This window comes from Streptomyces sp. JN8, from assembly GCF_055808075.1.
In genome coordinates this window covers 3700973-4148873 of record NZ_CM147852.1, presented here as the reverse complement: position 1 = coordinate 4148873, position 447901 = coordinate 3700973, and the positions used below count along the sequence as shown (strand labels likewise).

Here is a 447901-nt window from a genome sequence, read left to right as displayed (position 1 = left end):
ATCACCGGCTGCGGCATGAACGCGCCGCTGACCTTGAGGGCGGGCTTGCCGTCCCCGGCCGCTTCGGACGAGGACGAGCACCCGGTCAGCGCGAGCGCGGCGGAGAGGGCCACGGCGGCGGACAGGGCGGTGGTGCGGCGGTTCACGGGTTCTCCCCCTTGATGAGCTTCGGCAGATCCTTGGCGTAGTCGTCGACGCTCGTGTCCTCGCCGTACAGGACGTAGCCCTGGTCGGTCGTCGGCGAGAAGGCGATCACCTGCGCTCCGTGCATGGAGACGACCTTGCCGTCCTTCCCCTTCTTCGGCGGGTCGATGCCGATGCCGATCTCCCGCGCCCCCGCCTGGATGGTGGAGAACGCGCCGGTCAGACCGGTGAAGGAGGGGTCGCCCGCGGCGGGCAGCCACTTGCCGAGCTCGGCCGGGGTGTCCCGCTCGGGGTCGGTGGTGACGAAGACGACCTGGAGCTTGTCCTGGTCGGCCTTGGGCAGCTGCTTCTTCGCGATGGCGATGTTGCTCATCGTCAGGGGGCAGACGTCGGGGCAGTGCGTGTAGCCGAAGTAGACGAGCGTCGGCTTGCCCTTGGTCCGCTCCCGCAGGTCGTACTTCTGGCCCTTGGTGTCGGTGAGGACGAGGCCGGGCTTGGTGAAGGGCCGGTCGAGGACGGTCGCGGCCCTGGTCGTGTCGTCGCCTCCGGAGACCACGGCGACCGAGCCGGAGCCGTTCGCCGAGGTCGTGCCGTCGCCACCGCCGCCGACGACGGCCGCGGTGATGCCGATCGCGGCGACGATCGCGACCGCGGCGACGATCAGCGGGGTGCGGCGCCCGGGGCGGGCGGGGCCGTCCCCGGGCTTCGGGGAGGGTGTCTTCTCTGCGGACATGCTGGTTCTTTCCGCTTCTTTCCGGGTTCTCTGGATGAGGTGCGGCCGTCAGGCCGAGCGGCGGCGGCCGGCGAGGACACCGAAGGCGACGCCGGCGATGCCGACGAGGATGCCGATGACGCCGAGGATCCGGGCCGTGGTGTCGGAGGAGTCGGCTGCGGCCGTCTCCTCCTTCTCGTGGGAGTCGTCGCCGTGGCCGGCCTTGTCGTCCGCCGCGGGGGACGAGGCCGAGGCCGACGGGGCGGCGCCGCCGTGGTGGTCGGCGGAGGCGGCGGAGAGCTTCAGGACCGGGGCGGGGTTCTGCGGCTCCTCCGCGCCCTCCTTCTGCTCCTCGATCCAGCGCACGACCTCCTTGTTGTCGTACGTCTGGATCGCCTTGAGGACCAGCTGGTCGGCGTCCTCGGGAAGCTGGCCGAGGGAGAGCGGGAACTGCTGGAACTGGCCGGGGCCGATCTTCGAGCCGTCGGCGGTCCACGTCACCTTGGAGACGGCCTCGTTGATCTTCTTGCCGTGGAGCTCCAGGGGCTTGCTGAGCTTGCTCTTGGTCACCTCGGCCTTCCAGCCGGGGATCGGCTGCGGCATGACGGAGGCGAGCGGGTGGTCGAGCGGGAAGTTGACCTCGACCTTCACGGTCGAGGCGTTGTCGCGCTCGTTCGGGACCTTGATGTTGACGGTCGCGTAGCCCCCCTTGGCGGCCTCGCCCTGCGGCTGCACGCTCACGTGCGCGAAGGCCGTACCGGACAGCAGCACGACGGAGGAGAGGGCGATGCCGCCGGCGAGGGCGACGCGGGTCGCGGAGACGCGGGAGGAGACACGGGAAACGCTCATGGCAGAAGACACTCCGGCTCGGGAGAGAGGCGAGGAAGTCCGGCGCGCGGGGGGGACGGAACCCGGACCGGCGTGCGGACGTGCACGGCCCGCTCCCTGTGAGCGGTCCGTGTCAGGCGGCGAGAACGCAGGCGGCGGCCGGCGGGCCGCGCCTGATCACCGTGTCCTTGAGCGCCTCGGCCACCGGTGGCGGCGAGGAGTCGGGGGCCGTGCGGACCGTCCGCCGCGGACCCGTTCCGGGTGCGGCCGCGAGGCCGTTCAGCAGGGCCCGTACGAGCCGGAGCGCGGCCCGCAGCGAGCGGACGAGGGCGCACTCGGCGAGCTCCGTCGCCCCCTGCCCGGAGAGTTCGACGAGCCGGACGAGAGCCAGGTCGCCGCGGCGCAGCAGCCAGCCCGTGGCCAGGGCCGCGAGCAGGTGGCCGAGGAGCATGGGCAGCCCGGGCAGCAGCTCGCCGCCGGGCGTGGTCGCCGCGGCCGCGTGCCCGAGGTGCGCTCCGGCACCCGCGTGCGCGGCCGCGGCCGGGTCCATGCCGGCCTCGCGGACGATCCGGGTGGCGTCGGCCGAGGTCAGGGACGAGGTCCCGGCGCCGCAGACGAGCCGGGCCGCCATCCGTACGAGGGCGTCGTCGGCCTGGTCGCTCAGGGCGAGCTTGAGCTGTCCGAGGCCGAAGAGGACGTGAAGGCCGAGCTGGCCGCCGGCGAGCGCGCCGACGACGAAGCCGAGGGAGCGTTCCCGCCCGGTGAAGAGGACCGTGATGCCGAAGACGCCGAGGAAGCCCGCGAGCAGCGTCCACAGGGGGATGCCCGCGCAGGCGGCGACGGCGTGCCCGAGCGCGGACAGCACGACGCAGACCGCGGTGAACACCGCGGCCCTCAGCAGCCGTGGAGCGAGCGCGGGGGCATTCATGGCGGGCCCATCATCGCACCACGGGCCCCACCGGTATGAGGCAGGTCCAGAAGGTCGTTCTTGGGCCGCTTGGGGGCCTACGGGGTGACATACACCGGCACGCGCGCCCGGTGCATCCGCCGAACGAGCGCTCTTGACGCGTCCGTGCGCTTACGAAGGCTTCTGTCCGGCAATAGGTATCCGTATGTCGAGCCGCTGCCGGGAGGCTGGAGCATGAGCATCTGGTGGTCACTCCATCTGCGGCGCGAAGCCGCGAGCGTGCCGCTCGCCCGAAGGCTTCTGCTGGGGACGATGGAGACGGCGGGTGTCGATCCCGACGTGTCGTACGAGCTGTCGGTCGCGCTGACCGAGGCCTGCGCGAACGCGGTCGAGCACGGCGGCCGCGGATCCGAGGGGGCCGGCCCGGCCGGCGCGGCCTACCGGGTGACCGCGTACCTGGACGGTGAGACCTGCCGCATCGAGGTGGCGGACTCGGGCCCCGGCTTCCCCGGCGCCGAGCTGCCCGCCGCGCCCTCGGACGCCGAGCACGGCCGGGGGCTGCGCCTCATCGAGGAGCTCGCGGACCACGTGCAGTTCGGCAACCGGTCGGGCCGGGGCGGCGCGGTGGTCAGCTTCGACAAGATCCTGAAGTGGAAGGACAGCCCCTCCCTGCTCCTGGCATGACCCGCGGGGACGCCCGCGTGACCTGCCGGGACGCCCACGTGACCCCCGGGGCCGCCCGAGCGCCCCGCCGGGGCCGCCCGCGTCCCGCCCCGCCGGTACGGGGAAGGGCCCCCGCCGGTCGGTCGGCGAGGGCCCTTCGGAATCCAACGTACGCGGGGGTCAGCCCTTCAGCGCGGCCATCCACGCCTCGACCTCGTCGGCGTGGCGCGGCAGCGCGTCCGACAGGTTCCGGTTGCCGTCCTCCGTGACGAGGATGTCGTCCTCGATCCGGACGCCGATGCCGCGGTACTCCTCGGGCACGGTCAGGTCGTCGGCCTGGAAGTACAGACCCGGCTCGACGGTCAGGCACATGCCCGGCGCGAGGGTCGTGTCGACGTAGGCCTCGGTGCGCGCGGCGGCGCAGTCGTGGACGTCCATGCCGAGCATGTGACCGGTGCCGTGCAGGGTCCAGCGGCGCTGGAGGCCGAGCTCCAGGACGCGCTCGACCGGGCCCTCGACGAGGCCCCACTCGACGAGCTTCTCGGCGAGGACGCGCTGGGCGGCGTCGTGGAAGTCGCGGTAGGCGGCGCCGGGCTTGACCGCGGCGATGCCGGCCTCCTGGGCCTCGTACACGGCGTCGTAGATCTTGCGCTGGAGCTCGGTGTACCGGCCGTTGATCGGCAGGGTGCGGGTGATGTCCGCGGTGTAGAGCTCGGTGGTCTCCACGCCGGCGTCGAGCAGCAGCAGGTCGCCGGAGCGGACGTCGCCGTCGTTGCGGACCCAGTGCAGGGTGGTGGCGTGCGGGCCGGCGGCGCAGATGGAGCCGTAGCCGATGTCGTTGCCCTCGACGCGGGCGCGGAGGAAGAAGGTGCCCTCGATGTAGCGCTCGCTGGTGGCCTCGGCCTTGTCGAGGACCTTGACGACGTCCTCGAAGCCGCGCGCGGTGGAGGCGCAGGCCTTCTCCAGCTCGGCGACCTCGAAGGAGTCCTTGACGAGACGGGCCTCGGAGAGGTGGACGCGGAGTTCCTCGTCGCGCTCGGCGGTGACCTTGTCGGTCAGCGCGGCCTCGATCCCGGCGTCGTGGCCGCGGACGTTGCGGACGGGGCCGGTGGCCTCGCGCAGCGCCTCGGCCAGCTCGCGGACGTCCTTCGCGGGGATGCCCAGGAGCTGCTCGGCCTCGGTGAGGGAGTGGCGGCGGCCGACCCACAGCTCGCCCTGGCCGTCGAGCCAGAACTCGCCGTTCTCGCGGTCGGAGCGCGGCAGCAGGTAGATCGTCGCCTCGTGGCCGTCCTTCTTCGGCTCCAGGACGAGCACGCCGTCCTGGGTCTGGTCGCCGGTGAGGTAGGCGTACTCGGTGGAGGCGCGGAAGGCGTACTCGGTGTCGTTCGACCGGGTCTTGAGCTTGCCGGCGGGGATCACCAGGCGCTCGCCCGGGAAGCGGGCGGAGAGCGCGGCGCGGCGCTCGGCGGTGCGGCCGGCCTGGGCGATCGGCTCCAGGCCGTGCAGCTCGGTGTCGGCCCAGCCGGACTTCATGTTCTCGGCCAGCTCGTCGGAGACGCCCGGGTACAGGCCGTTCTTCCGCTGCTTGATCGCCTGTTCCTCAGTCTCTTCCGGGGTCTCCGGCGTGAGCTCCTCGGCCACGGGTCTGCCTCCTCTTGGTACGACACTGAACCCCCACCATCGTACGGTCGTACGGAAGGGGGTCCAGGGCCGGAAGACCCATTACCGGAATGTCACGCTCCGCTCATGTGCGGCCACGTCGGAGGGCGTCCCGGTCGCTCACTCGAAGCGGGCGGCGAGCAGGACCACGTCCTCCCCGTCCACGGTGGTGTCGAGCCCCTCGGGGAGCAGCGTCCGCAGGACGTGGTCGGCGACGGCGCCCGGGTCGCCGCGGTCCGCCCGCGGCACGCTCGACGCCGCCGCGTGGAGCCGCGCGAAGGCCCGGTCCATGGCGTCGCCGGTCCGGCGGAGCAGCCCGTCCGTGTAGAGAAGCACCGTTTCTCCGGGTGCCGGGGACAGCTCCACGCTCGGCGCCTCCCAGCAGGACAGCATGCCGAGCGGGGCCGAGAGCGAGGTCTCGACGAACTCGGTGCGGCGCTCCCCGATGACCAGCGGCGGGGCGTGGCCGGCGCCGGCCAGCACGATCCGGCGCTGGGCGGGTTCGGCGTAGGCGAAGAGCGCGGTGGCCGAGCGGGCCGGCTCGGTGAGGCGGAGCAGGAGTTCGAGGTCGGAGAGGACCGCGACGGGGTCCTCGCCCTCCATCACCGCGTACGCGCGGAGGGAGGCGCGGAGCCGTCCCATGGCCGCGAGGGCGCTGGGGCCGGTGCCGGAGACCGATCCCACGGCGAGCCCGAGGGCGCCCTCGGGCAGCGGCAGCGCGTCGTACCAGTCGCCGCCGCCCCGGGGCCCGGTGCGGTGCCGGGCGGCGAGCTGGACGCCGGGGACGCGCGGGAGGCGGCTGGGCAGCAGCTCCTCGGCGATGGTGGCGACCTGTACGCGGGCGCGTTCGACCTGGAGGAGGCGGGCGAGGTGCTCGGTGGCGAAGCGGCCGTACAGCCCGATCAGGTGGCGCTGGCGGTCGGTGGGCTCGGCGGGTTCGTCGTAGAGCCAGACGGCGGCGCCGAGCCGGCCGGCCTCCTCGGTGGCGAGGGGGAGGGCGTAGCTGGCGGCGTAGCCGAGGCGGGCGGCGACCTCGCGGTGGCGGGGGTCGAGTCCCTCCTCGGTGCGCACGTCGCGGATGGCGATGGGGTCGGGGACCCGTTCGGGCGCCTGCTCGGGGCGGACCGGGTCGGGGAGGCCGTCGAGGAGGCGGCCGTAGTGGCCGGCGCCGCGCGGGACGGTCTCGATCGTGCCGAGGTCCGCGTGCGCGAGGCCGAGTCCGATGGTGGAGGCGGGGCCGAGTCCGTCGGCCGGTTCGAGGACGGCCATGCCGCGGCGGGCGCCGACGAGGGCGGAGCCGGCGCCGAGGACCTCGCGGAGGGCCTCGTCGAGGGAGGCGGTCCTGATGAGGCGCTCGGTGAGTTCGTGGAGGGTGGTGAGGTCGGAGACCCAGGTGGCGAGCCGGTCCTGGATCAGCGCTCCCGGCGGGGAGACCGGTTCGGAGGGTGCCGCCGCCGCGGGGACGCCGGAGAGGGGCGCCGTAGTGTGCGGGGGCCCGGGAACCGTGGAGTCGATTCCGGCCACTTTCGGCATGTGCGGGGCACTCATGTCAGTCGGCTTTCCGACCGGTGCGTTTGACGCCATAGCATCGCAAACCCCCATGTCATTCTGAGCCGCTCGATGCATCCACATGTACACGCACAAGAGGAACGATGTCCAGCATTGTCCCCACGGGACTTGTGGTGTCCGTGAGGTCGTGCGAGAGGGTTGAAGTCCAGGCGAAGTTGGCCGAAAATTGTCCCCGCTGTGCACCTTTTGCGGTCGACTGGCGTCGTTTCAAGGCGCGTCATTCCGAGCGTGCTGGGTACGTAGTCGATGACAGGCAGGGGCAGTTGGAGCTGCCCCGGAACGCTTCGCGGGACCCCGGCGTCTTCCATGCCGCAGGCCGCAGCCCGTCACCGAGTGGCGGGGATCGTGTTCTGGCCCGCCTCTGGTGCAGACCCGGCTCCACCTCGTTCTGACCTGGCTCCACCTGGTACTGACCCGCTCCATCCGGTTTCCACGTGGTTCCACCTGGTCCGGCCCGGCCGGCCCCGCTCCGACAGGGGCCGTCACCCCGCCCGGCCCGGTACGCGCTGATACGCACGGTGAAGTGTCCTGTACATGGTGTGATGTGGATTCGGCGTTCAACGGAAAGGAACGAGCGCTCATGCGCGAGATCCTCGGAAGGCGACGCAGGCTCCGGTTCCGGCGCAAGGCGAGGACCGCCCGGCTCGACGCGGCGGTCACCTTCGCCGTCGAGTGGAACTGGCCCGTCCTGCCGGGAGCAGGCCTGAGAGCGACGACCCGCACGGCCGCGGGGGCCGCCTGCTCCTGCCCCGACCCCGAGTGCGCGGTGCCCGGCGCGCACCCCTACGACCCCGGGCTGCTCGCGGCCACCACCGACGAGCGGATGATCCGCTGGTGGTGGACCCGGCGCCCGGACGCCCCCGTCGTCCTGGCCACGGGCGGCGGCGCGCCCTGCGCGGTCAGCCTGCCCGCGGTGGCGGGGGCGCGGGCGCTCGCCGCGCTCGACGCGACGGGCATGCGGCTCGGCCCGGTGGTCGCGACCCCGACCCGGTGGTCGATCCTCGTCGCGCCCTACGGCCTGGAGCGGCTCGGCGAGCTGCTGTACGCGAAGGACAGCGTCCCCAGCTCGCTGCGCTTCCACGGGGAGGGCGGCTATCTGCTCCTGCCGCCCTCGGTCGCCGGAACCGGACAGGTCCGGTGGGAGCGCGCCCCGCTCGCGGGCTCGGCCCGGCCGTGGCTGCCGGACGTGGAGGCCGTGGTGGACGCCCTGGTGGAGGCGAGCAGCAGCACCCCGGGCGGCGGGAGCAGGCTGGCGTACTGAGCGGCGCGGGAGCCGGCCGGCGAACGGAGCGACCGCCCGCCGGCTCGCCGGGACCGGGATGGCCGGCCGTCGACCCGCCGGGGCCCGGCCGACCAGCCGTCGACTCGCCGGGGCCCGGACGGGCGGCCGTCGACGCAGCGGGCCCCTGGACGGGCGGCCGTCGACGGTCTTCACCCGAACGGGTGTGTCCTGGTCCGACTTGTACGGGAAACGGGCGCGCGGCCGACCGCGCGCCCGTCGGCCGCCGCTATGTTCAGCCCACCGTTCAAGATCTCCGGCAGAGCAGGAGCAGGGAGCAGGTGGGGCGCATGGGTCCGGTGAACCTCCGCGTGGTCGGACTCGGGGCCGCCGTCACGGTCGCCGTCCTGCTGCCCCTGGTCGCGAGAGCGGGGTCGACGGGCGAGCCCGCGGCCGGCGGGTCGGCACGGCCCGCGGGCGCCGTCGGGACGAGCTCCGCCGGGACCGGTGCCGCCGGTGCCTCCGACGCGAAGTCGGGGGACGTGCTGGAGAGGCTCGGCCTGGGCGGCCGGACGGAGTCCGCCGCGGACCCGGCTACGCCTTCCGCGCCCGCCCTCCCCGTCACTCCCCGTGACACCCCTGCCGCACTGGACGTTCCGGAGCGGGTCACGCACTGTGGGCCGGAACTCGCCTCTCCCGAGGGGGTCGAGGCGCAGACCTGTGTCCTGTCGGAGGGTTCCGACACCTGGGGACGCACGTACTACCGAAACGCCACCGGCCGGAATCTCGACGCGTTTCTGACCCTCATGGCACCCGGCGGGCGCACCGTCCAGGTCCGCTGCCCGGTCGCCGCGCAGGATGAACCGGGTACCTGCGAAACGCCCCGGGAACGCGGTCGGGGGGTGGCCACGGCCTATACGGCGGTCGCGGAATTCGCCGGAGCGGGCGAGGGGGGCAACACTCCGCTGCTGCTGAGGGCCGGGAGCAACACGGCGGGCAGCGAGGGAAGTTGAACGTCGACGCCCCGCGGTGGGCGGCGGCGGACATGGAAAGGCCCGATCGCTGGCGACGGGGGATGCACCAGCGACCGGGCTTCCAGAACGGTAACAAGAGATCTGCTGTTCGCAAATTCGATCTCGGTTATTCGGACAGGGATTTACTCGTCCGAAGACCGCGTTGTGGCGGAAGTCACCGACTGGTCGGTCTGTCAGTCACCGATACCGCGCGGGGTATCAGCTGAGAGTGACCTGACGGTTCGTGAGGCCGCCGCGCGCGCGACGCTCCTCGGCGGTGAGCGGAGCGTCCGAGGCGAGCGCCTCGGTCAGCCGCTCGGCGAACTCGGCGGCGGGCTTCTCGCACTCCTCGGCGGTCATCGCGGTGGGCAGGTCCCAGACCGGCACCATGAGCCCGTGCGCGCGGAACGAGCCGACGAGGCGGGTGTCCGCGCCGATGGAGGTGCCGCCGGCGGCCTGGAGCCGGGCGAGCGCGTCGAGGAGCTTCTCCTCCGGGTACGGCATGACCCAGCGCAGGTGGTTCTTGTCCGGGGTCTCGCACCAGTACGCCGAGTCGACGCTCGCCAGCTTCACGGTCGGGATGGCGGCGGCGTTGGCCCGCTCCAGGGAGGCGGCGACCTCCGGGTCCGCGCCCTCCGCGGACTGCGGGATCCAGAACTCGAAGCCGGTGTGGACCTCGGGGGCGAAGGCGGCGTCGGCGTCGAGCAGGTCCTGCAGACGCGGGCCCTCGGCGGGGACGCGGCGCGGCGGGACCGGGTTGCCCGGCTCGGTCTCCAGCGCGCGCTGAAGGGTGTCGGCGAGGTCGCGGGCCAGGTCGCCGGAGGTGGAGTCGTTCTGCAGGGCGAGCAGCACGGAGCCGTCCTCGCGGCGCAGGGCGGGCCAGGCCATCGGCAGCACGGTCGCGAGCGTCACGGAGGGGACGCCCTCCGGGAGCCCGCCCTTGAGGGTGAGCGGCACGGTGGCGGCGGGCACGAGCTCGCGCAGCGCGACCCAGTCGCACTCGCCGGGCAGGCCCTCGAAGGGGCGCTGGACGAGCTCGGTCACGGCGTGCGCGGCGGCCCGGCCGTGACACGCCTTGTAGCGGCGGCCCGAACCGCAGGGGCAGGGCTCGCGCGCGCCGACGACCGGGATCTCCCCGTTCGTGACCTGTGCCTGACCGGTCTTGCCGGCCTTCGTCTGGGGGCGCTTCTTGGCCATGGTGTGGCTTTCTCCCGATCGCGGCGTTGCGGTGCTTGTTCCGGGCGCGAGCCTAGCCGTACCGCGCACCGCCGCCCTTCAGGCGGGCCGCTGCCCGCCCTTCGTACGTCACCGGCTCCCGCGCCCGCACCGGGACCGGTCCCGACGGCCGTACGCCCGCGATGCCGGCCGTCGTACGGTGCCGGTCCTGATCGCCGTATGCCCGTGATCCCGGCCCTCGTACGGGGTCGGTCGCGGTCGTCGTACGGTGCCGGCCCTCGTACGGTGCCGGTCGCTGCCGTCGTACGGCGTCGGTCCCGGTCGCCGTACGACGTGGGTCCCGCCCGTCGTCCCGCGGTCAGTCCAGGTCGTCGTACGCGTCCAGGATGTCGAAGCGGGAGCCGCCGCCGACCCGGGCGGCGAAGTCCTCGCGGCGGTGTCCCTCGGTGACCACCACCCAGACCGTGACCTCGCCGGTCGCGCTGTCCCGCACGCCCCAGTCCTGGGCCAGCGCGCTGATGATGTTCAGCCCGCGGCCGCCCCGGGCGGTCACCGACGGCGTCGCCGGAACGGGCCGGGTCGGGCCGCCTCCGTCGGTCACCTCGACCCTGAGTCCGCCCGCCGGGTCGACCCGCCAGGCCGCCCGCACGTCCCCGTCGCCCCGATCCGCGTGCCCCAGCGGCCTGCCGTACCGGCAGGCATTGCTGAGCAGCTCGGAAAGGATCAGTACCGCGTCGTCGACGACCGATTCGGACATCCCGCTGCGGTACAGCTCGTCCCGCATCCGGTGTCGCGCCTCACCCACGCCCGCAGGGCCATGGGGTACGGCCATGCTCGACGACGTGGGCACCTCCTGTGCCACCACCAACGCCACCCCCGAGACCTCCTTTGCCCCACGCCACCGTGTGGATGCCCCAATGGCCTGGACCGGAAACCGGCCAATCCGTGTGCGATGAGGCACTCGTGACGATCGCGTACGCGCGGAACGCGCCGGTGCACTCCCCGGCGGACCCGAGAAGCCTTGTGGCACAAGGGAAAGAGGGTGCCGGAGGGGCGGGAACGCGTCAGGCGCGCGGCCCGGACGCTCCGTCGCGGCCGAGCTGGGCGAGGACCTGCTTGGGGCGGTTGGTGATGATCGCGTCCACGCCGAGGCGCTCGCAGAGCTCGACGTCCTCGGCGTCGTCCACGGTCCAGACGTGCACCTGGTGCCCGGCCTTCTGGAGCCTGAGGATCACGGCCGGGTGATGCCGCACGATCCTGATCGACGGCCCGGCGATGCGCGCGCCCGCGGGGAGCCGTCCGTCGCGCAGCCGCGGCGAGACGAACTGGGCCAGGTGCACGGTGGGCAGCGTCGGCGACGCGGCGGCGATCCGGCTCAGGGAGCGGGCCGAGAAGCTCATGACGCGTACCGGGGACTTCGCGGGGGACGCGGGCGCGTCCAGCCCGAAACGCCTGAGGAGCTGGAGCAGCCTCTCCTCGACCTGGCCCGCCCAGCGGGTGGGGTGCTTGGTCTCGACGGCCAGCTCGACGCGGCGCCCGGCGTCGGAGACCAGCTCCAGGAGCCGCTCCAGGGTGAGGACGGAGGTGTACCCGGGATCACCCCAGTCGGGGCTCTCGCCGGACTCGTCGCGGCCCTTCCAGGTGCCGAAGTCGAGGGCGGCGAGATCGGCGAGCTCCAGGGCGGAGACGGCGCCGCGGCCGTTCGAGGTGCGGTCGACGCGGCGGTCGTGGACGCAGACGAGATGGCCGTCGGCGGTGAGCCGGACGTCGCACTCCAGGGCGTCGGCGCCGTCCTCGATGGCCTTCACATAGGCGGCCAGGGTGTGTTCCGGCGCGTCTTCGGAGGCTCCACGGTGGGCGACGACCTGGAGGGGGACGCTGTTCGGGTGCTGCCGTGCGTGAGTCACGGCGTCATGGTGCCATTGGCGGGGCGGAGCGGGCACACCGGAAGCTGTCCGTTCTGTCCGTATATAAAGATAGGGGGGTGAACGCACAGCTCCGCCTTACAGCGGCCTGACGTCCTGTGGGAAAAGCTGGTGCAGCACCCTGGACCCCATAGGTGACCAGTAGGTACCACCACCCCACCCCGCGCAGTCAACGAGGAGAGCGAGCTGTGAGCACCGAGAACGAGGGCACGGCGGTACCGGCGGACCACCCGGCTGCCCCGTCCACCCCTCCGACCCCTCCGACGCCTCCGACGCCTCCGTCGAGCCCTTCGGCCTCGACCCCCGCGCCCACGCCGACCCCCGCCCCGGCACCGGCGGACCCCCCGACGGTCGCGCAGGCCCCGGTCCCCGACGGAGCGCCGGAACCGGCGCCGGCCCACGCCCCCGGCCCCGCCGACGCGGCTCACGCCCCCGCACCGGCCCCCGCGGCCGCCGGGGCCGGCTGGCCGCCGCCCCCGCCGACCGTGCCGGCCTGGGGTGCCCCGGTGCCGCCGGAGCACCCCGCCCCCGCGGCGCCCCGGCGACGGGCCGGCGGCCTGGTGGCGGCGGTCCTGGTCGCGGCGCTCGTCGCGGGCGGCATCGGCGGCGGCATCGGCTACTGGGCCGCCGAGCGCGGTGACGACGGCGTCAGCTCCACCACCGTCTCCTCGGGCGAGGCCCCGGCGTCCTTCAAGCGCGAACCGGGCACCGTCGCGGCGGTCGCCGCGACCGCGCTGCCGAGCGTGGTCACCATCCAGGCGAAGTCGGGCGGCTCGCAGGGCGAGGGCGGCACGGGCACGGGCTTCGTGTACGACCAGGAGGGCCACATCGTCACCAACAACCACGTGGTGGCGTCGGCGGCGGACGGCGGCACGCTCTCCGTGACGTTCCCGGACGGCAAGTCGTACGACGCGGAGGTCGTCGGCCGGGCCGAGGGCTACGACGTGGCCGTACTGAAGCTGACGAACGCGCCGAAGGGCCTGAAGCCGCTGCCCCTGGGCGACTCGGACAAGGTGGCGGTCGGCGACTCGACGATCGCGATCGGCGCGCCCTTCGGCCTGTCGAACACGGTGACCACCGGCATCATCAGCGCCAAGAACCGCCCGGTGGCCTCGGGCGACGGTTCGGGCGGCAGCAACTCGTACATGAGCGCGCTGCAGACCGACGCGTCGATCAACCCGGGCAACTCCGGTGGTCCGCTGCTGGACGCGAGCGGCGCGGTCATCGGCATCAACTCGGCCATCCAGTCCACCGGGAGCGGCTTCGGCCAGTCCCAGGCGGGCTCGATCGGCCTGGGCTTCGCGATCCCGGTGAACCAGGCGAAGAACGTGGCCCAGCAGCTGATCAGGACGGGCAAGCCGGTGTACCCGGTGATCGGCGCGACGGTGAACATGCAGGAGCAGGGCGAGGGCGCGACGATCGCCTCCCAGGGCTCGGGCGGCACCCCTTCGGTGACCCCGAACGGCCCGGCGGCCAAGGCGGGCCTGAAGGCCGGTGACGTGATCACGGGCTTCGGCGGCCACCCGATCGACAGCGGCCCGTCGCTGATCAGCGAGATCTGGACCCACAAGCCGGGCGACCAGGTCAAGATCACGTACGAGCGGGACGGCCGGACGGCCGAGGCGACGGTCACCCTCGGCGAGCGCACCGGCGACAGCTGACCGGCTAGGCTGTCCCCCGCGCCACAGGTGGACACACCGCCGGCGCGGGGTGGGTTGCCCGAGCGGCCTAAGGGAACGGTCTTGAAAACCGTCGTGGCAGCGATGTCACCGTGGGTTCAAATCCCACACCCACCGCACTGTGCACGACGTGGCGACACGCAGGAGGGCGGGTCCCGGACACCGGGGCCCGCCCTTCGCGTCGGCTCCGTCCTTGGGCCCCGCCCCTGCGCCTTCCGTGCCGCGCGTCCCCCCAGCCCTCCCGCTCCCCCCCTCTCTCCCTCTCCGTCTCTCCGTTCCCTCCTGCCCCGTCCCCCGGGGCCGCGTCGGGCTCCGGGCGGGCTCCTGCGGATGCGGGACCCGGGTGGTGCCGTGATGCTGGAGGGGCTGGAACAGTGGCTAGGAGGGCCAGGATGTCTGTGTTCGACAAGCTCAAGGGAATGCTGAAGGGCCACGAGGATCAGGCCTCCAAGGGCATCGACCAGGCCGGCGACCTCGTCGACAAGAAGACACAGGGCAAGTACGCCGGCCATGTCGACACCGCCCAGGAGAAGCTCAAGGGGCAGCTGGGGGACACGGGCGCTCGGCCCGACTCCCCGCCGCAGCCCCCGCCGCCGCCCCAGCAGTAGCGCGAGGAGTGCCGCACGACCCGTGCGTCACCCGTGTGTCGAGGGCGCCCCGGAGCCGTCTCCGGGGCGCCCTTTTCCAGGTGCGGGCGCGGTGCCCCGTCGGGTTCCATGGGGCCTCGGAGAGCTGTGGGCGGCCGGAGGAGGACTGTCGTGGTGCGGATCGTGCTCGTGCAGGGGGACATCACGGCCGAGGCCGTGGACGCGATCGTGAACGCCGCGAACTCCTCGCTGCTCGGCGGTGGCGGGGTCGACGGGGCCATCCACCGCAGGGGCGGCCCCGAGATCCTCTCCGCCTGCCAGGACCTGCGGCGTTCCCAGTACGGCAAGGGACTGGCGACCGGGCGGGCCGTGGCGACCACGGCGGGACGGCTGCCGGCCCGGCACGTGATCCACACGGTGGGACCGGTCTGGTCGCGCGACGAGGACCGTTCCGAGCTGCTGGCCTCCTGCTACCGCGAATCCCTGCGGATCGCCGACGAGTTGGGCGACCGTACGGTGGCGTTCCCCGCCGTCTCCACCGGGATCTACGGCTGGCCGATGGACGACGGCGCCCGGATCGCCGTACGGACCGTGCGGGCCGCGCGTACCGACGTGGAGGAGGTCCGCTTCGTGCTCTTCGACGCCGCGGCGTACGCGGCCTTCGAGGCGGCCGCGGGGGAGCCGGACGTCCCGTAGCGGGGGACGCTGATCACAGGGAACGCGTTGACCGCACGGAGCGCACAGAACACGTTGACCACGCGGAGCGCACGGAGCGCACGGAGCGCACGGCCCGGGGGTCGGGCTCTTCCGTGCCGCCCCTCGCCTGATCGAACTGGTCTTCCGTTCCGTCCTGTTGTTCGGTCCCTGCGGGCGGGGGGCGCGCCGCGTCGATCCCCCGGTGGGGAGATTGGCGGGAAATCTGCCGGAACGCTTCCTCCCTTGCGGCGCCTGGGCCGAGCGTGTCCTGAACCCTCTCCGTCGCTGTGAGCTGCGCCTTTGTCAGGTGCTGTCTGGTTTATCGGCTTGTCCTCACGCTTGCGGGGGAATCAGGCGCTCCGGTCTGGTTCGCCGGGGATTCGGTGGGCAACTCTGGATTCGCGACGTCGAGCACCAACGACCGAGGCGGTCGGCCAACCGCCTTGGAAACAGCCGTACTTCACAGCACTTCAGAGCAGTTCCGTGCAACAGCACCAGCTTTCAGTTCCCGGAGGAACACACATGGCAAGCATCCGTACCGCCCGCATCGTCGCCGTCGCCGCCGCCCTCCCCCTCGCCGCGGCGCTCTTCACCGGGGTGGCGCAGGCCGACAACGGCGGATTCGCGGACGACGGATCGAACACGAGCGTCGCCTCGATCGTCGGCAGCGGCGTGGGCGGGGCCAACCTCGGCAACTCGACCACGACGCAGCAGGTGGCGACCGGTTCCGGCGCCTCGAACCAGAACAACACGGCCAGTGTGAACGGCTCCGCGTTCACTCACATCGCCCAGAACAACGCGGTGGTCAACTTCAACCCGTGGTGGTGATCCGCCCCGCACGGCAGCCGGCCCGACGGGGGGCGTGACCGCGGTGTGAACGACGGCCTGTGCGCCGGTACTCGGTACCGGTGCGCGGGCCGTCGCGCGTGTCCGCCCGAGCGCGCGCGGTCGGTCGTCGACCTTGACAGGGGTCCTGAATCTGACGGACAGTCAGAAACCTCAGTCGTTCCCCGGGAGGCAGTCGCCGTGCACCTCGCCCCGACCGAGCGGCAGCTGCGGCTGCGCGCCGAACTCCGCGCGTACTTCAGGGAGCTGATGCCCGAAGGTCCGCCGCCCGCCACCGACACCGAGGCCCAGCGACGGCTGCTGCGCCGGATCGGAGCGGACGGGCTCCTGGGGATCGGCTGGCCCGAGGAGTACGGCGGACAGGGGCGCGGTCCCGACGAGCAGTTCGTCTTCTTCGACGAGGCGTACCGCGCGGGCGCCCCCGTCTCGATGGTCACGCTCAACACCGTCGGCCCCACCCTCATGACGTACGGGACGGAGGAGCAGAAGGCCTTCCTCCTGCCCCGGATCCTGCGCGGGGAGGCCGTCTTCGCCATCGGGTACAGCGAGCCCGGGGCGGGAACGGACCTGGCCTCCCTCCGGACGCGCGCCAGGCGCGACGGCGGGTCGTGGCTGATCGACGGCCAGAAGGTCTTCACCTCCAACGCCCAGAACGCCGACTGGATCTGGCTCGCCTGCCGGACCGATCCCGACGCGCCCCCGCACCGGGGGATCTCGATCGTCCTCGTCCCCACCGACGCCGAGGGCTTCTCGTGGACGCCGATCGAGACCGTGGGCGGGCTCACGACCACGGCCACCCACTACGACGGGATCCGGGTTCCCGAGGGGAACCTCGTCGGGCCCGAGCACGGCGGCTGGGGGCTCATCACCAGCCAGCTCAACCACGAGCGGGTCGCTCTCGCCGCGATCGGGATGCAGGCGGAGGACCTCTTCGGCGCCGTGCTCGACCGGGCCCGTACCCCCGATCCGGTGACGGGCAGGCGTCGGGTTGACGAGCCCTGGGTGCGGATCCGGGCCGCCGAAGCGCATGCCCGGCTGGCTGCGACACGCCTGCTCAACTGGCGTCTGGTGGGGGATGTGGGGGCCGGCCGGCTGGCCCCGGGAGACGCGAGCGGCGTGAAGTTCGCGGGAACCGAATCGGCGGTGGAGGTGTATCGAATATGTCAGGAGATCGCGGGCGGCGCGGGGACGGTGCGAGCGGGATCGCCGGGGGAGTTCGACGGCGGTGAGCTGGAGCGCATGAACCGTGCCGCGCAGATCAACACCTTCGGGGGAGGGGTGAGCGAGGTGCAGCGCGAGATCGTCGCGAGGATGCGGCTCGGCATGAAGGGGAGGGGGCGGCGATGACCCCCACGCAGCGGGAGGACGGTCCCGACCGGGCGCCGGACGCGCTGGCGGAGCGGCTCGCCGGGTTCGCCGGGCGGACCGCCGCGGAGGCCGGCGTCGGCAAGGACCCGGTCAACCTGCCCATGATCCGGCACTGGTGCGAGGCCATGGGGGACGAGCATCCCGCCTACCGGGGGCCCGACGCGGTCGCGCCGCCGACGATGCTCCAGGCCTGGACGATGGGCGGCCTCTCGGGACACCCGGCCCGCTCCTCCGTCCACGACGAGCTGTTCGCCCTCCTCGACGGGGCCGGATTCACCTCGGTGGTCGCGACCGACTGCGAGCAGGAGTACCTGCGGCCGCTGCGGCCGGGCGACGAGATCACCTTCGAGACCGTCATCGAGTCCGTGTCGGGGCTCAAGACCACCAGGCTCGGCTCCGGCCACTTCGTCACCACCCGGACCGACGTCCGCGCCGGCGGGCAGCCCGCCGGCACCCACCGCTTCCGCATCCTCAAGTACGCGCCCGCCGCACGGCCGCGCGAGCCGGAGCCCCCCGCCGGACCGGTTGCCCGCCGCCCCCGACCCGTGGTCAACCGGGACAACGCCGGATTCTGGGAGGGCGTGGCCGGACACCGGTTGCTCGTCCAGCGCTGCGCCGCCTGCACGGCCCTGCGCTTCCCCTGGCTGCCCGGATGCGCCGACTGCGGCTCCCCGGAGTGGGACACGATCGAGGCGAGCGGCGCCGGGACGGTCTACTCGTACGTGGTGATGCACCATCCGCCGTTCCCGGCGTTCGATCCGCCGTACGCGGTCGGTCTCGTCGAACTGGCCGAGGGCGTGCGGATCGTGAGCAACGTGGTGGGCGTGCCGTACGACAAGGTGCGGATCGGGATGCCGGTGCGGCTGGAGTTCCTGCGGGTCGACGAGGAGCTGGAGCTCCCCGTCTTCCGCGCGGGAGGGGAGGACTGACGTGGACTTCACCCCCACCGAGGAGCAGGAGGCGGCCCGCGGGCTGGCCGCCCGGATCTTCGCCGACCTCGCCACCCACGAGCGGCTCGGGGCGGCCGGCACCGGCAGCGACCCCGAGCTGTGGAAGGCCCTCTGCGCCGCCGGGCTGCCCGGCTCGGTGGAGGAGACCGGCCTGCTCGGCCTCGTCCTCCTCCTGGAGGAGCAGGGCCGGGTGACGGCACAGGTGCCGTTCGCCGCGAGCTGTGTGTACGGGATCCTCGCCGTCGCCCGGCACGGCACGGACGAGCAGCGCGCCCGGCTGCTGCCCGGGCTCCGCGAGGGGACGACGGTGGCGACGGGCGCCTTCCCGGCCTCCGGCGCGGTCACCTCGCACCGGGGACGGCTCAGCGGGACCGCGGACGGGGTGCCGTGGCTCCGGGACGCCACGCACGTCCTCGTCCCCGACGCGGACCACGTCCTGTGGCTGGTCCGCACCGAGGAAGCGGCCCGGATCGACCCCGTCGAACTCACCGCGCCCTGGTCCGCCGGCCGGCTCGTCCTCGACGGGGCGGCGGGCGAGCGGCTCGGCGGAGGCGGCGGGGGAGACGGAGGCGGGGGAGACGAAGCGGTGCGCGGAGGCGTGGCCGGGGGCGCCGTCTACGCGGAGGTGCTCGCCGCAGCCCGGACCGCCTTCGCGGGGCTGCAGGCCGGGGTCTGCGCGGGTTCGCTGGCCAGAGCCGTGGAGTACACGGCGGTACGGGAGCAGTTCGGCCGTCCGCTCGCCACCCACCAGGCCGTGCAGCTGCGGGCCGCCGACGCCCACATGGACACCGAGGCCATCCGGGTCACCGCCTACGAGGCCGCCTGGCGGCACGACGAGGGGCTGGACGCGCACGCGGCGGCCCTGACCGCCGCCTGGTGGGCCTCCGAGGCGGGGAAGCGGGTCGTGCACGCCGGCCAGCACCTGCACGGCGGCATGGGGGCGGACCTCGACCACCCCGTGCACCGGCACTTCCTGTGGGGCCGGCAGCTCGACGCGCACCTCGGGTGCGGCACCGAAGTCCTCGCCGAACTCGGCGACCTGCTCGCCGAAGGAGACCTGACATGACGTCCGGCACGGAGACCTTCGCCGAGCCCGGGGACGAGCTGCCGCCGCTGACGATCCCGATCACCCGCACCCTGATCGTCGCCGGGGCCGTCGCCTCCCGCGACTACCAGGACGTGCACCACGACGCCGAACTGGCCCGGGAGAAGGGCTCTCCGGACATCTTCATGAACATCCTCACGACCAACGGACTCGTCGGCCGGTACATCACCGACCACTTCGGCCCCCGTGCCGTCCTGCGCAGGGTCGCCATTCGGCTCGGCGCCCCCAACCACCCCGGCGACACCATGGTGCTGACCGGCACGGTCACCGAGGTCGACGGGGACACCGCGCACGTCCGGGTCGTCGGTGCGAACGGGCTGGGGCACCACGTCACCGGGACCGTCACCGTGCGGGTGCCGCGATGAGCCTCCGCACCCGGGACGGCCTCGGCGGCCGGGCGGCCGTGGCGGGCATCGGGGCCACCGAGTTCTCCAAGGACTCGGGCCGCAGCGAGCTGTCGCTCGCGGCCGAGGCGGTCCGGGCGGCCCTCGACGACGCCGGTCTCGCCCCCGGCGACGTCGACGGGATGGTCACCTTCACCATGGACACCAATCCCGAGATCACGGTCGCCCAGGCCTGCGGCATCGGCGAGCTGTCCTTCTTCTCCCGCGTGCACTACGGCGGCGGGGCCGCCTGCGCCACCGTGCAGCAGGCCGCGCTCGCCGTCGCCACCGGCGTCGCGGAGGTGGTCGTCTGCTACCGGGCGTTCAACGAGCGCTCGGGGCGCCGCTTCGGCTCCGGGGTGCAGCAGCGCGAGCCCTCCGCCGAGGGCGTCGCCCTCGGCTGGCAGCTGCCCTACGGGCTGCTCACCCCGGCCTCCTGGGTCGCGATGACCGCCCAGCGGTACCTGCACACCTACGGTCTGACGCCGGACGCGTTCGGCCACGTCGCCGTGACGGACCGGCGCCACGCCGCCCGCAACCCCGCCGCGTACTTCCACGGGAAGCCGATCACCCTCGCCGACCACGCCGCGTCGCGCTGGATCGCCGAGCCGCTCCGGCTGCTCGACTGCTGCCAGGAGACCGACGGCGGTCAGGCGATCGTGGTCACCTCCGTCGAGCGCGCCCGCGACCTGCGGCGCCCGCCGGCCGTGGTCCTCGCGGCGGCGCAGGGCGCCGGCCGGAAGCAGGAGGCGATGACCAGCTTCCACCGGGACGAGCTGACGGGGCTTCCGGAGATGGGGGCGGTGGCCCGGCAGCTCTGGCGGACCTCGGGCCTCACGCCGGGCGAGATCGACGTGGCCGTCCTCTACGACCACTTCACCCCGTTCGTGCTGATGCAGTTGGAGGAGTTCGGCTTCTGCGGTCCGGGGGAGGCGGCCGACTTCGTCGCGGCGGACGCGCTCCCCCTGAACACCCACGGGGGGCAGCTCGGCGAGGCCTATCTGCACGGGATGAACGGCATAGCGGAGGCGGTGCGGCAGCTGCGCGGGACGTCCGTGAACCAGGTGCCGGGGACGGAGCGGACGTTGGTGACGGCGGGGACGGGGGTTCCCACGTCCGGGTTGATCCTGGGCACGGACGGCTGAGGCGACGGCTCCTGCGGTGGCCGCGCGGGGCGGGCGGATCTTGACTCGCGCCATGAGCACTCACGCGTCACGACCGGAGCCCACTCCCGCACCGGACCGCAGGCCTGAGCCCGCGTCACCCGTCCGCCCGCCGTCCCCGCCACCGCCCGGAGCCGGGGACCGCACCCCGGACCGGGCCCCGGTGGACACCCCGTTCCCGTCCTCGTCCCTCACCCCCGCCGGCACCTCCACCGGCACCCCGGTCACGCCCCCGCCCCCGGTCCCGTCCCCGGATCCCACCCCACCCCGTGCCCCCGTCGGCGCGCCGAGGCGGGGCGTGCGGCGGGCTCCCGTGCGGCTCGTGGTCGGGGCCGTCGCGGCGGCGCTGGCCGGGACGGTCCTGTTCAGCGCCCCCGTGCCGACCGGGACCCCCGGCCCGCTGCCCGCTCCCGCCGCCGGACCCGGGGCCGCCGTCGCCCCGGCCGCCGGACCCGGCGGCGCCCCGGGGAGCCGGGCCGCCGCCGACCCCGTGTACTTCGCCGGACGGGCCTTCGACACGTGCGAGGCGCCGTCCCTCGCGGTGATGGACGCCTGGCGCAGTTCGCCGTACGGGGCCGTCGGGATCTACTTCGGCGGGCGCGGGCGCGGCTGCCCGGTCCAGCGGGAGCTGACCCCGGCCTGGGTCGCCTCCGTGCACACCATGGGCTGGCGACTGCTCCCGCTCTTCGTCGGTTCGCAGGCGCCGTGCGTCAACGCCGCGGCGAAGCGGCCCTTCGCTCTCGGCGGCAACCCCTCGGGCCAGGGCACCCGGGAGGGGGCCGAGGCGGTGCAGGCCGCGCGGGCCCTGGGACTGGACGCGAGCAGCCCGCTGTACCTCGACATCGAGGCGTACGCGCAGGACGACGCGGCCTGCGCCGCGACCACCCTCTCGTTCGTCCGCGCCTGGAACCGGGAGGTGCGCCGCCTCGGCTACCTGCCCGGGTTCTACAGCAGCGCCGACACGGGGGTCCGGGACATGGAGGCGGCGCGCCGGGCGGGGACGCCCGACCTGCCGTCCGTGATGTGGTTCGCCCGCTGGCTGGGGCGGCCCGCGCTGGCCTCCGAGCCGGTGCTGCACCCGCAGGCCTGGACGCCGCACGCCCGGATCCACCAGTACGCGGGCAACGTCGCCGAGACGTACGGTGGCCGGCGGATGCTCATCGACCGGAACACGATGGACTCCCCCGTCGCCCGCGTCGCCCCCTCGGCCGTGGGCGTCACCGGGGTCGCCGACCGGGCGGAGGACGGGGCGCCTCCGGTCCGCCGACCCTGAGGGGGCCCGGAGGGGTCTCCACCCAGAGGAGGTCGGGGCGTCCCCACCCCTACAACCTGAGGCGGACTGCGGGTCGGGACCTGGGGCCGATCCGCCGGACGCCCCTCCCCTCCTAGCGTGGAGCCATGACTCCGCCACCCTCTGGCCCCGTCTGCGCCGGTGCCTCGCAGTTCGCGTCGTACCCGACCTTCTCGTCGTACGTACGGGCGCGCGGGCCCGTGCTCCTGCGCACCGCGCGCTCCCTGACCGCCAACCCCTGCGACGCCGAGGACCTGCTCCAGACGGCGCTGGCCAAGACGTTCGTCGCCTGGGAGCGCATCGAGGACCACCGCGCCCTGGACGGCTACGTCCGCCGCGCGCTGCTGAACACCCGCACGTCGCAGTGGCGCAAGCGCAAGGTGGACGAGTTCGCCTGCGACGAGCTGCCGGAACCGTCCGGCGTCCCGGAGCCGGACCCGGCGGAGCGGCAGGTGCTGCACGACGCGATGTGGCGCGCGGTGCTGAAGCTCCCCGAGCGGCAGCGCCAGATGGTGGTCCTCAGGTACTACGAGGACCTGAGCGAGGCCCAGACCGCCGAGGTCCTGGGGGTGTCCGTCGGCACGGTGAAGAGCGCGGTGTCGAGAGCGCTGGGCAAGCTCCGCGAGGACCCGGAGCTGACTCCCGTCCGGCAGGAAGCGCGAGGAACCGGTCGATAACCGGCGTGGCGCGGCACTCCTGCCAGTGATCACTGGCAATTTCCGTACTCTCGGGTAGTGACATACCGAGCGGTACGTGCGCAGAATCTCCACACCCCTTCTGCCACGTAGCGCCCACCGGGAGGACGCCCCGTGTACAGCACCATGCAGGACGTACAGCTGACCGTGAGCCGCATTCTGAAGCACGGAATGACGATCCACGGAAAGTCGATCATCACCACCTGGACGGGCGAACCCGAGCCGCAGCGCCGCACGTTCGCGGAGGCCGGGGAACGCGCGCACCAGCTGGCCGACGCCCTGCGCGACGAACTCGGGGTCGTCGGCGACCAGCGGGTCGCGACCCTGATGTGGAACAACGCCGAGCACGTCGAGGCGTACTTCGCGATCCCCTCGATGGGCGCCGTCCTGCACACCCTGAACCTCCGTCTTCCCCCCGAGCAGCTGGTGTGGATCGTCAACCACGCCGCCGACCGGGTCGTCCTCGTCAACGGCTCGCTGCTCCCCCTCCTCGCCCCGCTGCTGCCGCACCTGCCCACGATCGAGCACATCGTGGTCGCCGGCCCCGGGGACCGCTCCGTCCTGGACGGCGCCGCGCCGCGCGTGCACGACTACGAGGAGCTGATCGCCGGCCGCCCGACCACGTACGACTGGCCCGAGCTGGACGAGCGTTCGGCCGCGGCCATGTGCTACACCTCCGGCACCACGGGCGACCCCAAGGGCGTCGTCTACTCGCACCGCTCGATCTACCTGCACTCGATGCAGGTCAACATGGCCGAGTCGATGGGCCTCACCGACCGGGACACGACCCTGGTCGTCGTCCCGCAGTTCCACGTCAACGCCTGGGGCCTGCCGCACGCCACCTTCATGACCGGCATCAACATGCTCATGCCGGACCGCTTCCTCCAGCCGGCCCCGCTCGCCGACATGATCGAGCGCGAGCGCCCGACCCACGCGGCCGCCGTCCCCACCATCTGGCAGGGGCTGCTCGCCGAGGTCACCGCGAACCCCCGCGACCTCTCCTCGATGTCCCAGGTCACCATCGGCGGCGCGGCCTGTCCGCCAGCGCTGATGGAGGCGTACGACCGGCTCGGTGTCCGCCTCTGCCACGCCTGGGGCATGACGGAGACCTCCCCCCTGGGCACGATGGCCCACCCTCCGCACGGCCTGACCGCCGAGGAGGAGTGGCCGTACCGCGTCACGCAGGGCCGCTTCCCGGCCGGCGTCGAGGCCCGCCTGGTCGGCCCGGCCGGCGAGCACCTGCCCTGGGACGGCGAGTCGGCCGGCGAGCTGGAGGTGCGCGGCACCTGGATCGCCGGCTCCTACTTCGGCGGCGTCGACGGCGAGGCGATCCGTCCGGCGGACAAGTTCAGCGAGGACGGCTGGCTCAAGACCGGGGACGTCGGTGTGATCAGCCCGGACGGCTTCCTCACCCTCACCGACCGCGCCAAGGACGTCATCAAGTCCGGCGGCGAGTGGATCTCCAGCGTCGAGCTGGAGAACGCGATCATGGCGCACCCGGCCGTCGCCGAGGCCGCCGTCGTCGCCGTCCCGGACGAGAAGTGGGGCGAGCGGCCGCTGGCGACCGTCGTCCTCAAGGACGGTGCCACGGCGGACTACGAGACGCTGAAGGCCTTCCTCGCCGACGAGGCCGGCATCGCCAAGTGGCAGCTCCCGGAGCGCTGGGCGATCGTGCCGGCGGTGCCCAAGACGAGCGTCGGCAAGTTCGACAAGAAGGTCATCCGCAGGCAGTACGCGGAGGGTGCGCTGGACGTGACGGAGCTGTAGCGGGCTGCGGACGCGGTCGCGGGGAGGGCTTCGCCGTGCGAATCCCTCCCCGCGTCCGTGCGCGTGCGGGCACTGGTCGTACGCCGGCCGGCGCGGGTACGACCCGTACCGGGGTGCGACCCGGCGTGCGCGGCGTACCGGTCCGTGCGTGCCCGGCGCGTGAGGCGGCACGGGGGCGCGGCCAGGCGCACGGCCGGCCCGCACGACCGGCCCGCGCGGGTGCGTCCCGGCGTGCGCGGCGGTCCGGGTCGTACGCGGCCCCGGCGTGCGCGGCGGTCCGGGTCGTACGCGGCCCCGGCGTGCGCCGCGGCCCGCTCGGGCGCGCCCCGGCGCCTGAGGCGGCTCCGTTCGGGCGCGGCCCGGGCGGCTAGTTGGTGCCGATCTTCGCGAGCAGGTCGACGATCCGGGCCTGGACCTCGGTGCTGTTCGAGCGCTCCGCCAGGAAGAGGACCGTCTCGCCGGAGGACAGCTTCGGCAGCTCCTCCTCGGCGAGGTCGGCCGAGGTGTAGACGACCAGCGGCGTGCGGTTGAGCTGCCCGTTCGCCCGCAGCCAGTCGATGATCCCGGCCCGGCGGCGGCGCACCTGCATCAGGTCCATCACCACCAGGTTCGGCCGCGTCTGCGTGGCGAGGGTGACCGCCTCGGTGTCCGTGGCCGCCCGGGCGACCTGCATCCCGCGCCGCTCCAGGGTGGCTCCGAGCGCCTCCGCGATGTCCTCGTTCTCCTCGATGAGGAGGACGCGGGACGGGTGCTGCTCGCTGTCGCGCGGCGCGAGCGCCTTGAGGAGGACGGCCGGGTCGGCGCCGTACGCGGCCTCCCGGGTCGCCTGCCCCAGACCGGCCGCGAGGAGCACCGGAACCTCGGCGGCCACGGCGGCCTGACGCAGCGACTGGAGCGCGGTGCGCGTGATGGGCCCGGTCAGCGGGTCGACGAAGAGCGCGGCCGGGAAGGCGGCGATCTGGGCGTCCACCTCCTCGCGGGAGTGCACGATCACCGGGCGGTAGCCGCGGTCGCTCAGCGCCTGCTGGGTGGAGACGTCGGGCGCGGGCCAGACCAGCAGCCGGCGCGGGTTGTCGAGGGGCTCCGGGGGGAGTTCGTCGTCGACCGGGCGCGGCGCGGGCCGGTTGGCGACCTCGACGGCGCCACCGGGACCGTCGAGCGGCTCGGGTCCCTCGGCGGAGCCCTCGGCGGGGGCTCCTATGGCGTACGCGCGTCCCTCGGGCGCGCGGGACGCCGTCGGGGCCTCCGGCTGCGGGTGCGGCCTGGCCTCGCCGCCGGCCGGCGCGGGGAGCGCGGCCTGCACGGGCGGATCGGACTCCGGCGGGGTGGCGAGCCTGCGCCGCCGCCCGGAACCGTTGGAGGTGCCGGAGCCGTTGGAGGGCGGACCGGAGGCCGCCGGGGCCGCCGGGGCGGGCGAGCCGGCCGGGGCGGGCAGCGGGGCCGCCGGGGGCGGCGGGACGAAGGGGACGCCCTGCCCCAGGGTGCGCACGCTGAACGCCCGCCCCTGCGTCGAGTCCTTCGGCATGGGCAGTTCGGGAGGCAGCGGCACCGAACCGGTGCCGGTCCCCGATCCGGAGCTGGTGCTGTTCCGGGGCTCGGGCTGCACGGCGGGCGCGGCCTGGGCGGGGGCCCGGGTCGGCTCGGGGGCCGGGGCGTGCGCGGCCGGCTCCTGCTCCGGCTCGGCCGGCGGGGGCGCGACGGCCCGGCGGCGCCCGGTCGGCTCGCCCTGCGGCAGCGGGTGCGGGTGGGCCGGCGCGGGCGTGTGCCCGGCGTCCGGGACACCCCGTACGCCCTCGTGGCGGCCCTCGTCGGACACGGGCAGCGGCGCCGCGACGGGCGAGGACCCGGCCGGTGCGGCGAGCGCGGCCTCGTCCTCGGCGGGGCGGTCGGCATCGGCCGGGGGGAGCGCGAACGGCGTCCGGGGCCCCGCCTCGGCCGCGGCCGCGCGCTCCTGCGCGGCGGCGAGCGCACGACGACGGCGTCCGCTCGGCTGCGCCTCGGGCGCGGAGTCGGCGGAGGCCACGGCGGGCAGGGCGCGAGCGAGCGCGGGCGCCGGCGGAGCCCCGGTGGGCTCGACGGCGACACCCTGCGGCGGCACGGCGGCGCCGAGCGCGGCCCGTCCCTGCGCGCCTTCCGCGGCGGTCACGACCGAGCCCTCGGCGGGCCGTCCGCGACGCCGGCCGGTGGGCTCGACCGGGGAACCGCCGGGAGCGCCCTGGGCCGTACCGCCGACGGGGACGGCCTGGTCCACGCCCGCGTTCTGCTGGGCCGGAATCAGTTCGGCGGGTCCGCCGGGGGCTTCCGCCGTACGGGCCCGGCGGCGGCCGCTGGGCTCGGCGGCGGTCTCGGGGGCGACCGCACTCTCCAGGAAGGCGTCCGTGGAGCCGCGCCGGGCCCGCCGCCGCCCGCCGCCGGAGGTCTCCGGGGAGTCGGCGGACGCCGCCGGAGCACCGGGCGCCGACGTGCCGGAGGGGACGGGGACCGGGGAGAGGCCGGCCGCGGCCGGGGGGACGGGGGCGGAGGCCTGCGCGGGGAGCGCGAGCGCCTCCCGGCCGCCGCCGGCGCGCCCGCCGGCTGAACCGGGCCCGGACGCGCCGCCCGGACCGTCCGCCCCGTGCGGGGCCTGCTCCGTCGCCGGGACCGTGCCCCGGCCCGTACCGAGCGGGACTTCGAGGACGTACGCGCCGCCGCTCGTCCCCGGCACCTCGTGGGTCTGCACGACACCGCCGTGCGCCGCCACGATGCCGCGGACGACCGGCCCGTGGACCGGATCCCCGCCGGCGTACGGGCCCCGGACCTCGATCCGCACGACGTCACCGCGCTGCGCGGCCGCGACGACGATCGTGGAGTCGGCCGGTCCGGCGCCCTGGGCGGCGGTGCGGTTCTTGCCGGTCGCGTCGACGCCGGCGACGTCGGCGACCAGGTGCGCGAGCGCGGTGGAGAGCCGGGCCGCGTCCACCTCGGCCTCGATGGGCGGCGCGTGCACGGCGAACTGGGCGCGGCCGGGGCCGATCAGGTCGACCGCCCCGTCGATGCCCGCCGTCACGATGCCGTCGAGGAGCGCGACGCTCTTGTCCAGCGACTCGGCGCCCGCGTCCAGGCGCTGGTAGCCCAGGACGTTGTCCACCAGGGCCGTCATGCGGGCGTAGCCGGCGGCGAGATGGTGCAGGACCTGGTTGGCCTCCGGCCAGAGCTGTCCGGCGTCGTCCGCGGCGAGGGCGCCCAGCTGGCCGCGGAGCTCCTGGAGGGGGCCGCGCAGGGACTCCGCGAGGACGGCCGTGAGCTGCTCGTGCCGGGCGGCGAGGGAGGCGTACCGCTCCTGCTGCGCCTCCCGGTCGGCGGCGTTCCGCTCGGCCCGGTCGGCGAGTTCGGCGGCGTTCCGCTCGGTGAGCTCCTTGATCTCGGCGGCGTGCTCCTCGACCAGCTGCTCGTACGGCCTGCGGTCGGTGAAGGTCATGACGGCGCCGACGAGCTGGTCGCCGTCGCGCACCGGAGCGGTCGTCAGGTCGACCGGCACGCGGTCGCCCTTCTTCGCCCAGAGGACCTGTCCGCGGACGCGGTGCTTGCGGCCGGACTTGAGGGTGTCGGCGAGCGGCGACTCCTCGTACGGGAACGGCTCGCCGTCCGGGCGCTTGGCCAGGATCAGCGGGTGCAGCTCCTGGCCGCCGAGCTCGCCGGCGCGGTAGCCGAGGATCTGGGCGGCGGCCGGGTTGACGAGGACGACGCGGCCGTCGGTGTCCGTGCCGACGACGCCCTCGGCGGCGGCGCGCAGGATCATCTCGGTCTGCCGCTGCGAGCGGGCGAGTTCGGCCTCGGTGTCGAGGGTGCCGGTGAGGTCCCGGACGACCAGCATGAGCAGCTCGTCGCCGGTGTAGCCGCCGTACGAGTCGTAGGCCTCGCGGCCGTCCTCCAGGCTGGCGCTGGTCACCTCGACGGCGAACTCGCTGCCGTCGGTGCGGCGGGCGATCATCCGGGTCGGCTTGGTGCGGCCGCGCTCGTCGGTGCCCTCGGGGCGGCGCATGGAGCCGGGGATGAGGCGGGAGTCGAAGCCGGGCAGGAGATCGAGCAGGCCGCGTCCGACGAGTGCGGTGCCCGGGGTCTCGAACATGCCGAGGGCGATGGTGTTGGCGTTGACGACCGTGCCGTTGCAGTTGACGAGCACGAGGCCGTCGGGAAGGGCGTCGAGTATGGCTGCGAGGCGAGCAGCGCCCCGGGATGGCCTGCTGCTCACGACGACGTTCCTCCCTGACGCACGGCAACGTGCATGCCCTATCGGCCGGCCGGCCCCATCTTGCCCCTCGGGCCGCACCCTGTCACGGAAGGGAGTCTAAGGGAGCCCGCGGGGGGCGGCCCCGGTCTCATTGCCTCCCATCCCGTCTCATCCCCGGACAAGAGGAAGGACAGGCTCCAGATTCTCCCAGCGGTTGATCTCGCAGCCGTCGGCGCGGGAGAAGCGGGCGTCGACCGCGCGCCCCTGCCAGGTGCCGGTGACGTGGGCGACGGCCGGGCCGCCGTACACCTGGGTGCAGAACGCGTCCTCGGGCACGGGCGCGAAGGGGTCGCCGCCGTCCTCGGCGAGCCGGTCGAGGCGCTCGCAGGCGTTCTGGTGGGCGGGGTGGTTCCCGGCGACCCGGTCGTCGCACCTGAGCTCGAACGTGCCGTCGGCGTCGGGGTGGCCGCTCTCGGCGACGGTCACGGTCAGCTTCTCGGGCGGGGCGAGCAGCGGCAGCGGCGGGAGCGGACCGAGGCCCGCGGTGCCGGCGGCGGCGGTGGCGAGGGACGCGAGGACGAGGCGGCGCAGCATGCGGGTCTCCCGGACGTTGAAGGGTCGGGGCACGCGCGCACGACGCGCCCCGCCCCCTCTAACGCTCCGGACGCGGGGGCGTTGCGCAAGCGGGGGTGCGCCGGGTGGGGGAGGGCGGGGCGAAGGCGGGGACGGAGGCGGACCGCGCCACGGGACCGCGCAGGGACCCGGGGAGCCGGTCGGTCCGTCCTGCCGGACACCGCCGGACACCGCCGGGCCTCGGACCGGCCATCCCGCGGCCCCCCGGCCGGGTCGGGGGCGGCTCCGGCGGGCGCCACGTCGGACGCGCTGGGCTTTGCCCTCGACCCCGGAGGGCTAGTACGGTGAGGATCGATTGGTGACACCCGGTTCGCCTGTGTCATCATCTGCACGCACCACCCGCGCAAGCGCGAGGTGCATGGAGGCGTCGCCTAGTCCGGTCTATGGCGCCGCACTGCTAATGCGGTTTGGGTCTTAAAGCCCATCGAGGGTTCAAATCCCTCCGCCTCCGCCCCTACCGAAGCCCCGGCCCCACAGGCCGGGGCTTCGGCCGTTTCCACCCCTCCGCGCCCCGGCGCCCACCACTCGACTCCACGCCCCCACCAGGGACCCGTACGACGTTTTCGCAGGTCACAAGGGGTGGGCCTAATGGATTTCACATGGCGGCGGCAGTCATGTAATGTTCTGTCTGTCGCCGCGAGCGGGTCGAAAGACCGGGGAGCGGAGGCAAGACAAAAGAACAAGCACTCGTAGCTTAACGGATAGAGCATCTGACTACGGATCAGAAGGTTGCAGGTTCGAATCCTGCCGAGTGCACACAGACAAGAGGCCCGGACGAGAGTCCGGGCCTCTTGCGTTTTCCGGACGCGACGGGGACGTGTGCGGCCGACGGGCCCGAAGTGGTCGGGGTCTACCCGGGGGATAGCGTGGCCGCTCATGTCGCGTCGGGGCGGGGGCACGGCGGCGCGTCCGATCGGGAGGGGCTGTATGAGGTACGGAGTCGGGGTGGCGGGCCTCGCCGCTGCGGTGATGGCGGGCTTGACGGGGTGCGGGACCCAGGCGGCCGCGGGCCCGGAGGGCGCGGAACGAGCCGCGCCGGCTCGCACCGCCCCGGCGGGCACCCTTCCGCCGAGTACGGACCCGGTGCAGGGGAGCGAGAGCCTCTCCTCCGCGGAACTGCAGGGACGGTGGTGGACGTGGGCGGCCTCGGAGCCCGAAGCGACCAATCCCGTCGCCGACGTGGACGGGCGGGCGTGCGCGCGCAACCAGCCCCAGGACGTGTGGTTCCTGGCCGGAACCTTCGGCGGTCGGGCCGAGCGCGCGTGCGAGGTTCCCGGCGGGCGTTCGATCGCTGCGCCCGTCGTCAACACCTTCGGAGACCCCGAGCGCTGCGCGGACTTCATGAGCGGCGCGCAGGGGACCGTGGTCCTCGACGGCGAGGTGGTCGAGCCGGAGGCGTACCCGGGGGACTCGATCACGGTGCTGGGTGCCCAGGGCAACCCGGTCACCGGGGAGGAGGGACGCTTCGCGGCGACGGGGTGCGGCCTGTGGGTGCAGTTGCCGCCGCTCGCTCCGGGGAAGCACTCCCTGAAGATCCGTGGGCGGTCGGGCGGCTTCTCGACCGGTGCGGACTACGCGTTGACCGTGGTCGCCTCGGCGGGTTCGGCGGGTTCGGCGGCCTAGACGGGCCGCGGGCGGAGGAGATCCGGTGCGCCGAGGGGTGCGCCGGGTGCCGGGTGCCGGGGCTCGTGCCCGCCGCCCGGTGGGGAGTGAAGTCGGGTGGCTGTGGTGGGGGTTCGGTGACGGGGCGCGGGCGAGCCGTTATGGTCGGATGATCGTTCTTTCTACGGATGTGGGGGTTGGGGCATGGCGCTCTTCGGGAACGCGCACGCGATTGATCCGGCGCAGGCGCAGCAGGACTACGCGCGGCTGCTCGGGCAGGGGGAGCAGGTGCACGCCGCGTACCTGCTGATCCGCGACACCATCTTCTTCACCGACCGGCGGCTCGTGCTGGTCGACAAGCAGGGCATCACCGGCAAGAAGGTCGAGTACCACTCGATCCCGTACAAGAGCATCACGCACTTCGCGGTCGAGACCGCCGGCACCTTCGACCTGGACGCCGAGCTGAAGATCTGGATCTCGGGCAGCCAGCTGCCGGTCCAGAAGACCTTCACCAAGGGCGTCGACATCTACGAGGTGCAGGCGATCCTCACGCAGTTCGTCGCCCGGTAGGGACGGCCGCGGACGCGGGTGTCGGGGAGGGGTTTCCGGGGGCGTCCCCGGGAGCGCCTCCCCTTTTGGGTGAACCTGTCTGATTTGCATGTCAGTTGAATATGCCCTCGGCCTAGCTTGCGAGGCGGAGGTGATGATCGATGGACGCGATCGACATCGATGACTTGGTGTACGCCGCCACCGGCGCGCCCCTGCGGAGGCTGACGGCGGCCGACGGGACCCACTGGTTCCCCGTCGTGGACGTGGCGAAGCGGCTGGGGTACGCGGGGACCAGGGAGGTGCTGCGGACCGTGGTGCTGCCGGAGACCTGCCTCGCGGCCGCGCGGGAGCTCGCCGGGGACGAGGAGTTCTCCGGGCGGAGCGGTATCAGGGCGACGACGCGGATGGTGAGCCTCCAAGGGCTCGTGCAGCTCGTCGGGGCCTGCCGGAGACCGGAGGCCGGGCCGTTCCGGGCGTGGACGGCCGAGGTCATAGCGGCGATCCAGCGGTACGGCGGATACGGTCTCGAACCCTCCCCCGTGCACGCCGGACACGTCCTGCCGCCGGAGCTCCTCGACGCCCTCGTCCGGCTCGACGGGCAGTGGGACGAGCGGGCCGTCGCCTACGCCGAGCACACCGAGTACGCGGAGCTGCTCCGCGAGACCCGGCGGAGCCTCTCCCGGGTCGCCGCCTCCCTCGAACACCTCTCGTTGCCCCGGCAGCGGGCCGGCGCCGCGGTCGCGCTCACCCCCCAGCAGCTCGTCGAGTCCTGGGCCGTCACCGGGGACGTGCGGACGGTCGCGGCCTTCCTCGCCCCCGCACTGGTCCGCGGCGGCGTCCGGTACCGCACCCAGGACGTCACCCGCCGCACCGGCCTCGCCGGCGAGCGCGTCCGGGACTGCGTCCGCCTGCTGATCGAGCGCGGCTGCATGCGGGAGGTCGGCGGGCCCGACGCCGACGGGGCACGCTTCTACGTCCTGCCCTGAGCGGGCACGACGGCCCGGCACGCGTCCGCGTCGCCCCGGTGCCCCGGGGTAGGGGACGGGGAGCGGACGTGCCGGAGACTGGACATCCGGCGAGCGGAGGAGGCAGGGCGTGGAGTGGCGGTGTCGGGGGATCACCTGGGCCGGGGGCGAGCCGGGACTGCGGTGGTGGGGCGGCAGGGTCAGCGCCCTCGCGTACGGACAGGAGCTCGCCTTCCGGGCGGTCGGGGAGCGGCGGTGCCCGGGAGCGCGGGGGAACCCCTGCCCGCTGGACGCCGTCGTGTCCGGCCGGGCCACCGGCGGGCGCTGCGCGGAGTGCGCGCGGCTCGACCGGACCCACTCGGTCGCGGCCGACACCTTCCTGGACGACCCGCAGCCGTACCGCGTCTACCTGGCCTGGTTCGGGCCCGGGATGACCAAGGTCGGGATCACCGCGGAGGCCCGGGGCGAGGCCCGGCTGCTGGAGCAGGGGGCCGTCACGTTCGGCTGGCTCGGGCGGGGGCCCCTGATGGCGGCCCGGCGGACCGAGGAGGTGCTCCGGCAGGCCCTCGGGGTCCCCGACCGGGTGGCGTACGAACGGAAGCGCGCCGCCCGGCACGCCCTGCCGTCCGCCGCCGACCGGGCGGCCGAGGTCCGGGAGCTGTACGGGCGGGCGCGGGAGGTCGGCGGCTGGACGGAGACCCTGGAGCCGCTGGAGCTCGCCGCGCGCGACCACGCGACCGTCTTCGGTCTCGACGGGCTGCCGCCGCTCGCCGGCACGGTGACGGAGCTGGTCGACGGGGGCGTCGTCAGCGGGCGGCTGCTCGCCGCGGCGGGGCCCGACCTGCATCTGCTCGACCCCGGCGGGCGCTGTGTCGCCCTCGACACCCGGCTGATGGGCGGATGGGCGCTCCGGGGCGCGGGAGAGGGGGTCGCGCCGTCCGTCCCGGTGGCGGAGGCGGCGTCCGCGGTGGACGAGAGCAGCCAGGGGGAGCTCTTCTGAGGGGCGGCGGCCCTTCGTAAAGTCTTGGATCCCTTTCCCGGCGTCCGTGGACATCCGCCCGTCGGCCCGACGAGGGTGATCACATGACCTCCGAACTGGTGGCGGGCCTCGAACCGCCCTACTACACGGCTGTGTTCACCTCGGTCCGGCCGGACGCCCCCGAGGGCTACGCAGAGACCGCGGCCCGGATGGACGCGCTCGCCCGCGAGATGCCCGGTTTCCTCGGCCACGAGTCGGCCCGCACTCCGGGCGGCATCGGCATCACCGTGGCCTACTTCCGGGACCTGGAGTCGCTGGACGCCTGGCGGCTGCACGGCGAGCACATGGCGGCCAAGGCGTACGGGCGGGAGCACTGGTACGACAGCTTCAGCGTGCACATCGGGAAGGTCGAGCGGAGTTACAGCTTTGAGCGCGCGTAGCGGGAGCGGTCCGGGCGGTCCGGGCGGTCCCGGCGGTCCCGGCGAGCCGGTCGCACGGGGTGACGAGGGCGGGGGGAGCGACGGGAGCGACCCGTGCTGCCTCGGTGGTGCGGTTCCCGCAAGCCGAGAGAGCCGTGACCGCCGTGAGAGCGCGGGCATCCGGGAGATCGTCGAGCGGCTCGGGATTCCCGGGCTCGTCGACGTGCACACGCACTTCATGCCGCAGAACGTCCTCGACAAGGTCTGGGCCTACTTCGACGCCGTCGGTCCTCTGACCGGGATGGCGTGGCCCATCACCTACCGCGAGGAGGAGGACCGCCGGCTCGCCCTCCTGCGGGGCTTCGGAGCGGTCGCGTTCACCGCGATGCTCTATCCCCACAAGCCCGGGATGGGCGCCTGGCTGAACTCCTGGGCGGCCGACTTCGCCTCCCGCACGCCCGACTGCCTGCACACCGCGACCCTCTTCCCCGAGCCGGGCGTCGACCGGTACGTCCGCGAGGCACTCGACGCGGGGGCCCGGGTCTTCAAGGTGCACCTCCAGGTCGGCGGCTTCGACCCCAACGACCCGGAGCTGGACGAGGCCTGGGGTGCGCTCGCCGACTCCGGTACCCCGGTCGTGGTGCACTGCGGCTCCGGACCCGCCCCGGGCCGGTTCACCGGGCCCGGGCCCATGGGACGGCTGCTCGCCCGCCATCCCCGGCTCCGGGTGATCGTCGCCCACATGGGGATGCCCGAGTACGGCGAGTTCCTCGACCTCGCCCAGCGGTACGAGGGCGTCCACCTCGACACCACGATGGCCTTCACCGACTTCAGCGAACGGCTCGCGCCCTTCCCCCGGGAGGAGCGCGCGCGACTGGTGGCCCTCGGCGACCGGATCCTCCTCGGCTCCGACTTCCCGAACATCCCGTATCCGTACATCCACCAGCTCCAGGCCCTCGAACGCCTCGGGCTCGGGGACGACTGGCTGCGGGGAGTCCTGTACGAGAACGGCGCCGCGCTGTTTCACGTGAAACCCTGAGGGCACCGACCCAGCCCTCCCCTTCCCCTCCGGTTCTCAGCCAATTCACAGGAAGAGACAAGAGGCCTCTCAGCGGCGGCCGGGAGCGTGGGTCCCATGACCGTCACCACACGCCGTCCCGGCACCCGCGCCGACATGCTCCGTGCCGACGGAACCGCCGTCCGCGTCCTCGTCGTCGACGACGAGGCCTCGCTCGCCGAGCTGCTCTCCATGGCCCTGCGCTACGAGGGCTGGCAGGTGTCCAGCGCCGGGGACGGGGCGACCGCGCTGCGCTCCGCGCGTGAGTTCCGGCCGGACGCCGTGATCCTCGACATCATGCTGCCCGACGTCGACGGGCTCAGCCTGCTCGGCCGGATCCGGCGCGAGCTGCCCGACGTGCCGGTGCTCTTCCTGACGGCCAAGGACGCCGTCGAGGACCGGATCGCCGGGCTCACGGCGGGTGGCGACGACTACGTCACCAAGCCCTTCAGCCTGGAGGAGGTCGTGGCCCGGCTGCGCGGGCTCATCCGCAGGTCGGGCGCGGCGGTCGCGCGCAGCGAGTCGCTGCTCGCCGTCGGGGACCTCACCCTCGACGAGGACAGCCACGAGGTCACCCGGGGCGGGGACTCGATCCACCTCACGGCGACCGAGTTCGAGCTGCTGCGCTACCTGATGCGCAATCCCCGCCGGGTGCTCAGCAAGGCGCAGATCCTCGACCGCGTCTGGTCCTACGACTTCGGCGGCCAGGCCAACGTCGTCGAGCTCTACATCTCGTACCTGCGGCGGAAGATCGACGCCGGACGCACCCCGATGATCCACACCCGGCGCGGGGCCGGATACCTCATCAAGCCGGGGGAGTAGCGGCCCGTGTTCCGAGCTGCAGGGCGGCGGTGGCGGACCCGGGGGCCGTGGTCGCTGCGGACCCGTCTCGTCGTGTCGGCGGTCGCGCTGATCGCGGTCGTCGCGTCCGTCATCGGCACGGTCACGACCATAGCCTTCCGCTCGTATCTGTACGACCGGGCCGACGAGCAGGTCCGGGCCGTCTCCAACCGGGCGGCCGGCCCGCCGTCGGGGATGGCCGGCCTGCCCGAGATGAACCGGCGCGGGAAGGACGACCTCGGGTTCGTGGTGGGGCCCAGCACCCCGGTCGGCACCCTCGGCGCCGTCCTCACGGACGGCGTCGTGACCGAGGCCGGGTACTCGGCGGAGGCCGAGGACCGGGGCATCTACCGGCAGGACCTCCGCATCAAGCCGCTCGACGAGGCCCAGCGGGCGGCCCTGGCGGCCGTCCCGCGCGACGGGCGGCCGCACACCGTCGAACTCCCGGGCGGGCTCGGCTCGTACCGGGTCGAGTACGCCTCCGCGAGCTGGGGCACCGTCCTCACCGGCATTCCGCTGGCCTCCGTCGAGAAGGCGCTCTCCACCCTGATCCTCGTCGAGCTGAGCGTCACCGGCGCCGGGCTCTTCGCCGCCTCCCTGGCCGGGACGGTCCTCGTCCGGGTCGCCCTGCGGCCGCTGCGGCGGGTCGTCGCCACCGCGGGGCAGGTCGCCCAGCTGCCGCTGCACAGCGGAGAGGTGGCACTCCACCAACGGGTCCCCGACACCGAGGCCGATCCGCGGACCGAGGTCGGCCAGGTCGGCGCCGCCATCAACCGGATGCTCGACCACGTCCACTCGGCGCTCGACGCCCGCCAGCAGAGCGAGACCCGGGTCCGGCAGTTCGTCGCCGACGCCAGCCACGAACTGCGCACCCCGCTCGCCTCGATCCGGGGGTACGCCGAGCTGACCCGGCGCGGCCGCGAGGAGTGCGGCCCCGACACCCGGCACGCGCTCGGCCGCATCGAGTCCGAGGCGACCCGGATGACGGGCCTCGTGGAGGACCTCCTGCTGCTGGCCCGCCTCGACGCCGGACGCCCCCTCGCGTACGAGCCCGTCGACCTCGTCCCGCTCGTCGTGGACGCGGTGAGCGACGCGCGCGCTGCGGGACCCCACCACCACTGGTCCCTCGAACTGCCCGAGGACGGCGGGGGCGTCGTCCGCGCGGACGGCGCCCGACTCCAGCAGGTCCTCGTCAACCTCCTCGCCAACGCGCGGACGCACACCCCGCCGGGGACCAGGGTCACCGCGCGGGTGCGCACCGAACCCGGTGCGGTGACCGTCCGGATCGAGGACGACGGCCCCGGCATCCCCGCCGCGCTCCTGCCCTCGGTCTTCGAGCGGTTCGCACGCGGCGACGCCTCCCGCTCCCGGCAGGCCGGATCCACCGGCCTCGGGCTCGCCATCGTGCGGGCGGTCGTGGTCGCGCACGGGGGCGAGGTGGGCGTCGACAGCGCGCCCGGCCGGACCGTCTTCACCGTCCGGCTGCCTGCCCCGGCGGCGGAGGACATCCCCTCACAGGCAGGGCACAGGCTCATCACACAGCCGTGACAGCGGCCCCGGCGAGTGTCTGTGGCATGCGAACCCCAACGATCGCGGGGCCCCTGTCCGGAGCCCTCCCCGCCCGGGATCACCTGCCGGTGGACAGCGCCGGGCGGCCCGTCCTGGACGTGGTGATCCCCGTCTACAACGAGGAGAAGGACCTGGAGCCGTGCGTCCGCCGGCTCCACGAGCACCTCCTCCGGACCTTCCCGTACGACTTCCGCATCACCGTCGCCGACAACGCCTCCACCGACAGCACCCCCGAGGTCGCGGCCGGGCTCGCGGCCGAGGTCCCCGAGGTGCGTTCCGTCCGCCTGGAGCAGAAGGGCCGCGGCCGGGCGCTGCGGACGGTGTGGTCGGATTCCGACGCGCCCGTCCTCGCCTACATGGACGTGGACCTCTCCACCGACCTGAACGCCCTGCTCCCGCTGGTCGCGCCGCTCATCTCGGGCCACTCGGACCTGGCGATCGGCTCCCGGCTCGCCCGCTCCTCGCGGGTGGTGCGCGGGCCGAAGCGGGAGTTCATCTCGCGTGCGTACAACCTGATCCTGCGCGGCTCGCTGGCCGCCCGGTTCTCCGACGCGCAGTGCGGCTTCAAGGCGATCCGGCGCGACGTCGCCGAACGGCTGCTCCCGATGGTCGAGGACACCGGCTGGTTCTTCGACACGGAGCTGCTGGTCCTCGCGGAACGGGCCGGCCTGCGCATCCACGAGGTGCCGGTGGACTGGGTCGACGACCCCGACTCGACCGTGCACATCGTGAGCACGGCCACCGACGACCTGAAGGGCGTCTGGCGGGTGGGCCGTGCCCTCGCGACGGGTTCGCTGCCGCTGGACCGGCTGGCCAGGCCCTTCGGCGACGACCCCCGGGACCGTGAACTCACGGGCGTGCCGGGCGGACTGGCCCGGCAGCTGGTCGGCTTCTGCGTGGTCGGAGTCCTGTCGACGCTCTTCTACCTCGCCCTGTACTCCCTCTTCCGGCTTGGGGTGGGCCCGCAGCTCGCCAACGCCGGCGCGCTCCTGGTCTCCGCGGTGGCCAACACGGCGGCCAACCGGCGGCTGACCTTCGGCGTGCGGGGCCGCGACCGGGCCGTCCGCCACCAGGCGCAGGGCCTCGTGGTCTTCGCGATCGGCCTGGCCCTGACGAGCGGTTCGCTCGCCGCGCTCGGCGCGGCGACCGGGAACCCGGCGCACTCCACCGAACTCGCCGTCCTGGTCGTCGCGAACCTCGCCGCGACCGTCCTGCGCTTCCTCCTCTTCCGGCTCTGGGTCTTCCCCGAGCGCTCCCCCGCACGGAACGACCCCAGGGACGACCGATGACATCGACGACCTCGACCTTCCCGGCCGCGGCGCCCGCCGCGCCGCATGCGGGGGCGCCCCGCGGCGGCCCGCTGACCCGGCTCCTGCGCGGCCGTCCGGAGGACGCCCGCTGGGTCCGCCCCGCGTTCCTCGGCCTGCTCGCCGTCACGGCCGTGCTCTATCTGTGGAACCTGAGCGCCTCCGGTTACGCGAACTCCTTCTACTCCGCCGCCGTCCAGGCGGGCGGGGAGAGCTGGAAGGCCTTCTTCTTCGGCTCGCTCGACGCGGCCAACGCCATCACCGTCGACAAGCCGCCTGCCGCGCTCTGGCCGATGGCCCTCTCCGTCCGGCTCTTCGGCCTGGGGTCCTGGCAGATCCTGGTGCCGGAGGTCCTCATGGGCGTGGGCACGGTCGCCGTGCTCTACGCCGCCGTGCGGCGCCGGTTCGGCCCGGGCGCCGGTCTGATCGCGGGCACCGTCCTGGCGCTCACGCCCGTCGCGGCGCTGATGTTCCGCTTCAACAACCCGGACGCGCTGCTCGCCCTGCTCATGACGGTGGCCGTGTACTGCGTGCTGCGGGCCCTGGAGCAGGACCGGGGCGCGGCGAAGTGGCTGGTGTGGGCCGGGGTGGCCTTCGGCTTCGCCTTCCTCGCGAAGACCCTCCAGGCCTTCCTCGTCCTGCCGCCGCTCGCCCTCGTCTACGGCGTGTGCGCGCCGGGCGGGATCGGGCGCAGGATCGGCCGGCTCGGGCTCGCGGGGCTCGCGATGCTGGTGTCGGCGGGCTGGTGGGTGGCGCTGGTCGAGCTGTGGCCGGCGTCCTCCCGCCCGTACGTCGGCGGCTCTCAGAGCAACAGCTTCCTGGAGCTCACCTTCGGCTACAACGGTCTCGGCCGGATCAACGGCAACGAGACCGGCAGCGTCGGCGGCGGGGGCGGTCCCGGTGGCACGGGCGGCGGCCGCTGGGGCGAGACCGGGGTCCTGCGGATGTTCAACGACTCGGTCGGCGGCCAGATCTCCTGGCTGCTGCCGGCGGCGCTGATCCTGCTCGTCGCGGGGCTCGCCGTGACCTGGCGGGCGCCGCGGACGGACACGGCGCGCTCCGCGTTCCTGGTGTGGGGCGGTTCGCTGCTGATCACGCTGGTCGTGTTCAGCTTCATGGCCGGCATCTTCCACGAGTACTACACGGTGGCCCTGGCCCCCTACCTGGCGGCGGTCGTCGGCATGGGCGCGGCGGTGCTGTGGGAGGAGCGCACCCGGCTGCTCGCCTCGGGGACCCTCGCGCTCGCGGTGGCGGTGACCGCCTGGTGGGGCTGGACCCTGCTCGGCCGGACGCCGGACTGGCTGCCGTGGCTGCGGTGGACGGTGCTGGTCGCGGGCGTGGTGGCCGCGGTCGGCCTGCTGTTCGCGGGCCGGGTGGACCGGCGGCTCGGGCTGGGCGTCGCGGGCCTCGGTCTGGCGGCGGGGCTCGCGGGTCCGTTCGCGTACACCCTGGCGACGGTGGACACCGGTCACCAGGGCTCGATCGTCACGGCGGGCCCCGCGGGCGGCGCGATGGGCGGCCGGGGTCCCGGCGGCGGCATGCGGATGTTCGAGGGCGGTTTCCCCGGCGGCGGCCGGGGCGGCCAGACGCCGGGCGGTGGTCAGATGCCCGGTGGTGGCCAGATGCCGGGCGGTGGTCAGATGCCCGGCGGCCAGGGCGGCCAGGGCGGTCGAATGCCCGGCGGGCAGGCTCAGGGCGGGATGCCCGGCGGCACTCCGCCGCAGGGCATGACCCGGGGCGGCGGCCGGGGCGGCGGCGGTGGCGGGATGGGCGGCCTGCTCAACGGCGCCAGTGTCGGTGCGGAGGCGAAGAGCACGCTCCTCGACGACGCCGACGCGTACACCTGGGTCGCGGCCACCGTGGGTGCCCAGAACGCGGCCGGCTACCAGCTCGCCACCGAGAAGCCGGTCATGGCGATCGGCGGCTTCAACGGCAGCGACCCGTCCCCCACGCTCGCGGAGTTCAAGCAGTACGTCGCCGAGGGCAGGATCCACTACTTCATCGGCAGCGGCGAGAGCGCCTCCGGTGAGGCCGGCGGCGGCCGGATGGGCGGCGGGGGCCCGGGCGGCGGCAACTCGGAGATCGCCACGTGGGTCGCGGAGAACTTCGAGAAGACCACGGTCGGGAACGCCTCCTTCTACGACCTGACGGCCCGTGATTAATCGCTATACAGCGTAAGAGAGCCCTTGTACGGTGTACGAGACCCAGTCCCGTACACCGTACAAGGAGCCCTGCCCATGACGGCGACGTCCGCCGCGACCGAACCGACCGCCACCGGCGGTCACCCTCAGCGCTGGCTGATCCTCGGCGTCATCTGCCTCGCCCAGCTCACCGTGCTGCTCGACAACACCGTGCTCAGCGTCGCCATCCCGTCGCTGACCTCCGAACTCCACGCGACCACCAGCGACATCCAGTGGATGATCAACGCGTACTCGCTCGTCCAGTCCGGCCTGCTGCTCAGCGCGGGCAACGCCGCCGACCGCTACGGCCGCAAGAAGCTGCTCGCCGTCGGACTCGCGCTCTTCGGCCTCGGCTCGCTCGCGGCCGGGCTCGCCGGCTCGACGACGCAGCTGATCGCCGCCCGCGCGGGCATGGGCGTCGGCGGCGCACTCCTGATGACCACCACCCTCGCGGTCGTCATGCAGATCTTCGACGACTCGGAGCGGGTCAAGGCCATCGCGCTCTGGTCCACCGTCGCCTCGCTCGGCTTCGCCGGCGGACCGCTCATCGGCGGAGTGATCCTGAACCACTTCTGGTGGGGAATGATCTTCCTGATCAACATCCCGGTCGCGGTCGTGGCCCTGGTCGCCGTCCTCAGGCTCGTGCCGGAGTCGAAGAACCCGCAGGGGGAGCGCCCCGACCTGCTCGGCGCGCTGCTGTCCACCATCGGCATGACGGCCGTCGTGTACGCGATCATCAGCGGCCCCGAGCACGGCTGGGTCTCCGCCCAGGTGCTGGTCCCGGCCGCGATCGGGCTGCTGGACCTCGGCGCGTTCGCCCTGTGGGAGCTGCACACCCCGTACCCGATGCTCGACATGCACTTCTTCCGGAACCAGAAGTTCATCGGCGCGATCGGCGGTTCGATCCTGGTCGTCTTCGGCATGGGCGGCTCGCTCTTCCTGCTCACCCAGCACCTGCAGTTCGTGCTCGGCTACGAGCCGCTGGAGGCGGGTCTGCGGATGGCGCCGCTGGCGCTGACGATCGTCGGCCTCAACCTGACCGGCATCGGCCCGCGGATCGTCGTGAAGCTGGGCACCCCGCCCACCGTCGTCCTCGGCATGTCGCTGGTCGCCGGCGGTCTGACCGCCATCTCGCTGCTCGGTGGCGGCACGGACGGCAGCTACGCGGGCATGCTCCTGGGCCTGGTCCTGATGGGGAGCGGCATCGCCGTCTCCTCCCCGGCCATGGCCAACGCGATCATGAGCTCGATCCCGCCGGAGAAGGCGGGGGTGGGCGCCGGGATCAACGGCACCCTCGCCGAGTTCGGCAACGGCCTCGGCGTCGCCGTCCTCGGCGCCGTCCTCAACGCGCGCTTCGCCGCGCTCGTGGCCGTCACCGCGACCTCCCTCCCGGCCGCCCTCGCCGCCGCCGACGGCGAGGCCGAGCGGAAGGCCGTCTCGGAGGCCTTCGCCTCCGGGCTCCAGACCAGCCAGCTGGTCGGCGCGATCGCCGTCTTCGCCGGCGGCCTGGTGGCGGCGGCCCTGCTCCGGCGGGCCGAGCGGACCGAGCGGGCCCTGGCGGCCGGGCAGGCGGCCGCCGCCCCGGCCGAGTCCGGGACGTAGGAACCGGATCCCGTGCCCTGGGGCGGCCCGGTCCGGACCGCCGGACCGGGCCGCCCCCCGGGCACGGTCCGGGGCCGCGCCGGCGGTCTGGCCCCACGGGGCCCGACCGGGTCGGCGGGCCCGCCTAGCATGGTCGCGGAGAACCGATCGACGGAGGAACGCGATGGTCAAGGCAGCCGACCGGGCCGAGAACCCGGCGCGTTCCAGCGTCTGGCTGGAGACGAGGGCCGCCCGCAGCGGCGGCGGCCCCGCCGGGCTCGACCGGGACCGGATCGTCGCCGCCTCGATCCGGATGCTCGACGAGGACGGCCTGGCCAAGCTGTCGATGCGCAGGCTCGCCACCGAACTGGGCGTCACGGCCATGTCCCTCTACTGGTACGTGGACACCAAGGACGACATCATCGAGTTCGCGGTGGACAAGGCCTACGGCGAGGTCGACCTCGCCGCGGTCGACGCGGCCGGGGAGTGGCAGGACCGGCTCCGGGTGCTCGCGCTGGACTACCGGCGGATGCTGGTGCGCCACGCGTGGATGTCGCCGTGCGCCGGCCAGTACCTGAACATCGGCCCGAACGCGGTGGCCGTCGGCCAGAAGATCCACGAGACGATCCGCGACACGGGGCTCTCGATGAACCGGCAGCCGAGCGCGATGTCGGCGGTCTTCCAGTTCGTGTACGGCTACGGGACGATCGAGTCCCAGTTCGGCCGGCGGGCGGCACAGGCGGGCATGTCGCAGGACGAGTTCTACGTGGACGCGATCAAGGCGTTCCGCGACGACCCGGACTTCGTCGACCAGGTCGGCGGGATGCGGGACCTCCTCGACGAGCGGGCCTCGCACGGCAGCGTCAGCGTCATCTGGGACCGGGACTTCGCCTACGCGCTGGACGTCCTGGTCGCCGGGATCGAGGTCATGGTCACGCGTGAGGCCGAGGCGGCGGGCCCCACGGAGACATGACGGAGCGGCGGGCCGTCCCCTGCCCGCCGCTCCGTACTCGACCCGGCCGCGCCTCCGCTCGAAGCGCGGCCGGGAGTCTTCTCTAGGCCTCCGCGGCCACCGGCTTCTCGTCCGCCTTCACCGAGTTGCTCTTCAGGGCGACCTCCTTGATGAAGAGCGTCACCACGAAGGCCAGCAGCGCGAAGGGCGCCGAGTAGAGGAAGACGTCCGCGACACCGTGTCCGTACGCGTCCTCCATGACCGTCCGGATCGGGGCCGGCAGCTTGTCCATGTCGGGGATGCCGCCGCCGGAGCCGCCCTGGCCCATGGCGCCCGCGGCCTTCGGACCGAGCTCGGCCAGGCCCTCCTTGACGTAGCTGGTGACCCGGTGGGCCATGACCGCGCCGAGCGCCGAGACGCCGACCGCACCGCCGAGGGAGCGGAAGAAGGTGACGACCGAGGAGGCGGCGCCGAGGTCGGCGGGGGCCACCTGGTTCTGGGTGCAGAGCACCAGGTTCTGCATCATCATGCCGAGGCCGAGGCCGAGGACCGCCATGAACAGCGCGATGTGCCAGTACGCCGTGTCGTAGCGGATCGTGCCCAGCAGGCCCAGACCGCCCGCGGCGAGCGCGCCGCCGCTGACCAGCCAGGCCTTCCAGCGGCCGGTCTTGGTGATGACCAGGCCCGACACGGTCGAGGAGATGAACAGGCCGCCGATCATCGGGATGGTGAGGACGCCGGACATCGTCGGCGACTCGTTCCGCGCCAGCTGGAAGTACTGGCTGAAGAAGACCGTGCCGGCGAACATCGCGACACCCACGAAGAGCGAGGCGAGCGAGGCGAGGGTGATCGTCCGGTTGCGGAAGAGGCGGAGCGGGATGATCGGCTCGCTCGCCTTCGACTCGACGAGCAGGAAGATCCCGCCGAGGGCGACCGCGCCGAGCACCATCACGGCCGTCTGCCAGGACATCCAGTCGTACTTGTCGCCCGCGAAGGTGACCCAGATGAGGAGCAGGGAGACGGCGGCGCTGATGAAGAAGGCACCGGCCCAGTCGACCTTGACCTGGCGCTTCACGACGGGGAGCTTGAGGGTCTTCTGCAGGACGATCAGCGCGATGATCGCGAAGGGCACGCCCACGTAGAAGCACCAGCGCCAGCCGAGCCAGTCGGTGTCCGTGATGACGCCGCCGAGCAGCGGGCCGCCGACGGTGGCGACGGCGAAGGTCGCGCCGAGGTAGCCGCTGTACCGGCCGCGCTCGCGCGGGGCGATCATGGCGGCCAGGATGATCTGGGAGAGGGCGGTCAGACCGCCCACACCGATGCCCTGCACGACACGGCAGGCGATGAGCATGCCGGTGCTCTGCGAGAGACCGGCGACGACCGAGCCCGCCACGTAGATGACCAGGGCTATCTGGACCAGCAGCTTCTTCGAGAAGAGGTCCGCGAGCTTGCCCCAGAGGGGCGTGGTCGCGGTCATCGAGAGGAGCGCGGCGGTGACCACCCAGGTGTAGGCGGACTGGCCGCCGCCCAGGTCGGTGATGATCTGGGGGAGGGCGTTGGAGACGATCGTCGAGGACAGGATGGCGACGAACATGCCGAGCAGCAGCCCGGACAGCGCCTCCATGATCTGCTTGTGCGTCATCGGGGCGCCACCGGAGGCGGTGTTCCCCTCCTTGGCGCTCCCGCCGCGCACACCGGTCTCTGGCGTGGTGGTCGTAGCCATCAAGTTCCTTCGTTCTCAAGCGTGGTGGGCCCGGCAGTCCCCGAAGGAATCGCGGAGGCGGGCGAGCAGGGTGGTGAGCAGTTCGACGTCGTCGTCGGACCACTCCGCGAGGGTGCGGGCGAGCATGTCGGTCAGCCGTCGGTCGAGGACGGCGAGCATGTCTTCGCCCGCCCGGGTCAGGTGCAGGATGCGGGAGCGCCGGTCGGCGGGGTCGGGCAGGCGCTCGACCCAGCCGCGGTCCACGGTGTGGGCCACGTGCCGGCTGCTGACCGACATGTCGACGGCCATCAGCTCGGACACCCGGCCCATCCGCATGTCGCCGTGGTGGTTCAGCAGGGCGAGGACGATGGCGGATCCGCTGGGGCACTCGGCGGGCAGGACCCGGCCGAGTCCGCGCTTGACCGCTCCGATGGCGCTCACCTGGCGGGCGAGGTTCTCGTATCGATTGCCCCGGTCCACCGAGCCGACCACCGAGTCCATCGGCACTCCCCTGATGTTGTTGCTTAGGGCAACCATAGAGATGGATGGTTGCTCCAGGCAAACTAAATCGGTCAAACGGCGCTAAAGAATCGGCAAAGGTGGAGCGGAGGTGCGGGTCGCGCAGGGTTCCGCCGTGGTGGGGGCATGGGGCTTGGGCCCCTCACCCCTCCTTCGCTAGGGTCCTGACCCATGGCACACAACCCCCAAGCACCGTACGGCCAGGGCCAGCCCCCGCAGGGCCCCGAGGGTTACGACCCCGCCGGCAGCACGCAGATGTTCCGCGCCTTCGTCGACGAGGGTGCCCCGCAGCAGCACCAGCCGCAGGCCGCGGCCGCGCAGAGCGGCCCGAAGGTCGGACTGATCGTGGGCGTGGTCGCGGTGATCGTCGTCCTGGCGGCCGTCGCGTGGCTGGCCCTGGGCTGACCGACCTCTTCCCGCACCGAGACCCCGGGTGGGCCGGATCCGCACGAGCGGACCGGCCCACTTCTTCGTCGCCCCCGGCCCGGCCCCTCTCCCGCGGGGTCTCCCGTGGGTCGCCCACGGGGTCTCCCGCGGGCCCTCGGCCGCATCGGCGACCCGCTCGGAGCGCCCGTCCGAGGTGAGGCTCCCCCGTCACTGCCAGGTGGCGGAGACCTTCCGGGTGTCGATCCGCATCCCCAGCGGCACCCGCCAGGAGTCCACACACACGGTGTACGTCTCCGTCCGCGCGGCTCCCGGGGCGATCGGCGCGGGCAGCGGCCGGGTGGAGGTGAGGGTCGCCCAGTCGACGCCGAGCGCCCCGATGACGTGCGTGGCGAAGGTGACCGTGCCGGAACGGGCCGGGGTGCCGCCGCTGTTCCGGAAGGTGACCGTGACCTTCTCGCACCAGCGCCGGTCGCCGTCGGCGAGGACGGGCGCGGAGACGGTGACCACGGCGGGCTCCGGGGCCGGCGGGGGCGAGGAGGTCGCGGGGGGCGGCGGCGCGGTGGTGCCGGGTGCCGGCGTCGAGGGCGGCGCGGAGGGCGAACCGGGCGGGGCGCCGGTCGCCGGCGGTCGGCCGTCCGTGCCCGGGGTCGTGCCCGAGCCGCCAGGCCGGTGCGTCGGGGCCGTGCCGGACCCTGTTCCCGTTCCCGAGCCCGTTCCCGGACGCGTGGGCGGACCGGAGCCCGTTCCCGTCCCCGTACCGGAGGATCCGGAGGAGCCCGGGAGCGCCGGGTTCCCGGCCGCCGGGGGCGGCTGGAGCGGGTCCCCGGGAGTCGGTGAGGGGGAGGAGGTGCTGGAGGTGTCCCCGGTCGTCGTGGGGCCGTCCAGCGGCACCAGGGCGACCGCGCCCGAGGGAGTGCCCGCGGCTCCCGGGGAGGACCCGGCGCCGACCGCCGCGTACCCCTCGCCGTCTCCTCCGCCACCGCACGCGGTCAGCGCTCCGCCGAGGCAGAGCGCCACCGCCACGAGTCCCGGCTTCCTTCGCCTCATGACCGCCAGTGTGACTGACGATCCGTCAGAAAGGAGGCCCTTGGCGGAACTCAGTCCGCGATGAGGCCCTCCCGCAGCTGGGCGAGGGTGCGGGTGAGCAGCCGCGAGACGTGCATCTGGGAGATGCCGACCTCCTCGCCGATCTGCGACTGGGTCATGTTGGCGAAGAAGCGGAGCATGATGATCTGCCGCTCACGGGGCGGGAGTTTGGCGAGCAGCGGCTTGAGCGACTCGCGGTACTCGACGCCTTCGAGCGCCGAGTCCTCGTACCCGAGGCGGTCGGCGAGGGAGCCCTCGCCGCCGTCGTCCTCGGGGGACGGGGAGTCGAGCGAGGAGGCGGTGTACGCGTTGCCCACGGCGAGGCCGTCGACCACGTCCTCCTCCGACACCCCCAGCACGGCGGCCAGTTCGGGCACGGTGGGGGAGCGGTCGAGCTTCTGGGCGAGCTCGTCGCTGGCCTTGGTGAGGGCCAGGCGCAGCTCCTGGAGCCGGCGCGGGACGCGGACCGACCAGGACGTGTCACGGAAGAAGCGCTTGATCTCGCCGACGACCGTCGGCATCGCGAACGTCGGGAACTCCACCCCGCGCTCGCAGTCGAAGCGGTCGATCGCCTTGATCAGGCCGATCGTCCCGACCTGGACGATGTCCTCCATCGGCTCGTTGCGCGAGCGGAAGCGGGCCGCCGCGTAGCGCACGAGCGGGAGGTTGAGCTCGATCAGGGTGTCGCGGACGTAGGTCCGCTCCGGGCTGTCCGCGGCGGCTCCCTCGGCGTCGAGGGCGCGCAGCCTCAGGAAGAGGGAGCGCGAGAGGGTGCGGGTGTCGAGGGCTCCCGACGTGACGGCCATCGGCGGAGGAGGGACCTCCGCGCTGTCGGTCGCGGTCGGCGCCGTCGTCTGCGTGGGCACGGGAACGGGCGTGAGCGTGAGCACCTTCGAGCTGCCCAGTTCTGTGGACATGCCACCCCCTTGAGGTCGCGGACGGTCGCGGTGGCCGCGACCATCTGAGGAACGCAGCCACCACCTGAATACCGGCGGCGGGGCTGCGGCAAACTCGGTTCCAGCAGAATGTCACATGTCGGCAACACGCTGTAGTGACTTGTCGACAAGCCGAGGGTGCATATCCGCAGGAAACAAGGGGTGTACGGCAATTGGGGTGCCGCAGAACTGCTCCGAACCGGTCTACCCGATTCAGCTACGCCTCGATTCTGTTTGCGGATCTCAAACGCGCGAAGCTGCGGGCGAGGAGCCTTGACACATGCATCTGGGAGACGCCGAGTTCCTGACTGATCTGGGACTGCGTCAGATTGCTGTAGTAGCGCAGCATCAGGATCCGCTGCTCCCGCTCGGGCAGTTGGACGAGCAGGTGCCGGACGAGGTCGCGGTGCTCGACGCCGGCCAGGGCTGGGTCCTCGTAGCCGAGCCGGTCGAGCAGTCCGGGCAGGCCGTCGCCCTCCTGCGCGGCCTCCAGGGAGGTCGCGTGGTACGAGCGTCCGGCCTCGATGCAGGCGAGCACCTCGTCCTCGCCGATCCGCAGCCGCTCGGCGATCTCGGCGGTCGTGGGGGAGCGGCCGTGGGCGGTCGTGAGGTCCTCGGTCGCGCCGTTCACCTGGACCCAGAGCTCGTGCAGCCGCCGGGGCACGTGCACGGTGCGGACGTTGTCGCGGAAGTACCGCTTGATCTCGCCGACGACGGTCGGCATCGCGAACGTGGGGAACTGGACGCCGCGGTCGGGGTCGAAGCGGTCGATGGCGTTGATCAGGCCGATGGTGCCGACCTGGACCACGTCCTCCATCGGCTCGTTGCGGGAGCGGAAGCGGGCCGCCGCGTAGCGGACGAGCGGCAGGTTGGCCTCGATGAGGGCCCCGCGCACCCGGTGGTGCTCCGGGGTGCCCGGTTCCAGGTTCTTGAGCTGCCCGAAGAGCACCTGGGTGAGCGCGCGGGTGTCGGCGCCGCGGGTGCTCTGGGGGCGGGCGCGAGGGGGTTCGGTCCCGCTTCCAGCCTCGGGCTGGGGCGGGACCTGAGGCGCTGTACTGGCCGGCACGTTCACGCCACCCCTTTGGCTGGTCCTACTGGTCCACTGGGTCAACTACGGTCAACTCATCCGTCAAAAGCGGTCATAGCATCACAAGACATGTCCACTGTGTGCAAGCACCGCATAACGACGTGTTGAGGGCATAGTGACGGAAAAAGGGGAGGTCACGCGTGGAATCGCGCAGCGAAAAGCCCCCCACCTCGATGGCGGGGGGCCTGGCGTCGCGCCCGGACCGGGTCCGTCGCCCCGACCGGGCCGGATCCCGGACTGGCCGGGCCGGATCCCGGACGGGCCGGGGGAGACGCTCTCCTAGAACGCGTAGTCCGCGATCACCCAGGTGGCGAACTCGCGCCACTGGGCGACACCCGCCTGGTGCGCGGGGTGCTCCAGGTAGCGCGTCAGCGCGTCGGTGTCCTCGACGGCCGAGTTGATGGCGAAGTCGTACGCGATCGGCCGGTCCGTGATGTTCCAGTCGCACTCCCAGAAGCGCAGCTCCGGGATCTGGCCGCCGAGGGCGCGGAACGCCTCGACGCCGGCGACGACACGGGGCTCGTCGCGGTCGACGCCCTCGTTGAGCTTGAAGAGGACCAGATGGCGGATCACGGAGGGGCTCCTAGTTGATGAGTTCGGTCATGAACTCGCCGACACCCTGGGCGGCGCTGGAAATGCCCTCGAACCCTACCTGTACGAGATCGGCGGCCCTGGCCGGGGACGTGATGATCGTGTACAGCACAAAGACCGCGACCGCGTAGAGCGCGATCTTCTTCGCCTGCGCCATGGCCAGTCCTCCCCTGATCCCCCGCCGAACGACCGCGCCACTCTAACCGAGGCTTTATGGACCAAGGGCCCGGTGATCGAGGCCTTTCGCCGCCCGCCGGAAGGGTGACGGGCACGCAGGATGGAGGGGAGCCCGGAAGATCTGGCAGGAATCGGAAGGGCTCCTGGAACCGGCCCGCACTGCGGGGTCCGCGCCGCGAGCTTCCCCCCTGAACGCGGCGCAGGACTTGTAGGACCGGTTCTCATCGGGGGGAGCGGCTTGTCCCCCCGATGCCGCTCCCCCCGTCCTAGGGGGTGTCCTCTCGACCAGGCCGGGCTCGCGGATCGGATTCCGCGAACGGGAGGGAGCCGGGTACGACGCCGGGGATTCCCCGCGCCTCGGGAACGGCCGGGAAGAACTCGGAACTGTTCCGGTCTTCCGCCGGACCGTTCCGGAGGAAGACCGGGACCCCATTCCGTCCGGTCCGGCCCGCGTCATTCCGGGAATCCGGCAATCCACGTCGAGGACGCGCCCCGGATCGCTCCACGCTGCTCCGAGAAGCCCGTGTGGGATTCCGCACGCGGTCGCGCGCCCGACGAGAGCACCCGCCCCGTCCGTACGGGATCCGGAGGGCCCCGGACCGGTTCGGGCCGCGGCGGAGACCGGCGTACGCAGGTCAAGGGCCGGGCGTCGGAAGCGGCGGGCCGACGTGGCGCACCCCGCCGCGAGGTCGTCCCGGCGTCCGTAGGGGCCGACCCGCCCGGTCCGTCGTTTTTCGGCCTGGACTCCATGAATCGGCCATCGCCTTGCGGTCCGGACCCGCATATGGCCTACGGTGGAGGCAAGTTGACGTCTTCTTTACCGAGCACAGGTGTGCCGCAGGGGGATCACCGGTATGAAGCGGATCTTCGGTCTCGCGGCGATCGTCGCGGGCGGAGTGCTCGCCCTTTTCTTCCCGGATCTCGAATTCGGCTGGTTCAGGGGGCGCCCCCTGGGGATCGCGCTGGTCGTCATCGGCGGAATCGAGATCCTGGAGAGCACGCGCCGCCGCAGGCCGAAGGGGGTCGTCGAGGAGCTGCGCGACGACCTCGGCCCCGGTGCGCGCCTCCGCGACCGCAACGAGGTGCGGGGCGGGGACCGCGAGCGCGAGCGGGACCGGGAGACGGTGCGGGAGTTCGACCGTGAGGTGGAGCGCGAGGCGCGGAAGTACCGCGACTACCCGGACAGCTGAGCCGGGCGAGGGGCGAGGGCCTGGGCCGGGTACGGACCCTGTCCTGCTCGACGCCCTCGGGGGGTCCACGACCGCCGTCCCCGTCTGACGGAGGGCCAGGGTGCCGCCCGGCGCCCGCACACGGCCCGCACGGCCGGGCCGCAGGCCGCAAAAGAAGAACCCCGCCGGTCCGTTTCCACGGACCGGCGGGGTTCCTGCTGGCGGTAGCGGAGGGATTTGAACCCTCGGTGAGTTTCCCCACACTCGCTTTCGAGGCGAGCTCCTTCGGCCGCTCGGACACGCTACCGAGAGAGAGCTTAGCCGAAACTCGCGCTGCGATGAAATCCGTATCCCGTGGCAGGTCAGCGGGCCCGGAAGAAGGCCGTCAGCCGGGCCGCGCACTCCTCGCCGAGGACGCCCTGGACCACCTCGGGCCGGTGGTTGAGCCGGCGGTCCCGCACGAGGTCCCAGAGGGAGCCCGTGGCGCCCGCCTTCTCGTCCGGGGCACCGAACACCACCCGCTCGACCCGCGACTGGACGAGTGCCCCCGCGCACATCACGCACGGCTCCAGGGTCACGACCAGCGTGCAGCCCGTCAGCCGCCACTCCCCGGTCGCCGCGGCCGCGCGCCGCAGCGCGAGCACCTCGGCGTGCGCGGTGGGGTCGCCGGTCTTCTCCCGCTCGTTGTGCCCGCGGGCGAGCACCGAGCCGTCCGGGCCGAGCACGACCGCGCCGACCGGTACGTCACCGGCCGGCACGGCCGCGTCGGCCTCGGCGAGGGCGAGCCGCATGGCGTCCCGCCAGGGGTCCCGTACGGGGTCGGGCAGGGGTGGGGCAGGTACCGCGCGTGCCACTAGCGGACGGCCTCCAGGACCTCGGCGGCCCCCAGGGCGTCCGCGATCTCCGCGAGGGCGTCGCTGTCGAGCGCCAGCAGGTCCGCCGGGGACATGCCGAGGTCCGCGAGGATCAGCCGGTCGCCGACCGGAGCGGCCGGGACGGCCTCGGCGGCGACGCTCGTCTCCTCGTCGTCGTCCGCGTCGCCGTCGAGCGGCTCCCCGTCCTCGGTACCGTCCAGGTCCAGCGACTCGAGCTCGTCGACGAGGTCGTCCAGGTCGTCACCGAGGATCTCCCGGGTGAGGATCTCCCCGTACGAGGAACGGGCGGCGGCGGCGCCGTCGGAGACGTAGATGCGAGGGTCTTCCTCACCCTCGATCCGGACGATCCCGAACCACGCGTCCTCCTGCTCGATGAAGACGATCACCGTGTCGTCGTCCGAGGCCTCGCGGGCGAGCTCGGTCAGATCCGACAGGGTCTCCACGTCGTCGAGCTCCGTGTCGCTCGCTTCCCACCCGTCTTCGGTGCGCGCGAGCAGTGCGGCGAAGTACACCTGACTCTCTCCCACTGATCAGAGGTGTGACGATCCGGCGGCGCGCTCCTGAGCCCCGCCCAATCGGCATCGTGACAGATACGGCGCCCGCAGGAGAGGTCTTCGGCTCTTGCGTCGTGCATCAGTCTGAACGACCCCGCGATCGGGCGGGCGCGCGACCCCGGCGCACGCAGGGGGCGCACACGGGACGGGGCGGGTGTCCACCGGGGAGGGAGGGGCGGGAGGGACTCCGGGGCGCGGACGAGGCGCACGGGCCACGGGCCGGCGCCCCGGGGGCGCGGGCGGCCCCCCGTGGACCCGGAAGCCGCGGCAAGCCCTTCGCGGGAGGATCCGACAGCCGTGGCAAGGCCCTGCGGGGCCCCGAGAACCCGATAGCCGCGGCAAGGACCCCGCGGGCGGCCCCCCGAGGGACCGGAAGCCGCGGCAAGCCCCCCCCCGAGAACCCGGAAGCACCACGGCGTGGTCCTCACGGGACGGCCGAGGGGGCCGGAGTCCACGGCGAGGCCCGGGAAGGGGTTCCGGCGCGGGCTCAGGGCTCGGCGGGTCTCCCCGGCAGGTCGTTCCGCGCGGCCTTCACCACCGGAAGGTCCGCATGCGCATCTGCTGTCGCATGCGGGCCGCCCGCGCGCGTCTCGGCTGCACGCGTTCGCGCAGCGCCTTCGCCTCTCCGAGTTCACGGAGGAACTGCGCGCGGCGCCGTCGGCGCTCCGCGTCCGTCTCCGGCCCCCGGGCCGCCCCCTCGGCGGCACCCTCGGCCGGTTCTTCCAGGTCGGGCATCGGTCACTCCACCCCATCGCTGGGTTCCCGTCCCCCACCTTCCCCCAGTGGCGCGGGTCGATGCCAGTGCGCGGCGGGCTACTGTTGAGTCATGCGTCTCCACGTCGTCGATCACCCGCTGGTCGCCCACAAGCTCACCACGCTGCGCGACAAGCGCACGGATTCCGCGACCTTCCGTCGGCTCGCCGACGAGCTGGTCACCCTGCTCGCCTACGAGGCCACCAGGGACGTCCGGACCGAGCAGGTCGACATCGAGACCCCCGTCACGCCCACGACCGGCGTGAAGCTGTCGTACCCGCGTCCGCTGGTGGTCCCGATCCTGCGCGCCGGACTCGGCATGCTCGACGGCATGGTCCGGCTGCTCCCGACCGCCGAGGTCGGCTTCCTAGGCATGATCCGCAACGAGGAGACGCTGGAGGCGTCGACCTACGCGACGCGGATGCCGGAGGACCTCTCCGGCCGCCAGGTGTACGTCCTCGACCCGATGCTGGCGACCGGCGGCACGCTCGTCGCGGCCATCCAGGAGCTGATCAAGCGCGGCGCCGACGACGTGACCGCGGTCGTGCTCCTCGCCGCCCCGGAGGGCGTCGAGGTCATGGAGCGCGAGCTGGCGGGCACCCCCGTCACCGTCGTGACGGCCTCGGTCGACGAGCGTCTCAACGAGAACGGCTACATCGTCCCGGGCCTCGGTGACGCGGGCGACCGCATGTACGGCTCCGCCGAATAGTGGCAGCCGCCTCCGCGGAACGGCGTCTCAGCACTTTCCTGTCGGTACGGGCGCGGGCTTGGTCAGGGCGACCAGGGCCGCGTCCGCCGTCGTCTTCGGGGACAGGTTCTTGAAGGCGGTCCCGATGATCAGGTCCACGTCGGCCGTGCCGCGGGTGTCCGTCTTCGTCACGGCGCCCGCCAGCTGGGTGCCGAGGACGGGGAAGGCGCCCTTGGCGGCGGTCGTCGCGCCGAGGAGGAGACCGGAGCCGGGGACCTTCTTGTCGTAGGCGGCCGGCGCGTTCCCCACCTTGCCGATCTTGAAGCCGCGCTTCTTGAGTTCGTCCGCGGTCGTCTTGGCGAGCCCGCTGCGCGGGGTCGCGTTGTAGACGTTGACCGTGATCTGGGCGGGTTTGGGGAGGGTGGCGGCGGGGGCCGTCGTCGCGCGGGGGGCGGGTTTGCAGTCGGTCTGGCGGCCCGCCGTCGCCCTGCCCTCGTCGCCGGAGAAGACGTCGACGAGCTGGAGCGTGCCCCAGCCGGCCGCGCCGAGCACGACCACGGCGGCAGCGGCCGCGAGGACGATCCTGCGACGGCGCCGCGGGCGGCGCATGCGGGGGTAGGTGTCCCCTGTGATGCGGTACTTTCCGCCCATTCCGGGGGGAGTGAGCATGCTCATGAACGCAGCGTAATGCCGCCCGTCGGCGATGCCTACTTGATGATCATGTGATCGCGTCCGGATGGGGGCGAACTGACCCCGAAAGGGTCAGTGCGTACGGGCCGGTCGGCGCCGTCTCAGTCCATTTCCAGGACACGGGCGTGCAGTACCTGGCGCTGCTGCAGCGCCGCGCGGACGGCGCGGTGCAGTCCGTCCTCGAGGTAGAGATCGCCCTGCCACTTCACGACGTGCGCGAAGAGGTCGCCGTAGAACGTGGAGTCCTCGGCGAGCAGCGTCTCCAGGTCCAGCTGGCCCTTGGTGGTGACGAGCTGGTCGAGGCGGACCGGGCGCGGCGCGACGTCCGCCCACTGCCGGGTGCTTTCCCGGCCGTGGTCGGGATACGGCTTTCCGTTTCCGATGCGCTTGAAGATCACACGGAAAGCCTACCGGGCGAGCGGCTCCCGGCGCAGCCATGCACGGCCGGTGGGATGCTGGTGCGAATCGTGACGAACCGGAATTGGGGTGCCGTGATGAGCGTGAGCGAGCAGCCGGCGGCCGTACCGGACGGCCCCGCCGCCGAGATCGCCGCCGGATACGCCTTCGAGGGCCCGGCACTCGATCTGGGGGCCCTGCTGTGGGACGGGGAGTGTCACCCGGACGCGCCGGTCCGCATCCCGCTGGCCGTGCTCAACCGGCACGGACTGGTCGCCGGCGCGACCGGCACCGGCAAGACGAAGACGCTCCAGCTGATCGCCGAGCAGCTCTCCGCGAACGGCGTGCCGGTCTTCCTCGCCGACATCAAGGGCGACGTCTCGGGCGTCTCGGCGCCCGGCCAGGACGGCGACAGGGTCCGGGAGCGGGCCGCCCAGGTCGGCCAGGAGTGGCGTGCGACGGGCTTCCCCTGCGAGTTCTACGGGCTCGGCGGGACCGGTCCCGGCATCCCGGTGCGGGCCACGGTGACCGGCTTCGGCCCCGTCCTCCTGTCGAAGGTGCTCCAGCTCAACCAGACGCAGGAGCAGTCGCTGGGCCTGATCTTCCACTACGCCGACTCCAAGGGCCTGGAGCTGGTGGACCTCAAGGACCTCCGGGCGGTGGTGGCGTTCCTGGTCTCGGACACCGGGAAGGCCGAGCTCAAGGGGATCGGCGGGCTGTCCACGGTGACCGCCGGGGTCATCCTGCGGTCGATCACGGCCTTCGAGCAGCAGGGCGCGGGCGACTTCTTCGGCGAGCCGGAGTTCGACACGAGCGAGTTCCTGCGGACGGCGACGGACGGGCGGGGCGTCGTCTCGGTCCTGGAGCTGCCGGCGGTGCAGGACAAGCCGCAGCTGTTCTCGACCTTCCTGATGTGGATGCTGGCGGACCTGTTCGGGGACCTGCCCGAGGTCGGCGACCTGGAGAAGCCGAAGCTGGTCTTCTTCTTCGACGAGGCGCACCTGCTGTTCAGCGGGGCGTCGAAGGCGTTCCTGGAGTCGATCACGCAGACCGTGCGGCTGATCCGCTCGAAGGGGGTCGGCGTGTTCTTCGTGACGCAGACGCCGAAGGACGTGCCCTCGGACGTGCTCGCCCAGCTCGGCAACCGGGTGCAGCACGCGCTGCGCGCGTTCACCCCGGACGACGCGAAGGCCCTGAAGGCGACCGTGCGGACCTTCCCGCACTCGCCGTACGACCTGGAGGAGGTCCTCACGGGCCTCGGTACGGGCGAGGCGGTGGTCACCGTACTCAGCGAGAGAGGCGCGCCGACGCCGGTGGCGGCGACCCGGCTGCGGGCGCCGGAGTCGCTGATGGGCCCGATCGACGCGGCCGCCCTGGACGCGGCCGTGAAGGGCTCGCCGCTCTACGGCCGGTACGCGCAGGCGGTGGACCGCGAGTCGGCGTACGAGCGGCTGACGGCCGAACAGCAGGCGGCGGAGGCGGCGGCGCTGGAGGCGGCGGCCGCCGAGGAGGCCGGGAAGGACCGGCCGCACGGCGGAGCGAGGGCTCCGAAGCCGGAGCCCTCGCTCGCCGAACAGGTGGTGGGCAGTGGGATCTTCACGTCCCTGGCCCGGTCGATCGGCACCCAGCTGGGCCGGGAGATCAGCCGGTCGATCTTCGGTACCGCCCGCCGCAGGAGGTGACGGGACCGGCCGGGACTACTCGGTGACCTCGTGGTGGTCGTCGTGCAGGCCGCCGCCGCTGCCCTCGCCGCCGGTGGTCGGGGTGGAGACGACCGGCTTGCGCAGGGAGGAGATGTCGTGGGCGTAGGTGCCCACGGCGTTGGCGATGACCTTGATGTTGGCGTCGAAGGCCTTCATGTTGACGTTCTTCAGGTCGTCGCCCTTGGCGTGGTAGTTCACGTCGTACGCGACGCCCGCCGTGCCGCCGAACTTGGCGGCCTGCGCGGCGGTCTTGATGCCCTCGGCGCCGGTGAAGGTGCCGCCGGAGGGGATGCCGACCTTGATGAACGGGCCGTAGTCGGAGCGGCCGGAGAAGTCGGTGCCCTCGTGCGGGAGGCCGCGCGCGTCCATGAACGCGGTGATGTCGCGCTCCAGCTGGGCGGAGCCCTCGGGGCCGGCGCCCTCGCCGACGTTGTCCGAGTTGTCGCCGTCGTAGACGAACAGGCCGTAGTTCGGCGAGGCGATCATGTCGAAGTTCAGGTAGAGCTTGATCTCGCTCCGGTCGAGCGCGGTCAGGTTCTTGACGTAGTGGTCGGAGCCGAGGAGGCCGTTCTCCTCCGCGGACCACCAGGCGAAGCGGACCTTGTTGCGGACCTTCTCCTTCGTCTTGGCGAGCTCCAGGGCGGTCTGGAGGAGGCCCGCGGAGCCGGAGCCGTTGTCGTTGATGCCGGGGCCGGCGGTGACCGAGTCGAGGTGCGAGCCGAGCATCACGGTGTTGGCGGCGTTGCCGCCCTTGGTCTCCGCGATGACGTTGTTGGTGACGCGCTTCTCCTGGAGCTGGCGGATCTCGAAGGAGAGCTTGACGGGGCCCTTGGCGAGGTCGGCGGCGAGCTTCTCGCCCTCGGCCAGGCTGACGCCGCCGGTCGGGATCTTGCCCGCGGCCGGCTCGCCGAGGGTGCCGGACAGGATGCCCTCGACGTTGTTGTAGATGATCGCGCCGGCGGCGCCGGCCGCCGCGGCCTGCTCCTGCTTGATCGCGAAGGAGCAGCCGCCGCGCTTGATGAGCGCGACCTTGCCGGTGAAGGTGCCGGAGGCGTAGTCGCCCGGCTCGCAGCCGGTGGTGCCGTCGGCGTCGACGGGCACGGCGACCAGGTCGGCCTTGATGCCGCCGACCGGGGTGGACTTGGTGTACGTCATGGCCCGGATGTCCAGGGCGCGCGGCGCGGGGCCCTCGACGGAGACCTTCTCGGCGAGCGTCTGGGTGTAGATGAAGTCGAACTGCTCGTACGAGACGTTGTAGCCGGCCTTCTTGAGCTGCGTGTAGACGTAGGCGGCGGAGGCGTCGTGGCCGAGCGTGCCGGCCGCGCGGTGGCCGCCGGCCGAGTCGGCTATCGCCTGGAACTTCTGCAGGTGCTTGTAGGCGTCCTGGCCGGTGGATGCGGTGACCAGCTTCTTCGCCAGCTTCGCTGCGTCGCGGGCGGGCGCGGCTCCGGGGTCCTTCACCGCGGTGGCGGGGGAGGCGAGGACCAGCGGTGTGGCGAGGGCGGCGGCGGCCAGAACGGCCGCGGCCCGGCGCTGGGTGGCGTTCACAGAAGTCCTTCCCGTTACGGACGAGGTTGAGGGGAAGTTAGCGAGCCGCAGGGCATCCTGTGAACACCTTCTCCACAATTCCTGTCACACAGAGCAGGATTGAAATCTGGAATTTTCAATTCCCGCCGGTTTTCTGGTCCTTGGCCGCTTTCGCCGCTTTCGCCGCCGCCTTCATCTCCTGCTTGTGCGCCCGCACCTTCACCAGCGACTCCGGACCCGTGATGTCGGCGGCCGAGCGGTACGAGCCCTGCTCGCCGTACGCGCCCGCCGCCTCCCGCCAGCCGGTGGGCCGCACCCCGTACTGCTTGCCCAGCAGCGCCAGGAAGATCTGCGCCTTCTGCTTGCCGAAGCCGGGCAGCGCCTGGAGCCGCGCGAGCAGCTCCTTCCCGGTCGCCGCGTCCGCCCAGACCGCCGAGGCGTCGCCCCCGTACTCCTCCACCAGGAACGCGCACAGCTGCTGCACGCGCTGGGCCATCGACCCCGGGTAGCGGTGCACGGCGGGCTTCTCGGAGAGCAGCGCGGCGAACTCCTCCGGGTCCCGGGCGGCGATCTCGTGCGCGTCGAGATCGTCCGCCCCGAGCCGCAGGGCGATGGTGTACGGCCCCGAGAAGGCCCACTCCATCGGCACCTGCTGGTCGAGCAGCATGCCCACGAGCGCGGCCAGCGGCGACCGGCCGAGCAGCGCGTCGGCCTCCGGCTGCTGGGCGAGGTGGATCTCGGGGTGCTCGGGCTGCGGGGCGGCGGGGCTCTCGGACGCGGGGCTCATGTTCCGATCATCCCGCCGGGCCGGGGTGATCGCGCGGTGGACTCACCCGTCCCCGGGCCCCGCGCCTCCGGGGTGCCGTACTTCCGGCCCCGGCCCTAGTGCCCCTTGATCCGCACCGACGGGTCCGCGCACCACTCCAGGAGCGAGGGCCACTCCCCGTAACCGGCGTCGGGGTTCAGGTGCGCCCCGCCCGGTACGCGGTCCGTGTCGAGGTCGAGCGGGGTGCCGTAGGAGACGTCGGCGCCCTCGGGGCAGTACGGGTCCCCGTCGCCGTACACGAGACGCGCGTCGAGCCCCCGCTCCGTGAGGTCGAGCCCCTCGGCGAAGGCGGCGATCCCGGGGATCGAGGCGGCCACCGAGGGTGACGGCGGGGCCACGAGCAGCACCCGGTCGGCCGCGGGCCGGCGGGCCCCGGCCCCCAGCCAGAGCAGCACGGACAGGCTGTGCGCGAGGACCACGAACTCACCCCCGTCCGGTCGCCTCCCGTGCTCGTCCAGGGCGGCGAGCCACTCCGTGAGGACGGGCGCGTCGGGCGAGGGCAGCGCCGGGTAGCGGACCTCGTGGCCCCGCTCCCGCAGCCGCCCGGCGAGCCAGTGCTGCCAGTGCCCGGGTGGGCGGTGGTTCTGGTAGCCGTGCAGGATCAGAAAGGTGGTCATGGCCGTGATCCTCCGGCCGGGGCGCGCGGAGGTCCACCGAAGTCCACGGGCCGGTCGCGGCCCCGGCGGCGCCGGGAGACCGACCCGCCGCCGCCGGGAATCCGCCGGGCATCCGCCCCGGCTCAGCCCCCCACGTACTCCCGCAAGTGACGTGCCGTCAAAGTGTCGCCCTTATCGACCAGTTGAGCCGGAGTGCCCTCGAAGACGATCCGGCCGCCGTCGTGCCCCGCGCCCGGCCCCAGGTCGATCAGCCAGTCCGCGTGCGCCATCACCGCCTGGTGGTGCTCGATCACCACGACCGTGTTGCCGGCCTCGACGAGCCGGTCGAGGAGCGCGAGCAGCTTGTCGACGTCGGCCAGGTGCAGCCCGGTGGTGGGCTCGTCCAGGACGTAGACCGCGGCCTTCTCCGCCATGTGGATGGCGAGCTTGATCCGCTGCCGTTCGCCGCCGGAGAGCGTGTTGAGCGGCTGCCCCAGCCGCAGGTACCCGAGGCCGACGTCCTGGAGGCGCCCGAGGATCGTGCGGGCCTGGCTCTTGGCGGTGAAGAAGTCGTACGCCTCCTCGACGGACAGCGACAGGACCTCGTGGATGTTCTTCCCGTCCAGCAGGTAGGTGAGGACCTCGGGGGTGAACCGCTTCCCCTCGCACTCCTCGCAGACCGACGCGACGCCCGCCGCGATGGCGAGGTCGGTGTAGACGAGCCCGAGGCCGTTGCAGCGCGGGCAGGCGCCCTCGGAGTTGGCGCTGAAGAGGGCCGGCTTGACGCCGTTGGCCTTCGCGAAGGCCGTACGGATCGGGCCGAGCAGCCCCGTGTACGTCGCCGGGTTCGACCGGCGCGAGCCCCGGATGGGGGACTGGTCGGCGACGACGACGCCCGCGCGGCCCGGCAGGTTGCCGTGGATGAGGGAGGACTTCCCGGAACCGGCCACGCCCGTGACGACGGTCAGCACCCCGGCCGGGATCTCGACGCTCACGTCCTTGAGGTTGTGCTGCGTGGCGCCGGTGATGCTCAGCGCGCCGCTGGGGACCCGTACCTCGGTGCGGAGCTTCGCCCGGTGCGCGAGGTGGTTCCCGGTGAGGGTGCCGGAGGTGCGCAGGCCGGGGACGTTTCCGCTGTAGCAGATCTCGCCGCCGGCCGAACCGGCCCGCGGGCCGAGGTCGACGACGTGGTCGGCGATCTCGATGACCTCGGGCTTGTGCTCGACGACGAGGACGGTGTTGCCCTTGTCGCGGAGCCGCAGCAGCAGGTCGTTCATGCGCCGCACGTCGTGCGGGTGCAGTCCGGTGGTCGGCTCGTCGAAGACGTACGTGACGTCGGTGAGCGGGGAGCCGAGGTGCCGGACCATCTTCACGCGCTGGGCCTCGCCGCCGGAGAGCGTGCCGGAGGGCCGGTCGAGCGAGAGGTAGCCGAGGCCGATCTCGACGAGTGAGTCGAGGAGTTCGCGCAGGCCGGCGAGGAGCGGGGCGACGGAGGGGTCCTCGACGCGGCGGACGAAGGAGGCGAGGTCGCTGATCTGCATGGCCGAGCACTCGGCGATGTTGACCCCGTCGATGCGGGAGGACAGGGCGGCCCGGGTGAGCCGTGCGCCCTCGCACTCGGGGCAGGTCCGGAAGCCGACGGCCCGGTCGACGAACGCGCGGATGTGGGCCTGCATCGCCTCCCGGTCCTTGCTGAGGACGGTCCGCTGGAGCTTCACCACGAGGCCCTCGTAGGTGAAGTTGTTGGAGCCCACCTTCACCTTGCAGGACGGCCTGTGGAGGAAGTCCTCCCACTCCTGCTCGGTGAAGTCCGCGAGCTTCTTGTCGGGGTCGTAGAAGCCGGAGTGGGCCATGATCTGCCACAGCCAGGAGTCGACGGCGTAGCCCGGCACGGTGATGGCGCCCTCGTTGAGGGACTTGGTGCGGTCGACGAGCTCGTCGACGTCGATGTCGGAGATCTGGCCGGTGCCCTCGCAGCGGGGGCACATGCCCTCGGGCAGGTTGAAGCTGAAGGCGCCCGAGGTGCCGACGTGCGGGGTGCCGAGCCGGCTGAAGACGATCCGCAGCATCGTGTACGCGTCGGTGGCCGTGCCCACGGTGGAGCGCGAGTTGGCGCCCATCCGCTCCTGGTCGACGACGATCGCGGCGCTGAGGTTGTGCAGTCCGTCGACGTCGGGGCGGGCGAGCGACGGCATGAAGGACTGGAGGAAGGCGCTGTAGGTCTCGTTGATCAGGCGCTGCGACTCGGCGGCGATGGTGCCGAAGACGAGGGAGGACTTGCCGGAGCCGGAGACTCCGGTGAAGACGGTGAGGCGGCGCTTGGGGAGGTCGACGTCGACGTTCCTGAGGTTGTTCTCCCTGGCCCCGCGGACCTGGATGACGTGGTGGCTGTCCGCTGCGACGGGGTGGTTCATCGTGCGCCCTCCGATGGTCGTCCTGTGTGCTGGGGAAGCGTACTCTATACAACGTACAAAGTAGGCGGGTGGCTATTCTGACCTGCGAGAACGTGAAGAGCGCGACGAGTGCCACCAGTGCTGCGAGCGTGACGGGCGAGAAGGGCCCGAAGAGCGCGGCGGGCGCGGCGGGCGCGGCGGGCGCGATGGAGGGCGGAGGCGGCATGGCGGGAGCGAAGGGCAGGAGCAGCAGCGGCGCGGGGGACCCGGCGCGCACCCTGGAGCTCCTGTGGCGCGACGGCTCGGCCGCGCCGGCGGGACGGCGCGGCCCGCGGCAGGGCCTCACGGTCGACGCCGTCGTCGACGCCGCGCTGGCCCTCGCCGACGCCGGCGGGCTCGACGCGCTGACCATGCGCGCGGTGGCCCAGCACCTCGGCGTGACCCCGATGACGCTCTACACGTACGTCCCCGGCAAGGCCGAGCTCCTCGACCTCATGCTGGACGCCGTCTTCCTGCGCATGGGCCGGCCGCCGTTCCGCCCGGAGGAGTCCTGGCGGTCCCGCGTCACGGCGGTCGCGGACGCGAACCGGGCGCTGCACCTGGGGCATCCGTGGCTGGTCGCACTGCGCATCGTGCGGGCTCCGTTGGGGCCCGGGGTGATGAACAAGTACGAGTACGAGCTCGGCGCCTTCGAGGGCCTCGGCCTCGACGACGTGGCCCGGGACTCGGCGCTGACGTACGTCCTCGGCTTCGTCCAGGCGGGTGCCCGGGCCGAGTTGGACGCGCGGGCCGAGGAGCGGGAGAGCGCGATGTCGGACGGCGAGTGGTGGGAGGCCCACGAGCCGCTGCTGGCGCGGGCGTTGGACGAGACGCGCTTCCCGCTGGCGAGCCGGGTGGGGGAGGCGGCGGCGGTCGCGTACGACGGGCTGTACGACGCGGACCACGCGTACCGCTTCGGCCTGGAGCGGGTGCTGGACGGCCTCGCGGCCCTGGCCGGGACCCGGTCGGGTCGCGACGCGGGCGAGGGCGGGGTCGGGGGCGGCCGGGGGGCCGCGGGCCGGAGCTGCTGAGCGGCGCGTGCGGGGGCTGCTGAGCGGCGCGTGCGGGGGCTGCTGAGGGGCGCGGGGCGCCCCGCCGGCTTCAGGCCCGCAGGCGGAGCAGTTCCCGTACGCCCGCCTTGAGGCGGTCCGCCGACAGCTCCTGCTCGACCGCCAGGTGGTGCATGACGTCCGGCGAGAACGACGCGAGCAGCAGGTGGGCGAGGAGCGTGCTGTCGGAGCCGGGCCGCAGACGTCCGATGAGCAGGGCCACGTGCGTGTGCATCACGCGGTACGCGCCGCTGTGGTAGCGGGCGCGGGGTGCGGCGGAGTGCGCGGCGAGCAGGATCTCGCGCTGCTCGCCGACCCGGTCGACGAGCGCGTCGAGGAAGGCGTCGAGCCGCGCCTCGGCCGGGGCGCCGGGGCCGAGCGGCGGCGGGCCGCTCATGTACGCCTCCTGGAACTGGCGCTCGCGGTCGTCGAGGAGTGCCCACAGCAGCTGGGAGACGTCGCCGAAGCGGCGGTAGACCGTGCCGACGCCGATGCCGCTGGCGTGGGCGACCTGGTTCATGGTGACGGCCTGGGGGCCGTCCTCCGCGACGATCCGGGCGGCGGCGTCGAGGATCTTGCGCCGGTTGCGGGCGGCGTCGGCGCGCTCGGGTGCGGGCTTGCCCATCGTGGGCAGGAGGCCGAGCAGGGGTGCCGCCGGGTCTCCGGCCTGCGGGATCTCGGTGCTCATCTGCCGACTCCTGTTCCGTGCGCCGCCCGTGCGCCCTGGTGCGCTCCATATCGCGCTGTTTCGCTTCTCGCGCCCCGTCTCCCCCTTCCGGTAGCCCTCGATGCGAGCATACCCGCTCCCCTTGCAAAGCGGATAGCCATCCGCTTAACCTCGGTGCATCGAAACGGAAACTGATCCGCTTGAGGAGATCGCCATGTCCGTGAAGGTCGCCGTCATCTACTACTCGGCCACGGGTGCCGTCCACCAGCTCGCCCAGGCCGTGGCCGAGGGCGCCGAGAAGTCCGGCGCCGAGGTGCGGCTGCGCCGGGTGCCCGAGCTCGCCCCGGACGCCGCCATCGACTCGAACCCGGCGTGGCGCGCGCATGTGGACGCCAGCGGTGACGTGGAGGTGGCCACCCTGGAGGACCTGGAGTGGGCGGACGCGTACGCGCTCGGCTCGCCGACCCGGTTCGGCAACGTGGCCGCGCAGCTGAAGCAGTACATCGACACCTCGGGCGGCCTCTGGCAGCGGGGCGTGATGGCGGACAAGCCCGCGACCGCCTTCACCAGCGCCCACAACCTGCACGGCGGCAACGAGTCGACGCTGCTCGCGCTCTACAACACCTTCCACCACTGGGGCTCGGTCATCGTCTCCCCCGGCTTCACCGACCCGGCGGTCTACGCGGCCGGCGGCAACCCGTACGGCACCGCCCACCCCGGGGCCAACGGCGCCCCGGCGGAGAACGTCCTGGAGGCCGCCCGCTACCAGGGCCGCCGCCTGGCGACGATCGCGAAGCGCCTCAAGGGCCTGGCGACGGACTGACCGGCCCGGCCCCACGGCCGGCCCGGCGACGGGCCGGCCCGCCCGGCTTCCGGTCCACCGGCCCCCGGACGCGGACGTGCCCCCGGGATCTCCCCCGGGGGCACGTCCGCGTCCGTGCGTCTCCGCCCGCCGCTCTCAGGCCAGCGACAGGAAGAGCTTCTCCAGTCGGGCGCGCATGGCGTCACGGTCCTCGCCGTTCCGCCGGGCGTCCTCGACGTCCGTCAGGCACTGCTGGAGCCCGGTCGCGATGATCGCGAACCCGGCCCGGTCGAGAGCGCGGGAGGCGGCGGCCAGCTGGGTCACGACCTCCTCGCAGTCGCGGCCCTCCTCGATCATCCGGATCACGCCGGAGATCTGGCCCTGAGCGCGACGGAGCCGGTTCAGTACCGCCTTCAGCTCCGCGCCGGCGAGATCCAGTTCCACAGCCACTCCTCACAGATACCCCAGGGGGTAATTTACTCCCCGCTCGGGGTTCCGTCGAAGACCAAGGATGACACCTGCGCCGGGGTGCGGGCCTGGAGGAGGAGCGGACCGGGGTGGGTCCGGCGGGGCGCCGCGGCGGGTCGCCCTCGCGTCGAGGGCCCGCTCAGAGCGGATCGAGGACCATGAGGACCTCGTCCCGGTCGTCCCCGGGGCCCAGCCGGAGCGCGCCGGGCCAGCGGCCGACCTCGCGCCACCCGAGCCGCCCGTAGAACGTCTCCAGGCCGACGCCGCCGCGCGCGGCGAGACGGAGCTGTTCGAGCCCCATCTCGTCGCGGGCGACCTCCCGCGCGCGGCGGACGAGGGCGGCCCCGATCCCGCGCCCCCGGAGCCCCGTGCGGGTCTGGACGTGGTGCAGCGTCCCCCAGTGCGCGACGAGCCGGACGTCGTCCCGGCGGACGGCGAGCCAGCCGGCGAGGCCGCCGTCGACCGTGGCGACGAGGAGGCGGCTCGTCGCCGGGGCGAGGCCCGCGACGAGGGAGTCCACCGCGGGCCCGACCACGCCGGCGTCGACCGGCGGGAAGGGGAAGCCGGCCGCCCCGCCGGCGTTGGTCACCTCGATCCAGCAGTCACGGAGCGCCCGGCCGAGCTCCGGGGAGACGTCCTCCGGAGCGGTGAACTGCTGCAGTGCGAGGGATCCGATGTCCACGCGGCAGATCCTCGCACCCGGCACGGACAGCGCGGGGCACGAGGAGGGGATTCCGCGGGTGCCGGGACCCCGGCCGGCGTGGGACTTTGGCTGGTCCGGGACCTCGGCTGGTCGGGGGCCTCGGCTCGGCCGGCCCGGGACTTTGGCCGGTCCGGGGGCCTCGGCCGGACAGGACGGGCAAAACGGAGCCCGCGGTCCGGATGCCCACGGCGGCGCCGCTCGGGGGCCTCGGCTCGGCCGGCCGGGACTTCGGCCGGTCCGGGACCTCGGCCGGACAGGACGGGCAAAACGGAGCCCGCGGTCCGGATGCCCACGGCGGCGCCGCTCGGGGGCCTCGGCTCGGCCGGCCCGGGACTCTGGCTGGTCCGGGGCTTGGCTGGTCCGGGGCTTGGCCGCTCCGCGTTCCCGGGGCCCCGCCCCCGACGGCCCTCGACCCCCGACGGCCCTCGACCCCCGGGCCGGCCCCCGACCCGGGCCGGCCCCCGACCCCGGCCGGCCTCCGACCCCCGGCCGGCCCGCCCCCCCCCGGCTGCGACTCCGGCCCTCCGCGGCCCCAGCCGTTCCGCGACCCCGCTCAGTCCTGCCGCGGACCGGTCTCGTCGACCGGGCGGACGACCACCGCGTACTCCGGGGCGCCGGCCGGCTGCGGGCAGCGGGCGACCTGGGCGGCGATCTCCGTCACGCGCTCCAGGGACTCGCAGTCGAGGAGCCAGAAGCCCGCGATGACCTCCTTGGTCTCCGCGTAGGGGCCGTCGGTGACGACCGGCCTGCCGTCGCCGTCCACCGTCACGAACCGGGTCGTCGACGGGGCCGCGAGGCCCTGGGCGTCGAGCATCTCGCCCTTCGCCGCCAGCTCCTCGTTGATCGCGTTCATGTGCGCGAACATCGCCTCGAGGTCCGGCTTCGTCCAGGCGGGGCCGCTGTCGGTGGGGCGGCCCACCATGGCCTCGTAGTCGGCCTCGCTGCCCTGCACCATCACCAGGTACTTCATGACGTCCTCCTCGTCCTCTCGTGCTGCTCCGGTCGTTCCGGTCCTGTTCCGGTCCTGAGGGGCGGGACCCGTCGGGCCGGGCTCCCGCACTGCCTCTCGCAGGACAGTCGGAGCGGAGGGCCGCTTCTCGACACCGCGCGGGCGCCGACGGGAAAACCGGGAGAAATCACCCGCCCGCACCATGATTCCGGTGTGAACGCCTTCAGCTACTCCGCCGCCTTCATCACGTTCTTCTCCGTCGTCGGCCCCCCGAAGGTCCTCCTCGCCTTCGCCGGCCTCGCCCAGGTCCACCCGGTACGCCAGCTGCGGACCATCGCCCTCATCTCCTCGGGCGCGGCCGTCCTCGTCGGCCTGGTCATCGGCATCACCGCCCCCTGGCTGCTGAACGTCTTCCACATCAGCACCCCCGCCCTCCAGCTCGCGGGCGGCATCATCTTCTTCATCTACGCCGTCGGGCTCGTCCTCGGCCTGCACCTCGGCGCCGGCACCGCTCCCCAGGACGCCCCCGACCTGGCCAGCGGCGTGCGCGAGCTGCCGATCCCGTACGTGGTCAGCCCGCTGGCCATGACGGCCGTGCTCATCGAGGCCGCCGCCCGCGACTCCTTCACCTGGCGCTCGACCGTCGCCGGCGCGTACGTGTCCGTCATCGCGCTCGACCTGATCTGCGTCCTGCTGCTCGGCCGCGTCCTGCGCCGCACCCACCACGCCACGATCGAGGTCCTCGGCCGGCTCCTCGGTCTGCTGCTGGCCGCCGTCGGCGTCGACCTGGTCCTCGACGGCCTCGCGGACCTCGGCGTCCCGGGCGTCTACCTGCGCCACTGACCGGGGCAGTCACGGCGTACGGAGGACCGGAGGCGTGCGGAACGGGCGGGCGCCCGCCCCGCTCAGTCGGGCGCCCGCCCCGCTCGGCCGGGCGCCTGCCCCGCTCAGCCGGGCGCCTGCCCCGCTCAGCCGCTCGACTCCCGCTCCAGCGGCGTGCGGAACCGGGGCGTCACCCGTACGTCCCCGATCCATCCCGCGAGCCGCTCCGCCTCCGCGTCCACCGCCCGCCTGGCCGCCGCCCCGACGTCCGCCAGGAGCCGGGTCACGATCTCGCCGTCCGGGCGCTGCGCCCAGCCGCCGACGATCCGGCCGTCCCACCAGACCGTCGGCCCGATGTTCCCGCTGCGGTCGTACAGCGCCGCCCGGTACTCCGGGTCCAGGTACCAGTCACGGGCCTGCCAGCCCATCGCCGTCGGGTCGAGCGCGGGCAGCAGCGCCGCCCACGGCCCGGCCCCGGCCGACCCGGGGTCCACGGGGTCGAGGTCGTCGGGCAGGACGAACCCGGCCCCCTCGTCGAGGGCCACCGTCACCGCCCCCACGGCGGCGAGCGCCGCCCGCACATCGGTCACCTTCCACCCCGTCCACCACTTCAGATCCGCCTCGGTGGCGGGACCGCAGGCCCGGAGCCACCGCCCGATCAGCTCGGCCCGCCCCGCGGCGGGGCTCTCCCCGGGGCGCGGACCGGTGGGACGGGTCCAGCGGAACCGGCTGGACGTCCAGCCGCCCTGGGGACGGCCCCGCACGATCCGCCCCTCCATGCCGAGCACCCGCAGCACCCGGCTCGCGACGGACTGGACGCCCTCCTGCCGCGTGCCCTTCCCGTAGACGTAGGTCGATCTCAACGCCGGTACTGCTGAGCCGAGTTCTGCGCCCGTGGCCTCGCCCCGGACGGCCAGTTCGGCGAGGACGAGCCGCTCGGTCTCCGCGAGCCACGCGGCGTCGTAGTCGCTGCCGGACGCCAAGTGCTGGAGGAGGGAGGCGCGTTCGCGTACGGCGGCTGGGTCGGTCGTCGAAGCCTGGACGGCGGGGGCGAGCGCGGCGGGGAGGACGAAGACGGTGTGCCGCATGCCGTGCATCCGGACCAGCGAACGGTCCTGGTACAGCGCCCGCTCGACGTCCGCGACGGGCCCGGCCGTCCCGGCCAGCCGCGCCCCCACGGCGAGGAACACGCTGGCGGGGTCCGTCCCGTGCAGGGCGACGAGGGACTCGGCGACCTCCTCCACCGACCCGGCGCGCGCGCCGCCGGCCAACCGATGCCGCACCCCGAGCCGTGCCCGCCGCTCGGCGGCACCGATCGCCCGCGGGGCACCCGGAGTGCCCGTGGCTGTCCGAGTCCTCGCCCGACTCGCCGTCTCCGCCTTCCGCGACTCACCCATGCGGCCAAGCATGGCCCGAGGCCCGCCCTCGCGCACGGCTTCGAGCGGAAGCCGCGCACGGTGCCGCGTACGGCTCCACCTCGGCCGGCGGCCCTACTCGGCCGCGGCCCGCTCCTCCAGCGGTCGCCGGCGCAGCGCGGGCCGGGTGAGGGAGGGCGGCTGCCAGGCGCCGTCCGCGCGGTAGAGGTCCGTGCCGGGCGGCACGATCGCGTCGATCCGGTCCAGCACCTCGTCGGTGAGGACGACGGACGCGCCCTTCAGCAGCCCGTCGAGCTGGTCCATCGTGCGCGGCCCGATGATCACCGAGGTCACGGCCGGGTGCGCGGCGGCGAAGGCGAGGGCGAGCTCGGGCAGCGAGCAGCCGATCTCGTCGGCGAGGGCGACGAGGGCCTCGACGGCGTCGAGCTTGGCGGCGTTGCCGGGCAGGGCGGGGTCGAAGCGGTGCGGGGTGAGCGCGGCCCGTCCGCGCGTGAGGTCGATCGGCCGGCCCTTGCGGTACGCGCCGGTGAGGAAGCCGGAGGCGAGCGGCGCCCAGGTCAGGACGCCCATGCCGTACCGCTGGGCGACGGGGAGGACGGAGGTCTCGATGCCGCGCGCGAGCAGCGAGTACGGCGGCTGCTCGGAGCGGAAGCGGCGCAGGCCGCGGCGCTCGGCGACGGCGTGGGCCTCGACGATCTCCTCGGCGGGGAAGGTGGAGCAGCCGAACGCCAGGATCTTGCCCTGGTCGACGAGGTCGCCGAGGACGTCCAGGGTCTCCTCGATGTCCGTGCGGTGGTCGGGCCGGTGGACCTGGTAGAGGTCGATCCGGTCGGTACCGAGCCGCCTGAGGCTGTCCTCGACGGCGCGGGTGATCCAACGGCGCGAGAGCCCGCCGCGGTTGGGGCCCTCGCCGCCGACGGGGAAGTACACCTTGGTGGCGAGGACGGTCGCGTCCCGCCGGTGGGAGTCGCGCAGTGCCTTGCCGACGATCTCCTCGGACTCGCCGGAGGAGTACATGTCGGCGGTGTCCACGAAGTTGACGCCCCGGTCGAGGGCGGCGTGGATGACGCGTACGGCATCCTGGTGGTCAGGATTGCCGACGGCCCCGAACATCATCGTGCCGAGGCAGTACGTACTGACTTCGAACCCGGTCCCGCCGAGTACCCGATAGCGCATGCGCGCACTCTAGGAATTCGAGTGCACTCCAAGGCAAGGCCCGGGCGCCGACGGTCGGACCCCTGCCGCGGCCCGGCCTGCCGATGCTCAACAACCTTCCTCGGCAAGGAAGTCGACGATCAGCCGATGCAGGACGCCGGGCTGCTCCAGGTGCACGTCGTGGCCGGCGCCGGGAAGGCTGGTGCCGCGCAGCGCGGGCCGGCGGCGGGCCATCTCCGCGTACTCCTTCCCGCCGACGATCCCGCCGTGCTCACCCTGCCCGAGGACCACGAGGGTGGGGCAGGTGAGGGCGGCCCACTCGTCCCAGAAGGAGCGGGTGGTGCTGTCGTCGAGGGAGCGGACCACGACCTCGGGGTCGAAGCGGGGCCACAGCCCGTCGGCGCGCTGCTCCAGACCGCGGGCCCAGCCCTCGCCCACCGCCTCGGTGCCGCCTCCGAGGTGGGCGACGGCCGCCGCCCGGGTGGGGAACGGCACCGGCCAGGCCCGGAGCCAGCTCGCGATCTGCTCCTGGACGCCGGGGTCGGTCCCGGCGGGCCCGGCCTCGACGAGGACGAGGGCGCGGAGCAGGTCGGGGTGGGCGGCGGCGGTGAGAAGCGCGGTGCTCCCGCCCAGCGACTGTCCGACCAGCACGGGCCGGTCGAGACCGAGCCCGTCGACGACAGCGACGGCGTCGGCGACGTACGCGGCCCGGGAGACGTCGCCGTCGGCGGGGTGCCGCTCGCTGAGGCCGTGCCCGCGCTGGTCGAGGGCGACGACGCGGAAGCCGGAGTCGCGCAGGAGCCGGGCCGTGTCGTCCCACTCGCCGGCGTGCCCGGCGAGCCCGTGCAGGAGCAGGACGTCGATCGGGCCTCCCGGGAGCCTCGGGTCGCCCGGGCCGCCGGGGTCGCTCGGGTCGCCGGAGCCGCCCGGGCCGCCGGGGTCGCTCGGGTCGCCGGAGCCGGCCGGGCCGCCGGGGTCGCCGGAGCCGGCCAGGTCGCGGGGGTCGCTCGGGTCGCCGGAGCCGGCCGGGCTGCCCCAGTCGCGACAGGAGAGCCGCACGCCGTCACGGAGCACGAGCCGCTCTGACCAGGGGAGACCGGAGGAGGAAGTCATCCCCCCATGATCCCTTACGGGTTGAGGAGCTGATCGGCGACGGCGGTACGGGCGTAGAGGACGGACCGCCCGCTGCGGTGGGCGGTGACGAGCCCGGCGTTGCGCAGGGCGATGAGGTGCTGGGAGACGCCGGCGGCGGACAGTCCGCAGTGCGCGGCGAGCTGGGTGGTCGACGCGGGGGTGTCGAGCTCGGTGAGGAGCAGGGTGCGGGAGCGCCCGAGGACGGCGGCGACGGCCTCGGTGGCGGCGGAGGTACGGGGCTCCCAGACGGCGCCGAAGCCTCTTGCCGGATAAGCGAGTTGGGGCGGGTCGGGGTGGACGGACCGGGTGAGGACCCGGGGCCAGGCGAACACGGAGGGGACGAGCAGCAGCCCGGACCCGGCCTGCTCGCGACGGAGGGCGCAGTGCCGCCGTACGAGCCGCAGGGTGCCGTCGTCCCAGCGCACGGTCTCGTGCAGTTCGCTCAGGACGCGGGCCGACCCGTGTTCGGCGACCTGCCGGGCCCGATGGAAGACGTCGGCCTCCAGGACGTGCTGGATCCGGGCCCAGTAGGGGGCGAGGGCGAGTTCCCAGTAGGCCTCGATCTCGTCGACGACCTTGCGGAGGACGGCGGGAGGGTCGTCGTGGAGCAGTCGGAGCCGGGCGGGGTGCCCGCCCTCCGGGAGCGGGCGGAGGTCCTGCCGGACCTGCTCGGCGGGGGTGCGGAGAAGGGCGTCGAGCTCGGCGTCGAGGGTGGGGAAGGGCCCGGCGGGGGTGGGGTTGAGGAAGTCGGCGAGGTAGCCGTGGGCGGGGACGAGCGCGGCGAGCCAGCCGCGGTCGAGCCCGGCCCGCGCGATCCGGGGACGGACCTGCGCGACCCAGCGGCGATGGGGACCGGGGTCGGCGCGGCCGGCGAGGACGCGGTAGCTGGTGACGACCTCCCACATGGGGGAGACGGCGAAGCGGGTCTGGGCGAGGTCGGCGGCGGAGAAGCTGAGCCCGGATTCCAAGGTGTCCACATCCAGGTCGAGGAGCGGCGAGAGCGGAGAGGAAAGGAGAAGTCGGAACGGTCGGAACGGCCGGTATGCGGAGGAAGGTCTCGCACATTGGATTCGGCCAGAGCTTAATCAATGGAGCGGGCGGAGGGATGCCGAGAACCTCACCCCATGCCCTCTCTCACCACGTCGTCACTCATCCCGTCCTCGTTCCGAGGACTTCCCTCCGTCGTGTGGACGATCTTCGCGGGGACGATCGTCAACAGGCTCGGCTACCTCGTGACCCCGTTCCTGGTCTTCTTCCTGGCGGAGCGCGGGGTGACGGGGACGGAGACCTCGTACGTCCTGGGCGCCCTGGGCGCGGGCAACCTGCTGGGCCCGGCCGTGGGCGGCGTCCTGGCCGACCGGATCGGGCGCAGGGCGACGATGCTGATCGGTCTGGTCGGGGCGTCGGCGGCGCAGGGGGCGCTGTTCCTGGCTCCCGGCGTGTGGACGATGGCGGCGGCGGCACTGCTGATCAGCGCGGCGGGCAGCACGGTGTCGCCGGCGGCGTACGCGCTGCTCGCGGACGCGGTGGACAGCGACCGGCGGCGCCGCGCGTACGCCCTGTTCGGCTGGGGGGTGAACATCGGCACGGCGGTGGCGGGCGTGCTCGGCGGCTATCTGGCGGCGCGGGGCTACTGGCTGCTGTTCGTGGTGGACGCGGGGTCGATGCTGGCGTACGCGCTGGTGGTGGCGGTGCGCCTGAGGGATCCGCGGACCGAGGCGCCGGAGGCGAAGGAGCAGGGGGACGCCGGCGGCGGGAAGGACGGCATCGGCTACGGGGTGGTCCTCCGGGACCGGCTGGCGCTGCTCCTGCTGCCCCTGTTCGGGGTGCAGCTCTTCGTGTACTCGCTGACCGAGGTGGCGCTGCCGCTGGCGGTGCACGACAGCGGCCTGTCGCCGGCGGTGTACGGGGCGATGGCGGCGGTGAACGCGGTCCTGGTGGTGGCGCTCCAGCCGTTCCTGACGGGGAGGCTGGCCGGGTTCCCGCAGCTGGCGGTGCAGGCGGTGGGGAGCACGCTGATCGCGGGCGGGGTGGCGCTGACCGGGCTGGCGGACGGGGTCGTGGGCTACACGGTGTCGGTGGTGGTCTGGTCCCTGGGCGAGGTGGTGGTGGCGGGCATCGCCGCGGGCGTGGTCGCGAACCTGGCTCCGGCGCACGCACGGGGCCGCTACCAGGGCGCGTTCAGCTGGACGTGGGGGCTGGCGCGGTTCGCGGCGCTGACGCTGGGGGTGGCCGCGTACACGACGCTGGGGCCGTCGGTGCTGTGGTGGACGGCCCTGGCGGCGGGCCTGGCCGCGGCGGCGGGGACGGTGGCGCTGACCACGCGGGTGAACGCCCGCGCGGCCCACGAACTGGCGGCGTGAGCGGTGCCTACCTCCCCTCGGCGAGGGTGTGGGCCACGAGCGCGTTCGCGTGCCCGTGGCCCAGCCCGTGCTCGGCCTTCAGCCAGGAGACGAGCTCCATGTGCCTGGTGAGGGGCGAGGAGCGGACGAGGTCCTGCCACTCGGAGATCGGCCGGCCGTACTTCTTCTCGATGGAGGGGAAGTAGCTGGCGGGACCTTTGACGACGTTCTCGGCCACGGGGGACTCCAGGGTCGGGGTGGGTGACTTCCTCAGGGAAGACCCCCGCTCGGCCGGGAACTCATCGGTACCGCCGGATCAATCCCGCCGGATGTGCTCGGGATCGATGTGCCGCCGCACCATGGGGACGGAGGCGAGGGCGGCGACGAGGAGGACGCCGAGCGCGGCGGCGACGAGAAGGGGAAGCCCCTCCCAGTCCCAGTGCACGGCGCCACCGCCGGTGATCAGATAACTGGACTCGGCCAGCCACCCGGCGACGACGGCACCCCCCAACCCCACGGCGAGCGGCAACACGACCTGCAACACCTGCACCCCCCGCAACGTCCCGGCCCGAGCCCCCAACAACGCCAACGCGGTCACCTGAGCGCGCCGCTCCAGAGCCCGATCGGCCACGGACACGACGAACGCGGCCACCCCGATGACAAGCCCGAGCACCATCCCGACGGCGAGCAGACTGCGAATGACGGTGAGCTGGGCGAGCGAGTCGATGACGATCCCGACGGGCTCGACGGGCGAGGTGGGAGCCACGGCCCCGATCCCATCGAGCACGGCACGAACGGTCTCGGGGTCGGAGTCGCTGACGAGGGTGAGGGTGCCGTTGGAGTCGTCCAGATGGGGGGGAAGGAGGGCCGGTGGCACGAGCAGAGTGCCTGAGTCGAAGACGGAGAGGTCCCAGGGGCGAACGTCGATCTGCTCGCTCGGCACGGTGAGCACGCCCTTGTGGCCGCCCTTAAGCATGAAGGGGTACCGCTCACCGGCCTTCGGGTCGTATCTGAGTGGTGCGCGCCGGTCGCGCAACGACATGACTCGGTCGTCTTTGCACCCTGTGGCCCGGTGGGTGGAGACGGCGAGTTGAGCGCAGGTCGAGACGACCAGGTCAGCGTGCGGCACGTCTGTGCCATCAAGCGGGTCCCAGGACGTGTACGAGACCACCTGTGTCTGTACACCCGGCACGTTGGCCAGTGCCTTTCGTTGCGACTGGCTGAGCTGGTCCAGACGGACGTTGTACTCCTGAAGAGGAGCAGTTGGCCGACTGACTTGGTCGAGCTCGATGAGTACGCCCTGGGTGAGCGCCGCACCGAACACCAGCAGCACCAGCCCAGTGACGACTCTCAGGGAAGATCCGGGGTCAACTTCCGTACGTCGCATAGCCAGAGATACAGGGACCGAGGTTGCACGTCTGGCGAGCCGCTTCGCCAGCCAAGCAGTGATAGGAACCAGACCGAAGACGAGTCCGCCACCCGTGAGTAGTACTGCAGTGGGAACCAGCAGGGAAGAAGCGTCCCCTCCCGACGGATCGCGTCCCGCGAGGCTGAGCAGACAGTAGCCGCCGATAATTCCCATCCCAGGGATGAGGCAGAGCATCCCCCACTTCCGCGGAGGCCTTCGTTCTCCGACTCTGCGCACAGTAATCGGTGTGAGGGCTGCCTGCCTCGCGCTGAATTGCCCTACCCGCCACGCGAGTGCCGGGCATCCCAAGAGGCACACTGCGATGGTCACTGCTGACGGTTTTCCATCTTCCGGGTACCAGTGCAGCCCAGGCAGCCCTACCCGAGCCATGATCTGGTTGATTCCGGCATACCCCGCGATCCCAAGGGCTGCACCGACCAGCGCGGCGCCCGCGGACTCTCCCGCGTTTACCCGAAGGGTGTCCTTCGCGCTGAGACCGACGAGGCGAAGCGCTGCAAGTCGCCTGGCGCGAGACTCGCCCGATAGCCGGGCGCAGACGGAAAGGAAAATGGTGAGTGGGAGCAGCACGATGCACCCAAGAGTGAAGCGAAGGATGCTGAGAGTGGATGGTTCGACGATCTGACGCCAGGAACGACCGGTGCCGAAGTCACCCAACTCTTCAGCTTCAGTCAGTTGAGCTGGTGTGGTCCCAATGTAGGCGTACAGGTCATTGCTATCGCCCAGTCCGTCCGGCGCGATGACACCCGTCACCCGTCCCGGTACCAGGCCCGCTGTCTGCGGTTTGGCAGTCAGAACCTCATTCAGCTTCGGCGAAACGATCGCTTCACCAGCAGCCGGGAGCTTGCTGATCCCGGGAGGGACGGGAGCGGGTCCAGATCCTTTGCGGGCGACAAACACCCTGTGGAGTGGCTGCGCCCCGTATGGCTCGCGAAGCTCCTGGAAGAGGACATTGCTTGTGCCCGGTCGCGGTTCACGGGCGGCCGTGCGCGCGTCATGAGCGGCGAGGATCGAAGGGATGGTGAGCACCGCGGCAAGGCACGCCACCCCGAGTGCCGAGCCCATCGCCATGAGGAGGAAGCGAACCCGCCCCCGGCGCCCGCCTCTCCATAACAGCCGCAGCGCGAGGCTGAAGGCGTTCACGCCGACACCCTCTGCGCCAGAACACCGTCCGACATCGTGTACTGGGTATCCGCCCTGGCGGCGACGTCGGCATCGTGGGTCACGATGACCACGGCTGTCTTCTGCCTACGCGCCAGATGAAGGAACTCCTCCAGCACCGCTGCCGCGTTCGCGCTGTCCAACGCCCCCGTCGGCTCGTCTGCGAACACCACGTCAGGCCGGTGGACCAGAGCGCGAGCCACCGCGACTCGCTGACTTTGCCCTCCGGACAGCTTCGAGGTCCTCCGCCTCAGTAGATCGCCCATCCCGAGCCGCTTCAGAACCTGGGCGGCCATCGCATGGGCATGCGTCTTGCTGATGCCGGCGAGTCGAAGGGGAAGCGCTGCGTTCTCCTCGACGGTCAGTTCGGGAAGCAACTCCCCGTACTGGAAAATGAACCCCAGGCGAGTGCGACGTACGGCGCTCAGCTCACCGTCCGGCAGGCTTGAGAGCGGAATCCCGTCGAAGGTGACTGTGCCGTTCGTCGGTGGGAGAACCCCTGCGAGGCAGTACAGCAGTGAAGACTTACCTGAGCCGCTGCTTCCTGTGATGGCGGCCACCTCGCCGCGCTTGAGCGTGAAATCAGCTCTACTGACGGCCTGCTCGCTGCCGTAGAAGAGCTCCACGCCCTCGGCGTGGAGGATGGTTTCCATTGCAGTGCGCTCCATGAGGATGAGGGGCCGCGTAGACCGCGGCCCCCGGAACCGGTGGCTACTTCCTCGAGATCAGTCGTTCTCGCGAGCAGTAGTCAGGGCGCAAAGACCCGCGGTCGAGGCAAACTTGCATGCGTACTTCCTTGGTCTTCAGAACTGCTCCGTCAGAGAAGACCTTGTCAACCTTCATGTCAGCCCTCTGGATGCCTTTCAGGTCACCCCACGGGTATTCCTCGACTTTGACGCGGAGGTAGACGTTGTGGCCGTCGTTGTCGTTCTCGTCTCGCAGCTCACCCTTCACATGGAGACCGCTCGGCACCTTGGTCGTGGGTTGCCAGGCGTACGTGCCTACGAAGGCAACGCCCGGTGTTCGCATGACCAATTTGTGAGTCGAGCTGGCCACCGCCACCCCCATCCCCCCGAAGAACAGCCCCGCGGCCACCACCGCCGTAGCGAACTTCCTCATCGATAACCCCTGTTGGTCGAGCCGACTGGTCATCACAGAAAGTATCGGCATCACTACACACCGATGACCGCAGGAACGTCCCTCCCTCTGATCACCCCCCGATCCAGTGAATGAGGCCGTTCTAGGGCCCGGGACACTTTCGGCTCACCGCCATCGCCCCAGGTCGACACCCAGGCGCGCCCCCGCACCGCACGTGACATGCCGGTGGGCCGGAGCGCAGACGCGCCCCGGCCCACCGGCCCTACGACTTCCTCCGAACCGTCACGCCCACTCGGCCGGCGCCGGCTCCCCGGTCCCGTTCGGGTCCGCGGACGGGGTGACCCACTCGACCAGCTGGACGACGACCCCGTTGGGGTCGGTCAGCTGGAACAGCCGCTCACCCCACGGCTCTTCGCGCAGCGGCATCGTGATCGGTGCGCCCGCCGCGCGCAGCCGGGCCTCCTCCGTCGCGAGGTCCGTGACGGTGAACGCCACGATCAGGCCCCCCGCCTGCCGGTCGCGCTGCTCGGGCGGGAGGACCTCGGTGCCGCGGCGCAGCAGGACGATGTCGACGGCCGGGTCCTCGCGGGACAGTGACGCGAAGCCGTCCGCGGCCATGGCGACCTGGTAGCCGAGGTGGGTCGTGAAGAACTCCCGGGACGCGTCCACGTCGGCGACGGTGAGGGAGAGGGTGGAGGCAGAGACGTTCACGGTGGCTCCTCGGGAAGCGGGTCGGCAGGTCGGCGGTTGGGTGGCGGCTCGGTGGGCCGGTGACGCGGCAGGCGGGTCGGCGTCCAGTCGGGAGATTCCTTCCTCAGTACGTACGGCGCGGCGCCTGAACCCGGCTCCGGGCGGGGCCGCTCGCCCCGTAGCGGCCGTAACGGGGCCGCTGCCGCTGATGCAGTGGCGCCGCAGGCCCGGCGCCCGTTCCGGCGGCGGCGAACACCGCGGCGCTGTCGAACGCGGCGCGGATCGCGGAGCGGCACGCGGCAAGCGCGAGCTCCTGGCGGTGCATCCCTCTGCCGATCCTCGCCTCCACCCGCGTCTCCATGCGGGGCGTCGTCGTCGGAGTCGTCGTCCGCCGAGTCGGCTTCGGCATGCGCGACCCCTTCTCTCCGGTTCCCCGGGGCGATTTTTGCGTCGGACGTAACTTTACGCACGGCATCGAGAGTCGGTCAAGCATATTTTTACGTCGAGTGTAAGATTCGTCCCATGGCCACCGAGAGCACGGGACTCCGCGAGTCCAAGAAGCAGGAGACCAGGCAGCTGATCTCCGACCACGCCACCCGCCTCTTCATGGAGCAGGGCTTCGAGCAGACGACCATCGCCGAGATCGCCACGGCGGCCCGCGTCGCCAAGAAGACGGTCACCAACTACTTCCCGAGGAAGGAGGACCTGGCCCTCGACCACCACGAGACGTTCACCGCGACCCTGGCCCGCGCGGTCGCCGATCGGGCCGAGGGCGAGTCGCCGCTCTCCGCGCTGCGTCGCGAGTTCACCGACGCGGTCCAGACGTGCGACCCCGTCGCGGGCTTCGCCGGCCCGGCCTTCGCTCGCATGGTCGCCGACAGTCCCACCCTGAGCGCGCGACTGCGTGAACTCCACGACCTGCGCGAGGAGGCCCTCGCCGAGGCCCTTGCGGGCGCCGAACCCACCGACACCCCGGTGGCCATCACCCCTCGGGCGGCCGCCGCGCTCCTCGGCGCCGCCCACCGCCTGCTGTTCCAGCGCATCCAGGAACTCACCCTGGCCGGAGAGTCCAACGCCCGCATCGCCGCCGTCGTGGCCCCGGAGGCGGCCTACGTCTTCGACCTCCTCGAATCCGGCCTCCCGGCCGCCGGGGTCTGACCGCCCCGGACAACGCCGAAGGGCCCCACCGCGAACGGTGGGGCCCTTCAGCAAATTGCCCGGTGAGAGCAATGGCGGAGGATACGAGATTCGAACTCGTGAGGGGTTGCCCCCAACACGCTTTCCAAATGTTCGTACGGGGGTCCGGCGGGGGTCGCGGGCGTCCTGACCTGCGGCGGAGCGTTCGGGGTGACCTCGTGCGGACGGGCCCGGACGGGGGCGAATGAGACCAGAACTGAGACCGGGACTGCTGCCTGTCCCTGCCGACGTGAACTCGGCGAGCCGTTCCTGTTAACCGACTCTATCTGGGGCGCTGAGCTGGAAACATCCTGCTGCTCCGCAGCCGCGGTGAGCGGTCCGGCCTTGCCTTCAGACCGGCAGCCATAGGTCGCCTTGAACACCCTTTGCAGATACGAAAGATGGTGTTGACTGTCTGCCAGGTAGCCGATCACACGGGGTGAGAGAGGTCGGGAGGCAGTAGTGGAGCAGGTCGGGGGCGGAGAGGGTGCTCTCCGGAAACCGTCTCATGTCAGCAATGAGCTCTCCGGGCAGGTAGATGGGCCTGCCGTCCAGGCAAGGGATATTCACGGCGACGTGAACATCACGATGACAGGACCACCGTCAGTAGCCGAGGTTACTGACGAGGCCCTCGCTGAGGAGTTGCGCAGGTCATCGCAGATCTGGAGGGCCCGGTTCGCCAGTGTCGACTTGGTCAACCTGCCAAGGATGGCGATGCTCGCACAGACCAACGCGGTGGCGACCGCAGCAAGAAGAGCCGGACTCGACGGCACGAGGCCATTTGCCGGGCAGGGGATGGCGCCTGGAGAGTTCGTCCGGATCGTTCGCCCGTTGTTCGAGACGTGGGACGCGGAGGCGGTGACGCTCAGCGAAGGCACGGCAGCGAAGGTGCATCGTGGCCTTCTGGTCTCTTTTGAAGGCGCTATGCGCTGCAACAACCCGCCCGAGCCTCCGCTCAAGGAACCGACTGGAGTGCTGACCAAGGATCCTTACCTTGCCTTCTCTATTGGGGCGAGGAGGGTGATCGTCACCTTTGACCCACGTTGGCTAACGACGGCGACGGCGACTACGACGCTCCATGAAGCTGCTCAGGAGCCGCTGGTCTTCTCAGGTATCGGCACTGTGGCATCGGTATCGGAAGGAGGGAGGATTCGAATCTCCGCGCTTGCGTTCGGGCAGCCGGAAACTCTGGCGCAGGCTCAGTTGGAGTACGCAAAGCAGTCTCTTGTTCCGGAGCCGCCCGGGTTGACGTGGATGGACTTCCGTAACGAACTGTCAAAGTCGGAGCTCTCGCAGCTCCATTTGGGTAAATCCCGGGAAAGGGAAACTGTGAGCCGCAAGAGTATCGCTCTACTGTTTAATGAGGATGAGGTACTGCCTGGGCAGATCGACCGAGACGTGTTGACGCAGGTCTCGCGGGTTGTCCCCGAGTATCGGCGTGATCTGGGTGTGGCCGTCGCGAGTCTGCTCTTCAACGACAACGGGGTTGCGGTTGCTGACCTCGCTGCTCATTTCCTAGCCCGGGAACCTGCACTCTGGAAGACCCTCACGGTTCCTGGGCTTACCACTCTGATCAAGTCCTTCAACATCGCTGTCTCTACCGTTTCTGGGCTCAGCGAGGAGCAGGCGGCGGACCTAGACGCGGCGATGCGTGAAACGGTTTCCAGCTATCTCGGCTGTGTTGAGATGGATAGAAACCTGCCCCTGCATGATCAGCTGTTGCCGCCGTATGACGATTATCATGTTGCCGGTGCGGAATTGCGGCTGGTTTATAGCGCGGCAAGGCGGCTTCAGGATGAGGCTAATGGCGAGGACCTCGAAGAACCGTTGAATGAATGGCGGGAGAGGGGGCTGTTTCGCACCGTGGCATGGGAAGAAGATCTGGAACAGTCTGCAGCCGAGGAAAGGGATGCATCGATGCTTATCCAGGCTTGGCTGAATTCGCAGTCTGAATGATTCCCTCGGAGTGATCGATCAGGAGCGCTCTGCTGTAGCGGGGTCGTGTGTCGGAGCTTAGGTTCAGGGCCGAGTGAAGCTGACGCGAGCACGACATCGGCTTCAAGAAACGGACAAGTAGTTGCCACGTACATGGCACTCCAACCAATGTGCACCGCCAAATCTCCCGGTCGTCTGGCCTGCGACCGGGACGCTGCGAGTTTGACGAGCCCCTGCCGATCAGTCCCTGTTGGGTGAGCCTGTGGTGCGTGTCAGGTTGAAGGTGAGGCTTGAGAAGTCCCGCCCTTGAAGCACCGGACCGTTCTGGGTGCCGCCGCTGATGCTGTTGTGGACATCGCCACTCGATGAGCTGGGCTGTGCTCGCTGCCACCACTCCTCGAGCAGTACGCGGAACTCTCCATCCAGGGCCGCTCGTACGCCGAGGGCAGTGGCCAGTGCCTGTGCGCGCATCGGGTCGACAGGGTCTCCCTCCAGCGCGGCGACTTCCAGTTCGCCGGAGCTGACCTGCGGTGTCCCGTCTTCTTGCGTTCCCTGTGCCGCGGCTCGCCCGAACGGGCGCCGCACCAGCGCGGTAAGTCCTTGCCACGCCTGACGTCCGGCTTCGCCGCCGAGTCCGCCGGCCAGCGCGGCGAGGGCCGCTGCGGTGATCGGGTCCATGCTGGGGACTCCCTCGTTTGGTAACGGATCCCACCTTAAGTTGGCCTCACGGCCTCCCGAAGCGGTTCCGGCATATCCAGGTCCGCACGGGCCTGGACTGATGTAATTGAGACCAGAATTGAGCCGGGAGGTGGCCCTCAGGGTGAATCGAGGCTCACGCTGAGGCAGTCGTTTGAGTCCACCGCCATGCCAGTCGGAGTGGTGACGATGATGCCGTATTCGGTCCCGGCCAGTGCTCTCGCGGCGGTGCAGTGTTGGCCGGCGTCGCCGCCGGTGAACTCGATCTGAATCGAGTCGCGGCGGTCAGCCGGGTCCGCTTCCTCGGGGTTGCCGGGCTGGATGTACGCCGCCTTCACGTCCTGGAGGTGCCTGACCCATGCGGGCACCCCAGCTCCATAGCTGGGGTCCACGGATGGAGTGGCGTCACCGGTGCCAGGGTCTGCCGTCGCTGTTGGCGCTGCCTCCGAAGAGGGAGTGAGTGCTTCCACCGTCGGTGATGTCTGTGGGGCTGCCGATGCGGGCTCGCTGCTGTCGGTGTCGGAGAGTCCGTAGGTCACCGCCAGGGCGAGTACACCGGCTACCCCGACGCCGAAGATCAGTCCGGTCCGGGAGGGGCTCGGCGGGGCGGGGGACGTCAGGGGTGCCAGCCTGCCTGGAGGGACGGAGAGCTCGCTTCCCGTGTTGAGCATGCGTATCTCGACGTCGCCGTCGGCTGTGTAGCCGGTGACGTTGGCGCGGTTCCCCAGGTACAGGACGATCGAGCCGATCGGGAAGCTCTGTGTCGCGGGCGTCAAAGCGGAATCCTCCGGTGAACAGGGTGACTGCCTGGGGGAGATGCCTGGTGCGGATGTCTCACGACGCTGCGGTCGGTGCGATCACGTGACTGGGCTATTGGACTGCTTGGACGGCTGCTGCCGTGAGCACCATTCGGCCAACTGTCACGGAGGAGCTGCCCTGGCTAGGGAACTTCAGCAAGCGCTGCCCTCCAGCGCTCGTTTTCGCAACGGCTGGGCGAGGGGGTGAACCGAGCTGGCTGAATAGGCACATGGAGATTGGTGAGCACTGGGCCTACCGGGCCAGGCCGAAGGAGCTGGGCGCCGCGGTTCGCCAGGTTGAGATCGTTCGAGTGGGTGGGAGCGGCAGGTCTGGTTGGCTTCACGTGCGCTTCCTCAAGGGAGACGACGCCGGGCTGCAGGAGTGGGTCAACCCGAGTTCCCTTGTGGCGCGCTGGGAGGACGTCGAGGCGTTCCGAGCGGACGACGGGAACGAGCTCGGGCTGGCCGAGGCGTCGCGGGGCGCCCGAGGAAGTGCCGCCTTTGAGGCGGCGCGGTTCGTCCTTGGGTTCGTTCGCCCGAAGAGCAAGCTGCGCCTGCGGCGCGGCCCCGCTGACGCCGGAATCTTGGAAATGAGCCGTCTCGACGAAGGCGCCAGGTTTGTCGGGGTGGAACCCGATGAGCTGCGGGGCGATCCGATGGTCCACGAGAACCGCGAGGGGCTCTGCCTGGCAGGGTGGCCGGTCACGGAGCGCATCGCGCGCGTCGTGGCTGGCCGCCTCGCCGAGGACATCCTTCCAGAGGTGGACCGCAGGCAGCAGGCCATCGATCAGGAGCGCACGCAGTCCTCCTGGTACTCCTACAGCCGCCGGGACGACCGCAAGTTGGACACGGAAGCGGCCGTCTTGCGGACCGTCCGGGAGTGGTGTGGTCAGGACAAGGCCGAGCGCTACGACGAGCTGGTCGCCCTGCGCGAGGAGGTCGTCCGGCTCGGGAAGCTCGTGGAGAAGTCGGTGAAGGCCCTACGTGACCGCGGGCACGGCGTCATCGCCTCCACCATTGAGCGCGACCTTGGGGTCCATATCTCCAGCCTTGGTCCAGACGTTCGTCGGTGAAGCCGCGCCACCGCTCCGGCTCCGCCTTGGGCGGTTCAGCCTCCGCCTTGGGTTCTTCCTGTTTCGGAGGCTTCTCCTTCTCCGGCCGCTGCGGGTGCCAGCCGCCGAGGAAGGGCCGTAGCTGGTCGTCCGTGGGTTCCGCGTGGAGACTGTGGCCGGTCAGGCTCCTGCCGGCCACGGTCGGGTCGAGCCGGTCAGCCTCCGCCTTCCCCCACGTAGACCACTCGCGCAGCCTCTCGGCTTCGTGAGCGTCGTTCGAGGCGGAGGCGGCCTCGTCGAGCGCGGCGCAGAAGGCCCGCATCTCCCCTGCGGCCCGCCACTGCGCCAGGGCTGTGCCGAACCGGTCGACCCGTACGGCGTCCACCGCCTTGATCGTCGCGACGCTAACCGCCGCTTCCCACTTCCGCTGCGTGCGCTCCTTCTTCTCCGCCTCCCGCCGGCGGTGGTCCTCTTCTTCCTTGGCCTCTCGTAGGCGGCGTTCCTCCTCCTGCCGTTCCCGCTCCTCACGCTGACGCTGCTGTTCCGCCTCCCGCGCCAGCCGGGCCTGCTCTTCTTCCTCCGCGCGGGCCTTCAGTGCTCGGAGGACGGCGTCGATCTGGTCCTCCAACGGCTTCTTGGCGGTGTCGGACCATTCCTTCTTCCAGCCGTAGCGGTATCCGTAGCTGTACCCCGAGCCTTGGCTCACCTGCAGTTCCAGTTCTCCGGACGGCTCGAACCGGTGCGCCGGGGTGACCCGCTGCCAGTCATACGTCCGCCGGCCCGGCTGCGTGGGCACGTAGCGGACCTGCTTCTGCCGTTCCTTGAAGCTGATCTCGTACGTCCTGCCGTGGACCGTGAGCAGCGGCCTCGGCTGCCTGCGCTTCTTCGACGCCGCGATCTCGCCGTGCCGTGCGAGGGCCTGCTCGGCGAGGAGCCGAAGGAGGGTGAGCACCCGTGGGAGTACCTCGTCCGAGATTTCGAAGGCGCTGTGGTCTGCGGCGACCGCCGCGATCACGTCCTCGACGTCGGTGATCACTCGGCTGCGTGCCAGGCGGATCCGGTTCCATTCGGTGTCGTCCTCGCCCGTCACCCGGAGCAGGCCGAGGAAGAAGTCTCCCTTCGCCCGCCCGCTGTACTTCAGGTGGTAGCCGTCCGGGGCACACTGCCGCGCTGCGTCGAACGCCCGGCGATAGCGGGCCCGCTGTTCATCGCTAGGGTCGGGGATTCGAAGGAACCGGCCAGCCTTCTGTACCTCTGCGATCAAAGCCGCGCCGATTTCCGCCGGTGACTGCCGTGGCGGCTTCGCAGGGCGCGCGGGCGCCGGCTTCGTCTCGGGCGGGGGCGCCACCCGCTGACGGGGAGGTGTCGTGGCCTCCGGCTTCGGCTCGGCGCCTACCGGTCGCTGCTTGCGCGGGGCTGGCTCGGGCCGGTCCGGGTGGTGGCCGTGTTCCAGGTAGAAGTGACCGTCATCGGTGATCTCCGCCTGCCACCTCCCACCGTGCCTGGGCATGGTGATGAGGCCCCGACTCTTGAGAGCACGGGCAGTGATGGCGAGTTCCGGGCTCGCGGAGGTGACGGGATCCGTTCCCTCTGCGATCCGGGTGAGCATGGCTAACTGTCGATCGTTGAGCGGCGACCATCGGTACATGGTGACCGTCGCACCGGTCCCACCAAGCGCCTACAACCAGAATGGCGATGTTCCCGCATTCTGCTGCCGAGCGTCTCCAGGATCGGAGGGGCCGGCCCCACGCTCCCGTGCTCGCGGCCACGCGCAGGCTGTGCCCCGTGCCTCCTGGGTCAGCTCAGTCGGCAGAGCACATCGAAGTGTGCTGAGAAGCTCGATCGCAGGCTTTCCAGGACGGCCTTCCCCTTCGCAGCCGTGGCGAGCGAGGGGAAGCCGATTACCCCAGACTGCGTGTACTCGGCCATTCCCTGGACCAGGAGGAAAGGCCGCTGCCTGCTGTCGTGGTCCGCGTCGGCGTAGCCCTCGCGGACGAGCTCGGGAGCGGCGTGGAGCAGGATCGACGTCTCGATCTCGCCGGCGTGCATGTCCGCGTGCCTGTCGGACTCGAGGCCGCCGTACTCGCGGGCACGGTCCCAGTCGGGGCCGAGAGGGAAGAGGGAGACCGCTGGGCCGTCGACGTTGGCTTCCTGGACCACGTTCGACAGGACGTAGTTCCCGCCGTGGCCATTGACGATCACCAGCTTGTGGATGCCCGAGCGGGCGAGTGAGGCGCGGATGTCATCGATCACGGCGTACAGGGTCCTGGCGCTGATGCTGACGGTGCCGGGGAACGCCGCGTGCTCGTGGCTGCACGCGACGGTGATGGGCGGGAGGAGGTGGACGGGGTAGGCGGCGATGATCTCCTGGGCGATGACGCATGCGATCGCCGTGTCGGTGATCAATGGGAGGTACGTGCCATGCTGCTCGAAGGAGCCGACTGGGAGCACGGCGAGGCGGGGCTGCAGCTCCTGGACATCGGTGCTCGTGGCGGTCGGCAGCAAGTTCACGGCTCTCCCTCGGTCGACTAGGGGGCGACCTGCTTGGTCAGGTCTAACTCCCTGTTGAGTTCCGAAACTTCCACCAGTTTGCGCCAGCGCGCAAGACGCGGTTGAAGCCGGTACAACTCGCCGAGGATCCGTGTGGAGCCCGTTCGTTGCGCGATGCCGAGGGCTTGTTCAGCGGCCCGGTGCGCGCCGTCCACGTCCTCCAGGATCGCGTTGGCCGTGGCGAGCCGGGCGAGACACAGCCCTCGGTCCCGCTCCTGCACGGCAGGCCAGTGCCGCAGACTCTTCTCGTACGTCACGACGGCTTGCTCGGGGCGCTCCAGGCGTACCTGGCAGTTGGCCGCTTCCATCTCGATGTACGAGACCGTGCAGTAGAAGGCCAGATCGTCATCGTCGCCTCTGTCGGCCGCCACGAGAGCCTGTTCGATGGCCCGCTCGGACTCGGCGGCCTCTCCGAGGCTCGCCTTGCTGTTCGCGAGCTGGCGGAGTACGACGGCGTGGACGCGAGGCGACAGCTCGGAGGCGTACCGGAGGGCAGCGAGAGCGAGGCCGGCGCCGTGGCCGGCGTGGCCCGCTTCCGTGGCGATGTTGCTGCGGCGCTGGAGCATGTACGCGATCACCATCGGATCGCCCAGCTCTTGGGCGTACTCCATCGCCAGCCTGGTCCAGCGCATGGCGTCGTCGGTGCGGCCGGTGTCCTGGTGAAGCCAGCCGAAAAACTCCGCGTACCGTGCCCCCACGCGCAGGACCTCCTGCCGCAGCGGACCGTACGCCTCGCGACACATTTGCTCGATGAGGGGCATCTGGCTGCTCACTGGGGCCAGGAGGAACTGCGGGCCGACAAACGGTTCGGCCTGTGCGTGCTGCTGGAGCACCGAGGTGAGGTAGCCGAGCATCTCCGGGTTCACCGGCATCGGGGTCCGGCTCACCGCTGCTGCCGGTGTTGGCAGCAGCATGCTTTGTGCCGTGGCGACGCTCGTGCTGGTGGATGCGAAGCCGAGCTCTTCGTCCGTCGCCTCGTACACCTCCCGGAAGAGCGGTCGGTGGTCCGGACTCACGGGGCGTCGGCCGTTCTCGTACATCGAGATGAGCGTTTTCCAGCTCGTTGATGCCGGTGACTGTGCTCCCAGGCGCTGGGCCGCGGCCATCAACGCGTCGATTAGCTCGCCCTGCGTCCAGCCCATGTCCAGCCTGGCCTGCTGGAGTCTGCTCTTCGCCCCCATCGTTCCCCCGATGTTCGTCGCAGTGCCCCGCTCAATGATGGGCCAAGAGCCCTCCTCACGTGGGGAGTTAACAGTTAACTGCGCAATCCGTTAACCCTGTCCACTGACCGATGGCTGCGTCTCCGGCTTACTTTCCTCAGCGCCGCGGTGGTGGGCTCCGCTCCCGAGGCGTGCCTCGCTTACACGCCTTCGCAGTGCTCCGTCATCTTCCGACCCGAAACGAGGGATCCTGATGTCCCGAACGAGCACGATTCTCGGCAACACCCAGCTCGTGGTCGACACCGGCATGGCCAAGCCCGACGCGACGACCATCGTGGAGCGGAAGGGCCTCGGCCACCCGGACACCCTGGCCGACCACCTCGCCGAGCAGCTGTCCCGCGCGTACAGCCGCTACACCGTCGAGCGCTTCGGCGCCGTGCTGCACCACAACTTCGACAAGCTCGCCCTCCTCGGCGGCGCGAGCGAGGTCCGCTACGGCGCCGGCCGGATGACCGCCCCGGTCAGGGTCCTCGTCAACGGGCGTGCCGCGCCCATGTGCGGCGGCGAACGGATCCCCGTGGAGGAGATCGTGGAGGCCGAGGTGCGGGCGTTCTTCGCCCGCCGGCTTCCCGAGGTCTCGGACCACCTGGACATCACCTTCAACATCACCAGCAACTCCAGCCCCGGTGCCGTCCTCACGGGCGACGAGGTGCCCGACCGGACGCGGTGGTTCAACCCGCGATCGATCGAGGACCTGCGGGAGCGGCGGGTGCGACTGTCCAACGACACGTCGTTGGGAACGGGCTGGGCGCCGGAGAACGTCTTCGAGTCGTTCGTGCGCGAGCTGGTCGACCACTTCTCCGGCGAGAGCGATTTCACCCTCTCGCACGCGTGGTGCGGATCGGACGTGAAGCTCATGGGCTACTGGGACGGCGAGCAGGCGGACGTCGTCCTCTGTGTCCCGCAGAAGTCGCGGCTCGTCGCCAGCCGCGCGGAGTACGTGCGGAACACCGAGAGCGTCCTTGCCGAGTGCCACCGCCTGGCCGACCTCCGGCTGCCCGGTGCCGAGACGCGGTTCCGGCTCAACGCGCGCGACGTGCCGGAGAAGGACGAGCTGTACCTCACGTACACCGGTAGCTCGATCGAGTCTGGCGACGAGGGCGTCGTCGGCCGCGGCAACCGCGTCAACGGCCTCATCACGCCCCTGCGGCCGATGAACCTGGAGGGTGCCAACGGCAAGAACCCCGTCTACCACGTGGGCAAGCTCTACAACATCGCCGCCCGCCGGCTCGCCGAGCGGCTTCACGAGGCGACGGATGGCCACGCCGAGGTTCACCTGGTGAGCACGACCGGGCAGCGACTCGACCAGCCGTGGCGCGTTCTCGTCCGTCTGTCGTCCCCGGACGTCGAGGTGGACAAGGTGCAGGCACTGGTGGCGGAGGCCCTGGACGAGTTCCCGGCGCTGACCGACGAGTTGGTCTCCGACGGGATCGTGCTGAGCTGATGGAGGAGCGGACACTCGGCGAGGTATCCGAGGAATGCCGGCGGCGCCTGGTCACGCACTATGGCCCGGGAGTCTCTGGCTGGCTCGACGCCGTGCCCAAGCTGATGGAGCGCGCGGCGGAGCGCTGGAAGCTCACGCTCGGGGCCTACCACGACGCCGGACACGCCTCGGTGGTCGTCACGGCCGGAACCTTCGACGGACGTCCGCTGCTTCTCAAGGCATGGGCCGATCCCACCCGGTTCCGCGACGAGGTCACCGCCTTACGCCTATGGGCGGGTGGGCCGACGGCGGGCGTCGTCGAGGCGGCGGACGACCTGGCCGTGGCGGCCCTGGAGATGATCGGAGGCCGCCCCGGCGGTGGTGAGCGACCGCCTCGCGAGCTTCCCACCGTGGCCGCCGCCCTCCAGGGCCTCCACACCTTCGGTCGCCGTCGGCGCCGGCTGCGTGAGCTTCCTTCCCTGACCGCGTATCTCCACCAGGAGGTACGCCCCCGGGTGCGGCGCCGACTGCAATCGGTTGACGTCGGCCCGTGGCAGGAGCACGTCGACGCGGCCCTCCCGGCCCTCGTGACCCTGGAGGAGGACTCCGCTCGGTCCACCGTCCTGCACGCGGATCTCTACCGAGAGAACGTCCTCTTCGACTGGCTGGGCCACCCCCGCCTGATCGATCCCCTTCCGATGGTGGGCGACGCGGCCTTCGACTGGGCCTTCTGGACCGTGTACTACGACCTCGGGCACGGCACGGACGCCCGCTTGGCCGCCGCCGCCCGGATCTCCCGCGTTCCCGTGCCCGTCCTCGCGCCATGGTGCAGGGCCCTGGCCCTGGACGGCCTGCTCTTCTATCTCGACACCGGTGATCCGCGCGCTCCGAGGATGGCCGACGTCCTCGCATGGCTGTCGGCGCCGACCCCAAGGAGCCGATCATGACGACGTACGTTCTCCGCCACGGACAGACCAACTACAGCCGGCGCTACCTCGTCAACGGCGATCCGACCAAGCCCATCCGCCTGAGCGAGGAAGGCCGCAGGTCGCTGAACAAGGGATGGAGCAGCTTGCCCCTCCACAGCGTGAAAACGTGGCTGGCCAGCGAATTCCCCCGCGCCCAGCAGACTGCCAATCTGCTGATGGGAGTCCCCGGGCCGGAACTGATCACCGATCCTCGATTGAACGAACTCGACTACGGGGAATTCGAGGGAGGCCCGTTCCTGGAGTACGCCGTCTGGCTCGACGGCCACGGCACCCACGAGCGCCCGCCCGGCGGGAGCGAGTCGCAGCGTGAGGGCATCCGCAGGATGCTCACCGGGGTGCTCGCGACCCTGGATCACCCCGGTCCACGCGTCCTGGTGGCCCACGGGCTGCTGGTCTCGGTGCTCCTGTGGCACCGTGACCGGGCTCCCGGCGAGGCCATGCCCCTGTTCTTTCCGGAAGCGCCTTACGTCGAGCCCTTCGCGATCCCGGACATGGAGCTGCCGGAATTCATCGCAACGCTGATGAACGATCTTGAAACTGGCGTTCAGGACCGCACCGGCGGCATCGGTGACTGGGGGATATTCCGGAACGGGGACGGCTCGGCGGTTGCTACCGTCGATTCCGTATCCCCATCCCACTCGCAGGATCAGAAGGATCTTCCTCATGCATGATGCCCGCGCCCTGATCGACATGGGTGCCGACGCGGTTCGTCGGCTCGCTCGTCGCGGTTACTCCCTGGACCTGTCCGAGCTGGAGTCCCTCCAGTCTCGTCGCAACCAGAACATCCGCTCGGCCGACGAGCTGCGGGCAGAGTCCAAGCGAGTGGCGAGCGAGGTCCAGCAGACGGCCAAGCAGGGCGGCGACATCAGCAAGCTCAAGGAGCGCGCACGCGAGATCAAGGACCAGGTCCGCGACATCGAGGCTGGCCAGGAGGAGATCGAGGCCCAGCTGCGCGACCTGCTCCTGAGCATCCCGAACCTGCCGGACGACTCGGCCCCCGACGGCGACTCCGAGGAGTTCGCCGTCGAGATCCGGCGCGTGGGCACGCCGCCCACGTTCACGTTCGAGCCGAAGGACCACGTCGATCTCGGCGAGGCCACCGGCATCCTCGACTTCGGTAGGGCGACCAAGCTGTCCGGGCCGCGCTTCGCGGTCTCGCGCGGCGCCGGCGCCGCCCTGGAGCGGGCGCTGGCCACGCTCTTCCTCGACCTCCATACCCGCCGCCACGGGTACACCGAGTACGCGGTCCCTTACCTGGTCAGCCGCAAGACCATGACGGGTACCGGCCAGCTCCCGAAGTTCGAGGAGGACCTGTTTAAGACCGGCGTCGCCGACCGCGAGCTCTTCCTCATCCCGACGGCCGAGGTCCCGCTGACCAACCTCTACGCCGACGAGATCATCCCGCCCGCCGAGCTGCCGCTGGCCATGACCGCCCACACCCCGTGCTTCCGCTCGGAGGCCGGCTCGTACGGCCGCGACACCCGCGGTCTGATCCGCCAGCACCAGTTCGCCAAGGTCGAGATGGTCAAGATCGTCGACCCGGAGACGGCGGACGCCGAGCTGGAGACGATGGTCGGCCACGCCGAGGCGTGCCTCAAGGAGCTTGGCCTCGCCTACCGGGTCATCAAGCTGCCCGCTGGCGACACGGGCTTCTCCGCCCAGCTCACGTACGACATCGAGGTCTGGATCCCGAGCCAGAACACGTACCGGGAGATCTCCTCGGTCTCCAACTTCGGCACCTTCCAGGCCCGCCGGGCGAACATCCGAACCCGAGGTGAGGACGGCAAGCCCAAGCTCGTCGCCACCCTCAACGGCTCCGGCCTGCCCGTAGGCCGCACGCTGGCCGCGCTCCTCGAACAGTGCCAGCAGGAGGACGGCTCGCTCGTCCTTCCCGAATCCCTCTTCCCGTACCTCGGCTTCCGCCGGATCAAGGCGGACGGAACACCGGAGGCATAACGTGCTCGTCGGCGTCTGCGATTTCCCTGGTAGCTACGCCTTTCCGCCCGCCGGCTACGGCGGGATCGAACGATGGCTGTGGGCGGTCGCCGTAGGCGCACGTGCCGCAGGCGCCGACGTACACCTCCTCGGGCCGGGCTGGCTCGCGGACCTGGAGAACGACTGGGTCCGCAAGCCGGTCCGCCTGGAGGACATCACCCCCGGATCGCTCGCCGAGCGCGACGTCCGCGACACCAAGTACGACCTCCTGGTCGTCGGGCACGAGTACCCCTCGCTGCCCGCCTGGACCCGCACCTGGAATGCGCTGGACTGCGACGTCGCCACCTTCCAGCACTCCCCGGTCTTCCAGCACGCCACCACCGCCTTCGACGGCAGGCGTTCCCGGCTGTACTGCTACTCGCCCGAGATGATCGAGCGGTACGCGGACCACCGGCCGATCCCCGAGCTGGCCGTGCACCATGGCCTCGACGAGGAGGAACCGCCGGCGACCGCCGGACGCGACCTCGTCTGGCTCGGCCGCGTCGACGCAGAGAAGGCCCCTCACCTGGCGGTCCGCGCCGCCCAGATCCTCGGCCGCCGCATTCGCGTCGTCGGCCCGGTCTTCGACCACGACTACGTCCAGAGCCACGCCCGTCTCTTCGACGCGGACCACGTCGAGTGGATCGGCGAACTCGGAGGGCCGGCCAAGACGGCCGCCATCCGCGACGCCTCCGTATTCGTCTACACCTACGCCCGCACGTACGTGGAAGCCGGCGCCGCCGTCTTCGGCGAGTCCCTCCGCGCCGGCACCCCCATGGCTGCGCTTACCTGGCGCACGGGCACTTGCGCCGAGGCGGCCCTGTGCGACCAGACGGGCGCCATCACCGTCGTCGACCCGGACGAGGACGACGAGACCGCGGCCCAGCGACTCGCGCTCGCTATCGAGCAGGCGGAGACCCTCGACCACCGGCAGGTTCAGGAGATCGGCCAGCACCGCTTCGACCCCGCCCGGCACTTCCTGGCGATGGCGTCCCGGTCGTGCTGACCGGCACAGCTCGTACGACCGGAGACGCACTGGCCTCGCGGATACCCTCCGTGCTCCGCAGGTCGTTATCCCACTCGCAGTGGGAGTTCACCATCGACGGCCCTCACGTCGACATCCGACACCAGCGGCGAGGCACCCCGTACCGCCCGCCACGTCGGCCGCCCTCGTGGAGAGAACTCCTCCGCAGCCTGGAGACCGCCTTCGCCCACGTCGGAGCTCCACGCGACGACTGTCTCCCGCTCCGCTGGGGGCGCGACACAGAACTGACCATCTCGGCGATCCAGGCCCTCGACCCGCTCCTCAAGGATGGAAGACCCCAGACGTACCGCCGAGGCTTCCTCCCCCAACCGGTTGTCCGCCTCACCGGTAAACGCGATACCGCCGGCGACCTCTGCGACGGCTTCCTGACCTCCTTCGTCAACGTCTCCCGCGTCCAACCCGTAGGAGGACTTGACGCGTACGGCGCGATTCTCGACGGCTGGTTTTCCGTCCTCTCCCAACTCGGCTTCCACGCCCGCCACCTGAGTGTCCACGGGACCCTGACCCCCTGGCGCCGGCGCGAGGTGGAGGGCATCACACTGCACTTCCGCCACCTCGGGCTCGACCTCGGCGACATCGTCCTGCTGTGGAACGCCGAGGACCCGACCCGCATGGCCGTAGACCTGGGAACCGGACTGGAACGCCTCGCCTGGGCACGCACCCAGCAACGCTGGCACGAGCTGATCTACGGAGGCTTCGCCGGCACGGCGCCACCCACCACGCTGGATGCCATCCGTACTGCGACGCTCCTCCTCGGCAGCGGGATCACCCCCGCGCCCCGCGGGGCCGGGGGTGTCACCCGGAGGGTCATAGGCACGATCGACCCCGAAGCGGTACGCCTCGGGGTCAGCGCCTTAGTTCGCGCGGCACACGGCTACTGGTCACTCGTCGGTGCACTACGTGCTCCGTGGCCGCAGATCGCTTGTGCCATCGAGGAAGAGGTACGCAGATGAGGGAAGGCGGCCAGCGGCCCATCGCCGCAGCCATCGTGGTGCATCAAGGACGCGTGCTCATGGTGCGGCGACGGGTAAGCGAGGGCGAGCTTTCCTGGCAGTTCCCGGCCGGAGAGGTCGAGCCGGGTGAGTCTCGCGAGGACGCCGCCGTGCGGGAGACCCAGGAGGAGACCGGCCTGGACGTGGTCGTTGTGAAGCTGCTCGGCGAGCGGGTTCACCCGAAGACGGGCCGGCTGATGTCGTACACAGCCTGCGAGGTGGTGGGCGGCGCTGCTCACGTCGCGGACACCGAGGAGCTGGCCGAGCTTGCCTGGGTCGCCCACGGCGAGATTCCGCAGTACGTGCCGTACGGGTTGTTCGAGCCGGTGCAGCAACACCTCGATGTGGTCCTGCACCTCTGACGAAGGTCATTGAGTGCGCCGGAGGAACCTGCGAGTCGATGTGGCGTCCGCCGGCGGGGAAGTCTCCCAGCCGCTGGCCGCTGGTTACTACGTGGACGCCTTGCCTGTGTGCTCAGCCCTCGCGCGGGCGGAAGTCGTCGGCGCCCGCAGCGACGATGGTGACCAACCTGTCGTAGTCGATGAGGTCCTCGTCGGTCATGAGGGCGGCGAGAGCTTTGTGGTGCTGGACGGCGTACTTGAGCAGGAGCTCGGCCAGTACGAGCGAGGCTGCCTCCGCCGCCGCTCCGGCCTCGGGGTTGTGGACGTGGACGCCGGCGGCCTGGAGTTCTTCGAGGGTGGCGTCATCGGCGAGGGCCTGTTCCTCGTCGGTGAAGGGGCGTCCGTCGAGGTGGCGGAAGGTGCGGGTACCCGACGGTCGGTTGAAGTCCGTGTCGAACAGCAGGGCCATGACGTGGGGGCGAGGGGTGGATGCGGGCATAGGGGTTCTCCTCGAAAGGGGCGGGGGTGGGTGCCGATGTGCCCATGGTCTGGAGAATCCCCGGTTAGCCTAACCGGGGATTGTCGGTTACCTTTTGCGGCTCGGTTTTCGCGGTTCAGCGTCGTCGTGGGGAAGCATTCGCGGGCCTGGTCCCGGTTTGCGCGGTCCGTCCCGGCGAGGCGACCGCGTGCTTGCCGGTGGCGCGCTGGCCCTGGGCGTTCTGGGGATCCGCAGGGAGGTTGGCCATCCGGCGTAGCCGCCACACAAGTACGTCGCTCATGCGTTCCGCCGTGTCCAGTTCCCGTTGGGCGGCAGCCTGTGTGAGCAGGGTGGTGGGGTTGTGGCCGGCGCTCTGCGTCTCGGCGAGGGTGGCTGCGAGGGCGGGCCAGCCGGGTTCGGCGAGGATTCGGTCGGCCAGTTCGGGCAGGGTCTGGCGTACGGCGGTGGCGTGGTGGCGTTGCCAGGATGGGGCCAGGCGAGTGCCCCGCTGGTGGAGCAGTGCCAAGGGCTGGGTGGCGGCGGCCTGGTAGGCGGCACGCAGGTGTTCGGCGGCCCGGTGGGCGGCTTCGGCCTGCTGGGCGTGCTGCTTCTTGGCGTGCCAGTGTGCGGCGGCGGTGATCAGGAAGAACAGCATGTCGAGCGCCATGGCCGTGGTAGCGCCGTCCTCGCCTCGGCCGAGGGCCGGGCCGCTGCGGACGAGGTCGCGGGCGGCTCGGCGCAGGACGCTGTCGTGGCCGCGTGCGGCGCGGATGTGGGAGCGGGAAGCGCGTTCGAACGAGGTGACTGCTGCCTGGAGTTCGTTGCGGGTGTGGGCGGCGGAAGTCTGGGCGAGGGCGTCGAGGACTTCGCCGGTGGCGGCGATCTGCGCGGCGATGACGTCGTCGTCGCTGTGGTCGATGACGAGCAGTGCCTGCCAGGCGGCGGTGGTGGCGCGCCGGCGTGCGGAGGCGGGCCCGGTCACCGACGGCTGGGTCGGCTGCTGGGTGGCGTTGTCCGGGTTCTGGGTCCAGCGTTCGCGGATACGGGGCAGGGAGAGGTCTGGGGCGAGCTTGGAGCCGGAGTAGAAGACGGGCTCGCCCTTGGCGTTGCGGTCGCCGGGTAGGGCGACGGTGTAGCCGAGGTTGTCGCCCGACGGTGCGACGCGGCGCCGGATGAGCAGACCGGCCGAGGCGAGGCGGTCGAAGAACTCCTCCTCGCTCACCGTGCCGGCCACCGAGCGGCGGACCGCCTCGCGCAGTTCCTCACGCGGGGTGCGCTGCTGTCCCCGGCGTTCGGCTTTGTGGCGTTCGGCGCTGGTGGGGCGCTTGGCGGCGGTGCCATCGCCCGGTGTGACCCGGCGCAGGCCGTAGTCAGCCTCGATGGCGCGGGCCTCGGCCTGGGCGCGGCGGGCCTCGTTGTGCAGGCGGGGCCGCCGGCCGTCGTCGCGGACCAGGGTGGCGATGATGTGGATGTGGTCGTCGGCGTGCCGGACGGCCGCCCACCGGCAGGCGGAGTCGTCGCCGTCGGGGGCGATGCCGGTGGTGGCGACCATGCGGCGGGCGATGGCGGCCCAGTCGTCGTCGGACAGGATGGGGTCTTCGGGGCTGGCACGTACGGACAGGTGCCACACGTGCTTCTCGGGGCGCCGGTCGGCGGGCAGGGCGTCGACGGGCTGGTCGAGCAGCCGCTGCAGCTGCGCGTAGGTGGCCTGCGGGTCGCGGCCGGGGTCGGGGGTGAGCGGGTCGAAGGCGGCGACCAGGTGCGGGTCGATGTGCTCCTCGTGGGAGCCGGGGCCGTACAGGTAGCGGATCAGACCGATCGTCGCGCCGCCGCGCTTGTGAATGCGGGGGATCACGCAGCGGCACCGCCGTCCCGGTGGGCGAGCAGGGCATCGGCGGCCTCCTCCATGCGACGGGCCGCGCGCAGGACGGCCTGGGCGGTGGCGTCGAGGTGGGGTGCATCGGCAACGGAGTTGAGGGCCTTGGCAACCTGGTTGAACAGGCCGTGGATGCGACCCAGGTGCCGGCGGGCGGCGAACACCTCGCTGATGACTTCCCGTTCGGTGGCGATCTCGGCGGCGGTGCGGGTCAGGTCGCGGGCGGCTTTGTCGACGGCGTAGGCGAGGAAGGCAGCATTGGTCATCTGGCACTGGGCGGCTGCGTCGGTGAAGCGCTTGTATTCGGCGTCGTTCATGCGGCAGCTGGGCTGGTGCAGGCGCTTGCGGGGCTTCGGCTGGCGGGCACGTTGACGCCGCCGCGAAAGGGACTCGGTCTGCCGCCCTCCTCCTGGCTGCGGTCCGCCCTCGGTCGCAGCCTGCTGGTCCGGCGCCCCCTGGCGCAGGACCGGTCCCGCCACCCCTGGGGCGGGAACTCCGGGAGCATTGCTCCCGGGACAACTTGCTCCGCCTGGTGCTGGGGTGGTGATCGGCTGGTGCTGGGGAGTGGCGGGTTCGTGGTGGGGGTCGTGCACTGGATCTCCGTGTCAGGTCATCGCTGCGGTGAGTTGCGGTTTCGGGGATCAGGCATCTGTGCGCGTGGCCCCGAGTTGGGACTTGAATGCGCGGACGACTCGGCCTGCGTCGTTGCTGGCGACGCTGTAGCCGGCGTCGCGCACGGCGTCCTCCACTCGGTCACGTCCGACGCTGCCGGTCTCCTCGTACATGCGGCGGGCGAACTGGAGGATGACTTCGTCAGAGGCGCTGGACTTGCGACCGAACCGCTTCGGCTTCGGCGCGGGGCGCTTGACCGGTGGGGTGTGTGAGCCGCTGCCCGTGGATGGCGGAACGGCCTTTTGCGGGCGGGCCGCCCGATTCGGGCGGGCTGTTGTTTTCGGGCCGAAGCTGGCGGTGGGATCCGGGCGGGCAGATCGCGGGCGGGCGCCCGGGCGGGGTTCCTCGCCCGGATCTGATGGGTGCGGGCGGGCGCGGTCTTCTGCCCGCCCGTCGCCGCCCGCCCGCTCGTCGGCGTCTGCCCGGGAGTGGTCGGGCTGTGCTGCGGGCGGGCTGACGGGCTGCCCGGCGGGCGGGGCCCAGCGCTCGGGCAGGCCGATGGTGGCCAAGGCGGCTGCTTGGCGGCGGGTGGCGAGCTGGCGCAGCAGCTGCTCGTTGCGGAGCGGGTCGGCGTCGATGCCGGAGCGGGCGAGGGCCTTGGACAGGCGGCCAATGGTGTGTCGGCCCGCCCGTCCGGTGCGCTGCTCGGGCTTCATCTCGGCGAGGCGGGCGGCCAGGGCGACGGCCCGGTGCATGGCCCGGTCTCGGATGATCTCGGCGGCGCCCTGGTCCTGCTGGACGATCCCCAGGCGGGCGAGCAGCCGCTCGCGGGCCTGCCGTGTGAGGACGGCGGCGAGCCCGCGGGAGGCGGCGTCGGGGGTCCGCTGGCGTAGCTCGATGCCCATGGCCAGGTGCCACAGCACGGCGGCCATCACCGGGCCGGTGAAGGCACGCACGGTGCCGCCGACCGGGCCGGACTCGGCATAGGCGGGGATGGTCTGCATGGCGGTGATCACCCAGACCAGGACTCCGGGCAGGCCGGCCGCCTGCCGCGGCCCGTGCAGGTTCTGGCGGGCCATCAGGGCCATGGAGAACAGGGCGAGCTCGGCGGCGGCGAACATCGCGGCGCGCTCGGCGGTGTTGCGCATGTCGAGGTAGTGGGCGGCGAACCGCCAGCTGGTGTCCGCGCTGTACGCGGTGCACACGAGCGCCGCCACTGTCGCAGTGGCGACTGCGGCCGAGAGACGCCGCTTCCGATCGCGGGTGCGGTGTTGGCTACGTCGCGCCTTCCAGCCCGCGAGCAGTGCGCCGGCGGCGACGGCCAAGACGGCCACGGGTAGGAGCGGACCGTCAGTGAACGGGAGCGAAGCGGTGGCGAGCATGTCGGTTATGGCAGGGGGCATGTACGGGGCTACTCCGGGGCGAGTGAGGAGGCGATCACGGCGTTCACGGAGGGGGGCGTACACGCGGGCCCCCTTCTAAAGGGGGCCCCGCGCGTGATCGCTTGGGTGCGTGTACGCCGTGGACGCTCGCGTGATCGCTCTACCTGCGGTCTTGCGATGAGCGTGTGCGCTGTGAGCGGTTCACGGCGGTCTGCGGGCGCGAGGGCCGCGTGTACGGTCGCGTGAACGCTTTCAGGGGTCGGTGAGGGGTTCAGCCGACGGCGGTGAGGTGGCGGGCGGAGGCGTAGTAGCGGGCCTGCTGGCCGCCTCCGGCCCCTCCGGCGATGCCGTCGGCTTTGGTGGCCAGGCCGCTTTCGACAAGGCGGCTGAGGTGGCGTCGCGCCTTCTCGATGTCGGCACGTTCGGGGTCGCCTCCGCCGATGAGGATGATCGCCAGGTCGCGTGCGGTCAGCCCGTTAGGGGCGTTGCGCAGCAGGACAGCGGGATCCTTGGTGGGGTCGACGGTGGTGGTGCCGCGCACGTGGTCGTGGGTGACGTCCAAGGGGCCGACTTCACCGGTGGAGGTTTTGAGGTGGTGCAGGGTGACCGCAGGGTCGCCTGCCCGGCCGGTGACGAACAGGACGCTGCCCGCGCCGGAGGTGAACCAGGTGGAGCCGTAGACCTGGTCGAGGCTGGGGCGCTGGCCGCGCGGTGCGTCGGCGGTGGCCTTGCGCTGGTGGTGCAGCTCCATGATCTCCACACCGTTGCGAATGGCGCGCATGCGGGCGTTGTGGAAGGCGACCGCGAGGCTGTCGTCGACCATCGTGCTGACCGCGTCCTTGAGGCTGTCGATCACGATGGTGTCGGCCTGGTGGGCGGCGGCGAGGTCAGCGAGGAGGTCGGGCTCCTTGTCGAGTGTGGCGGGCAGCGGGCCCTCCCAGACCACGAGCCGCTCGCGCAGGATCTTCTCGTCGGTGGGGAAGACGCGGCGGGCCATGGCCTTGGCGATCTGCTTCGGCCGGTCCATTGCCAGGTAGAGCACGCGCCTGCTGGGGGCGACGGGCATCTCCAGGACGGTCTCCTGCAGGCCGATGCGGGCGAAGATCACCTGATGGGCCAGGGTCGTCTTGCCGACGCCCGGAGCACCGACGATCATCAGGCTCTCGCCGGAAGCCCAGACGGTCTTCTCACGGGTGCCCCACAGGGGCTCGGTGTCCGCGCCGCTCTCTTTGACGAACGACCATCCGTTGGTGGCGAAGCGGGACAGCCGTCCCTGTCCCGAGGCGAGTGCGCGCTCGCGTTCGGCGCGTACTTCCGCTTCGACCTCGCTGCGGATCGCCTCGGGATCAGCGCCGGGTTCCTGGGCCCGCTGGAGGGTCCGTACGGCGGAGGTCATCAGGCGGCGTAGGTCGGCCTTCGCGCGGACGATCTCCGCGTGGTGCTCGGCGCTGCCGGTGCCGTAGGGCGCGTCGGCGAGCTGGAACACGTAGGTGGGACCGCCGACCCGTTGCAGATCGCCTTGCTGCTGGAGCAGTTCGGTGAGGACGATCGGGTCGGTCGGCTTGTCCTCGCGGTGCTGGGTGAGGAGCGCGCGCCAGATGGTCTCGTGGGCGGGCCGGTAGAAGGCGTCGTCGCCGAGGACGGGCCGGACCGCGTCGATGACGTCGGCTTTGTGCATGCAGGCGCCAAGGACCGCGCGCTCGGCGTCCAGGTTGAACGGAGGTTCCGTCGGGGTGGGACCTTCGTCGAAGCGGGATGGCGTCTGGGATGGCAGGGTCGTACCCTGGGTCACGGAGCTCCTCATCCGGCAGGCCATTACGGGGCGGCAACCCCGGCCTCCGGTTTCGATCGTTCAGGGATGGATGGTTGTGCGGTGGAGCCTCTACTTCGGCCCCGGTGTTCGTAGCACCGGGGCCGCTTGCGTGTGCGGATCCGTCCGCCGCTGTACGGCGGACTACGACCATAGCCGAGATTTTCGGTAGCGCAACGCCTTGCATTTCACTCCGCAACGATGTTTAGTTGTGGATGCTGGCCCCAGTGGACCCGTTGTCGCGTGAAGGGAGGTGCGAGTGAGCGGTGAGGAAGGTGCGGAGCGCGCCGGCCCCAGTCGTCCGATGCCGGAGGAGCACGTCGCCGCACGCATCAAGCTGGAGCGCGAGGTCCGCGGTTGGAGCACGGTGAAGCTCGCCGAGGAGATGGCCGCCGTCGGCCATCCGATCAACCAGTCGGCGATCTGGCGTATCGAGAGCGGCAAACCCCGTCGCAGGGTCAACCTCGACGAGGCGCTCGGCTTCTGCAAGGTCTTCGACATCACCATGCAGGACCTGACGGGGCCGCCAGGAGAGCTGGCCACGCCCCGCATTCGTGAGCTTGTCCGTGAGTACGTCCAGATGACGCGGGAGTACCACCAACTGCGAGCGGCGATCGACCGGAACCAGATGCACCTGCACGAGATCGACATGGAACTCAACGCATACGGGGACAAGGGCCCCGAGCAGAGAGGACAGGTCGACGAACTCCTCCGGCTCGAAGAGCGGGCCCTGCAGAGGAGCATGCACCCATCGCAGGCGCACCTGCGAAACCAGGGGCAGCCACCCACCGGCGAATAGTCGGCCACTGCCTCCTCACGGCGCTACGAACGCCGAGAACCCCTATGTGCGGCGACCTCCGTCGCCGACGATCAACCACCGACCCATCCATCCCTGAACGACGCCACCGGCCATGCCGACGGGAGTTGCCGCTCCCTCGACGCCGCGATGCCGGCGGGAGGAGTACCCCATGCCGCAGCCCGCGCTGCCCATTTCCCAGATAGCCCAGCTCCTGGACGTCCCCGAAGACGCCCTGCGCACCTTGATGGTCGAGCGGCGATCCGCCGGCGACACGACCCTGGTCGCCCTCACCGTCACCGAGGCAGCCCGCCGGATCGGCATCGGCCGCACCAAGCTGTACGAGTACGTCTCCTCTGGCGAGATCGCCTCAGTCAAGATCGGCAGCTTGCGCCGCATCCCAGCGGAGGCGGTGAACGACTTCCTGGCCCACCGACTGTCGGCGTCCGACTTCGGGGCCGCCGCGTGACTCCATCCTCCGCACCGAAGTCCCGCCAGCCCAACGGTGCCTCGTCCATCTACCTCGGCACGGACTGTCGTTGGCACGGCCGCGTCACCGTCGGCGTCAAGGACGACGGCACCCCGGACCGGCGCCATGTCAGCCGCAAGACCCGGCCCGAGGTCACCAAGGTCGTCCGCGAGCTGGAGCGCCAGCGCGACAAGGGCGCCGTCCGCAAGGCCGGCCAGTCCTGGACCGTGAAGACCTGGCTCACCCACTGGGTCGAGACCATCGCCGCCGCGCACGTCTCGGAGAACACCATCGACGGCTACCGCGTCGCGGTGAACCACCACCTCATCCCCGGCCTGGGCGCCCACCGCCTGGAGAAGCTCGAACCCGAGCACCTGGAGCGCTTCTACAAGAAGATGCAGGACAACGGCAGCGCCGCCGGCACCGCCCACCAGGCTCATCGCACGATCCGCACGGCGCTGAACGAGGCCGTGCGCCGCAAGCACCTCACGGCGAACCCGGCCTCCATCGCCAAGGCCCCCAAGGTCGAAGAGGAGGAGGTCGAGCCGTACACGGTCGAGGAGGTGCAGCGGCTCCTTGCCGAGGCCGCCAAGCACCGCAACACCGCCCGTTGGGTCATCGCGCTCGCCCTCGGCCTGCGCCAGGGCGAGGTCCTCGGCATGCAGTGGGACGACGTCGACTTCGAGCTCGGCGTCATCCGCGTACGGCGCGGCCGGCTGCGGCCCCGCTACAAGCACGGCTGTGGCGACCGCTGCGGACGCAAGCCCGGCTTCTGCCCCCAGAAGATCAACACCCGCCGCGAGACGAAGAACGCCAAGTCCCGCGCCGGCCAGCGCCCCATCGGCGTCCCCGACGAGCTCCTCCAGCTCCTGCGCCAGCACCGCGAAGTGCAGGGGCGCGAGCGAGCCCGGGCCCGTGACCTGTGGACGGAGAAGGGGTACGTCTTCACCTCGCCCACCGGCGAGCCCCTGAACCCGAACACCGACTACCACAAGTGGAAGGAGCTCCTGAAGGCCGCCGGCGTCCGAGACGCCCGCCTCCACGACGCCCGCCACACCGCGGCCACGGTCCTGCTCATCCTCGGCGTCTCCGACGCGGTCGTCGACGCCATCATGGGCTGGGAGCCCGGCAAGTCCGCCCGCATGCGCCGCCGCTACCAGCACCTGACCAGCCGCGTCCTCAAGGACACCGCCGCCAAGGTCGGCGGCCTCCTGTGGGGCACGGACCAGACGGCGGAAGGCGCTGCGCCGGAGGCTGGTCAGAGTCCCGTCCCCGCCGAGCTGATGGTCCACGTCGCACGCCTCGGCGAGCGGCGCGTGCCGTTCCTCAACCGCGAGGACGCCGACGAGGTCGTCGCACGGTGGAGCGAGGACTGGCCCGACCACACCGCCGAGGTCGAGGAATGGGATCGCTGGCGCTGGGAACACCAGGGTCCCGGCGGCACGAGCGCCATTCGCGACCACATGCCGGAGCGAGCCGTGGTCTTCCACGCCCGAGCCCTGTTCCTCCCCGGCGGAGAACGCGCGGCGAACGGCCTCCTGGAGCAGTGGTCGGTGTCGGCCTGGGACTTCGAGACCGACCGCTACACCGATCGCACCTCGGCCTGGCGCACGGCCCGGCGGCCCGGCTCGGGCCAGGAGGTCGAGGCCCAGGTGCGAGGCACGGACAAGGCGGCCGTGGAGGCTGCTTTCGCTGAGGCGTGTGCACAGGCTGTGGATCGCGCGCGACATCCAGGGAAATACGGCGACACCGATGAGTGGTGACCCACTTCGGTTCAGGCGGTTCAACAGCCTGAACCGAAGTGGGGCACCACTCGCCAGTTCAGCGGCTACCTTTTCCCTGCCCGGTCCGGTGAAGTGGTCATCTTCGCATATCTGGCGAACAGGATCCGCTGGCGGTCGATCTCTGTTCCATTCTCGGTGTCCAGTCCGAAAGTCCGGTCAACCTCTTCGTCGAGTACGCGATGCGCCTCGAGCAGACCCTCCGAGATGGATGCAGCTTCGTACTGATCTGCCAGGGAGAGATCGGGACGTGATTCGCGTTCGCGAAATACCCGGACGCCTGCCTCGATGATGGACTCTCTCGCGGAGCTGCCAATTTTCGGCAGCGGGAAGGTGTTCCATGTAAGCAACTTGTTGAATCGAAGGTCGGATTTGATGCGACCGCCGACGGCCCGCTGCCATGCCATGAACATCGACGAAGAAATGATGGCGAATATGAAGCCACTTTCATCGGATGCTAGAAAATTAGCATTGCTCGTGATCACTTCCGACGGGAATCGTGCGGCAAGGAAATATGGCCTACTCTCGGATACGTGCGCTGGGATGCACAGGTAGGCCGTGGAGGGTTGGGAGATCTGACGAAAAAGGTGAGGCGTCGCTGCCGCGGCGCGTGTCGATGCCGCTTTGCTTTTCGATCTAAATTCTCTGACAGCGTCAAGTCGCATACCGAGTACTGGCGAGTCTGCTGCTTCTGCCGGGTCCATGCCGGGAAGCCAGAGACAGTATCTTTCGTCTCCATGCAAAAGCTCATGCGCGCCGATGTAGCGCTTTAGGTAGCGTCTGGCGATCGGATCAGACCGCACCCATTCGGCATCTTCGGGCTCGACGACCAGTCCGCCACCATCAGTCGGCTTGTTTCCGTAAATCACCTCACCCATTTGAGGGCTTATTGGCTTGCTGCTAGGCAGTACAAGTACGTTTGGACCGTCGACCAGGTAAGGGGAGATGTTGGCGATGTCACCCTCTTCGATGGGCTGCGAGGTAGGGGTTGGGTAGTAGAAAAGCTTCCTCTTACCCTTTTCTCGGGTAAAGCCGATAATCACGCAGTGTACGGCTGCCTGACCTGCAGCTTCGGACGTCCAGCGAAATGACCGATGGGCGAACTTGATCTTCCAGCCCTCGTCCAAGATGGGTTGGAACAGAGGTGCAGCGGCCTCGCCTTGGGTAATAGAGTTAGTGGTGACGAAGGCCCAGTTCCCTTCGATCTCTCGGAAGTATTCGAGGCACTTCGCATGCCATCCTGTGACATAGTCCAGCGTGCCGTGGTACCGGCCACCCCAGACATTTTGAAGTTCCTTGGTCTGGGCGTCGGAACGCAGAGAGATGCCGAGGAATGGCGGATTGCCGGCTACAACAACCTTTTCGCTCGGGGGGACGATGGATCTCCAGTCGATCTGGAGTGCGCTCACGCCCGAGACGATAGTGGCCTGTCGCTGAATGGGGAGTCTGTCTGGAGCCCAACCGAGGCGTTCGATAAGTTTGAGGTCAGCTTGGCGGTCCGTTAGGAACATTGCTGTTTCGGCGATCTTCGCCGGCCATTCGTCAATCTCGATGCCGAAGAAATTATCAAGGTTGACCTTCAGGCCGACGTTGGCCAGTAGCAGCGGGTCCTCGCCGGTGATTTCCTGCAGCCGCTCCATGATCTGCAATTCAAGTTCCCGCAGCTCGCGGTAGGCGATGATGACAAAGTTGCCGCAGCCGCAAGCAGGGTCGAGGAACCTGATGTCTCCCAGACGGTTGCGGAGGCGGGTGAGCGCCAACTTTTCGTTGGTCTTGGTTTTGGCTACCGCAAAATCGGCACGTAGCTCATCGAGAAAGAGCGGGTTGAGGGTCTTGAGGATGTTCTCCTCGGAGGTGTAGTGCTCCCCAAGGTCACGCCTCGTCTTCGCGTCCCGGACCGACTGGAACATCGACCCGAAGATTGCGGGACTGACTGTGGCCCAGTCACGTTGGCAAGCCTCGAGAACGGTCCCCCGGAACTCGGGGTTCAAAGGCGGCAGGCTTATCGTCTCGCTGAAAATTCCACCGTTGACGTACTTGAAGCCACGGAGGTGATCCGGAGTGGAGCTCCTGGCCTTGTCAGGGGTGTCGAGCCAGGTGAACAGTTCGTTCAGGCGGTCAGCCAGGTCGGAGGCATCGGGCTGGGTGTGGGCGGCGATGAAGCGTTGGAAGAGACCGGCCTGCCACATATCGGTGTCGTCGCCGAACATGAGGAAGAGGATCCGTGCGAGGCTGACGGAGATGTCGTGTTCCGGGGTCCCACACGCTTCGAGCGACGTGTACATGCGGGCCATAAGCTTGGAGGCTTGGCGGGTCTCGTTCTGTGCTTCGACGTCGAAGGCTTGCCGGACCTGGGCGATCAATCCGGTGGCGTCGGGCGGCTGGTTCCAATCGATGCGGATCGAATCGAGTCGGTGGGCAAAGTTTGGGTTCTGCTGCCCAGTGGTGTGCCGGTGCCGCGAAAGGCGTGTGGTTGTGCTTCCACCCGCCGACCTACGCACCGGCCATCGCCAGACCTGCTCATTCCCGTCGTAGAAGATGATGAGCCGGTCGACGGATTCCTTGGCGATCAGCTGGTCAAGCTGGGATTCCAGGGCTGACCCTGGCCGTTGATCGCACACCCAAACAGAGACGCCCTTGTAGCTGGAGACGTTGTTGGCCGTGATCGTCTCGCCCTCATCGGTGGGCAGGACGACGGGCTGCTTGTGCGTGGGGGCGGACCAGTGAAGGTCCTTGAGGAACAGGTCGCGGTAGCTGTGCGACTCGACGCGCTCGATCAGCTGGTCGTTCATGCGGGGGTCACTCCGATCGAGCAGACGATCTTAATGGGGTCAGATTCGTTGGTCCTGATGACCAGCCTGTCGTCCTCGTGGAGCTGGTTCAGCACGTCGATGAGGTCGTCGTAGCTGTACCGGTTGCGCAAAGCGATACGAAGCCTGGCATTGGCGTGTTCGGTCAAGGGCCGCTCGTGCAGCGCGTTGAGTGCCTCGCGCGCCTGATCAGTGAACAGGGTGCCCGTGCTGCCGTGCAGCCGCTCCCACACACGCTTACGAGTGCCCTTGAGGTTCCCTTCGGCCACAGCCTCCGTCGTGAGCGGACCGTGCACCAGCTGCTCGACCCGCTCGAAGAAGTCGCCCAGCGGTTCACGCGTCGGGGTATCTGGTTCAGCCTCGAACACCCTGAGGGCCTCCAGCGGGGTCACCAGCCGTTCCCTCATGACTCCGTCTGGGCCAGGGGCGGAGATCGCGAACGCTTCGACACCGGACTGGGTGTTGATGAAGCAAGCGACCTGGTCGCCGCTCTCGGCAACCCGGGGGGAGCGGGTGCTTCCGATGTTGTCCTGCGAGGCCAGCACGCGCCGCACGATGTCGGGGTGTCTCTCGGTGGCGTGGGACCACACCAGGTACGCCTCGCTGACGGCGTCAGCCTCACCCTCATCCTCGTCGGTGTCGGAAAGCTTTCCGTTGTACAGGTCTTCGAGGATCTCTACCTCGCGGTCAGACCCGAAGAACTGTTCGTCCGAGCCGAATGCCTGGGCGCTGTCGGCGAGCCGCTGCTTGATCCGCAGACGCAGATTGATCTGCTGCTCGACCTTGTCGTGGGTGATCAGGTACACGTACACGTGGTCGGACTTCTGGCCGATGCGGTCGACGCGGCCCGCCCGCTGGATGATGCGGATGATCGCCCAGGGCAGGTCGTAGTTGACGACGATGTGTGCGTCCTGGAGGTTCTGCCCCTCGGAGAGCACGTCCGTGGCGACCAGGACGTCCAGCTCGTCGTCGGGCGAGAGAGCGGCCGCGGGGTCGTTCTCGTCGTCGGGCAATGCATTGGAATCAGGGGAGAACCGCTTGGCGACCTCAGCCGGGTCGGCGGTGCTGCCGCTGACGAGCCCGACCCTTCCGATGCCGGCATCTTCCAGAGCCTTGGCCACGTAGGCGGCTGTGTCCACGTACTCGCTGAACACCAGGACCTTCTCGCCCGGGTGGTCGTGACGTAGCAGGTCCACGAGCCGGTTGATCTTGGAGTCGCGGGAAACGTCCCAGGTCCCGAACCGGTTGAGCAGCGCCTCGATCGTGTCGTTATCCCGCCGGAGATCGGCCCGCAGCGCTGGTGTGAACACTGTGGAGTTGATCCACTTGGTGTTCTTGGGGAGAGAGCGCTTCAGCTGCTCGTAGCGGCCGGCCATGTCGCCGTGCAGCAGCGGGCCATCGGACTCGGTCTCGGAGTCGGCGTCGAGGTCGGTGAACTGCAGCTGTGCGTCGGTGAACGTACCGATGGGCAGGGGGAGCCCCTCGTCGATCGCGTACAGGAACAGGTCGTTCCTGGCCCGCTGGCGGGTGAGTGACACGATGAACGAGTGGCCTGACGAGGACAGCCGCTTGAAGAGGCCGGTACGGACGAAGCCGACGACGTTGCCCCGACCGGAGCGGATGTCGTCAAGCACCGCCAGGTCCTGTTCGGTGTGCTGGGCTTTCGGGTTGTCATACGAGGACAGCCGGTAGCGGGGCAGCTGTAGCGAGGCCACCGCGTCGAGCGTCTGGTCGCTCTCCATCTCTCGTGCCACGTCGTCCTCGGCGAAGTCGTGCACCAGCGGACGTGGCACGCGCGTCGGGAAATGGAAACGCTGACCGTTGGCGAACTCCAGGTACTCCCGCTCGACCGTGGTCCCGTCCGGCGCCGTGACCGTCTCCGTTTTCGCTGACCGCTTTACGAACGACCGGGTCCTGCGTACGAGATGGTCGCTCATGAGCCGCTTCCAGTCCTCGGCCTCGGCCGACCTGCGGAACGCGGTGAGCGTGGTTGTCTTGCCGTCGACCTTGGCCCGCAGGCCGGGCTCCTTGCCGAGCGCGACAGTGGGCTCGATGCCCAGGTCGTCGTCATCGTCGAGGTAGAGCCCTATCTGGTTGGCGACGTCCGCGAAGGCCAGGTTGAACGGTGTCGCGGTCAGCAGTAGCACCTTCGCGCTGTTGTCGCGGATGTACTGGTGGATCGCCTCGTAGTCGATACGCGTGTTGTTGCGCAGGTTGTGCGACTCATCACAGATGACCAGGTTGAACCGCTTCAGCTCAGGGAGCCGCTTGGCGGCCATGGAGTAGGGCACGACGCGGCCGTTGACGTCGTACTTCTCCAAATGCTTGGTCCACATGCCTTCGAGGTTCTTCGGGCACAGGACGAGCGTGGAGTAGTCCTCCGCCCCCTGCAGCATGAGCGCGGTTGCCACGGACGTCAGCGTCTTACCCATGCCGACGACGTCACCGAGCATCGTGCCGCCCCGGCGGACTATCCGGCGGGCGAGGGTGCGGACCGCCGTCTCCTGGTAGGGCAGCAGCAGGTTCTTCATCGACGGCGGCAGGACGTACCCCATGCCGGCGCGGGCATCCTGCGACAGCTCGTGGCAGACCTTGAGGTATACCTCGAACGGGGTCGGCTGGTCGCCGGCCCAGGACGCGGCGATCAGGTCCATGATCTCGACTGTGATGGTGAGCGAGAACGGGTCGTCCCACCGGTCCGTGAACCAGGTGGCGAGCTTCTGGGTCGCGTCCTTGTCGGGCACCTCGATGTTCAGTTCGAGGTTGCTGTAGAGCCCCGCGCCGGTGAAGTTAGAAGAGCCGACATAGGCGAACCGCGGGGTGTGGTGGTCGCCGGGCTTGTGGAAGATATACGTCTTCCCGTGCAGCGGCTTCTCGGTGAACACCTTCACCTGAACGAGGCCGTCGGCCAACTGCCCGCGCAAGGTCTCCAAGGTGGCGCGTCCCTGCTTGGTCGCCAGCCCGCGCATCAGCTGGTTGCGCAGGTGCTTGACCAGCTGCTCCTTGCGCGCGTGTGCCGTCTCCATGTCGTGGTAGTGCTCATCGTCGCCAGGGGGTGACTGCACGTCCCGCTGCAACGACTCGAGGAGGGTCTCCGAGTCGCTCGGGGCAACCATGCCGACGAGAAGGCGCACAACCGGATTCCCAGCCGCGCCGACCCCCTCGTCCTCGCGCTTGGCCTCGACGAGGTCTTTGAACGAATCCCAGCCGCGCATGTCAAAGTACCCAGTCGCAACATCGACGGTCGCGAAGCCGGCCAGCGACTGCTTTAGGGCTTTCCCCAACTGTTGATCGTCGAGGTTGTCAAAGATCTCAGGCACAGAGTTTGCTCCTGGCACCGGTGGCTGGATTGGCGCCGCGCGGGAGACGCGGAGCTCCGATGCTACGGCCGCGCGCCGACATTCAGGGCTCGATCGGCAGGCTTGCGAGGCCATGGTGATCAGGCAGCGCGTGCTGATCCAACTGGTTGGGGAGTCCGCACAGCCTTCGGCGAGTACCTGGTCGATGCTTCACAGGTAGCTACTGAGACCAAAACTGAGACCAGGGAACGACGAAGGTCCCGACCGCAGTGCGGTCGGGACCTTCGTTTCGGCTGGTCAGCCGTGGCGGAGGATACGAGATTCGAACTCGTGAGGGGTTGCCCCCAACACGCTTTCCAAGCGTGCGCCCTAGGCCTCTAGGCGAATCCTCCGCCGCGAACATTACATGACCGAAGAGGGTGCTCGCGAACTCGATCCTGGTGGGGGCCGTGAGGGGTGCCTCCCCGCGCCTTCCATCGCCTCCGGCAGCAGCTCTCGTGCGCCTTCCGTCGACCCCGGGCGGCCGTCCTCGCCCGCCGCCCGCGGCCCGTCGCCCGCCGCCCGCCGCCCATGCGATCCCTCTCTCCCCCGAACCCTGTCCCCCTCCGACGTCTCCCGATCGCCGGCCGCGTCTCCCGTCCGCCCCTCGCCTCGCCCCGCCCGCAACAGCGGCCCCCCATCGCCGCCGCGCGTTCCCTCTTCGCCGCCCGCCCCGTCACCAGCCCCATCCCCATCCCCGGCGGCCCCGTGCCGCGACCCGTCCCCGTCTCCCGCCCCACCCGCCTCCCCAAGCCCGTTCTGCGAAGGCTCGGGGGCCGGGGCTTCGGGGGGTTCGGCATCGGGTACTCTGGGCGAAGCCCCTCACGCGGTGCTATCTGACTGAACTCCCCCAGGGCCGGAAGGCAGCAAGGGTAGGTCGGCTCTGGCAGGTGCGTGGGGGGCGCTTGCGTTCCCGGACGGGAGCGGATCACGCCCTCGACCGAAGCGGATCCTGACCTCGACCGGAGCCGACCGAGACCTCGACGTCGACCGGAGCGGATCGCGACCGCGACCTCGACCTCGACCGGAGCGGATCGCGCCCTCGCCCTCGCCCTCGACCGGAGCCCCCAGGTCCCACCCCCGTCCGGCGGCCCGGCCGCGCACCCCGGCTGCTCGTCCACCCCACCCCGCCGCTCCCGGCCCCACCCAGGCTTTTCCCGGGTTGTCGGTGGGCGCCTATAACCTCGTACCTGTGTCGTCTCTCGCGCTCTACCGCCGCTATCGCCCCGAGTCCTTCGCCGAGGTCATCGGGCAGGAGCATGTCACCGACCCGTTGCAGCAGGCCCTGCGGAACAACCGGGTCAATCACGCGTACCTGTTCAGCGGGCCCCGTGGCTGTGGCAAGACGACCAGTGCGCGGATCCTCGCGCGGTGTCTGAACTGCGAGCAGGGGCCGACGCCCACGCCCTGCGGGGAGTGCCAGTCCTGTCGTGACCTCGCGCGGAACGGGCCGGGGTCGATCGACGTCATCGAGATCGACGCCGCCTCGCACGGTGGTGTGGACGACGCCCGCGACCTGCGCGAGAAGGCCTTCTTCGGGCCCGCGTCGAGCCGGTACAAGATCTACATCATCGACGAGGCCCACATGGTCACCCCGGCGGGCTTCAACGCCCTGCTGAAGGTGGTCGAGGAGCCGCCGGAGCACCTCAAGTTCATCTTCGCGACGACCGAGCCCGAGAAGGTCATCGGGACGATCCGGTCCCGCACCCACCACTACCCCTTCCGGCTCGTCCCGCCCGGCACCCTGCGGGAGTACCTGCGCGAGGTCTGCGGCCGCGAGGGCATCCCCGTCGAGGACGGCGTGCTGCCGCTCGTGGTGCGGGCCGGCGCCGGTTCCGTGCGTGACTCGATGTCCGTGATGGACCAGCTGCTCGCCGGCGCCGCCGACGACGGTGTGACGTACGGCATGGCGACCTCCCTGCTCGGCTACACGGACGGCTCGCTGCTCGACGCGGTCGTGGAGGCCTTCGCCGCCGGTGACGGCGCCGCCGCGTTCGAGGTCGTCGACACGGTCATCGAGGGCGGCAACGACCCGCGCCGGTTCGTCGCCGACCTCCTGGAGCGGCTGCGCGACCTGGTGATCCTGGCCGCCGTGCCGGACGCCGCCGAGAAGGGGCTCATCGACGCGCCGGCCGACGTCATCGAGCGCATGCAGGCACAGGCGTCCGTGTTCGGCGCCGCCGAGCTCAGCCGGGCCGCCGACCTGGTCAACACCGGACTGACCGAGATGCGGGGCGCCACCTCGCCGCGGCTCCAGCTGGAGCTCATCTGCGCCCGCGTGCTGCTGCCCGCCGCCTTCGACGACGAGCGGTCCGTCCAGGCGCGCCTCGACCGGCTGGAGCGCGGTGCCGCATCCGGACCGGCGCCCGTCTTCACGCCCGGGGCGCCGACGCCCGCCATGGGGTACGTCCCCGGGCCCGACGCCCACACGCCGATGGCCCCGCCCCCGCCGGCCCCCGCCGTGCCGCCCGTGCCGGTACAGGCCCCCGCGCAGCCCGCACCGGCGCCCGCGCCCGCGGCGGAGCCCGTTCAGGCGCCGCCCGCCGGCCCCCGCCCGGGCGCCTGGCCCGGTGCCGGCGGCGGTGCGCCGGGTGCCTGGCCCGGTGCGTCCGCGCCCGCCGTGCCCGCCGCCCCCGCGCCCGTGCACGCGCAGCCCGCGCCGTCGGCCCCGGCCCCCGCCGCGTCGGGCGGCGGTGGCGGTGACACGGCGCAGGTGCGGAACCTGTGGCCGCAGATCCTGGACGCCGTGAAGAACCGGCGCCGCTTCACCTGGATCCTGCTCAGCCAGAACGCGCAGGTCGCGGGCTTCGACGGGACGACACTCCAGCTCGGCTTCCTCAACGCGGGAGCCCGCGACAACTTCGCGAGCAGCGGCAGCGAGGACGTCCTGAAGCAGGCCCTCGCCGAGCAGTTCAACGTGAACTGGAAGATCGAGGCGATCATCGACCCCTCCGGCGGCTCCGCCCCGCCGCCCGCCGCCACCGGCTTCGGCGGGTCGGGCGGCACCGGGGGCTTCGGCCGCCCGCAGGCGCCCGCCGCCCCGGCGCCCTCCTTCCAGCAGGCCCCGCCGCCCGCCCCCGCGCCGTCGGCGCCGTCCTCGTCCTCGTTCCCGTCGGCGCAGGCCTCGGCGCCCGCCCCGGCGCAGCCGCCCGCGCCCGCGTACACGCCGCCCGCGCCGCAGTCCGTTGCGCCCGAGGACGACATGCCGGAGGAGGACGACCCGGACCTCGTCGACTCCGCGCTCTCCGGGCACGACCTGATCGTGCGCGAGCTCGGGGCCACGGTTGTGGAGGAATACACGAACGAGTAGGGGCGTCTCGTTCAGTGGCCCGCACAAGGGGCATCCCGGTCCTCGGGCTACCCTGACTGGCGTGAAGGTCCTCGTCATCGGCGGCGGCGCCCGCGAACACGCCCTGTGCCGCTCTCTCTCCCTCGATCCCGACGTCACCGCTCTGCACTGCGCGCCCGGCAACGCCGGAATCGCGGAGGTCGCCGAGCTGCACCCCGTCGACCAGCTGGACGGCGAAGCCGTCGCGCGCCTCGCCACCGAGCTCGGCGCCGGCCTGGTCGTCGTCGGCCCGGAGGCTCCGCTCGTCGCCGGCGTCGCCGACGCCGTCCGCGCAGCCGGCATCCCCGCCTTCGGCCCCTCCCGGGAGGCGGCGGAGCTGGAGGGCTCCAAGGCGTTCGCCAAGGACGTCATGGCCGGCGCCGGGGTGCCGACCGCCCGCAGCTACGTCTGCACGACCCCGGAGGAGATCGACGAGGCGCTCGACGCCTTCGGCGCCCCGTACGTCGTGAAGGACGACGGCCTCGCCGCCGGAAAGGGCGTGGTCGTCACCGACGACCTGGCCCAGGCCCGGGCCCACGCGCTCGCGTGCGACCGCGTGGTCATCGAGGAGTTCCTCGACGGCCCCGAGGTCTCCCTCTTCGCCATCACCGACGGCACCACCGTCCTCCCGCTCCAGCCCGCGCAGGACTTCAAGCGCGCGCTCGACGACGACGAGGGCCCGAACACCGGCGGCATGGGCGCCTACTCGCCGCTGCCCTGGGCCGACCCCAAGCTGGTCGAGGAGGTCCTCGGGACTGTCCTCCAGCCGACGGTCGACGAGCTGCGTCGCCGCGGCACCCCCTTCTCCGGCCTGCTGTACGCGGGTCTGGCGATCACCGGCCGCGGCGTCCGCGTCATCGAGTTCAACGCCCGCTTCGGCGACCCCGAGACCCAGGTCGTGCTGGCCCGGCTCCGCACCCCGCTGGCCGGCGTGCTGCTGAACTCCGCCAACGGCACCCTGGACGACCAGGCCCCGCTGAACTGGAGCGACGAGGCCGCGGTCACCGTGGTCGTCGCCTCGCACAACTACCCGGAGACCCCGCGCACGGGCGACCCGATCGAGGGCCTCGACGAGGTCGCCGAGAAGGACGCCCCGCACGCGTACGTGCTCCACGCCGGTACGAAGCGGGACGGTGACGCGGTCGTCAGCGCGGGCGGCCGCGTCCTTTCGGTCACCGCGACCGGAACGGACCTGGCCCAGGCCCGCGAGCGCGCCTACGCGGCGGTCGGGCGTATCCGCCTTGACGGCTCCCAGCACCGCACGGACATCGCGCGGAAGGCCTCGGAGGCCTGACGGGACCGCTGTCCTCTCGCGCGGCCGTGCGGTGGATCGTACGGCCGCGCGAAATCCATCACCTTTGCCCAAAGCCATACCTTCGAGTGACGACTGAGCCATCCGGATGACTCCCGCCGAAGCCCCAACTAGGGTGCGGCGAAGGCGTTCCGGCACTTGGCCCACCGGCATTGCGATGTCAGTGACGGGTGCCACAGTGGGGGAGTGAGCAACACCGCCACAGGCAGTCCCGACACGGGCAGGAGGGGGTGATGAACGGCGTGACCGGTACCGGCTCCGTTGTCGGCGAGGAGTGGGGAGCGCGCGCCGCGCGCTCCCGGGCCCTCGCCGTCCTCCGGGTCCGCGGCAGGGCGCTGGGCCTCGCGGTCCTGCCCGCCGCCGTGGCCGTCGTCCTGTACGCGGGCGGGGCCACCGGCCACTTCACCGGCTCCGGCTGGGACGCGGCCCGCTGGGTGGTGACCGTCCTCGCGGTCGTCGTCCTCCTCGCGGCCACCGCCGTGGCCCTCGTCGTCGCGCGGGCCCGCCCGGCCGCCACGCCGACGGTGGAGCTCTCCGAGACCGCCGCGCCCGACCTCTACCGGCTCGTCCGCGACCTGGCCGACCGGCTCGACGTCCCGGCGCCGGCGGCGATAGCCCTGACCCCGGACTGCGACAGCTGGCTGGAGGACCGCACCCACCGGGCCCACCGCGCGCTGCGCACCCCGAGCGGTGACGGGGACGGCGAGGGCGCCCCCGTCCTCGTCATAGGCTCCCCCTTCCTGTGGTGGATGCGGGTCGGCGAGCTGCGGGCGGTCCTCGCCCCCGTCGTCGCCGGCACCGGCCCCGCCGCGCACCCGGACATAGCCGCGGCCCGCCGGTTCGTCCGCGGCCTCGACGCCGCCGTGGCCGTGCCCACGACGCCCGGTCTCGACCCGGTCCGCCGACTCGGCGCGCACGGCGTCGGCCGGATCGCCCGGGTCCTCCTGCGCGCCTGTCGCGGGCACGCCGCCGAGATGGAGCGCGGGGTCGCCGCCGCCGGCTCGGAGCGCGCCCAGGCCGTGGACTACGGGGTGCGGATCGTCGCCCAGGAGCAGGTCGGCCTGGCGTACGCGGGCTGGGACCGACTCCTGACCCGGGTCGCGCTGCCCGCCTGGCGGATGGGCCGCTGGCCCGCCAAGCTCGACGCCGGCGTGGTCTCCGCCCTGACCGAGCTCTCCCGCCGCGACCGGCTCGCGGACGGCTTCTCGTCCCGGCTCGGCGAGCGGCCCGCCTGCGACCTCCTGGAGGAGCCCGGCGCCGTCGACGAGGCCACCTCGCTGCTCGCCGCCCGTCTCTTCCACGGCGGCCCGGCCGCACCCGGCCCCGACTGGTCCCCGGTGGAGTGGAGCCAGTATCCGGAGGAGGTCGTCGACCGGAAGTGGCGTACCGACGCGGCCAGGCTGCACCAGGTCCTCGACGGGCTCGGCCGGGCGGACTCCGGCGCCGCCGGCGCGGACGGCCAGGGCGTGGCCGAGGGCCCGACCCTGACCCGGGTGATCGCCCACCTCGCCACGGAACCCGCGAAGCCGGCCGACGCGGCCCCGGACGGCACGGGCCCCGAGGCACACCCGCTCGCTCCCGGCCGCACTCCCGATGGCACACCCTCCGAAGCCCCGGCCCGCACCGCCGCCGACACCGACACCGCCGTCCGCTCGGCTGCCCCGGGAGCCGCCCTCGCCCCGGACGCCGATGCCCCGGACGCCGATGCCGAGGACGCCGTACGGCGAGAAGCCGTACCGGGAGGGACTGAACCGCGAGAGGCCGCCGGCGACCCCGCCACGGCCCCCGCCCCCGACGCCGCCCCGGCCCCCGCCACGGCCTTCGGCCCCGACGCCGGCGACGCCGACCCCGCCGCCGATCTCGACCTGGCCGGGGACCTCGATCCGGACACGGTCCTCGACGAGGACGACGAAGACGACGAGGACGACGAGGTCTTCAACCCCGCCGCCGAGGCGCTCGCCGGGGCACTCAGCGCGCTCCTGGCGCGCGAGGAGGCGGCCCGCGAGGCGCGGGTGGCCGCGACGGCCCGGTCGGCGGAGGCGGCGGCCCGCGCCGGGAAGGACGACCGGCACCCCGGCACCGCACTCCCCGTCGCGGTCAGCGGCCCGGACGGCCCGCTGCCGCTCTTCCCGCTCCAGCCGCCCCGCTCGGGCCGCGACCTGCTCGCCGACCACGTCACCGCGATGGTCTGCTGCGCGGCCGTGGACACCGCCGAGGCGGCCCCGGGACTCGACTGGCTCGACGGCCCGGCGCTCCTGGTCGGCGGCGTGCGGGCGGTGGACCTCGGTCCCCGGGTGCTCGCGCTCGTCGAGGACGGCGACCCGGAGCCGCTGAGGGACTGGCTGGCTCGGACCGGGGTGCGCCCCGAGAAGCCCGTACGGCTGGTCTGAGGCCTCCGGGGGAGCCCCGGAGGCGGCCCGGACGCACCACCGGAGCGCCCGCGTTTCGGAGCCCCGGCTTCCACTCTCGCCAATTCACGACGAACGGTGACGGAGTGCGTGCGTTATGTGATGTGCTGGAGACCGCCACTGACAGAGGCACGAACCAGAGGCCACGGCCAGGTGTCCGAAAGCGGGCGCCCGGTGCACGGCCCGAACCGAGGTCCCGACCGAGGGCCTCCAGCGGGCGCCCCACCGGGCGCCTGGACCAGAGGCACGAGCCGGCGCGAGCACACGGGCACTGACCAGCCGACCCGGGGGAGTCGAGGGAGGGGCGCAGCATGGGGGCGGATCAGATCAGGCGGTGGGAGTCGGGTGCGCTGGCGCACGCCGTCACGGACCCCTTCGGCCAGGGCCCGCTGCCCTGGCTGCGCGGTTCCGAGAACTACTTCGACGACACCGGGCAGATGGTCCCCTGGTACGCGGACGAGATCCTGGCCCGGGGCGGCAGCGGCGGCCCGCGCACGGCCGACGACGTTCGCCGCCAGATCAAGGGGTTCGCCTCCGACGGGGCCGTGGCGCCCGGCGAGTCGATCGACTTCCACGTCACGGTGGACCCGCCGCAGCAGTTCTCGGTCGACATCTACCGGATCGGCCACTACGGCGGCGACGGCGCCGCGAAGATCACCACGAGCCCGCGGCTCTCCGGGATCGTCCAGCCGGCGCCGCTGACCGCCGACCGCACGGTCTCCTGCCACCACTGGTGGCAGTCCTGGCGGCTGCAGGTGCCGTCCTACTGGTCGATCGGCGCGTACGTCGCCGTGCTCACCACCGCCGACGGCTACCGCTCGCACATCCCGTTCACGGTCCGCGACGACCATCCGGCCGATCTGCTGCTGGTCCTCCCGGACGTGACGTGGCAGGCGTACAACCTCTATCCGGAGGACGGGCACACCGGCGCCAGCCTCTACCACGCGTGGGACGAGGAGGGCCGGCTGCTCGGCGAGCAGGACGCGGCCGTCACCGTCTCCTTCGACCGGCCGTACGCGGGCGCGGGACTGCCGCTCCACGTCGGGCACGCGTACGACTTCATCCGCTGGGCCGAGCGCTACGGGTACGACCTGGCGTACGCCGAGACCCGCGACCTGCACGCGGGCCGGGTCGATCCGGGCCGGTACCGGGGGCTGGTCTTCCCGGGGCACGACGAGTACTGGTCGGTGCCGATGCGCAGGACCGTCGAGCAGGCCCGCGACCACGGCACGTCGCTGGTCTTCCTCTCCGCCAACACCATGTACTGGCAGGTGGAGCTGGGCCCCTCGCCGTCCGGGGTGCCGGACCGGCTCCTGACCTGCCGCAAGCGCCGCGGCCCGGGCCGCCCCGCGCTCTGGCGCGAGGTCGACCGGCCCGAGCAGCAGCTCCTCGGCATCCAGTACGCGGGCCGGGTGCCCGAACCGCACCCGCTCGTCGTGCGGAACGCCGAGCACTGGCTCTGGGACGCGACCGGCGCCGGGGACGGCGACGAGCTCCCCGGCCTGGTCGCGGGCGAGGCCGACCGCTACTTCCCGCGTACGGCGCTGCCCGAGCACGAGGGCCGCATGCTGCTCGCCCACTCGCCGTACCGCGACGGCGAGGGGGCGCTGCGCCACCAGGAGACGAGTCTGTACCGCGCGCCGTCGGGCGCCTGGGTCTTCGCCTCGGGCACCTTCGCCTGGTCGCCGGCGCTCGACCGGCCCGGCCACGTCGACGCCCGCGTCCAGCGCGCCACCGCGAACCTCCTCGACCGGATCTGCAAGAGGGACTGAGCGGGCCTGCGAGCGACCGGGCGGGCCTGGCCGGGACCGAGAGCGACTGAGCGGGGGGTCACACGGCCCGGCGGCCGGGGCCGCCCGGATGTGCGAGAGAATCGGACACGCTCCTGGATCAACCTACGCGGAGGAACCGTGTCCGGATTCGTAGAAAAGCCCGAGCCCGTCCAGGTCCCGGGCCTCACCCATCTCCACACGGGCAAGGTGCGCGACCTGTACCGGAACGAGGACGGGGACCTCGTGATGGTGGCGAGCGACCGCATGTCCGCGTACGACTGGGTGCTGCCCACCGAGATCCCCGACAAGGGCCGGGTCCTCACCCGGCTCTCGCTCTGGTGGTTCGACCGGCTCGCCGACCTCGTCCCGCACCACGTGATCTCGACCGAGGTGCCGGCCGGGGCCCCCGCCGACTGGGCGGGCCGCACCACGGTCTGCACGTCGCTGAACATGGTCCCGGTCGAGTGCGTCGCCCGCGGCTACCTCACCGGCTCCGGCCTCCGGGAGTACGACGAGTCCCGTACGGTCTGCGGTCTCGCGCTGCCCGAGGGCCTCGCCGACGGATCCGAGCTGCCCGCCCCGATCTTCACCCCGGCCACCAAGGCCGCGGTGGGCGACCACGACGAGAACGTGTCGTACGAGGAGGTCGTCCGCCAGGTCGGCGCCGAGACGGCCGCGGCGCTGCGCCGGACGACCCTCGACGTGTACGGCCGGGCCCGGGACATCGCCCGCGAGCGCGGGATCATCCTCGCGGACACCAAGTTCGAGTTCGGCTTCGACGGCGGGACCCTCGTCCTCGGCGACGAGGTCCTCACCCCGGACTCCTCCCGCTTCTGGCCGGCGGACCAGTGGAAGCCGGGCCGCGCCCAGCCGTCGTACGACAAGCAGTTCGTCCGGGACTGGCTGACATCCCCGGCGTCCGGCTGGGACCGCCGGAGCGAGCAGCCCCCGCCGCCGCTCCCGCAGGAGATCGTGGACGCGACGCGCGCCAAGTACCTGGAGGCGTACGAGCTGCTGACCGGCGAGCCCTGGTCCGACAGCTTCTGATGCCCCGGCCCCGGCCCCCCGGCACACATGCCGGGGGGCCGGGCCTCGGGACACGAGAAAGCCCCCGGTCGATTCGACCGGGGGCTTCTTCGTGGAGCGGACGACGAGATTCGAACTCGCGACCCTCACCTTGGCAAGGTGATGCTCTACCAACTGAGCCACGTCCGCATGCGCCGTAGCGCGGAGCCAACTATACCCAACCTTTCGCCTGCGCGAGACGCGCTGCCGCATGACGGTTCTCCGCACCGAGTTTCGCGGCGGCGGAGGAGAGGTAGTTGCGGACGGTCCCGGGGGAGAGCGAGGCGCGGCGGGCGATCTCCGCGACGGGGGCGCCGTCGGCGGAGAGTTCGAGCACCTCGGCCTCCCGCGCGGTCAGCGGGGAGTCTCCCGAGGCGATGGCGTCGGCCGCCAACTCCGGGTCCACGTAACGGTTTCCGGCGTGCACGGAGCGGATGATCTCGGCGAGGCGCCGGGCGCTGACGGTCTTGGGGACGAAGCCGCGGACACCGGCGGAGAGGGCCCGCTTGAGGTGCCCGGGACGGCCGTGACCGGTCACGATCATGGTGCGGCAGTCGGGCAGTTCGTCCCGCAGGGCTGTGGCGACCCTCACACCGTCCGCTCCCGGCATCTGCAGATCGAGCACGGCGACGTCGGGCCGATGGGCGCGGGCCATGGCGAGCGCCTCGGGCCCGGTGGCGGCCTCGGCGACGACGACGAGGTCGTCCTCCAGGCCGAGCAGCGCGGCCACCGCTCCGCGGATCAGATGCTCGTCGTCGGCGAGCAGCACGCGCACCCGCGGGGGTACGGGTACGGGACCGGTGGCGTCTCCGGCGGCGGGCCCGGGGGCGTCGGTGCCGCGCTCCTCGGGCAGGGGTACGGGTCCGTGCTCGGCCGCGGTCATCGCCGCGCCTCCGCCCGGGCCACTGGAATCCGGGCCGTCACGAGGAACGTGCCGTCGGCGCCCGGTCCGGCGTCGAGTGTCCCGCCGACCGCCGCGAGCCGTTCCCGCAGCCCGACGAGCCCGGTCCCGGCACCCGCGTCCGCGTCCGGACCCGCGTCCGCGTCCGGACCCGCGTCCGCGTCCGGACCCGCACCCGTGTCCGTACCCGTCCCGGCACCCGTACCCGCACCCGTGCCCGTCCCGGCACCCGTCCCCGCGCTCGTGCCCGTCCCCGTCCCCGTGCCCGCACCCGTCCCCTCACCCCCGCCCGTACCGGTTCCCGTCACCGTCTCCCCTTCCGTCCCGTTCCGCGTCCGCGCCCCGTCGTTCTCCACCGTCAGCAGCACCGCGCCGCCCTCCTCCCGCACGGCGATGGCGCAGCGCCGTGCGTCCCCGTGCCGCAGGACGTTCGTCGTGGTCTCCCGGACCACCCAGCCCAGCGCCGCCCGGACCTCGGCGGGCAGGTCGAGCGCGGGCCCCGGGGAGTCGACGGCGCAGTCGATCCCCGCGGCGTCGAGCACGCCCCGCGCGCCCTCCAGCTCGACCCGCAGATCCGCCTCGCGGTAGCCGCGTACGACATCGCGCACCTCGCGCTGGGACTCCCGCGCGATGCGCTGCACCTCGATCATCTGGTCGACGGCCTCCGGGCGTTCGCGGCGCGCGAGCTGGACGGCGAGTTCGCTCTTGAGGGCGATCACGGACAGGTTCCTGCCGAGGATGTCGTGCAGGTCGCGGCCGAAGCGCAGCCGTTCCTCGGCGACCGCGAGCCGGGCCTGGACGTCGCGGGCCTCGCGCAGCTCGAAGACGACGCCGAGCACCCAGAGCGAGAGGCGGACGGTGACGGCGAGCCAGCCGGTGAGGAAGACGACGGTGACGACGGCCGCCAGGCTCCGGCCCGGGCTCAGGCCGGTGAGCGGTACGAGGAGCAGGAGCACCCCGGCGAGCAGGAGCTGGTGGAGGGCGACGAAGCGGAGGCGGTGGAGCAGGCAGTGGCCGGCGAGGAAGGGCACGAGGGCCGCGGCGAGCATCCCGGGCAGCAGTTCGGCCAGGTCGGTGGCGGTCGCCGCGAGGAGCACGGCCCCGGTGGTCGCCGCGGCCGCGCCGGCCGCGGGCAGCACCTCCCGCGGCGGGAGGACGGTTCCGGGCCTGAGGTAGGCGTCCATGGCGCGGCGCAGCAGGCGGTGGCAGAGGACGCCGTTGGCGAGGTCGAGCAGCGGGGCGACGACGACCAGGAGGAGCGGGGCCTCGTGGCGGATCGGCCGGATCAGGAGCAGGAGGCCGAGGACGAGGACCGCGGCCCAGAGCAGCATGTAGGCGGTGACGCGGGTGTAGAGGTCGACCTTGGACAGGCCGCTCCGGCCGCTCCAGCTCTTCACGGGCCGTTTCACGGGCGCGGGTCCGTCCTCTCGTCCTCGGTCGGTACTCGGTGGCGGCTGTCTCAGCGCCGGGGCTCCCAGCGGAACCACCGCTGGACAGCAAACACCGAGAGGGCGATCCAGGCCACCGTGGTCGCGGTCGCGCCCAGCAGGTCGCCGGGGTCCGCGCCGCCGGTCCAGCCGGCCCGTACGAGCGTCATCATCCCGGTCACCGGCAGCAGTTCGCAGGCGGCCGCGATGCCGTCGGGGAGCATCCGGAGGGGGACGAAGAGCCCGGAGCCGAGGGAGGAGACCAGGACCAGCGGCAGCGCGGTGAGCTGGGCGCTCTCGGGGGTGCGGGTGACGGCGGAGGTGGCGGCGGCGAGGCCGGTGAGCAGGACGAGACCGAGGAGCACGCCGGCGAGGAGCAGTTCGGGATCGGCGGGTGCGGGGAGGCCGAGGGCGGCGGTCCCGCCGGCGGTGAGGACGGCGCTCTGGACGAGGGCGAGCACGGCGGCCGGCAGTGCGATGCCGGTGAGGATCTCGGGGTCGGTCGGTTCGCCGGTGCGCAGCCGCTTGAGGACGAGGGTCTCGCGGCGGGCGACGAAGGCGGCGACGAGGTTGCTGTAGACGCCGATGAGGAGGGCCATGCCGACGGCGCCGCTGACGGCGACCTCGGCGATGCTCGTGCCGGCCTTGCCGAGGTCGACGCTCTCCAGGGAGCTGCGGACCGCTCCCACGGTGAGGAGGGGGACGAGGAGGGCGCCGAAGAGGGCGGTGCGGTTGCGGACGAGGAGGGTGAGCTCGGCCCGTCCGAGCGCGCCGAGCCGTCCGAGGGCGACGAGCCGTCCGGGTGCGGGCCGGGCCGGGGTGGTGGTGCGGTTCTGGGCGGGGGAGCTCATCGGGCGGTCTCCGGTTCCGGGGTGGGGGCGTCGGTCACGGTCTCCGCGGCGGCGGCGATGTCGAGGAAGGCCTCTTCGAGGGAGGCGGAGCGGGCGTCGAGCCCGTCGAGCCGTACGCCCTCCTCCTGGGCCCAGCCGAGCAGCGCGGCGAGGTCGTCCTGGAGCGACGCGGTGCGGATCTCGACCCGTCCCGCGTCCTCGGCGGCCCGCAGGCGCAGGGGGAGCCGGGCGGCGGGGACGCCGGCGGGGAGGGTGAAGCGGATGCGGGCCGGCCGGGCGGCGGTGACCTGGGCCGGGGTGCCGGAGAGCACGATCCGGCCGCGGTGCATGATCGCGAGCCGGTCGGCGAGGGTCTCGGCCTCCTCCAGGTAGTGGGTGGTGAGCAGGACGGTGGTGCCGGCGTCGCGGAGGGCGCGGACGAGTTCCCAGGTGTCGCGGCGTCCCTCGGCGTCGAGGCCGGTGGTGGGTTCGTCGAGGAAGAGGACCTCGGGCCGGCCCAGGAGGGCGAGGGCGAGGTCGAGCCGGCGTCGTTCGCCGCCGGACAGCTGCTTGACCCGTACGCCCTCGCGGCCGCCGAGTCCGGTGGCGCCGAGTGCTTCGGCGGCGGGGCGGGCGTGGGTGGTGCAGCCCGCCCACATGCGTACGGTCTCGGCCACGGTCAGTTCGGAGGGGAAGCCGCCTTCCTGGAGCATCACGCCGATCCGGGGGCGGACGGCGGCCCGTTCGCGGTGGGGGTCGTGGCCGAGGACGCGGGCGGTGCCGGCGCTCGGGGCGGCGAGGCCTTCGAGGAGTTCGACGGTGGAGGTCTTCCCGGCTCCGTTGGTGCCGAGGAGGGCGAAGATCTCGCCGCGCCGGACGGTGAAGGAGATGCCGCGGACGGCCTCGAAGCCGCCGGAGTAGCCGCGGCGGAGGCCTTCCGCCTCGATCGCGGGCCCGTCGGAGACCGAGGAGGTCGCGGGGATCGCGGGGTGCGGGCCGATCGCGGGTGTCGCGTTGCTCATGTGTCCAGGTTTCCGGCGGCGCGGGCCGTCCGGCAGTGCGCGCTGTCACCACCCGCTTCTGACAAATGTCATGGGGCGGGGGGACGGTGAGGACACGTCGAAGGCCCCGGTTCGATGAACCGGGGCCTTCGATCTGGAGCGGACGACGAGATTCGAACTCGCGACCCTCACCTTGGCAAGGTGATGCTCTACCAACTGAGCCACGTCCGCATTGCTGCCGCTCAGCTCTCACTGGGCGGTGCGAGCACCACTCTACCCGATGCACCGGAGTGCTCGGTCTTGCGATGCAGAGCGGGTGACAGGAATTGCACACTGCGCCTTCCCCCTGGAAGGGGGCTGTTCTGCTACTGAACTACACCCGCACGCTGCGTGGGGTTCGGCTTTTCGGCCTTGCCCCTCGGCGTGTTCCAGACTCTAGCGGATCATCGGGGGGGCAATGCAAATCGGTTCCGCCCGGCCGCGTCGGCGGGGCGGGCGGGCCGCCGGTCGGCGCCCCGGTCCGAGGCCCTCCCTCACGGTCCGTGCCGTGAGCTGAGCCGCGGCCGTCCCCCGCGGTCGGCGCCTCGATCCGTGCCCCGGTCCGTGTCCCGGTCCGTCGTGGCCGGTCCCGCGGCTCGACCTCACGGCTTGACCTCACGGATCGACCTCGCGTTCGGCCCCGAGTCCCGCCCGCTGCTCAGCTCGCGGCGCGGAAGGCCTCGTAGACCCGCTTGGGGATCCGGCCGCGGGCCGGCACCTCCATCTTGTTGGACTGCGCCCAGGCGCGGACCGCCGCCGGGTCGGGAGCCAGGGAGGTGCGCGTGTACGACTCCAGGGAGGCGCTCCGGCCGGTCGCGGCCTTCGCCGGCAGCTTGCGGCCGGCGGCGAGGTACGGGGCGAGTGCCCTGCGGAGTTTCTTTGCATTGGCAGCATTCAGGTCGATCTCGTACATCTTCCCGTCGAGGCCGAACGCGACCGTTTCGGCCGCTTCTCCGCCGTCCATGTCGTCGGAGATTGTGACCACCACACGCTGAGCCACGGATATCGGTCCTTTCCTGCGGCCGGTGCCGCAGTGGAGGCGCTTGTGGCGCCCCTGACGTGCGGCGATGCCGACCTTACGGCTGTGCCGCGACAATGCTGATTCTTTCTCGATTCCTTTGTACAGCGGCGGGCGTCGCATTGTGAAGCCCCGGCAATTGTTTCAGCGTGTCCCGGCGGATTCGGGGTCGCGATATTTCACCGGAATTTTGCGCGGGCGGGCTCGGTGGGGGGTGGGGGTCGCGATCCCTGGCGGAGTGCCGCCGTGGCCTGGCTTTTGTAGGATCCTTCAGATCTCTACCCGCGTAGAATTTGGAGACAGGTACGCTGAGGGAACCGCCCACGCAACACACCACCGGGAGTGCCAGTGGCACGCGTCGTAGTCGACGTCATGCTCAAGCCGGAGATCCTCGACCCTCAGGGGCAGGCGGTGCAGCGTGCACTGCCCCGCCTGGGATTCGCCGGAATCGCCGACGTCCGTCAGGGGAAGCGTTTCGAGCTGGAGGTGGAGGGTCCGGTCGACGACGCCGCCCTCGCCCGCATCCATGAGATGGCCGAGACCTTCCTTGCCAACACCGTGATCGAAGACTTCATCGTGAAGGTGGAGTCGTGACCGCACGCATCGGCGTCGTCACGTTCCCCGGAACGCTCGACGACCAGGACGCGCTGCGTGCCGCCCGCCTCGCGGGCGCCGAGCCCGTATCGCTCTGGCACCGCGACAAGGACCTCAAGCAGGTCGACGCCGTGGTCCTGGCCGGCGGTTTCTCCTACGGCGACTACCTGCGGGCCGGAGCCATCTCCCGCTTCTCGCCGGTGATGGAGACGATCATCGAGCAGGCGAAGGCGGGCATGCCCGTCCTCGGCATCTGCAACGGCTTCCAGATCCTCACCGAGGCGCACCTGCTGCCGGGCGCGATGCTGCGCAACAACCACCTCCACTTCATCTGCCGCGACCAGAAGCTGCGGGTGGAGAACGCGGAGACCGCCTGGACCTCGGACTACACCGCGGGCCAGGAGATCGAGGTCCCGCTCAAGAACATGGACGGCCGGTACGTCGCCGACGAGCGCGTGCTCGACGAGCTGGAGGCCGAGGGGCGGGTCGCCTTCCGCTACCTCGACGTCAACCCCAACGGCTCGCTCCGCGACATCGCGGGCATCACCAACGCCGCGGGCAACGTGGTCGGCCTCATGCCGCACCCCGAGCACGCCGTCGAGCCGCTCATCGGCACGGGCAAGACGGACGGCCTCGGTTTCTTCACCTCGATCCTCAAGAAGCTGGTCAACGCCTGATGAGCCTCGACACCGTCAAGCACGCGAGCGAGACGCCGGACAGCGAGCAGCCCTGGAAGGAGCTCGGCCTCAAGGAGGACGAGTACGCGCGCATCCGCGAGATCCTGGGCCGCCGTCCCACCGGCGCCGAGCTCGCCATGTACTCCGTCATGTGGTCCGAGCACTGCTCCTACAAGAGCAGCAAGGTCCACCTGAAGCAGTTCGGCGAGAAGGTCCCGGAGAACGACGCCATGCTCGTCGGCATCGGCGAGAACGCCGGCGTCGTCGACGTGGGCCAGGGGTACGCGGTCACCTTCAAGGTCGAGTCGCACAACCACCCCTCGTACATCGAGCCCTACCAGGGCGCGGCCACCGGCGTCGGCGGCATCGTCCGCGACATCCTCGCCATGGGCGCCCGCCCGGTCGCGGTCGTCGACCCGCTGCGCTTCGGCGCGGCCGACCACCCCGACACCAAGCGCGTGCTGCCCGGTGTCGTCGCCGGCATCGGCGGCTACGGCAACTGCCTGGGCCTGCCGAACATCGGCGGCGAGGTCGTCTTCGACTCCTGCTACCAGGGCAACCCGCTGGTCAACGCCGGCTGCATCGGCGTGATGAAGCACGAGGACATCCACCTCGCCAAGGCCTCCGGCCCCGGCAACAAGGTGATCCTGTACGGCGCCCGCACCGGCGGCGACGGCATCGGCGGCGTCTCGGTCCTCGCGTCCGAGACCTTCGACGACACGAAGCCCGCCAAGCGGCCCGCCGTCCAGGTCGGCGACCCCTTCCAGGAGAAGCTCCTCATCGAGTGCACCCTGGAGATCTTCAAGGAGAAGCTGGTCGCGGGCATCCAGGACCTCGGCGGCGCCGGGCTCTCCTGCGCCACGTCCGAGCTGGCCTCCGCGGGCTCCGGCGGCATGCGGGTCGACCTCGAGAAGGTCCACCTGCGCGACGCCACGCTCTCGCCCGAGGAGATCCTCATGAGCGAGTCGCAGGAGCGCATGTGCGCGATCGTCGAGCCCGCGCACGTCGACCGCTTCCTGGAGATCTGCGAGAAGTGGGACGTCATCGCGGTCGTCATCGGTGAGGTGACCGAGGGCGAGCGCCTGGAGATCTTCTGGCACGGCGAGCAGATCGTCGACGTGCCGCCGCGCACGGTCGCCCACGAGGGCCCGGTCTACCACCGGCCGTTCGCCCGCCCGGAGTGGCAGGACGCGCTCCAGGCCGACGACGCCGGCAGGCTGCCCCGGCCGCAGACCGGCGAGGAGCTGAAGGACCAGGTCCTGAAGCTGGTCTCGTCGCCGAACCAGGCGTCGAAGTCCTGGATCACGGACCAGTACGACCGGTTCGTGCAGGGCAACACCGTCCTGGCGCAGCCCGAGGACGCGGGCATGGTCCGCATCGACGAGGAGACCAACCTCGGCGTGGCCATGGCGACCGACGGCAACGGCCGGTACGCCAAGCTCGACCCGTACACGGGTGCGCAGCTCGCGCTGGCGGAGGCGTACCGCAACGTCGCCGCCTCCGGTGCGAAGCCGCTCGCCATCTCGGACTGCCTGAACTTCGGTTCGCCCGAGGATCCGGCCGTGATGTGGCAGTTCGCCGAGGCCACCCGTGGTCTCGCGGACGGCTGCCTCCAGCTCGGCACCCCGGTGACCGGCGGCAACGTCTCCCTGTACAACCAGACGGGCGAGACCGCGATCCACCCGACGCCGGTCGTGGCCGTGCTCGGTGTGATCGACGACGTGAACCGCCGTACGCCGATCGCCTTCGCGGAAGAGGGCCAGCTCCTCTACCTGCTCGGCGACACGCGCGAGGAGTTCGGCGGCTCGGCCTGGTCCGAGGTCGTCCACCAGCACCTCGGCGGTCTGCCGCCGGCGGTGGACCTCGACCGGGAGAAGCTGCTCGGCGAGATCCTGATCTCGGCCTCGCGCGACGGCATGATCGACGCGGCGCACGACCTGTCGGACGGCGGTCTCGTGCAGGCGGTCGTCGAGTCCTGCCTGCGCGGCGGGAACGGCGCGCGCCTGGTCGTCCCGGAGGGCCTGGACGCCTTCACGTTCCTCTTCAGCGAGTCGGCGGGCCGCGCGGTCGTCGCCGTCCCGCGCAGCGAGGAGCTCCGCTTCACCGACATGTGCGGTGCGCGGGGTCTGCCGGCGGCGCGGATCGGTGTCGTCGACGGCGACGCGGTCGACGTCCAGGGCGAGTTCGCGCTCTCCCTGGAGGAGCTGCGGTCGGCGCACGAGGCGACGATCCCGGGCCTGCTGGCCTGATACGGAGCACCGGGAAGCCCCTGTCCGGACCTGAGCGGTCCGGGCGGGGGCCTTCCCGTTCCCGCATGCGAGTAGACGAGCCGCACGTGCACTTCCCGCTGATGGACGGACCGGACCCGGAGACCGCGAGCGGGGTGCCGTTCACCCGGCGCGGTGTGGGCGTGCCGGCGAACGGCGAGACGTTCGAGGTGCCGCACGCGGCCGGCTACCCGGCCTGACCCCAGAAGGCGTCGGAGACGTCGATGTCCTCGACGCACTCGTCGATGTCGGAGATCTTGCCGCCGATGACGGTGAAGACGAGGGCCCCGTTCATCTCGATGCCCAGGCCCATGTCCTCGCGGGTGGCGTAGAAGCGGTTCGCCGCCACGGCGTGCCCGCGGCCGTCCACGGTGATGCTCTGCAGCTCGACGCGCATCTCCCCGCGGGTGAGCTCGAACATCCGCCGGTACATGTCGAGGACGTTGTCCCGGCCCTTGATGTGCCCGGATATCTGGCTCTCCCCGGGCGAGTGGTGCGTGCAGTCGGAGGTCATCAGCGCGCCGACGGCCTCCATGTCTCCTCTGGTCCACGCCTCGAAGCCCCGGCGGATCAGGGCGGCGTCAGGGTGTTCGGCCATCGCTCATCGGCCCCTCTCGGGCGAGTAGGTGCGCTGCCGCGGCCCTCCCCCTCCAGTCTCCGACTACCCTCGCCTCCATGCCACCGGCCAAGAAGCGCGCGCGCCGCTACGACTCCGCCAAGACCAGGGCGGCCGTGCTCGCCCAGTTCACCCACGTACGCGAGGCCGTCGGGGGACTCACCTCCGAGCAGCTCGACGGGCCGACCCGGCTGGGGGAGTGGACGGTACGGGATCTGGCGGCGCATCTGACGATGGCGCTCTCCTCCCTGGCCCGGCGGCTCGCGGAGCCGGAGCCGGCCCGGCGGGAGCTGGCCCTGCTCGACTGGCCCGCGGCCACGGCGTCGGCGGCGGCGAGCATCGACGAGGCCGCCCGGGCGGTCGACACGGCCGATCTGCCGGCGCTGTTCGCGGAGGCGGCGGAGCGGTACGAGGCGGCGCTCGCGGGCGTGCCCGACGAGCGGCTGGTGGCGACCCGGTTCGGCGCGATGACGGTCGGGGACTTCCTGGTCACCCGGACCGTGGAGCTCGTGGTGCACACCGACGACCTGAACGCGGCGACCGGCGCCGGCGTCCCCCAGGACCGGCAGGCCCTCGCCGCCTGCACCCGGCTGCTCGCCGACGCCCTGGCCGCGAAGGCCCCGGGCGGGGCGGTCGAGGTGCGGATCCCGCCCTTCGCGGTGGTGCAGTGCGTCGAGGGCCCCCGGCATACCCGGGGCACCCCGCCCAACGTGGTGGAGACCGACCCGCTGACCTGGATCCGCCTGGCGACCGGGCGGGCGGAGTGGGCGACGGAGCTGGCCTCGGCCCGCGTCGGCGCGAGCGGCGAGCGGGCCGATCTGAAGGACCTCCTGCCCCTGATGGGCTGAGGTTCCTCTACGGAACGTCCGGGGCCGGTGGCACCGCTCCCGGAACCCGAGCGGAACCGACTTCCGCCGCGGCCCGTCCCACCCCCATGCAGACGCAGACGACGCGCACCCTCGCATCCGCCGCATCCGCCGCCGCCCTGGCCCTCTTCCTCGCCGCCTGCGGCACGGAGGGGGGAAGCTCGGGATCCGGTCCCGGCTCCGGATCCGACTCCCTCGCACCCGACCTGGTCGTCGCCGGCACCCACTGGACGATCGGCGCCGTCACGGTCGACGGCCGCAGGTCCGCCGCCCCCGACGGGGCCCGTGTCGAGTTCGGCACGGACGGCCGCGCCGGCGGGAACAGCGGCTGCAACAGCTTCGGCGCGACCGTCGACGTGAAGGGGGACACCCTGACCGTCTCCCCGAAGGAGATCACCAAGATCGGCTGCCCCGAGGACCTGGCGCGCTTCGAGAAGGACCTGGTCAAGGCCTTCGACGGCCGGCTCAAGGGCCGGCAGCAGGGCGAGACCCTCACCCTGGCCTCGGCCGACGGCCGCAACGGCCTGGAGCTGACCGCGGAGCCGGCCCTCCCGCTCCGCGGCACCACCTGGAAGATCGACGGGCTGGTCTCCGGGGGCACCGCGTCCTCGCTGACCCCGGGCACCGGGGGCAAGGCCCGGCTCGTCATCGGCGCCGACGGCAGGATCTCCGGCAACCTGGGCTGCAACGACTTCGGCGCCACCGCCCGCGTCGAGGGGAAGAAGCTCACGGTCGAGGGACCCGCGGCGACGACCCGGATGATGTGCACCGGCACGCAGATGCAGCTGGAGACGCAGCTGTACGAGATCCTCGACGGCCCGCTGACCTACCGCCTGGACCACCGGAAGCTGACGCTCACCGACGCCCGCGGCGAGGGCCTGACCGCGACGGCCGCCCCCGTCGGCGGAACCTCCGAGAGGACGGGCGGAACGGACGGCCAGGAGCAGCCGGCGTCCGGGTGAACGACGCTCTCCGGGGTGCCCTCCGTCACATCGCAGCCGGCCCGCGGGCCTGGTACGAGCGTCCGCTCGGAGGGCACCCGGGGCGGGAATCCCTTACCGCGCCTGCCTTGTGGGCCCCTCCACACCCGAGACGATCTTTTCGTGTGATCGCACGAGTGGGGCGGACCCCGCATTTCCTCAATTCGGACCAGTGGTCGACCCCGTCTACACTCGGGAACGTGCCACGTGGTGACGGTCGACTCAATCACGACCTGCTCCCCGGCGAGAAAGGCCCCCAGGACGCGTGTGGCGTCTTCGGTGTCTGGGCTCCGGGTGAAGAGGTCGCAAAGCTCACGTACTTCGGGCTCTACGCCCTCCAGCATCGGGGCCAGGAATCCGCGGGTATCGCGGTCAGCAACGGCTCCCAGATCCTCGTCTTCAAGGACATGGGCCTCGTGTCCCAGGTCTTCGACGAGACCTCTCTCGGTTCCCTCCAAGGTCATATCGCGGTCGGTCACGCCCGCTACTCGACCACCGGGGCCTCCGTGTGGGAGAACGCGCAGCCGACGTTCAGGGCGACCGCCCACGGCTCGATCGCGCTCGGCCACAACGGCAACCTGGTGAACACGGCGCAGCTCGCCGAGATGGTCGCGGACCTGCCCAAGAAGGAAGGCCGCAGCACCCGGGTGGCGGCCACCAACGACACCGACCTCCTCACGGCGCTCCTCGCCGCGCAGGTCGACGAGGACGGCGAGCCGCTCACCATCGAGCAGGCCGCCGCGAAGATCCTCCCCGACGTCCGGGGTGCCTTCTCCCTCGTCTTCATGGACGAGCACACGCTCTACGCGGCCCGTGACCCGCAGGGCATCCGCCCGCTGGTCCTCGGCCGCCTGGAGCGCGGCTGGGTGGTCGCCTCGGAGTCCGCCGCCCTCGACATCTGCGGCGCCAGCTACGTCCGCGAGGTCGAGCCGGGCGAGCTGATCGCGATCGACGAGAACGGCATCCGTACCTCGCGATTCGCGGAAGCGAAGCCCAAGGGCTGTGTCTTCGAGTACGTGTACCTCGCGCGCCCCGACACCGACATCGCCGGCCGGAACGTGTACCTCTCCCGCGTGGAGATGGGCCGCCGCCTGGCGAAGGAGTCGCCCGTCGAGGCCGACCTGGTGATAGCGACTCCGGAATCCGGCACCCCGGCGGCCATCGGCTACGCCGAGGCCTCCGGCATCCCCTTCGGCGCGGGCCTGGTGAAGAACGCCTACGTCGGGCGCACCTTCATCCAGCCCTCCCAGACCATCCGCCAGCTCGGCATCCGGCTGAAGCTGAACCCCCTCAGGGACGTCATCAAGGGCAAGCGCCTGGTGGTCGTCGACGACTCGATCGTCCGCGGCAACACCCAGCGCGCCCTGGTCAAGATGCTCCGCGAGGCCGGCGCGGCCGAGATCCACATCCGGATCTCCTCGCCGCCGGTGAAGTGGCCCTGCTTCTTCGGCATCGACTTCGCCACCCGCGCGGAGCTGATCGCCAACGGCATGTCGATCGAGGAGATCGGCAAGTCGCTGGGGGCGGACTCGCTCTCGTACATCTCGATCGACGGGATGATCGAGGCGACGACGATCCAGAAGCCGAACCTCTGCCGTGCCTGCTTCGACGGCGAGTACCCGATGGAGCTGCCGGACCCCGAGCTGCTCGGCAAGCAGCTCCTGGAGACCGAGCTGGCCGCCGGCCCGGCCGCCACGGCGGCCTCCGACGCCCTGCGTCGCCCGTAAGACCCCGCTGCAGCCGCCGTGCGAGCAGTCACGACACGAAAGTTCTGAACCCATGTCTCAGACCCCCAGTGCCGCAGGCGGCGCCAGCTACGCGTCCGCGGGCGTCGACATCGAAGCGGGCGACCGCGCCGTCGAGCTGATGAAGGAGTGGGTGAAGAAGACGCAGCGCCCGGAAGTCGCGGGCCTCGGCGGCCTGGGCGGCTTCGCCGGCCTCTTCGACGCCTCCGCCCTCAAGCGCTTCGAGCGTCCTCTGCTCGCCTCCGCCACCGACGGCGTCGGGACGAAGGTCGACATCGCCCGCCAGATGGGCGTGTACGACACGATCGGCCACGACCTGGTCGCGATGGTCATGGACGACATCGTGGTCTGCGGCGCCGAGCCGCTCTTCATGACGGACTACATCTGCGTCGGCAAGGTCCACCCGGAGCGGGTCGCCGCGATCGTCAAGGGCATCGCCGAGGGCTGCGTCCTCGCCGGCTGCGCCCTCGTCGGCGGCGAGACGGCGGAGCACCCGGGCCTCCTCGGCCCGGACGACTTCGACGTCGCCGGCGCCGGCACGGGCGTCGTGGAGCACGACCGGCTGCTCGGCGCCGACCGCATCCGTTCGGGTGACGCGGTCATCGCCATGGCCTCGTCCGGTCTTCACTCCAACGGGTACTCGCTCGTCCGGCACGTGGTCTTCGACCGCGCGGGCATGACCCTCGACCAGCGGGTCGACGAGCTGGGCCGCACGCTCGGCGAGGAGCTCCTGGAGCCCACGAAGATCTACTCCCTGGACTGCCTGGCCCTCACCCGGACCACGGACGTCCACGCGTTCAGCCACATCACGGGCGGCGGTCTCGCGGCCAACCTGGCCCGGGTGATCCCGGACGGGCTGCACGCCACGGTCGACCGCTCGACCTGGGCGCCGGGCGCGATCTTCGACCTGGTCGGCAAGGCCGGACAGGTGGAGCGCCTGGAGCTGGAGAAGACCCTGAACATGGGCGTCGGCATGATGGCGGTCGTGCCGGCCGACTTCGTGGACGCCGCCCTGACCACGCTGGCGGACCGGGGCGTCGAGTCCTGGGTCGCGGGCGAGATCACCGAGCGCGGCGACCGCGCGACGGGCGCGGAGCTGGTCGGGGACTACGCGAAGTAGTCCACGGAGGCAGGACGGCGGCGGGGCGCTCCCGAGGGGCGCCCCGTCATCCGTTGTCGGTCCGGGCGGCACCCGTCGTGCACCCGCCCGTCACCCCGCCGTGCGAGCGGCCCGCAGGTGGCCGGGCCGGGGCCGGCCGCTCCCGACGCAGCCGCCTGCCGACGGATGCGGACAGCACAGAAACCCGGCCGGGTGATCCCGGACCGGGTTTCTGCGATGCGATTCAGAAGGTCAAGCGCGACGCGGGGACGCACTCGGACCGGACTCGTCGTCCTCGTCCTCGTCGTCCTCGTTATAGAGATCCGCGTACTGGGCGTACGGGTCGTCTTCCTCGTCGTCGTCCTCGAACGGCTCGCCATTCGGCGGCTGGTTCGAAGTCGAAGCGCCCAGCTCATTGGCCAGACGCGTCAGGTCTGTCCCGCCGCTGCTGTACTTCAGCTGGCGGGCGACCTTGGTCTGCTTGGCCTTTGCCCGGCCGCGCCCCATGGCTCGACCCCCTCGGTGACGGGGCTCGATGGCCCCAGAGTCTTGACACGCGTTCATGATTCGGAACGGGCTCTCGACAGAGAGACCGGTCCGTAGGGCTTCAACGGTACCTGTTTCCGCGGGTCTACGGTACGCCGCGCGCATCACATACCCCGGTACAGAACCATCGAGGCGCCCTTTCCTCGCTGGTCAATCGCGATTTTAACCTCTTCTCGAGGGCCGACCCGCCGAGGGGCGTGAGCGAAGTCTCCCCGTGGGCGCCCCACGGGCCCCCACGGACGCCCCACGGACTCCCCGGCGGCGGGTCGGCTCCCGGGCGCGGCTAGGCGCGGCGGGCGTCCGCCATCCGCTGCTCGGCGATCCGGTCGGACGCGGCGGCCGGCGGAATCCCGTCGGCCTTCGCACGTGCGAAGATTTCGAGGGTGGTGTCGAAGATCTTCGTGGCCTTGGCCTTGCAGCGGTCGAAGTCGAAGCCGTGCAGCTCGTCGGCGACCTGGATCACGCCGCCGGCGTTGACCACGTAGTCGGGCGCGTAGAGGATCCCGCGCTCGACGAGGTCCTTCTCGATGCCCGGGTGGGCGAGCTGGTTGTTCGCCGCGCCGCAGACCACGCTCGCGGTGATGAAGGGGACGGTCTCCTCGTTGAGGGCGCCGCCGAGCGCGCAGGGCGCGTAGATGTCGAGGCCCTCGACGCGGATGAGCGCGTCGGTGTCGGCGACGACGGCGACCTGCGGGTGCTTGTCGGTGATCCGGCGGACCGACTCCTCGCGCACGTCGGTGATCACGACCTCGGCGCCGTCCTCCAGGAGGTGCTCGACGAGGTAGTGGCCGACCTTGCCGACGCCCGCGACGCCGACCTTGCGGCCGCGCAGCGTCGGGTCGCCCCAGAGGGTCTGCGCGGAGGCGCGCATGCCCTGGAAGACGCCGAAGGCGGTGAGGACGGAGGAGTCGCCGGCGCCGCCGTTCTCGGGGGAGCGGCCGGTGGTCCACCGGTTCTCGCGGGCGACCACGTCCATGTCGGCGACGTAGGTGCCGACGTCGCAGGCCGTGACGTACCGGCCGCCGAGGGAGGCGACGAAGCGGCCGTAGGCGAGGAGGAGCTCCTCCGACTTGATCTTCTCGGGGTCGCCGATGATGACGGCCTTGCCGCCGCCGTGGTCCAGGCCGGCCATGGCGTTCTTGTACGACATGCCCCGGGCCAGGTTGAGGGCGTCGGCGACGGCCGCGGCCTCGGTGGCGTACGGGTAGAAGCGGGTGCCGCCGAGGGCGGGGCCCAGGGCGGTGGAGTGGAGGGCGATGACGGCCTTGAGGCCGGTGGCGCGGTCCTGACAGAGCACGACTTGCTCGTGGCCACCCTGCTCCGAGTGGAACAGGGTGTGCAGTACGTCAGCAGGAACGCCGGTCACATCGGTCACGGTGGTGACTCCCAAGTACGAAGCGGCGGTTGCGGACCTCCCTGCGGGTGGGGGAGGACCAGTTCGGCACGAGGGTAAGTCCTACCTGGGCGTAGATCGGCGGCAGTGCTCAGGATCACCCCCTCCCGGAGTACCTCCGTGGAAGGATTCGCGACATGTCGGTCGCCTCCTCGGTCCTCATCCCCTACGCGTCCTATCTCCGGGTGTACGAGCCGCTGGCCGCGTTCCCCGAGCCCGAGCGGACCCACTGGACCCGCTACGCGGGCCGGGCGCGCACCCCGGGGGCGCAGGAGGAGCTGCGGCGCTCGCTGGCCGACCTGCTGCCGACGCCGCCGGTCCCGGTGCCGGTCCACGAGAGCGGGGAGGCCTTCGTCGCCCGGCTGGACGGGGTGGTGGTGATCTGCCCCTGGCGGACCAGGCTGCGCGGGTGGCTGGCCCTCCAGGAGCTGGTGGGCCAGTTCCCGGAGCCGGTGCTCGACGCGATGCTGCCGCCGGTGGTGCGCCTGCAGGTCGAGAGCGACTACGAGCGGTGGCTGAGCAGGAACCCGGACGCGCGTCCGTGGATCCGTACGGCGGTGTGGCACGTCCCGCTGCGCTGGTTCGCGCTCTTCGGGGACGAGGACCGGGAGTACGCGCCGGGGAAGCGGCCGTCCGGCGAGGACGGGCCGGGGAGGGCGCCGGTGCTGCGCTACCGGACGACGATGGCGCAGGCGCGCCGCCGCCTCGCGCGGGCCCTGCGGGCGCTGCGGGAGTCGATCGACGAGGGGCCCATGACGGAGGGCCTGGTCGAGGTGGGGCGCTGGCTGGAGGAGTTCCACCCGCGGGCGCTGGTGGAGCTGGACTTCGGGGGCCTGGTGCACGCGGTCCCGGAGGAGTGGCTGGCGGAGGACCGGTCGGCGGCGGAGATGGCGGAGGGCATCGCGGCCCTGCGCGCCGGCGACGGGGAGCGGGCGAGTGCGGCGTACGGGCGGCTCGCGGAGCGCTGGCGGAAGGTGCGGGATCTTCGCTTCGCGAACTGACATCAGTCGGGCATCTTCGTCAGGTCGGTATCGACAAGACATGTCCGACGGGTGTAAATGATCTTCAGGGTTGTCCGGATACCGCCTGCCCGGTTTTGTATGCCGGGGGAGCTCCGGGCGGCGCCGGGGGGCTCCGGGTCCTTCGGCACCCGCCGGGCGGGGACGTTGGTCCCGATCCGGGCCTTTGGCTCAAGCGTGACGGACAGCACGTAACGCACCCTTGCGCCCATCGCCCACCCTCGTGCCAAAATAGGACAAGGAGTCCGGGGAGGGTTCCTTCCGTCCATCTATGGGCGGAACGCTCAGCATTGCACTCTATGGGGGGTCTGAGGACTCCTGATCGCTCTGTGACTGATCGTCACAGTGGCGTGACTGTCCGTTATGGCATGGTCCATCGACTTCCGCCGCTGATGAACACCTGCGAGGGCAATTCCATCGGTTTGGCCGACGTGGCTGGACGGATGGTGTAGTTGTAGTGCCGAGGACAAGCCGTTCGTCCTATAACCGACTCGGCCCGCTTCTGCCATTTCGGGCAACGCGGGTCAAGGTGCAGAATTTAGAGGAAAGAACCGAGAAGGTTCGGTTCTCCCGAGGAGGCCGCTCATGACCGCTCGCACCCCTGATGCCGAGCCGCTGCTGACCCCTGCCGAGGTTGCCACGATGTTCCGCGTGGACCCGAAGACGGTGACCCGTTGGGCGAAGGCCGGAAAGCTCACGTCCATCCGCACCCTGGGTGGGCACCGCCGGTACCGCGAAGCTGAGGTTCGCGCGCTGCTGGCGGGCATTCCGCAGCAGCGCAGCGAGGCCTGAGGTCGCGCAAACACCCCGTAGTACCCAGCAGTACCCCGTAACACCGGGCCCGTCCGGATCCCCCAATCCGGTCGCCCACACCTAGCTCTGCCGACGGATTCCTGCCCCAACAGGCCTTCGTCAACGATCGCGCTGGACTCCGCCGGGTCTGGCGCGATCTTCTTTTGTGCCCGGCGCCACTCCGCGAGGGGTGGTGCAATTGCACGCATTAAATCGCGCCTGTGTAGGGAGGGTGTAAGTGAAGCGGTTTCTGAAACTACTTCAGTGACTCCCGTCACACTGGCCGACTCTTGCCAAAGAACAGCCTGCCACTTCCCGGAACGGCCTCGACCCGCCGTTGGTCATGGGTCGGCGGGACCTTCGTCCCCGCCGTCGCCGACCGGCCCCCCGGTATCCCCCGCCGGCCCCCGGCGCCTCGCCGGCCGCTCTCCCGGCTCTTCCGGCTCTCCCGCGGTCCGTCCGGGCCCCGCAGGAGGCTCTCCCGGCTCTGCGGGCGACTCTCCCGGCTCTGCGAGCCCCTCGGGCCTCTCGGCGCCCACCGGCCCCTCGGGAGCGTCCCGGCCGTCCTGTGGCCCCTCGGGCTCCGGAAGGTCCATGGAGAGCCTCAGGAGGCGGTGGCAGACGACGCAATGGCGGGTCAGGTGTCCGTACCGCGACGCGGCCGCCAGATGGGCGCGCAGCAGTGCTCTCGTCTCGTGCCGTGCTGCGGACGCCGCGGCCATGCGCGACCACCTCCGGTGTGGGCCCCCGATTCCCTGATGTCCGGAGTACCGGCGGGCTCCTGGCCCCGTCAAGCACCGGGACACAACGAAGGCCCGCATCTCGCGATGCGGGCCTTCGTGAAAAGCGACTCTGACGGGACTTGAACCCGCGACCTCCACCTTGACAGGGTGGCGAGCTAACCAACTGCTCCACAGAGCCTTGCTCGCAGCCCCTCGTAAGCGGCTGCGAGCAAGACTGTACAGCAGGTCAGGGGGTCCGGTCGAACTCGCCGACGGCGACGGTCCGCTACGGGGCCGCCGCGTCGATCGCCTTCACGATCCGCTTGTCCGAGACGGGGTGCGCCGTGCCGAGCGCGTGGGCGAAGTAGCTCACCCGCAGCTCCTCGATCATCCAGCGGATGTCGGTCACCTCGGACGGCACCGGACGGCCCTTGGGGAGCTGTTCGAGCAGCCAGGCGTACTCGTCCAGCATCTCCCGGACCTTCTCCATCCGGGTGGTGTCCCGCTGGACCCCGGTCGGCATCTGCTGGAGCCGCCGGTCCACCGCCACCAGGTAGCGCATCAGGTCGGGCAGCCGCTTCAGACCCGTACGGGTGACGAAGCCGGCCGGCATCAGCCACGCCAGCTGCGTGCGCACGTCCGTCAGGTTGTCGATCAGCGCCAGGCTGTTCGTCGACTTCAGCCGGCGCTCGCACGCCTGCCAGGCCGCCAGGACCTGCTGGACCTGGCCCACCGTCCGCACGGTCGTGTCCACCAGGTCGGCCCGGACCTTGTCGAACAGCTTCCGGAACGACTCCTCGTCCCACACCGGACCGCCGTGGTCCGCGATCAGCTTGTCGGCCGCCGCGGTGGCGCAGTCGTCGAAGAGGGCCTGGATCGAGCCGTGCGGGTTCGACGACAGGGCCAGCTTCTGCTGGTTGGTCAGCTTGTCCGAGGCGAACTTCGCCGGGTTCACCGGGATGTTCAGCATGATCAGCTTCCGGGTGCCCCGCCACATGGCCGGCTGCTGCTCGGCCTCCGTGTCGAAGAGCCGGACGGCCACCGAGTCGCCCTCGTCGACCAGCGCCGGGAACGCCTTGACCGGCTGGCCGCCCCGCCTGGTCTCGAAGACCTTGGTGAGGGTCCCGATCGTCCAGTCCTTGAGGCCCGTGCGCTCCAGGGAGGGCCCGGAGCCGTCCGGGCCGCCCGTCGCCGCCGCGGCGGCCTGGGACAGCGCCTGACGGGCCTTCGGGCGCAGCCGCAGCCGCAGTGTCTCCAGGTCCTTCTCCTCGGCGAGCTTCCGGCGCCGCTCGTCGATGATCCGGAACGTCACCTTGAGGTGCTCGGGCACCTTCGACCAGTCGAAGTCCTCGGCCGTCACCGGTACGCCGACCATCCGCTGGAGCTCGCGGGCGAGCGCCCCGGTCAGCGGCTCCTGCACGGGCACGACGGTGTCCAGGAAACGGGACGCGAAGTTCGGCGCGGGCACGTAGTGGCGGCGGATCGGCTTCGGCAGGGAGCGGATCAGCTCGGTGACGACCTCGGCGCGCAGACCGGGGATCTGCCACTCGAAGCCGTCCTCGGTCACCTGGTTCAGGACCTGGAGCGGGACGTGCACGGTCACGCCGTCCGCGTCCGCGCCGGGCTCGAACTGGTACGTCACCCGGAACTTCAGCGGACCCTGCCGCCAGGAGTCCGGGTAGTCGTCCTTGGTGACCCCGGCGGCCTTCTCGTTGATGAGCATCTCGCGCTCGAAGTCCAGGAACTCCGGCTCGTCCCGGCGCTTGTGCTTCCACCACGAGTCGAAGTGGGCTCCGGACACGACGTGTTCGGGGACGCGCTTGTCGTAGAAGTCGAAGAGCGTCTCGTCGTCGACCAGGATGTCCCGGCGCCGCGCCCGGTGCTCCAGCTCCTCGACCTCGGTGAGGAGCCGGCGGTTGTCCGCGAAGAACTTGTGGTGGGTGCGCCAGTCGCCCTCGACCAGCGCGTTCCTGATGAACAGGTCGCGGGAGACCTCGGGATCGATCCGGCCGTAGTTGACCTTGCGGTCGGCGACGATCGGGACGCCGTACAGCGTGACCTTCTCGAAGGCCATCACGGCCGCCTGGTCCTTCTCCCAGTGCGGCTCGCTGTACGTCTTCTTCACCAGGTGCTGGGCGAGCGGCTCGATCCACTCGGGCTCCACGCGCGCGTTGACCCGGGCCCACAGCCGTGAGGTCTCCACCAGCTCGGCGGACATGACGAAGCGCGGCGGCTTCTTGAACAGCGCGGAACCGGGGAAGATCGCGAACTTGGCGTTCCGCGCGCCGAGGTACTCGCCCCGGCCGCCTTCGCGGCGGGCCCCGTCCTTCGCCCCGTCCTTGGACTCCTTCACGTCCTTCAGGCCGATGTGGCTGAGCAGGCCGGCCAGGAGCGAGACGTGGACGGACTGCTCGGGCGCGTCCTCCTCGTTGAGGTGGATGCCCATCTGCTTGGCGACCGTCCGCAGCTGGCTGTAGATGTCCTGCCACTCGCGGATGCGCAGGAAGTTCAGGTACTCCTGCTTGCACATCCGGCGGAAGGAGCTGGAGCCGCGCTCCTTCTGCTGCTCGCGGACGTAGCGCCAGAGGTTCAGGAAGGCGAGGAAGTCGCTCGTCTCGTCCTTGAACCGGGCGTGCTGCTGGTCGGCCTGGGCCTGCTTCTCCGAGGGCCGCTCGCGCGGGTCCTGGATGGACAGCGCCGCCGCGATCACCATGACCTCGCGGACGCAGCCGTTCTTGTCGGCCTCCAGCACCATCCGGGCGAGCCGGGGGTCCACGGGCAGCTGGGAGAGCTTCCGGCCCTGCTGGGTCAGCCGTTTCTTGGGATCCTTCTCCGTCGGGTCGATCGCGCCGAGCTCCTGGAGGAGCTGCACGCCGTCCCGGATGTTGCGGTGGTCCGGCGGGTCGATGAAGGGGAACTTCTCGATCTCGCCGAGGCCGGCCGCGGTCATCTGGAGGATGACGGAGGCGAGGTTCGTCCGGAGGATCTCGGCGTCCGTGAACTCCGGCCGCGTGAGGAAGTCGTCCTCCGAGTACAGCCGGATGCAGATGCCGTCGGACGTACGGCCGCAGCGGCCCTTGCGCTGGTTGGCGCTGGCCTGGCTGACCGGCTCGATCGGCAGCCGCTGGACCTTGGTCCGGTGCGAGTAGCGGGAGATGCGGGCGGTGCCCGGGTCGATCACGTACTTGATGCCGGGGACGGTCAGCGACGTCTCGGCGACGTTCGTCGCGAGGACGATCCGGCGGCCGGAGTGCGCCTGGAAGACCCGGTGCTGCTCGGCGTGGGAGAGCCGTGCGTAGAGCGGGAGGATCTCCGTGTTGAACAGCTTCCTCTTGGTGAGCGCGTCCGCCGTGTCGCGGATCTCTCGCTCCCCGGAGAGGAAGACCAGGACGTCGCCGGGACCTTCCTTCTGGAGCTCGTCGACGGCGTCGCAGATCGCGGTGATCTGGTCCCGGTCGGACTCCTCGGAGTCCTCCTCCAGGAGGGGCCGGTAGCGGACCTCGACCGGGTACGTGCGGCCGGAGACCTCGACGATCGGGGCGTCGCCGAAGTGGCGGGAGAAGCGCTCCGGGTCGATGGTCGCCGAGGTGATCACGACCTTGAGGTCGGGGCGCTTCGGCAGCAGCTGGGCCAGATAGCCGAGCAGGAAGTCGATGTTGAGGGACCGCTCGTGGGCCTCGTCGATGATGATCGTGTCGTAGGCGCGCAGCTCGCGGTCCGTCTGGATCTCGGCGAGCAGGATGCCGTCCGTCATCAGCTTCACGAAGGTCGCGTCGGGGTTCACCTGGTCGGTGAAGCGCACCTTCCAGCCGACGGCCTCGCCGAGCGGGGTCCTCAGCTCCTCGGCGACCCGCTCCGCGACCGTGCGGGCGGCGATCCGGCGGGGCTGGGTGTGCCCGATCATGCCCCGGACGCCACGGCCCAGCTCCAGACAGATCTTCGGGATCTGGGTGGTCTTACCCGAACCCGTCTCACCGGCGACGATCACGACCTGGTGGTCGCGTATCGCCTCCAGGATCTCGTCCTTCTTCTGCGAGACGGGCAGCTGCTCGGGGTACGTGACCGCGGGCACGCGGGAGGCGCGCCCGTCGACGCGCTCCTTGGCCTTGGCCGCCTCGGCGGCGATCTCGTCCAGGACGGCCGCGCGGGCCTCGGGCTTGCGGATGCGGCGGGCGCCTTCGAGACGGCGGCCGAGCCGGTGGGAGTCCCGCAGCGAGACCTCGGCCAGGACGGACTGGAGGGCGGCGAAGGAAGTAGACATACGGAATCCAGGATCGCACCTGCGGCCGAGAAGCGGCGAACCGATTTACGAGTGCCCCGCCGGGGATCCCGCGGGCGGCGCCCCGGCTGCGGGCGGCTGCCGGGCGCGGGATGCCGGGGTGCGTACTATTTCGGGCACGTCGACCGGACCGGAGAGGTTTCGCAATGTTCCGTACCACCCGCGTGCCGGCGGCGTTCGCCGCGCTCGCGGCGCTGGTCCTCGGACTCCTGGTGTGCGGAGCGGCGACGGCCGTGCCCGCGGGGGCCGCCCCGGTCGTCCTGGGCGCCGCCGTCCCCGGCTGCGACCCGGGCCACCCCGTCGACGAAGGGGCCGCCGGCCCCGTCGTACCCCCGCGCGCGCACGCCTTCGCGGAGCTCCTCCCGGCCCTGGCCGACGACCGCACGCCGTGCGGCGCCCGGGCGCAGGACCCGGGGGCCCGGAGCGTGCCGCCCGGCCGGGAGCCACCCGCGCGCGTGTCCCCGTCTCCCGTGGAGCTGTCGGTCCTGAGGGTCTAGAGGGACGGCCTTCCCCGCCGTCCCCTCCTTCCCTCTTCTCCTCTCTCCTCAGGAGCGCTTCCGCATGTCCAGGTCCAAGCCGATCGCCGTCGTCTCCGGGGTGGCCGTCGCCGCCGTCCTGCTCGGCGTCGTCTCGTACACCGCCACCCGGCCCACGCCCCCCGGCGCCGCCGGTTCCTCCTCCGTCGCCGAGGTCTCCGCAGACCCCTCGGCCGGGGTCTACGCCGAGCTGGAGGCCTACGCCCGCCGCGACCCCGCCGACCGGCTCGCCCTCGGCCGCGCCGACGCCCCCGTGGTCCTCATCGAGTACGCCGACTTCAAGTGCGGCTACTGCGGCAAGTTCGCCCGGGACACCGAGCCGGTCCTGATCGAGAAGTACGTCGACGAGGGCGTCCTGCGGATCGAGTGGCGGAACTTCCCGATCTTCGGCGCGGAGTCCGAGGCGGTCGCCCGCGCCTCCTGGGCGGCCGGGCAGCAGGGCCGGTTCTGGGAGTTCCACCGGGCCGCCTACGCCGAGGGCGCCAAGGAGAAGGGCTTCGGCAAGGAGCGGCTCGCGGCCCTGGCCGAGGAGGCGGGCGTCCCCGACGCGGCCCGGTTCGCGCAGGACAGCGAGGGCGCGGCGGCCCGCAAGGCCGTGGCTGCGGACCAGGAGCAGGGGTACTCCCTCGGCGCCACGTCCACCCCGTCGTTCCTGATCAACGGCCGGCCGATCGCCGGCGCCCAGCCGCTGGAGACGTTCACGCAGACGATCGAGGCGGCGGCGAAGGCGGCGAAGCCGTCCGCCGGGGCCTCGAAGCCGACCCCGGACGCCACGCGGTGACCACCGGCATCGGCTACTTCGCCGCCTTCCTCGGCGGTCTGCTCGCCCTGCTCAGCCCGTGCAGCGCCCTGCTGCTCCCGGCCTTCTTCGCGTACTCGATCGACACGCGCGCGAAGCTGGTGGCGAGGACCGGCGTCCTCTACGCGGGGCTGGCCACCACGCTCGTCCCGCTCGGCGCGGCCGGTTCGTTCGCGGGCCGGCTGTTCTACGGCCACCGGGACCTGCTCGTCGCCGTCGGCGGCTGGCTGATCATCGGTCTCGGCGTCCTCCAGATCCTCGGGCTCGGCTTCGCCTCCCGCCGGATCGCCGAGGCGAGCGGCCGGATCCGGCCCACGTCGGCGCTCTCGGTGTACGCCCTCGGACTGGTCTACGGTCTGGCGGGCTTCTGCGCGGGGCCGATCCTCGGGAGCGTCCTGACGGTGGCGGCGCTGAGCGGCAGCCCGGCGTACGGCGGGCTGCTCCTCGCCGTCTACGCGCTGGGCATGGCCGTTCCGCTGTTCGTGCTCGCGCTGCTCTGGGAGCGGTACGACCTGGCCCGGCGGTCCTGGCTGCGCGGCCGCCCGCTCCGGGTGGGCCCGCTCACGCTCCACTCGACGTCGCTGCTCTCGGGCCTGTTCTTCGTGGCCCTCGGCACGCTCTTCCTGGTCTTCGACGGGACGACCGCGCTGCCGGGCCTGCTGTCGGTGGACGACTCGTTCGCGGTGGAGCAGCGGGTGGCCTCGCTCGGCCGGGCGGTCCCCGACTGGGCTCTGCTCGCCGCGGTGGTGGCCGTGGTGGCGCTGGTGCTCGCGCTGCGGTCGAGGCGGGGGAGTCGTACGGGGGAACGCGAGGAGACGTGACGGCGGGGGAGGAGACCGGCGTACCTCCAGGGGGCGCCGGGCCTCCTCCCCGTACCGCCCGGTGCGGCGCCGGGCTCTCCACCGCCGGAGGCGCGGCTCGTCCACGGTCTCCCGTCCCCGGGAACGCCGAAGGCCCCGTTCTCTCGAACGGGGCCTTCGTCTTGTGGCTGGGGCCGGGGTCGAACCGGCGACCTATCGCTTTTCAGGCGATCGCTCGTACCAACTGAGCTACCCAGCCACGAAGCTGTCTCCAGCTTCAGCGACTCTGACGGGACTTGAACCCGCGACCTCCACCTTGACAGGGTGGCGAGCTAACCAACTGCTCCACAGAGCCATGCTTGTGCGCGATCACTAGTGTCGCACACGGTACTGCGTGCCCCCAACGGGATTCGAACCCGTGCTACCGCCTTGAAAGGGCGGCGTCCTGGGCCACTAGACGATGAGGGCTAGAGGCTCACCTGCGCGCTTTGCAGCGCGTCGGGGACGTGAGAAGCATATGGGATCCCGGCCGCTATCGCCAAAACGGTTTCCGGCGGGGGGACAATGGGCGCGTGCTGGAGATGACGCGCGAGGAGTTCGAAGAGCTGGTCGCCGAGGCCCTGGACCGGATCCCGCCGGAACTGACGCGGCTGATGGACAACGTCGCGGTGTTCGTGGAGGACGAGCCGGCCCCGGACGATCCCGAGCTGCTCGGGCTCTACGAGGGGACGCCGCTGACCGAGCGCGGCGAGTGGTACGCCGGGGTGCTCCCGGACCGCATCACGATCTACCGGGGTCCGACGCTGCGCATGTGCGCGTCGCGCGAGGACGTGGTCGCGGAGACCGAGATCACCGTGGTCCACGAGATCGCCCACCACTTCGGCATCGACGACGAGCGGCTGCACGCGCTGGGCTACGGCTGACCGGACCCGGGGCGCGCCCGGCGCGGACGCCGGGCGGTTCGGGCGTGTCCCATGCGGCGCCACGGGAGTTGGGCAGTGCAACGCGTTCCGTTCCTGCCTGTCGTGTCCTGGAGGTGCCCCCGTGCGCCAGTTGCCCACCCGTGTCAGATGGGCCGCCGCCGCGCTGGCCGTCGCGGCCTGCGCCGGTCTGAGCGGCTGTATGAGTGTCGGTGACGAGGGGGCGAAGCCGGCGCCCGGCGCGTCCGGCGGGAAGCGGGGCGTGGCGACCGACTCGGGCGGCGGCGCGGCCGGGGAGCCGGGCGGCGACGGCGGTTCGTGGGACGGGCGGCCGGACTCGGGCGGTCCCGACGTGGCCGGTTCCGGTACGGAGTCCCCGGTGCCGAGCGGTTCCCCCTCGGGCACGGCGAAGGCCTCCCCGGGCACGGTGCTGCCGGTGGAGGGGCCCGGCGGCCCCGGCGGCCCGTCGAAGCCGCAGCCGACGGGCGGTCAGGACGGTCCGGGCGGGGCGGGCGCGGCGGGCGGCGGCAACGGGGGCGGGAACGGCGGCGGGGGCGACGGCGGATCCGGTCCGGGCGGCGGAGGCACACCGACGCCGGAGCCGACCGCGGAGCCGACGCCCGAGCCGACGCCCGAACCGACCGTGGAGCCGACACCCGAGCCGACGCCGGAGCCCACCTCCAACCCGACCGATCCGCCGTCGCCCGGGCCGGACACCCAGATGGGTGCGATGCGCGCGGCGGACGGCCCGGACGCGTCTCCGGAGCCGGTGGCGTCTCCGCAGGTCGGGCCGGTGTGACGGAGTCCGATTTGCCATAGGTGGGGGAGGGTGCGTATGGTGGTAGATCGTTTGATCCCATTGCCCGGCGCCGACACAGAAGAGCGCCGCGTGGCGCGTACTCTCCCTAGCCGTGGCTGACCGCATTGAGGCGGTCGTTTGCGAAATCACGGAGTTGACGGGCGCGTGCCGAGACTCCGGAAGGTTTCGCATTTCGCATGTCCATTTTCAGTTCTGACCACGCCGTCATGCCCGAGAACGACGAGATCGTCGAGGCCGCGGACGCCGCGGAGATCACCTCCATCGTCGAGCTCGACGGCGACGACCTCGCCGAGGCCGTAGAGGCCCTCGACATCGACGCGGACGCCTCCGCCGACGAGCCCGCCGAGCCCACCGTCACCTTCGGCGACCTCGGTCTGCCGGAGGGCGTCGTGCGCAAGCTCGCGCAGAACGGCGTCACCACCCCCTTCCCGATCCAGGCGGCGACCATCCCGGACGCCCTGGCCGGCAAGGACATCCTGGGCCGCGGCCGCACCGGCTCCGGCAAGACCCTCTCCTTCGGTCTCCCGCTGCTCGCCACCCTGGCCGGCGGCCACACCGAGAAGAAGAAGCCCCGCGGCGTCATCCTGACCCCGACGCGTGAGCTCGCGATGCAGGTCGCGGACGCCCTCCAGCCGTACGGCGACGTGCTCGGCCTCAAGATGAAGGTCGTCTGCGGCGGTACGTCCATGGGCAACCAGATCTACGCGCTGGAGCGCGGCGTCGACATCCTCGTCGCCACCCCCGGCCGTCTCCGCGACATCATCAACCGCGGCGCCTGCTCCCTGGAGAACGTCCAGATCGCCGTTCTCGACGAGGCCGACCAGATGGCCGACCTGGGCTTCCTGCCCGAGGTCACCGAGCTGCTCGACCAGGTCCCGGTCGGCGGCCAGCGCCTCCTCTTCTCCGCCACCCTGGAGAACGAGATCGACAGCCTGGTCAAGCGCTACCTGGTGGACCCGATCACGCACGAGGTGGACCCGTCCGCCGGTGCCGTCACCACCATGACCCACCACGTCCTCGTCGTGAAGCCGAAGGACAAGGCGCCGGTCACCGCCGCCATCGCCGCCCGCAAGGGCCGCACCATCATCTTCGTCCGCACCCAGCTGGGCGCCGACCGCATCGCGGAGCAGCTGCGCGACGCCGGCGTGAAGGCCGACGCGCTGCACGGCGGCATGACCCAGGGCGCCCGTACGCGCACCCTGGCCGACTTCAAGGACGGCTACGTCAACGCGCTCGTCGCGACCGACGTCGCCGCCCGCGGCATCCACGTCGACGGCATCGACCTGGTCCTGAACGTGGACCCGGCCGGCGACCACAAGGACTACCTGCACCGCTCGGGCCGCACCGCCCGTGCCGGCCGCTCCGGCGTCGTGGTCTCCCTGGCCCTGCCGCACCAGCGCCGTCAGATCTTCCGCCTGATGGAGGACGCGGGCGTCGACGCCTCGCGTCACATCGTCGGCGGCGCAGGCGCGTTCGACCCCGAGGTCGCCGAGATCACCGGCGCGCGTTCGCTGACCGAGGTCCAGGCCGACTCGGCGAACAACTCGGCCAAGCAGGCCGAGCGCGAGGTCGTCGACCTCACCAAGCAGCTGGAGCGCCTGCAGCGCCGCGCCGTCGAGCTCCGCGAGGAGGCCGACCGCCTGGTGGCCCGCGCCGCCCGCGAGCGCGGTGAGGACCCCGAGGCCGCCGTCGCCGAGGTGACCGAGGCCGCCGAGGCCGAGGTCGCGGCCGCCGCCGTCGAGGCCGAGCGTGCCGCCCGCGCCGAGGAGCAGCGCCGCGAGGAGCGTCCGGCCCGCGACGAGCGGGGCAACTACGAGCGTCGTGACCGTGGCGGCTTCAACCGCGACGACCGCGGTGACCGTGGCGGCTTCCGCGGCGGCGACCGTGGCGGCTTCCGTCGGGACAACGACCGTCCGTCCGGTGGCTTCCGTCGTGACGACCGTCCCTCGGGCGGCTTCAACCGCGACGACCGCGGTGGCGACCGTGGCGGGTTCCGTCGTGACGACCGTCCGTCCGGTGGCTTCCGTCGTGACGACCGTCCGTCGGGCGGCTTCAACCGCGACGACCGCGGCGGCCGTTCCTTCGAGCGCCGTGACAACGACCGTCCGTCCGGTGGCTTCCGTCGTGACGACCGTCCCTCGGGCGGCTTCAACCGCGACGACCGCGGTGGCGACCGTGGCGGCTTCCGTCGCGACGACCGTCCGTCCGGTGGCTTCCGTCGTGACGACCGTCCCTCGGGCGGCTTCAACCGCGACGACCGCGGCGGCCGTTCCTTCGAGCGCCGTGACAACGACCGTCCCTCGAACGGCCACCGCGGCAGCGACCGTCCGTTCAACCGCGACCGTCGCGACGACCGCCCCTCCGGCGGCTTCCGCTCCGGTGGCGGCGACCGCCCGTACGGCCGTCGCGACGACCACCGCGGCACGGGCAGCGGCACCGGCTCGGCCGGCGGCTTCAGCCGCCGCGACGACAAGCCGCGCTGGAAGCGCAACGGCTGATCTTCCGTAGGACCCGCACAGGGCCCGTACGCCACTTCGGTGGGGTACGGGCCCTGCGCCTTTGAACGGGTTCGAAAATCACTTCTCGCCTGTCAGGGGCGGCTGTTAGCATCGGCGCACTCGCAGGGGGGACGGTGCGGCCGGGGGGCCGACCGACATGCTGTTCAGCACGAGTGCCGCCGCCCCCCCCGTGCTTCTTCGATGATCCTCAGGGGAGGACCCGAGTGCCTCGTAGCGCTCTTCTACGCCATTCCATCGCGGCCGTCACCGCCGTGACCCTTCTCGGCGGCATCGGCCCGCTGACCGCGACGGCGACCGCGGCGCCGGTCGCCGCCGCGACCGCCGCCGCGGTGGACCCGTGGGCGGCGTCCGTCCCGCTGTCGGACGGCACGACCATCAACAGCCTCAGGGACCTCAAGACCGCCAAGGACGGGTCGGTCGTCGCCCTCTGGTACCGGATGCCCGCGAACCGGAGCAAGAACGAGCTCGTCGTCGCCGTGCGGCCGGCGGGGAGCACGGCCTGGGGCGAGGCGCACGTCCTGCGCACGCTGCCCGGACTGCGCTCCGACGCCGCTCTCACCGTCTCCGCCGACGGATCGGTCACGGCGGCCTGGATGGAGTACCCCAACGACGGCGGCATGGGGGACGAGAAGCCCGGCGGGGTGTTCCGGATGGCGACCCTCACGGCCGGTGCCACCACGTGGTCCGCCGCCTCGGACATCATGACCGACCCGGGCTGGGCGCACAGCGGGCAGCTGGCCGGCTCGCCCTCGGGCGAACTCGTCGCCGTCTGGCAGGGCTCCGCGGACGGGAAGGCCGCGGTGCTCTCCTCGGTCCGTCCCACGCCCGACGCGGACTGGTCCGACCCCGTCCGGCTCGACGAGCCGCTCGCGGACGGAGGGCTCAACGGTCCGCCGCAGCTCGTCTACTCGGCGCAGGGCACGGCCACGGTCGCCTTCGTCCAGGGCACCGGCAGGACCGGCGAGGTCAAGGTCACCGACCGGTCGGCGGACGGCACGTGGTCGAAGCCCGTCGCCGTCTCCACGCCCGGCACCTACCCCACCGGCCCCACCCTGACCATCGGGAGCGGCGGCCACGCGGCGCTGGCCTGGAACTCGAAGGACGAGCCCACGTCCGAGACGAGCACACAGGTGCTCGCCGTCCGTCCGGCCGACAGCCTGACCTGGGGAGCCGAGGAGCCCGCCAACGGCTTCCGGACAGGCGCCTGGCGCAAGGTCGCCGTCAACCCGCAGGGCGACGTCACCCTGCTCGGCGCCGCCTGGGAAGAGGGCGCCGGGTACGGCGCGCAGACCACCACGCGCTCCGCCTCCGGGACCTGGTCGGCGCTGAAGACGCTGTCCACCGGCTACGTTCCCGACGACCAGTTCGACCTCGCGGCCGGTTCCGACGGCAGCTTCCACGCCGTGTGGACCCAGGGCGACGGGAACCGGAAGCTGATGGCGGCCTCGCGGGTCGGCGGCGTCTGGTCCGCGACCCCCACGCCGCTCTCCACCAACACCACCGGCTACGCCCTGGGCCTGGTCACCGTCGACGCGGCCCACCGGCCCGTGTCGGTGTGGGAACAGTCCACCGGCGACTTCACCAGCCAGCTGCGGGCGGCCACCACCGCACCCGCACCCGTCAAGCCGCTCCCGCGGTGGCGCGACTACAGCGGCGACGGCAGGGGTGACCTGCTCGGGCTGACCCCCGCCGGCGCGCTGACCGTGCGGACGGGCTCGGGCACCGGCGGACTGGGCACCGGTGCGACGTCGACCGGATGGCCGGCGACGTCGACGGTCGTGGCGTTCGGAGACCTCTCGGGCGACCGGTGCAACGACCTGCTCGTACGGAGCTCCGCCGGAGTGCTGACGCGCCACGACGGCGGCTGCGGGACCGCGTTCGCCAGGACCGGGACCACGTCCACCATCGGCTCGGGCTGGAACGTCTACGACGTGCTGACCGCTCCGGGCGACATGACCGGCGACGGTCGGACGGACCTGCTCGCCCGCACGCCCGGCGGCGAGCTGTTCCTCTACGCGGACGACACCAAGGGCGCGTTCAAGACGCGCGGGCGGGTCGGCGGCGGCTGGCAGACGTACAACACGCTCGTCGGCGTCGGCGACCTGAACGGCGACAAGGCGGGCGACCTGCTCGCCCGCGACACCGCCGGGGTGCTCTGGCGCTATCAGGGCACGGGCCAGGGCACCTTCGGCGCCCGCGTGCGGGTGGGCGGCGGCTGGCAGGCCTACAACTCCCTCTCGGCCGTCGGTGACTTCACCGGCGACGGCAGGGCCGACCTGGTGGCCCGCGACACGACCGGAACGCTCTGGGGCTACGCCGGGAACGGCGCGGGCGCCTTCGCCGGGCGGGTGAAGATCGGCGGCGGCTGGCAGATGTACAAGACGCTGTCCTGACCGGTGCCCCGGTCCGGCTCGGGGGCCGTCCCGCGCGATGTCGCGGGCACGGTCCCCGGGCCGTACGCGTATACCCGATCGGTTCAGGGGATCTCTCGGGCTATGCTGCACGGGTGTGCTTGTCCACGGGCCGTTAGCTCAATTGGCAGAGCAGCGGACTTTTAATCCGTTGGTTGTGGGTTCGAGTCCCACACGGCCTACGTGTGGCAGGCGGGGGTTTCGGCCTCCGGACTGCCGAGGAGCGCCCCGACCGGTTTCGACCGGTCGGGGCGTTTCCGTACCCGGGACGCGGTGCGCGGCACCGTGGGCGAGTCTGGTTCGTGGACGCTGAGCGTGGAGGTGGGGACCGTGACGGTGAACGGATCCGGAGATCCGACGGACCAGGCGCGGCTGCTGGCGCGATGGGCGCTCGGCACCGCGCTCGCGGCGGTCGTGCTGCTGCTGTCGGGGCTCGGCGGCGGCGGGGTGCTGGTCCTGCTGGGCGCGCTCGTGGGACTCGCCTGCTCGGCCGTGGGCATCTGGTGGTTCCTCGCCCACCGGGGTCCGCTGCGGGTGGCCGGCGCCCTGCTCGCGATCGGCGCGCCGATCGCCGTACTCGTCGTGTACGTCGTCTGGGGCCCCTGGCTGACCGCGCTCCTGGCGCTCGCGTTCTGGAGCGTCGCCCTGGTCTGCGCGCGGACCTCGCTGCGTCTGATCCGGGGTCCGCGCGCGAAGGCGCTCCCGCGGGGCGAGCGGCGGCCCCGGCCGCGGCGGGCCGTGCTGATCATGAACCCGAAGTCCGGGGGCGGGAAGGTCGCCCGGTTCAAGCTCGTCGAGCGCGCCGAGAGGCTGGGGGCGCGGGTCGTCCTCATCGACCCGTCCGTCGAGGCCGACGTCGACGCGATCGCCCGGCAGGCCGTGGCCGACGGAGCCGACCTGCTCGGGGTGGCCGGCGGGGACGGCACCCAGGCCCTGGTGGCCGCCGTGGCCGCCGAGCACGACCTGCCGTTCCTCGTCATCTCCGCCGGTACCCGCAACCACTTCGCGCTCGACCTCGGGCTCGACCGCACGGACCCGTCGACCTGCCTGGACGCCCTCGTCGACGGCGAGGAGTTCCGGGTCGACCTCGGCTCCGTGTCCGGTCGCCCGTTCGTGAACACCGTCTCGTTCGGCGTGTACGCCGACGTCGTCCAACTGCCCGAGTACCGCGACGCGAAGGCCGGCACCGCCGTCGAGGTCCTGCCCGACCTCCTCCAGGGCGGGGGCGGCGACCGGCTCGACGCGACCGCCGACGGCCTCGCGCTCCCCGCCCAGCAGGCCCTCCTCGTCAGCAACAACCCGTACGCCACGGCCGATCCGCTCAGCGCGGCCGCCGCCCGCAGACCCCGCCTCGACGGCGGAGAGCTCGGGGTGATCGCCATCCGGGTCGACGGGGCCGCCCAGGCCGCCGAGATGGCCGTACGGGGCACCCAGGCGAGCGGCCTGAACGTCCTCACGGCCTCCCGGGTGGAGGTGACCGGCAAGGCCGCGGCGCCCGTGCCCGTACCCGCCTCGGCGTTCGTCCCCGCGCCCACCCGGCCCCCCGGCGTCCCCGGCGAGCCCGGCACGATCTCCGTCGCCGTCGACGGCGAGGCGCTCACCCTGCCCACCCCCGTCGTCTGCACCGTCCGCCCCCGTGCCCTGCGCGTCCTCGTGCCGCGCCACCGGCCCGGGGTCATCGAGCCCCAGCCGCCACTGGACTGGCGGCGCGTCACCGAAATCGCCTTCCAGCCCCCTTCGAGGAGGAGCCGTTCATGACCGGCACCACCCCCACTCCGACCCCCGCGCCCGAGAAGAACCCCGTCCTGGCCGTCCTCAGGGATCTCCGGGCGATCGACGGCGCCGTGTACGCCGCCGTGGCCGCCACGCCCACCCCCACCCTCGACACCGGCTTCCGGCGGCTGTCGCGCGCGGCGAACCACTCGAAGATCTCCTTCGCCCTGGCGGCCGGGCTCGCCCTGGTGCCGGGCCGGCCGCGCCGGGCCGCCCTCGCCGGGGTCGGGGCGATCGCCGTCGCCTCCGCCACGGCCAACCTGCTGGGCAAGCGCCTCGTCCGCCGGCCGCGGCCGGACCGGGAGGCGGCCCGGGTCGTCGTGGGCCGCCACGTGAGGATGCCTGACTCGGCGTCGTTCCCCTCCGGGCACACCGCTTCCGCGGTCGCCTTCGCGACCGCCGCCGGGGTGGTCTTCCCGCCGGCCTCCGTACCCCTGCAGGTCCTCGCGATGGCCGTGGGCTACTCCCGTGTCCACACCGGGGTGCACTATCCGGGCGACGTGGCGGCGGGCGCCGTCCTCGGCGTCGCGAGCGCCGCCGTCTCCCTGACGGCCCTGGCCTCCCTGACGCCCGCCAAGGGGAAGTGACCGGACGCCGGAGCCGCCCGGCCGGACCGGGCGGCCGGCGCCGTGCGCCCGGCGGCTCCGTCGTCAGGCCCTGCCGTACGCCCTGACCGCCCGTCGGGGGCCGCGTCAGTACGTCGCGCGCGCCAGGTCCTCCTCCGTGAGGTCGAGCGCCGCGAGCCGCTCCGGGTCCGCGAGGACCTGCAGCTCGACGATCCGCTCGCCGACGATGGTGAACGCCATGAGCGCGCCGGGGCGCCCGTCGCTGACGGAGAGGTACGCGGGTGCGCCGTTGACGACCATCGGGAGCGACGCCGTGCGGAACCTCGCGTAGGTGAGGGCCTGGGCGATGACGGCCTCCGCGCCCCGCACGACCTTGGAGACGGCCGCGAGCGTCCGTCCGCCGTCCGCGCGCAGCACGACGTCCGGGTCGAGGACGGCGAGCAGCCCCTCGAAGTCGCCGCCGTGCGAGGCGGCGAGGAAGGCGTCGGCGATCTCCCGCTGCCGGCGGGCGTCGGGCCCGGCCGCGGGGGCCGCGTCCTGCACCCGGCGGCGGGCGCGGCTGGCGAGCTGGCGGGTGGCGGCCGGGGTGCGGTCCACGATCCGCGCGATCTCGTCGAAGGACACGGCGAACATGTCGTGCAGGACGAACGCGAGCCGTTCGGCCGGGCCCAGGGTCTCCAGGACGACGAGGAGCGCGAGGCCGACCGACTCGGTGACCTCGGCCGCGTGCTCCGGGTCGGTGGGGCCGGCGACCCGTGCGACCGGGTCGGGGACGTAGTACTCCAGCGGGTCCTCGCGGCGGGAGCCGCGCGAGCGCAGCATGTCGAGGCAGACGCGGCCGACGACCGTGGTCAGCCAGCCGCTCAGGTTCTCCACCGCGCCGACGTCGCTGCGGTTGAGCTTGAACCAGGCCTCCTGCACGGCGTCCTCTGCCTCGCTGAGCGAGCCCAGCATCCGGTACGCCACCGCCCGCAGGTGCCCGCGGTCGGCCTCGAAGCGCCGCGCGAGTCCGTCCTTGCCGTCGAAGCCGTCGAGGCCCTGGGTGCCGTTCCCCTGGTCGCGGTCCACTCGTCGCTCTCCCCCTCCGTGTCCCGTCATGCCGTCATGACGGATCCAACCTCGTCGATGTGACGGCTCCTGTCACGCCCCTCGGGACGGGCATCGGCGGTCCCGGAGATTCCGGTACGTGAGATCCACGGCGGTCCGGCGCGGACGCGGAGGATTCCCCGGCCGATCCCCAGGAGCGCCGGTGATCACCTCTTCAGTCCGGTGATCACCGTCCGTAGATTGATCCGCATGACGACGACAACTTCGCAGGTCAACGCCGTGCTCCGGACCCCGCCGGCCTCTCCCGCCGCCGCTGCCGCCTACTTCTCCGCGAGCCTCGCCTTCCACGCAGACGTCTCCGACGTGGCCTCCGCGCTGGCCGCCGCGGCCGCCGACGGCACCGACCCGGGCTTCGTCGTGATCGACTCGCGCTCGACCGCCTCCTGGGACCAGGGGCACGTCCCCGGCGCCCTCCACCTGCCGACCGCGCTGATCCCGGAGCAGGCCGAGCAGCTGCTCGACCGGTCCGTGCCGGTCGTGACGTACTGCTGGGGCCCCGGCTGCAACGGCGCGACGCGGGCCGCGCTGGCCCTCGCGGAGCGGGGCTTCCAGGTGAAGGAGATGCTCGGCGGCTTCGAGTACTGGGTGCGCGAGGGCTTCGCGTACGAGACCTGGGAGGGGCCCGCGGAGAAGGCCGCGGACCCGCTCACCGCGCCGGTGGACGCGGACGACTGCGGCTGCTGATCGCCGCCGCCCGCGCCCGCCGGGCACGGGCGGACGGGCCGCCCACGGAAACCGATTTCCGGATCGGCCCGCCCATGCCGTAGAGTCGTGTCTACCGACGCGGGGTGGAGCAGCTCGGTAGCTCGCTGGGCTCATAACCCAGAGGTCGCAGGTTCAAATCCTGTCCCCGCTACTCAGTAGCACGAAGGCCCGGATCCAGTCACTGGATCCGGGCCTTCGTCGTTCCCGCGTGTCCCGTGGTCGCGCTTGACCTTGACGCAACGTCAAGATCTAGCGTTCTCGGCATGGAGTGGTCGATCCAAGAGATCGCCAAGAAGGCCGGCACCACCAGCCGCACCCTCCGGCACTACGGAGACCGCGGACTGCTGGAACCGAGCCGGATCGGCGCGAACGGTTACCGGTACTACGACCAGGCGGCACTGGTCCGCCTGCAGCGGATCCTGCTGCTGCGCGAGCTGGGACTCTCCCTGCCCGCCATCGCCGAGGTCCTCGCCGGGCAGCGGGACACCTCCGCCGCCCTGCGCACCCATCTCGCGCTCCTGGAACAGGAGCGCGAGCGCATCGGACGGCAGATCGCCTCGGTGCGGACCACTCTCCACAAGACCGAGAACGGAGAAGAGCTCATGGCCGACGAAGTGTTCGACGGTTTCGACCACACGGTGTACGAGGAGGAGGTCACCGAGCGCTGGGGCCGCGACGCCTACGAGAGCGGCGACCGCTGGTGGCGCTCGCTCACCGCGGAGCAGAGGAAGGCGTTCATGGACGAGCAGGCGGACATCGCCCGCGCCTTCGCCCGGGCGCTCCGGGACGGCCTGGCCGCCGGCAGCGACGAGGTGCAGGAGATCGCCCGGCGCCAGGTCGCGTGGCTGTCCACCACCACGACGCCGACCAGGGAGTACGTGATCGGCCTCGGCCGCATGTACGTCGACGACCCGCGCTTCACCGCGCACTACGACCAGCACGAGGAGGGCACCGCGGTGCTCGTCCGGGACGCGATGGAGATCTACGCGGAGCGGAACCTCTAGGCCCACCCCTCGGGCAGGCCCCGCGGCTGAACGGTGGCCGAAAGGACGCCTGCCTCTTTGTGCGCCCGCACTGCCTCACCGTAGTGTCACGGGCACCATGAGTGACGAGAGGGTCGGCGACGTACGACGGCGGGCGCCCGCCGTCCTCGTCCTGCTCGCGCTCCTCGCCCTCCTCGTCAGCGTCTGCCACGGCTCGCACGGTCACGTGCTGCCGACCTCGGGCTCCGCCACCGTCTCCGCCCCCGCGCTCCCGCACGGTTGCGACCGGTCCGGGGAAGGGTGGTCCTTCGACGCCCACCTTCCCGCGCAGACCGCAGGCGCGCCCCTCGCCGCACCGGACGCCGGCGGAGCCGTGCTCCTGCCGTACGCGGCCGACCTCCGCACCGATCCCCGCGCGCGCTGCGTCCGCGGCCGGGCGGGACCCGGACCCGAGCCGGGCCGGCTGCTGATCGCCCTCGGAGTGGACCGGAACTGAGCCGGGTCTCGCCCCCGCGTGACCAGGCCCCCCTTCCGCGACCCACCCCAAGGACGTCCCCCCGTGAACCACCTGCTGTCCGGCAGCCTGCCGCCCGTCGCCGAGCAGACCGTCGGCAACACCCCCGTCCTCCGCATGGACGACGGCTACTGGGCCAAGCTCGAAGGCTTCAACTTCGGCGGCATCAAGGACCGCGCCGCCCTCCACATGGTCGAGCAGGCCCGCCGCCGCGGCGAGCTGCGGCCCGGCGCCCCGATCGTCGAGTCGACCTCCGGAACCCTCGGTCTCGGCCTCGCCCTCGCCGGGGTCCTGCACGGCCATCCCGTGCACGTCGTCACCGACCCCGGCCTCGAACCGATCGTCGAGCGGATGCTCGCGGCCCACGGCGCCCGCGTCCACGTCGTACGGGAGCCCAGCCCGCGCGGCGGCTGGCAGCAGGCCCGGAGGAACCGGGTCGCCGAGCTGCTCGCCGACCTCGACGGAGCCTGGTGGCCCGACCAGTACGGGAACCCCGACAACCCCGGCGCGTACGCGGGGCTCGCCGCCGAACTGTCCGCGCAGCTCGACCGGATCGACGTCCTGGTCTGCGCGGTCGGCACCGGCGGCCACTCGGCCGGGATCTCCCGGGCCCTGCGCGCCACCGGCAGTCCCGCGCTCGAACTCGTCGGCGTGGACTCCGTCGGCTCCACCGTCTTCGGCCTGCCCGCCGGGGAGCGGCTGATGCGCGGCCTCGGCTCCTCCATCCACCCGGCGAACGTGGACCACGGGGCCTTCGACGAGATCCACTGGGTGGGGCCCGCCGAGGCGGTGCGGGCGGCCCGCCGGCTGGCCGCGCGCCAGTTCGCCACCGGCGGCTGGAGCGTCGGCGCGGTCGCGCTGGTCGCCGGATGGCTGGCCCGCACCCGGCCGCGCGGGACGCGGATCGCGGCGGTCTTCCCCGACGGGCCGCAGCGCTACTTCGACACCGTCTTCAACGACGAGTTCTGCGCGGCGCACGGGCTCCTCGACGGCCCCGTCCGCCAGGACCCGGCCGGGTACGTCTCCGCCGACGCGGTCAGCGGCTGGACCCGCAGGGTCATGGACCGGACGGCGGCGGCGCGATGACCACGACGGCGGCGCCCGCCCGGGGCGGGTTCTGGAAGCAGAGCCGCACCTTCGAGCCGGCCGTGCGGCTCCTCTTCCTGAACCAGCTCACCATCAACCTCGGCTTCTACATGCTCATGCCGTACCTGGCCGCGCACCTCGCGGACGGGCTCGGCATGGCGGCCTGGGCGGTCGGACTCGTCCTCGGCGCCCGGAACCTCTCCCAGCAGGGCATGTTCCTGGTCGGCGGGGCGCTCGCCGACCGGCTCGGCTTCAAGCCGCTCATCGTGGCGGGCTGCGCGCTGCGGACGGTCGGCTTCGGGGCGCTGGCGTTCGCGCAGTCGCTCCCGGCGCTGCTCGCCGCCTCGCTCGCGACCGGGCTCGCGGGGGCGCTGTTCAACCCCGCGGTCCGGGCCTGCCTGGCCGCGGAGGCCGGGGAGGAGCGCCGGGTCGAGGCCTTCGCGCTGTTCAACGTCCACTACCAGGCGGGCATCCTGCTCGGGCCGCTCCTGGGCGTGGCCCTGACCGGGGTGTCGTTCCGGCTGACGTGCGCGGTGGCGGCGGTGCTGTTCGCCGGGCTGACCCTGGTCCAGCTCCGCTTCATGCCCGCGCGGGGCGAGCGGCGGGAGCCGGCCGGGGAAGGGCGCGGCCAGTTCCGGACGGTCCTCTCCCACCGCACGTTCTGGCTCTTCTCGCTCGCGATGACCGGCTCGTACGTGCTGTCCTTCCAGGTCTACCTGGCGCTGCCGCTCGCCGCCGGCGGCACGGGCCCCACGACGGCGCTCTTCGTCGTCTCCGCCCTGGTGGCGCTCGCCGGGCAGCTGCGGATCACCGCCTGGTGCGCGCGGCGGCTGACCCGGGAGCGGTGCCTGGTGCTCGGGCTGGCCCTGATGGGCGGCGCCTTCCTCCTCCCGGCCGTCCTCGGCCGGGGCCTGGTGGCGCTGCTGCTGTGCGCGGCGGTCCTGGCCGTGGCGAACGCGGTGCTCTACCCGTACGAGATGGACACCGTCGTCGCCCTGTCCCGGGGGCGCTGGGTGGCCACCCACTACGGGCTCTACAACACGGTGTGCGGGGTCGGGATCACCCTCGGGAACCTGGGGACGGGCGTGTTGCTCGACGTGACCGGGTGGTCGGCCGTGCCGTGGCTGGTGCTCTGCGCGGTGGGGCTGGGGTGCGCGGCCGCGCTGGCCCTCCTGGCGAGGGGCGGACGGCTGGCCGGACCGGCGGACTGAACCGGGCGCCGCGCCCTCGGGCCGTACGCCAGTCGGCCCCGCGGGAGTCGCCGCCCCCGCCGGGGGCGGCGACCCTGGGAGGGCGCGGTACGGGCCGCGGCCGGGGACGGACCGGGCAGGAGAGCACAGGTGGGGCGACCCCCAGGAGTGACCGGCGGGCGGCGGGACGACGCGGGCCGCGGGCCGTACGGGGGTGCCCGGCGGTTCCTCCGGGCGCTGCCGCCGCTGATGATCGTCGGCGGTGTCTTCTTCGACGTCCTGACGCCCGCCCGGTACAGCGCGGCGCCGATGTTCTCCGCCGCCCCGCTGATCGCGGCCCCGTTCTTCTCCACCCTGACGACGCTGCTCACCGGGATCGCCGCCGTGCTGGCCTCGGTCGGGCTGCACGTCTACAACGGGACCGCGGGCGAGATCTCGTCGTTCACCGAGTTCCTGACCGTGTTCACGGTCTCCGCGCTGGCCCTGCTGATCAACCGGGTGGTCCGCCGCAGCGGCGAGCGGCTCGCCTCGGCGCGGGTCATCGCGGAGGCCGCGCAGAAGGCGGTGCTGCCGACGCCGGCCGAGCGGATCGGCGGGCTGCAGTGCGCGGCGCGGTACGAGGCGGCGCAGGCGGACGCGTTCATCGGCGGCGACCTGTTCGCCGTCCAGGACACGCCCTACGGGGTGCGGCTCGTGACCGGCGACGTCCGCGGCAAGGGCATGGACGCGGTCGAGGCCGTCGCCGTCGTCATCGGGGCGTTCCGGGAGGCGGCCGAGCAGGAGCGGACGCTGGAGGGCGTGGCGCGGCGGCTCGAACGCGCCCTCGCCCGGGAGGGCACCCGCCGGCACGGTCTCGACGCCTTCGAGGGGTTCACCACGGCCGTCCTCGCCGAGATCCCGCGCGGGGACGGCGGCGGTACCTTCGACGGTTTCGTACGGGTCGTCAACCGCGGGCACCCGCCTCCGCTGATGCTGCACGCCGACGGGCACCTCGACATGCTGGAGCCGGGCGAGGCGGCGCTGCCGCTCGGCATGGGCGATCTGGCGTCGTGGCCGGACCGGGCCGAGGCGCGGCCGTACCCGCCGGGCGCGACGCTGCTCTTCTACACCGACGGCCTCTCGGAGGCGCGGAACGCCGAGGGGGTCTTCTACGACCCGGCCGAGCGGCTGGCGGGGCGGATCTTCCCGGGGCCCGAGGAGCTGCTGGACGCGCTCGTGGACGACGTGCGGCTGCACACCGGGGGCGGGTCGACGGACGACATGGCGCTGCTCGCCGTGAGCCGTCCGGCGACGGGTCAGCCGGAGCGGCGCCGGACGATGCCGGTGGTGCCGCCGGGCGGGCGCTGACCGCCCGGTGGGGACCTGTCACCGGCCGTAGTCGAGGGGTGTCGCTGCGATAACAATTGACACAACGTCAGATCGCGGAGGTTTGGGCCTTCCTCGCTGAACGGGGGTCAACTCGGACGATTCCCTCCCAATTCAATGAATGATCAAGAGGAACGGCTTGGAATCGGGAGCCCGTGTCTATTAACGTTCGATAACGCAGCGCGGTCGTCCCAGCCGTCGCAAGAGACGGCACCGTGCGCACGCGCCGAATCCTGAAAAGGAACCGGGGAACCACCACTTGGGGTGAATCGGGCCTTCGCACCTGTGCGACGTGCCCGTAGGAGACCTTCCTGCTCCGAACCCGTCAGCTAACCCGGTAGGCGAGAAGGAAGGAAAGGAGCGCGCCTTCGTGGCGTCCAACACTCCCGCACCCGAAGCCCCCTTCGACGCCTTCGGTGGTGGTGCGGGTCCCGCCGCCCCGGACACCGAGTGGAACCCCACCGAGGGATCCCTCCGCTCCGGCGGTCGCCACCGGGTCGTCAAGCAGCGCTCCAACTTCGCGCGTTCCTCCACCGTCCTCGGCGTCGGCGTGATCGCGGCCGTCGGTGCCGGCGGCCTCGCCACCGCGCAGGAGAAGCCCCCGGTCGCCATATCGCTCCCGGACCTCCCCGACCTCCACCTGCCGGACGCCCACGACCTCCCCGGCGTCGGCGACCTCCTCCCCGAGCAGGCCACCGAGACGGTCAGCGCGGACCGCGCCAACCCGAACCCGCTCACCGTCGCCTCGTACGCCACCGCCGAGGACCAGGGCACGCAGGCTCCGCGGATGCAGCAGGCCGGCCTGGTCACCCAGGGCGGCTCGGCCGCCCAGGCCGCGCCCGGCGCCGGCGACGCGGGCGAGGCCCTGCGCGCCCGCATCCTCCAGCAGGCCGAACAGCAGCAGGCCTCCGCCGACGCCGCCGACAAGGCCGCCGCGGAGAAGGCGGCGGCGGAGAAGGCCGCCGCCGAGGCGAAGGCCAAGGCCGACGCCGCGGAGAAGGCGGAAGCCGAGGCCAAGGCGAAGGCCGAGGCGGAGGCCAAGGCCAAGGCGGAAGCGGAGGCCAGGGCGAAGGCAGAGGCCGCGGCCGAGGCCGAGCGCCTCGCCAAGCTGGCCGCGAGCTACTCGCTGCCGCTCTCCTCCTACAGCCTCAGCGCCACCTACATGCAGTCCGGTTCGATGTGGTCCTCCGGCTACCACACCGGCCTCGACTTCGCCGCCCCCACCGGCACCCCCCTCAAGGCGGTCCACGGCGGCACGATCAAGTCGGCCGGCTGGTCCGGCTCGTACGGCTACCGGGTCGTCCTGGAGCTCTCCGACGGCACCGAGATCTGGTACGCCCACATGTCCTCGATGACGGTCTCCGCCGGTCAGACGGTGGGCACCGGCGAGACGATCGGCCGCGTCGGCGCCACCGGCAACGTCACCGGCGCCCACCTCCACATGGAGGTCCACACGCCCGGCGGCTCTGGCCTCGACCCGGCGGAGTGGCTGCGCTCCAAGGGCCTCAGCCTCTGACCCGGCGGCCCGCCCCCGCGGGATGACGGAATAGGCCCGGCGGCGCGGACGGTTGTCCCCACCATGACGACCCTCCGCCCGCTGGGCAGCTCCGACCTGCACGTCTTCCCGCTCGCCCTGGGCGGCAACGTCTTCGGCTGGACCGCCGACGAGGACCAGTCCTTCGCGGTCCTCGACGCCTACACCGCCGCCGGCGGCAACTTCGTCGACTCCGCCGACGTCTACTCGGCCTGGGCCGAGGGCAACCGCGGAGGCGAGTCCGAGACCGTCATCGGCCGCTGGCTCGCCGACCGAGGCAACCGCGCCGACGTCGTCGTCGCCACCAAGGTCGGCGCCCACCCCCACTTCAAGGGACTCTCCGCGCCCACCGTCAAGGCGGCCGCGGAGGCGTCGCTGCGGCGCCTCGGCACCGACTACATCGACCTGTACTACACGCACTTCGACGACGAGTCCGTCCCCGTCGAGGAGATCGTCACCGCCCTCGACCAGCTGGTGAAGGCCGGCACCGTGCGGGCCGTCGCCGCCTCCAACATCTCCCCGGAGCGGCTGCGCGCCTCCCTGGACTTCGCCGAGTCCGAGGGCCTCACCCGCTACGTGGCCCTCCAGCCGCACTACAACCTGGTCTCCCGCGACACCTACGAGGGCCCGCTCCTGGAGACCGTCGAGCGGGCCGGGCTCTCCGCCGTCCCGTACTACGGCCTCGCCGCCGGCTTCCTCACCGGCAAGTACCGCCCCGGCACCACCGTCGACAGCGCCCGGGCGGCCGGCGCCGGCGGGCACCTCGACACCGAGCGGGGCCGGGCCGTGCTCTCCGCGCTCGACACGGTCGCCGAGGCGCACGGCGCCGAACTCGCCACCGTCGCCCTCGCCTGGCTCGCCTCCCGCCCGACCGTCGCGTCGCCGATCGCCTCGGCCCGCACCGTCGAGCAGGTCCCGGCGCTGGTCGCGGCGGCGGAGCTCACCCTCACGACCGAGGAACTGGCCCTCCTGACCGAGGCCTCGGGCGTCTGACCGCACCGGGAGCGGGCGCACCACCGCCGAACCGGCCCGGCCCGCTCCCGTCCCGCCGCCGCCCGGGGGAGCCGGTCAGCTGCGGTACGGGTTGAAGCCGTCGTAGTCCAGGTACTGCGGCGGCGCCCACACCTGGCCCGTCGCCCGGGCCGCGTACGTGAGGGCGGGGGAGGCCACCGCCCGGCGCTGCCACAGGTGGTGCAGCAGCTCCTGCTCCCGGGCCGGGAAGTCGGGCCCGGCCGTGCCGCGCCGGGCCCGGTCCCGCAGGAACGCCAGGGTCGTCGCGAAGGACTCGTACTCGCCGACGGCGCGCGCGGCCGGCTGCCCGTACGTCCGGGCGGCGAAGGAGCGGGCCAGCTGGCGGGCGCGCATCGAGGACAGCGCGAGCGGCTCGGCGGGGGACAGCCAGCCCGCCGCCGCGTACGCCGGGAGCACGCCGGATATCGTGCGCAGCTCGCGCTGCCGGCTCCAGACCGCGAGCCAGGTCAGCAGCCCGAAGGCCGGGACCATGAGCGCCCCGTACACCGCGTAGAAGGCCAGCGGGCCGCCGAAGGTGGCCGAGCCGTTCCAGGCGGCGTGCAGGCCCATCGCGAGCAGCAGTCCGGCGAGCGGCAGCAGCACCCGGCGGGGGCGCTTGCCGCGGGGGGCGAGGGCGGCGAAGCCGAAGCCGATGCCGGTGAGCACGGTGAAGAGGGGATGCGCGAACGGCGACATGACGACCCGGACGAAGAAGGTGGCGGCGGTCACCGAGCCGATGCCGGTGGAGCCGAACTCCTGGTCCTCGCCGAAGGCGTTCCCCAGGTAGAGGATGTTCTCGGTGAAGGCGAAGCCGGTGGCCGTGAAACCGGCGATCACGACGCCGTCGACCAGTCCGCCGAAGTGCCTCCGCCGGAAGAGGAACAGCAGCAGGATCGCGGCGGCCTTCGCGGTCTCCTCCACGACGGGCGCGACGACGGTCGCGCCGAGGGTGTCCGCCGAGGTGGGATCGGCGGTGGCGGTCGCTATCCAGCGGACCGCGAAGGAGTTCGCCAGGATCGCGACCAGCGCGGCGGCGAAGGCGCCCCAGGCGAACGCGAAGAGCAGGTTCTTCCAGGGTCCCGGTTCGACCCGGTCGAGCCAGCGGAACGCCGCCATCAGCAGCGGTACGGGGAGCACGGCGAGGCCCAGGCCGACGAGGAAGCCCTCGGTGCCGGTCTGTTCGCGGACCAGCCCGAGGATGAACAGGGCGCAGATCGCGAGCACCGTGACGAGGGCGACGGCCCGGACCACCCGGCTGCGCCAGAAGTCCCGGCGGGGCCGGTAGCGCCACTGGGACCGGTCGGCGGCGGCCGGGAAGGCCGGCTCCTCGGTGTCCCGGTGGGGGACGGGAGCGGCGCCGGCGTCGGTGGGGGCGGTGAAGGACACGTGAGCGACCCTAACGACCTTCACCGACAGCCGGGAAAGGGTTAAGCGCCGAGTGGTGCGTTCCCGGCCGCCCGCCCGGCCGCCCCGGAGCGCGGGACGGCGCTCCCGCGGGTCCGTGGGCCGCCGCTACGGGCACGGCACCTGCGTCACGGCAGCCGCGTCACGGACCCCGCGGCACGGCCCCTGCGGGTCACGGCACCTGCGTCACGTCCGCCGCGTCACTCCCCGCGGGTCACTTCCTGCGGAAGAGGAGGTCGTTCACCACGTGGCCCTTGTCGAGCCCCTGCCCCTCGAAGCGGGTGAGCGGCCGGAAGTCGGGCCGGGGTGCGAAGCCGCCGTCCGCCCGGGTGTTCTCGAAGTCGGGGTGCGCCGAGAGCACCTCCAGCATCTGCTCGGCGTACGACTCCCAGTCGGTGGCGCAGTGCAGCACGCCGCCGGGCTTGAGCCGGGTCGCCAGGAGGCTCAGGAACTCGGGCTGGATGAGCCGCCGCTTGTGGTGGCGGGCCTTGGGCCAGGGGTCGGGGAAGTACACGCGGCAGCCGTCGAGGGAGTCCGCGGCGAGCATCTCGCGGAGCAGGATGATCGCGTCGCCGTTGGCGACCCGCACGTTGTCCAGGCCGTTCCGGTCGGCGAGGCCGAGGAGGTTGCCCTGGCCGGGGGTGTGGACGTCGACGGCGAGGATCCCGGTGCCCGGGTCGGCGGCGGCCATCTGGGCGGTCGCCTCGCCCATGCCGAAGCCGATCTCCAGGACGACCGGCAGCCCGCCGAACATCTCGCCGAGGTCCAGGACCTCCTTGCCGTCGATGTCGAGACCCCAGTCGGGCCACCGCTTCAGCAGGGCCTCCGCCTGGCCGGCGGTGACCCGGCTGCGCCGCGGCTGGAAGCTGCGGATGCGCCGCTCGTGGTGCGACCCGGCGGGATCGGGCAGGGGGCCCTCGCCGGCCGCGAACCGCTGACTGCCGCGCTGCGTGACGGGCCGTACGGACTCGGCGGGGGCGTCGGCGGGACGCGCGATGTTCTCTGGCTGCTCAGACACAATGCGCCAATCCTAAGGCGCCGGTCCCCGGCCGGCGGGCCCGCCGGGTCCGTCCGGGGCGGGCCCCGTGGACCCGCGCGGGACGGCCGGTGTCCCGCGCGCGGCCCCTACAGCAGGGCCAGTGCGCGCTTCGCGACCTCGCGGCCGATCGGCAGCGACGCCGTCGCCGCGGGCGAGGGAGCGTTCAGCACGTGGACCGTCCGCGCCGCCTCCCGGATCAGGAAGTCGTCGACCAGCGTCCCGTCCCGCAGCACCGCCTGCGCCCGCACCCCGGCGTCCGCCGGTCGCAGGTCCGCCTCCGAGACCACCGGCAGCAGCCGCCGCACCGCCTCGGTGAAGGCCCGCTTCGAGACCGACCGCCGCAGCTCCCCCGCCCCGTACCGCCAGTGCGCGCGGGCGATGGCCCAGGAGCCGGGCCACGCGAGCGTGCCGGCCAGCTCGCGCGGGCGGACGACCGACCAGTCGTACCCCTCGCGGGCGAGCGCCGGGACCGCGTTCGGCCCGATGTGGACGCCGCCGTCGATCCCCCGCGTCAGGTGCACCCCGAGGAACGGGAAGGCGGGGTCCGGCACCGGGTAGACCAGGCCCCGCACGAGCGAGGGGTCCCGGAGCTCGTAGTACTCGCCGCGGAAGGGCACGATCCGCATGCCCGGGTCGTCGCCCGCGAGCAGCGCGATCCGGTCGCAGTGCAGCCCGGCGCAGTTGACCAGGACCCGGGCCCGCACCACCCGGCCGTCCGCCGTCCGCACGGCGACCCCCCAGGGCCGCCGGTCGATGACGGTGACCTCCGCCCCGTACAGGATCCGGGCCCCCGAGGACTCGGCGAGCCGCCGGGACACCGCCCCGTAGTCGCAGATGCCGGTCGTGCCGACGTGGATCGCGGCGAGGCCCCGGACCCGGGGCTCGTACTCGCTGATCTGGGCCGGGCCGAGCTCGCGCACCGGGATGCCGTTCTCCCTGCCGCGCTGCACGAGCGCGTGCAGCCGGGGCAGCTCCTCGCGCGCGGTCGCGACGACGAGCTTGCCCGTCACCTCGTGCGGAATGTCCCACTCCGCGCAGAACTTGACCATCTCGGCCGCGCCCTCGACCGCGAACCGGGCCTTGAGCGACCCCGGCCGGTAGTAGATCCCGCTGTGGATCACCCCGCTGTTGCGCCCGGTCTGGTGGCTCGCGAGCGCGTGCTCCTTCTCCAGCACCGTGACCCTGGTGCCGGGAGCGGCGCGCGTCAGGGCGTACGCCGTCGACAGACCGACGATCCCACCGCCGATCACCAGCACGTCGCAGTCAAACACCAGCGCCACCTCCCACCCCCGATAGTGCACTGGCCCACTGACAATCCCGTGAAACCTCGCACGGCGGCACGAGACGCAGGTCACGCCCCGCGCCCCGGGGACGGCGGGCCGCGGACCCGCCCCCCACGCGGATGCGGCGAGCGACGGTCCCGCCCCCCACGCGGGTGCGGCGAGCGACGGTCCCGCCCCTCACGCGGGTGCGACGAGCAGCGGCCTGGCGCGTTCCCGCAGTTCCATCACCCGGGGCTCGTCCCCGTACGGTTCGAGCCGGTGCAGCAGATCCCGCACGTACTCGGTCGTCCGCGCCGACGAGATCCGCCCCGCCACCTCCACCGCGCGCGTGCCCGCCGCGCAGGCCGCGTCGAGATTGCCCGACTCCAGCTCGGCGACGGCGGAGACCACGAGCCGCAGGCCGTGCGAGCGGACGAACTCCTCCGTCGGCCGCGAGAGCGCCTGCTCGGTGAAGCGCCGCACCTCGCGCGGCGCCTTCAGGTCGCTGTAGCACTCGGCGGCGTCGGCGCAGAACCGGTCGTAGGAGTAGAAGCCCAGCCAGCTGGGGTCGCCGTCGCCCTCGCGGGAGCGCTCCAGCCAGCCCTCGGCGGACTTCAGCGCGGCCGCCGCGGCGACCCCGTCGCCGGCCTTCGCGTGCGCGCGTGCCTCGACGAGCCGGAAGAAGGACATGGTCCGGGCGGTGGCGAGCCCCCGGTTCCGCTCCAGGGCGGCCTGGGCGAGGTCGACGCCCTCGTCGGCGAAGCCCCGGTAGGTGGCCTGGAGGGACATGGAGGCGAGGACGTAGCCGCCGAGGGGCACGTCGGCGGCGGCGCGGGCGAGCCGCAGGGCCTGGATGTAGTACCGCTGGGCGGCCTCCTGCTGCCCGGTGTCGAAGGCCATCCAGCCGGCGAGCCGGGTGAGCTCGGCCGTGGCGCCGAAGAGGGCCCGGCCGACCTCGTCGGAGTACGAGGCGAGCAGCAGCGGCGCCGCGTCCACCCGTAAGCACTCGGGGACCATGGACGAGCGCCAGTCCCCGCCGCCGTACTTCGAGTCCCAGCGGCGCGCGTCCTCGGCGGCCTCGCGGAGCTTGGCGACGTCGCTGTGGCCCACGCGCACGTGCTCGCCGGCGGCCGGGCCGCCCGCCGCCCCCGGCGCGCCCGCCCCGCCCGCGAGCCCCACGCCCGGCGGGCGCGGTGCCTCGCGCTCCACGGACGGGTCGGCCGGGGTGATCAGCCAGCGGGACGTGGGCGTGGCGTACGCGCTGACCGCGAAGGAGCCCGCGAGCGACTGCCAGATCCCGCCGCCGGCCCGGCGCCCGGCGAGATCCAGCCGGTACAGGTCGGTGGCGGAGCGCACCGCCTCGCCCACGTCGCGCGGGAAGGCGAGGCCCACCTCGGGCGCGGGGTCGGCGTCGGCGAGCCCGATCTCGTGCAGCGGCACGGGCCGGCCGAGCTTCTGTCCGATCGCGGCGGCGATCAGATGCGGCGCGGCGCCCTGCGGCACCATGCCCTTGGACACCCACCGGGCGACCGAGGTCTTGTCGTACCGAAGCGTCAGTCCCCGCTGCGCACCGAGGTCGTTGACGCGCCGGGCCAGCCCGGCGTTGCTGATTCCCGCGAGGGCGAGAACCGTGCCGAGCTTTTCGTTCGGCCCGCGTTGCTCCCTGGACATGACGCCACCCCTCGACAACCCAGACGGCCGCCACGACGCCGGGCATAGGCGTGCGGCATTCGTAAACACAGCGTAGTTCGCCGCATCCCTACCGTTAAGGGGCGGTGTTCCGTATGGCGAGATTGTTGTGTGAAAGACCGACAGGCGGGCCGGGATGCCCGGCTCGTGCTCCCGCCGTGTGGCCGTGCGCCCGGCCGTGCGCTCTCTCGGCCCGGCCGGGGGAGCGCTTCCATGAGGAGTGCGTGGGTCGGCCCGCTCGGCCGGGAAAGTGTCCCGGACCAGTGGGCTGGGGGATACCGCCGCCCCATTCCCCGCGGGCGGCGGACGGCCCCGGGAGGCGGGAGCGCCTCCCGGGCTGCCGGTGGCCGGTGTGCCGCCTCGTGCGTGGGCAGACGCCCCGGACGCCTCCCGGCCCCCCACCGGAGGGGCGATATTTGGCCGAATGACGCCGGTGTCCAACTGGCCCATGCCAGGGGCGCATTCGGCTTTCGCGCGCGTGCACCCGGACCCCGCCCCGTGCGCCGTTGTCGTGGCAGCATGTCTCCCACCGAAACGGATGCGGAGGCGCCGATGCGATGGCTGGTGGGCTGGAGCAGTGTCGCCGCGGGCTTCGCAACGACGACCGGACCCCGGGCGGGGTCGGTGAGCGGCTCGTACGGCGGCAACGGCTCCGGACCTGGCGCCCCCCACGGTTACGGAGGCCGGACGTCCGCCACCGAGGGGCGCACGGTGCAACCGGTGGGCGCACAGCTCCTCTGGGGCGACCCCGATCCGCTCTGGGCGGTCGGCGACTGGCGGCCCGACGAGGTGCGCGTCATCGCCGTCGACGACCACACCCGCCTCGCCGTCCTCGGCTGCTGCGCCGCGAGCGACGAGGAGCTGAGACTCGGCCTGCTCACCGCGCGCGGCGGCGCGCTGCGCCACCTCACCGCCTGGCCCGGCAGCTACACCGCGGTCGTCAAGGCCGGCCGCCGGGTCACCGTCACCGGCGACCTCGCGGGCGCCCGGCCGGTCTTCCACACCCCGTGGGACGGCGGCACCGCCTTCGCCACCGCCGCCCTCCCGCTCGCCGACCTGGTGGAGGCCCAGCTCGACATCGGCCACCTCGCCGCCCTGCTCGCCTGCCCCGAGACCCCGGAGGCGCTCCGCGACACCACCCCGTACGAGGGCGTCCGGCGGGTACCGCCCGGCCACGCGCTGATCCTCCGGGAGGGCTCGCGCGAGATCACCGGCTACGAGCAGGTCGCCTCGCTCGCGGTCGCCGCGGCCGAGACCGACCCCCGGCAGGCCGTCGAAGGGGTCAGAGAGGCCCTGGTCGAGGCCGTCCGCGCCCGGCTCACCGCCCCGCGGCACGCCCCCGAGGCCCCGCTGCCCGACCCGGGCCCGGTGCCCGGCATGGGGCCCGCCGACCGGCGCGCGGCCCGGGGCGCGGGACCGGCGCCCGGCATCGGGGCCGACCTGTCCGGCGGCAGCGCCTCCGGCACGCTCGCCCTCCTCGCCGCGGGCCTCCCCGGGGTGCCGGGCACGATCACCGGACACGGCACGGGCGCGGGGGAGCGGCTCCTCGCCGTCACCTTCAACGACCTGGCCACGCGCGCGGGTTCCGGCCGGGAGGACGAGCTGAAGCGGGCCGGGGCGATCGCGGCCGACCCGCGCCTGCACCACGTCGTCGTCGCGGGCGGCGAGGAGGCACTGCCGTACGCCGTGCTGGACGGGCCGCTCACCGACGAGCCGGGGCCCTCGCTCGTGACGGCCGAACGGCACCGGAGACGGCTCGCGGGCGGCAGCGCCGACCACTTCACCGGCATGGGCGCCAAGCAGGTCCTCGACGCGCACCCGGCCCGCCTCGCCGACCTCCTGATGGACCGCAGGCGGCGCTCCCTGGTGCGCCCGGTCACGGCACTCGCGAAGGCCTCGGGGCCGACGGCGGGCTCGCTCCTGGTGCCGCTCACGGTGTACCGGGCGGCGCGGAAGCTCGCCCGCACCCCGTACCGGACCGGCCTGGAGGCCGCCGCCCAGCGGGTGCTGGAGGCGAACCGCACGGCCTCGGACGGGTTCGGCCCCCTGGAGGCCTCCCTCTCGGCGCTCGCCTGGTCCCGGCCGGGACCCGCGGCGCGCTGGCTGACGGGGGAGGCACTGGCCGAGGTATCGGTTCGGCTGAACCGGGCGGCGACCCTGCCGGCGTCGGTCCAGCGCCCGGGCGAGGCACGCGCGCGTGCCGCGCTCGCGCGGGCGGCGGCCGACCACCGGGTCCTGGAGCAGGCCGCGGAGATCCGCGGCCAGCGCCTGCACGCCCCCTTCCTCGACAACCAGGTCGTCCGGGCCTGCCGCGCCCTCCCGGAATCGCTCCGGGTCCAGCCCGACGCCCGGGCCAACGTCCTGCGCGCGGTCCTCTCCGGCGCCGGCATCCACGACCTCCCCGCCGGCTGGGGCGCCCCCCACCCGGCGGTCCCGGCCGGCGCCACGCGCGCGGGCCTGCGCGCCGCGCTGCCCGACCTGATCGCCCTCTTCGACGCGCCGCTGCTCGCCGACGCGGGGCTGATCGAGGCCCGCGTGGTCCGCGAGGCCCTCCGCTCGGCGGCCGACGGCGCCTCCGTCCCCCTGGACGGCCTCGCCGACCTCGTCTCCACCGAACTCTGGCTCCGCCGCCTCATGGCCCGGCGGGGCTCCTGCTGGACCAGCACCACCGAACCCCGCGCCCACCGCGCGGTCCAGGGCCCCCTGGTCCCGGCGTCGAGGTCCCTCCCGGCGTGAAGCCCGCCCGCCGGGCGAAACGTCCCAGCACGCTCGTTCGAGTGAACGACTCCCGTAGCGCAGCGGGGTCCCGTCCTAAGCTGGGAGCGTCGCACCGAGCGAAGGAGGTCCAGCATGGCGATGCCGCTGCCGGTCCCGGAAGACGCGTTCTCCGAGGGCATGCCCGACCGCGAGGGTGCGACTGTTGAGGAGACCTTCGAGCTGTTCAGTGCGGCTGCCCCCAAGGGCTGGCGCGTGGAGCTGATCGAAGGGGAGATCCACGTGGTACCTCCGGCCAACGGAGAGCATGAGGAGATCGTCTCGGAGCTGAATGGTCAGGTCCGAGATCATGACAAGGGCGTCGGGCGCTACACGGGCATCGGCCTCAGCCTGCCCGGGACCACCGACGCGGTCAGAGTCATCCCCGATCTCGTCATCGCCCCCAAAGGCAGCTTCGACGACCAGCAGGAGTGGCACGCACCCGACCCGGTCCTGCTCGTCGCCGAGGTGACCTCCTCGTCCACCGCGCGCCGCGACCGGGTCCAGAAGATCCGGGCCTACGCGCGCGGGTGCATCCCGCTCTACCTGCTGATCGACCGTGAGGCGGGTGAAGCCGTCGTGTGCTCCGAGCCCTCCGGGGACGACTACGGGCACAAGTCCATCCACAAGCTGGGGACGGTCGTCGCCCTGCCCCACCCCCTCGGCTTCGACCTGGACACCTCCGCCTTCTGACGCCCGGACCCCGGAGGGCGCACCGGGGTAAACCCCGAGGCGTACGCCGGTGCCACCGGACACAATGAGCCGGTGCGGTATCTCATCCTCGGCACCACCGAGGCCCTCGACCCCCGTGGCCGCAGCCTCCCCGTCGGCGGTGCCAGGCTGCGCGCGCTGCTCGCCGCGCTGGCGCTGCGCGGCGGACGGGCCGCCTCCCTCACCGAGCTCGCCGACGACGTGTACGGGGACGCCCCGCCGCAGGACGCCCCCGCCGCCCTCCAGGCCCTCGTCGGCCGGCTCCGCCGGACCATCGGCGGCGACGCCGTCGCCTCCACCCCCGGACCCGGCTACCGGCTCGTCGCCGCCCCCGAGGACATCGACCTGTACGTCTTCGAGCGCCAGGTCCAGGACGCGGCCGCCCACCTCGACGCCGGCGACCCCGAGCAGGCCGCCGTCCTCCTCCGCCGGGCCCTCGGCCTCTTCCGGGGTCCCGCCCTCGCCGACCTGCCCGGCCCGGCCGGCGTCCGCCCCGAGGCCCAGCGGCTCGCGGCCCTGCGCCGGCGCGTCGAGGCCGACCTGCGCAGGGGCGCCACCGACGGGCTCGTACCGGAACTGACCGAGCTCACCGCCACGTACCCGTACGACGAGGCGTTCCGCGCCCATCTCATCCGGGCCCTGCGGGCCGAGGGGCGGCACGCCGACGCACTCGCGGCCTTCGAGTCGGCCCGCCGAACCCTCGCCGACGGCCTCGGCGCCGACCCCGGCCCCGAACTCGCCGCCCTCCACCGGGAACTCCTCGCGGCGCCGGACGGTCCGGACCGCGCCGGCGGCTCCTGGGCTCCGCCGCCCGCCGGGCCCCGGCAGGCCGGGCCGCCCGACGGGCGGCGGGGCACCGGCACCGCACCGGAGACCCGTCCCGCGCCCGCGGTGCCGGGCCGCCCGCACCCCGGCACGGGAGCGGCCCCCGACGTCCGCCCCGCCCCCGCCGCGCACCCCACTCCCGCCACTCTGGCCGCGCAACCCGCCCCCGCGCCGGTCTCCGGCAACATCCGGCCCCGCCTCACCTCCTTCGTCGGCCGCGAGCCCGAGCTGGCCGCCCTCCGCGCGGATCTGGAGCAGGCCCGGCTCGTCACGCTGACCGGCCCCGGCGGCTCGGGGAAGACCCGGCTCGCGGAGGAGGCCGCCCGTCGCGCCTGCGCCCCGCCCGCGGCCCCCGACACCTCCTCCGAGAGCCCAGGCACCCCTTCCGGTACCGACGGGTCCGCGCCGGAGCACCACACCCCCGGCGCCGGAACCCCGGCCCCCGATCCCCTCGCCCCCGCCGCCTGGATCGCCGAACTCGCACCGCTCGACGACCCCGAGGCCGTCCCCGGCGCCGTCCTCTCCGCGCTCGGGCTCCGCGAGGTCACCCTGATCACCCGCGAGGGCACGACCCTCCAGGACGATCCCGCGGCCCGGCTGGTCGAGCACCTCGCCCGCGGCCCGTTCCTCCTCGTCCTCGACAACTGCGAGCACGTGATCGACGCGGCCGCGGCCCTCGCCGAGACCCTCCTCACCGGCTGCCCGCAGCTCCGCGTCATCGCCACCAGCCGCGAACCCCTCGGCGTCCCGGGGGAGTCGGTCCGGCCCCTCGAACCCCTGCCGCCGGACCCCGCGCACCGCCTCTTCGCCGAGCGGGCCCGCGCCGTCCGCCCCGACGTCGACCTCAGCCGGGACGGCGGCGCGGCCGTCGACGAGATCTGCCGGCGGCTCGACGGCCTGCCCCTCGCGATCGAACTGGCCGCCGCCCGCCTCCGGCTCCTCACCCCGCGCCAGATCGCCGACCGCCTCGACGACCGCTTCCGGCTCCTCACCTCCGGCTCCCGCACGGTCCTGCCCCGCCAGCAGACCCTCCGCGCCGTCGTCGACTGGTCCTGGGACCTGCTCGACCCCGGCGAGCGCACCCTGCTCCGCCAGGTCTCGGTCTTCGCGGGCGGCTGGGACCTCGCGGCGGCGGAGGCCCTCTGCCCGCGCGCCGCGGACCCGCTCGGCGCCCTCGTCGACAAGTCCCTGGTGGTCGCCACCCCCGCCGAGGGCGGCGAGATGCGCTACCGGCTCCTGGAGACCATCCACGAGTACGCGAGCGAGCGCGCCGCCGAGACCCCGGAGCTCCTCGCCGCCGCCGAGGCCGCCCACACCGCCCACTTCACGGCCCTCGCCGAGGAGGCCGAGCCGAAGCTCCGCTCGGCCGAGCAACTGCCGTGGATCGAGCGGATCGAGCGGGACCTGGACAACATCCGCGCCGCCCTGCACCGCACCGTCGGCACCGTCCCGAAGCCGCCCGCCCCGGCCGCGGAGGGCGGCCCGCCGCCGGACGAGACCGCCGCCCACCGCCTGGTCTTCGCCATGGGCTGGTTCTGGTGGCTGCGCAACTACCGGCCCGAGGGCCTGACCTGGGTCGAGCGCACGGTCGCGCTCGGCGACGACCCGGACGACCCCGGCGACCCCCGCTACTGGCCGCGGATGCGGCTGCGCATGCTGCACTTCTTCCTGGAGGTCGAGAGCCGCACGCTGCGGGACTTCCAGGAACCGGAGTCGCTCGCGCTCGCCCGCCGCGTGCGGTCGGCGTTCGGTGAGCCGCCCGGCCCCGAGGGCGCCCGGTTTCCCGGCCTGCTCTGGCCGTTCACCGCGTACCTCACCGAGGAACCGGCCGTGGTCCTCGCGCTCCTCGACGAGGCCGTCGCCAACTGCAGGCGTCACGGCGGTGACTGGGAGGTCGGCGTCAGCCTCATGTTCCGTACGCACATGGTCGTCGACATGCCCGGCGGCATGCCCGGCATCGACGAGGACCTGGCCGAGCTCCGCGTCCTCGCCCGGCGGGTCGGCGACCGCTGGATGGGGGCCCAGATCGCGAGCGCGGTGGGCGAGGCCCACATGCTGCGCGGCCGCACCGAGGAGGCCGGGGAGGCGTACGAGGAGGCCCTTCGGCTGGCCCGCGAGGTCGGCGCGCACGCCGAGTCCCCGTTCCTCCTCGCCCGCCGGGCCGAACTCGCCTATCAGAAAGGGGACATGGAGGCCGCGGAGCAGGGGCTCGACGAGGCCGCCCAGGAGGCGGAGCGCTACCGGGTGCGGGACACCGGCGTGTTCGTCTGCTTCCTGCGGGCCGGCGTGGCCCTGTACCGCGGTGAGGTCGCGGAGGCCCGCGCCCACCTGGAGGAGGCGGGCCACACGATCGCGACCGGAGCGCCCCCACCGCACTTCGAGGCGGCGTTCGTGGGGCTGTCCGCGCGCGTCGAGGCGGGCGAGGGGCGGTCGTCCGCCGTCGCCACGGCCGTGCGAGCGCTGCGCGGCGCGCGGGACGCGCAGCGCTCGGAGTTCTTCGTCGCGGGTCTGGGGGAGTGCCTCGGCGTCGTCCTGTCCGCGACGGGTGAAGCCGCCCTGGCGGTCACCGTCATGACGGCCGTCGAGGGCTGGCGCGCCGAGACCCCCCGCTCGGTCCCCGGCCTGAAGGACCTCCGGGAGGTGACCGACCGGGCGCTCACGGCGCTGGGGCCTTCGGGTGTCGCCGCCGCCCGCGCGGCGGGCGAGGGCCTAGGGGTCGACGAGGTCCTCGCCCTCGCGGAGACCGTCGCCCCACGGCCCGGACCGGACGGATCGGGACCGGACGGATCGCCGTGGGACGGGACCGTCAGGAGCAGCTGATCCGGGACTGCGCCCAGTCGGCGACCACGGCCCGCCCGAACGGCGTGTGCTCCTCCACCACCAGGCGGATCGTGCGGCGGCCCGAGATGTCGACGTGCACCGGGACCGGCGGGTCGCCGGCCCGGACCACGTCGGAGCGCCAGAGCCGCCGCTCGTCCCCGTACACGGCGAAGCGGACGCCGCCGAAGCCGACGAGGGCGCTCAGGTCGTCCACGCCGGCGATCGCGTCGTAGCCGGTGCACTGCCGGTTGAGGTGGATCAGCAGGGACGAGGGCGCGTGCACGCTCACCCCGTACGCGTACGGGGTCCCGCCGATGGACAGGTCGCGGCGCGGCCACAGCCAGCTGCTGCCGGAGAGGTCGACCTCGGGTTCGGTGCCGTCGCCGAGGACCCCGTAGTCCAGTTCGTCGACCCGGTAGACCCGCGGCGGGGCGGGCGTCGGCGTCGGCGTGGCCGAGGGCTTCTGCGGCCGGGGCGTGGGCGTGGGCTTCGGGCTGGGGCGGGGCTTCGGCGGCGGGGGCGTCGGCGCGGGCGTCGGCTTCGCGGCCGGCGGCCTCGGCGCGGGCTTCGCGGACGGGGTCGGCGCGGGCGGCGTGGGGGCGGGCGCCGGCGGCTCGGACGTCACGGGCGGGGGCGGCGGCACGGGCTCGGGCGTCGGCTTCGGCGGCGGCGCGGGGTCCGCCGGTACGACGGGGGTGACGACGGGCTGGGTGGCCCGGGGCGCGGCCACGGGCTGCGGGTCCCCGGCCATGGCCCAGACGAGGCCGGCGGCCGCGGCGACGGCCACGGCGGCCGCGATGCCGGCCTTCGCGGGCGCGCCGAGCCCCTCGGCGGCGGCGCCGGAGGCCGCGCCCCCGGAGGCCGCACCCGCGGAGGAGCCGGTGGCGGCGGCAGCGGCTCCGGCCGCGCCCGCGCCGACGGCGCCGCCGGCGACGATGCCGGCGGCCTTGAGGGAGTACCCGGCGGCGAACCAGCCGATGACGGCGACGGGGAGCAGGGCGGGGATCCCGGCGTTGACGTGGGCCAGTTCGCCGGCGGCGAGCCGGCACTTGGCGCACTCGTCCAGGTGCTTGCGCAGTCCGCGTTCGGCCCGCATCCGCAGGCCGCCGCGGGCGTAGGCGCCGAGCCGGTCGGCGTACCGGGCGCAGTCGCCGCCGGCCGTGAGGGACTGGCTGACGTGGGCCTGGAGGTAGGCCTGCTTGAGGCCTTCGCGGGCGCGGCTGGCGAGGACGGCGGTGGCGTTGGCGGTCAGGCCGAAGAGGGGGGCGACCTCGCTGGGGGACTCCTCCTCGACGGTGGTGTGCCACAGCACGGCCTGCCAGCGCTCGGGCAGGGACCGGAAGGCCTGCAGGGCGAGCGACTGCTCGGCCTCGTGCATGGCCCGTACGTCCGCGCCGAGGTCGAGGCCCGCCCCGAAGGACGCGGTCTGGTCGGAGACCTCGGAGGAGCGGGCGGCCTCGGCGGCGAACACCGCGAAGTCCTCGACGAGGTGTTCCCGCTTCTGCGTCTTCGTCCAGTTCGCGGCGACGCGGCGGACGGTGGTCATCAGGTAGGCGCGCACGGCCTGTTCGGGCCCGGCTCCGCCGCGGACCGCCTGCAGGGTGCGGGCGAAGACCTCGGCGGTGAGGTCGTCGGCGGTGTGCGCGTCCCGGCAGCAGGTCCTGGCGTAACGGCGGACGGCGTCGGAGTGGCGGCGGAAGAGCTCCTCGTACGCGGAGTCGTCGCCCTCCCGCATGAGCCGGACGAGGTCGGAGTCGGAGGGCGGGAGTTCGCGGGGCGGCGGGAGGACGGTGTCGTGCTCGTACGCGTGCTCGTCCTCGGCGGCGGGCGGCTCGGACCGGGCGCCTGCCCCCGGAACGGGACCTCCGGCGGCCGGCCGGCCGGAGGTCATGCCCTCGCGCTGCTGCGGGACGCTGGCGTCGAGCGGTACGACCGGGCCCGCGGCGGGCGACCCCGGCGGGCCCGTCGGGGCGGTGGCGGCTCCCGGCCCGACCGGGTCCGCGGCGCCGGAGAGTCCGCCCGGTCCGCCCTGGTTCGGCACCTGCCGGGAGGGCGCGTCCCCCGCCTCGGCGGGGCCGCCCAGCGGCTCGTCCCGACTGTCACCGCTCATCGCGGAAGCCCCCGTACGCACGCTCGGACCCGAACACCGGGAAAGCCTGCCACAGAGCGCGGGCGCCCCGAGGCGCCGCGGCCACTTACCACTCGTCCGGGGCGACTTCGGGTATCCGGGCGTAACCGATCACACGTTCGTGTCATGCTCGTTGACCCGTCCGGAGCACCCGCCCCGGCCCCACGGCACGGAGAAGCCCGGCCCCAGGGAGAAGCCCGCCGCCACGGAGGAGACGGGCCCGCGCCGGAGCGCGGGCGGCCGTCGGCCGTCTCCTACCGGGAGCGCAGTCCCTCGATCAGGATGTCGAGGAGACGCGTCGAGGCCGCCGCCTGCTGCACCGCGTCCGGCAGCGCCGGGGCGGCCGTGGCGATGACGAGGAGCACGTCGGCCACGGTCACGTCGGTCCGCAGCTCTCCCGCCTCCCGCGCCCGGTCGACCAGCCGGCCGACCACCTCGAGGAGCTCCGCGGCGCCCGCGTCGTCCTTCTCCTCCGCCGGCACGGCCCGCGGCGCGACCACGCGCACGTCCGCCTGCTCGCCGACACCCCGCTGGTGCGGCACCCGCGCCGCCTCGTCCGCGTCGTGGGAGTCGGCGCCGAGCGGCAGCACCGTGACGTCGTCGACGCCCACCCGCAGCACCTGCGGCGGAAGGAGCCGGCCCGCCCCGGAGGCCACCGACGTGCGCAGGAACCGGGAGAGCGCCGACCACGGCTCGTCCTCCTGGCCCAGCGCGGTCCGCGCCTGCTCGGTCAGCCGGGCGGTCTCCTCCTCGGCTATTCGCCTGACCAGTACGTCCTTGCTCGGGAAGCGGCGGTAGACGGTGCCGACCCCGACGCGGGCGCGGCGCGCCACGTCCTCCATCGGAGCCCCGTAACCGAGCTCACCGAACACCTCGCGCGCGGCCCGCAGGACGTGCTCCAGATTGCGCTGGGCGTCCACCCGCAGCGGCGCGGACCTGCCGACCACCGGAGCGCCGTGGCGCTCGGAGCCGACGACGCCCGCGTGCGGGCCGTCGTCCACGGTCGCCGTCCCGGCGCCCGCCTGCCATCGTGAATCCTGAATATGCATAAGCGTTCCCCCGCTCATGATGTCTCCCCCCGGAGACTCCCCGCCCTGAAAAGGGGTTCCGGAGGACGAGCGCAGCGGTCCACGCGCTCCCGTCCGACACCCCGACGAACTACGAACATAGTTGAGTCGGGGTCAATTCAGAAGGGGGAGTTCCGTACGGTGCGCCCCCCGATCGGAGCAAGGACCGGAACACTCCCGATTCCAGCCCCCCGCCGAGCCCGGCACGGCCACCCTGACCTGGGCCGTTCCGCCCGTACCCCCTTCGTGCGCCACCCCACGCCCCCGTACCCCTCCGGTCACACAATTTGCCGGGGCTGTGGACAAACCACGGACGGCGGTGCGTCATGGGACAGTGACCGAACCTGCGCGCATTCTCGTGGTCGGCGGTGGCTACGTCGGCATGTACACCGCGCTGCGCCTCCAGCGGCAGCTCAGGGCCGAGCTGAGAGCCGGCTCCGCCGAGATCGTCGTGGTCACGCCCGAGCCGTACATGACGTACCAGCCCTTCCTCCCCGAGGCCGCCGCCGGCTCCATCTCCCCGCGCCACGTCGTCGTGCCGCTGCGCCGGGTCCTCGACCGCTGCCGGATCGTCATCGGCGAGGTCCTCTCCGTCGACCACGCCAAGCGGACCGCGACGCTCTCCACCCTCGCGACCGCCGAGGAGGGCACCGGCGCGGTCGCCCTCGCGTACGACGAACTGGTCATCGCGCCCGGCTCGGTCTCCCGCACCCTCCCGGTCCCCGGCCTCGCCGAGCACGGCATCGGCTTCAAGACCGTCGAGGAGGCCATCGGCCTGCGCAACCACGTCATCGAGCAGATGGACATCGCCTCCTCCACCCGCGACCCCGCGATCCGCGACGCCGCCCTGACCTTCGTCTTCGTCGGCGGGGGCTACGCGGGCGTGGAGGCGCTCGCCGAGCTGGAGGACATGGCCCGCTACACCGCGCGCTACCACCACAACGTCCGGCCCGAGGACCTCCGCTGGGTCCTCGTCGAGGCCTCGGACCGGATCCTGCCCGAGGTGGGCGAGGAGATGGGCCGGTACGCCATCCGCGAGCTGCGCGGCCGGAACGTCGACGTACGCCTGGAGACCCGCCTCGAATCCTGCGAGGACCGGATCGCCGTCCTCAGCGACGGCACCCGGCTGCCCACCCGGACCGTCGTGTGGACCGCGGGCGTCAAACCCGCCCCCCTCCTCGCCGCGACCGACCTGCCCCTGAACGAACGCGGCCGGCTCCGCTGCACGGCCGCCCTCGCCGTCGAGGGGGTCGAGCACGCCTGGGCCGCCGGCGACGCCGCCGCCGTCCCCGACGTCACCGCGGAGGAACCCGGCAGGGAGTGCGCGCCCAACGCCCAGCACGCCGTCCGCCAGGCCAAGGTCCTCGCCGAGAACATCACGGCCTCCTTGAGCGGCCGGCCGCTCAAGGAGTACGCGCACGCGTACGTCGGCTCCGTCGCCTCCCTCGGCCTCCACAAGGGCGTCGCCCACGTCTACGGACGGAAACTCAAGGGATATCCGGCCTGGTTCATGCACCGCGCCTACCACCTGAGCCGGGTGCCCACCTTCAACCGCAAGGCCCGGGTCCTCGCCGAATGGACCCTGTCCGGCCTGTTCAAACGGGAGATCGTCTCCCTCGGGTCACTGGAGCACCCCCGCGCCGAATTCGAACTCGCCGCCGCCCCGCCACCCGACCACGGCGACAAGCCGTCGTCCTGACATCACTGTCAGTGCGCTCGTCCACACTGGACGTGTGACCATAGGTGGGCTCACACCTGCACAGCGTGACTCTGCACGGCACCGACACCACGAGGCATAGAGATCCGTGAACTTCACCCGTTGGAGCGCCCGGCTCCCCGGTACACAGCGCCGCGCGGCGCGGGGGACCGAAGGCTCCGTGCCCGCCGCCCGCGGTGAGTACGCCCAGCAGCTTGAGCACCTCGCCCGAGAGGCCGCCGAGGCGGGCGGACCCGTCGCCGTACCCGCCCTGGAGGACTTCTCCGTCCGGGAGCTCCTGGGCCGCCTCCCCGGCCTGGTCGCCCTCGCGTACGGCCCGGAGCACCGCATCGCGTACGTCAACGACGCCTATGCCGCCGCCTTCGGCCCCCGCCCCGCGGGCGCCCCCGTCGCCGACACCTGCCCGGAGGCCGAGGAGCTCGGCCTGCTGCCCCTCATGGACCAGGTGCTGCGCAGCGGCAAGCCGCGCACGGTCAAGTCCCGCCGCACCCAGGACGGCGGCTCGTACACGGTGACCTGCCTGCCCGTGGAGAGCGAGCACCTCGAAGGCGGCGGAGTCCTCGTCCACGCCGCGGACGTCACCGACCACGCCGAGGCCGCCGAACGGCTGCGGACCAGCGAGCGCCGCCACCGCGAGACCGCCGTCACCCTCCAGCGCTCGTTGCTCCCGCAGGACCTTGAGCAGCCCGACGACCTGCGGATCGCCGCGACCTACCAGCCCGGCGGCACCGACGCGGCCGTCGGCGGCGACTGGTACGACGTGATCACCCTCGGCGCCGGCCGCACCGCGCTCGTCATCGGCGACGTGATGGGCCGCGGCGTGCGCGCCGCCGCCGTCATGGGCCAGCTCCGCACCGCCGTCCGGGCCTACGCGCGCCTGGACCTGCCCCCGCACGAGGTGCTCCAGCTGCTCGACGGCCTCGCCGCCGAGATCGACGCCAGCCAGATCGCCACCTGCGTGTACGCGATCCACGACCCCAGCGAGGGGAAGCTGGTCTACGCCTCCGCGGGCCACCTCCCCATCCTCGTCCGCGACGAGGACGGCACGGTCCGGCGCGCCGAGGACCCCACGGGCCCGCCCCTGGGCACCGGCGGCTGGCTGCACGCCTCCGGATCCATCGCCCTGCCGCCCGGCTCGACCGCCGTCCTCTACACCGACGGCCTGGTCGAGCGGCGCCGCGAGGACATCGACGAGGGCGTCGCCGCCCTGGCCCGCGCCCTGGCCGGCGCCAGCGGCACCCCGCAAGTGGTCTGCGACCGGCTGCTCCGCTCCCTCGGGGTGACCGCGGAGCACGACGACGACGTGGCCGTCCTGGTCGTCCAGCACCCGTCCCGCAGAGGGGCGGACGCGGAGCTCTTCCACAACGCGGCCCTGGAACTCCTCGGCGGAGTGGAGGCTGCCCCCCGCGCGCGTGCCTTCGCCTCCGGGGTCCTGTCGTCCTGGCGCTTCCCGGTCGAACTGCGCGACCTGGGCGTCCTCGCCACCAGCGAACTGGTGGGCAACTCCCTCCAGCACGGCACCCCGCCCATGCGGCTCCGTCTGCGCCGCACCGACCGCCGCCTGATCATCGAGGTCACGGACGGGGACGACCACCTGCCGCGTCGCCGCAGGGCGGAATCGGAGGACGAGGCGGGTCGCGGAATCTCGATCATCGCGACGATCGCCTCGTCCTGGGGGAGCCGCCGCACACCGGGCGGCGGCAAAGCGGTCTGGTGCGAGTTCGCCCTGCCCGACCAGTAGGTCAGGCGGCGGCGGTCTCCTTCTCGGGCAGGTGCTGCGCCACGACCAGGGACGGCTTCACGGCGAGCGACGGCTGGTTCTGCTCGGGGGTCAGCTGCCTGCCCAGCCGCACCGCGAGGAACGTGATGCCGAGCGAGAAGAGCACGAACGTCACGATGTACGGACCGTGCAGCGCGGCCCCCATGGGCCCGCCCACGGCGGGACCGACGGCCAGGGCCAGCTGCTTGACCAGTGCGAACGCCGAGTTGTACTGCCCGACCATCGACTCCGGCGCCAGATCGGCGACCAGCGGGGCCACGGTCGGCGACAGCATCGCCTCCCCGAGCCCGAACAGCGCGTACGTGGAGACGAACGCCGCCGTCGCCATCGCCTGGCTGCCGTGCCCGAGCCCCGCGTACCCGGCGATCAGCCAGGCCACGGTCCAGATCAGACCGACGGCCGCGATCACCCGGGTCCGCTTGCGGCGCTCGACGAACCGGAGCACCAGGAACTGGGCGGCCACGATCACCGCCGTGTTGGCGGCCAGCGCGATGCCGAGCGTCGAGGGCTGGATGCCGGCGGCCTCCGTGCCGTACGCGGCGAGACCCGACTCGAACTGCCCGTAGCAGGCGAAGAAGAGGACGAAGCCGAGGACGCACAGCTGCACCATCGCCTTGTGCCCGAGCAGCGCGCGGACACCGCCGCCCTTCCCGCCGTCGGTCGGACGGGCGCCCTGGAACGCCGGGGAACCCGGCATCCGCACGGTCCCGACGATCGCCGCCAGGACCAGGAACATCGCCGCCTCGATCGAGAACAGCAGGATGAAGCTGCCCGGCCGGCTGGTGTCCACCAGCAGACCGCCGATCAGACCACCGACACCGAGGCCCAGGTTCTGCAGGAAGAACTGCATGGCGAACGCCCGGGTGCGCCCGACCGGCGTCGAGCACCAGACGATCATCGTGGCGAGGGCCGGCTGGAGCACGGCCGTACCGGCGCCCAGCAGCGCCGCGGCCCCCACGGCCGCGGGCACGCTCGACGCGAAGCCCATGGCGACCGCACCCACGGCGGCGGCGACCGAGGCGACCAGCAGGACCGGCACCGGCCCGCGCCGGTCGATGGCCCGCCCGCTGAACGGCAGCACCACGAGCGCGGCCATGGCGAAGACGGCGAGCACGATGCCCGCCGTGGCCGCGCCCAGATCCCGCACCTGCGCCACGTACACATAGAGGTACGGCACGGTGAAGCCGAGTCCGAACGCGCTCAGCGCGCTGCCTGCCTGAATACGGCGCATCGCTGCGCCCCTCGCCTTGGTCACACTCACCCACTTCGGTCGCAGGTTCAGAGGTGTAACCCTGAACCTTGAAGACTTCAACACTAAAGTTCGAGCCTTAACAGTACACACCGAAGGACTTCAACGCCAACGAGAACCGTGGGATACTCGCCTGCATGTCCGACACCCCCGAGCGGTCCGGCCCGCAGGCTCACCAGGAGCCGAGCCTCGACGAGCAGATCGCCGCCTACCAGCGCGAGTTCCACGACCTCGACCCCCAGGTGGAGAAGGTCGTCTCGGCCCTCGGCCGGCTGAACCGACGGATGAACGTGGCGTACGGACGCCAGCTCGCCGACCTCGGCATCAGCAACGCCGAGTGGGAGGTCCTCAAGACCCTGGTGCTCGCCGGCGAGCCCTACCGGCTCGGCCCGGGCGAGCTCGCCAAGCGGCTCGGCCTCACCCCGGCCGCGATGACCCACCGCATCGACCGGATGGCGGGAGAGGGCCTGGTCACCCGCGACCGCGACGAGAACAACCGGGTCCGCGTGATCGTGGAGCTCACCGACGAGGGCCGCTCGAAGTGGCTGGAGGCCATGCGCATGGCCACGGACTTCGAGGAGGAGCTGCTCCAGGACCTGACCTCGGACGAGCGGGGCATCCTCGGCGAGGTCCTCATCCGGCTCCTCCGCCGCGTGGAGCTCACCCAGCCCGACGCGGGCGGCCGCCTGACGGACCTGGACTGACCCTCTTCCCCGGCGCCCTTACGGCGTCCCGAGGCCTGTCGGAGGGGGGTTGACACACCCCTCCCCGATGCGTAGTGTTCTCCGAGTTGTCACAGAGCCGGAACGGTTCTTCGGCGACCACCTCCGCCGCTGAAAGCGGCACCTCTACTCCGCACGATCTCCCCACCGGGACGAATTTCGGCATGCCGAAATTCATTTCGAATGGCTCGATTATGAGTCGCCGGGGAAATCCGCTAGAGTTTGAGACGTCGGAACGGCCCAACAGCCGGAAAGACAAACCCCGCTGACTGGGAATCAGACGCCGAAAGGATCTGATAGAGTCGGAACCGCCGGAAGGGCCCGGAGCGAAAGCGAAGGGGACCGGAAAGCACCGAGGAAATCGGATCGGAAAGATCTGATAGAGTCGGAAACGCAAGACCGAAGGGAAAGCCCGGAGGAAAGCCCGAGAGGGTGAGTACGAAGGAAGCGTCCGTTCCTTGAGAACTCAACAGCGTGCCAAAAATCAACGCCAGATTAGTTGATACCCCGTCCATCTTCGGATGGCGAGGTTCCTTTGAAAGTCCTGCCGGCCCTTGTGGCTGGTAGGCGACATACACAGCGAGGACGCTGTGGACGGTCGGCCACATTCCGGCATGACCGTCCCGCTCAACGCGAGTGTCACCCGATTACGGGTAAACATTCACGGAGAGTTTGATCCTGGCTCAGGACGAACGCTGGCGGCGTGCTTAACACATGCAAGTCGAACGATGAAGCCCTTCGGGGTGGATTAGTGGCGAACGGGTGAGTAACACGTGGGCAATCTGCCCTTCACTCTGGGACAAGCCCTGGAAACGGGGTCTAATACCGGATAACACCGGCTTCCGCATGGGGGCTGGTTGAAAGCTCCGGCGGTGAAGGATGAGCCCGCGGCCTATCAGCTTGTTGGTGGGGTAATGGCCTACCAAGGCGACGACGGGTAGCCGGCCTGAGAGGGCGACCGGCCACACTGGGACTGAGACACGGCCCAGACTCCTACGGGAGGCAGCAGTGGGGAATATTGCACAATGGGCGAAAGCCTGATGCAGCGACGCCGCGTGAGGGATGACGGCCTTCGGGTTGTAAACCTCTTTCAGCAGGGAAGAAGCGAAAGTGACGGTACCTGCAGAAGAAGCGCCGGCTAACTACGTGCCAGCAGCCGCGGTAATACGTAGGGCGCAAGCGTTGTCCGGAATTATTGGGCGTAAAGAGCTCGTAGGCGGCTTGTCACGTCGGGTGTGAAAGCCCGGGGCTTAACCCCGGGTCTGCATCCGATACGGGCAGGCTAGAGTGTGGTAGGGGAGATCGGAATTCCTGGTGTAGCGGTGAAATGCGCAGATATCAGGAGGAACACCGGTGGCGAAGGCGGATCTCTGGGCCATTACTGACGCTGAGGAGCGAAAGCGTGGGGAGCGAACAGGATTAGATACCCTGGTAGTCCACGCCGTAAACGTTGGGAACTAGGTGTTGGCGACATTCCACGTCGTCGGTGCCGCAGCTAACGCATTAAGTTCCCCGCCTGGGGAGTACGGCCGCAAGGCTAAAACTCAAAGGAATTGACGGGGGCCCGCACAAGCAGCGGAGCATGTGGCTTAATTCGACGCAACGCGAAGAACCTTACCAAGGCTTGACATATACCGGAAAGCATTAGAGATAGTGCCCCCCTTGTGGTCGGTATACAGGTGGTGCATGGCTGTCGTCAGCTCGTGTCGTGAGATGTTGGGTTAAGTCCCGCAACGAGCGCAACCCTTGTCCTGTGTTGCCAGCATGCCCTTCGGGGTGATGGGGACTCACAGGAGACCGCCGGGGTCAACTCGGAGGAAGGTGGGGACGACGTCAAGTCATCATGCCCCTTATGTCTTGGGCTGCACACGTGCTACAATGGCCGGTACAAAGAGCTGCGATGCCGCGAGGCGGAGCGAATCTCAAAAAGCCGGTCTCAGTTCGGATTGGGGTCTGCAACTCGACCCCATGAAGTCGGAGTTGCTAGTAATCGCAGATCAGCATTGCTGCGGTGAATACGTTCCCGGGCCTTGTACACACCGCCCGTCACGTCACGAAAGTCGGTAACACCCGAAGCCGGTGGCCCAACCCCTTGTGGGAGGGAGCTGTCGAAGGTGGGACTGGCGATTGGGACGAAGTCGTAACAAGGTAGCCGTACCGGAAGGTGCGGCTGGATCACCTCCTTTCTAAGGAGCACAGTACCGATTGCAGGCAAACGTTCTGCACGGTCAGCTCATGGGTGGAACGTTGATTAGTTGGCACACTCGGATGTCTCCTTCACCAGTACTGCTTCGGCGTGGAACGTGATGAGAGTTCAGAAGAGTGTGCTTGGCACGTTGTTGGGTGTCTGAGGGTACGGCCGGCTGGTCGTCCTTCAAGATTCCGGCCCCAGTGAACTTGGCTTGTTAAGTCAGGGTGATGGGTGGCTGGTCGTTGTTTGAGAACTACACAGTGGACGCGAGCATCTGTGGCCAAGTTTTTAAGGGCGCACGGTGGATGCCTTGGCACCAGGAACCGATGAAGGACGTGGGAGGCCACGATAGTCCCCGGGGAGCCGTCAACCAGGCTTTGATCCGGGGGTTTCCGAATGGGGAAACCCGGCAGTCGTCATGGGCTGTCACCCATGCCTGAACACATAGGGCATGTGGAGGGAACGAGGGGAAGTGAAACATCTCAGTACCCTCAGGAAGAGAAAACAACCGTGATTCCGGGAGTAGTGGCGAGCGAAACCGGATGAGGCCAAACCGTATGCGTGTGATACCCGGCAGGGGTTGCGCATGCGGGGTTGTGGGATCTCTCTTCTGTCGTCTGCCGGCGACAGGACGAGTCAGAAACCGTTGATGTAGGCGAAGGACATGCGAAAGGTCCGGCGTAGAGGGTAAGACCCCCGTAGCTGAAACATTGACGGCTCGTTTGAGAGACACCCAAGTAGCACGGGGCCCGAGAAATCCCGTGTGAATCTGGCGGGACCACCCGCTAAGCCTAAATATTCCCTGGTGACCGATAGCGGATAGTACCGTGAGGGAATGGTGAAAAGTACCGCGGGAGCGGAGTGAAATAGTACCTGAAACCGTGTGCCTACAAGCCGTGGGAGCGTCGGACATAGCTTGCTATGTCTCGTGACTGCGTGCCTTTTGAAGAATGAGCCTGCGAGTTTGCGGTGCGTTGCGAGGTTAACCCGTGTGGGGAAGCCGTAGCGAAAGCGAGTCCGAATAGGGCGATTCAGTAGCGCGCTCAAGACCCGAAGCGGAGTGATCTAGCCATGGGCAGGTTGAAGCGGAGGTAAGACTTCGTGGAGGACCGAACCCACCAGGGTTGAAAACCTGGGGGATGACCTGTGGTTAGGGGTGAAAGGCCAATCAAACTCCGTGATAGCTGGTTCTCCCCGAAATGCATTTAGGTGCAGCGTCGTGTGTTTCTTGCCGGAGGTAGAGCACTGGATAGGCGATGGGCCCTACCGGGTTACTGACCTTAGCCAAACTCCGAATGCCGGTAAGTGAGAGCACGGCAGTGAGACTGTGGGGGATAAGCTCCATGGTCGAGAGGGAAACAGCCCAGAGCATCGACTAAGGCCCCTAAGCGTACGCTAAGTGGGAAAGGATGTGGAGTCGCAGAGACAACCAGGAGGTTGGCTTAGAAGCAGCCACCCTTGAAAGAGTGCGTAATAGCTCACTGGTCAAGTGATTCCGCGCCGACAATGTAGCGGGGCTCAAGCGTACCGCCGAAGTCGTGTCATTGCAGCAATAGGGCCAACGCCCGCTGTGATGGGTAGGGGAGCGTCGTGTGCCGGGTGAAGCAGCCGCGGAAGCGAGTTGTGGACGGTTCACGAGTGAGAATGCAGGCATGAGTAGCGATACACACGTGAGAAACGTGTGCGCCGATTGACTAAGGGTTCCTGGGTCAAGCTGATCTGCCCAGGGTAAGTCGGGACCTAAGGCGAGGCCGACAGGCGTAGTCGATGGACAACCGGTTGATATTCCGGTACCCGCTTTGAAACGCCCAATATCGAGCCCATTAATGCTAAGGCCGTGAAGCCGTTCCGGACCCTTCGGGGAATGGAAAGTGGTGGAGCCGTCGACCCAAGGTGGTAGTAGGTAAGCGATGGGGTGACGCAGGAAGGTAGTCCAGCCCGGGCGGTGGTTGTCCCGGGGTAAGGGTGTAGGCCGTGTGATAGGCAAATCCGTCACACATTAAGGCTGAGACCTGATGCCGAGCCGATTGTGGTGAAGTGGATGATCCTATGCTGTCGAGAAAAGCCTCTAGCGAGTTTCATGGCGGCCCGTACCCTAAACCGACTCAGGTGGTCAGGTAGAGAATACCGAGGCGTTCGGGTGAACTATGGTTAAGGAACTCGGCAAAATGCCCCCGTAACTTCGGGAGAAGGGGGGCCATCACTGGTGATCGGATTTACTCCGTGAGCTGGGGGTGGCCGCAGAGACCAGCGAGAAGCGACTGTTTACTAAAAACACAGGTCCGTGCGAAGCCGTAAGGCGATGTATACGGACTGACGCCTGCCCGGTGCTGGAACGTTAAGGGGACCGGTTAGCTCTGTTTCGACAGGGCGAAGCTGAGAACTTAAGCGCCAGTAAACGGCGGTGGTAACTATAACCATCCTAAGGTAGCGAAATTCCTTGTCGGGTAAGTTCCGACCTGCACGAATGGCGTAACGACTTCTCGACTGTCTCAACCATAGGCCCGGTGAAATTGCACTACGAGTAAAGATGCTCGTTTCGCGCAGCAGGACGGAAAGACCCCGGGACCTTTACTACAGTTTGATATTGGTGTTCGGTTCGGCTTGTGTAGGATAGGTGGGAGACTTTGAAGCCGTGACGCCAGTCATGGTGGAGTCGCCGTTGAAATACCACTCTGGTCGTGCTGGATGTCTAACCTCGGTCCGTGATCCGGATCAGGGACAGTGTCTGATGGGTAGTTTAACTGGGGCGGTTGCCTCCCAAAGGGTAACGGAGGCGCCCAAAGGTTCCCTCAGCCTGGTTGGCAATCAGGTGTTGAGTGTAAGTGCACAAGGGAGCTTGACTGTGAGACCGACGGGTCGAGCAGGGACGAAAGTCGGGACTAGTGATCCGGCGGTGGCTTGTGGAAGCGCCGTCGCTCAACGGATAAAAGGTACCCCGGGGATAACAGGCTGATCTTCCCCAAGAGTCCATATCGACGGGATGGTTTGGCACCTCGATGTCGGCTCGTCGCATCCTGGGGCTGGAGTCGGTCCCAAGGGTTGGGCTGTTCGCCCATTAAAGCGGTACGCGAGCTGGGTTTAGAACGTCGTGAGACAGTTCGGTCCCTATCCGCTGTGCGCGTAGGAATATTGAGAAGGGCTGTCCCTAGTACGAGAGGACCGGGACGGACGAACCTCTGGTGTGCCAGTTGTCCTGCCAAGGGCATGGCTGGTTGGCTACGTTCGGGAGGGATAACCGCTGAAAGCATCTAAGCGGGAAGCCTGCTTCGAGATGAGTATTCCCACCTCCTTGAGAGGGTAAGGCTCCCAGTAGACGACTGGGTTGATAGGCCGGATGTGGAAGCCCAGTAATGGGTGGAGCTGACCGGTACTAATAGGCCGAGGGCTTGTCCTCAGTTGCTCGCGTCCACTGTGTTAGTTCTGAAGCAATGAACTCCCTTTGCCGGTCGAGTTCAACTTCATAGTGTTTCGGTGGTCATAGCGTTAGGGAAACGCCCGGTTACATTCCGAACCCGGAAGCTAAGCCTTTCAGCGCCGATGGTACTGCAGGGGGGACCCTGTGGGAGAGTAGGACGCCGCCGAACAATCATTGTGGGAAAGCCCCGCACCGACATGGTGCGGGGCTTTTCTGCGTTTACGGGCCGGCGAGGTCGAGGGGCCCTTGCGGGCCCCTTTCGCGTTTCAGGACGGGGTGACCAGCTGGGTGTCGTACGCCAGGATCACCGCCTGGACGCGGTCGCGGGCGCCCGTCTTCGCCAGGATGCGGCCGACGTGGGTCTTCACCGTCGACTCCGCGAGGTGCAGACGGCCGGCGATCTCGGTGTTCGTCCAGCCCCGGCCGATGACCGTGAGGATCTCCCGTTCCCGCTCGGTCAGGGAGGCGAGGCGGGGGTCCTCCGGCTGCGGGTCCGCCGTGGGGGACGCCGGCAGGTGGTGGATGTAGGCGTCCAGGAGGCGGCGGGTGAGGCTCGGGGCGACGACCGCGTCGCCGCTCGCGACCGCGCGGACGCCGGCGAGGAGCTCTTCCGGCTGGGCGTCCTTCACCAGGAAGCCGCTGGCGCCGGCGCGCAGACCGTCGTACGCGTACTCGTCCAGGTCGAAGGTGGTGACGATCAGGACGCGGGTCCGGGCGCCCGTGGCGACGATCCGCCGGGTCGCCTCGATGCCGTCGAGACCCGGCATCCGGATGTCCATGAGAACGACGTCGGGATGGTGCCGGTCGACCAGCCGGATCGCCTCGGTGCCGTTCGAGGCCTCTCCGACGACGGTCATGTCGTCCTGGCTCTCCAACAGCATGCGGAAGCCGAAGCGCTGCATCGGCTGGTCGTCCGCGATGAGAACGGTCGTCACGAGGGGAAGTCCTCCCGGGGGAGTCGGAGGGCGACGCGCCAGCCGCCGGCCGGCAGCGGACCGCAGGCGAGGGTGCCGTCGTAGAGGGCCGCGCGTTCACGCATGCCCGTGAGTCCCTGGCCGGGCGGGGCGGACGGGCGGGGGAAGGGGGCCGGGGCTCCCGTGTCCGTGATCTCCACGCGCACCTCCCCCGGCGGGTAGGCCAGGAGGACGGTGGCCGTCGCGCCCTCCCCGGCGTGCTTGAGGGTGTTGGTCAGGGCCTCCTGCACGGTCCGGTAGACCGTCAGCTGGGCGCCGGGGGTGAGGAGTCGGGCGGTGGGGGAGTCGTGGCGGTCGAGCCGTACCGGCAGGCCGGCCTTCCGTACGCCGGTGATCAGGGCGTCGAGGTCGGCCAGGGTGGGCTGGGGGTCACGGGCCGCCTCCGGCTCGTCGTCGCGCAGGACGCCGAGCAGGCGTCGGAGGTCGGCGAGGGCCTCCCGGCTCGTCGTGCCGATGGCTTCGAGGGCCTGGCCCGCGCGCTCGGGGTGCTTGGCGGCGGCGTACCGGCCGCCGTCCGCGAGGCCCGTGATGACCGAGAGGTTGTGGCCGATGATGTCGTGCATCTCCCGGGCGATACGGGTGCGTTCGGCCGCCGCGGCGAGCCGGACCTCCTGGTCGCGCTCGATCTCCAGGCGGCGGGCCCGGTCGACGAGGGCGGCCGTGTGGTCCCGGCGGGCGCGGACCGCGATGCCGAGCAGGGCGACGAGCGCGTACGCCCACAGGGTCGGGACGACGTGCTGGTCCCAGCTGCCCCGGGGGAAGCGGACCGCGCCGGTGACCAGGGGCGGGACGAGGAGGGCGAAGGCCCACAGGAGGGCGCGGGGCCGACGGGTGAGCGCGAGGTGGAAGACGGGGATCAGCTGGAGGTAGGCGGCCTGGAGGAAGGCGCCCGAGGCGGCGCTGACGAGGGCCGCGCAGGCCATCACGGTCAGGACGGCCGCCGGGTGCCGGCGGCGCCCGTACAGCGGGAGGGCGAGGACGAGGCTGAGGGTGATCACGAGCCAGGACGGGACGGACGGGTCGGGGGCGGTGTTCCGCCAGCCGCCCGCCGCGTCCGTGAGGGCCGCCGCCGTCCAGAACAGGGTCAGTGCGGTGTCCCAGGCCCAGGGGCGGCGGGCGTCGGCGGCCCGCAGGGCTGCCGGCAGCCGCTGGACGGAGCGGCTGAGGCGGGTGGTTCCGTCGGTCGTCTCCCGTGCGGGCTCCCGTGCCGTCTCCGTGGTCACGTGATCATCTCCTCATACGTCCCGGCGCTTGAGCAACAGTGCGGGGAGCGCGAGTGCCGCGGCGGCCCAGAGGAGCAGGGCGAGGAGGGCGGCGCCGGGGCCGGCCGCGCCGGGGAGCGGGGTGGCGGAGCCGAGGGCGCCGGCGGCCTGGGTGGGGAAGTACCGGACGGCCGTCTCCATCGCCTCGTACGGCAGCATCCCCAGGACCTCGGGGAGGATCATCACGCCGCCGACGAAGGCGCCGATCGCGCCGGGGACGGAGCGGAGGCCGCGCCGAGGCCGAGGGCGACGACGCCGAGGAGGGTGGTGCCGGCGGCGTTGCCCACGAGTGCGGCGAGGACGCCGTCGTCGGTGAGGGAGGCGGCCTGGTCGGTGTCGGAGAGGAAGACCTGCGCGATGAGGAAGGTGATCAGGTTGGTGACGGTGGTGAGGGCGAGGACGGTACCGGTGTAGACGGCGGCTTTCGCCCCGAGGAGGGGGAGGCGGGTGGGGACGGCGGTGAGGGAGGCGCGGATCATGCCGTTCGCGTACTCGCCTGCCGTGACCAGGATGCCGAGGACGGCGAGGGCGATGGCGCCGAGCTGGCTGCCGTAGAGGGTGAGGACGACGGTGTCGACGTCGGAGTCGCCTCCGTCGGAGGTGTAGGTGGTGCCCATGAGGAGGCCGACGCCGAGGACGAGCGCGGTGGCGGTCAGCACGGTCGTCCAGGTCGAGCGGACGGTCCGGAGCTTGTGCCATTCGGAGTGGAGTACGCGCGCGTGGGTGAGGCGGGGGGCCGTGGCGGGCGTGGGCTCGGTCGGGGCGGTGGCGGGGGTCGCGGTGGTCATGCGGGGGCTCCCTGGTATTCGACGGAGTCGTGGGTGAGGGCCATGAAGGCCTGTTCCAGGGAGGGGGCCCTGGGGGTGAGTTCGTGGAGGGGGAGGCCGTGGGCGGCGGCCGTGCGGCCGATCTCCGGGGCGTCCGGGCCGGTGACGAGGAGGGTGTCGGGGGCCTCCTGCGTGATGGCGGCGCCGGGGAGCAGGTTCCGCAGCCGGTCGGCCTCGGGGGTGACGACCTTGACGGAGGCTCCGCCGGCGGTGCGGACGAGTCGGTCGACGGTGGTGTCGGCGAGGAGCCGTCCCTTGCCGATGACGACGAGGTGGTCGGCGGTGAGGGCCATCTCGCTCATCAGGTGGGAGGAGACGAGGACGGTGCGGCCCTCGGCGGCGAGGGACTTGAGGAGGGTGCGGATCCAGAGCACGCCCTCGGGGTCGAGGCCGTTGACCGGCTCGTCGAGGACGACGGTGGCCGGGTCGCCGAGGAGCGCGGCGGCGATCCCGAGCCGCTGGCCCATGCCGAGGGAGAAGCCCTTGACGCGTTTGTCGGCGACGTGGGCGAGGCCGCTGAGGGCGAGGACCCGGTCGACGCGGGAGCGCGGGATGCCGTGGGTGAGGGCGAGGGCGGTGAGGTGGTGGCGGGCCGAGCGGCCGGGGTGCACGGAGCGGGCTTCGAGGAGGGCGCCGACGCGGGTGAGCGGCGCGGCGTGGCGGGCGTACGGGAGGCCGTCGACGGTGGCGTGGCCGCGGGTGGGGGCGTCGAGGCCGAGGATCATGCGGAGGGTGGTGGACTTGCCGGCGCCGTTGGGGCCGAGGAAGCCGGTGACGGTGCCGGGCCGGACGGTGAAGCTGAGGTCGTGGACGACGGTGGTGTCCCCGTACCGCTTGGTGAGGTTCTCTGCTCGGATCATGCCTCCGACGCTAGGGAGCGGGCGGGGGGCGTTCGTCCGACCGGGGGCGGGAGGTGGGGCGGGGGCGTGGTACCGGGGTACGACGGGGCGGAAAAGCCCTTGTCAGGGGGTGGTGCCGACCGGAGGATCTGCGCATGGACTTCTCGATACGTGTCATCCGCGCCGACGAGTGGGAGCGCGCCCGTGAGATCCGGCTCGCCGCCCTGCGCGATCCGGTCGCCCACCTGGCGTTCCTGGAGACGTACGAGACGGCGGTGCGGCATCCGGACTCGTTCTGGCAGGAGCGTACGGAGGGGGCGTCCGCGGCGGGGGGCGGGACAGTGCGTCAGTTCGTGGCCGAGGCCGCGGACGGGAGGTGGGTCGGCACGATCTCGCTGCTGGTGGAGCGGCCGGACGACGAGGTGCGTTTCGGGGAGCCGGCGAAGGTCGGCCAGACGCACATCGTGGGGGTGTACGTGCGGCCGGAGGCGCGGGGGACCGGCGTCGTCGACGCGCTGTTCCGTGCGGGGATCGAGTGGTCCTGGTCGCTGGAGGAGCCGGTCGAGCGGGTGCGGCTCTACGTCCACGAGGAGAACGCGCGGGCCGCGGCCTTCTACCGTCGCTTCGGTTTCGGGGCCACGGGGCAGCGGGTGGGCGTGCCGGGGCACGAGACGGCGATGGAGGTCGAGTACGAGGTGCGGCGGGCTTCCTAGGGGCCTGGGGGGTTCCGGTCGTTCGGCCGGGGCCCCGCCGGCCTGTCAGGAGGTCCTGGCGGTCGCCGTGCGGTGGGGCGGGGTCGGGTTCGGGGCCGGCCGGGGGCCGGTCCGGGGTGCGGCCGCGTCCCGTGCGGTGGCGGGCGTGCGGCGGCCGGCGAGACGGCAGCCGAGGCAGTCGGGGTGACCCCGGCGGGCGGTGGTGTCGCGGACCCGCCAGTCCCACTGGTCGGCGGGGCGGGGACCGGAGGGCTTGCCCCAGCCCGCCAGGTGGAGGCCCCAGGTGATGGCGGCGGCGAGGACGACGAGGGCCGCGCCGAGCCACAGGGCGGGGGCGAGGCCGAGGCAGAGGCCGGCTCCGGCGACGGCGGAGCCCAGTCCCGCGACGGGGGTTCCGGTCCAGCCGGCCAGGGTGTGGCCGAGGTCGACGTCGCCGTGGGCACTCATGGTTGCTCCCGTGGGGGTGTCAGGGCAGGCAGGATGAAGGCATCGTCGTGAACATTTATCTCACGAGCTAAGTAACTTAGATGCTAAGGAGTCTCTGCGTGGAGGGCAAGAGCCGTCCCCCGGTCACCGTCGGCGAGGCGATCCACCGGATGGACGCGTACGTGGCGCTGGGACTCATCGGCCAGCAGGAGGTCGCGCAGGCACTCGGCCTCAACGTGACCGACCTGACCTGTCTCGGACACGTCCTCGGCGCGGGCGACGACCCGCTGTCGGCCGGAGACCTGGCCGAACGCGTCAACCTCACCACCGGCGCCGTCACCGGGGTGCTCAACCGGCTGGAGAAGGCCGGATACGCCCGGCGGGCCCCCGATCCGGCCGACCGGCGGCGGGTCCGCGTGGTCCCGGACCCGGACGCGGCCGCCCGGGTCGTCGCGCTCTACCAGCCGTTCTACGCCCGGCTGGAGGAGGTCTTCGCCCGGTACACGCCGGAGGAGACCGCCGTCATCGCCGACTGGTTCACCCATGCCGCCGACGCCGCGCGCGCCCATCTGCACGCCCTGCGGGGCCGGGTCGTCTGACCCGGGGAGGTACGAGGGGCGGGGCGGTGCACGGGGGGTTCGTCAGGTGCGGGGCCTCAGGGCCGGGGCGTCAGGAGGCTCTCCGGCCAGCGTGAACGGGCCTGCTCCGGGGAGCGCATCAGGGCCAGGGTCGGCAGGCCCTGCCGGTGGCCGGCGGCGAGGAGCTCCGGGAGCTGCGGGAGCGGGGCCACCGCGGCGACGTCGTCCAGGACGAGGGTCAGTGGTGGGTCGAGCCGACCGTCGGATGACCGTGCGGCCATGCGGCGGCCGTGCTCGACCACGCTTGCGGCGAGCGCCGTCAGGAGCGGCATCGCGCCGGGGTGGGTGCGGGGGTCCTCGATGGACTCCCCCACCACGTAGAGGGTGCCCCCTTCGGGGAGGAAAGATGCCAGTGCCAGCGAGTCGGTTCGATTCGGGGTGCAGGCCTCCCGGATGTGGACCGAGGAGAGCGAGGCCAGCGCACGGGCCGTCAGTTCCTGCGCGGTGCGGCGGCTTTCCGGGTGCGCGGTGAGCGCGGATTCGAGCAGCCCCGCGTGACCGGAGGCCGCCTTGGGGTGGCTGCGGAGGATCCGTACCGGCTCGTGGGCGCCGGCGCCCTGCGCCCAGCGGTGCACCTGGCGGAAGGGCCGCCCGTCGACGGCGGCGGCGTGCAGCCAGCAGCGGAGGAGCGTCTCGGCGGTGTCGGCGGTGGCCGCGTCCAGCCGGGAGTGCGGGCGCACCGGGGCGAGCAGGGCGGCCGCCCGCTCCGCGGCGACGGCCGGGTCCTCGCAGTGCTCGGAGGGGGACCAGTGGAGGCGCGCGGGCGTGTCGCACAGGTGGCCGGGGTCGTGGACGAGGACCGGGCCGAGCTTGCCGCGGGCGTCCTTGGTCGCGGCCCAGAGGGCGGGGTCCGAGGTGACGACGAGGACCGGGCCCTCGGCGTCCCGGACGGCCTGGACGGCTGCCGGGCGGCGGGCGTCCGGAGGGCCGTAGAGCGTGCGGAGGGGGCCCGCGGGACCGGGGACGGCGGCGGCGACCGGGGAGGGGTCCGCGGTCGGGGCCGGGACGGGGGCAGGGGTGGGCGGCGCCGGGGGGATCGGGGGCGCGGGCATCGGGGCCGTGGGCGGCTCCGGGGCGTGCGAGGCCGCCGGGCGGCGGGGGGCCGGGGGAGCGGCCGGACGGCGGGCGGGCTCGCCGTGCGGGGAATCCCTGTGCGGGGAGTCCTTGGGCGGGGGGTCGCCGGGTGCGGAGTGGCCACGTTCGGGGTGGGTGTGCGCGGATGCGCCGGGTGCGGAGTCGCGGTGCCCGGGTGTCTCGCGTACCGGTCTGCCGTGGACGGGCTCCTCGGGGGACGGTTCCGCGTACGCGGGCCGCGCCGGCGCGCGCCTCCCGGGTGCGGGCTTCTCGTACGACCCGTCCCGGGGGGCACGTGCCTGCGCCTCGCCCGTCCCGTACACCCCCGCCCTCCGGTTCGCCCGGACCGCGCGCCAGCGGGCCACGGTGCCCAGGACGAAGACCGCGAGGACGAGGAGGATCATCGCCTCGCCGATCAGCAGGCCCCAGAACAGGCCGTATCCGGAGAGCTGTCCCGGCGGGGTCGTCGGCCAGGCGGCCGCGAGGTCCGTCGGCGCGGTGGCCAGGGAGCGGAGGGCCGCCGGCGTGCCCGTGTAGGCGACGCCCCGCGGCCAGGCGCCGTGGGAGAAGAGCCCCGCCAGGCCGGTCGCCGTCCACACCAGGACCGTGAGGCCGAGGAGGAGGCCGAACAGGCTGAGCAGCAGCCCGTCGGAGATTCCTCCCCCGCCCTTCCGTGCCGGTTCCACCTATGCCACCGTCGACTGCGAGCTGCCGTTCATCTGCTGCTCGATGAGGATCGCGCGCTGCTCCGTCTCCCATTCGAGGTCCGGATCGCCGGTGGGGTCCGAGGCCTCCGTCATGGCGCGGTCGGTGTAGACGAGCGGGCGTTCCCGTTCGGTGATGAGGTGTTTCACCACCTGCACGTTGCCGTTGACGTCCCAGACCGCGATGCCGGGGGTGAGGGTCGGGATGATCTCGACCGCCCAGCGCGGCAGGCCGAGGACCCGGCCCGTGTTGCGCGCCTCGTCGGCCTTCTGGGCGTAGATGGTCCGGGTGGAGGCCATCTTGAGGATCGCCGCGGCCTCCTTCGCCGCCGCTCCGTCGACGACGTCGGAGAGGTGGTGGACGACCGCGACGAACGACAGGCCGAGTCGGCGGCCGAACTTGAGCAGCCGCTGGAACAGCTGCGCCACGAACGGACTGTTGATGATGTGCCAGGCCTCCTCGACGAGGAAGATGCGCTTCTTCCGGTCGGGGCGGATCCAGGTGTGCTCCAGCCAGACACCGACGATCGCCATGAGGATCGGCATGGCGATGGAGTTGCGGTCGATGTGGGACAGGTCGAAGACGATCAGCGGCGCGTCCAGGTCGATGCCGACGGTCGTCGGGCCGTCGAACATGCCCCGCAGGTCGCCGTCGACCAGCCGGTCCAGGACGAGCGCGACGTCCAGGCCCCAGGCCCGTACGTCGTCTATGTCGACGTTCATCGCCTCGGCGGATTCCGCCTCGGGGTGGCGGAGCCGCTCCACGATGTCCGTGAGGATCGGCTGGCGGTGGGTGGTGTGCTCGACGACGTACGCGTGGGCGACCTTCAGCGCGAAGCCGGAGCGCTCGTCGAGGCCGTGGCCCATGGCCACCTCGATGATCGTCCGGAGCAGCGCGAGCTGCCCGGTGGTGGTGATCGACGGGTCGAGCGGGTTGAGGCGGATCCCGGAGTCGTTGGCGACCATGGGGTCCAGGCGGATGGGGGTTATCCCCAGCTCCTGCGCGATGAGGTTCCATTCGCCGACGCCGTCCTCGCCCTGCGCGTCGAGCACCACGACCTGCCGGTCGCGGAAGCGGAGCTGGCGGAGCACGTACGTCTTCTCCAGCGCCGACTTGCCGTTGCCGGACTCGCCGAGGACCAGCCAGTGGGGGGCGGGGAGCTGCTGCCCGTACAGCTGGAAGGGGTCGTAGATGTACCCCTTGCCGCTGTAGACCTCGCGGCCGATGATCACGCCGGAGTCGCCCAGGCCGGGAGCGGCGGTCGGCAGGTAGACGGCCTGCGCCTGCCCGGTGGAGGTGCGCACGGGCAGGCGGGTCGTCTCCACCTTGCCGAAGACGAAGGAGGTGAAGGCGTCGGTGACGACGGACAGCGGATCTCGCATGGGTCTGTGCCCCTTCGGCCCTAGCGGCGGATGCCGGTCGCGAACGGCAAGGTGTTCACAAAGGCCCGGTGGTGCTCGCGGTCGCACCACTCCAGCTTCAGATACGACTTGCCGGCGGAGGCCCTGATCGTGCGCTTGTCCCGGGCCAGGGCCTCGGGCGAACGCGACGACACCGTGATGTACCCGACGAGGTTCACTCCGGCAGCGCCGCTGGCGAGATCTTCACCCCGCTGGTCGAGCCGGCCGTGGGCGGCGATGTCGCGCGGGTCGACCGTGCGGTTCATCTTGGCGGCGCGGCTGGCGTCCGCCTCGTCGTTGGTCTTCTCGGTGAGCATCCGCTCGATGGCGACCTCGGTGGGCTCCAGGTCCATGGTCACGGCGACCGTGCGGATGACGTCCGGGGTGTGGACGAGCAGCGGGGCGAGGAAGTTGACGCCCACGGGGGTCATCGGCCACTCCTTCACCCAGGCGGTGGCGTGGCACCAGGGGGCGCGGGTCGAGGACTCGCGGGTCTTGGCCTGGAGGTACGTCGGCTCCATCGCGTCCAGCTCGGCCGGCCAGGCGTTCCGCTTGGTCATGGCCTGGATGTGGTCGATGGGGTGGTCCGGGTCGTACATGGAGTGCACGAGGGAGGCGAGCCGGGACTGGCCGAGGGGCTGGCGGACGCGGATGTCGGCCTCGGCGAGGCGGGCGCAGATGTCGGTGAGCTCGCGGGCCATGACGACGGCGAGGCCGGCGTCGCGGTCGAGCTTGCGGGCGCCGGAGGCGTGCTTGGCGGCGCGGGCCATGGCGTTGGCCTCGGCGGCGAGTTCGCGCGTGTAGTGCATGCAGGCGACGAGGTAGGCGCGGTGCTGCTCGCTGGAGGTGGAGACCATCGACTGGAGCTGGTCGTAGGACTCCATGAGCCACGCGGGCGCGTTCGCGTCGCCGCGCTGGCCGACGTCCTTGGCGTGGGCGTCGGGGTCGGCGGGGAGGGTGCGCGCCAGCATCTGGAGGCGGGTGACGAAGCCGTCGCCGTTGGCGACGTGCTTGAGGAGGGTGCCGAAGCGGTCGACCAGGGCCTCCTGGTCCTCGCTGTCGCGCAGGCCGACGCCGGGGCCCTCGATCTCGATGGCGGCGGTGACGGTGCGGCGGTCGGCGTGCAGGAGGACGGCGATCTCGTCCGGGCCGAAGGGCGCGGCGAGCCAGCCGACGCGGCCGATGCCGGGCGGCGGGCCGACCTCGACCTCGCGGCCGTCGAGGCGGGTGCCGGCCTCGGAGACGACGGAGCGGTAGGCCGTGCCGCGCTTGAGCATCCGCTTGTAGCTGCGGTTGATCTCGAACCACTTGTAGAACGTGCGGTGCTTGTACGGGAGGTACACGGCGGCGATCGCGAGCATCGGGAGGCCGGCGAGGAGGGCGATCCGCAGGGGGAGGAGGGGGACGAGGAGTCCGCTCATCATGCCGAGGAAGGCGCCGACGATGATCAGGGCGATCTCGCCGGTCTCGCGGTTCTTGCCGACGATCGCGTTCGGCCGCGCGCGGCCCACGAGATACGTACGGCGGGGCGCGACCGGCTGGGACTGGGTCGTCAACGCCCTGCACCTCCAGAGTTCTTGCGGCTACTGTGCGGGGTTCCCGCGGTGGGACTGCTGCTGCGGGGGGACGGTGGGGGAGTGGCGCCGCCGCCTCCGCCGCGGCTGCTGTGGGCGGCCATGCCGCCGGACACGGGGTTGGCGGGGCGGGCGGGCTGGGCGCCCTGGCCGCCGCCGTCGCCGCGGGCGCTGTGGGTCTTGATGCCCTGGGAGACGAGGGAGGCGGGGGAGGAGATGACGGCGGCGGCCGTGTTCTCCCCGGCGCGGTGGAGGCGGTTGTTGCGGGAGGCCGCGATCTCGTCGCCGAAGCCGGGGACGAAGCGGTAGATCATCGCGGAGGCGAAGATCGCGAGCAGGATGATCGCGAGGCCGGAGACGACGGCGGAGAACGAGTCGGGGCCGGTTCCGGAGGAGAGGGCGCCGGCGAGGCCGAGGACGATGACGATGACCGGCTTGACCATGATGATCGCGATCATGATGCCGGCCCAGCGGCGGACGTGGCCCCACATGTTCTTGTCGACGAGGCCGGAGTAGACGACGACGCCGAGGAGGGCGCCGACGTACAGCATGACGGCGCGGAGGAACAGCTCCAGGTAGAGCACGCCCGCGGCGATCACGGTCACCAGGGAGACGATGATCAGCATGATGGGGCCGCCACCGATGCTGTCGCCCTTCTGGAGGGCCTCCTTGAAGCTGCCGAAGAAGACGTCGGTCTGCTGGTCGGTGCCGGAGGCGATGACCTCGGTGACGGCGTCGGTGGCGTTGACGACGGTGTAGAGGATCAGGGGGGTGAAGGCGGAGGCGAGGACCGTCAGCCAGAGGAAGCCGATGGCCTCGGAGAGCGCGGTGGTGAGGGGGACGCCCCGGATGGCGCGCTTGGCGACGGCGAGGAGCCAGAGGAGCAGGGTGAGGACGGTGGAGGCGGCGAAGACGATCGCGTACCGGCCGAGGAACTCGGTGTTGGTGAAGTCGACGTCGGCGGTCTCCTTGACGGCCTTGGAGAGGTAGTCGACGGTGGCGATGGCGGCGTCGGCGAAGCCTCGGGCGAGGGACTTGAGCGGGTCCTGCTCGTTGTTGGTCTCGGGGAGCGGCACCGTGTCGCCACCGGGCTGGCTTCGTTCGCAGAGCGTGCGTGCCTCGCCCACCAGGAACCGGCACTCGCTCTTGCCCGCGCTCGGGCTCGGAGAGGGTGTGGGTGTCGGTGTGGGGGCCGCGTGTGCCGCCGAGGCGAGCAGGAGGGGCAGGAAGAGGAACACCGCCGCGATCACGGTCGCCGCGCGTGCGGCCAGGCTGCGCTCAGCGGGCATAGGTGAACCCTCCGTATCCCTCGACGGCTCCGGCGATCTCGTCGGCCATGGAGGCACGGTTGTCGCCGTTGACCGGGGTGGGGCCCTCGTGCTGGTCGAGGGACTCCACCCGCCAGTCGCCCTCGACCCAGGTGAGCTTCTCCGTGATGGTGAACCACGTGGACGTCACGGGCTTGGTCGAGCCGGCCCCCGCCAGGCCTCCGAGGCTGGTGCACCAGACCTCGACCGTCGCCGAGTTCCCCGTGTACTCCCGGATCTTCGCGCCGATCGGGATGGTGCGTGCCACGAGGGTCATGCCCGAGGGCGCGGTTCCGTCCTTGTTCAGTCCCGCGCTGGCCATGAGGTCCGCGCTGTAGGACGCGTCGAACTTCGCGACGGTCTCGTCCCCGACCGCCGGGGCGTGCACGGCGCGTACGATCTCGCGACGCCGGGCGGCGTCGAACATCTCGACCGACCCCAGCGCCACCGCGTAGTTCGTCGCCGCGCTCTGGGCGCCCTGTTCGTCCTGGGTGTAGCCCGTGGGGATCCGGCCGTTCTTGCCCGTGACCGGGCGGACGCCCGTCGCGGCCGTGGGGGCCGCGGTGCCCGGGGTGTCGGAGGAGGAGCCGGCCTGGTCCGTCGGGTCGCCGCCGCCGCGGTTGGCGAAGGCGATCGCCGCGACGAGGAGGACCACCACGCCGACGACGGTGATGAGGGAGCGTGAGCTGCGGACGGGGCGGCGGGGGCCGCCGTACACGTCGCCGCTGTTGCCCTCGGGCAGGCGGGTCCGGGTCTGGCCCGAGCCGCCCACGCCGCCGAAGCTGTCGTGCTCGTCACCGGGACTCATGCCGGGAACGCCCCCTCACTGGTTCGCGGTACGGGCAGTACGGGCGGTGCTGCAACATGGCTGGTCTTGCTCGTCTTGCTGGACATCTGGGGAACGCATTCTCAGGAGGTCGCCGTCCGACGGGGCGTCAGACCGCCATCCCGTACACGATGGTGAAGAGCGTCCCCAGGGAGCCGATGATGAAGACGCCGGTCAGTCCGGCCACGATCAGGCCCTTGCCCTGCTCCGCGCTGAAGGTGTCGCGGAGGGCGGTCGCCCCGATGCGCTGCTTGGCCGCTCCCCAGATGGCGATGCCGAGGCAGAGCAGGATGGCCACCGCCATCACCACCTCGATCATGATCTTGGCCTCGGCGCCCAGGCTGCCGAAGGGGCCCCAGTTCGGGGCGATTCCGCCGATGATGGTGGTGATGTCGCCTTTTTCTGCCGCCAGGTACATGTAACTCACCGCCCCTGTATGGGTAGTTCGTCGCCCCTGCCGGACGGCATGGGTCATCGCCCTATCTTCGCTGATGAAACCGCCCGCGTGTGACGGCTTGGCGGCTCTCTTTACCCGATCCCCGCACATCTGACCGACTTGACCGTCTTGACCTGCGGCGGTCTGGCCGGTTTCTATGCAAAGAAGCGTATCGTCACTCTGTGTATCACGGAGAGTGACTCCGAGCAATGATTGTCGTTGTTGCACTCTTGGGGCGGTGTCGGCGGCCCACCGCCTAGACTCCCTCCCGGGGGCGTACTGCCATGAGCCGAGGGGTGGTTGACGGTGCGTAGGGCCGGCAAGGCGTGGCTGGTGGCCGGTGGGGCCTTCGGGGTCTGCCTGAGCTTCGTCGCACTGCTCGTCGTCGGCACGTTCTCGGCCGCGGCCGGTCTCGCCGGCGGCGCGGGCACCGGAGCGAACGGGAACGTGGCGCTCGCCAAGGGCGCGGTCCCGGCCCTCTACCAGGGGCTCGTGCAGCGCTGGGGCAACCTCTGCCCCGCCATCAACCCGGCCCTGCTCGCCGCCCAGCTCTACCAGGAGAGCGGCTGGAACCCGCGGGCCGTCTCCTCGGCCGACGCGCGGGGCATCGCCCAGTTCATCCCCGGCACCTGGGCCAGTCACGGGGTGGACGGCGACGGGGACGGCGACCGGGACATCTGGGACCCCAAGGACGCGATCCCCTCGGCCGCCTCGTACGACTGCGAGCTCGCCGGCTACGTGAAGAACGTGCCCGGGGACCCGGCGAGCAACATGCTGGCCGCGTACAACGCGGGCGCGTACCGGGTGATCAAGCACGGCGGGGTGCCGCCCATCAGCGAGACCCGGAACTACGTGCGCATCATCAAGTCCCTGGAGAAGAGCTTCGCCCGGCCCCTGGGCCGGGTCGACCCCTCCCGGCAGGCGGCCGGCGCGATCCACTACGCGCAGGGGAAGCTCGGCACCCCGTACCTCTGGGGCGGCACGGGCACCGCCGCGCAGAACGGCCGGTTCGACTGCTCCGGGCTCACCCAGGCCGCGTACGAGAGCGTCGGCATCCGGCTGCCGCGCGTGGCCAACGACCAGTACAACGCCGGTCCGCACCCCTCGCGCGAGGAGCTGCTCCCGGGGGACCTGGTCTTCTTCTCCGACGACCTGACCAACTCGCGGGCCATCCGGCACGTCGGCATCTACGTCGGCGGCGGCTACATGATCGACGCACCGCGCACCGGGGCGGTCATCCGTTTCGACCGGATCGACACCCCTGACTACTTCGGCGCGACCCGGGTCACCGCGGAGGGCGCGGCGGCGCTGCCGACCCATCTCCCGCAGCCCTGACCGGAGCAGACGGACCGTCGACCGCCCGGCCGCGGACGGCCCGACGGCACGCCCGGCGCCCGCTTCCGGGCCCCGGCGGGCGGGCCGCCGGCCGGGTGCGCGCCCCGCGGGCGTACCGGACATGGCCGGAACTCTCCGTCATGCACAGGCCCTGAGCTGCGGTGAACCGTCACTCTTCGATAACGTCGGCATGATCCACCGGAGAGATCGGAACGTGTGCCTCAGGCGGTTCGTTCCTGATCCGACCGCTCTGACCACGGGGGTTGGAACACACAGACACGAGAGCAAGGGGCCTCAGCAGATGGCTGGACTCGCATCGGACGGTTCGAACCCCGATGTCAGCCTGCTCTACGACATCAACGGGCTGGCCAAGGCCGCACCGCCCTGGTTCGACCGCGTCATGGGGTTCGTCGGCGAGTACGGGATCATGCTCGCGATGGCCCTCGTCGTCCTGTGGTGCTGGTGGAGCGTGCGCCGCCGCGGCACCCTCGCCGACTCCGTCTCGGCCGTCGCGGGCCTCGTCTGGGCCCCGCTGGCCGCCGGCATCGCCCTCCTGGTGAACATCCCCATCCGCGGCTTCGTCGAGCGCCCCCGGCCCTTCCGGGACCACCAGGGGCTGGAGGTCCTCGTCGCCGGGAAGACCGACTTCTCCTTCGTCAGCGACCACGCCACCCTGGCGATGGCCCTCGGCGTCGGCGTCTTCGTCGCCCACCGCCGGTTCGGGCTCGCCGCGATCGGCCTCGCCCTCGCCGAGGGCTTCGCGCGGGTCTACATGGGGGTCCACTACCCCACCGACGTGATCGGCGGCCTCGCCCTCGGGACGGCCGTGGCGCTGCTCCTGGCCCCGCTCGCCCTCGCCCTGCTCACCCCGGTGGTCTCCGCCGTCGCCCGCTCCCGCCGCTGCGCGGGCCTGGTCCGCTCCCGCCGGGCCGAGCCGGCGCGTCACCCCGAGGCCGTCGACATCCCCGAGCCCCGCATCGGCGGGCCCGCCCAGGGTCCCGGGCACAACGACCTCGCGGCCTGAGCCGGGCCGGAGAGCGGCGCTACGCGTCCGGTTCCGCCGCCGTCCGCAGATGGTCCGCCGCGTCCGTGCGGGCCCGGTCGCGGGACCTCCGGGCCGGGCCCGTCCAGCCGCAGCTGCAGCGGGCCAGCGCGAACGAGCCGCGCTCCGACGTCGTCGTGGTGTGGGGAGAGGACTGCGCGTGCACCTCACCACCGTACTGCGCGTGACGGCTCGCCCCGACCGTCGTTATGAGGTGCGGGTGTCCCCGGGGCCCGCAGGGTCCGGGGAAGGGCGTGTCCCGGGCGAACAGCGGTGAGGCGTTGGGGGTTTGCAGGCGATGGTGGTGCAGCTGAGGTACGGGCGCCCGGGCGCCCTCGGGAGCGGGACGCTGGCCGTCACCGCCGTCCTGGTCGGCTCGCTCGTCGGGGCCACGGGGTGCGCCGCCCCCGAGGAGCAGGGGCCCGCGGTCGACCCCGCCCTCGCCGTACGGAACGCCCCCGACGCGCTGGCCAGGGCCGGCACCTCCAAGGCGAGCACCTCCATGGAGATGGCCGCCGGAGGGACCAGGGTCACCATCCGCGGCGAGGGAGGCTACGACTTCCGGCGCCGCACCGGCCGGCTCCAGGTGGTACTGCCGAAGGACGCCGCCGGGACCAGCGAGCACCGGCCGATCACCGAGCTGCTCACCCCCGGCGCCCTCTACATGAAGAACCGGGGCGCCGGGGTGCCCGCCGACAAGTGGGTGCGGGTGGACACCACCGCCCTCGACGACGGGAACCTCGTCACGGGAGGGGCCACCGACCCGGCCGCCGCGGCCGAGCTCCTCCGCGGGGCCCGGCAGGTCGTGTACCTCGGGGAGACCGAGCTGGCCGGGGTGAAGGTCGGCCACTACCGGGGCGTGGCGGACATCGCGCACGCCGCCCGGGTCGCCGTGCCGCAGCTCCGGGGCGCGCTGGCCGCGGCGGCGAAAGGGTTCACCACGGACACCGTGCCCTTCGACGCGTACCTCGACGGCGAGGGGCGGCTGCGGAAGGTCCGCCACCAGTTCAGCTTCAGCAACCAGGGCCGTACGGTCGCGGTCGCGTCGACGACGCTGCTGTACGGCTTCGGGATCCCCGTCACGGTGACGCTGCCGGACCGCCGGGACATCTACGCCGGGAAGATCAAGGCCTGACCTGGACCGCCGCCGACGGGGCCATCGGCAAATGGTCCGGACGTGTCATGCGCGGTCCGTGTCCCCGTCCCTACGCTGGGAGACCGCTGGGAGACCGACGCCGGCAGGAAGAGGTGGATGCGCGTGGCCCCGCCCGGTACAGCAACCGTGACCGCAGATCCGGACTGCGTCGCCCTCGCCGAGATCGAGCTCTGCGGCGAGCTGATCATCGCCGCGTCGGCCGCGGACGGGGAGCGGCTCAGCGCGGACCGGATCGACGAGGTGCTGAGGGTGGCGGTGGGGCGGGCCGTGGAGGACCTCTGACGGAACGGCCCGGCTCGCCGCCGCGCGCCCGGGGAGCGCGGCGGAGGCCTCAGGTGCGCATCATGCGGGCGATGGCCTTGGTGGCCTCCTCGACCTTGGCGTCGATGCCCTCGCCGCCCCTGGTCGCCGCGTCCGCGACGCAGTGCCGCAGGTGCTCCTCCAGGAGCTGGAGGGCGAACGACTGGAGCGCCTTCGTCGAGGCGGAGACCTGCGTGAGTATGTCGATGCAGTAGACGTCCTCGTCGACCATCCGCTGGAGGCCGCGGATCTGGCCCTCGATCCGGCGGAGCCGCTTGAGGTGCTCGTCCTTCTGCTTGTGGTAGCCGTGCACACCGTGCTCGTGGTCGGCCGCGACGGCCTCGACGGGCTCGGGGGTGACCTGGTCCGCCTCGGTGGTCGTCATGGCGTCCTCCCGTTGTCCATTAAGGGGGTGTATACCCCTCGTGGGTATATGGTACCGATCCCCGCCGGTCCGGGCGGGGGCCCGTGCAGTTCACTGTGCCTGATGGGCGACACTGAGAGACGCCGGTTAGCCGTGGCCGGATGATGCGCCTAGCATCAGCCTGACCGAAACCCAGCACCCCGAGGACCTCACGTGCGATTTCGTCTGACCCCCAGGGAGACGAGCTTCTACGACATGTTCGCCGCGTCCGCGGACAACATCGTCACGGGCTCGAAGCTCCTGATGGAACTGCTCGGAGCGGAGCCTTCCGCCCGGGCCGAGATCGCGGAGCGGATGCGGGCAGCGGAGCACGCCGGCGACGACGCGACCCATGCCATCTTCCACCAGCTGAACTCCTCGTTCATCACGCCGTTCGACCGCGAGGACATCTACAACCTCGCGTCCTCCCTCGACGACATCATGGACTTCATGGAGGAGGCCGTCGACCTGGTCGTCCTCTACAACGTCGAGGAGCTCCCCAAGGGCGTCGAGCAGCAGATCGAGGTGCTGGCGCGGGCGGCGGAGCTGACCGCCGAGGCGATGCCGAACCTGCGGACGATGGCCAACCTCACCGAGTACTGGATCGAGGTCAACCGTCTGGAGAACCAGGCCGACCAGATCCACCGCAAGCTGCTCGCGACGCTCTTCAACGGCAAGTACGACGCCATCGAGGTGCTGAAGCTCAAGCAGATCGTCGACGTGCTGGAAGAGGCGGCCGACGCGTTCGAGCACGTGGCCAACACGGTGGAGACCATCGCGGTCAAGGAGTCCTGAGGCTTCGTGGACACCTTTGCTCTGATCGTGACCATCGGTGTCGCGCTCGGCTTCACCTATACCAACGGCTTCCACGACTCGGCCAACGCGATCGCCACCTCGGTGTCGACGCGTGCGCTGACCCCGCGGGCGGCCCTGGCCATGGCCGCCGTCATGAACCTCGCCGGCGCCTTCATGGGCAGCGGGGTCGCCAAGACGGTCAGCGAGGGCCTGATCGAGACGCCGCACGGCGACAAGGGGATGGGCATCCTCTTCGCCGCGCTGGTCGGCGCGATCATCTGGAACCTGGTGACCTGGTACTTCGGTCTGCCGTCCTCCTCCTCGCACGCGCTGTTCGGCGGCATGGTGGGAGCGGCGCTGGCCGGCGGTACGGAGGTCATCTGGGGCGGCGTCCTCGACAAGGTCGTCATCCCCATGTTCATCTCGCCGGTGGTCGGCCTGGTGGCCGGTTACCTGGTGATGTGCGCGATCCTCTGGATCTTCCGCAAGGCCAACCCGCACAAGGCCAAGCGCGGCTTCCGCATCGCGCAGACGGTGTCCGCGGCCGGCATGGCGCTGGGCCACGGTCTGCAGGACGCGCAGAAGACGATGGGCATCGTGGTGATGGCCCTGGTCATCGCCGACGTGCAGCAGGCCGGCGACGACATCCCGGTGTGGGTGAAGATCGCCTGTGCCGTGATGCTCTCGCTCGGCACGTACGCGGGCGGCTGGCGCATCATGCGGACGCTCGGCCGGAAGATCATCGAGCTGGACCCGCCGCAGGGCTTCGCGGCGGAGACCACCGGCGCGTCGATCATGTTCGGCTCCGCGTTCCTCTTCCACGCGCCGATCTCGACGACCCACGTCATCACCTCCGCGATCATGGGCGTGGGTGCGACCAAGCGGGTCAACGCCGTGCGCTGGGGCGTCGCCAAGAACATCATCCTCGGCTGGTTCATCACCATGCCGGCGGCGGCCGTGGTCGCGGCCGGAAGCTTCTACGTGGTGCAGCTCCTCTTCGGCTGACGAGGAGCTCCGCCGGCCGTTCGCCGCGCGGACCACGTGATCGGGCCCGGCTCCCCTGGGGGGAGCCGGGCCCTTCGTCTAACGGTGGCACCGCCATGCAGCACCGTAGACGAGTCTCTATCCGAAGCGGCCGGAGATGTAGTCCTCGGTCGCCTGGACGCTCGGGTTGGAGAAGATGCGCTCGGTGTCGTCCAGCTCGATCAGCTTGCCGGGCTGGCCGACGGCCGCCAGGTTGAAGAAGGCCGTACGGTCCGAGACGCGGGCCGCCTGCTGCATGTTGTGCGTCACGATGACGATCGTGAAGCGCTCCTTCAGCTCGCCGATGAGGTCCTCGATCGCCAGCGTCGAGATCGGGTCGAGGGCCGAGCAGGGCTCGTCCATCAGCAGGACGTCGGGCTCGACCGCGATGGCGCGGGCGATGCACAGGCGCTGCTGCTGGCCGCCGGAGAGGCCGGAGCCCGGCTTGTTCAGGCGGTCCTTGACCTCGTTCCAGAGGTTGGCGCCCTTGAGGGACTTCTCGACGATGTCGTTGAGCTGCGACTTCTTGTACTTGCCGTTCAGCCGCAGGCCCGCCGCCACGTTGTCGAAGATCGACATGGTGGGGAAGGGGTTCGGGCGCTGGAAGACCATGCCGACCGTACGGCGCACGGCGACCGGGTCGACGTTCGTGCCGTACAGGTTCTCGTCGTCCAGCATCACCTTGCCCTCGACGCGGCCGCCGGGGGTGACCTCGTGCATCCGGTTGAGGGTGCGCAGGAAGGTGGACTTGCCGCAGCCGGAGGGGCCGATGAAGGCCGTCACGGAGCGGGGCTCGACGGTCATCGAGATGTCGTCGATCGCCTTGTGGGCGCCGTAGTACGCGGAGAGGCCGCTGACGTCGATTCGCTTGGCCATATCAATTCACTTCCAGAGGTGACCGCGGTCAGCGGCCGGTCTTGGGGGCCTTCCAGCGGGCGATGCCGCGGGCCACCAGGTTGAGGATCATGACGAAGGCGATCAGGACGAGCGCTGCGGCCCAGGCGCGGGACACGGCCGCGTCGGTGCCGACCGCGTACTGCTCGTACACGTAGAGCGGCAGGGAGGACTGGGCGCCTTCGAAGGGGTTCGGGTTGATGAGCTTCGTACCGAACACGAGGAGCAGGACCGGGGCCGTCTCACCGGTGATGCGGGCGACCGCGAGCATGACGCCCGTGGTGATGCCGCCGATCGCGGTGGGCAGGACCACCTTCAGGATGGTGCGCCACTTGGGGATGCCGAGGGCGAGGGAGGCCTCGCGGAGCTCGTTCGGGACGAGCTTGAGCATCTCCTCGGTGGAGCGGACCACGACCGGCATCATCAGGATGGCGAGGGCCATCGCGCCGGCGAAACCGGAGGGGCCGAAGCCCAGCATCAGGTTCCAGGTGGCGAGGATGAACAGGCCGGCGACGATCGACGGGATGCCCGTCATGACGTCGACGAAGAAGGTGACGGCCTGGGCGAGCTTCCCGCCGCCGTACTCGACGAGGTAGACGGCGGTGAGGAGGCCGATCGGGGCGGCGATCACGGTCGCGATGGCGACCTGCTCGATGGTGCCGAGCAGCGCGTGGTAGACGCCGCCGCCGGCCTCGGCGTCGAGGACGCCGTTCATCGAGTGGGTCAGGAAGTACCCGTCGAGGACGTCCATGCCCTTGCTGATCGTGACCCAGGCGAGGGAGAGCAGCGGGACGACGGCGAGGACGAAGCAGACCCAGACGAGGCTGGTGGCGACGCGGTCCTTGGCCTGGCGGCTGCCCTCGACCTTGGTGGTCAGCGCGTACGTGGTGAGGACGAAGAGCAGCGCGGCGATCATGCCCCACTGGACCTTGCTGTGCCAGCCGGCGGCGACGCCGATGCCGGCGCCCGCCGCGATGGAGCCGGCGGCGACGGCGGCCGGGGTCCAGCGGGGGAGGCGGGCGCTGGAGAGCGTGCCCGTGCGCTTGACCGTCGTGACCGGACGGTCCTGTATGGCGTGGCTCATGCCGCGGCCCCCGAGTACTCCTTGCGGCGGCCGATGATCCAGCGGGCGGCGCCGTTGACCAGCAGGGTGATGGCGAAGAGGACGAGACCGGACGCGATCAGGGCGTCCCGGCCGAACTCGTTGGCCTCGTTGAACTTGGCGGCGATGTTCTGCGCGAACGTGCCGCCGCCGGGGTCGAGCAGGTGGCCCGAGATGAGGAAGCTGGGGGAGAGGACCACGGCGACGGCCATGGTCTCGCCGAGTGCGCGGCCGAGGCCCAGCATGGAGGCGGAGATGATGCCGGAGCGGCCGAAGGGCAGCACCGACATGCGGATGACCTCCCAGCGCGTGGCGCCGAGGGCGAGGGCGGCCTCCTCGTGCATCTTCGGGGCCTGGAGGAAGACCTCGCGGGTGACGTTGGTGATGATCGGCAGGATCATGATCGCCAGCAGGATGCCCACGGTGAAGAGGTTGCGGGCCGGGCCGTCGTTGGCCTTGTCGAAGATGTACGTCCAGCCGAAGTACTCGTTCAGCCACTTGTTGAGGCCGTCGAGGTACGGGACGAGGAAGATCGCGCCCCAGAGGCCGTAGATGATGCTGGGCACGGCGGCGAGCAGGTCGACCACGTACGCGAGCGGCTTGGCCAGCTTGCGCGGGGCGTAGTGCGAGATGAAGAGGGCGATCCCGATCGCGACCGGCACGGCGATGGCCATGGCGATGATCGACGAGACGACCGTGCCGAAGGCGAGGACGGCGATGCCGAAGACCGGGGGGCTGCCGGCCGGGTTCCACTCGAAGGTGGTGAAGAAGTTCGTGCTGTCCTTCGAGATCGCGAGGACGGCGCGGTAGGTGAGGAAGCCGGCGATCGCGGCCATGATCACGAGGAGGGTGATGCCGGAGCCGCGGGACAGACCGCTGAAGACGCGGTCTCCGGGGCGGGACGCGCTCTTGGCGCTCCGGCTCCTCTTTATGTCTGGTGTGGTGGTAGCCATCTGCTTCTCCGGTCTGCGGGGCCCTTGCGGACGGTCGGGCTCCTGGCGGCGGTGCACCGGATGCCGGGTCCGGTCCCCGGTGGGGGGCCGGACCCGGCCGCGGGTCAGGACAGGGTGGGGACGATCGCGCGGACCTTCGCGGCGATCTCGGCCGGGAGCGGGGCGTAGCCGGCGTCGGCGAGGACCTTCTGGCCCTCCTCGCTCACGGTGTAGTTGAGGAAGGCCTTCAGGGTCGGCAGGGTCTCCGCCTTGTTGCCCTTGTCGCAGGCGATCTCGTAGGTGACGAGGACGATCGGGTAGGCGCCCTCGGCCTTGGTCGCGTAGTCGAGGGAGAGGGCGACGTCGCTGCCGGTGCCCTTGACCTTGGCGGCGGCGATGGCCTTCGAGGCGTTCTCCGAGGAGGCGGCGACGGGGGCGGCGGCACCGGTGTTGATGCTGACGGTGGAGATGTTGTTCGCGGTGGCGTACGAGAGCTCGAAGTAGCCGATGGAGCCCTCGGCGTCCTTCACCGCGGTGGCGACGCCGGAGGAGCCGTTGGCGGCCTGGCCGCCCTGGGCGGGCCACGACTTCGACTTCGGGTCGTGCTTCCAGTCGGCGGCGGCCGCGGTGGAGAGGTACTTGCCCAGGTTCTGGGTGGTGCCCGACTCGTCCGAGCGGTGGAAGGCCTGGATGGTGCTGTCGGGAAGCTTGGCGCCCGGGTTCAGCTTGGCGATCGCCGGGTCGTTCCACTTGGTGATCTTGTTGTCGAAGATCTTGGCGATGGTGGAGGCGTCGAGGACCAGGTTGTCCACGCCCTCCAGCTTGTAGCCGATGGCGATGGGGCCGCCGACCATGGGCAGGTTGACGCCCTTGCCGGTCTTGCAGATCTTCGCCGACTCGGCGACCTCCTCGTCCTTCAGGGCGGAGTCGGAGCCCGCGAAGGCGACCTGGCCCTGGTTGAACTTGGTGATGCCGCCGCCGGAGCCGATGGCCTGGTAGTTGATCTCGACGCCGGAGCACGCGGCCTGGAAGTTCTTGACCCAGAGGTCCATCGCGTTCTTCTGCGCGCTGGAGCCGGCGGCGAGGAGCTGGCCCTTGGCGCCCTCGCAGGCGATGTTCGAGGCGGCGGCGGAGGCCTTCGTGCCGCCTTCCTTGGCCGGAGTCTCCGTGTTGTTGTCCGAGCCACACGCCGAGAGGACGAGCGCACCGGAGACGACGAGGGCACCGATCGCGGAGGCGCGAAGCCCGTTCTTGCGCGAAAGCTTCACTTTCGGGTGTTCCTTCCAGAAGCCGCCCTGTCGCGGACCGTGTGTCCCGATCGTTCTACGGCGGCGTGTGTCGGTGGGCGGTGCGTTGCTGTGCTCTGTGCACCGTGTAAGGCCGAAATTAGGCAGAACAGGTGAAGCGGTCGACGGGACAGAGTGAACGGAAAGTGAACCGTGCCGGAAGGCCGGGTGCGGGGGCCGGGGCGTGGGTGCACGCGGGCGCGTGGCCCGGGTGTGAGGGCGTACGCGGGGCGGCTAGCCCGCCGTCGTCGCCGTGAGGGCGTTCAGGAGGTCGCGGTCCCGCGCCTGGGTGAGGCGCCGGTGGGCCGCCGCGGGCGGGAGCCAGACGAGCCGGTCGACCTCGCGGTTCGGGGTGAACGTGCCGCCGAGGGCGCGGGCCGCCCAGTAGTCGACCTCTTTCGGGCGCCCGTCCACCGCGTAGCGGACCGTCGGCAGGCGCGGGCCGAGGGAGCAGGTCTGGCCCGTCTCCTCCAGGACCTCGCGCAGCGCGCAGGCCTCCGCCGACTCGTCCCGCTTCCGCTTCCCCTTCGGATGGGACCAGTCGTCGTACTTCGGCCGATGGACGAGCGCGACCTCGATGCCATGGCCGGAAAGCGCCGGGCGCCAGAGGACGCAGCCGGCGGCTCGGACCGTGTCCCGGCGCTCCCCGGTCATGACACCGGTGCCGTCGTTCTGTGCCAGGCGTGCTGGAAGGCGAAGCGGGAGGCTTCGACTTCGTGGCGCTGGTCGGCGTGGAGGACGCCGAGGGCGTAGGCCGTCGCCGGGGCGATGCGGGGGGTGCGGGCCGCGGTGGCGGCGGCCGCGGCGGCTTCCGCGGCGTCGCGGTGGCGGTCCAGGGCGCGGGCGGCCTCGAAGAGGACGGGGTCGGGTTCGCCGGCGGTGTGGAGGGCCTCGGTGGCGTAGCGGTGCAGCCGGAGGAGGAGCCGGGTCTGGTGCCAGGGGGCGTCCTGGGTCTCTCCGGCGGCGAGGGCCAGGGCGTCGGCGTTGTACGGGTGGGCGGCCCGGGTCAGCGGGAGGGCGGCGACGGCGTCCAGGAGGCGGCGTTCGGCGACGGCGGCGGGGGCGTCCAGGACCTCGGCGGCGGGGGCGGTGCCCACGGGGCCGAGCGGGACCTCGGAGGCGAGGAGGGCGACGGCGTCGGCGACGGCGTGGAAGCGGGCCGAGCCCAGTGCCTGGAGGGAGGCCGAGTGGGCGCGGGTCCGGGCGAGGGTGAGCTGGCGTTCCAGGAGGGCGCCGGCGCGGGCGGCGCCGACGGTGAGGCCGGTGGTCTCGCTGCCGCGGGCGGCGGGGACGGGTCCGCCGTTCGTCCCGCCGGTGCCGTTCGACAGGCGGGACAGGGCGTCCACGAGTCGGACGAGCCGCGAGGTGCAGGCGTGTTCGAGGGCGAGGGTCCCGGAGAGCCAGGCGAGCTCGGTGCGCAGCTGGTCGGCCCAGGCCGCGTCGAGGAGGGGCCGGAAGGTGTGGAGCGTGCCGCTGATGCGGCGGGCGGCGCCGCGGAGCGTGCGGGCCGCCTCCTCCGCTCCGGCCGTGTCGGAGCCGCTCTCGCCGTGGAGCCGGAGGCCGCGCAGGAAGTCCGCGGCCCGGGCGTGCAGGTAGGGGGCCAGGACCTCGCCCGCCGAGATGTCCTGCGACTGGTCAGGGTTGTGCACGCCGGCGCCTCCGCGCGTCGATGAGCATCTCCTGGACGTGCCGGAGCGGTCGGCCGTCGGGGTCGGTCGCGTGCCGCGTCCAGTTCCCGTCGGGGCCGAGGTGCCAGGAGGAGGTGGTGTCGGACATCCCGGTCTCCAGGAGCCGGGTGAGTGCTGCCCGGTGCGCCGGGTCGGAGACCCGTACGAGGGCCTCGATCCGGCGGTCCAGGTTGCGGTGCATCATGTCGGCGCTGCCGAACCACACCTCGGGTTCGCCGCCGTTGCCGAAGGCGAAGATCCGGGAGTGCTCCAGGAAGCGGCCGAGGACCGAGCGGACCCGGATGTTCTCCGAGAGGCCGGTGACGCCGGGGCGGACGGCGCAGATGCCGCGGACCCAGATGTCGACCGGGACGCCGGCCCGCGAGGCCTGGTAGCAGGCGTCGATGACGGCCTCGTCGACCATCGAGTTGACCTTGATCCGGACGTACGCGGGCCGGCCGGCGCGGTGGTGGGCGATCTCCTTGGTGATGCGGGAGACGAGTCCGTCGCGCAGGGACTTCGGGGCGGTGAGGAGGCGCCGGTAGGTCTCGCGGCGGGAGTAGCCGGAGAGCCGGTTGAAGAGGTCGGAGAGGTCCGCGCCGACCTGGGGGTCGGCGGTCAGCAGGCCGAGGTCCTCGTAGAGGCGGGCGGTCTTCGGGTGGTAGTTGCCGGTGCCGACGTGGGAGTAGCGGCGCAGCAGCTCGCCCTCCTGGCGTACGACGAGCGACAGCTTGCAGTGGGTCTTGAGGCCGACGAGGCCGTAGACGACGTGGCAGCCGGCCTCTTCCAGCTTGCGGGCCCACTTGATGTTGGCCTGTTCGTCGAAGCGGGCCTTGATCTCGACGAGGACGAGGACCTGCTTGCCGGACTCGGCGGCGTCGATGAGGGCGTCCACTATCGGGGAGTCGCCGGAGGTCCGGTAGAGCGTCTGCTTGATCGCGAGGACGTCGGGGTCGGCGGCCGCCTGCTCCAGGAAGGCCTGTACGGAGGTGGAGAAGGAGTCGTACGGGTGGTGGAGGAGGACGTCCCGTTCGCGGAGGGCGGCGAAGATGTCCGGCGCGGACGCGGACTCGACCTCGGCGAGGTCGCGGTGGGTGCCGGCGACGAACTTGGGGAACTTGAGCTCGGGGCGGTCCTGGCCGGCGATGCCGAAGAGGCCGGTGAGGTCGAGGGGGCCGGGCAGCGGGTAGACCTCGGCGTCGGAGACCTTCAGTTCGCGGACCAGCAGGTCGAGGACGTAGGGGTCGATGGACTCCTCGACCTCCAGGCGGACCGGCGGGCCGAAGCGGCGGCGCATGAGTTCCTTCTCCAGGGCCTGGAGCAGGTTCTCGGCGTCGTCCTCCTCGACCTCCAGGTCCTCGTTCCTGGTGACCCGGAACATGTGGTGCGCGAGCACCTCCATGCCGGGGAAGAGCTCCTCCAGGTGGGCGGCGATGACGTCCTCGAGGGGGACGTAGCGCTGGGGGGAGGCCTCCAGGAAGCGGGAGAGCAGGGGCGGGACCTTGACGCGTGCGAAGTGGCGGTGGCCGCTGACCGGGTTGCGTACGACCACGGCGAGGTTGAGCGAGAGCCCCGAGATGTAGGGGAAGGGGTGCGCGGGGTCCACGGCCAGCGGGGTGAGGACGGGGAAGATCTGCTGCCGGAACAGGGTGAAGAGCCGGGCCTGCTCCTTCTCGGTGAGCTCGGGCCAGCGGATGAGGTGGATGCCCTCGTCGGCGAGGGCCGGGGCGACGTCCTGCTGGAAGCAGGCGGCGTGCCGGGCCATGAGTTCGCGCGAGCGCGTCCAGATCAGGTCCAGGACCTCGCGGGGCTGGAGGCCGGAGGCGGAGCGGGTGGCGACGCCGGTGGCGATGCGGCGCTTGAGGCCGGCGACCCGGACCATGAAGAACTCGTCGAGGTTGGAGGCGAAGATCGCGAGGAAGTTGGCCCGTTCGAGGAGGGGTGTGGTGGGGTCCTCGGCCAGTTCGAGGACCCGCTCGTTGAAGGCGAGCCAGCTGCGTTCGCGGTCGAGGAAGCGTCCCTGCGGCAGCTCGTCGCCGAGGGGGCCGTCGTCCTCGTAGGTGTCCGGGTCGGCGTCGAGGTCCGCGTCGATGTCGGTCACGACGGCTCCCTTGATCACCTGCGCGCGGCGCGGGGCTATGGAGTCGGCGGACTGCGCGGCGGGCGTCGGGGCGGACTGCTGGGCGGAGGACTGGACCGGGACCTCGGCGGGCTGCTGGCTCATGGCCCCATTCTTCCGCGCGAAGGGGCGGTCGGGCGCGTCGGAGCGGGCCGTGGGGGAGGGAAGTCTCCCTTTGGGAAGGGCCGCCCGGCCGGGCGGGGTCACGGAGCGCTTCATTGCGTGAGCGTCGCAAGCGCGTCTGAATGGCCGGTAACGACGACATGACGTACGGGAATCGGGGGCGGGGCCGTGTGCGGGCCCCGCCCCCGGGATCGTTTGAATGTTTTACGGGTGGCGGGCGCGCAGGACGCGGAAGGCGGCGTAGGCGGCCAGGGCGGCGAGGGCGAGCAGGATGCCACTCTCGATGAGCTGGGTGGGCCAGAAGTGTGACTGGGGGTGGTAGTCGACGTACTGGGCGGCGATCGGCTCGTCGGGGCGGCAGGCGGCGCCGGGCGGGGTGTCGGGGGTGCAGAACCAGCCGGAGAGGCGCTTTCCGGAGACGCCGAGCAGTCCTTGGTCGACGAGCATCCCGTTGTCGGGTGCGAAGACGACGGAGGCGTTCTCCTTCGCCGGGCCGGTGACGGTCTCCACGGCCAGGAAGTTCCAGCGGAGGGCGCCGAGGGCGAGCATGGCCAGGCCGACGATCCCCCCGGTCACGGCCATGGCGATCACGGTGCGGCGGATCAGCTGGCCGACGAGGGCGCCGACCGCCACGGCGAACAGGGCGTACCCGGCGAGCACGATGCCGCCCGCCTCGTACGGGCCGAGGTCCGCCCAGTGGAAGCCCCAGGAGGTCGAGACCCGGGTCCAGCCCAGCCGGTAGACCGCGATCAGGGCGAGCGTGGCGCCGAGGGAGACGGCCGCCGCCGTGAGGAGCTTGGAGCGCAGCCAGGCCGTCGGACCGATCGACTGGGTGAGCGCGAGCTTGTACGTCCCCGACTCGAATTCGCGGGCGACGAGCGGGCCGGCGACGAAGGCGCCGACGAGCAGCGGCAGCGCGATCATGCCGTAGGAGAGCTGCTCCAGGGCCCCGCGCAGCATGTCGTAGCCGAGGCGGTGCTCGTACGGGAACGATCCCGAGGCCCGGTCCCGACCCTCCCAGATCCGCAGTCCGCCGACCACGGCGAGGGAGGCGGCCACGGCGGCTCCGGTGAGCCAGAGGGTGCGCCGGTACTGGCGGACCGTCACCCAGTAGGGGCCTCTCAGGGCGAGGGCGGTCATGCCGGGGCTCCTTCGGTGGTGCGGAGGTGGGCGAGGAGGAGGTCCTCCAGGGAGGGGTCCCGCGTCTCCCAGGGGCCCTCGACGGGGCCTTCGCGGCGGATGAGGGCGGTGAGTTGGCGGCCGGTGGTGCGGGACTCGACGACGGTGTGCGGGGCGAGGTCGGCGACCGGTCCGGTGAGCAGGGTGTGGGCGGAGAGGAGTTCGTCGACGGGTCCGTCGAGGCGGATCCGGCCGTCGTGGAGCAGGAGGAGGTGGTCGCAGGCGCCCTCCAGCTCGGTGAGGATGTGGGAGGACATGACGACGGTGGTGCCGCGTTCGGCGGCGTCGGCCATGAGCAGGCCCATGAGCTGGTGGCGGGCGAGCGGGTCGAGGTCGGCCATCGGCTCGTCGAGGAGCAGCAGTTCGGGGCGCTTGCCGAGGGCGAGGGCGAGGGCGACGCGGGTGCGCTGGCCGCCGGAGAGGGTCCGTACGACGGCCTTGGGGTCGAGCGTGTCGGCGAGGGCGCGCCGGGCGGCGGCGTCGTCCCAGCGGCCCGGGTTGAGTTCGCGTCCCATGCGCAGGGTGTCGGCGACGGTGAGCCGGGGGTGGAGCGGCTTGTCCTGGGCGACGTAGGCGAGGTGTTCGCGGGGCGGGGCCCCGAGGGTGCCCTCGGTGGGGCGCAGGAGGCCGGCGGCGAGGGCGAGGAGGGTGGACTTGCCGGCGCCGTTGGGGCCGACGAGGGCGCAGACGCGGCCGGTGGGGAGGGTGAAGGAGCAGGCGCGGAGGGCCCAGCCGGTGCTTCTGCCTCCGTAGGTCTTGCCCAGGAGATCGGCCTCCAGTGCGATGCCGTCTCTCGTCATGTGTCGTCCCCCTCGAAGTGTTCCTTCAGTACGGATGTGAACAGCGCGGCCACGTCCTCGCGGTCCAGGCCCGCGGTCCTGGCCCGGCGGGCCCAGTCGGCGAGTTCGCCGCGCAGGGGCGAGTCGGCCGGGCCGGTGCCGAGCGTGGCGCGGACGAACGTGCCGAGGCCGCGCCGGGCCTCGACGAGGCCTTCGCGTTCGAGCTCGCGGTAGGCCTTGAGGACCGTGTTGGGGTTGATGGCCGTCGCTTCGACGACCTCGCGTGCGGTGGGCAGTCGGTCACCGGGCTCCAGGAGGCCCATCCGGAGGGCCTGTTTCGTCTGCTGGACGATCTGGAGGTAGGTGGCGACGCCGCTGCGCCGATCGATGCGGTACTCGACCACGATCTCTTTCACCACCCTTTCACTAATCAAGTAGTGAAAGGGTGGTGCAAAGAAGGGGGCGGTGTCAACCGCCGCCGATCGAAGGCGTGTTGAGGAGGGTGTGTCGCGACCCTCCGCCCGGCCGAAACCAGCTGACGAACTAACGGGCGGCATGTTGATCATGGAGTGCCGTCCGCATACGGTCTCGGCTGACCATGCCGTCTTCCCCTAGCCGGAACTCTGCGAGTACCGATGCCCTTGCACTACGAGTCCTGTACCTTCCGCTATCCCCGCACGCGGCGCCCCGTCCTGGATCGATTCGATCTGGAGTTCTCGCCGGGCCACACCGTGCTTCTCGGACCCAACGGGGCCGGCAAGAGCACTCTGCTCTCCCTCGGTGCCAGCGCCTCGCGGCCGCAAGCGGGATGCGTCCGCTACGGAGAGCTTGATCCGGCTGACCGCAGACACGTACGGGACTACCGGCACAAGGTGTCCTGGCTGCCGCAGCGCCCCGGGTTCCTGCCCGGACTGACGTGCAGAGAGCATGTGGCGTACGTCGGCTGGCTCAAGGGGATGGGGGAGCGCGACGCCTGGCGCGCCGCTCCGGAGGCCATCGAACGGGTGGGGCTCACCGAGAAGATCGACAGCAAGGTCAAGGCGCTGTCCGGAGGCCAGCAGCAGCGGATCGCCATCGCCCAGGCGCTCGTCCACGACGCCGAACTGCTCCTGCTCGACGAACCCACCGTCGGCCTGGACCCCCATCAGCGACGCAGGTTTCTCGACTTGCTGACCTCGCTTCGCGGCACCGTCCACGTCATCGTCTCCACTCACGACATCGGGGACATCGACCAGGCATTCGACGAGGTCGTGATCCTGGAAGCCGGCCGGACGAGGTTCAGGGGGACGGTCGAGGAGTTCGGCAGCCATGCCCAGCCCGACTGCGCACCGGGCCGACGTCTGGAGAGCGCCTACGCCTCGCTGCTGGAGGCAGCCGAGTGATCACCTGGGCGAACCTCCGGTCCTCGGCCGCACCGTGGCTGACCCTGCCCGCCCTGTTCTACGTCGGTCTCTACATCGACGACGTCGCTCCTCCGGTGACGTCGGGATACGGGGTGGAGTCCGGTGAGCTGGCCGCCTTCGCGATGGCGGTCGTCGCACCGGCGGTGGCCGGAGCCGCGGCGTGGGAGGCGGGCCGCCATCGTCGGCTGGGCGCGATGCGTGCGATCAGCGCACGTCCCTTCCCCCAAGAGCTCGTGCGCGCCGTTACGCCGGTCCTGATCCTGCACCTCGTCCTCCTCATCGGCGCGCTGGTGATCGCGCGCAGGGCGACAGGCGTGTGGCCCGGCGGCGCGGGGTGGCTCGCGGTGGTGCACCTGGTCGTGCTCCCCCTCGGTTGGCTCGTCATCGGCTGGTGCCTGGGACTGCGCCTGCCCAGGAGCGTGGCGGCCCCTCTGGTCGGCATCGCCTGCTGGGCCTGGCTGTCCATGCCGCAGGCCACGGGCAACCCCTGGCTGCGCCACCTGAGCGGATTCATCGACGGAACGTCCTCGGTCACCGATGTGCGTCGACCCGCCGTGTTCGTCGTGCCGTGGCTCGTCGTCGCGGGTCTCGCCCTTGCCGTCTGGAGCCTGACCGGTGCCCGCAGGCGACCCTGGGTCCCCGTCGTCGGGATCGCGGTCGCCGCGGCCACGTTCACGGCCGGCCGCGGTCTGGTGATCGACTGGGGCTACCAGCCTCCGACGCATCCCCGCCAGGTGGCCATGGCGTGTACCGGGCAGGCGCCGAGGGTGTGTGTGCCACCCGAGTACGCGCCGTACGCCGAACGACTGCGACAGGACGCGCTCAGTCCGATAGGAAGGCTGAAGGCCGCCGGGATACCGGCTCCTCAAGAGCTCCGTGTCGCATCCCCCGAAGTTCCGTTCGAGCCCGGTACGTGGCCTCTGTACTGGTCGCCGGTAAGCCTCCACGACGGGGACGGCCATCCCCAGACCATCGCCAATCTGGCGGAGGCAGCGGTGACCGGGACAGCGGCACAGGCTGGGGTCGCTGACTGTCGGCAACCGGGCTCTCCCCCCGCGGCTTGGGCCGCTCTGGTGATGGGGTTCGACGAGCAGACCATGCGGCAGGGCATGCCTCCGGCGGATTGGGAGGCGCTTCTGAAGGTCCGCGGCCTGTCGGCTACGGAGCAGGCAGCCTGGTTCGACAGGGCGGTCGGGAGTCAGAGGCATTGTGTGCGGGGTGTGGGGTGAACCGCTACGTGCTCGTCGTACGACGCTGGTGGGCTGTGCCCCTCGCGGTCACCGCACTCGTCCTGCTGTGCGGGTCCGCGGGCACCAGTGAGGTTCCCGTTCCGAGTCTGGTCAGCGGCATGATCGGGGCGCGCGTGGCGTACTTCACGCCACTTCTGGTCGTCGGCGCCGTCATGTACTGCCTCGATCGAAGGGCCCGCGAACCGGAGTGCACAGCGGTCGTTCCCGTTCGCCGCTATGACGCCGGGGCTGTCGTCCTCACCGTGGTGCTCGCTTATGCGGCCGGGCTGCTGGTGGGCTTGGACGTGGCCCGCAACGTCACCCTCCTGCTGGCGCTGGCCCTCCTCGTCCGTCGCCTCGCCAACGAGGCGACCGCCGTGGCATCCGGGCTGCTGTTCCTCCTCCTCAACCTCATCCTGGGGCGCACGCTCCACCCCGAGGGCCATGCGTCGCACACCTGGTGGGCCGTCGCCCTCCACCCCGCCGGGAGTGTGACCGCGTGGCTGGGCACCGCAGTTCTGTTCGCCCTGGCTCTGGGGCTGTCGGAGAGCCGACACGCACGGTGAGAAGCGGCCCGCCGGATGAGCCGGCGGGCCGTCATGAGGGCGAAGCCGTGTCGGCCGGGACCTACGACTCCGTGCGGTACATCAGGTCCACCTCGTGCGTGGTGAAGCCCAGGCGTTCGTAGACCGTGACCGCCGCCGTGTTGTCGGCGTCCACGTACAGCATCGCCGTCGGCAGGCCCTGGGCCGCCAGGTGGCGCAGGCCCGTCGCGGTGAGGGCCTTGCCGAGGCCGCCGCCCTGGGCTTCGGGCAGGATGCCGACCACGTACACCTCGCCGAGCTGCTCCTCGGCGTGGGTCTTCGTCCAGTGGAAGCCGATGAGCCGGCCGTCCTTCTCGGCGAGGAAGAAGCCCTTCGGGTCGAACCACGGCTCGGCGATGCGGTCGTCCAGGTCCCGCTGGACGAGCGAGCCCTGCTCCGGATGGTGGGCGAAGGCCGCGGAGTTGACGGCCAGCCAGGCCGCGTCGTCCTGGCCGGGGACGAAGGTGCGGACCGTGACGCCCTCGGGGTAGACCGGCTCGGGGATGTCGAGCGGGCTCAGGGAGCGGCGGAGCTGGCGCAGTTCGCGGAAGAGCGTCAGGCCGAGGACCTGGGCGAGGTGCCGAGCGGCGGACTTGCCGCCGTGCGCCCAGACGCGCAGCCGCTTGCCGGAGGCGCCGAGCAGGGCGGTGCCCAGGGCCCGGCCGTGGCCGCGGCCGCGGTGGCCCGGGTGGACCACGAGCTCGGCGGCCGGGGCCTCGATGGGGTCGGTCTCCTCCAGCTGGGCGTAGCCGTAGAGCCGGGGGCCGACGGTGAGGAGGAAGTGCCGCACGCCCTCGCGGCCGCCGTGCCGGAGGTAGAGCCTGCCCTGCTCGGAGACGGCGTGCACGCCGTCGGAGCGGTCCGCGGCCTCCAGCAGGTCCAGTACGTCCTGGATCTGCTCGGGCGTGAGCTCGTCGTAGGTGTGGATCTGCCGTCCGGGTTCGAGGGCCGGCGCCGCGTCGGAAGTCATGGACCCGAGCCTACGGTGAGCCGCGGCCGCCCCGGGGAAAGGCGAAGGCAACTGTCTCGTAACCCGCTACCCCCTGTTGCGCTACGCGCGTTGACTCTAGGCTTCGCTGGCACGTCAGCAGTCGAGTGGCGCACCGGAACGGGCGCGGGGACAGGGGAGCGATGGCAGCGACATCCAAGAAGAAGAGGACGGCAGGGCGGATTCTCGCCGTCGGCGCGGGGCTCGCCACCGTCGGCGCGCTCGTCGCCGCGCTGCCCGCGGGCGCCTCGCAGGACGCGCAGGACCGGCACGGCTCGAACGGCAAGGGCTGGGGTCGCATGGTCGACGTGCAGCTCCTGTCCTTCAACGACCTCCACGGCCACCTCGAGCCGCCGACCGGCTCCTCGGGTCGGCTCACCCGCCTCAAGGCGGACGGCACGACCGAGCTCGTCCCGGACGTCGGCGGCGCCGAGTACCTCTCCACGCATCTGCGGCAGGCCCGCGAGGGCCACAGGTACTCCATCACGGCCGCCGCGGGCGACATGATCGGTGCCTCGCCGCTGCTCTCCGGGCTGTTCCATGACGAGCCGACCATCGAGGCGCTGAACGCGATGAAGCTCGACGTCAGCTCGGTGGGCAACCACGAGTTCGACGAGGGCGCCCGCGAGCTGAGCCGGATACAGAACGGTGGCTGCCACCCGACTGAGGGCTGTTACGAGAAGGGCAAGCGCTTCAAGGGCGCGAAGTTCCCCTACCTCGCGGCCAACGTGACGGACGAGAAGAGCGGCAAGCCGCTGCTCGACCCGTACTTCATCTGGGAGCGCGACGGCGTCAAGATCGGCTTCATCGGTGTCACCCTCGAAGGCACCGCGAACATCGTCTCCGCCGAGGGCATCAAGGGCCTGAAGTTCGGCGACGAGGTCGAGACGATCAACAAGTACGCCAAGGTCCTCGAGCGCAAGGGCGTCAAGTCGATCGTCGCGCTGCTCCACGAGGGCGGCCTGCCCGCCTCCGGCGCGTACAACTACGACTGCGACACGCCGGGCGCCGGCGCGGGCATCTCCGGTCCGATCGTGGACATCGCCAAGAACGTCACCCCGCAGGTCGACGCCCTGGTCACCGGCCACACCCACCAGGCGTACGCGTGCACCATCCCGGACCCCTCGGGCAAGCCGCGCACGGTCACGTCGGCGGCCTCCTTCGGCCGGCTCTACACCGACACGACGCTCACCTACGACCGGCGCACGAAGGACATCGTCCGCACCGCCGTCGCCTCCGCGAACCACGTCGTCACCCGTGACGTGGCGCAGCACGACAAGATCACCAAGCTGATCAACCGCTGGAAGGCCCTGGCGGCGCCGATCGCGAACCGTCCCGTCGGCCACATCGCCGAGAGCATCGAGAACCCCATCGACGCGGTCGAGAAGCCGATGGGCAACCTGATCGCCGACGCGCAGCTGGCGGGCATGTCCCCGGCCGACAAGGGCGGCGCCCAGCTCGCGCTGATGAACCCCGGTGGCGTCCGCGCGCCGCTGACCAAGGGCACGGACAGCGTGGTGACCTACGGTCAGGCGTACACCGTCCAGCCGTTCACCAACATGATGACCGTGGTCGACCTGACCGGTGCCCAGCTCGTCACCGCGCTCCAGCAGCAGGTCAGCGGCGCCAACCTGGCGGCTCCGAAGATCCTCCAGGTGTCGAGGAACTTCTCCTACACCCTGGACATGACGAAGGCGGGCGCCGACCGGATCGTGGTCGACTCGGTGCGGCTGAACGGCGAGCCCCTCGACCCGTCGAAGAGCTACCGGGTCGCGATGAACGAGTTCCTCACGGGCGGCGGCGACGGCTTCCCGGTCCTCGCCACCGGTGCGAACAAGCTCGTCGGTGCCTCGGACCTCGACGTCTTCATCGCCTACCTGACGGCCAACTCGTCGGCCGCGGAGCCGCTCCGGGCCCCCGCCACCGACCGCATCAAGGTCGTGAAGTAGTCCTCCAGGGTCCTCGGGGGCCGTGGGCCCACGGGACCCCGGGTGCTCGAAGGAGGGGGCTGCCCTCCGCCGGTCCGGCGGAGGGCAGCCCCCTTCAGGCTGCCTTCCGCACCCTGGCGAATTTTGACGCGGACCTGTCATCATCCGGTCCATGGAGCGACGACGCTTTCTCACCGGGGCCCTCGGGGCCGGAGCCTTACTGATCATCGGGGCGCCCGCCGCCCGGGCGGCGGCCGTGGACACGCGCGCGTGGATGGGGGCGCACCCGGACGGAACCCCGCTCCAGAGGCTCACCATCCCCGGCACCCACGACTCCGGCGCCCGCTTCGGCGGCCCCTGGTCCGAGTGCCAGAACACCACGATCGCCCAGCAGCTCGACTCCGGAATCCGCTTCCTCGACGTCCGCTGCCGGGCCACCGGCGGCTCCTTCGCCATCCACCACGGCGCCTCGTACCAGAAGATGATGTTCGGCGACGTCCTCGTCGCCTGCCGCGACTTCCTGGCCGCCCACCCTTCCGAGACCGTCCTGATGCGGGTCAAGCAGGAGTACTCCGCGGAATCCGACGCGACCTTCCGCGCCGTCTTCGACGACTACCTGGACAACCGGGGCTGGCGCCCGCTGTTCCGCATCGGCGACACCGTCCCCACCCTCGGCCAGGCCCGCGGCAAGGTCGTCCTCATCGCCGACAACGGCGGGCTGCCCGGCCTCAGGTGGGGGGACGGCGGGGCCATCGCGCTCCAGGACGACTGGAACGCCCTGCCGAACGCCAAGTACCCGAAGATCGAGGCCCACTACCGCCAGGCCGTCGAGCAGCCCGGCCGGCTGTACATCAACTTCGTCAGCACCTCGGCGTCCCTGCCGCCGCGCTGGAACTCCGACAACCTCAACCCCCGCGTCCACGCCTTCCTCGACGGCACGGCGAACACCTGGAAGGGCCTCGGCATCACCGTCCTGGACTACCCGAACACCCGCTCAGGACTCGTCGAGTCCCTCATCCGCCACAACTGACGGTGGCCGGGTCGGCGCACCCGGCAGACGGAGCGTCGCCACCGTGCCGGCCCCCCGCTCCGCCGGGGTCAGCGCGACCGTGCCGCCCGCCTGGTGGACCGTACGGGCCACGATCGACAGGCCCAGGCCCGAACCCGGCAGACTGCGCGCCGACGGCGACCGCCAGAAGCGGTCGAAGACGTGCGGGAGCTCGTCCGGCGGGATGCCCGGACCCTGGTCCCGGACCGTCAGCTCGCCGCGCATCAGGGTCACCTCGACCGTGCCCCGGCGCGGCGAGAACTTCACCGCGTTGTCCAGGACGTTCACCAGCGCCCGCTCCAGCGCGGCCGGCTCCGCCCGCACGTACCAGGGCGCCAGGTCCGTCACGAAGGTCAGCTCGGGACCGCGCAGCCGCGCCCGGTCCAGGGCCGCCCGCAGGATCGTGTGCAGCGGGACCACTTCGAGGGGCCCCTGCTGCGCCGCGTCCGGGCGGGCCAGCTCCTGGAGGTCGCCGATGAGCGCCGCCAGCTCCGTCATCTGCGCCTTCACCGAGGCCATCAGGGCCCGGCGGTCGTCCGGCGGGATCGCCCGCCCCGTCTCCTCGCTGCGCGCGAGCAGCTCGATGTTCGTCCGGAGCGAGGTCAGCGGCGTACGGAGCTCGTGGCCCGCGTCCGCGATCAGCTGCGCCTGCCGGTCGCGGGAGGTCGCGAGCGCCGCCGTCATCGCGTTGAACGACCGCGACAGCCGGGCGATCTCGTCCTCGCCCTCGGCCGGGATCCGCACGGTCAGGTCCTCGGTCGCGGCCACGTGCTCGACCGCCCCGGTCAGCCGGTCCACCGGCTCCAGACCGGTCCGCGCCACCCACAGGCCGGCCGCGCCCGCCCCCACGACCCCGATGCCCGAGACGAGCAGCAGCACCCAGGCGAGCGTGGACATCGAGCGGTCGATCTCGTCCAGCGGACGCGCGACCGAGACGGCGACCGGCTGGTTCCCGATCACCACGGGATACGAGTAGACCCGCATCTCCGCACCGTTCAGGGCGTTCGTGGTGTGCAGCGCGAACGGCTGCTGCCCCCGCGCCACCGCCAGGTCCCCGGCCTGGGCCGGGATCGGCGAGGTGCCGAGCGTGCAGAGGTCGCCCGTGGTCGTGACGATCTGCAGGGTCTGCGCCGGCCCCGCGGGGAACGGGCGGTTCTCGGACCCCGGGGCGCAGGAGCCGAGCAGCCTCCGCGCCTCGTCGTCGGTGATCCGGGTGTCGCGCAGCGAGGAGTCCAGCTCCGCCTCCAGCTGCTCCCGCGTCACGAACCAGCAGGCCAGCGAGACCGCCGCCACCGCCACCGCGACCGCCGTCGCGGTCAGCAGCGCCAGCCGGGACCTCAGTGGCCGCGACCGGAACCACGCCAGGGGACGCCTCACTCCCCGCCCCCTCCGCGCAGCGCGTAGCCCACGCCCCGCACCGTGTGCACGAGGCGCGGCTCGCCGCCCGCCTCCGTCTTGCGCCGCAGGTACATCACGTACACGTCCAGCGAGTTCGAGCTCGGTTCGAAGTCGAAGCCCCACACGGCCTTGAGGATCTGCTCCCGCGTCAGGACCTGCCGCGGGTGCGCCAGGAACATCTCCAAGAGCGTGAACTCGGTCCGGGTCAGCTCCACTGTCCGGCCGCCCCGGGTCACCTCGCGCGTCGCCAGGTCCATCCGCAGGTCCTCGAACGCCAGCACGTCCGTCTCGGCGGGGCCGGCGGCCGTGGCCGAGGCGTACGAGCTGCGCCGCAGCAGCGCCCGGATCCGGGCGAACAGCTCGTCCAGCTCGAACGGCTTCACGAGGTAGTCGTCGGCGCCCGCGTCGAGCCCGGTGACCCGGTCGCCGACCGTGTCGCGCGCCGTGAGCATCAGGATCGGCACGGTCGAGCCGGCGGCCCGGATCCGGCGGGCCGCGGTCAGCCCGTCCATGCGGGGCATCTGGACGTCGAGGACGACGAGATCGGGGGCGTACGACTCCATCCGGGCGAGCGCGTCGATCCCGTCCACGGCGTCCTGCGTCCCGTACCCCTCGAAGGCGAGGCTGCGGCGCAGCGCCTCCCGTACGGCGGGCTCGTCGTCGACGATGAGGATGCGCTCGGGCTCGTGTCGCTGGGCGGTCATGGGCTCAGCGTCGCACGCCGCCCCGTCGCCGGTCAGCTGTCGCCGCCCGCGCGCAGGCCGTCCAGGTCGGCCTTCACCGTGTCGACCGGGATGGCGAATCCGAGACCGACGCTGCCGGCCGTCGAACCGTTCGAAGAACTGGGCGAATACATGGCGGAATTGATTCCGATGATCTCCCCCCGCATATTGATCAGCGCGCCGCCGGAATTCCCCGGATTCAGCGAGGCGTCGGTCTGGAGCGCCTTGTACGTGGTCTTCGACGAACCGGTGTCGCCGTTGAACTGCTGTCCGCCGAACTCGAACGGCCAGCCCTGCCGCGGGTCGTACTGCTGCTGGTCCTGCTGCCGGTCCCGGCCGGAGCCGTCGTCGTCCTTGGCGACGGTCACGTCCCGGTCGAGCGCGGAGACGATGCCGCTGGTGACGGTCCCGGTCAGGCCCTCGGGGGAGCCGATCGCGACGACCTCGTCGCCGACCCGCACCTTCGACGAGTCGCCGAGGGTCGCGGCCTTGAGGCCGGAGGCGCCCCGGAGCTTGATCAGGGCGAGGTCCTTGTCGGGGTCGGTGCCGACGACCTCGGCGGTGTAGGACTTGCCGTCGTCCAGCTGCACGGTGATCTCGGACGCGCCGGAGATCACGTGGTTGTTGGTGACGATCTCGCCGTCGGAGGTGATGATCACGCCCGAGCCGGTGGACTTGCCGGAGTTCGAACTCGCGGAGATCTCGACGATGGACGGGGAGACGGCCGCGGCGACGCCGGCGACCGTGCCCGTGCTGCCGGTGGAGACGTTGGTGCCGTTCACGTTCGAGGCGGCGGCGACGGGGGTGTCCGAGCCGGCCTGCTGGACCAGCGTCGCCGTGCCGCCGCCGATCGCGGCGGCCGCGATGGCCACGGCGGCCATGAGGCCGACCCCGCGCCGGGCGCGGCGGTGCGGGGCGGGGCCCCCGGCCGGTGCGGCGGCGTGGGCGCCCGGGGCGGTGTGGGGCGGGACGGGCGGACCCGACGGCGGCACGTGCCCGCCGGAGGGCCAGACGGTGGTGCCGGGCTCGGTGACGATCGGCCGCGTGGCGGTCCGGTCGGCGTCCGCGGACCGTCCGTCCGGGGCGTACGGCGGCCTCGGAGGGTACGGCGGGTAGTAGGGCTGCTGCGGCTGCTGCTCCTGGAAGTCCGTCATGGATCAGACTGTCGGCCGCGGAGATGAGAGCGGTCTGAGGAGCGGGTGAGAAGCCCGACAGAAGCCTGTATGCCCGATATAAAGACCTCGCGCGGCCGCTGCCGGAGCCTCGGCGGCTTCCGGGCGGCCGGGAGTCGGAGCCTTCCGGGCGGCCGCTGCCGGAGCCTTTCGGGCGTCCGGTGCCGGGGCGGGCCCGGCGGGCGCCCCGTACCGGCGCCCGCTGCCGTCCCGTGGTCGGGTCGGGTCCGGCCGCCCGGCCGGACCCGGGCCGGTCGCCGTGCCGGCCTCGGGTCAGTCGCCGTCGCAGCCGCAGGAGCGGCGGACGACCAGGGTCGACGGGAAGAGCTTCACGCGCTCCCGGCGCGAGCCCGCCACCCGGAGCGAGTCGTCGAGGACCAGGTCCACCGCCGCCCGCGCCATCGCCGGGCGGTCCGAGGAGATCGTGGTCAGCGGCGGGTCGGTGAGCGCCGCCTCCTTCACGTCGTCGAAGCCCGCGACCGCCAGCTCCGCCGGCACCTCGATGCGCAGCTCGCGCGCCGCCCGCAGGACGCCGAAGGCCTGGTCGTCGGTGGAGCAGAAGATGGCCGGCGGCCGGTCCGGGCCCGCGAGCAGCTTGAGGGCCACCTGGTAGGCGTCGTAGCGGTTGTACGGGGCCTGGAAGAGCCGGCCCTCGATCGAGCGGCCCGCCTCCAGCATGGCCCGCCGCCAGCCCTCCTCGTGGTCGGCGACGGGGTCGCCGACGGCCGGGGTGTTCGGGATGCCGCCCATGCAGGCCACGTACGCGTGGCCGTGCTCCAGGAGGTGCCGGGTGGCGAGCTGCGCGCCGCCGATGTCGTCGGTGACGACGGCCACGTCGTCGAGCGCCTCGGGCCGCTCGTGCAGCAGCACCACGCGCGCGTCCCAGGCCTCGATCTCGCTCGCGGCCCGCTCGCTCATGCCCTGGCTGACGAGGATGAGGCCGGAGACCCGCATGCCGAGGAAGGCCCGCAGGTAGTGGATCTCGCGCTCGTCGCGGTAGTCGGAGTTCCCGACCAGGACCATCTTCCCGCGCTCGGCGGCGGCCTGCTCGACCGCGTGCGCCATCTCGGCGAAGAACGGCTGCCGGGCGTCCGGGACGATCATGCCTATGAGGTCCGTGCGCCGGGACGCCATGGCCTGCGCGACCCGGTCCGGGCGGTAGCCCAGTTCCTTGATCGCGGCGAGGACACGCTCGCGCGTGGCCGGGGCGACCGGCCGGGGTCCGTTGTTGATGACGTAGCTCACGACCGCGGTCGAAGTACCTGCCAGTCGAGCTACGTCATCCCGCGTCACCTTGGCCACGCGCGGCAGTCTACGCGGGGTGACCTACCTACCGGCAGGTCGCACTGTGGCATCTGCCACGTTCCGGTCCGCCAGGGGGGTGACATCGTCCGTGGCGTCCTTGACGCGGTCCTTCGCCCGGGCCCCTTCCTGCGCACGGGACTCCTCGGCCTTGGCGCGCACCTCCTCCGCCGCCCGCTCGACCTTCTCGGGGGTGACGAAGCGGTAGCCGACGTTCCGCACGGTGCCGATGAGCGACTCGTGCTCGGGGCCGAGCTTGGCCCGCAGCCGCCGTACGTGGACGTCGACCGTCCGGGTGCCGCCGAAGTAGTCGTACCCCCACACCTCCTGCAGGAGCTGCGCGCGGGTGAAGACCCGGCCCGGGTGCTGGGCCAGGTACTTGAGGAGCTCGAACTCCTTGAAGGTCAGGTCCAGGACCCGGCCCTTGAGCTTGGCGCTGTACGTGGCCTCGTCGACCGACAGGTCGCCGTTGCGGATCTCCATGGGGGAGTCGTCCGCGACGATCTGCTGGCGGCCCATCGCGAGCCGCAGCCGCGCCTCGACCTCGGCCGGGCCGGCCGTGTCCAGGAGGACGTCGTCGATGCCCCAGTCGGCGGTGACGGCCGCGAGACCGCCCTCGGTGACGACGAGGATGAGCGGACAGCCGGGTCCGGTGGACCGCAGCAGCTGGCAGAGCGAACGGACCTGCGGGAGGTCGCGCCGCCCGTCGACGAGGATCACGTCCGCGCCGGGGGTGTCCACGAGTGCCGGCCCCTCGGCGGGGGCGACCCGGACGTTGTGCAGGAGCAGGCCGAGGGCGGGCAGCACCTCGGTGGAAGGCTGGAGAGCGTTGGTCAGGAGCAGCAAGGCGCTCATCGCGCACCACCTGCCGTCCCTGCCGTCGGTCGGTCGTGCTTCGGTCGCTCGCTCATAACGTCGGTTCCTCCTCGGTCCCTGCGAGGACGTGCACTGCTTCGTACAGATCACTGTCGGCTCTCGCGCCCTGAGAGCTTTTGTTCATCCGTCCGTAACAACGGTCGGAAAACGCAAAAGGACCCGGGGGCTGCGTCGCCCGGATCCTCTGCCAAGGAGAATAGCCCACATGAGTTCAGAGGGAGAGGGCGGATTTCATATGGCGGATGTCTCCCTGATCACTTCCGGCCCCCGGCGGGCCATGTTGCGTACGGATGACGATGTCCCGATCGAGGCGGTGTACGAACCCTCACGGGCCGCTGTCACCGGGACGGCGGACACCGGGACGCCCGTGACCGGCACCGCGGCCACCGCGGTCGTCCTGGCGCACGGGTTCACCGGCTCGGTCGACCGGCCCGCCGTCCGCCGTGCCGCCCGGGTGTTCACGGAGCGCGGCGCGGCCGTGGTCACCTTCTCCTTCCGCGGCCACGGCCGCTCCGGAGGCCGCTCCACCGTCGGCGACCGGGAGGTCCTCGACCTGGCCGCCGCCGTCCGCTGGGCCCGTGAGCTGGGCCACGCTCGCGTGGCCACGGTCGGCTTCTCCATGGGCGGCTCCGTGGTCCTGCGGCACGCGGCCCTCGACCGCGGCACCCGCGGCAGCGCCGACGCCGTGGCGGCCGTCTCGGCCCCGGCCCGCTGGTACTACCGGGGGACGGCGTCGATGCGCCGCGTCCACTGGGTGATCACCCGTCCGGCGGGCCGCCTCGTCGGGCGCTACGGGCTCCGCACCCGCATCGACCGCCGCGGCTGGGACCCCGTTCCGCTCTCCCCGGTGGAGGCGGTGCCGCTGATCGCGCCCACCCCGCTGCTGATCGTGCACGGCGACCGGGACGCGTACTTCCCGCTCGACCACCCGCGGATGCTGGCCGGGGCGGGCGAGGCGGAACTGTGGCTGGAGCGCGGGATGGGCCACGCGGAGAACGCCGCGGGCGACGACCTGCTGGCCCGGCTCGGGGACTGGCTCACGCGCGCATAGCCCATCATGGGGGGCGGCGCGCACACGAACGAAGGGAGCGCCGCTATGGCAGCGGGAACCATCCGCTACTGGGCCGCGGCCAAGGCCGCCGCCGGCGTCGCGGAGGAGCCGTACACCGCCGAACACCTCGCGGAGGCCCTCGACGCGGCCCGCGCGAAGCATCCGGGTGAACTCGCCCAGGTCCTCAGACGGTGCTCGTTCCTGGTCGACGGCGACCCCGTCGGGACCCGGAGCCATGAGACGGTACGGCTTGCCGAGGGCGGCACGGTCGAGGTGCTCCCCCCGTTCGCAGGAGGGTGAACACGAGAGCATGAGCAACGACCAGTACTACGGCGGTCAGCCGTACGACCCGTACGCGAACGGGAACGCGCACGGGGCGGGGCAGGGGCACCAGGGGCAGCCCGTCCCCGACGTCACGCAGACGTGGGAGGGCGAGACCTGGGACACCCAGTTCCAGCCGGCCGTCACGTACGACCAGGTCCAGGCGGACCGGGCGCAGACCGCGCAGGCCCAGCAGCCCTACCCGCCGCAGCAGCACCCGCAGCATCAGACTCACCAGCAGCACCAGCAGCACCAGCAGCACCAGCAGCACCAGCAGCACCAGCAGCACCAGACCCACCAGCCGTACGAGGCGTACACGGCACACCCGGACCAGACCGCCCCGTACTCCGCGTACGGCGCCCCCGCCGCGTACTACACCGAGCCGCAGCCGCAGCCGCAGCCGCAGCCGGTGGAGGTCTCCGCCCCCGCCGCCGGGCCCGTTCCGGCACCGGCCGCCGCCGAGGCCGAGCCGGGTCCCGGCTGGTCCTCGCCGACCACCTCGGGGAACACCCGGATCACCGACGCCCAGCGGGCCCGCGCCGAGGGGCGCTCGCCGATCATCGCGCCCGGGATGCAGCCGGCCCTGCTGACCGCCGCCCTCGGGCTGCTGCTCGCCGGCGGCGCCGCCCTCGGCACGTACGCCCTGCTCGTCCCGCTCGTACTGCTCCAGGGCCTCACCGCCGCCGGCTGGTTCCGGCTGAACGGCATGTGGCCCGCCCGCCAGGGCATCGCCCTCGCCTTCGCCGGCGGCCTCGCCGCCGACGCGGTCCTCCTCGCCACCGGCCGGGAGAACACGGCCGCCGCGATCTTCGGCACGCTCGGCGTCTGGGTGCTGCTCTGCCTGGTCCTGCAGCTGCGCAGCCACGCCGACCCGGACGAGCGCATGTACGGCCTGATGGCCACCATCGCCTCCGCGGCGCTGACCGTCGTCGCCACCGGCCACCTCGGCGCGGAACCGGACGCGGTCGTCGTCGGCGGCGTCGCGGTCGCCGCGGCCGTGGCCGCCCGGGCGCTCCCGCTGCCCGGAGCCGTCTCCGCGGTCGTCGCGCTGCTGGCCTCGGCCGGTGCGGGGATCGCGGCCGGCGGCCTCACCGACCTGGGCTCCTCCGGCGCGCTGCTCGGCCTCGGGGCCGGCGTCTGCGCCCTGGTCGGCCTGCGGGTGGCGAGCTACGACTACCCGTCCCGCTTCGTGCACATGACGGCCGGTGTCGCCCTGCCGCTGACCGCCGCCGCCCCCGCCGTCTACCTGCTGGGACGGGCCCTGGTCTGACCCGGAGCCGCCCCCGGGGCGGACCGCGGGCGGCGCCGCGCCGACCCGGGCCCGGGAACCAACCGGCCCTCCGACACGTCGATCTTCGTGTCGGGGGGCCGGAACTCATCCAGCCCTTATCCATCGGGGGGACGCACAGCCCATGCGAGCACTGCGGATTCTTTTGATCGTGGCCGTCGTGCTGGGCGGGGTCCTGGTGGGGATCGACCGGCTGGCCGTGGCGTACGCCGAGGACGAGGCGGCGGGGCGGGTGAAGCTGGCCTCCGTCGACAGCGACGCGATAGAGGTGGACATCAAGGGCTTCCCGTTCCTGACCCAGGTCGCGGACAAGCACTTCGACGAGGTCGACGTGAAGGCGACCGGCGTCAAGGCACAGGCGGGCAGCAAGCGCATCCGGGTCGGCGAGCTGACCGTGGCGCTGCGGGACGTGACCGTGACCGGCGACTGGGCGGGCGCGAAGGCCGGGTCCGCGAGCGGGACGGCCCTCATCTCGTACGCGGACCTCACCGCGGCCTCCGACCGGGAGGCGGTCGTCGCCTACGGCGGCAACGGCAAGGTGAAGGTGACCGGCGGCGTGAAGGTGATGGGCCGCACCCTGACCCGGACGGTCCTCTCCACGGTGACCGTGGTGAACGGCGACACGATCCGGGTCCGCGCCGACGAGGTCCCCGGCGAGGGAATCCCCGGCATCGAGGACCTGGTCCGCGCGCGGACCGACTTCGACCGCCCGATCGGCGTGATCGCCGGGATGAAGGTGGAGAAGGTCGAGCCGAGGCCGGACGGCCTGGCCGTGACCGTGGCCGGCCGGGACGTCGTCCTGGCGGGCTGACGGCCCCCACGCCGCCGCCCGGGAGCCTTCTGAGAGTCTCCCGGAAGCCCCCGCGACCCTCCCGAAAGTCTCCCGGGAACTACCCGTTGGTCACATGCTGAGACACCGCTGTCCGACCAGCAGAATCCGAACCGGACGCCTCGGTACGGAGGCGCCCGGAGCCCTCCCGCACCTCGATCTCGTCTCGCATCTCGGACGATCGCGTCTCAAAATACGACACACCGGTGACACGGCCGCCTGTCCGTCCCTACGATCGAGGGCATGAAGCGACAGGCGGATCTCACGAAGCGGCGGGCAGTAGACCTGTGCCGCGTCGCCGCCATGCTCTGTCGCTCCGTCTGAGCGGGACTCACCACTCCCGTATTCCTCAGGCCCTCCGACCGAGGTCGGGGCCGCCCCGTGGACACGTACGCACGTCCGTCACGCACGCCCGCCTGCCCGACACGTCCACCGACACGTCACCGACGAGCCGCCCGCGACGAAGGCGTACCGCACCACACCGCACACCCGCACCACACCGCCGCACACTGCCCCGGAGGAGAACAGCATGGCTCGCAGCGACGTCCTGGTCGACGCGGACTGGGTCGAGGCCAACCTCGACAACCCGCAGGTCGCCATCGTCGAGGTCGACGAGGACACCTCGGCCTACGAGAAGAACCACATCCGCAACGCCATCCGGATCGACTGGACCCAGGACCTCCAGGACCCGGTGCGCCGCGACTTCATCGACCAGGAGGGCTTCGAGAAGCTCCTCTCGGCGAAGGGCATCGCGAACGACACCACGGTCGTCCTCTACGGCGGCAACAACAACTGGTTCGCCTCCTACGCCTACTGGTACTTCAAGCTCTACGGCCACCAGGACGTGAAGCTCCTCGACGGCGGCCGCAAGAAGTGGGAGCTCGACTCCCGCGACCTGGTCGACGGCTCCGCCGTCCCGGCCCGCCCGGCCACCGAGTACAAGGCCAAGGCCCAGGACTCCTCGATCCGCGCGTTCCGCGACGACGTCGTGGCCGCGATCGGCGCCCAGAACCTGGTCGACGTCCGCTCGCCCGACGAGTTCTCCGGCAAGCTGCTCGCCCCGGCGCACCTCCCGCAGGAGCAGTCGCAGCGCCCCGGCCACGTGCCGAGCGCCCGCAACATCCCGTGGTCGAAGAACGCCAACGACGACGGCACCTTCAAGTCGGACGACGAGCTCAAGGCCCTCTACGAGGACGAGCAGGTCGACCTGGCGAAGGACACCATCGCCTACTGCCGCATCGGTGAGCGCTCCGCGCTCACGTGGTTCGTCCTGCACGAGCTCCTCGAGGTCTCCAACGTCAAGAACTACGACGGCTCGTGGACCGAGTACGGCTCCCTCGTCGGCGTGCCGATCGAGCTCGGCGCCAACAAGTAACCCCGGACCCTCCCTCCTCCGGACCCCTCGACCGTAAGGACAGAACGACATGTGTGGAGCGCAGCCCGGCGGCCCCGACGCCTCGACGATCAAGCCCGGTGAGACCACCATCCAGGGCTTCGTGACCAAGGACGGCCAGCCCGTCACCGGTTACGTCCGCCTCCTGGACTCGACCGGCGAGTTCACGGCCGAGGTCCCGACCTCCGCCACCGGCCAGTTCCGTTTCTACGCGGCCGAGGGCACCTGGACCGTCCGCGCCCTGGTCCCCGGCGGCACCGCCGACCGCCAGGTCGTGGCGCAGCACGGTGGCCTCGCGGAGGTCGCCATCGCGGTCTGACCCGCGACACCGAACCGGCCGAAGGGCCGTGCCTCCTGGGGGGTTGGACGCCGTTTCCAGGACCTGAGGCACGGCCCTTCGGTCGTACCCTGAAGGTGTGTACGCACGACGGAAGCGCGTCTACTTCTGGATGATGGGTGCCTGCCTGCTGCTCTTCGTGGGCGCCTGGGCGGTCGTGCGCCTCTTCTCGACGCCGGTGGCCGTCGGCATGTGCGTGGTCGCCATGGTCATCCCCCCGGTCGCCGCGATGGTCGCCAACCGCCGGGGGCCCGAGGACCGCTGGTGGGACGACCCGTCGGGCGACCCGAAGTCGGACGAGTGGTGGGACGAGCTGGACGGCAGGAAGCGCCGGGACTAGCTCCCGCGGGGTCCGCCGCCCCGGGCGCTCCGCCGGCGGACCCGCCTAGTAGACGAGCGCCTGCGTCCCGTCCGCCATCGCCTCCTGGACGAAGAGCTGGGCGCCGGCGATGCGGAAGCCCTCCAGGAGGTCCTTCTCCTCGATGTCGCGGCGGGCCGCGCACTGCGTGCAGACCGTGACGCGCCCGCCGCCGACCAGGATCCCGTCGATCAGGTCCGGCAGCGGCGCCGCGTGCGGGAGCTCGAACTCGGCCGCGCGGCCCGGGAGTGCGAACCACGAGGACTCGCCGGTCAGCCAGAGCGAGACCTCGACGCCGCTGGCGGCGGCCACGGCCGCCACGGTGAAGGCCTGGGAGCAGCGTTCGGGGGCCTCGGCCCCCGCGGTCACCTTGATCACGAGCTTCTTCGGCATATGCCGAACTGTAATCTGCGGCGCCGCAACCCCCGGGGTCCCCCACGGGTCTGGGGGGTGCGCGGATGACGGAATCCGCGCTTCAGGTCTCGTGGGGGGACTCTTGAGCACAACAGAAAGCACCCGAAATCCGGAAACGGCGGCACCGCCGGACCGGAAGCCGCAGCCGGAATCCGCACCTCCGGTCACACCGGAGGCCGCGGAGAGGGATGTGGTTCCGGTCACAGGGCGGGTCGAGGAGCCGGCCGCGGAGCCGGCCGCGGACCGGGCGTCCGAGCCGGTCGCCGTTCCGGTCGCGGGGCCGGTCGCGGAGCCGGTCGTGGACCAAGCACCGGAGCCGGTCGCGGACCAGGGGTCCGAGCCGGTCGCCGAGCAGCCGGTTGCCGAGCAGCCGGTCGCCGCTCCGGTCGCCGGGCAGCCGGTCGCCGCTCCGGTCGCCGGGCAGCCGGTCGCGGCGGAGGACGCCGAGCAGGGCGTGCCCGCCGTCGCCGTGCGGCCGCGCCGCCGTGTCCTCCGTACCGTCGGGCTGATCGCCGTCGCCGCCGTCATCGGCCTCGTCGGCGGCACCGCCGTCGGCTACGGCATCCAGGCCGACCGCGAACCGACCGCGCTGCCCGCCCTCAACCAGCCGGGCCTCGCGTACCCCGCGAAGCCGCTCCCGAAGGGCGAGGAGCCGGAGCCGCTGTCGGCCGCGGAGGACCACCAGGCGAAGGCGCAGGGCGATCTGCGCAAGCTGCTGCTGCCCAAGCCGGCGTCCGCGCGGATCGACGGCCCGGACGGGTGGGAGTCTCTGGACGCGTACGCCGACGACTTCACCCGGCCCGAGGGGGCGCTCGAATCCGAGCTCGACTCGGACATCCGGCGCATCGCGACCCGCGCGTGGCGGGTGGGCCCGTACAAGCGGGTCGAGATCAGTCTCGTGCAGTACCGCTCGTCCGGCGGGATGGGCGCCTCGGAGTTCGTGATGAACCAGCAGCGCATCGCCATGCGCGAGACGAAGTCCGACTCGCTGGGGCAGGCGGTGAAGGGCTCGACGAACGGCCGCTACTTCGTCTATCCGGTCCGCCGGCAGGCGGGATACCTGGACGCGTACGACGCGCGCGCCTTCATCCAGCACGGTGACATCGCCGTCTCGATCATCGTCTACGACACCAAGAAGATCGCCGAGAGCGAGATCCGCTCTCTGGCCGAGCGGCAGCTGGGGCGCCTGTGAGCGAGAAGTCGGGGAGCCGCACGCGTCGGATCCTGAAGAACGTACTGGCCTCCGCGCTGGTCCTCGGGCTCGTCGGCGGCGGAGTCGCGTACACCGTCGTCACCGTCGACCGCGCCGACCGCACCGCACCCACGGTGGCGTGGGAGAAGCCCACCGCGACCGCCACGCCCGAGGACCCGGCCGCGGGCATCCACCGGGGCCGGGCGTCCACGCCCCTGAGCAGGCTCCTCCTGCCCGTGCCGGACGGCTACGGCCTCGGGGCGGACATCCGGGGCTACGGCAACGACGACGAGGTGTCCGCCGTGCGGGCGGCCGCCCTCCTCAAGGAGACCGGCAAGGGCTTCTACGGCAAGAAGCGCCGCGCGTACGAGAAGGAGGTCGACCGGCTCGGCATCCAGGGCATGGCGATGCGCTCGTACGCCAGGGGCGACAGCAGCCTGCAGGCCGAGGTGCTCATCCTGCGGATGAAGGACAAGAAGATGGTCCGCGAGTTCTTCGAGACCCGTAAGGAGTTCTCCGAGTTCCTGGACCTGCGCAAGGGGCCGAAGATCCAGGAGTACGCGAAGAGGTCCGCGTGCTACCTGGGGCCCGAGCCGGAGGAACCCGCGCAGGTGGACGACGGCGAGGACCGGACGCCGGCGCTCCAGGACATGATCTGCTCCGCCTACGACGGCGAGGTCATGGTCAGCGTGCGGGCCTACGGCGCCGCGCCCTTCGACGCCAAGGCCGTGGCGGGCCTCGTCGAGAAGCAGCTCCGCCACATCGAGTCCCCGGGGGAGTACGTATGACCGCGCAGCCGACCGAGACGCCCACCGCCGAGACGGCGGTGCCCGCACCCGAACCGGCGTCCGTCTCCGCCGCACCGGCACCGGCACCCGAGCCGGCGCCGGCCGCCCCCGGCCGCGCCCGGCGCGTCCTGCTGGCCGTCGCCCGCTGGACCGCCGCCGCCGTCGTGTGCGGCGGCGTGGGCACCGGCACCGCCCTCGGGATCACCGCGATGGAACGCACCGACGTCCCGGGCCTGGCCACCGAGAGCGACGGCCGCTGGGACTACCCGGAGCTCCGCCTCCCGGCGCTCCCGGCGGACCGGCCTCGCCCCTTCACCTCGGGCAACGACGGCGAGGTCCACCACGCCGACCTGCGCGAGCTGCTGCTGCCCGCCCCGGCCGGGGCCACCCTCGACCCGAAGCTGAAGGGCGGGTTCGTCTCCACGGACGCGTACCTCGCGCTGTACGGGAAGGAGTTCCGCGCCGACCTGAAGAAGACCCTGGCCGACTCCACCCTGCGGCACGTCGCCGCCCGCGGCTGGACCACCCCGGACGGCACCCGGACCAGCATCCACCTGCTCCGGTTCAGCTCGGTGGCCTACGCCGAGGCGTACAAGGACGAGGCGCTGCACGCCGACGGCGCGGACGGCCCGGAGGCGCTGCCGGACGGGGTCGAGGGCGTCGTGATGGACGACTTCGCGGACGACGTCGACGTCGCGGACACCAGCCTGTACGTCTTCCGGGAGAAGAAGCCGTACGGCCCCGACCAGGTCCGCTGGGCCTACGTCCAGGCCGGCGACACCCTCGCGCTGATCACCCAGACCCGCCGGGGCGAGGCCCTCGGGGTCCCCTTCCAGCAGACGGTCACCCTGCAGAACCAGTTGCTCGGCTAGGCCGTCCCGGAAGGGCGGCACCGGCCGCCGCGCCGGTCACAGCGTGCGAGACCCACCTCACCGAGTGGGCCGGGCCCCCGCCCACTAAGCTGGGGTCCGGCCCGTTCCGCCTTCACCGCTCAGTCGAGGAGCACCCTGTGATCATCTTCTTCGAAATCCTCCTGGTCCTGGTCGCCGTCGGCGTGATCGCCTTCGCCGGCCTGGCCGTGAAGAAGCTGTACCAGGGCCAGCGCTAATCCTTCTCGCCAACCACTTCTAGAGAACGCCAGAGCTGCTCATGATCGAGATCCCGTCCGACCTCAACCCGGACCTCGTCCCCCTCGCGTTCCTGCTCGGCACGTGGGAGGGCGCGGGTGTCTCCGACTTCCCCGGCGCCGAGAAGTGCAACTTCGGGCAGTCCGTGACCTTCCGCCACGACGGCCGGGACTTCCTCGAGTACACCTCGCACTCCTGGGTCCTGGACGCCGAGGGCAACAAGGTCCGTCCGCTGGAGAGCGAGAGCGGCTACTGGCGCATCGACAAGGACCGCAAGGTCGAGGTCGTCATGGTCCGCGACCAGGGCATCGTCGAGATCTGGTACGGCGAGCTCGCCGACCAGAAGCCGCAGATCGACCTGGCCACGGACGCCGTCGCCCGCACCGCCGCCTCGGGCCCGTACTCCGGCGGCAAGCGCCTCTACGGCTACGTCAAGAGCGACCTCATGTGGGTGGGCGAGAAGGCGACCCCCGAGGTCCCGCTGCGGCCGTACATGTCGGCGCACCTCAAGAAGGTCGTGACGCCGGAGGAGGTCGCGGACATGGCCCGCAACCTCGGCGACCTGCCCGACGACGGCATCGCCTTCTTCCGCTAGAAGCGCCGCCGGATCCGTTCGGCACCCGCCGGAGCCTGGGACGCCGCGCCGCGCCCTCCTACACTGGGGGGCGTGGTGAGCACCGACTGGAAAAGCGACCTGCGGCAGCGCGGCTACCGGCTGACGCCGCAGCGTCAGCTCGTCCTGGAGGCCGTCGACGCGCTGGAGCACGCGACGCCCGACGACATCCTCGTCGAGGTCCGCAGGACCGCCTCCGGGGTCAACATCTCCACCGTCTACCGGACCCTGGAGCTCCTGGAGGAGCTCGGTCTGGTGAGCCACGCCCATCTGGGGCACGGGGCTCCGACGTACCACCTCGCCGACCGGCACCACCACCTCCACCTGGTCTGCCGGGACTGCTCCGGGGTGATCGAGGCGGACGTCTCGGTGGCCGCCGAGTTCACCGGGAAGCTCCACGAGGCCTTCGGCTTCGAGACCGACATGAAGCACTTCGCCATCTTCGGGCGGTGCGCGGACTGCGCCCGGAAGGCCGCGGACGCGGCACCGGCCGAGGCCGGGCCGGCCGGCGGCGACCGCGCCCCGGAGGAGTCCGGCGCCGAGTCGTAGGCTTTCTTCCATGCAGCGACATTCCACGACCAGCCCTCTGCTGTCCCTGCCCGGCGCCGTCGCGGCGGAAGGCCGCGACGAAGGTGTCGCCGCGCACTACGGCGACCTGTTCCGCGAACAGCGCGCCCTCGCCGACGGCCGCGGCTTCGTCGACCTCTCGCACCGCGGTGTCGTCGCCGTCACCGGCGACGACCGGCTGAGCTGGCTGCACCTGCTCCTCACCCAGCACATGACCGACCTGGCGCCCGGACAGGCCACCGAGGCGCTGATCCTGTCGGCGAACGGGCACATCGAGCACGCCCTGTACCTCGTCGACGACGGCACGACCGTGTGGGCGCACGTCGAGCCGGGGACCCGCGAGGAGCTCGTCGCCTACCTGGAGTCGATGAAGTTCTTCTACCGCGTCGAGGTCGCCGACCGCACCGACGACATCGCCGTCGTCCACCTCCCGGCCGGTTCCATCGCCGAGGTCCCCGAGGGGGCCGCCGTACGGGAGACCCCGCACGGCCGTGACCTCTTCCTGCCCCGTGCCGACCTGGAGGCCTTCGCGCAGGCGCACGGCCCGGCCGCCGGCGTCCTCGCGTACGAGGCGCTGCGCGTCGAGGCGCACCGGCCGCGGCTCGGCTTCGAGACCGACCACCGGACCATCCCGCACGAGGTCGGCCTCATCGGCAGCGCCGTCCATCTCCAGAAGGGCTGCTACCGGGGCCAGGAGACCGTCGCCCGGGTGCAGAACCTGGGGAAGCCGCCGCGCCGCCTGGTCTTCCTGCACCTGGACGGCAGCGAGGTGCTGCTCCCGGGGCACGGCACGCCGCTCCGGCTCGCCGCCGACGGCGAGGAGGGCCGCCAGCTCGGCTTCGTGACCAGCTCGGTCCGCCACCACGAGCTGGGGCCGATCGCCCTGGGCCTGGTGAAGCGGAACGTGCCGGTGGACGCCCCGCTGATCGCCGGCACGACGGCCGCCGCGCAGGAGACCGTCGTCGAGCCGTAGGACCGCCCGCAGGTCGGGCGGGGCCGGCGGTTCAGACCTCCAGCAGCACCGTGAACGGGCCGTGGTTCGTGAGCGAGACGCGCATGTCCGCTCCGAACCGGCCCGTCTCCACGTGCGCGCCGAGTGCGCGCAGTCGGGCCACCACCTCGTCCACGAGGGGCTCCGCCACCGGGCCGGGCGCGGCCGCGTTCCAGGTGGGGCGGCGGCCCTTGCGGGCGTCGCCGTAGAGCGTGAACTGGGAGACGACGAGCAGCGGGGCGTTCACGTCCGAGCACGACTTCTCGTCGTCCAGTACCCGGACGGACCAGAGTTTTCTGGCCAATTGGGCGGCCTTCTCCGGGGTGTCGTCGTGGGTCACCCCGACCAGCACGCACAACCCCTCGCCGGTGATCTCACCGACGGTCTCCCCTGCGACGACGACACTCGCGCCGTCCACCCTCTGCACCACTGCACGCATGCGCCCCAACCTACCCAGTGGGCACCACTCCGACGGATGAGGGGCCGAACGGGTGCAGAGCGCCTGCACGGGCACCGGCATGAGTGGCACGATGCGTGTCAGGCGGTGCGGCAGCGCACCGGTCGAGGGGACGATTCTCATGAGTGCACCTGGCAGCGGGCCGACGCCGTCCGGCCCCGTACCGCTGATCCGCGCCGCGACCCGGGGCGGCGCGCCGGGCGGCGGCCCGGCCACCCGGCCACCCGCCCAGCGGACCGCCGAACCGGCCCTGCCGGACCGGCCCCAGCCCGAGCTCGGCGCCCTCCGGCTCCCCGAGCTCCGCGCGCTGCGCCGCGACGCGCAGAGCGACGAGGCCGATCTCAGCTATGTGCGCCGGATGCTCCAGGGCCGGATCGACATCCTCCGCGCCGAGCTGGCGCGGCGGACCGACCCGGAGGCCCCGGTCCTCGACCGGCTCTCCGAGATCCTCGCCGACGTGCCCTCGCGGCACCGCTCGTCGGCCCGGCACGTGACGCTGTCGACGCCGCGCGGCGAGGAGTACCGGCGGCTCGCCGCCGAGATGCTGTCGGAGGTCGAGCTGTCGGACCTCACGGCCCGCACCGACGACGAACTGCACGCGGGGATGGGGCGGCTCGCCGGCTACGAGCAGCAGATCTCCCGGCGCCGGCAGGCCCTCCAGCGGACCGCCGACGACTGCAGCGCCGAGATCGCCCGCCGCTACCGGGAGGGCGAGGCGCAGGTCGACGACCTGCTGGCCTGAGGTCCGCGGCCGCGGACCGCGCGGATCGTCCGACCGGGGCGAAACGTGCCTGCCGCGGCGGCGCGGGGCCGCGGGCGGGGCCCGGAAACTCGGGTGCGGGTGTGCGAGGGCCGTGCGTAGGGTCGAGGGATGACTGTCGACGTACGCGCCGTGACGGAGTCCGAGTTCGCCGACTGGCAGCGTGCCCTGCGCACCGGGTTCCTCCGGCCGCCGGTCGTGACCGACGAGGAGGTCGCCGACCGGCTGCCGCACGTCGACCTCGCGCGGACGGCCGGGGCCTTCGACCGCGGCCGGGTCGTCGCCACCTTCCGGTCGTTCCGCCAGGAGGTCAGCACGGTCGGCGGCGGTCGCCTCACCGCCGACGCGATCACCCAGGTCACCGTCGCCCCGACGCACCGCAGGCGCGGACTGCTCAGTCGGATGATGACCGCCGACCTGGCCGCCGCGAAGGAGCGGGGCGACGCGATCGCCACCCTGATCGCCGCCGAGTACCCGATCTACGGGCGTTACGGCTTCGGCCCCGCGAGCTGGTGCGGCGAGTGGAGCGTGGACCTCCGGCGGGCCGGGCTCGACCCGCGCCGCTCGGGCCGCCCGGAGGACGGCGGCCGGATCGACCTGACCGACGCCGAGGAGATCCGCGCGATCGGCCCCGGCGTGCACCGCCGGCTGGCCGGCGTCCGCGCCGGGGTCACCAGCCGCTCCCCGCGCGACTGGGCGGTCGGCACCGGCCAGAGCGTGCAGGGCGAGCCGTGGCGCGAGCCGTACTACGCGGTGTACCGCTCGGAGTCCGGCGAGGCCGAGGGCTTCGTGGCGTACTCCTCGGACGACAAGTGGGACGACGCCAAGCAGCCGATGAACACGGCGACCGTGCGGGACCTCGTCGCCGTCACCCCGGCCGCCGAGCGCGCCCTGTGGCACTACCTCTGCTCCGTCGACTGGATCACGACCGTCCGCTCGGGCTACCGGGCGCCCGACGACACGCTGCCGCTGCTGCTGCCCGACCCGCGCGCCGCGAAGCTGCTGACGTACGCGGACATGCTGTGGGTGCGGGTCCTGGACGTCGTCGAGGTCCTGGAGAGCCGGACGTATCCGGTGGCGGACTCCCTCGTGCTCGACCTGCGGGACGGGGACGGCCTCGCCGGCGGCCGGTACCGCCTCGACGCCTCCCCGCAGGGCGCGTGCTGTACGCCCACCACCGCGTCCGCCGATCTCGCCTTCGACATCGCCGAGTTGGGCGTGCTCGCCTTCGGCGACGAGTCGGCGGTGCGGCTGGCCAGGACCGGGCGGGTGGAGGAGCCGACGGCCGGTGCGGCCGCCCGGGCCGACCTGCTGTTCCGTACGCCGCTGCGGCCGTTCTCGCCCGACATCTTCTGAGCCGGGCCGTCTGGGCCGGGCTGCTTGGGCCGGGCCGTCTGGGCCGGGCCGTTCGCGCCGGGGAAGGTCAGCGGGTGCGGAGCCGGAAGAGGAGGCCCGACACGGCGACCGCGAGGGTCAGGAGCCCGGCGCACCACCCCAGGGCGATCCACGGGGTGCCGCCGACCGGCAGGTCGAGCAGCAGGCCCCGCATCGACTCGATCAGCGGGGTCACCGGCTGGTGCTCGGCGAAGCCGTGCAGCCAGCCCGGCATCGTCTCGATCGGGACGAACGCACTGCTCGGGTAGGGCAGGAACATCATGAAGAACGTCACCGCGCCGGCCGCCTCCGCGCTTCTGGTGACGAGGCCGATCGCCGCCGACAGCCACGAGACCGCGGTGATGTAGGCGAGGAGCAGCCCGATCGCCGCGAGCCAGCCGCCGGCCGTGGCGCTCGGGCGGAAGCCGATGGCGAAGGCGGCGCCGAGGACGAGTGTGGTGGAGAGCGCGTTGCGGGTGACGGCGGCCGCGACGTGTCCGGCGAGGAACGGGGCCCCGCCGACGTCGAGGGTGCGGAAGCGGTCGACGACCCCGAGGCGCATGTCCTCGCTGACGGAGACCGCGGTGCTCGCCGCGCCGAACCCGGCGCAGAGGACGAGCACGCCGGGGACGACGTAGGTGACGTACCGGGTGCCGGTGTCGATGGCTCCGCCGAAGAAGTAGACGAAGACGAGCATCAGCATGATCGGCAGCATCATCGAGGTGATGACGGCGTCGAGGTTGCGGCGGCTGAGCCGGATGCCGCGTCCGGCGAGGGTGCTCGCGGCGGTGAGGGTGTCAGACACGGCTGGGCTCCTTGTCGGCGGTGAGGGCCAGGAAGACGTCGTCGAGGGTGGCCGTGTGGAGGCCGAAGCGGGCGATGTCCCGGCGCTCGGGGTCGAGCGCGTCGAGCAGGTCCCGCACGTGGGCGGCGCTGCCGTCGGTGGGGATGCCGAGCGTGCGGGTGCCGGGGTCGTCGGTGGCCGGACGGCCGGTGGCCCGTGCGGTGATCCGTCCGGTGATCCGTGCGTAGCCCTCCTCGTCGCGGGCCACGACGTCGAGGCGGTGGGCGGCGTAGCGGGCCTTGAGTGCGGCGGGGGTGCCCTCGGCGAGGGCGCGGCCCCCGCCGAGGACCGCGATCCGGTCGGCGAGCCGGTCCGCCTCCTCCAGGTACTGGGTGGTGAGGAAGACGGTCGTGCCCGCGTCGGAGAGTGCGCGGACCGCCTGCCAGAGCTCCTGGCGGCTGCGCGGGTCGAGGCCGGTGGTCGGTTCGTCGAGGAACATGACCCCGGTCGCGCCGGGGTCGCGGACGAGGCCGGCGGCGAGGTCGAGGCGGCGGCGCATGCCGCCGGAGTACGTCCTCACCAGGCGGTCGCCGGCCTCGGTCAGGCCGAAGCGGTCGAGGAGTTCGGCGGAGCGTCGGGCGGCGGCGGGGCGGGGGAGTCCGGAGAGCCGGGCCGCCGTCCAGAGGTTCTCCGCGCCGGTCTGGGTCTCGTCGACGGCGGCGGACTGCCCGGTGAGGCTGATCGCGCGGCGGACCCGGGAGCGTGCGGTGACGACGTCGTGTCCGGCCACGCGCGCGTGGCCGGCGTCGGGCGCGGTGAGGGTGGCGAGGATGCGGACGGTGGTGGTCTTGCCGGCGCCGTTGGGGCCGAGGAGGGCGAAGACGGTGCCGCGGGGGACGTGCAGGTCGAGGGCGTCGAGGACGCGGACGTCCCCGTAGCTCTTGGTCAGGCCGGTGGCTTCGATGGCCGGAGGCATGGGTGCTCCCTGGGCGGGTGGAGGGCGGACTGCCGCGTCCGTACTGCGTATGACATACGCGTTACTGTGTAAGGGTTACGCATTACTAGGATGGACGTCAAGCGTGCGAGGTGGCCGGGAGGCGGCGGGTTGTGGCGACGGACGGCGAAGGACGTGCGGGCGACGGTGGTGCGGGCGCCGTGACCGGCGGCGGCGGGCGTGCGGGTGATGGCGGCGTGGTGGGTGGCGGCGGTCGCGGGACCGGCGGCGACGCCGGTGCGACCGCTGACGGCGGCGGTGCGGGGGGCGTGGTCGGCGACGGCGGCACCTTTCTGCCGCCGAGCATCGAGGCGGCCTGGGGGCTGCGGGAGCGCCCCTCCAAGGGGCCCAAGCCCGGCCTGACCCTCGACCGGATCGTCGACGCGGCCGTCTCCCTCGCCTCGGCCGAGGGGCTCGACGCCGTGTCCATGGGCAGGGTCGCCAAGGAGCTGGGCGCCTCGACGATGTCGCTCTACCGGTACGTCTCCGCCAAGAGCGAGCTGTACGTCCTCATGACGGAGGCCGCCACCGGGGCCCCGCCCGCGCTCTTCCCGGCCGGCACCGCCTGGCGCGAGGCGATGGAGGCCTGGGCGTGGGCGCTGCGCGAGGTCTACCACCGCAACCTCTGGATGCTGCGGGTCCCCGTATCGGGCCCGCCCGCCACTCCGAACGCGGTCGCCTGGTGGGAGAAGGCCCTCGCCGCCATGGCGGACACCGGTCTCGACGCCGGAGCCAAGATCTCGGTGACCCTGCTGGTCAGCGGTCACGTGCGGAACGACGCCCTGGTCATGGCCGACCTCGCGTCCGCCGTCGCCGCCGCCGGGGGCGACCCCGGGGAGGCGCTCGCCCGGTACGGGCGCACCCTGCGGCGGCTCGCCGATCCGGAGCGGTACCCCGAGGTGGCGCGGATGCTGGACGAGGGCGTGATGGACGTCGCCGACGAGCCCGAGGTCGAGTTCCGCTTCGGTCTGGCGCGGATCCTCGACGGGGTCGCCGTCCACGTCGAGGGGCGGGCCTCGTGACCCCGGACCGCGAGGCCGGCGGCCCCGGGCTGCGCGAGCGGAAGAAGGAGCGGACCCGTCGGGCGCTGTCGGACGCGGCCGTCGCGCTGTTCCTGGAGCGGGGCTTCGACGCCGTCTCGGTCGCGGAGGTGGCGGCCGCCGCCGAGGTCTCCAAACCCACCCTCTTCCGGTACTTCCCGGCCAAGGAGGACCTGGTCCTGCACCGGTTCGCCGACCACGAGGACGAGTCGGCCCGGGTGGTGGCCGCGGGCCGCGCCGCCGGTACGGCCCCGCTCGACGCGCTGTACGCCCATCTCCTCGACGGGCTCGACCGGCGCGACCCGGTGACCGGACTCTGCGACCATCCCTCGGTCCTGGCGTACCTCGGGCTGCTGTACGGCACGCCGGCGCTGGTCGGGCGCCTGCACGCCTACCGCGTCCGGTCGGAGGCGGCGCTCGCGGACGCCCTGGCGGCCGGGTCCGGCCCCCCGGCCGTCGATCCGCTGGCGGCGCGGCTCGCCGCGGGGCAGATCGTGACGGTGCTGCGGGTCCTCGCGGAGGAGAACACGGCGCGGATCGCGGCGGGCGCGACCGCCGACGCGCTGGCGCCGGACGCCGTGGCGGCGGCGGGACTGGCGTTCCGGGCGCTGCGGGAGGGGCTTCCGCTCTGACCGTGGCGTTGGCGTTCTCGATGCCAAGTTAAAAATGTAACTCAGTAACGTTTTCCGTTAGGCTTGTCGGAATGACGTCACTGGACCTTGAGCTCGCCCGCGAACGCTCCCACCACGACGCCTGCCGCGCCGCCCTGACCCGGATGACCGAGGACGTCGCCGGCCAGGTCGTCACCGGCGAGGACACCGCCGCGTCCGGCGCCGACGCCGAGGCGCTCGGCCGCCATCTGCGCAGCCGCGCCGAGGAGATGCGCGAACAACCCCCCGGACCGCTGTTCTTCGGCCGCCTCGACCTCGACGACGGACGCGTCCACCACATCGGCCGTCGCCGGATCGGCGAGGACCCGGCCGCCCCGCCGCTGGTCGTCGACTGGCGCGCGCCCGTCTCCCGCGCCTACTACCAGGCCGGAGCCCGCGACCCGCAGGGCGTGCTCCGGCGCCGCCGCTTCGGCTGGGCCCCGTACAGCGAGGGCGCCTCGGAGGACCTGACCGCGCTCGAGGACGAACCGCTCGCGGCGGGCGGCGAGGTGACGGTCGGCGCGCTGCTCGCCGGGGAGATCGAGCGCCCCCGGGTGGGGCCGATGCGGGACATCGCGGCCACCATCCAGCCCGAGCAGGACGACCTCGTACGCTCCGACCCGGCCGCCTCCCTGTGTGTCCAGGGCGCGCCCGGCACGGGCAAGACCGCCGTGGGCCTGCACCGGGCCGCGTACCTCCTCTACACCCATCCGCAGCGGATCCGGCGCTCCGGGCTGCTCGTCCTCGGCCCGCACCGCGCCTTCCTCTCGTACATCTCCGAGGTGCTGCCCTCGCTCGGCGAGACCGGCGTGCGCCAGGCCACCCTCGCCGACGAGATCGCCCGCCACCCGGTCCGCGCCGAGGACGGCGAGGAGGCGGCCCGGGTCAAGCACGACCCCCGGATGGCGGAGGTGCTGCACCGCGCGCTGTACGGCAGGGTCGACCCGGCGCCCGCGGAGGACCTCGCCGTGCCGGACGGCTCGGCCCACTGGCGGCTGTCCGCCGCGCAGCTCGCCGCGATCGTCGCGGACGTACGGGCGGAGGCCCCGCCCTACGCCACGGGCCGCGAACGGGTCCGGGCCCGGATCGTGCGGGCCCTCCAGCTCCGGGCCGAGCGGCGGTGGGGGCCCATGGGCGCGGCCTGGGCGCGGCGGATCGAGCGGTCGAGGGCGGTGACGGCCTTCCTGGACGCGTGCTGGCCGAGGACGAGCCCGGAGGAGGTGCTCGCCGCGCTGCTGACGGATCCGGCGGCGGCGACGGCGGGTTCGGCGGTGGTGTCGGCGGGTTCGGCGGTCGCTCCGGCGGGTTCGGCGACGGCGCTGACGGGTCCGGCGGGTCCGGCGTCCGCCGGGGGGCCGGTGCGGGCGGCGGGCGGGGGTCCGGTCCCGGCGTCCGCCGGTTCCTCCGTGCTGACGGAGGGCGAGTGGGCGGCGATCCGCTGGGACCGGCCGCCCCGCTCGTACCGCTCGGCGCGCTGGACGGCCGCCGACCTCGTCCTCCTCGACGAGCTCGCCGGCCTGATCGAGCACCCCGAGGGCTACGGACACGTCGTCGTGGACGAGGCGCAGGACCTCTCGGCCATGGAGTGCCGGGCGATCGCCCGCCGCACCCGGTTCGGGTCCCTCACCGTCCTCGGGGACCTCGCGCAGGGCACCACCCCGTGGGCGGCCCGCGAGTGGCCGGAACAGCTCGCCCATCTGGGCAGGCCGGGGACGCCGGTGGTGCGGCTCACCCTCGGCTACCGCGTTCCCGCGGCCGTCGTCGACCTCGCCAACCGGCTCCTGCCGCACCTGGGCGCCGACGTGCCGGCGGGCCGGTCCGTCCGGACGGACGGGGAGGTGACGTTCGCCCGGGCGACCGGCCGCACCGGCCTGCCCGGCGCGGCGGCCGAGGCGGTGCGCGGGGCGCTCGCCGTGGAGGGTTCGGTCGGGGTGATCACGGCGGACGCCCTGGTGGGGCCGGTCGAGCAGGCGGTACGGGGCTGCGGGGCGGCGGACCGGGTGACCGTGCTGCCCGCCACGGTCGTGAAGGGCCTGGAGTTCGACCACGTCGTGGTGGTCGAACCGGCCGCGATCGTGGCGGCCGAGGCGCGGGGCCCGAACCGGCTCTACGTGGCGCTCACCCGGGCGGTGTCACGGCTGACCGTGGTCCACGCGGCGGAACTCCCGGAGTGCCTGGCGGCGCCGACCGGGGCCGGGGCGGGGTGAGTTCGGGGTCCGGGGCGGGGCGGTCGGGCGGGAGGGGGCGCGGTGTGCGGGGTCGGCGATCGGCGTCCGGGTCGGCCGGCGCTCACGCCGCCGTCGGGGCGGGGGACTCGGGGGCGGGGGACTCGGCCTCCGCCGCCCGCGCCTCCGTCCGCCTCTCCGTCCCCGTCTCCGTCCCCGTGCGCATCCCCGTCCCCGCTTCCGTCTCCGTGTTCTGCGCCGGGCTCGGTGCTCCCGGCCTGCCCGGGGCGCGCAGCACGGTGAAGGCGAGGGCCAGGGCGGCGAGCAGCAGGCCGGCGCCGACGGCGAAGGCCAGGCGGTAGCCGCCGGTCAGGGCCTCGGCCGCGGGGCGCCCCGCGGCGGTGAGGGACTCGGTGCGGGTCGCGGCCAGGGTGGAGAGGACGGCGATGCCGAGGGCCATGCCGATCTGCTGGGTGGTGTTGAACAGGCCGGAGGCGAGGCCCGCGTCCTTCTCCTCGGCGCCCGACATGGCGAGCGAGGTGAGGGCGGGGAGCGCGAGGCCGAATCCGGCGGCGAGCAGCATCACGGGGAGCAGGTCGGTGGCGTACGAGGCGCGGACGGGGACGCGGGCCAGCAGGCCGAGGACGCCGACGAGCAGGACCAGGCCGGTGAGCAGGACGTTCCGCTCGCCGAAGCGGGCGATCAGGCGGGCCGACACGCCGAGGGAGACGGCGCCGATGACGGCGGCCGCGGGGAGCATCGCGAGACCCGTCCCGGCCGCTCCGTACCCGAGGACCTTCTGGAGGTAGAGGGCGACGAGGATCTGGAAGGAGAAGAGTGCGGCGACCATCAGCATCTGGACGGCGTTGGCGCCGGAGACGCTGCGCGAGCGCAGGATCCGCAGCGGCATGAGCGGGTTCGCGGCCTTCGCCTGGCGGACGAGGAAGCCGGCCAGGAGGGCGAGCGCGAGGGCTCCGAGGCCGAGGGTGTGCGCCGAACCCGCCCCGTACTCCTCGATCTTGACGACCGCGTAGATGCCGGTCATGAGGCCGGTCGTGACGAGCGCCGCGCCGAGGACGTCGGCGCCGGCCCCGAGCCCCACGCCCCGGTCGGCGGGGAGGGCGCGGAGGGCCACGAGGAGGGTCGCGAGGCCGATGGGCAGGTTGATGAAGAAGATCCAGTTCCAGGCGAGGGCGTCGGTGAGGAGGCCGCCGAGGACCTGGCCGAGGGAGGCGCCGGCGGCGCCGGTGAAGCTGAACACGGCGATGGCGCGGGCCCGTTCGCGCGGCTCGGTGAAGAGCGTGACGAGGATGCCGAGGCCGACGGCGGAGGACATCGCGCTGCCGGCGCCCTGGAGGAAGCGGGCGGCGATGAGGACGCCGGGGGAGGTGGCGACTCCGGCGAGGAGCGAGGCGGCGGTGAAGACCGCGGTGCCCGCGAGGAACATCCGCCGGCGGCCGAGGAGGTCGCCGAGGCGACCCGCGAGGAGCAGGAGCGAGCCGAAGGCGATCAGGTAGGCGTTGACGACCCAGCTGAGGCCGACGGGAGTGAAGCCGAGGTCGCTCTGGATGGCGGGCATGGCGACGGTGACGATGCTGCCGTCGAGGATCGTCATGAGCATGCCGGTGGCGAGGACGCCCAGGGCGAGCTGGCGCGAGGAGGTGCGGGCGGGTACGGGCACGGGGATCACTCCTGTTCGGTGGAGCCGACAGGAGTGACGTTAGCAGAAGGTTTTGTTGCAGACTATTTTTTACGGAACGACTGCGCGGGCCGCCCTGACCCGGCTCGGCCGCGTCGCCCCCGCTCAGCCGCGCTGGCGGGCCCGGCGGGCCGGCCTGGGGCTCTCGATCGGGGTCTCCAGATGGCCGGTGACCAGCAGGTTCAGGGCGTGGAGCAGGGCGGCGCGCGCATCGTCGGGAAGGGACGAGAGGGCGCTCTCGTGGACGCCGTCGACGATCTTCTGGCTCTCGCGGGCGACCTTCGTCCCCTCCTCGGTCACGGCGATGATCCGCGCGCGCCGATCGGTGCTGGAGGGGCGGCGCTCGGCGAGCCCGGCCTTCTCCAGGGCGTCGACGGTGACGACCATGGTCGTCTTGTCCATGTCCCCGATCTCCGCGAGCTGCGCCTGGGTGCGCTCCTCCTCCAGGGCGTGCACGAGGACGCAGTGCATCCGGGGGGTGAGCCCGATCGCGTCCAGCGCTGCGCTCATCCGGGTCCGCAGGGCGTGACTGGTGTGGTCGAGCAGGTAGGAGAGGTCGGGCTCGGTGCGGGTGGGTGCCATGGCGGTCATGGCTGCCAGGGTAGCGAGGATGGGTCCGTCGCGGATTATCGCGAAGTGGACGAATGGGCGGGACGGCGGGCGAGGGGCGTGTCCCGCGTCCGGGCGGGTGGGATCCGCCGGGGGGTCCGGGCCGGGGTCCCCGCATCCGGGCGGAGTCCCCGGCCCGGGCGGGGTCCCCGACCCTGGCGGGGTGGGCGCGGTCGGGAGGGGCGGGGGAGGGTGCGGCCGCCGTGGCCCGCCGGTCGGTGGTCAGGATGGCCCCATGGAGACCCCTCTGCTCTTCCTGGACGTCGACGGCCCGCTGATCCCCTTCGGGGCGAGCGGCCGGGAGTATCCCGTGTACGCCCCGACGCCGCCCCCGTCCGTGAGTCCCCTCCTCGCCCGGCTCGACCCCGCGCAGGGACCCCGGCTCGCGGCGCTCCCGTACGCGCTCGTCTGGGCGACGACCTGGGAGGACGATGCCAACGCCTGGGTCGCGCCGCGCCTCGGGCTGCCGGCCCTGCCGCTGGTGCGATGGCCCGAGGGCGATCCCGGCCCCGGGGCGGGAGTGCACTGGAAGGCGCCGGGGATCGTGGCGTGGGCCGGTGGGCGGCCGTTCGCCTGGGTCGACGACGAGATCCGCGCGGCCGACCGCGAGTGGGTCGCCGCCCACCACCCCGGACGGTCCCTGCTCCATCGGGTCGACCCCCAACGGGGGCTGACAGAACGGGACTTCGAGGCGCTCGACGCCTGGGCTCGCTGACCGTCGATCCAACCACGGCACTGCTCGCGGGTGTTGGCAGATACAAGAGTCGCCCCGCCCACCTCTCGTGTCATCCGCCAGTACGGCGGGCGGTCCCCGTCGGGGCAGACTCGACGGGCGCGCAGGACTTCGAACCACACGACGAAGGACACGAGGGGGCGCCATATGGGCGTGCGTCAGCAGTACGACGGCATCGGCGAGGCGTTCGAGGGATTCAAGGCCCTGCCGATGATGCGGTACGGGGAGGTGCCCAGCTTCCTGGGCACGGTCGGGGACGTGACGGGCAGGTCGATCCTCGACCTGGCGTGCGGGACCGGCTTCTACAGCCGGGAGTTCAGGCGGCGCGGCGCCACGGAGGTCCTCGGCGTCGACATCTCCGCCGAGATGATCGCCGCCGCGCGGGACTTCGAGCGGCGCGACCCGCTCGGCGGGGTGCGCTACGAGGTCGGTGACGTGGCCGAACTCCCCGTCCTGGAGCAGAAGTACGACATCGCCCTCGGCGTGCAGTGTCTCAACTACGCCGAGGACGTCGCGGGGCTCGAACGGATGTGCCGCAACATCCACCGCAACCTGAAGCCGGGCGGCGAGTTCTTCGTGCTCGCCCAGCGGCCCGACTACCGGTTCGACTGCGACTCCCTCCCCCAGTACGGCTTCCGCTGCGAGCCGACGGGCGAGGAGGCCGAGGCCGGGCCGCGCGTCCGGGTGACGGCGCTCCTCGACCCGGAGCCGATCAGCATCCTCGGCACGGTCCCGCGCCGCGAGGTCTACGAGGAGTGCCTGCGGGCGGCCGGGTTCCGGGACGTGGAGTGGGTCCCGCTGTGGGTGTCGGAGGAGGGCGTCGAGAAGTACGGCGAGGACTTCTGGGCGGACCTCCTCGCCCACCCGCCGCTCGTGATGCTGCGCTGCCGCGCCTGACCGGAGGGCGGGGGCGCGTCCGACCCGCGGCGGAGGCCGGACCGGGGTGGGGTGGTCCGACCTGCGGCGGGGGGCGCCGGAGCCGCGCTGGACGCGTCTGGACCGCGCCGGGGTGGGGCGCGCCGGCCCGGTTTGCACGGGTCGGTGCGCCCCGCCGCAGGGCGGGAGCGTCCCTTCGCGGACCGCGCGGGGGCGCTACGAGGACCGTGGCTGGGTGAAGCGCAGCATGTTGCCCGCCGGGTCGCGGAAGGCGCAGTCGCGGACGCCGTACGGCTGGTCCACCGGCTCCTGGAGGACCTCGCCGCCGGCGGCCCGGACCTGTTCGAAGGTGGCGTCGACGTCCTCGGTCGAGAAGATGACGCCGCGCAGCATGCCCTTGGCGAGCAGCTCGGCCACCGCCTGCCGGTCGGCGGGCGAGGCGTTGGGGTCGGCGAGCGGCGGTTCGAGGACGATCTCCACGTCCGGCTGGGCCGGGGACCCGACGGTCACCCAGCGCATCCCCTCGAAACCGACGTCGTTACGCACCTCCAGGCCGAGGGCGTCGCGGTAGAAGGCGAGGGCCTTGTCGTGGTCGTCGACTGCGATGAAGCACTGCGAGAGCTTGACGTTCATGCCTTCGAAGCTACGGCCGGCCACCGGATTCCGCTTCTCCGAAACCGACCGATCCGGGAGCGGGCGGTGTCGGGGGGCGCCGGGCCCCGGCGGTGCGGCCCGGTGCCGGGGTCAGGGTCGGCGGACCGGCCGCGTGCGCACCTTCGCGACGCACGCCGGGATCGCGGCGCCGTCCTCGTGGGGGCGGGCCCGGTAGGCGGAGGGGGTCTCGCCGACGAGCTCGGTGAAGCGGGAGCTGAAGGAGCCGAGCGAGGTGCACCCGACGGCGAAGCAGACGTCCGTGACGCTCATGTCGCCCCGGCGGAGCAGCGCCTTGGCGCGTTCGACGCGGCGGGTCATGAGGTAGCTGTACGGGGTCTCGCCGAAGGCGGCGCGAAAGCTGCGGGCGAAGTGTCCGCCGGACATGAGGGCGACGGCGGCGAGCGCCGGGACGTCGAGCGGCTGCGCGTAGTCGCGGTCCATCGTGTCCCGCGCCCGCCGCAGCCGTACCAGGTCCTCCAGTGCCACGCCCACAAGGATGGCACGGCGGCACGGGAGGGGCGCGGGACGGGAGCGGTCGGCGGGGCGCGCCGGGACCGGGGCGGGGGTCCTCCCGGGGCGTGGGGCCGGCGTCAGTCGCGGGGGGCCGGCTGCGGGGACGCGGTCACGTGGGCGAGGAGCCGGTCGAGCGGGCGGGGCACCTCGTGGAGGTCGAGGGCGTCGACGAGCGAGCGGGCGTACTGGCTCTTGCGGCCGCTGATGGTGCCCATGAAGCGGCGCAGCTGCCGCTCGACCTCGCGCTGCCGCTGCGCGGGCTGCTTCTGGAAGATCCGGAAGGCCCGCAGGTCGCCCTGGGCGTCGATGACCCGCTGCACTCCCTCGGCGCCGAGGGAACGGATCAGCTCCTCCTCCAGGTCGGCATCGCAGACGTAGAAGCCGAGCGGCTCCATGCCGGCGCGGGTGAGGCCGTGGCCCAGCCCCTCCCGGTCGAGGGCGGCCGAGAAGTGGCGTTCCTCGCCGGCGTCGCACAGACCGGCGAGCGGCACGTCGAGGCCCCGGGGCCCGAGGAGGTGCACGAACCTGCCGATGTTGGTCGCGCCGCCGAGCGGGACGACGGCGATGCCCTCGGCGTCGAGGGAGCGGCCGTGCCGGGCGGCGAGGGCGTCGAGCGCGACGTGGTCGCTGACCCCCTCCACGAGCACCGCCGTGCGCAGCCCGGTGCCGGCCGCGAGCGCGCGGGCGACCTCGGCGGCTGCCGGGGCTCCCGCGCCGTCGGCCGCCCACTCCCGGACCGCCGCTCGGAAGCGCTCCGTCGTCGTCTGCATGGGTCCCAGTCTCCCAGCCGGGGCGGTGAAGATCACGGGGATTTCCGGGGCGGCGGGGCCGTCGGCCCCGTGCCGGGCCCGTCGTCCGGCCGAGGGCGACTCTTGCAAGCGGCTGCTTGCAATAGTTAGCAAAGGCTGGCATGGTCGGGGCATGGCATCGCTCAACGTCGGCAATCTCGGTGAGTACCTCCGCGAGCAGCGGAGGACCGCGCAGCTGTCCCTGCGGCAGCTGGCCGACGCGGCCGGGGTGTCCAACCCGTACCTGAGCCAGATCGAGCGGGGGCTGCGGAAGCCCAGCGCCGAGGTGTTGCAGCAGGTCGCGAAGGCGCTGCGGATCTCCGCCGAGACGCTCTACGTACGGGCCGGGATCCTCGACGAGACGGAGCGGGAGGAGCTGGAGACGCGCGCCGTCGTCCTCGCCGATCCCTCGATCAACGAGCGGCAGAAGCAGGTGCTGCTCCAGATCTACGACTCCTTCCGCAAGGAGAACGCCGCCGAGGCGGCGGCCGCGGCCGCCGGAAGCGCCGAGGCGCCCGCCGACTTTGCACCCGTCGGTACGACCGAAGATCCCGCAGGCGCCCGCGCCGCGGCCGCCGAGCGGCCCGTCGACGCGTCGCCCGATGCCTGACCGCCCCTGACCAGCGCTCGCTCGCGCACGCCACATCCGGGAGGACCACCAGCATGGCCATCATCGACGAACTGCGTACGCCCCTCTACTTCGCCGCCGGCACCGCGGACCTCGCCGTGCAGCAGGCCAAGAAGGTTCCCGGCCTGATCGAGCAGATCGCCGCCGAGGCGCCCGCCCGCATCGAGGCCGTGCGCAACACCGACCCCAAGGCCGTGCAGGAGAAGGTCACCGCGCAGGCGAAGGAGGCCCAGGCCTCCGTTCAGTCGCGGTTCGCCGACGTCGTCGGCGGACTCGACACGGACCTGAAGAAGCTCGGCGAGACCGCCCAGGACCTCGCCCTGCGCGGTGTCGGCGTGGCCGCCGAGTACGCCGTCAAGGCGCGCGAGAAGTACGAGGAGGTCGCCGCCCACGGCGAGGAGGCCGTCCGGGCCTGGCGCGGCGAGGTCGCCGAGGAGATCACCGAGATCGCCATCGTCGTCGAGCCGGAGGCGTCGAAGGACGAGGACGCGAAGGCCGAGGAGCCGGTGAAGGCCGCCGTCGTGCCCGAGCCCGCCTCCGAGCCCGCGGCGGCCAAGAAGGCCCCCGCCCGCAAGACCACCGCCCGCAAGGCACCCGCCAAGAAGGCCGGCGCCTCCGCCGAGAAGGCGTAGTACCGGGCACCAATCCGGGTACCTGGTGCGTTGAACCGGGTACCTTGACCGCGAGGCGCTCTTCCCCTCTTCCCTAGGCGGTGCTCAGCATGTTGCGCGCGGGATTCGACTCCCTCCTCTCCCTGGTGATGTTCCTGATCTTCACCGGCTTCGCCGTCGCCGCGCTCGTCTTCGCCGCCATGGCGCGCGAGGACGCGTACCGCGCCGCCGAGAAGCAGACGAAGAAGTTCTGGCTGATCGTCCTGGGCATCAACCTCGCCCTGAACCTGCTCTTCCCGATGCTGTTCCTGCAGATCGCGGGCGTGATCGCGGCCATCGTCTTCATGGTGGACGTCCGCCCCGCGCTCCAGCAGGTGTCGGGCGGCGGCGGGCGCCGGGGCGGCGGCTCCAGCAGCGACGGCCCGTACGGCCCGTACAACGGCGGCCGCTAGAACCGGAGGCCGCGACACGGCCGAGGGCGGCGCCGGTACGGCGCCACGGACGCGACGAAGGGGACAGGACCCGGGGCACCCGCCCCGGGTCCTGTCCCCTTTCCGTCTCTCCGCGCACGGTGCCGCAGGCGGGGCCTCGCCTGCCGGGCCTCCGAGCCGCCCGGGGCGGTCGCTCAGACGGCGGGGGTCCGGCCCCGGGCCGCGGGCCGGCTCCGAGCCGCGCGCCCGCTCGTTCAGACCGTGGTCGTCCGGCCCCGTGCCCTGTCCCCGTCCCGGTCCCTCTCCAGGGCCAGGACCGCGACGTCGTCCGTCAGCTCTCCGCCGTTCAGGGACCGGACCTCCGTCACCGCCGCGTCCAGGAGCTCGTCGCCCCGCAGACCCGAGGTCAGCTGCCGGTTGATCATGCCGACCATCCCGTCCTGGCCGAGCCGCGGCGAGCCGGGACCCGCCGACCGCCCCTCGATCAGTCCGTCCGTGTACATCAGCAGGCTCCACGCCCCGCCGAGCTCGACCTGTCGGCGCGGCCAGCGGGCGCGCGGCAGCAGCCCGAGCGCCGGGCCGCCGTCCTCGTACGGCAGCAGGCGGGCGGCCCGCCCCTGGCGCGCGATCAGCGGCGAGGGGTGCCCCGCGAGGCAGAGGCCCGCGCGCCGCCCGTCGGGCGCGATGTCCACGGTGCAGAGGGTCGCGAAGATCTCCTCGCTCTCCCGCTCGTGCTCCAGGACCTGCTGCATCGTGGAGAGCAGCTCGTCCCCGCACAGGCCCGCGAAGGTCAGGGCCCGCCAGGCGATCCGCAGCTCGACGCCGAGCGCGGCCTCGTCGGGGCCGTGGCCGCACACGTCGCCGATCATGGCGTGGACGGTGCCGTCCGGGGTGCGGACCACGTCGTAGAAGTCGCCGCCGAGCAGCGCGCGGGAGCGGCCGGGCCGGTAGCGGGCCGCGAACCTGAGGTCGGAGCCCTGCAGGAGGGGCGTGGGGAGCAGTCCGCGCTCCAGGCGGGCGTTCTCCTGCGCGCGGAGCCGGGACTCGGCGAGCTTCACCTGGACGGCGTCGGCGCGCTTGCGCTCGACCGCGTACCGGATGGCGCGGCTCAGCAGCCGTCCGTCGAGCTCCTCGCGGAAGAGGTGGTCCTGGGCGCCGACGCGGACGGCCTCGGCCGCCAGCTCGGCGTCCGCGGAGGTCGCGAGGGCGAGGACCGCGTGCCGCGGGGCCAGCCGCAGGATGTGGCGCAGGGGAGCGAGCGGGTCGTCCCCCGCGGCGGCCCGGGGGCCGGGCAGCGACAGGTCGACGAGGACGCAGTGGACGTCGTCGGTGAGGAGCCGCTCGGCCTCCGTGAGGTTGCGGGCGGTGCGGATGCGGACCCGGGTGCCGGCGGCGTCCGCGGCGTCGAGGAGTTCGGGTACGGCGAGGACACCCGCCGGGTCGTCCTCGACGACCAGGAGGGTGAGATCGGTGCGGTCGGTGCCTGTGACTGTGCCTGTCATAGCGGTGGCGTCCATGGCGGTGGCGTCCGTAGGGGCGACGTCGCCGGGTCCCGCAACGGCAGAGACGTTTCTCTGACGCGGTACGGATACGGGCATCGGTCCGGGTTTCCTTCCCTCCCCCCGAGGGTGCGCAGGGCGCCGGGTGGCGTCCCGCCCGTCCCGGACCATAGCGGTAGGGCGGTGCGCAGCGGAATGGTGATCAGCGGGTCGGCCTCCGTGGCGGGATTGGCATATGCCGCGGAAGGGGAGGTACTTGCCCCCGTACGGCCGCCAAGGCGCCCCAGGGGCAATGAGAAAGGTCACGCCGGGACGGCGCCGCGCGGTTCCGTGACCGGGCGTGGGATGCCTCACGTCGGGCGGAACCCCGCCGCCCGGCCCGTGCCCACCGCCGCGCCGGTGTCCGCCTCTGAGCTGGTGTCCGCCTCCGTGCCTCGGCCCGCGCCCCGGCCCGTGCCCGCGCCCCGGCCCGCCGCCGTGCCCGCGTCCGTCCCGCCGGTCCTCACTCCACGAGCCACGCCCGGCCTCCCGCCGGCGTCACGCCCGACGTGCCCCGGCCTCCCGCCGGCGTCACGCCCGACGTGCCCCGGCCTCCCGCCGGCGTCACGCCCGACGTGCCCCGGCCTCCCGCCGGCGTCACGCCCGACGTGCCCCGGCGCCACGACCGCCTCACGACGGGCGGACCACGCCCAGGATCTCCATCGAGCCCGCTCCCGCGAGCGTCACGTTCCGGCCGGGGCGCGGTGCGTGCACCATCGTGCCGTTGCCGACGTACATCCCGATGTGGCTCGCGTCCTTGAAGTAGACGATCAGGTCGCCCGGCCGCATGTCCTTGACGTCCACGCGGGGCAGCAGTCGCCACTGCTCCTGGGAGGTGCGGGGTATCGGGTGGCCGGCCGTGCCCCAGGCGAGCTGGGTCAGGCCGGAGCAGTCGTACGAGTCCGGCCCCTCGGCGCCCCACACGTACGGCTTGCCGATCTGCGCGGTCGCGAACTCGATCGCCTTCTTCGCGGCCGGAGTCGTGTCCCCCTTGAGGCCGGCGAGGACGCCGGTGCCGAGCCAGGTCGTCTGGGCCCGGGACTGCGCCTGCTCCTCCAGCCGGCGCAGCCGCTCCCGCTCCTCGGCGGCGAGTTCGGACTCCAGCTTCTTCGCGGCGGCGATCTTGCCGTCGATCTCCTTCTTCGCCTGGGCCTGCCGCACGCGGTTGGCCTCCAGCTTGGTCCAGTTCACGCCGGCGTCCTTGGCGTAGACGTCCAACTGGGCCTGGGTGCGGTTCATTTCGCCGAGCAGGTCGGTGGTGGCCTTCGCACCGGCCTTGAGGCGCCCCGCGTTGTCGAGGAAGAGCTGGGGGTCGGTCGTGAGGACGAGCTGCGCGCCGTCGGGGAGACCGCCGTTGCGGTACTGGGCGCGTGCGGTGGCGCCGGCCCGGGCCTTGAGGGACTCGATCTTCTCGCGGCCCTCCACGATCATCAGGGCCACCCGGACGATCTCGTCCGTCTGCTGCTTCGTCCGCTCCTCCGCGAGGTTGTACGCGTCGGTGGCGACGGCGGCCTGGCGGTACAGGGTGTCTATCTCCTTGCGCACCTCCTCCAGGGTCTTCTTCGGAGCCGGCGGCGGAAGCGGTGAGGCGGCGGCCTGGAGGGTCAGCGCGGGCGAGGCCAGCACGGTCAAGGCGCAGATCACGGTGATCGCGGCGGTGGCGTGGCGGCGTCGGTTCACGAGCTCCCCCTCAAGTGACCAGATCTGATTTACCGTCAGTAACTTGCTGCTGACCTTGGCGATAGTGCCATGCGAAACCGTAAAGCAACAGGGGAGACCAGGGCCTACCGGATCAGGTCCCCCCACGGGGGACGAGAGATACGGGCGATGCGTTCCCGGAGCGGGGGAGATGCGGCGGAAGTCGGCAGGTGAGCGGGCCCGCTCACCCCCGCGGCGCCAGCGCCTCCCACCGCACCGTCAGTTCGCCCTGGCGCCACCGCCGGGGCCCGTCCGTCAGCGGCCAGTCCGCCGCCAGGTCGCGGGCCGAGCGGATCCACCGCTGCCGCGCGCCGAGGGAGGCGTACGGGGCCGCCGCCGCCCAGGCCCGGTCGAAGTCCCGCAGGAACGCGTGCACCGGCTCGCCCGGCACGTTGCGGTGGATCAGCGCCTTCGGCAGCCGCTCCGCCAGGTCCGAGGGCCGGTCGAGGGATCCGAGCCGGGTCGCGAAGGTCACCGTCCGCGGCCCGCCCGCGTCGAGCGCGACCCAGACGTGCCGGCGCCCGATCTCGTCGCAGGTGCCCTCCACGAGCAGCCCGCCCGGCGCGAGCCGCCCGCGCAGCCGCTCCCAGACCGCCGCGACCTGCTCCTGGTCGTACTGGCGCAGCACGTTCGCCGCCCGGATCAGGGCGACCCGGCCGGGCACGGGCACCTCGAAGCCGCCGTGCAGGAAGGAGAGGCCCTCGTGCTCGTAGGGCTTGGCGGCCTCGACGCGGGCGGGCTCGATCTCGATGCCGTACAGCCGCGTGCGGGGTTCGGCGGTGCGCAGCCGGGCGAGGAGCTCGACGGCGGTCCAGGGCGCGGCTCCGTAGCCCAGGTCCACGGCGAGCGGCGGCTCGGGGGAGCGGCGCAGCGCGGGGCCGTGGACGGCGGCGATCCAGCGGTCCATGCGGCGCAGACGGTTGGGGTTGGTGGTCCCGCGGGTCGGGGTGCCGACGGGCGAGGGGGACCGGGGGCGGCCCTGGGCGGAGCTGTGGGGGCGGGTGGTGCGCGGGGCCATGTCCGAAAGGTTACGGGGTGGGGGTGGGGGGTTGAGCGCCCCCGGTAATGAATTGGCAAAGCGGCGTCCGGGGTGGAAATGAAAGGTTCCGTTCCGGTGTTGTCCCGGCCGGAGGGCGCACCACGTCCTCCCGCCGCCATGCCCACGGCGCCGGGCTCGGGAACGAGGCCGGCACCGACGCCTGGTACCGGGTTCGAGCCGAGCCCCGTACCGGGGTCGGCTCCGGCACCGGCGCCGGACCCCGACCGCGGGTCCGGCGGTGGGTCCGGCACCGACCCGACCGGCCGGACGCGCTCAGCCCGACGCGACCGGCCCCGACGTGTCGGACCCGATGCGTTCGCCCCCGAGCGGAAGGACCGCCGACGTGAGCCAGTACGTGTCCCGGTTCGCCGGCACCCGGCACCGGCACCCGGCACCGGCCCGGCTCCGGCTCCCCGGCCGGAACCGCACCCCGCGCCGCGTGGCCATGCTCAGCGTCCACACCTCCCCGCTGCACCAGCCGGGCACGGGCGACGCGGGCGGCATGAACGTCTACATAGTCGAGCTGGCGAAACGACTCGCCGCCATCGACATCGAGGTCGAGATCTTCACCCGGGCCACCACGGGCGGCCTCCCCCCGGTCGTCGAGCTCACCCCCGGCGTCCTCGTCCGGCACGTCGACGCCGGACCGTACGAGGGTCTGGCCAAGGAGGAGCTGCCGGCCCAGCTCTGCGCCTTCACCCACGGGGTGATGCAGGCGTGGGCGGGCCACCGGCCCGGCCACTACGACCTCGTCCACTCCCACTACTGGCTCTCCGGCCACGTCGGCTGGCTGGCCGCCCAGCGCTGGGGCGTCCCGCTCGTCCACGCCATGCACACCATGGCGAAGGTCAAGAACGCGGCGCTCGCCGAGGGCGACACCCCCGAGCCCGCCGCCCGGGTGATCGGCGAGACGCAGATCGTCGACGCGGCCGACCGGCTCATCGCGAACACCGCGGAGGAGGCCGACGAGCTCGCCCGCTTCTACGACGCCGACCCCGGCAAGATCGCGGTCGTCCACCCCGGCGTCAACCTGGACCACTTCCGCCCCGCCGACGGCCGGGCCGCCGCCCGCGCGCGGCTCGGGCTTCCGCAGGACGCCTTCATCCCGGTCTTCGCCGGCCGCATCCAGCCGCTGAAGGCGCCGGACATCCTGCTGCGCGCCGCCGCCGAGCTGCTCGACCGGGAGCCCTCGCTGCGCTCGCGCATGATCGTGCCCGTGGTCGGCGGACCGAGCGGCAGCGGTCTGGCGAAGCCGGAGGAGCTGCAGAAGCTGGCCGCCCGGCTCGGTCTGGCGGACCTCGTGCGCTTCCACCCGCCGGTGGGCCAGGACCGCCTGGCCGACTGGTTCCGCGCGGCGAGCGTCCTCGTCATGCCGTCCTACAGCGAGTCCTTCGGCCTGGTCGCGATCGAGGCGCAGGCGGCCGGCACCCCCGTCGTCGCGGCCGCGGTGGGCGGCCTGCCCGTCGCCGTACGGGACGGTGTGACCGGCTTCCTCGTCCAGGGGCACGACCCGGTGGACTACGCCCGCGCGCTCGGGCGCTTCGTGGCGGACCCGTCCCTCTCGGACCGGATGGGAGCGGCGGCGGCGCTGCACGCCGGCTCCTTCGGCTGGGACACGGCGGCGTCGGGCACGGCGGACGTCTACACGGCCGCCGTACACGACCACCGGCTGCGCGACACCCGCCGTCGCGTACGCTCCCACCATGGCTGAGACCGAGGACGTCCGACGGATCGTCGAGGACACCTTCAAGGACGCGGAACTGGAGTGGGAGTCCCCCGAGCCGGGCTCGTACGTGGTGAAACTCCCCGGCACGCGCAAGCTGTTCACGACGCTCTCGCTGCGCCTCGGTCGCCACTCGCTCTCCCTCAACGCCTTCGTCATCCGACACCCGGACGAGAACGAGCCGGGGGTCCACCGCTGGCTGCTGGAGCGCAACCTCCGTCTGTACGGGGTGAGTTACGCGATCGACGGTCTCGGCGACGTCTACCTGGCCGGCAAGCTGCCGCTCGCCGCGGTGACGCCCGAGGAGCTCGACCGGCTGCTCGGTTCGGTCCTGGAGGCGGCGGACGGCGACTTCAACACGCTCCTGGAGCTCGGTTTCGCCTCGGCGATCCGGCGCGAGTACGAGTGGCGGGTCTCGCGCGGCGAGTCGACCCGGAACCTCGACGCGTTCAAGAACCTCACCCAGAAGCCCGGCACCGGCACCGGCACCGCCGCCGAGTGACCCGCCCGGCGCCGCGGGTCCGGCGGCGTCCGGGCCGGTAGCCGAAGCCCGGTCACCGGCGACCTGTCACCGCGCCACCCTCCGGGCCGGGGGCCCGGTGCCCGGCCACCCACCACGACGACGGGCCCCTTCCCGGAGGCCTGCGGCAGCCCCGGCCCGGTGCGCCCGGCCGGCGCACCCGGGCGCGGCGCAGCGCGCTCAGTCGGCGGTGGCGGCGGCCAGGCCCGCGCGGTACCGGCCCGGAGTGGTGCCGAACTCCCGGCGGAAGGCGTGCGACAGGGCGTACGGCGTGCTGTAACCGACGCGCCGGGCGACGGCGGCCAGCGGATCCCCGGTGTCCCGGAGCAGCGCGGCCGCACGGGTCAGCCGCCACCAGGTGAGGTACGCCATCGGAGGCCGGCCCACGAGACCGGTGAACCGGCGGGCCAGCGTGGGACGGGACACCCCGGCCTCGGCCGCGAGCAGGTCGACGGTCCACGCGGCGGCCGGGTCGGAGTGCACCGCCCGCAGAGCGGCGGCGGTCACCGGGTCGCCGAGGGCCGCCGGCCAGCTCCCGCCCGCGCCGCCCGCTCCCGCCGTCCAGGACCGGATCATGTAGACGAGGAGCAGGTCGAGCAGGCTCGGCAGGGCGACCGCGGAGCCGGGCAGCCGCTCGCCCACCTCGCCGCCGAGGAGGGCGATGGCGGCGCGGAGGCCGGAATCGGCGCCCCCGTCGCCGGGGACGCCGTGGCCGGTCCGGTGCGGCAGGTGCACCACCGGGGGGAGCTCCGCGAGGAGCGGATGGACGTGGCTGCGGTCGAGCCGGTACTTGCCGCACAGCATCTCGACCGCGGGACCGTCCCCCGCGTCCTCCCCGGGGCCGGCGGGCGGGGGCCGCGACGCCGTCCCGTCCAGCCACCGCTCGAAGGGCACGGCGCGCGCGAGCCTCGCCGCGTCGGCGGGGCCGTCCGCCATCACGTGTCCGGTGCCGTGCGGCAGCAGGACGGCGTCGCCGGGGCCGAGTGCGACCGGCTCGCCGCCGTCGGGCAGCAGCCAGCAGCGCCCCTCCAGGACGACGTGGAAGCCCGCGCCCCCGTACGCCGCGAGCCGGGTGCACCAGCGGCCGGCGACCCGCACCCGCCGCGAGGAGGGCCGCCCGATCCGTACCGCCGAGATCGCGTCGCTCACCACGTCCATCGCGCCAGCGTAGCCCCGCCCGCGGGGCCTTGGGTGAGCCGTACGCGTATCCGGTGGAGCCGTACGGGCATGGAGAGTCTCACCGGCGCTGCCTAACGTCGAGGCATGACACAGGAGAGCGCAGAGCGCACGGTGCTGGGGGACGTCGAGATCGTCCGGGTCGTCGAATGGCAGGGGCCGTTCGCGGGCGCCGCCGAGCTCGTCCCCACGGCCGCCGGGCGGACGTGGCGGGACAACCGGGACTGGCTGGCACCGGACCACTGGGACCCCGAGGGCGACCGGGCGGTCATGGCACTGCAGACCTGGGTGCTGCGCAGCGCGGGCCGGACGGTGCTGGTCGACACGGGGGTGGGCAACGGGCGCGAGCGCCCCGGCGCGCCGCGGTTCCACCACTGGCGGGGGGACTTCCTCGGCCGCCTGGAGCGCGCCGGGGTACGGCCGGAGGACGTGGACGTCGTCGTCAACACCCACCTCCACGCCGACCACGTCGGCTGGAACACCCGGGCGGCCGACGGCTCGGACGGCGCGGGGTACGGGGAGGGCGACGGAGACCCGGGCGGTGCGGGCGGCGGTGCCGGGGGCAGTGGCGGTGCCGGCCCGGAGTGGGTGCCGACCTTCCCGCGCGCCGAGTACCTCCTGCCCGCGGCGGACGACGCCCACTTCGGCCCGGACAACGCCTACGGCGGCGGCCGCGCCCCGCACGACCGCCTCGTCTACGAGGACAGCGTCGCGCCCCTCCACCGCTCGGGGCAGGCCGTGCTCTGGGACGGGTTCCACCGCATCGACGAGCACCTCACCCTGGAGTCCGCGCCCGGGCACACGCCCGGCTCGGCCGTCCTGCGGCTCGCGTCGAAGGGGGAGCGGGCGGTGTTCGTGGGCGACCTGCTGCACAGCCCCGTGCAGATCCTCGACCCCGGGCACAACAGCTGCTTCTGCCTGGACGCCCGGGAGGCCGCGGCGAGCCGCCGCCGGATCCTCGAACGGGCCGCCGACCGGCGGGAACTGGTCGTCCCCGCGCACTTCGGCGGCTCGGGCACCGCCGAAGTGCGCAGGGACGGGGAGGGTTTCAGGCTCGCGGGGCGGGAGCGTCGGCCGAGGGGCTGACGGCGGACGTCCCGCCGGCGGCGACGACGCCCACGGCGTCGCCGGCATCGCCGACGCTCACGACGACGACTCCGACCTCGTCGCCGCCGTCGTCCGGCAGGGTGCCGCCGTCGACGACCCGGACGCCGCCGACGGCGGTCTCCCCGGCGTCGTCGCCGTCGGTCCCCCGGACACCGTCGGCCGCCCTCGTACCGCCGCCGGCGCCGTCCTCGCAGAGGGCCTTGCGGAGCCGCAGGGTGTAGCCGACGGCGGCGAGGACGCCGATGGCGAAGGTCGCGGCCCACAGGACGTCGGGACCGGGTCCGCCGACGATCGCGCCGGCGCCGATCGGGGCGACGAACCCGGCGACGGCCCAGGACATGCCCATGACGCCCTGGTAGCGGCCGCGGGCGTGCTCGGGGGCGAGGAGCGCGGTGGCCGCGGCGTTCGTCGGGACGTGGATCATCTCGCCGACGGTCCAGACGACGACGGTCGCGGCGAAGGCCACCACGGAGGAGCCGGCGAGGGCGGTGGCGCCGGTGCCGAGGGCGAAGAGCAGCGAGGAGAGGGTGAGCAGGACGACGGGGGAGCGCTTGTCGGTCAGCCTGTTGACGAGGAGTTGGAAGCCGACGATCACGATGCCGTTGACGGCGATCACGACACCGTACGACGAGGGCGAGAGGCCCTGGTCCGCCATGGTGAGGGGGAGACCGATCCAGGGGGCGGTGAAGACCAGGCAGACGAGGAGGTTGAGCAGGACGAGGGTGCGGAAGGGCGCGTCGCGCAGCACGGTCAGCATGCTGACCTCGGCCGCGGCGACCGGCCGGCCGGCCTGGTCGGTCTTCGCCTCGGGGCGGGTCTCGGGGAGCCGGAGGAAGACGATGACGGCGCACAGGGTGGTCGCGACGGCGTCCACGACGAACAGCGTCCGGTACCCGAGGAAGATCGCGGCGCCGCCGCCGATGGAGGCGATGGCGAAGCCGAGGTTCAGGGCCCAGTAGTTGAGGGCGTAGGCCCGGCGCACGTCGTGGGCGGGGACCATGTCGGCGATGGTCGCGTTGATCGAGGGCCGGACCGCCTGCATCGCGACGCCCATGAGGAGGACGACCGTCGCGATCGCCCAGGCGCTGGTGACGACGGCGAGGGCGGCGGCGGACGCGGCGGCCGCGAGGTGCATCGTGACCATCGTGGGGCGGCGGCCCCAGCGGTCGGTGAGCGCGCCGCCGAGCGGCGAGCCGGCGACGCCGCCGAGGCCGTGGAGGGCGACGACGAGTCCGGCGAACCAGGCCGAGTGCCCGAGCTCCACCGTCAGGTAGAGCGAGAGGAAGGTCAGGACGAAGGCCCCGGTGCGGTTGACCAGGGTCGACAGCCACAGCCACCAGAAGCCCCGCGGAAGCCCGGAGACGGTCGCGCTGGCTGATCGTCTGAGCGAGTCGATGGACATGTGTGGCCGGCCCCCTGCTGTGTGTAAGTCCCGCTTGCGGCCCTCGTAACTTACGTATCTCAGGTGTCGGACGCCAGCGAATTGACGACGCGCGTCAATCGTCGGAGGTCCATTAGGCTCGTACGCATGGCCGACGCACCGTACAAGCTGATCCTCCTCCGCCATGGCGAGAGCGAGTGGAACGAGAAGAATCTGTTCACCGGTTGGGTGGACGTGAACCTCACCGCCAAGGGTGAGAAGGAGGCGACGCGCGGCGGCGAGCTGCTGAAGGACGCCGGCCTGCTCCCCGACGTCCTGCACACCTCCCTCCAGAAGCGCGCCATCCGCACCGCCCAGCTCGCGCTGGAGTCCGCGGACCGCCACTGGATCCCGGTCAACCGCTCGTGGCGCCTGAACGAGCGCCACTACGGCGCCCTGCAGGGCAAGGACAAGGCCCAGACGCTCGCCGAGTTCGGCGAGGAGCAGTTCATGCTCTGGCGCCGCTCGTACGACACCCCGCCGCCGCCGCTCTCGGACGACAGCGAGTTCTCGCAGGCGCACGACGCCCGCTACGCGACGATCCCGCCGGAGCTGCGCCCGGACACCGAGTGCCTGAAGGACGTCGTGGAGCGCATGCTCCCGTACTGGTACGACGCGATCGTCCCGGACCTGCTGTCGGGCCGCACGGTCCTGGTCGCGGCCCACGGCAACAGCCTCCGCGCGCTCGTGAAGCACCTCGACGGCATCTCGGACGAGGCCATCGCGGGCCTCAACATCCCGACGGGCATCCCGCTCTCCTACGAGCTGGACGAGAACTTCAAGCCCCTCAACCCGGGCGGCACCTACCTCGACCCGGAGGCCGCGGCGGCCGCCATCGAGGCGGTCAAGAACCAGGGCAAGAAGTAACGGGCCCCAGCTCGGGAAGAGCCCCCCACCGGCCCCGCCGGGCGGGGGGCTCCTCCACATCCGGCCCCGGTCCGGCGACGGCTCCGGGCGGGCTCCGGTGCGGCCACCGGACGCCCGCGGGGCGGGAATTCGCGCGCCGGATCCGTACGTCCTCGCTAGCCTCCGCCCCATGAGTACGTCGCTCCGTCTGGAGAAGATCACCCCCGCCACCGTCGACGCCGCGCTCGCCCTGCGGGTGCATCCCCATCAGGAGCGGAACGTCGCCCCCGTCGTGCGTTCCCTCGCCGAGGCGTATGCCTTCGGGGAGGCCGCCTGGCCGCGGCTGATCTTCGACGGGGACGAGATCGTCGGCTTCCTGATGGCCTTCCTCGACCTCCGGTGGAACGCCGAGAAGGACCCCGAGGACCGCCGCAGCGGTCTCTGGCGGCTCAACATCGCCGCCGACGGGCAGGGCAAGGGGTACGGCCGGTTCGCCGTCGAAGCCGTCCGCGACGAACTGCGCCGGCGCGGCGCCTCCCAGCTGTACGTCACCTGGGAGCCCGGCCGGGACGGGCCCGGCGCCTTCTACGAGCGGCTCGGGTTCCGCCCGACGGGGGAGACCAGCGGCGAGCAGGTCGTCGGCGTGCTGGACCTCTAGTCCGGCGGACGGAGCGGGCCCGGGGCCGGCCGGACCAGGCCGAACAGGTCGACGCGGACCGAACCGGCCCGGGGCGGACCGAACCGGAGGCCCACGCAGGACCGAACCGAAGGCCCGCCCAGGACCGAACCGGCCCGTGCCGGCCCGTGCCGGACCGAGGCGGGCCGAGGTCGCGGATGTCGCGTCCTCGCCCCGCCCCCTCCACACATCCCGGTCAGCCGGAGCAGCCGCCGCACTGGCACGGGCCGCCCGACTGGCAGCCGCAGCCGCAGCCGGAGCCGCAGCCGCAGGCGCCCAGCAGGGGCAGGTGCACCGCCTCGCGCGGTGCCTCCGCCCCTGAGGTGGTCGCGGTCGGGTTGGGGGAATCGGCCATGGGGGTCCCTCCCTTTCGAGGCGCACATCGCCTCCCCCCATTGCATGCCCACCCGGACCGGCGCATCAACGGCGCATCGGCGCCCGCCCGCTACGCGCCCTCGACCGGCGCGTCCGCCGCCTGCAGCTCGTCCGCGTGCTCGCCCGTCACCAGGTACACCACGCGCTTCGCCACCGACACCGCGTGGTCCGCGAACCGCTCGTAGTAGCGGCCGAGCAGCGTCACGTCGACCGCCGTCTCGATGCCGTGCTTCCAGCGGTCGTCGATCAGGTGCTGGAACAGCGTCCGGTGCAGCAGGTCCATCTCGTCGTCGTCCGTCTCCAGCTGCAGCGCCAGGTCGACGTCCTTCGTGATGATGACCTCCGCCGCCTTCGCCATCAGGCGCTGCGCCAGCTGCCCCATCTCCAGGATGGTCGCGTGCAGGTCCCGGGGCACCGCCGTGTCGGGGAAGCGCAGCCGGGCGAGCTTCGCCACGTGCTGCGCCAGGTCGCCCGAGCGCTCCAGGTCGGCGCTCATCCGCAGCGACGTGACCACGATCCGCAGGTCCGTCGCGACCGGCTGCTGCCGCGCGAGCAGCGCTATCGCCCGGGCCTCCAGCTCGTGCTGGAGGTCGTCGACCTTCTGGTCGGCGGCGATCACGCTCTCCGCCAGCTTGAGGTCCGCGTCGAGCATCGCCGTGGTGGCGCGTCCGACCGCGGACCCGACGAGGCGGGCCATCTCGACCAGGCTCTCGCCGATCGAGTCCAGTTCCTCGTGGTACGCGTCCCGCATGGATGTCCCTCTCTACGCACAGCTCGGCACAGCTCCGGGGGGGTCCGGATGGGGGCCTCGGATCCCCACGCTCCCACCTTCCGTCCCGCACGCGTCCGGCTCCACCCGCACACATGAATCAATACTTTCCCCAAGGTGAACTCTGGGCGACGTAAGCCGTCGGCCCTCCCGGAGCATGTGAACCACTCCGGTCCTCGGGGTGAACTCTGAGCGACGAGTGTTCGAGGAGCCACTCGGACGGCTGGGAGAGAGTCCTCGCACCCGCATAACCTGGGAGGCATGGACGTGAACGCGGCGGTCGCCGCCCTGGCCGCGATCGCCGGCGTGTGCACCGGCGTGATCGCCATGCTGGCGTTCCGCTGGAGCGAGCGCGACCAGGCCAGACCCACCCGCACCTCCCTGCACACCGACGCCGTGCTCCCGCCCGGCGTCGACACCGTGCTGTCCGTACTGCGCTCCTCCGCGGTCGTCCTCGACGAGAGCGACTCCGTGGTGAAGGCCAGCTCGGCGGCGTACGCGCTCGGCCTGGTCCGCGGCGGGAAACTGGCCGTCGAGCCCATGCTCAACATGGCCCGTGACACCCGCCGCGACGGCGAGATACGACAGGTCGAGCTGGACCTGGCCCGGCGCGGCAGCGGCCGCGGCGAGGCACTCGCCGTGTCCGCGCGAGTCGCCCCGCTGGGCTCGCGGCTCGTGCTGCTGCTGGTCGAGGACCTCACCGAGGCCCGCCGCATCGAGGCGGTACGGCGCGATTTCGTCGCCAACGTCAGCCATGAGCTCAAGACCCCGACGGGCGCGCTCTCCCTGCTCTCCGAGGCCGTCATGGACGCCTCGGACGACCCCGAGGCGGTCACCCGCTTCGCCGGCCGCATGCAGATCGAGGCGACCCGCCTCACCAACCTCGTACAGGAGCTCATCGACCTCTCCCGCGTGCAGAACGACGACCCGCTGGAGGACTCCGAGCCGGTGTCCGTGGACGAACTCGTCGACGAGGCGATCGACCGCTCCCGGCACACCGCCACCACCAAGCAGATCACCATGGCGTCCGGAGGCACCGCCGACCTGCGGGTCTGGGGCAGCCGCGGCCAGCTCGCCGCCGCCCTCGGCAACCTGGTCGAGAACGCCGTCAACTACTCGCCCGCCCACACCCGCGTCGGCATCGCGGCCCGCAAGATCGCCGCGCCCGGCGGCGACCTGATCGAGATAGCCGTCACCGACCAGGGCATCGGCATCCCCGACAAGGACAAGGAGCGCGTCTTCGAGCGCTTCTACCGCGTCGACCCGGCCCGCTCCCGTGCCACCGGCGGCACCGGACTCGGCCTGGCCATCGTCAAGCACGTGGCCGCCTCCCACGGCGGAGAGGTCACCGTCTGGAGCACCGAGGGCCAGGGCTCCACCTTCACCTTGCGGCTGCCCGAGGCGGGCGCCGTACGGGACCGCCGACCCGCCTCGTCCCCCACCCCTGATCTCATGACCGAACCGCTTCCTGCCCCGGAGGTCCTTCCGTGACCCGAGTGCTTGTCGTCGAGGATGAGGAATCCTTCAGCGACGCCCTGTCCTACATGCTTCGCAAGGAGGGTTTCGAAGTCGCGGTAGCGGCGACCGGGCCCGACGGCCTCGACGAGTTCGAGCGCAACGGGGCCGACCTCGTCCTCCTCGACCTGATGCTTCCGGGCCTGCCCGGCACCGAGGTGTGCCGGCAGCTCCGCGGGCGCTCGAACGTCCCCGTCATCATGGTGACGGCCAAGGACAGCGAGATCGACAAGGTCGTCGGGCTGGAGATAGGAGCCGACGACTACGTGACGAAGCCCTTCTCCTCGCGGGAGCTGGTCGCCCGCATCCGCGCGGTGCTGCGCCGCCGCGGCGAGCCGGAGGAGGTCACCCCCGCGGCCCTGGAGGCCGGTCCGGTCCGCATGGACGTCGACCGCCACGTGGTGACGGTCGCGGGCGGCAAGGTCGACCTGCCCCTGAAGGAGTTCGACCTCCTGGAGATGCTGCTGCGCAACGCGGGCCGCGTGCTGACCCGCATGCAGCTCATCGACCGGGTCTGGGGCGCGGACTACGTCGGCGACACGAAGACCCTCGACGTCCACGTGAAGCGCCTCCGCGCCAAGATCGAGCCCGACCCGGGCGCCCCGCGCTACCTGGTCACGGTCCGTGGCCTGGGCTACAAGTTCGAGCCGTAGACACCGGCCCGGTCGGGTCGCCGGCGGTGCGCCGGCCCGGTCCCGACCCCCGCCGTCGCCGCGTACGGCGAAGGGCGCCCTCCCCGCCGGGGAGGGCGCCCTTTCCGCGTGCGTACGGGTCAGTGGCCGGCCGCGTGGCTCGCCTCGCCCGACGGCTCGCCGGAGGCCTCTCCGCCGTGCTCGCCCTCGGCCGCGCCCGAGGGCGAGGCGGAGGCGGTCGGCTGGGCGCCCGGGGGAGCCGGGAGGATGGTGGGGCCGAAGTCCTTGAAGTAGCTGGCGGCCGGGACCACGAAGGCGCTCAGGCCCACGTCGCCGGTCCGGCTCAGCTTGAAGACGACCTTCTGCGCGTCGCCGTCGCGGGTGGCCTCGCTGCCGTTCGCGATGACCGCGGAGGCGTTGCCCTCGCCGCCGATCACGACGGAGCCGTTGGCCGGGACGACGATCGGCCCGGTGCCGGAGGCGGCCTTGAGCGCCACCGCGGTGCCGGCGCTGCCCGGCAGGGTGATGGACTCCAGGGTCTGGGGCTCGTCGCCGTTGTTGAAGACGGTGGCCGAGACGACGGCCGGGCCCTTGGCCACGTCCAGGGGCTGGGTGATCACCAGCGCGTTCTGGATCTTGACGTCGTCCACCGTGACGGCGGCGTTGTCCGGCTTGATGCCGAGCGTCTGCGCGTCGTTGCCCGCACCACAGGCGGACAGCGCGGCGACGGAGAGAACGATGGCGGTGGCGGCGAGGGCGCCGCGTCGAAGGCTGCGGCTCACGGCGGCGGCATCTCCTAGGACGTACGGACAGGCTACGGACAGGCTTCGGACAGCTGTGGAACCAAGGACCGACGACGGGACCGAAGATCGGCTAAGGGTGTGTCAGCGCGCTCAGGTTACCGAGCCGCACTCTCCGTCCCGCACCCGACCCGCCCCTTACCGGCCACGGGGTCGCCGGGGGCGGGCCCGGCGGGCGGGCCCGCGGCACTTCCGGTGCGTCGGCCGGCGTGGCCGGATCACGACCCATTGACCTGTTGTTCACATAACTGCCTTGATCAATTCGGGGGCCGCGCCGCATTCACCGGAGCCTCGCCTCCGAAAATCCCCGACCGGCGCCCGCTGATCAATTACGGAATCACCCCGTGATGCATCCGTACGGGTGGACGATCCTCGAACGGAGTACGTTGGGAAGGGCACTCCGAACCCGACAAAACGGGACATCGGGCCTCTCTTGTGGGGGTTCGGGTAGGTGTAACGTGCGCGTTTCTCTCCGTCCGCGCAGCCGCTCCGACCTGCGAATACCGCCTTCCGGAAGCCCGCCGCAGCACGTTCGTGTCGCTGTTGTCAAGCCCCGAGATATGCCCTGACCTGCGAAAACGCCATTCAGAAGAAGCCGTATCCGTGTTACCCTGGATAGCCACGGAAGGGGTACCTGTCACATGACGTTCAAGGTTGGCGACACCGTGGTCTATCCCCATCACGGGGCCGCGCTGATCGAGGCCATCGAAACTCGCCAGATCAAAGGCGTGGACAAGACCTACTTGGTGCTCAAGGTCGCGCAGGGCGACCTGACGGTTCGTGTGCCGGCGGACAATGCGGAGTTCGTCGGTGTTCGCGACGTGGTCGGTCAGGACGGGCTGGACCGGGTCTTCGAGGTGCTGCGCGCACCGTACGCCGAAGAGCCGACGAACTGGTCCCGTCGCTACAAGGCAAATCTCGAGAAGCTCGCCTCCGGCGATGTCATCAAGGTCGCCGAAGTAGTCCGCGACCTGTGGCGGCGCGAGCGCGAGCGCGGTCTCTCCGCCGGTGAGAAGCGCATGCTCGCCAAGGCTCGGCAGATCCTGGTCAGCGAGCTGGCCCTCGCGGAGAACACGAACGAGGACAAGGCCGAGGCTCTCCTCGACGAGGTCCTCGCGTCCTGAGCGTGCTCTGACGACATCCGAGCGCGCAACCAAGTGAAGCGATGCCGCGGTGCCCGTCGGCGTACTGTGATCCACACAGTGCTGCCGCCGGGCGCTTCGGCATTTTCACGACCGCCCCAGCGGTCCCCCGTATGTCCTGTACACGCCTGTCCCGTACGCACGTTCGCGCACGCGTGTTCATCTCCGTATGCTCTCGTTCCCCCTGTTACGTCCGAACCCCTGTGCGCGGGCGCCGACGCCTCGACCGTCGTCACGGAAAGGGCCCGGTCAAGGCGGAGCGTCCGGCACGGTGAGGCCATACCCATGTCGGCCGCGGAAACAAACCTGCCGGAGTGCAACCGATGTCAGACGAAGCGCGTCCTTCTCGTACCGCCGTGGTGATCCCGGCGGCCGGACGGGGCGTACGCCTCGGTCCGGGCGCCCCCAAAGCGCTGCGCACGCTGAACGGCACCCCCATGCTCATCCACGCCGTCCGCGCGATGGCCGCCTCCCGCGCGGTCTCGCTCGTCGTCGTGGTCGCGCCCCGCGACGGCGCCGCCGAGGTCAAGAACCTCCTCGACGCCCACGCCCTCCCCGAGCGCACCGACTACCTCGTCGTCCCCGGCGGGGACACCCGCCAGGAGTCCGTGCGCCTCGGGCTCGACGCGCTCCCCGAGGGCATCTCCACCGTCCTCGTCCACGACGCCGCCCGCCCGCTCGTCCCCGTCGACACCGTGGACGCGGTCATCGAGGCCGTCCGGGGCGGGGCCGTCGCCGTCGTCCCCGCCCTCCCCGTCGCCGACACCGTCAAGGAGGTCGAGCCGGCCGAGCGCCCGGGCGAGCCCGAGCAGGTCGTCGCCACCCCCGTCCGGGCCCGGCTCCGCGCCGTCCAGACACCCCAGGGCTTCGACCACGACACCCTGGTGAACGCCCACGCCACCGTCGCCCTCACCGGCGAGGGGGCCACCGACGACGCCGGTATGGTCGAGCGGCTCGGCGCGCCCGTCGCCGTCGTGCCCGGCCACGAGGAGGCCTTCAAGGTGACCCGCCCCCTCGACCTCGTCCTCGCCGAGGCCGTACTCGCCCGCAGGAGGGCCAACGATGGCTTCTGAGCCGATGCACCTTCCCCGTACCGGCATCGGTACCGACGTCCACGCCTTCGAGAAGGGCCGCGAACTCTGGTGCGCGGGCCTCCTCTGGGACGAGTCCGCGAGCGACGGGTACGGCCTCGCCGGGCACTCCGACGGCGACGTCGCCGCCCACGCCGCCTGCGACGCGCTTTTCTCCGCCGCCGGCATCGGCGACCTCGGCGCCCACTTCGGCACCTCCCGCCCCGAGTACGCCGGCGCCTCCGGCGTCACCCTGCTCGCCGAGGCCGCCCGGATCGTGCGCGCCGAGGGGTTCGAGATCGGCAACATCGCCGTCCAGGTCATCGGCGTCCGCCCCAAGGTCGGCAAGCGGCGCGACGAGGCGCAGAAGGCGCTGAGCGAGGCGGCCGGCGCGCCGGTCTCCGTCTCCGGCACCACCACGGACGGCCTCGGCCTGACGGGTCGTGCGGAGGGGCTCGCGGCGCTGGCGACCGCCCTCGTGTACCCGGTGGCGCGGGCGTAGGGACGTCCCGGGGCGCCCGCCGTCCCGTTCACCGGTACCGGCATCCACCGGTACCGGTGAAAAACGTCATCGGAGACGGGGAACAGGTATCGGGGCACTACCACACGCCCACTACCCTGGAGTGGTGACTATTCGCCTGTACGACACCAGCGCCCGGCAGATCCGTGACTTCACCCCGCTCACGCCGGGCCAGGTCTCGATCTACCTCTGTGGTGCCACCGTCCAGGCGGCCCCGCACATCGGCCACATCCGTTCGGGGCTGAACTTCGACATCATGCGCCGCTGGTTCGCGTACCGCGGCTACGACGTCACGTTCATCCGCAACGTCACCGACATCGACGACAAGATCATCAGGAAGGGCGCCGAGCAGGGCCGCCCCTGGTGGTCCATCGGCTACGAGAACGAGCGCGCGTTCAACTCCGGTTACGAGGCGCTCGGTTGCCTGCCGCCGAGCTACGAGCCCCGCGCCACCGGGCACGTGCCCGAGATGATCGAGATGATGCGCGGCCTCATCGAGCGCGGTCACGCGTACGAGGCCGACGGCAGCGTCTACTTCGACGTGCGCTCGTTCCCGGGCTACCTGGAGCTGTCGAACCAGGACATCGACGACCTCCGCCAGCCCGACGAGGGCGTCTCCGGCAAGCGCGACCCCCGCGACTTCGCCATGTGGAAGGCCACCAAGCCGGGCGAGCCCGACTGGGAGACCCCGTGGGGCCGCGGCCGCCCCGGCTGGCACCTGGAGTGCTCGGCGATGGCCCACAAGTACCTGGGCTCCGCCTTCGACATCCACGGCGGCGGCCTCGACCTGATCTTCCCGCACCACGAGAACGAGATCGCCCAGGCCAAGGCCTTCGGCGACTCCTTCGCCCAGTACTGGGTGCACAACGCCTGGGTCACCATGAGCGGCGAGAAGATGTCGAAGTCGCTCGGCAACAGCGTGCTGGTGTCCGAGATGGTGAAGAACTGGCGCCCCATCGTCCTCCGCTACTACCTGGGCACCCCGCACTACCGGTCGATGATCGAGTACAGCGAGGAGTCCCTGCGCGAGGCCGAGTCGGCGTTCGGCCGCATCGAGGGCTTCGTCCAGCGCGCCACCGAGAAGGCCGGCAAGGACGTCGCCCCCGCCGCCGAGGTGCCGCCGGCCTTCGCCGAGGCCATGGACGACGACCTGGGCGTGCCCCACGCGCTCGCGATCATCCACACCACCGTCCGCCAGGGCAACAGCGCCCTCGCCGCGGACGACAAGGACGAGGCCATCGCCCGCCTCGCCGAGGTCCGGGCCATGCTCGGCGTCCTCGGCCTGGACCCGCTCGACCCGCACTGGGCCGAGGAGGGCGGTGGCGGCGACGAGCTCCACGGCGCCGTCGACACCCTTGTCCGGCTCGTGCTCCAGCAGCGGGAGTCGGCGCGCGAGCGCAAGGACTGGACGACCGCGGACGCGATCCGCGACCAGCTGGGCCAGTCCGGCCTCGCCATCGAGGACAGCCCCGACGGCCCCCGCTGGACGCTGGGCAACCGTTAGAAGACGTGCCGCTCGGGCCCCCGGGCGGCACACTTCAGTTACAGACTTTGTACGTCAGCAGAGGAAACAGGTAGTCATGGCCGGGAACAGCCAGCGCAGGAACCGCCGCACGTCGAACAAGAAGGGTGCGACGATCGGCAGCGGTGGCCAGCGGCGCAAGGGCCTCGAAGGCAAGGGCCCGACGCCCAGGGCCGAGGACCGCAAGGGCCACAAGGCCTACCGCGTCTCCAACGCGATGGCCCGCCAGGCGGCCAAGCGCAAGCCCGTCGCCCGCCGCGGCGGCAAGGGCCAGTCCGAGATGGTCGTCGGCCGCAACCCGGTCTTCGAGGCCCTGCGCGACGGCGTGCCCGCCTCGACGCTGTACGTGCAGCAGTTCATCGACAACGACGAGCGCGTGCGCGAGGCCCTGAACCTCGCCACCGGCCGCGGCAACATCAACATCATGGAGGCGCCGCGCCCCGAGCTCGACCGGATGACGAACGGCCTGAACCACCAGGGCCTCGTCCTCCAGGTCCCGCCGTACGAGTACGCGCACCCCGAGGACCTCGTCACGGCCGCGTTCGACGACCACGACGACCCGCTGATCGTCGCCCTCGACGGCGTCACCGACCCGCGCAACCTCGGCGCCGTCGTCCGCTCCGTCTCCGCCTTCGGCGGCCACGGCGTGGTCGTCCCCGAGCGCCGCGCCGCCGGCATGACCGCCGGAGCGTGGAAGACCTCGGCCGGCACCGCCGCCCGTACCCCGGTCGCCCGCGCCACCAACCTGACGCGCTGCCTGGAGCAGTACCAGAAGGCCGGCGTCACGGTCGTCGGCCTCGCCGCCGACGGCGACCGCGAGGTGCACGAGCTGGAGGAGCTCGGCGGTCCGGTCGTCATCGTCGTCGGCTCCGAGGGCAAGGGCCTGTCCCGCCTCGTCGGCGAGACCTGCGACTTCCTCGTCCGCATCCCCATGCCGGGCGGCGCCGAGTCGCTGAACGCCGGCGTCGCGGCCGGTGTCGTGCTCTACGAGGCGGCCCGCCGCCGGATGGCCCGCTGACACCGGGCCGACAGTCGGTTCCGGCCCCGGCCGTGGCGTGATCTTGACGGGTCTCGGACATTTGCGAGCCGTCAAGGCAGTGTCCTAAACCCAGATCACTCGGTTAGATGAGTGTGGACACCAGAACGCCCCGGCCGGGGTTCGACGATCAGCCCGCGTTGAGCATGGTCAAGGTGGATTCCGATCCCGCCCAGGTGATCGTGAACCACGCCAGCTTCCGTGTGCGGCTCGCGCCGGCCCCGCAGCCGAAGATCGGCGCCGGCGCCCGCACCGCAGCCCTGTCCGGGGCCGGGGCAGGAGCGGGCGGACCGCGCCGTCGTCCCGTCGTGTGGACCGGAAAGTCCTCCCCGGGCGCGACCGGCCTCCTCCAGGCCGTACGGGAATCCTCCGTCTCCACCCTGGAACCGGTGGGCGGCCGCGGGGGCCTCGCCGCTCTGGACGGCGGCGCCACCCAGGCCATCCCGCGCATCGACGACACCATGCCCACCCCGGTGGTGCCCGCCGACTCCGGCCCCCTGCTGCCGCCGATGCGCCGCGCCGAGGGCGCCTACGACGACCTGTACGAGCTCCGCCCCGAGGCCGAAGGCCCCGGCTCGGGCGCGTACGAGGAGGAGAAGCAGGAGGGCCGCGCCGCGCAGCGCCACGGCCAGGACAACGTCCGGCACGCGTACTACCCGGGCCGCCGGATGAACCTCGGCGTCGTCCTCCTCCCGCTCCGCGTCTTCCTCGGCTTCATCTCCATCTACGCGGGCATGGGCAAGCTCTGCGACCCCGTCTACTTCGACGGCGGCGAGCGCGGCTCCATGGTGAAGTGGCTCAACTCCCTGCACCCCTGGCCGCTCGCCGAACCCCTCCGCGACTTCGCCCTCCAGCACCCGGTCGGCGCCGGACTCACCGTCGCCTTCCTCCAGGTCGTCGTCGGCGTCCTCACCGTCCTCGGCCTCTGGCAGCGCGTCGCCGCCGTCGTGGGCGCGCTGCTCTCCGCCGCGCTGCTCCTCACGGTCAGCTGGCGGACCGTCCCGGTCTACGACTCCGCCGACATCATCTTCCTGGCCGCCTGGTCCCCGCTGATCATCGCCGGCGCCCCCGTCTACTCGATCGACGGCCGCCTCGCCGGCGAGGCCTGGCGCACCCTCGGACCGCGCGCCGACCTGTGGGACCTGCGCCGCCGCGTCATGCGCCGCAGCAGCCTCGTCGCCGCGGTCGTCGTCGGCCTCACCCTCCTCATCGGCTCCGTCCTCGGCGGCGCCGTCCGCTCCACCGAGATGGTCACCGTCCCGGGCCCCAACGACGACCCGATCAACCACCTCCCGGGCCGGCCGCTCCCCACCGAGCCGACGCGCCGCGCCCCCTCCGAGAAGGCCTCCACCGCTCCCGCGCCCGCCGCGACCAGCGACGCCCCGGCCGAGCGCGAGGAGACGAAGGAGGCGACCCGGCCCACCGAGACCACCCGCGAGGCCACCCGGACCCAGGAGCAGCGTCCGACGGCCACGCAGGGCGCGGGCACCGGCGGTGGCGGCGGCAGCCGTACGCCCACCCGGTCCGACCCGGAGCCCCCGCCGTCCACCAGCGACACCCCGAGCACCACGGGCGGCGGCGGCACGTCGGGCGGCGGCTCCGGCGGCGGCTCGACCGGCTCGACGGGCACGCCCTCGGAGAGCGGCTCGACCTCGGGCGGGGCGAAGAACCCGATCGGCGGACTGCTGGGCTGAGGCCCCGCAGCACGCTCCCGGCACGGAGGAGGGCGGCACCGCGTTCGCGCGGTGCCGCCCTCCTCCGTGCCGCTGCCGGGGCGGGTCCGCCCCCCGGCCGTCACCCGCGCTGCGCGGCGAGCTCCTTGGCGGCCTCGGTGAGGTCCTTGGCGGTGTCGATGGCCCGCCAGTAGGCGCCCTGGGGCAGCGGGAAGCCGGCCAGCCGCTTCTCGCGGGCGAGCCGGGGGAACGTGGTGCGCTCGTGGTCGCCCAGGTCCGGGAGGAGCCCCGTGAAGGCCGCGGAGAAGACGTACACGCCGGCGTTGATGAGGTACGGCGACGGAGGCGCCTCGACGAAGTCGGTGATGTGGCCGAAGGTGTCGGTCTCGACGGCGCCCCACGGGATGCGGGGGCGGGCCAGGGCGAGGGTGGCGACGGCGTCGCGCTCGTCGTGGAAGGCGGCCATCTCGCGCAGCGAGAAGCGGGTCCAGATGTCGCCGTTGGTGGCGTACCAGGGCCGGTCCGGCTCGGGCAGGTGCGCCGCGGCGTACTTCAGGCCGCCGCCGCGGCCCAGGGGCTCGGTCTCGACGACCGTCGTCACCTTGAGGGGCAGGTCGGCCTCCTCCAGCCACTCCTGGAGGACTTCGGCGAGGTGGCCGCAGGATACGACGGCGTCGGTCACGCCCTCGGCGGCAAGCCAGGAAAGCTGATGGCCGATGATCGGGGTCCCGGTGCCCGGGATCTCGACCATCGGCTTGGGGCGGTCGTCGGTGTACGGGCGGAGCCGTGAGCCCTGGCCGCCCGCCAGGACCACGGCCTGCGTCGGAGAGGTGTGCATACGGGGAACGATAGGCGCCCCGTACGTCCGGCGGTCGGACGCCCGACGGCCGGACGCGCGTCGTGGTTCAGCGTCGTCGCTTCGGCGTCGTCGCTCAGCTCGCGCGCATCACGCCGGTCGCGTACGAGGTGTCGCAGACCGGCCGCGAGAAGCCCTGGGCGCGGGACGGGCCGTACTGCTCGACGGCCGCGCGGCCGAGGGAACGGGCGATGGACATGCAGTGCTTGGCGAGGGAGGGCCGGTTCTCCACCTCGCGCTGGAGGTGGGTGAGGGCGACCCCGGGGTCCTTCTCCTGGAGCTCGGCGAGGAGCTGGTCGCGCAGAACGTCCTGCGGGGCACGGGACTTGGCCCGGACGGAGACCTCGGAGGAGGAGGCCGTCAGCTGGGTCCCGGCGTCCTCGCCGGCCCACGGAACGGCGGACACCGCGAGCGTTCCCGAGAGGACCAGGACGACGGGCAGGACGAGGGCGAGAGAGCGGCCGATTCGGCGGGCAGTAGGCGTCACGCAGGCGAGCGTAGCGGCCGGTAGTGATATGGCGACATTTAGTCACTCTCGCGGGGGATGGTTCGAAGTGGCTTTTCGAATTCCGTGTTGACGCGGAGGGTGCTGCCGGGCCGGGAACGCGGGGGTTCTCTCCGGTAAACCCCGCGATGTCCCGCACCATGGCGAACGACCCCGCATCCGCTGGGGATACGGGGTCGTTCGGCCGTCCTGCGGCGGGCTGGGCCGCCGGGTGTCAGTCGCTCAGGCGGGCGCCGGTCGACGTCGAGAAGACGTGGAGCTCGGCGGCACGCGGGACGACGTGCAGCGTGGTGCCCTTGGCGGGGACGTCGCGGCCGCCGACGCGGACGACCAGGTCCTTGTCCTCGCCGCCGACGCGGGTGGAGCCGTACACGAAGCCGTCGGAGCCGAGCTCCTCGACGACGTTCACGGTGACGGCCAGGCCGTCCTTGCTCGTCGGACCGGAGACGTCGAAGTGCTCGGGGCGGACGCCGACGGTGACGGTGGTGTCGCCGTTGGCGGAGGCGGCGGCGATGGCGTCGCGGGAGACCGGGACGATGCTGTTGCCGAACTTCACGCCGCCGTCGGTGATCGGGACCTCGACCAGGTTCATGGCGGGGGAGCCGATGAAGCCGGCGACGAAGAGGTTGGCCGGCCTGTCGTACATGTTGCGCGGCGAGTCGACCTGCTGGAGCAGACCGTCCTTGAGGACGGCGACGCGGTCGCCCATGGTGAGGGCCTCGGTCTGGTCGTGGGTGACGTAGACCGTGGTGATCCCGAGACGGCGCTGGAGGCCGGCGATCTGCGTACGGGTCGAGACGCGGAGCTTGGCGTCGAGGTTCGACAGCGGCTCGTCCATGAGGAAGACCTGCGGCTCGCGCACGATGGCGCGACCCATGGCGACACGCTGGCGCTGACCACCGGAGAGCGCCTTCGGCTTGCGGTCCAGGTACTCGGTGAGGTCCAGGATCTTCGCGGCCTCTTCGACCTTGGCGCGGATCTCGGACTTGTTGACACCGGCGATCTTGAGCGCGAAGCCCATGTTGTCGGCGACGGTCATGTGCGGGTACAGCGCGTAGTTCTGGAACACCATCGCGATGTCCCGGTCCTTCGGCGGCAGGTGCGTGACGTCGCGGTCACCGATCCGGATGGAGCCGGCGTTGACGTCCTCGAGACCCGCGAGCATGCGCAGGGAGGTCGACTTGCCACAGCCGGAGGGCCCGACGAGGACGAGGAACTCGCCGTCGGCGATCTCGATGTCGAGCTGGTCGACGGAGGCCTTGGTGGCACCGGGGTACACCCGGGTCGCCTTGTCGAAAGTGACGGAAGCCATGGTGATGTGTCCCTTCACCGGCAGGAACGTGCCGGACGATCCGAGTAAAGGAAGGATTGAGGTCTAGTCCACCTGGATGAACTGCACGTGACGCTACCTGCCGCCGGGGGATCTGTCAGCAGTCCGACCGGGGTGAGATTTCCGACCTCGGCCGGGACGAGGTTGGTTACACTTCACTCGCTGCCTCCTTAGCTCAGCTGGCCAGAGCACCGCTCTTGTAAAGCGGGGGTCGTCGGTTCGAACCCGACAGGGGGCTCATGGCGAAGGGCCGGCGCGGGGGCATGTTTCCCCGGCGTCGGCCCTTTCGCATGATCATGGGCGTGCCTGGAGGGACCGGCACCGGTCTCCCGGTCCATCGCCCCCTCACCGCGGTCCAAGACTGGTGGCCTGTCGCGGCCCCACCCGGATCTGGGGGCAGGCGAGCCACCAGGGCGGCAGTGGAGGAAGTCGGCCGGCGGAGTACGGTCCGCTCATGTCGTCCGACTCCCCTCCCCCGTGCCCTCAGTGCAGTCAGCCGATGAAGTTCGGCGGATTCGCTCTCTGCGATCGTGGCGGGGAACGCGTCTGCCGCGGCATATGGGGATGCTCGCAGCGCCACATCTGGTGGCAGTGGGCGGATCGGCCGGAGGCCTCACCAGAACGCTGCCCCTACCCAGAACTGTTTGAAGGCTGAGCAGCCACCTGACACATGGTTCTGTACCGTGTCCCCATGACCGACAACCTAAGGGGCAATGCCGCGTAGGCGCCCCTCAGCTCTGCGGGGCGACATCTCTGTCCGCCCCCTGCGGCGACGGTATCCGCCCATAGATCGCCTTTCCGGGGCTTGTACGGCCGACCTGCGTCGGCTGGAACGTACCCGCTTCTGGCCCGAAGCCGCGGAAGAGGCGTTCTGGCACTGGAAGGCCCTCGCCCACGGTCCTCTCAGGCAACTCGTGAACCCGAGTACGGGTTCTGGTTGTGGCATTCCCGAGTGCGGGTGCTACGGCGCCGGCTTCCGCGAGCAGCTTGAGGCCGTGCTTCGTGCGCTGCACCGGAAGAGCGCGCGTGAGTTGCGCGCCCTCGTGTGGGCCCTCGATGAGAAGGTTCTGACGCGGGCCAAGGTCATCCCGGCTGATGGGCTGGAAGCGCCCTGGTCGTTGGGTCAGTTCTAGGTCCTGTGCGGCTTGAGCGCGCCCACGGCCGTGTGGATGTGGGCCGGGCCGTGGTGTGGGCGTTCTCCCGCGCACCACCAGGACCGGCGCTCTTCCGTGTCCTCCCTCGGGTGCATGCCCAGGCCGTGCTCGGGGCACAGGGGCCATGCCTGCCACAGCAGTTCCATGACGGTCTCCTGCGCGGCATCGGCGACGCTCGCCAAGGCGGAGTCGAGGTCGGCCTGTGAGTCCGGGTCCAAGGGGTTGCCCTGCCACTCGCCGTTGGCCATGGCGACGTAGACGTTCTCCGGCTCGTCCGCGTCGTAGGACGGAAGGGCCAGCAGTTGCAGGGGTTCCACCTGGGGAAGCGTCGCCGCGAGGTCCCGGTTCAGGAGGGCGAGAGCCTGGTCCCACGCCGGGTACTCGCCCGGCGGGACGCGGCGTGACTCAGGGGGGTCGAAGAGGGCGCACATGAGTGCCATCCTCCGTCACACCGGGGGCAGGCCCCATCGCTTTACGGCCTCGCCCTCTGCATGGGCCTTGATGGGGGCTGACATCGGCACCTCTGTACGGGCGTCAGCGGGGAGTCGCTGAGGGAGTCGCTGTGGAGTCGTGGGTTTTCTGTAGGGCGAGTCCCCCTGTCCGGCCACCCTCTGGGCTCGTGCGAGACTCCCTCCCTGGTCGATGGGAGGGGCAGGGGCGTGGAGAAGGCCGAGGCCGCGCGGGTGTTGGAGCGGGCCCGTGCGATGTGGGAGGCGGAGGAGTGGTTGCGTTCCGCCGAGTTGTACGAGCAGGTCCTCGCTCACTATCCGGACGAGGAGCCCAGCGCCGTGTGGTGGTACGACGCGGCGCTGGCGTACAAGTTTCTGCGCGACTGGCCGAAGGCCTGGGAACTCGGGCGTGAGGCTGCCGCCCGCTCGCCGCGCGGCGAGCAGGATCCCGCCTTCTGGAACCTGGGGGTCGCCGCCACCATCCAGCGCGACTGGGCGACCGCCCGCGACGCCTGGGAGGGGTTCGGGATCTCCGTCCCGGCGGGCGAGGGCGAGATCAACGGCGCCTTCGGTCCGGCGTGCGTGCGGCTGGACACGGGCGGCGAGCGCGAGGTGGTCTGGATCCAGCGGCTCTGCCCGACGCGCGGGCGCGTCATGAACGTCCCCGCCACGCAGGGGCGGCGCTTCGGGGAGATCGTCGTGCACGACGGGGAGCCGACCGGCGAGCGGACGTACAACGGACAGAGCGTCCCGGTGTTCGACGAGTTGCTGATCTTCGAGGCCTCGCCGCTGCCGACGCTGCGTACGACCGTGAACGCGGCGGACGCGTCCGACGTCGACGCCCTGGTCGCCTCGTTCTTCGCGCGGGACTTCGGTGCCGAGCCGGCGAGCAGCTTCCACATGATCTGCGCCTGCTGCAGCGAGGGGCGCGTCGACTGGGACGAGTCCGGCACGCCCACGCACGGCGGCTCCCAGACCGTCTGGCTCGCCGCGCCCGAGGCCGAGGCCCGGCAGCTGCTGGACGCGTGGGCGGAGGGCGGCGAACGCAGCTGGAGCGGGCTGGAGCTCTCCGCCTGATCCCCCGAGGGGGCCGACGGGAGCGCCGCCGTCGGTCCGTCCCTCTGTCCCGGCGGGACGGGAGGACGGCGGGGCGGCAGGACGGGGTGGTCCGAACGGTCCACCCCGCCTCACCGCGGCACCACGGAAGCTCCAGGTCGTGGGAGGCTGCGGCCAGGGAGGGGCCCCGGTGCCGGGGTGGAGGTGCAGGCTGCTCCGATCGGGGCAGCAGGTGGGGGAGACCATCTGAAGGGACTTCGACCGTGACGCACGCCGACCCGCTCATCGAGACCCTGGCGAACGCCCGCGTCGTCCTCTTCGACTTCGACGGGCCGCTCTGCGACGTGTTCGCGGGGTCGCCCGCGGCCGAGGTCGCGCGGGAGCTGGCCGCCCTGCTCTCCGCCCAGGACCAGGCGGCGGGTGCGAGGGCCTCCCGGACGGACGATCCCGTCGAGGTCCTGCGCATCGCGCACGAGGTCGACACCGAGCTCGGGCAGCGGGTCGAGCAGGCGCTCACGGCCGCCGAGGTCCGGGCCGTCGCGCTGGCGGGGCCGCCGACGCCGGGCGCGGCCGAAGCGCTCCGGGCGGCGCGTGCGGCGGGGCGCGGGGTCGCCGTGGTGAGCGACAACTCCGCCGAGTGCGTACGGGCCTTCCTCGGGCTGCACGGTCTGGAGGAGCACGTCACGCGGATCGTCGGCCGGCCCGCGGAGCAGCTGCACCTGATGAAGCCGAACCCGTTCCCGCTCATCACGGCCGCCGAGCAGATGCACATCGACGTCACGAGCTGCACCCTGATCGGCGCCTCCCTCACGGACGTGCAGGCGGCCCACGCCGCGGGCGCCACCGTGATCGGTTACGCCGACCACCCCGCGAAGGCCGACCGGTTCGCCGAGGCCGAGGCCGATGCCGTCGCCCGGGACATGCGGGCCGTCGCGGACGCCCTCACCGCGGAGTAGCCCGGCGGCCCGTCGGAGCGGCCGCACCCCGGCGCCCGCAGGAGCGGCCGCGGCGAGTACGCGATCTCGGGCGGCGCGCCGCTGGGCGGTCCCGGCCCCGGCCCGGGGCCCGGCGGCTCGGGCCCGCGGCCTGCGCCGTGACCGCTCACCACAGGGCACCGGGCCCCGTCACCCCCTGATGCGGGAGGCCGCCGACGGCCACGGGGCCGGTTCCGGGAGATCCTCGTGGTCGTCCGCGTCCTCGCTGTACCAGGCCGTTCCGGTGAGCCAGGTCTCCAGCCATGCGGCCAGGCTCCCGGCGTCCACGAACCAGGCGGCCGCGCCGTCGTCCGTCATGGCGTTCGGTTCGAAGAGGAGCACCGTGGCGGCCTCGTCGAGGCAGTCCACCGCCGCGTACATCGCGCAGCCCCAGTCGAGGATCGGCAGCACGCCCGCCGGCCAGTACGGGGTCTCGGCCGCGGCCGACGCCCGTCGTTCCGACCGGTACTCGCCCGTCGCCGTGCGTCCCGGGCCGACCAGCGGAAGGAGCTGGTAGTCGGGGCCGTAGCCGCCGTTGGCGACCTCGCGGTACAGGGCGGCGAGCAGCGGCGGGAGGGGGAAGCCGAGGGCCTCCTCCGCCGCGGTCACCTCCTCGGGGCGGGCCGGGGCGGGCAGGGTCGTCGTCGTGGTCCTGGCCTTGGCCGCCACGCGGGCGACGAGGTCGTCGGTTGCCGTCACGCGCGTGATCGTCGCACGGGCGTCCGACAGTCCGGCGGCGCGTCCGCGGGTCAGGAGGCCCCGGGGGCCGTCTCCCCGTGGTCGGCCGCCGGGGCGCCGGGGGCCTTCGCGCGCCCGCGCCGGGCGGTCGCGAGGCGGTGCAGGGAGCGGGCCGTCGTGCCCAGGGTGCTCAGGGTGACCAGGGCGAAGATCACCAGGGAGGCCACGTCCAGGACGTCCCTGCCGTCCCCGTCGTCGGAGGTCAGGACGGCGCAGAGGAGCCAGAACCCCCACGCTCCGGCGAGTGCCTTCGCCTCCTGCTTCACGCGTCCCCCTCTCCTGGTCGAACGCATCGACGATAACAAGGGAGCGCCCCCCGACCGTCGTCCGCGGTCGGGGGCGCTCGGCCGGGAGGGTGCGGACCCCGTCGGCCGTCGTCGTGCCTCGTCAGCGCACGACGACGTTGTGCGCCGGGTGGATCGTGGGCCGCACGTCGGTGTGGCCGAGGTCCGCCAGGACCGGCCCGAAGGTCTGCGCGTGGGCTTCGAGGGCCTCCGGGCTCTCCCAGACCTCCGTGACGCGGAAGCCGCCCTCGACCGGGCCCGCCGCGTGGGAGATGAGGCCGGGGTTGCGCACGTCGGCGAACCGGGTGAAGCCCTGTCCTTCGGTCACGCGGTCGATGACCGCGTCGTAGAGCTCCTGTCCGGCGCCGGGGAACTCGAAGGTGACGATGATGGCCATGCGGATGCCCCTGTCTCGGTCCGCCGCTCGGGCTGCGGCAACGGCGGTGATCCTAGCGGTGGGTGATCGAACGTGATCCGGGAGTGACAGCTGGGTGGGTGCGGCGTCCGGGCGGGTGGGGCGCGCGGCCGTGCCGGTCGAGGCCGGTGCGGAGGGCCTTTTGTCCGTTCGTGTGTCGTCCCCGCGTGCCGTCCGGGACACTTGATCGGTACGGGGGCGTACTGGTGGCCGGGGTGTGACGCGGGAGGGGTGGGGCTGATGGGGCGGCGTTCCGGGGGGCTGATCGGCACGTGGGCCGAGCAGCAGCGGGTGGCGCAGCGGCAGCGGGAGGGGCAGCACCAGGCCGTGCTGCGGCAGCAGCGGGACGCCGAGCGCGTGCAGCGGGCTTACGAGCGGGACGTCGCCCGGATGCAGCGGGAGCAGAAGGCGGCCTACCGGCAGCGGCGGGAGGCCGACGCCCTGCGCCGCACCCAGGAGTTGGACGCGCGGGTGCGGGAGCTCGAAGGGCTGCTGGCCACCGGGTGCCGCGCCCCCGCGTTCAGCGTGGCGGGTCTGCGCAGGACCGAGGACATCGAGCCCTTCTCGCCCGGCCCCCTCGGGGATCCCGTCCGCATGCCGGACCAGAGCCACTACCGGCCCGAGGCCGCCCGGACCGCGTCCGGGCGGGCCCAGGCCGAGCGGGACGCCCGCGCCCGCTACGAGCGGGACTGGTACGCGGCCCAGGCCGCCGAGGCGCGGCGCGTCGAGCAACTGGCCGCCTACCGGACCGCGTACGACGAGTGGGCGGCCGCGCGGCTCGCCGAGATCCGCGCGCACAACCGCGGGGTCGCCGGCACCGAGGCCGCCCTCGGCGGCGGGGACGCCGAGACCGTCGTCGAGTACTTCTCCGCCGTCCTCTTCGCCTCCACCGCCTGGCCCGAGGGGTTCCCCCGGGAGGTGTCCGCCGCCTACGAGCGGGGCAGGCGGCGGCTCGTGCTCGACTGGGACCTGCCCGGGTACGAGGTCGTCCCCGAGGCCAAGGGGGTCAAGTACCTTCCGAGCACCGACCAGGAGAGGGACGTGCCGCGGCCCGTCGGCCAGCGGCGCGGCCTCTACCGCGACGTGCTGGCGCAGAGCGTCCTCCTCGCCCTGCACGAGCTCTTCCGCGCCGACCGCTCCGGCGCCCTGGACGCCGTCACCCTCAACGGGTACGTGGGCGGCGTCGATCCCGCCACCGGCCTCGCCGGGCGGGTCTGCGTCGCCTCGGTCGCGGTCGGACGGGACGTCTTCGAGCGGCTCAACCTGGAGTTGGTCGCGGCCGTGGAGTGCGTGACGGGCGCGCTCGACGGGCGCCTCGCCGCGAAGCCCGACGAACGCGCCTCCGTCGTACCCCTGCTGACCCCCGAACAGGTCGGGGCCGAGGTCGTCGTCCAGGGCGACGGGGACGAGCCCGATCTGCTGGCCATGGACCCGGTCGCCTTCGAGGGGCTGGTCGCCGAACTGTTCCGGGCCCGGGGGCTCCAGGCCGTCACCACACAGCGGTCGAACGACGGCGGGGTCGACGTCGAGGCCCTCGACCCCGACCCCATCAGCGGCGGGTCGATCCTCGTCCAGGTGAAGCGGTACCGGAACACCGTCCCGCCCTCCGCGGTGCGCGACCTCTTCGGCACCGTGCAGGGCGCCGGCGCCAACAAGGGCGTCCTCGTCACCACCTCCGGGTTCGGGCCCGGCTCCTACACCTTCGCCAACGGCAAGCCGCTCACCCTCATCTCCGGGACCGAACTGGTCGACCTGCTGCACCAGCACGGACTGCGCGGACGGCTGGGGCCCGGGCCGGGGACGTCCGCCGCCGCCCCCTCGGCCCCCGCCGCGCCCGCCGCCCCGGCCGCCGGTCCCACCGCCGAGGCCGACGCGGACTTCAACCTCCTCGGGATGGACTGGACCGGCTCGGTGGTGCTCGACGTGTGCGCGCTCGTCTGCTCGGGGCAGCGGGTGCTCGGCGACGAGTGGTTCGTCTTCTTCAACAACCCGGCCACGCCCGACGGTTCCGTCGCCATGGTCGCCGCGCCGCCCGGTGACCGGGCGGCCGTCCGGGTCGGCTTCGACGCCCTGCCTGCGTCGGCGGACCGGCTCGTCCTCGTCGCCGCCGTCGACCCCGAGGCCAACCCGGAGGCCGACCTCCGCGGCTTCACCGACGCCGGCATCCGGCTGCGCGACGACTCCGGCACCGAGCTGGACCGGCTCGTCGTCTCCGACGGACGCCCGGGCGAGACCGCGCTCGTCCTCGGGTCCTTCCGCCGGAGGGCCGGTGGCGACTGGGACTTCGTCCTCGGCGGGAAGGGCTACCGGGGCGGGCTGGAGGAGCTGGTCGGGGACTTCGGCATCGAGGTGGAGTAGACAGGGGGGTGGCGGGGGCGCCGCACGCCCCCGCACATGCCGCCTACGGGCTCGGCGGCGAGGGGGTGGCGGGGCGTCGCCCGCCCCTCCCCTCAAGACGCGTCCGTCCTCCGCGCGCCCGCGTCCGTCCTCCGCGCGCCGTCTCCCGTCTCAGCGGCCGCTGAGACGGTTCGCCAGGATCGCCACCCGGTCCGTGGTCGCCGCGTGGCCCGTCGCCTCGCGGCGGTCCGCGCCCCGGAAGGCCGCGTACATCGTCTGGACGCCCAGCCAGCGCAGCGGTTCGGGCTCCCACTTGCGGACCTTGTGGTTCACCCACGGGAGGGTCGTGAGCCCGGTCGCGCCCGACTGGCCCGAGTCCTGCTGGACGAGGTCGCGCAGGGTGCGGGCGGCCAGGTTCGCCGTGGCGACGCCCGAGCCGACGTAGCCGCCCGCCCAGCCGAGACCCGTGGAGCGGTCGAGCGTCACCGTCGCGCACCAGTCGCGGGGGACGCCGAGGACGCCGGACCAGGCGTGGTCCACCCGTACCCCCGCCAGCTGCGGGAAGAAGCGGACCAGGATCTCGCGCAGGGCCTCGATCGTCTGCGGCTGGGTGCGACCGTCGTTGTCGGTCTTCGAGCCGAAGCGGTACGGGACGCCCCGGCCGCCCAGGGCGATACGGCCGTCGGCGGTGCGCTGGGCGTACATGTAGGCGTGCGCCATGTCGCCGAGGGTCTCGCGGCCCGCCCAGCCGATCGACTCCCACTGGGCCTCGGTGAGCGGCTCGGTGGCGATCATCGAGGAGTTCATCGGGAGCCAGGTGCGGCGCTGGCCGGCGAGGGAGGCCGTGAAGCCCTCGGTGCAGCGCAGGACGTACGGGGCGCGGACCGTGCCGTACGGGGTGACGGCGTGCTTCGGCCTGATCTCGGTGACCGGGGTCGACTCGTGGACGGTGACGCCGAGGGCCTCGACGGCCGCGGCGAGGCCCTTGACCAGCTTCACCGGGTGGAGGCGCGCGCCGTGCGGGGTCCAGGAGGAGCCGACGGCGCCGGTGACGCGGATGCGTTCGGAGGTCTCGCGGGCCCCGTACAGCTCGCGGTCGGTCTCGCCGAAGGCGGTCTCGGCGGCGTGGAACTCCTTGAGACGGGCCAGCTGGGCGGGGGAGAGGGCGACCTCCAGGACCCCGCCGCGATGCTGGTCGGCCTCGATCTTCTCGGTGTCGCAGACGTCGAGGACCTCGGTGACGGTGGCGTTCATGGCCTGCTGGAGGCGGACGGCGGCCTCGTGGCCGTGGAGCCTGGCGTAGCGGTCGCGGCCGGCGATGCCGTTGTAGAGCCAGCCGCCGTTGCGGCCGGAGGCGCCGTAGCCGCAGAACTTCGCCTCCAGGACCGTGATGTCGAGGAAGGGAACGGCCTTCTTGAGGTAGTAGGCGGTCCACAGGCCCGTGTAGCCGCCGCCGACGATGCAGACGTCGGCGCTGGTGTCGCCGGGGAGCGGTTCGCGGGGAGCGGGGGCGCCGTCCTGCGCGTACCAGAACGAGATGCCGCCGTTGACCGTACTCATGTGTATCCCTCTTCCGGGTGCGTGGGCGGGAGGTTACCGGGGGCCTTGGTCCCGTGGATACGGGTCCTTCGCCGGCGGTTCGCGGTGGGGGCGCGGCCTAGCGTCGGGGAGGACGGCGCAGGCGCGGCCGCCACGGATTCCGTCGTTCCGGAAGGACCTCCCCATGCCCGTACGCAGGACCCGGCGGCTGGTCGCCGCAGCCTTCTCGGCAGGCCTCATCGGCCTTTCGGCGGTGGGGTGTTCGCAGGGCGGGGCGGTGACGGCCGCCGCGGTGGCGGCGGCTCCGGCGGACCGCGCGGAGGTGCTCGCGCGGCTGCCCGCGGCCGTGCGGGGTACGAAGATCGTCGTCGGTGACGAGCACGCGCCCCACACGGTCACGGTGTACGTCGACCCGCGCTGCGGGTACTGCGCGAAGTTCGAGGGGAGCGGCGGGACGGTCCTCGCGGACGAGGCCGCGGCGGGCACGGTACGGGTCGAGTACGTCGTCGCGTCCTTCCTCGACGACCGGACCGGCGGCGCGGTCTCGGCGCGGGCCGCGAACGCGCTGCGGGCGTCGGCGGACGCGGGCCCGGGGCGGTTCGCCCTGTTCCAGGCGGCGCTCTTCGCCTCCCAGCCGGGCGCCGGGGCGGGCGGCCACGGGGACGGGTTCACCGCCGAGCGGCTGCTGCGGATCGCGGACCGGGTGGAGGGGCTGCGGAGCGCCGCCTTCGACCGGGCCGTCCGGGAGGACGTGCACCGGCGGTGGGTGGCGGACGCCGAGAAGGACTTCGAGGCGTCGGGGGTCGGCGGCACGCCGACCGTACTGGTGGACGGGGCCGCGCTGCCCGGCGGCGACGCCCTCTACGACGCCGCCCGATTCTCGGAGGCGCTGCGCGACGCCGGTGTCTAGGGTCGTGGCGTGATCCACGTACCGGAGCAACTCGTCGCGTCCCAGGTGAAGTACAACGGAGAGGCAGGACGGGCGTTCGTCGCCGGGCTGCCCGAGCTGGCCGGGGAGTTCCTCGACCGGTGGGGGCTCCGGGTCACCGGGCCCTCCCTGTACGGCATGGCCTCGCTCGTCCTGCCCGTCGAGCGGGTCGCGGACCGTACGCCGGCCGCGCTGAAGATGCAGATCCTCGACGAGGAGACCGAGGGGGAGCCGGTCGGGCTGCGCGTGTGGGACGGCGGTGGAGTCGTCCGGCTCCTCGACCACGACGCCGCCACGGGGACCATGCTCCTGGAGCGGCTCGACGAGGCCCGGCCGCTGAGCTCCGTCGCCGACACCCGGGAGGCGATGGGCGTCGTCGCGGGGCTGCTCGACCGGCTGGTGGCGCTGCCGGCCCCGGCGGGCCTGCGGGGCCTCGGCGACATCGCGGCCGGGATGCTCGCGGCCGTCCCGGACGCGGTCGGCCGCCTCGGCGCGGAGGACGCCGCGGTGCTGCGGGACTGCGCCGCGGCGGTGCGGGAGGTGGTGGGCGAGCCGGGCGACCGGCTGCTCCACTGGGACCTGCACCTCGGGAACGTCCTGGCCGCCGAGCGCGAACCGTGGCTGGCGATCGACCCCAAGCCGCTCGCGGGCGATCCGGGCTTCGACCTGCTGCCGGCCCTGATGGACCGCTTCGACCCGGCCGACGTCCTGTGGCGCTTCGACCTCCTCGCCGAGGTCGTCGGCGACCGGGGGCGGGCGGTGGCGTGGACGCTGGGGCGGGTGCTGCAGAACGGGCTGTGGGACGTGGAGGACGGCGAGCCGGGGCTCGACGAGGAGCAGGTGGAGGCGGCGCGGATCCTGCGCGCGGCCCGGGGGTGAGACGCCGGGTGTCCCCGCGGCCGGGTGCGAGGTCCCCCTGGCCGGGACCGGGCCCGTCGGGGCAGGGTGGTCCCATGATCCGTACAGCCACGCCCGCCGACGTTCCCGTCGTCCACGCCCTCGTCCGTGACCTCGCCGCGTACGAGAAGGCCCTCGACGAGGTCCGCGCGACTCCCGAGCAGCTCCGTGAGGCCCTCTTCGGCGACCGGCCCGCCGCCTTCGCGCACATCGCCGAGAACGCGGACGGCGAGGTGGTGGGCTTCGCGATCTGGTTCCTCAACTTCTCGACCTGGCGCGGTGTCCACGGCATCTACCTGGAGGACCTGTACGTCCGTCCGGAGGCGCGCGGCGGCGGCCACGGCAAGGCGCTGCTCACCGAACTGGCCCGGATCTGCGTCGCGCGCGGGTACGAGCGCCTGGAGTGGTCCGTCCTGAACTGGAACCAGCCGTCGATCGACTTCTACGAGTCGCTGGGCGCCCGCCCGCAGGACGAGTGGACGGTCTACCGGCTGACGGACGGGGCGCTGGCCGAGCTCGGTGCCGCAGGGGTGTAGGAAGGTCCCATGGATACGGACATCGAGCAGCGGTTCCAGCGGATCACGGCGTTCATCGAGGCGCGGTTGACCCCGCTCTTCGACCCGGCGAACGGGAGCGACCACGGGTTCGGCATGGACGACACGTCGCGGGCCCTGCGGGCCGCGCGGTACACGGTGCAGGCCGCCTCCGCGGTCAACGGCCTCGTGGAGAAGCGGGAGTCGGCGCCGGAGCTGCGGCCGGTGGTGGACCAGGCGCTGGAGCACAACTGGGACGTGCTGCGCTCCGTCGCCCGGATGTGGGAGGACCACCCCGAATTCCTGAAGGAGTTCAAGGCGCACTCCTGGGACGTGGTCGGGGCGGTCTGAGCCCTCGCACGGCCCGCGGGCCCGTCCGACGCCGACGACCGGCCGGACGGGCCCGCGGTGTGTCGGTGCCGGGCGGGGCGGTGGGCCCGCGGTGCCGGGCCGCCGGACCGGACCGGGGGACCTGCGGACCCGCGGACCCGCGGACCCGCGGACCTGCGGACCCGAGGTCCCGGGGATCAGGGATCAGGGGATCAGGACCACCTTCCCCGTCGTGCCCCGCGTCTCCAGGGCGCGGTGCGCGGCCGCCGCGTCCGCGAGGGGGAAGCGGTGGACCGCCGGGCGGAGGGTGCCGGTGGCCGCGGCGTCCAGGGCGGCGAGTTCGAGGGTGCGGACGTCGCCGCCGGCCTTGCGGAGCATGACGGGGCCGAGGACGGACTCCGAGGTGATGCCGCGCGCGGCCAGCTCCTCCGGGGTGAAGGTGAGGGGTTCGCCGTCGTGGAGACCGGCGCCCGACCAGCCGAAGACGAGGTGCTGCCCGCCCTTGCCGAGGAGGTCGACGGCGGCGCGGCCGGTGTCTCCGCCGACCGAGTCGAAGACGACGGTCGCGGTGCGCTCGCCCAGGTACGCGCGGACCTTCTCCGGCCAGTCCGGCAGCGTGTAGTCGACGGCCAGGTCGGCGCCGTTCTCCTCGACGAGGGCCGTCTTGGCCGGGCCGCCGGCCAGGCCGACGACGGTGGCGCCGGCGTTCCTGGCGTACTGGACGAGCAGGGTCCCGATCCCGCCGGCCGCCGCGGGGACGATCGCCACCGAGTCCGGGCCGAGCGCGGTGAACTGCAGGATGCCCAGGGTGGTGCGGCCGGTGCCGATCATCGCGACGGCCTCCGCCTCGCCCAGGTGGTCGGGCAGGGCGTGCAGGCGGGCGGCGTCGGTGACGGCGAGCTCGGCGTAGCCGCCGGGGGCCATGCCGAGGTGGGCGACGACCCGCCTGCCGAGCCAGCCGGGGTCGGTGCCCTCGCCGAGGGCGTCGACGGTGCCGGCGACCTCGCGGCCCGGGACGGTGGGCAGCTCGGCGGGGGCGGGGAAGGGGCCCGTCATCCCCTCCCTGAGCGCGGTGTCGAGGAGGTGCACGCCGGCCGCCGCGACCCGGACGCGGACCTGGCCGGGGCCCGGTGCGGGGTCGGGGGTCTCCTCGTACAGGAGGTTCTCGGCGGGGCCGAAGGCGTGGAGGCGGACGGCGTGCATGGTGTTCCCCGTTCGTCGTGCGGGCGGTCGGTGTGCGACGAGGAACAGCCTCCGACCTCAAGCATGCTTGAGGTCAAGCCCCGTCCGGTCGTCGTCCCGATGCGCGCGCAGCGCCAGCGACACCGCCTCCACCGCGCTGGTGAACGACACCTCCGAGAGCACGCCGGGCGCCGCCACCTGGTCGCCGACCAGGTACACGCCGTCGCCCCGGTCGACGGCCGGCCGGTCGCGCCAGGTCGTGCCGGGCAGGTCGACCGCCCCCGTACGGCCCTGGGACACCGACTCGCGCCGCCACACGGTCCGCTCCCGCCAGCCCGGGAAGCCCAGGTCGAGGAGCCGCTCGGCGTGGGCCACGCCGTCCGCCTTCGACTCGCCGGGGCCGATCGGCAGCTGGGCCTGGATCAGCTGCTGCCCGGCCGGGGCGAGCGCCGGGTCCTGGGCCGTGAAGCGCTCGATCCAGCCCGGGGCGTCCAGGTCCGAGAGCACGAACGGGTCGCCCTTCCGGGTGCGCACCGCCAGGTCGAACAGGACGGTACGGCCGCTCTCCCACGTCAGCGACGGGTCGCCGAGCAGCCGGGCGGCGGCCGGCAGGGCGGTCGCGACGATCACGGGCCCCTCGTCGCGCGGCAGGTCGTCGAGGCTGTCGACCCGGGACGAGGTCTCGATCCGGGCGCCCAGCTCCCCCGCGCGCGCCACCATCCGCTCGATGAGCCGGCCCCAGCCTCCCCGGACGTAGTGCGCCTCGGGCGGCAGGGTGGAGGCCCTGTGGAGCCGCTCCTGCACGAACCGGGCGGAGAGCGAGCCCGGGTCGTGGTGGAAGATCGCGACCCCGGAGTACGCGGCGGCGGCGTGCGCGGCGCGCTCGCCCGCGAGCCCGGTGGCCCAGGTGCGGAAGTCGGTGTCCACGGGGGCCTTGCCCGCGCTGCGCAGCGCCTGGCGGACCATGGCCAGGGGCGGGGTGCGGAGCACGGAACCGCCGCGGTGGAAGCGGAGCCGGAGGACCTCGGAGGCGGGCAGCGGGGCCAGCGGGCCGAGGAGTCCGCGCTGCTTGAGCCAGGTCCAGTGCGGGCCGCCGGAGTACAGGGCGTGCGGGCCCTCGTTGGTGTGGTGGGGGCCCTCGGAGGTGCGGGCCCGGCCGCCGGGCGTCCGGTGCGCCTCGTGGACGGTCACCCTGACGCCCGCCTCGGCGGCGGTGATGGCGGCGGTCAGTCCGGCGAAGCCGCCGCCGACGATCGTGAGCTTGCGCATGTCGCTCTCCCTGTCCCTCGTGCGGACCTGTTGTCCGGTCCCGCACAGGGGACGGCTGAGGCCCCGGTTTCGTGACATCGGGGCGCTGTCAGTGGCGTACATCACCATGGAGGGATGGCGACGACTCGGAAGAAGAAGACGGCGGTGGCGGCGGCGCGGCGCCCCGACCTGCGGCTGCCTCCCCTGGAGCCGTACGGGGGAGGGCTCGAACCGGACGGGGACTACGACGGGCTGGAACTGACCGGGCTGGACCTCTCGGGGCAGTCGGCGGAGGGCGCGCGGTTCCTGGACTGCGCGCTGCGCGAGTGCGGGCTCGACGAGGCGCGGCTCACCGGGGCCCGTTTCCTCGACTCGGTGCTCACGGGGGTGCGGGGGGTGGGGACGGTCCTCGCGGGGGCGCAGCTGCGGGACGTGGAGCTCGTGGACGCCCGGCTCGGCGGGACGCAGCTGCACGGGGCCGTGCTGGAGAGAGTGGTCGTCCGGGGCGGGAAGAGCGACTACCTGAACCTGCGGTCGGCGAAGCTGAAGGACGTCGTCTTCGAGGGGTGCGTGCTGAGCGAGCCCGACTTCGGGGGCGCCGTACTGGAACGGGTGGAGTTCGTGGACTGCGTGCTGACGGGGGTGGACTTCGGCGGCGCGCGGCTCAAGGACGTGGACCTGAGAGGGGTCCAGCGGCTGGAGATCGCCCGCGGTGTGGAGTCGCTGGCGGGCGCGGTGATCTCGACGGCGCAGCTCCTCGACCTCGCGCCGGTGCTCGCGGCGCAGCTGGGGGTGCGGGTCGAGGAGTAGTCCGGCGCGGCGGCGCCTCCGGGGTCAGGGCAGACGGGGGAAGCGGGCCTGGAGGGCCCAGACGGCCGGGTTGTCGGCGAGGCCCTCGTGCATGTCGGTGAGGTCGGCGATCAGGTCGTGCAGGAAGTCGCGGGCCTCGCGGCGCAGCGCCGCGTGGTCGAAGGTGATCGGCGGTTCGTCGCCCGGCATCCAGTCGGCCTCGACGTCGACCCAGCCGAAGCGCCGCTCGAAGAGCATGCGGTCGGAGGACTCGGTGAAGTCCAGCTCGGCGTACTGCGGGGTGGCGGAGCGGCTGCCGCGCGGGTCCTGGTCGAGCTGCTCGACGATGTCGCACAGGGCCCACGCGAAGTCGAGCACCGGGACCCATCCCCAGGCTGTGGACACCTCGCGGTCCGCTCGGGTGTCGGCGAGGTACACGTCCCCGCAGAACAGGTCGTGGCGCAGGGCGTGGACGTCCGCGCGGCGGTAGTCGGTCTGCGGCGGGTCGGGGAAGCGACGCGAGAGGGAGTAGCCGATGTCGAGCACGGGTCCGATGGTGTCACGGCGCCGGGCCCCGCCGTACGCGAGGACCGCCCGGGGCACCGGGCCGGCGTGCGGTGGGCCCGGTGGTGCCCCGGGGCCGCGCGGTGGGCCCGGCGGTGCCCCCGGGCCGCGCGGTGGGCCCGGTGGTGCCCCGGGCCGTGCGGTGGGCTGAGTCGTGGCCGGGTCGTGCGGTCGGCTCGGCGGTCCTCGCGCCGCGGGCCCGGCGGCGCCCCGATCCGGGCCGGGGGCTCAGCGGCGCCCCGATCCGTGCCGCGGGCTCAGCGGCGCCCGTGGACCGCCCTGGCCACCCGCGGGCCCAGCCAGCGCTTGAACCGGCGCAGCGGCTCCAGCTGTTCGGCGGCGCGGTCGATCCGGTAGTACAGCTGCGGCGGGATGTGGGGGAGCAGCGGCGAGTGGCGCTGGCCGAGCAGCGCGAACATCTGCGCCGGCTCCAGGCGCATGTAGCGGGGCAGGTTCTCGTACCACTGGGCGCTGTAGCGGGCCGCGCTCTGGGCCGAGACGAGCTCGGCGCGGCGCCGCTTCCCGTACGTGGTGAGCGCGGTGTCGAGGTCCCCGCCGGAGCGCAGGGCGTCGGCGAGGGCGAGCGCGTCCTCCAGGGCGAGGGTGGTGCCCGCGCCGATCGAGTAGTGCGTGGTGTGGGCCGCGTCGCCGAGGAGGACGAGGTTGCCGCGGTGCCAGACCCGGTTGGTGAGGGTGCGGAAGGTCAGCCACTGGGCGGCGTCGTCGGCGCGGTCGCGGCCGATCAGCTCGTGCCCGTCGAGGAGGTCGTGGAAGAGCTTCTCCAGCAGCCGGAGGCTGTCGGCCTCGCCGAGCCCGTCGAGACCGAGGCCGGTCCACGTCTCGGGGGAGCACTCGACGACGCAGGTCGAACGCTCGCCGCTGAACCCGTAGGCGTAGCACCAGATCCAGCCGTGCGCGGTCTCCTTGAAGGCGAAGCTGAACGAGTCGAAGACCTTGGTGGTGCCGAGCCAGATGTACGGGTTGCGGCCGCTCGCGACCGCGCTGCCGAAGTGCCCGGGGTGGGCCTCGCGGAGCACGCTGTTCACGCCGTCGGCGGCGACCACCAGGTCCGCGCCGGCCAGCTCGGGCGCGTCCGGGCCGGTGATGCCGTGCTCGAACTCCACGCGGACGCCGAGTTCCGCGGCCCGGTCGGCGAGCAGCGCCAGCATCCGCCGGCGCCCGATGCCGAAGCCCGCGTCGCCCCGGTGGACGGTCCGCTCGTCACGGACGATGGCGACCCCGTCGGTCCAGGTCACCGACGCCTCGGCGACGGCGGCCGCGGACTCGGGGTCGCCCGCGCGCAGCTTGTCGAGGAGCCCCGCCCAGTAGGTGACGCCCCAGCCGTACGTGGAACCCGCCGGGTTGCGCTCGTACACGGTGATCTCGTGGGCGGGGTCCTGCCGCTTCAGCAGGATCGAGAGGTAGAGGCCGGCGGGTCCGCCGCCGACGATCGCGAGCTTCACGTGCGCTCCCACTGGACTGACCGGGGCCTGAGGTGTGACACCGTGCTGTCGAAAGGAGACGCACAGTAGCAGTGCGCGAGCCCCGCGCGCCCGCGGAACGCGTCGGGGCGCGGTCCGCCGGGGGACGGGCTACGGGAGCAGGCGGCGTTCCTTCGCGACGGCGACCGCGCCCGCGCGGGTGTCGACGCCGAGCTTCGCGTAGATCCGGCCGAGGTGGGTCTTCACCGTCGCCTCGCTGATGAACAGGGCCCGGGCGATCTCCCGGTTGCCGAGGCCGCGGCCCAGCTGGCCCAGGATGTCCCGCTCCCGATCGGTGAGGCTCGGGCCGGCCGCGCCCCGCATCCGGTCCATGACCCGGCTGGCGACCGGCGGGGAGAGCGCCGTGCGGCCCTGGGCGGCCGAGTGGATCGCGGCGAACAGCTCCTCGGGCCGCTCGGCCTTCAGGAGGTAGCCGGTGGCGCCCGCCTCGATGGCCCGCGTGATGTCGGCGTCCGTGTCGTACGTGGTGAGGACGAGGACGTGGACTCCGGTCGGCGCGATCCGCCGGGTCGCCTCCACGCCGTCGATGCCCGCGCCCAGCTGGAGGTCCATCAGGACGACGTCCGGCGTCAGCTTCGCCGCCATGGCGACGGCCTCCTCGCCGCTGCCGGCCTCGCCGACGACCTCGATGTCGGGGGTGCTGCCGAGCAGGGCCAGCAGACCGGCGCGGACGACGACGTGGTCGTCGCAGAGGAGGATCCGTACGGACATCACGACTCCTGGGGGGACGGGGGCGGGGACGGGTCCGCGGGCGGGTGCGGGTGGCCGCCGGGGAGCGGGATCGCGGCCGAGAGCACCGTGCCCTCGCCCGGCGTGGACTCGACGGTCAGGGTGCCGCCCAGCTGCCGCGCCCGTACGCGCATCGCGGGCAGCCCGTGACCCCGCACCCCGCCGACCCGGTCGACCGGGTCGAAGCCGCGGCCGTCGTCGGCGATGTCCAGGACCACCTGGTCGTCGAGGTAGGTGAGGGTCAGGGCGGCGGAGTCCGCGCCGGCGTGCTCGCGGATGTTGGCCAGGGCGCCCTGCGCGATCCGCAGGAGCGCCGACTGGACCCGTTCGGGGAGGAGGACCGCGGTCCCGTCGACCCGGAACGCCGCCGACTCGCGGGCCGCGAGACCCCGCAGGGCCTCTTCGAGGCCGCCGCCCTCGGCGAGGTCGGCGGGCGCGAGGTCGTGCACGAAGCGGCGGGCCTCGGCGAGGTTGCGCTCGGCGATGGACTCGGCCGTCCGCACGTGGCGGCGGGCGGTGGCCGGGTCGCTGTCCCAGGTGCGGTCGGCCGCCTGGAGCAGCATCTGCTGGCTGGACAGGCCCTGCGCCAGGGTGTCGTGGATCTCCATGGACAGCCGCTGGCGCTCGGCCAGGGTGCCCTCGCGGCGCTCGATCGCCGCCAGCTCGCGCCGGGTGCGGATCAGGTCGTCGATGAGCGCCCGCTGGCGGGCCGCCTGCCGGTCCGAGTAGACGAAGACCCCGGTGGCGATGGCGGCGACGGCGGGCGGGGCGACGATCAGGTTCGGGTCCCAGCCGCCGTGGGCGAGCTGCACCTGCGCGAACACCACGAACGCCGTGAGCAGCGCGACCAGGCCGAGCGCGGCCCGCGCGGGGAGGGTCCGCAGGCCCGTGTAGAAGAGCGGCACCGCGCACCAGGCGAAGCTCGGCGCGAGGACGACGAGCAGGATCCACACCGCGACGACCGTGCTCAGCCAGGCGATCCGGCGCGGCGCCGCGCGGGTGCCGACGACGGGGCCGAGGAGGTAGAGGGAGGCGAGGGCGCCGGAGAGGGCGACGATCCAGGGGCTGCGGTCCTCCCAGGGGTGGCGCAGCAGGAAGCGGGCGAGGGACGCGCCGAGGAGGAGGAAGAAGGCGATGTGCATGACCCGGGCGAGCCAGGGCGCGTCCGGGTCCCGCTCGGTCTCCGGCCTGGTCTCCGGCCTAGTCTCCGGCCTGGTCTCCGGCCTGGTCTCCCGCTCGGGCTCCGGCTTCGTCTCCGGCGAGCGGGAGGCGCGCCCGTGCCGGGATGCCTCCGGGCGGGCCGGCTTCCTGCCGCCCTGCTCGGTCTCCGTCGGCCCTGTCACGTTCTCGCCTTCCTGACCTGGGGATATCTGTCCATCCTGGCCCGGGGGGACCACGGGGGCATCAGCCGATCGGCTGACCCGGCCGTCCTCCAGTGTGCGCGAGCGGGGCAGCCGGACCGTGGACCGTACGCCCCGGGTCGCGGCCACAGGATGGATGACAGAGCGAAGGAGCGGCCCCGCCTCCCCGCCGCTCGAACGGCTTCCCCGAGCACCTCCCCATCCGCACCTCACCCGTCTGGAGTCCCCCATGAAGAAGATCCTCTTCGGCGCCACCGCCGCCGTCGTCCTCGCCGCCGGTACCTTCGGCGCGGTCTCCGCGAACGCCTCCGCCCCGGCCGCCGCCCCCGCCGCCGCGGTCCGCGCCGACGCCGGGAACGGCAACCTCCAGCAGTCGACGCACCTGACGATCGAGGCCGCCACGAAGGCCGCGCAGGCCACCCTCGACGCCGCCGAGAAGGAGAACCAGCGCGTCTCCGTCGCCGTCGTCGACCGCAACGGCAACACCCTCGTCACCCTCCGCGGCGACGGCGCCGGCCCGCAGTCCTACGAGTCCGCCCAGAAGAAGGCCTACACCGCCGTCTCCTGGAACGCCCCCACCTCCGAGCTGGCCAAGCGCCTCACCAACGCCCCCACCCTCAAGGACATCCCCGGCACCCTCTTCCTCGCCGGCGGCGCCCCCGTCACCGCCAAGGGCGCCCCCGTCGCCGGCATCGGCGTCGCCGGCGCCCCCTCCGGCGACCTCGACGAGAAGTTCGCCCAGGCCGGCGTCGCCTCCCTCGCCCGGTAGCCCGGACGCGGCCGGCCCGCGACCCGCAGCCGGGGACGGCGCCCGGACCCCCCGCCGGGCGCCGTCGCCTTTCTCCGTGTCGGACCTGCTTAGGATCGATACGTGACCCAGCGCAACCGGACGGACCGGCACCACCGGACCGGAGCAGCCGCGGGCGGCCTCGCCGCCGCCCTGACCGCCCTCGCCCTCCTCGCGGGCGGCTGCACGGAGGCCACCGGAGGCGTCCGGGGCACCCCGGGGGCCGCCGGGCTGCGCGACCCCTACTTCCCCAAGCTCGGCAACGGCGGCTACGACGTCGGCCGCTACGCCCTCACCCTCGCCTACGACCCCGGGACCGGGCGGCTCGACGGCACCGCGGAGATCACCGCCCGCGCCACCCAGGACCTCAGCGCCTTCAACCTCGACCTCGCCGGGCTCGCCGTCGACCGGGCGTCCGTCGACGGAACCCCCGCCGCGGTCAACCGGGCGGGGAACGAGCTCACGCTCCGGCCGCGCAAGGAGATCCGCGAGGGCGCCGAGTTCCGCACGACCGTCGTCTACGGAGGCGTGCCCGAGCCGATCACGGACGCGGACGGCTCGGAGGAGGGCTGGCTGCGCACCGGCGACGGGGTCGTGGCGGTCGGCGAACCGGCCGGCTCGATGACCTGGTTCCCGGGCAACCACCACCCCTCCGACAAGGCCGTCTACGAGCTGCGGCTCACCGTCCCGGCCGGGCTCGAAGCCCTCTCCAACGGCACCAGGACCGGCCGCCGGACGGGGGCCGACGGCAGGGTCACGACCGAGTGGCGCACGACCGAGCCGATGGCGAGCTATCTCGCGACGGTCGCGATCGGCCGGTACGAGACGGCGACCGCGGTGGCGAACGGGTCCGCGACCGCCACCGGAGCCCCCGCCGCGGGCGGCTCCTCCGCCCCGGACGGGGTCCCCGTGCTCACCGCCGCCGAGCGGCCCGTCGCCGCGCGCACCGCGGCGCTCCGCGGGGAGATCCCCGAGATCATCGCCCGGCAGGCCCGGCGCTTCGGCCCCTACCCCTTCTCCAGCGCCGGCGCGATCGTCACCGTGGACGGGACCCTCGGCTATGCCCTGGAGACCCAGACGCGGCCCGTCTTCCCGGCGGCCTCCTTCGACCGCACGACCCTGGTGCACGAGCTGGCCCACCAGTGGTTCGGGAACTCGGTGTCGCCCGCGAGCTGGCGTGACCTGTGGCTGAACGAGGGGTTCGCGACCTACGCCGAATGGCTGTACACGGAGGAGTACGAGGGCGTCCCCGCGCGGACGCACTTCGAGCGGGCGCTCGCGCAGGAGGCCAACTGGGCCTTCCCCCCGGCCGCCCCGCCCGCCGCCGAGAACCTCTTCGACCCGCCCGTGTACCAGCGGGGCGCGATGGTGCTGTACAAGCTCCGGGAGACGGTCGGGGACCGGACCTTCGACGAGATCCTGCGCGGCTGGCCCGCGAAGTACCGGCACGCCAACGCGTCGACGGAGGACTTCACCGCGTACGCGGAGAGCGTGGCCGGCCGCGACCTCGACGAGCTGTGGGACGTCTGGCTGTACGGCGAGGAGAAGCCGGCCGCGGCCTCCTGAGGGGTCCCCGCCGATCGCGGCCCGGCCCGGCCCGCCGGGCGCCGGTTCACCGGGCCCGGCGGCTCACAGGGCCTTCCGCATGACCACGCACGGGCGGCCGTGGGCGAGGTCCGGGCGGCGGTCGGTCTCCTCGTATCCGAGGGCCGTCCAGAAGGCCAGCGCCTTCGGGTTGTTCTCCAGGACGGCGAGCCGCAGCCCCGTGCGGCCCGCGGCGCGGAAGCCGTCCTCGACGTACGCGGCGAGCCGGCGGCCGTGGCCCGCGCGCCGCTCGTCCCCGTGGACCATGAGGAGCCCCAGCCACGGGTCGGGCTCCGCCGGGTCGGGATGCCGGCCGAGGGTGACGGCGACGGCGACGAGCCGGCCGCCGGACCGGGCCAGCAGCACCTCGGCCGTCGGCTGCGCGAGCTCGTCGGCGAGGGCCGCCGCGACCTGCTCGGGCCGGATGTCGGCCGGGTCCGGGAAGTCGCCGCTCAGCTGCTGGAACTCCTCGGCGGAGGCGTACAGCGCGGTGAGTTCGGTGAGCACGGGGCCGGGGAGGGCCGCACCGTCCTCCAGGGCCTTGGGCGCGAGGGCTTCGACGATCATGCGGCAAGGCTAGAGCCCCGGCGGCAGGCCCGCCGGGGCTCCAGGGGATGTCGCGGGGCGTCGGTCAGAGGTTGACGCCGAAGTCGCGGGCGATGCCCTCCAGGCCCGAGGCGTAGCCCTGGCCGACCGCGCGGAACTTCCACTCGGCGCCGTTGCGGTAGAGCTCGCCGAAGACCATGGCGGTCTCGACGGCGGCGTCCTCGGAGAGGTCGTAGCGGGCGATCTCGGCGCCACCGGCCTGGTTCACGATGCGGATGTAGGCGTTGCGCACCTGGCCGAAGTTCTGCGAGCGGCTCACCGCGTCGTAGATGGAGACCGGGAAGACGATCTTGTCGACGGTCGGCGGGAGGGCCGCGAGGTTGACGTTGATCTGCTCGTCGTCGCCGCCGCCCTCGCCGGTGCGGTTGTCACCGGTGTGCACGATGGTCTGGTCCGGCGTCGACTTGTTGTTGAAGAAGACGAAGTGCGCGTCGGAGGCGACCTTGCCCGCGGCGTCCACGCCGATCGCCGAGGCGTCGAGGTCGAAGTCGGTGCCGGTGGTGGTGCGGACGTCCCAGCCGAGGCCCACGGTGACAGCGGTGAGGCCCGGGGCCTCCTTGGTCAGAGAGACGTTGCCGCCCTTGGACAGGCTCACAGCCATGGAAAGTCCCTTTCATCGTGGTGTCTTGCCTGGAGAAACGCATGGTGCCCCCGGACGGTTCCCGTCGTCCTCCCGGCGAAAACAGGATGACTCCGACGGCGGACAGCGGGGAACATGGAGGGCATGGCCGGTCCGTATCCCATCCGTGGCTCCGTCTCGCTCCCCGAGGCCGAGCTCCAGTGGCGTTTCTCGCGTTCCTCGGGTCCCGGCGGCCAGCACGTGAACACCAGCGACTCCCAGGTCGAGCTCCGCTTCGACCTCGTCGCCACCGACGCGCTGCCGGAGGTGTGGAAGGCCCGCGCCCTGGAGCGCCTCGCCGGGCGGCTGGTGAACGGGGTGGTGACGGTCCGCGCATCGGAGCACCGCTCCCAGTGGCGCAACCGCGAGACGGCGGCGGTGCGCCTCGCCGCGCTGCTCGCCGAGGCGACGGCCCCGCCGCCGAAGCCCCGCAGGCCCACGAAGATCCCCCGCGGCATCAACGAGCGACGGCTGCGCGAGAAGAAGCAGCGCTCGGAGACGAAGCGGACGCGCCGGTCCCGCGACTGGGGCTGAGCCCGCGTCCCGCCCGGTGGCGTCAGGACAGCCGGCGGTACTTCCCCTGGTAGTACGTCAGCGGGCCGCCGTCCGCCGCCCCGGCGGCCACCGTCAGGACCCGGCCCACCACGAGCGTGTGGTCGCCGGCCACGACCCGGCTCTCCGTGCGGCACTCCAGGGTGGCCAGCGCGCCGCCCATGAGCGGGGCGCCGCTCTCCTCGCCGCGGTCGTACGGCAGGTCGGCGAAGAGGAGCCGGTCGCTGACGCGGTTCTTCATGGCGAAGCGCCCGGCGATGTGCCGCTGGTCCTCGCCGAGGATCGACACCGCCCAGACGGGCACCTCGGTGAGGAGGTCGTCCATCCGCGAGCCGTTGCGCAGGCTGACCAGGACCAGGGGCGGATCGAGGGAGACCGACACGAAGGCCGTGGCGGTCATGCCGACGTCCTCGCCGCGCGGGCCGTCGTCGGGGTCGTGCGCGGTCACCAGGACCACGCCGGCCGCGAGGCGGGACATCGCCGCCCGGAAGTCGTCGTTGCTCACCCCCTCAGCATGAGGGATGGCCAGATCGGACACGGGGGGTGAGGCGGGAGTCGTCTGGAGCACATCCGCACGCTAGCTCCGGCCCTCCGGGGGCCGCATCGGACCGGGGGACCAGGCCGCCACCCCCGCCGGTCCTAGGACCTGCCGCGGGCCCCTTGCGGCGGTCCCGCGCGGAACGCGCGTGAACCCGCCATGACCTGCTGTGACTTGAGTCACAGCGACCAGTATTTGCTGACCCTGTGTACCGGGTGCGCAGCTCGCTGTGATTCAGTGGCAGTGACAGTGCAGTACGAACGGTAAATGTGCACCACGAAGCCGATGAGAACCCTGGAGTTGCTGTCGAGGTCTCGGGGAGAGCGAGCGATGGAGACCGAGTCGGAGCCGTACGTCCGTCTCTCGACCCTGCGGCAGCTGCATCAGGTCGTGGCGGACCTCAACACTGCGCGCAGCCTGGCGGACACCCTGCAGACCGTCGCCGACGGCGTGGTCGCCGGTCTCAACTACGAGCTCGCCTGTGTCAACCTCGTACGCCCCGACGGTGACCTCGTCGTCGCCGCCTTCGCCGGCAGCTCCGCCGCCGAGGCCCTGATCACCGGCCGGGTCGGCTCCCGCGCCTCCTGGGACCGCCGCCTGTCCATGGGCAGCGCCTGGGGCGACCTGCGGTTCATACCGCACACCGAGGGATGGGTGCTGATGGAGGACGACGTCCCCCAGTGGCACACCGACGGCCCCGCGCCCCGCTTCGAGGACGAGTGGCACCCGCACGACCGGCTCTACGCCCCGATGTACTCGCCCCGGCTCGGCTCCGCCCGTTCCGGCGGCCCCCCGCCCGGCTCCGGCCGTGAGCTCCTCGGCGTCATATCCGTCGACCGGCCCCGCAACGGCCGGCACCCGGGCCCCTGGGGCCAGGAGGCGCTCCAGATGTACGCCTCCCAGTCGGCGATCGCCATCAGCAACGCCCGACTCCGCTCCAACATGCAGCGCGCCCTCGTCCGCCTGGAGCGGGAGCAGCAGGCGCTCCGCGCCAGCGAGGAGTCCTTCCGGCAGGCCTTCGAGTACGCCCCCTCCGGAATGGCCATCGCCGAGATGGGCGGCGACCAGCACGGCCGGCTCCTGCGGACCAACGACGCCCTGTGCCGGCTGCTCGGCCGGCCCGCCGCCGCGATGCGGCGCTACTCCTTCGCCGACCTCGTCCACCCCGAGGACATCGGCACGCTGCTGCGGACCTCCGCCGAGGGCGGCCGGGCCGAGCTGCGGCTCGGGCGGCGCGACGGCACGTACGTGTGGGTGTCCCTCCGCAACTCGGTCGTCGCCGACGCGGCCGACGGCCCGCGCTTCCTCCTCACCCACGTCGAGGACATCGAGGAGCGCAAGCGGCACGAGCTCCAGCTGGCCCACCGCGCCTCGCACGACGCCCTCACCGGTCTCCCGAACAGCGCCGAGCTGCGCTCGCGGCTCTCCGCCCGGCTGTGCGAGCGCCCGGCGGCGCACGTGTCGGTGGACCAGGCCGCGGGATACGGCGGGGGCTACGCGTCGGGGGCGTACGACTCGGCGCGGGACGGCGGCTACGAGCCGGACCGCGTGGCCGCCTACCCGGGCCACGACGCCGGCCAGGACCCCGGCGGACCCGGTCCCTACGAGTCCCCGTACGAGTCGCCGTACGAGCACGAGCACGAGCACGGCTTCGGCTTCGAGCCGGCGGGGGCCGGCCCGTACGACCACCACGTCCACATGGTGGCCCCCTCGGGGGGTGACATGGACGACGGCACGAAGGGCCTCGCGGTCCTCTTCTGCGACCTCGACGGCTTCAAGTCGATCAACGACCGGTTCGGGCACCACACCGGTGACGCGGTGCTGATCGAGGTGGCGCGCCGGCTCACCACCGGCGTCCGGGACGGGGACACGGTCGCCCGGCTCGGGGGTGACGAGTTCGTCGTCCTCGCCGACGGCCTCGGCGCGGCGGACGCGGCGGACCTGGCCGTGCGCCTCCGCAACGCGATCATCCCGCCCATCCGGGTGGACGGGCGGGCGGTCCGGGTGGGGGCGAGTTTCGGCATCGGCTGGGCCGAATGCGGGATGACCGTGGAAGAGGTCCTGAACTCCGCCGACCAGCGGATGTACGTGGAGAAACGCTCCCGCGCCAAGGTCCACCGGCGCGCCGGCTGAGGCTCCTGACACGCCCGGGGCCGCTTCGGGGGCTGGTCCGTTCGGGGTAGGCTCGGCCGGTCGGCGACGGCTGGCGAGCATGGAGAGGAACCCGGATGGCTGCCGGTAACGACGGCGCGAACAAGCCCGAGAACGACGACCCGTTCGGCTACCTGTACGAGGACGGTCAGGCAGCCGGCGCCCAGCCCCCACGCGGGGGCGGCTACGGCTACCCCGGCCCGGCGGCGTCTCAGCCCGGTGTGCCTCGCACCTCGTACAACCAGGTCAGAACGGTCGGCGAGCGCCAGTACGGCGGCCAGCAGCACGCGCAGCCCTACGTGCCGCAGCAGCAGGCCCCCTACGGCCAGCCCCAGGCGCAGTACGCGGCCCCGGAGACCTACGGCGGCCCGCCGCGGCAGGCCCCGCCGCAGCACCACCACGGCGGGGGCTCCGGTCGCGGCCCCAACACCCGGGGCATCCTCATCGGCGCGGTCGCGGTCGTCGCGGTCGTCGTGGTGGGCATCGCGGCCGCGGTGATCACGAACTCGGGCGGCGACGACGGCAAGGGCGACCAGGCGAACACGGGCGGCACGACCGCGACGGCCCCGGCGAAGCCGTCGGAGGAGCCCAGCACCGAGCCGAGCGCGGACAAGACCCCGGAGGAACTCCCGAAGCAGGACGCGGCGACGCTGACGCTGGGTGGACCGGCGGCCTTGGCCTCGACCGTGAAGGGCGCGAAGGGCCCGGGCGGCTCCTACGTGTCCTTCAACGGGGTGGGCGGTTCGGCGAGCTGGTCCGTCAAGGTGCCGGATTCGGGTGAGTACACCCTGCGGATCATCTACAGCGTGCCCGGGAAGGACGCCAAGACCTCTCTGACGGTCAACGGCGCGACTCCCCGAGAGGTGAACATGTCCAACTTCGCCAAGGCGCCCGAGGGCGACTGGGAGAAGGGCTGGACCTACACGTACGCCTACGTGAACCTCAACAAGGGCGACAATGCGCTGAAGATCTCCTGCGAGGCGGGCAACACCTGCGACGCGATTCTCGACCAGGTCTACCTGGAAGCGGGCAAGACCGGTCGGTGACCGCCCCACCTGTCGTACGCCCCCGCTCGGTGACATCGCCGTACGGGGCCGTTCGCGTACACGTACGAGGGGCGGGCATCAGCCCGCCGCACCCTCCTCGGTGACCTTGACCCGGCTCAGCAGTTCCTCGTACGCCCCGGGGTCGAATTCGCCGGCCACCGGGGAGAGGACCGTCGCCGCCGAGAGGGCGACCGCTCGGGTCAGGCGGTCGGGCCAGGGGGTGTCGTCGACCAGGCCCGACAGGAGGCCGGCCACGGCCGAGTCGCCCGCGCCCGTCGGGTTGCCCTTCACCGGGGCCGGCGGGGCCGCGCGCCACAGGCCCTCCGGGGTCGCGGCCAGCAGGCCTTCGGGGCCGAGCGAGGAGACGACCGCGCGGGCGCCGCGGCCGCGTGCCTCGCGGGTCGCGCGCAGCGGGTCGCGGGCCCCGGTGAGCTGGGCGAGCTCGTCGGCGTTGGGCTTGACGAGGTCCGGGCGGGCGGCGATGCCGCGGCGCAGCGGTTCCCCGCTGGTGTCGAGGAGGACGGGGACTCCGGCCGTACGGGTGAGGCGGACGAGTTCCGCGTACGCCCCGACGTGGATGCCCGGCGGGAGGCTGCCGCAGAGCGCGACCGCCGCGGCGCCGTCCAGGAGCTCCGTGAAGCGGGTGCGGAAGGCGGCCCACTCGGCCGCGCCGACGCTCGGGCCCGGCTCGTTGAGCTGGGTGGTGTCGCCGGTCGCGGTGTCGACGATCGCGACGGTGCGGCGGGTGGGGCCCTCGGTCTCGACGAGTTCGTCGCGGACCGGGGTCGCGGCCAGCTGCTCGCGGAGCACGGCGCCGGTGGCGCCGCCCGCGAAGCCGGTGGCGACGGTCTCGTGTCCGAGCGCGGCGAGGACGCGGGCGACGTTGAGCCCCTTGCCGCCGGGCCGCTCGATGACCTGCGTGACCCGGTGGGAGGCGTGCGGGGTGAGCGCGGGGACCCGGTAGGTCAGGTCGACCGCCGTGTTGAGGGTGACCGTGAGAATCACCTGACCAACCCCCGTACTCCGTCTGAAGTCCTGCGGAACGAGCGCTCCGACGGGCACTGATCATGCCAAACGAAAGGCGGTTGGCCCAGACCCCCGGCCGACCGCCCTTCCGCGTGACTCCTGATCAGAGGGTGTTCAGAGCTTCGGTTCGACGATCCACTCGCCCTTGCGCATGACGCCCTTGAGGTCGAACGCGGCGTCCAGGACCACGAGGTCGGCGTCCTTGCCGGGCTCCAGGGAGCCGACGCGGTCGTACACGCCGAGGAGGCGGGCCGGGTTGGCCGAGATGGCCTGGACGACCGATTCGACGGGCAGGCCGTCGACGGTGGCGGCGCGCTTGAAGGCGCGGTCGAGGGTGAGGGTGGAGCCGGCGATGGAACCGCCCTCGACGAGGCGGGCGACGCTGTCCTTCACCTCGACCTCCAGGGGGCCGAGCATGTAGCGGCCGTCGCCGAAGCCGGCGGCGTCCATGGCGTCGGTGATGAGGGCGACGCGCTCGGGGCCCGCGTGGTGGAAGGCCAGTTCCAGGGCGGCGGGGTGGAGGTGGGTGCCGTCGTTGATGAGTTCGACGGTGATCCGCTCGTCCTCCAGGAGGGCGGCGATCGGGCCGGGGGCGCGATGGCCGAGGGCGGGCATCGCGTTGTAGAGGTGGGTGGCGACGGTGGCGCCGGCGTCGATGGCCTGGACGGTCTGCTCGTAGCTGGCGTCGGTGTGGCCGATGGCGGCGATCACGCCGTGCTCGGCGAGCAGGCGCACGGAGTCGATGCCGCCGGGCAGTTCGGTGGCGAGGGTGACCATCTTGGCCTGGCCGCGGGCGGCGTCGATCAGCTTGCGGACGTCGGCCGGGTCGGGGTCGCGGAGCAGCGTCTCGTCGTGGGCGCCCTTGCGGCAGGGGGAGATGAAGGGGCCCTCGAAGTGGATGCCCGCGAGTTCGCCCTGCTCGGCGAGTTCGGAGAGGAGTCCGGCCCGCTGGGTGAGGAAGTCCATCTCGCCGGTGACGAAGGAGGCGACGACGGTGGTCGTGCCGTGCAGCCGGTGGGTGTGGACGCCCTTGAGGACCTCGTCGACGCTGCCGGAGGTGAAGGACGCGCCGCCGCCGCCGTGGTTGTGCATGTCGACGAAGCCGGGGACGAGCCAGTGCCCGGTCAGGTCGACGGCCGGGGTGTCCTGCGCCGTGCTGCCGACGATGCGGTCGCCTTCGACGATCACGCGTCCGTTCTCGACGATTCCGGTGGGCAGCACGACGTGTGCGCCGGCGAGAACCTTGTGATCGGCCATCAGGCGGAAACCTCCGAGTCGGTGGGGCGCTGGGGGGTCTGGTGGGCGAGCAGGTCCCAGGCGAGGAGGCCCGCGCCCAGGCATCCGGCGGTGTCCCCGAGGGCCGCCGGGACGATGGCGGGCAGCTTCTGGAACGTGACTCGCTCCTCCACCGCGGCCCGAAGTGGTGTGAACAAGGTTTCCCCGGCCTCGGCGAGACCGCCACCGATGATGAGCGTGCGGGGGTCCAGCAGGGTGAGGGCGGTGACCAGGCCGTCCGCGAGGGCGTCGACGGCGTCCTGCCAGATGCGCAGGGCGGCGGTGTCGCCGGACTCGACGGCCTTGGCGCAGTCGGCGGCGTCGGCCTTCGGGTCGCCGCTCGCCTCGGCCCAGGCCTGGGAGACGGCGGAGGCGGAGGCGTACCGCTCCAGGCAGCCGCGCTGGCCGCAGCCGCAGACGGTGCCGCCGGGGCGGACGACGATGTGGCCGATCTCTCCGGCGTAGCCGTGGGCGCCGGCCTCGATGCGGTCGCCGATGCCGATGGCGCCGGCGATGCCGGTGCCGAGGGGGACGAAGAGGAAGCGGTCGGCGCCGTTGCCCGCGCCGATCCGGCCTTCGGCGAGTCCGCCGGTGCGGACGTCGTGGCCGAGGGCGACGGGGATGCCGTCGAGTCTGCCGCTGAGGAGTTCGCGCATGGGAACGTCGTGCCAGCCGAGGTTGGCGGCGTAGACGGCGATGCCGTTCTCCGCGTCGACGATGCCGGGGACGGCGACTCCGGCGGCGGCCGCGGGCTCGCCGTACCGCTCCTGGCCGAGGGCGCGGAGCTCCGCGGCGAAGCCGAGGATCGTCTCGACGACGGCCTCGGGGCCGCGATCGCGCCCGGTGGCGCGGCGGGCCTCGTGCAGCAGGGTGCCGTCCGCCCCGACGAGGGCGGCCTTCATACCGGTGCCGCCCACATCCAGGGCGATGACGTGTCTCACGGGTGACAGTTTGGCCCTCGGGGACCCAAAAGGTCTAGTCCACTGCCGAGGATTGTTGCGTACGGATACAAATTCGGGTCCCGTCATGGGGCCCATCGTCCCGGCGGCGTTGCGGAAGTGATACCCGAGTGGTGTAGACCTCATACCCGCGCACGCGAGAGACTTACGGCCCTGCGCAGAGCAAACGTGCGGCTCGATGCAGCTCAACGACGAGCAAAAGGTGGATGAAGCCGTGGAGCGGCGACGATTCCTTGGACTGACCGCGGCCGTCGCCGCACTCGGACTGACCGCCACGGTCTCCGGCTGTGGCTCGCTCGGAGGCGACTCCGGCGACGTGACCCTCAGACTGGTCGCCGCCGACTACGACCTCAACGGCGGCGACTCCACGAAGAAGTACTGGGCCGGCCTCGTGTCGGCCTTCCAGGCCGATCACCCCGGCATCAAGGTCGAGGTGCAGGTCGAGTCCTGGGACGACGTCGACCGCAAGGTCGCCGAGATGGTCAAGGCCGGCCAGGCCCCCGACATCGCACAGATCGGCGCCTACGCCGACTACGCCGCCGCCGACCAGCTCTACGCCGCCGACGAGCTCCTCTCCATACCCGTCCAGTCCAACTTCCTCGCGCCGCTCGTCGACGCCGGGGAGCACAAGCGGGTCCAGTACGGGCTGCCGTTCGTCGCCTCCACCCGGCCGCTGTTCTACAACAAGACCCTCTTCGACGAGGCCGGCGCCAAGGCCCCCACCACCTGGGACGAGCTCGCCGAGGCCGCCGAGAAGCTGAAGGACGACGGTGTCCGCACCCCCTTCGCGCTGCCCCTCGGCCCCGAGGAGGCCCAGGCCGAGGCGCTGATGTGGATGCTCAGCGGCGGCGGCGGCTGGACCGACGGAACCGACCACTACGCGGTCGACTCCGACGCCAACATCAAGACCTTCGAATGGCTCAAGGACAAGCTGGTCGGCAAGGGCCTGACCGGTCCCGTCGCCCCCGGCAAGCTCAACCGCAAGGCGGCCTTCGCCGCCTTCGCGAACGGCGAGGTCGGCATGCTCAACGGCCACCCCTCGCTCCTGAAGGAGGCCGCCAAGAAGGGCGTCGAGGTGGGCCAGGTCCCGCTCCCGGGCGTCGACGGCCGGGCCGACAGCGCGATGGGCGTCGCCGACTGGATCATGGGCTTCAAGCAGAACGGCCACCGCAAGGAGATCGGCGACTTCCTCAACTTCGTCTTCAGCGACGAGAACGTCCTGAAGTTCGCCGGCGACAACGACCTCCTGCCGGTCACCGTCACCGCCTCCACCCGCATGGAGACCGAGCCCGAGCACGCCAACCTGCGCGTCTTCCTCAAGACGCTCCCCGAGAGCCAGCTGCCGCCGGTCGGCAAGACGTCCTGGGCGCAGGTCAGCGAGAACGTCAAGCAGAACATCGGCAAGGCCGTCACCCCCGCCGGAGTCCCCGCCGAGGTCCTCGGCTCGATCGGCCGGGCCGCGACGGCGGCGGAGAACGCCGAGTAGGCCGCGCGCGGCCGCGGCCGCCGCTCGCGCGGCTGCCGCGCCGGGGGCGTCGGGTAATAGGTTGGTCGCATGACCGAGGAGCGGGAAGCGGCGGACGGCGGCGACGAGGGCGGGCTCGGTGAGCGCGCCCGGGCCGTCCTCGCCGTCGAGCGCCGCTCCTGGCCCGGGCCCGGCGCCAAGGAACGCGCGGTCCGCGAGACCCTCGGCCTCTCCCCGACCCGCTACTACCAGCTGCTCAACGCCCTCCTGGACGACCCCAGGGCCCTCGCCCACGACCCGGTGACGGTGAACCGGCTGCGGCGGGTGCGGGAGGAGAAGCGGAAGCGGAGATAGCGGCGGCCGGGCGGTGCCGGACCGGGGCGGTGCCGGGCCGGCTCCGGAGCGCGTACCGGCGGTTGTCGGGCGCCCGTCTTGTTCGTGGCCCTGACGCGGGCGGCGCGCCTGGGTAGGGTCGGGAGCATGGTCAGCCTCCCGCACCCGACCACGTCCGCAGGCCGCGACGGTCTGGCGGCGCTCCTCGCGCGGCCCGCGAAGGCCGTCGTCGCCCTCGACTTCGACGGCACGCTCGCCGAGATCGTCCCCGACCCCGAACGCGCCCGGGCCCACCCCGGCGCCGTCGAGGCGCTCGCCGCCCTCGCCCCCGAGGTCGCCTCCGTCGCCGTCGTGACCGGCCGCCCCGCCGGGGTCGCCGTCCGGTACGGCGGCTTCGCCGGCGTCCCCGGCCTGGAGCACCTCGTCGTCCTCGGCCACTACGGCGCCGAACGCTGGGACGCCGTCAGCGGCACGGTCCGGGCGGCGGCCCCGCACCCCGGCGTCGCCTCCGTCCGGGCCGAGCTCCCCGGCTTCCTCGACCGGGCCGGTGCCTGGCCGGGCGTCTGGATCGAGGAGAAGGGCCGGGCGGTCGCCGTCCACACCCGCCGCGCCCTCGACCCCGAGGGCGCCTTCGAGGCGCTCAAGGGACCCCTGGGCGACCTCGCCACCCATCACGGCCTCGTCCTGGAGCCCGGCCGCATGGTCCTGGAGCTGCGGCCCCCGGGCATGGACAAGGGCGTCGCGCTCGCGGAGTACCTGCGGGAGGTGGACGCCGGGTCCGTGCTCTACGCGGGCGACGACCTGGGCGACCTGCCGGCCTTCGCCGCCGTCGAGAAGCTCCGCTCCGACGGCACCCCCGGCCTCCTCGTGTGCAGCGGATCCACGGAGGTCCCCGAGCTGGCCGACCGCGCGGACCTGGCCGTGCCGGGCCCGCCGGGGGTCGTGGAGTTCCTCGGTTCGCTGGCGGAGGCGGTACGGGGGGCCTGAGCGCGTCCGGTCCGCCACCGTCGCCGGACGGGCGCGGTGGCGGAGGACGCGGCAGGCCCTGAGGCCCGTCGTCGAGCTTCCGCCGGCGGGCGCCGACGGGGTGTGACGGCAGGCCCTAGCGCTCCTCGCGCAGGGCGTCCAGCTGGTCCAGGAACCAGCGCTGGGGCGGGAGGGCCGTGGCCGCCGCCGCCAGGCGCTTGGTGCGGTCGGCCCGTTCCTCCCGCGGCATCGACAGGGCCGCGTGGAGGGCCTCGGCCGTCTCCGAGACGTCGAAGGGGTTCACCGTGAGAGCGTCCTGCCGCAGCTCCCGGTAGGCGCCGGCGCCCGTCGACAGGACCAGGGCGCAGCCCGCCTCCGACACGACCGGTATCTCCTTCGCGACCAGGTTCATGCCGTCGCGCACCGGGTTCACCAGGGCGACGTCCGCGAGCCGGTACGCGGCGAGGGAGCGGACGAAGTCGTCCTCCACGGAGACGATCACCGGCCGCCAGTCGTCCGTGCCGAACTCCGCGTTGATCTCCTCGGCCAGTTCCGTCACCGCCGCCGTGTACGCCCGGTACGACTCCAGGTCCTGCCGGGAGGGGTAGGCGGAGGCGAGGTGGACCACGTGGCCGCGCCACTCCGGGCGGGTGGTGAGCAGCTCCCGGTAGGCGAGGAGGCCGCGCAGGATGTTCTTCGACAGCTCCGTGCGGTCGACGCGGACGATGGTGCGCCGGTCGCCCACCTCGGCGCGGAGCCGGGCGAGGGCCTCGTCGACCACGGGGCGGTGGGCCAGGGCCCGCAGTTCGTCCCCGTCGACGCCCAGCGGGTGGGCGCGGACCCGGGTGCGGCCCTTCCCGACCCCGTTCCGGCGCCAGGTGACCCCGTGCCAGGGGTCGCCGCTCGGCCACACGCCCTGCGCCGTGCCCGTCGAGTCGTCGAGCGGGGAGCAGCAGCCGATGAACGCCGAGGCCCATCCCCAGGTGTGGAAACCGAGCTCGTCGGCGCCGAGCATGCCCCACAGGAGCTCCTCGACGATGTCGTCCGGCACCATCCGCAGGTAGGCGGAGGACACCCAGGGGGTGTGGGTGAAGTGGCTGATCAGCAGGTCGGGGCGGAGCTCGCGGAGCATGCCGGGGACCAGGGCGAGGTGGTAGTCCTGGACGAGGACCGCGGCGCCGTCGTCCGCCTCGGCGGCCAGGGCTTCGGCGAAGGCGCGGTTGTAGGCGCGGTAGGACTCCCAGCGGCGCCGGAACGCCGCGTCGAAGACGGGCTCGCGCGGGACGTCGTACAGGTGGTGGTGGAGGAACCAGAGGACCGAGTTCGCGATGCCGTTGTAGGCGTCGGAGTACACCTCGGGGTCGATGTCCAGCATCCGGACGCCCGGCTCGCCGATCCCGCGCCGGACGGCCTCCCGGTCGCCCTCGCCGAGGGCGGCGCAGACCCAGAGGCTGTCCTGCGAGGAGACGGCGCTCAGCCCGGAGACCAGGCCGCCGCCGCCCCTGCGGGCGTCGAGCTCTCCGTCCTCGCCGCGCACGTACGAGACGGGTCCACGGTTCGATGCCACGAGCACAGATGCCATGGGGCGAACCTAGCCCGTCCGGTAAACGCTCAAACGTACGTATACGAGCCGGGGGGATCCGGCCACGGACGGTGGCCGGACCTCCCGGGGGCGTCAGCCCTCGCGGCGGCCGCGCATCGCGGCCTTGGCCACCGCGCCGGTCGCGGCGAGGGCGAGGCCCAGTGCGCCCAGCAGCCACAGGCGCTCGCCGTTGCCGCCGGTCTCGGCCATCGCGCCGCCGGTGCCCCGGGGGCCTGGGGCCGGGGGCGCGAAGTCCGGCTCGTCGTCGGCGGCGGCCGGAGCGGGCTCGGCGGGGGGAGGCGTCGGGTCCGCCGGGGTGGGCGAGGGGTCCTCGGCGGCCGGCGTCGGGTCCGCTCGTGTCGGCGTCGGCGTCGGCGTCGGCGTCGGCGTGGGCGTGGGAGTGGGGGGAGGCGTGGGCGTCGGCTTCGGGCGGTCGAGGTCGGCGGCCGCGGCGCAGGCCGGGTCCGTGCTGCCGTCGCCGCAGGTGGAGCGGGGCGTCTCGGCCGTCACGCCGCCGAGGAGCCGGCCGTCGCCGGCCGGCCGGTTCCGCACCTTCACCGAGTAGGTGACGGTGGCCGTCCTCCCGGCCGGGACGGTCCCCCGGTAGCCGATCCGGGGCGCCGTGTACGTCGCCGTGCCCAGGTCCGCCCGCACGTCGCCCCGGTAGTCGGCGTCGTCGAGGATCCCGGTGAGGTCGTCGCCGAAGCGGGCGTCCGGGTGGTCGAGGGTGCCCGTGTTCCGTGCGGTGATCGTGTACGTCAGGGTGTCGCCCGGCTTCGCCGTGCGCGGGCTGACCGTCTTGGTGATCTCCAGGTCGGGGACCGGCACGGAGAAGGCGAGCGAGGAGGCGACGAAGGCGGCGCCGCGCGCCGAGAGGGTCAGGTCGGCCGAGACGGCGCCCTGCGGGACGGCGGCCTCGGGCAGGGCGAGGGCCGTCGCTCCGCCGCCCGGGCCGTCGGCCCGGCGGGGGGCGCCGGTCCTGCCGGTCTCGCTGGTCCTGCTGGTCTTGCTGGTTCCGCCGGTTCTGCCGTTCTCGGTGGTCCCGCCGGTCCCGCCCGTGTGGGACCCGGCGGTCTCGGCGCCGCCGGCGTGGAGGGCGTCGCCCGGGGCGTTCAGGGCGCCCGCGTGCGTGGTGAAGCCGGCCCGTGCGGCGCCGCCGCTCCGGCGGAAGCCGTCCACGGTGACCGTGGTCGCGGGGGAGCCCGGGCGCTGGACGACGTGGCCGCCGTAGACGTACACGTTCCGTCGCTCGGGGGCGCGGACGGGGTCGGGTCCGGGGAACCGGTGGACCACGGTGAGCGACCAGCCCGCCTCGCAGCCCGGGCCCTCGGCCGTCCAGATGTTGCCGACGGCCACCTGCCGGTCCGTCCCGGTCGTGCCCGAGAAGGCGGCCGTCACGTCCGACTCGCCCGTGTAGTGGTGCGGGCCGTCGGCGCCGGCCGGGTCGGCCGCCATGCTGTCGATCGAGACCGGGGTCGCCGCGCCCGTCCCCACCCTGATCACGGGAGCGGTCGTCGTGGGGTCGCCGGGGGAGCGCCCGGCGTCCGCGCCGGTGGGGGCGCAGCGCTTCAGCCGCGTGCCGTCCGGTGCCCGGTACGTGCCGTCGTCGCCGCCCCAGAAGAGCCGGGCGTACGCCACCTCGGCGCCCGCCGGGACGTGCACCCGGGCGGTGCTGGAGCCGTGGCCGCCGCCCAGGCCGGCGGCGTCGGTCCGCCGCGTCACCGGGGTGCCGCCGCCGTCCGGGCCCGGGCGGCCCATGACCGTGTTGCCGGTCATCGTGAAGTCGCCGTACAGGGAGGCGCCGTACCGCTTGCCGAACGGTTCGACGGCGTCCGCGGCGGCCGGCCCCGCCGCGGTGAACGCGAGCGAGCCCGCCGCCAGTCCGACGGCCACGGCGGCCGCGAGCACCCTGCCCAGGTGATGTTGTCTGAAGCGCATAAAAGAGGAATGTATGCAAAACGGATCATCGTGGGGCGTATCGCCACGCGGGCGGGGCGGCGTGGGGCGGCCGCACCGGGGCGGGCGGCGCGACGGCGCCGCGCGGGCCGCGCGTCGGGCGGGGCCTCCGCGGGGTCAGGCCACGCGGCGGCGGGCGTACTCCGCGATCTCCGCCATCGGCGGCCGCTCCTCCGTGTCCACCGCGTACGTCCGCGGCTCGAAGCCCTTCTCGCCCCGCTCGAACTGCGTCAGCCGCGGCCGCACCAGATGCCCCCGCGAGAGCCGCAGCTGCGCCGTCCGGTAGATCGCCGCGGCCATCCGTCCCAGCGCGAGACCGTCCTGGTGCCGGTGCTTGCGGACCCCCACGTCCACCTGCGCGAGCGCGTCGAGCCCCACCGTGTGCAGGGCGTCCACGAGCAGACCCAGCTCCACCCCGTAGCCCACCGGGAACGGGAGCCGTTCGAGGAGGGAGCGCCGGGCCGCGTACTCGCCGCCCAGCGGCTGGACGAAACCGGCCAGCTGCGGCCAGTGCAGATTGAGGAGCGGCCGGGCCACCAGCTCCGTCACCCGGCCCCCCTGGCCGGGGGTGTCCCCGAACGGGCGGTCGTACATCGCCTTCACGAAGTCCACGTCCGGGTCGGTCAGGAGCGGACCCACGATCCCCGACACGAAGTCCGCCGAGAAGTCCCGCAGGTCCGCGTCGACGAAGCACACCACGTCCCCGGTCGTCGCCATCAGCGACCGCCACAGGACCTCGCCCTTGCCCGGCACGGCCGGTATCCGCGGGAGCACCGCGTCCCGCGCCACCACCCGCGCCCCGGCCGCTGCCGCCACCTCCGCCGTGCGGTCCGTGGAGCCCGAGTCGACCACCACCAGCTCGTCGACGAGCGGCACCGCCTCCGACATCAGCTCGCGCCGGATCACGGCGACGATGTCCCCCACCGTCGCCTCCTCGTTCAGCGCCGGCAGGACGACGCTGACCTTCGTGTTCCGCTTGGCGGCGAGGATCCGCTCCAGCGGCCGGTCCGCCACGGACCAGGACCGCCGGTCCAGCCAGCGTTCCACCTCTTCCAGCACGTGATCTCCATCTCGCGGTTCGGACGGCCGGTCCAAGCGTCCGGGCCTTCGGTTACAGTCTTGAACAACGCGGATGCCCGATGCACGTCGGGGTGCCGCCCGCGTCGGAGCGCAGGAACGAAAGTCCACCGCGCTTCACAATCGAATACCGCTCATCCAGAGGGGCAGAGGGAAACGGCCCGTTGAAGCCCCGGCAACCCTCCAGTCGGTTTGTCTCGTACTCCATCGAGGCCCCCGGCTAGGGAAGGTGCCAAATCCGTCTCATGGCGAAAAATTCGTCATGGGAAAGATGAGGAGAAAGGGCCTCGCCTCCATGGCTGTACAGACTGCTACCCCCGCCGCCACCTCGGTCGACCTCGGTCCCGCGTCGGGACTCTCCTGTCGCGAATGCGGTGAAGTCTTCCCGCTCGGTCCGATCTTCGCCTGCGAGCTCTGTTTCGGACCGCTCGAAGTGGCCTACGACCTCCCCACCGGCGACCCCGAGGCGCTGCGCAAGCAGATCGAGGCCGGCCCCGCCAACATCTGGCGCTACGCCCCGCTGCTGCCCGTCCCTGCCGACGTCGCCGACAAGCCGAACCTGAACCCGGGCTGGACCAAGCTCGTCCAGGCCGACAACCTCGCCCGCGAGATCGGCGTCGCCCCCGGCAGGCTCTTCGTCAAGGACGACTCCGGCAACCCGACCCACTCCTTCAAGGACCGGGTCGTCGCCCAGGCCATCGAGGCCGCCCGCGCCTTCGGCTTCACCACCCTCTCCTGCTCCTCCACCGGCAACCTGGCCGGCGCCGTCGGCGCCGCCGCCGCGCGCGCCGGCTTCCGCTCCTGCGTGTTCATCCCGCACGACCTGGAGCAGGGCAAGGTCGTCATGGCCGGTGTCTACGGCGGTGACCTCGTCGCCATCGAGGGCAACTACGACGACGTCAACCGCTTCTGCTCCGAGCTCATCGGCGACCCGCTGGGCGAGGGCTGGGGCTTCGTCAACGTCAACCTCCGCCCGTACTACGGCGAGGGCTCCAAGACACTGGCGTACGAGATCTGCGAGCAGCTCGGCTGGGTCATCCCCGACCAGCTCGTCATCCCGATCGCCTCCGGCTCCCAGCTCACCAAGATCGACAAGGGCCTCCAGGAGCTGATCAAGCTGGGCCTCGTCGAGGACAAGCCCTACAAGATCTTCGGCGCCCAGGCCGAGGGCTGCTCCCCGGTGTCCGCGGCCTACAAGGCCGGACACGACGTCGTGCGTCCGCAGAAGCCGAACACGATCGCCAAGTCCCTGGCGATCGGCAACCCGGCCGACGGCCCGTACGTCCTCGACATCGCCCGCCGCACCGGCGGCGCCGTGGAGGACGTGAACGACGAGCAGGTCGTGGACGCGATCAAGCTCCTCGCGCAGACCGAGGGCATCTTCGCCGAGACCGCGGGCGGCGTGACCGTCGGCGTCGCGCGGAAGCTCGTCGAGAACGGCCTGATCGACCCGAACCTCACCACGGTCGTCCTCAACACCGGCGACGGGCTCAAGACCCTGGACGCGGTGGCCGACACCTCTCAGGCGACCGTCACCATCCGCCCGAGCCTGGACGCGTTCCGCGACGCCGGCCTCGCCCACTGAGCCCGTCCGCACTCCAGGCCCACTGAAAGGTTACGAAGACATGGCCGTGAACGTCCGCATCCCCACCATCCTCCGCACGTACACGGGCGGGCAGTCCGAGGTCCAGGCCGAGGGCGCGACCCTCGCCGAGGTCATCGCGGACCTGGAGAAGAACCACACGGGCATCGCCGCCCGCGTCCTCGACGACCAGGGCAAGCTGCGCCGCTTCGTCAACGTCTACGTGAACGACGACGACGTGCGCTTCGAGCAGGGCCTGGAGACGGCCACCCCGGCCGGCGCCGGCGTCTCGATCATCCCGGCCGTCGCCGGAGGCTGCTGAGCCCCTCCGGGACCACCGGTTGTCCCGTCTCTCTTGAATTGCCCCTTCCGCGCGTAAAAGCGGAAGGGGCAATTCTGCATGGTTGAGCGCGGTAGAGTTGGGGAAGTCCCCTCCGCTGCCCATGCCGGGCGCATATGAGAATGCGTCCCCGCACGACAAGAAGCAGCCAAAGTGTGTGCGCGTTGTGTACCTTCTGCGCGCTTTGCCGGGCCCGACTTGCCCGGTCATCCAAGGGAATCTCCCCAATTCGTCTTTCCAGGGCGCCCAGAATTCTCGCTCGAATGACCTGTTGCAGAGGGCAGTTGGGCAGATACATTCAGCCGCGGTCGACGCGTTCCGGCGCAGGGTCTGACCCGGGTTCCGCGAAGTGCGGGTCCCGCGCAAGGGCCAGTAATAGGGGAGTTAGGCATGGCTCAGGGCACCGTCAAGTGGTTCAACGCGGAGAAGGGCTACGGCTTCATCGCGGTCGACGGTGGTGCGGATGTTTTCGTCCACTACAGCGCGATCCAGATGGATGGCTACCGCAGCCTCGAAGAGGGACAGCGAGTCGAGTTCGAGATCTCGCAGGGCCAGAAGGGTCCGCAGGCGGACATGGTCAAGCTCGCCGTCTGAGCGCGGCGCGATCGGCCACCGACGCAACGCCGTCGAGGGGTCCGCATCCCTGAGGGGATGCGGACCCCTCGCGCGTTCCCCGGCCCCCTCCGCACCGCTCCGTGCCTGGTCCGGAGCCGTTCCGCGCCCCTCGCGCGCCCCTCCCGCCACCCCCCTCCCCGTATCCCGATCATCGAGAGTCGCTTGCACTCTCATAGGGCGAGTGCTAATCATTGGCGTTAGCACTCGGAAGGTGAGAGTGCTACGAGGATCGGGCAGACGAGGCCGCCGGCCGGGTGGGGCAAGGAACCACGCGGAGTCGCGGAGGCCGTCCGTCGCGGGCGTCGGCGCGGTCCTGGAGCGTTATCCACCCCATGTCCGGGAGGACCACTTCACATGGCCAAGATCATCGCGTTCGACGAGGAGGCCCGGCGCGGTCTCGAGCGCGGCATGAACCAGCTCGCTGACGCCGTCAAGGTCACCCTCGGCCCCAAGGGCCGCAACGTCGTCCTCGAGAAGAAGTGGGGCGCCCCCACGATCACCAACGATGGTGTCTCCATCGCCAAGGAGATCGAGCTCGAGGACCCGTACGAGAAGATCGGCGCCGAGCTGGTCAAGGAAGTCGCCAAGAAGACGGACGACGTCGCCGGCGACGGTACGACCACCGCCACCGTTCTCGCCCAGGCGCTCGTCCGCGAGGGCCTGCGCAACGTTGCCGCGGGTGCCAACCCGATGGCCCTCAAGCGCGGTATCGAGAAGGCCGTCGAGGCCGTCTCCGGCGCCCTGCTCGAGCAGGCGAAGGATGTCGAGACCAAGGAGCAGATCGCTTCGACGGCCTCCATCTCCGCCGCCGACACCCAGATCGGCGAGCTCATCGCCGAGGCGATGGACAAGGTCGGCAAGGAAGGCGTCATCACCGTCGAGGAGTCGCAGACCTTCGGGCTCGAGCTGGAGCTCACCGAGGGTATGCGCTTCGACAAGGGCTACATCTCGGCGTACTTCGCCACCGACATGGAGCGCATGGAGGCGTCGCTCGACGACCCCTACCTCCTGATCGTCAACTCCAAGATCTCCTCCGTGAAGGACCTGCTCCCGCTCCTGGAGAAGGTCATGCAGTCGGGCAAGCCGCTGCTGATCATCGCCGAGGACGTCGAGGGCGAGGCCCTGTCGACCCTGGTCGTCAACAAGATCCGCGGCACCTTCAAGTCCGTCGCGGTCAAGGCCCCGGGCTTCGGCGACCGTCGCAAGGCCATGCTGAACGACATCGCCATCCTCACCGGCGGCACGGTCATCTCCGAGGAGGTCGGCCTGAAGCTGGAGAACGCGGGCCTCGACCTGCTGGGCCGCGCCCGCAAGGTCGTCATCACCAAGGACGAGACCACCATCGTCGACGGTGCCGGTGACAGCGAGCAGGTCGCCGGTCGCGTGAACCAGATCCGCGCCGAGATCGAGAACTCCGACTCGGACTACGACCGCGAGAAGCTCCAGGAGCGCCTCGCGAAGCTGGCCGGCGGCGTGGCCGTCATCAAGGCCGGCGCCGCGACCGAGGTCGAGCTCAAGGAGCGCAAGCACCGCATCGAGGACGCCGTGCGCAACGCGAAGGCGGCCGTCGAGGAGGGCATCGTCGCCGGCGGCGGCGTGGCCCTGCTCCAGGCGTCGACCGTCTTCGAGAAGCTCGAGGCCGACCTCGCCGGCGACGAGGCCACCGGTGCCGCGATCGTGAAGCTGGCCCTGGAGGCCCCGCTCAAGCAGATCGCCGTCAACGCCGGCCTCGAGGGCGGCGTCGTGGCGGAGAAGGTCCGCAACCTGCCCGTCGGCCACGGCCTCAACGCCGCGACCAACGAGTACGTCGACCTCATCGCCGAGGGCATCATCGACCCGGCGAAGGTCACGCGCTCCGCGCTGCAGAACGCCGCGTCGATCGCCGCGCTGTTCCTCACCACCGAGGCCGTCATCGCCGACAAGCCGGAGAAGGCCGCCGCGCCGGCCGGCGGCGGCATGCCGGGCGGTGACATGGACTTCTGATCCTCCGGGATCGGCGGTTCACCGCGGACCGCGTGAGCGGGCCGCGAGAGAACGGAACGAGGGCGGCACCCCCCGGCAGGGGGGTGCCGCCCTCGGGCGTTTCCGGGACCGGAGTCCCGGACCGGGGCCGGGCGCCGGCCGTGCGGCCCGCGCCCGGCCCCGTGGTCAGCGGACGTCGAGGTAGTCCGCCCAGGAGAACGGCGACGTGAAGTGCGTGGCGTCGCCGTAGTAGCGGAGCCGCCAGGTGCCGTCCACGGTCGCCTTCGCCCGGAGCGAGATCTTCCCGTCGGCGGCCGGCCGGCCGGTGGCGACCTGACGCCAGGCCGTCGAGCCCCTGGCCTGGAACTGCAGGGCCACGGAGCCGCTGCCGAACGTCCGCCAGCTGTGGTTCGTGTAGTGCTGGAGGGTGCCCGTCATGGTGGCGTAGGCGCCCTTGCGGACCGGCTCGGGACCGGCGTTCGCGCCGGTGATCCGGGTCTCGGTGCGGACGAGGCGGAAGGTGTTGCTGACGGCGTCGCCGAGGGCGTCCGTCGCCGGGTGCCGGAGCCGGTACCAGCCGCCGCGGCTGCTGCCCCGGACGGTGGTGGCGTAGGAGCGGTCCGCCGTGGCGGAGCCGATCCGGCGCCAGCCGGACCGGCCGTCGGAGGAGACCTCCAGGAGGAGCGGCTCCGGGCCGAAGGAGGCCTCCGGGTCGTAGGTGGCGCGCAGCGTCCCGGTCGCGGTGACCGTGGCGTCGGCCGCCAGGGAGCGGGAGTTGAGGAGGACCCGTGCCTCCTGCGGCATGGCGAGGCGGCCGCCGACCGAGGCGGTGCCGAAGCTCTGGTACGGGTCGACCGGCACGGCCGTCCAGCTGTCGATGTACTGCCCGGGGAGGGACGGGATCCTCGCGGTGAACCGGCCGTCCGCGTCGGTCGTGACGACCTTGGCGAAGACCGGGTCGAGGGAGCCGCCGCGGGCCGGGCCGATCTGGAGCTGCTGGCCGGCCAGCGGTGCGGCGCCGCGGGCCGGGTCGGTCATCCGGCCGGTGACGGTCGCCTGCTGACCTGGGAGGACCCGTGTGCGGTCCGCGGCGGCCTTCACGGTCACGACGTGCGGGCGCCAGGTGTAGAGGGTGCGGGTGTATCCGGCGCTGCCGTGGACCTCCTCGCTGTCCTCGGTGTAGGCGACGCGGAACTCGTCGCCGGGCCGGACGTCCTGGTACGCCTCGCCGGTGAAGGTGCCGGTGGCGTCGGTGACGGGTGACTGCACCGGGCTCGCCGGGGGCGTCCTCCGCTGGACGTCGACCGTCCGCCCGGTGATCGGCACGACGTCCCCGGAGCCGGGCTGGACCCCGGTCAGGGTGCCGGTGGGGACCGTGGTGCGGTCGTCCCAGCCGGGGGCGGAGAAGGCGAACTCCAGCTGCGGCCTGAGCGTGAAGTCGAGGACGCCGGCGTCGGTGCGGGTCAGGGTGTTGCCGAGGGAGTCGGTGGCCGTGACGTCGATGGCGTACCGGCCGAGGGCGGGGACCGTGCCGCCGTCCTCGGTCAGCTTCAGCGGGGCCTGACCCAGGCCGAAGCGGCCCTTGTCCCACGCGTACGCGGGGACCGAGGGGACCTCGACGACCGTGTCGCCCCTGCGGAGCGTCGCGGAGACCTTGGTGACCGTGGCACCGGGGGTGTCGGTCCAGGCGGAGACGCCGAAGGCGCCGCGCTGGTAGCTGTCGGTGACGGCGGGGCCGATGCCGAGGGGGGAGGGGGTGCCGGCGGCCTGCGCCGGGGTCGCGACGGCGCCGCCGGCGCCGAGGAGGACCGCGGCGAGGGCCGTGGCGAGGGGGGCGGTGGTCCGCCGGCGGTCAGCGCGCATCGATGTACTTCGCCTTCGTCTCGCTGTAGAAGTAGCCGTTCGCGGACTGCTTCACCAACGCCCAGGAGCCGTCGCCGTAGTTGGTGGCGCGGAAGCTGAACTTCCCGTCGGCGCCGGTCGCGACGTTCCGGGTGACCCAGTACCACTCCGTCTCGCCCCTGGGCTTGAACAGGAGGGTGACCTTGGCGCCCTTGAGGGGCTTCCAGACGCCGCCGCTCTGCTGCTGGAGGGTGCCGGAGACGGTCATCTTGGCGTTCTTGTACGGGCGGGAGGGGCTGATGGCGAACGCGGAGAACCGGGTCGGTACGCGGCCGAGCCGGATGCTGCCGGTGGTCCGGGCGGTCATCTGGTCGGTCTCGGCGTGGTGGAGCCGGTAGAGCGCGTTGACGTAGCCCTGGGAGGAGATCTCGAAGGGGCAGTAGCCGGCGTTGCCGCCGCTCGCCCGGGCTCCGGCGAGGTTCCGCCAGGTGCGGCCGTTGTCCAGGGAGGCCTGGAGGGAGACGGTCTGGTCACCGCAGTACGCCTGGGTCGTCATGCGGCCGGTGCCGCGGACCCGGCCGTACTCGTCGAGCGTGATGCCCCAGTGGGTGAAGGAGAACGGCTGGGGGACCGCGATGGTCCCCTCGTCGTACGCGCGGGACCGGTAGTACACCGACGGCGCGAGGGAGGTGTAGACCCCCGTCGCGTACGTGGCGCGCGCCCCGTAGGAGAACGTGCCGTCGGCGGCCGAAACCCCCCTGCCCATCAGCCCGTTCACCGCGAGGGTGAAGTCGGGCCGCCCGCTCGTGGTGACGAGCGGGGCGCCGGGGTACGGCTTCCAGCCGTCCGGGGTCAGCTGCTCGACGCGGCCGGTGACGGTGACGTTCGTGTCCTTCGCGACGCGGTACTTGTCCAGCCGGGCCGCGATCCGGTAGGCGGTCTTCTCGATGCCGACCTCGGGGACGGGGCTGGGCGCGCCGGGCACGGTGTCGGCGGCGGGGGCGACGATGGTCGCCGTGCCGCGGGTGATCGCGCCGTTCGGGGTGAACGGCAGGGTGAAGGAGCCGTCCGAGCCGGTGGTGGCCGTGCCGGTCAGCTCCTTCCAGGTGTCGGTGTAGGTGTGGACGGTGACCTTGACGGAGGTTCCGGCGCGGGCCGGGGTCACGGTGCCGGTGACCGGGTCCCAGGTGGTGGCGCGACCGGAGAGGACGACCTTCCGGGCGGTGAGGCTCGTGGTCTTCCGGTCGAAGGACAGGTCCGAGACGCCCGTGTGCAGCTTGTGGGCGTACGTGCCGCCGGTCCACTTCTGGACGGTGCCGCCGGACTGCCGGTACTCGACGAGGACCGGGTAGGTGCCGTACGGGGTGCCCTCGGGCATCCGCGGCGCGGTGTCGGTGACGTAGCCGTAGGGCCGCCCCGCGTCCGTGTTCCCGTCCTGCCAGCGCAGATCGTCGGTGGAGGCGAGGACGGCGGCGCCGGGGGCGGTGGAGGCCAGCACGCTGACCTTGATCCACAGCGGGCTACCGGTGATCTGGACGCCGAGCCGGGCGTCGTCGGTGGTGAAGACGGCGGACACGTCGGCCGCGTGGGCGGCCGGGGCGTGGACGACGGCGGGTGCGATGACGCCCGCCGAGAGAGCGAAGACGGCTGCGGCACGCACGAAGGCGTGCGGAAGCCTGCGCGTTGAGCGCGGCAAAGGGACCCCCCACAGGTCTGAAGACGGCGGCTGCGTCATGGTCGAGACGGCCGCGTGGGCAGAACTGTAGCGCTCGACTGTTGAACGTGTTCACTTGGTTGACGGAAGGCGTCGCCCGTGAGGAGGTGCCGGACGTGCCGGGCGGGGGCGGTGGGGCGATCCTGGAAGGGCCCCTGCGTGAAGGGAACGGACCATGGTCACCCTCCTGACGACCCCGGCCGACCGCGAGCTGGTCATCACCCGCACCTTCGACGCCCCGCCGGACCGGGTCTGGGAGGCCTGGACGGTCCCCGAGCACGTCCGTGCGTGGTACGGGGTGTCCGCGCTGACCACGACGGCCGTCGACATCGATCTGCGGGTGGGCGGCGCCTGGCGCTGGGGCCAGACCGCCCCGGACGGGCAGGAGTTCGTCTTCTCCGGCCGGTACGTGGACGTCGTCCCGGTGGAGCGGCTCGACTACACGGAGGTCTTCGAGCAGATGCCGGACGCCGACCCGGTCCGCGTCACGCTCACCTTCGACGCGACCCCGGACGGGGGTACGGCCCTGACCAGTACGTCCTTCTGGCCGTCGAACGAGAGCCGGGACCAGGCGCTGGCCGCGGGCATGGAGGCGGGGGTGCGGGAGCAGTACGACCGGCTGGCGGAGCACGTGAGGTCGATGTGAGGGCCGGTTCCCCGCCCCCGCCGGGTCACGGGCGCCGGAAGAGCGCCGTCCAGAGGAAGGGTTCGCCGAAGGCGGGGGAGTCGGCGGGCTCCTCGCGCATGCGGCGGATCTCGACCTCGGTCAGGTCGGCGAAGACCGCGCGCAACGCGGCGTCCGTGTAGGCGAGCCCGCCGTCGAGGCGGCCCTTGCGGTAGAAGTCGGCGTCGGGCAGTTCGGAGCCCATGCCGCCTTCTCCGGCGGCGAACGCGGTGAGTGCGAAGTGCCCGCCGGGCGCGAGGACGCGGTCCAGGAGCGCGAGGTAGCCGATGCGCCGGTGCGGGGGCAGGTGGTGGAAGCAGCCGGAGTCGTAGACGAGGTCGTACGGCCCGTCGAGGGCGGTCGCGGGCGCGAAGGCGTCGCCGCACACGAAGCGGATGCCCGTGACGCCGGCCTCCCGGGCCCGCTCCTCTCCCCAGCGGACGGCGGCGGGGGAGAGGTCGACGGCGTCCACCCGGTAGCCCAGGTCGGCGAGCCGGAGGCTGTTCCTCCCGGGCCCGCAGCCGAGTTCCAGGGCCCGGCCGCCGCCGCTCGGGAGCAGTCCCCGCTCGGCGTACGAGACGAGGTTCTCGTCGGGCTTGGCGACGAAGAACGGGACGGGCCGGTCCCGGTCGGCGTAGAACCGGTCCCACCAGTCCGCCCCGCCCTCCGTCCAGCGGTCGGCGTCGGGTGCGAAGAGTCCGTCGAGCAGCTTCATGACGTCGTCGACGGTGCGGATGCCGCGGGCGTTCAGGTCCATCTGGATCCCCCTCCGAATCGATCTCCAGAGTAGAGCGTGGGCGAGAGAAAGCCCAGGTCAGAGTAGGTTTGGTGGTCCTCTGGAGGGCTCCGTGGCGCCCTCTTCCCCGGGCGGTGGCACCGGGGGGTCGGGGTGTGCCCCGCAGGGGCTTCACGGGCCCGTCGGGCGCCGGGAGGAGGCCTTCCGGGGCGTCGCGCGGCCCGGTTTCCCGAGGGGATTCCGGCCTGGGGAAGAGGCGCTCGAACCGGCCGCGGCGGCCCGGCCCCGGGGCGTCCGCCGGGCGCCCGTGAGCCCGGAGGAAAGGCGCCAATCTGGCAGATGCCCCGGGGGTGCGCCCGGCCGAAAGCCCTCGCGTGCAAACCGCCTCGTACCACCGTGAAGCGGATGCCCGCGTGCCCCGGTGCTGTCCGGTACGCGACGCGCACGATTGGCCGGACTCGTCCGTTGTCCCGGGATCGGGCCACCGCTAGCGCCATTGGCGAGCGGGGGCCGCGCTCCCCATCATCGTCCGGGGCGTGCCCCGGCAGCCGTCGGCGAGGCCTTGCGGGAGGGGCCCCGGCAGGGCCTCCCGCAAGGCCTTCGAGGAGGCGATGACCGTGCAGACCACCGAGGTCACCGGGGCGGGGAACGGGTGACCGTCCTCACCGGCCGCCGCCTCGCCCGGCTCGTCGCCGACCGTACCGGGCGGCCCGACCTCGGGCACGACGCCGACGTCGTCGGCCGGGTGCTGCCGCTCACGCTCGGCTCCCACGCCGCCGACCGGCTCGTCGACTGGTCGCGGGCCCCCGACGACCCCCTCTACCGGCTCCTCGTGCCCCACCGGGACCTGCTCGCCCCCGCGGACTTCGCCGCCGTCGAGCGGACCCTGCGGGACGGCGACGGGGACCGGCTGCGGCTCGTCGTCGACGGCCTGCGCGAACGGCTCGACCCGCACCCGGCGGGCCGGGAGCCGTGGGACGTCCGGCACCCCTACCCGGGCACCCTGTGCGTCCTGCCCGACCGGGGCCGTACCTGCCCCGCCCACTGCGCCTCCTGCCTCCGCCCGTCCCGGTTCGCCGGCGACCCCGCGGGCCGGGCGGCCCGCGGCGGACCGGCGGCGATGGCGGCCCGCCTGGCCCGGCACCCGGAGATCACGGACGTCCTCCTCGACGGCGAGGACCCGCTCGCGCTGCGGGCGCGGGACCTCGACGCGTACCTCGCACCCCTGCTGGCCCGCCCCCGGGTGCGGACGATCCGGATCGCGACCACGGCCGTGATCCACGCCCCGGAGCGCTTCCTCCGCACGGCGGACGGCGCCGCCGACGCCGACGACCTCCTCCGTCTCCTCGAACGGGTCGTCGCCACCGGCCGCCGCCTCTCGCTGCTCGTCCGCGTCTCCCACCCCCGGGAGCTCGACCCGGCGCCGACCCGTCGCGCCGTCGCCCGCGTACAGGCCACCGGCGCGGTGATCCGGACCCGGCTCCCCGTCCTCCGGCTCGTCAACGACGACGCCGGAGTGTGGGCGCGGATGTGGCGGGCCCAGAGCGCGCTCGGTCTGGTCCCCCACCGGGTGCTCGTCGAACGCGGCGCGGGGGTCCGCCGCTGCTTCGCCCTGCCGCTGGCCGAGGTCCTGGACGTCCACGCGGAGGGGGTGCGGCTGCGGGGCGCGGCCGGGGGACCGTACGGCCCCGACTCCCCGGCGGCGTACGGACCGGAGGCGCCGGTCGACCTGGGAGGCCCGGTGATGTCCACCGAGCTGGGCGCGCTCGCCGTCGACGGCGTCGTCCGCCGCCCGCAGGGCCCCGCCTTCGCGCTCCGGGTGCTCAGGGCCCGTGACCCCGCCCTGGCGGGCGCCGTGGCGTACGCACGCTTCGACCCGGCGGCGCGGTGGTGGGACGAGCTCGTCCCGTACGGCCCCGGGGACCGGATCGTGGTTCCCGGCGGGCGGTTGACCCCGGAGGACGTCACGGGCGGCGGCTGAGCGGCCCGGGGTCCCGTACGGCCTCCGGTCACGTCACGCGGGCGGAGCGAGCAGGCCCGCGTCCTGGCCCGCCCGGCGCAGCGACTCCGCGACGAAGCCGTTCGCCTTCAGTTCCTCGACGGTGGAGCGGAGGAAGGCGACGGTCTCCGGCGCGCGGCCGACCGTCGTGCCGACCGCCTGCCGGATCTGCATGAACCGGCCCTCGATCAGCCGGACGTCCGGATGCTCCCGCACATACGAGGTCATCGGCTGCCGGATGCCGGCGCCCGCCTCCAGCCCCTCCTCGCGGAACGTGTCGACCCCCTCCGCCCCGCGGACGACCGTCGCGTGCGCGAGGGACCGGGAGAGGAACAGGTCGTACGCGGAGCCCTCCTTGACGCCGATCCGGACGCCGGGCGCGTCGACGTCCTCGACGGTGGCGAGGCCGGAGTCGCGGGGGACGGCGTACACGCCTTCGATGACCACGTACGGGGCGGTGAAGGCGACCTCCGCCTCCCGCGCCGGGTCCACCGCGAGGAAGCAGAGGTCGGCCCGGCCGTCGGCCATCGCCTCGAACGACTTCCGCGCCGCGTCGAAGCAGAGCAGCTCCACGGGAAGCCCCAGCCGCGCGCCGATCTCCCGGGCCAGGTCGACGGTGATCCCGGCGGGCGCCTCGGGGGTGCCCTGCGCGAGCACGGGGTTCCCGAGGTTGATGGAGGCCCGGAGGGTGCCGGTGGGGGCGAGGTCGGCGGCGGGGCTCGGCGTGTGCGTCATGGAGCTGGAGTCTAGGGAGGTCGCCCGGGACCGCCCGCGTCCGGCACCGGCTACGCGGCGGCGGGTCCGTGGTGGACCCGGGCGAGGAGGGCGAGGTCCTCGTCGGTGAGCCGGAGCGCGCCGGCGGCGACGTTGGCGGCCAGGTGGCCGGGATCGCCGGTGCCGGGGATGGCGAGGAGGTGCGGGCCCTGGTGGAGGGTCCAGGCGATCCGGACCTGGGCGGGGCTCGCGCCGTGGGCCGCGGCGACGGCGAGGACCTCGGGGCTCTCGGGGGCGGTGGCCCCGCCCTGGCGCCCGGCGGCGGCGATCGCGTAGAAGGGCACGAAGGCGATCCCGTGGGCGCCGCAGTCGCGGACGAAGTCCTCGTACTCGGGGCGGACGCCTATCCCGTACATGTTCTGGACGCAGACGACGGGGGCGATCTCCCGGGCCTCGGCGAGCTGTTCGGGGGTGATGTTGGAGACGCCGAGATGGCGGACGAGGCCGGCCGTGCGGAGCTCGGCGAGGGCGCCGAAGCGTTCGGCGATCGAATCGGTGCCGACGATGCGGAGGTTGACGACGTCGAGGTGGTCTCGGCCGAGCTGGCGCAGGTTCTCCTCGACCTGGCCGCGCAGCGCGGCGGGGGTCCGCGCGTGCGGCCCCCAGGCGCCGGAGGCGTCACGGCAGGGGCCGACCTTGGTGGCGAGGACGAGGTCGTCGGGGTAGGACCCGCCGAAGGCGCTGTTGATCAGCTCGTTGGCGGAGCGGAGCGGGGAGAAGTAGAAGGCGGCGGTGTCGATGTGGTTCACGCCGAGGTCGACGGCCTTGCGCAGGACGGCGATCGCCTCGGCCCGGTCGCGCGGCACGGCGTCCTCGACGAGCGCCTCGCCGCGCTGCGGAAGCCGCATGGCCCCGAAGCCGACGCGGTGGACGGTGAGGTCCCCGAGGGTCCAGGTGCCGGCTGCGGAGGCGGGGGCGGGAGAGGTGGGGGTGGTGGTCATGCGGGGGATGATCCCCCAGGGGGAGGGGAGCCGCCATCGGATAAGAGGGGACGCACCCGCGCCGGGCGGCTCCGTCCGCTGGTCCGCCCGTCCGCCGCCCTCCTGCCCTGCCCGCGTCCGAACACCCCACCCGACTCCGGGGGTTGGCCCCACCCTCCGGTCGCCTGCCTGCCGGATGGGACGCCGACGGCGGATTCGCGAGGCTGTGGACATGACAGCGAATCCCGCACGCCACGCCTCCCTCCTCGGTCTCTCGGTCGCCCTCGTCGCCGGGCTCGGCCTCACCGGCGGCGCCGTGGCCCCCGCCTCCGCCTCCGCCCCGGTCTCCGCGCTCGACTGGGGAGCGTGCGACCCCGCCGTCAAACCGCTGCCCGGGCAGCAGTGCGCCCGGCTCTCCGTACCCCTGGACTACGCCCGGCCCGACGGGCCGCGGATCGGGCTCGCCGTGTCCCGGATCGCCGGCACCCGCCCCGACGCCCGGCGCGGGACGCTGATGGTCATCCCCGGCGGGCCCGGCAGCTCCGGCGTCCAGCGCCTCGCGCAGAAGGGCGGGGCCCTCGCGCGGGAGACGGGCGGGACGTACGACCTCGTCGCCTTCGACCCCCGCGGCGTCGGCGGGTCGGACAAGGCCTCCTGCGGGCTCGCCGAGGCCGACCGGTGGATGGTCACCCTGCGGTCCTGGCCCGCCGCCGACGGCTCGGTCGACGCCAACGCGGCCCGGTCCCGGCGCACCGCCGAGGCCTGCGCCCGCAACGGCGGCGCCATGCTGCGCGGCCTCACCACCGCCAACCAGGTGCGCGACCTCGACCGGCTCCGCCAGGCCCTCGGCGAGCGCAGGCTCTCCGCCTGGAGCGTCTCCTACGGGACCTACGTCGCCGCCGCCTACGCCGAGAAGTACCCCGGGCGGACCGACCGCTGGGTCCTCGACAGCAGCAACGACCCCGACCCGCGGAGCGTCGCCCGCGGCTGGCTGGAGGGCATGGCGCGGGGAGCCGAGGACCGCTTCCCCGACTTCGCCGCCTGGGCCGCCCACCCCGACCGCGGCGACGGCGGCCTCCGGCTGGCCGCGCGCCCCGAGGACGTCCGGCCCCTCGTGCTCGGCCTCGCCGCCCGCCTCGACCGCGAGCCGCGTGCCACGACCACCCCCGGCGTCTCCCTCGACGGCACCGTGCTGCTCCAGGCGCTCCAGCTGGCCCTCTACTCCGACGCCTCCTTCCCCGCCTTCGCCCGGCTCGTCGCCGACGCCCTCGACCCCGCGGCCGAGCCCGTGCTGCCGCCCGAGCTGCGGGGAGCCCTGTCCGACGAGGCCGCCGCCGTCACCATCGGCGTCATCTGCAACGACGCCGACTGGCCCCGGCGGTCCGTGCGGTCCTTCGGACGGACCGTCGCCGCCGACCGCGTACGGCACCCGCTGACGGCCGGCATGCCGGTGAACGTCACGCCCTGCGCGTACTGGAAGGGCGGCGCCGTCGAGAAGCCGGTCCGCATCACCGACCGCGGGCCCTCCGACATCCTCATGATCCAGAACCTGCGGGACCCGGCCACCCCGTACTCCAAGGGCATGGAGATGCGGCGCGCCCTCGGCGACCGGGCCCGGCTCGTCTCCGTCGACCACGGCGGGCACGGCTCCTACCTGGGCAACGGGAACGCCTGCGGGGACCGGGCGGTGACCCGCTTCCTCACCGAGGGCGTCCGGCCCGAGGCGGACGTGGTCTGCCGGTAGGCCCCGCCGTCGCCGCCCGCACGCGCGGGGGCCCGGCCGGATTCCTCCGGCCGGGCCCCCGCGGGTGTGCCGCGCCTCAGACCTTCGCGGGCTCCGGCTCGCGCTCCGGCGCCGGGCCGCCCTGCGCCACGGTCACCTCGGGCTGCTCGGTCTCCACGTCGAACTCCTCCAGGAGCTCCTTGCTGAAGCCCCAGAAGTAGGTCGCCACGAAGCCCGCCACGTACCCGGCGATCAGACCGCCCGCGTAGATCGCGATCGTCTCGCCGAGGCCCTTGTTGCCGTCGAGGAGGGGGAAGAGGGCCCAGCCCGAGGGGCCGATGGCCGTCGAGCCGACCGTGTCGCCCAGCATGCTGAACAGGCCGATGACGCCGCCGCCGAACGCTCCGCCGACGCAGGCCGTGACGAACGGCCGGCCGAGGGGGAGGGAGACGCCGTAGATGAGGGGCTCGCCGACGCCCAGGAACCCGGCGGGGAGGGCCGACTTGATCGTGCGCCGGATCGAGCCGTTGCGCGGGAGCTTCAGGTAGACGGCCATCGCCGCGCCGACCTGCCCGGCGCCCGCCATCGCGAGGATGGGGAGCAGCGCGGTGTAGCCCTGCTGCTCGATGAGCGTCGTGTGGATCGGGATGAGGGCCTGGTGCAGGCCCAGCATCACCAGCGGCAGGAACAGTCCGCCGAGGAGGAAGCCCGCTCCGGCGCCCGCGTTCGCGAGGAGCCAGTCGGCGAACTCGCCGATGGCGGTGGAGACCTCGCCGGCCACGAACATCAGGCCGAAGATCGTGACGAGGCCGGAGACGAGGACCGTCAGGGTGGGGGTGACCAGGACGTCCAGGGCCTCCGGCACCCAGCGGCGGCACCACTTCTCCACGTACACGGCGAGGAGCGCCGCGCCGAGCGCGCCGAGGACGCCGCCCTGGCCGGGGGAGAGCGTCTGGCCGAAGGCGTCGATCTTGGCGACGCCGGGGAAGACGATGATCGCCGCGACCGCGCCGCCGAGGATCGCCGTGCCGCCGAACTCCTTCGCCGTGTTGTAGCCGACGAAGACCGCGATGAGCGCCATGAAGCCGCTGGCCATCGCGGCGAGCGCCGGGGTGACGCCCGGCAGCCAGCCGAGGTTGACCAGCAGGCCGTTGAGGCCGGCGATGATGCCGCAGCCGATGAGCGCGGGGATCAGCGGGACGAAGATGTTCGCGATCCGGCGGAGGAAGAGCTTGAACGGGGTGGCGTTCTTCGCCTTCTGCGCCGCCTTCAGGGCCGCGCCCTGGGCCGCGAGGTCGTCCGCCGCCTGCGTCGGCCTCGGCGCCTCCGCCACCAGGGCCTCGATCTCCGGGGTCACGCGGGCGACGGTGCCCGGGCCGAGGACGATCTGGTACGTGTCGTCCTCCACCACGCCCATCACGGCGGGCAGTGCCTTGAGGGCCTCGTCCTGGACGAGCGAGCGGTCGCGCAGACCCAGCCGGAGGCGGGTCATGCAGTGGGCCACGGAGCCGATGTTCTCGGCGCCGCCGACGAGGGGGAGGATCGCGGCGGCGATGGCGCGGTTCTTGTCGTCTGTGCTCATGGTGCGGTGGTGCCTTGCTGTGAGGGGTGCCTCTGGGGGAGGGGGCGTCCGGCGGGTGGTGCGCCCCCGCGGGGGTGGTTACGGGGTGGCGGGTCCGGTCGCGTGCAGCGCCGCGCGCAGGTGGCCCCGGGAGAGCGTGAGCCGTTCGGCGGCCTCGGGGGCGTCGACGTCGGCGAGGATCATGAGGATGGCGTTCTTCACCTCCCCGTCGGCGGCGGCGAGGGCGGTCTCGATCTGCTCGTCCGGGGCGCCGGTGGCCAGGGCGACGATCCGCCGCGAGCGGGCCTGGAGCTTCTCGTTGGAGGCGCGGACGTCGACCATGAGGTTTCCGTAGGTCTTGCCGAGCCGGATCATGGTGATCGTCGAGATCATGTTGAGGACGAGCTTCTGGGCGGTGCCGGCCTTGAGGCGGGTCGAGCCGGTGAGCAGTTCGGGGCCGGGGACGACCTCGATGCCGTGCTCGGCGGCGGCGGCGAGCGCGCTGTCCGCGTTGCAGGAGAGGCCGATGGTGAGCGCGCCGCGCGCGCGGGCGTGCTCGACGGCGCCGATGGCGTACGGGGTGCGGCCGGAGGCGGAGATGCCGACGACGGTGTCGTCGGCGGTGACGGCGAGTGCGGCGAGGTCCTCGGCGGCGAGCTCCTTGGAGTCCTCCGCCCCCTCGACGGCCTTGACCATGGCGGACGGACCGCCGGCGATGAGGCCGACGACCTCGCTGGGGTCGGTGTTGAAGGTGGGCGGGCATTCGCTGGCGTCGAGGACGCCGAGGCGGCCGGCGGTGCCGGCGCCCATGTAGACGAGACGTCCGCCGCGGGCCATCCGCTCGGCGGTGGCGTCGATGGCGGCGGAGATGGCCGGGAGCTGCCGGGCGACGGCGGCGGGGACGGTGGCGTCCTCGCCGTTCATCAGCGCGGCGATCTCGGCGGTGGGGAGCTGGTCGATCTCGGCCAGTTCCGGACGGAACGCTTCGGTGGTGAGTGTGGCCAGCTGGGCGCGGAGTTCGGAGTACGTAGCAGACACGAGCGGCTCTTTCGGTGCTGTGGTCGTCAGCGGGTGCGGGGTGAGTGGCGGTGCGCCAGGGCTTCGTACGAAGCGGCGAGGGCAGGGGCCGCCGTCTCGTACGTGCGCTGCGTGACGCAGGTGAACAGACAGTCCACGACCAGGAGTTGGCTGGTGCGGGACGACATGGCCGCGGGGCGCAGTTCGCTCTCGCGGGCGGTCGAGGTGGTGAGGACGTGGTCGGCGTACTGGGTGACCGGTCCGTCGGGGCGGCCGGTGATCGCGACCGTCGTGGCGCCCCGGTCGAAGGCGACCCGGAGCGGTTCTATGACGTCGCCGGTCGAGCCGGAGTGGGTGATGGCGAGGGCGACGTCGCCGGAGCGGAGCTGCACGGCGTTGGTGACGGCGAGGTGCGGGTCGCTGTGGGCATGGGCGACGAGGCCGATGCGGAGGAGCTTCTGGCCGAGGTCCTGGGCGACGAGGCCGGAGGCGCCGACGCCGTAGATGTCGATGCGGCGGGCGGTGGCCAGGGCGGCGACGGCGGCGCCGAGCTGGACCGTGTCGAGTCCGGCGGCTGTGTCGGCGAGCGTCTGCTGCTCGTCGTAGGCGAGCTTGGCGACGACGTCGGCGATCGGGTCGTCGACGGCGATGTCGGCGGTGACGGCGGGCGCGCGGCCGGACTGCTGCTGGGCGGCGAGTCCGGCGAGGGCGAGCCGGAGGTCGCGATAGCCGGGGTAGCCGAGGAGGCGGGCGGTGCGGACGACGGTCGCCTCGCTGGTGCCGGTGAGTTCGGCGAGGCCGGTGACCGTGAGCGCGGCGCAGCCGGCGGGGTCTCCGGCGACGGCTTCGGCGACCCGCTGCATCGAGCGGGTCATGGACGGCGCGAGGGTCCGCACCTTGGCCGCGAGCGCGGCGGGGGCGGGGGGAGCGTCGCCCGTGAAAATTTCCTTCACGTCATTGGTCACGACTGAAAGATACTTTCGGAAGGGGGGTGGGACAAGACCCCATCGGTCCCGGATCGGGCCGGGACCTTGGGCCTTTTCACGAGCCGCCCGTCGGGGGTGACAATGGGGGGATGGACGACATCGACCCCGTGGAGCAGGCGCTGCACGCCGCTCGCGCCCTGGTACTGGCGGACCTGGCGGCCCGCGAGGTCGCCGCTGCCGAGATGGTGTCGATGGTCGAGGACGCGGTGACCCACCGGCGCTGGTGGGTCGAGCAGTGGCCGGAGGGCCGGGCGTTCGTCGCCGGTCTGGTCGCGCAGGACGTCCAGGACGCGCTGCTGGAGCGGTACGGCCGCTGGCCGATCTGCCCGGTGTGCTCGGCGGGCGATCCGCACGCCCTGGACGTGGAGCCCGAGCTGGGGCCCGATCCGCACTGGGTGTGCGGCAAGCAGGGTGTGGTGGTCGCGCCGGTGGGCGGCCTGACATGAGAGGGCGGCCGGGAGCGCCCCGGCGGCCCGGAGCGGCGCGGCGGCCGGGAGCGGCGGGCCGGCCGGGCGCGGCGGGCCGGCCGGGCGCGGCGGGCCGGCCCGGAGCGAAGGGTGTCCGCGGGTGACCCTCTACATCGACCCGCCCACCTGGCCGGGGCACGGACGCATGTGGTCGCACCTGGTCAGCGACGTCTCCTTCGAGGAGCTGCACGCCTTCGCCGCCTCGATCGGCGCCCCTCCGCGCGCCTTCGAGCGGGACCACTACGACATACCCTCCGACCGGTACGCGGACGCCGTGGCCGGCGGTGCGGTCGAGGTCGGCTCGAAGGAGCTGCTGCGGCGCCTCACGGAGGCGGGCCTCCGGCGCCCGAAGAGCCGGCCGGCCCCCGCCTGAGCGGCCCTGCCGGTCCCGTGGGACGCGGCCGGACCGGGTGCGGGGCCCGGGCTCAGCGCACGCGGGCGGCGATGGCGCGGGCGCACTCCAGCGACTCGGTGCGGGTGGTGTCGACCTCCACGTCGTAGACCACGCCCCGGTGCACGACGTCGGCCTGCCGTACGGCCATGCCGGGGACCCGGTCGCCGCGGGCGGTCTCGCGGCCCTCGGCGACGGCGGGGTCGCAGCGGACGCCGACCCAGAGCACGTCGAGGTCGCCGACGGCGCTCCGCCAGCGTTCCTGGGCGGCTGCGCCGCTCAGGAAGACGTCGTCGACGATGATCCGGGCCCCGGCGCGGGCCGTCGCCGCGAGGCCCCGGGCCCAGGCCCCTTCCAGGGCGCGGAACGAGGCGCCGACGTTCACCCCGCCGTCGGCGTCGAACCCGATGCCGTCGTCGGACTCCCGCATCGCGGGGGGCATCGCGTCGACGAGCGCGTCGACGCCGAACGCGAGCCAGGGCTCGGGGAGTACGGCCTGGAGGCACCGTACGATGCCGGACTTGCCCGAGCTGGAACCGCCGTTGAGGATGATCATCCGGGTCGTCATCGCGCCACCGTACGGCGGTGCCGCCGCCGCGCGCAGGGCATTTCCCCGCCGCCGCGGCGATGTCGCGGCGGCAGGGGCGCGGTCCTCGGCGGGAGGTGGGCGCGGTGGTGGGGCGCCGTCCTCAGCGGGAGGTGGGCGCGGCGGCCTTCTCGCGCTGCGGGGTGCCCGAGGTCACCACGCGGGAGGGCGACCGGTGGAGCCTGAGCGCCACCGCCGCCGTACCGAGGCCGAGGACCGTCATGGCCGCGCCGGCCCAGGCGGTCGAGGCGAAGCCGAGGCCCGCGTCGATGACGGTGCCGCCGAGCCAGGGGCCGCCCGTGTTGCCCAGGTTGAAGGCGGCGGTGGTGGTGGCGCCCGCGAGGGTGGGGGCGGCGCCGGCGACGTTGAACATGCGGGCGTTGAGGGCCGGGGCCGTGAAGAAGGCGGAGACGCCGAGCAGGAAGGTCAGCACGACCGTGGCGACCGGGCTGGACGCGAGCAGGGCAAGGGCGACGAGGAAGACCGTGGAGGCGGCGATGCCGGTGAGCAGCACGCCGAAGAGGTGGGCGTCGGCGACCCGGCCGCCGATCGTCGTGCCGATCACGGCGCCGATGCCGAAGAGCGCGAGGACGCCCGAGACCCAGGCCTCGTCGAGGCCCGACACGTCGGTGAGCAGCGGGGCCAGGTAGGAGAAGGCGCAGAAGACGCCGCCCGCGGCGAGGGCGGTGACCACGACCGACAGGAGTACCTGGCGGTCGCGGTAGATCGCGATCTCGCTCCGGAGGCGGGGCTTCGTCTCGGGCAGCGGGATGTGGGGGATGCGGGTCGCCACGCCGACGAGGGCGATCGCGGAGGCGAGGCCGACGGCCCAGAACGCGGAGCGCCAGCCGAGGTGCTCGCCGAGGAAGGCGCCGGCCGGGACGCCGAGGACGTTGGCGATGGAGAGGCCGCCGATCATGACCGCCATGGCGCGGGCGCGGGAGCCGACCGGGACCATCGCGATGGCCACGGCGGCGCCGACCGCCCAGAAGCCGGCGCAGGCGAGGGCGCTGACGACGCGGGACGCGAAGAGGACCGCGTAGTCCGTGGCGAGGGCGCCCGCTATCTGGCCGAGGCCGAAGACGGTGATCAGGGCGATGAGGGTGGTCTTGCGGGGGAGCCGCAGGGTGGCGACGGCGAGCAGCGGCGCGCCGACCACCATGCCGATCGCGAAGGCCGAGATGAGCAGTCCGGCGCGGGGGATGGAGACGTTCATGTCCTCCGCGAGGGGCGGCAGCAGTCCGGAGAGCATGAACTCGCTCGTGCCGAGCGCGAAGACGGACAGGCCGAGGATGTAGACGGCCAGCGGCATGCGGGGGGCGGTTCGGGCGTCCGCCGCGGCGGACCGGGAGGCCTGCGCGGCGGGCTCGGGAGCGGGTGCGGCGGGCTCGGCGGAGGAAGACGGCATGACATGGGTCAACCTGGGGTTTGTGCCTGTCATTCCCGGGGCGGGGGAGATCTCGGCATGCGGACGGCGGCGGCCGGGGCGCGGGGGCCCGCGGGTGTGGCCCCGGGCCGTGCGCCCCGCCGCGCCCCGTCGCGGGTGCCGCTCAGTCCGTCTTCGGGGCGCTCGTCAGCTCGGCGAGTTCGCGTTCCAGGTTCTCGCGTGCCCGCTCCTCCCAGACCGCCGCCCCGTAGGGCGTGCGGAAGAGGCGGGGCAGGTCCAGGAGGTGGCGGAGGACGGCCGCGCGGCCTTCGCGGAAGGCGTCGTCGGGGACGAAGCCGTACTCCTCGCGCACGGCCGCGGTATACCCCCCGTACGTATCCGGGCCGGTGGCCAGGATCGCGAGGTCCGCGTCGCAGAGGGTCTCGCCGTTGAGGTCGCCCGGGGCCGGGTCGTGGGTGATCGTGAGGCGGACGAGCCGGGCGACCTCGGCGACCTCGTGGGGGGTGAGTCCGGCCTCGGCCAGCGCCTTCTCGGCGAGGGCGGCCGACCGCTCCTCGTTCTCGGAGCGGTCGGGCCGGTAGACCGCGTCGTGGAACCAGGCGGCCAGGCGTACGAGCTCCAGTTCGCCGCCTTCCCCGCCCTGGTCGGCGAGTTCGTCGATGCGGTCGAGGACCGCCCGCAGGTGGTCGACCGTGTGGTAGCGGCGCTGCGGCTCGGCCCACCGGGCCAGCAGGTTGCGGCCGTACGGCGCGGGATCGGGGCCCTCGTGGCCGGCCCTGGCGGCGCGCAGGGTGGCGTTCCAGCGCTGGAGGAGCGCGGGGTCCGGGGCGGCGGGTCGGTCGTGCTCTTCCTGGGCGGTCATGGGGGCATTGTGCCCGCCGTCGCGGGTGGAAGCCGTGCTTCCCCCGCCCGGGATCCGCACCCGGGCCGGGTGCCGGGCCGTGCCCTCCGCTCTCCCTTACATACCCCCCATGGGTATGCTACGGTGCTCCGCACAGGTACCCCCTAGGGGTATGCCCCGGGTCCCGGTCGGGCCGCTCGGGGGCCGCAAGCGAGCGAAGGGTCAGGGCAATGTCAACCGTCAATCCCCGGCGCTGGTGGGCACTTGTCGTGCTCGCAGCAGCCCAGTTCATGGTCATCATGGACACGTCGATCATCGGGGTCGCGCTCCCCGAGATGCAGAAGGACCTGGGCTTCTCGCAGAGCGAGCTCCAGTGGATCTTCAACGCCTACGTGATCGTCTTCGGCGGCCTCCTGCTCCTCGGCGGACGCCTCTCCGACCTCGTCGGAGCCCGCAAGATCTTCGTCGCCGGCTGGGCGGTCATGATCGCCGGATCGGTGCTGGCCGCCGCCGCGCAGACCGCCTGGGTCGAGATCGCCGGCCGCGCCGTCCAGGGCGTCGGCGGCGCGCTCATCGCGCCCTCCGCCATGACGCTGCTGATGATTCTCTTCATGCACGACCCGAAGGAGCTCGGCAAGGCGATGGCGCTCTACGGCGCCGCGGCCCCCGCCGGCGGCACCGCGGGCGTCTTCCTCGGCGGCGTCTTCACCGAGTGGATGAGCTGGCAGTGGGTCTTCATCATCTACATCCCGATCGGCCTCGCGACCCTCGCCGCCACCAAGCTCCTCCCGAACGTCGAGTCCCGCCGCGGCTCCGTCGACATCCTGGGCGCGGTCGCCGTCACCGCCGGCCTCGCGCTCGCCGTCTTCGCCGTGGTCCGCGCCCCCGAGGTGGGCTGGGGCTCCACCGGCACCATCGTCCAGCTGATCGGCGCCGCCGCCCTCCTGGTCCTCTTCTTCGTGATCCAGAAGAGCATCGGCGAGCCGCTCATGCCGCTCAGCGTCTGGCGCGTCCCGCGCCTCGGCTCGGCCAACCTGGCCATGACGCTGCTCGGTGCCGCCTGGATCCCGATGTGGTACTTCCTCAACCTGTACCTCCAGCAGGTCCTGGGCTTCGGCGCCTTCGAGTCCGGTGCGGCCCTGCTCCCGATGACCGTCCTCCTCATGATCTTCATGACGGCGATCACGGCCCGGCTCATGATGAAGGTCGGCGCCAAGCCGCTCATCGCCGGCGGACTGCTGGTCCTCGCGGCCGGTCTGGTCTGGCTCGCCGCCGTCCCGCCCACCGGCTCCTTCCTCGTCGACGTCCTGCCGGCCTCGCTGGTGGCCGCGCTCGGCATGTCCCTCGCCTACATCCCGACGATGATGACCGCCATGTCCGGCGCCCCGCAGGAGCAGGCGGGCCTGGCCTCCGGCATCGTCAACACCACCTACAACGTCGGCTCCGCGCTCGGCCTCGCCGCGCTGACCGCCGTCGCCCTGTCCCAGGGCGCCGACCAGCTCGGCAACCTGCCGAAGCTGACGGACGGCTTCTCCTCCGCCTTCGTCGGCGCCGCGATCATCGCCGCGGTCGGCGGTGTCGTCACCCTCCTCGTCATGAAGAGCGACAAGGCCGTCGCCGGAGCACCCGCCCCCGCCCCCGAGGGCGAGAAGGTCTCCGCCTGACCCCGCCCCGAAGGGGCCGCCCGATGTCCACCCCCGGACGTCGGGCGGCCCCTTCGGCGTGTCCCGGCCCCCACGGGGCGCCCCGCCGCCCCCGCACGCGCACCGCCATGGCATCCGCCTCGGCCTCCCCTCCCAGGAAGGAAACCCCCGTGGAACTCGGCACCCGCGCCGTCCATGTCGTCAACGAGCCGCTCCCGCACGGCAGCCGGCCGCTCTCCGTACCCCTCGTGCAGTCCTCCGCCTTCGCCTTCGAGTCGGCCGAGGCGCTCGCCGACGCCATGGCCGGACCCGACGGTCCCTCCGTCTACAGCCGCCGGGGCAACCCCACCGTGCGCGCTCTGGAGCAGACGCTCGCCGGCCTCGAAGGCGGTGCGGGCGCCCTCGCCTTCGCCTCCGGGATGGGGGCGATCAGCGGTGTGCTGCTCGCCCTCCTGCGGCCCGGGGACCGCGTGGTGGCCCAGCGCTGCCTGTACGGCGGGACGCACGCCGTCCTCACCGACCTGGCCGAGCGGTACGGGATCGAGGTCCTCCGGATCTCCGGCGACGACCCCGCCGAGTTCGAGGCCGCCGCCGTGCACCCCGCCACCCGGCTGCTCGTCCTGGAGACCATCGCCAACCCCACCGGGCAGGTCCCCGACCTGCCGGGACTGCTCGCCGCGGCCCGCGCGCTCGGGGTGGTGAGCGTCGTCGACAACTCGCTCGCCTCGCCCGTGCTCTGCCGGCCCCTGGAGCACGGTGCGGACATCGTCGTGCACTCCACCACCAAGTACCTCTCCGGGCACTCGGACGTCCTCGGCGGCGCCGCCGTCTTCGCCGACGACGGGCTGCGCCGCCGGATCTGGCCGCGCACGGTCGAACTGGGCGCCTGCGCCGACCCGTTCGCCGCGTGGCTGACCCTGCGCGGGATACCCACCCTGCCGCTCCGGATGCGCGCCCACTGCGCCGGCGCCGCCGTCCTCGCCGAGCGGCTCGCCGGCCACCCCCGCGTCTGCGCCGTCCACTACCCGTGGCTCGCCGGCCACCCCTCGTACGCGCGCGCCCGCGCGGTGCTGGACGGCGGCGGCGGGCTGCTGTCGTTCGAGCTCGCGGGGGGCCGCGAGGCCGGCCGGGCCTTCATCGAGCGCGTGCGGGTGGCCCGGCTCGCGCTCTCCCTCGGCGGGGTGGAGACCCTCGTGACCCATCCCGCGTCCACCTCCCACCGGGAGCTGGACGGGGCAGCCCTGGAGGCGGCCGGCATCGCTCCCGGGCTGGTGCGGATGTCGGTGGGCGTCGAGGACGTCGAGGACCTGTGGGCCGACGTCCGCCAGGCGCTCGGAGAGCACCCCCGACACCCCTGACACCCTTCCCTTCTTTTGGGTTGACAAAATAAATGACTGATTCGTAGATTGGTGGGTGCCAGGGAAAGACCACTCCTAGGTCAAGGGGGGCGCAGAATGCGCTACTTCGAGGACTTCCGGCCCGGCGACGTCCACGAGCTGGGCACCGTCACCGTCACGGCGGAGGAGGTGCTGGAGTTCGGCAGGCGCTTCGATCCGCAGCCCTTCCACACGGACCCCGAGCGCGCGGAGCGGTCCCCGTTCCGCGGACTGATCGCGAGCGGGTTCCACACCCAGGCGATGTTCATGCGCCGCTACGTCGACGGACTGCTCGCCTACAGCGCCTGTATGGGATCGCCCGGCATCGACGAGGTCCGCTACCTGCGGCCCGTCCGTCCGGGCGACGTCCTCACCGCGCGCGTCGAGATCCTCGGCTCCACCCCGTCGCCGTTCAATCCCGCCACCGGCACCGTCAAACCGCGGTGCACCCTGGTGGCCTCCGACGGGACGGCCGTGTTCAGCATGGTCCTGCACAGCATCTTCCGCCGGCGCCCCGCCGACTCCGAGGCCGACCATCTGTCGTCGATGCCCGCGGCCGAGGACCCCGTCGCCTGCGGGCGACCGGCCAAGACCTGTGTCCCGGCCATGAGCGCCTGACGGACCGTCGTCCGTCGGGCCCCGGACACGGCCGTCCGTACCCCGGTGCACCCGTGGGTACCCCCGGTGCACCCCGCCGTCCGCCGCACCCGGACCGGCCCGCACCCCGGCCCGTCCCTAGCCCCGTCCATCCACCGAAGTGAAGGGGGACCTCCTGTGGAGGCCGTATCCCGCACCGCCCAGTGGACCGCCGCCGCGCGCGCCCTGGAGACCGAGCGCGAGGACCGGCTGTTCGCCGATCCCTACGCGCGCACCGTCGCCGACGAGATCGGCTTCGAACTGCTCGAGCGCTACGCGGGCGGCGGCACCGTGCCGTTCCTCGCCATCCGCACCACCTACCTCGACCGCGCCATCGTCAACACGGTGCGGGAGCGGGGCATACGCCAGGTCGTCTTCCTCGCCGCCGGCATGGACACCCGCTTCTTCCGGCTGCCCTGGCCCGACGGCGTCACCGTCTACGAGCTCGACCGCCCGGCCCTCCTGGAGGCCAAGGCCGAGATGCTGGCGCGGGAGCCGCGGCCGGCCGGCCGGGACCGCGTCACCGTCCCCGTCGACCTCACCCAGGACTGGACCGGCCCCCTCAAGGAGGCGGGCTGGAAGAGCGAGGAGCCCGTCCTGTGGGTCGTGGAGGGACTGCTGTTCTTCCTGCCGGAGCAGGCCGTGCGGACCCTCATCTCCACGCTCTCCGCGCACGCCGCCCCCGGCTCCGTGCTCCTCGGCGACGTCATCTCCCAGGCCGCCCTGGACAACCCCCTCGCCCGCGGGTTCATGAAGGCCCTCGACGAGGACGGCAACCCGTGGCTCTTCGGCACCGAGGAGCCCGAGCAGCTGCTCGCCGACTGCGGCTGGGCCGTCCGCGAGGTCCGCCAGCCCGGGGAGGACGGCGCCGACTTCGGCCGCTGGCCCTACCCCGTACCGGCCCGCTCGGTGCCCCGGGTGCCCCGGTCCTTCCTGTTCACGTGCGACCTGCCGACGTACCAGGAGGAGAAGGCCGCATGAGCGCCCACGACTTCCACCAGAGGGTCATCACCGACGCCGGAGCCGCCGTCCGCGGACTGACCGTCTCCCTCGGCCACCGCCTCGGCCTCTACCGGGCGCTGGCCGAGCGGGGCCCGCTCACCGCCGGCGCGCTCGCCGAGGCGACCGGCACGAACGAGCGGTACGTCGAGGAGTGGCTGCACGCCCAGCTCTCCGCCGGCTACGTCGAGCGCCACCCCAGCTCCCTCACGTACACGCTCCCCGCCGACCACGTCGAGGTCCTCGCGGACCCGAAGGCCGTCACGTACGCCGCCGGTTTCTTCACCGCCCTCAAGGCCCTCTACGCCACCGAGGACCTGCTCGTGGAGGCGTACCGCACCGGCGACGGCGTCGGCTGGGCCGAGCACGACCCGGCCCTCGACACCGGCATGGGCTCCTTCTTCCAGCCCACGTACGAGCACAAGCTCGTCGCCGAATGGCTGCCCGCCCTCCACCAGGTCACCGGCAAGCTCGCCGCCGGCGGCACCGTCGCCGACGTCGGCTGCGGCGTCGGCCACACCACCCTGCTCATCGCGAAGGCCTTCCCGAACGCCACCGTCCACGGCTTCGACTACTCGGAGGAGGCCATCGCGATCGCCCGGCAGCTCGCCGAGGAGGCCGGCCTCTCCGACCGGGTCGTCTTCGAGGTCGCGTCGGCCGACGACTACCCGGGCTCCGGCTACGACCTGGTCTGCTTCTTCAACGCCCTGCACGACATGGGCGACCCGGTCGCCGCCGCCCAGCACGTCCACAAGTCCCTGGACGCGGACGGCACCTGGATGCTCGTCGAGTCGAACGTGTCCCCGCAGGACGTCGACGTCCAGACGCCCGCCGCCCGCATGTTCATGGCCCTGTCCGCCGTCATGTGCCTGCCCGTCGCGGTCGCCCAGCGCGGCCCGCACGCCCTCGGCAACCACTCCGGGGAGAAGGCCTTCCGCGGCATCGCGGAGGAGGCCGGCTTCACCCGCTGGCGGCGTGCCACCGAGACCCCGGTGAACGCGGTCTACGAAGTCCGGCCCTGAACACCCGAAGCCTGGAGGCTCACCATGGGCGCCACCGCCCCCCTGCCCGTCACCGACCGGTTCATGGAGGTCCTGGAGCGGCTCAGCGAGCGCTCCGTCGAGGACTACTACAACCCGTACCAGACCTTCCAGTGGCCCGAGACGCTGGAGGAGAACCGCTTCTGGATGACCCCGGAGCTGCTCACCGTCTACGGCACCCGCCACTACGACGCCCTCGACGAGGAAACGCTTCAGCGCCTGTCGAAGTGGGAGTCGATCAACTTCTACAGCCTCAACGTGCACGGCATCCGCGAGCTCCTCATCGAGGTCGTCGGCCGCATCCACATGCCCGGCTTCGAGGTGCCCTCGGACTTCTTCCACCACTTCATCGGCGAGGAGAACGAACACATGTGGTTCTTCTCCGAGTTCTGCCGGCGCTACGGCCACAAGATCTACGGCTCCACCGCCATGCGCGCCGACGCCGCCTGGGAGCCCGAGGTCGAGAACTTCCTCGTCTTCACCCGCATCCTCTTCTTCGAGGAGCTCGTCGACCACTACAACGCCCGCATGGCCAAGGACGCCTCGCTCTGCCACACCATCCGCGAGGTCAACCGCATCCACCACCAGGACGAGTCCCGGCACATCGCCTTCGGACGCGAGCTGGTCTCCCTCCTCCACGGCCGGATGTGCCAGGCGGTGAGCGCCGAGCGGGTCCGCGAGGTGGAGGCCTACCTCAAGCGGTACGTCGTCTACAGCGTCAACTCCCTCTACAACCCCCACGTGTACCGCGACGCTGGCATCCCCGACCCGCTGGCCCTGCGCAACGCGCTGGTCGCCGACGAGAGCCGCCGCCCCCACGAGCGCAAGGCGATCCGCAAGCCGCTCGCCTTCTTCCTGAAGACCGGGATCTTCTCCGACGACACCCTGCCCGTCGTCTGAGGGACCCCAGACCTCCCACCGGAGAGGTGAAGAGACCATGACCGTGACGACCCCCGCGCACACCGGGGAGAACGTGGGCTCGACGAGGGGCCTCCCCTCGCTCGGACCGGAGGGGACCCGCCTGCTGCGGCTCCTCGACGACACCTTCGAGAGCTGGGGCGTGACCGCGGGCGCCCGCCCGATGACCATGCCCCCGCTCCTGCCGGCCGCCGACCTGGCGAAGCTGGACTACTACGACAACTTCCCGCACCAGGCCGTCCTCGCCGCCCCGCTCGACCTGGAGGGCCGCCACGCGACCCCCTTCGACCACGAGCACGGGCACTGGCCGTCCGCCGCCCTCGAACCGGCCGGCCTCGGACTGCCCTCGGCGTCCTGCTACGCCGTCTACCTGGACCACCGGGGCACCCGGATCGCCGACGACACCCTCGTCACGATCTGCTCCTGGTGCTTCCGCAAGGAGACCCACTACGAGGGCATGCGGCGCCAGCTCGGCTTCCGCATGCGGGAGATCGTCGCCCTCGGCACGCCCGAGCACGCCGAGGCGCACCTCGCCGACTTCACCACCCGGATCCGGGCCTTCGCCGCGGCGCTCGACCTGCCGCTGCGCAAGGAGGCGGCCTGCGACCCGTTCTTCGACAAGGGCGGCTCGAAGGCCCTCCTCCAGCGGCTCACCCCGGTGAAGTACGAGTTCCTGTACGAGGACCTGGCGATCGCCTCGGTCAACACGCACCGGAACTTCTTCGGCGACCGCTGCGACATCGCCCTGGCGTCGACCGGCGGGCCGGCCTTCACCAGCTGCGTCGCCTTCGGCCTCGAACGCTGGCTGTCCGCCCTGACCCGCCGGCACGGCGGCTGGGAGGCGGCGACCGAGGCGGTGCTCGACGCGAACGCCCGCCTGCGGGCCGGTGCGAGTGGCGCGGCCGGGCCGGTGATCTGACGTGCCGGCCCGTCCCGCCGCCCCGCCGGCGGGCGGCCTGGGGTGGGCGAACCTCGGCATGGACATCGTGTCCGTCAACCGTGTCCGCAGGCTCCTCGCCCAGTACGGGGAGCGGTTCTTCGAGCGGATGCTCACCCCCGGCGAGCTCGCCGACTGCCGCACCTCCTCCGGGCTCGACGTGCTGAGCCTGTGCGGGCGGATCGCGGCCAAGGAGGCGGCCTTCAAGACCCTGCGGGTCAGGGGCAGGTTCCTGCCCTGGCCGGACATCGTGGTGCGGCGTTCCGAGGGCGGCTGGCCGCTCGTGGAGCTGCACCGGACCGCCGCCGAGATGGCCGCGGAGTCCGGCATCACCGAGATCACCGTGTCCATCAGCCACGACGTGGACTACGCGGTGGCGGTGGCCGCGCCGATCATCGCCCCCACCCCTTACGTATCCAGCAGTAGCTAGCAGCAGCTAAAGGAGAGCAACCATGGCCGACGGCCTGCAGACGGTGAAGAACTGGATCCTCGAGCGTCACCCCGAGCGGGACGACATCGCCGCCGACCTCGACCTCATCGAGAACCGGCTCATCGACTCGCTGTCCTTCGTCGAGTTCGTCTTCCTCCTGGAGCAGGAGAGCGGCACCGCGATCCAGATGGAGACCCTGGAGGTCGAGTCCATCCGCACCCTCGCCGCCATCGAGCAGCACTTCTTCAAGACCCCGGTGGAGGCCCAGGCATGAGCCGCCGCCTCTTCACCTCCGAGTCGGTGACCGAGGGACACCCCGACAAGATCGCCGACCGGATCAGCGACACCATCCTCGACGCCCTGCTCGCCGAGGACCCGTCCTCGCGGGTCGCCGTGGAGACCCTGATCACCACGGGTCTCGTGCACATCGCCGGCGAGGTCACCACGACCGCGTACGCGCCGATAGCGAAGCTGGTGCGCGAGGCCGTCCTCGACATCGGCTACGACTCCTCGGCGAAGGGCTTCGACGGCGCCTCCTGCGGTGTCTCGGTGTCCATCGGCGCCCAGTCCCCGGACATCGCGCAGGGCGTGGACACCGCGTACGAGTCCCGGGTGGAGGGACGCCCCCGGACGGGAGAGGACGCCGCGCTCGACGCGCAGGGCGCCGGCGACCAGGGCCTGATGTTCGGCTACGCCTGCGACGACACGGCCGAGCTGATGCCGCTGCCGATCGCGCTCGCCCACCGGCTCTCCCGCCGCCTCACAGAGGTCCGCAGGGACGGCACCGTGCCGTACCTGCGCCCGGACGGGAAGACCCAGGTCACCATCGAGTACGACGGCGACCGCGCCGTCCGCCTCGACACGGTCGTCGTCTCCTCGCAGCACGCGGCCGACATCTCCGTCGAGGGACTGCTCACCCCGGACGTGCGGGAGTACGTCGTCGAGCACGTCCTGAAGGAGCTCGCCGAGGAGGGCGTCGGCCTGGAGTGCGACGGGTACCGGCTCCTGGTCAACCCGACGGGCCGCTTCGAGGTCGGCGGCCCGATGGGCGACGCCGGACTCACCGGCCGCAAGATCATCATCGACACGTACGGCGGGATGGCCCGGCACGGCGGCGGCGCCTTCTCCGGGAAGGACCCGTCGAAGGTCGACCGGTCCGCGGCGTACGCCATGCGCTGGGTCGCGAAGAACGTCGTCGCGGCCGGCCTCGCCCGCCGCTGCGAGGTGCAGGTGGCGTACGCGATCGGCAAGGCCGAGCCGGTCGGGCTCTTCGTCGAGACCTTCGGCACGGGCGCGCTGCCCGACGAGCGGATCCAGGAGGCGGTCGCCGCCGTCTTCGACCTGCGCCCGGCGGCGATCATCCGCGACCTGGACCTCAAGCGGCCGATCTACGCGCAGACGGCGGCGTACGGCCACTTCGGCCGCGAGCTCCCCGAGTTCACCTGGGAGCGCACGGACCGCGTGGACGCCCTGAAGAAGGCCGCGGGGGTCTGACCATGCGCATCGCTGTCACGGGATCCATCGCGACCGACCATCTGATGACCTTCCCCGGGCGGTTCGGCGAGCAGCTGCTCGCCGACCGGCTCGACCGGGTCTCCCTGTCGTTCCTCGCCGACAACCTGGAGGTCAGGCGCGGCGGAGTGGCAGCGAACATCGCCTTCGGACTCGGCGTCCTCGGTCTCCGCCCCGTCCTCGTGGGCGCGGTCGGCGCCGACTTCGAGCCGTACCGGGTCTGGCTGAAGGACCACGGTGTGGACACCGACTCGGTGCGCGTCAGCGAGTCGCTCCACACCGCCCGGTTCGTCTGTACCACCGACCGGGACCAGAACCAGATCGCCACCTTCTACGCGGGGGCGATGGCGGAGGCACGCGAGATCGACCTGCGGGACGTCGTCGCGCGCACCGGCCGGCTGGAACTGGTCCTGGTCTCCCCGGACGACCCCGAGGCCATGCTGCGGCACACCCGCACCTGCCGTGACCTGGGGATCCCCTTCGCCGCCGACCCGTCGCAGCAGCTGGCGCGGCTCGACGGCGCGCAGGTGCGGGAGCTGGTGGACGGGGCGCGGTTCCTCTTCACCAACGAGTACGAGACGGCGCTCCTCATGGAGAAGGCGGGCTGGCGCGAGGCGGACGTGCTGCGCCGGGTCGGCACCTGGGTCACCACCCACGGGGAGGCGGGCGTCCGCATCCGGGGCGAGGGCCGCGAGCCGCTCGCCGTGCCGGCCGTGGAGGTCGCGGCGGTCGTCGACCCGACCGGGGTCGGGGACGGCTTCCGGGCCGGGTTCCTCGCGGGCCGGATGTGGGGCGTGCCGGAGCGGTGCGCGGCGCAGCTGGGCTGCGCGGTGGCCGCGACGGTCCTCGCCTCCGTGGGGACGCAGGAGCACCGGCTGCGCCGGGAGCCGCTCCTGGAACGGATCCGGACGACGTACGGCGCGGGGTGCACCGCCACCCTCGTCACCCCGCTGAGGGGGCTCACATGACCGTCGTACGGAGTTCCCTGCGAGAGGAGTTCGCCCGGCGGGTCGTGGTGGCCGACGGGGCGATGGGCACGATGCTCCAGGCCGCCGACCCGACCATGGAGGACTTCCGCGACCTCGAAGGCTGCAACGAGATCCTCAACCTCACCCGCCCCGACATCGTCGCCTCCGTCCACGACGCCTACTTCTCGGTGGGCGTGGACTGCGTCGAGACCAACACCTTCGGGGCGAACCTGGCCGCGCTCGCCGAGTACGGCATCGAGAACCAGGTGTCCGAGCTGTCCGAGGCCGGCGCCCGGATCGCCCGGGCGGCCGCCGACGCGCACACGGCCGCCGACGGCCGGCCGCGCTGGGTCCTGGGCTCCATGGGGCCGGGGACGAAGCTGCCGACGCTCGGGCACGTCACGTACGAGCCGCTCCGGGACGCCTTCCAGCAGAACGCCGAGGGCCTGATCCGGGGCGGCGCGGACGCCCTGCTCATCGAGACCTCGCAGGACCTGCTCCAGACGAAGGCGGCCGTCATCGGCGCCCGCCGGGCCCTGGACTGGGTCGGCGTGGACCTCCCGGTGATCGTGCAGGTCACCGTGGAGACCACCGGCACGATGCTGCTGGGGTCGGAGATCGGGGCGGCGCTGACGGCCCTGGAGCCGCTCGGGATCGACATGATCGGCCTGAACTGCGCCACCGGACCGGCGGAGATGGCCGAGCACCTGCGGCACCTGTCGCGGCACGCCCGCGTCCCGATCTCGGTCATGCCCAACGCCGGCCTGCCGGTCCTCACCTCGGACGGCGCGCACTACCCGCTGTCGCCGGCCGAACTGGCCGCCGCGCAGGAGGCGTTCGTCCGCGAGTACGGTCCCGCGCTGGTCGGCGGCTGCTGCGGCACGACCCCGGAGCACCTGCGGGAGATCGTCGAGCGGGTGCGGGGCGCGGCGGTCCTCGACCGGCGGCCCGAACCGGAGCCGGGCGCGTCCTCGCTGTACGGCCACGTGCCGTTCCGGCAGGACACCGCGTACCTGGCGATCGGCGAGCGCACCAACGCCAACGGCTCGAAGAAGTTCCGCGAGGCCATGCTCGACGGCCGCTGGGACGACTGCGTCGAGATGGCCCGCGACCAGATCCGCGAGGGCGCGCACATGCTCGACCTGTGCGTGGACTACGTGGGCCGGGACGGCACCGCCGACATGGCGGAGCTGGCCGGGCGGTTCGCGACGGCCTCGACGCTGCCGATCGTCCTCGACTCGACCGAGGTCGGGGTGCTGCGGGCCGGTCTGGAGAGGCTCGGCGGCCGGGCCGTCGTGAACTCGGTGAACTACGAGGACGGCGACGGCCCCGGGTCGAGGTTCGCCCAGGTCACGGCGCTCGCGAAGGAGCACGGGGCGGCGCTGATGGCGCTGACCATCGACGAGACGGGCCAGGCCCGGACCGTCGAGGAGAAGGTGGGCGTCGCGGAGCGGCTGATCGCCGACCTCACCGGGAACTGGGGGATCAGGGAGTCGGACATCCTGATCGACACCCTCACGTTCACGATCTGCACCGGTCAGGAGGAGTCCCGCAGGGACGGCGTCCACACGATCGGGGCGATCCGCGAGCTGAAGCGGCGCCACCCGGACGTGCAGACGACCCTGGGCCTGTCCAACATCTCCTTCGGTCTGAACCCGGCCGCGCGGATCGTCCTCAACTCGGTCTTCCTCGACGAGTGCGTCAAGGCCGGCCTGGACTCGGCGATCGTGCACGCCTCGAAGATCCTGCCGATCGCCCGCCTGGAGCCGGAGCAGGTGGAGGTCGCCCTCGACCTGATCCACGACCGGCGCCGGGACGGCTACGACCCGCTCCAGCGGTTCCTGGAGATGTTCGAGGGCGCGACGGCGAAGTCGCTGAAGGCCGGGAAGGCCGAGGAGCTCCTCGCCCTGCCGCTGGACGAGCGGCTGAAGCGCCGGATCGTCGACGGCGAGAAGAACGGCCTGGAGGCGGACCTGGACGAGGCGCTGACGGTCCGCCCCGCGCTGGAGATCGTCAACGAGATCCTGCTCGACGGGATGAAGACGGTCGGCGAGCTGTTCGGCTCGGGTCAGATGCAGCTGCCGTTCGTGCTCCAGTCCGCCGAGGTGATGAAGACCGCCGTCGCCCACCTCGAACCGCACATGGAGAAGACGGACGCGGACGGCAAGGGCACGATCGTGCTGGCCACCGTCCGCGGCGACGTCCACGACATCGGCAAGAACCTCGTCGACATCATCCTGTCCAACAACGGCTACAACGTCGTCAACATCGGCATCAAGCAGCCGGTCTCCGCGATCCTGGAAGCCGCCGAGGAGCACGGCGCCGACGTCATCGGCATGTCCGGCCTCCTGGTCAAGTCCACCGTGATCATGAAGGAGAACCTGGAGGAGCTGAACCAGCGCGAGCTGGCCGCCAAGTACCCCGTGATCCTCGGCGGCGCCGCCCTCACCAGGGCGTACGTCGAGCAGGACCTGCACGAGATCTACCAGGGCGAGGTCCGCTACGCCCGCGACGCCTTCGAGGGCCTGCGCCTCATGGACGCCCTCATGGGCGTCAAGCGCGGCGTCCCCGGCGCGGTGCTCCCGCCGCTCAGACAGCGCCGCGTCCCCGCGCGGGCCGCCGCCCCGGTCGCGGAGGCGCGGGAGGCCGAGCCGGCCGGCCGCTCCGACGTCGCCACCGACAACCCCGTCCCCGAACCCCCCTTCCTCGGGACGAGGGTGGTGAAGGGCATCCGGCTCGCCGAGTACGCCTCCTGGCTCGACGAGTCCGCGCTCTTCAAGGGGCAGTGGGGCCTCAAGGACGCCGGGACCGTCGAGACGGAGGGCCGGCCGCGGCTGCGCGCCTGGCTCGACCGGCTCCAGACGGACCACCTCCTCGAAGCGGCCGTCGTCTACGGCTGGTTCCCCTGTGTGTCCAAGGGCGACGACCTGATCGTCCTCGACGAGGACGGAGGCGAGCGGACCCGCTTCTCCTTCCCCCGCCAGCAGCGGGGCCGCCGCCTCTGCCTGGCCGACTTCCACCGCGCGGAGGACTCCGGCGAGATCGACGCCGTCGCGCTGCAGGTGGTCACCGTCGGCTCCCGGATCGGCGAGGAGACGGCGCGGCTCTTCGCCGCCGACGCCTACCGGGACTACCTCGAACTCCACGGCCTGTCCGTGCAGTTGGCGGAGGCCCTCGCCGAGTACTGGCACGCCCGGGTGCGTGCCGAATGGGGCATCGGCGGGAGCGACCCGGCCGGTCTCGACGGCATGCTCCGCACCGAGTACCAGGGCTGCCGCTACTCGCTCGGCTACCCGGCCTGCCCCGACCTGGAGGACCGGGCCAAGATCGCCGCCCTGCTGCGTCCGGAGCGGATCGGCGTGGAGCTGTCGGAGGAGTACCAGCTGCACCCCGAGCAGTCGACGGACGCGATCGTCGTCCACCACCCGGAGGCGAGCTACTTCAACGCGGGAGGCCGCAGATGAGCCCGGTTCCCGGGGACCCCACCTTCTCCTTCGAGTTCTTCCCGCCGAAGACCGACCGGGGCGAGCGGACCCTGTGGGAGGCGATCCGCCGGGTCGAGGTCCTGTCCCCGGACTTCGTCTCGGTGACCTACGGCGCGGGCGGCTCGTCCCGCGACCGGACCATCGGGGTGACGAAGCGGATCGCGGCCGAGACCACCCTGCGGCCCGTCGCGCACCTCACGGCCGTCGGCCACTCCGTCGCCGAGCTGCGGTCCATCATCGGCGCGTACGCGGACGCCGGGGTGCGGGACGTGCTCGTGCTGCGCGGCGACCCGCCGGGCGATCCGCGCGGCCCGTGGACCCCGCACCCGCACGGGTTCACGTACGCCCATGAACTCGTCGCACTGGTGCGGTCGCTGGGCGACTTCCGGATCGGGGTGGCGGCCTTCCCCGAGGGCCACCCGAGGTCGGCGGGCCCGGCGGAGGACCTCGCGCACTTCGTCGCCAAGTGCCGGGCGGGCGCCGACTACGCGATCACCCAGATGTTCTTCGACCCGGAGGACTACCTGCGGCTGCGGGACCGGGTCGCCGCCGCCGGCTGCGACACCCCGATCATCCCCGAGATCATGCCGGCCACCGACGTGCGCCAGATCCGGCGCTTCGCCGAGCTGAGCGACGCCGCCTTCCCGGAGGACCTGGCGCACCGCCTGGAGGCCGCGCGGGACGACCCGGCCGCCGCCTACCGCGTCGGCGTCGAGCACGCGACGCGCATGGGCCTGCGGCTGCTCGACGAGGGCGCGCCCGGCCTGCACCACATCACGCTCAACAAGTCGACCGCGGCTCTCGAAATCCACCGAACCATCCTGAACGCAAGGAGCGTTGTCCATGTCTGACGCCTTCACCGACCACAAGGTCGCGGACCTCTCCCTGGCGGACTTCGGCCGCAAGGAGATCACCCTCGCCGAGCACGAGATGCCGGGCCTCATGGCGATCCGCCGCGAGTACGCCGCGACGCGGCCCCTGACCGGGGCGCGGATCACCGGCTCCCTGCACATGACCGTGCAGACCGCCGTGCTCATCGAGACCCTGGTCGCGCTGGGCGCGGAGGTCCGCTGGGTGTCCTGCAACATCTACTCGACGCAGGACCACGCCGCCGCCGCGATCGCCGCCGCCGGCATCCCCGTCTTCGCCTGGAAGGGCGAGACCCTGGAGGAGTACTGGTGGTGCACGGAGCAGGCCCTGACCTGGCCGGACGCCGACGGACCCAACATGATCCTCGACGACGGCGGGGACGCCACGACCCTCGTCCACCTGGGCGTGGAACGCCAGAAGACCGGCGCGCTCCCGGAGCCCGCCAACGAGGAGCTCGCCGTCATGAGGGCCCTCCTGGAGCGCAGCACCCTCGACTGGACGACCCTCGCCGCCGGCATCCGGGGCGTCACCGAGGAGACCACGACGGGCGTCCACCGCCTCTACGAGATGCACCGCGAGGGCGCCCTCCTCTTCCCCGCGATCAACGTGAACGACGCCGTGACCAAGTCGAAGTTTGACAACAAGTACGGCTGCCGCCACTCCCTCGTCGACGGCATCAACCGCGCCACCGACGTCCTCATCGGCGGCAAGACGGCCGTGGTCTGCGGCTACGGCGACGTCGGCAAGGGCTCGGCGGAGTCCCTGCGCGGCCAGGGCGCCCGGGTGATCGTCACCGAGATCGACCCGATCTGCGCGCTCCAGGCGGCGATGGACGGCTACCAGGTCGCCACCCTGGAGGACGTGGTGGAGACGGCGGACATCTTCATCACGACCACCGGCAACAAGGACATCATCATGGCCTCCGACATCGCCCGCATGAAGCACCAGGCGATCGTCGGCAACATCGGCCACTTCGACAACGAGATCGACATGGCCGGCCTCGCCAAGACCCCCGGCATCGTCAAGGACGAGGTCAAGCCGCAGGTCCACACCTGGACGTACCCCGACGGCAAGGTCGTCATCGTCCTGTCGGAGGGCCGCCTGCTGAACCTGGGCAACGCGACCGGCCACCCGTCCTTCGTGATGTCGAACTCCTTCGCAGACCAGACCCTCGCGCAGATCGAGCTCTTCACGAAGACGGCCGACTACCCCGTCGGCGTCCACACCCTCCCCAAGCACCTGGACGAGAAGGTCGCCCGCCTCCACCTCGACGCCCTCGGCGTCCGCCTGACGACCCTCCGCCCGGAGCAGGCCTCGTACATCGGGGTTCCGGTGGAGGGGCCGTACAAGCCGGACCACTACCGCTACTGATGTGTACGGACGAAGAGCGTGACCCCTGGCTCCCGGACCGCCTCCTGCGGACCGAACGGGACCTGCTGATGCCGCTCCTGCGCCGCACGCCGGAGGAGGCGTACGAGCTCCGCACCGCCTGCCCCGGATGGACGGCCCGGCAGGTGCTCGCGCACTGCGGGGCGGCGCTGGTCCGGATCGTCGAGGACCGGCTGGAGGAGGGGGTGTTCCTGCCGGAGGCCAACGCCTGCGACGTCGCCGAGCGCGAGGACTGGCCGCTCGGCCGGGTCCTCGACGAACTGGAACGCGGCCTGACGGAGGCGGGCCCGGTGATCGCCGCCCGCGAGGACGGCCGCCTCGACGCCGTGGCGCTCGGGGAGTGGGTCCACGCGGGCGACGTGCGGGAGGCCTTCGGCGAGCCGGACGCCTACTGCGGCGACGCGCTGGAGCTCGCGCTCCCCCTCCTGACGGTCACCAGCCGCAAGCGCGAGACCCCGCGGCTGGTCGGCGTCCTGGCGGACGGGGCGACGGCCCGGGTCTCCCTGGGCAACGCGATCGAGGGCCGCCCGCCGGCCACCTTCAAGGGCGACGCGTCGACCCTGATCCGCATCTACGCGGGCCGCCCGCTGGTGCGGACCCGCTACGAACTGACGGGCGCGACGGAGCAGGAACTCCTGATCTACCGCTGACCGCACCCCGCCCCGCACCGGCGGCGGCGCCGCCCGGCGCCGGGGGCCGTACCCAGAAGGGACCACCAGCTGGACGTGGACCACTACGGCCTGCTGCGGCAGCCCGATCTGAACGAACTGGTCAAGAAGATCAGGTACCGGTTGGGGCAGTAGGCCCGCCGGTCACCGCCGCCCCGCGGTCACCAGGCGGCGATGACCGGCACCCCCGGTCCGCTCCGGCGCCAGGCCTCGTCGAGACGGGTGAGCCGGTCCCGGCTCGCGACCCCGTGCAGGGACGCGACCCGGCCGTCGCTGACGGCGCACACCACGGCGCCCACGACCCGTCCGTCGACCACGGCGAGGACGGCGGGAGCGCCGTTGACCGCGGCGATGTGGATCGCGGGCGAGCCGCCCGCCAGCCGCCGCTTCGCCTCGGTGGGCCGGAACCCGGCCCGTACGAAGGAGGCGACCCGCTCGCGCGTCGTGAACCGCAGCAGCCGCTTGGCCAGCCCCGCGCCGTCCGACACCGCGGTCACGTCGTCGGTGAGCAGCGCCACGAGACGCTCGGTGCGCCCCGACACCGCGGCGGCGAGGAACTCCTCGACGACCCGGCGCGCGGACGCCGGGTCCGGCGCGGCGCCGCCGCGGCGCTCGGCCGCGACCCGGACCCGGGCCCGGTGGGTGTGCTGCTGGCTCGCGGACTCGGTGATGTCGAGGATCCCGGCGATCTCGGCGTGGCTGTACGAGAAGGCCTCGCGCAGGACGTACACGGCCCGTTCGACCGGCGACAGGCGCTCCATGAGGGTCAGGACGGCCAGGGACACCGACTCGCGCTGCTCGAAGGTGTCGGCGGGGCCGAGCATCGGGTCCCCGTCGAGGAGCGGCTCGGGCAGCCAGGCGCCGGCCGCGCGCTCGTGGCGGGTGTGCGCCGAGCGGAGCCGGTCGAGGCAGAGATGGGTGAGGACCTTGGTCAGCCAGGCCTCCGGGACGTCGATCCGGTCGCGGTCCGCGGCCTGCCAGCGCAGGAAGGCGTCCTGCACGGCGTCCTCGGCGTCCGCGGCCGAGCCGAGCAGGCGGTAGGCGAGCGCGGCCAGTCGCCCCCGACCGGCCTCGAAGCGTGCGACGGCTGTGCTGTCCATGGCGAACACCCTAGGGGGTGTCCTGCCGGTCGTGCCGGGCTCGCGGGGTCTCGCTGATCCGGCGCGACCGGCAGGACACCCCCGGCGCCCCCGTCGTCCCGGGACGTCCCGTCCGTCGCCCGTGCCGGTTCCGGCGGGCGGGACGTCCCGGGGGCCGCGTGGCCCGCCGGGCCGGGGGGACGTCCCGGGCCGGGGGCACGTCGCGGAGCGTCGGCACCGGCTAGACCGCCGTCCGCATGCCGGTCCGGTCGGGCGAGGGCGCGGTGGCCGTCAGCCGCCTGCGCCTCGGCATGCCGAGCACCGGGTGGGCGATGTTCCAGCCGGCGCCGGCCAGCACGCCCGCCTTGAGCCGTGCGGCCGTCCGGCCGCCCAGGTACCAGTCCTTCGACCGCGCGTCCTCGTCCACCATCTGGAAGACGGCGTCCCGCCGCCCGAGGCTGATGTGGTTGCCGTGGTACTTGAGCCCGACGGTCGGGACCTCGCCGCCCGTGAGGCGCGCGATGATCGCGGCGGTCGCCTGCATGGTGGTGAAGCCGGCCGACGCGCAGGACATCGGCAGGAGACGGCCGTTGTCGCCGATCGCGTGGACGGAGTCGCCGGCGGCGTAGACGTCGGGGTGCGAGACCGAGCGCATGGTGCGGTCGACGACGATCCGCCCGGACGCGGCGACCTCCAGGCCCGCGGCGGCCGCGAGCGGGTGCACGGCGAACCCGGCCGTCCACACCGTCACGTCGGCCGGTACGGTCGCGCCGCCGGCGGTGACCGCCCGGGCCGGCTCGACGGCCGCCACCGCGGTGTGCTCGTGCACGGTGACGCCGAGCCGCTCGAAGGCCCGGCGCAGGTGGCGGCGCGCCTTGGGGGAGAGCCAGGCGCCCAGCTCGCCGCGGGCGGCGAGGGCGACCGACAGGTCGGGGCGGGACTCGGCGATCTCGGTGGCGGTCTCGATGCCGGTCAGTCCCTCGCCGACGACCAGGACGGTGCCGCCCGCCCCCAGGGCGGCCAGCCGCTCGCGCAGCCGCAGCGCGGAGTCCCGGCCGGCCACGTCGTGGGCGTGCTCGGCCGCGCCGGGCACGCCGTGGTGGTCCACGGAGCTGCCGAGGGCGTAGAGGAGGGTGTCGTAGGCGAGTTCGCCGCCGTCCGCGTCGGGTCCCGGGGTCACCGAGACCGTTCCGCGGACGGGGTCGACGGCGGTGACGCGGGCCACGCGGAGCCGCACCCCGCTCCCCGCGAAGACGTCGGCGAGGGAACGGACCGAGAGGTCCCGGCCGCTCGCGAGCTGGTGCAGCCGCATCCGCTCGACGAAGTCGGGGGAGGCGTTGACGACGGTGATCTCGGTGTCGGCGGGGGAGAGCCGGCGGGCCAGGTTCCCGGCGGCGTAGGCCCCGGCGTATCCGGCTCCGAGGACGACGATGCGGTGCTTCATGGCGATGCTCCTGTCTCGTTCGGGCGCCCCTTGAACGAGACGGCCCGACGATTGCTGACAGGCGGGATGTGTGACGCCGGTCACAGCTATGGGTCGTCGTCGGTTCGGGCGCTGAGGCCGTCGCCCGGGGCGCGGACCGGTGCCGTCGCCCGGGGCCGTGGACCGGGTTCGTGGACCGGGTTCGTGGACCGGGTTCGTGGACCGGGGGCGCGGGACCGGCGGGGCGCGGGTCCGGCGGGGCGGCGCCGGCGGGGGCGGGCGGCGCGGTGCAGGCGGGGTCGGGGTCCGGTCGGGCGCAGGGCCGGGAAATTCCTTTGCGGGGTGGGGCGGTGGGCGGCAGGCTTCTCCGCCATGACCAGTCATCCTTCCCGCCCGGCCGGCGTCGCGCGGCCCGCCCGCCCGGTCGCGGACCTGTTCTCCGCCGACGGGCGCCTCACGGCGATCCCGCGCCGGCCGGCCCGCCGCGAGGCGCTCCTCGCGCACCTCGCCGAGACCCTCTTCACGCCCGGCACCGACTACCGCGAGGCCGAGGTCAACCAGGCGCTGCTCACCGTCCACGAGGACTTCCCCGCCCTGCGGCGGTACCTCGTGGTCGGCGGCTTCCTCGCCCGGACCAAGGACGGCTCGGCGTACCGCCGACAGCAGCAGCCCGGCTCCCCCGGAGGCGCGATCCCCGCCGTCGCGTGACCGCCGCGGTGGTGGCCGGCCTGCTGGCCGGCTACGGCATCGCGATCCCGGTCGGCGCGGTCGGTGCGTACCTGGTGGCCGTGACCGCCCGTACCGGCTGGCGGACCGGCGCGGGCGCCGCGCTGGGCGTCGCCACGGCCGACGGCGTGTACGCCGTGATCGCCGTGGCCGGCGGCGCCGCGCTGGTCCCGCTGCTGGCGCCGGTGGCGGACCCGCTGCGCCGGGCCTCGGCCCTGGTCCTGGTGGTGCTCGCGGTGCGGGCGGCGTACGGCGCGGTCGCCGCGTACCGGACGGGCGGAGCCGCCTCCCGCGACGACGGGACGGCGCTCGGCCCGGGCCGCGCGTACCTCGTCTTCCTGGGCATCACGATCCTCAACCCGATGACCGTGGTCTACTTCGCCGCGCTCGTCCTCGCGACGGGCCCCTCGGCGCCCGCGACCCTCCCCGACCGGACCGCCTTCGTCCTCGCGGCCCTGGCCGCGTCGGCGAGCTGGCAGCTGCTCCTCGCCCTGGGCGGGACGCTGCTCGGGCGGATCCTGACCGGCCCCCGGGGGCGGCTGGCGACGGTGCTCGCGTCGAGCGCGCTGATCGTCGTCCTCGCGGTGCGGCTGGTGGCCCGCCCCTGAACGGACGCGCGGCGGCGCCTCCGCCGCTCAGGTCACCCGAGGCGGCGCGGGCGGGACGGCCCGCGGGGCACCGTGGCCGCCGCGGCCACGGTGCCCGCGACCGCGAGGACCGCTCCGGCCGCGAGCACGCCCCGGCGGGAGCGCCAGGAGAGCACCGACCAGCAGGACTGGGCCGAGAGCAGCGAACCGAGGCTCGCCCAGGACCCCACCGAGGCGGCCGACATCGCGGAGCCGACGGAGCCGACGGACAGGAACGACCCGACCGAGCCGATCGACAGCGTCGACCCGACCGAGGCGACGGACAGGAACGAGTCCCGCGACCAGAGCGAGAGCGACGAACCGCGGCGAGAGGTCATGTGCCGATCGTAGGGGCGTTCCCCGGGCCGCGCGCGGGGCGTGTTCAGTCGATGTGCACGATCTGGAAGGCCTCCGCCATCCGTCCGGCGGGCAGTCCGCCCGCCGTCGCGTGCTCGCCGAGCCAGGTGCGGAGCAGGCCCGCGAGGTCGTCGAAGTGGGCCGTCTGGGAGGTGTGGATGCGCAGGGCCTCGACCTTGCGGTCGAAGACGGGGGTGACGTCCACGTACTGGTTGGGCGTGGGGCCGGTCATCAGCCACAGCTCGTGGACGGTCCACGGCTCCAGGCCCTCCTCCTTCAGCAGGGAGGGGTGGGCGAAGGGGTTGCGGGCCTCGGGGTAGACCGCGCGCAGGCAGGCGTCGCCGACGGCGCGGTGGTCGGGGTGGAGGTCGGCGACCCGCGCCCAGTTGATCTCGGGGGAGGGGATGATCGCGCGCTGCGGCCGCACCTCCCGTATCACCCGGCACAGGTCGCGGCGGAGTTCCACGGAGGCCTCCACGAAGCTGTCGGGGTAGCCGAGGAAGCGGACGTCGGCGACGCCGCTGAGCTTGGCCGAGTGGACCTGTTCGGCGCGGCGCAGATCCGCCATGGCCTGGCGGGGGAGCCGGTCGTCGTAACCGCCGGCGCCGCCGTCCGTGACGATGCAGTACGTGACGCGGGTGCCGCGCTCGATCCACTGCATGACGGTGCCGCTGACGCAGAACTCGATGTCGTCGGGGTGCGCGGCCACGACGAGCAGTGACTCCGGTGCGGTGCGGGCGGGGTGGTCGACGGCGTGGTCGGCGTGGTGGCCGCCGTGGTCGCCGGCGGCCCGGTCGTGGTCCTCCATGTCCCTCATGTGGCCAGCCTGTTGGGGCGGCGGGGGCGTCGCAAGGCCAACCGGTGGCGTGAACAGGACATGGCACTTACGCGCCATTCAAAAACTTGGTAGGTTCAAATCATTGGGTTGTACGGCTGAGTGATGTGCTTGGAGGGTGACCGCTGTGTGCAGGATTCTCGGCTCCTTCGCCGCCGGGGCGGCGGCCCGCGCCGACCGCCCCGACCCGGCGCAACTCGCCGCCGTGTCGGCCCGCCAGCGCCACGGCGGCCCCGACGAGCACGCCGTGCTCACCGGCCCCGGCTGGGCCCTCGGCTGCGACCGGCTCGCCGTCACCGACCCCTGCGGCGGCCGGCAGCCCTACCGGCTGCCGCACCTCCCCGGCGTCCTCGCCGTCCTCAACGGCGAGATCTACAACCACGCCGAGCTGCGCCGCACCCTCGCCGCCCGCGGCCACCGCTTCCCCGACCGCTGCGACGGCACGCTGCTGCCCGCCCTCTACGCCGAGTACGGAGCCGCCTTCGCCGAACACCTCGACGGCATGTTCGCCGTCGCCGTCCTCGACCTGCGCCCCGGCAGCACCCGACTCGTCCTCGCCGTCGACGACATGGGCATGAAGCCGATCCACCTCCACCACGACCCGTACGACGGGTCCACCCGGTTCGCCTCCGAGATCCCCGCGCTCCTCGCCTTCGAGGGCGTACGGATCTCCCCGCGCGAGGACTCCCTCGACACCGTCCTCGCCACCCGCACGTCCTTCTCCGCCCACACCGCACTCGACGGCGTCGACGTCCTGCCGCCCGGCGCCACCGCCCTCGTCCGGCCCGGTGCGGCACCCGTGGTGCGCCGCCGAGGCCCGCACCGGAGCGCCCCCGTCGGCGACACCCAGGACGTCCTGCGGCACGAGGTGCGGCGGCTCGCCGAGGCCGACATGCCGGTCTGCGCCATCACCAGCGGCGGCCTCGACTCCGGGCTCGTCACCGCGCTCGCCGCCGAGCACGCCCGCGAGGCCGACGCGCCGCCGCTGCACACCTTCCACCTCGCCTACCGCGGCCGGTGGCCCGACTCCGAGGCCGCGTACGCCCGTTCCGTCGCCCGCAGGGCCCGCACCGTGCACCACGAGGTCGCCGTCGACCCCGACGAGGCCGGGTCGCTCCTCACCCGGACCGTCCGCCACCTCGGCCAGCCCAACGCCGACCCGATCGCCCTGTCCACCTACGCGCTCTTCCGCGCCGTCCGCGAGAACGGCTTCACCGTCGCGCTGACCGGCGACGGGGCCGACGAACTCTTCGGCGGCTACGACCGGATGCGCGCCGCGCTCGCCGCGCCGGCGGGCACGGACTGGGCCGGGGCGTACGCGGACGCGCTCTCGGCCGCGCCCCGGCTGCTCCGCGAGCACCTGTACACCGCCGACTACCGCGCCCACATCGCCGACCAGGGGTCGGCGGCCGACCGCATCGAGCAGGAGCTGCGCTCCGCGGAGGCCGTCGGCGAGGACCGGCTCACCGCGATGACGGCCTTCGAGACGCGCTGGCGGCTGCCTGCCTACCACCTGCGGCGGGTGGACCACCTGTCGATGGCGTGGGCGGTCGAGGCCCGGATGCCCTTCTGCCAGCCGGCCGTCGTGACCCACGCGCGCGCACTGCCGACGGCGGCCCGGACCGGGAAGCGGGCGCTGTACGAGGCGGGGGCGGAGCTGCTGCCCCCGGCGGTCCTGCGCCGGCCCAAGCAGCCCTTCACCCTGCCGCTCTCGGCGATGCTCGCCCCGGGCGGCCCGCTCCTGGAGACGGTCCGCGAACTGCTGTCCCCGGCCCGTCTGGTGCTGGGCGGCAAGGTCCGCGCGGACCGCGTGCAGCGGCTCCTCGCCCGCCACGGCGAGCGCCCCTCCCACCACGACGCGCAGGCGCTGTGGGCCCTGGCGGTCCACGAGCTGTGGACGGAGGTCGTCCAGGGCATGCGCATCCCCGTCGGCTGTGCGGCCTGACCTCCCGGGACCCCACGGCCCCACCTCCGCCAAGCCCGCGGGCCCCACCTCCGCCAAGCCCGCGGGCCCCGCCCCCGCCAAGCCCGCGGGCCCCGCCCCCTCCGAGCACGCGCCCGCGACGGCGGCCGCCGCTCTCGTCCGTGCCCACGACGCCCCCGGCCCCACCCTCGTCCTCCGTCTCGACCACCTCCCCCGCGGCGCCCTCGCCCTCGGCGGGGAGCTCGCGTGGCTGCGTCGGGCCCTCGCGGGCACGCCCTACGCCGGGATCGGCAAGATCGCGCTGTACCGGGCCGCCGGCCCCGGCCGGCTCGACCACCGCTTCGTCCAGGCCCTGCCCACCGGCTTCGACTTCCGCGCGGGATGCGGCCATTCGCTCCTCGCCTGCGTCGTCGCCGACGACCGCCCCGGCCCCGTCACCGTCCGCGCCGTGACCACCGGCGACACCGTCCTGTGCGAGCACGAGCCGCAGCAGGGCGCGTACACGCTCAGCTTCCTCCGCGCCCCCACCGCCCCCGGGACCCTCCCCACCGGCCGCCCGGTCGACCTCCTCGACGGCGTCCCCGTCTCCCTCGTCCGGTACGGCAACCCGTACGTCCTCGTCGACGCCCGGCACCTTCCCGAGGACGGGCTGCGGGAGCGGCTCGAAGGCCTCCGCGCCCTCGCCGCCCGGCTCCTCGGCCATCCGCCCCACTCCGCCCTCCCCAAGATCGCCGCCTTCACCGCCGGGCCCGCGGGCCTCTCGGTGCGCGCCCTCACCGTCGGCGGCTGGCACCCCCGGCTCGCCCTCACCGGCGCCGCCGCCCTCGCCGCCGCCGGCGCGCTCGACGGGACCGTCGTACCGCCCGTGGACGGGGAGGTCCGCACCCCGGGGGGCACCGTGACCGTCTCCACCGGTCCGGACCGCGTCCGCGTCCACCACAAGCGGGCCGAGCTGCTCGAACGGCTGGTGCTGCCCTGGCGTGTCCACGCAACGGCGTGAACGCGCACCGCTCTCACCGGGCTCGGGGCCCCCGTCCTCTGCCACGCTGAAACGGACCGGCCATCGGTATCCGTGGGGAGAGCTGGCACACATGAAATTCGAGAACCTGCGTGTCGTCGTGACCGGAGCGTCCCGCTATTTCGGTCGCGCGCTCGCCGTCGGATTCGCGCATCTGGGCGCCGAGGTCTACGTCTCGGCGCGGACCGTCGAAGCCGCCGAACGCACCCGCACCGACGTCATGGGCTCGGCCCGGGACCGCATCCACGCCTTCGGCTGCGACCTCAGCAAGCCCGCCGAGATCCGGGAGTTCGCCGCCCGAGTCGGCGAACGCACCGACCGCGTCGACCTGTTGGTCAACAACGGCGCCCGCTGGCTCGACGGCATGGACCTGGAGGCGGCCAGCGACGCCGAGATCGTCGAGACGATCGAGTCGACCGCGGGCGGCACGGTCCTCATGGTGAAGCACTTCCTGCCGCTGCTGCGGGGCTCGCTGCGCCCCGACATCGTCAACATGGTCGCCGTCCGCGACGCCGGGGGAGCCTCCGCGGCCACCGCCGGCGCGGCCCACGAGGCCTTCTGGGCGGCGAAGAGCGCGCAGGCCGGATTCGCCGACATCCTCTCGCGCCGCCTGCGGCCCTCCGGCGTCCGCGTCTTCTCCCTCTTCCCGCCCGACTTCTCGATCTCCGACCCGCGCTTCGCGGAATGGGACGGCTCGAACCCGGACGGCACGGCGCCCGACGAGAAGCTGACCACCCAGGCGCTCTTCGAGTGCATCGTCTACGCGGTCGAGCAGCCCCGCGACTGCTTCATCCGCTCCTTCCACTTCGAGCCCCGCTGACCCCTGCCCGCCGAACCCGGCTCGACCGAACCCGGCTCGACCGAACCCGGCTCGACCGAACCCGGCACGGCCGACCCCACCGCCCCGACGAGACCGAGCCCGCTGACCCGCCCTGCGCCGACAGCGCCCCGCCGCACGCGACCGCTGAAGCCCACCGCACCACAGCGTCAAGGAGGTCCCATGAGCACCCCTGTCTGGATCACCGCGACCCCTCCCGCCACCCACGGCGAACTCCACATCGGCCACCTCGCCGGTCCGTACGTCGCCGCCGACGTCCTCACCCGTTATCTGCGGGCCGAGGGCGAGGCCGTCCGGTTCACCACCGGCACCGCCGACCACGCGAGCTCCGTCGAGGTCCGCGCGCTGCGCCACCACCGCAAGCCCGAGGAGGTCGCGGAGGGCTACCGCGCCGCGATCACCGCGGACTGGCTGCGGTCCGGCGTGGAGTTCGACCACATCGTGCGCCCGCGCCGCGACAAGGGCTACGCGCGCTGGGTGCAGGACCTCTTCGGGCGGCTCTACGCACAGGGCGTGATCGCCCCGCGCACCCGCCTGCTGCCGTACTGCGAGCCGTGCGACCGCTGGCTGTACGGGGCGCACGCCACCGGCACCTGCCCGCACTGCGGCGCGGTCAGCGACGGCGGCATGTGCCACGAGTGCGCGCGGCCCAACGACGGCGGCGACCTCATCGGCGCCCGCTGCGCGCTCTGCGACACCCCGGCGACGGCCCGCCGCTGCCGCCGGCTCTACGTACCGCTGGAGCCGTTCCGGGACACGCTCGCCGACTACTGGGCGACGGCCGGGCTGCCCCCGCGCCTGGCCGCGCTGTGCGAGTCCCTCGTCGAGGACGGGCTGCCGGACATCGCGGTCGGCCACCCCGCCGAGTGGGGCCTCCAGGTCCCCGTCGAGGGCTTCCCCGACCACCGCATCGACGGCTGCTTCGAGGCCGCCGCGATGCACCTCTTCGGCTACGACGTGAAGGGCCCGCTGCCCCGCCGCGCGATCCACTTCTGCGGCTTCGGGCACGCCTTCTGCCACGCCGTCCTGCTGCCGGTGCTGCTGCTCGCGCAGGACGTCAAGCTGCCGCAGGACTTCAACGTGAACGAGTCGTACGTCATCGAGGAGGGCGTCCAGGAGGGCAACGTCTGGGCGCTCGACCTGCTCACCGAGTACGGCTCCGACACCCTGCGCCGGCACGTCCTCCAGGCCCGTCCGCTGGGCCGCCGCACCGTCTTCCACCGGGAGCGGCTCGCGGCCGCGCGCCGCGAACTGGACGAGAACTGGAACAGCTGGCTGTCCCGGCTCTTCGCCGCCGTACGGGAGGAGTGCGGCGGCCTGGCGCCGCAGGCGCTGCCCGGCGGCACGGGCTGGGAGATCCTGGAGCGGCGTCTGCACCGCGGTGTGGACGACCTGCGCGAGGCGTACGGCCCCGACGCCTTCGACCCGCGCCGGGCCGTCGCCGTCCTGGACGAGATGGTCCGCTCGGCCGCCGACTTCGGTCACGTCAACGCGCACGAACGCTGCCGGCCCAGCACCTCCTGCCGCCACCTCCCGGCGCTGGCGGCGCAGTTGGCGGTGGCCTCGGCCCTGTCGGCGTGGTCGCGGCCGGTGATGCCCGAGGGCGCGGACCGGCTGGCGGCGGCGCTCCGCGCGGAGCCCGGCCGGCCGGTCGACTGGCAGGCCCTGACCGCCCCGCTGCCGGGGACCCGGCTGGAGCCCCCGTCGGGCCCGGTCTTCGGGTTCTGATCCCCCCCGCGAACCGTACTACTAAGCAACTAAGTACCTCAGTACAGCGGCCTCCGGGCCGTCCGGACCCCCACCCTGCCGCGTGACCGTGCGCGCGAGCGACGCGCAGGGGCACGCGGCCTCCCTCCCCTCAGGAGCCCCTCGTGTCCCTGCGCGTCGCCATGCTCAGCGTCCACACCTCCCCGCTCCACCAGCCTGGGACGGGGGACGCCGGCGGCATGAACGTCTACATGGTCGAGCTGTCCCGCGCCCTGGCCGAACAGGGCGTGGAGGTCGACCTGTTCACCCGCTGCCGGGGCGAGGCGGCGGCCCCGTCCGCCGCACTCGCCCCCGGGGTGCGGGTCCGCCACCTGCCCGCCGGTCCCCGCCGCGCGCTGCCCAAGGAGGCCATGCCCGGTCTGGTGGTGCCGTTCTCGCTGGCCCTGCTCAAGGAGGAGCGGCGGTACGACCTGGTCCACTCCCACTACTGGCTCTCCGGGCAGGCGGGCCGGATCGCCGCGGTGGGGTGGGGCGTCCCGCTGGTGCACACGGCCCACACCCTGGCCCGGGTGAAGAACGCCACGCTGGCCGCCGGCGACACCCCCGAACCGGAACTGCGGATCCGGGGCGAACACCAGGTGACGGCCGCCGCGGACCGGCTGATCGCGAACACGGCGGACGAGGCGGGGGCGTTGCGGTCGCTGTACGGGGCGGATCCCGGGCGGACCGAGGTCGTGCGTCCGGGGGTCGACCTGCGGACCTTCCGGCCGGCGGACGGCCGGGCCGCGGCGCGGGCCCGCCTCGGGCTTCCGGCGGACGCGTTCGTGCCGCTGTACGCGGGCCGCATCCAGCCGCTGAAGGGGCCGGACGTGCTCGTACGGGCGGTGGCCGAGCTGCTGGCGGACTCCCCGGGCCTGCGCCGCAGGCTGCTGGTCCCCGTGGTCGGCGGGCATTCGGGCGCGACCCGGGAGGGCACGGCGTGGCGGCTGGCCGAGGAGCTGGGGGTGGCGGACGTGCTGCGGCCCTGCCCGCCCGTACCGCAGGAGCGGCTGGCGGACTGGTACCGGGCGGCGGACGTCCTGGTGGTGCCCTCGCGCAGCGAGTCGTTCGGCCTGGTGGCCCTGGAGGCGCAGGCCTGCGGGACGCCGGTGCTGGCTGCGGCGGTGGGCGGTCTGCCGACGGCCGTGCGGGACGGGGTGACGGGCCTGCTGGTGCAGGGGCACGAACCGGGGGAGTACGCGCGCCGGCTGGGCCTGCTCGCGGCGCACCCGGAGACGGTGCGGGCGATGGGGGAGGCGGCGGTGCGGCACGCGCACGGGATGAGCTGGCTGGCCTCGGCGACGCGCACCGTCGAGGTCTACCGGGAGGCGCTGGCGGAGGTGCGCCGACCGTCGCTCGCCGGCGCGGAGCGGAGGGTGGGGCAGGGGCGGCGGCACGCCCCTGCCCCGACGGCCCCTCTCTCCTGGAGGAACGAGAAGACCGTCGCACCAGTCTAGCACCTCTTTTGGTTCGACCAAAAGTTAGAAGCGGCCAGGATGAAGTAATTCCGTTCCCGCGACGGCCTATTGACGCACTCACGCCATGGCGGGTCCACGCATCGGGGAACTCTGGATTCGCCCCCACCCGGACTCCAGAATGGAGATGTCTTCAGGGAGCGCCCGGCGGCACGGGCCCCCGGAAGGCGGAATTCACATTCCAACTCCTGGAGGAATCATGTCCGCTGAGCAGAACTCCGGAATTCGCAGGACGGTCCGTCAGTTCGCCCTCGCGCTGGTGGCCTGTCTGGCCGTCGCCGGCGGCGCCGCCATGGCCACCGCCGCCGACTCCGCTCCGGCCGGCCAGCAGCAGGCCGGACCGACCGACGACTGGCCGCACGCCGTCCCCACCACCACGCCGCCGATCGGCTGAACCGGCCGAATCACCCGGCCCGCCCGGCCATTCCCCGGCCGGGCGCGAGAAAAGCCCCGCAATCGACCTGCCACGATTGCGGGGCTTTTCCGCCTCCTCAGTCCAGCCAGCCCAGTCTCACGGCCCGCACTCCCGCCTCGAAGCGGCTCGACGCCCCCAATTCCTGCATGAGTTCCGAGAGCATGCGGCTCACCGTGCGCAGGGAGACCCCGAGATTCCGCGCGATCTTCTCGTCCTTCATCCCGGCCGCGAGCATCTGCAGCGCCGCCTGCTGCTGCTCCGAGAGGCCGTCCCCGCCCCGCTCGGGCGCCACGTGGTCCCCGTAGGGCGAGGCCGTGTGCCAGCAGTGCTCGTACAGGCTCAGGAAGGAACGGACGAGGAGCGGCCCGCGGGCCAGGATCGCGCCCTCCCCGGGCGCCTCCGGGCGCAGCGGCACGATCGCGTACTGCTCGTCGACGATGACCATCGTCATCGGAAGGTCGGGCGCGATCCGCACCTCGACCCCCAGCTCGGCACGGCGGTTGAGGACCTCCGCCGCCTCCGGCCGCGCGGCGTCCCGGCCGCGGTAGATGGCGCGGACCCGCACCCCGTGGGCCAGCTTGCGGCGGTCGCGTTCGAAGATGCGCTCGGGGACCTGCCGGGCCGGGCCGGTCGGGTACATCGAGCACGACGCCTCCTGCGTGACGTCGATGATGTCCTCCAGCGCCTGCTGGATGCGCCGGTAGTCGGTGATCGCCTCGACCGCGATCTCGGAGCGGGTCAGCGACCCCGGCCGGAGGAACGTGCCGGCCAGCGTCTCCAGCGCGCCGTACGCCTGGTCCGCCTCGGCCAGGTGCTCGCGCAGCCGGGCGCGTTCGCGGTCCAGGATGCGCAGCAGCGCGATCTCCGGGTCGACCGAGGCGACCGCGTCCGCGTCGGGCTGCCACCGCGCGTCGCGCAGGTCGGCGCTCGTGGCGTGGGTGCTGGTGGTGGGGACGATCAGACCGAGGGAGATCAGTTCGGCCCGACATCGCTCGTACTCCTCCGCCCCGATCCCTAACTCCTTCGCGACCTGCGGGAAGTTGGACACGCCGCGCCGGCGCAGCTCCCGGTGGAGGGCCACCAGCTGCGCGTCGGCGCCCCCGCCGGACCGGCCGTCCGCCCGGCCGTCCCCCTTGTAGCCATCCGTCGTGATCACGGCGAGGTTCCCCCTTCTCTTCGTGGTCCGGTCTCCCGAATCGCCAGGTTACGTGCCCCCCGCGCGCCGGTCCCCGGTCAGGAGACCGGTCGGAAGAGACGGTCTAGGGGGTGTGCTCGTAGGGGTCGCCGTCGAGCAGACCGAGCCGGGCGGCCTGCACGCCCGCCTCGAAGCGGCTGGCCGCGCCCAGCTCCTGCATCACCTCGGAGATGAGCCGGCTGACGGTGCGCAGGGAGACGCCGAGGCTCCGGGCCACCTGCTCGTCCTTGATGCCGGACGCGAGCATCCGGAGCGCGGCCCGCTGCTGCTCGGTCAGTCCGCCGCCGTCGTGCGGGGCCGGCGTGGCGTGGCCGTACGGGGTGGCCGCGTTCCAGCAGTAGGCGTACAGGGCGAGGTAGGAGCGGACCAGCCCCGGCCCCCTGGCGAGGATGGCGGCGGACTCCGGGTCGCGCGGGTCGGTGGGGAGCAGGGCGAAGTTCTCGTCGGCGAGGACCATGTTCATGGGGACGACGGGGGAGAGCCGCACCTCGACGCCGAGCGCGGCCCGCTCCGCGAGGTGCTGCACCATCTCGGGGACCTGGCCGACCCGCTGGCTGTACATGGCCTGGACCCGCACGCCGCGGGCCACCCGGTCCCGGTCCCGGTCGAGCTCCCGGGTCATCTCCTCGCGTCGTACCGATCCGGTCAGCATCGAGTGCACCGAGCGGCGCACCGTGTGTGTCAGGTCGGCGAGTTCGCGGCGGATGCGCTCGGGGTCGTCGACGATCCGCACCTCGACCTCGGAGCCGGTCTCCGTGCCGGCCCGCAGGAACGGTCCGGCCAGCGTCTCCAGCGCGGTGTGGGCCCGGCTGGTCTCGGCGAGCCGGCTCTCCAGGCGTTCGCGCTCGTGCTGGAGGAGCCGGAGCAGGGCGACGTCGGGGGCGACCACGGCGGGAGCGTTTCCGGGGGCCGGGCCCGCGTGCGGATCGATCAGTCCCAGCCCCGCCAACTCGTCGCGGCAGCGCTCGCGTTCGGTTTCGGTGAGGTCCAGCCGGCGGGCGATCGCGTCGAGGGGTTCGCCGGGGCTGGCGCGGAGTTCCCGGTAGAGGGCGAGGGACTGCTCGCTTGCCGTACGCGCTCCGGCGGCGTTTCTGGACACGGCGAAGCAGACTCCCCTCGGATCGCGCGGATCCTGTCGAAACGCCCCGCTCGACCCTGTCACAGATTCGAACGTGCCGCACGGTGTTCCCGTGCTTTCAGCGGGCGGGGTCCGCCGCCCGGCAGTCGGGGCAGAGACCCTTGAAGACCACCTCGGCGTCGCTGACCGCCCAGGCGGTCAGACTGCCGCGCGGCGGCGCGGGCGCGGCGGCCGTCACGTTCTCCACGCGGCCGCAGTTCAGGCAGAGGGCGTGCTGGTGCGCGGGGCCGGAGATCTCGAACACGGCGGGCAGGCCGGGCCGGTCGAACTTGCTGACCAGACCGGTCTCCTGGAAGTGCCGCAGCATCTCGTAGACGGCCTGGCTGGTCAGCGTGCCGAGGCGCTCACGGGCGGTCGTGGTGATCGCCTCGACGTCGAGATGGCCGCCGGCGGCGAGCACCGTGAGCACCTCCAGGCGCGGTCCCGTGACCCGCAGGCCGACGTCGCGCAGGCGCTGGATCACCGCCTCGCGGCCCGTCAGCTCTTCCACGCCTGCCATCTTCTCCGCCCGCCCGCTCGCCGTCTGGTCGGCTCAAACTTTTGTGGGCATCGTACCTCTTGCTCGTCAACCCCGTCAGGACGCCGTCCGGTCGTCGGCCCTGCACACGAGCAGCACGGACTCGGTCCGCTCGTCGATCCGGTGGCGCCGCCGGCCCTCGATGTGCAGGCCCGCGGAGTGCAGCTCCGCCGCGAGCCGCTCGGGCTCCACGATCCACTTGTCGGTGGTCAGGACGACCCGCTCCGAGGACAGCTTCCCGGTCCTGGCCGCGTAGTAGGTGATGCGCTCGCTCATCGACGGCAGGTCGAAGACCTGCCGGGCCACCACCCACTCGTCGATGCCGTCGAAGCGCGGCACCTGGAACGCCCAGGTCCGCCGCGGCTCCGCGATCAACCCCGGCAGCTGGTGCGCCGTGTAGTCCAGGGCGAGGGCCCCGCCCGCCTGGAGGTGGGACGCCACCTCGCGCAGCAGCGCGGGCCGCCGCGCCGGGGGGACGGCGGCGACCATCGCGCCCGCCAGCAGCGCGAGCCGGTAGCTGCCGCGGAGCCGCAGCTCGGTCAGGTCCGTCCGGTGGGTGACCACCAGGCCGGCCACCTGCGGACCGATCCGGCGCGCCCAGCCGTCGAGGCGCTCCAGGGCCGAGGCGTCCCGGTCCACGGCCTCCACGGCGAAGCCGTGCCGGGCGAACGGGACGGCGAGCCGCCCGGCGCCGGAGCCGAGGTCCAGAACGGGTCCGCCGGTGGAGCGGGCGAGGCTGAGGTACCGGACGATGTCCGCGCTGTGCGGGCCGAGCAGGGCGTCGTGCAGCCAGACGGAGCCCTCGTCGGCGGGGGAGACGGATTCGAGGCCGGGCAGGGTGTCCGAGGCGACCCGGATCCCGGCGCCGGGATCCGGCTCCCCGTCGTATCGGGACGGCAGGACCGGAGCGAACGCCGCGGGCACGACGGGCAGGGAAGTGCCGCTCGGTGTGTGCATCGCTCCTCCAGGGGCTCGCTCGGTCCATGCCGTCCGGACGAGGTACCCGTGCCGCCGGGCCCGCGCCGCTGGACCCATCCTGACCTGGGGGAGGAACCCCGATCCACCGGATGGGGCTGCGTGAACACGCGATGGCGTGGATCTGCCACGCCCGCGGAGCGCGGGCGCCGCTACAGCGTGCGGCTCCAGCGCCGGGCGGAGAGGGCGGCGAAGCCCAGGTGGCGGTAGAACGGCAGGGCCGGGTCCGCCTCCGCCGGGAGCTCCACCCGCTGGTGCCGGGCCCCGAAGTCCCGCATCCGGTCCGTGGCCGCCGCCAGCAGGGCCGTGCCCACGCCCCGGCGGCGGGAGCCGGACGCCACCGCGAGGGCGTACACCTCGCCCTCGCCCGGCACCGGCACGCCGCCGGCCGCGACGCCGACGACCGCGCCCTCCGCGTCCGTCGCGACGAGCCAGCCGAGCCAGCCGGGCGCGCCCCCGGGAATTTCAATTTCCGCGCGTATGCGGGGCAGTGCGCATTGGGCGGAGATCAGTCGCCGCATCGGGATTTCGTCCAGGATTCCCGTGTAGCTGCTCCGAATGGCGTCGGCCAGTAGCCTGGATATCGTCGTCGCATCGCCGGCCGCGGCCGTTCGAACGCCAGCCAGCTGCATCGGTTCTGTACCCTTCGACGTGCCGAACCCGAGCCCCAACGTACCCACAATAGCGGGGAATTAAGTTGTCCGTGACCGATGCGAAATCTACGAATTCGCTTAGTAAATAGTGCTGTTCGGCGGTCGGGCGTGCTGAAGGGAGTCGATTAACCGGGGAAGGAACAGCAGGCGACGATCAGCGGTGCCATCGCGAGACCCGCGGCCGCGATCGTCATCAGACCGCGCAGCACGGGATGGCCGGCACGGTGCGGGGTGAGGATCCGCCGCATCCGCAGCGCGGCCGAGGGGCCGCCCGCCGCGAACGCGGACCGCGGCGCCCGCCCCGACGCGAGCGCGTACAGCGCCGTGGCCAGCGCGTCCCGCGTGCACCGGCGCAACGCCCGGTCGTCCGCCGCCATTTCGAGCAGCAGGGGTACGGATCCCACCCCGTGCCGGGCGAGCGGCAGGCGCGAGAAGACGGCCGCGAAGGCCTCCGACGCGGCGACGAGGAGGTGGTGGCGGCCCGCGATGTGCGCCCGCTCGTGCGCGAGCGCCGCCGCGAGCTGGTCCGGGGTGAGGGCGTCCACCGCGCCGGAGGAGACGACGACCCGCCGCGAACTGCCCGGCAGGCAGTACACGGCGGGTCGCGCGTCGTCGAGGACGGTGGCCCGCAGCGCCGGGTCGTACCGCCCGACGAGCCGAAGCACCCCCGCGTGCCGCAGCCGCGCCCGGCGGGCCCCGACCAGGCGGCGGAGGAACGCGGCGGTGGGCAGCGAGAGCACCCCGAGGGAGAGCGCGAACGCGATGCGCTCCCGCCCGTCCAGGTGCACGAGCTGGGAGACCGTGGGCGGTTGGAGCGCGAACATCATGTCGGCGAGGCGGTGGCTGCCGGCGGCGGTCAGGACCAGCTGGGCCGGCAGCAGGGCGGTCGCGGCGGCGAAGGCGGCGCCGCAGGCGGCCCAGACGGCGAGCGCGAGCCGGGGTGCCTGCTGGGCCCAGCGGGCCCGGACGAGCAGCCAGGGGACGAGGAAGCCGGTGAGGAGCACGAGCCCGAGAGGGACGAGGACGTGATGGTTCACGTTCACGCGCCGCTCCCGCCGTCGAGGTCCGGGTCGTGGTCGCCGCGGGCGGCGCGGAGGGCCGCGTCGAGGGCGTCCATGTCCTCGTCCGAGATGGCCTCCACGAAGCGGAGGAGGGCGGCGGGGCGGTCCTGGCTGTCGCCGAGCGCGTCCCGCATCAGACCGGCGGTGTACTCCTCGCGGCCGCGCACGGGCTCGTACAGCCAGGCGCGGCCGGCCTTCTCGCGGCGGAGCCAGCCCTTGCGGTGCAGGATGTCCGCCACGGTCATGACGGTCGTGTAGGCGACCCGGCGGCCGCGGTTGATGTCGTCGACGATCTCGCGGACCGTGGCGGGCCGCTGCCAGGCCCACAGCCGGTCCATGATCTCGGCCTCCAGCTCTCCCAGCCGGCGCACGTGCATCCCCTCCCCCTACGGGCGGCTCATCGTACGGGCCGCTCCCCTCGCTCAGGTATACCCCCCAGGGGTACGCTGGAGGGATGTCCGCCCTCATGAAGTTCCCGCTGTCGCACCGTCCCTGCGCGCAGGTCTGCGCCTCCGGTCCGCCCGGAACGGTCGAGTTGGTGCTCCTCCGGCAGCTGCTCGGCCTCTGTCTCCGGCTGCGTCTCACGCTGTCCGCCGACTGTCCCTCGCGCACGGGCGGTTGACGCCTCCCCGGCAGTCCGTCAGGTCGCCCGGCCCGAGCCGGACCCGCCGCACGGGGCCGGACCCGACCGGGCGGGGGCCGGTCGGGTCCGGTGCGGCCGGCCGGGCCGGCCGGTCACGTGCGGATCAGCCGGGCGATCGCCTTCGACGCCTCGCCGACCTTCACCTTCGCCTGGTCCCCGCCCTGGGCGATGGCCTCCGTCACGCAGCAGCTCAGGTGCTCGTCGAGCAGGGCCACCGCGCAGGACTGGAGCGCCGCGTTGATCGCGGAGACCTGGGTGAGGACGTCGATGCAGTAGACGTCCTCGTCGACCATCCGCTGCACCCCCCTGACCTGGCCCTCGATCCGGCGCAGGCGTCTGATGATGTCTTCCTTGTGCTGTCCGTAACCGGCCATGGCAGTCTCCCCGTCACTTCGCTGAGTCGGCGTCGGATCACTTGTCGGCGGCCTGGAAGCCCCGCAGGCGGAGGCTGTTGCCGACCACGAAGACCGAGGAGAAGGCCATGGCCGCGCCCGCGATCATCGGGTTGAGCAGTCCGGCCGCGGCGAGCGGCAGGGCGGCCACGTTGTAGGCGAAGGCCCAGAAGAGGTTCGACCGGATCGTGCCGAGCGTCTTGCGGGAGAGCCGGATCGCGTCGGCCGCGGCCCGCAGGTCGCCCCGTACGAGGGTCAGGTCGCCGGCCTCGATGGCGGCGTCCGTGCCGGTGCCCATCGCCAGGCCGAGGTCGGCCTGGGCGAGCGCGGCGGCGTCGTTCACGCCGTCGCCGACCATGGCGACCGAACGGCCCTCGGCCTGGAGCCGCTTGACGACGTCGACCTTGTCCTGCGGCATGACCTCCGCGATGACCTCGTCGATGCCGACCTCGGCGGCGACGGCCTCGGCCACCGCCTTGTTGTCCCCGGTGAGCAGGATCGGGGTCAGGCCGAGGCCGCGGAGCCGCCGGATGGCCTCGGGGCTGGTCTCCTTGACGGCGTCGGCGACCTCCAGGACCGCGCGGGCCTCCCCGTCCCAGGCGACCGCGATGGCGGTCCTGCCCGCCTTCTCGGCGGCCTCCTTCGCGGACCGCAGGCCGGCGGGCAGCGTGATGGCCCACTCGGCGAGGAGCTTCTCGCGGCCGACGAGGACGGCGTGGCCGTCGACGACGCCCTGGACGCCGAGCCCGGGGACGTTGGCGAAGTCCTCGGGGGTGGGCAGGGTGCCTACCTTCGCCGCCGCGCCGGTGGCGACGGCCTGGGCGATCGGGTGCTCGGAGGAGTGCTCCAGGGCGCCCGCGAGCCGCAGCACGTCCTTCTCGTCGGCGCCCTCGGCGGTGTGGACCTTGATGAGGGTCATCCGGCCGGTGGTGACGGTGCCGGTCTTGTCGAGGACGATCGTGTCGACCTTGCGGGTGGTCTCCAGGACCTCGGGGCCCTTGATGAGGATGCCGAGCTGGGCGCCGCGGCCGGTGCCGACCATGAGGGCGGTCGGGGTGGCGAGGCCGAGGGCGCAGGGGCAGGCGATGATCAGGACGGCGACGGCGGCGGTGAAGGCGGCGGTGAGTCCCTGGCCGGTGCCGAGCCAGAAGCCGAGGGTGCCGAGCGCCAGCGCGATGACGATGGGGACGAAGACGGCCGAGATCCGGTCGGCGAGGCGCTGGGCGGCGGCCTTGCCGTTCTGCGCGTCCTCGACGAGCTTCGCCATCCGGGCGAGCTGGGTGTCGGAGCCGACGCGGGTCGCCTCGACGACGAGGCGGCCGCCGGCGTTCAGGGTGGCGCCGGTGACGGAGTCGCCCACGGAGACCTCGACGGGGACGGACTCGCCGGTGAGCATGGAGGCGTCGACGGCGGAGGAGCCCTCGACGACGGTGCCGTCGGTGGCGATCTTCTCGCCGGGGCGGACCAGGAAGCGGTCGCCGACCTGGAGTTCGGCGGTGGGCACGGTGACCTCGCGGCCCTCGCGCAGCACCGTGACCTCCTTCGCGCCGAGCTGCATCAGCGCCTTGAGCGCCGCGCCCGCCTTGCGCTTCGAGCGGGCCTCGAAGTACCGGCCGGCGAGGATGAAGGCGGTGACGCCGGCCGCGGCCTCCAGGTAGATGTTCCCGGCGCCGTCGGTGCGGGCGATGGTGAACTCGAACGGATGGGTCATCCCCGGCGTTCCGGCCGTGCCGAAGAACAGCGCCCACAGGGACCACAGGAACGCGGCGATCGTGCCGACCGAGATCAGGGTGTCCATGGTGGCGGCGCCGTGCCGGGCGTTCGTCCAGGCGGCGCGGTGGAACGGCCAGGCGGCGTAGACGACGACCGGCGCGGCGAGGGTGAGGCTCAGCCACTGCCAGTACTCGATCTGCAGCGCCGGGACCATCGCCATGGCGATGACGGGCACGGCGAGCGTGACGGCGGTGACGAGCCGCTGCCGGAGCGGCCGCAGCTCCTCGTCGGCCTTCTCCTCGTCGGAGGGGCCGTCGGGGGAGCCGGGGGTCTCGGACCTCGGCGGCTCGGGCTCGGCGGCGGTGTAGCCGGTGGCCTCGACGGTGGCGATGAGGTCGGCGACGTCGATGTCGGCGTCGAAGGTGACCTTCGCCTTCTCGGTGGCGTAGTTGACGGTGGCCTCGACCCCGTCCATCCGGTTGAGCTTCTTCTCGATGCGGGCCGCGCACGAGGCGCAGGTCATGCCGCCGATGGCGAGCTCGACCTGGGCGCTGCCCGGTGTCGTCGTGGTCATGACTCTTCCTGCTCCTCGTGAGTACGGGGGTGCCGGGGGCCGGGGCCCGGGCGTGGTGGGCGGGCCCCGGCGGCCGACGGGGCTGTCGGTCAGGCGCGGCCGGTGAGCTCGTAGCCCGCGTCGTCGACCGCCGCGGTGATCGCCGCGTCGTCGGGCTCACCGCCGGTGGTCACGGTGACGAGGCCGCCGGCGACGTCCACGTCGACGGAGAGGACGCCGGCGAGGGCGCTCACGGACGTGGTGATCGCGGTCTTGCAGTGGCCGCAGGTCATGCCGGAGACGGCGTAGACCGTGACGGTGCTGTCGGCGACCGCGACGGCGGTGGTCTCCGCGCCGGTCGAGCAGCTGTTGTCGGGGGTGCAGCAGGAGCCCATGGCTTCTCCTCGGTCGGTTCCGATGGGGCGCGATACCCTCGGGGGGTATCGGCTTCGCTTCCATGTATACCCCCCGCCCGTATTCGGCGCAAGCAGATCCCCGGCTTGACTTGATACCCCCCAGGGGTATGGTGAAGTGCAGGGAACGGCTACCGGCGCCGTCACCACCCACGTACGGGAGAGCAGCCATGAACACCGGAGTGAAGATCACTGCCTACGCCGCCGCACTCGCCGCGACCTTCGGGGCCGCGTACGGGGTGGGCACGGGCGTCGGTCCCGTCGAGGAGCCGAAGAAGGCCGCCCACGAGGAGCACGCGGCCGCGCCCGAGCCGACGGGGAGCGCGGCCGCCGACGGCCACGCCGGACACGAGGAGGGCGCCACGCCGGCCACCCCCGCCGCCGCGGACGTCCCCGGCGGCCTCCAGGTCTCCGAGGGCGGCTACACCCTGGCCATGGAGACCCCCGCCCCCGCCGCGGGCCGGAGCACCCTGAAGTTCTCGATCAAGGACTCGGCGGGCCGGAAGGTCACCGCGTTCACCACCGAGCACGGCAAGGAGCTGCACTTCATCGTCGCCTCGCGCGACCTCGGCACCTTCCGCCACCTGCACCCCGTGAAGGCGCCCGACGGCACCTGGTCGGTCACCGCCGACCTGCCCCGCGCCGGCGGCTACAAGGCCTTCGCCGACTTCAAGCCCGCCGCACCCGGCGCCCGGGGCGTCACGCTCGGCGTCGACCTCTCCGTGCCGGGGGCGTACGCGCCGAAGCCGCTGCCCGCCGCCGCCCCCACCGCCACCGTCGACGGCTACCAGGTCCGCCTCGGCGGCACCCTGAACCCCGGCAAGGCCGGCGAGCTCCGGCTCACCGTCACCAAGGCCGGCAAGCCGGTCACCGACCTGGAGCCGTACCTGGGGGCGTACGGACACCTGGTCGCCCTCCGCGACGGCGACCTCGCCTACCTCCACGTGCACCCCAACGAGGGCGGACCCGGCCCGGACGTCTCCTTCACCGCGACGGCGCCCAGCGCGGGCGCGTACCGCCTGTTCCTCGACTTCCAGCACGAGGGCAAGGTGCGCACGGCGGCCTTCACGGTCACCGCGGGCGCCCCCCGGGCCGGCGCCGGGACGCCCGCGCCCGCGGCCGATGGGGCCACGCACGGTGCGGCCGACCACGCGCACGGCTAGGCTGGCCATTGGACTAGACCTGTAGAGACGCATTCATGGAGGAATGGGCTCGATGAGCAACCGTGCAGTCCTTGAGGTGATCGCCCTCGACGAGGAAGACGCGGTCGCTGCCCAGACCGGTGGAGCCGACCGGCTCGAACTCGTCACCGACATGGCGGCGGACGGACTGACCCCGTCCCGGACCGGCTTCGCCGCCATCCGCGCCGCCGTCGACATCCCGCTGCGCGTGATGCTCCGCCTCGCCGACGGCTTCGCCGCCGGCGGTCCCGAGGGCACCGACGCCCTCGTGGCCCGGGCCCTGGAACTGCGCGAGGCCGGCGCCGACGAGTTCGTCCTCGGCTTCCTCACCCCCGACGGCGAGCCCGACCTGGTCGCCGTCGAGCGCCTCGTCACCGTCCTCGACGGCTGCCGCTGGACCTTCCACCGGGCCATCGACCGCGCCGCCGACCGCGACGGACTGCGCAAGCGGCTCGCCGACCTGCCCGGCCTCGACACCTACCTGACGGCCGGCGCCGCCACCGGCGTCGACGACGGACTCGGGACCCTCAAGGCGGAGGCCGCCCGCACGGGCGAACCCGGCTACGAGACCCAGATCCTCGTCGGCGGCGGCCTGCGCCTCGACCACCTCCCCGAACTGCGCGCCGCGGGCCTCGACGCCTTCCACATCGGCGGCGCGGCCCGCCCCCGGGGCTGGGCCGCCCCGGTCTCGTCGGACGCGGTACGCACCTGGCGCGAGGCACTGGACGCGTAGGCCGGGCACGGCGGCACCCCGGGAGCGGCGGTACCTCGGGCACGACGGCGCGCCGGGAGCGGCGGCACCTCGGGAGCGGCGGCACCTCGGGAGCGGCGGCACCTCGGGAGCGGCGGCACCTCGGGAGCGGCCGCACCCGGGCCCGGCGCGGCGCCGACCGCGGACGGCCGGGGCGGGGCACCGGCCCGGACCCGTCGGGCCCGGAAAACGCCTCGCCCCGGGCGCGGGCCGGTCGTTAGCCTCGCCCGCATGGCTGCCACCCCGACCGCGCACCCCGGCGAACCGCCCGCCGTCGACGGCGAGCTCGTCGCACGGCTCGTCGCCGGGCGGTTCCCCGCGTGGGCGGGACTCCCGGTCCGGGCCGTGCGGTCGACCGGCACGGACAACACCATGTTCCGGCTCGGCGACGACCTCGTCGTACGGCTGCCCCGGGCGGCGCACGCCGCCGGTCACGTCGAGAAGGAGCAGCGCTGGCTGCCCCTGCTCGCCCCGCACCTGCCCCTGGACGTCCCCGTCCCGGTCGGGCGGGCCGCGGCGGGACCCGACTTCCCCTGGCCCTGGTCGGTCTACCGCTGGCTCGACGGCGACGACGCGTACGACGCCCCGCTCACCGACCTCGCCCACGCGGCCGTCGCCCTCGGCCGCTTCGGCGCCGCCCTGCGCGCCGTCGACGCGCACGACGGCCCCGCCTCCTTCCGGGGCGGCCACGTCACCAGCTGGGAGCAGGGTCAACTCCCGCGCTTGATAAGTGACTTCGGCGCCGAGGGCCTGATCGACGCCGGCCTGGCCACGGCCTCCTGGGAGGCCGTGCTGCGCCTCCCGCAGTGGGAGGGCCCGCCCGTCTGGATCCACGGCGACCTGCTGCCGGGCAACCTGCTCGGCCGGGACGGCCGCCTCGGCGCCGTCATCGACTTCGGCGGCGTCGGCACCGGGGACCCCGCCTGCGACACGATGCCCGCCTGGACCCTCTTCACCGCCGGCACCCGCCCGCTGTTCCGCGAGGCCGCCCGCGTCGACGACGCGACCTGGGCGCGCGGCCGGGGCTGGGCGCTGGCCTGGGGCCTGGTCACCGAGCACTACTACCGCGAGACGAACCCGGTGCTCGCGGCGGTCGCCCGCCGCACCCGCACCGAGGCGCTCGCCGAATACGCGGCGGCGGTCACCCCCTAGGAGGCGTCCCGCCCCCCGGGGGCGCCCCCGGGGCGACCGCCCCCCGGAACCGTCTAGCGCACGACGTCGAAGACGTTCTTCTGGATGCCGTTGGCGTACGCCTCGTGCTCGACGAGCTCCAGCTTCTGCGTGTCCTTGTCCGTCTGGCTGAACAGCCGCTTGCCCGCGCCGAGCAGCAGCGGGAAGACGAGCAGGTGGTACCGGTCGATCAGCCCGGCGTCCGAGAGCGCCCTGCCCAGCGTGGCGCTGCCGTGCATGATGATCGGGTCGCCCTCGGTCTCCTTCAGCGCGGCGACCTCGTCGAGCGAGCGCAGGATCGTGATCTCGCCCCAGTTGTCGACCAGGTCGTCCTCGGTGAGGGTCGTCGACACCACGTACTTCGGCAGCGTCTTGTAGCGGGCGAAGTCCTCCATGTCCGGCCAGACGGCGCTGAACGCCTCGTAGCTCTCCCGGCCGAGGAGCATCGCGCCGGCCTCCTCCTGCTCCTGGCTCTTGAGCGCGTACGCCTCCGGCACGAACTCCATCTCCTTGAAGGTCCAGCCCGAGTTCCGGTAGCCGGGCTCGCCGCCGGGGGCCTCCACGACACCGTCGAGCGAGACGAAGACGGAACTGATCAAGGTGCGCATCTGGGTTCTCCCGTACGGTTCGTGACGGCTCTTCAGCAAAGCCGGTCGGTAGCGAGTACAACCTATAGACCGGGGCCCCCGGGGAAACTCATCGGTCCTCGGCGGATTCCTCCGGACCGGTCGCCGCGGGCCCGCCCCGGCCGCCCCTCAGAGCTGCTCCAGCTGGTGCGGCAGGGGAGCCGCGTGGAGGACCGTCAGCCCCGACACGGCGCGGGTCAGCGCCACGTACAGCCGCCGCAGGCCGGTCCGCTCGTCCGGCTCGCCGTCGACGACGGCCGCCGGCTCGTCCAGGACCACGTAGTCGTACTCCAGGCCCTTCGCGAGCGAGGCGGGGACCAGCGTCAGCCGGGACTCGGCCGTGGTCTCCTCGCCGGGGGAGAGGTGCGGCAGGCCGGCCGCCGCCAGGGCCTCGGCGAGCGGGGCGATCCGCGCGTCCGCGGCGATCAGCCCGATCGAGCCCTCGTGCGCCAGCGCCTCGACGCAGGCCGCGACGACGTCCTGGTCGAGCGCGTCCGTACGGCGCACCTCCAGCGAGCCGGGGTTCTCCCGCACCGACTCCACCGCCGCGAGCCCCGGCGACATGTGGGGCAGGAGCCGGGAGGCGTACGCGATGACCTCGCGCGGCACGCGGAAACCGGCCGTCAGCTCCTCCACCACCGCGTCCGGCTTCCCCAGGTGCCGCAGTGCCTCCGCCCAGCTCGCCGTCGCCCACGGCGTCGTGCCCTGGGCGAGGTCCCCGAGGACCGTCGCCGAACCGGTCGTGCAGCGCCGGCCCACCGCCCGGTACTGCATCGGGGACAGGTCCTGGGCCTCGTCGACCACGACGTGGCCCAGCGAGTGCGTGCGCTCCACCAGGTCCCGGGCCTCGTCGACGAGGACGGCGTCCGCCGCCGACCACTTCGCCGTCTTCACGCTCCGCGCGGGCTTCGCCCAGAGCAGCAGCTTCTGCTCGTCGTCCGAGAACAGCCCCTCGGCGTGCTCCGCCAGGAACTCCGGGTCCCCGAGCAGCCGCAGCACCAGCTTGGCCGGCTCCACCTGCGGCCAGCACTCCTTCACGACCGCCTTCACCGCCGTGTTCCGTGCGACGGCGTTCTGCACGCGGTCGTCCGGCGCCTCCCCGGCCTCCTCCATCCGCACCAGGACCGCGTGCGCGATGCGCTGCGGAAGCGCCTCGCGGGCCGCCCCGTACCGGATGTCGCGCTCCAGCAACTCCCGGACGATCTCCTCCAGTTCGTGGGCCGGGACCCGCCATCGGCGCGAGCCGCGCACCACCATGAGGGACTCCTTGGGCAGCGCCACGTGCGCGCGCACGGCGCGCCGCAGCAGCTCCGCCATCCGGGCGTCGCCCTTGACGACGGCGGTGGCCGCCTCGTCGGTGCCCCGCACCTCGACGAGACCGCCCACGAGGTCGTCCACGGTGGCCTGGCTGACCTCCAGCTCGCCGAGGGCGGGGAGGACCTGCTCGATGTAGTGCAGGAAGGACCGGTTCGGCCCGATGACCAGGGTGCCGGTGCGGGCGAGCCGCTCCCGGTGCGCGTACAGCAGGTAGGCGACACGGTGCAGGCCGACGGCGGTCTTGCCGGTCCCGGGCCCGCCCTGCACGCACACGGTCCCGGAGAGGTCGGACCGGACGATCCCGTCCTGCTCGGGCTGGATCGTGGCGACGATGTCCCGCATGGGGCCGACGCGGGGCCGCTCGATCTCGGCCTGGAGCAGCCGGCTGGTCCGCTCCAGCTCCTCCGGGTCGGAGAGGTGCTCGTCCTCGTACGCGGTGAGCTCGCCGCCCGTGTAGCCGAAGCGGCGGCGCAGCCCGACGTCCTGCGGGTCCTTCCGCGAGGCCTGGTAGTACGGCTGGGAGACCGGGGCGCGCCAGTCGATGACCATCGGGTCCCCGTCGGCGTCGTGCACGTGTCGGCGCCCGATGTAGAAGCGCTGCCCCTCCTGCGTCGTGTGCAGGTAGTCGAGCCGCCCGAAGAACAGCGGCGTGTGGGAGAGGTCGGCGAGGGCCTTGATCCGGTCCTCGATCTGCCGCCCGAGGACCAGCGAGTTCACCCAGTTCGCGGTGACGTCCTTGATGTCGAGCGCCTCGACGTCCTCGCGCATGGCGCGCAGGGCGGCGCGGGAGGACGTCAGATGGGCGCGCTCGCGGGCCAGGGGGTCGTCGGATACGGGCACGGACACGGCGGAGCCTCCGGGGCGGGTACGGCGGGTACACGGACACGTCGAGGTGGCCGCCGGTTACCGACCGGGCGGCGGCTCTCCACGGAGGGAGGCGGGGAAGCTGGCGAGTGTAACTCCTGGGCGGGGCCGGGAGCGAACGGTTTCCGCCCGTCTCCACCCCGTAGGGGACGGGGTCCGCCTCACGGCGGACCCGGCCGCCCCGCCGGTTCACCCGTCAGAGCGATGTGTTCGGTATGTCCGGATTCCATCATGGAGACATGACCGCGACGACCTTCACCCTCGTGACCACCGTGACCCGCCCCCGGGTCCGCCCCCTCGGCACCGCGCTGCGCGCGCTGCGCGCCTTCGGCGGCGCGGCGGCCGGCGTCGTCCTTCTGGGCGACTACGGACCGCCCGAGGCCGGCGTCAGGAACCCGCGCCCTGAGTACGCCCCCGGCCCCGACTGAGTACGAACGCGCCTGCCGCCGCGGGCCCGCCGCTGATGTGATCGACCCATGACGACGCCGCCCTCCACGGACCCGGGCAGGGGACCGAACCCGGACAGGGACACGAACCCGGCCCCGGCCCCGGCCCCGGGCCCGGACACGGCCCCGGCCCCGGCCCCGGCCCCGGGCCCGGACACGGCCCCGGACACGGACACGGCCCCGGGCCCGGACACGGCCCCGGGCCCGGACACGGCCCCGGACACGGACACGGACACGGCCCCGGACACGGACCCGGGTCCGGACACGACCGCCCCCTACACGCTCGGCCTGCGCCTCGCGGCCGCCTGCGGCCTGCTCTTCCTTCTCGCCTGCCTGGTGTTCACCGGCATGATCACCCTCGGTGACGCCATCGAGGGCGACGGCTCCGGCGGCGTCCTCATCGCCGCGGGATTCTGGTCCCTGGCCCTCGGGGCCGTCGCGGGCGTGGCCGCCCTCGTCGTGCCGCGCCGCGCGCTCGTCGCCGCCCAGTACTGCCTGGGGGCCGCCGGCCCGCTCCTCGCGCTGATGGACTGAGCGGGCGCTGACCGAACCGGCGGACCTGGCCGACGGACCCAACCGCCGGACCGAGCGGGCGCTGACCGAGCCGGCGGACCGAGCCGGCGGGCCGGGGCCCGGCCCGCCGCCCCGATCCGCCCCGCCGCTACGGCGCGAGCAGCTCGTCCGCGTCCACGATCCGGTACGCGTACCCCTGCTCGGCCAGGAACCGCTGCCGGTGCGCGGCGAAGTCCTGGTCGATCGTGTCCCGCGCGACCACCGAGTAGAAGTGCGCCTGGTGCCCGTCGGCCTTGGGGCGGAGCACCCGGCCGAGCCGCTGCGCCTCCTCCTGCCGCGAGCCGAAGGTGCCCGACACCTGGATGGCGACGGTGGCCTCCGGCAGGTCGATGGAGAAGTTCGCGACCTTCGACACGACGAGCACGCTGATCTCGCCGTTCCGGAACGCGTCGAAGAGCTTCTCCCGCTGGGAGTTCGGCGTCTCGCCCTTGATGACCGGCGCGTCGAGGTGCTCGCCCAGCTCGTCCAGCTGGTCGATGTACTGCCCGATCACCAGGATCTGCTGACCCGCGAACTTCTTCACCAGCGCCTCGGTCACCTTCCGCTTCGTCGCGGTCGTGGCGCAGAAGCGGTACTTCTCCTCGGCCTCGGCCGTGGCGTAGGCGAGCCGCTCGGAGTCGGTCAGGTTCACCCGGACCTCGACGCAGTCGGCGGGCGCGATGTAGCCCTGCGCCTCGATCTCCTTCCAGGGCGCGTCGAACCGCTTGGGGCCGATCAGCGAGAAGACGTCGGACTCCCGCCCGTCCTCGCGCACGAGGGTGGCGGTGAGACCCAGCCGGCGCCGCGCCTGGAGGTCGGCGGTGAACTTGAAGACGGGCGCGGGCAGCAGGTGCACCTCGTCGTAGACGATCAGGCCCCAGTCCCGGGAGTCGAACAGCTCCAGATGCGGATAGACGCCCTTCCGCCGGGTCGTGAGCACCTGGTACGTGGCGATGGTGACCGGCCGGATCTCCTTCTTCGTCCCGCTGTACTCACCGATCTCGTCCTCGGTCAGCGAGGTGCGCCGGACCAGCTCGTGCTTCCACTGCCGGGCCGAGACGGTGTTGGTGACGAGGATGAGGGTGGTCGCCTTGGCCCGGGCCATCGCGCCCGCCCCGACCAGCGTCTTGCCCGCGCCGCAGGGCAGCACGACGACCCCGGAGCCGCCGTGCCAGAAGCCCTCCACGGCCTGCTTCTGGTAGGGCCGCAGCGTCCAGCCGTCCTCGGCGAGGTCGATCCGGTGGGCCTCGCCGTCCACGTACCCGGCGAGGTCCTCGGCCGGCCACCCCAGCTTCAGCAGCGTCTGCTTGATCTGCCCGCGCTCCGAGGGGTGCACGGCGACGGTGTCCGCGTCGATCCGCTCCCCGACGAGCGGCTGCACCTTCCGCGACCGCAGGATCTCCTCCAGGACGGGCCGGTCGGTGCTGGTGAGGACCAGCCCGTGGGTGGGGTGCTTGGACAGCGTGAGACGCCCGTAGCGGGCCATGGTCTCCGCGATATCGACCAGCAGCGCGTGCGGGACGGGATAGCGCGAGTACTCGACGAGCGCGTCGACGACCTGCTCGGCGTCGTGGCCGGCCGCCCGCGCGTTCCACAGACCGAGGGGCGTCAGCCGGTAGGTGTGAATGTGCTCCGGCGCGCGCTCCAGCTCGGCGAAGGGCGCGATCGCCCGCCGGCACGCCTCGGCCAGCTCGTGGTCGACCTCCAGGAGCAGCGTCTTGTCACTCTGGACGATGAGAGGTCCATTCACGTGATCAGGTCCTTCCGACACCGTGCCGTTCCCGTAACGGCCAATCCTCCAGTGTGCCCGACGCCGGGGACGGCTGCGGCGCGGTGAGCCCCGCCGGCCGGAGCCGGGTCACGGGGAGGACTTGTTAGGTGTTTAGCTAAAGTGCTAAACAGTGCTCATGATCGATGCCCAGGACGAGGCGGGGGCCTTCCGGGCGCTCGCCGATCCGACGAGACGCCAGATCCTCGAGGACCTCAGAGGCGGCGAACTGGCCGCCGGTGAGATCGCCGCGGGGTTCGCCATCAGCGCGCCCTCCGTCTCGCGCCACCTCGGGATCCTGAAGGGCGCGGGACTGGTCACCGAGCGGCGCGACGGCAACCGGATCCTCTACACCCTGGCCGAGGAACGCCTGGCCCTGTGCATCGGCAGGTTCCTGAGCACCGTCTGCCCCGAGCAGATCGTGCTCCGCCACACGACATGGCGCCGCGGGGCGCAGAGCGAGGGATCATGAGGCATCCACGACTGTCCAGCGTCATCGAGCGAAGGCTCCTGGTGAACTACCGGGTCGCTCCGGACGCCGCGGCCCGCCTGCTCCCCGAGCCCCTGCGCCCGCAGCTGGTGAACGGCTACGCGGTCGCCGGCATCTGCCTCCTGCGGCTGGGCAAGGTGCGGCCGGTCTGGGCGCCCGAGGCGTTCGGGCCCCGGAGCGAGAACGCGGCGCACCGGATCGCCGTCGCATGGGACGGACCGGACGGCGTCGAGACCGGTGTCTACATCCCGCGCCGCGACACGGCCTCGCGGCTCAACGCCTGGGCAGGCGGCCGCGTCTTCCCCGGTGAACACGGCCGCGCCGACTTCGAGGTGCACGAGACGCCCGACCGGACACGGGTCGCCCTGGCCACCCGGGACGGCGACCTCCGGGTGGACGTCACCGTCGAGCCGGCCGACGAGCTGCACGGCAGCGAACTGTTCCCCGATCTCGCGGCGGCCTCCCGCTTCTTCCGGGCGGGCGCGAAGGGCTTCTCGCCCACCGGCTCGGGCCGCCTGGAGGGCATGGAGCTGCACACCGACGCCTGGCACGTGGAGGCCGGCCGGGTCCGCGCCGCCGCATCGTCCTTCTTCGACGACCCGGACCGCTTCCCGCCGGGGAGCGCGACCCTGGACTGCGCCCTGATCATGCGGAACGTCCCCGCCGACTGGCTGCCCCTCCCCGAGCCGGCCGCGGGGCGAGGCGCCCGGCTCGTCGCCTGAGCGGCACGGACACCACCGACCGCCCCGCACCTCCAGGCACAAGGCACCGGGCGGGCCGGCGCCGGGCGGGCCGGCTCCTTGCGGGCCCGGAGCGGTCCGGGCCGTCCGTCCGGGCCGGCGGTCCGTGCCGGTGCTCCGTGTCGGCCGCCCGGGCCGGCGGTCCGTCCCGGCCGTCCGTCCGGGCCGGCGGTCCGTGCCGGCCCGTCTGTGCCGGCGGTCCGTGCCGGCCGACCGGCCCACCCGGCCGCGCCCGTCACACCTGGTCGTCCGCCAGCTCCGCCACGCCCGTGATCCGGTGCAGCGGGTACGTGCGGACCTCGTCCGCCGTGTGGTCGTAGGCCGTCACGAAACCGCCCTCCACCCGCACCGGGGCGATCACCCGCTGGCTCGCCCCGCCCTCCGCGTTCACATAGCCGATCCAGACGGCCGAGCCCGTCATCGCCGCCGCCTGCACGGTCGCCAGGGTCTCCGCCGCCGACGTCCGCGGCAGGGCGCCCGCCGCCGCCGGGGCCGCCGGCTCCTTGCGCACCGCCGTCGCCGCCCGGTCGCCCGCGCGGATCGCCCGCACCGCCGCACCCAGCAGCGTCGTGTCGGGGGCCGGCGGGCCGTCCGGGACCGGCACCGGCGCCGTACGGGCCGCTGTGCGGTACGCGTCCGCGCGGGTGATCAGGACGTCGCCCGTCGCCGACTCGGCCGCCGGCGCGTACCCCATGGACCGCAGCCCGTCGAGCAGCGAACCCGGGTCCGTCTGCGCCGCGAGCACCGTCGGCGCGAGCCGCCGCAGACCGAGGGACGCGGACCGGCGGTCCGCCAGGATCTCGCCGAGCACCGTGTCGTCGTCGCAGCGCACGTACGCCGACGCCGCCCCGACCCGCAGGTGGCCGTGCCGCCGCGCCACGTCGTCCACCAGGTACGACAGCGGCTGCGGCACCGGCGTCCGGGAATGCGCCTTGAGGAACTCGTGCAGGTCGGTCGCGGTCTGCCCGGAGTCGAGCGCCCGCCGCACGGACCCGGGCGTGAAGCGGTAGACCGTCGCACCACCCTTCGATTCCACGTCCGCGAGCACCGCGAGCGCGTCGGACAGCGGCCGCCGCAGCGGCCCCGGCGCCACCGCCGTCAGATCCGCCTGGAGCAGGACGTGGTCGACGGCCTCCGGCAGGAGCGGGGCCAGCAGCGTCGCCGCCCGCTCCGCCGCCACCGACGGCTCCACGCCGCCGCCCAGCGCCCCGGCGTCCGCGGCCTCCGCCAGCGGAAGGTTCAGCAGCGCCCGGGCGGGCCCCGACAGGGCACCCCGCCCCGTCAGCCCCAGCAGCTCCGCCTCCGCCAGCGCCCAGCGGGCCAGCCGCGACCGCAGGTCGCCGCCCTCGTCCGCGGCCGCCGCCCCGCGCAGCGGCCGCTCCCACCGCAGCCGCGCGAAGAGCGACTCCGGCTCCGCCGACGACCCCGGCGGCAGCGTCGCGAGCAGCCCGAGCACCCGGTGCCGGACCTCCGGCGCGGGCGACCGGTCCAGCTCCGGGCCGAGCACGGACAGCGTCCGGCCCTTCGTGTCCTGACCGCCGACCAGACCCGGCGTCCGGGTCGCCGTCAGCCACGGCGTGACGAGCAGCGCCCAGCGCTCCGCCGGCGGCAGGTCGAGCCAGTCGTCGTACGCCGGCGTCGGCGCGTACCGCTCGTCCGCCTCGCCGTCCGAGGCCAGCAGCCCCGCACCGAAGCAGAGCTCCAGCCAGAACGCCGCCGTCTCCTCCGGCACGTCCAGCGCCGCCGCCGTCCGCTTGAGGTCCCGCACCGCCAGACCGCCCGCCCGCAGCACCGGCGGCCCGCCCCGGTCCCAGGACTTCAGCAGCTCCTCGACGGTCGCGAGCGCCAGCTGCGCCTGCCCGGCCGCCGCGCTGTCCACCACCTGCGGGCGGTACTCCCGCAGCACCCCCGGCACCGGCGCCACCGGCTCCGGCGCCCGGTGCGCCCGACCGCCCCGCAGGTGCAGCGCCACCTCGCGGGGCAGCACCATCGTCCGCGGCGACACGGGGAGCAGCAGCCCCCGGTCCCGCAGCCACCGCACCGGCGGCGCCGGATCGGCCGTCACCTCGCCGTACGGCGGACCCCACACGAGCCGGTCGAGCACGGACAGGGCGTCCGGCGGCGCCGTGTCGAGCAGCGCCCCCATCCGCTCCCGGTCCGTGAACAGACCGGTCAGGGAGCCGACCGCGGACACCGCGTCATGGGTGCCGGGCAGCCCCGCCGTCGCGATGATCTCCTGCACCCGGCCCGGGGACATCCCCGACGTCGCCTCCGCCACCGTCGGCCCGAGACCCGTCGGCGACGGGTGCTGCGCCGACGGGGCGAGCAGCTCGCGCGCCGTCCGCACCAGCCGCAGCCGGTCGTCGTCGCCCCACACCAGCGCCTGCTCCCGCAGCAGCGCGACGGCGCCCGGCAGCGCCGCCTCGATCTCCGGATCGCCCTCGTCGCCGGTCAGCAGCCCGAGGAGCACGGGGTACGGCGCCGGGTCCTGGGCCACCGCGAGGGCCTCCGCCGTCTGGAGGGCGAACCGGTCGAGCCGCTCCAGGGCCCGCACCACCGAGCCCCGCGTCCCCGCGCGCGTCGCGAGCTGCGTCAGGTCGTTCGGTACGGGGTTCACCAGGTCGGGCCGTGCCCGCAGCAGCGCGGCGAGTCCGTCGTCGCCCCGCGCGCGCAGCGCCTCGGCGAGTGTGCGGGGCGCCGCGGCGGCACCAGTTACCTCGGGCACGTGCGCCTCCCGGTCGAGCTCACCGATCCCCATCCGCACCACGTTAGCCGCTGCGCAGGCGCTAACGTCGGGCCGTACCGGGCGAACCGGCCGTGGAGGGGCACCGTGGGCATCGAGAGCGACCAGTTGGTCTACGACTATCTGAGCCGGGTCGGCGATCTGGCCCAGCAGCGGCAGCTGCCGGCGAGCGACCGGATGCGGCTGGTGTCCACCCTCCGCAACGAGATCGACCGCCGTCGCGCCACGCACGGCGAGCAGAGCCCGGCGGCGGTACGGGGAATCCTCGGCGCGCTGGGGACGCCGGACGAGGTGGTGGAACGGGCGGGCGGCTCGGGCGCGTCGCCGAAGGAGCCACGGGACGCGGCACCGGCACGGGCGCCGAAGCCGGGCGGGAGTCCGAGCGCGGGTCAGGGCGGGAGTCCGAGCGCGGGTCAGGGCGGGAAGCCGCGTGTGGGCCCGCACGGGGAGCCGGGCGGGAAGCCCGTGCCCGAGCCCCGACGCGGGGAGCGAGTGGACCGCGGGGAGCGGCGCACCGGGTGGATCCCGGGCGGCCGCCGCTCCCGGGAGGGGAAGGCGCCCGAAGCGCCGTCCGGACCGGCCCCGGCTCCTCCGGGTGCCGACGCGGTCGGCCCGCTCGACCTGTCGGGCCTGGCCGGAGCCGACCACGGCACGGACGGGGACTGGTGGCAGGTCGACGCCGCCGCGGGTCTCCCGGGGTTCGTGGGCGGGGTCGAGCGGCCGGACCTCTTCAGGGAGCCGGTCGCCGAGGAGGACGCGGAACGGGCGGGAGCGAAGGACGGGGCGGACGATGCGGACGCGGCCGGTCCGGCCGCCGGGAGGCGCCGCCGTCTCGCGCGGGTCCTGCGCCGCGGGCGGGCGGCGCCCGGAGCCCCGCCGGTGGCGGACGGGGAGCCCGCGGCGGCCCCGGCGGCGCGGCTCCGCCTCACCAGCCCCTTCGTCCTGCTCGCCGCGCTCCTGCTGCTCGGCGGGGCGCTCTTCGGCTCGCTCGTCGCCCTGGCCGCGGGCTGGCTCATCGCGTACGCCTCACGCCGACTGACCCCCGGCGAGGTCAAGGGCGCCGTCCTGGTGATCCCGGGTCTCGCCGCCGCGTCGGGCGTCGGCTGGCTGTGGGGCCGGGTGGAGGGCCGCTGGGGTGAGCCGGTCGCGGCGGGCGGCGAGGCGATGGGCGCGGCGGTCGCGGAGACCTGGCCGTGGGTCCTCCGGGGCGCGGCGGTCGCGTCGGCCCTGTTCCTGCTCTGGCGCACCCGGAGACACTGAGGGAGCCCCGGCTCCGTGTACGAGGCACGTACAGGGGGCACCCGGGCCGCGAGGCCCGCGGCGCGGTCCCCGAGAATGGCGGCATGACGACCTCCGCCACCCCGCCCCCGAACCCCGTGCCCCCGCTCACCGTCGGCTTCGACCTCGACCTGACGCTGATCGACACCCGTCCCGGCATCAAGGCCGCCTGGGAGGCGTTCTCGGCCGAGTCCGGCGTCGCCGTCGACGCGGACCTGGTCGTCAGCCGGCTCGGCCCGCCGCTCGAACACGAGATGGCGTACTGGGTCCCCGAGGACCGGGTGACCGAGATGGTGGCGCACTACCGCTCGCTCTACCCGGCGTACGCGATCGAGCCCTCGCCGCCGATGCCGGGCGCGCGGGACGCGATCCAGGCCGTGCGCGACGCGGGCGGCCGCACGATCGTCGTCACGGCGAAGAACGGCCCGCACGCCGCGCTGCACCTGGCCCACCTCGGCATCGAGCCCGACGCGCTCGTCGGGAGCCTGTGGGCCGAGGGCAAGGCGGAGGCCCTGCGCGCCCACGGCGCGCGGGTGTACGTCGGCGACCACGTCGGCGACGTGCGCGGCGCCGCCACGGCGGGCGCGCTCTCCGTGGCCGTCGCCACCGGCCCCTGCGCCCCCGCGGAACTCGCGGAGGCCGGCGCGGACGTGGTCCTCGCCGACCTGACGGACTTCCGTGCCTGGTGGGAGGGGTACCTGGCCTGAGGGGGGGCGTTATCCGGCCTGAACCGGCGAGGCCGAGGCCTCCCGCGCCTGCCGCCGCTGAGCCGCGATCGACCGCAGCACGCCGGCGGCGGCGACGGCGAATCCGACGCCCATCAGCATGGAGACGGTGTACGCGACCGTGGGGAACGGGTCGGTGCCCAGGAACAGCGGAGCCACGGTGACCAGCGTCGCCACCGCGCCGATGGCGAAGAGGACGACACCGGCCTTGACGAGCCCGTCACCCGGAGCGCTGTCGTTCGCCTGTGCGGCGGGGGTTTCACTACGCATCCGGCCAGGGTAGTTCCCAGGCCGAAGGAACACATCGGCGACGTCTTGTCACCGGCCTCCGGACGACTGGCCCCGTGGTCGACGGGTCGATCGGCCCCACTGCCCGTCGTGCCTCGGCGAGGACGACAGCAGACGTGCCTACCGGAGACGACAAGTGCATCACCTGGGCACACGGACAGCACTATCCTCGCGCCATGACACCCGGTCTGCGCTATCTGGCCTGTCTCCGCCTGTCCGCCGACTCCGACGGGTCCACGTCCATCGAGTGGCAGCGTGGCGTCATTCGCCACCACGTCAGCGCTCCCCATCTGGCCGGCGCTCTCGTCGGAGAGGCTGAGGACACCGACGTATCAGGCTCCATGAGCCCCTTCAAACGCCCCAGGCTCGGACGTTGGCTCACCTCACGAGCCGATGAGTTCGACGTGATCATCGCGGCGAAGATGGACAGGCTCACCCGTCGCTCCATGCATTTCAACGAACTGTTGGAGTGGGCGCAGCAGCACGGGAAGTACATCGTCTGCGTGGAAGAGGGGTTCGACCTCTCCACCCCGCAGGGAAAGATGATGGCCCGGATGACGGCCGTCTTCGCCGAGGCCGAGTGGGACACGATCCAGGCCCGCGTCCTCAACGGCGTACAGAGCCGCTTGGAGAACCGTTCGTGGCTGACAGGCGCTCCGCCCACCGGCTACACCATCACGACGGTGGAGGGTGGCAGGCGGAAGGTTCTGAAGATCGACCAGGCGTTCCACCCCTACGTCGAAGAGATCTTCCAGCGTGTCCGCGAGGGGCAGTCCACTCACCGCATCGCGCGTGACTTCAACTCCCGAGGCGTACTCACCTGGGGTGACCACCTGCGAAAGGTGAAGGGGGAGGAGGTGCGGGGGACTCAGTGGCAGTCCACCATCATCAACAAGTTCATCCGTTCTTCCTGGGTTCCGGGAATCTACACGTACAAGGGTCAAGCGGTCCTGAGTGACGACGGAGAAATCGTCATTCTCCCGGAAGAGCCGTTGGCGACCATGGATGAGTGGACGGATCTGGTGGACCGGATCGCTGTCGCCCCCAAGCCGGAAGGGGTGAACAGTCGTGCGCGCGCCAAGAGCCTCCTCTCCGGTGTCGCGCGATGTGGTGCATGTGATTCTGCGGTGACCTCTCTGATGGGATCCGGGCACACCAGGAAAGACGGAACGAAGGTCCCCGGTCACAGGTACTACCGCTGCTCCAACAAGTTCAAGGGCGGTGCCTGCTCCGCCGGTCTCTACGTCCGTGCGGACGTGCTCGACACCTGGGTCGAGCAGGAGGTCCTGGCGAGCATCGGCACCTGGGACGTGTACGAGAGGGCGGGCGTGGGTCCTTCTCAGGCGCGGGAACTCCAGTCGGCCAAGGCGCGCCTGGAGAAACTGGAAGCCGACTTCCTGGCGGGCGAATACGACGGAGAAGGTCAGGAGACATCCTACCGCCGTATGCACAAGGGACTGTCGGCAAAGGTGGCTCTCCTGGAGAGGCATGAAGCGGAGAGGGGCAGCCCTGCCATCAAGGCGACGGGCATGAAGTACGGGGAAGTCTGGAAGAGCAAGGGGCAGGAAGACCGCAGGGAGTTTCTGCGCACCTATGGGGTGAGGCTCTGGGCTTGGGACAAGGGGGCCGAGGGAGGTGAAAGGGGAATGGTCATGGACCTGGGGGATATTCGGGCGATGGCCGATGAGCTTTCCCTTTTCCGTCCCGAAGGGAAGAGTGGGGCGGCGCGCATGGTCATCAGCCACAACGTTCCCGAGGAATACCGTCGGAAGGTGCTGGCGATCCTCGGTCAAGGCGCCCCGGCGACCGCGTGAACGGGGCCCGGACCTCGACCGGCCGCAAGGAGTCGATACGTGAACGCGGCCGCCGCGGTGTTCCTGTGGCGTGAGCCGGGGAGCAGCGGTCCGGGAAGAGACGTCTACGCCCACCGTGCGCACGTCCATCGGGTGCAGGAGGACGGGACCGCCTTCCGGCTCCTGGCGCGCATCGACGTAAGGCGTCTGACCTCTCCGGGCGCGGACCGGCGTGGGGCTCTCTGACGGAGATCCGGTCACGCCGCTGCGCGCCCTTTGTCCTGCCTGGACAGGGCCCTCCTCCGCCCCGGGTGCGGGGTTAACCCCCCCTGTCTCTGGGGACAGCCTCGGTAAGGTGTTCCAGGGCATTTCTACGGGCGCCCAGGAGTGTCCGGGACCGACAGAGGGAGCGTGTGCTTTGCCGACTGGCAAGGTCAAATGGTTCAACAGTGAGAAGGGCTTCGGCTTTCTCTCCCGTGACGACGGCGGCGACGTCTTCGTCCACTCGTCGGTGCTCCCTGCCGGAGTCGACGCACTGAAGCCGGGGCAGCGGGTCGAGTTCGGCGTCGTCGCGGGCCAGCGCGGCGACCAGGCACTGTCCGTGGTGATCCTCGACCCGACGCCGTCCGTGGCCGCGGCGCAGCGCCGCAAGCCCGACGAACTGGCGTCCATCGTGCAGGACCTGACGACGCTCCTGGAGAACATCACGCCGATGCTGGAGCGCGGCCGCTACCCCGACAAGGCGCAGGGCGCCAAGATCGCGGGTCTGCTGCGCGCGGTCGCGGACCAGCTGGACGTCTGACCGGCGGCGGCCCCGGTCACGGGAAGGCGAGCGAGTCCGGGCCGAGGGGCGGTACGAGTCCCTCGGCCGCGGCGCGGGTGAGCAGCCCGCGGACCGCCGCGTAGCCGTGCTCGCCGAGGTCGGCGGTGAACTCGTTCACGTAGAGCCCGATGTGCTGGTCGGCGACCTTCGGGTCCATCTCCTGGGCGTGCTCCATGACGTACGGGCGGGACACCGCCGGGTCGTCCCAGGCCATCCGCACCGACGTGCGGGCCGCGTCGGCGAGCCGCCGCAGGGTCTCCGTGCCGAGGGAGCGGCGGGCGACGATCGCGCCGAGCGGGATCGGCAGCCCGGTCGTGGACTCCCAGTGCTCGCCCATGTCGGCGAGGCGGTGCAGCCCGTAGTCCTGGTACGTGAAGCGGGCCTCGTGGATGACGAGTCCGGCGTCGACCTTGCCGTCGCGCACGGCGGGCATGATCTCGTGGAACGGCATCACGACGACCCCGCCGACGCCGCCGGGCACCTCCTCGGCCGCCCAGAGCCGGAACAGCAGGTACGCGGTCGAGCGCTCGCTCGGCACCGCGACGGTCTTCCCCGCGAGGTCGGCGCCGGTCGCGTCCTCGCGGGTGAGGACGAGCGGCCCGCAGCCGCGGCCGAGGGCGCCGCCGCAGGGCAGCAGCGCGTACTCGTCGAGGATCCACGGCAGCACGGCGTACGACACCTTGAGGACGTCGTGGCTGTCGGTGCCGCTCTCGGCCCAGCCGTTCGTGACGTCGATGTCGGCGAAGGTGACGTCGAGCGGCGGGGCGTCCGGGACGCGGCCGTGGGCCCAGGCGTCGAAGACGAAGGTGTCGTTCGGGCAGGGCGAGTAGGCGATCTTCAGCTTCGTCACGAGGGCTCCAGCTCCAGGAAGACGGTCTTGCCGAGCAGCTCGAAGGTGTGCCGGAGCGCCTCCAGGGCCTCGCCGATGCGCCAGGCGGCGCGGTCGCGGGGGCCCACGGCGTTCGACACGGCCCGGATCTCGACGACGGGCACGGCGTATCCGGCGGCGGCCTCGGCGACGCCGAAGCCCTCCATCGCCTCGGCGGCCGCTCCGGGCCGGAGTCCGGCCAGCTCGGCGGCGCGGCCCGCGGTGCCGGTGACGGTGGAGACGGTGAGGACCGGTGCGACGGTGTGCGGCCGGCCGGCGGCGGCCAGGGCGGCGGCGATCCGGCCGGTCAGGGCCTCCGGCACGGGATGGACGGACCGCCCGAAGCCGAGCTCGTCGACGGTCAGGTACCCGTCGGGGGTCTGGGCGCCGAGGTCCGCGGCGACGACGGCCGACGAGACGACGACGGAGCCGAGGGGCGCGAGGGGCTGGAACCCGCCGGCGATCCCGGCGGAGACGACGAGGTCGTACGGGTCCCCGGAGCCCGACGGCCCGGGCGGGTCGGTGAGCGCGCTGTACGCGAGCGCGGTCCCGGTGGAGGCGGCGACGGCGGCGGGCCCGACCCCGCCGACGAGGACGTCGACGCGGAGACGGCCGCCGGGGGAGCCCGTGGAGCCGTCGCCCGGGGAGCCCGGGGAGCCCGGGGAACCCGCGGAGCCCGGGGAGCCCGCGGGGGCGTCGCCGGGGGAGTCCGCGTGGCGGCGCAGGACGAGGCCCCCCGGCAGCGGGATCAGCTCGGCGCCGCCGAGGCCGAGGCCGGCGGAGACGGAGTCCGCCTCCGCCGCCACGGCCGTCACGATCAGGATCCGGTGGACCACCGGAGGATCAGGATTCCTTCTTCAGCTGGAAGTGCCAGATGCCGGTCAGCTTCTTGCCGGTGTTCTCGACGATGGTCACCTGGGAGTTGTCGGTGGCCTCGCCGGTCTGGCTGGAGAAGAAGGCGCTGGCCGGGATGGTCCGGTACGTCTTCTTGTACGGCTCGGGCTCGGCCTGCTGGCCGCCGAGGAAGATCGTCCAGCCGTTGTCCGCGATCTCGGGGTCGACCCCGAAGCGGATCTTGTCGTCCATCGCGACGGTGATGGACTTCTCGGCCTTCTTGTTGAGGCACTGCTGGATCTGCGACTCCTTGATGGCCTCGCCGTCGTTGTAGCAGGCGGCCTCGGAGTGGATCGAGTCGGACCCGACCGTCACGGTCGCGATCGGAGTCGGCTTGTCGCAGGCGGAGAGAACGAGGAGCCCGGCGGAGACGGCCCCGAGGGCGACGGCGGCCCGGCGGCGCGAGCCGGAGAAGAACGCAACGGTCATGAGCCGAAGGCTATCGGGCCGTCGCGCCCGCGCCACGCGGGGGTACGGCGTGCCGCCGTCCGGTACCGGAACGAGGACGCCGCGGACGGCCCCGCCGGGGCGGCCCGGCGGCTGCCCGGCCGGATTCCCCGGCGGGCGGGAGCGGGCGGGCGGGTCGCACGAGGCCCGCGCCCGTCGGCGGCCGACGGGCCGTGCCCGCGGCGGCGGGTGGCCCGGCGGGCGGGCGGGCGGGGCTGATGGGTCGCGTCGAGCCCGCGCCGACTGACGAGCCGCGCCGAGCCCGCGACGGCTGACGGGCCGTGCCCGCGATGGCTGACGAGCCGCGCCGTGCCCGCGATGGCTGACGGGCCGTCCCCGCGGCGGTCGGTGGGCCGGTCGGCGCGCGGGGAGTCGGCGCGGCGTGCCTACGCCACCCGCGCCTTCGAGCGGCCCTTCGAGCCCGGTCTGCGTCGGGCCTCCGAGAGCAGGCCCCGTACGGCGAGCAGTGCACCGGTCGCCAGGATCGCGGCCGCCACGGCCATGCCCAGGGCTCCGTTCAGGGGCAGGGCGATGCCGATCGCGCCGCCCACCACCCACGCCATCTGCAGCGCCGTCTCGGAGCGCGCGAACGCCGAGGTCCGGACGACCTCCGGGACGTCCCGCTGGATCAGCGCGTCGAGGGACAGCTTCGACAGGGCCTGGGTGAGGCCCGCGACCGCCCCCAGGACGGCCACCATCACCCCGCCGAAGAAGATCGCCGTACAGATCGCCGTGGTGCAGACCACGGTGATCATCGTGGCGATGATCACCTCCGGCCCGTGCCCCCGGTCGCGCAGGAGCGAGCCCATCGCCGTGCCGCAGGCGTTGCCCACGCCCGCCGCCACGCCCACGATCCCCAGCGAGACGGCGGCGCTCTGCCCCGACAGCGGGTGGTCGCGCAGCAGGAACGCCAGGAAGAAGATCAGGAAACCCGACAGCATCCGCTGCGCCGCGTTGGCCTGGAGGCCGTGCAGCACCGACGGGCCCACCGTCCGCAGGCTGGGCTTCCGCTCCCCGTGCGTCAGCAGGTGCGCCCGCCGCTCGCCCTTCGCGGAGTCCACCTTCGGCGGCATCCGCAGCGCCCAGAAGGTCCCGAGCAGGAACAGCGCGCACGCCCCGTACAGCGGATAGCGGGGCCCCAGCATCTGGAGCCCCGCCCCGACGGGCGCGGCGATGCCGGTCGCGAGCAGCCCGGCCAGGGTGACCCGGGAGTTCGCCTTCACCAGGGAGAAGTTCGGTGGCAGCAGCCGGGGCACGACGGCGCTGCGCACCACCCCGTACGCCTTGGACGCCACCAGCACGCCCAGCGCCGCCGGGTACAGCTCCAGGCCGCCGGTCGCCACGGCCCCCGACATCATGATCGCGAGGACGGCGCGGGTCAGCATCGCGCCCGCCATCGCCGCCCGCCGCCCGTGCGGGATCCGGTCCAGGAGCGGACCGATCACGGGGGCGAGGAGCGTGAAGGGGGCCATGGTGACGGCGAGGTAGAGCGCGACCCGGCCGCGCGCCTCGTCGGTGGGGACGGAGAAGAAGACGGTGGAGGCGAGGGCGACGGTGATCATGACGTCCCCGGCGCCGTTCACGGCGTGGAGCTCGATCAGCTTCCCGAGCCCCGACTCGCCCGCGCCGTGCGCGTGGGTGGCCTTCCGGATCCCCTTCGCGGTCCCGGTGAACGGCAGGTGCAGGGCACGGCCGACCGCCCGGCCCGCTCGGCGGAGCGGCCCGGCATGATCTTCGGATCGTGCGGGGGACCGTGCGGCTGCCACTCCGTCATAGTGCCCCACAGACGGGCCTGACGAACCGTGGCGCGGCGGTGGAGGCCGTATCGGGCGATGCGGAGGAGGCGTGGCGAGGAGGTCGGGGGAACGGCGCGCGAAGGCGGGGTGAGGGGTGCGTGAGGAGTCGGTGACCGGCGTGGCGACGGGCGTCGTGCCGGGGATTCGCCGCCCTGTCCGAACCGCTCCGCCGCCTCTCCGGGGCCTCCGGGAGGGCCCTCCGGCCTCCCCGCCGGCGTCCGCGATCCGGGCCACTTGGGGCGGGCAGGTGGGCTGCGGCCCGCGAACGGGGTAGCGTGCGTAGCGCGCCACCGGCGGAAGCTCTCGGCCGCGCGCCTCTTCGGCATCCCGCAGAATGGATGGCGATAGGTGTGCCCGAGACACGCGAGACAGGTCGGGTGCGCGGACGTCGATGCGGCCCACAGGTCCGCTCCGCCCGCCGCCCGTGGCTTCGCTCCCGCCCCTCGGCCGGCGCACCCGTGAGACGGCGTAGGAGATGAGCGAGACCTGTGAGTGCTGCGACGACGCGAAGCGGTACCCCGCGTACCCCGCGAGCCACGCGTATCCCCGACCGCCTGTGTGCCGAGGCCGTAGAGCTCGCGCGGGAGGCCGCCGAGGAGGCGGCCGCCCCCGGGATCGTCGGTGCGCACGTCGAGGTGGTCGCCGAGGGTGACCGTGTCGTCACCCACTACTTCGAGTCGAAGGAGCCCGGCTACCGGGGCTGGCGCTGGGCGGTGACGGTCACCCGGGCCTCCCGCGCCAAGAACGTCACGCTTGACGAAACCGTCCTGCTGCCCGGCTCCGACGCGCTCCTCGCCCCCGAGTGGGTGCCCTGGAGCGAGCGGCTGCGCCCCGGCGACATGGGTCCCGGCGACCTCCTGCCGACCGAGGCGGACGACCTGCGCCTGGAGCCCGGCTACTCCGGCGAGGACGCGCCGCCGCCGAACTCCGTGGTCTCGGAGGAGCTGGCGGACCACCTCGACGCCGAGGACGCGGAGATCGTCACCCGCACCCCCTCGCGGGGAGCCATCGCCGCCGTCGCCGACGAGCTCGGCATGCGCCGGGCCAGGGTCCTCTCCCGCTACGGGCTCCACATGGCCGCGGACCGCTGGGAGGAGTCCTTCGGCGCCCGGACGCCGATGGCCCAGGCCGCTCCGGCCACCTGCCGGTCCTGCGCGTTCCTGGTGCCGGTCGCCGGCTCCCTGAAGCAGGCCTTCGGCGTCTGCGCCAACGAGTTCTCCCCGGCGGACGGGCGGGTCGTGTCCCTCTCGTACGGCTGCGGAGGCCACTCGGAGGCCGCGATCATGCCGAAGCCGCCGCGGCCCGCGCCGCCCGTGCTCGACTCGATGGGGGCCGACGCGTTCCCGCTGCGTCCCGCGAAGGACTCCGGCTCGACGACCGAACCCGACGCGACGTCGGAGGACCTGGGCCACTCATAAGGGTCTCGTCCCTCCAGGGCGCCGTCGGCGGGTGAGCCCGCCCGGCGCCGTACGTCTCCGCGCGTGCTCCCGCGCGCCCCGGCGCCCGACGTGCCCCGGCGGCGGGGGAGGGGCGGGGCACGGTACGTTCGGGCCCCGGTGCCAACGCCCCGGCCCCGGCAGTATCACCGCCCCGCAGAGTGGAGTCAGACGTGAGCGTCAGCGTCCGGACGACGACCGACGGAACCGATCCCTTCGGCACCGCCCGGCTGCGGCGAGGTGTGCTCGACGCCTGGGGCGCGTCCCCCGCCCGCTTCCGGGAGGACGCCAACGCCGAGGAGGACCTCGCCCTCGGCGGCTACCGCGACCGCCTCGTCGTCGAACTCGCCCAGAACGCCGCCGACGCGGCGCACCGCGCCGGCGTCCCCGGCCGCCTCCGGCTCACCCTGCACCCCGCGGACCACGAGGGCCCCGCCGTCCTCGCCGCCGCCAACACCGGCGCCCCCCTGGACGCCGCCGGGGCCGAGTCCCTGTCGACGCTCCGGGCCTCCGCCAAGCGCGAGCAGCAGGCGCACGGCGCCGTCGGCCGGTTCGGCGTCGGATTCGCCGCCGTCCTCGCCGTCACCGACGAGCCCGCCGTCCTCGGCCGCCACGGCGGCGTCCGCTGGTCCCTCCCCGAGGCCCGCGAGCTCGCCGCCGAGTCCGCCCGGTACAGCCCCGGCCTCGGAGACGAACTGCGCCGCCGGGACGGCCACGTCCCCCTCCTGCGGCTCCCGCTGCCCGCCGAGGGCACCGCCCCCGACGGCTACGACACCGTCGTCGTCCTCCCGCTCCGCGACTCCGCGGCCCAGGACCTCGCCGAACGCCTCCTCGGCTCCGTCGACGACGCGCTCCTCCTCACCCTTCCGGGGCTCGCCGAGATCGTCGTGGAGACCCCGGAAGGAGTACGCACCCTCAGCCGCTCCGAGGACGACGGATACGTACGGATCGTCGACTCCGCCACCGGCACCCACCGCTGGCGGACCGTCACCCACGGCGGTCCCCTCGACGCCGAACTCCTCAAGGACCGCCCGGTCGAGGAGCGCCTGCGCCCCCACTGGTCCGTCACCTGGGCCGTACCCGTGGACCCGGAGGGAGCCCCGCGCTATCCGCGGACCACTCCGGTCGTGCACGCGCCCACCCCCACCGACGAACCCCTCGGCATCCCCGCGCTCCTCATCGCCTCGCTGCCCCTGGACACCGCACGACGGCACCCGGCGCCCGGCCGGCTCACCGACTTCCTGGTGCAGCGGGCGGCCGACGCGTACGCCGAACTCCTCGCCGAGTGGCAGCCGGTGACCACCGCCACGCTCGACCTCGTCCCCGGCCCGCTCGGCAAGGGCCCCCTCGACGGGGCGCTGCGCGAGGCGATCCTGGACCGGCTGCCGCGCGTCGCGTTCCTGGCGCCGGCCGCGCCCACCGAGGAACTCCCCGCGCTCCGCCCGATCGAGGCCGAGGTCGCGGAGGGCGCGGGCGCGGACACCGTGGACGTCCTGGCCGAGGTGTTCCCGACGCTGCTCCCCGCCGGTCTGGAGCGCCGGCCCGAGCTGCGGACCCTCGGCGTCGGCCGCGTGCCGCTGACCGAGGCGATCGACCGGCTCGCCGGGGTGGACCGCGCCCCGACGTGGTGGTGGCGCCTGTACAACTCCCTCGCGGGCGTGGACCCGGACCGCCTGTCGGGCCTCCCGGTCCCGCTCGCCGAGGGCGCCGAAGGGGCCCGCGTCCGGACGGCCGTCGGCCCCCGCCAGGTCCTCCTGCCCCAGGACCGGACCCCCGCCGAGCTGACCCGGCTCGGTCTGAAGGTGGCGCACCCCGAGGCCGCCCACCCGCTCCTGGAGAAGCTGGGCGCCCTGCCGGCCACGCCCCGCGCGGTCCTGACGACCCCGCAGGTGCGGGCGGCGGTCGCGGCCTCCCTCGACGCGGGCGAGATCTGGGACGAGGACGGGGACGCCCTGGACGCGGACGAGCTCGCCGAGACCGTCCTCGCCCTGGTCAGGGACGCCGAGCTCGACCCGGGCGAGGAGCCCTGGCTGGGCGCGCTGGCGCTGCCCGACGAGGACGGCGAACTCTCCCCGGCGGGCGAGCTGGTGATGCCGGGCTCGGCGTTCGCCGCCGTGATGCGCGAGGACGAACTGGCCTACGTCGACGCCGAGCTGGCCTCCCGCTGGGGTGAGCAGCCGCTGGCCGCGTGCGGCGTCCTCGCCACCTTCGCGCTGGTCCGGGCGACCGACCTGCTGCTCGACCCGGACGAGGTCGAGCCGCGCGAGGGCGACTACCCGGAGCCGGACGACGCGGGGCTGCTCGACGCGGTCGACGTGTGGTGCGAGGACGTCCTGGACCGGCTGCCGGAGACCCCGGTGCCGCCGGTCGCGACGGAGATCGTGGCCGTGCGGGACCTCGACCTGGTCGACGACGACGCGTGGCCGCGGGCGCTGGCCCTCCTGGCGCAGCCGCCGCTGCGCGACGCCCTCACCCAGCCCGTGCGGATCCTCCTGCCGGACGGGACGACGGAGACGGTCCGCTCGTACACGGCGTGGTGGCTGCGCGACCACCCGGTCCTGGACGGCCGCCGCCCGGCGGGCCTGCGGGCGGAGGGCTCCGACCCCCTCCTCGCCGGCCTGTACGACTCCGCCGACGCGACCGGCTTCGAGGACGAGCAGGTCCTGCGGGCCCTGGGCGTCCGCACGTCGGTGGCGGCGCTGCTCGACGAGCCCGGCGGGGCGGCGGAACTCCTGGCGCGCCTGGCGGACCCGGCCCGGGAGGTCACGGACGCCCAGCTCCACGCGCTGTACACGGCGCTCGCGGACCTGGACCCGGAGCAGGTGACGCTGCCGGACGAGCTGCGCGCGGTGCTGGACGGCGAGGTGGTCGTGGTGGACGCGGCGGAGGCGATGGTGGCGGACGCGCCGGACCTGCTGCCGCTGACGGCCGGGGTGCCGCTGCTGCCGGTGTCGCCGGCGCGGGCGGCGGACCTGGCGGAGCTGTTCCAGGTGCGGCGGCTGAGCGAGGCGGTGGAGGCCGAGGTGGCGACGGTGGGCGAGGAGCACGAGGTGCCGGAGCCGGTCCGGATCCTGTTGGGCCCGACGACCCCCGCCTCGTACGTCGAGCACGAGGAGCTCAGGGCGGCGGACACGGAGCTCGACTGGCGCCGCACGGCGGACGGCGTCGTCCACGCCTCCACCCTGGAGGGCGTGGCGGCGGGCCTGGCCTGGTCGGCGGGCCAGTGGCCCCGCCGCTTCGAGGTGGCGGCCCTGCTGGAGGACCCGTCGAGGACCCCGGAGCTGGCCAGGGACCGCTGGTTCGACTGAGGGGTCACGCGGTGAGGCCCTGCCGTGCCGGGCTCTTCCGGAGGGCCCGGTGGGCGAGGCCGAGGAGGAAGGCGTTGATCAGCGCGGAGAGGGCCAGCGCCGTGTAGTGGTACGCGGTCGCCCAGCCCGAGAGGCCGGTCAGCAGGTCGGGGAGAAGCAGGATCGGGCTGCTGGGCGCGGTGGCGAGGGCGTACCAGAAGTCCGCGAAGGCCCGGCCCTCGGTCCACGGGCTGACCAGCAGGGGGAGCGACGCCACGAGCGCCAGGTAGCCCAGGGAGAGGGGGTTGGCGAACGTGAGCCGGGCGACTGCGCGGGGGCGGCTGTCTCGCATGGGTGGATTCCTCCTGCACGGTTCGGTCGCGCCGTGTCGGCGCGGGTCCCATCGTGCGGCGCACCGCGGCCTGTCCACCTGAGTAGGGCTACTCAAACCGGGGTGAGCGCGTGTACGTCCCGGCCCTGGGCCGCCGATCCGCCGGACGGCCTACGCCGGGAACCTCCGGTCCACCCAGCGCCAGGCGATCTCCAGGAGCAGGCCGCCCGCCGCCGCGATGGCGACCGCCGTCCACGGGAGGGTCACGCCCACCAGCTTCAGGGCGAAGAAGTCCTGGAGCCAGGGGACGACGAGGACCAGGAGGAACGCGCCGCCCATGGTGGCGACCAGGGTGAGGCGCCACCACGTGTACGGGCGGGCGATGATCGCCAGGACCCACATCGAGACCAGGAACAGGGTCAGCGTCGCCGCGCTCGTCTCGGCCTCCAGGGCGCCCTCGCCGCTGTAGTGGTGGCGCGCCAGGAGGTACGTCGTGAACGTGGCCGCCCCCGCGATCACCCCGCTCGGGATCGCGTACCGCATCACCCGGCGGACGAAGTTCGGCCGCGCTCGTTCCTTGTTGGGGGCGAGCGCCAGGAAGAAGGCCGGGACGCCGATCGTCAGGGTCGACAGCAGGGTCAGGTGGCGGGGGAGGAAGGGGTACTCCACCTGCGAGCAGACCACCAGGACCGCCAGGAGGACCGAGTAGACCGTCTTCGTCAGGAAGAGGGTCGCCACGCGCGTGATGTTGCCGATGACCCGGCGGCCCTCCGCCACCACCGACGGGAGGGTCGCGAAGCTGTTGTTCAGCAGGACGATCTGGGCCACGGCCCGCGTCGCCTCCGAGCCCGAGCCCATCGACACCCCGATGTCCGCGTCCTTGAGCGCCAGGACGTCGTTCACGCCGTCGCCGGTCATCGCGACCGTGTGACCGCGGGACTGGAGCGCCGCCACCATGTCCCGCTTCTGCTGGGGCGTGACCCGGCCGAAGACCGCGTTCTCGTCGAGGACCTTCGCCATCTCCTCCCGGTCCTCCGGGAGCGTGCGGGCGTCCACCGTGTTCCCCGCGCCCGGCATGTCGAGCTTCCCGGCCACCGCGCCCACGGAGACCGCGTTGTCGCCGGAGATGACCTTCGTGGCGACGTGCTGGTCGGCGAAGTAGGAGAGGGTGTCGGCGGCGTCCGGGCGCAGGCGCTGCTCCAGGACGACCAGGGCGGTGGGGCGGGCGCCGGTCGCGACGTCGGGGGAGTCGAGGCCGTTCGCCGTACGGGCCAGGAGCAGGACCCTCAGGCCCTGTTCGTTGAGGTGGTCGATCTCCGTGAGCGTGGGGTCCCCGGCGGGCAGGAGGACGTCGGGGGCGCCCAGCAGCCAGGCCGAGTCCTGGCCGTCGCCCTCGCTGAAGGCCGCCCCGCTGTACTTCCGTGCCGAGGAGAACGGCAGCGCCTCCGTGCACCGCCACTCCACGGTGTCGGGGTAGGCGTCGATGATGGCCTGGAGAGAGGCGTTCGGCCGGGGGTCGGACTCCCCGAGGGCGCCGAGGACCTTGCGTACGTAGGCCTCGTCGGCGCCGTCGAGGGTGCGGAGTTCCGTGACGTCCATGCCGCCCTCGGTCAGCGTGCCCGTCTTGTCCAGGCAGACGACGTCCACGCGGGCGAGGCCCTCGATCGCCGGCAGCTCCTGTACGAGGCACTGCTTGCGCCCGAGGCGTACGACTCCGATCGCGAAGGCGACCGAGGTGAGCAGGACCAGTCCCTCGGGGATCATCGGGACGATGCCGCCGACGGTGCGGGCGACGGCGTCCTTGAAGTTGTCGTCCTTGACGACGAGCTGGCTGATGATGAGCCCGATGGCGGTCGGGACCATCATCCAGGTCACGTACTTGAGGATCGTCGAGATGCCCGTGCGCAGTTCGGAGTGGACGAGCGTGAAGCGGGAGGCCTCTTCGGCGAGCTGGGCCGCGTAGGCCTCGCGGCCGACCTTGGTGGCGGTGAACGCGCCGCCGCCGGCGACGACGAACGAGCCCGACATCATCCGGTCGCCGGGCTTCTTCACCACCGGGTCGGCCTCGCCGGTGAGCAGCGACTCGTCGATCTCCAGGCTGTCGGCCTCGGCGACCTCGCCGTCGACGACGACCTTGTCGCCGGGGCCGAGCTCGATGAGGTCGCCGAGGACGATCTCGGAGGTGGAGAGTTCGGCGGCGACGCCGTCGCGCCGGACGGTGGGTTTCGCCTCGCCGATGACGGCGAGGCCGTCGAGGGTCTTCTTGGCGCGGAGTTCCTGGATGATGCCGATGCCGGTGTTGGCGACGATCACGAAGCCGAAGAGGCTGTCCTGGATCGGCGCGACGAAGAGCATGATCACCCAGAGCACGCCGATGATCGCGTTGAAGCGGGTGAAGACGTTGGCGCGGACGATGTCCGCGGCCGAGCGGGAGCTGCGGACGGGGACGTCGTTGACCTCGCCGCGGGCGACGCGCTCGGCGACCTCGGCGGAGGTGAGTCCGGCGGGACGGTGGACAACGGGCGGCCCCACCGCCTCGGCCTCGCCGCCGTCGGTGTCGATCTTCGCCCGCTGAGTCATGTTTTCGACGGTACGACCGGAATCGACCGTTCACCTGCCGAGAAGGGCGAAGATCAGACCGGGGGAGGAGGGGAATCGTCCCCCGGTGCCATGCCGGCGGGCGCGACCCGGGCCCCTGGGCCTACTCGGCTCCCCGGGCCCCCTCGGGGCCCGCCTCCGCCGCGCGGGCCGCCGCGTGCCGCTTGATCGCCGCGTCGCGCTTGCGCACGTACCAGATGCCGATCAGGCCGAGTCCGGCGCCGGCGAGGCAGGTCCACACCCACCAGGTCAGGTCCCGGTCGTCGAACCAGCCGTAGAACGGGACCTGGACGAGGAAGAGGACGAACCACAGGATCGTTCCGCCGGTGATCGTGGCGACGACCGGCCCTTCGAGGGGCTCGGGTGCCTCGTGCTTCGGTGTCCACTTCGCCATGGAGGTCAGTCTAGGTGGCGGGAAATCGTATCTACGCGCGGAGATAGACGCTCGCTCGTTCATGTGTTCATACTGAAACGGTTTGCCTCTGGCGGGTTTCCTTCGTATGAACCGCCAAACGGACATCTCCCGAAGAGGAACCCACCCCATGAGCACCACGGCCACCGCCAAGGCCATGCCCCCCGAGCCCTCCGCTCCCCAGGAGCCGACCTCGGGCCTCGACCGCTACTTCAAGATCTCCGAGCGCGGCTCGACCGTCGCCCGCGAGGTCCGCGGCGGCTTCGCCACCTTCTTCGCGATGGCCTACATCATCGTGCTGAACCCGATCATCCTCGGCAGCGCGAAGGACATGTACGGCCACCAGCTCGACGGCGGCCAGCTCGTCACGGCCACCGTCCTGACCGCGGCGTTCTCGACGCTCCTCATGGGCGTCATCGGCAACGTCCCGATCGCCCTCGCCGCCGGCCTCGGCGTCAACACGGTCGTGGCGCTCCAGCTCGCGCCGAGGATGTCCTGGCCGGACGCCATGGGCATGGTCGTCCTCGCGGGCGTCGTCGTGATGCTGCTCGTCGCCACCGGTCTGCGCGAGCGCGTGATGAACGCGGTCCCGGTCGGCCTGCGCAAGGGCATCGCGATCGGCATCGGCCTCTTCATCATGCTGATCGGCCTCGTCGACTCGGGCTTCGTCTCCCGCATCCCCGACGCCGCGCACACCACCGTCCCGCTCCAGCTCGGCGGCGACGGCCACCTCACCGGCTGGCCGGTGCTCGTCTTCATCCTGGGCACGCTCCTCACCCTCGCGCTGATCATCCGCAAGGTGCCGGGCGCGATCCTCATCTCGATCGTCGTCATGACGATCGTGGCGATGGTGATCAACGCGGTCGCGACCGTCCCGTCCTGGGGCCTCACCACCCCGGAGTGGCCCGGCAACCCGGTCGCCTCGCCCGACTTCGGCCTGGTCGGCGAGGTCAGCCTCTTCGGCGGCTTCGACAAGGTCGGCTACCTGACCGGCGTGCTGTTCGTCTTCACCGTCCTGCTGTCCTGCTTCTTCGACGCCATGGGCACGATCCTCGGCGTCGGCGACGAGGCCAAGCTGATCGACAAGGACGGCAACTTCCCCGGCATCAACAAGGTCCTGCTGGTGGACGGCCTGGCCGTCGCCTCCGGCGGTGCGACCTCCTCGTCGGCCACCACCTGCTTCGTGGAGTCCACGGCGGGTGTCGGCGAGGGTGCCCGTACCGGCCTCGCCTCGGTCGTCACCGGCGGTCTGTTCTCGGTGGCGCTGTTCCTCACGCCGCTGGCCACGATGGTCCCGTCCCAGGCGGCCACGCCCGCGCTGCTCGCGGTCGGCTTCCTGATCCTGGCCGGTTCGATCAAGGACATCGACTGGAGCGACCACACCATCGCGGTGCCGGCGTTCCTGGCCATGGTGATGATGCCGTTCACGTACTCGATCACGAACGGCATCGGCATCGGCTTCATCGCGTTCAGCGTGCTGCGGCTCGCGGCGGGCCGGGGCCGGGAGGTCCCGGTGGCCATGTACGTCGTGTCGGCGGTCTTCGTCTTCTACTACGCGATGCCGGCGCTCGGCCTCACGTGATCGCGGGGGGTGTCGGCGGCCGCCCCGGCCGCCGGTTCCCCGTCCCCTTCCCCGTAGAACCTCTCCGTCTCGTCGACGGCGGTCTTGAACCGCTCGTCGAAATCCTCGCGAATGAGCGTCCGGACGACATAGTCCTGGACGCTCATTCCTCTTTTCGCGGCGTGACTCCTGAGCCGGTCGAGCAGCTCACCGTCGATGCGCAGGCTGAGCACTGTCGATCCCATGCCGTTCAGGGTCGGGGCAGTCGGGGCTCCTTTGCGTCACTTTCTGGATCCGACTCACTCGTTTGGGTGATACATGGATGCGGAAGCGTGATCTGTGCTCATGCGGTTCACGCGCGGGCGCAGAAACGGGTGGGCAAGTGGCGCGGGCGTACCCGCGCGACGGGTGGGTCGCGCGGGTGGGGGCGTACGCGTGTGATCCGCGCGACGTCAGCGTGCTCCCGTTGGTATTTAGACAGAGTAATGAGTTAGGCTAACAAACATGCCTGACCTGTCCCACGGCACAGCCGACGACGCCGCGGCCGTGAACGCGCTCCGCTCCTCCGTCATGCGACTGGGCCGACGCCTCAAGCACCAGCGCGTCGACGAGTCGCTGAGCCCCACCGAGATGTCGGTGCTCGGCACCCTGTCGCTCTGCGGCTCCGCCACACCCGGCGAGCTGGCCCGCAAGGAGCACGTCCAGCCGCCGTCGATGACCCGCATCGTCGCGCTGCTCGAGGCCAAGGGACTGGTCCGGCTGGAGCCGCACCCCGACGACCGCCGGCAGAAGGTGGTCAGCCAGACCGAGCAGGCCGAAGCCATGCTCGAAGAGTCCCGCCGCAAGCGGAACGCCTGGCTGGCCTCCCTCGCCGAGGGCCTGGACGAGGACGAGTGGGCCAAGCTGCGCGCGGCCGCCCCGGTCCTGGAGAAGCTCGCCCACCTCAGCCCCTCTCCCCGGGGGTAGCTCCCCCGGGATCCCCCATCCGACGCGCCAAGGAGGCGACGCACTTTGAGTACGGGACCCGGAGCAGACTCCGCACCCGTCCACAAACCCACCCTCGACACCCGCGGGCGGGGGGAAACCTTCTCCTCGCTCAGGATCCGCAACTACCGGCTGTTCTTCACCGGCGCCATCGTCTCCAACACCGGTACGTGGATGGCCCGCATCACCCAGGACTGGCTGGTCCTGAGCCTCACCGGCTCGGCCGCCGCCGTCGGCATCACCACGGCCCTGCAGTTCCTGCCGATGCTGCTCTTCGGCCTCTACGGCGGAGTCATCGCCGACCGCTACCCGAAGCGGCGCCTCCTGCTCGTCAGCCAGGCGGCCCTCGGCCTCTGCGGCATCGCCCTCGCCGTCCTCACCCTCTCCGGCCACATCCAGGTCTGGCACGTCTACCTCATCGCCTTCCTCCTCGGCATGGTGACCGTCGTCGACAACCCGGCCCGGCAGTCCTTCGTCTCCGAGATGGTCGGCCCCGACCGCCTCCGCAACGCCGTCTCCCTCAACTCGGCGAACTTCCAGTCCGCGCGGCTCGTCGGCCCCGCCGTCGCCGGTGTCCTCATCGCCGGCGTCGGCAGCGGCTGGGCGTTCCTCCTCAACGGACTGTTCTTCCTCGCCCCCCTCACCAGCCTGCTGCTCATGCGGCCGGGCGAGCTCCACAAGGTGGAGCGCGCCCCGCGCGGCAAGGGCCAGCTGAGAGAGGGCCTGCGGTACGTGGCCGGGCGTCCGGACCTGATCTGGCCGATCGTCCTCGTCGGCTTCGTCGGCACCTTCGGGTTCAACTTCCCGATCTGGCTCACCGCCTTCTCCGGCGAGGTCTTCCACGTCGGCGCGGGCGCGTACGGCCTCCTCAACACCCTCATGGCGGCCGGCTCGCTCGTGGGCGCCCTCGCGGCGGCCCGCCGCGGTTCGACCCGGCTGCGGATGCTGGTGATCGCGGCGGCGGTCTTCGGCGCCCTGGAGATCGCCGCGGCGCTGTCGCCGGCGTTCTGGCTGTTCGCGCTGCTGCTCGTCCCGATCGGCATGATCGGCCTCACGGTCAACATCACCGCGAACTCGGCCGTCCAGCTCGCCACGGACCCCGCGATGCGGGGCCGGGTGATGAGCCTCTACATGATGGTCTTCGCCGGGGGCACGCCGATCGGCGCGCCGCTCCTCGGCTGGGTCACCGACACGTACGGAGCCCGCGTCGGCTTCGCGACCGGCGGTGTGATCTCGCTGGCGGCGGCGGTCGTCATCGGCCTGATCCTGGCGAAGGTCGGCGACCTGAAGATGGCCTTCGGCTGGCGCCACGGGCACCCGCAGGTCCGCTTCGTGGCCCGCGAACGCCTGGCGACGGCGGCCTGACCGACGTCCCGAGGGGGCGGGGACCGGGGGCACACCCCCCGGTCCCCGCCCCCTCGCGCGACCCGCGCCGCCCCGGAGCGGCGGGTCCTCAGACCCGGCGTTCCAGGATCTGGCCCGCCCAGTCGCCGACCAGGAACGTGTCCGTCGAGGTGAAGCCCTGGCCCTCGTAGTACGCGATCAGCCGGCCCTCGCTGCCCGCGAAGCAGTCCACCCGCAGCAGGGACACCCCCTGCCGCCGGGTCTCCTCCACCGCGTGCGCGAGCAGCGCCGCCCCCACCCCGTGCCCGTGGAACCGCGCGTCGGTCGCGAGCAGCCGCACGTACACCTCGGGCTCGTCCACCCGGGGCACGTGCTTGCCCGGGTGCGGGGTCAGCGTCATCGTCCCCGCCGGTACGCCGTCGATCTCGGCGATCCACGGGTCGCCCTCGCCCATCGTGTCCTCGACCTGCCGCACCGCCTTGGGCCGTGCCGAGAACGACTCGGTGCCCCACTGCGCGGTGATTCCCTTGCCGTTGAGCCAGACCACGGCGCTGTCGAGGACGCCGAGTATCGCGGGGAGGTCCTCCGCCCCGCCCTTCCTGATGGAGATCTTCATGCCGCAGAGGCTAACGGCTGCCACACTCGCCCCATGAGGCTCTTCGCCGCGGTCCTGCCGCCGCCCGGCCGGCAGGACGAGCTCGGACACGCCGTCGACCGTCTGCACCGGCTGCCCGGCGCGGACGGCCTGCGCTGGACCTCGCGGCCCGGCTGGCACCTCACGCTCGCCTTCATGGGCGAGGTCGACGAGGAGCTGCTGCCCGAGCTGCGCGTCCGGCTCGCGCGCGCCGCACACCGCACCCCGCCCTTCCCGCTCCGGATCCACGGGGGCGGGCACTTCGGGCGGCGGGCCCTGTGGGCCGGGGTCGCCGGGGACCTGGACGAGCTGCGGCTGCTGGCCGAGCGGGCCGACGCCGCCGCTCGCCGGGCCGGGGTCCCCATGGAGGAGCACCGCCGCTACCAGGCGCACCTGACGCTGGCCCGGCCGCGCCGGGACGAGGTGGACCTGCGTCCCTTCCTCGCCGAGCTCGGCACCTTCGAGGGCACCCGCTGGGAGGTGGGCGAGCTGGTCCTGGTGCGGTCGAACCTCCCGGTGAGCGGGGTGCGGGGAGAACAGCCGCGGTACGAGAGGGTCGACGGCTGGCCCCTTGCGGGGTCGGCGCGGCCGCCGGGTTAACCTCGAAGGGTGGACCCTAAGACCCGTAACCGCATCATGGCCGGCGTTCTCGTACTGATGTTCGCGATCATCGCGGTGGCATCGGTGGTCGGCCAGTAGGCCCCTCCCCACCCCGTGGGAACCCCCTTGCTTCGAGCGCACTCCAAGCAGTTGGCTTGTCGTTCATGGAGTACACGCAGCTCGGACGCACCGGACTCAAGGTCAGCCGACTCGTCCTCGGGACGATGAACTTCGGACCCCAGACGGACGAAGCCACCAGCCACGCCATCATGGACTCCGCGCTGGGCGCGGGGCTCAACTTCTTCGACACCGCCAACGTGTACGGCTGGGGTGAGAACAAGGGCAGGACCGAGGAGATCGTCGGTTCCTGGTTCGCGAAGGGCGACGGCCGCCGCGACCGCACGGTCCTCGCCACGAAGGTCTACGGGAACATGGGCGCCGACGGCGAGGCCTGGCCCAACCACGACAAGCTCTCGGCGGTGAACATCCGCCGCGCGGTCGAGGGCAGCCTCAAGCGCCTCGGCACGGACTACATCGACCTCTACCAGTTCCACCACATCGACCGCGCGACCCCCTTCGAGGAGATCTGGCAGGCGGTCGACGTCCTCATCCAGCAGGGCAAGATCCTCTACGCCGGCTCCTCCAACTTCCCCGGCTACAAGATCGCCCAGGCCAACGAGACCGCCGCCCGGCGCGGCTCGGTCGGCCTGGTCAGCGAGCAGTGCCTCTACAACCTCTTCGAGCGGCGCGCGGAGATGGAGGTCGTCCCGGCCGCGCAGGAGTACGGCCTCGGGGTCATCCCCTGGTCGCCGCTGCACGGCGGGCTGCTCGGCGGCGTCCTGAAGAAGGAGGCCGAGGGCAAGCGGCGCACGGAGGGCCGCGCGGCGGCCACCCTCGCCGACCCGGCGTCCCGCGCGCAGCTGCAGGCCTACGAGGACCTGCTCGACAAGCACGGCCTGCAGCCGGGCGAGACGGCCCTGGCGTGGCTGCTCACGCGGCCCGGCGTGACCGGCCCGATCGTCGGCCCGCGCACGCCCGAGCAGCTGGCCGGCGCGCTGCGCGCCCTGGAGCTGGAGCTGAGCGAGGAGGTCCTGGCGGGCCTCGACGAGATCTTCCCGGGCCCGGGCCCGTCCCCGGAGGCCTTCGCCTGGTGACGGGGTGACCCCGGACCCACCGGTCCCCCGGCGGCGCACCTCCACGCCGCCGGGGTGGACCGGCGCCGCCCGGGTGGACCCTGTGCCGCCTGAACCCGCCCGCTACCCCGCGTACGGGCCGCCCAGGCCCCAGGCCTGGTGCATCGCGTCGGCGAAGGCCGCCGCCAGTTTGTGCTCGCCCGAGGGGCCCGGGTGGGTGCCGTCGTAGGTGTCCCCGTCGAGCTCGTACGACTCCGTCACCGGGGCCAGCAGGAGCGGGGAGGCGGCCGTGTCCAGGTCGGCGACCGCCTTCGCGAGCAGCTCGTTGAAGCGCGCGCACTCCAGGGCGAAGGGGGCGTCGTACCCGGCGCGCACGTTCGGGATGACCGGCAGCAGGACGGCCCGGACGCGCGGGTTCGCGGCGCGGGCCGCCGCGACGAAGGCCCGGACGTTCTCCTCCGTCTGCCCGCTGTCGGTGTAGAAGCCGAGGTCGATCAGGCCGAGCGAGACCAGCAGGACGTCGGCGCCGGTCTCCGCCACCGTGTCGCCGATCACGGGTGCCATGTGCAGCCAGCCCTCGCCCCAGCCGGCGAGATGGCGCCGGGCGGCGGCGGGGAAGGCGGGGTCGGCGTACGCCTCGGAGGCCGGGGCGTCGGCGGCCGGGTCGTACAGCGAGGTGCGGGGACCGACGATCTCGTACCCGCCGGGCAGGGTGGACTCCAGGTGCCGCCACATGCGGTACCGCCAGGTCCAGTCGCCGGCGCGTCCGATGGTCATGCTGTCGCCGACGAACAGAAAACGCATGGTCATATCATCGCGGACGGCGTCCCGGACCTGCGACGTGATCCGGGACACGGGCCGCGCGGACCGGCTACGCCAGGAAGCCGCCGACCTCCGCCGCGAACCGCTCCGCGTCGTCGTGCCACGGGAAGTGCCCGGCCCCGTCCAGGACGACGAGGGACGCCTTGGGGAACAGGCCCGCGTACGCGGCCGCCGTCGGCACCGGGGTGTTCACGTCCCCTTCCCCCGCCACCACGAGCACAGGCCGCGGGAACTCCGCGAACACCGCGCGGGTGGCCGCCGGGTCGAAGGCCCCCTCGCTCGCGAAGACGCCCGCGCCCTCGCGGTTCCGCTGCCCCTCCCCGGCGGCGTGCCGCGCCCGCGCCGCCGCGTCCCAGGTCCCGTGGAAGAACGGCGCCACGGCCTGGAAGGTCTCGCCGGTGCCGCGCCCCGCCGTGACCTCGAGGAGCGCCGCGTACGCCGGACCGAACCACGGCTCGCCCTCCCGCAGCCGCGCCGCCGCGAGCCGTTCCTCCGGTGCCGTGTCGAGCCCGACGGCCGCCGTGCCGGGGGTGACGAGCACGAGCCGGCCGACGCGTCCGGGGTGCCGGGCCGTGTACAGGGCGGCCAGGTTCGCCCCCGCCGAGTGGCCGAGGAGGTCGACGGCGTCGAGCCCGAGGTGCGCGCGCAGCGCCTCCACGTCGTCGACGAGCCGGTCGCAGCGGTACGAGGCGGGGTCGGCCGGCGCGGCCGACGCGCCGGTGCCCCGCAGGTCGAGCCGGATCAGCCGCCGGTGGCCGGTCAGCCGGCCGAGGTCCCCGAGATAGGCGGAGTCCTGGAGCGGACCGCCGGGGAGGCAGAGGAGCGGATCGCCCGTACCGGACTCGTGGTAGGCGAGGGTGGTGCCGTCGGGCGCGGTGAAGGTCTTCGGGGTGGGCATGGGCGCGACCCTGGCAGCGGCCGAAGGGCAGGTCAACAGGGTTTCGCACCGGGTCGGGGGAAGCCGGCGGCCGGTCGGACGATCTTCCCCCGCGGCGGGCCGCCGTGTCGTGGCAGGCTGGGGGCATGCGATCTGCTCTGTGCGCCCTCGGCGCGGCCGCGGCCCTGGTACTGCTGCCGGCCGGGCATGCCCGTGCCGAAGGGCCGGAGCCGGACCGGGACTTCACCATCGAGGACTCCCGCGTCACCGAGTCCAGCGGCCTCGCCGCCAGCCGGGCCCACCCGGGGATCTACTGGACGCACAACGACCAGGACGCGCCGCTGATCTACGGCATCGACTCCCGCACGGGGAAGACGGTCGCGACCCTGACCATGCGGGGCGTCGGCACCCCGCGCGACATGGAGGCCATCGCGGTCGGTCCGGACGGCGACATCTACGTCGGCGACATCGGCGACAACCTCGACGGCTCCTGGGACCACGTCTGGATCTACCGCTTCCCCGAGCCGAAGGTCCTCGGGGACCGCACGGTGGCGGCGAAGCAGTACGTCGTGAAGTACGCCGACGGGGCGCGCAACGCGGAGGCGCTGATGGTCCACCCGAAGACCGGCCGGGTGTACATCGCGAGCAAGAACGAGGAGGGCGGCGGCCTGTACGCGGGTCCCGAGCGGCTCTCCTCGTCCGGGACGAACACCTTCCGGCGCATCGGCGACGTGCCGTGGGTGACCGACGGGGCCTTCTCGCCGGACGGCGAACGGCTGGTGCTGCGCGGCTACCTCATGGCGCGCGAGTACGCGTGGAAGGACGGCCGGCTCGCCGACGGGGGCACCCCGATCGGCGCCCCGTTCCAGGGGCAGGCGGAGTCCGTGACGTACACGCCCGACGGCTCGGCCTTCATGCTGGGCTCCGAGGGGCAGAAGAGCCGGGTGGTGCGGCTGGAACGGCAGGGCGCCGCGAGTCCCTCGGGGAAGCCCGCGGACACCCCGGGCGCGCCCGACACGTCCCGGCCGCCGTCCGGGCAGGACGCCGGGGAGGGCGGGAACGCGACCATGGGCTTCCTGGTCCTCGCCGGCGCCACACTGCTGGTCGTCGGCGCGAAGCGCCTCTTCAGACGCCGCTGACCCCCGCCGGGCCGGCGCCCCTTCGGGTATCGCCGACACCCGCCCGGCCGGCGCCTCTTCAGGTGCCGCGCCACCCGCCCCCCTGACGGCCGAAGGGCCCGTTCCCGGACGGAATCCGGTGACGGGCCCTTCGGGCGTACGGGAAGGGAGGGTTACAGCTTCTCGATGACGTAGTCGATGCAGGCCGTCAGGGCGCGCACGTCCGCCGGGTCGATCGCCGGGAACATCGCGACGCGCAGCTGGTTGCGGCCCAGCTTGCGGTACGGCTCCGTGTCCACGATGCCGTTCGCGCGCAGCGCCTTCGCGACCGCCGCCGCGTCGATGTCGTCGGCGAAGTCGATCGTGCCGATGACCTGCGACCGCTTCGCCGCGTCCGCGACGAACGGCGTCGCGTACTTCGACTCCTCGGCCCAGCCGTACAGCGCGTCCGAGGACTCCTTCGTCCGGGCCACGGCCCAGTCCAGACCGCCCTGGCCGTTGATCCACTTCAGCTGCTCGTTCAGCAGGAAGAGGGTCGAGAGCGCCGGGGTGTTGTACGTCTGGTTCTTCAGCGAGTTGTCGATCGCCGTCGGCAGCGAGAAGAACTCCGGGATGTGCCGGCCGGACTCGTGGATCTTCTTCGCGCGCTCCAGGGCCGCCGGGGAGAAGGCGGCCAGCCACAGGCCGCCCTCGGCGGCGAAGGACTTCTGCGGCGCGAAGTAGTAGACGTCCGTCTCGGTGATGTCGACCGGGAGGCCGCCCGCGCCGGAGGTCGCGTCGACCAGGACCAGCGCGCCCTCGTCGGCGCCCGCGACCCGCTTCAGCGGAGCGGCGACACCGGTGGAGGTCTCGTTGTGCGTGTACGCGTAGACGTCCACGCCCGCCTCGGCCACCGGCTCCGGGTGGGTGCCCGGGTCGGAGGAGATCACGGTCGGCTCGGCCAGCCACGGGGCCAGCTTGGAGGCCTTCGCGAACTTGGAGGAGAACTCGCCGAAGGTGAGGTGCTGCGACTTCTGCTCGATGAGCCCGTGGGTCGCGACGTCCCAGAAGGCGGTGGAGCCGCCGTTGCCCAGGATCACCTCGTAGCCCTCGGGGAGCGAGAAGAGGTCACGGATGCCGGAACGTACCTCGCCGACCAGGTTCTTCACCGGAGCCTGGCGGTGGGACGTACCGAGGAGAGAGGTGCCGGTGGCGGCCAGGGCGTCCAGCGCCTCCGTACGCACCTTGGAGGGGCCCGCGCCGAAACGGCCGTCGGCGGGCTTGATGTCAGCGGGAATCTGGATATCAGCCACGAGGCGGAGAGTATCGGGTCGGGAAGGGCCCGGTCGCCGGATGTCCGCCCGATGAGACGAGCGCTGAGACATCCTGGGGTTGTGGGAAGACACGAGCAGCACACGTCGGAGCTGGCCGCCGCCCTGCGCGCCGCGGTCGCCGGAGAGGTCGACTTCTCCGTCACCGCCAGGGCGCTGACGACCATGGACGCCTCCAACTACCGCCGCGTCCCGGCCGGTACGGTCGCGCCCCGCGACGCCGACGACGTCGCCGCCGTCCTGGAGGTGTGCCGGACCCACGGCGCGACCCCGGTCGTCGCGCGGGGCGCCGGGACCTCGATCGGGGGCCAGGCGACCGGCACCGGCGTCGTGCTCGACCTCACACGCCACATGGACGGGATCGTCTCCCTGGACCCGGAGACGCGGACCGCCGTGGTCCGGCCGGGCCTCGTCCTCGACCGGCTGCGGGCGGCGGCCCGCCCGTACGGCCTGACCTTCGGCCCCGATCCGTCCACGCACAGCCGCTGCACCCTCGGCGGAATGATCGGCAACAACGCCTGCGGGGCGCACTCCGTCGCCTGGGGGACCACGGCGGACAACGTGCGCTCGCTCGACGTGATGACCTACCGGGGCGCGGCGTTGACGCTGGGCCCGGACGGGCGGGGCGCCCCCGCCGGACTCCTCGACCTCGTCGACCGCAACCTCGCCCTCCTGCGGACCGGGTACCCCGCCGGTCTGCCGCGCCGCATCTCCGGCTACGCCCTGGACGCGCTGCTCCCCGAGCGGGGCGCGGACGTGGCCCGCTCGTTCGTCGGCAGCGAGGGGACGCTCGGGGTGGTGACGCAGGCGACGGTCCGGCTCGTACCGCTGCCGGCCGAGCCGGTGCTGGTGGTGCTGGGATACGCGGACGAGAGCGCGGCGGCGGACGCGGCGGCGGGGCTCCTGGCCTTCGGGCCGCTGACCGTCGAGGGGATGGCGGCCGATCTCGTACGGGGCGCCGCCGGGCTGCCCCGCGGCGCGGCCTGGCTGTTCTGCGAGGTCGACGGGGACGGGGCGGCCCGGAGGCTGGTCAGGGCGGCCGACGCGATCGACGCCGTCGTGGTGACCGACCCGGCGGGGCAGCGGGCGCTGTGGCGGATCCGCGAGGACGCGGCGGGCACGGCGACCAGGACCCCCGGGGGCGGGGAGGCCTGGCCGGGATGGGAGGACTGCGCGGTGCCGCCCGCGCGCCTCGGCGCGTACCTGCGCGAGTTCCGCGCGCTGCTCGCCGCGTTCGGCCTCCGGGGGGTTCCGTACGGGCACTTCGGCGACGGCTGCGTCCACGTCCGGATCGACTTCGACCTGTGGTCGGAGCAGGGCGTGCGGGACTTCCGGCGCTTCTCGGAGGAGGTCGCCGACCTGGTGGTCGCGCACGGGGGGTCGCTCTCCGGGGAGCACGGCGACGGGCAGGCGCGGGCAGAACTGCTCCCGAGGATGTACGGGGAGGAGCTCGTCGCCCTCTTCGGCGCGGTCAAGGACGTGTGGGACCCGGACGGCGGCCTCAACCCGGGGATGCTGGTCCGGCCGCGCCCCCTCGACGAGGGGCTGCGGTTCACCGGGCTGCCGCTGGTGGGGCTGGGGAGGGCCGCCGCCCGCTGCGTCGGGGTGGCCAAGTGCCGGGTCGAGGGCCCCGGTTCGGGTCCCGGCGTGATGTGCCCCTCGTTCCGGGCGACGGGCGAGGAGAAGCACTCGACGCGGGGGCGGGCGCGGCTGCTCCACGAGATGGCGCTGGGCGAGGTGATCACGGACGGCCCGCGCTCGGAGGAGGTGCGGGAGGCGCTGGACCTGTGCCTGTCGTGCAAGGGGTGCCGCAGCGACTGCCCGGTGGGCGTCGACATGGCCGCGTACAAGGCGGAGTTCCTCGACCTGTACTACGCGGGACCGCTCGGGTTCCTGCGCCGGCCGCGCTCGCACTGGTCGATGGGACTTCTGCCGCACTGGCTGGACCTGTTCGGACGGGGCCTGAACGCCGCGATGCGGCTGCCGTTCGCGGCGCGCCTCGCGGGGGTGACACCGGAGCGGACGATGCCGAGGGTCGCGCGGGAGACGCTGACGGCGTGGTTCGCCGAACGCGCCTCGTCCCGCCCGCCGTCCCTGACGCTGTGGCCGGACACCTTCACGGACCACCTGGCGCCGGAGGCGGGCCGGGCGGCGGTACGGGTCCTGGAGGCGGCGGGGCTGGGGGTCGCGCTGCCCCGGGGGCGGGTGTGCTGCGGGCTGACGTACGTGTCGACGGGCCGGCTCGGGGCGGCGAGACGGGTGATGCGGCGGACCCTGGACGTCATGGAGGACGGCGGCACCGGGCCGGCGGGCTCCGGGGCACGGCCCGTGGTGGTCCTGGAGCCGTCCTGCGCGGCCACCCTCCGGACCGACCTGCCCGAACTGCTGCCGGACGACCCGAGGGCGGCGCGGCTCGCGGCGTCGGTGCGGACGTTCGCGGAGGCGCTGGAGACGCTGGCCCCCGACTGGGAACCGCCGCGCCTGGACCGGCCGGTGACGGGCCAGACGCACTGCCACCAGCACGCGGTGCTCGGCGACGCGGCGGACCGCAGGCTGCGCGCCCGCGCCGGGCTGACGGGGGATCTCGCGGGCGGCTGCTGCGGGCTCGCGGGCAACTTCGGCTTCGAACCGGGCCACTACGAGGTCTCGGTGGCGTGCGCGGAGGACCAGCTGCTGCCGGCCCTGCGGAACGCGCCCCCCGCCGCCGCCGTCCTGGCGGACGGCTTCTCGTGCCGCACGCAGCTGGCGGACCTGGCGGGGGTACGGGGCCGACACCTGGCGGAACTGCTGGCGGAGGGGGTGGACGAGGAGGTGCCGGGGGAGGCGGGTCGTTGAGGTGCTGGGGGTGAAGGGGGAGCGCAGCGGAACCGGCGAAGCCGACGCGACGAAGGAGCGCCCTCGACGCATCGCCGGAAGGAGCGACTCTCCGAGGGAGGGCGGTCCCCCGGGAGCCCGCGACCCCGGCCGCGCCGGTGGCGCCCGGCCTGCGTTGACGCGCCCGCAGGGCCAACGCCGCCGCATCGGGGCGGTTCTGACTCCACCCGACCCCTCGCGTCGGTTCCGCCTCCGGCCCCGGTCCGGGCCAGGGGCGTCACCCCCCGCTGACGATCTCCCGCGCCATCGCCACCAGCGCCCCCGTCGCCGGGTGCGGGAACGCGTCCCGCCAGGCCAGTACCACCGGCAGGGGCGGGGCGTCCGGCAGCGGGCGGTACGCGACTCCCGGGTGGGTGTGCAGCGCCGCCGTCGACGCGGACGAGACGCCGACGCCCCGGCCCGCCGCGATCGCCGTCAGCCAGTCGTCCGTGTTGGCCACCGTGACCGTCGCCGCCGGGCGCGCCGTCGCCGGCCAGAGCGCGAGGGTCGTCGCGCCGGAGACCGTGTTCAGTACGACCGTCCCGCCCGCGAGGTCGTCCAGGGCGAGGCTCGGCCTGTCGGCGAGCGGGCTGTCGGCCGGCACGGCCGCGACCCGTTCCTCCGTCGTGAGTTCCTCGGTGACGAGGCCGGGCGCGTCGACCGTTCCGCGCAGCAGCGCCGCGTCGACCTCGCCCCGGGTCAGTCCGGCCGTCCGGTCGTCGATGCGGAGGAGTTCGAGCGGGGTCTCCGGGTGCTCGCGCTGCCAGCGGCGGAGCAGAGGGGTGGTGTACGGGCCGAAGGCCGACCAGGCGTGTCCGAGCCGCAGCGGCCGGCGGCGCAGCCGTGCCGGGTCGACGGCCGCCTCGAACGCCGCGAGGGCCGCGGCGGCGCGGTCCTGGAAGGCGCGGCCCTCGGCGGTGAGCGCCAGGTGGTGGGTGGAGCGGTCGACGAGCCGGGCGCCCAGGTGCTGTTCCAGGGCGGCGAGCGTGCGGGAGACGGCGGGCTGGGTGAGGTGGAGCCGCGCGGCCGCCCTGGTGAGGCTGGATTCCTCGGCGATGGCGAGGAAGCAGCGGAGGTGGCGTAGCTCGATGCTCATGCGTCCGGAGCATAACCGCAGCGCAATCGGCATTTCCGGTGCCGCGCGGGGGCTCGTAGCGTGAGAGGGGAAGGTCGGTGACAGCGGACCGAAGGTGCACTATTCTGGACTGATAGTTCAGTGTGGTGAACATTGGAGGAGTGGTCGGTGGACATCAGTCCGGTCAAGGAGGCGGGTCCGGCGGGGGCGGCGATCGGCCCCGGGTCGCCGGCCGACCCGGTCGGCGCCGCCGCTCTCGACGGCGCGGCCCTCGACGGCGGCGCCGCGGCTTCGGCCGGCGCCGCGCCCGGCGGCGGGCCCCAGGGGCTCGCCGGTCACCGCTTCGCCCCCGTCGCGCTCGTCGTCGCGGGCGGCCTCTCCGTGCAGTTCGGCTCGGCCCTCGCCGTCCTCCTCATGCCCCGCGCCGGGGCGCTCGGCGTCGTCACCCTGCGGCTCGTGCTCGCGGCCGCCGTCCTGCTGATCGTCTGCCGCCCGAAGGTCCGCGGCTACAGCCGGGCCGACTGGGGCACGATCGTCGCCTTCGGCGCGGCGATGGCGGGGATGAACATCCTCTTCTACCAGGCCGCCGACCGGATCCCGCTGGGCGCCGCCGTGACCCTGGAGGTGCTCGGCCCGCTGATCCTCTCGGTGGTCGCCTCCCGCCGGCTGATGAACCTGCTCTGGGCGGGACTCGCCCTCGGCGGCGTCGTCCTGCTCAGCGGCGGCGGCTTCGACCGGCTCGATCCGACGGGTGCGGCCTTCGCCCTCGCGGCGGGCGCGATGTGGGCCGCGTACATCGTGTTCAGCGCCCGTACGGGCCGCCGCTTCCCGCAGGCGGACGGGCTCGCGCTCGCGATGGCGTTCGGCGCCGTCCTCAGCCTGCCGCTGGGCATCGCGGAGGCGGGCGACAAGCTCCTCGTCCCCTCGACGATCGGCCTGGGCCTCGCTGTCGCGCTGATGTCGTCGGTCCTGCCGTACACCCTCGAACTCCTCGCCCTGCGCCGGCTGCCCGCCCCCACCTTCGCGATCCTGATGAGCCTGGAACCGGCCATCGCGGCGACGGCCGGCTTCCTCGTCCTCAGCCAGGCGCTGTCGCCGACCGACGCCCTCGCGATCGCGCTGGTGATCGCGGCGAGCATGGGAGCCGTACGGACCCAGGTGCGCGCCGCCGCGCGGGAGCCCGCGCGGGAGCGGGACGCGGTGAAGGGGTAGCGCCTGCCCCTCCGAGGTCCCCCCCGAGGTCCCCCTCGCGGCCGGTCCAGGGCGCGTCCGCGGGCGGGTCCTAGGATCCGCGCATGATCGCTGAACTGCAGTGCCTCGTCATCGACTGCCCGGCGCCCGCCGCCCTCGCCGCGTTCTACCGCTCGGTCCTGGGCGGCGAGGTCGACCGGCCGGACGGCCGGTGGGCGCTGGGGGAGGCGTGGTCCACGCTGCACACCCCCGGCGGCCTCGTCCTCTGCTTCCAGGGCGTCGCGGAGTACCGTCCCCCGACCTGGCCGGGCTCCGAGCGCCCGCAGCAGTCCCATCTCGACCTCGCCGTACGGGATCTGGCGGCGGCCGAGGAACGCGTGCTGGCCGCGGGCGCGACGCTCCTGGACGCGGGGGAGGGCGACCGGAGCTGGCGCGTCTACGCCGATCCGGCGGGGCACCCGTTCTGTCTGGTCCGCCACTGACGTGCCGGGTCGGCCGTCCCGGCGGTTCCGGCCGTCCCGGCGGATCCGCCCCCGTCCCCCGGGGCGGCGGGCCGGCCGCCCGGCCCTGGCCCGATCCTGTCGATCACTGTCCCCCGGGCTGTTTCGGGGGTGCCGGGCGGCCTCGGACGATGGGGCTGTCGAACCGTGGACTCGGGACCGAGGAGGGGGCGTCATGGCCCTGGAGATGCGTGAGCGGTGCGAGCGGTGCGAGGTGGCCGTGCTGACGGTGGACGGGCCCGCGCGGATCTGCGCGTACGAGTGCAGCTTCTGCGTGCCGTGCGCCGGCGCGATGGACGACGTCTGCCCCAACTGCGGGGGTGAGCTGGTGGCGCGGCCCCGGCGCGCGGCCGCCGGGTAGCGGCGCCGGAGGAGTGGGGAGGCGGCGGCCGGGGGTCTATGCATCGCGTGTATACACCGTGCGTATAGTCGTACGGCATGGCACCGTCCTCACCCACCCCCCTCGCCCCGCGGTTCCTCAAGGCCGTGCTCGTCTCGGCGATCGCCGTCGCCGCGGCGCACCTCATCCTGTCCGACACCCTCGCCCTCTCCTTCGCCGGCGAGGCCTCGGCGGCGCTCGGCGCCGGACCCGGCTACTCCGCGAACCAGGCCTTCACCGTGGCGCTCATGAACACCGCGCTCGTGATGCCGCTGGTCCTGTGGATCGGCATGCGCGTCTCCGGCGAGCGGAGGGTCGGCCCGATGGTCCTCGTGGGGGTCGTCTGCTGGATCGCCGCCGTGGGCCACGGCATCGACGCCGTCGACGACGCCCCCGGGGCGCTGCTCCCGTGGCGGTCCCTCGTCCTCGTCGTGGTCGTCACGGCCCTGGCGTCGGCGGTGCGAAGGAAGCCGCGCCGCTAGCGGCCCTCCGAGCCGAGGTGCCCGCACACGCCCCGCTCCTGCCCCCGCATCAATCAAAGCAAGCATGCTTGATTGTTTTCCGGTTCGCTGTCATGCTCCGGGGCACGCCGCCGTGTCCCGAGGGGAGCGCACCGTGTCCGACCCCGCCGTCGTCCTGAACGATCTGCGCGAGGAGAGCGAAGCACTCGACGTCCTGGTCGGCGGGGTGAGCGAGGAGCGGTGGTCCGCCCCCACGCCCGCCGCCGGCTGGACCGTCGCCCACCAGATCGCGCACCTCGCCTGGACCGACCGGGCCGCGCTCCTCGCCGTCACCGATCCCGACGGCTTCGCCGCCGAGGCCACCAAGGCCCTCGCCGCCCCCGAGCGGTTCGTCGACGACGGCGCCGAGGAGGGGGCGACACTGCCGCCCGCCGAGCTGCTCGCCCGCTGGCGCGAGGGGCGCGAGCTGCTCCAGGAGGCCCTGCGCGGGGTTCCGGCCGGGGGGAGGTTCCCCTGGTACGGGCCGCCCATGAGCGCCCCCGCCCTGGCCACCGCCCGGCTCATGGAGACCTGGGCGCACGGGCAGGACGTCGCCGACGCCCTCGGGGTCGTCCGCCCGCCCACCGACCGCCTCCGGCACGTCGCCTGGATCGGCCACCGGGCCAGGGGGTACGCCTACCTGGTGCGGGGCCTGCCCGTCCCCGCCGAGCCGGTCCGCGTGGAACTCGTCTCCCCGGGCGGCGAGTCGTGGGTGTACGGACCCGAGGACGCCGCTCAGACCGTCACCGGCCCCGCCCTCGACTTCTGTCTGCTCGTCACCCAGCGCGTCCACCGCGACGACACCGCCCTCGTCGCCGTGGGGGACGACGCCGCGCAGTGGCTCACCCTCGCCCAGGCCTTCGCCGGACCCGCGGGCCCCGGCCGCCCCGCGCGAGAGGCCCGTTCCGCCGAGGAGGTCCGCCGCCCCGCCGACGGAGCCGGGGCACCCCGAGCGGCCCGCCCCGCCGAAGGAGACCGGTGATGGTCCTCCGTATCGGCAACGCCTCCGGCTTCTACGGCGACCGGTTCGACGCCGTCCGCGAGATGCTCACCGGCGGCGGGCCCGAGGGCGCGATCGACGTCCTCACCGGTGACTACCTCGCCGAGCTCACCATGCTCATCCTCGGCCGCGACCAGCTCAAGGACCCGGCCGCCGGATACGCCAGGACCTTCCTGCGGCAGATGGAGGAGGGCCTCGGGCTCGCCCACGACCGCGGGATCCGGATCGTCGCCAACGCCGGCGGCCTCAACCCCGCCGGCCTCGCCGACGCCCTGCGCACCCTCGCCGCCAAGCTCGGCCTGCCCACGCGGGTCGCGCACGTGGAGGGCGACCGGCTGCCCGCCGTGGACGGCGCGCTCGCCGCGAACGCCTACCTCGGCGGCGCCGGCATCGCCGCCTGCCTCGCGGCCGGCGCCGACGTCGTCGTCACCGGCCGGGTCACCGACGCCGCCCTCGTCACCGGGCCCGCGCAGTGGCACTTCGGCTGGGGGCCCGAGGAGTACGACCGGCTCGCGGGCGCGGTCGTCGCCGGGCACGTCCTCGAATGCGGCACCCAGGCCACCGGCGGCAACTACGCCTTCTTCCGCGCGCACGACCCGGCGCTGCTCCGCCGCCCCGGATTCCCGCTGGCGGAACTCCACGAGGACGGCAGCGCCGTCATCACCAAGCACCCCGGCACCGGCGGCCTCGTCGACGTCGGAACGGTCACCGCCCAGCTCCTGTACGAGACGGCCGGCGCCCGCTACCCCGGGCCGGACGTCACCGCCCGCCTCGACAGCGTCCGGCTCACCCAGGAGGGGCCCGACCGGGTCCGCGTCGACGGAGTGCGGGGCGAGGCCCCGCCCCCGACGCTCAAGGTCGGCCTCAGCAGGATCGGCGGCTTCCGCAACGAGGTCGTGTTCGTCCTGACCGGCCTGGACATCGAGGAGAAGGCGGCACTCGTCCGCGGCCAGGTCGAGGACGCCCTCGCCGGCGCGCGGCCCCGCGAGGTCCGCTGGGAACTCGTCCGCACCGACCGGCCGGACGCCGACACCGAGGAGACCGCGAGCGCCCTCCTCCGACTGGTCGTCCGGGACCCGGCCCCCGAGGCCGTCGGCCGCGCCCTCACCGGCGCCGCCGTGGAACTCGCCCTCGGCAGCTACCCCGGCTTCCACGTCACCGCGCCGCCCGGGAAGGGCGCCCCCTACGGGGTCTTCGAGAGCGCGTACGTACCGGCCGCCGACGTCCCGCACACGGCCGTGCTCCCGGACGGGACCCGCGTCCCCGTCCCCGTACCGCCGCGGACCCGGGAACCGGAGGCCGTCCCGGAGCCGGCGCTCCCCGAGCCGCTGCCGCCGGGACCCACCCGGCGCGTCCCCCTCGGCCGGATCGCCGGCGCCCGCAGCGGCGACAAGGGCGGCGACGCGAACGTGGGCGTCTGGGTCCGGACGGAGGAGGAGTGGCGGTGGCTCGCGCACGCCCTCACGGTCGAGCGGGTGCGTGAACTGCTCCCCGAGACCGCCGGCCTGGAGATCACCCGGCACGTCCTGCCGCGCCTGCGCGCGCTCAACTTCACCTTCGCCGGGATCCTCGGCGAGGGCGTCGCCTCGCAGGCCCGCTTCGACCCCCAGGCCAAGGCCCTCGGCGAGTGGCTCCGCTCCCGCGCAACCGACGTCCCGGAGGGACTCCTGTGACCGTCCTCGCCTCCGCCCTCGACACCGGCGGATCCGACTACCGGGCCCACCGCGCCGCCATGCTCGACAAGCTCACCGCCCTCGACGCCGAGCACGCCAAGGCGCTCGCGGGCGGCGGCGAGAAGTACGTCGCGCGGCACCGCAAGCGCGGCAAGCTGCTCGCCCGCGAGCGGATCGAGCTGCTCGTCGACCCGGACAGCCCCTTCCTCGAACTGTCGCCGCTCGCCGCCTGGGGCAGCGACTACGCGGTCGGCGCCTCCCTGATCACCGGCATCGGGGTCGTCGAGGGCGTCGAGTGCCTCATCACCGCCAACGACCCGACCGTGCGCGGCGGCGCCTCCAACCCCTGGACGCTGAAGAAGGCCCTGCGGGCCAACGAGGTCGCGTTCGCCAACCGCCTGCCCGTGATCTCGCTCGTCGAGTCCGGCGGCGCCGACCTCCCGTCCCAGAAGGAGATCTTCATCCCCGGCGGGGCGCTCTTCCGCGACCTCACCCGGCTCTCCGCCGCCGGCATCCCGACGATCGCCGTCGTCTTCGGCAACTCGACCGCCGGCGGCGCCTACGTCCCCGGCATGTCCGACCACGCCGTGATGATCAAGGAGCGGTCGAAGGTGTTCCTCGGCGGCCCGCCGCTGGTGAAGATGGCGACGGGGGAGGAGAGCGACGACGAGTCCCTCGGCGGCGCCGAGATGCACGCCCGGACCTCCGGCCTCGCCGACCACTACGCCGTCGACGAGGCCGACGCCCTCCGCCAGGCCCGCCGGATCGTCGCCCGCCTCAACCACCGCAAGGCCCACGCCGACCCGGGCCCCGCGGAACCCCCGGCGTACGACGAGGACGAACTCCTCGGGATCGTGCCCGGGGACCTCAAGACCCCCTTCGACCCGCGCGAGGTGATCGCCCGGATCGTCGACGGCTCCGACTTCGACGAGTTCAAGCCGCTGTACGGGCCGAGCCTGGTCACCGGCTGGGCGAGCCTGCACGGCTACCCGGTCGGCGTCCTCGCCAACGCGCAGGGCGTCCTCTTCGGCCCCGAGTCGCAGAAGGCCGCGCAGTTCATCCAGCTCGCCAACCAGCGCGACGTCCCCCTCGTCTTCCTCCACAACACCACCGGCTACATGGTCGGCAAGGAGTACGAGCAGGGCGGCATCATCAAGCACGGCGCCATGATGATCAACGCCGTGTCGAACTCCCGCGTCCCCCACCTGTCCGTCCTCATGGGGGCGAGCTACGGCGCCGGCCACTACGGCATGTGCGGCCGGGCCTACGACCCGCGGTTCCTCTTCGCGTGGCCGAGCGCCAAGTCCGCCGTCATGGGCCCGCAGCAGCTCGCCGGCGTCCTCTCCATCGTGGCGCGGGCGAGCGCCGAGGCGAAGGGGCAGCCCTACGACGAGGAGGCCGACGCCGGGCTCCGGGCGCTCGTCGAGGCGCAGATCGAGTCCGAGTCCCTGCCCATGTTCCTCTCCGGCCGGCTCTACGACGACGGGGTCATCGACCCCCGCGACACCCGCACGGTCCTCGGGCTGTGCCTCTCCGCGATCCACACGGCACCGGTCGAGGGCGCGCGCGGCGGCTTCGGCGTCTTCCGAATGTGAGGCCCCTCCCGATGACCCCGACCACCCCGCCGGTCCCGATGATCGGCTCCGTCCTCGTCGCGAACCGGGGCGAGATCGCCTGCCGGGTCTTCCGCACCTGCCGCGAACTGGGCATCTCCACCGTCGCCGTGTACTCCGACGCCGATGCCGACGCCCTGCACGTACGGGAGGCGGACACGGCGGTACGGCTGCCGGGGGCGACGCCCTCGGAGACGTACCTGCGCGGCGACCTCGTGGTGGAGGCGGCCCTCGCCGCGGGCGCGGACGCCGTCCACCCCGGCTACGGCTTCCTGTCCGAGAACGCCGACTTCGCCCGCCGGGTGACCGGGGCGGGCCTCGTCTGGATCGGCCCGCCGCCCGAGGCGATCGAGGCGATGGCCTCGAAGACCCGCGCCAAGGAACTCCTCGGCATCGCCCCGCTGGCCGACGTCACCGAGCGCGACCTGCCCGTCCTGGTGAAGGCGGCGGCGGGCGGCGGCGGCCGCGGCATGCGGATCGTCAGGGAACTCGGCCGGCTGTCCGAGGAGATGGCGGCCGCCTCGGCCGAGGCGCTGAGCGCGTTCGGCGACGGCGAGGTGTTCGTCGAGCCCTACGTCGAGAACGGGCGGCACATCGAGGTCCAGCTCCTCTGCGACGCCCACGGCACCGCCTGGGCGCTCGGCACCCGCGACTGCTCCCTCCAGCGGCGCCACCAGAAGGTCGTCGAGGAGGCCCCGGCCCCCGGTCTGCCCGCCGCGCTCGAAGCCTCCCTCCTGGACACGGCCGTCCGGGCGGCGAAGGCCGTCGGCTACGTCGGCGCCGGCACGGTCGAGTTCCTGGTGGCCGACATCCCCCAGGCTCCCGGCTCCGCTCGGGCAGGGGGGACCCCCAAGGTCCACTTCCTGGAGATGAACACCCGCCTCCAGGTGGAACACCCCGTCACCGAGGAGGTGTTCGGCGTCGACCTCGTCGCCCTCCAGCTCGCCGTCGCCGAGGGCCGCGCCCTGCCGCCCGAGCCGCCGGCCCCGCGCGGCCACGCGATCGAGGCGCGGCTGTACGCGGAGGACCCGGCGCGCGGATGGGCCCCGCAGACGGGCGTCCTGCACCGCTTCGAACTGCCCCGCGAGGGCCGTGTCCGGCTCGACACCGGGTACGTCTCCGGCGACGCCGTCGGAGTCCACTACGACGCCATGCTCGCCAAGGTCGTCGTCCACGCCCCGACCCGCGCCGAGGCGGTCCGCAAGCTGGCCCACGCCCTGGACCGGGCCCGCATCCACGGCCCGGTCACCAACCGCGACCTGCTGGTCGCCTCCCTCCGGCATGCCGAGTTCGCCGACCCCGGGCTCCTGGACACCGGCTTCTACGACCGGAACGGCGACGCGCTGACGGAGCCCCGGACCGGAGCGGAGTACGCGGCCGCCGCGGCCGCCCTGGCCGAGGCCGCCGGCCGCGGCGGCCGGTTCGGCGGCGGGTGGCGGAACCTCCGCTCGCAGGACGAGACGCGGACCTACGGGGACCACGAGGTCCGCTACCGGCCGACGCGCGACGGCGGGTACGAGGTCACGGCCCCCGAGGGCGTCCGGGTCGTGTCGGCCGCCCCCGACCGCGTACGGCTCGAAGTCGCCGGAGTCGTACGGGACATCGACGTCGCGGCGTACGGGGACGGCGTCGTGCACGCCGGCCCGCACCGGCTCGGCGTCCGCCCCCGCTTCACCGACCCCCGCGAGCAGACCGCCCCCGGATCGCTGCTCGCCCCCATGCCCGGCACCGTCGTCCGCGTCGCCGACGGCCTCGCCGTCGGCGACCGGGTCACCGCAGGGCAGCCCCTCCTCTGGCTGGAGGCGATGAAGATGGAGCACCGTGTCATCGCCCCCGCCTCCGGCACGCTCACCGCGCTCCACGTCGCCCCCGGCCGCCAGGTCGAGGTAGGCGCCCTGCTCGCCGTCGTCTCGGACGACGCCACGACCGAAGCAGCACAGGAGGACCAGACCGTATGAGCACCATGATCGAGAGCGAAGAGCTCACCGCGCTCCGCGCCGCCGTCTCCGCGCTCGGCCACCGGCACGGCCCCGGCTTCGACCGGGCCGAACTGTGGGCGGAGGCCGGCAAGCTCGGCTATCTGGGCGTGAACCTGCCCGAGGAGTACGGCGGCGGGGGCGGCGGCATGGCCGAGCTGTCCGTGGTCCTGGAGGAGGCCGGCGCGGCCGGGGCGCCGCTCCTGATGATGGTCGTCTCGCCCGCGATCTGCGGCACGGTCATCGCCCGCTTCGGCACCGAGGAGCAGAAGCGGGCCTGGCTGCCGGGCCTGGCGGACGGCTCGCGGACGATGGCGTTCGGCATCACCGAGCCCGACGCCGGCTCGAACTCGCACCGGATCACCACGACCGCGACCCGCACGGAGGAGGGCTGGGTCCTCAACGGGCGCAAGGTGTTCGTGTCGGGCGTCGACATCGCCGACGCGACCCTCATCGTGGGCCGCACCTCGGACGCCCGCACGGGCAGCCTCAAGCCCTGTCTCTTCATCGTCCCGAGGGACACCCCCGGCTTCCGGCGGCGGCACATCGAGATGGAACTCGACGCGCACGAGAAGCAGTTCGAGCTGACCATCGACGACGTGCACCTGCCGGCCGACGCGCTCGTCGGCGACGAGGACGCCGGACTGCTCCAGCTCTTCGCGGGCCTCAACCCGGAGCGGATCATGACGGCCGCGTTCGCGATCGGCATGGGCCGCTACGCGCTGGCGCAGGCCGTGAGGTACGCGAAGGAACGCCAGGTGTGGAAGGCGCCGATCGGCGCGCACCAGGCGATCGCGCACCCGCTCGCCCAGGCGCACATCGAGCTGGAGCTGGCCCGGCTGATGATGGCGAAGGCGGCGCAGCTGTACGACGCGGGGGACGACATGGGGGCGGGCGAGGCCGCCAACATGGCGAAGTACGCGGCGGCGGAGGCCTGTGTGAAGGCCGTCGACCAGGCCGTCCACACCCTGGGGGGGAACGGCCTGACGAAGGAGTTCGGCCTGGCCCGGCTGGTCACGGCGGCCCGGGTGGCCCGGATCGCGCCGGTCAGCCGGGAGATGATCCTCAACTACGTGTCGCACCAGACCCTGGGGCTGCCGAAGTCGTACTGAGGGGCGGCCCGCCGGGCGGTACTGCCCCGGCGGGCCGCCGGGGCAGCGACGGGCTGACCGCGTCGGCGTCGTACCGACCGACCCGGGCAGCCCGTCACGACCGGCTCAGCTGACGTGGTCGTACGTCCAGCCCGAGGCGATCTTGACGCGGGCGGTGAACGTGGACGTGCCACGCAGGCCGGTGGCCGAGTAGCGGTACACGTCACCGCCCGGGGTCACGGCGACCAGGTCGGCGCGGCCGTCGCCGTCCATGTCGCCGGGCGAGGCCAGGTACTCGTACGCCTGCCAGCCCTGGCCGACGAGGACGCGCGGCGCGAACGGGGCGGTGGTGGATCCGGTGCCCGCGTGCACGTACAGGCTGATGCCGTCCCGGGTGATCAGGTCGGGGCGGCCGTCGCCCGTGACGTCCCCGGGGCCGATCAGGATGTCCGTCGGCCAGCCGGTGCCGATCCGGACGGCCGGGCCGAGGTACGCAGGGCTGTGGCTCTTCAGGCCGCGGTGGAGGAAGAGTTCGCCCCGGCCGCTCAGTCCGACGAAGTCGGCCTCGCTGTCGCCGTCGACGTCGCCCGGCGAGGCCTTGTACAGGTAGTTCTGGTAGGCGGTTCCGCCGCCGACCTGGTTGCCGAGCGGGCTGCCGCCCTCCTCGCGCCACATGAAGAGGCCGCGGCTGTCGGCGATCAGCAGGTTGGCCCGGTCGACCCCGTCCAGGGCGTACCCGTTGACGGTGGGCCAGTGGTAGGCGAAGTCCCCGGCCCCGGCGTACTGCCGGGGCGCGGTGAGCCTGCCGTCCGCCAGCGTCCCGTGGGTGAAGGCGGTGCCCGCGGCGTTCACGGTGAACAGGTTGTGCTTCCCGTACGCGGGGACGCCGCCCTGGCCGAGGTAGTACGAGAGGCCCTGGCCGCCGCCTCCGTAGTACGTCCGCGCCCCGAACCGGCCGCCGCCGAGCGAGAGGTACCGGTAGAAGGAGCCGCTGTAGGTGCGGGCCAGCAGGTCGCCCCGGCCGTCGCCGTCGAGGTCGTCGGTGCCGATGACCTGGTTGTACGCGTTCCAGCCGCCGCCGATCCTGACGCGGGACCCGAAGGGGGCGGTGGCCGAGCCGGTGCCCCGGTAGAAGTAGAGGTCGCCGCCCGGCGTCCGGGCGACGAGGTCGGCGATCGCGTCGCCGTCGAGGTCGTTGGTGCCGACGAGCTGGTCGTACGCCTGCCAGCCGCCACCGACCTTGGCGCGGGTCTTGAACGGGCCGCCGCTGTCGATCGTGCCCTTCCCCGCGTACAGGTAGAGCGTGCCGTCCGGGGTGCGGGCCAGCAGGTCCTGGTGCCCGTCCCGGGTCAGGTCGCCGGGGGCGAGGACCTTGTTGTAGATCTGCCAGCCGTATCCCCACCAGTCCGGCGTGCCGACGGAGGTGGGGCCGACGCCGCGGTGCAGCACGAGGCTTCCGTCGCCCTGGAGGGTGAGCAGTTCGGGGGCCGCGGTTCCGGTGAGGTCGTCGGCCGGCAGGATCTCCATGCCGGGCCTGCTGAGTGCGAAGGGCGCGCTGGTGCCGGACTTCGAGAGGGATATCCGCAGCTCGCCGGTGGCGGCGGACCGGTAGACCCGGTCGCTGCGGCCGTCGCCGTCGCGGTCGAAGCGGGGCTTCGCGGGGGTCGCGGCGGGGGCCGCGTCGGCGATCGTCGACGTGGGGCCGACGGACAGCAGGCCGACGCCGAGCAGGAGGGCCGCGCAGGCCGCGAGTCGACGGCTGCGACGGGGGTGGTGCGTGTGGAGCAAGGTCCCTCCCGGGACGGGTGGTGAACAGGAGGACGGAGGGCCTCCGGATCGTAGAGTCCACGGAAAACGAAAAGGAAGATCCCTCGCGTACAACCTTTCGCGGGCGCGGGCGCGGGCGCGGGCGCGGGTGCGGGCGCGGGGGTGCGGGCCGGCGGCGGTGCGGGGCGGGGGCGTGCGGGCCGGGCGTGGGGGGACGCGGGGTGCCCGACCGCCTGGCGCCCCGTTCGGGTTCCGATTCCGTACGAACGGCTACCGGTTGTGAACGATCTGTGTACGCTCTTCGCCATTCGCACACGCTCACAGCTCTCGGGAGTCGCTCGTGTACCCGCCGCCACCTCCTTTCCAGCCCCCTCCCGCTCCGCTGCCCGTGCGCCGCTGGTGGCAGCACCCGGCCCTGATCGTCTGCCTGTTGGTCTTCCTGCCGCCGGTGGGCATAGCCCTGACCTGGACGGGCCGCTGGAGCCTGAACAAGAAGGTCGTCGCGACCGTCCTCGGCTCCCTCTGGTTCCTGCTGGTCCTCGTCAGCGACCCGCCGGAGGACACGGAGAACGACGCGAAGGGCGCGGCGAAGCCGACGGCGAGTGCGTCGACCACGCCCGCGACGCCGTCGCCGTCGCCGTCGACGACGCAGGCGGCTCCGGTGATGCCCTCACTCGTCGGACGGACCTACACGGACGCCGAGCCCCTCCTCACGAAGAACCTGGGCCGGGCCTACGCCGCCTACAAGGACGTCGAGTTGCCCGCGGACTACACGTCCTGGACCGTGTGCTTCCAGCGACCGGACGCCGGTGCGCCGGTCGGGTCGGCGGTCCCGGTGGTCTACGTGACCGCGCCGGACGTCCCGTGCCCGGCCTCGCCGAACACGGTGCTCCACAAGCCCACCCCGAAGCCGACGCCCACCACTCCGAAGCCTTCCCGCACCCAGGCGCCGGTGCCGACGCAGGAGCCGACGCCGGCGGCCACCGAGGACGACGAGCCCGCCGGCGGCAGCAGCGTCTACTACCGCAACTGCACAGCCGTTCGTGCGGCCGGCGCCGCCCCCATCCACGCGGGCGAGCCGGGCTACGGCAGCCACCTCGACCGCGACGGCGACGGGGTGGCCTGCGAGCGCTGACGCCTCCGTCCGATCGCGCCCGCACGCGCGACGGCCCCGCCTCCCGGTCAGGGGTGCGGGGCCGTTCGTCGTCTACGAGGTCAGGGGTACGGCCCGTTCCCACAGCTCTTCGGCGTGCTCCGCGAAGCGGTCGAACATGCCGCCTTCCTCGTGTCGTCGGAGGTGCAGCAAGGGCGAGTCGTGGCCGACGAGACGGGCGAGGTGGGGTGTGACGAGGGCCTGCTCGTCGAACCGGAACACGGACAGCGAGACGTGGTTCACCGCGTCCTCCGCAGCACTGAACCGGGCCTGGACACCTTCGACCGGACCGATCCTGGCCAGTTCGTCGAGCGTGATCCGGATACGCGTGGACACCGAGAGCGGAACGTCCTCGATCACCTCGCGCTGTCGGGTCACGGCACCGTCGGGATCGCCGAGCAGGAACCGCACGCGGCACCCGGACTCCGCCTTGCGCCGGATCAGACCGGCGAACGCGGGAATCTGCGTCCACAGGAAGTAGTTTGTGTATCCCGCGAAGAGCAGCTCGCCTTCCGCGGCGGCCGTGAGCGCGGCCCAGACCGTCGACGGACACGCGGAGCGGTAAGGGTAGGTGCGCACGATCTCCCGGTCGCCGCCGAGCTTGACGCGGTCCTGCACCGCTTTCGGCCAGATCATGTCCTCATCCACTCCCAGCGCCCGCGCAGCGTCCGCGCGATTCCGCGCGTGCGGCGTGAGCCTCGCGTCAGCAAGCCATCGTTGTACCTGTCTTCCGTAGCGGCCTTCCCCATCCAGACGTGATTCCACCGTCGTCTGCCGGAGCCCTGGGGCCGTTCGGCGTGCCTACAACGGCATCCCGGAGATGTGCGAGAGCCGCAACAGCTCGGGGTTGCTCCGGCGGTGCAGTGATGCGAGGACCCGGAAGACCTCGCGGGCCGTCGGGTGGATGCGGGCCATCTGCGGTGCCGCCTCCCACGCTGCGGACAGGTTGGCGAGGGCGGCCTCGCGGTCTCCGACGTCGAGGTGGGCTCGGGCGACGTTCAGGCGCGAGGGAGCCACCCTGGTGGCCGGCAGGCCGTTCAGGACCGCGTCGAGGTTCTCCGCGACGGCGAGGGCCTCCCGGGGGCGGCCGAGGTCGAGGCGGGTCGCGAGGACGTGGGTGGCGGTGTTCTGCGGCCCGAAGATCATCGAGTGTCGGTTCGCGTCGCCGCCGCTCAACCACGCGTCGGCGGCCCGTTCGGCCGAGGCGATGTGCCGTTCGGCCTCGCGCGCCCCCTCGACCTTGTCGTCCAGCCGCCCCGCCAGCGTCATTCCCCGCAGGTTCAGCACGCCGACGGCGAACGCGCGGTCCTCCCCGGAAAGCGCGGACTCGGCCTTGGTGAGGGCCCGGTCAACGATTGTGAGGCCCCCCTCGGCGTCGCCGCCGTTCAGATAGGCGCCCGCCCGGTCGCGCGCGGCGATGGCCTCTCCCAGGGGGTTGGGCTGCTGCTCGACGGCCCAGCGCTGCCGCGTCACCGCCAACTCGGCCATGTCCATCCAGCGGTGACGGGCGGCGAGCCAGTAGACGGAGCTGTAGACCTCCGCAAGGGTCATCCATGTATCGACCGTGTTCGCCGTGTGGGCGTACGTCGTGGCGCTCCGGAGCAGCGCTGGGAGCCGGGCGAGGACGTGGCGGACGCGCGCCGCGTCGCGGGCGTCGCGGACGGCCTCCACCGCGGCCAGGACGGCCGCCTCCTCGACCGGTGCGCGGCCCGGCAGGTCGTAGTCCCGGACGGCCGACCGCAGAGCCGTGAGCCGCTGCTCGTCGTCCCCGTCGACGCGTGTCCGGCCCTGGACCTCGGCCATGGACAGGCCGAGGGCCTTGCCGATCGTCGCGGCCACGGTCGGTGTGAGCGTCCGGTCGCCCACCTCGATCTTGGACAGCAGCGACACGGAGATGTTTGCCGTCCGGGCGAGCTGAGCTTGGGAGAGGCCGCGTTCCTTCCTGAGCAGGGAGAGGTTCGTCCCGGGTGCTACATCGCTGGTCGCGCTCATGCGGTCAGTCCTACCCCGTCGGGAACCAGTCACGTCCCATGCTCACAGGCCCTGGGCGCACCGGCACGGCCTTTGTGCAAGCCGTGTGCAAGCTCCCGGGCACGGAGCGCAGTTGACTGGTCACACCCGCTCGGAAGTCTGTCAGGAAGTGAGCACGCCATGAGCACGCCGCCGCCCCGGCCGCACACCCCGCCCCAGCCGCACACCCCGCCCCAGCCCCGACCCGTGAGCGCCGTGGAGGCGGGTGCGGTCTTCCGTGAGCTCCGGGGTGCCATGGAGGCCGCCGGCTTTCTGACGCAGGGGCTCTACCGCGAGGAGCGGGCGACGCCGCACGGGCCCCTGCACGTCTTCGGCCTGGGTGAGGTCACCGTCGCCGGGGCGAAGCGCATGGTCGCGATCCTTCGGGCCGCCCGGCGGCCGTCGTGAGGTACCGCGTGGGCGATGTCGTCACGGACGGAACCCGGGCCCTCGCGGGTCAGGTGTGCGCTGTGGACGGTGACCTCCTCACGCTGGTTCGACCCGGAGGGACGAAGTGGACGGCGAGCACGGCGGACTGCTGGTCGGCGAGTCCGGAGGAGCGCAGGGTCCTGCGGCCCAGCGGGGCGATCGCCCTGATCGGCGAGCACCTGCCTCCCGTACGGCCGCCCTCGCGCTGTTCCTGACCTGCGTGACCGTCGCCGCCGGAGCCGCCGCCCTCGCGATCCGAGCCGCCTAGCCACCTGGCCGCCTCGCCCCGGACCGGAGCTTCCGGGGCGAGGCGCCCCGACGCGGACCGGAGTCGACCCTCGGGTGCCCGCGTGGACCGCCGTCGGAAGCCTCCGCGCCGGAAGGCCCGTTCATAACATGCAGGCATGCTTGATTGTTTTACGGGTGGCTGACAAGGTCTCCCCAAGTCGTGCCCCTCCGCGCGATCCTGGCGACCGTCTTCCACCACTCCCACCTCTTCCCAGGGGGCTTGCATGGTGTTCCACAGCGAGTACGAAGCCGTCCCGACCGTCTCCCTGCCGATCCACGACGCGGTGCTCGGACGCGCCGCCGAGCGGGGCGACGCGCCCGCTCTGATCGACGGGACGGGGGAGTTCACCCTCACGTACGGGCAGGTCGACGCCTTCCACCGGCGGGTGGCCGCCGGGCTCGCGGAGGCCGGGGTGCGGAAGGGCGACGTGCTCGCCCTGCACAGCCCCAACACCGTGCTCTTCCCTGTCGCCTTCTACGCCGCCACCCGCGCCGGCGCCGCCGTCACCACCGTGCACCCGCTGGCCACCCCCGAGGAGTTCGCCAAGCAGCTCCGCGACTCCTCCGCACGCTGGATCGTCACCGTCTCACCGCTCCTGCCGGCGGCCCGCGCCGCCGCCGAACTCGCGGGCGGCGTCACGGAGATCTTCGTCTGCGACACCGCGCCCGAGGGCGAGGGCGTCCGGTCGCTCCAGGCCTTCCTCGGCTCCACCGGGCCCGTGCCCGAGCCCGCCGTCGACCCCGACGAGGACATCGCGGCCCTCCCGTACTCCTCCGGCACCACCGGCGTCCCCAAGGGCGTGATGCTCACGCACACGTCGATCGCCACGAACCTCGCCCAGCTCGACCCGATCATCCCGATGGGGCCCGGCGACCGCATCCTGGCCGTCCTGCCGTTCTTCCACATCTACGGGCTCACGGCTCTCATGAACGCGCCGCTCCGGCAGGGCGCCACCGTCGTCGTCCTGCCCCGCTTCGAACTCGACACCTTCCTCGGTGCCATCCAGAGGCACCGCATCAACGGCCTCTACGTCGCCCCGCCGATCGTGCTCGCCCTCGCCAAGCACCCGGCCGTCGCCGACTACGACCTGTCCTCCCTGGAGTACGTCGTCAGCGCCGCCGCCCCGCTCGACGCCGCCCTCGCCGCGGCCTGCTCCGCGCGGCTCGGACTGCCGCCGGTCCTCCAGGCGTACGGCATGACGGAGCTCTCGCCCGGCACCCACGTCGTCCCCCTCACCGCCCAGGACCCCCCGCCCGGCACCGTGGGGAAGCTGCTGCCCTCCACCGAGATGCGGATCCTGTCCCTCGACGACCCCTCCAGGGACGCGGCGCCCGGCGAGGAGGGCGAGGTCGCCATCCGGGGACCGCAGGTCATGAAGGGATACCTCGGACGCCCCGACGCCACCGCCGCCATGATCGACGGCGAGGGCTGGGTGCACACCGGCGACATCGGCCGCGTCGACGACGACGGCTGGCTGTACGTCGTCGACCGCGTCAAGGAACTCATCAAGTACAAGGGCTTCCAGGTCGCCCCCGCCGAACTGGAGGCGCTCCTCCTCACCCACGAGGGCGTCGCCGACGCCGCCGTCATCGGCGTCACCGACGCCGACGGCACCGAGATCCCCAAGGCCTACGTGGTGCGCCAGGCCGCCGCCCCCGGCCTGACCGCCGAGGACGTCATGGCCCACGTCGCCGCCCGGGTCTCCCCGTACAAGAAGGTCCGCGACGTCGAGTTCATCGAGGCCGTGCCCCGGGCAGCGTCGGGGAAGATCCTCCGCCGAGAACTCCGAGACCGAGAGCTGAGGGACCGCACATGACCCTGGTCGCCGTCACCGAGGAACGAGGCGTCACCACCCTCGCCCTCGACTCCCCGGCCACCCGCAACGCACTCTCCGCCGCGCTCGTCACCGAGCTCGCGGACGCGCTCACCGCGTGCGGCAAGGACCCCGCCGTCCGCGCGGTGGTCCTCACCCACACCGGCGGCACGTTCAGCGCGGGCGCCGACCTGAAGGCCCCGCCGAGCCCGTACGCCTTCGTGGACCTCCTCCGGCAGATCGTCGAACTCCCGAAGCCGGTCGTCGCCCACGTCACCGGGCACGTACGGGCCGGCGGACTCGGGCTGCTCGGCGCCTGCGACATCGTCGTCGCGGCGGACGCCGCGGACTTCGCGCTCACCGAGGTGCGGATCGGGGTCGCCCCCGCCGTCGTGTCCCTCACCCTCCTCCCGAAGCTGGAACCCCGCGCGGCGGCCCGCCACTACCTGACCGGCGAGCGGTTCGGGGTGCCGGAGGCGATCGCCATGGGGCTCGTGACCGACCGGGACGACGCCCTGCCCGGCATCCTCGACGCCCTCCGCGCCGCCTCCCCGCAGGGCCTGCGCGAGGCGAAGAGGCTGGTCACCGCTAGAGTCCTGGAGACCTTCGAACGTGACGCGGAGGACCTGGTGCAGAGGTCGGCCACGCTCTTCGCCTCCCCCGAGGCGCGCGAGGGGATGACGGCCTTCCTCGAACGACGGGACCCCGCATGGCGGCTGTGACCGCACCCAAGCAGGACAGGAGCCGCGCCACCCGGCAGCGGCTCCTGGAGGCGGCCGTGTCCTGCCTGGCCGAACACGGCTGGGCGGGCTCCACGGTCGCCGTCGTCGCGGAACGGGCCGGCGTCTCCCGGGGCGCCGCCCAGCACCACTTCCCGACCCGCGAGGACCTCTTCACCGCCGCCGTCGAGTACGTCGCCGAGGAGCGCTCGCACGCGCTGCGCGGCCTGCCCTCCCGCGACCGGCACGAGGCCGTCGCCGCGCTCGTCGACCTCTTCACCGGGCCCCTCTTCCGGGCCGCCCTCCACCTGTGGGTCGCCGCCTCCGGCGAGGACCAGCTCCGCGCGCGCGTGACCGAGCTGGAGGCCCGCGTCGGCCGCGAGTCCCACCGCATCGCCGTCGAGGTGCTGGGCGCCGACGAGTCCCGGCCGGGCGTCCGCGAGACCGTCCAGGGCCTCCTGGACATGGCCCGCGGACTCGGCCTCGCCACCCTCCTGACGGACGACCGCGCCCGCCGCGACCGCGTGGTCGCCCAGTGGGCCGTGCTGCTGGACGAGGCGCTGGACTAGGGCCCGCGCCTGCCGGCCCGTACGCCGGAGAAGCCCGCGGCCGGAGGAGCCGACCCCGTACGCCGGAGAAGCCCGCTGCCGGAGGAACCGACCCCGTACGCCGGAGAAGCCCGCGGCCGGAGGAACCGATCCCGTACGCCGGACAAGCCCGCGGCCGGAGGAACCGACCCCGTACGCCGCCCCCGCCCGGGGATCCTCCTCCTCGGAGCTGTCGCGGCCGCAAGTCCTCCCGCGAGACGTGACCGGCGCCACAGTCCATCCACCCCCTCGGCAGTACTCTGGTCGCATGCCTACGCTCGTACGCCGTCGCCACGTGGACTTCCTCCGCGTCACGACCATGAGCTGTCGCCGCTCCGCCTGACCCTCCCGGGGCGCCCTCAGCCGCCCCCACCGGGTCCCTCGTTCCGAGCCCAAGCCGACCGGCACCCGTGGCCCCCGCCCCACCCTCGGCGGCCGCCCCGGGCACCCGTAGACCCCGCGGACGCACCCATGACTCGCAGCTCGTACTCCTCGCAGCTCCCCATCGTCGACCTCTCCGCCGCAGACCGCGACCCCCAGGCCCGGCGGCTGCTCCACGCCCAGCTCCACTCGGCCGCCCACGACGTGGGGTTCTTCCAGCTGATCGGACACGGGGTGACCGAGGCCGAGACGCGGGCCCTGACCTCCGCGATGCGCGCCTTCTTCGCGCTGCCCGAGGCCGACCGCATCGCCCTCGACAACATCAACTCGCCGCACTTCCGCGGCTACACGCGCATCGGGGACGAGCGCACCGCCGGCGCGCGCGACTGGCGCGACCAGCTGGACATAGGCGCCGAACGCCCCGCCCGCCTCCCCGGGCCCTGGGAAGCGCCGTACTGGTGGCTCGAAGGCCCCAACCAGTGGCCCGAGGCCCTCCCCGAGCTGCGCACCGCCGCCCTGCACTGGATCGAACGGCTCAGCGGGGTCGCCGAGCGGCTCCTGCACGAACTGCTCGTCTCGATCGGCGCGCCCCGGGACTTCTACGACGACATCTTCGGCCCCCGCGCCCACCCCCACCTCAAGCTGGTGCGCTACCCCGGCAGCAGCGGCGAGGGCGACGACCAGGGCGTCGGCGCGCACAAGGACTACGGCTTCCTCACCCTGCTCCTCCAGGACCAGGTGGGCGGGCTCCAGGTGCAGCGCGAGGACGGGGACTTCCACGACGTGCCGCCGCTGCCCGGCGCGTTCGTCGTGAACCTCGGCGAACTGCTCGAAGTGGCGACGAACGGCTACCTGCTCGCGACCAACCACCGGGTCGTCTCGCCGTCCGGGGCCACCGAGCGCTACTCGGTGCCGTTCTTCTACAACCCGCGGCTCGACGCCCGGATCGCCCCGCTGGCCTTCCCGTACGCGGAGACCGCGCCGGGTGTCACGGCCGACCCGGCCAACCCGCTGTTCGCCGAGTACGGGCGGAACGAGCTCAAGGGCAAGCTGCGGGCGCACCCGCTGACGACGGCCCGTCACCACGCGGACCTGCTGCTGCACCCGGAGTCCCAGCCGGCGCTGTCGGTGTAGCACCGGCCCGTCGCGACGCCGCGGCGACCGTCCCGACTGTGCGGGTCGGACCGTCGTCGCGGCGTCGCGGTGCCGCGCGGGCTCAGCCCGCGATGTCGGCGTAGCCCTCGATCTCGCGCGGGTCGCGCTGGCCCGGCCCGGTGTAGCGGGCGGACGGGCGGACCAGGCGGCCGGTGCGCTTCTGCTCCAGGATGTGCGCCGACCAGCCGGCCGTCCGCGCGCACGTGAACATCGACGTGAACATGTGCGCCGGGACCTCGGCGAAGTCGAGGACGATGGCCGCCCAGAACTCGACGTTCGTCGCCAGGACGCGGTCGGGACGCCGGTTGTGCAGCTCCTCCAGGGCGGCCTTCTCCAGCGCCGCGGCCACCTCGTAGCGCGGGGCGTCCAGCTCCTTGGCCGTCCGGCGCAGCACGCGCGCGCGGGGGTCCTCGGCGCGGTAGACGCGGTGGCCGAAGCCCATGAGGCGCTCGCCCTTGTCGAGGGCCTGCTTCACGTACGCGGTGGCGTCGCCGGTCCGCTCGATCTCCTCGATCATGCCGAGGACGCGGGACGGCGCGCCGCCGTGCAGCGGGCCGGACATGGCGCCGACGGCGCCGGAGAGCGAGGCGGCCACGTCGGCGCCGGTGGAGGCGATGACGCGGGCGGTGAACGTGGAGGCGTTCATGCCGTGCTCGGCGGCCGAGGTCCAGTAGGCGTCGACGGCCTTGACGTGCTTCGGGTCCGGCTCGCCGCGCCAGCGGATCATGAAGCGCTCGACGACGGACTCGGCCTTGTCGATCTCGCTCTGCGGGACCATGGGGAGGCCCTGGCCGCGGGCGGACTGGGCGACGTACGAGAGCGCCATGACGGCGGCGCGGGCGAGGTCGTCGCGGGCCTGCTCGGCGGAGATGTCGAGGAGCGGTTTGAGGCCCCACACGGGCGCGAGCATCGCGAGGGCGGACTGCACGTCGACGCGGATGTCGCCGGAGTGCACGGGGATGGGGAACGGCTCGGCGGCGGGCAGGCCGGGGTTGAAGGCGCCGTCGACGAGCAGGCCCCAGACGTTGCCGAACGAGACGTGGCCGACCAGGTCCTCGATGTCGACGCCGCGGTAGCGGAGGGCGCCGCCCTCCTTGTCGGGTTCGGCGATCTCCGTCTCGAACGCGACGACTCCCTCGAGCCCGGGTACGAAGTCGGACATCAGGCGGCTCCTCTATCGATGATCGATCAATCGAGTGGTGGGCGATCGTGGGGATTCAACAGTCGTCCAGCCCAAGAGTCTGTACGGTTCCGATGATGCGGGGAAGCGTGACATCCGGCACACTCCGCCGATCCGGCGAGGAAGGATTGGCGTCACGCCGTGCCGGGCAGACTGGGCCGCTGCGGCAGGATGACCCTGTGACCGATCCCGTGAACGACGCCCCGGATCCCGCGGACATGCGCGAGCAGTACCGCACCGACGAGCTGTCCACCGCCGACCTCGCGCCCGAACCGATCGCGCAGTTCACCCGCTGGTTCAAGGAGACCGCCGCGAACCCGGCGATCCACGAGCCGAACGCGATGGTCGTCTCCACGGCCGCCGCCGACGGCCGCCCGTCCTCGCGCACGGTGCTCCTCAAGCACTACGACCGGGCCGGCTTCGTCTTCTTCACCAACTACGAGTCCCGCAAGGGCCGCGAGCTCGCGGCCAACCCGTACGCCGCACTGCTCTTCCCCTGGCACCCGCTGGCCCGCCAGGTCGTCGTCACGGGCCGGGCGGAGCGCATCGGCCGCGACGAGACCGTCGCCTACTTCCGGACCCGCCCGCACGGCTCCCAGCTCGGCGCCTGGGCGAGCCCCCAGTCCTCGGTGATCGCGTCCCGCGAGGAGC

408 protein-coding genes, 15 tRNA genes, 3 rRNA genes, 1 other RNA gene, 2 pseudogenes and 2 riboswitches (2 of these 431 cut by a window edge) are annotated in these 447901 nt (G+C 72.8%); of the genes and pseudogenes, 232 read left to right on the top strand and 197 right to left on the bottom strand.

From position 1 onward, the window contains the following. From ACY0MR_RS18220 to ACY0MR_RS18205, 4 genes are all read right to left on the bottom strand, one after another. On the bottom strand, positions 1-146 hold the beginning of the coding sequence (locus tag ACY0MR_RS18220) for a copper chaperone PCu(A)C (RefSeq protein ID WP_361852705.1). The gene continues 322 nt to the left of window position 1, outside the view; 146 of the gene's 468 nt are visible here — the first part of the coding sequence; it begins with the start codon at positions 144-146; its stop codon lies beyond the left edge, outside the window. After that, positions 143-877, bottom strand: a complete 735-nt coding sequence (locus ACY0MR_RS18215; protein WP_361852703.1) for an SCO family protein — start codon at positions 875-877, stop codon at positions 143-145. Before ACY0MR_RS18215 ends, ACY0MR_RS18220 begins: the two co-directional genes overlap by 4 nt. A 48-nt stretch (positions 878-925) precedes the next feature. Continuing rightward, positions 926-1705 carry a YcnI family copper-binding membrane protein gene (locus tag ACY0MR_RS18210; protein WP_388800890.1) on the bottom strand — a complete coding sequence of 260 codons (780 nt, stop codon included), beginning with the start codon at positions 1703-1705 and terminating at the stop codon, positions 926-928. Positions 1706-1817: 112 nt separating this feature from the next. After that, positions 1818-2612 (bottom strand): hypothetical protein, encoded by a 795-nt coding sequence (locus ACY0MR_RS18205; protein WP_473554087.1) that lies wholly within the window; start codon positions 2610-2612, stop codon positions 1818-1820. Positions 2613-2825: 213 nt separating this feature from the next. On the opposite strand from ACY0MR_RS18205, the gene ACY0MR_RS18200 reads away from it, so the two are divergent. Beyond that, the gene (locus tag ACY0MR_RS18200) at positions 2826-3275 is read left to right on the top strand and encodes an ATP-binding protein (RefSeq protein WP_361859179.1); all 450 of its coding nucleotides are present in this window, start codon (positions 2826-2828) and stop codon (positions 3273-3275) included. Positions 3276-3434: 159 nt separating this feature from the next. On the opposite strand, the gene ACY0MR_RS18195 is transcribed toward ACY0MR_RS18200, so the two are convergent. Continuing rightward, positions 3435-4895 (bottom strand): aminopeptidase P family protein, encoded by a 1461-nt coding sequence (locus ACY0MR_RS18195; protein ID WP_388800899.1) that lies wholly within the window; start codon positions 4893-4895, stop codon positions 3435-3437. Positions 4896-5033: 138 nt separating this feature from the next. After that, a complete protein-coding gene (locus ACY0MR_RS18190) occupies positions 5034-6497 on the bottom strand; it encodes a PP2C family protein-serine/threonine phosphatase (protein WP_473554083.1) in 1464 nt (487 codons plus the stop codon). A gap of 565 nt (positions 6498-7062) precedes the next feature. Here ACY0MR_RS18190 and ACY0MR_RS18185 point away from each other — a divergent pair. Next, entirely contained in the window at positions 7063-7743 is a 681-nt protein-coding gene (locus ACY0MR_RS18185) for a bifunctional DNA primase/polymerase (RefSeq protein WP_361859170.1), read from the top strand. Between the two features lie 308 nt (positions 7744-8051). Then, positions 8052-8714 (top strand): hypothetical protein, encoded by a 663-nt coding sequence (locus ACY0MR_RS18180; RefSeq protein ID WP_473554079.1) that lies wholly within the window; start codon positions 8052-8054, stop codon positions 8712-8714. A 219-nt stretch (positions 8715-8933) separates the two neighbouring features. Here the strand turns inward: ACY0MR_RS18180 and ACY0MR_RS18175 are convergent, their stop codons facing one another. The 3 genes from ACY0MR_RS18175 to ACY0MR_RS18165 all read right to left on the bottom strand — a co-directional run bounded on the left by ACY0MR_RS18175 (position 8934) and on the right by ACY0MR_RS18165 (position 11797). Further along, positions 8934-9911, bottom strand: coding sequence for a DUF5926 family protein (locus ACY0MR_RS18175; protein WP_388800907.1), 978 nt, complete (start codon positions 9909-9911; stop codon positions 8934-8936). A 337-nt stretch (positions 9912-10248) separates the two neighbouring features. Further along, positions 10249-10851, bottom strand: a complete 603-nt coding sequence (locus ACY0MR_RS18170; protein ID WP_361859164.1) for an ATP-binding protein — start codon at positions 10849-10851, stop codon at positions 10249-10251. Positions 10852-10954: 103 nt separating this feature from the next. Further along, positions 10955-11797 carry a glycerophosphodiester phosphodiesterase gene (locus ACY0MR_RS18165; protein WP_473554076.1) on the bottom strand — a complete coding sequence of 281 codons (843 nt, stop codon included), beginning with the start codon at positions 11795-11797 and terminating at the stop codon, positions 10955-10957. Positions 11798-12003: 206 nt separating this feature from the next. Between ACY0MR_RS18165 and ACY0MR_RS18160 the strand changes: the two genes are divergently transcribed. The 13 genes from ACY0MR_RS18160 (at position 12004) to ACY0MR_RS18100 (ending at position 24345) form a co-directional block, all read left to right on the top strand. Then, complete coding sequence (locus tag ACY0MR_RS18160) at positions 12004-13476, top strand: S1C family serine protease (protein ID WP_392866823.1); 1473 nt, start codon at positions 12004-12006, stop codon at positions 13474-13476. A gap of 48 nt (positions 13477-13524) precedes the next feature. Continuing rightward, positions 13525-13611 (top strand) — tRNA-Ser (locus ACY0MR_RS18155). Between the two features lie 275 nt (positions 13612-13886). Beyond that, a complete protein-coding gene (locus ACY0MR_RS18150) occupies positions 13887-14102 on the top strand; it encodes an antitoxin (RefSeq protein ID WP_388800918.1) in 216 nt (71 codons plus the stop codon). 150 nt (positions 14103-14252) lie between these two features. After that, positions 14253-14777 carry an O-acetyl-ADP-ribose deacetylase gene (locus tag ACY0MR_RS18145; protein ID WP_392866808.1) on the top strand — a complete coding sequence of 175 codons (525 nt, stop codon included), beginning with the start codon at positions 14253-14255 and terminating at the stop codon, positions 14775-14777. A 522-nt stretch (positions 14778-15299) separates the two neighbouring features. Next, on the top strand, positions 15300-15605 hold the full coding sequence (locus ACY0MR_RS18140; RefSeq protein ID WP_361860055.1) for a hypothetical protein: 306 nt from the start codon (positions 15300-15302) through the stop codon (positions 15603-15605). A 198-nt stretch (positions 15606-15803) separates the two neighbouring features. Then, a complete protein-coding gene (locus ACY0MR_RS18135; RefSeq protein ID WP_404084107.1) occupies positions 15804-16970 on the top strand; it encodes an acyl-CoA dehydrogenase family protein in 1167 nt (388 codons plus the stop codon). Beyond that, the gene (locus ACY0MR_RS18130) at positions 16967-17920 is read left to right on the top strand and encodes a bifunctional MaoC family dehydratase N-terminal/OB-fold nucleic acid binding domain-containing protein (RefSeq protein ID WP_473554071.1); all 954 of its coding nucleotides are present in this window, start codon (positions 16967-16969) and stop codon (positions 17918-17920) included. The genes ACY0MR_RS18135 and ACY0MR_RS18130 overlap by 4 nt, the downstream gene beginning before the upstream one ends. A gap of 1 nt (position 17921) precedes the next feature. Further along, positions 17922-19007 carry an acyl-CoA dehydrogenase family protein gene (locus ACY0MR_RS18125; RefSeq protein ID WP_473561638.1) on the top strand — a complete coding sequence of 362 codons (1086 nt, stop codon included), beginning with the start codon at positions 17922-17924 and terminating at the stop codon, positions 19005-19007. Next, complete coding sequence (locus ACY0MR_RS18120; protein ID WP_388800935.1) at positions 19004-19411, top strand: MaoC family dehydratase; 408 nt, start codon at positions 19004-19006, stop codon at positions 19409-19411. Before ACY0MR_RS18125 ends, ACY0MR_RS18120 begins: the two co-directional genes overlap by 4 nt. Next, complete coding sequence (locus ACY0MR_RS18115; RefSeq protein ID WP_473561636.1) at positions 19408-20574, top strand: lipid-transfer protein; 1167 nt, start codon at positions 19408-19410, stop codon at positions 20572-20574. The genes ACY0MR_RS18120 and ACY0MR_RS18115 overlap by 4 nt, the downstream gene beginning before the upstream one ends. A 316-nt stretch (positions 20575-20890) precedes the next feature. Further along, positions 20891-21865, top strand: a complete 975-nt coding sequence (locus tag ACY0MR_RS18110; protein WP_473561634.1) for a DUF1906 domain-containing protein — start codon at positions 20891-20893, stop codon at positions 21863-21865. A gap of 125 nt (positions 21866-21990) precedes the next feature. Continuing rightward, complete coding sequence (locus tag ACY0MR_RS18105) at positions 21991-22560, top strand: SigE family RNA polymerase sigma factor (protein ID WP_473561632.1); 570 nt, start codon at positions 21991-21993, stop codon at positions 22558-22560. Between the two features lie 132 nt (positions 22561-22692). After that, complete coding sequence (locus ACY0MR_RS18100) at positions 22693-24345, top strand: long-chain fatty acid--CoA ligase (protein ID WP_473561630.1); 1653 nt, start codon at positions 22693-22695, stop codon at positions 24343-24345. Between the two features lie 367 nt (positions 24346-24712). On the opposite strand, the gene ACY0MR_RS18095 is transcribed toward ACY0MR_RS18100, so the two are convergent. Together ACY0MR_RS18095 and ACY0MR_RS18090 are read right to left on the bottom strand one after the other, a co-directional pair. After that, complete coding sequence (locus ACY0MR_RS18095) at positions 24713-28576, bottom strand: PAS domain-containing protein (protein ID WP_473561628.1); 3864 nt, start codon at positions 28574-28576, stop codon at positions 24713-24715. A 147-nt stretch (positions 28577-28723) separates the two neighbouring features. After that, the gene (locus tag ACY0MR_RS18090) at positions 28724-29149 is read right to left on the bottom strand and encodes an SSI family serine proteinase inhibitor (protein WP_361856504.1); all 426 of its coding nucleotides are present in this window, start codon (positions 29147-29149) and stop codon (positions 28724-28726) included. Between the two features lie 399 nt (positions 29150-29548). On the opposite strand from ACY0MR_RS18090, the gene ACY0MR_RS18085 reads away from it, so the two are divergent. From ACY0MR_RS18085 to ACY0MR_RS18020, 14 genes are all read left to right on the top strand, one after another. Then, positions 29549-29639 (top strand) — tRNA-Ser (locus ACY0MR_RS18085). A 232-nt stretch (positions 29640-29871) separates the two neighbouring features. Then, positions 29872-29944, top strand: a tRNA-Arg gene (locus ACY0MR_RS18080). A gap of 327 nt (positions 29945-30271) precedes the next feature. Further along, positions 30272-30811, top strand: coding sequence for a signal protein (locus ACY0MR_RS18075; RefSeq protein ID WP_473561626.1), 540 nt, complete (start codon positions 30272-30274; stop codon positions 30809-30811). Between the two features lie 183 nt (positions 30812-30994). Then, the gene (locus ACY0MR_RS18070; RefSeq protein ID WP_030318096.1) at positions 30995-31360 is read left to right on the top strand and encodes a PH domain-containing protein; all 366 of its coding nucleotides are present in this window, start codon (positions 30995-30997) and stop codon (positions 31358-31360) included. Positions 31361-31500: 140 nt separating this feature from the next. Further along, positions 31501-32325 carry a BRO family protein gene (locus ACY0MR_RS18065; RefSeq protein WP_388800952.1) on the top strand — a complete coding sequence of 275 codons (825 nt, stop codon included), beginning with the start codon at positions 31501-31503 and terminating at the stop codon, positions 32323-32325. A 109-nt stretch (positions 32326-32434) separates the two neighbouring features. Next, the gene (locus ACY0MR_RS18060; protein ID WP_473561623.1) at positions 32435-33304 is read left to right on the top strand and encodes a DUF2797 domain-containing protein; all 870 of its coding nucleotides are present in this window, start codon (positions 32435-32437) and stop codon (positions 33302-33304) included. Positions 33305-33387: 83 nt separating this feature from the next. Further along, positions 33388-33723 carry an antibiotic biosynthesis monooxygenase family protein gene (locus tag ACY0MR_RS18055; protein ID WP_361856488.1) on the top strand — a complete coding sequence of 112 codons (336 nt, stop codon included), beginning with the start codon at positions 33388-33390 and terminating at the stop codon, positions 33721-33723. A 157-nt stretch (positions 33724-33880) separates the two neighbouring features. Further along, positions 33881-34741 carry an amidohydrolase family protein gene (locus tag ACY0MR_RS18050; protein WP_392866927.1) on the top strand — a complete coding sequence of 287 codons (861 nt, stop codon included), beginning with the start codon at positions 33881-33883 and terminating at the stop codon, positions 34739-34741. A gap of 96 nt (positions 34742-34837) precedes the next feature. After that, positions 34838-35581 (top strand): response regulator transcription factor, encoded by a 744-nt coding sequence (locus ACY0MR_RS18045; RefSeq protein ID WP_361856491.1) that lies wholly within the window; start codon positions 34838-34840, stop codon positions 35579-35581. A 6-nt stretch (positions 35582-35587) separates the two neighbouring features. Further along, the gene (locus ACY0MR_RS18040) at positions 35588-37147 is read left to right on the top strand and encodes a sensor histidine kinase (RefSeq protein ID WP_473561621.1); all 1560 of its coding nucleotides are present in this window, start codon (positions 35588-35590) and stop codon (positions 37145-37147) included. A gap of 26 nt (positions 37148-37173) precedes the next feature. Continuing rightward, positions 37174-38457, top strand: coding sequence for a bifunctional glycosyltransferase family 2/GtrA family protein (locus tag ACY0MR_RS18035; protein ID WP_473561619.1), 1284 nt, complete (start codon positions 37174-37176; stop codon positions 38455-38457). Next, positions 38454-40637, top strand: coding sequence for an ArnT family glycosyltransferase (locus ACY0MR_RS18030; protein ID WP_473561617.1), 2184 nt, complete (start codon positions 38454-38456; stop codon positions 40635-40637). Before ACY0MR_RS18035 ends, ACY0MR_RS18030 begins: the two co-directional genes overlap by 4 nt. A 75-nt stretch (positions 40638-40712) precedes the next feature. Continuing rightward, a complete protein-coding gene (locus ACY0MR_RS18025) occupies positions 40713-42257 on the top strand; it encodes an MFS transporter (RefSeq protein ID WP_473561615.1) in 1545 nt (514 codons plus the stop codon). Positions 42258-42420: 163 nt separating this feature from the next. After that, a complete protein-coding gene (locus ACY0MR_RS18020) occupies positions 42421-43209 on the top strand; it encodes a TetR/AcrR family transcriptional regulator (protein WP_388800974.1) in 789 nt (262 codons plus the stop codon). 91 nt (positions 43210-43300) lie between these two features. Here the strand turns inward: ACY0MR_RS18020 and ACY0MR_RS18015 are convergent. Together ACY0MR_RS18015 and ACY0MR_RS18010 are read right to left on the bottom strand one after the other, a co-directional pair. Next, a pseudogene (locus ACY0MR_RS18015) lies at positions 43301-44830 on the bottom strand (MDR family MFS transporter); the annotation flags it as partial. A gap of 96 nt (positions 44831-44926) precedes the next feature. Next, positions 44927-45427, bottom strand: a complete 501-nt coding sequence (locus ACY0MR_RS18010; protein ID WP_383431073.1) for a MarR family winged helix-turn-helix transcriptional regulator — start codon at positions 45425-45427, stop codon at positions 44927-44929. Positions 45428-45580: 153 nt separating this feature from the next. On the opposite strand from ACY0MR_RS18010, the gene ACY0MR_RS18005 reads away from it, so the two are divergent. Continuing rightward, positions 45581-45814, top strand: coding sequence for a hypothetical protein (locus tag ACY0MR_RS18005; protein ID WP_388800982.1), 234 nt, complete (start codon positions 45581-45583; stop codon positions 45812-45814). A 189-nt stretch (positions 45815-46003) separates the two neighbouring features. Here the strand turns inward: ACY0MR_RS18005 and ACY0MR_RS18000 are convergent, their stop codons facing one another. The 5 genes from ACY0MR_RS18000 to ACY0MR_RS17980 form a co-directional block, all read right to left on the bottom strand. Continuing rightward, positions 46004-46843 carry a hypothetical protein gene (locus ACY0MR_RS18000; RefSeq protein WP_473561612.1) on the bottom strand — a complete coding sequence of 280 codons (840 nt, stop codon included), beginning with the start codon at positions 46841-46843 and terminating at the stop codon, positions 46004-46006. Between the two features lie 50 nt (positions 46844-46893). Beyond that, on the bottom strand, positions 46894-47799 hold the full coding sequence (locus tag ACY0MR_RS17995; protein ID WP_361854366.1) for an RNA polymerase sigma factor SigF: 906 nt from the start codon (positions 47797-47799) through the stop codon (positions 46894-46896). Positions 47800-48034: 235 nt separating this feature from the next. Next, a complete protein-coding gene (locus ACY0MR_RS17990; protein ID WP_148003258.1) occupies positions 48035-48883 on the bottom strand; it encodes an RNA polymerase sigma factor SigF in 849 nt (282 codons plus the stop codon). A gap of 300 nt (positions 48884-49183) precedes the next feature. Then, a complete protein-coding gene (locus ACY0MR_RS17985) occupies positions 49184-49477 on the bottom strand; it encodes a Dabb family protein (protein WP_361854369.1) in 294 nt (97 codons plus the stop codon). Positions 49478-49487: 10 nt separating this feature from the next. Next, positions 49488-49652 carry a hypothetical protein gene (locus ACY0MR_RS17980; RefSeq protein WP_187283877.1) on the bottom strand — a complete coding sequence of 55 codons (165 nt, stop codon included), beginning with the start codon at positions 49650-49652 and terminating at the stop codon, positions 49488-49490. Positions 49653-50526: 874 nt separating this feature from the next. Between ACY0MR_RS17980 and ACY0MR_RS17975 the strand changes: the two genes are divergently transcribed. Further along, the gene (locus tag ACY0MR_RS17975) at positions 50527-50862 is read left to right on the top strand and encodes a hypothetical protein (protein WP_403315421.1); all 336 of its coding nucleotides are present in this window, start codon (positions 50527-50529) and stop codon (positions 50860-50862) included. Positions 50863-51060: 198 nt separating this feature from the next. On the opposite strand, the gene ACY0MR_RS17970 is transcribed toward ACY0MR_RS17975, so the two are convergent. From ACY0MR_RS17970 to ACY0MR_RS17955, 4 genes are all read right to left on the bottom strand, one after another. After that, positions 51061-51148: transfer RNA gene (locus tag ACY0MR_RS17970), tRNA-Ser, on the bottom strand. A gap of 55 nt (positions 51149-51203) precedes the next feature. Continuing rightward, a complete protein-coding gene (gene tadA / locus ACY0MR_RS17965) occupies positions 51204-51632 on the bottom strand; it encodes a tRNA adenosine(34) deaminase TadA (protein WP_361854401.1) in 429 nt (142 codons plus the stop codon). Between the two features lie 62 nt (positions 51633-51694). Then, on the bottom strand, positions 51695-52228 hold the full coding sequence (locus tag ACY0MR_RS17960) for a tRNA adenosine deaminase-associated protein (RefSeq protein ID WP_388800994.1): 534 nt from the start codon (positions 52226-52228) through the stop codon (positions 51695-51697). 573 nt (positions 52229-52801) lie between these two features. Then, positions 52802-53005 (bottom strand): hypothetical protein, encoded by a 204-nt coding sequence (locus ACY0MR_RS17955; protein ID WP_361854404.1) that lies wholly within the window; start codon positions 53003-53005, stop codon positions 52802-52804. A gap of 91 nt (positions 53006-53096) precedes the next feature. Here ACY0MR_RS17955 and upp point away from each other — a divergent pair, with 91 nt between their 5' ends. Next, the gene (gene upp / locus ACY0MR_RS17950) at positions 53097-53732 is read left to right on the top strand and encodes a uracil phosphoribosyltransferase (RefSeq protein WP_015034991.1); all 636 of its coding nucleotides are present in this window, start codon (positions 53097-53099) and stop codon (positions 53730-53732) included. A gap of 27 nt (positions 53733-53759) precedes the next feature. Here the strand turns inward: upp and ACY0MR_RS17945 are convergent, their stop codons facing one another. Together ACY0MR_RS17945 and ACY0MR_RS17940 are read right to left on the bottom strand one after the other, a co-directional pair. Beyond that, a complete protein-coding gene (locus ACY0MR_RS17945; protein ID WP_388800998.1) occupies positions 53760-54386 on the bottom strand; it encodes a LytR C-terminal domain-containing protein in 627 nt (208 codons plus the stop codon). Positions 54387-54502: 116 nt separating this feature from the next. After that, complete coding sequence (locus ACY0MR_RS17940) at positions 54503-54799, bottom strand: type II toxin-antitoxin system VapB family antitoxin (RefSeq protein ID WP_015034993.1); 297 nt, start codon at positions 54797-54799, stop codon at positions 54503-54505. A 96-nt stretch (positions 54800-54895) separates the two neighbouring features. Here ACY0MR_RS17940 and ACY0MR_RS17935 point away from each other — a divergent pair, with 96 nt between their 5' ends. Further along, a complete protein-coding gene (locus ACY0MR_RS17935) occupies positions 54896-56479 on the top strand; it encodes a helicase HerA-like domain-containing protein (RefSeq protein WP_388801002.1) in 1584 nt (527 codons plus the stop codon). Positions 56480-56494: 15 nt separating this feature from the next. Here ACY0MR_RS17935 and ACY0MR_RS17930 read toward each other — a convergent pair whose 3' ends face one another. The 4 genes from ACY0MR_RS17930 to ACY0MR_RS17915 all read right to left on the bottom strand — a co-directional run bounded on the left by ACY0MR_RS17930 (position 56495) and on the right by ACY0MR_RS17915 (position 61863). Next, positions 56495-58048: a M28 family metallopeptidase gene (locus ACY0MR_RS17930; protein WP_404084142.1), complete on the bottom strand. Its 1554-nt coding sequence runs from the start codon at positions 58046-58048 to the stop codon at positions 56495-56497. A 115-nt stretch (positions 58049-58163) separates the two neighbouring features. Then, positions 58164-58814 carry an HhH-GPD-type base excision DNA repair protein gene (locus ACY0MR_RS17925; protein ID WP_388801006.1) on the bottom strand — a complete coding sequence of 217 codons (651 nt, stop codon included), beginning with the start codon at positions 58812-58814 and terminating at the stop codon, positions 58164-58166. Between the two features lie 95 nt (positions 58815-58909). Beyond that, positions 58910-59470: an RBBP9/YdeN family alpha/beta hydrolase gene (locus ACY0MR_RS17920; RefSeq protein ID WP_404084146.1), complete on the bottom strand. Its 561-nt coding sequence runs from the start codon at positions 59468-59470 to the stop codon at positions 58910-58912. 122 nt (positions 59471-59592) lie between these two features. Beyond that, a complete protein-coding gene (locus ACY0MR_RS17915) occupies positions 59593-61863 on the bottom strand; it encodes an ATP-binding cassette domain-containing protein (protein WP_404084148.1) in 2271 nt (756 codons plus the stop codon). 203 nt (positions 61864-62066) lie between these two features. On the opposite strand from ACY0MR_RS17915, the gene ACY0MR_RS17910 reads away from it, so the two are divergent. Next, complete coding sequence (locus tag ACY0MR_RS17910; protein WP_473561833.1) at positions 62067-62912, top strand: TetR/AcrR family transcriptional regulator; 846 nt, start codon at positions 62067-62069, stop codon at positions 62910-62912. 70 nt (positions 62913-62982) lie between these two features. Here the strand turns inward: ACY0MR_RS17910 and ACY0MR_RS17905 are convergent, their stop codons facing one another. After that, complete coding sequence (locus ACY0MR_RS17905) at positions 62983-63618, bottom strand: TetR/AcrR family transcriptional regulator (RefSeq protein WP_361862381.1); 636 nt, start codon at positions 63616-63618, stop codon at positions 62983-62985. 193 nt (positions 63619-63811) lie between these two features. Here ACY0MR_RS17905 and wrbA point away from each other — a divergent pair, with 193 nt between their 5' ends. Continuing rightward, complete coding sequence (gene wrbA / locus ACY0MR_RS17900) at positions 63812-64420, top strand: NAD(P)H:quinone oxidoreductase (RefSeq protein WP_473561606.1); 609 nt, start codon at positions 63812-63814, stop codon at positions 64418-64420. A gap of 135 nt (positions 64421-64555) precedes the next feature. On the opposite strand, the gene ACY0MR_RS17895 is transcribed toward wrbA, so the two are convergent. The 3 genes from ACY0MR_RS17895 to ACY0MR_RS17885 form a co-directional block, all read right to left on the bottom strand. Beyond that, on the bottom strand, positions 64556-64843 hold the full coding sequence (locus tag ACY0MR_RS17895) for a metal-sensitive transcriptional regulator (RefSeq protein ID WP_148001593.1): 288 nt from the start codon (positions 64841-64843) through the stop codon (positions 64556-64558). A 163-nt stretch (positions 64844-65006) separates the two neighbouring features. Beyond that, positions 65007-65549 (bottom strand): GNAT family N-acetyltransferase, encoded by a 543-nt coding sequence (locus ACY0MR_RS17890; RefSeq protein ID WP_388801027.1) that lies wholly within the window; start codon positions 65547-65549, stop codon positions 65007-65009. Between the two features lie 574 nt (positions 65550-66123). After that, entirely contained in the window at positions 66124-66540 is a 417-nt protein-coding gene (locus ACY0MR_RS17885) for a YciI family protein (protein ID WP_388801030.1), read from the bottom strand. A 192-nt stretch (positions 66541-66732) separates the two neighbouring features. Here ACY0MR_RS17885 and ACY0MR_RS17880 point away from each other — a divergent pair, with 192 nt between their 5' ends. Beyond that, a complete protein-coding gene (locus ACY0MR_RS17880; RefSeq protein ID WP_473561603.1) occupies positions 66733-67362 on the top strand; it encodes a MarC family protein in 630 nt (209 codons plus the stop codon). A gap of 125 nt (positions 67363-67487) precedes the next feature. Here the strand turns inward: ACY0MR_RS17880 and ACY0MR_RS17875 are convergent, their stop codons facing one another. From ACY0MR_RS17875 to ACY0MR_RS17860, 4 genes are all read right to left on the bottom strand, one after another. Beyond that, positions 67488-68612 carry a winged helix DNA-binding domain-containing protein gene (locus ACY0MR_RS17875; RefSeq protein ID WP_473561601.1) on the bottom strand — a complete coding sequence of 375 codons (1125 nt, stop codon included), beginning with the start codon at positions 68610-68612 and terminating at the stop codon, positions 67488-67490. 219 nt (positions 68613-68831) lie between these two features. Then, a complete protein-coding gene (locus ACY0MR_RS17870) occupies positions 68832-69893 on the bottom strand; it encodes an aldo/keto reductase (RefSeq protein ID WP_473561599.1) in 1062 nt (353 codons plus the stop codon). A gap of 87 nt (positions 69894-69980) precedes the next feature. Then, complete coding sequence (locus tag ACY0MR_RS17865) at positions 69981-70985, bottom strand: alpha/beta fold hydrolase (protein ID WP_473561597.1); 1005 nt, start codon at positions 70983-70985, stop codon at positions 69981-69983. 14 nt (positions 70986-70999) lie between these two features. Then, positions 71000-71974, bottom strand: coding sequence for an ArsR/SmtB family transcription factor (locus tag ACY0MR_RS17860; RefSeq protein ID WP_388801045.1), 975 nt, complete (start codon positions 71972-71974; stop codon positions 71000-71002). A 156-nt stretch (positions 71975-72130) separates the two neighbouring features. Here ACY0MR_RS17860 and ACY0MR_RS17855 point away from each other — a divergent pair, with 156 nt between their 5' ends. Beyond that, a complete protein-coding gene (locus ACY0MR_RS17855) occupies positions 72131-73369 on the top strand; it encodes an MFS transporter (RefSeq protein ID WP_473561595.1) in 1239 nt (412 codons plus the stop codon). A gap of 7 nt (positions 73370-73376) precedes the next feature. Here ACY0MR_RS17855 and ACY0MR_RS17850 read toward each other — a convergent pair whose 3' ends face one another. The 6 genes from ACY0MR_RS17850 to ACY0MR_RS17825 all read right to left on the bottom strand — a co-directional run bounded on the left by ACY0MR_RS17850 (position 73377) and on the right by ACY0MR_RS17825 (position 78132). Next, positions 73377-73586: a DUF4287 domain-containing protein gene (locus ACY0MR_RS17850; RefSeq protein ID WP_361851854.1), complete on the bottom strand. Its 210-nt coding sequence runs from the start codon at positions 73584-73586 to the stop codon at positions 73377-73379. A 78-nt stretch (positions 73587-73664) separates the two neighbouring features. Further along, on the bottom strand, positions 73665-74681 hold the full coding sequence (locus ACY0MR_RS17845) for an FtsX-like permease family protein (RefSeq protein WP_473561593.1): 1017 nt from the start codon (positions 74679-74681) through the stop codon (positions 73665-73667). A 1232-nt stretch (positions 74682-75913) separates the two neighbouring features. Beyond that, complete coding sequence (locus ACY0MR_RS17840) at positions 75914-76588, bottom strand: ABC transporter ATP-binding protein (RefSeq protein WP_473561591.1); 675 nt, start codon at positions 76586-76588, stop codon at positions 75914-75916. Between the two features lie 58 nt (positions 76589-76646). Then, the gene (locus ACY0MR_RS17835; RefSeq protein ID WP_361851863.1) at positions 76647-77087 is read right to left on the bottom strand and encodes a hypothetical protein; all 441 of its coding nucleotides are present in this window, start codon (positions 77085-77087) and stop codon (positions 76647-76649) included. Positions 77088-77315: 228 nt separating this feature from the next. Continuing rightward, complete coding sequence (locus ACY0MR_RS17830) at positions 77316-77744, bottom strand: VOC family protein (protein WP_473561589.1); 429 nt, start codon at positions 77742-77744, stop codon at positions 77316-77318. 103 nt (positions 77745-77847) lie between these two features. Beyond that, entirely contained in the window at positions 77848-78132 is a 285-nt protein-coding gene (locus ACY0MR_RS17825; RefSeq protein ID WP_473561587.1) for a hypothetical protein, read from the bottom strand. Between the two features lie 113 nt (positions 78133-78245). Between ACY0MR_RS17825 and ACY0MR_RS17820 the strand changes: the two genes are divergently transcribed. Together ACY0MR_RS17820 and ACY0MR_RS17815 are read left to right on the top strand one after the other, a co-directional pair. Continuing rightward, positions 78246-78881 carry a TetR/AcrR family transcriptional regulator gene (locus tag ACY0MR_RS17820; protein WP_473561585.1) on the top strand — a complete coding sequence of 212 codons (636 nt, stop codon included), beginning with the start codon at positions 78246-78248 and terminating at the stop codon, positions 78879-78881. A gap of 594 nt (positions 78882-79475) precedes the next feature. Continuing rightward, positions 79476-80855 carry a hypothetical protein gene (locus tag ACY0MR_RS17815; protein ID WP_473561583.1) on the top strand — a complete coding sequence of 460 codons (1380 nt, stop codon included), beginning with the start codon at positions 79476-79478 and terminating at the stop codon, positions 80853-80855. 219 nt (positions 80856-81074) lie between these two features. On the opposite strand, the gene ACY0MR_RS17810 is transcribed toward ACY0MR_RS17815, so the two are convergent. Further along, the gene (locus ACY0MR_RS17810) at positions 81075-81512 is read right to left on the bottom strand and encodes a hypothetical protein (RefSeq protein WP_473561581.1); all 438 of its coding nucleotides are present in this window, start codon (positions 81510-81512) and stop codon (positions 81075-81077) included. Positions 81513-81649: 137 nt separating this feature from the next. Next, positions 81650-82306: a hypothetical protein gene (locus tag ACY0MR_RS17805; protein ID WP_473561579.1), complete on the bottom strand. Its 657-nt coding sequence runs from the start codon at positions 82304-82306 to the stop codon at positions 81650-81652. A gap of 251 nt (positions 82307-82557) precedes the next feature. Between ACY0MR_RS17805 and ACY0MR_RS17800 the strand changes: the two genes are divergently transcribed. Continuing rightward, positions 82558-83400, top strand: a complete 843-nt coding sequence (locus tag ACY0MR_RS17800) for a PE-PGRS family protein (protein ID WP_473561577.1) — start codon at positions 82558-82560, stop codon at positions 83398-83400. Here the strand turns inward: ACY0MR_RS17800 and ACY0MR_RS17795 are convergent. From ACY0MR_RS17795 to ACY0MR_RS17785, 3 genes are all read right to left on the bottom strand, one after another. Then, a complete protein-coding gene (locus ACY0MR_RS17795) occupies positions 83330-84988 on the bottom strand; it encodes a PE-PGRS family protein (protein ID WP_473561575.1) in 1659 nt (552 codons plus the stop codon). The two genes, ACY0MR_RS17800 and ACY0MR_RS17795, sit on opposite strands and share 71 nt — an antisense overlap. Before the next feature lie 188 nt (positions 84989-85176). After that, positions 85177-85881 carry a creatininase family protein gene (locus tag ACY0MR_RS17790; RefSeq protein ID WP_473561831.1) on the bottom strand — a complete coding sequence of 235 codons (705 nt, stop codon included), beginning with the start codon at positions 85879-85881 and terminating at the stop codon, positions 85177-85179. A 26-nt stretch (positions 85882-85907) separates the two neighbouring features. Continuing rightward, complete coding sequence (locus tag ACY0MR_RS17785; RefSeq protein WP_473561573.1) at positions 85908-87071, bottom strand: hypothetical protein; 1164 nt, start codon at positions 87069-87071, stop codon at positions 85908-85910. A gap of 271 nt (positions 87072-87342) precedes the next feature. On the opposite strand from ACY0MR_RS17785, the gene ACY0MR_RS17780 reads away from it, so the two are divergent. The 5 genes from ACY0MR_RS17780 to ACY0MR_RS17760 all read left to right on the top strand — a co-directional run bounded on the left by ACY0MR_RS17780 (position 87343) and on the right by ACY0MR_RS17760 (position 92541). Further along, on the top strand, positions 87343-88593 hold the full coding sequence (locus tag ACY0MR_RS17780; RefSeq protein ID WP_473561571.1) for a methionine adenosyltransferase: 1251 nt from the start codon (positions 87343-87345) through the stop codon (positions 88591-88593). 92 nt (positions 88594-88685) lie between these two features. After that, positions 88686-89519 carry an aminoglycoside phosphotransferase family protein gene (locus ACY0MR_RS17775; RefSeq protein WP_473561569.1) on the top strand — a complete coding sequence of 278 codons (834 nt, stop codon included), beginning with the start codon at positions 88686-88688 and terminating at the stop codon, positions 89517-89519. Further along, positions 89516-90232: a histidine phosphatase family protein gene (locus tag ACY0MR_RS17770; RefSeq protein ID WP_473561567.1), complete on the top strand. Its 717-nt coding sequence runs from the start codon at positions 89516-89518 to the stop codon at positions 90230-90232. Before ACY0MR_RS17775 ends, ACY0MR_RS17770 begins: the two co-directional genes overlap by 4 nt. Beyond that, on the top strand, positions 90225-91517 hold the full coding sequence (gene serS / locus ACY0MR_RS17765; RefSeq protein ID WP_473561565.1) for a serine--tRNA ligase: 1293 nt from the start codon (positions 90225-90227) through the stop codon (positions 91515-91517). Before ACY0MR_RS17770 ends, serS begins: the two co-directional genes overlap by 8 nt. Before the next feature lies 1 nt (position 91518). Then, positions 91519-92541, top strand: a complete 1023-nt coding sequence (locus ACY0MR_RS17760; protein ID WP_473561563.1) for a glycosyltransferase — start codon at positions 91519-91521, stop codon at positions 92539-92541. Between the two features lie 65 nt (positions 92542-92606). On the opposite strand, the gene ACY0MR_RS17755 is transcribed toward ACY0MR_RS17760, so the two are convergent. Further along, complete coding sequence (locus tag ACY0MR_RS17755) at positions 92607-93053, bottom strand: hypothetical protein (protein WP_226652058.1); 447 nt, start codon at positions 93051-93053, stop codon at positions 92607-92609. A 51-nt stretch (positions 93054-93104) separates the two neighbouring features. Between ACY0MR_RS17755 and ACY0MR_RS17750 the strand changes: the two genes are divergently transcribed. Together ACY0MR_RS17750 and ACY0MR_RS17745 are read left to right on the top strand one after the other, a co-directional pair. Next, complete coding sequence (locus ACY0MR_RS17750) at positions 93105-93533, top strand: hypothetical protein (protein WP_365544487.1); 429 nt, start codon at positions 93105-93107, stop codon at positions 93531-93533. Further along, positions 93530-93934, top strand: coding sequence for an NUDIX hydrolase (locus ACY0MR_RS17745; protein ID WP_473561561.1), 405 nt, complete (start codon positions 93530-93532; stop codon positions 93932-93934). The genes ACY0MR_RS17750 and ACY0MR_RS17745 overlap by 4 nt, the downstream gene beginning before the upstream one ends. Positions 93935-94046: 112 nt before the next feature. On the opposite strand, the gene ACY0MR_RS17740 is transcribed toward ACY0MR_RS17745, so the two are convergent. The 5 genes from ACY0MR_RS17740 to ACY0MR_RS17720 all read right to left on the bottom strand — a co-directional run bounded on the left by ACY0MR_RS17740 (position 94047) and on the right by ACY0MR_RS17720 (position 100053). After that, positions 94047-94412, bottom strand: a complete 366-nt coding sequence (locus tag ACY0MR_RS17740) for a hypothetical protein (protein WP_473561559.1) — start codon at positions 94410-94412, stop codon at positions 94047-94049. Between the two features lie 115 nt (positions 94413-94527). Beyond that, positions 94528-96246: a relaxase/mobilization nuclease domain-containing protein gene (locus ACY0MR_RS17735; RefSeq protein WP_473561557.1), complete on the bottom strand. Its 1719-nt coding sequence runs from the start codon at positions 96244-96246 to the stop codon at positions 94528-94530. Continuing rightward, the gene (locus ACY0MR_RS17730) at positions 96243-96584 is read right to left on the bottom strand and encodes a plasmid mobilization relaxosome protein MobC (protein ID WP_473561555.1); all 342 of its coding nucleotides are present in this window, start codon (positions 96582-96584) and stop codon (positions 96243-96245) included. The genes ACY0MR_RS17735 and ACY0MR_RS17730 overlap by 4 nt, the downstream gene beginning before the upstream one ends. Before the next feature lie 324 nt (positions 96585-96908). Next, entirely contained in the window at positions 96909-98282 is a 1374-nt protein-coding gene (locus ACY0MR_RS17725; RefSeq protein WP_473561553.1) for a hypothetical protein, read from the bottom strand. 250 nt (positions 98283-98532) lie between these two features. Continuing rightward, positions 98533-100053: a DnaB-like helicase N-terminal domain-containing protein gene (locus ACY0MR_RS17720; protein ID WP_473561551.1), complete on the bottom strand. Its 1521-nt coding sequence runs from the start codon at positions 100051-100053 to the stop codon at positions 98533-98535. Between the two features lie 322 nt (positions 100054-100375). On the opposite strand from ACY0MR_RS17720, the gene ACY0MR_RS17715 reads away from it, so the two are divergent. The 3 genes from ACY0MR_RS17715 to ACY0MR_RS17705 all read left to right on the top strand — a co-directional run bounded on the left by ACY0MR_RS17715 (position 100376) and on the right by ACY0MR_RS17705 (position 103099). Then, entirely contained in the window at positions 100376-100870 is a 495-nt protein-coding gene (locus ACY0MR_RS17715; RefSeq protein ID WP_473561829.1) for a helix-turn-helix transcriptional regulator, read from the top strand. 169 nt (positions 100871-101039) lie between these two features. Then, positions 101040-101336: a helix-turn-helix domain-containing protein gene (locus ACY0MR_RS17710; protein ID WP_473561549.1), complete on the top strand. Its 297-nt coding sequence runs from the start codon at positions 101040-101042 to the stop codon at positions 101334-101336. After that, positions 101333-103099, top strand: a complete 1767-nt coding sequence (locus ACY0MR_RS17705; protein ID WP_473561547.1) for a tyrosine-type recombinase/integrase — start codon at positions 101333-101335, stop codon at positions 103097-103099. Before ACY0MR_RS17710 ends, ACY0MR_RS17705 begins: the two co-directional genes overlap by 4 nt. Positions 103100-103164: 65 nt before the next feature. Here the strand turns inward: ACY0MR_RS17705 and ACY0MR_RS17700 are convergent, their stop codons facing one another. The 3 genes from ACY0MR_RS17700 to ACY0MR_RS17690 form a co-directional block, all read right to left on the bottom strand. Further along, a complete protein-coding gene (locus ACY0MR_RS17700; RefSeq protein ID WP_473561545.1) occupies positions 103165-105909 on the bottom strand; it encodes a class I SAM-dependent DNA methyltransferase in 2745 nt (914 codons plus the stop codon). Next, on the bottom strand, positions 105906-109247 hold the full coding sequence (locus ACY0MR_RS17695) for a helicase-related protein (RefSeq protein ID WP_473561543.1): 3342 nt from the start codon (positions 109245-109247) through the stop codon (positions 105906-105908). Before ACY0MR_RS17695 ends, ACY0MR_RS17700 begins: the two co-directional genes overlap by 4 nt. A 283-nt stretch (positions 109248-109530) precedes the next feature. Then, positions 109531-109618: transfer RNA gene (locus ACY0MR_RS17690), tRNA-Ser, on the bottom strand. Positions 109619-110078: 460 nt separating this feature from the next. On the opposite strand from ACY0MR_RS17690, the gene ffs reads away from it, so the two are divergent. From ffs to ACY0MR_RS17660, 6 genes are all read left to right on the top strand, one after another. Continuing rightward, an RNA gene (ffs, locus tag ACY0MR_RS17685) (signal recognition particle sRNA small type) lies at positions 110079-110177 on the top strand. Between the two features lie 280 nt (positions 110178-110457). Beyond that, entirely contained in the window at positions 110458-112575 is a 2118-nt protein-coding gene (locus ACY0MR_RS17680; RefSeq protein WP_473561541.1) for a DNA polymerase III subunit gamma and tau, read from the top strand. A gap of 61 nt (positions 112576-112636) precedes the next feature. After that, positions 112637-113887 (top strand): phosphoribosylamine--glycine ligase, encoded by a 1251-nt coding sequence (gene purD, locus ACY0MR_RS17675; protein ID WP_473561539.1) that lies wholly within the window; start codon positions 112637-112639, stop codon positions 113885-113887. A 251-nt stretch (positions 113888-114138) separates the two neighbouring features. Continuing rightward, the gene (locus ACY0MR_RS17670) at positions 114139-116295 is read left to right on the top strand and encodes a M48 family metalloprotease (RefSeq protein WP_473561537.1); all 2157 of its coding nucleotides are present in this window, start codon (positions 114139-114141) and stop codon (positions 116293-116295) included. Positions 116296-116624: 329 nt separating this feature from the next. Continuing rightward, positions 116625-118085 (top strand): N,N-dimethylformamidase beta subunit family domain-containing protein, encoded by a 1461-nt coding sequence (locus tag ACY0MR_RS17665; RefSeq protein ID WP_361856395.1) that lies wholly within the window; start codon positions 116625-116627, stop codon positions 118083-118085. 138 nt (positions 118086-118223) lie between these two features. Continuing rightward, entirely contained in the window at positions 118224-119132 is a 909-nt protein-coding gene (locus ACY0MR_RS17660; protein WP_392866721.1) for a phosphoribosylaminoimidazolesuccinocarboxamide synthase, read from the top strand. Between the two features lie 92 nt (positions 119133-119224). On the opposite strand, the gene ACY0MR_RS17655 is transcribed toward ACY0MR_RS17660, so the two are convergent. The 8 genes from ACY0MR_RS17655 to ACY0MR_RS17620 form a co-directional block, all read right to left on the bottom strand. Further along, a tRNA-Gly gene (locus ACY0MR_RS17655) sits at positions 119225-119300 on the bottom strand. A gap of 22 nt (positions 119301-119322) precedes the next feature. Next, positions 119323-120033 carry a response regulator gene (locus ACY0MR_RS17650; RefSeq protein WP_388801079.1) on the bottom strand — a complete coding sequence of 237 codons (711 nt, stop codon included), beginning with the start codon at positions 120031-120033 and terminating at the stop codon, positions 119323-119325. Continuing rightward, positions 120030-121448 (bottom strand): sensor histidine kinase, encoded by a 1419-nt coding sequence (locus ACY0MR_RS17645; RefSeq protein WP_473561827.1) that lies wholly within the window; start codon positions 121446-121448, stop codon positions 120030-120032. The genes ACY0MR_RS17650 and ACY0MR_RS17645 overlap by 4 nt, the downstream gene beginning before the upstream one ends. A 62-nt stretch (positions 121449-121510) precedes the next feature. Further along, entirely contained in the window at positions 121511-122329 is an 819-nt protein-coding gene (locus tag ACY0MR_RS17640) for an ABC transporter permease (protein WP_404084181.1), read from the bottom strand. Further along, the gene (locus ACY0MR_RS17635; protein WP_404084183.1) at positions 122326-123330 is read right to left on the bottom strand and encodes an ABC transporter ATP-binding protein; all 1005 of its coding nucleotides are present in this window, start codon (positions 123328-123330) and stop codon (positions 122326-122328) included. Before ACY0MR_RS17635 ends, ACY0MR_RS17640 begins: the two co-directional genes overlap by 4 nt. A gap of 134 nt (positions 123331-123464) precedes the next feature. Next, positions 123465-123540: transfer RNA gene (locus ACY0MR_RS17630), tRNA-Gly, on the bottom strand. 80 nt (positions 123541-123620) lie between these two features. Beyond that, positions 123621-123692 (bottom strand) — tRNA-Gly (locus tag ACY0MR_RS17625). 314 nt (positions 123693-124006) lie between these two features. Next, complete coding sequence (locus tag ACY0MR_RS17620) at positions 124007-124348, bottom strand: histone-like nucleoid-structuring protein Lsr2 (RefSeq protein ID WP_473561534.1); 342 nt, start codon at positions 124346-124348, stop codon at positions 124007-124009. 366 nt (positions 124349-124714) lie between these two features. Between ACY0MR_RS17620 and purS the strand changes: the two genes are divergently transcribed. The 4 genes from purS (at position 124715) to ACY0MR_RS17600 (ending at position 128104) form a co-directional block, all read left to right on the top strand. Next, positions 124715-124960, top strand: coding sequence for a phosphoribosylformylglycinamidine synthase subunit PurS (gene purS, locus ACY0MR_RS17615; protein WP_017240564.1), 246 nt, complete (start codon positions 124715-124717; stop codon positions 124958-124960). Then, positions 124957-125637 (top strand): phosphoribosylformylglycinamidine synthase subunit PurQ, encoded by a 681-nt coding sequence (purQ, locus tag ACY0MR_RS17610; RefSeq protein ID WP_030209636.1) that lies wholly within the window; start codon positions 124957-124959, stop codon positions 125635-125637. The genes purS and purQ overlap by 4 nt, the downstream gene beginning before the upstream one ends. Continuing rightward, positions 125637-127886, top strand: coding sequence for a phosphoribosylformylglycinamidine synthase subunit PurL (gene purL, locus ACY0MR_RS17605; RefSeq protein WP_473561531.1), 2250 nt, complete (start codon positions 125637-125639; stop codon positions 127884-127886). Before purQ ends, purL begins: the two co-directional genes overlap by 1 nt. Before the next feature lie 65 nt (positions 127887-127951). Then, positions 127952-128104 carry a hypothetical protein gene (locus ACY0MR_RS17600; protein ID WP_473561529.1) on the top strand — a complete coding sequence of 51 codons (153 nt, stop codon included), beginning with the start codon at positions 127952-127954 and terminating at the stop codon, positions 128102-128104. Here the strand turns inward: ACY0MR_RS17600 and ACY0MR_RS17595 are convergent. After that, a complete protein-coding gene (locus ACY0MR_RS17595; RefSeq protein WP_388801096.1) occupies positions 128092-128502 on the bottom strand; it encodes a nuclear transport factor 2 family protein in 411 nt (136 codons plus the stop codon). The genes ACY0MR_RS17600 and ACY0MR_RS17595 overlap by 13 nt on opposite strands. A 77-nt stretch (positions 128503-128579) precedes the next feature. Here ACY0MR_RS17595 and ACY0MR_RS17590 point away from each other — a divergent pair, with 77 nt between their 5' ends. The 4 genes from ACY0MR_RS17590 (at position 128580) to purM (ending at position 133231) form a co-directional block, all read left to right on the top strand. Continuing rightward, positions 128580-129368, top strand: a complete 789-nt coding sequence (locus tag ACY0MR_RS17590) for a maleylpyruvate isomerase family mycothiol-dependent enzyme (protein ID WP_473561526.1) — start codon at positions 128580-128582, stop codon at positions 129366-129368. Positions 129369-129454: 86 nt separating this feature from the next. Continuing rightward, on the top strand, positions 129455-130348 hold the full coding sequence (locus tag ACY0MR_RS17585) for an META domain-containing protein (RefSeq protein ID WP_473561524.1): 894 nt from the start codon (positions 129455-129457) through the stop codon (positions 130346-130348). A gap of 218 nt (positions 130349-130566) precedes the next feature. After that, positions 130567-132093 carry an amidophosphoribosyltransferase gene (purF, locus tag ACY0MR_RS17580; protein ID WP_361859556.1) on the top strand — a complete coding sequence of 509 codons (1527 nt, stop codon included), beginning with the start codon at positions 130567-130569 and terminating at the stop codon, positions 132091-132093. Positions 132094-132145: 52 nt separating this feature from the next. Then, the gene (purM, locus tag ACY0MR_RS17575; RefSeq protein WP_361859553.1) at positions 132146-133231 is read left to right on the top strand and encodes a phosphoribosylformylglycinamidine cyclo-ligase; all 1086 of its coding nucleotides are present in this window, start codon (positions 132146-132148) and stop codon (positions 133229-133231) included. A 231-nt stretch (positions 133232-133462) separates the two neighbouring features. Here purM and ACY0MR_RS17570 read toward each other — a convergent pair whose 3' ends face one another. After that, positions 133463-133717: a DUF3073 domain-containing protein gene (locus tag ACY0MR_RS17570; RefSeq protein ID WP_030318267.1), complete on the bottom strand. Its 255-nt coding sequence runs from the start codon at positions 133715-133717 to the stop codon at positions 133463-133465. A 322-nt stretch (positions 133718-134039) separates the two neighbouring features. Continuing rightward, a complete protein-coding gene (locus tag ACY0MR_RS17565) occupies positions 134040-135131 on the bottom strand; it encodes a Leu/Phe/Val dehydrogenase (protein ID WP_361859551.1) in 1092 nt (363 codons plus the stop codon). A gap of 155 nt (positions 135132-135286) precedes the next feature. Between ACY0MR_RS17565 and ACY0MR_RS17560 the strand changes: the two genes are divergently transcribed. Both ACY0MR_RS17560 and bldC read left to right on the top strand, forming a co-directional pair. After that, positions 135287-136150 carry a DUF8083 family protein gene (locus ACY0MR_RS17560; RefSeq protein ID WP_404084191.1) on the top strand — a complete coding sequence of 288 codons (864 nt, stop codon included), beginning with the start codon at positions 135287-135289 and terminating at the stop codon, positions 136148-136150. Positions 136151-136753: 603 nt separating this feature from the next. After that, positions 136754-136960, top strand: a complete 207-nt coding sequence (gene bldC, locus ACY0MR_RS17555) for a developmental transcriptional regulator BldC (RefSeq protein WP_003949541.1) — start codon at positions 136754-136756, stop codon at positions 136958-136960. 341 nt (positions 136961-137301) lie between these two features. Here the strand turns inward: bldC and ACY0MR_RS17550 are convergent, their stop codons facing one another. From ACY0MR_RS17550 to hrpA, 3 genes are all read right to left on the bottom strand, one after another. Then, the gene (locus ACY0MR_RS17550; protein ID WP_392866709.1) at positions 137302-137682 is read right to left on the bottom strand and encodes a DUF6274 family protein; all 381 of its coding nucleotides are present in this window, start codon (positions 137680-137682) and stop codon (positions 137302-137304) included. Between the two features lie 125 nt (positions 137683-137807). Then, a tRNA-Asp gene (locus ACY0MR_RS17545) sits at positions 137808-137881 on the bottom strand. Positions 137882-137968: 87 nt separating this feature from the next. After that, the gene (gene hrpA / locus ACY0MR_RS17540) at positions 137969-141943 is read right to left on the bottom strand and encodes an ATP-dependent RNA helicase HrpA (protein WP_473561519.1); all 3975 of its coding nucleotides are present in this window, start codon (positions 141941-141943) and stop codon (positions 137969-137971) included. A gap of 164 nt (positions 141944-142107) precedes the next feature. Between hrpA and ACY0MR_RS17535 the strand changes: the two genes are divergently transcribed. The 3 genes from ACY0MR_RS17535 to ACY0MR_RS17525 all read left to right on the top strand — a co-directional run bounded on the left by ACY0MR_RS17535 (position 142108) and on the right by ACY0MR_RS17525 (position 144117). Beyond that, on the top strand, positions 142108-142458 hold the full coding sequence (locus ACY0MR_RS17535; protein ID WP_361860499.1) for a hypothetical protein: 351 nt from the start codon (positions 142108-142110) through the stop codon (positions 142456-142458). Positions 142459-142522: 64 nt separating this feature from the next. Beyond that, positions 142523-143278, top strand: coding sequence for a DsbA family protein (locus ACY0MR_RS17530; RefSeq protein ID WP_404084196.1), 756 nt, complete (start codon positions 142523-142525; stop codon positions 143276-143278). After that, positions 143275-144117 (top strand): cytochrome c biogenesis CcdA family protein, encoded by an 843-nt coding sequence (locus ACY0MR_RS17525; protein WP_473561517.1) that lies wholly within the window; start codon positions 143275-143277, stop codon positions 144115-144117. The genes ACY0MR_RS17530 and ACY0MR_RS17525 overlap by 4 nt, the downstream gene beginning before the upstream one ends. 164 nt (positions 144118-144281) lie before the next feature. Here ACY0MR_RS17525 and ACY0MR_RS17520 read toward each other — a convergent pair. From ACY0MR_RS17520 to ACY0MR_RS17510, 3 genes are all read right to left on the bottom strand, one after another. Further along, positions 144282-144355 (bottom strand) — tRNA-Phe (locus ACY0MR_RS17520). A 22-nt stretch (positions 144356-144377) separates the two neighbouring features. After that, a tRNA-Asp gene (locus ACY0MR_RS17515) sits at positions 144378-144451 on the bottom strand. A 40-nt stretch (positions 144452-144491) separates the two neighbouring features. Beyond that, positions 144492-144564 (bottom strand) — tRNA-Glu (locus ACY0MR_RS17510). 104 nt (positions 144565-144668) lie between these two features. On the opposite strand from ACY0MR_RS17510, the gene ACY0MR_RS17505 reads away from it, so the two are divergent. The 7 genes from ACY0MR_RS17505 to ACY0MR_RS17475 all read left to right on the top strand — a co-directional run bounded on the left by ACY0MR_RS17505 (position 144669) and on the right by ACY0MR_RS17475 (position 153126). Next, positions 144669-145019 carry a metallopeptidase family protein gene (locus tag ACY0MR_RS17505; protein WP_361860507.1) on the top strand — a complete coding sequence of 117 codons (351 nt, stop codon included), beginning with the start codon at positions 144669-144671 and terminating at the stop codon, positions 145017-145019. Between the two features lie 121 nt (positions 145020-145140). Beyond that, positions 145141-145815: a hypothetical protein gene (locus tag ACY0MR_RS17500; RefSeq protein WP_473561515.1), complete on the top strand. Its 675-nt coding sequence runs from the start codon at positions 145141-145143 to the stop codon at positions 145813-145815. A 197-nt stretch (positions 145816-146012) separates the two neighbouring features. Beyond that, entirely contained in the window at positions 146013-148334 is a 2322-nt protein-coding gene (locus tag ACY0MR_RS17495; RefSeq protein ID WP_473561513.1) for a DEAD/DEAH box helicase, read from the top strand. A gap of 272 nt (positions 148335-148606) precedes the next feature. Next, positions 148607-150748, top strand: coding sequence for an FG-GAP repeat domain-containing protein (locus ACY0MR_RS17490; RefSeq protein ID WP_473561511.1), 2142 nt, complete (start codon positions 148607-148609; stop codon positions 150746-150748). A 127-nt stretch (positions 150749-150875) separates the two neighbouring features. Then, a tRNA-Lys gene (locus ACY0MR_RS17485) sits at positions 150876-150948 on the top strand. A gap of 139 nt (positions 150949-151087) precedes the next feature. Beyond that, positions 151088-152524, top strand: a complete 1437-nt coding sequence (locus ACY0MR_RS17480; RefSeq protein ID WP_473561825.1) for a diacylglycerol/lipid kinase family protein — start codon at positions 151088-151090, stop codon at positions 152522-152524. Continuing rightward, positions 152521-153126 (top strand): phosphatase PAP2 family protein, encoded by a 606-nt coding sequence (locus ACY0MR_RS17475; RefSeq protein ID WP_473561509.1) that lies wholly within the window; start codon positions 152521-152523, stop codon positions 153124-153126. The genes ACY0MR_RS17480 and ACY0MR_RS17475 overlap by 4 nt, the downstream gene beginning before the upstream one ends. 105 nt (positions 153127-153231) lie before the next feature. Here the strand turns inward: ACY0MR_RS17475 and sigJ are convergent, their stop codons facing one another. After that, a complete protein-coding gene (gene sigJ, locus ACY0MR_RS17470) occupies positions 153232-154203 on the bottom strand; it encodes an RNA polymerase sigma factor SigJ (protein ID WP_473561507.1) in 972 nt (323 codons plus the stop codon). Positions 154204-154401: 198 nt separating this feature from the next. Here sigJ and ACY0MR_RS17465 point away from each other — a divergent pair, with 198 nt between their 5' ends. The 9 genes from ACY0MR_RS17465 to ACY0MR_RS17425 all read left to right on the top strand — a co-directional run bounded on the left by ACY0MR_RS17465 (position 154402) and on the right by ACY0MR_RS17425 (position 162582). Further along, complete coding sequence (locus tag ACY0MR_RS17465; protein ID WP_392208422.1) at positions 154402-154896, top strand: rhodanese-like domain-containing protein; 495 nt, start codon at positions 154402-154404, stop codon at positions 154894-154896. 98 nt (positions 154897-154994) lie between these two features. Next, positions 154995-155068: transfer RNA gene (locus ACY0MR_RS17460), tRNA-Met, on the top strand. 112 nt (positions 155069-155180) lie between these two features. Next, entirely contained in the window at positions 155181-155921 is a 741-nt protein-coding gene (locus tag ACY0MR_RS17455; protein ID WP_473561505.1) for a MerR family transcriptional regulator, read from the top strand. Positions 155922-156018: 97 nt separating this feature from the next. Beyond that, a complete protein-coding gene (locus tag ACY0MR_RS17450) occupies positions 156019-156396 on the top strand; it encodes a hypothetical protein (protein WP_388801137.1) in 378 nt (125 codons plus the stop codon). Between the two features lie 135 nt (positions 156397-156531). Then, positions 156532-157500 (top strand): PLP-dependent cysteine synthase family protein, encoded by a 969-nt coding sequence (locus ACY0MR_RS17445; RefSeq protein WP_392866922.1) that lies wholly within the window; start codon positions 156532-156534, stop codon positions 157498-157500. Continuing rightward, positions 157497-158711, top strand: a complete 1215-nt coding sequence (locus ACY0MR_RS17440) for an MFS transporter (protein ID WP_388801139.1) — start codon at positions 157497-157499, stop codon at positions 158709-158711. The genes ACY0MR_RS17445 and ACY0MR_RS17440 overlap by 4 nt, the downstream gene beginning before the upstream one ends. A 129-nt stretch (positions 158712-158840) precedes the next feature. After that, positions 158841-160037 carry a PP2C family protein-serine/threonine phosphatase gene (locus tag ACY0MR_RS17435; protein WP_388801142.1) on the top strand — a complete coding sequence of 399 codons (1197 nt, stop codon included), beginning with the start codon at positions 158841-158843 and terminating at the stop codon, positions 160035-160037. Positions 160038-160269: 232 nt separating this feature from the next. Further along, positions 160270-160414, top strand: a riboswitch (cyclic di-AMP (ydaO/yuaA leader). An 11-nt stretch (positions 160415-160425) separates the two neighbouring features. Continuing rightward, the gene (locus ACY0MR_RS17430) at positions 160426-161571 is read left to right on the top strand and encodes a M23 family metallopeptidase (protein ID WP_388801145.1); all 1146 of its coding nucleotides are present in this window, start codon (positions 160426-160428) and stop codon (positions 161569-161571) included. Positions 161572-161634: 63 nt separating this feature from the next. Next, positions 161635-162582 (top strand): aldo/keto reductase, encoded by a 948-nt coding sequence (locus ACY0MR_RS17425; RefSeq protein WP_473561502.1) that lies wholly within the window; start codon positions 161635-161637, stop codon positions 162580-162582. 75 nt (positions 162583-162657) lie between these two features. Here the strand turns inward: ACY0MR_RS17425 and ACY0MR_RS17420 are convergent, their stop codons facing one another. The 4 genes from ACY0MR_RS17420 to ACY0MR_RS17405 all read right to left on the bottom strand — a co-directional run bounded on the left by ACY0MR_RS17420 (position 162658) and on the right by ACY0MR_RS17405 (position 167976). Beyond that, positions 162658-163986, bottom strand: coding sequence for a PrsW family intramembrane metalloprotease (locus tag ACY0MR_RS17420; protein WP_473561500.1), 1329 nt, complete (start codon positions 163984-163986; stop codon positions 162658-162660). 232 nt (positions 163987-164218) lie between these two features. After that, positions 164219-165022, bottom strand: a complete 804-nt coding sequence (trmB, locus tag ACY0MR_RS17415) for a tRNA (guanosine(46)-N7)-methyltransferase TrmB (RefSeq protein WP_388801154.1) — start codon at positions 165020-165022, stop codon at positions 164219-164221. A gap of 107 nt (positions 165023-165129) precedes the next feature. Beyond that, complete coding sequence (gene lhgO / locus ACY0MR_RS17410; RefSeq protein WP_388801157.1) at positions 165130-166314, bottom strand: L-2-hydroxyglutarate oxidase; 1185 nt, start codon at positions 166312-166314, stop codon at positions 165130-165132. Between the two features lie 189 nt (positions 166315-166503). Continuing rightward, positions 166504-167976 (bottom strand): MFS transporter, encoded by a 1473-nt coding sequence (locus tag ACY0MR_RS17405; RefSeq protein ID WP_473561497.1) that lies wholly within the window; start codon positions 167974-167976, stop codon positions 166504-166506. Positions 167977-168546: 570 nt separating this feature from the next. Between ACY0MR_RS17405 and ACY0MR_RS17400 the strand changes: the two genes are divergently transcribed. From ACY0MR_RS17400 to ACY0MR_RS17390, 3 genes are all read left to right on the top strand, one after another. Continuing rightward, the gene (locus ACY0MR_RS17400; RefSeq protein ID WP_392866920.1) at positions 168547-170730 is read left to right on the top strand and encodes an asparagine synthase-related protein; all 2184 of its coding nucleotides are present in this window, start codon (positions 168547-168549) and stop codon (positions 170728-170730) included. A 120-nt stretch (positions 170731-170850) separates the two neighbouring features. Next, positions 170851-171441 (top strand): Uma2 family endonuclease, encoded by a 591-nt coding sequence (locus ACY0MR_RS17395; protein ID WP_473561822.1) that lies wholly within the window; start codon positions 170851-170853, stop codon positions 171439-171441. 72 nt (positions 171442-171513) lie between these two features. Then, positions 171514-175104, top strand: a complete 3591-nt coding sequence (locus ACY0MR_RS17390; protein WP_473561496.1) for an AfsR/SARP family transcriptional regulator — start codon at positions 171514-171516, stop codon at positions 175102-175104. On the opposite strand, the gene ACY0MR_RS17385 is transcribed toward ACY0MR_RS17390, so the two are convergent. After that, positions 175091-177214 carry a sigma-70 family RNA polymerase sigma factor gene (locus ACY0MR_RS17385; protein WP_473561494.1) on the bottom strand — a complete coding sequence of 708 codons (2124 nt, stop codon included), beginning with the start codon at positions 177212-177214 and terminating at the stop codon, positions 175091-175093. The two genes, ACY0MR_RS17390 and ACY0MR_RS17385, sit on opposite strands and share 14 nt — an antisense overlap. Positions 177215-177486: 272 nt before the next feature. Further along, positions 177487-178281 carry a TetR/AcrR family transcriptional regulator gene (locus ACY0MR_RS17380; RefSeq protein WP_388801167.1) on the bottom strand — a complete coding sequence of 265 codons (795 nt, stop codon included), beginning with the start codon at positions 178279-178281 and terminating at the stop codon, positions 177487-177489. Positions 178282-178633: 352 nt separating this feature from the next. Here ACY0MR_RS17380 and ACY0MR_RS17375 point away from each other — a divergent pair, with 352 nt between their 5' ends. Continuing rightward, a complete protein-coding gene (locus ACY0MR_RS17375; RefSeq protein ID WP_473561492.1) occupies positions 178634-179998 on the top strand; it encodes an NAD(P)/FAD-dependent oxidoreductase in 1365 nt (454 codons plus the stop codon). A 106-nt stretch (positions 179999-180104) separates the two neighbouring features. Beyond that, positions 180105-181757 (top strand): ATP-binding SpoIIE family protein phosphatase, encoded by a 1653-nt coding sequence (locus tag ACY0MR_RS17370; RefSeq protein ID WP_361860145.1) that lies wholly within the window; start codon positions 180105-180107, stop codon positions 181755-181757. 1 nt (position 181758) lies between these two features. On the opposite strand, the gene ACY0MR_RS17365 is transcribed toward ACY0MR_RS17370, so the two are convergent. Next, positions 181759-183027 carry an MFS transporter gene (locus ACY0MR_RS17365; RefSeq protein ID WP_388801172.1) on the bottom strand — a complete coding sequence of 423 codons (1269 nt, stop codon included), beginning with the start codon at positions 183025-183027 and terminating at the stop codon, positions 181759-181761. 155 nt (positions 183028-183182) lie between these two features. On the opposite strand from ACY0MR_RS17365, the gene ACY0MR_RS17360 reads away from it, so the two are divergent. From ACY0MR_RS17360 to rrf, 4 genes are all read left to right on the top strand, one after another. Beyond that, positions 183183-183749 carry a MarR family winged helix-turn-helix transcriptional regulator gene (locus ACY0MR_RS17360; RefSeq protein ID WP_361860151.1) on the top strand — a complete coding sequence of 189 codons (567 nt, stop codon included), beginning with the start codon at positions 183183-183185 and terminating at the stop codon, positions 183747-183749. A gap of 678 nt (positions 183750-184427) precedes the next feature. Then, a 16S ribosomal RNA gene (locus ACY0MR_RS17355) occupies positions 184428-185953 on the top strand. Positions 185954-186236: 283 nt separating this feature from the next. Continuing rightward, positions 186237-189355: ribosomal RNA gene (locus tag ACY0MR_RS17350) — 23S ribosomal RNA — on the top strand. Between the two features lie 73 nt (positions 189356-189428). Beyond that, positions 189429-189545, top strand: a 5S ribosomal RNA gene (gene rrf, locus ACY0MR_RS17345). Together the 16S, 23S and 5S rRNA genes form the textbook arrangement of a ribosomal RNA operon. A gap of 97 nt (positions 189546-189642) precedes the next feature. Here the strand turns inward: rrf and ACY0MR_RS17340 are convergent. The 4 genes and pseudogenes from ACY0MR_RS17340 to ACY0MR_RS17325 form a co-directional block, all read right to left on the bottom strand. Beyond that, positions 189643-190311 (bottom strand): response regulator, encoded by a 669-nt coding sequence (locus ACY0MR_RS17340; protein WP_388792127.1) that lies wholly within the window; start codon positions 190309-190311, stop codon positions 189643-189645. Continuing rightward, a complete protein-coding gene (locus ACY0MR_RS17335) occupies positions 190308-191573 on the bottom strand; it encodes a sensor histidine kinase (protein WP_473561489.1) in 1266 nt (421 codons plus the stop codon). Before ACY0MR_RS17335 ends, ACY0MR_RS17340 begins: the two co-directional genes overlap by 4 nt. A gap of 12 nt (positions 191574-191585) precedes the next feature. Beyond that, positions 191586-192400, bottom strand: a pseudogene (locus ACY0MR_RS17330) (ABC transporter permease). Continuing rightward, entirely contained in the window at positions 192397-193299 is a 903-nt protein-coding gene (locus ACY0MR_RS17325; protein WP_388792133.1) for an ABC transporter ATP-binding protein, read from the bottom strand. Before ACY0MR_RS17325 ends, ACY0MR_RS17330 begins: the two are co-directional and overlap by 4 nt. A gap of 134 nt (positions 193300-193433) precedes the next feature. On the opposite strand from ACY0MR_RS17325, the gene ACY0MR_RS17320 reads away from it, so the two are divergent. Next, on the top strand, positions 193434-193991 hold the full coding sequence (locus tag ACY0MR_RS17320; RefSeq protein WP_473561487.1) for a GNAT family N-acetyltransferase: 558 nt from the start codon (positions 193434-193436) through the stop codon (positions 193989-193991). Positions 193992-194036: 45 nt separating this feature from the next. Here the strand turns inward: ACY0MR_RS17320 and ACY0MR_RS17315 are convergent, their stop codons facing one another. Next, entirely contained in the window at positions 194037-194438 is a 402-nt protein-coding gene (locus tag ACY0MR_RS17315) for an HGxxPAAW family protein (RefSeq protein ID WP_473561485.1), read from the bottom strand. 98 nt (positions 194439-194536) lie between these two features. Between ACY0MR_RS17315 and ACY0MR_RS17310 the strand changes: the two genes are divergently transcribed. Continuing rightward, on the top strand, positions 194537-195016 hold the full coding sequence (locus ACY0MR_RS17310; RefSeq protein WP_361861225.1) for a MarR family transcriptional regulator: 480 nt from the start codon (positions 194537-194539) through the stop codon (positions 195014-195016). Positions 195017-195072: 56 nt separating this feature from the next. Here ACY0MR_RS17310 and ACY0MR_RS17305 read toward each other — a convergent pair whose 3' ends face one another. From ACY0MR_RS17305 to ACY0MR_RS17280, 6 genes are all read right to left on the bottom strand, one after another. Continuing rightward, the gene (locus ACY0MR_RS17305; RefSeq protein ID WP_473561483.1) at positions 195073-196815 is read right to left on the bottom strand and encodes a P-loop NTPase family protein; all 1743 of its coding nucleotides are present in this window, start codon (positions 196813-196815) and stop codon (positions 195073-195075) included. Beyond that, positions 196816-198216, bottom strand: a complete 1401-nt coding sequence (locus ACY0MR_RS17300) for an ATP-binding protein (RefSeq protein WP_388792141.1) — start codon at positions 198214-198216, stop codon at positions 196816-196818. Positions 198217-198236: 20 nt separating this feature from the next. After that, the gene (locus ACY0MR_RS17295) at positions 198237-199790 is read right to left on the bottom strand and encodes an SCO6880 family protein (RefSeq protein WP_361848478.1); all 1554 of its coding nucleotides are present in this window, start codon (positions 199788-199790) and stop codon (positions 198237-198239) included. Next, positions 199787-201097 carry a hypothetical protein gene (locus ACY0MR_RS17290; protein WP_361848481.1) on the bottom strand — a complete coding sequence of 437 codons (1311 nt, stop codon included), beginning with the start codon at positions 201095-201097 and terminating at the stop codon, positions 199787-199789. The genes ACY0MR_RS17295 and ACY0MR_RS17290 overlap by 4 nt, the downstream gene beginning before the upstream one ends. After that, the gene (locus tag ACY0MR_RS17285; protein WP_404086538.1) at positions 201087-201923 is read right to left on the bottom strand and encodes a DUF8175 domain-containg protein; all 837 of its coding nucleotides are present in this window, start codon (positions 201921-201923) and stop codon (positions 201087-201089) included. The genes ACY0MR_RS17290 and ACY0MR_RS17285 overlap by 11 nt, the downstream gene beginning before the upstream one ends. Before the next feature lie 127 nt (positions 201924-202050). Further along, on the bottom strand, positions 202051-202359 hold the full coding sequence (locus ACY0MR_RS17280) for a hypothetical protein (protein ID WP_017242359.1): 309 nt from the start codon (positions 202357-202359) through the stop codon (positions 202051-202053). A gap of 324 nt (positions 202360-202683) precedes the next feature. On the opposite strand from ACY0MR_RS17280, the gene ACY0MR_RS17275 reads away from it, so the two are divergent. Both ACY0MR_RS17275 and ACY0MR_RS17270 read left to right on the top strand, forming a co-directional pair. Next, complete coding sequence (locus tag ACY0MR_RS17275) at positions 202684-203712, top strand: C40 family peptidase (protein ID WP_473561820.1); 1029 nt, start codon at positions 202684-202686, stop codon at positions 203710-203712. Positions 203713-204013: 301 nt separating this feature from the next. After that, positions 204014-204736, top strand: coding sequence for a phosphatase PAP2 family protein (locus ACY0MR_RS17270; protein WP_361848490.1), 723 nt, complete (start codon positions 204014-204016; stop codon positions 204734-204736). A gap of 19 nt (positions 204737-204755) precedes the next feature. On the opposite strand, the gene ACY0MR_RS17265 is transcribed toward ACY0MR_RS17270, so the two are convergent. Beyond that, entirely contained in the window at positions 204756-204920 is a 165-nt protein-coding gene (locus ACY0MR_RS17265; protein ID WP_361848493.1) for a hypothetical protein, read from the bottom strand. Positions 204921-205052: 132 nt separating this feature from the next. Here ACY0MR_RS17265 and ACY0MR_RS17260 point away from each other — a divergent pair, with 132 nt between their 5' ends. After that, positions 205053-205889 (top strand): SCO4651 family lipoprotein, encoded by an 837-nt coding sequence (locus ACY0MR_RS17260; protein WP_473561479.1) that lies wholly within the window; start codon positions 205053-205055, stop codon positions 205887-205889. 117 nt (positions 205890-206006) lie between these two features. Beyond that, entirely contained in the window at positions 206007-206192 is a 186-nt protein-coding gene (locus tag ACY0MR_RS17255; protein ID WP_361848499.1) for a hypothetical protein, read from the top strand. Positions 206193-206241: 49 nt separating this feature from the next. Here ACY0MR_RS17255 and ACY0MR_RS17250 read toward each other — a convergent pair whose 3' ends face one another. Next, positions 206242-206595: a metal-sensitive transcriptional regulator gene (locus ACY0MR_RS17250; protein WP_473561477.1), complete on the bottom strand. Its 354-nt coding sequence runs from the start codon at positions 206593-206595 to the stop codon at positions 206242-206244. 192 nt (positions 206596-206787) lie between these two features. Between ACY0MR_RS17250 and ACY0MR_RS17245 the strand changes: the two genes are divergently transcribed. After that, the gene (locus ACY0MR_RS17245; protein WP_015035093.1) at positions 206788-207408 is read left to right on the top strand and encodes a DUF47 domain-containing protein; all 621 of its coding nucleotides are present in this window, start codon (positions 206788-206790) and stop codon (positions 207406-207408) included. 6 nt (positions 207409-207414) lie between these two features. Further along, complete coding sequence (locus ACY0MR_RS17240) at positions 207415-208413, top strand: inorganic phosphate transporter (protein ID WP_361848505.1); 999 nt, start codon at positions 207415-207417, stop codon at positions 208411-208413. Between the two features lie 117 nt (positions 208414-208530). Here ACY0MR_RS17240 and pstB read toward each other — a convergent pair whose 3' ends face one another. The 10 genes from pstB to ACY0MR_RS17190 all read right to left on the bottom strand — a co-directional run bounded on the left by pstB (position 208531) and on the right by ACY0MR_RS17190 (position 218916). Further along, positions 208531-209307, bottom strand: a complete 777-nt coding sequence (pstB, locus tag ACY0MR_RS17235) for a phosphate ABC transporter ATP-binding protein PstB (RefSeq protein WP_121830846.1) — start codon at positions 209305-209307, stop codon at positions 208531-208533. A 28-nt stretch (positions 209308-209335) separates the two neighbouring features. Further along, entirely contained in the window at positions 209336-210409 is a 1074-nt protein-coding gene (gene pstA / locus ACY0MR_RS17230) for a phosphate ABC transporter permease PstA (RefSeq protein ID WP_388792154.1), read from the bottom strand. Beyond that, complete coding sequence (gene pstC, locus ACY0MR_RS17225) at positions 210406-211380, bottom strand: phosphate ABC transporter permease subunit PstC (RefSeq protein WP_388792156.1); 975 nt, start codon at positions 211378-211380, stop codon at positions 210406-210408. Before pstC ends, pstA begins: the two co-directional genes overlap by 4 nt. Positions 211381-211484: 104 nt before the next feature. Beyond that, positions 211485-212627: a phosphate ABC transporter substrate-binding protein PstS gene (gene pstS / locus ACY0MR_RS17220; protein ID WP_361848514.1), complete on the bottom strand. Its 1143-nt coding sequence runs from the start codon at positions 212625-212627 to the stop codon at positions 211485-211487. Positions 212628-212879: 252 nt separating this feature from the next. Further along, on the bottom strand, positions 212880-213299 hold the full coding sequence (locus tag ACY0MR_RS17215) for an NUDIX hydrolase (protein ID WP_388792158.1): 420 nt from the start codon (positions 213297-213299) through the stop codon (positions 212880-212882). Then, on the bottom strand, positions 213296-214294 hold the full coding sequence (locus ACY0MR_RS17210; protein WP_473561473.1) for a CHAD domain-containing protein: 999 nt from the start codon (positions 214292-214294) through the stop codon (positions 213296-213298). The genes ACY0MR_RS17215 and ACY0MR_RS17210 overlap by 4 nt, the downstream gene beginning before the upstream one ends. Then, on the bottom strand, positions 214281-216650 hold the full coding sequence (locus ACY0MR_RS17205) for an RNA degradosome polyphosphate kinase (RefSeq protein WP_388792162.1): 2370 nt from the start codon (positions 216648-216650) through the stop codon (positions 214281-214283). Before ACY0MR_RS17205 ends, ACY0MR_RS17210 begins: the two co-directional genes overlap by 14 nt. Before the next feature lie 108 nt (positions 216651-216758). Next, a complete protein-coding gene (locus ACY0MR_RS17200; RefSeq protein ID WP_473561471.1) occupies positions 216759-217694 on the bottom strand; it encodes an ABC transporter permease in 936 nt (311 codons plus the stop codon). Further along, positions 217691-218533 (bottom strand): ABC transporter ATP-binding protein, encoded by an 843-nt coding sequence (locus tag ACY0MR_RS17195; protein ID WP_388792166.1) that lies wholly within the window; start codon positions 218531-218533, stop codon positions 217691-217693. The genes ACY0MR_RS17200 and ACY0MR_RS17195 overlap by 4 nt, the downstream gene beginning before the upstream one ends. Further along, the gene (locus tag ACY0MR_RS17190) at positions 218530-218916 is read right to left on the bottom strand and encodes a GntR family transcriptional regulator (RefSeq protein ID WP_388794004.1); all 387 of its coding nucleotides are present in this window, start codon (positions 218914-218916) and stop codon (positions 218530-218532) included. The genes ACY0MR_RS17195 and ACY0MR_RS17190 overlap by 4 nt, the downstream gene beginning before the upstream one ends. A 231-nt stretch (positions 218917-219147) precedes the next feature. Between ACY0MR_RS17190 and ACY0MR_RS17185 the strand changes: the two genes are divergently transcribed. The 3 genes from ACY0MR_RS17185 to ACY0MR_RS17175 are packed head-to-tail and all read left to right on the top strand — an operon-like array spanning position 219148 to position 221710. Further along, complete coding sequence (locus ACY0MR_RS17185; protein WP_473561469.1) at positions 219148-219894, top strand: ABC transporter ATP-binding protein; 747 nt, start codon at positions 219148-219150, stop codon at positions 219892-219894. Then, a complete protein-coding gene (locus tag ACY0MR_RS17180) occupies positions 219891-221144 on the top strand; it encodes a DUF7224 domain-containing protein (RefSeq protein WP_473561467.1) in 1254 nt (417 codons plus the stop codon). The genes ACY0MR_RS17185 and ACY0MR_RS17180 overlap by 4 nt, the downstream gene beginning before the upstream one ends. Further along, positions 221141-221710 (top strand): hypothetical protein, encoded by a 570-nt coding sequence (locus ACY0MR_RS17175; protein WP_473561465.1) that lies wholly within the window; start codon positions 221141-221143, stop codon positions 221708-221710. The genes ACY0MR_RS17180 and ACY0MR_RS17175 overlap by 4 nt, the downstream gene beginning before the upstream one ends. 61 nt (positions 221711-221771) lie before the next feature. Here ACY0MR_RS17175 and mshD read toward each other — a convergent pair whose 3' ends face one another. Then, complete coding sequence (gene mshD, locus ACY0MR_RS17170) at positions 221772-222698, bottom strand: mycothiol synthase (protein ID WP_473561464.1); 927 nt, start codon at positions 222696-222698, stop codon at positions 221772-221774. Positions 222699-222859: 161 nt separating this feature from the next. Here mshD and ACY0MR_RS17165 point away from each other — a divergent pair, with 161 nt between their 5' ends. Together ACY0MR_RS17165 and ACY0MR_RS17160 are read left to right on the top strand one after the other, a co-directional pair. Further along, positions 222860-224665, top strand: a complete 1806-nt coding sequence (locus tag ACY0MR_RS17165; RefSeq protein ID WP_404086521.1) for a bifunctional metallophosphatase/5'-nucleotidase — start codon at positions 222860-222862, stop codon at positions 224663-224665. A gap of 151 nt (positions 224666-224816) precedes the next feature. After that, positions 224817-225674 (top strand): phosphatidylinositol-specific phospholipase C, encoded by an 858-nt coding sequence (locus ACY0MR_RS17160; protein WP_473561462.1) that lies wholly within the window; start codon positions 224817-224819, stop codon positions 225672-225674. Here the strand turns inward: ACY0MR_RS17160 and ACY0MR_RS17155 are convergent. The 5 genes from ACY0MR_RS17155 to ACY0MR_RS17135 form a co-directional block, all read right to left on the bottom strand. Continuing rightward, the gene (locus ACY0MR_RS17155; RefSeq protein ID WP_473561461.1) at positions 225639-227069 is read right to left on the bottom strand and encodes a sensor histidine kinase; all 1431 of its coding nucleotides are present in this window, start codon (positions 227067-227069) and stop codon (positions 225639-225641) included. The two genes, ACY0MR_RS17160 and ACY0MR_RS17155, sit on opposite strands and share 36 nt — an antisense overlap. After that, positions 227066-227794: a response regulator transcription factor gene (locus tag ACY0MR_RS17150; RefSeq protein ID WP_385869054.1), complete on the bottom strand. Its 729-nt coding sequence runs from the start codon at positions 227792-227794 to the stop codon at positions 227066-227068. Before ACY0MR_RS17150 ends, ACY0MR_RS17155 begins: the two co-directional genes overlap by 4 nt. Positions 227795-227826: 32 nt before the next feature. After that, positions 227827-228966: a S1C family serine protease gene (locus tag ACY0MR_RS17145; protein ID WP_388792182.1), complete on the bottom strand. Its 1140-nt coding sequence runs from the start codon at positions 228964-228966 to the stop codon at positions 227827-227829. 291 nt (positions 228967-229257) lie between these two features. Then, positions 229258-230286, bottom strand: a complete 1029-nt coding sequence (locus ACY0MR_RS17140) for a LacI family DNA-binding transcriptional regulator (protein WP_361848559.1) — start codon at positions 230284-230286, stop codon at positions 229258-229260. Between the two features lie 24 nt (positions 230287-230310). Beyond that, positions 230311-231141, bottom strand: a complete 831-nt coding sequence (locus ACY0MR_RS17135; protein ID WP_473561457.1) for a winged helix-turn-helix transcriptional regulator — start codon at positions 231139-231141, stop codon at positions 230311-230313. A 226-nt stretch (positions 231142-231367) separates the two neighbouring features. Between ACY0MR_RS17135 and ACY0MR_RS17130 the strand changes: the two genes are divergently transcribed. The 8 genes from ACY0MR_RS17130 to ACY0MR_RS17095 all read left to right on the top strand — a co-directional run bounded on the left by ACY0MR_RS17130 (position 231368) and on the right by ACY0MR_RS17095 (position 236721). Beyond that, complete coding sequence (locus tag ACY0MR_RS17130; protein ID WP_388792187.1) at positions 231368-232213, top strand: alpha/beta hydrolase; 846 nt, start codon at positions 231368-231370, stop codon at positions 232211-232213. A 45-nt stretch (positions 232214-232258) separates the two neighbouring features. After that, complete coding sequence (locus tag ACY0MR_RS17125; protein WP_361848568.1) at positions 232259-232513, top strand: MoaD/ThiS family protein; 255 nt, start codon at positions 232259-232261, stop codon at positions 232511-232513. A 10-nt stretch (positions 232514-232523) separates the two neighbouring features. After that, positions 232524-233804, top strand: coding sequence for a hypothetical protein (locus tag ACY0MR_RS17120; RefSeq protein WP_473561455.1), 1281 nt, complete (start codon positions 232524-232526; stop codon positions 233802-233804). 142 nt (positions 233805-233946) lie between these two features. After that, positions 233947-234633 (top strand): LmeA family phospholipid-binding protein, encoded by a 687-nt coding sequence (locus ACY0MR_RS17115; RefSeq protein ID WP_388792191.1) that lies wholly within the window; start codon positions 233947-233949, stop codon positions 234631-234633. 261 nt (positions 234634-234894) lie between these two features. Beyond that, a complete protein-coding gene (locus ACY0MR_RS17110) occupies positions 234895-234975 on the top strand; it encodes a putative leader peptide (RefSeq protein WP_350497993.1) in 81 nt (26 codons plus the stop codon). A 205-nt stretch (positions 234976-235180) separates the two neighbouring features. Then, positions 235181-236026, top strand: coding sequence for a sulfurtransferase (locus ACY0MR_RS17105; RefSeq protein ID WP_361848577.1), 846 nt, complete (start codon positions 235181-235183; stop codon positions 236024-236026). Positions 236027-236075: 49 nt separating this feature from the next. Next, entirely contained in the window at positions 236076-236363 is a 288-nt protein-coding gene (locus ACY0MR_RS17100; protein WP_015035121.1) for a DUF1416 domain-containing protein, read from the top strand. A 97-nt stretch (positions 236364-236460) separates the two neighbouring features. Beyond that, complete coding sequence (locus ACY0MR_RS17095; RefSeq protein WP_388792193.1) at positions 236461-236721, top strand: DUF3099 domain-containing protein; 261 nt, start codon at positions 236461-236463, stop codon at positions 236719-236721. A gap of 45 nt (positions 236722-236766) precedes the next feature. Here the strand turns inward: ACY0MR_RS17095 and ACY0MR_RS17090 are convergent, their stop codons facing one another. Further along, positions 236767-237132, bottom strand: coding sequence for a DsrE family protein (locus ACY0MR_RS17090; protein WP_473561452.1), 366 nt, complete (start codon positions 237130-237132; stop codon positions 236767-236769). A 319-nt stretch (positions 237133-237451) separates the two neighbouring features. Here ACY0MR_RS17090 and ACY0MR_RS17085 point away from each other — a divergent pair, with 319 nt between their 5' ends. The 6 genes from ACY0MR_RS17085 to ygfZ all read left to right on the top strand — a co-directional run bounded on the left by ACY0MR_RS17085 (position 237452) and on the right by ygfZ (position 242413). After that, a complete protein-coding gene (locus tag ACY0MR_RS17085; RefSeq protein WP_473561451.1) occupies positions 237452-238345 on the top strand; it encodes a hypothetical protein in 894 nt (297 codons plus the stop codon). Continuing rightward, complete coding sequence (locus tag ACY0MR_RS17080; protein WP_392206454.1) at positions 238342-239133, top strand: hypothetical protein; 792 nt, start codon at positions 238342-238344, stop codon at positions 239131-239133. The genes ACY0MR_RS17085 and ACY0MR_RS17080 overlap by 4 nt, the downstream gene beginning before the upstream one ends. Beyond that, on the top strand, positions 239130-240005 hold the full coding sequence (locus ACY0MR_RS17075) for a hypothetical protein (protein ID WP_473561449.1): 876 nt from the start codon (positions 239130-239132) through the stop codon (positions 240003-240005). Before ACY0MR_RS17080 ends, ACY0MR_RS17075 begins: the two co-directional genes overlap by 4 nt. 277 nt (positions 240006-240282) lie before the next feature. Next, positions 240283-240855, top strand: coding sequence for a heme-binding beta-barrel domain-containing protein (locus ACY0MR_RS17070; protein ID WP_361848594.1), 573 nt, complete (start codon positions 240283-240285; stop codon positions 240853-240855). A gap of 72 nt (positions 240856-240927) precedes the next feature. Further along, positions 240928-241422: a Fur family transcriptional regulator gene (locus tag ACY0MR_RS17065; RefSeq protein WP_388792202.1), complete on the top strand. Its 495-nt coding sequence runs from the start codon at positions 240928-240930 to the stop codon at positions 241420-241422. A 10-nt stretch (positions 241423-241432) separates the two neighbouring features. Beyond that, positions 241433-242413, top strand: a complete 981-nt coding sequence (gene ygfZ / locus ACY0MR_RS17060) for a CAF17-like 4Fe-4S cluster assembly/insertion protein YgfZ (RefSeq protein ID WP_392046900.1) — start codon at positions 241433-241435, stop codon at positions 242411-242413. Between the two features lie 31 nt (positions 242414-242444). Here ygfZ and dtd read toward each other — a convergent pair whose 3' ends face one another. Then, complete coding sequence (gene dtd / locus ACY0MR_RS17055; RefSeq protein WP_361863645.1) at positions 242445-242870, bottom strand: D-aminoacyl-tRNA deacylase; 426 nt, start codon at positions 242868-242870, stop codon at positions 242445-242447. A 139-nt stretch (positions 242871-243009) separates the two neighbouring features. On the opposite strand from dtd, the gene ACY0MR_RS17050 reads away from it, so the two are divergent. Both ACY0MR_RS17050 and ACY0MR_RS17045 read left to right on the top strand, forming a co-directional pair. Next, a complete protein-coding gene (locus ACY0MR_RS17050; RefSeq protein ID WP_388792208.1) occupies positions 243010-243630 on the top strand; it encodes an RsiG family protein in 621 nt (206 codons plus the stop codon). 129 nt (positions 243631-243759) lie between these two features. Next, positions 243760-245004 (top strand): GNAT family N-acetyltransferase, encoded by a 1245-nt coding sequence (locus ACY0MR_RS17045; RefSeq protein ID WP_473561446.1) that lies wholly within the window; start codon positions 243760-243762, stop codon positions 245002-245004. Positions 245005-245071: 67 nt separating this feature from the next. Here ACY0MR_RS17045 and ACY0MR_RS17040 read toward each other — a convergent pair whose 3' ends face one another. Further along, positions 245072-245827 carry an ABC transporter permease gene (locus ACY0MR_RS17040; RefSeq protein ID WP_473561444.1) on the bottom strand — a complete coding sequence of 252 codons (756 nt, stop codon included), beginning with the start codon at positions 245825-245827 and terminating at the stop codon, positions 245072-245074. Next, positions 245820-246782, bottom strand: coding sequence for an ATP-binding cassette domain-containing protein (locus tag ACY0MR_RS17035; RefSeq protein WP_473561440.1), 963 nt, complete (start codon positions 246780-246782; stop codon positions 245820-245822). Before ACY0MR_RS17035 ends, ACY0MR_RS17040 begins: the two co-directional genes overlap by 8 nt. Positions 246783-247069: 287 nt before the next feature. Between ACY0MR_RS17035 and ACY0MR_RS17030 the strand changes: the two genes are divergently transcribed. The 3 genes from ACY0MR_RS17030 (at position 247070) to ACY0MR_RS17020 (ending at position 250697) form a co-directional block, all read left to right on the top strand. Then, positions 247070-247822, top strand: a complete 753-nt coding sequence (locus tag ACY0MR_RS17030) for a TetR/AcrR family transcriptional regulator (RefSeq protein ID WP_473561817.1) — start codon at positions 247070-247072, stop codon at positions 247820-247822. Beyond that, positions 247819-248472 (top strand): TetR family transcriptional regulator, encoded by a 654-nt coding sequence (locus ACY0MR_RS17025; protein ID WP_388792218.1) that lies wholly within the window; start codon positions 247819-247821, stop codon positions 248470-248472. The genes ACY0MR_RS17030 and ACY0MR_RS17025 overlap by 4 nt, the downstream gene beginning before the upstream one ends. Before the next feature lie 71 nt (positions 248473-248543). Beyond that, on the top strand, positions 248544-250697 hold the full coding sequence (locus ACY0MR_RS17020) for a HelD family protein (RefSeq protein ID WP_473561438.1): 2154 nt from the start codon (positions 248544-248546) through the stop codon (positions 250695-250697). 82 nt (positions 250698-250779) lie between these two features. Here ACY0MR_RS17020 and ACY0MR_RS17015 read toward each other — a convergent pair whose 3' ends face one another. Then, positions 250780-252276, bottom strand: a complete 1497-nt coding sequence (locus ACY0MR_RS17015) for an MFS transporter (RefSeq protein WP_473561815.1) — start codon at positions 252274-252276, stop codon at positions 250780-250782. Between the two features lie 183 nt (positions 252277-252459). Next, complete coding sequence (locus ACY0MR_RS17010; protein WP_473561436.1) at positions 252460-252945, bottom strand: MarR family winged helix-turn-helix transcriptional regulator; 486 nt, start codon at positions 252943-252945, stop codon at positions 252460-252462. A 253-nt stretch (positions 252946-253198) separates the two neighbouring features. Between ACY0MR_RS17010 and ACY0MR_RS17005 the strand changes: the two genes are divergently transcribed. Both ACY0MR_RS17005 and ACY0MR_RS17000 read left to right on the top strand, forming a co-directional pair. Beyond that, positions 253199-253678 carry an HAD domain-containing protein gene (locus ACY0MR_RS17005; protein ID WP_473561434.1) on the top strand — a complete coding sequence of 160 codons (480 nt, stop codon included), beginning with the start codon at positions 253199-253201 and terminating at the stop codon, positions 253676-253678. A gap of 165 nt (positions 253679-253843) precedes the next feature. After that, the gene (locus ACY0MR_RS17000) at positions 253844-254593 is read left to right on the top strand and encodes a class I SAM-dependent methyltransferase (protein WP_388792226.1); all 750 of its coding nucleotides are present in this window, start codon (positions 253844-253846) and stop codon (positions 254591-254593) included. 195 nt (positions 254594-254788) lie between these two features. On the opposite strand, the gene ACY0MR_RS16995 is transcribed toward ACY0MR_RS17000, so the two are convergent. The 3 genes from ACY0MR_RS16995 to ACY0MR_RS16985 all read right to left on the bottom strand — a co-directional run bounded on the left by ACY0MR_RS16995 (position 254789) and on the right by ACY0MR_RS16985 (position 256509). Then, on the bottom strand, positions 254789-255205 hold the full coding sequence (locus tag ACY0MR_RS16995) for a VOC family protein (protein WP_073911679.1): 417 nt from the start codon (positions 255203-255205) through the stop codon (positions 254789-254791). A gap of 111 nt (positions 255206-255316) precedes the next feature. Next, complete coding sequence (locus ACY0MR_RS16990) at positions 255317-255712, bottom strand: helix-turn-helix transcriptional regulator (protein ID WP_388792228.1); 396 nt, start codon at positions 255710-255712, stop codon at positions 255317-255319. Positions 255713-255816: 104 nt separating this feature from the next. After that, on the bottom strand, positions 255817-256509 hold the full coding sequence (locus ACY0MR_RS16985; protein ID WP_361860024.1) for an ATP-dependent endonuclease: 693 nt from the start codon (positions 256507-256509) through the stop codon (positions 255817-255819). 151 nt (positions 256510-256660) lie between these two features. Between ACY0MR_RS16985 and ACY0MR_RS16980 the strand changes: the two genes are divergently transcribed. The 3 genes from ACY0MR_RS16980 (at position 256661) to ACY0MR_RS16970 (ending at position 258218) form a co-directional block, all read left to right on the top strand. Further along, positions 256661-257137 (top strand): helix-turn-helix domain-containing protein, encoded by a 477-nt coding sequence (locus tag ACY0MR_RS16980; RefSeq protein WP_473561430.1) that lies wholly within the window; start codon positions 256661-256663, stop codon positions 257135-257137. Between the two features lie 53 nt (positions 257138-257190). Beyond that, complete coding sequence (locus ACY0MR_RS16975) at positions 257191-257787, top strand: hypothetical protein (protein ID WP_388792234.1); 597 nt, start codon at positions 257191-257193, stop codon at positions 257785-257787. 89 nt (positions 257788-257876) lie between these two features. Then, positions 257877-258218, top strand: coding sequence for a DUF2516 family protein (locus ACY0MR_RS16970; protein ID WP_361860015.1), 342 nt, complete (start codon positions 257877-257879; stop codon positions 258216-258218). A 233-nt stretch (positions 258219-258451) separates the two neighbouring features. On the opposite strand, the gene ACY0MR_RS16965 is transcribed toward ACY0MR_RS16970, so the two are convergent. The 3 genes from ACY0MR_RS16965 to ACY0MR_RS16955 form a co-directional block, all read right to left on the bottom strand. Further along, positions 258452-259714 (bottom strand): PP2C family protein-serine/threonine phosphatase, encoded by a 1263-nt coding sequence (locus ACY0MR_RS16965; protein WP_388792238.1) that lies wholly within the window; start codon positions 259712-259714, stop codon positions 258452-258454. Positions 259715-260365: 651 nt separating this feature from the next. Then, positions 260366-261415 (bottom strand): C40 family peptidase, encoded by a 1050-nt coding sequence (locus tag ACY0MR_RS16960; RefSeq protein ID WP_388792240.1) that lies wholly within the window; start codon positions 261413-261415, stop codon positions 260366-260368. Positions 261416-261617: 202 nt separating this feature from the next. Next, the gene (locus tag ACY0MR_RS16955) at positions 261618-262451 is read right to left on the bottom strand and encodes a class I SAM-dependent methyltransferase (RefSeq protein ID WP_473561428.1); all 834 of its coding nucleotides are present in this window, start codon (positions 262449-262451) and stop codon (positions 261618-261620) included. Positions 262452-262815: 364 nt separating this feature from the next. Here ACY0MR_RS16955 and mshA (ACY0MR_RS16950) point away from each other — a divergent pair, with 364 nt between their 5' ends. After that, positions 262816-264183, top strand: a complete 1368-nt coding sequence (mshA, locus tag ACY0MR_RS16950; protein WP_388792244.1) for a D-inositol-3-phosphate glycosyltransferase — start codon at positions 262816-262818, stop codon at positions 264181-264183. Beyond that, positions 264176-264697, top strand: a complete 522-nt coding sequence (locus ACY0MR_RS16945) for a type III secretion system chaperone family protein (RefSeq protein WP_388792246.1) — start codon at positions 264176-264178, stop codon at positions 264695-264697. The genes mshA (ACY0MR_RS16950) and ACY0MR_RS16945 overlap by 8 nt, the downstream gene beginning before the upstream one ends. A 198-nt stretch (positions 264698-264895) precedes the next feature. Here the strand turns inward: ACY0MR_RS16945 and ACY0MR_RS16940 are convergent, their stop codons facing one another. Then, positions 264896-265873, bottom strand: coding sequence for an AraC family transcriptional regulator (locus ACY0MR_RS16940; protein WP_388792248.1), 978 nt, complete (start codon positions 265871-265873; stop codon positions 264896-264898). Between the two features lie 105 nt (positions 265874-265978). Between ACY0MR_RS16940 and ACY0MR_RS16935 the strand changes: the two genes are divergently transcribed. After that, positions 265979-266977 (top strand): MBL fold metallo-hydrolase, encoded by a 999-nt coding sequence (locus tag ACY0MR_RS16935; protein WP_473561425.1) that lies wholly within the window; start codon positions 265979-265981, stop codon positions 266975-266977. On the opposite strand, the gene ACY0MR_RS16930 is transcribed toward ACY0MR_RS16935, so the two are convergent. Then, positions 266940-268400, bottom strand: a complete 1461-nt coding sequence (locus ACY0MR_RS16930; RefSeq protein WP_473561424.1) for an MDR family MFS transporter — start codon at positions 268398-268400, stop codon at positions 266940-266942. The two genes, ACY0MR_RS16935 and ACY0MR_RS16930, sit on opposite strands and share 38 nt — an antisense overlap. Positions 268401-268526: 126 nt before the next feature. Here ACY0MR_RS16930 and ACY0MR_RS16925 point away from each other — a divergent pair, with 126 nt between their 5' ends. Continuing rightward, positions 268527-269285: a phosphoglyceromutase gene (locus ACY0MR_RS16925; protein WP_361853112.1), complete on the top strand. Its 759-nt coding sequence runs from the start codon at positions 268527-268529 to the stop codon at positions 269283-269285. A gap of 169 nt (positions 269286-269454) precedes the next feature. Then, complete coding sequence (locus tag ACY0MR_RS16920) at positions 269455-269922, top strand: GNAT family N-acetyltransferase (protein WP_473561422.1); 468 nt, start codon at positions 269455-269457, stop codon at positions 269920-269922. Positions 269923-270136: 214 nt separating this feature from the next. On the opposite strand, the gene ACY0MR_RS16915 is transcribed toward ACY0MR_RS16920, so the two are convergent. Further along, positions 270137-270295, bottom strand: coding sequence for a hypothetical protein (locus ACY0MR_RS16915; protein WP_361853118.1), 159 nt, complete (start codon positions 270293-270295; stop codon positions 270137-270139). A 90-nt stretch (positions 270296-270385) separates the two neighbouring features. Then, positions 270386-271066 (bottom strand): phosphate signaling complex protein PhoU, encoded by a 681-nt coding sequence (gene phoU, locus ACY0MR_RS16910; protein WP_148003163.1) that lies wholly within the window; start codon positions 271064-271066, stop codon positions 270386-270388. 279 nt (positions 271067-271345) lie between these two features. Between phoU and phoR the strand changes: the two genes are divergently transcribed. Both phoR and phoP read left to right on the top strand, forming a co-directional pair. Further along, positions 271346-272575: a two-component system sensor histidine kinase PhoR gene (gene phoR / locus ACY0MR_RS16905; protein WP_388792257.1), complete on the top strand. Its 1230-nt coding sequence runs from the start codon at positions 271346-271348 to the stop codon at positions 272573-272575. Between the two features lie 5 nt (positions 272576-272580). Further along, the gene (phoP, locus tag ACY0MR_RS16900; protein ID WP_466728736.1) at positions 272581-273252 is read left to right on the top strand and encodes a two-component system response regulator PhoP; all 672 of its coding nucleotides are present in this window, start codon (positions 272581-272583) and stop codon (positions 273250-273252) included. 119 nt (positions 273253-273371) lie between these two features. Here phoP and ACY0MR_RS16895 read toward each other — a convergent pair whose 3' ends face one another. Continuing rightward, a complete protein-coding gene (locus ACY0MR_RS16895; protein ID WP_388792259.1) occupies positions 273372-274013 on the bottom strand; it encodes a DUF461 domain-containing protein in 642 nt (213 codons plus the stop codon). A gap of 659 nt (positions 274014-274672) precedes the next feature. Between ACY0MR_RS16895 and ACY0MR_RS16890 the strand changes: the two genes are divergently transcribed. The 6 genes from ACY0MR_RS16890 (at position 274673) to ACY0MR_RS16865 (ending at position 281015) form a co-directional block, all read left to right on the top strand. Further along, positions 274673-275155, top strand: a complete 483-nt coding sequence (locus ACY0MR_RS16890) for a CarD family transcriptional regulator (protein ID WP_003953493.1) — start codon at positions 274673-274675, stop codon at positions 275153-275155. Between the two features lie 341 nt (positions 275156-275496). Further along, the gene (gene ispD / locus ACY0MR_RS16885) at positions 275497-276246 is read left to right on the top strand and encodes a 2-C-methyl-D-erythritol 4-phosphate cytidylyltransferase (RefSeq protein WP_388792261.1); all 750 of its coding nucleotides are present in this window, start codon (positions 275497-275499) and stop codon (positions 276244-276246) included. Further along, entirely contained in the window at positions 276236-276745 is a 510-nt protein-coding gene (gene ispF / locus ACY0MR_RS16880) for a 2-C-methyl-D-erythritol 2,4-cyclodiphosphate synthase (protein ID WP_392861630.1), read from the top strand. The genes ispD and ispF overlap by 11 nt, the downstream gene beginning before the upstream one ends. Before the next feature lie 124 nt (positions 276746-276869). Continuing rightward, positions 276870-278267 (top strand): cysteine--tRNA ligase, encoded by a 1398-nt coding sequence (gene cysS, locus ACY0MR_RS16875; RefSeq protein WP_404086477.1) that lies wholly within the window; start codon positions 276870-276872, stop codon positions 278265-278267. A 76-nt stretch (positions 278268-278343) separates the two neighbouring features. Beyond that, positions 278344-279303 (top strand): 23S rRNA (guanosine(2251)-2'-O)-methyltransferase RlmB, encoded by a 960-nt coding sequence (gene rlmB / locus ACY0MR_RS16870; RefSeq protein WP_361853131.1) that lies wholly within the window; start codon positions 278344-278346, stop codon positions 279301-279303. A 107-nt stretch (positions 279304-279410) separates the two neighbouring features. Continuing rightward, complete coding sequence (locus ACY0MR_RS16865; RefSeq protein ID WP_473561417.1) at positions 279411-281015, top strand: DoxX family membrane protein; 1605 nt, start codon at positions 279411-279413, stop codon at positions 281013-281015. A 100-nt stretch (positions 281016-281115) separates the two neighbouring features. Here ACY0MR_RS16865 and ACY0MR_RS16860 read toward each other — a convergent pair whose 3' ends face one another. From ACY0MR_RS16860 to ACY0MR_RS16850, 3 genes are all read right to left on the bottom strand, one after another. After that, positions 281116-281832 carry a nucleotidyltransferase family protein gene (locus ACY0MR_RS16860; protein WP_361853242.1) on the bottom strand — a complete coding sequence of 239 codons (717 nt, stop codon included), beginning with the start codon at positions 281830-281832 and terminating at the stop codon, positions 281116-281118. Between the two features lie 94 nt (positions 281833-281926). Further along, positions 281927-282337: a hypothetical protein gene (locus tag ACY0MR_RS16855; RefSeq protein ID WP_073911627.1), complete on the bottom strand. Its 411-nt coding sequence runs from the start codon at positions 282335-282337 to the stop codon at positions 281927-281929. Between the two features lie 232 nt (positions 282338-282569). Next, a complete protein-coding gene (locus ACY0MR_RS16850; protein WP_361853245.1) occupies positions 282570-283667 on the bottom strand; it encodes an ABC transporter ATP-binding protein in 1098 nt (365 codons plus the stop codon). A gap of 182 nt (positions 283668-283849) precedes the next feature. Here ACY0MR_RS16850 and ACY0MR_RS16845 point away from each other — a divergent pair. Beyond that, positions 283850-283923, top strand: a tRNA-Thr gene (locus ACY0MR_RS16845). An 891-nt stretch (positions 283924-284814) separates the two neighbouring features. Here the strand turns inward: ACY0MR_RS16845 and ACY0MR_RS16840 are convergent. After that, entirely contained in the window at positions 284815-285270 is a 456-nt protein-coding gene (locus tag ACY0MR_RS16840) for a hypothetical protein (protein WP_473561414.1), read from the bottom strand. A gap of 228 nt (positions 285271-285498) precedes the next feature. Between ACY0MR_RS16840 and ACY0MR_RS16835 the strand changes: the two genes are divergently transcribed. Beyond that, positions 285499-286365 carry a tetratricopeptide repeat protein gene (locus tag ACY0MR_RS16835; protein ID WP_473561412.1) on the top strand — a complete coding sequence of 289 codons (867 nt, stop codon included), beginning with the start codon at positions 285499-285501 and terminating at the stop codon, positions 286363-286365. Between the two features lie 242 nt (positions 286366-286607). After that, positions 286608-287300, top strand: a complete 693-nt coding sequence (locus ACY0MR_RS16830) for an HAD family hydrolase (RefSeq protein ID WP_388792312.1) — start codon at positions 286608-286610, stop codon at positions 287298-287300. Between the two features lie 168 nt (positions 287301-287468). Here ACY0MR_RS16830 and ACY0MR_RS16825 read toward each other — a convergent pair whose 3' ends face one another. From ACY0MR_RS16825 to ACY0MR_RS16815, 3 genes are all read right to left on the bottom strand, one after another. Beyond that, entirely contained in the window at positions 287469-288017 is a 549-nt protein-coding gene (locus tag ACY0MR_RS16825) for an SMI1/KNR4 family protein (protein WP_361853256.1), read from the bottom strand. Positions 288018-288067: 50 nt separating this feature from the next. Then, the gene (locus ACY0MR_RS16820) at positions 288068-288322 is read right to left on the bottom strand and encodes a hypothetical protein (RefSeq protein WP_403312827.1); all 255 of its coding nucleotides are present in this window, start codon (positions 288320-288322) and stop codon (positions 288068-288070) included. A gap of 121 nt (positions 288323-288443) precedes the next feature. Further along, positions 288444-288737 carry an antibiotic biosynthesis monooxygenase family protein gene (locus tag ACY0MR_RS16815; RefSeq protein ID WP_361853261.1) on the bottom strand — a complete coding sequence of 98 codons (294 nt, stop codon included), beginning with the start codon at positions 288735-288737 and terminating at the stop codon, positions 288444-288446. 258 nt (positions 288738-288995) lie between these two features. On the opposite strand from ACY0MR_RS16815, the gene ACY0MR_RS16810 reads away from it, so the two are divergent. Next, entirely contained in the window at positions 288996-291113 is a 2118-nt protein-coding gene (locus ACY0MR_RS16810) for a restriction endonuclease (protein WP_473561409.1), read from the top strand. A gap of 150 nt (positions 291114-291263) precedes the next feature. Here the strand turns inward: ACY0MR_RS16810 and ACY0MR_RS16805 are convergent, their stop codons facing one another. Next, positions 291264-292652, bottom strand: a complete 1389-nt coding sequence (locus ACY0MR_RS16805) for an NAD(P)/FAD-dependent oxidoreductase (RefSeq protein ID WP_388792318.1) — start codon at positions 292650-292652, stop codon at positions 291264-291266. A gap of 163 nt (positions 292653-292815) precedes the next feature. On the opposite strand from ACY0MR_RS16805, the gene ACY0MR_RS16800 reads away from it, so the two are divergent. The 4 genes from ACY0MR_RS16800 to ACY0MR_RS16785 all read left to right on the top strand — a co-directional run bounded on the left by ACY0MR_RS16800 (position 292816) and on the right by ACY0MR_RS16785 (position 295340). Next, positions 292816-293541 carry a DsbA family protein gene (locus ACY0MR_RS16800; protein ID WP_473561407.1) on the top strand — a complete coding sequence of 242 codons (726 nt, stop codon included), beginning with the start codon at positions 292816-292818 and terminating at the stop codon, positions 293539-293541. Positions 293542-293550: 9 nt separating this feature from the next. Next, the gene (locus tag ACY0MR_RS16795; RefSeq protein WP_473561405.1) at positions 293551-294438 is read left to right on the top strand and encodes an aminoglycoside phosphotransferase family protein; all 888 of its coding nucleotides are present in this window, start codon (positions 293551-293553) and stop codon (positions 294436-294438) included. A gap of 74 nt (positions 294439-294512) precedes the next feature. Further along, on the top strand, positions 294513-294992 hold the full coding sequence (locus ACY0MR_RS16790; protein ID WP_388792324.1) for a GNAT family N-acetyltransferase: 480 nt from the start codon (positions 294513-294515) through the stop codon (positions 294990-294992). Positions 294993-295001: 9 nt separating this feature from the next. Next, the gene (locus tag ACY0MR_RS16785; protein ID WP_473561403.1) at positions 295002-295340 is read left to right on the top strand and encodes a hypothetical protein; all 339 of its coding nucleotides are present in this window, start codon (positions 295002-295004) and stop codon (positions 295338-295340) included. Between the two features lie 183 nt (positions 295341-295523). On the opposite strand, the gene ACY0MR_RS16780 is transcribed toward ACY0MR_RS16785, so the two are convergent. After that, positions 295524-296522, bottom strand: coding sequence for a zinc-binding dehydrogenase (locus ACY0MR_RS16780; protein ID WP_388792327.1), 999 nt, complete (start codon positions 296520-296522; stop codon positions 295524-295526). Positions 296523-296579: 57 nt separating this feature from the next. Beyond that, a complete protein-coding gene (locus tag ACY0MR_RS16775) occupies positions 296580-297770 on the bottom strand; it encodes a phytoene desaturase family protein (RefSeq protein WP_392861657.1) in 1191 nt (396 codons plus the stop codon). Between the two features lie 114 nt (positions 297771-297884). Between ACY0MR_RS16775 and ACY0MR_RS16770 the strand changes: the two genes are divergently transcribed. Next, a complete protein-coding gene (locus tag ACY0MR_RS16770; protein WP_388792331.1) occupies positions 297885-298559 on the top strand; it encodes a pentapeptide repeat-containing protein in 675 nt (224 codons plus the stop codon). 24 nt (positions 298560-298583) lie between these two features. On the opposite strand, the gene ACY0MR_RS16765 is transcribed toward ACY0MR_RS16770, so the two are convergent. From ACY0MR_RS16765 to ACY0MR_RS16750, 4 genes are all read right to left on the bottom strand, one after another. After that, complete coding sequence (locus tag ACY0MR_RS16765; protein WP_361853291.1) at positions 298584-299084, bottom strand: hypothetical protein; 501 nt, start codon at positions 299082-299084, stop codon at positions 298584-298586. A gap of 275 nt (positions 299085-299359) precedes the next feature. After that, on the bottom strand, positions 299360-300565 hold the full coding sequence (locus tag ACY0MR_RS16760) for an FAD-dependent monooxygenase (RefSeq protein ID WP_361853294.1): 1206 nt from the start codon (positions 300563-300565) through the stop codon (positions 299360-299362). A 129-nt stretch (positions 300566-300694) separates the two neighbouring features. Further along, positions 300695-301315 (bottom strand): response regulator transcription factor, encoded by a 621-nt coding sequence (locus tag ACY0MR_RS16755; protein WP_361853297.1) that lies wholly within the window; start codon positions 301313-301315, stop codon positions 300695-300697. Next, positions 301315-302475, bottom strand: a complete 1161-nt coding sequence (locus ACY0MR_RS16750; protein ID WP_392862764.1) for a sensor histidine kinase — start codon at positions 302473-302475, stop codon at positions 301315-301317. Before ACY0MR_RS16750 ends, ACY0MR_RS16755 begins: the two co-directional genes overlap by 1 nt. Positions 302476-302923: 448 nt before the next feature. Here ACY0MR_RS16750 and ACY0MR_RS16745 point away from each other — a divergent pair, with 448 nt between their 5' ends. Both ACY0MR_RS16745 and ACY0MR_RS16740 read left to right on the top strand, forming a co-directional pair. Further along, on the top strand, positions 302924-303463 hold the full coding sequence (locus ACY0MR_RS16745; protein ID WP_388794018.1) for a GlcG/HbpS family heme-binding protein: 540 nt from the start codon (positions 302924-302926) through the stop codon (positions 303461-303463). 102 nt (positions 303464-303565) lie between these two features. Then, the gene (locus ACY0MR_RS16740; protein WP_404079664.1) at positions 303566-305047 is read left to right on the top strand and encodes a M1 family metallopeptidase; all 1482 of its coding nucleotides are present in this window, start codon (positions 303566-303568) and stop codon (positions 305045-305047) included. Between the two features lie 63 nt (positions 305048-305110). Here ACY0MR_RS16740 and ACY0MR_RS16735 read toward each other — a convergent pair whose 3' ends face one another. Next, on the bottom strand, positions 305111-305632 hold the full coding sequence (locus tag ACY0MR_RS16735) for a GNAT family N-acetyltransferase (RefSeq protein WP_392861660.1): 522 nt from the start codon (positions 305630-305632) through the stop codon (positions 305111-305113). A 64-nt stretch (positions 305633-305696) separates the two neighbouring features. Continuing rightward, positions 305697-306272 (bottom strand): TerD family protein, encoded by a 576-nt coding sequence (locus tag ACY0MR_RS16730; protein WP_388792339.1) that lies wholly within the window; start codon positions 306270-306272, stop codon positions 305697-305699. Positions 306273-306386: 114 nt separating this feature from the next. Between ACY0MR_RS16730 and arfB the strand changes: the two genes are divergently transcribed. Next, positions 306387-306824 carry an alternative ribosome rescue aminoacyl-tRNA hydrolase ArfB gene (gene arfB, locus ACY0MR_RS16725; RefSeq protein WP_473561400.1) on the top strand — a complete coding sequence of 146 codons (438 nt, stop codon included), beginning with the start codon at positions 306387-306389 and terminating at the stop codon, positions 306822-306824. Positions 306825-306846: 22 nt separating this feature from the next. On the opposite strand, the gene ACY0MR_RS16720 is transcribed toward arfB, so the two are convergent. Next, positions 306847-307410, bottom strand: a complete 564-nt coding sequence (locus ACY0MR_RS16720; protein WP_388792341.1) for a flavin reductase family protein — start codon at positions 307408-307410, stop codon at positions 306847-306849. 300 nt (positions 307411-307710) lie between these two features. Between ACY0MR_RS16720 and cdgB the strand changes: the two genes are divergently transcribed. Together cdgB and ACY0MR_RS16710 are read left to right on the top strand one after the other, a co-directional pair. Then, positions 307711-309513: a diguanylate cyclase CdgB gene (gene cdgB / locus ACY0MR_RS16715; protein WP_473561398.1), complete on the top strand. Its 1803-nt coding sequence runs from the start codon at positions 307711-307713 to the stop codon at positions 309511-309513. Positions 309514-309608: 95 nt separating this feature from the next. Continuing rightward, positions 309609-310577: a carbohydrate-binding protein gene (locus tag ACY0MR_RS16710; RefSeq protein WP_473561396.1), complete on the top strand. Its 969-nt coding sequence runs from the start codon at positions 309609-309611 to the stop codon at positions 310575-310577. A 78-nt stretch (positions 310578-310655) separates the two neighbouring features. On the opposite strand, the gene ACY0MR_RS16705 is transcribed toward ACY0MR_RS16710, so the two are convergent. The 3 genes from ACY0MR_RS16705 to ACY0MR_RS16695 all read right to left on the bottom strand — a co-directional run bounded on the left by ACY0MR_RS16705 (position 310656) and on the right by ACY0MR_RS16695 (position 313819). Continuing rightward, positions 310656-311582: a 1-phosphofructokinase family hexose kinase gene (locus ACY0MR_RS16705; RefSeq protein ID WP_473561394.1), complete on the bottom strand. Its 927-nt coding sequence runs from the start codon at positions 311580-311582 to the stop codon at positions 310656-310658. Positions 311583-311717: 135 nt separating this feature from the next. Then, entirely contained in the window at positions 311718-312860 is a 1143-nt protein-coding gene (nagA, locus tag ACY0MR_RS16700) for an N-acetylglucosamine-6-phosphate deacetylase (RefSeq protein WP_388792349.1), read from the bottom strand. Further along, positions 312860-313819 carry an ROK family protein gene (locus tag ACY0MR_RS16695; RefSeq protein ID WP_361856798.1) on the bottom strand — a complete coding sequence of 320 codons (960 nt, stop codon included), beginning with the start codon at positions 313817-313819 and terminating at the stop codon, positions 312860-312862. Before ACY0MR_RS16695 ends, nagA begins: the two co-directional genes overlap by 1 nt. Positions 313820-314039: 220 nt before the next feature. Between ACY0MR_RS16695 and ACY0MR_RS16690 the strand changes: the two genes are divergently transcribed. From ACY0MR_RS16690 to otsB, 3 genes are all read left to right on the top strand, one after another. Continuing rightward, positions 314040-315323 carry an ABC transporter substrate-binding protein gene (locus tag ACY0MR_RS16690; RefSeq protein ID WP_473561812.1) on the top strand — a complete coding sequence of 428 codons (1284 nt, stop codon included), beginning with the start codon at positions 314040-314042 and terminating at the stop codon, positions 315321-315323. 69 nt (positions 315324-315392) lie between these two features. Then, positions 315393-315656, top strand: a complete 264-nt coding sequence (locus tag ACY0MR_RS16685; RefSeq protein ID WP_361856804.1) for a DUF3263 domain-containing protein — start codon at positions 315393-315395, stop codon at positions 315654-315656. Positions 315657-315782: 126 nt separating this feature from the next. Beyond that, positions 315783-316622 (top strand): trehalose-phosphatase, encoded by an 840-nt coding sequence (gene otsB, locus ACY0MR_RS16680; RefSeq protein WP_451061440.1) that lies wholly within the window; start codon positions 315783-315785, stop codon positions 316620-316622. A 115-nt stretch (positions 316623-316737) separates the two neighbouring features. Here otsB and ACY0MR_RS16675 read toward each other — a convergent pair whose 3' ends face one another. The 3 genes from ACY0MR_RS16675 to ACY0MR_RS16665 form a co-directional block, all read right to left on the bottom strand. Further along, positions 316738-318183: an alpha,alpha-trehalose-phosphate synthase (UDP-forming) gene (locus ACY0MR_RS16675; RefSeq protein ID WP_473561391.1), complete on the bottom strand. Its 1446-nt coding sequence runs from the start codon at positions 318181-318183 to the stop codon at positions 316738-316740. Between the two features lie 93 nt (positions 318184-318276). Further along, positions 318277-320121: a DUF7927 domain-containing protein gene (locus tag ACY0MR_RS16670; protein ID WP_473561389.1), complete on the bottom strand. Its 1845-nt coding sequence runs from the start codon at positions 320119-320121 to the stop codon at positions 318277-318279. A 135-nt stretch (positions 320122-320256) separates the two neighbouring features. Beyond that, a complete protein-coding gene (locus tag ACY0MR_RS16665; RefSeq protein ID WP_388792362.1) occupies positions 320257-321198 on the bottom strand; it encodes a glucosyl-3-phosphoglycerate synthase in 942 nt (313 codons plus the stop codon). 149 nt (positions 321199-321347) lie between these two features. Then, a riboswitch (SAM riboswitch) is annotated at positions 321348-321494 on the top strand. On the opposite strand from ACY0MR_RS16665, the gene thrC reads away from it, so the two are divergent. The 4 genes from thrC (at position 321488) to groL (ending at position 325736) form a co-directional block, all read left to right on the top strand. Next, a complete protein-coding gene (gene thrC, locus ACY0MR_RS16660; protein WP_361861960.1) occupies positions 321488-322801 on the top strand; it encodes a threonine synthase in 1314 nt (437 codons plus the stop codon). It overlaps the preceding riboswitch by 7 nt. 40 nt (positions 322802-322841) lie before the next feature. Beyond that, positions 322842-323120, top strand: coding sequence for a MoaD/ThiS family protein (locus tag ACY0MR_RS16655; protein WP_017238235.1), 279 nt, complete (start codon positions 322842-322844; stop codon positions 323118-323120). 408 nt (positions 323121-323528) lie between these two features. Then, positions 323529-323732 carry a cold-shock protein gene (locus ACY0MR_RS16650; RefSeq protein WP_015035246.1) on the top strand — a complete coding sequence of 68 codons (204 nt, stop codon included), beginning with the start codon at positions 323529-323531 and terminating at the stop codon, positions 323730-323732. 375 nt (positions 323733-324107) lie between these two features. Continuing rightward, positions 324108-325736 carry a chaperonin GroEL gene (gene groL / locus ACY0MR_RS16645; RefSeq protein WP_361863050.1) on the top strand — a complete coding sequence of 543 codons (1629 nt, stop codon included), beginning with the start codon at positions 324108-324110 and terminating at the stop codon, positions 325734-325736. Positions 325737-325901: 165 nt separating this feature from the next. Here groL and ACY0MR_RS16640 read toward each other — a convergent pair whose 3' ends face one another. Next, positions 325902-327578: a hypothetical protein gene (locus tag ACY0MR_RS16640; RefSeq protein WP_473561386.1), complete on the bottom strand. Its 1677-nt coding sequence runs from the start codon at positions 327576-327578 to the stop codon at positions 325902-325904. Continuing rightward, positions 327568-329217 carry a hypothetical protein gene (locus tag ACY0MR_RS16635; RefSeq protein WP_473561384.1) on the bottom strand — a complete coding sequence of 550 codons (1650 nt, stop codon included), beginning with the start codon at positions 329215-329217 and terminating at the stop codon, positions 327568-327570. Before ACY0MR_RS16635 ends, ACY0MR_RS16640 begins: the two co-directional genes overlap by 11 nt. Before the next feature lie 229 nt (positions 329218-329446). Here ACY0MR_RS16635 and ACY0MR_RS16630 point away from each other — a divergent pair, with 229 nt between their 5' ends. Beyond that, positions 329447-329917, top strand: a complete 471-nt coding sequence (locus ACY0MR_RS16630; protein WP_388792369.1) for an SRPBCC domain-containing protein — start codon at positions 329447-329449, stop codon at positions 329915-329917. A gap of 25 nt (positions 329918-329942) precedes the next feature. Here ACY0MR_RS16630 and ACY0MR_RS16625 read toward each other — a convergent pair whose 3' ends face one another. Further along, on the bottom strand, positions 329943-330692 hold the full coding sequence (locus ACY0MR_RS16625) for a class I SAM-dependent methyltransferase (protein ID WP_388792371.1): 750 nt from the start codon (positions 330690-330692) through the stop codon (positions 329943-329945). A 631-nt stretch (positions 330693-331323) separates the two neighbouring features. Here ACY0MR_RS16625 and ACY0MR_RS16620 point away from each other — a divergent pair. Further along, positions 331324-332652, top strand: coding sequence for a lysine 2,3-aminomutase (locus ACY0MR_RS16620; RefSeq protein WP_404079644.1), 1329 nt, complete (start codon positions 331324-331326; stop codon positions 332650-332652). 33 nt (positions 332653-332685) lie between these two features. On the opposite strand, the gene ACY0MR_RS16615 is transcribed toward ACY0MR_RS16620, so the two are convergent. Next, the gene (locus ACY0MR_RS16615; protein WP_388792375.1) at positions 332686-333405 is read right to left on the bottom strand and encodes a transporter substrate-binding domain-containing protein; all 720 of its coding nucleotides are present in this window, start codon (positions 333403-333405) and stop codon (positions 332686-332688) included. A 50-nt stretch (positions 333406-333455) separates the two neighbouring features. Continuing rightward, the gene (locus tag ACY0MR_RS16610; protein WP_361849197.1) at positions 333456-334385 is read right to left on the bottom strand and encodes an aldo/keto reductase; all 930 of its coding nucleotides are present in this window, start codon (positions 334383-334385) and stop codon (positions 333456-333458) included. Between the two features lie 211 nt (positions 334386-334596). Between ACY0MR_RS16610 and ACY0MR_RS16605 the strand changes: the two genes are divergently transcribed. After that, positions 334597-336108, top strand: coding sequence for an alpha/beta hydrolase (locus ACY0MR_RS16605; RefSeq protein ID WP_451060583.1), 1512 nt, complete (start codon positions 334597-334599; stop codon positions 336106-336108). Positions 336109-336184: 76 nt separating this feature from the next. Here ACY0MR_RS16605 and ACY0MR_RS16600 read toward each other — a convergent pair whose 3' ends face one another. The 3 genes from ACY0MR_RS16600 to ACY0MR_RS16590 all read right to left on the bottom strand — a co-directional run bounded on the left by ACY0MR_RS16600 (position 336185) and on the right by ACY0MR_RS16590 (position 339630). Beyond that, positions 336185-337669: a PTS transporter subunit EIIC gene (locus tag ACY0MR_RS16600; protein ID WP_473561381.1), complete on the bottom strand. Its 1485-nt coding sequence runs from the start codon at positions 337667-337669 to the stop codon at positions 336185-336187. A 78-nt stretch (positions 337670-337747) separates the two neighbouring features. Beyond that, positions 337748-338686, bottom strand: a complete 939-nt coding sequence (gene murQ, locus ACY0MR_RS16595; RefSeq protein WP_388792381.1) for an N-acetylmuramic acid 6-phosphate etherase — start codon at positions 338684-338686, stop codon at positions 337748-337750. A gap of 26 nt (positions 338687-338712) precedes the next feature. Next, positions 338713-339630, bottom strand: a complete 918-nt coding sequence (locus ACY0MR_RS16590; protein ID WP_361849186.1) for a MurR/RpiR family transcriptional regulator — start codon at positions 339628-339630, stop codon at positions 338713-338715. A gap of 110 nt (positions 339631-339740) precedes the next feature. Here ACY0MR_RS16590 and ACY0MR_RS16585 point away from each other — a divergent pair, with 110 nt between their 5' ends. Next, positions 339741-340097 (top strand): hypothetical protein, encoded by a 357-nt coding sequence (locus tag ACY0MR_RS16585; RefSeq protein WP_361849183.1) that lies wholly within the window; start codon positions 339741-339743, stop codon positions 340095-340097. A gap of 121 nt (positions 340098-340218) precedes the next feature. Further along, on the top strand, positions 340219-340491 hold the full coding sequence (locus ACY0MR_RS16580) for a DUF4031 domain-containing protein (RefSeq protein ID WP_361849180.1): 273 nt from the start codon (positions 340219-340221) through the stop codon (positions 340489-340491). A gap of 52 nt (positions 340492-340543) precedes the next feature. Here the strand turns inward: ACY0MR_RS16580 and cpt are convergent, their stop codons facing one another. The 3 genes from cpt to ACY0MR_RS16565 all read right to left on the bottom strand — a co-directional run bounded on the left by cpt (position 340544) and on the right by ACY0MR_RS16565 (position 343344). Beyond that, entirely contained in the window at positions 340544-341077 is a 534-nt protein-coding gene (cpt, locus tag ACY0MR_RS16575) for a chloramphenicol phosphotransferase CPT (protein WP_473561378.1), read from the bottom strand. 121 nt (positions 341078-341198) lie between these two features. Next, the gene (locus tag ACY0MR_RS16570) at positions 341199-342407 is read right to left on the bottom strand and encodes a Cmx/CmrA family chloramphenicol efflux MFS transporter (RefSeq protein ID WP_404079715.1); all 1209 of its coding nucleotides are present in this window, start codon (positions 342405-342407) and stop codon (positions 341199-341201) included. 238 nt (positions 342408-342645) lie between these two features. Next, positions 342646-343344, bottom strand: a complete 699-nt coding sequence (locus ACY0MR_RS16565) for an HD domain-containing protein (RefSeq protein WP_473561377.1) — start codon at positions 343342-343344, stop codon at positions 342646-342648. A 209-nt stretch (positions 343345-343553) separates the two neighbouring features. Between ACY0MR_RS16565 and ACY0MR_RS16560 the strand changes: the two genes are divergently transcribed. The 15 genes from ACY0MR_RS16560 to ACY0MR_RS16490 all read left to right on the top strand — a co-directional run bounded on the left by ACY0MR_RS16560 (position 343554) and on the right by ACY0MR_RS16490 (position 360176). After that, a complete protein-coding gene (locus tag ACY0MR_RS16560) occupies positions 343554-344987 on the top strand; it encodes an MFS transporter (protein WP_388792388.1) in 1434 nt (477 codons plus the stop codon). A 149-nt stretch (positions 344988-345136) separates the two neighbouring features. Then, entirely contained in the window at positions 345137-346324 is a 1188-nt protein-coding gene (locus ACY0MR_RS16555; protein ID WP_473561376.1) for a trans-sulfuration enzyme family protein, read from the top strand. A gap of 96 nt (positions 346325-346420) precedes the next feature. Further along, a complete protein-coding gene (locus ACY0MR_RS16550; protein ID WP_388792392.1) occupies positions 346421-346960 on the top strand; it encodes a MaoC family dehydratase in 540 nt (179 codons plus the stop codon). 156 nt (positions 346961-347116) lie between these two features. Beyond that, positions 347117-347959 carry a class I SAM-dependent methyltransferase gene (locus ACY0MR_RS16545; protein WP_388792394.1) on the top strand — a complete coding sequence of 281 codons (843 nt, stop codon included), beginning with the start codon at positions 347117-347119 and terminating at the stop codon, positions 347957-347959. Then, positions 347956-348999: a methyltransferase domain-containing protein gene (locus ACY0MR_RS16540; RefSeq protein ID WP_473561374.1), complete on the top strand. Its 1044-nt coding sequence runs from the start codon at positions 347956-347958 to the stop codon at positions 348997-348999. The genes ACY0MR_RS16545 and ACY0MR_RS16540 overlap by 4 nt, the downstream gene beginning before the upstream one ends. Positions 349000-349023: 24 nt before the next feature. Then, positions 349024-349917 (top strand): diiron oxygenase, encoded by an 894-nt coding sequence (locus ACY0MR_RS16535; protein WP_388792398.1) that lies wholly within the window; start codon positions 349024-349026, stop codon positions 349915-349917. A gap of 37 nt (positions 349918-349954) precedes the next feature. Further along, complete coding sequence (locus ACY0MR_RS16530) at positions 349955-350854, top strand: class-II aminoacyl-tRNA synthetase family protein (RefSeq protein ID WP_403312763.1); 900 nt, start codon at positions 349955-349957, stop codon at positions 350852-350854. A 1-nt stretch (position 350855) separates the two neighbouring features. After that, complete coding sequence (gene acpS, locus ACY0MR_RS16525; RefSeq protein WP_352021520.1) at positions 350856-351302, top strand: holo-ACP synthase; 447 nt, start codon at positions 350856-350858, stop codon at positions 351300-351302. 22 nt (positions 351303-351324) lie between these two features. Further along, entirely contained in the window at positions 351325-351576 is a 252-nt protein-coding gene (locus tag ACY0MR_RS16520) for an acyl carrier protein (protein ID WP_361849151.1), read from the top strand. Next, positions 351573-352796 carry a methionine adenosyltransferase gene (gene metK, locus ACY0MR_RS16515; RefSeq protein ID WP_392861691.1) on the top strand — a complete coding sequence of 408 codons (1224 nt, stop codon included), beginning with the start codon at positions 351573-351575 and terminating at the stop codon, positions 352794-352796. The genes ACY0MR_RS16520 and metK overlap by 4 nt, the downstream gene beginning before the upstream one ends. A 2-nt stretch (positions 352797-352798) precedes the next feature. Further along, entirely contained in the window at positions 352799-353782 is a 984-nt protein-coding gene (locus ACY0MR_RS16510) for a carbohydrate kinase family protein (protein WP_388792405.1), read from the top strand. After that, positions 353779-357246: a methionine synthase gene (gene metH / locus ACY0MR_RS16505; protein ID WP_473561370.1), complete on the top strand. Its 3468-nt coding sequence runs from the start codon at positions 353779-353781 to the stop codon at positions 357244-357246. The genes ACY0MR_RS16510 and metH overlap by 4 nt, the downstream gene beginning before the upstream one ends. Then, positions 357243-358118: a methylenetetrahydrofolate reductase [NAD(P)H] gene (metF, locus tag ACY0MR_RS16500; RefSeq protein ID WP_473561368.1), complete on the top strand. Its 876-nt coding sequence runs from the start codon at positions 357243-357245 to the stop codon at positions 358116-358118. Before metH ends, metF begins: the two co-directional genes overlap by 4 nt. Further along, positions 358111-359508: an adenosylhomocysteinase gene (gene ahcY, locus ACY0MR_RS16495; RefSeq protein WP_388792411.1), complete on the top strand. Its 1398-nt coding sequence runs from the start codon at positions 358111-358113 to the stop codon at positions 359506-359508. Before metF ends, ahcY begins: the two co-directional genes overlap by 8 nt. Then, complete coding sequence (locus ACY0MR_RS16490; RefSeq protein ID WP_361849133.1) at positions 359508-360176, top strand: maleylpyruvate isomerase family mycothiol-dependent enzyme; 669 nt, start codon at positions 359508-359510, stop codon at positions 360174-360176. The genes ahcY and ACY0MR_RS16490 overlap by 1 nt, the downstream gene beginning before the upstream one ends. A 179-nt stretch (positions 360177-360355) precedes the next feature. Here the strand turns inward: ACY0MR_RS16490 and ACY0MR_RS16485 are convergent, their stop codons facing one another. Beyond that, positions 360356-361294, bottom strand: coding sequence for a sigma-70 family RNA polymerase sigma factor (locus ACY0MR_RS16485; protein ID WP_404079623.1), 939 nt, complete (start codon positions 361292-361294; stop codon positions 360356-360358). Positions 361295-361514: 220 nt separating this feature from the next. After that, on the bottom strand, positions 361515-362717 hold the full coding sequence (locus ACY0MR_RS16480; protein ID WP_473561366.1) for an NAD(P)/FAD-dependent oxidoreductase: 1203 nt from the start codon (positions 362715-362717) through the stop codon (positions 361515-361517). A gap of 351 nt (positions 362718-363068) precedes the next feature. Between ACY0MR_RS16480 and ACY0MR_RS16475 the strand changes: the two genes are divergently transcribed. Next, positions 363069-363404 carry a DUF2087 domain-containing protein gene (locus ACY0MR_RS16475; RefSeq protein ID WP_361853233.1) on the top strand — a complete coding sequence of 112 codons (336 nt, stop codon included), beginning with the start codon at positions 363069-363071 and terminating at the stop codon, positions 363402-363404. Further along, positions 363401-364030 (top strand): LysE family transporter, encoded by a 630-nt coding sequence (locus ACY0MR_RS16470; RefSeq protein WP_404079619.1) that lies wholly within the window; start codon positions 363401-363403, stop codon positions 364028-364030. The genes ACY0MR_RS16475 and ACY0MR_RS16470 overlap by 4 nt, the downstream gene beginning before the upstream one ends. A gap of 32 nt (positions 364031-364062) precedes the next feature. Here the strand turns inward: ACY0MR_RS16470 and ACY0MR_RS16465 are convergent, their stop codons facing one another. Then, positions 364063-364386 (bottom strand): hypothetical protein, encoded by a 324-nt coding sequence (locus ACY0MR_RS16465; protein WP_361853228.1) that lies wholly within the window; start codon positions 364384-364386, stop codon positions 364063-364065. Between the two features lie 44 nt (positions 364387-364430). Next, a complete protein-coding gene (locus ACY0MR_RS16460; RefSeq protein WP_361853225.1) occupies positions 364431-365222 on the bottom strand; it encodes a PIG-L deacetylase family protein in 792 nt (263 codons plus the stop codon). Between the two features lie 145 nt (positions 365223-365367). Here ACY0MR_RS16460 and asnB point away from each other — a divergent pair, with 145 nt between their 5' ends. The 6 genes from asnB (at position 365368) to ACY0MR_RS16430 (ending at position 372635) form a co-directional block, all read left to right on the top strand. Next, entirely contained in the window at positions 365368-367185 is a 1818-nt protein-coding gene (asnB, locus tag ACY0MR_RS16455; RefSeq protein ID WP_388792422.1) for an asparagine synthase (glutamine-hydrolyzing), read from the top strand. After that, on the top strand, positions 367175-368164 hold the full coding sequence (locus ACY0MR_RS16450) for a PrpF domain-containing protein (protein ID WP_473561363.1): 990 nt from the start codon (positions 367175-367177) through the stop codon (positions 368162-368164). The genes asnB and ACY0MR_RS16450 overlap by 11 nt, the downstream gene beginning before the upstream one ends. A gap of 91 nt (positions 368165-368255) precedes the next feature. After that, positions 368256-369002 carry an SDR family oxidoreductase gene (locus ACY0MR_RS16445; protein ID WP_361853216.1) on the top strand — a complete coding sequence of 249 codons (747 nt, stop codon included), beginning with the start codon at positions 368256-368258 and terminating at the stop codon, positions 369000-369002. 180 nt (positions 369003-369182) lie between these two features. Next, the gene (locus tag ACY0MR_RS16440; RefSeq protein ID WP_388792426.1) at positions 369183-370748 is read left to right on the top strand and encodes a class I tRNA ligase family protein; all 1566 of its coding nucleotides are present in this window, start codon (positions 369183-369185) and stop codon (positions 370746-370748) included. Between the two features lie 161 nt (positions 370749-370909). Then, the gene (gene mshA, locus ACY0MR_RS16435; protein ID WP_473561810.1) at positions 370910-372223 is read left to right on the top strand and encodes a D-inositol-3-phosphate glycosyltransferase; all 1314 of its coding nucleotides are present in this window, start codon (positions 370910-370912) and stop codon (positions 372221-372223) included. Positions 372224-372440: 217 nt separating this feature from the next. Further along, on the top strand, positions 372441-372635 hold the full coding sequence (locus ACY0MR_RS16430; protein WP_361853210.1) for a hypothetical protein: 195 nt from the start codon (positions 372441-372443) through the stop codon (positions 372633-372635). Positions 372636-372732: 97 nt separating this feature from the next. On the opposite strand, the gene ACY0MR_RS16425 is transcribed toward ACY0MR_RS16430, so the two are convergent. The 7 genes from ACY0MR_RS16425 to ACY0MR_RS16395 all read right to left on the bottom strand — a co-directional run bounded on the left by ACY0MR_RS16425 (position 372733) and on the right by ACY0MR_RS16395 (position 378566). Beyond that, positions 372733-373812 carry a LuxR C-terminal-related transcriptional regulator gene (locus ACY0MR_RS16425; RefSeq protein ID WP_361853207.1) on the bottom strand — a complete coding sequence of 360 codons (1080 nt, stop codon included), beginning with the start codon at positions 373810-373812 and terminating at the stop codon, positions 372733-372735. 103 nt (positions 373813-373915) lie between these two features. Continuing rightward, positions 373916-374950: a LuxR C-terminal-related transcriptional regulator gene (locus ACY0MR_RS16420; protein WP_473561360.1), complete on the bottom strand. Its 1035-nt coding sequence runs from the start codon at positions 374948-374950 to the stop codon at positions 373916-373918. A 97-nt stretch (positions 374951-375047) separates the two neighbouring features. Further along, positions 375048-375479: a Fur family transcriptional regulator gene (locus ACY0MR_RS16415; protein ID WP_361853201.1), complete on the bottom strand. Its 432-nt coding sequence runs from the start codon at positions 375477-375479 to the stop codon at positions 375048-375050. An 84-nt stretch (positions 375480-375563) separates the two neighbouring features. Then, positions 375564-376463, bottom strand: coding sequence for an SAM-dependent methyltransferase (locus ACY0MR_RS16410; protein ID WP_404079610.1), 900 nt, complete (start codon positions 376461-376463; stop codon positions 375564-375566). Between the two features lie 170 nt (positions 376464-376633). Next, a complete protein-coding gene (locus ACY0MR_RS16405; RefSeq protein WP_404079608.1) occupies positions 376634-377002 on the bottom strand; it encodes a GNAT family N-acetyltransferase in 369 nt (122 codons plus the stop codon). Positions 377003-377259: 257 nt separating this feature from the next. Continuing rightward, entirely contained in the window at positions 377260-378177 is a 918-nt protein-coding gene (locus tag ACY0MR_RS16400; RefSeq protein WP_404079606.1) for a M56 family metallopeptidase, read from the bottom strand. Further along, a complete protein-coding gene (locus ACY0MR_RS16395) occupies positions 378174-378566 on the bottom strand; it encodes a BlaI/MecI/CopY family transcriptional regulator (protein WP_148001049.1) in 393 nt (130 codons plus the stop codon). The genes ACY0MR_RS16400 and ACY0MR_RS16395 overlap by 4 nt, the downstream gene beginning before the upstream one ends. A gap of 83 nt (positions 378567-378649) precedes the next feature. Here ACY0MR_RS16395 and ACY0MR_RS16390 point away from each other — a divergent pair, with 83 nt between their 5' ends. Further along, positions 378650-378817 (top strand): hypothetical protein, encoded by a 168-nt coding sequence (locus ACY0MR_RS16390; protein ID WP_473561357.1) that lies wholly within the window; start codon positions 378650-378652, stop codon positions 378815-378817. Positions 378818-378930: 113 nt separating this feature from the next. Here the strand turns inward: ACY0MR_RS16390 and ACY0MR_RS16385 are convergent, their stop codons facing one another. From ACY0MR_RS16385 to ACY0MR_RS16375, 3 genes are all read right to left on the bottom strand, one after another. Continuing rightward, positions 378931-379212, bottom strand: coding sequence for a metal-sensitive transcriptional regulator (locus ACY0MR_RS16385; RefSeq protein WP_015035316.1), 282 nt, complete (start codon positions 379210-379212; stop codon positions 378931-378933). A gap of 37 nt (positions 379213-379249) precedes the next feature. Continuing rightward, entirely contained in the window at positions 379250-381517 is a 2268-nt protein-coding gene (locus ACY0MR_RS16380) for a heavy metal translocating P-type ATPase (RefSeq protein WP_388792436.1), read from the bottom strand. Between the two features lie 89 nt (positions 381518-381606). Next, positions 381607-381891: a heavy-metal-associated domain-containing protein gene (locus tag ACY0MR_RS16375; protein WP_388792437.1), complete on the bottom strand. Its 285-nt coding sequence runs from the start codon at positions 381889-381891 to the stop codon at positions 381607-381609. 188 nt (positions 381892-382079) lie between these two features. Between ACY0MR_RS16375 and ACY0MR_RS16370 the strand changes: the two genes are divergently transcribed. The 3 genes from ACY0MR_RS16370 to ACY0MR_RS16360 all read left to right on the top strand — a co-directional run bounded on the left by ACY0MR_RS16370 (position 382080) and on the right by ACY0MR_RS16360 (position 384993). Then, positions 382080-383072, top strand: a complete 993-nt coding sequence (locus tag ACY0MR_RS16370; protein WP_473561354.1) for a hypothetical protein — start codon at positions 382080-382082, stop codon at positions 383070-383072. A 52-nt stretch (positions 383073-383124) separates the two neighbouring features. Further along, on the top strand, positions 383125-383823 hold the full coding sequence (locus tag ACY0MR_RS16365; RefSeq protein ID WP_473561352.1) for a copper homeostasis protein CutC: 699 nt from the start codon (positions 383125-383127) through the stop codon (positions 383821-383823). A 249-nt stretch (positions 383824-384072) separates the two neighbouring features. After that, complete coding sequence (locus ACY0MR_RS16360) at positions 384073-384993, top strand: aminoglycoside phosphotransferase family protein (protein ID WP_473561350.1); 921 nt, start codon at positions 384073-384075, stop codon at positions 384991-384993. A gap of 53 nt (positions 384994-385046) precedes the next feature. Here the strand turns inward: ACY0MR_RS16360 and ACY0MR_RS16355 are convergent, their stop codons facing one another. Both ACY0MR_RS16355 and ACY0MR_RS16350 read right to left on the bottom strand, forming a co-directional pair. Then, positions 385047-385619, bottom strand: coding sequence for a dihydrofolate reductase family protein (locus ACY0MR_RS16355; RefSeq protein ID WP_473561348.1), 573 nt, complete (start codon positions 385617-385619; stop codon positions 385047-385049). Between the two features lie 147 nt (positions 385620-385766). Beyond that, positions 385767-387794, bottom strand: a complete 2028-nt coding sequence (locus ACY0MR_RS16350; RefSeq protein WP_473561808.1) for a HelD family protein — start codon at positions 387792-387794, stop codon at positions 385767-385769. Between the two features lie 263 nt (positions 387795-388057). Here ACY0MR_RS16350 and ACY0MR_RS16345 point away from each other — a divergent pair, with 263 nt between their 5' ends. Together ACY0MR_RS16345 and ACY0MR_RS16340 are read left to right on the top strand one after the other, a co-directional pair. After that, positions 388058-388246: a hypothetical protein gene (locus ACY0MR_RS16345; RefSeq protein WP_361860306.1), complete on the top strand. Its 189-nt coding sequence runs from the start codon at positions 388058-388060 to the stop codon at positions 388244-388246. Positions 388247-388294: 48 nt separating this feature from the next. Continuing rightward, entirely contained in the window at positions 388295-388798 is a 504-nt protein-coding gene (locus ACY0MR_RS16340) for a hypothetical protein (protein ID WP_473561346.1), read from the top strand. 127 nt (positions 388799-388925) lie between these two features. Here the strand turns inward: ACY0MR_RS16340 and ACY0MR_RS16335 are convergent, their stop codons facing one another. Beyond that, complete coding sequence (locus tag ACY0MR_RS16335; RefSeq protein WP_392041774.1) at positions 388926-390566, bottom strand: DNA repair helicase XPB; 1641 nt, start codon at positions 390564-390566, stop codon at positions 388926-388928. A gap of 157 nt (positions 390567-390723) precedes the next feature. Between ACY0MR_RS16335 and ACY0MR_RS16330 the strand changes: the two genes are divergently transcribed. Further along, complete coding sequence (locus ACY0MR_RS16330) at positions 390724-391056, top strand: metalloregulator ArsR/SmtB family transcription factor (protein ID WP_361860297.1); 333 nt, start codon at positions 390724-390726, stop codon at positions 391054-391056. Continuing rightward, positions 391053-391796 carry a DUF2071 domain-containing protein gene (locus ACY0MR_RS16325; RefSeq protein WP_388792449.1) on the top strand — a complete coding sequence of 248 codons (744 nt, stop codon included), beginning with the start codon at positions 391053-391055 and terminating at the stop codon, positions 391794-391796. Before ACY0MR_RS16330 ends, ACY0MR_RS16325 begins: the two co-directional genes overlap by 4 nt. A 253-nt stretch (positions 391797-392049) precedes the next feature. On the opposite strand, the gene ACY0MR_RS16320 is transcribed toward ACY0MR_RS16325, so the two are convergent. Continuing rightward, the gene (locus tag ACY0MR_RS16320) at positions 392050-394572 is read right to left on the bottom strand and encodes a helicase-associated domain-containing protein (protein WP_473561344.1); all 2523 of its coding nucleotides are present in this window, start codon (positions 394570-394572) and stop codon (positions 392050-392052) included. 72 nt (positions 394573-394644) lie between these two features. Here ACY0MR_RS16320 and ACY0MR_RS16315 point away from each other — a divergent pair, with 72 nt between their 5' ends. Continuing rightward, the gene (locus ACY0MR_RS16315) at positions 394645-395817 is read left to right on the top strand and encodes a hypothetical protein (protein ID WP_473561342.1); all 1173 of its coding nucleotides are present in this window, start codon (positions 394645-394647) and stop codon (positions 395815-395817) included. An 83-nt stretch (positions 395818-395900) separates the two neighbouring features. Continuing rightward, positions 395901-396542 (top strand): HAD family hydrolase, encoded by a 642-nt coding sequence (locus tag ACY0MR_RS16310; protein ID WP_388792455.1) that lies wholly within the window; start codon positions 395901-395903, stop codon positions 396540-396542. 9 nt (positions 396543-396551) lie between these two features. On the opposite strand, the gene ACY0MR_RS16305 is transcribed toward ACY0MR_RS16310, so the two are convergent. Beyond that, on the bottom strand, positions 396552-396830 hold the full coding sequence (locus ACY0MR_RS16305) for a hypothetical protein (protein WP_361860714.1): 279 nt from the start codon (positions 396828-396830) through the stop codon (positions 396552-396554). Between the two features lie 194 nt (positions 396831-397024). Between ACY0MR_RS16305 and ACY0MR_RS16300 the strand changes: the two genes are divergently transcribed. Both ACY0MR_RS16300 and ACY0MR_RS16295 read left to right on the top strand, forming a co-directional pair. After that, entirely contained in the window at positions 397025-398662 is a 1638-nt protein-coding gene (locus tag ACY0MR_RS16300; RefSeq protein ID WP_473561340.1) for a recombinase family protein, read from the top strand. A 397-nt stretch (positions 398663-399059) separates the two neighbouring features. Next, positions 399060-399443, top strand: a complete 384-nt coding sequence (locus ACY0MR_RS16295) for a cold-shock protein (protein ID WP_361860716.1) — start codon at positions 399060-399062, stop codon at positions 399441-399443. A gap of 16 nt (positions 399444-399459) precedes the next feature. On the opposite strand, the gene ACY0MR_RS16290 is transcribed toward ACY0MR_RS16295, so the two are convergent. The 4 genes from ACY0MR_RS16290 to ACY0MR_RS16275 form a co-directional block, all read right to left on the bottom strand. Next, on the bottom strand, positions 399460-400314 hold the full coding sequence (locus ACY0MR_RS16290; protein WP_404079588.1) for a 1,4-dihydroxy-6-naphthoate synthase: 855 nt from the start codon (positions 400312-400314) through the stop codon (positions 399460-399462). After that, positions 400311-401168 (bottom strand): futalosine hydrolase, encoded by an 858-nt coding sequence (locus ACY0MR_RS16285; RefSeq protein ID WP_473561337.1) that lies wholly within the window; start codon positions 401166-401168, stop codon positions 400311-400313. Before ACY0MR_RS16285 ends, ACY0MR_RS16290 begins: the two co-directional genes overlap by 4 nt. Positions 401169-401175: 7 nt before the next feature. Then, positions 401176-401655 carry a hypothetical protein gene (locus ACY0MR_RS16280; RefSeq protein ID WP_055602994.1) on the bottom strand — a complete coding sequence of 160 codons (480 nt, stop codon included), beginning with the start codon at positions 401653-401655 and terminating at the stop codon, positions 401176-401178. A 404-nt stretch (positions 401656-402059) separates the two neighbouring features. Continuing rightward, positions 402060-403439, bottom strand: coding sequence for an MFS transporter (locus ACY0MR_RS16275; protein WP_473561335.1), 1380 nt, complete (start codon positions 403437-403439; stop codon positions 402060-402062). Positions 403440-403957: 518 nt separating this feature from the next. Here ACY0MR_RS16275 and ACY0MR_RS16270 point away from each other — a divergent pair. Continuing rightward, positions 403958-404887, top strand: coding sequence for a DUF3027 domain-containing protein (locus ACY0MR_RS16270; RefSeq protein ID WP_361852823.1), 930 nt, complete (start codon positions 403958-403960; stop codon positions 404885-404887). Positions 404888-405066: 179 nt separating this feature from the next. Continuing rightward, positions 405067-408213: a sacsin N-terminal ATP-binding-like domain-containing protein gene (locus ACY0MR_RS16265; protein WP_473561333.1), complete on the top strand. Its 3147-nt coding sequence runs from the start codon at positions 405067-405069 to the stop codon at positions 408211-408213. 4 nt (positions 408214-408217) lie between these two features. Here ACY0MR_RS16265 and ACY0MR_RS16260 read toward each other — a convergent pair whose 3' ends face one another. The 3 genes from ACY0MR_RS16260 to ACY0MR_RS16250 form a co-directional block, all read right to left on the bottom strand. Next, entirely contained in the window at positions 408218-408544 is a 327-nt protein-coding gene (locus ACY0MR_RS16260; RefSeq protein ID WP_388792466.1) for an SCO4225 family membrane protein, read from the bottom strand. 150 nt (positions 408545-408694) lie between these two features. Continuing rightward, a complete protein-coding gene (locus ACY0MR_RS16255) occupies positions 408695-411103 on the bottom strand; it encodes an HAD-IC family P-type ATPase (RefSeq protein ID WP_388792468.1) in 2409 nt (802 codons plus the stop codon). Between the two features lie 121 nt (positions 411104-411224). Beyond that, positions 411225-411515 (bottom strand): DUF2530 domain-containing protein, encoded by a 291-nt coding sequence (locus tag ACY0MR_RS16250; RefSeq protein ID WP_404079579.1) that lies wholly within the window; start codon positions 411513-411515, stop codon positions 411225-411227. 148 nt (positions 411516-411663) lie between these two features. Here ACY0MR_RS16250 and ACY0MR_RS16245 point away from each other — a divergent pair, with 148 nt between their 5' ends. Further along, a complete protein-coding gene (locus tag ACY0MR_RS16245; protein WP_404079578.1) occupies positions 411664-413115 on the top strand; it encodes an NCS2 family permease in 1452 nt (483 codons plus the stop codon). Here the strand turns inward: ACY0MR_RS16245 and ACY0MR_RS16240 are convergent. Next, positions 413085-413339, bottom strand: a complete 255-nt coding sequence (locus ACY0MR_RS16240) for a hypothetical protein (RefSeq protein WP_361852841.1) — start codon at positions 413337-413339, stop codon at positions 413085-413087. The genes ACY0MR_RS16245 and ACY0MR_RS16240 overlap by 31 nt on opposite strands. A gap of 259 nt (positions 413340-413598) precedes the next feature. On the opposite strand from ACY0MR_RS16240, the gene ACY0MR_RS16235 reads away from it, so the two are divergent. Beyond that, entirely contained in the window at positions 413599-414060 is a 462-nt protein-coding gene (locus ACY0MR_RS16235; RefSeq protein ID WP_361852844.1) for a MarR family winged helix-turn-helix transcriptional regulator, read from the top strand. A 45-nt stretch (positions 414061-414105) separates the two neighbouring features. Beyond that, complete coding sequence (locus ACY0MR_RS16230) at positions 414106-415443, top strand: MFS transporter (protein ID WP_388792473.1); 1338 nt, start codon at positions 414106-414108, stop codon at positions 415441-415443. Positions 415444-415531: 88 nt separating this feature from the next. Here ACY0MR_RS16230 and ACY0MR_RS16225 read toward each other — a convergent pair whose 3' ends face one another. Next, positions 415532-416038 (bottom strand): GNAT family N-acetyltransferase, encoded by a 507-nt coding sequence (locus tag ACY0MR_RS16225; protein ID WP_388792475.1) that lies wholly within the window; start codon positions 416036-416038, stop codon positions 415532-415534. 33 nt (positions 416039-416071) lie between these two features. Between ACY0MR_RS16225 and thpR the strand changes: the two genes are divergently transcribed. Both thpR and ACY0MR_RS16215 read left to right on the top strand, forming a co-directional pair. Continuing rightward, the gene (gene thpR / locus ACY0MR_RS16220; protein WP_473561328.1) at positions 416072-416656 is read left to right on the top strand and encodes an RNA 2',3'-cyclic phosphodiesterase; all 585 of its coding nucleotides are present in this window, start codon (positions 416072-416074) and stop codon (positions 416654-416656) included. 164 nt (positions 416657-416820) lie between these two features. Further along, on the top strand, positions 416821-417810 hold the full coding sequence (locus tag ACY0MR_RS16215; RefSeq protein ID WP_473561326.1) for an aldo/keto reductase: 990 nt from the start codon (positions 416821-416823) through the stop codon (positions 417808-417810). Positions 417811-417912: 102 nt separating this feature from the next. Here ACY0MR_RS16215 and ACY0MR_RS16210 read toward each other — a convergent pair whose 3' ends face one another. Next, complete coding sequence (locus tag ACY0MR_RS16210) at positions 417913-418593, bottom strand: GDSL-type esterase/lipase family protein (protein ID WP_388792479.1); 681 nt, start codon at positions 418591-418593, stop codon at positions 417913-417915. Between the two features lie 67 nt (positions 418594-418660). Continuing rightward, a complete protein-coding gene (locus ACY0MR_RS16205; RefSeq protein ID WP_473561324.1) occupies positions 418661-419509 on the bottom strand; it encodes an alpha/beta fold hydrolase in 849 nt (282 codons plus the stop codon). Positions 419510-419634: 125 nt separating this feature from the next. Here ACY0MR_RS16205 and ACY0MR_RS16200 point away from each other — a divergent pair, with 125 nt between their 5' ends. Then, positions 419635-420627 (top strand): SdiA-regulated/phytase-like domain-containing protein, encoded by a 993-nt coding sequence (locus ACY0MR_RS16200; protein ID WP_473561322.1) that lies wholly within the window; start codon positions 419635-419637, stop codon positions 420625-420627. Positions 420628-420779: 152 nt separating this feature from the next. Here ACY0MR_RS16200 and serC read toward each other — a convergent pair whose 3' ends face one another. Further along, positions 420780-421898, bottom strand: coding sequence for a phosphoserine transaminase (gene serC, locus ACY0MR_RS16195; RefSeq protein WP_361852867.1), 1119 nt, complete (start codon positions 421896-421898; stop codon positions 420780-420782). Between the two features lie 51 nt (positions 421899-421949). Between serC and ACY0MR_RS16190 the strand changes: the two genes are divergently transcribed. After that, the gene (locus tag ACY0MR_RS16190; RefSeq protein WP_473561321.1) at positions 421950-424751 is read left to right on the top strand and encodes an FAD-binding and (Fe-S)-binding domain-containing protein; all 2802 of its coding nucleotides are present in this window, start codon (positions 421950-421952) and stop codon (positions 424749-424751) included. Between the two features lie 256 nt (positions 424752-425007). On the opposite strand, the gene ACY0MR_RS16185 is transcribed toward ACY0MR_RS16190, so the two are convergent. Beyond that, positions 425008-425865 (bottom strand): LysR family transcriptional regulator, encoded by an 858-nt coding sequence (locus tag ACY0MR_RS16185; protein ID WP_388792487.1) that lies wholly within the window; start codon positions 425863-425865, stop codon positions 425008-425010. Positions 425866-426057: 192 nt separating this feature from the next. Here ACY0MR_RS16185 and ACY0MR_RS16180 point away from each other — a divergent pair, with 192 nt between their 5' ends. The 9 genes from ACY0MR_RS16180 (at position 426058) to ACY0MR_RS16140 (ending at position 435788) form a co-directional block, all read left to right on the top strand. Then, on the top strand, positions 426058-427056 hold the full coding sequence (locus ACY0MR_RS16180; protein WP_473561806.1) for an EamA family transporter: 999 nt from the start codon (positions 426058-426060) through the stop codon (positions 427054-427056). 83 nt (positions 427057-427139) lie between these two features. Further along, a complete protein-coding gene (locus ACY0MR_RS16175) occupies positions 427140-427517 on the top strand; it encodes a VOC family protein (RefSeq protein ID WP_388792489.1) in 378 nt (125 codons plus the stop codon). Between the two features lie 193 nt (positions 427518-427710). Then, positions 427711-427896, top strand: coding sequence for a DUF1272 domain-containing protein (locus ACY0MR_RS16170; RefSeq protein WP_473561318.1), 186 nt, complete (start codon positions 427711-427713; stop codon positions 427894-427896). 77 nt (positions 427897-427973) lie between these two features. Then, on the top strand, positions 427974-428396 hold the full coding sequence (locus tag ACY0MR_RS16165) for a hypothetical protein (protein WP_404079564.1): 423 nt from the start codon (positions 427974-427976) through the stop codon (positions 428394-428396). A gap of 133 nt (positions 428397-428529) precedes the next feature. Beyond that, positions 428530-429396, top strand: a complete 867-nt coding sequence (locus tag ACY0MR_RS16160; protein WP_473561316.1) for a TIGR03084 family metal-binding protein — start codon at positions 428530-428532, stop codon at positions 429394-429396. Then, entirely contained in the window at positions 429396-431087 is a 1692-nt protein-coding gene (locus ACY0MR_RS16155) for an acyclic terpene utilization AtuA family protein (RefSeq protein WP_388792497.1), read from the top strand. Before ACY0MR_RS16160 ends, ACY0MR_RS16155 begins: the two co-directional genes overlap by 1 nt. After that, complete coding sequence (locus tag ACY0MR_RS16150; RefSeq protein WP_388792499.1) at positions 431084-432682, top strand: acyl-CoA carboxylase subunit beta; 1599 nt, start codon at positions 431084-431086, stop codon at positions 432680-432682. The genes ACY0MR_RS16155 and ACY0MR_RS16150 overlap by 4 nt, the downstream gene beginning before the upstream one ends. A gap of 38 nt (positions 432683-432720) precedes the next feature. After that, entirely contained in the window at positions 432721-434658 is a 1938-nt protein-coding gene (locus ACY0MR_RS16145) for an acetyl/propionyl/methylcrotonyl-CoA carboxylase subunit alpha (protein ID WP_473561804.1), read from the top strand. Beyond that, entirely contained in the window at positions 434655-435788 is a 1134-nt protein-coding gene (locus tag ACY0MR_RS16140) for an acyl-CoA dehydrogenase family protein (RefSeq protein WP_361851210.1), read from the top strand. Before ACY0MR_RS16145 ends, ACY0MR_RS16140 begins: the two co-directional genes overlap by 4 nt. Positions 435789-435893: 105 nt before the next feature. Here the strand turns inward: ACY0MR_RS16140 and ACY0MR_RS16135 are convergent, their stop codons facing one another. Further along, a complete protein-coding gene (locus ACY0MR_RS16135) occupies positions 435894-437555 on the bottom strand; it encodes an FG-GAP repeat domain-containing protein (protein ID WP_473561313.1) in 1662 nt (553 codons plus the stop codon). Between the two features lie 367 nt (positions 437556-437922). On the opposite strand from ACY0MR_RS16135, the gene ACY0MR_RS16130 reads away from it, so the two are divergent. Further along, positions 437923-438669: an excalibur calcium-binding domain-containing protein gene (locus ACY0MR_RS16130; RefSeq protein ID WP_388792504.1), complete on the top strand. Its 747-nt coding sequence runs from the start codon at positions 437923-437925 to the stop codon at positions 438667-438669. A gap of 72 nt (positions 438670-438741) precedes the next feature. Here ACY0MR_RS16130 and ACY0MR_RS16125 read toward each other — a convergent pair whose 3' ends face one another. Both ACY0MR_RS16125 and ACY0MR_RS16120 read right to left on the bottom strand, forming a co-directional pair. Further along, positions 438742-439323: an XRE family transcriptional regulator gene (locus tag ACY0MR_RS16125; RefSeq protein ID WP_473561311.1), complete on the bottom strand. Its 582-nt coding sequence runs from the start codon at positions 439321-439323 to the stop codon at positions 438742-438744. 165 nt (positions 439324-439488) lie between these two features. Continuing rightward, complete coding sequence (locus ACY0MR_RS16120; protein WP_473561309.1) at positions 439489-440679, bottom strand: helix-turn-helix domain-containing protein; 1191 nt, start codon at positions 440677-440679, stop codon at positions 439489-439491. 159 nt (positions 440680-440838) lie between these two features. Here ACY0MR_RS16120 and ACY0MR_RS16115 point away from each other — a divergent pair, with 159 nt between their 5' ends. The 6 genes from ACY0MR_RS16115 (at position 440839) to ACY0MR_RS16090 (ending at position 446049) form a co-directional block, all read left to right on the top strand. Then, positions 440839-441105 carry a hypothetical protein gene (locus tag ACY0MR_RS16115; protein ID WP_388792510.1) on the top strand — a complete coding sequence of 89 codons (267 nt, stop codon included), beginning with the start codon at positions 440839-440841 and terminating at the stop codon, positions 441103-441105. A gap of 106 nt (positions 441106-441211) precedes the next feature. Beyond that, positions 441212-441394, top strand: a complete 183-nt coding sequence (locus ACY0MR_RS16110; protein ID WP_388792512.1) for a hypothetical protein — start codon at positions 441212-441214, stop codon at positions 441392-441394. Between the two features lie 244 nt (positions 441395-441638). After that, entirely contained in the window at positions 441639-443231 is a 1593-nt protein-coding gene (locus tag ACY0MR_RS16105) for an AMP-binding protein (RefSeq protein ID WP_388792514.1), read from the top strand. Beyond that, on the top strand, positions 443228-443950 hold the full coding sequence (locus ACY0MR_RS16100; protein WP_473561306.1) for an enoyl-CoA hydratase family protein: 723 nt from the start codon (positions 443228-443230) through the stop codon (positions 443948-443950). Before ACY0MR_RS16105 ends, ACY0MR_RS16100 begins: the two co-directional genes overlap by 4 nt. Next, the gene (locus ACY0MR_RS16095; RefSeq protein WP_392861746.1) at positions 443938-444516 is read left to right on the top strand and encodes a TetR/AcrR family transcriptional regulator; all 579 of its coding nucleotides are present in this window, start codon (positions 443938-443940) and stop codon (positions 444514-444516) included. Before ACY0MR_RS16100 ends, ACY0MR_RS16095 begins: the two co-directional genes overlap by 13 nt. 489 nt (positions 444517-445005) lie before the next feature. Further along, on the top strand, positions 445006-446049 hold the full coding sequence (locus tag ACY0MR_RS16090) for an isopenicillin N synthase family dioxygenase (protein WP_392041684.1): 1044 nt from the start codon (positions 445006-445008) through the stop codon (positions 446047-446049). Between the two features lie 82 nt (positions 446050-446131). Here ACY0MR_RS16090 and ACY0MR_RS16085 read toward each other — a convergent pair whose 3' ends face one another. Next, complete coding sequence (locus ACY0MR_RS16085) at positions 446132-447232, bottom strand: citrate synthase 2 (protein ID WP_388792522.1); 1101 nt, start codon at positions 447230-447232, stop codon at positions 446132-446134. A gap of 236 nt (positions 447233-447468) precedes the next feature. Between ACY0MR_RS16085 and pdxH the strand changes: the two genes are divergently transcribed. Further along, positions 447469-447901, top strand: the 5' portion of a protein-coding gene (gene pdxH / locus ACY0MR_RS16080; protein ID WP_388794039.1) for a pyridoxamine 5'-phosphate oxidase. It continues 236 nt past the right edge of the window; only the first 433 of its 669 coding nucleotides appear in the window; its start codon is at positions 447469-447471; its stop codon lies beyond the right edge, outside the window.

What these genes read in the sequence shown, in the direction of transcription:
- ACY0MR_RS18215 (WP_361852703.1), bottom strand. Translation starts at nt 877, where the DNA reads ATGTCCGCAGAGAAGACACCCTCCCCGAAGCCCGGGGACGGCCCCGCC.
- ACY0MR_RS18210 (WP_388800890.1), bottom strand. Translation starts at nt 1,705, where the DNA reads ATGAGCGTTTCCCGTGTCTCCTCCCGCGTCTCCGCGACCCGCGTCGCC.
- ACY0MR_RS18205 (WP_473554087.1), bottom strand. Translation starts at nt 2,612, where the DNA reads ATGAATGCCCCCGCGCTCGCTCCACGGCTGCTGAGGGCCGCGGTGTTC.
- ACY0MR_RS18200 (WP_361859179.1), top strand. Translation starts at nt 2,826, where the DNA reads ATGAGCATCTGGTGGTCACTCCATCTGCGGCGCGAAGCCGCGAGCGTG.
- ACY0MR_RS18190 (WP_473554083.1), bottom strand. Translation starts at nt 6,497, where the DNA reads ATGGCGTCAAACGCACCGGTCGGAAAGCCGACTGACATGAGTGCCCCG.
- ACY0MR_RS18185 (WP_361859170.1), top strand. Translation starts at nt 7,063, where the DNA reads ATGCGCGAGATCCTCGGAAGGCGACGCAGGCTCCGGTTCCGGCGCAAG.
- ACY0MR_RS18180 (WP_473554079.1), top strand. Translation starts at nt 8,052, where the DNA reads ATGGGTCCGGTGAACCTCCGCGTGGTCGGACTCGGGGCCGCCGTCACG.
- ACY0MR_RS18175 (WP_388800907.1), bottom strand. Translation starts at nt 9,911, where the DNA reads ATGGCCAAGAAGCGCCCCCAGACGAAGGCCGGCAAGACCGGTCAGGCA.
- ACY0MR_RS18150 (WP_388800918.1), top strand. Translation starts at nt 13,887, where the DNA reads ATGTCTGTGTTCGACAAGCTCAAGGGAATGCTGAAGGGCCACGAGGAT.
- ACY0MR_RS18140 (WP_361860055.1), top strand. Translation starts at nt 15,300, where the DNA reads ATGGCAAGCATCCGTACCGCCCGCATCGTCGCCGTCGCCGCCGCCCTC.
- ACY0MR_RS18130 (WP_473554071.1), top strand. Translation starts at nt 16,967, where the DNA reads ATGACCCCCACGCAGCGGGAGGACGGTCCCGACCGGGCGCCGGACGCG.
- ACY0MR_RS18120 (WP_388800935.1), top strand. Translation starts at nt 19,004, where the DNA reads ATGACGTCCGGCACGGAGACCTTCGCCGAGCCCGGGGACGAGCTGCCG.
- ACY0MR_RS18115 (WP_473561636.1), top strand. Translation starts at nt 19,408, where the DNA reads ATGAGCCTCCGCACCCGGGACGGCCTCGGCGGCCGGGCGGCCGTGGCG.
- ACY0MR_RS18105 (WP_473561632.1), top strand. Translation starts at nt 21,991, where the DNA reads ATGACTCCGCCACCCTCTGGCCCCGTCTGCGCCGGTGCCTCGCAGTTC.
- ACY0MR_RS18090 (WP_361856504.1), bottom strand. Translation starts at nt 29,149, where the DNA reads ATGCTGCGCCGCCTCGTCCTCGCGTCCCTCGCCACCGCCGCCGCCGGC.
- ACY0MR_RS18070 (WP_030318096.1), top strand. Translation starts at nt 30,995, where the DNA reads ATGGCGCTCTTCGGGAACGCGCACGCGATTGATCCGGCGCAGGCGCAG.
- ACY0MR_RS18065 (WP_388800952.1), top strand. Translation starts at nt 31,501, where the DNA reads ATGGACGCGATCGACATCGATGACTTGGTGTACGCCGCCACCGGCGCG.
- ACY0MR_RS18055 (WP_361856488.1), top strand. Translation starts at nt 33,388, where the DNA reads ATGACCTCCGAACTGGTGGCGGGCCTCGAACCGCCCTACTACACGGCT.
- ACY0MR_RS18045 (WP_361856491.1), top strand. Translation starts at nt 34,838, where the DNA reads ATGACCGTCACCACACGCCGTCCCGGCACCCGCGCCGACATGCTCCGT.
- ACY0MR_RS18035 (WP_473561619.1), top strand. Translation starts at nt 37,174, where the DNA reads ATGCGAACCCCAACGATCGCGGGGCCCCTGTCCGGAGCCCTCCCCGCC.
- ACY0MR_RS18030 (WP_473561617.1), top strand. Translation starts at nt 38,454, where the DNA reads ATGACATCGACGACCTCGACCTTCCCGGCCGCGGCGCCCGCCGCGCCG.
- ACY0MR_RS18025 (WP_473561615.1), top strand. Translation starts at nt 40,713, where the DNA reads ATGACGGCGACGTCCGCCGCGACCGAACCGACCGCCACCGGCGGTCAC.
- ACY0MR_RS18020 (WP_388800974.1), top strand. Translation starts at nt 42,421, where the DNA reads ATGGTCAAGGCAGCCGACCGGGCCGAGAACCCGGCGCGTTCCAGCGTC.
- ACY0MR_RS18010 (WP_383431073.1), bottom strand. Translation starts at nt 45,427, where the DNA reads ATGGTTGCCCTAAGCAACAACATCAGGGGAGTGCCGATGGACTCGGTG.
- ACY0MR_RS18005 (WP_388800982.1), top strand. Translation starts at nt 45,581, where the DNA reads ATGGCACACAACCCCCAAGCACCGTACGGCCAGGGCCAGCCCCCGCAG.
- ACY0MR_RS18000 (WP_473561612.1), bottom strand. Translation starts at nt 46,843, where the DNA reads ATGAGGCGAAGGAAGCCGGGACTCGTGGCGGTGGCGCTCTGCCTCGGC.
- ACY0MR_RS17995 (WP_361854366.1), bottom strand. Translation starts at nt 47,799, where the DNA reads ATGTCCACAGAACTGGGCAGCTCGAAGGTGCTCACGCTCACGCCCGTT.
- ACY0MR_RS17980 (WP_187283877.1), bottom strand. Translation starts at nt 49,652, where the DNA reads ATGGCGCAGGCGAAGAAGATCGCGCTCTACGCGGTCGCGGTCTTTGTG.
- ACY0MR_RS17975 (WP_403315421.1), top strand. Translation starts at nt 50,527, where the DNA reads ATGAAGCGGATCTTCGGTCTCGCGGCGATCGTCGCGGGCGGAGTGCTC.
- tadA (WP_361854401.1), bottom strand. Translation starts at nt 51,632, where the DNA reads ATGCGGCTCGCCCTCGCCGAGGCCGACGCGGCCGTGCCGGCCGGTGAC.
- ACY0MR_RS17955 (WP_361854404.1), bottom strand. Translation starts at nt 53,005, where the DNA reads ATGCCCGACCTGGAAGAACCGGCCGAGGGTGCCGCCGAGGGGGCGGCC.
- upp (WP_015034991.1), top strand. Translation starts at nt 53,097, where the DNA reads ATGCGTCTCCACGTCGTCGATCACCCGCTGGTCGCCCACAAGCTCACC.
- ACY0MR_RS17945 (WP_388800998.1), bottom strand. Translation starts at nt 54,386, where the DNA reads ATGAGCATGCTCACTCCCCCCGGAATGGGCGGAAAGTACCGCATCACA.
- ACY0MR_RS17935 (WP_388801002.1), top strand. Translation starts at nt 54,896, where the DNA reads ATGAGCGTGAGCGAGCAGCCGGCGGCCGTACCGGACGGCCCCGCCGCC.
- ACY0MR_RS17925 (WP_388801006.1), bottom strand. Translation starts at nt 58,814, where the DNA reads ATGAGCCCCGCGTCCGAGAGCCCCGCCGCCCCGCAGCCCGAGCACCCC.
- ACY0MR_RS17920 (WP_404084146.1), bottom strand. Translation starts at nt 59,470, where the DNA reads ATGACCACCTTTCTGATCCTGCACGGCTACCAGAACCACCGCCCACCC.
- ACY0MR_RS17915 (WP_404084148.1), bottom strand. Translation starts at nt 61,863, where the DNA reads ATGAACCACCCCGTCGCAGCGGACAGCCACCACGTCATCCAGGTCCGC.
- ACY0MR_RS17910 (WP_473561833.1), top strand. Translation starts at nt 62,067, where the DNA reads ATGGCGGGAGCGAAGGGCAGGAGCAGCAGCGGCGCGGGGGACCCGGCG.
- ACY0MR_RS17905 (WP_361862381.1), bottom strand. Translation starts at nt 63,618, where the DNA reads ATGAGCACCGAGATCCCGCAGGCCGGAGACCCGGCGGCACCCCTGCTC.
- wrbA (WP_473561606.1), top strand. Translation starts at nt 63,812, where the DNA reads ATGTCCGTGAAGGTCGCCGTCATCTACTACTCGGCCACGGGTGCCGTC.
- ACY0MR_RS17885 (WP_388801030.1), bottom strand. Translation starts at nt 66,540, where the DNA reads ATGAAGTACCTGGTGATGGTGCAGGGCAGCGAGGCCGACTACGAGGCC.
- ACY0MR_RS17870 (WP_473561599.1), bottom strand. Translation starts at nt 69,893, where the DNA reads ATGCGCTATCGGGTACTCGGCGGGACCGGGTTCGAAGTCAGTACGTAC.
- ACY0MR_RS17865 (WP_473561597.1), bottom strand. Translation starts at nt 70,985, where the DNA reads ATGACTTCCTCCTCCGGTCTCCCCTGGTCAGAGCGGCTCGTGCTCCGT.
- ACY0MR_RS17855 (WP_473561595.1), top strand. Translation starts at nt 72,131, where the DNA reads ATGCCCTCTCTCACCACGTCGTCACTCATCCCGTCCTCGTTCCGAGGA.
- ACY0MR_RS17840 (WP_473561591.1), bottom strand. Translation starts at nt 76,588, where the DNA reads ATGGAAACCATCCTCCACGCCGAGGGCGTGGAGCTCTTCTACGGCAGC.
- ACY0MR_RS17835 (WP_361851863.1), bottom strand. Translation starts at nt 77,087, where the DNA reads ATGACCAGTCGGCTCGACCAACAGGGGTTATCGATGAGGAAGTTCGCT.
- ACY0MR_RS17825 (WP_473561587.1), bottom strand. Translation starts at nt 78,132, where the DNA reads ATGCCGAAGCCGACTCGGCGGACGACGACTCCGACGACGACGCCCCGC.
- ACY0MR_RS17820 (WP_473561585.1), top strand. Translation starts at nt 78,246, where the DNA reads ATGGCCACCGAGAGCACGGGACTCCGCGAGTCCAAGAAGCAGGAGACC.
- ACY0MR_RS17810 (WP_473561581.1), bottom strand. Translation starts at nt 81,512, where the DNA reads ATGGACCCGATCACCGCAGCGGCCCTCGCCGCGCTGGCCGGCGGACTC.
- ACY0MR_RS17800 (WP_473561577.1), top strand. Translation starts at nt 82,558, where the DNA reads ATGGAGATTGGTGAGCACTGGGCCTACCGGGCCAGGCCGAAGGAGCTG.
- ACY0MR_RS17795 (WP_473561575.1), bottom strand. Translation starts at nt 84,988, where the DNA reads ATGCTCACCCGGATCGCAGAGGGAACGGATCCCGTCACCTCCGCGAGC.
- ACY0MR_RS17785 (WP_473561573.1), bottom strand. Translation starts at nt 87,071, where the DNA reads ATGGGCTGGACGCAGGGCGAGCTAATCGACGCGTTGATGGCCGCGGCC.
- ACY0MR_RS17780 (WP_473561571.1), top strand. Translation starts at nt 87,343, where the DNA reads ATGTCCCGAACGAGCACGATTCTCGGCAACACCCAGCTCGTGGTCGAC.
- ACY0MR_RS17770 (WP_473561567.1), top strand. Translation starts at nt 89,516, where the DNA reads ATGACGACGTACGTTCTCCGCCACGGACAGACCAACTACAGCCGGCGC.
- serS (WP_473561565.1), top strand. Translation starts at nt 90,225, where the DNA reads ATGCATGATGCCCGCGCCCTGATCGACATGGGTGCCGACGCGGTTCGT.
- ACY0MR_RS17745 (WP_473561561.1), top strand. Translation starts at nt 93,530, where the DNA reads ATGAGGGAAGGCGGCCAGCGGCCCATCGCCGCAGCCATCGTGGTGCAT.
- ACY0MR_RS17740 (WP_473561559.1), bottom strand. Translation starts at nt 94,412, where the DNA reads ATGCCCGCATCCACCCCTCGCCCCCACGTCATGGCCCTGCTGTTCGAC.
- ACY0MR_RS17730 (WP_473561555.1), bottom strand. Translation starts at nt 96,584, where the DNA reads ATGAACGACGCCGAATACAAGCGCTTCACCGACGCAGCCGCCCAGTGC.
- ACY0MR_RS17725 (WP_473561553.1), bottom strand. Translation starts at nt 98,282, where the DNA reads ATGCCCCCTGCCATAACCGACATGCTCGCCACCGCTTCGCTCCCGTTC.
- ACY0MR_RS17715 (WP_473561829.1), top strand. Translation starts at nt 100,376, where the DNA reads ATGCCGGAGGAGCACGTCGCCGCACGCATCAAGCTGGAGCGCGAGGTC.
- ACY0MR_RS17710 (WP_473561549.1), top strand. Translation starts at nt 101,040, where the DNA reads ATGCCGCAGCCCGCGCTGCCCATTTCCCAGATAGCCCAGCTCCTGGAC.
- ACY0MR_RS17700 (WP_473561545.1), bottom strand. Translation starts at nt 105,909, where the DNA reads ATGAACGACCAGCTGATCGAGCGCGTCGAGTCGCACAGCTACCGCGAC.
- ACY0MR_RS17670 (WP_473561537.1), top strand. Translation starts at nt 114,139, where the DNA reads ATGAACGGCGTGACCGGTACCGGCTCCGTTGTCGGCGAGGAGTGGGGA.
- ACY0MR_RS17665 (WP_361856395.1), top strand. Translation starts at nt 116,625, where the DNA reads ATGGGGGCGGATCAGATCAGGCGGTGGGAGTCGGGTGCGCTGGCGCAC.
- ACY0MR_RS17650 (WP_388801079.1), bottom strand. Translation starts at nt 120,033, where the DNA reads ATGACCGCGGCCGAGCACGGACCCGTACCCCTGCCCGAGGAGCGCGGC.
- ACY0MR_RS17640 (WP_404084181.1), bottom strand. Translation starts at nt 122,329, where the DNA reads ATGAGCTCCCCCGCCCAGAACCGCACCACCACCCCGGCCCGGCCCGCA.
- ACY0MR_RS17635 (WP_404084183.1), bottom strand. Translation starts at nt 123,330, where the DNA reads ATGAGCAACGCGACACCCGCGATCGGCCCGCACCCCGCGATCCCCGCG.
- purL (WP_473561531.1), top strand. Translation starts at nt 125,637, where the DNA reads ATGAGCCTCGACACCGTCAAGCACGCGAGCGAGACGCCGGACAGCGAG.
- ACY0MR_RS17600 (WP_473561529.1), top strand. Translation starts at nt 127,952, where the DNA reads ATGCGAGTAGACGAGCCGCACGTGCACTTCCCGCTGATGGACGGACCG.
- ACY0MR_RS17595 (WP_388801096.1), bottom strand. Translation starts at nt 128,502, where the DNA reads ATGGCCGAACACCCTGACGCCGCCCTGATCCGCCGGGGCTTCGAGGCG.
- ACY0MR_RS17590 (WP_473561526.1), top strand. Translation starts at nt 128,580, where the DNA reads ATGCCACCGGCCAAGAAGCGCGCGCGCCGCTACGACTCCGCCAAGACC.
- ACY0MR_RS17585 (WP_473561524.1), top strand. Translation starts at nt 129,455, where the DNA reads ATGCAGACGCAGACGACGCGCACCCTCGCATCCGCCGCATCCGCCGCC.
- purM (WP_361859553.1), top strand. Translation starts at nt 132,146, where the DNA reads ATGTCTCAGACCCCCAGTGCCGCAGGCGGCGCCAGCTACGCGTCCGCG.
- ACY0MR_RS17570 (WP_030318267.1), bottom strand. Translation starts at nt 133,717, where the DNA reads ATGGGGCGCGGCCGGGCAAAGGCCAAGCAGACCAAGGTCGCCCGCCAG.
- ACY0MR_RS17560 (WP_404084191.1), top strand. Translation starts at nt 135,287, where the DNA reads ATGTCGGTCGCCTCCTCGGTCCTCATCCCCTACGCGTCCTATCTCCGG.
- bldC (WP_003949541.1), top strand. Translation starts at nt 136,754, where the DNA reads ATGACCGCTCGCACCCCTGATGCCGAGCCGCTGCTGACCCCTGCCGAG.
- ACY0MR_RS17550 (WP_392866709.1), bottom strand. Translation starts at nt 137,682, where the DNA reads ATGGCCGCGGCGTCCGCAGCACGGCACGAGACGAGAGCACTGCTGCGC.
- hrpA (WP_473561519.1), bottom strand. Translation starts at nt 141,943, where the DNA reads ATGTCTACTTCCTTCGCCGCCCTCCAGTCCGTCCTGGCCGAGGTCTCG.
- ACY0MR_RS17535 (WP_361860499.1), top strand. Translation starts at nt 142,108, where the DNA reads ATGTTCCGTACCACCCGCGTGCCGGCGGCGTTCGCCGCGCTCGCGGCG.
- ACY0MR_RS17530 (WP_404084196.1), top strand. Translation starts at nt 142,523, where the DNA reads ATGTCCAGGTCCAAGCCGATCGCCGTCGTCTCCGGGGTGGCCGTCGCC.
- ACY0MR_RS17495 (WP_473561513.1), top strand. Translation starts at nt 146,013, where the DNA reads ATGTCCATTTTCAGTTCTGACCACGCCGTCATGCCCGAGAACGACGAG.
- ACY0MR_RS17475 (WP_473561509.1), top strand. Translation starts at nt 152,521, where the DNA reads ATGACCGGCACCACCCCCACTCCGACCCCCGCGCCCGAGAAGAACCCC.
- sigJ (WP_473561507.1), bottom strand. Translation starts at nt 154,203, where the DNA reads ATGACGGGACACGGAGGGGGAGAGCGACGAGTGGACCGCGACCAGGGG.
- ACY0MR_RS17465 (WP_392208422.1), top strand. Translation starts at nt 154,402, where the DNA reads ATGACGACGACAACTTCGCAGGTCAACGCCGTGCTCCGGACCCCGCCG.
- ACY0MR_RS17455 (WP_473561505.1), top strand. Translation starts at nt 155,181, where the DNA reads ATGGAGTGGTCGATCCAAGAGATCGCCAAGAAGGCCGGCACCACCAGC.
- ACY0MR_RS17450 (WP_388801137.1), top strand. Translation starts at nt 156,019, where the DNA reads ATGAGTGACGAGAGGGTCGGCGACGTACGACGGCGGGCGCCCGCCGTC.
- ACY0MR_RS17445 (WP_392866922.1), top strand. Translation starts at nt 156,532, where the DNA reads ATGGACGACGGCTACTGGGCCAAGCTCGAAGGCTTCAACTTCGGCGGC.
- ACY0MR_RS17440 (WP_388801139.1), top strand. Translation starts at nt 157,497, where the DNA reads ATGACCACGACGGCGGCGCCCGCCCGGGGCGGGTTCTGGAAGCAGAGC.
- ACY0MR_RS17425 (WP_473561502.1), top strand. Translation starts at nt 161,635, where the DNA reads ATGACGACCCTCCGCCCGCTGGGCAGCTCCGACCTGCACGTCTTCCCG.
- ACY0MR_RS17405 (WP_473561497.1), bottom strand. Translation starts at nt 167,976, where the DNA reads ATGTCCAGGGAGCAACGCGGGCCGAACGAAAAGCTCGGCACGGTTCTC.
- ACY0MR_RS17400 (WP_392866920.1), top strand. Translation starts at nt 168,547, where the DNA reads ATGCGATGGCTGGTGGGCTGGAGCAGTGTCGCCGCGGGCTTCGCAACG.
- ACY0MR_RS17395 (WP_473561822.1), top strand. Translation starts at nt 170,851, where the DNA reads ATGCCGCTGCCGGTCCCGGAAGACGCGTTCTCCGAGGGCATGCCCGAC.
- ACY0MR_RS17385 (WP_473561494.1), bottom strand. Translation starts at nt 177,214, where the DNA reads ATGAGCGGTGACAGTCGGGACGAGCCGCTGGGCGGCCCCGCCGAGGCG.
- ACY0MR_RS17380 (WP_388801167.1), bottom strand. Translation starts at nt 178,281, where the DNA reads ATGCATATTCAGGATTCACGATGGCAGGCGGGCGCCGGGACGGCGACC.
- ACY0MR_RS17365 (WP_388801172.1), bottom strand. Translation starts at nt 183,027, where the DNA reads ATGCGCCGTATTCAGGCAGGCAGCGCGCTGAGCGCGTTCGGACTCGGC.
- ACY0MR_RS17360 (WP_361860151.1), top strand. Translation starts at nt 183,183, where the DNA reads ATGTCCGACACCCCCGAGCGGTCCGGCCCGCAGGCTCACCAGGAGCCG.
- ACY0MR_RS17325 (WP_388792133.1), bottom strand. Translation starts at nt 193,299, where the DNA reads ATGATCCGAGCAGAGAACCTCACCAAGCGGTACGGGGACACCACCGTC.
- ACY0MR_RS17320 (WP_473561487.1), top strand. Translation starts at nt 193,434, where the DNA reads ATGGACTTCTCGATACGTGTCATCCGCGCCGACGAGTGGGAGCGCGCC.
- ACY0MR_RS17315 (WP_473561485.1), bottom strand. Translation starts at nt 194,438, where the DNA reads ATGAGTGCCCACGGCGACGTCGACCTCGGCCACACCCTGGCCGGCTGG.
- ACY0MR_RS17300 (WP_388792141.1), bottom strand. Translation starts at nt 198,216, where the DNA reads ATGCGAGATCCGCTGTCCGTCGTCACCGACGCCTTCACCTCCTTCGTC.
- ACY0MR_RS17290 (WP_361848481.1), bottom strand. Translation starts at nt 201,097, where the DNA reads ATGCCCGCTGAGCGCAGCCTGGCCGCACGCGCGGCGACCGTGATCGCG.
- ACY0MR_RS17285 (WP_404086538.1), bottom strand. Translation starts at nt 201,923, where the DNA reads ATGAGTCCCGGTGACGAGCACGACAGCTTCGGCGGCGTGGGCGGCTCG.
- ACY0MR_RS17280 (WP_017242359.1), bottom strand. Translation starts at nt 202,359, where the DNA reads ATGTACCTGGCGGCAGAAAAAGGCGACATCACCACCATCATCGGCGGA.
- ACY0MR_RS17270 (WP_361848490.1), top strand. Translation starts at nt 204,014, where the DNA reads ATGGCTGGACTCGCATCGGACGGTTCGAACCCCGATGTCAGCCTGCTC.
- ACY0MR_RS17260 (WP_473561479.1), top strand. Translation starts at nt 205,053, where the DNA reads ATGGTGGTGCAGCTGAGGTACGGGCGCCCGGGCGCCCTCGGGAGCGGG.
- ACY0MR_RS17255 (WP_361848499.1), top strand. Translation starts at nt 206,007, where the DNA reads ATGCGCGTGGCCCCGCCCGGTACAGCAACCGTGACCGCAGATCCGGAC.
- ACY0MR_RS17250 (WP_473561477.1), bottom strand. Translation starts at nt 206,595, where the DNA reads ATGACGACCACCGAGGCGGACCAGGTCACCCCCGAGCCCGTCGAGGCC.
- pstB (WP_121830846.1), bottom strand. Translation starts at nt 209,307, where the DNA reads ATGGCCAAGCGAATCGACGTCAGCGGCCTCTCCGCGTACTACGGCGCC.
- pstA (WP_388792154.1), bottom strand. Translation starts at nt 210,409, where the DNA reads ATGAGCCACGCCATACAGGACCGTCCGGTCACGACGGTCAAGCGCACG.
- pstC (WP_388792156.1), bottom strand. Translation starts at nt 211,380, where the DNA reads ATGGCTACCACCACACCAGACATAAAGAGGAGCCGGAGCGCCAAGAGC.
- ACY0MR_RS17215 (WP_388792158.1), bottom strand. Translation starts at nt 213,299, where the DNA reads ATGACCGGGGAGCGCCGGGACACGGTCCGAGCCGCCGGCTGCGTCCTC.
- ACY0MR_RS17205 (WP_388792162.1), bottom strand. Translation starts at nt 216,650, where the DNA reads ATGAAGCGCTCCGTGACCCCGCCCGGCCGGGCGGCCCTTCCCAAAGGG.
- ACY0MR_RS17200 (WP_473561471.1), bottom strand. Translation starts at nt 217,694, where the DNA reads ATGACCGCCCTCGCCCTGAGAGGCCCCTACTGGGTGACGGTCCGCCAG.
- ACY0MR_RS17195 (WP_388792166.1), bottom strand. Translation starts at nt 218,533, where the DNA reads ATGACGAGAGACGGCATCGCACTGGAGGCCGATCTCCTGGGCAAGACC.
- ACY0MR_RS17185 (WP_473561469.1), top strand. Translation starts at nt 219,148, where the DNA reads ATGCCCTTGCACTACGAGTCCTGTACCTTCCGCTATCCCCGCACGCGG.
- mshD (WP_473561464.1), bottom strand. Translation starts at nt 222,698, where the DNA reads ATGACTTCCGACGCGGCGCCGGCCCTCGAACCCGGACGGCAGATCCAC.
- ACY0MR_RS17165 (WP_404086521.1), top strand. Translation starts at nt 222,860, where the DNA reads ATGGCAGCGACATCCAAGAAGAAGAGGACGGCAGGGCGGATTCTCGCC.
- ACY0MR_RS17160 (WP_473561462.1), top strand. Translation starts at nt 224,817, where the DNA reads ATGGAGCGACGACGCTTTCTCACCGGGGCCCTCGGGGCCGGAGCCTTA.
- ACY0MR_RS17150 (WP_385869054.1), bottom strand. Translation starts at nt 227,794, where the DNA reads ATGACCGCCCAGCGACACGAGCCCGAGCGCATCCTCATCGTCGACGAC.
- ACY0MR_RS17145 (WP_388792182.1), bottom strand. Translation starts at nt 228,966, where the DNA reads ATGACGGACTTCCAGGAGCAGCAGCCGCAGCAGCCCTACTACCCGCCG.
- ACY0MR_RS17135 (WP_473561457.1), bottom strand. Translation starts at nt 231,141, where the DNA reads ATGAGCGCCTTGCTGCTCCTGACCAACGCTCTCCAGCCTTCCACCGAG.
- ACY0MR_RS17130 (WP_388792187.1), top strand. Translation starts at nt 231,368, where the DNA reads ATGAGTTCAGAGGGAGAGGGCGGATTTCATATGGCGGATGTCTCCCTG.
- ACY0MR_RS17125 (WP_361848568.1), top strand. Translation starts at nt 232,259, where the DNA reads ATGGCAGCGGGAACCATCCGCTACTGGGCCGCGGCCAAGGCCGCCGCC.
- ACY0MR_RS17120 (WP_473561455.1), top strand. Translation starts at nt 232,524, where the DNA reads ATGAGCAACGACCAGTACTACGGCGGTCAGCCGTACGACCCGTACGCG.
- ACY0MR_RS17115 (WP_388792191.1), top strand. Translation starts at nt 233,947, where the DNA reads ATGCGAGCACTGCGGATTCTTTTGATCGTGGCCGTCGTGCTGGGCGGG.
- ACY0MR_RS17110 (WP_350497993.1), top strand. Translation starts at nt 234,895, where the DNA reads ATGAAGCGACAGGCGGATCTCACGAAGCGGCGGGCAGTAGACCTGTGC.
- ACY0MR_RS17105 (WP_361848577.1), top strand. Translation starts at nt 235,181, where the DNA reads ATGGCTCGCAGCGACGTCCTGGTCGACGCGGACTGGGTCGAGGCCAAC.
- ACY0MR_RS17100 (WP_015035121.1), top strand. Translation starts at nt 236,076, where the DNA reads ATGTGTGGAGCGCAGCCCGGCGGCCCCGACGCCTCGACGATCAAGCCC.
- ACY0MR_RS17090 (WP_473561452.1), bottom strand. Translation starts at nt 237,132, where the DNA reads ATGCCGAAGAAGCTCGTGATCAAGGTGACCGCGGGGGCCGAGGCCCCC.
- ACY0MR_RS17075 (WP_473561449.1), top strand. Translation starts at nt 239,130, where the DNA reads ATGACCGCGCAGCCGACCGAGACGCCCACCGCCGAGACGGCGGTGCCC.
- ACY0MR_RS17070 (WP_361848594.1), top strand. Translation starts at nt 240,283, where the DNA reads ATGATCGAGATCCCGTCCGACCTCAACCCGGACCTCGTCCCCCTCGCG.
- ygfZ (WP_392046900.1), top strand. Translation starts at nt 241,433, where the DNA reads ATGCAGCGACATTCCACGACCAGCCCTCTGCTGTCCCTGCCCGGCGCC.
- dtd (WP_361863645.1), bottom strand. Translation starts at nt 242,870, where the DNA reads ATGCGTGCAGTGGTGCAGAGGGTGGACGGCGCGAGTGTCGTCGTCGCA.
- ACY0MR_RS17050 (WP_388792208.1), top strand. Translation starts at nt 243,010, where the DNA reads ATGAGTGCACCTGGCAGCGGGCCGACGCCGTCCGGCCCCGTACCGCTG.
- ACY0MR_RS17045 (WP_473561446.1), top strand. Translation starts at nt 243,760, where the DNA reads ATGACTGTCGACGTACGCGCCGTGACGGAGTCCGAGTTCGCCGACTGG.
- ACY0MR_RS17035 (WP_473561440.1), bottom strand. Translation starts at nt 246,782, where the DNA reads ATGCCTCCGGCCATCGAAGCCACCGGCCTGACCAAGAGCTACGGGGAC.
- ACY0MR_RS17020 (WP_473561438.1), top strand. Translation starts at nt 248,544, where the DNA reads ATGACGTCACTGGACCTTGAGCTCGCCCGCGAACGCTCCCACCACGAC.
- ACY0MR_RS17015 (WP_473561815.1), bottom strand. Translation starts at nt 252,276, where the DNA reads ATGCTCATGACGATCCTCGACGGCAGCATCGTCACCGTCGCCATGCCC.
- ACY0MR_RS17010 (WP_473561436.1), bottom strand. Translation starts at nt 252,945, where the DNA reads ATGACCGCCATGGCACCCACCCGCACCGAGCCCGACCTCTCCTACCTG.
- ACY0MR_RS17005 (WP_473561434.1), top strand. Translation starts at nt 253,199, where the DNA reads ATGGAGACCCCTCTGCTCTTCCTGGACGTCGACGGCCCGCTGATCCCC.
- ACY0MR_RS17000 (WP_388792226.1), top strand. Translation starts at nt 253,844, where the DNA reads ATGGGCGTGCGTCAGCAGTACGACGGCATCGGCGAGGCGTTCGAGGGA.
- ACY0MR_RS16995 (WP_073911679.1), bottom strand. Translation starts at nt 255,205, where the DNA reads ATGAACGTCAAGCTCTCGCAGTGCTTCATCGCAGTCGACGACCACGAC.
- ACY0MR_RS16985 (WP_361860024.1), bottom strand. Translation starts at nt 256,509, where the DNA reads ATGCAGACGACGACGGAGCGCTTCCGAGCGGCGGTCCGGGAGTGGGCG.
- ACY0MR_RS16980 (WP_473561430.1), top strand. Translation starts at nt 256,661, where the DNA reads ATGGCATCGCTCAACGTCGGCAATCTCGGTGAGTACCTCCGCGAGCAG.
- ACY0MR_RS16975 (WP_388792234.1), top strand. Translation starts at nt 257,191, where the DNA reads ATGGCCATCATCGACGAACTGCGTACGCCCCTCTACTTCGCCGCCGGC.
- ACY0MR_RS16970 (WP_361860015.1), top strand. Translation starts at nt 257,877, where the DNA reads ATGTTGCGCGCGGGATTCGACTCCCTCCTCTCCCTGGTGATGTTCCTG.
- ACY0MR_RS16965 (WP_388792238.1), bottom strand. Translation starts at nt 259,714, where the DNA reads ATGGACGCCACCGCTATGACAGGCACAGTCACAGGCACCGACCGCACC.
- ACY0MR_RS16955 (WP_473561428.1), bottom strand. Translation starts at nt 262,451, where the DNA reads ATGGCCCCGCGCACCACCCGCCCCCACAGCTCCGCCCAGGGCCGCCCC.
- ACY0MR_RS16945 (WP_388792246.1), top strand. Translation starts at nt 264,176, where the DNA reads ATGGCTGAGACCGAGGACGTCCGACGGATCGTCGAGGACACCTTCAAG.
- ACY0MR_RS16940 (WP_388792248.1), bottom strand. Translation starts at nt 265,873, where the DNA reads ATGGACGTGGTGAGCGACGCGATCTCGGCGGTACGGATCGGGCGGCCC.
- ACY0MR_RS16935 (WP_473561425.1), top strand. Translation starts at nt 265,979, where the DNA reads ATGACACAGGAGAGCGCAGAGCGCACGGTGCTGGGGGACGTCGAGATC.
- ACY0MR_RS16930 (WP_473561424.1), bottom strand. Translation starts at nt 268,400, where the DNA reads ATGTCCATCGACTCGCTCAGACGATCAGCCAGCGCGACCGTCTCCGGG.
- ACY0MR_RS16925 (WP_361853112.1), top strand. Translation starts at nt 268,527, where the DNA reads ATGGCCGACGCACCGTACAAGCTGATCCTCCTCCGCCATGGCGAGAGC.
- ACY0MR_RS16920 (WP_473561422.1), top strand. Translation starts at nt 269,455, where the DNA reads ATGAGTACGTCGCTCCGTCTGGAGAAGATCACCCCCGCCACCGTCGAC.
- ACY0MR_RS16915 (WP_361853118.1), bottom strand. Translation starts at nt 270,295, where the DNA reads ATGGCCGATTCCCCCAACCCGACCGCGACCACCTCAGGGGCGGAGGCA.
- phoU (WP_148003163.1), bottom strand. Translation starts at nt 271,066, where the DNA reads ATGCGGGACGCGTACCACGAGGAACTGGACTCGATCGGCGAGAGCCTG.
- phoR (WP_388792257.1), top strand. Translation starts at nt 271,346, where the DNA reads ATGGACGTGAACGCGGCGGTCGCCGCCCTGGCCGCGATCGCCGGCGTG.
- ACY0MR_RS16890 (WP_003953493.1), top strand. Translation starts at nt 274,673, where the DNA reads ATGACGTTCAAGGTTGGCGACACCGTGGTCTATCCCCATCACGGGGCC.
- ispD (WP_388792261.1), top strand. Translation starts at nt 275,497, where the DNA reads ATGTCAGACGAAGCGCGTCCTTCTCGTACCGCCGTGGTGATCCCGGCG.
- ispF (WP_392861630.1), top strand. Translation starts at nt 276,236, where the DNA reads ATGGCTTCTGAGCCGATGCACCTTCCCCGTACCGGCATCGGTACCGAC.
- rlmB (WP_361853131.1), top strand. Translation starts at nt 278,344, where the DNA reads ATGGCCGGGAACAGCCAGCGCAGGAACCGCCGCACGTCGAACAAGAAG.
- ACY0MR_RS16865 (WP_473561417.1), top strand. Translation starts at nt 279,411, where the DNA reads ATGAGTGTGGACACCAGAACGCCCCGGCCGGGGTTCGACGATCAGCCC.
- ACY0MR_RS16860 (WP_361853242.1), bottom strand. Translation starts at nt 281,832, where the DNA reads ATGCACACCTCTCCGACGCAGGCCGTGGTCCTGGCGGGCGGCCAGGGC.
- ACY0MR_RS16850 (WP_361853245.1), bottom strand. Translation starts at nt 283,667, where the DNA reads ATGGCTTCCGTCACTTTCGACAAGGCGACCCGGGTGTACCCCGGTGCC.
- ACY0MR_RS16840 (WP_473561414.1), bottom strand. Translation starts at nt 285,270, where the DNA reads ATGTGCGCCCTCTTCGACCCCCCTGAGTCACGCCGCGTCCCGCCGGGC.
- ACY0MR_RS16815 (WP_361853261.1), bottom strand. Translation starts at nt 288,737, where the DNA reads ATGGCCATCATCGTCACCTTCGAGTTCCCCGGCGCCGGACAGGAGCTC.
- ACY0MR_RS16810 (WP_473561409.1), top strand. Translation starts at nt 288,996, where the DNA reads ATGGGGCGGCGTTCCGGGGGGCTGATCGGCACGTGGGCCGAGCAGCAG.
- ACY0MR_RS16805 (WP_388792318.1), bottom strand. Translation starts at nt 292,652, where the DNA reads ATGAGTACGGTCAACGGCGGCATCTCGTTCTGGTACGCGCAGGACGGC.
- ACY0MR_RS16800 (WP_473561407.1), top strand. Translation starts at nt 292,816, where the DNA reads ATGCCCGTACGCAGGACCCGGCGGCTGGTCGCCGCAGCCTTCTCGGCA.
- ACY0MR_RS16790 (WP_388792324.1), top strand. Translation starts at nt 294,513, where the DNA reads ATGATCCGTACAGCCACGCCCGCCGACGTTCCCGTCGTCCACGCCCTC.
- ACY0MR_RS16785 (WP_473561403.1), top strand. Translation starts at nt 295,002, where the DNA reads ATGGATACGGACATCGAGCAGCGGTTCCAGCGGATCACGGCGTTCATC.
- ACY0MR_RS16780 (WP_388792327.1), bottom strand. Translation starts at nt 296,522, where the DNA reads ATGCACGCCGTCCGCCTCCACGCCTTCGGCCCCGCCGAGAACCTCCTG.
- ACY0MR_RS16775 (WP_392861657.1), bottom strand. Translation starts at nt 297,770, where the DNA reads ATGCGCAAGCTCACGATCGTCGGCGGCGGCTTCGCCGGACTGACCGCC.
- ACY0MR_RS16770 (WP_388792331.1), top strand. Translation starts at nt 297,885, where the DNA reads ATGGCGACGACTCGGAAGAAGAAGACGGCGGTGGCGGCGGCGCGGCGC.
- ACY0MR_RS16755 (WP_361853297.1), bottom strand. Translation starts at nt 301,315, where the DNA reads ATGTCCGTACGGATCCTCCTCTGCGACGACCACGTCGTCGTCCGCGCC.
- ACY0MR_RS16750 (WP_392862764.1), bottom strand. Translation starts at nt 302,475, where the DNA reads ATGCACATCGCCTTCTTCCTCCTCCTCGGCGCGTCCCTCGCCCGCTTC.
- ACY0MR_RS16745 (WP_388794018.1), top strand. Translation starts at nt 302,924, where the DNA reads ATGAAGAAGATCCTCTTCGGCGCCACCGCCGCCGTCGTCCTCGCCGCC.
- ACY0MR_RS16735 (WP_392861660.1), bottom strand. Translation starts at nt 305,632, where the DNA reads ATGATCGTCGAAGCCCTCGCGCCCAAGGCCCTGGAGGACGGTGCGGCC.
- ACY0MR_RS16730 (WP_388792339.1), bottom strand. Translation starts at nt 306,272, where the DNA reads ATGGCTGTGAGCCTGTCCAAGGGCGGCAACGTCTCTCTGACCAAGGAG.
- arfB (WP_473561400.1), top strand. Translation starts at nt 306,387, where the DNA reads ATGGAGGGCATGGCCGGTCCGTATCCCATCCGTGGCTCCGTCTCGCTC.
- cdgB (WP_473561398.1), top strand. Translation starts at nt 307,711, where the DNA reads ATGGAGACCGAGTCGGAGCCGTACGTCCGTCTCTCGACCCTGCGGCAG.
- ACY0MR_RS16710 (WP_473561396.1), top strand. Translation starts at nt 309,609, where the DNA reads ATGGCTGCCGGTAACGACGGCGCGAACAAGCCCGAGAACGACGACCCG.
- nagA (WP_388792349.1), bottom strand. Translation starts at nt 312,860, where the DNA reads ATGGCCGATCACAAGGTTCTCGCCGGCGCACACGTCGTGCTGCCCACC.
- ACY0MR_RS16685 (WP_361856804.1), top strand. Translation starts at nt 315,393, where the DNA reads ATGACCGAGGAGCGGGAAGCGGCGGACGGCGGCGACGAGGGCGGGCTC.
- otsB (WP_451061440.1), top strand. Translation starts at nt 315,783, where the DNA reads ATGGTCAGCCTCCCGCACCCGACCACGTCCGCAGGCCGCGACGGTCTG.
- ACY0MR_RS16675 (WP_473561391.1), bottom strand. Translation starts at nt 318,183, where the DNA reads ATGGCATCTGTGCTCGTGGCATCGAACCGTGGACCCGTCTCGTACGTG.
- ACY0MR_RS16670 (WP_473561389.1), bottom strand. Translation starts at nt 320,121, where the DNA reads ATGCGCTTCAGACAACATCACCTGGGCAGGGTGCTCGCGGCCGCCGTG.
- thrC (WP_361861960.1), top strand. Translation starts at nt 321,488, where the DNA reads ATGAGGAGAAAGGGCCTCGCCTCCATGGCTGTACAGACTGCTACCCCC.
- ACY0MR_RS16655 (WP_017238235.1), top strand. Translation starts at nt 322,842, where the DNA reads ATGGCCGTGAACGTCCGCATCCCCACCATCCTCCGCACGTACACGGGC.
- ACY0MR_RS16650 (WP_015035246.1), top strand. Translation starts at nt 323,529, where the DNA reads ATGGCTCAGGGCACCGTCAAGTGGTTCAACGCGGAGAAGGGCTACGGC.
- groL (WP_361863050.1), top strand. Translation starts at nt 324,108, where the DNA reads ATGGCCAAGATCATCGCGTTCGACGAGGAGGCCCGGCGCGGTCTCGAG.
- ACY0MR_RS16640 (WP_473561386.1), bottom strand. Translation starts at nt 327,578, where the DNA reads ATGCGCGCTGACCGCCGGCGGACCACCGCCCCCCTCGCCACGGCCCTC.
- ACY0MR_RS16630 (WP_388792369.1), top strand. Translation starts at nt 329,447, where the DNA reads ATGGTCACCCTCCTGACGACCCCGGCCGACCGCGAGCTGGTCATCACC.
- ACY0MR_RS16625 (WP_388792371.1), bottom strand. Translation starts at nt 330,692, where the DNA reads ATGGACCTGAACGCCCGCGGCATCCGCACCGTCGACGACGTCATGAAG.
- ACY0MR_RS16615 (WP_388792375.1), bottom strand. Translation starts at nt 333,405, where the DNA reads ATGACGCACACGCCGAGCCCCGCCGCCGACCTCGCCCCCACCGGCACC.
- ACY0MR_RS16610 (WP_361849197.1), bottom strand. Translation starts at nt 334,385, where the DNA reads ATGACCACCACCCCCACCTCTCCCGCCCCCGCCTCCGCAGCCGGCACC.
- ACY0MR_RS16605 (WP_451060583.1), top strand. Translation starts at nt 334,597, where the DNA reads ATGACAGCGAATCCCGCACGCCACGCCTCCCTCCTCGGTCTCTCGGTC.
- ACY0MR_RS16600 (WP_473561381.1), bottom strand. Translation starts at nt 337,669, where the DNA reads ATGAGCACAGACGACAAGAACCGCGCCATCGCCGCCGCGATCCTCCCC.
- ACY0MR_RS16585 (WP_361849183.1), top strand. Translation starts at nt 339,741, where the DNA reads ATGGACGACATCGACCCCGTGGAGCAGGCGCTGCACGCCGCTCGCGCC.
- cpt (WP_473561378.1), bottom strand. Translation starts at nt 341,077, where the DNA reads ATGACGACCCGGATGATCATCCTCAACGGCGGTTCCAGCTCGGGCAAG.
- ACY0MR_RS16570 (WP_404079715.1), bottom strand. Translation starts at nt 342,407, where the DNA reads ATGCCGCTGGCCGTCTACATCCTCGGCCTGTCCGTCTTCGCGCTCGGC.
- ACY0MR_RS16565 (WP_473561377.1), bottom strand. Translation starts at nt 343,344, where the DNA reads ATGACCGCCCAGGAAGAGCACGACCGACCCGCCGCCCCGGACCCCGCG.
- ACY0MR_RS16560 (WP_388792388.1), top strand. Translation starts at nt 343,554, where the DNA reads ATGTCAACCGTCAATCCCCGGCGCTGGTGGGCACTTGTCGTGCTCGCA.
- ACY0MR_RS16550 (WP_388792392.1), top strand. Translation starts at nt 346,421, where the DNA reads ATGCGCTACTTCGAGGACTTCCGGCCCGGCGACGTCCACGAGCTGGGC.
- ACY0MR_RS16540 (WP_473561374.1), top strand. Translation starts at nt 347,956, where the DNA reads ATGAGCGCCCACGACTTCCACCAGAGGGTCATCACCGACGCCGGAGCC.
- ACY0MR_RS16535 (WP_388792398.1), top strand. Translation starts at nt 349,024, where the DNA reads ATGGGCGCCACCGCCCCCCTGCCCGTCACCGACCGGTTCATGGAGGTC.
- ACY0MR_RS16530 (WP_403312763.1), top strand. Translation starts at nt 349,955, where the DNA reads ATGACCGTGACGACCCCCGCGCACACCGGGGAGAACGTGGGCTCGACG.
- ACY0MR_RS16520 (WP_361849151.1), top strand. Translation starts at nt 351,325, where the DNA reads ATGGCCGACGGCCTGCAGACGGTGAAGAACTGGATCCTCGAGCGTCAC.
- metK (WP_392861691.1), top strand. Translation starts at nt 351,573, where the DNA reads ATGAGCCGCCGCCTCTTCACCTCCGAGTCGGTGACCGAGGGACACCCC.
- ACY0MR_RS16510 (WP_388792405.1), top strand. Translation starts at nt 352,799, where the DNA reads ATGCGCATCGCTGTCACGGGATCCATCGCGACCGACCATCTGATGACC.
- metH (WP_473561370.1), top strand. Translation starts at nt 353,779, where the DNA reads ATGACCGTCGTACGGAGTTCCCTGCGAGAGGAGTTCGCCCGGCGGGTC.
- metF (WP_473561368.1), top strand. Translation starts at nt 357,243, where the DNA reads ATGAGCCCGGTTCCCGGGGACCCCACCTTCTCCTTCGAGTTCTTCCCG.
- ahcY (WP_388792411.1), top strand. Translation starts at nt 358,111, where the DNA reads ATGTCTGACGCCTTCACCGACCACAAGGTCGCGGACCTCTCCCTGGCG.
- ACY0MR_RS16490 (WP_361849133.1), top strand. Translation starts at nt 359,508, where the DNA reads ATGTGTACGGACGAAGAGCGTGACCCCTGGCTCCCGGACCGCCTCCTG.
- ACY0MR_RS16485 (WP_404079623.1), bottom strand. Translation starts at nt 361,294, where the DNA reads ATGGACAGCACAGCCGTCGCACGCTTCGAGGCCGGTCGGGGGCGACTG.
- ACY0MR_RS16480 (WP_473561366.1), bottom strand. Translation starts at nt 362,717, where the DNA reads ATGAAGCACCGCATCGTCGTCCTCGGAGCCGGATACGCCGGGGCCTAC.
- ACY0MR_RS16475 (WP_361853233.1), top strand. Translation starts at nt 363,069, where the DNA reads ATGACCAGTCATCCTTCCCGCCCGGCCGGCGTCGCGCGGCCCGCCCGC.
- ACY0MR_RS16465 (WP_361853228.1), bottom strand. Translation starts at nt 364,386, where the DNA reads ATGACCTCTCGCCGCGGTTCGTCGCTCTCGCTCTGGTCGCGGGACTCG.
- ACY0MR_RS16460 (WP_361853225.1), bottom strand. Translation starts at nt 365,222, where the DNA reads ATGAGGGACATGGAGGACCACGACCGGGCCGCCGGCGACCACGGCGGC.
- ACY0MR_RS16445 (WP_361853216.1), top strand. Translation starts at nt 368,256, where the DNA reads ATGAAATTCGAGAACCTGCGTGTCGTCGTGACCGGAGCGTCCCGCTAT.
- ACY0MR_RS16440 (WP_388792426.1), top strand. Translation starts at nt 369,183, where the DNA reads ATGAGCACCCCTGTCTGGATCACCGCGACCCCTCCCGCCACCCACGGC.
- mshA (WP_473561810.1), top strand. Translation starts at nt 370,910, where the DNA reads ATGCTCAGCGTCCACACCTCCCCGCTCCACCAGCCTGGGACGGGGGAC.
- ACY0MR_RS16430 (WP_361853210.1), top strand. Translation starts at nt 372,441, where the DNA reads ATGTCCGCTGAGCAGAACTCCGGAATTCGCAGGACGGTCCGTCAGTTC.
- ACY0MR_RS16410 (WP_404079610.1), bottom strand. Translation starts at nt 376,463, where the DNA reads ATGCACACACCGAGCGGCACTTCCCTGCCCGTCGTGCCCGCGGCGTTC.
- ACY0MR_RS16405 (WP_404079608.1), bottom strand. Translation starts at nt 377,002, where the DNA reads ATGCGGCGACTGATCTCCGCCCAATGCGCACTGCCCCGCATACGCGCG.
- ACY0MR_RS16390 (WP_473561357.1), top strand. Translation starts at nt 378,650, where the DNA reads ATGTCCGCCCTCATGAAGTTCCCGCTGTCGCACCGTCCCTGCGCGCAG.
- ACY0MR_RS16385 (WP_015035316.1), bottom strand. Translation starts at nt 379,212, where the DNA reads ATGGCCGGTTACGGACAGCACAAGGAAGACATCATCAGACGCCTGCGC.
- ACY0MR_RS16380 (WP_388792436.1), bottom strand. Translation starts at nt 381,517, where the DNA reads ATGACCACGACGACACCGGGCAGCGCCCAGGTCGAGCTCGCCATCGGC.
- ACY0MR_RS16375 (WP_388792437.1), bottom strand. Translation starts at nt 381,891, where the DNA reads ATGGGCTCCTGCTGCACCCCCGACAACAGCTGCTCGACCGGCGCGGAG.
- ACY0MR_RS16370 (WP_473561354.1), top strand. Translation starts at nt 382,080, where the DNA reads ATGAACACCGGAGTGAAGATCACTGCCTACGCCGCCGCACTCGCCGCG.
- ACY0MR_RS16365 (WP_473561352.1), top strand. Translation starts at nt 383,125, where the DNA reads ATGAGCAACCGTGCAGTCCTTGAGGTGATCGCCCTCGACGAGGAAGAC.
- ACY0MR_RS16360 (WP_473561350.1), top strand. Translation starts at nt 384,073, where the DNA reads ATGGCTGCCACCCCGACCGCGCACCCCGGCGAACCGCCCGCCGTCGAC.
- ACY0MR_RS16355 (WP_473561348.1), bottom strand. Translation starts at nt 385,619, where the DNA reads ATGCGCACCTTGATCAGTTCCGTCTTCGTCTCGCTCGACGGTGTCGTG.
- ACY0MR_RS16345 (WP_361860306.1), top strand. Translation starts at nt 388,058, where the DNA reads ATGACCGCGACGACCTTCACCCTCGTGACCACCGTGACCCGCCCCCGG.
- ACY0MR_RS16340 (WP_473561346.1), top strand. Translation starts at nt 388,295, where the DNA reads ATGACGACGCCGCCCTCCACGGACCCGGGCAGGGGACCGAACCCGGAC.
- ACY0MR_RS16330 (WP_361860297.1), top strand. Translation starts at nt 390,724, where the DNA reads ATGATCGATGCCCAGGACGAGGCGGGGGCCTTCCGGGCGCTCGCCGAT.
- ACY0MR_RS16325 (WP_388792449.1), top strand. Translation starts at nt 391,053, where the DNA reads ATGAGGCATCCACGACTGTCCAGCGTCATCGAGCGAAGGCTCCTGGTG.
- ACY0MR_RS16320 (WP_473561344.1), bottom strand. Translation starts at nt 394,572, where the DNA reads ATGGGGATCGGTGAGCTCGACCGGGAGGCGCACGTGCCCGAGGTAACT.
- ACY0MR_RS16310 (WP_388792455.1), top strand. Translation starts at nt 395,901, where the DNA reads ATGACGACCTCCGCCACCCCGCCCCCGAACCCCGTGCCCCCGCTCACC.
- ACY0MR_RS16305 (WP_361860714.1), bottom strand. Translation starts at nt 396,830, where the DNA reads ATGCGTAGTGAAACCCCCGCCGCACAGGCGAACGACAGCGCTCCGGGT.
- ACY0MR_RS16300 (WP_473561340.1), top strand. Translation starts at nt 397,025, where the DNA reads ATGACACCCGGTCTGCGCTATCTGGCCTGTCTCCGCCTGTCCGCCGAC.
- ACY0MR_RS16280 (WP_055602994.1), bottom strand. Translation starts at nt 401,655, where the DNA reads ATGACCGTTGCGTTCTTCTCCGGCTCGCGCCGCCGGGCCGCCGTCGCC.
- ACY0MR_RS16260 (WP_388792466.1), bottom strand. Translation starts at nt 408,544, where the DNA reads ATGCGAGACAGCCGCCCCCGCGCAGTCGCCCGGCTCACGTTCGCCAAC.
- ACY0MR_RS16255 (WP_388792468.1), bottom strand. Translation starts at nt 411,103, where the DNA reads ATGACTCAGCGGGCGAAGATCGACACCGACGGCGGCGAGGCCGAGGCG.
- ACY0MR_RS16250 (WP_404079579.1), bottom strand. Translation starts at nt 411,515, where the DNA reads ATGGCGAAGTGGACACCGAAGCACGAGGCACCCGAGCCCCTCGAAGGG.
- ACY0MR_RS16245 (WP_404079578.1), top strand. Translation starts at nt 411,664, where the DNA reads ATGAGCACCACGGCCACCGCCAAGGCCATGCCCCCCGAGCCCTCCGCT.
- ACY0MR_RS16240 (WP_361852841.1), bottom strand. Translation starts at nt 413,339, where the DNA reads ATGGGATCGACAGTGCTCAGCCTGCGCATCGACGGTGAGCTGCTCGAC.
- ACY0MR_RS16235 (WP_361852844.1), top strand. Translation starts at nt 413,599, where the DNA reads ATGCCTGACCTGTCCCACGGCACAGCCGACGACGCCGCGGCCGTGAAC.
- ACY0MR_RS16225 (WP_388792475.1), bottom strand. Translation starts at nt 416,038, where the DNA reads ATGAAGATCTCCATCAGGAAGGGCGGGGCGGAGGACCTCCCCGCGATA.
- thpR (WP_473561328.1), top strand. Translation starts at nt 416,072, where the DNA reads ATGAGGCTCTTCGCCGCGGTCCTGCCGCCGCCCGGCCGGCAGGACGAG.
- ACY0MR_RS16215 (WP_473561326.1), top strand. Translation starts at nt 416,821, where the DNA reads ATGGAGTACACGCAGCTCGGACGCACCGGACTCAAGGTCAGCCGACTC.
- ACY0MR_RS16210 (WP_388792479.1), bottom strand. Translation starts at nt 418,593, where the DNA reads ATGCGTTTTCTGTTCGTCGGCGACAGCATGACCATCGGACGCGCCGGC.
- ACY0MR_RS16205 (WP_473561324.1), bottom strand. Translation starts at nt 419,509, where the DNA reads ATGCCCACCCCGAAGACCTTCACCGCGCCCGACGGCACCACCCTCGCC.
- ACY0MR_RS16200 (WP_473561322.1), top strand. Translation starts at nt 419,635, where the DNA reads ATGCGATCTGCTCTGTGCGCCCTCGGCGCGGCCGCGGCCCTGGTACTG.
- ACY0MR_RS16190 (WP_473561321.1), top strand. Translation starts at nt 421,950, where the DNA reads ATGAGACGAGCGCTGAGACATCCTGGGGTTGTGGGAAGACACGAGCAG.
- ACY0MR_RS16185 (WP_388792487.1), bottom strand. Translation starts at nt 425,865, where the DNA reads ATGAGCATCGAGCTACGCCACCTCCGCTGCTTCCTCGCCATCGCCGAG.
- ACY0MR_RS16175 (WP_388792489.1), top strand. Translation starts at nt 427,140, where the DNA reads ATGATCGCTGAACTGCAGTGCCTCGTCATCGACTGCCCGGCGCCCGCC.
- ACY0MR_RS16170 (WP_473561318.1), top strand. Translation starts at nt 427,711, where the DNA reads ATGGCCCTGGAGATGCGTGAGCGGTGCGAGCGGTGCGAGGTGGCCGTG.
- ACY0MR_RS16165 (WP_404079564.1), top strand. Translation starts at nt 427,974, where the DNA reads ATGGCACCGTCCTCACCCACCCCCCTCGCCCCGCGGTTCCTCAAGGCC.
- ACY0MR_RS16155 (WP_388792497.1), top strand. Translation starts at nt 429,396, where the DNA reads ATGGTCCTCCGTATCGGCAACGCCTCCGGCTTCTACGGCGACCGGTTC.
- ACY0MR_RS16145 (WP_473561804.1), top strand. Translation starts at nt 432,721, where the DNA reads ATGATCGGCTCCGTCCTCGTCGCGAACCGGGGCGAGATCGCCTGCCGG.
- ACY0MR_RS16140 (WP_361851210.1), top strand. Translation starts at nt 434,655, where the DNA reads ATGAGCACCATGATCGAGAGCGAAGAGCTCACCGCGCTCCGCGCCGCC.
- ACY0MR_RS16125 (WP_473561311.1), bottom strand. Translation starts at nt 439,323, where the DNA reads ATGATCTGGCCGAAAGCGGTGCAGGACCGCGTCAAGCTCGGCGGCGAC.
- ACY0MR_RS16120 (WP_473561309.1), bottom strand. Translation starts at nt 440,679, where the DNA reads ATGAGCGCGACCAGCGATGTAGCACCCGGGACGAACCTCTCCCTGCTC.
- ACY0MR_RS16115 (WP_388792510.1), top strand. Translation starts at nt 440,839, where the DNA reads ATGAGCACGCCGCCGCCCCGGCCGCACACCCCGCCCCAGCCGCACACC.
- ACY0MR_RS16105 (WP_388792514.1), top strand. Translation starts at nt 441,639, where the DNA reads ATGGTGTTCCACAGCGAGTACGAAGCCGTCCCGACCGTCTCCCTGCCG.
- ACY0MR_RS16100 (WP_473561306.1), top strand. Translation starts at nt 443,228, where the DNA reads ATGACCCTGGTCGCCGTCACCGAGGAACGAGGCGTCACCACCCTCGCC.
- ACY0MR_RS16095 (WP_392861746.1), top strand. Translation starts at nt 443,938, where the DNA reads ATGGCGGCTGTGACCGCACCCAAGCAGGACAGGAGCCGCGCCACCCGG.
- ACY0MR_RS16090 (WP_392041684.1), top strand. Translation starts at nt 445,006, where the DNA reads ATGACTCGCAGCTCGTACTCCTCGCAGCTCCCCATCGTCGACCTCTCC.
- ACY0MR_RS16085 (WP_388792522.1), bottom strand. Translation starts at nt 447,232, where the DNA reads ATGTCCGACTTCGTACCCGGGCTCGAGGGAGTCGTCGCGTTCGAGACG.